Raw genomic sequence first — 445,518 nt, 5'->3', positions numbered from 1 at the left:
GCCTTACCTATTATTCTTGCTGGTGGACTGGCTGCACACAATGCAGGCGAAGCCATTGCCCGGGTAAGACCCTATGCTTTAGATGTAAGCAGTGGTGTAGAAGCAGTAAAAGGCATAAAAGATAATCATAAAATAGCAGAATTTTTAACTGAGGTTTACCTAAGTGACAGACACAACTAATTCCTACAATATGCCCGATGAAAGGGGACATTTCGGTCCTTATGGTGGCTTATTTATTGCTGAAACATTAATTCCTGCGGTAGAAGAACTAGATACAGCCTACCAGAAGCATATGACTGACCCAGAGTTTATGGCAGAACTCGATAAAGACTTCCAATATTATGTGGGCCGCCCTTCTCCGCTGTATCATGCAGAACGCTGGAGTCATGAATTAGGCGGTGCGCAGATCTATCTTAAACGTGAAGATCTGAATCATACCGGCGCACATAAAATAAATAATACCATAGGCCAGATTTTACTCGCTAAGCGTATGGGCAAGACCCGGATTATTGCTGAAACAGGAGCTGGACAGCATGGTGTTGCAACCGCAACGGTATGTGCCCGCTTAGGATTAGAATGCGTGGTCTACATGGGGGCAGTGGATATTGCCCGCCAGGCGCTGAATGTGTATCGAATGGAACTATTAGGTGCTAAAGTTGTTTCCGTCACATCAGGCTCAAAAACATTGAAAGATGCCTTAAACGAAGCGATTCGTGACTGGGTCACAAATGTCGATAATACTTTTTATATTATTGGTACGGCAGCGGGACCTGCCCCCTACCCTGCGATGGTGCGAGATTTTCAATCTATTATTGGCCGTGAAGCAAGGCAACAATGTCTTGCACAAACCGGAAAATTACCGGATGCATTAGTTGCCTGCATAGGTGGCGGCTCCAATGCCATAGGCTTATTTCACCCGTTCATTAATGATGCAGAGGTTAAGATGATAGGTGTAGAAGCCGCTGGTGATGGTCTTGAAACTGGCCGGCATGCTGCGCCTCTGTGTGCAGGTCGCCCAGGCATTTTACACGGTAACCGTACTTACTTAATGGAAGATGATGATGGTGGAATTATTGAAACTCACTCCATTTCGGCAGGTCTGGATTACCCAGGCGTAGGTCCTGAACATTCCTGGTTAAAAGATATAGGTCGTGCGGAATATGTTAGCATTACCGACGATGAAGCCATCGAGGGTTTTCATGCCCTGACTAAAATGGAAGGTATCATCCCTGCTCTGGAATCCAGCCATGCGATGGCCTATACCTTAAAATTAGCGCCTACTATGCAACAAGATAAAATTTTAATCGTTAATTTATCCGGTCGCGGTGACAAAGACATGCACACCATGGCAGAACGAGAGGGAATTAAAATATGAGCCGTTTAGCGACTAAATTTGCCGAATTCAAAAAAACTGGGCATAAAGCACTGATTCCCTTTATTACTGCTGGGGATCCCAGCCCGGAATTCACCGTCCCGATGATGCATGCCATGGTTGATGCAGGAGTGGATATTATAGAGCTGGGGGTACCTTTTTCTGATCCTATGGCGGATGGTCCAGTTATTCAACGTGCCAGTGAGCGCGCATTAGAACACAAAATGAGCTTACGCCGTACGCTGGAAATTGTAAGTGACTTCAGAAACAGCAATCAGGATACACCTGTCGTATTAATGGGCTATGCTAACCCTGTAGAAGCAATGGGTTATGAAGATTTTTCCCAGTCTGCACAAGCAGCAGGCGTTGATGGGGTGCTGACTGTAGATTTACCGCCAGAAGAAGCATATGAATGCGCAACGCTACTGAATGCCCATAATATCGATCAGATTTTTTTACTCGCGCCTAATAGCACTAACGACAGAATTAAAAAAATGGATGCCGTTGGCAGCGGCTTTCTTTACTATGTTTCGGTCAAGGGTGTTACTGGAGCGTGTCACCTGGATACCTCAGATGTGCAAAAAAAATTAATCGATATTCGTGCGAACACTCAGTTACCTGTGGGTATAGGCTTTGGTATTAAAGATGCCGAAACAGCTAAGGTAATTGCAGGTCTTGGCGATGCTGTTGTGGTCGGCAGTGTACTCATTAGTAAAATTGAGGCCAATTTATCTGCCCCCGATATTGCTAAACAAGAGATTATCGAATTATTAAAATCCATGCGTTTTACCATGGATAACCAAGATTAAGGAAGGAACAAGCTATGAGTTGGTTTGAAAAATTAGTCCCCTCTACCATTATAAAGAAAGACTCTAATAGTAAGAAAAGACCTGTTCCTGAAGGTCTATGGAACAAATGTCCTAGCTGCAATGCTATTTTATATAATAGTGAACTGGAAAAAAACTTTAATGTCTGTCCTAAATGCGATCACCATATGCGTATTGGTGCACGGCGACGTATAGACCTGTTTCTTGATGCAGAAGGTCGCGAGGAAATTGGCGCAAACTTAAAACCGATGGATCCGTTAAAGTTTAAAGACAGTAAAAAATACAAAGACCGGATTAGCCAGGCGCAGAAAAAAAACCGCGAAAATGATGCACTGATTGTCATAAGCGGCACGCTGGAAGGAGAGGCTATTGTGGTTGCAGCATTTGACTTCAGCTTTATGGGGGGATCAATGGGCTCAGTTGTCGGTGAGAAATTCGTGCGCGGCATTACAAAAAGCCTGGAAATTGGCGCCCCCTTTATTGTCTTTACTGCCAGTGGCGGAGCCCGTATGCAGGAATCATTATTCTCCTTGTTTCAGATGACAAAAACCAGCGCGGCACTAACCAGGCTATCAGCAGCAGGCATTCCCTATGTCTCTTTTATGACTGATCCAACTATGGGTGGCGTTTCTGCAAGCTTGGCAATGCTGGGTGATATCAATGCCGCTGAGCCCGAGGCACTAATTGGCTTTGCAGGCCCACGAGTCATCGAGCAAACAGTACGCGAAAAATTACCTGAAGGGTTTCAACGCAGTGAATTTTTACTGGAACACGGCGCGATTGATATGATTATTGACCGCCGTGAAATGCGTAAGGAAATTAGCTCGGTGTTAGCAATTCTTACGACAAACGCAGCAGCCTGATACTATTCTCACCCTATCTGTGCATAGCAGATAAATAAGAGATTCCAGGCGTAAAGATGCATCATTAGCAAGAAATGCTTATAGTGTGCAAAACATAAAACTTACTCTGTTTGATAAGCTTTTTTTATTATGCATTTTGAAACTCTGAAGGGCTGGCTGGCGTGGCAAGAAAGCCTGCATCCACAAAGTATTGATCTGGGTCTGGACAGAGTAACCCGGGTATTTAATGCCCTGCATAATCCAGCACCCACAAAACCGCTAACCATTACGGTTGCAGGAACCAATGGCAAAGGCTCCAGCATTGCATTTCTGGAAGCTATATATTTAGCTCAGGGCTATAAAGTGGGGGCTTATACCTCACCACATATTATTCATTATAACGAGCGCATTAAAATTAATGCCGTACCAGTGAGTGACGCACAGATTTGCGCTGCTTTTGAACGCATAGAAGCGGTGCGGGATAATATATCCTTAAGCTATTTTGAGTTTGGGACCCTAGCTGCCTTAGATATTTTTTCCCGCTCAAACCTGGATATACAGTTACTTGAAGTGGGTCTGGGTGGCCGTCTGGATGCAGTCAATATCATCGACCCTGATGCAACTATTGTCACCAGCATTTCCATAGACCATACTGCCTGGCTGGGTGAGACTCGCGAAGCCATTGCGTATGAAAAAGCCGGTATTTTTCGCCCCGATACTGTCGCTATTACTGGCGATATCGACCCCCCAAATACTTTAATAGACTGTGCTGAGAAAGTTAATGCCCAGCTGTTACGCTTAGGCGAGGAATTTACTTATCACCAACATGCATCTAGTGCAGCAGATATTCTAGACGAATCAAAAGATAACTATAACCCATCTTTTAAATCAGTAGCTGATGAGAGACCCAATCCACCAAACCAAAATAGCTGCTGTACTGGCTGGGACTGGCAATACGGAAACAGCCAATTATGCAATTTACCAGTCCCGCATTTAAAAGGTGAACATCAGTATAGAAATGCATCTTCTGTGCTAACTGCCATCAATACTTTACAAGATAAACTAGCAGTTAGCGAACAGGCTATTAAGCAAGGGTTACGTAGTGTCAACCTACAGGGTCGCTTTCAACTTATTCAATCTCAGCCATCAGTGTTACTGGATGTAAGCCATAATCCACAAGCTGCTCAGGCCTTAATTGACCATTTACAGGCGGAGTTTCTGCAAATGCCAGTGCATGCTATTTTTACCATGATGAATGATAAAGATCTCACAGGGGTTATCGGTCTTATGCAACCATTTATCAAACACTGGTATATTTCTCCTTTAGACAATCCCAGAATCTTTCTGCAGACCGAACTGCAACAAGCATTTGTGCAATGTAATATTGGCCAGGTCAGCTTGGACTTTAGCGATTTTCTTGCCGCCTATTCAGCCGCTGAAACTAAAGCACTGGCCGATCAGGGCATTATTTTAATTTTTGGATCTTTTTTTCTGGTTTCCGAATATTTGACACTCTTTAGCAACCCACAAGGACAATAGTATGAACGAGATATTAAAACAAAGAATCGTAGGCGTGATTGTTATCACTGCCTTCGCAGCTGTTTTCGTGCCCATGTTATTTGATGATCCAGTATCTGGCGTTGATAATTTTACTAATGAGTTATCCTTGCCACAGGAACCTGCTGAAGATCTGCAGCCATTACTGGATGATATTCCTAAGACACCGGTTCAAGTCTTGTCCAGGCCCGCCCCCGTGCAAGTTGATCTACAATCTAAAAACATTCAGCAAGCTGTTAATGAGACTTCGCTTAAAAGCTGGACTATTCAGGTAGGCAGCTTTAGCCAGGAACAGAACGCCCTGGAGTTCCGGGATAAGTTGCGAAAAAATAACTTCACTGCCTATGTAGATTCAGTGACTACCGGACAAGGCATTTTATATCGCCTGCGTGTAGGCCCCGAACTGGATGAAAAACGTGCGCGGCAAACCCAAAAGCAGCTTGAAGCACAGTATAAAGTAAAAACTCTTCTGGTTTCTGAATAGAGAAAATAATGATCTGGATCGACTATGCCATTATCGGCTTAATCAGTATCTCGCTGATCATCGGCCTTTTCAGAGGACTGATCCGTGAAGCATTTGCCCTGGTTACCTGGGGAGTAGCAGGCTGGGTAGGCTTTAACTTTTGCCTGCCGTTTGCCACTTTTTTAGAAAGCTCCATTAGCGATACTAATGCCAGAATCTTTACGGCGTTTATACTGTTGTTTGTTCTGACTTTAATCGTTGGCGCATTAATCAACAAGCTACTCGGGGCACTGATTAAGAAAACCGGACTAACCGGTACTGACCGTCTGGCAGGGCTGATTTTTGGAGTTGGCCGTGGCATGATTATCATTATTCTATTAGTCATGCTAGCTGGCTTAACGCCCATCCCTGAAAGTTCCTGGTGGCAAGAATCACAGCTACTACCGCATTTTCAAGTAATGGCAGTCTGGTTAAAAACGCATATACCCGATGGTATTGCAGACTATTTAAATTTCCAATAACTTAGATACAGGAAGAAAACATGTGTGGTATTGCCGGGATTGTTTCCCTTCAAAATGTAAATCAGGACCTGTATGACGCACTCACAGTGTTACAGCACAGGGGACAGGATGCGGCAGGCATTGTGACATGTGAAAACGGACGTTTACATTTACGCAAAGACAACGGACTCACCCGAGATGTGTTTACTACCGAGCAGATGGTCAAGCTAAAGGGTAATATGGGCATTGCACACGCACGCTACCCTACTGCTGGTTGCTCTAGCTCATCCGAAGCTCAGCCCTTTTATGTCAACTCGCCGTTTGGCATTACCCTGGCGCATAACGGTAATCTGACCAATACCGAACAGCTAAAGAAAGAGCTATTTATTGAAGACCAGCGCCACCTCAATACCAATTCTGATTCTGAAGTGCTGCTCAATATCTTTGCCCATGAATTACAACAACTGGGTAAATTAGAACTTAATAAAAATGATCTTTTTAAAGCTGTTGAAGGCGTACACAGACGCTGTAAAGGCGCTTATGCCGTAGTCATCATGATTCCTAATATCGGCATTATAGGCTTTCGGGATCCACACGGTATCCGCCCTATTGTCTTTGGCGAACGTAAATCAGAGCAAGGCTCAGAATTTATGATTGCTTCAGAAAGTGTTGCCCTGGATGCACTAGGATTTGAACTAGTCCGTGATATAGACCCCGGCGAAGCGGTCTATATAGAAGAGTCTGGGAAATTGCATACGCAACAATGCTCGGAGCTTAGTGATCATTGTCCGTGCATTTTTGAATACGTTTACTTTGCCCGCCCGGATTCTATTATCGATAATATCTCTGTCTACAAAGCGCGCTTGCGTATGGGCGATAAATTAGCCGAGAAAATCCTACGTGAATGGCCTGATCACGATATCGATGTGATTATCCCCATTCCTGATACCAGCAGGACGTCTGCCCTGCAAATGGCGCATACACTAGGCGTGAAATTCCGTGAAGGCTTTATTAAAAACCGCTATATAGGTCGGACATTTATTATGCCGGGCCAGCAAATGCGCAAGAAATCAGTGCGCCAGAAACTCAATGCCATAGGCCTGGAGTTTGAAGGTAAAAATGTCTTATTAGTCGATGATTCCATAGTACGTGGTACAACTTCGGAACAAATCATTCAGATGGCGCGGGATAAAGGCGCAAAAAAAGTATATTTTGCATCAGCGGCACCTGCTGTGCGTTACCCTAATGTTTATGGCATTGATATGCCGGCAGCACATGAACTGATTGCTCATAACCGCACTGAAGCAGAAATCGGCACTGCTATAGGCGCGGATAAAATGATTTATCAGGACCTGGAAGACTTAATTGACGCAGTACATAAAGGAAATACGGATATTAAGCACTTTGATACCTCTTGCTTTGATCATCAGTATGTTACAGGTGATATTGATGAGAGCTATTTACAGCACATCGAAGCCTTACGTAACGATACGGCACAGACGGATAGAAATATAGAAACGGCTACCATCGATATGCATAATAATGCAAAATAATTTTAGCTTGGTAGAGCGGACTTCAGTCCGCTACCATGAAATCCCATAAGATCCAGAACCCGAATCACTATACCATCTGTAGGGCGTGGCTTTAGCTCGCCATTTAGCAGGTTCATAAGTTCACGCCCTACGCTGATATTAACCGAACTCGATAAACCGGTCAGCTTCCAGCATAGCTTCAACCCATAACCCCAAGCCAGCAATACGAAAGCCATCTGCAACATCATTATCTTTTTTTCCTTGCCGCCTGGCTTCATTTGTTTCTAGCAAACCCCGTCGCTGGGCAGCCGAAATACACACGACCAGATCTAAATCATAGTCACGCGCTAATGTGCTCCAGCGGGTGACAAACTGCACTTCATCATCGGGTGGGGTCGCATACCTGAATGCATGATAAATCCCCTCCTGATAAAAGAATACGCGTATGATTTCATGCCCCATATCTAAGGCACTTTTAATAAATTGATACGCCGTTTCGCCACTATTAGACTGATAAGGGCTGGCATTAACCTGGATTGAGTATTTCATTCGTAATAGTCAAGAAATAAGAAAGATAGACCAACATTCAGTACAATACACTGATTTATGGCCTATTGATTGAACAGATAAATAACCTCTACTGTAGATTAACCAAAGTATAACATTTGATGAAGCTTACCAGGAATCCATTGTTTTATATGCTGCTTATACTCAGTTTATTAAGCAGGGATCTATATGCAGTTAATAAGATACAACTGCCGGATATGGGCGATTCGACAGGAACGCTGATTTCCCCAGCACAGGAAAAAGCATTAGGCGATGCTTTCTTTCGTAATATACGCTCACAATTAAAAATCAGTTATGACCCAGATGTACAGCAATATATTCAGAGTATTGGACAAACATTGGTGTCTAATAGCGACAACCCGACACATAACTTTTACTTCTTTGTCGTGCTGTCGGATGATATCAACGCTTTTGCCGGCCCTGGTGGGTATATAGGTATTAATTCAGGGCTGATTTTAAGCAGCGAGTCTGAAAGTGAACTTGCTTCAGTGATGGCGCATGAGATTGCCCACGTTACTCAACGGCATATATACCGTTCCTATGAAGCTAGCAGCCGTATGTCATTGCCAGCACTTGCCGCAATGCTTGCCGCTATTATTGTCGCAACCCAGGCCCCCGAAGTGGGCTTAGGCGCATTATCTGCCATACAGGCAGGTAGTTTGCAAATGCAAATTGACTTCACCAGAGATAACGAGCAAGAAGCTGATAGAATCGGTATAAAAACGTTGGAACTCGCTGGATTTGATCCACTCAGCATGCCTGCTTTTTTTGAAAGACTACAAAATGCAAGTCGTTATTATGGACAGGGGGCACCTGAATTTTTAAGAACTCACCCGGTTACTTCGTCACGTATTGCAGATACGCGTGGCCGTGCCGAAAAATACCCGTATCGCCAGGTTCCCGATTCACAGGATTATCGGCTGATAAGGGCGAAGCTGCGTATTGGCTCTGAGAATACTAAACTTAATGACTTAGTCGTCTATTTTAAAAGTAAAATTAACCAGGGCACAGCTGATCAGCGTGTAGCCATGCAGTATGGGTTAGGACTCACATTTATAAAAAAACAACAATTCAGCGATGCAAAGAAAATCTTTCTCAGCCTCAACCGGCGTTATCCAAAACAAAGAGAATACCTGACCGCTTTAGCTCAAGTTGCCATAAATCAACAGGACTTTGAAACAGCAAAGCAGCGTTATCTGCAATTACAACAACTATATCCCGAAAATGCAGAATACCAGTTTGAATACATCTCCATTTTATTAAACTCGAACCAGCCCAAGCTTGCACTGCAGTTGCTCAGGTTGATCGACTATCGTTATCAGCAGCACCCCAGGTATAATTTATTGCTTGCCCGAGCCTATGGCAATCTGGGTGAAAATGTCAATTTGCACCGCTATATGGCGGAATACTTTTATGCTCTGGGGCAGACAGATGCAGCCATTATGCAAATTAAGTTAGCCCAGAATGATAAGGGGCTTAATTTCTACCTATCCGCCATACTGGAAGACCGCTTACATTTCTTTCAGTCAGAGTTGCAGGAGCTTAAAGAGCTACAGAAATAAATTCACCTCCGCAGCTCAAGTAATTATTCGGATATCCCCCCTAAAAATATCAATATCACAGCCCTAAAAAATCTCTGCGTCAATACATAAGCAAAATACTCGGTTGAAATTCGGGGAGTCGCTATTTTTGCGAAAGCTTGTTTTTGGCATCCCAGCCCAAGCAAGCAGCAAAAACTTAACGCGACCACTTATGCCTCCGGCGGCCCCGATTCGTCCTCGTCACCTCGTCCCGACCCAACAAGGGGTCGGAACATAGGCTCCAAATGACTTGACGCCGTGTCGGATGGCCTTTTATTTTGTCTCCACCTTCGCTAACGCTCAGACTCCGACAAAATAACGGCCCTACGGCTATCGCGGACTAAAAATCTTCACTTCGCTAAAGCTCCGTTTCCAGGATTTTCAGCGATCGCAATAATAAGCGTATAGATAATAAGGAAATGATAAGACTCAGAACAATATGCCTTTTGGCCAATGTTCCCTTCAGCCACTATTGCTGAATATAAAATTACTGTCTCTCTAGTTATAGTGCATTACTAGTAGAGAAATTCGGGAGATTATATTGCAATACCCTTAAAAAAACACAACTACACTTTAGAGTATACAATAAAGCTTACAGTCTCAGGAACTGAACCCCCTTTTGATACGCATTTCCACTCTAAGTCGGCTACAGTATTAGTTAAGAGTGCAATAGATGTGCTTAATGCAGAATTTACCGAAGAGCCCCCTGCTACTCTTAAAGTTGCAGAAGCAGAAACCTGGAGATTTCAGGTTTCAGGTGGGCAAACACCCTATAGTGTAAGCATAGACTGGGGTGATGGTAAAAGCAGCACGAATGATAACAGCGATTCTCATAATTTTAAGGCTACACACACGTCAGGCGCGCCATGCTACTTCACGAAATTCCGGGACTCCTGTCGCCATAATTCGTTCACCTACGCAGCGGATGGGAGATGCCCTGAACGCCCTGCGTCCGCAACGACTACGCACAAAAGCCGCTTCGTCATTACTACCTCACTGGCTGGACGACTATTCGGAATGCAATTCTTGCTCCTCTCGCGTGCTGCTAGCACACGTCGAATCAGCGAATTGCCCTGTCGCCTTTCAGGGACTAAAAATCACCACTTCGCTAAGCTCCGTTTCCATGATTTTCAGCGATAGTCAGAAAGATATATATATTATCAGTTTTACTGTCACTGACAAAAACGGAATATCAGATACGGTTGAAACTTTACAAAGTGTTGATGCAGTTCAGACATTACCTGAAATAAGCGTGGCTGCCACAGATGCAAAAGCCAGTGAAGACGGAGATACAGGTAAATTCACCCTGACTCGTACTGGAGATTTAAGTGTAGCGCTTACGGTTAATTTTGCAATAAGCGGCTCTGCAACGTCTGGCGTTGACTATAAATCATTAGGTAGTTCTGCTACTTTTGCTGCTGGTCAGAGTACAAAAGTTGGCACAGTAACACCCATTTCTGATACTGAAGTTGAAGGTAGTGAAACAGTCACTCTAACGCTCATCGAAAATACCGGCTATACAGTAGGAGCATCTGGCGGCTCAGCAAATGTGATTATTAGAGAACCCAAAGTTGAGGCTCAAGATTATGTTGTCTGGTATATGGAACAGGCGCGCCATGCTACCTCACGAAATTCCGGGACTCCTGTCGCCGTAATTCGTTCACCTACGCAGCGAATAGGAGATGCTCCAGCCGCCCTGCGTCCGCCACAGACTGAGCACAAAGCAGCTCAGTCATGGCTACCACAAATGGCTCTACGGCTATTCGGGATAAAATTTTGGCCTCCCTCGCGCGCTATCGCGCACTTCGGATTGGCAAATTTCCCTGCGCCTTCTGGAGACTATCAGCCCGTCCGGGGCTGACAGCGAATGAGTGGATTTAGTTCATTGCAAGCGGCTCAGTCTCAATTTTGTTCGACAATCTCAGTTAAGATTTCGCATCGATGCAATTATCGCGGACCACGGGTCAAAGCGAATGGCGTACTCTATACCTCACAGATTCCCTGTGATTTATCAAACGTGCCATGGGGGGAGTTTGAATAAACGCCTTCTCACACTTAGATTGATACCGGGCCATGGATGGCTCTCAACCTATCAAATGAAGAAAAAAGCAGCCCCCATTAAACCGCCAAAAAAACCGCCCCAGACCACTAACCAGCCTAAATGCTCGCGGATAATTTCCTGTACCATTTCTTTAACTATCTGAGGGGTTAATTCAGCTAGTCGCTTATCAATCACAGTTTCAATTTTGCCTATAATATCTTCGCCTATATGATGCGCATTTAAGCCTTGTTTTAGTGCAGACTTAAATCGGTCTGATTCAACCATCTCGGTTAGAGTTACGCGCATTTTTTCGGTAAACGGCTCTTTTAACGGAATCAGTGCTTCTTCCCCACCCATCATCTGTAGCATGGCTCCAAACGATGATTCCATTATCGACGCGATTAAGCCCTCAAAAATTCGGTCATAATCAACCACTGCCAGCAACGGTTCAAGATTCAATATTTCCTCGCCTTCCTGCTCTTCAGTTTCAATAAATTGCTCGATATTTTCCAGCGTAAAAAACTGCTGCATCATCAACTCTTTAATGGAGTCTTTAAATTCCTCAAAGCGATTAGGAATAATGCCTGAGCCATATAATAAAGGCACTTTTTCAAATAGCATATGAATCGCTATCCAGTTAGTCAATGCACCGGATAAGGCAAAAAAACCGATGGCTTTAATCAGCTCGCTATAAACAGGTGTATAGTATCCTGCGACAATGAGCATTGCCGCAAGAAAATTGGTGATAAAACTTTTATTCAATAGTTTTTTCATTGGTCATTAGAAATAGTAAAAAGGGAGTAATGACATATAGTAAATTCACACTGGATAGGCCAGCCCCTAACCAAAAGTAGAGCCATTCCAGCCCCAAAATTCTGCTGGGCAATTACTGAATTCTATATAAACGCGGTCTGCATTAATCTGCATCCGAGAGTCTAACACCTGACTAATTGACTTTGACAGAGATTTAGCCTGAATCATAGAGAGCCCTATACTCTTACATTCTACGTAGGCTAAGGGGTCAGAGCTACCTCCAAAGAGCATGTTCCTGTCCTCTGCAATTTCCACCATCACATAACGTTCGGGCTTGCCTGTTTCACTTGCGAGTAATTGTGATAATTCGCTGAGTAATTCCGGTTTTTTTTCGTCTGTGACACTAACATTAGTTCTGAGTTTTATTAATGGCATAATAGCTCCTTCGTGTAGGATTGGCCTTAGTTCGCCAAGTTGGCATTTATAAGGCGTGCTAAAGCCACGCCCTACAATTTATTTAAGCTTCTATGACTTCAAAATCATGGCTAATTTCAACTGCTTTTTCCAGCATAATGGATGCTGAGCAGTATTTCTCGGCTGAAAGTTTTATGGCACGTGCAACCACCGCTTCTTTTAAGTCTTTACCTGTGATCACAAAATGCACATGAATTTTACTAAACACCTTAGGGATGGTGTCCACCCGTTCGGCTGAAATTTCGGCGACACAATCAGTAATATTCTGTCTGCCTTTTTGCAGAATTTGCATCACATCGATAGACGTACAACTACCCATGCCTATCAGCAGCATTTCCATGGGACGGATGCCCATATTCTTTCCGCCTATTTCAGGCGGCCCATCCAGCACAACAGCATGACCACTTTCTGATTCCCCCAGAAACATCATGCCCTCTACCCATTTAATACGCACGTCCATTAAACTAACCTTCTGATTGAAAAAAAGCTAGATTAGCATACATTAGATAAGACTAGTACAGCAACCGTATCTAACGCTAATAATAAAGCAAAAAGAACCAGGATTTATTAATATCCAAAACTATATATTTTTAAAGTGCGCTTCGTGCCTTAGCGCACCCTACAGGCTTAGGGGTCTATTTAAGCCTCAATCCTAAAGTAAGTAATCCCGATCAGACTTGTACAATGCAACTATTAGAAGTCAAGGCAGTCATATTATCAATGCATTGCAGCAAGCTGTACTAAATATCCATCATAAAAACCTATACAGAAAGCAATCATGTTTATTAATTCCTTAACGGCTTTTTTCGCCTTTACATCCTTTATCAGTCCTATAGAAACTGGCGTGATCTTATTGATAACTGCCTACACTATTTATATGTTGACGCTGACACACAGGGCTAATGAACCTGCGCCGATGAGTACTGCAGAAACCAGGCGAGCCAATATCTATATGTATTTACAATCTGCCTGGCTAGGAAAATTGCCTTTAGCGGCGGTATTTTTCCCTTTTTTATTATGCTTAATGCTGCTTTGTATTATGCGGATTATCGTGTTGATAGCGGCACCTACACCATTGCAAGCTGGCTAACCATACTGGTTATTCTGGCTTTACCCTTATTCTGGTGGACAATTTCAGTGTGGCGCTCGCTGAAAATCATGGAAACGGAGCTTAGCGAAGTGGTGATTTTTAGTCCCTGATAGGCGACAGGGCAATTCGCTGATTCGACGTGTGCTAGCAGCACGCGAGAGGAGCAAGAATTGCATTCCGAATAGCCGTCCAGCCAGTGAGGTAGTAATGACGAAGCGGCTTTTGTGCGTAGTCGTTGCGGACGCAGGGCGTTCAGGGCATCTCCCATCCGCTGCGTAGGTGAACGAATTATGGCGACAGGAGTCCCGGAATTTCGTGAGGTAGCATGGCGCGCCTGGTTCTATTCATGCCAGCCGGGTATGGGCAAGTGTGGCACGATTTTTTACCATCGCGGTATATTATGAACTGAAGTTTCCCAATTATTGAGTAGCTGAAATACACAATGCTGGTGTATCGAGGTTTATTTTAGGTGGTTTTGCCATGTTTATAGCAAACCCCTACTTAATTCCCCTTAGGCAATAGCATTTGAAACGAATGAAAAGACTATTTTTTTCATATAGTTGTAGCATAGTTTCAATTTTACCATAAATAATTATTGGGAAACTTCAGATTATTGAATATGGCGATTGTTTTTAAGCTGAATAGTCAGTTGTTCCCGGTTTCCAGATTTAAGCACAAAAACTCCGCGAGGCCATCAGCGCACGGAGTTTTGTATTTGATCAAGGTTTATACAAGTTTTACATAAACCGTTGTGCAAAAGGCGCTATCGTTGCAATTATTCTGCAACGCAGTCCACAGCAGCAAGCTTTTGCTGTAATTCACCTTTATTATATAAATCCATTACAATATCACAGCCGCCTATTAACTCGCCATTAATATAAAGCTGCGGATAAGTTGGCCATTGCGAATATTCTTTTAAAGCCTCACGGACTTCCTGATCTTCAAAAATATTGATATACATAAATTTTGCACGACAAGCCTGCATCGCCTGAATCACCTGCCCTGAAAAGCCACACTGAGGAAAATCAGGTGAGCCTTTCATGTATAAAACAACAGAATGACTGCCTAATTGATCTTTAATTCTCTCTACTGCATCCATAATATTTACTCAAAAAATAAAAACCTAGTGATTTTATCAGGATTTATCACACAACAAAAGTATCACTATCAAACAATTATCGCTTGCTCATTAAAATTAACAAAACTATAATCAGCCCTTTTTGCAAAATACTAGCAGGAGTTTTAGACTGAAGTTTCCCAATTATTGAGTAGCTGAAATACACAATGCTGGTGTATCGAGGTTTATTTTAGGTGGTTTTGCCATGTTTATAGCAAACCCCTACTTAATTCCCCTTAGGCAATAGCATTTGAAACGAATGAAAAGACTATCTTTTTCATATAGTTGTAGCATAGTTTCAATTTTACCATAAATAATTATTGGGAAACTTCAGTTTTAGATTCTTTTTGCTAGTTTTAAAGACAAGACCATTATGACCAGTCATATTATGCCCACTTACGGGCGGCTTGATGTCACTTTCACCCGGGGTGAAGGCGCATGGCTCTGGGATAAGCACGATAAACGCTATTTAGATGCTCTTTCAGGCATCGCAGTCTGTAGTTTAGGTCACGCCCATCCTGCGATACATACAGCGATCAGCACACAAAGCCAGCAACTGCTGCATACTTCCAATCTATACAATATCCCTCTACAGGAACAACTAGCAACTAAGCTCTGTCAACTCAGTGGTATGGATAATGTCTTCTTCGGTAATTCTGGCGCTGAAGCAAATGAAGCGGCAATAAAAATAGCGCGCTTGTATGGACATCAGACAAATATTGCTAACCCGGCAATTATTGTAATGCAGCAAAGTTTTCATGGGCGTACCATGGCCACCTTGTCTGCGACAGGTAACCCGAAAGTACAGGACGGCTTTGCCCCATTGCTTGATGGCTTTATCCATGTTGCCTATAACGATATTCCTGCGCTTAAATCAGCGCTGGCTGAGCATAATAATATCGTTGCCATTCTAGTTGAACCCATACAAGGTGAAGGCGGCGTTAATATTCCCGCATCGGATTATCTGAATAAGATTCGTGACTTATGTGACAGCCACGATTTAATAATGATGCTGGATGAAGTACAGACTGGGATTGCCAGAACAGGTGCCTGGTTTGCTTTTCAGCATAATCATATTATTCCCGATGTCTGTACTTTAGCTAAAGCACTAGGTAACGGCGTACCTATAGGCGCCTGTATGGCAAAAGGCAAAGCTAGCAAGTTATTAACCGCAGGCAAGCATGGCTCAACCTATGGCGGTAATCCTTTAGCCTGTAGTGCTGCACTGGCTGTGCTGGAGACGATTGAAGCCGAACAACTTTGTCAGCAAGCAGAGACTAAAGGCAATGCAATTCACCAGGCATTTAGCACACAACTAAAAAATAATACGCATATTAAAAACATCCGCAATAAAGGCATGATGATCGGTATAGAACTAGATATGCCTTGTACTGAATTAGTCGGCTTAGCCCTGGATGCCGGCTTGCTAATTAATGTAACTGGTGCAAGCAGCATACGTTTACTGCCGCCGCTAATCATTAACGATGCACAGATTGCTTTACTGATCGAGACTTTATCCGGTCTGATTAATAGCTATACAAAATAATAACAAACCAATGAACAGTCCCAGACACTTTATCAGCTTGCTTGATCTGACTAGCGCTGAGATTCGCACCTTAATTCAGCGTGCCATCGAACTAAAAAATACGCGTCACCCTGACTTTCAGCCCTTAAAAGGCCAAGTGCTGGGAATGATATTTGAAAAATCATCCACGCGTACACGCATTTCATTCGAAGCAGGTATGACTAATTTTGGTGGTAGCGCGATCTTTTTATCTCCACGAGATACTCAGCTAGGTCGCGGCGAGCCCATCAAAGACAGCGCCAAGGTCATTTCCAGCATGGTTGATGCGATTATGTTGCGCACCAATGATCATGCAACAGTCACTGAATTTGCAAAATATTCCAGTGTTCCGGTCATTAACGGCCTGACGGATTTATTACACCCCTGTCAGCTACTCGCTGATATGCAGACTTACTTTGAACATCGCGGTGACATACAGGGCAAGACAGTGACCTGGATTGGTGATGGTAATAATATGTGCCATTCCTATATTAATGCAGCGATCCAACTGGATTTTAATTTACAGATTGCCAGCCCGAATGGTTACTTGCCTGATGCAGATATAGTGAATTCTGCAGGCAGTCGCGTACAACTCTTTAGTTCAGCAAAGCAAGCCGCTAACGGTGCTGATTTAATTGCCACCGATGTCTGGGCAAGTATGGGGCAGGAACATGAACAGCAATTGCGTGAGCAAGCTTTTAAAGATTATCAGGTGACTCAGGAAGTTATGGACAACGCGAATGCAAATGCCTTATTTATGCATTGCTTACCTGCGCATCGTGGCGAAGAAGTTGCTGCAGAAGTTATCGATGGACAACAGAGTGTTATTTACGATGAAGCTGAAAACCGCCTGCATGCGCAAAAAGCGCTATTAGAATTGCTTATGTGTACATAAGTTCGTAAACTAACCAGTGCTTTGCAAAGACAGAGTATAATTGCCGTATTTAATTCCAGGAACTATTTGTGAAATATTTTTTTTATCTTATGTTGTCAGTGCTAAGTTGTAATAGCGCTTTTGCAAAGACTGTCTATGTGACTGACAGTATGAAATTCACTTTACGTAGCGGTGAAAGCAATAGTCATAAAATCATCCAAATGCTTCCCAGTGGCACTAAGCTTACCCTGCTGGAACAAAATAAAGCGACTGGCTACAGTAAAGTTAAAACCAGTGCCGGAGTTGTCGGTTACCTACATACACGCTTCATTCAAGACCAGCCAATTAGTCGCTGGTACTTAAACAAAGCCAATCAGCAACTGAAATTGCTACAGGCAGAAAACCAGCAAATGAAAGCAACTCTAGCAGAGCTACAGCAAAATAATAATAGCACGGCTTCCAACAATAGCGAGCTGATCAAAGAGCGCGATCAACTCAGCACCGATTTGAATGACTTACGCCAGACCGCATCCAATGCCATACAGCTAAAGCGTCAGCGCAATGAATTACAAGAGCGTGTCGTTAATGTTGAGCGCGAATTGCAGCAACTCAAAAGAGAAAAACAGGCATTGGAAGACAGCACTAGCCAGGACTGGTTTTTATATGGGGGTATCCTGTCATTTCTAGGTATCTTTTTTGGCCTGCTAATCCCTAAAATTAGCTGGCAACGTAAATCACATGGTAACTGGGATACGTTTTAAAGGTTATAGCCCCCTTATTATCCAGTCACACGGCTAACGCAATCATTGTATTACCAGCACTGGCATGACACTATTTTATTAACTCATCAAGCAGACGGCTCAATTCAGATGGCAAATGATAACAACACCCGCACCTTTTCATCCAAAGTAGTCGACGGCATGGAACGCGCGCCTAGTCGCGCCATGTTGCATGCTGTAGGTTTTAGTAATGAAGATTTCACCAAACCGCAAATAGGCATAGCTTCAACATGGAGCATGGTCACACCGTGTAATATGCATATCAACAAGCTGGCAGATGATACCGCACGCGGTGTTAATGATGCGAATGGTAAAGCGATTATTTTTAATACCATTACAATTTCCGATGGTATCTCCATGGGTACCGAGGGCATGAAGTACTCACTGGTTTCGCGTGAAGTCATTGCTGACTCCATTGAAACAGTCACTGGCTGCCAGGGTTTTGATGGCATTGTTGCTATCGGCGGTTGTGATAAAAACATGCCGGGCTGTATGATTGCTATTTCACGCCTAAACCGCCCTGCTATCTTTGTTTATGGTGGGACAATTTTACCTGGCTGTCACAAAGAAAAAAAACTGGATGTAGTTTCAGTATTTGAAGCGGTGGGGGCACGAGCAAATAACCAGATTGATGATGCTGAACTAGCTGCTATTGAAGAAAAAGCGATTCCTGGTGCGGGTTCTTGTGGCGGGATGTACACAGCCAACACTATGGCATCAGCCATTGAGGCACTGGGTATGAGCTTACCCGGAAGTTCAGCGCAAGCCGCTATCTCGGATGAAAAACGTATCGATTGCGAACGCGCAGGTGCCGCAGCCTTGGAACTGCTTAAAAAAGATATTAAACCTAGCGACATTATGGATAAAAAAGCATTTGAAAATGCGATTACCGTGATTATTGCACTCGGTGGGTCAACAAATGCCGTGTTACATATACTGGCGATGGCCAATGCTGCTAACGTCGATATCCAGCTAAGTGATTTCACCCGCATAGGTGCTCATGTACCTATGGTTGCAGACTTGAAACCCAGCGGTCGCTATCAAATGGCAGAACTCATTGAAATTGGTGGTATTCAACCGTTGATGAAAATCTTGCTCGATCGTGGCTTATTACATGGCGAATGCCTTACAGTTACAGGCCAGACTCTGGCTGAAAATCTAGCTAATGTAGCACCTTATCCTATCGATCAGGATATGATTTTGCCTTTAGATAAGCCGATTAAAAAAGATAGCCATTTAGTGATCCTACATGGCAACCTGGCTACCGAAGGTTCAGTTGCAAAAATCACCGGCAAGGAAGGCCTGCATTTTACCGGCACTGCTAAAGTTTATAATGCGGAAGAGCAGGCACTGCAAGGTATTCTGAACGGTGATATTGTACAAGGTGATGTGATTGTTATTCGCTATGAAGGCCCCAAAGGTGGGCCTGGTATGCGTGAGATGCTCTCGCCTACTTCTGCCATTATGGGTAAAGGTCTGGGCAAAGATGTTGCACTGATCACCGACGGCCGTTTTTCTGGTGGCACACATGGCTTTGTCGTAGGGCATATCACCCCGGAAGCCTATGTGGGAGGCCCTTTAGCTATTATTGAAAATGGCGACAAAATCACCATTGATGCAGAAAGTAAAAATCTTACTTTACATCTGGAAGATGCTGAAGTTGCTGATCGTCTGAAAAAATGGCAGCAACCTGCACCTAAATATACACGAGGCGTTTTAGCGAAATACGCTAAATTAGTAAGTTCAGCATCATTAGGTGCTGTGACTGATAACTAACTGAAGTTTCCCAATAATTATTTATGCCTGAATTCAAGTCATAAGTACATAACCCAATAAATTTTTCATATCTATCCCAGTCAGCTCTTCAAATACCTCATAAGGTGTTTTGTAATTGAGACACTTTTTAGGGCGACTATTTAGCTTATCAACGGCTATAAAAACCTCTTTTATCGTAACATCAATCAACTCCATTACTTTAGGGAAATACTGTCTTAATAAGCCATTAGCGTTCTCATTTTGCCCTCTTTCCCAAGAGCTGTAGGGAGTCGCAAAATACGTATCACAGCCTAGTGCTTCTGCTATTTTTTCATGCAGGGTAAACTCTTTCCCGTTATCAAAAGTAATTGTTTTAACAAAGCTTTTTATAGGATCAAGCATTAAAATAGTTGCGTCTAATACATATTGAGCCTTTTTCCCCGCTAAAGGGAAGGCCAACCGTAATTTAGAGACTCGCTCATCCAACGTTACAATCGCCCCTTTGTGATTTTTCCCAATGATTGTATCTGCCTCCCAACCACCTATACGCTTACGGTTGTTGACCTCTTCAGGACGCTCATCTATATCGACTCTATTAGGGATTCCTGTCCTATTATGGGCTGACCCATACCGCTTGCGATAGGTTTTGTTCTGATGCCGAAGGTGCTTGTATAGTTCACCCCCTGCCTTTTTGTCCGCCAGAATATGCTGGTAGATTGTTTCATGATGAAGACTAATTATACCTTCTTGTTTTAACCGCCCTGCAATCTGCTCAGGACTCCAGTCATCCTCAATGCGAACATTAACAATGCCTTTTATTTCATCCGTTAATTTAACCTCTTTAGGCTTGTTTTTGTGTCGTTCTTGGGCAAAATCTTCTGCTTGTTTATGCCTGTAGCCTCTTTGACCTGTATTGCGTTTAATCTCGCGTGAAATATTGCTTTGGCTTCGTTCTAAGGCTTCTGCTATTTTATTCTGTGAAGTTCCCTTTTTTAATTCAATTTCTATATAATATCTTTCTTCAGGACATAGGTGTGTATAGCTCATTTGTAGCCTCTGTAAAGTTGTTTGGTAGCTGTTTACTTTACACCTATGTCTTGTCTTAATTCAACAGGTGTTAGTCTAGCCAATACTTGCAGAGGGTTATGCACTTATTATACGAATTCAGGTTTATTCATTTTTCCAACTCAGTACTGTACTACACTTACTGGCCTATATTCTATAATCTGAAGTTTCCCAATAATTATTTATGGTAAAATTGAAACTATGCTACAACTATATGAAAAAATAGTCTTTTCATTCGTTTCAAATGCTATTGCCTAAGGGGAATTAAGTAGGGGTTTGCTATAAACATGGCAAAACCACCTAAAATAAACCTCGATACACCAGCATTGTGTATTTCAGCTACTCAATAATTGGGAAACTTCAGATAACTAAGAGAAGTATAACCCAATAAATTTTTCATATCTATCCCAGTCAGCCATTTAGTGATCCTACATGGCAACCTGGCTACCGAAGGTTCAGTTGCAAAAATCACCGGCAAGGAAGGCCTGCATTTTACCGGCACTGCTAAAGTTTATAATGCGGAAGAGCAGGCACTGCAAGGTATTCTGAACGGTGATATTGTACAAGGTGATGTGATTGTTATTCGCTATGAAGGCCCCAAAGGTGGGCCTGGTATGCGTGAGATGCTCTCGCCTACTTCTGCCATTATGGGTAAAGGTCTGGGCAAAGATGTTGCACTGATCACCGACGGCCGTTTTTCTGGTGGCACACATGGCTTTGTCGTAGGGCATATCACCCCGGAAGCCTATGTGGGAGGCCCTTTAGCTATTATTGAAAATGGCGACAAAATCACCATTGATGCAGAAAGTAAAAATCTTACTTTACATCTGGAAGATGCTGAAGTTGCTGATCGTCTGAAAAAATGGCAGCAACCTGCACCTAAATATACACGAGGCGTTTTAGCGAAATACGCTAAATTAGTAAGTTCAGCATCATTAGGTGCTGTGACTGATAACTAACTGAAGTTTCCCAATAATTATTTATGCCTGAATTCAAGTCATAAGTCATCAGTGTTCCCCTATCAATTGATGCCGTGAAACTAACCTCGCCACAAGAGAGCTCATAAAGCACTGTAAAGACATTCCTGTTATTATTGCGTTTTGAACTGCCCGAATGGTATACGAGCTGATACGAGATATTCTTGCCTGGAAAAATAATGGATTCACAAAACGATCTCGTTTTTGAGCCTGTTGCTGCCTTATCTCCAGAGCCTCGCTATATTTTTTATCCGATGGATGAATCAATTCTGGCTGTTGTGTTTTTGAACTCTCTTCAAACACGCGCATTAAATTATAGCTCATTGCAGTCAGGCGCATTTGATTTTCAAGTGAGCGGGTATTGGAAGACCAAGCTTTAGTTTCCTTGAAATTACTTTTAGTGTTATTGAATGTCTTTTCAATCGTCCATCGCTTGAAATACAGCATGGCAATGGTTCCAGGGTTAATAGTCATTGGCAAGGTTGTCACAAACCGGTGAAGTTTTCCGGTTTCTGGATCACGGTAATCCACCACGTTAAATTTGATGCCCTTGTTTTCGTACACACTGTATGCTTCAACCCCTGTATTGATCTCATGGCGGGAGTCAAAAGGGATAGACTCAACCAGAGTCGCAATTGAATTTTCTTTTAGCATTGAAATCATGTAATTAGCATGTCGTTTCTGCCGATCCCACCAGACAAAGTCGGTGACGGCTTTATCGTAGACATAGAGATGTTTCTGAGAGCTGTTATTTCCCTTGTTTTGCTTTTCAATATGATCTCGTAACACAGGTATTTCTTGATGCCTCTGAGTTCCGTTTGTCACCAGACAAAGAAATCTGAGCAACCCACTTCTGAGATTCAACGCGTAAATCCCCCCAGCCGCATAAACTTTCCCCTTGCTGTTTTTTTCAGTATGGCAGGCATGATCAATAAAATGTCCATCCGCTGCTTCTATGGTGTATTCGTCAAGTTCCGGGAATGCTTTAAGATAATCAATGCCTTGCGACAGCAGTGTTTCAGCGTGAAGATGATAGCTCTGCTGTTCAAATGCCTCAAGCATACTTGTTCGTCTATGCGACTTCAGTGATTTAAAATACGTTGAGTGGGGAAGCAGCTGGCCATAAATCTGTTCATTGGTTTGGAGGAAATGGCGACCACTATCGACTACACTGATACAGCGTAATAACCCAAGGCGAATAAAGTCGATATCCTTCAACTCTGGGCATGAACGAGCCCACAAAGGATGACGCTCTGCTAACAGGGACGTTCCATACTTTCATTGCAGTGTTGGTGAATATGTTCAGAGAGTGGTAGGTCTTTAAGCATGGGTGATATCCGTTTATGAGGTGATTAAAACGGAAATTTTTAGAAAAATTTTTTCGGCAATTGCAAGCTTTATTTGAAATTATTTGTTGTTTTTTTACGGTGCCTACAGAGTGTCTATTTGCTGTTATAAGTGATTAAAATCAAAAAGATGGAAATATTCGAGTGGTGCTACCTTCAGGTAGGTTATAGGCTGCTTTGTTTAGGTACTTCTTCTTTCAATGGGAAACACTGATGTCATAAGTACATAACCCAATAAATTTTTCATATCTATCCCAGTCAGCTCTTCAAATACCTCATAAGGTGTTTTGTAATTGAGACACTTTTTAGGGCGACTATTTAGCTTATCAACGGCTATAAAAACCTCTTTTATCGTAACATCAATCAACTCCATTACTTTAGGGAAATACTGTCTTAATAAGCCATTAGCGTTCTCATTTTGCCCTCTTTCCCAAGAGCTGTAGGGAGTCGCAAAATACGTATCACAGCCTAGTGCTTCTGCTATTTTTTCATGCAGGGTAAACTCTTTCCCGTTATCAAAAGTAATTGTTTTAACAAAGCTTTTTATAGGATCAAGCATTAAAATAGTTGCGTCTAATACATATTGAGCCTTTTTCCCCGCTAAAGGGAAGGCCAACCGTAATTTAGAGACTCGCTCATCCAACGTTACAATCGCCCCTTTGTGATTTTTCCCAATGATTGTATCTGCCTCCCAACCACCTATACGCTTACGGTTGTTGACCTCTTCAGGACGCTCATCTATATCGACTCTATTAGGGATTCCTGTCCTATTATGGGCTGACCCATACCGCTTGCGATAGGTTTTGTTCTGATGCCGAAGGTGCTTGTATAGTTCACCCCCTGCCTTTTTGTCCGCCAGAATATGCTGGTAGATTGTTTCATGATGAAGACTAATTATACCTTCTTGTTTTAACCGCCCTGCAATCTGCTCAGGACTCCAGTCATCCTCAATGCGAACATTAACAATGCCTTTTATTTCATCCGTTAATTTAACCTCTTTAGGCTTGTTTTTGTGTCGTTCTTGGGCAAAATCTTCTGCTTGTTTATGCCTGTAGCCTCTTTGACCTGTATTGCGTTTAATCTCGCGTGAAATATTGCTTTGGCTTCGTTCTAAGGCTTCTGCTATTTTATTCTGTGAAGTTCCCTTTTTTAATTCAATTTCTATATAATATCTTTCTTCAGGACATAGGTGTGTATAGCTCATTTGTAGCCTCTGTAAGTTGTTTGGTAGCTGTTTACTTTACACCTATGTCTTGTCTTAATTCAACAGGTGTTAGTCTAGCCAATACTTGCAGAGGGTTATGCACTTATTATACGAATTCAGGTTTATTCATTTTTCCAACTCAGTACTGTACTACACTTACTGGCCTATATTCTATAATCTGAAGTTTCCCAATAATTATTTATGGTAAAATTGAAACTATGCTACAACTATATGAAAAAATAGTCTTTTCATTCGTTTCAAATGCTATTGCCTAAGGGGAATTAAGTAGGGGTTTGCTATAAACATGGCAAAACCACCTAAAATAAACCTCGATACACCAGCATTGTGTATTTCAGCTACTCAATAATTGGGAAACTTCAGATAACTAAGAGAAGTAGGGGAAATATATTCATCCAAAATGGCTACTACTAATGATGGCACAGACTACAGGAGTGAAATAGCTTTAGCTATTTTCAGGAATGTAATAGCTAAAGCTATTGCCCCGTCTTTTGATTGCTGGCAAAAAAAATCTGGATAAATATGTACTCCCATCTCCCTAGTCGCTTGTCGGATTACGTTTTTTTCTTTGCAAAAAAAACTAACCCAAGCTACATTGGTTTTTTAGTGCTCTAAATGCATAACACAGACGCTTTTGTTAACTGGTTTCGGGAGTCCTCTCCGTATATCCATGCCCATCGTAATCGCACCTTTGTCATATACTTTGGTGGCGAAGCGATGCTGGATGAAAATTTACACAATCTTATCCATGACTTTGCCTTACTAAATAGCCTAGGCATACGCCTGGTGTTAGTGCATGGTATTCGTCCGCAAATAGACCAGCGACTAAAGGCACAAAACAAACAATCGCAATTTCATCAACAATTACGCATCACCAATAATAGCGCGCTGCAATGCGTTAAAGAATCAGCCGGGCTGGTTCGGGTAGAAATCGAATCGCTACTCTCTTTAGGCCTTGCCAATTCACCGATGTCTGGCGCCAGAGTCCGGGTTATCTCAGGAAATTTTGTCACTGCGCAACCGTTAGGTGTGCTGGAAGGTATTGATTATCAACATACCGGCAAGGTTCGTCGTATTGATAGCGCAGCAATACATCAACAGCTAGACCTGGGGCATGTAGTGCTAGTCTCACCTATTGGCTATACCCCCAGCGGGGAACTGTTCAATTTATCAGCCGAACAACTTGCCACGGAAATTGCCGTTGCCCTGCAAGCGGAAAAGCTGATACTGATGACCGAGCAAAGCTGTATATCAACACAAACCGGTCAACTTATTGCACAAATGACCAGTGCTGAAACCCGGCACTTGATTGAGCATGAAACACAGCTTGCAGCCAGCGCCCAGTGTGCATTAAAATCAGCGATTTATGGCTGCCAGGCAGGGGTTAATCGGGTACATATATTAAATAGGAAGGTTGATGGCGCTTTACTAATCGAGTTGTTTAGTCGCGATGGTATTGGTACGCTGATTAGTTCGACTGAATTTGAGATAATACGCCCGGCTAGAATCAGCGATATTCCAGGTATTCTCGAATTAATCACGCCGTTAATACAACAAGGTTACCTGATTGCACGCTCGGTAGAACACCTGGAAATTAATATTAAAGATTATATAGTCATAGACCGGGATGGTCTGATTATCGGCTGTACAGCTTTGCATAAAATCGGGCAGCAACAGGCTGGTTTAATCGCCTGCCTTGCAGTACACCCTGAGTACCAAAAAGCAGCGCGTGGCAATCAATTACTGGAGCAGTTGTACAGTAAAGCAAAACAGCAGTCATTAAATAAGTTATTTGCGCTATCCACTCAAACCATGCACTGGTTTAAAGAACGTAATTTCCAGGATAGTGACTTCTCAGCCCTGCCTGCAGCATTACAGAAGAGCTATAATCATATGCGTAATGCCAAGGTTCTGGTGCACCATTTGTAGGGTGGAATAGCGCAGCGTTTTCCACAAAAGCACCACACATAAATTGATTAACATTCTTCCACAAACAATATCGGTTACACTATCAACACTGGAGATGCTTTTTATTTTATGCATACCTGCCGGAAAACGCCACACGATTCCGACCTATGTACAAGCTTAAATTCTGGGGTACACCATGCCATCAGCAATACAAAATATACCTATTAGTGTCATCAGTGTTCCCCTATCAATTGAGGCCGTGAAACTAACCTCGCCACAAGAGAGCTCATAAAGCACTGTAAAGACATTCCTGTTATTATTGCGTTTTGAACTGCCCGAATGGTATACGAGCTGATACGAGATATTCTTGCCTGGAAAAATAATGGATTCACAAAACGATCTCGTTTTTGGGCCTGTTGCTGCCTAATCTCCAGAGCCTCGCTATATTTTTTATCCGATGGATGAATCAATTCTGGCTGTTGTGTTTTTGAAATCTCTTCAAATACGCGCATTAAATTATAGCTCATTGCAGTCAGGCGCATTTGATTTTCAAGTGAGCGGGTATTGGAAGACCAAGCTTTAGTTTCCTTGAAATTACTTTTAGTGTTATTGAATGTCTTTTCAATCGTCCATCGCTTGAAATACAGCATGGCAATGGTTCCAGGGTTAATAGTCATTGGCAAGGTTGTCACAAACCGGTGAAGTTTTCCGGTTTCTGGATCACGGTAATCCACCACGTTAAATTTGATGCCCTTGTTTTCGTACACACTGTATGCTTCAACCCCTGTATTGATCTCATGGCGGGAGTCAAAAGGGATAGACTCAACCAGAGTCGCAATTGAATTTTCTTTTAGCATTGAAATCATGTAATTAGCATGTCGTTTCTGCCGATCCCACCAGACAAAGTCGGTGACGGCTTTATCGTAGACATAGAGATGTTTCTGAGAGCTGTTATTTCCCTTGTTTTGCTTTTCAATATGATCTCGTAACACAGGTATTTCTTGATGCCTCTGAGTTCCGTTTGTCACCAGACAAAGAAATCTGAGCAACCCACTTCTGAGATTCAACGCGTAAATCCCCCCGGCCGCATAAACTTTCCCCTTGCTGTTTTTTTCAGTATGGCAGGCATGATCAATAAAATGTCCATCCGCTGCTTCTATGGTGTATTCGTCAAGTTCTGGGAATGCTTTAAGATAATCAATGCCTTGCGATAGCAGTGTTTCAGAGTGAAGATGGTAGCTCTGCTGTTCAAATGCCTCAAGCATACTTGTTCGTCTATGCGACTTCAGTGATTTAAAATACGTTGAGTGGGGAAGCAGCTGGCCATAAATCTGTTCATTGGTTTGGAGGAAATGGCGACCACTATCGACTACACTGATACAGCGTAATAACCCAAGGCGAATAAAGTCGATATCCTTCAACTCTGGGCATGAACGAGCCCACAAAGGATGACGCTCTGCTAACAGGGCACGTTCCATACTTTCATTGCAGTGTTGGTGAATATGTTCAGAGAGTGGTAGGTCTTTAAGCATGGGTGATATCCGTTTATGAGGTGATTAAAACGGAAATTTTTAGAAAAATTTTTTCGGCAATTGCAAGCTTTATTTGAAATTATTTGTTGTTTTTTTACGGTGCCTACAGAGTGTCTATTTGCTGTTATAAGTGATTAAAATCAAAAAGATGGAAATATTCGAGTGGTGCTACCTTCAGGTAGGTTATAGGCTGCTTTGTTTAGGTACTTCTTCTTTCAATGGGAACACTGATGATTAGTGTTGAAGATTACTTACAAGATGAGCTAACTCGTGATGTTAAACATGAGCTTATCGATGGTCAAATCTATGCCATGGCAGGTGCCAGCGCAAATCATGAGCGTATTTCTTGAATTTAATCATCACTTAAAAAGCTCGCACTGCGAACCTTTTGGCTCGGAGATATGAAGGTACTGAAGTTTCTTAGAAATTCATCAAGGAACCATTCGCAATAAAACGGCTACCACCGAATTTACAGGGGAGCTGCTGTATTTGGGGCAAACCCTTTCAAAATCCGGATCCAAAGCCGCTTCGGCAATGATGCGGCGGATATCTGAAAAGGCGAAACTGGCTCGCCCCTTCACTTTGTGCCGACGTTCCGGATCGGTTTTTAAACGATCCGCGTAAATCCACGTCAGCGTTGTTGCCATCATACAGAAGTTCAAATGGTTGGTCACTGCCTGCGCATTTCGACACTGACTTTTATGGCTCCCTATGTCTTGCTTGAGCTCTTTGAACCCGGATTCGATTTTCCATCGCGCACCATAATACTCAATAATCTGTGTGACGGATAAACTTAGATCGGTCGTAAACAAAGCAATCCACTGTGTGCGACGAAACACCCAGACAACCTGAACGGGTCGTTTCAATGTTTTCAGCATGACAACGCGACTATAAGCCCTGACTTCACGCTGTTTTCCATAGAGATTCACGGTATACGATCGGGCTTTTTGTTGTACTGTTTTTGCCATGTCTGTGGCTGACCTCAGGCGCTGCCCGTACTTTTTATTCCGCCCCCTCTGCTTGGGTTTTCTTTTTTCTGGACGATCGTACAGTACATTATTGCACCTTAACCTAGAGAGAATATTAAACCGGCTTCCGATAGCTTTGTAAACAGGCTTCCATAGGCCCAGGCGCGCCATGCTACCTCACGAAATTCCGGGACTCCTGTCGCCATAATTCGTTCATCTACGCAGCGGATGGGAGATGCCCTGAACGCCCTGCGTCCGCAACGACTACGCACAAAAGCCGCTTCGTCATTACTACCTCACTGGCTGGACGGCTATTCGGAATGCAATTCTTGCTCCTCTCGCGTGCTGCTAGCACACGTCGAATCAGCAAATTGCCCTGTCGCCTATCAGGGACTAAAAATCACCACTTCGCTAAGCTACGTTTCCATGATTTTCAGCGAAGGAATGGGGATGGCAATATGCGTTTCCTGCCAGAAATAGGTCCATTGATCCTCGCTCAGAAGGTACAATACGCCGCCATCATATTGGTCAATCGCTGATTAATAAAGCCATTAAAGTAGCTGTGAAAAAATTAGGCATCGCAAAAAAAGTGAGTGCGCACACTTTTCGACACAGCTTTGCCACGCATTTATTGCAACGCGGTACGGATATTCGCACTATTCAGGCATTGTTGGGACATAATGATTTGGAAACCACGATGATTTATACGCATGTGCTTAATCAGGGTGGTCAAGGCGTAACAAGCCCTCTAGATGATCTTGGCTTATAAAATTAGCGACTCTGTTTTTTAACGCTTGCTTCTTGCAATGTTATTTTAAGTGTTTCAATAAGGTTTTCTCGCGTTTTCTCTTGGCCCACACGTCTGAAATCTCTTCTATCCAGATTATTATCCACCATCCCTCTTCATTTTTAATAACTGCTGTATATTCAGTATTCATATTTTTCACTTTGAGCTTGATTAGCAATAAACTCTCAAGAAATCATACTATCACCCAACCCACACCCGCGCATTTCTAAACATGCGTAGCCAAGCTCCATCTTCGCCCCACTCGGCAGGCTGCCATGAATTTTGCAAAGTTCTAAAGCAACGCTCTGGATGCGGCATCATAATAGTAAAACGGCCATCTGTTGTTGTTAAGCCCGTAATACCATCAGGAGAACCATTTGGATTCATCGGGAAGTCTTCAGTATTTACACCATAATTATCCACATAGTTTAGCGCAATTAATGCATGGTCTTGATCATCGACAGAAAATTCGGCTCGCCCTTCCCCATGTGCAATCACTACCGGCATGCTGGAACCAGCCATATCTTTAAGTAAGATCGACGGCGAATCCTGCACTTTGACCATTGCCACGCGTGCTTCAAATTGCTCTGAATAATTGCGCTTAAACTGCGGCCAATCCTCTGCGCCAGGAATCAGCTCTTTTAAGCCAGAGAGCATTTGGCAACCATTACACACACCTAAGCCAAAGGTATCACTACGCTGAAAAAATGCTGCAAATTCATTTCTAGCACGCCCATTAAACAGTATTGATTTCGCCCAGCCACCACCTGCACCTAAGACATCACCATAGGAAAACCCACCACAGGCGGCCAACCCAACAAAGTCTTTTAAGTTCACTCTTCCAGTGATAATATCGGTCATATGTACATCGATACTGGTAAAGCCAGCTTTATCAAAAGCAGCTGCCATTTCGATATGACCATTCACCCCTTGCTCTCTTAAAATAGCAACGCGCGGACGCACTGCAGCATAAGGTGCGGTGATATCTGTATTGCTATCAAAACTTAACTGCGCTGTTAAGCCAGGGTCTTTATCATCGCTAATTCTGTCATATTGTTGTTTGGCGCAGTCTGGATTATCGCGTAATGCCTGCATACGATAACTGACTCCTGACCAGCTTCGCTGTAATTCAGCACGGCTTGCCGAATAGATCACCTCCCCCTTATAACTCACATTAAGCTGCTGAGTTTCTTCAGTAACCCAGCCGATAAGGTGGGTACAATCTGCTAAACCAGCGGCATCAAAAATATCTAACACCGCATCGCATTCATCTTGCCGGATCTGAATGACCGCGCCTAGCTCTTCATTAAACAAGGTCGCCAGGGCATCTTCGCCTAAGCGATCTAATTCAAGCTCCGCACCCTTGCGCCCTGCAAAAATCATCTCTGCAATAGTTGCGATTAGACCACCATCAGAACGATCATGATAGGCTAGTAGTTTATCGTCCGCATTTAAGCTCTGGATAGTATTAAAAAATGCTTTTAATAACCCAGTATCATCCAGGTCTGGAACTTCACAGCCCATTTGCCCGGTTACTTGCGCTAGTACTGAGCCACCTAAGCGATTTTTCCCTTGTCCTAAATCCAGCAGAATTAGTACGCTGTCAGTATTCTTTAATTCCGGGGTCAATGTTCGGGTAATATCAGTCACCGGTGCGAAAGCGGTAATAATGAGGGACAGCGGAGAGGTCATGGTGGTTTCGCGGCCATCTTCCTTCCATACCGTTTTCATCGACAAGGAGTCTTTACCGACCGGAATGGCTATGCCTAATTCGGGGCACACTTCCATACCTACCGTTTTTACCGTATCAAATAGTGCAGCATCTTCTCCAGGAGTACCTGCCGCTGCCATCCAGTTGGCGGAAATTTTGATATGTTTCAGTGATTCGATTTGCGCAGCGGCTAAATTAGTCAGCGACTCTGCAATGGCCATTCGCCCTGAAGCAGGTGCATTTACCACAGCTAGAGGAGTACGTTCCCCCATCGCCATGGCTTCACCAGTGATGGCATGAAAGCCCGAGGCGGTTACCGCAACATCAGCAACCGGAACTTGCCAGGGACCTACCATTTGATCTCTAGCCACCAGACCCGTAACTGAACGGTCACCAATATGAATTAAAAAACTCTTATCAGCTACGGCTGGAAAACTTAGTACCCGCTTTACCGCTTGCTTGATGTCTATGCCTGAAAAATCCAGTGCCTTATGTTCTGTTTCAAGATGTGTCACATCTCTATGTAATTTGGGTGATTTGCCAAACAGTACCGACATAGGCAAATCAACTGGCTTATCACCGAATAATTCATCTGTCAGGGTTAAATGCTCTTCATCGGTTGCAACACCGATGACTGCATAAAGGCAATGTTCTCGTGCACAAAAAGACTCGAACAGCTCCAGTGCTTCAGGTTTTATTGCAACGACATAGCGCTCCTGCGCTTCATTACACCAGATTTGCATCGGCGACATACCTGTATCATCATTATTCACCTTGCGTAACTCAAAGCGACCGCCTTGTTCACAGTCATGAATAATTTCAGGCACAGCATTGGATAACCCACCCGCGCCTATATCGTGAATTGAAACAATAGGGGTGTCATCGCCTAAGGCATTACAGTGATTAATGACCTCCTGACAACGGCGCTCCATTTCAGGGTTTTCTCGCTGTACCGAAGCAAAATCCAGTTCGGCGGCACTTTCGCCTGAGGCTTGTGAGGAAGCAGCGCTACCGCCCAATCCAATCAACATGGCGGGACCACCTAAAATAATAATCAGCGAGCTAGCGGGGATTTTATGTTTATCAACTAGCATAGGGCGAATATTTCCCATACCACCGGCAATCATAATCGGCTTATGATATCCGCGTAATTGTCCTCCGCTACTACCTTCAACAACTTGCTCAAAGCTGCGAAAGTAGCCAGCAATATTAGGCCGGCCAAATTCATTATTAAATGCCGCACCACCAATCGGCCCTTCCAGCATAATATCCAGAGCAGATGCAATACGCTCTGGTTTGCCAAAATCATTTTCCCAGGGTTGTTCGAAGCCGGGGATTTTTAAATGTGAAACGGTAAAACCGGTTAGTCCAGCTTTGGTCGCCGACCCTCGACCTGTCGCTCCTTCATCACGAATTTCACCCCCTGAGCCTGTGGCAGCGCCGGGGTAAGGTGAAATGGCGGTGGGGTGATTATGGGTTTCCACCTTCATTAATAAATGTGCTGCTTCTGTTGTATAAGCATATTCACCTGTGTGCGGATTGCGTATAAAAACATCAGCCGTTGAGCCTTCTGCAACAGAGGCGTTATCGCTATAAGCGGATAAAATTCCGTCCGGATTTTTCTCTGCAGTATTACGAATCATGCTAAATAATGATTTCGCCTGATCTACCCCATCGATAGTCCAACTGGCATTAAAGATCTTATGTCGACAATGCTCCGAGTTAGCCTGAGCAAACATCATTAATTCTACATCACTAGGGTCACGCCCCAATTCCTTGAAGCTGTCGACTAAATAATCAATTTCATCCGCCGACAGTGCCAGACCTAATTCACTATTTGCCTGAGCCAGAGCATCACGTCCTTGTTGAATAATTGCTACCGTGCTTAGAGCTTTAGGTTGATGATGGGCAAATAAATCCAGTTGTTCAATTGTCTCAGCAACCGTTTGCACCATTCGATCATGTAATAGGGCATGGATAGCCTGAATTTTATCCTTATCGATACTGGAGGTACTATTCAGGGTAAATTCTATGCCACGTTCCAGGCGCGCTATATTTAGCCCACAACGCTGAGCAATTTCAGTCGCTTTACTAGACCAGGGGGAAATCGTTCCGGGGCGAGGAATCACCCAGTAAGTTATATTCCCTTTCTGCTCTAGGCATTCTGCTGCTGAACCGTAATCCAGTATTTTACGCAAAATCTTGTCATCTTCTGCGCTCAGTGCATTGTCGACATCTACAAAATGAACATAGGCTGCTGAAATATAATTAATAGCAGGCTCTATCGCTTGTAAATCAGCTAATAGTTTTTGAACTCTAAATGTTGATAATGCGGAACTACCGGGAATTATAAGCATAGCGTGGGAGGTAAGTAATGTTGTAGGCTGGGTTAGCTTATCAAGCATAGCGCGATAACGTAAACCGGCATGATGTGTTGATAATGTATCTTAATATTCAAACAAATAATCCATACAGGAAAGCGGCGTATCACAACATGGACTAGGCTGGGACAAGCAATTAGAGCTACCCTTCAAAATCCTCTTGAATGGTCTCAAATATTAAATTAAGCAGTTTGATTCCATCACCTTGTGACAGCTTATTGCCTAATTGATCACGAACAAAAATATCCGTGCCTAATTCAGACTCTGTTAAGAACAGCTGGTAAGGAATTTCCTGATTTGCATCATTGCCAAAGAAAAATACAAATTCATCCCAGAACGAACCATCCCTCACTGCTTGTACATCAGGGTCATACTGCACATAGTAGATTCCCATCGAGCGATTTTTGTCGGTGATTTCTATTACCCGCTGGGTTAATGCCTTACCTACCAGACGCCAGACGTGAGCAAACGGTGAATTAATACGCACATAAGTATTATTTTCACCCTGGTCTATATACTGTATTGATTTACTTAGCGTAAGCGGAACAATGACTTCTTCTGTTTCAGCAGCCAGTTTTTCAGCCTCCATTCCCGGCGGAATTTGCAGTGGAAGAATTTCACGACTATTAACATAGTCCTTTTCTTTATCCGGAAAAAACTGACTGCAGGCTGCCAGGCAAGCAAAAGAAAATATAATAATAAGTCTGATCGGTTTCATGCGTGATTTTTATGCAGAGATTAAATAACTTGCGCTTGGTGCATAGCAGAACGCACCGGATCAAAGCAATCTTCAGTTAACCAAGTTAGAGGCAGGCGTATTCCCTTAGCCATCAAGCCCATTTCAGTCACAGCCCATTTAACTGGTATAGGATTAGATTGAATAAATAATTGCGTATGCAACCCTCTCAGGTTGGCATCAATACTGGTTGCGGTTTCACGATCACCATTTATCGCTGCAGTAATCATCTCATGTACCAGTCGGGGAGCCACATTTCCGGAAACGGTAATAGTGCCATTACCACCTAAAAGGCAAAATTCACAGCTAGTCGCATCATCACCTGTATACAATGCAAAATCATCCCCACATAGTTCACGTATCACAGATACGCGGGTCAAATCACCCGTCGCTTCTTTAACGCCAACTATACGCTCAATCTTTGCCAACCGGCCAATAGTTTCCGGCAACATATCACAGGCAGTGCGCCCTGGAACATTATATAAAATCTGGGGTATATCAACCGCTTCTGCTATCGCTTTATAATGCAGGTATAAACCTTCCTGAGTCGGTTTGTTGTAATACGGGGTGACTAATAAACAGGCATCTGCGCCTACTTGTTTTGCCGCTTTAGTTAAAGCAATTGCTTCAGTGGTAGAATTCGCCCCTGTCCCGGCAATCACAGGAATCCGGCCTGCAACATACTCAACGATGGCTTTCACCACATCCATATGCTCATGTTCGCTTAACGTAGCCGATTCACCAGTGGTTCCCATGGCAACAAGCGCATCACTACCTTGCTCTATATGAAATTCTACTAACTTTTTTAGGCTCTCCTTATCCACATCGCCGTTATCATACATTGGGGTGACTAACGCTACGATACTACCTAAAATCATAAACAACTCTCGAAAAATTTAAAAAATTGTAGGGCGCGGCTTTAGCCCGCTTTTATTCACAGATGGCGGGCTAAAGCCGCGCCCTACACGTGTACTATACAAGAAGCCTAAGGACAATCGCCTATATATCGCCCGGTTATTTTGGTCTGCATACTCATTGTACCTTCAGGCGCACCCGACATGACCATATCAAATGTCCCGGAAAATTTGGTTTTCTGGTACTGAATATTACCTGAACCTTGCATCGTCATGCCGTCCTGCTCACAACTCATGCTCCAGCTCACCTGCTTATTTTGCATATCCATATGCTTCATCCGGCAATTGTTCTGCTGTAATATATTTTCTGGATTCATGCTTTCTTTGGTAAAGCATTGCTCTGTCGTCATTGCAGGTATCTGCATCGGCATTGCGGGGATATGCGCTTGCGAAGTGACTTCCCACAAACCTTCCTTTATATCAGGTATTGCTGCATAAGCACTCACTATAATGTAAGCACAGCAACAGTATGCCTATATATTTATTCATCATAGCTTAGAACCTCGTCATCCTGCTGATTCTCCACACTCCAGAGTTTTTCTAGCTGATAAAACTCGCGAGTTTGTGCAGTCATCACATGTAAAATAACATCTCCTAGATCCATCAACATCCATTCAGAACCTTGCGCACCTTCTATGCCGCGCGGAGCAATACCTTGCTCTTTTAATGCTTGCGTAACATAATTGCATAAGGCTTTAATATGCCGGTCTGAAGTTCCGCTCGCTATCACCATATAATCAGTAAAACTGGTCTTACCTATCACATCAATCGTGATGATATTTTCTGCTTTTCGCTCCTCTAGCTCTTGCGTAACAATTGCTAGTAATTCATCTGCTTGCATTCATTTTCCTTTGTTTAGACCTATTCAGTGTAAATCTGTTTGTTCAGGCGCAATATAATCGCTTAGCCTGTATATATTCGATGACGCATTCAGGTAATAAAAAACTGTTGTTTTTTTGCCTGGCGAAATTTTCGCGTATAAACGATGCCGAAATTTCTAGCTGCGTCACTTGCTGGAAATAGATTTTACCACCCGCACAGGATTTTAACGAATGTCTATCATCAACTTGCCTGTCTGTGTAAAAATCTATCAGCATGTCAGGACTAAAACCTGGCCGGGTCATCACCACGACATGCGCATAATCAAACAAATCCTGCCAGCGATGCCAGGCCGTCAAGCCATTAAAGGCATCTGTGCCTATAAATAAGATTAACGGTATGGCTGTAACCTCAGCACGAATTGACGCCAGCGTATCAACCATATATGAAGGCCCCGCACGTTCCAGTTCGCGCGTATCACAGTAAAATTGCGGATAAGCTCTAATTGCCAGTTGCAGCATCTGCAACCGATCTGCCGCACTGACCTCTGGTTCGGCACGGTGTGCTGGCTGAGCACAAGGGACTAGGCGCAACTCATGCAAGTCAAAAAACTCATGTACTTCCAACGCTGTACGTAAATGTCCGTAATGTACCGGGTTAAATGTACCACCATAAATACCAATCATTTACTCGCGTATACGCCCATCCCCTAGCACTACATATTTCAGGCTGGTTAAGCCATTTAAGCCAACTGGTCCACGCGCATGGAGCTTATCAGTGCTGATGCCTATTTCTGCACCCAGGCCATATTCAAAGCCATCAGCAAAGCGAGTTGATGCATTTACCATCACCGAGCTAGAATCCACTTCGCGCAAAAACCGGCGCGCCAAAGTGTAATTTTCAGTAATAATTGCCTCGGTATGCCCCGAGCTAAATTCATTAATATGCGCCATTGCGGCATCAATATCAGCCACAATTTTAATTGATAATACTGGTGCTAAATACTCAGTTGCCCAATCTGCATCAGTTGCCCGAATACAATCTGCAACGATAGAACAGGTTTTTAAACAGCCGCGCAATTCCACCCCGGCAGCTTTATATTGTTTGGCTAATTCAGGCAGCACCTGCAGCGCAATCGATTCGGCAATCAGCAAGGTTTCCATTGCATTACACACGCCATAACGATGTGTTTTTGCATTCACGGCAATATTGATCGCTTTTGTATAATCAGCCTGGGCATCAATGTAAACATGGCAGATGCCATCTAAATGTTTAATAACCGGGATAGTTGCTTCTTTGGAAATACGTGCAATCAGTTTTTTCCCGCCACGAGGCACAATCACATCAACGTAACTAGACAGAGTGATTAACTCTCCTACTGCCTCACGATCAGTCGTTTCCACCACCTGCACAGCCGTAACAGGCAAGCCAACTGCAGCCAATCCTTTTGCTATACATATAGCAATTGCTTTATTCGAGTGAATTGATTCAGATCCGCCACGTAAGATACAGGCGTTGCCTGATTTCAAACATAAAGCCGCAGCATCTATGGTGACATTAGGGCGAGACTCATAAATAATCCCGATGACCCCTAGTGGCACTCGCATCTGTCCAACCTGGATGCCACTGGGACGATAGCTCATATCGCTTATTGCGCCGACAGGGTCAGGTAAAGCCGCAATTTGATGCAAACCATCAATCATTGCCTGAATTCTATCCGGGGTTAATTCCAGCCTATCTAACAAAGCTGCATCCAGCCATTTTTCCTTACCTGCAGCTAAATCTTTTGCATTTTCTTTCGTCAGATAATCTGTCGCATCAGCTAACTGTTCTGCAATTGCCAGTAATGCTGCATTTTTCTTCCCTGAATCAGCGCGGCTAAGTTCTCTACCTGCAGCTTTGGCTTGCTGCCCTAGGTTGATCATATAATCTTTAATATTCATGTTTAACTAGTGTTTTGTTCTGTTTGCTTGCTTGTATAGACAATACATTTAACGGTTTATGCTAGGTATTATATTCTGTATTGAGCATAGCTGGTAGCTGGATTACACCTCCGCTGAAAATCAGGGAAACGTAGCCTAAGCGAAGTGATGATTTTTAGTCCGCGATAGCCGTAGGGCCGTTATTTTGTCGGAGTCTGAGCGTTAGCGAAGGTGGAGACAAAATAAAAGGCCATCCGACACGGCGTCAAGTCATTTGGAGCCTATGTTCCGACCCCTTGTTGGGTCGGGACGAGGTGACGAGGACGAATCGGGGCCGCCGGAGGCATAAGTGGTCGCGTTAAGTTTTTGCTGCTTGCTTGGGCTGGGATGCCCAAAACAAGCTTTCGCAAAAATAGCGACTCCCCAAAAATAACATCTGCACCGATTGAGGGTTTATCACTAGCTTATATTTAATACTGAAGTTTCCCAATAATTATTTATGGTAAAATTGAAACTATGCTACAACTATATGAAAAAAATAGTCTTCTCATTCGTTTCAAATGCTCAGGCGCGCCATGCTACCTCACGAAATTCCGGGACTCCTGTCGCCATAATTCGTTCACCTACGCAGCGGATGGGAGATGCCCTGAACGCCCTGCGTCCGCAACGACTACGCACAAAAGCCGCTTCGCCATTACTACCTCACTGGCTGGACGGCTATTCGGAATGCAATTCTTGCTCCTCTCGCGTGCTGCTAGCACACGTCGAATCAGCGAATTGCCCTGTCGCCTATCACTCGATGTTCAAGTTTTCAGCTATAACTGGGCTAAGAAAAGTAAATTTTTCCGGCTTTGTTTTATAAGTGATTGATTTACAATGATGTTGATGCTTTCTTTGTCAGTAAAATTATCAATAAAATCAATCAGTTAAAAAACTTGAACATCGAGTATCAGGGACTAAAAATCAACACTTCGCTAAGCTCCGTTTCCATGATTTTCAGCGATTGCCTAAGGGGAATTAAGTAGGGGTTTGCTATAAACATGGCAAAACCACCTAAAATAAACCTCGATACACCAGCATTGTGTATTTCAGCTACTCAATAATTGGGAAACTTCAGTTTAATACAAAGCCATCCCTGAATCACACTTCCGCGCCCAGGCATCAATACCACCCGTTAAATCAAAAACCTGACCAAACCCCTGCTGATCAAGATAATAAGCGACATTCTCGCTACGCATACCATGATGGCAGATCACTACAATTTTCTGCTCTTTGTTCAGTTCAACCAGATGCTCAGGAATCTGATTCATCGGGATAAGCACGCTATTGTCAAGATTCGCTATTTGATATTCAAATGGCTCACGTACATCAAGTAAAAAATAAGCCTGCGGATTTTCCTGTAATTGCTGCTGTAAACTCTGTGGGGAAACCTGGGTGATCGCCATTATTATATTGTTTGTTTATGTGTGATAAAGTGCTCAAGTCGCCGCATACCTTCAGTGATCTTCTCCATCGAGCCTGTATAAGCAAAGCGCAGATATTTTGCGCTCTCATTATAACCAAAATCTTTACCTGGCGTGACGGCAAGGCCTATTATCTCTAATAACTGCTCGGCAAATTGCTGGCTATTATCCGTAAACATACCACAATCTGCATATATATAAAATGCACCTGCAGGCTTTACCGGGATTTTAAAGCCCAGACTCAATAATTTGCTATACAGATAATCTCTTTTCAAGGCAAACTCCTGCCGCCTCAGCTCCAGTTCATCCAGTGTTTGCTGATCAAATGCGGCTAAAGCAGCATACTGAGAATGGCTGGAAGTGGAAATAAAGATATTTTGCGCCAATTTTTCTGTTGCCTGAATATAGTCCTCTGGCACAATCAACCACCCTGCCCGCCAGCCGGTCATACCAAAATACTTGGAAAAACTGTTAATCACAAAGACCTGTTCACTAAATTCCAAGGCACTGCTAACACCTGGTTCATATTCCAGTCCATGATAGATTTCATCAGAAAAAAATACGCCTTGCCGGGCAATGACAAAATCAATGCAATTTTCTAATTCCGTCGCTTGAATAATCGTACCGGTCGGATTCGATGGTGAGGCAATAAGCGTCGCTTTAGTCTGTGATTGCCAATGCTGCTTTAGTAATTCTTCAGATAGCTGATACGCCGTATCTGCGTATACAGGCACATGTTTAACCTTTGCATCAAACAAATGGATAAAGTTCTGGTTACAGGGATAACACGGGTCGGCTAACAAAACCTCATCGCCCGAATTTAAGCTAACACCCAGAGCTAGCAGAAAAGCGCCTGAAGCACCTGGAGTGATAAAAACACGCTGTACCGGCACAGAAATTTTGTATCGCTGCCAATAATAATCAGCAATTTTCTGTCTTAATCCAGGAAGCCCTGCAGCCGGTGTGTATTTTACATGCCCGGATTTGATATAAGCGACCCCGGCATCAATAATTGGCTGCGGCGTTGCAAAATCTGGCTCACCGACTTCCATATGCACAATATCACGCCCCTGTGCTTCTAGCTGTTTTGCTCTAGCTAATAACTCCATGACATAAAACGGCGTAATCGCCTTCATCCTGCTTGCTACCTGCATATACCCCTCTTGCAATGAAAATATTTCCGATAAATAATAGCAATTTTTCTTGCTTAATTCCTATTATCCTGATATAAATGCGCAGTTTTTAAAATAATTCTGGAGTTAGTGGATGACTAACAGCACAATAGCTGAAAGTACGCCTTTCAATTTTACGCCATATGAAGAAAGTAAAGGCGAAGAATATATGAATGAAGCGCAAAAAGAACATTTTAGAGCAGTTTTAACTAACTGGAAAAATGAATTAATGCGCGAAGTAGATCGAACCGTAGACCATATGCGTGACGATGCCGCAAACTATCCTGACCCAAATGACCGCGCTTCACAAGAGTCAGAATTCAGCCTGGAATTAAGAACGCGCGACCGGGAAAGGAAATTACTGAAAAAGATCAATGATGCGCTTACCATGATTGATGCAGATGAATATGGCTACTGTGATTCCTGTGGTATAGAAATCGGCGTACGCCGCTTAGAAGCGCGTCCGACAGCAGACCAGTGTATCGATTGTAAAACCCTGGATGAAATCCGCGAAAAACAAATGAGCTAAATCATTTACGATGAACAGAGCATAGCAACTAGCATTATTGCATAGCGCAACCCACTAAATTCGACCACAAAGCGGTTGTTACCCGATCACTCTTGCTAGGTTACACGTAGATATCTGCATATCGTGCCATTAGAAAACACCCTCTTAAAGCAAGATTATTATCATGTATGGCACCCATACAGTGCCATACAGGCCGACACACCGATTTACCCGGTACAGTCAGCGCAAGGTGTGTATATTACGCTCACAGATGGGCGTGTGTTAATCGATGGCATGTCGTCATGGTGGAGCGCTATACACGGCTATAATCACCCAGTTTTAAATCAGGCAATTAACGCTCAACTAGATGATATGGCGCATATCATGTTCGGAGGCTTAACCCACCAGCCTGCGGTTGATTTAGCAATGCAACTGGTTGAAATCACCCCTGAGCCGTTACAAGCTGTTTTCTTTGCTGATTCTGGCTCGGTTGCAGTAGACGTTGCCATGAAAATGGCTGTTCAATACTGGTACAGCAAAAAGCAGGCTGACAAAAATAAATTTCTTACTATCCGTCACGGATATCATGGTGATACCTTTGCCGCCATGTCAGTTAGCGACCCCGATAATGGTATGCATAGCTTATTTAGCAATAGCCTTATCAAGCAATTTTTTGCTGACGCACCCGACTGTACTTTTGCTGAGCCATGTACAACAAAAGATACTGCACCACTAGAGCATCAACTCAAACATCACCACGCTCAAATTGCTGCCATTATTCTGGAGCCCATTGTTCAGGGAGCGGGTGGTATGCGCTTTTATTCGCCGGAATACTTAAAACAAGTACGTACATTATGTACAAAATATAATGTTCTATTGATTCTGGATGAAATTGCCACCGGTTTTGGACGCACGGGCAAGCTATTTGCCTGTGAGCATGCAAATATTACTCCGGATATACTATGTCTGGGCAAAGCCTTAACTGGGGGTTATATGACCCTGGCAGCTACATTAGCAAGCCAGAATATTGCTGATACCATTCGTAACGGTGAGCCCGGCTTATTTATGCATGGCCCAACTTTTATGGCTAACCCGCTTGCCTGCGCAACCGCATTGGCTAGCTTAAAATTATTACTGAACTCTCCCTGGCAGGCAACAGTAGGCAATATAGAACAGAAGTTAAGCTCTGGTCTGCAGGTTTGCCAACAGTACTCGCACGTTAAAGATGTGCGTGTAATCGGTGCCATAGGAGTGATTGAGTTGTATCAGCCTGTAGATTTAAAGACCTTGCAGCCTAAATTTGTAGATGCCGGGGTCTGGGTTCGACCGTTTAACAAGCTGATTTACCTTATGCCGCCGTTTATTATCTCCGATGCAGAGCTTAGCAGTCTGATTGATGCTGTATGTACAGTTGTTGCAGAAATAGAGCATTAGGAATGCTGTTCAAAAAACTCGAGCCCTTCATGGTGAGACTTTCTTGTTGATATAAAACTAATGCGCATATTAGTCATTAACACTCGATGTTCAAGTTTTCAGCTATAACTGGGCTAAGAAAAGTAAATTTTTCCGGCTTTGTTTCATAAGTGATTGATTTACAATGATGTTGATGCTTTCTTTGTCAGTAAAATTATCAATAAAATCAATCAGTTAAAAAACTTGAACATCGAGTAACAGGAACTGCAATCGCCCTAGCCTCTTTAAGTCGCCAGATAAAAACCAGCAGGATGCTTCCCAGTGTTAATAAGCCAAGTTGCAATGAAAATCTCCCATGCAACACGCCGATAGAAACAGCAAAGGTAACAACAATCATCAGCATTGCCTTCGCTGAAAATCATGGAAACGGAGCTTAGCGAACAGGCGCGCCATGCTACCTCACGAAATTCCGGGACTCCTGTCGCCGTAATTCGTTCACCTACGCAGCGAATAGGAGATGCTCCAGCCGCCCTGCGTCCGCCACAGACTGAGCACAAATGGCTCTACGGCTATTCGGGATAAAATTTCAGCCTACCTCGCGCGCTATCGCGCACTTCGGATTGGCAAATTTCCCTGCGCCTTCTGGAGACTATCAGCCCGTCCGGGGCTGACAGCGGTGGTGATTTTTAGTCCCTGATAGGCGACAGGGCAATTCGCTGATTCGACGTGTGCTAGAAGCACGCGAGAGGAGCAAGAATTGCATTCCGACAGGCGCGCCATGCTACCTCACGAAATTCCGGGACTCCTGTCGCCGTAATTCGTTCACCTACGCAGCGAATAGGAGATGCTCCAGCCGCCCTGCGTCCGCCACAGACTGAGCACAAAGCAGCTCAGTCATGGCTACCACAAATGGCTCTACGGCTATTCGGGATAAAATTTTAGCCTCCCTCGCGCGCTATCGCGCACTTCGGATTGGCAAATTTCCCTGCGCCTTCTGGAGACTATCAGCCCGTCCGGGGCTGACAGCGTTCGTGAGGTAGCATGGCGCGCCTGAATCTTGGTAGTACGCGTAATACTGCGCTTTGCTTCCCATTGCTGTAGAGCAGCACCAAACCAGCGATTATTTAGTAATTTGTGATGAAAACGCGGCGAGCTATTGGCAAAACAGGCTAGCGCGAGCAGCAAAAACGGCGTCGTTGGTAGCACAGGTAGCACTGCACCCATAACCCCCAGATCTACGCATAGTAAACCCAATAAAGTTAATATGTATTTTTTGATACGTTTGCGCATGATTTTATTTCAGTTTATGTGGCTTACCAGAATCCGTAGAGCGTGAATTTAGCCTGCTTAGTCAGCGATGCCTGTGGGCTAAAGCCACGCTCTACAAGTGAATATTAACCCTCGCGATCGCGCAAAACCCGCCTTAAAATTTTACCCGAAGGCGATTTAGGAATCTGATCGATAAATTCAATTGCTTTTATTTGCTTATAAGAGGCAAGTTTATCTTCAGTCCAGGCGATAATCTCAGCAGCAGATATCTGCTGCTTTGATCATCAGTGTTCCCATTGAAAGAAGAAGTACCTAAACAAAGCAGCCTATAACCTACCTGAAGGTAGCACCACTCGAATATTTCCATCTTTTTGATTTTAATCACTTATAACAGCAAATAGACACTCTGTAGGCACCGTAAAAAAACAACAAATAATTTCAAATAAAGCTTGCAATTGCCGAAAAAATTTTTCTAAAAATTTCCGTTTTAATCACCTCATAAACGGATATCACCCATGCTTAAAGACCTACCACTCTCTGAACATATTCACCAACACTGCAATGAAAGTATGGAACGTGCCCTGTTAGCAGAGCGTCATCCTTTGTGGGCTCGTTCATGCCCAGAGTTGAAGGATATCGACTTTATTCGCCTTGGGTTATTACGCTGTATCAGTGTAGTCGATAGTGGTCGCCATTTCCTCCAAACCAATGAACAGATTTATGGCCAGCTGCTTCCCCACTCAACGTATTTTAAATCACTGAAGTCGCATAGACGAACAAGTATGCTTGAGGCATTTGAACAGCAGAGCTATCATCTTCACTCTGAAACACTGCTATCGCAAGGCATTGATTATCTTAAAGCATTACCGGAACTTGACGAATACACCATAGAAGCAGCGGATGGACATTTTATTGATCATACCTGCCATACTGAAAAAAACAGCAAGGGGAAAGTTTATGCGGCCGGGGGGATTTACGCGTTGAATCTCAGAAGTGGGTTGCTCAGATTTCTTTGTCTGGTGACAAACGGAACTCAGAGGCATCAAGAAATACCTGTGTTACGAGATCATATTGAAAAGCAAAACAAGGGAAATAACAGCTCTCAGAAACATCTCTATGTCTACGATAAAGCCGTCACCGACTTTGTCTGGTGGGATCGGCAGAAACGACATGCTAATTACATGATTTCAATGCTAAAAGAAAATTCAATTGCGACTCTGGTTGAGTCTATCCCTTTTGACTCCCGCCATGAGATCAATACAGGGGTTGAAGCATACAGTGTGTACGAAAACAAGGGCATCAAATTTAACGTGGTGGATTACCGTGATCCAGAAACCGGAAAACTTCACCGGTTTGTGACAACCTTGCCAATGACTATTAACCCTGGAACCATTGCCATGCTGTATTTCAAGCGATGGACGATTGAAAAGACATTCAATAACACTAAAAGTAATTTCAAGGAAACTAAAGCTTGGTCTTCCAATACCCGCTCACTTGAAAATCAAATGCGCCTGACTGCAATGAGCTATAATTTAATGCGCGTGTTTTCGGGGAGTCGCTATTTTTGCGAAAGCTTGTTTTGGGCATCCCAGCCCAAGCAAGCAGCAAAAACTTAACGCGACCACTTATGCCTCCGGCGGCCCCGATTCGTCCTCGTCACCTCGTCCCGACCCAACAAGGGGTCGGAACATAGGCTCCAAATGACTTGACGCCGTGTCGGATGGCCTTTTATTTTGTCTCCACCTTCGCTAACGCTCAGACTCCGACAAAACAACGGCCCTACGGCTATCGCGGACTAAAAATCTTCACTTCGCTTAGGCTACGTTTCCCTGATTTTCAGCGGAAGAGATTTCAAAAACACAACAGCCAGAATTGATTCATCCATCGGATAAAAAATATAGCGAGGCTCTGGAGATAAGGCAGCAACAGGCTCAAAAACGAGATCGTTTTGTGAATCCATTATTTTTCCAGGCAAGAATATCTCGTATCAGCTCGTATACCATTCGGGCAGTTCAAAACGCAATAATAACAGGAATGTCTTTACAGTGCTTTATGAGCTCTCTTGTGGCGAGGTTAGTCTCACGGCATCAATTGATAGGGGAACACTGATGTCGGTATTAGGCATTAACACCCCGACGGTTCCCGGTTTAGTGCTTGTTAATAAGTCAGGTTCTTTAAGAGCCACAGGGCTGGTTTCGGTTAAACCATAGCCTTGATGTACAGTACATTTGATACGCTTACTGGCTGCTTGCAGTTGTGCATCGCCTATAGGTGCTGCTCCGGACATTATATATTGCAATGAACTCATATCGAAGTTACTGACTAGCGGATGATTGGCCAGAAAAAGAATAATCGGTGGTACCAGATAAGCTGTGTTTATCCGGTGTTGTTGAATTAAGCCGAGGAATTGTTCCGGCTTAAAACCATTGACAATGATTAGCGAGGACCCATTACATAAGCCCAGGTTCATTATCACAGTTATACCGTAAATATGAAAAAAAGGTAGCACCGCAATAATACTGTCTTCTGTATCAGGACACGAAGCATCTTGCTGTGTCTCAATCTGAATATTATGTGCAACCAAATTACTGTGGCTTAGCATACCCCCCTTTGGTAAGCCTGTGGTACCACTGGAGTAAGGCAATATAGCGATATCCGTGCGCGCATCAATGCTAACTGGCTGCAATTCAGTATCATTATCATCCTGCAATAAAAGCTCAAATGAGTTAGCTGCATCGCCACTATTAAACACACAAACTTCATCTACTGATGTTGCCTGCAGAATAGGATTGACCTTGTCTAACAAATCAGCCGTGGTAAATAAACAATGTGCTTTAGAATGCTTCAACTGATGCTCTAGCTCACCTGAAGCATAGAGCGGATTGGCTGTGGTAATAACACCGCTAATCAACATAACCGACTGGAAAACATAAATATATTCGATTATATTTGGCGCATAAATCGCAAATATATCCCCCTTTTTATAGCCTTTCCGCTGTAATAATCTGGCTACGGAATGGATATTTTTCTTTAGCTGAAGTTTCCTAGTTTTTAAAGCATAAGAATATCAGCTAATGCTTATTTTTCTAAAATATTAGATATTACTAATATTAATGGCATTCCGTTGACTAAAAGCCTTGAATTCTTTTTAAAAACAACAGGTTAATCGTGAATGAGGCCTAGTTTTACTGTATAATGCAGGCGCGCCATGCTACCTCACTAAATTCCGGGACTCCTGTCGCCGTAATTCGTTCACCTACGCAGCGAATAGGAGATGCTCCAGCCGCCCTGCGTCCGCCACAGACTGAGCACAAAGCAGCTCAGTCATGGCTACCACAAATGGCTCTACGGCTATTCGGGATAAAATTTTAGCCTCCCTCGCGCGCTATCGCGCACTTCGGATTGGCAAATTTCCCTGCGCCTTCTGGAGACTATCAGCCCGTCCGGGGCTGACAGCGAAAGTTTATAACACATTGATTATACAAATAAAACGACCTCATTCATGTTCATTTTACGCGATATTTTACTCCCGCTTCAAGATCATTTTTCCAAAACCACTTTAGGCCGCGAACGAGCCTCTCTGTTCGTTTACACGATCCTGTCCATTATCGTTCCTTTTACGTCATCAATGACCTCTAATCTTTGGCGTTGCCTTGATACGTTGTTTGGGTTTGAGATCAAGAATAAGCGCTTTTACACTTTCATGGCTTCTTCAACTTTGCCGTGGGCTGGGCTGTGGAAAACTATCTGGGAGCTGATTCCGTCTCCTGAAACAGATGGGCGCATATTGGTTGCACTGGATGACTCCATTATCACTAAAGTAGGCAAAAATATCTTCGGCTGTGAAGCCATTTTTGACCACGCGGCCGAATCAAAGCAAATATCCATGGGCACAAAATATTGTATCGGTAGGGTTGCTGAAACAGGTCAAAGGTCGCTGGGCGTGCTTATTTTTAGATTTCCGATTTTATCTGCCCTTAAAAACAATTCAGGCAAAAAAAGAAACCGCCACGATAAGAGGTGATGTCGTTCCTTTCCAGACCAAGATGGCTCAGGCGGCTCAAATGCTGATTGCAATTGCAGAACATTTTTCCACCGCTCCGATATTGACAGTCACTGATAGCTGGTTTGGCAACAATGGCCTATGGAAGCCTGTTTACAAAGCTATCGGAAGCCGGTTTAATATTCTCTCTAGGTTAAGGTGCAATAATGTACTGTACGATCGTCCAGAAAAAAGAAAACCCAAGCAGAGGGGGCGGAATAAAAAGTACGGGCAGCGTCTGGGGGCAGCCACCGCTGAAAATCACATCAGTGTTCCCCTATCAATTGAGGCCGTGAAACTAACCTCGCCACAAGAGAGCTCATAAAGCACTGTAAAGACATTCCTGTTATTATTGCGTTTTGAACTGCCCGAATGGTATACGAGCTGATACGAGATATTCTTGCCTGGAAAAATAATGGATTCACAAAACGATCTCGTTTTTGAGCCTGTTGCTGCCTTATCTCCAGAGCCTCGCTATATTTTTTATCCGATGGATGAATCAATTCTGGCTGTTGTGTTTTTGAAATCTCTTCAAATACGCGCATTAAATTATAGCTCATTGCAGTCAGGCGCATTTGATTTTCAAGTGAGCGGGTATTGGAAGACCAAGCTTTAGTTTCCTTGAAATTACTTTTAGTGTTATTGAATGTCTTTTCAATCGTCCATCGCTTGAAATACAGCATGGCAATGGTTCCAGGGTTAATAGTCATTGGCAAGGTTGTCACAAACCGGTGAAGTTTTCCGGTTTCTGGATCACGGTAATCCACCACGTTAAATTTGATGCCCTTGTTTTCGTACACACTGTATGCTTCAACCCCTGTATTGATCTCATGGCGGGAGTCAAAAGGGATAGACTCAACCAGAGTCGCAATTGAATTTTCTTTTAGCATTGAAATCATGTAATTAGCATGTCGTTTCTGCCGATCCCACCAGACAAAGTCGGTGACGGCTTTATCGTAGACATAGAGATGTTTCTGAGAGCTGTTATTTCCCTTGTTTTGCTTTTCAATATGATCTCGTAACACAGGTATTTCTTGATGCCTCTGAGTTCCGTTTGTCACCAGACAAAGAAATCTGAGCAACCCACTTCTGAGATTCAACGCGTAAATCCCCCCGGCCGCATAAACTTTCCCCTTGCTGTTTTTTTCAGTATGGCAGGCATGATCAATAAAATGTCCATCCGCTGCTTCTATGGTGTATTCGTCAAGTTCTGGGAATGCTTTAAGATAATCAATGCCTTGCGATAGCAGTGTTTCAGAGTGAAGATGGTAGCTCTGCTGTTCAAATGCCTCAAGCATACTTGTTCGTCTATGCGACTTCAGTGATTTAAAATACGTTGAGTGGGGAAGCAGCTGGCCATAAATCTGTTCATTGGTTTGGAGGAAATGGCGACCACTATCGACTACACTGATACAGCGTAATAACCCAAGGCGAATAAAGTCGATATCCTTCAACTCTGGGCATGAACGAGCCCACAAAGGATGACGCTCTGCTAACAGGGCACGTTCCATACTTTCATTGCAGTGTTGGTGAATATGTTCAGAGAGTGGTAGGTCTTTAAGCATGGGTGATATCCGTTTATGAGGTGATTAAAACGGAAATTTTTAGAAAAATTTTTTCGGCAATTGCAAGCTTTATTTGAAATTATTTGTTGTTTTTTTACGGTGCCTACAGAGTGTCTATTTGCTGTTATAAGTGATTAAAATCAAAAAGATGGAAATATTCGAGTGGTGCTACCTTCAGGTAGGTTATAGGCTGCTTTGTTTAGGTACTTCTTCTTTCAATGGGAACACTGATGGAAAATCATGGAAACGGAGCTTAGCGAAGTGGTGATTTTTAGTCCCTGATAGGCGACAGGGCAATTCGCTGATTCGACGTGTGCTAGCAGCACGCGAGAGGAGCAAGAATTGCATTCCGAATAGCCGTCCAACCAGTGAGGTAGTAATGACGAAGCGGCTTTTGTGCGTAGTCGTTGCGGACGCAGGGCGCGCCTGTCTTTAGTTCATCATAGTTAATCTGTCTGCCACTATCGCCATCAATTAATGCAATCTTCTTATGGTAAGGCTCAATACGCTTAAAAAAATATTCTGGCCAGGAAAGGTCGGGGATTTCAACTGTAGGAGAGGGGCTTATAATAATCATGGCTATGACCTTATTACTCGATTCAAGATTTAATTAGCGGCACTTCCATATTACTCTGTTTGCCCTTTATATATTTTTTATTCTGCCACAGTAAATTAGCAATAACAGAAAATCACATAACGACAGACACTCACTATAAAACCCTAACAATACTACTGTAAATAAGCTGTCTATCAAACATCGCACCCCGCGACACTTCGAGTGTTCAATGATGTTTACGATTAGTGCAGCAGCTATTTTGTATTAGGGATAAAGATGCATTTTTCATTAAATCAACACCAAAAAAATCTCTGTCTGTAAAAGTAAAATAGCTGCTGTACAAGCCCTGGAAAATGCTAAAATAACAAAAATTTTTTATCTTGCCTTAACATAAATAAACATATCTGTGGATACACAATCCCCCCTATCACCAACTGAAGCGTCACCCGTACGGTTACGCGAAATCCCTTATAACTACACGTCTTTTTCCGACCGTGAAATAGTCATCCGCCTACTCGGCGAAGATAACTGGCAGGTTCTGAATTCACTACGCGATGAGCGCGTCACCGGCCGCTCTTCGCAAATGCTATTCGAAGTATTGGGGGATATCTGGGCAGTACAGCGTAACCCCTATCTTGAGGATGATCTACTCGACAACCGCAAGCGACGTAATTCTCTGCTAGAAGCATTACGCCATCGATTGTTACAGATGGAAAAGCGACGCACAGAATATGAGACAGAAGGCGCTGACCGGGCTAAACGTGTGGCGCAGCTCATTAAAGCAACACATAAGGCCGTCGATACCTTTGCAGCCCACTTCAAAGACACTGAAAAAATGCGCCGCAAAGCGCTGGCGTTATTATCTAAACATACGCGTAAAGACAATATTTGCTTTGATGGCTTTGCACGCGTTTCACATGTCACCGATGCAACTGACTGGCGGGTGGAATATCCGTTTGTGGTGCTGTATCCACGTAGCGAAAAAGAAGTTGGCAAGTTAGTCAGAGATTGTATCAAGCTCGGCCTGACTATTATTCCGCGTGGAGGTGGCACGGGTTATACCGGTGGCGCAGTGCCTTTAACGCCTTATTCAGCCGTGATTAATACTGAAAAACTGATGGAAATTGGCCAGGTAGATCACGCCAGTAGTCTGCCGGGAGTTGAGAAAACTTATGCTACAGTTTATACCGGAGCAGGTCTCGTTACTCGTCGGGTGATGGATGTTGCCGAAAATGCAGGGTTGGTATTTGCCTGTGACCCAACCTCAGCTGACGCATCCTGCATAGGCGGAAATGTAGCGATGAATGCGGGTGGAAAAAAGGCGGTGTTATGGGGAACAGCGCTAGACAACCTGGTTTCCTGGCGCATGGTAACGCCGGATGGTAACTGGCTGGAAGTTGAGCGTCAACAGCACAATCTGGGCAAGATTCATGACCAGGATCAAGTCAGCTTTGCACTTAAGCGCTTCGATGCCAGCGGTAAAAAATTACTTGCTGAAGAATCGCTACTTATTCCCGGAACACAATTCCGTAAAGGTGAATTAGGCAAGGATGTTACCGATAAATTTTTAGGTGGATTACCCGGCATTCAGAAAGAAGGCTGTGACGGCATTATTACCTCGGCGCGCTGGATCTTGCATAAAATGCCAGCACATACCCGCACCTTCTGTCTTGAATTCTATGGCCAGGTCAGAGAAGCGGTGCCTGCAATAGTCGAAATTCGCGACTATCTTATGGCCTTACCTAAAACAGGCGAATTGCGGGTGATGCTAGCCGGACTTGAGCACCTGGATGACCGTTACGTCAAAGCAGTTGGCTATGCCAGCAAAGCCAAACACCTGGGCCGTCCGAAAATGATTTTGATAGGCGATGTTATTGGCGATGATGAAAATCAGGTTGCCTCGGCTGTATCCGAAGTTGTGCGCCTATGTAATGCCCGTGGCGCTGAAGGCTTTGTCGCAGTCAGCCCTGAAGCACGTAAGACTTTCTGGCTGGATCGCTCGCGTACTGCTGCGATTGCCAAACACACCAATGCATTTAAAATTAATGAAGACGTGGTTATTCCACTACCACGTATGGGGGATTATTGTGATGGTATCGAGCGCATCAATATTGAACTATCTTTGCGCAACAAAATACGCCTGTGTACTGCTTTAGCAGAATTTCTGCAAGGTGAACTACCCTTACGCCACTATGAAGATGAGGCCAATAAGGACGAACTAATAGGTGATCGGCGCGAACAGGCACTCAATACTATCGAACAGGTACGAACGCGCTGGCAGTGGCTCTACGATAATCTTGATTTAGCCTTGCCCGATGCTGAACCAATTTTTGCACAACTAGACATTAAGGCGAGTGAGTTCACTAACCGTGCAGAATCACCCACCTTATTTCATCGCTTGCAGGATCATTCCATACGCGTTTCATGGAAGCTGGAATTATTACAAGAGTTAAAAGAGATATTTGAAGGTGATAATTTCAAGCTAATTATCGAGCGCCTAGAAATGACGCATAAGGATATCTTGCGTGGACGCGTATTTATTGCCTTACATATGCATGCAGGTGATGGGAATGTACATACCAATTTGCCGGTCAATTCCGATCATTATCAAATGCTGCATGAAGCCAATGAAGCGGTTGCACGCATTATGGTGCTGGCGCGCGCTCTTGGCGGCGTTATCTCAGGTGAGCATGGTATAGGTATCACTAAATACGAATTCCTGAGCACAGAGGAATTAGCTAGTTTTCATCGTTACAAACAAGAAGTAGATCCAGAAGGACGCTTTAATAAAGGCAAGCTTATGCCAGGTGCCGATTTACACGCAGCCTATACCACCTCGTTTAGCTTAATGGGCTATGAATCACTGATTATGCAACAAAGTGAGATCGGTGCTATCTCGGACTCTATTAAAGACTGCCTGCGCTGTGGTAAATGTAAACCAGTATGCTCTACCCATGTCCCCCGGGCGAATTTATTATATTCGCCGCGTAATAAAATTCTGGCAACGTCCCTGCTGATTGAAGCCTTTCTATACGAAGAGCAAACACGTAGAGGCATTGCCATTAGTCATTGGGAAGAGTTTGAAGATGTGGCCGACCATTGCACCGTCTGTCATAAATGTGAAAGCCCCTGCCCAGTAGATATTGATTTCGGCGACGTGTCGATGAATATGCGTAACCTATTACGTAAAATGGGCAAGCAAAGCTTTAACCCAGTAAAAACCATGGCCATTGCCTTTTTATCTACCGGCCACCCCAACAGCGTTAAAATGATGCGCAAAGTATTGATCGAATGGTCATACAAGGCACAGCGAATAGGCAATTTCTTTATCCGCCCTTGGGGTAAAGCACAGCTTAAACAACCACCTGCATCAATTGGCAAGCCCAAGATGCAGGAATATGTGGTGCATTTTACTAACCGTAAGATGCCGGGTAAGTTGCCTAATAAAACCGCCAGGGCACTGCTAGGAATTGAGAGTAATGATATAGTTCCTATTATCCGCGACCCGCAAAAAACCCGCACTAATTCCGAAGCGGTATTTTATTTTCCGGGCTGTGGCTCTGAACGCTTGTTTTCACAAGTTGGCTTAGCAACCCAGGCAATGCTATATGAAATAGGCGTGCAAACCGTATTGCCTCCTGGATATTTATGTTGTGGTTTTCCTCAGCGAGCCGGAGGCGATTTCGAGAAGGCAGATCAAATCACCACAGATAATCGTATTCTGTTTCATCGTGTTGCAAATACGTTGAACTATCTGGATATCAAGACCGTTGTCGTTAGTTGCGGAACCTGTCTGGATCAACTGGAAGATTATGAGTTTGACAAAATATTTCCGGGCTGCCGTATGCTCGATATTCATGAATATCTAGTGGAAAAAGATGTCAAACTGGAAGGTGTCAATGGCACTCAGTATATGTACCATGACCCTTGTCATACGCCATTGAAACAACAAGACCCGATGAAAACAGTTAACGCCTTAATGGTCACAGACGTACATAAATCTGATCGCTGTTGCGGTGAGTCAGGCACCTTGGCCGTTGGACGCCCAGATGTATCTACCGGAGTGCGTTACAGAAAAGCCGAAGAATTAGAAAATGACAAGGCCAAACTGCGAGCTAATGGCAATGATGGCCCGATTAAAATGCTAACCTCATGTCCATCGTGCATGCAAGGCTTGCAGCGTTTCGATGATGGCGATGAACAACTGGATGCAGATTATATCGTGGTAGAAATCGCTAAAAACATACTCGGAGACGACTGGATGCAAGACTACATCAAGCAGGCTTCAAAAGGGGGTATTGAGCGGGTGCTGGTTTAATCAATAAGGGGGCGCAAGGCTGCTCGAAAGAGTGACCTTATGCGCCCCATTTCTTAGGATTAAGGGGTAAAAAAAATCTCAACTCTTTAGGATGTTGCTGAGGAATGAAGCGCATTACACACAATGGTGTGCTTCATTCCTCAGCACACCCTACAGAATATTAAGGCTGCTGGACTGTTCCTAGTAATGGTGTTTTAACTGGCGCAGCGAGCCCGATAAACACAACAATTTCATGCCCACCCGGGTTTTCTTGACCAGGAGGAAACAAGCCAATTTCTTTATAGTTATTGACTACCCAGACATTACCAGAAGTATCAATTTGAATGCCTGTAACGCGCTTTAAGGCATCGCTAGTATAACCCGAAAAAGGTTCACCTGTATGGAAGCCCGGCAGGCAGTTCTCCTCTTTTACACCGCATAAGTGCATAATTCTCTTGCCTGCAAAATTAGCAACCCAGATATTATCATTCCCATCGACGGCAATACCCCAAGGCCATCGCAAAACATCTCGTGGTATATCGACAGTTTTACCGAAGGTCGTCACCTCACGCATTTCCCCAAGATGACGAATCAGTGTTACCGCAGCGAGGGTATTGCTTGAACCATCAGAGCCAATCACATTATCCTCATTGAGTATGGCGGGACATGGCGGGTTTGGTAATCCTGCATCTGCAAACCAGAGATTCCCTTCACTATCCGCCGCAATTCACATCGGCCGTTTAATTTCATCACCCGTGATATAGTCTCCTACTTTTATCATCAGTGTTCCCATTGAAAGAAGAAGTACCTAAACAAAGCAGCCTATAACCTACCTGAATGTAGCACCACTCGAATATTTCCATCTTTTTGATTTTAATCACTTATCACAGCAAATAGACACTCTGTAGGCACCGTAAAAAAACAACAAATAATTTCAAATAAAGCTTGCATTTGCCGAAGAATTTTTCTAAGAATTTCCGTTTTAATCACCTCATAAACGGATATCACCCATGCTTAAAGACCTACCACTCTCTGAACATATTCACCAACACTGCAATGAAAGTATGGAACGTGCCCTGTTAGCAGAGCGTCATCCTTTGTGGGCTCGCTCATGCCCAGAGTTGAAGGATATCGACTTTATTCTCCTTGGGTTATTACGCTGTATCAGTGTAGTCGATAGTGGTCGCCATTTCCTCCAAACCAATGAACAGATTTATGGCCAGCTGCTTCCCCACTCAACGTATTTTAAATCACTGAAGTCGCATAGACGAACAAGTATGCTTGAGGCATTTGAACAGCAGAGCTATCATCTTCACGCTGAAACACTGCTATCGCAAGGCATTGATTATCTTAAAGCATTCCCAGAACTTGACGAATACACCATAGAAGCACAGGCGCGCCATGCTACCTCACGAAATTCCGGGACTCCTGTCGCCGTAATTCGTTCACCTACGCAGCGAATAGGAGATGCTCCAGCCGCCCTGCGTCCGCCACAGACTGAGCACAAAGCAGCTCAGTCATGGCTACCACAAATGGCTCTACGGCTATTCGGGATAAAATTTTAGCCTCCCTCGCGCGCTATCGCGCACTTCGGATTGGCAAATTTCCCTGCGCCTTCTGGAGACTATCAGCCCGTCCGGGGCTGACAGCGGCGGATGGACATTTTATTGATCATGCCTGCCATACTGAAAAAAACAGCAAAATGCTGCCTTATAGGATTTTTGACTACGTAATATATCTATCGTTCGGTTGCGTACTATGGCAAAAAACCACGGGCGAAATAGCCGTTTTGTGTCATAGGTATGCCGCGCAGCATGTATTGCAATCAGGCACTCCCGCACACAGTCCTCAAGCATATCGATAGGACCAAACCGGGTATATAAAAAAGCGGCCGTCACATCACCCAGTTCTACAAGCAATTTTTCATAGCAATGCTCATCACCTTGCTGAGCACGGCTCATCAATTGCGACCAGCGTTGTTCGTCGTTACCTGAGGGCAATTCGCTGATTCGACGTGTGCTAGCAGCACGCGAGAGGAGCAAGAATTGCATTCCGAATAGCCGTCCAGCCAGTGAGGTAGTAATGACGAAGCGGCTTTTGTGCGTAGTCGTTGCGGACGCAGGGCGTTCAGGGCATCTCCCATCCGCTGCGTAGGTGAACGAATTATGGCGACAGGAGTCCCAGAATTTCGTGAGGTAGCATGGCGCGCCTGTGTGTTGCTCCATTTTTCGTTTAAAATCCTAATACGCACGCCGTTACAAATTTGTTACACAATTATTTAATAATATTCGTCATAGCCCTGCAAACTTATCTCTCGTCCAACAATAATAGTGCTTATCGATATTTGATTCGGACAGCAGTATCCCGGTTGAGGATACGCTGTAAGCGTGTGATTAACTCATCCGTAGGGTGTATCCGCCACTGATCACCTAGTTGCACACTTGTTTTAGCCGTTGCCGAGTGATAATTGATCACTAACATACACTGGCCATCGGTAAAAGGCTGTAGAGTTTCCTGCAGGCTACGGATAAAATCAGGGGCATTTTCGACCACTGCATTGCTGTCCCAATCCAGCATTAAGCAACGTGCAAATTTTTCTCTCGCCTGCTCCATACTATACAATTTTTCAGCTGTTACACTGAGCATGCCGGAATAACCATCAATACGTGCCGAGCCTTCAACTACCAGCACTTCATCTGTAGATAACAGGTCTTGATATAATTCAAACGTTTCACTATAGATAGCCACATCGACACGCGCACTTTTATCATCTAGCGTGGCAAACCCCATATTGCGCCCTTTTCTGTTTAAACGAGTGCGAATGCCAATTAATAATCCCGCTAGGCACACATCTATTTTACCTCGGCTATTTTCAATAGTTGCCATAGTTTTGGCGATACTGCCATGCACAATATTTTGTAACTCGGGCCAGTATTGATCTATCGGATGTCCAGTTAAAAACAAACCCAGGGCTAATTTTTCAAACGCCAGGCGCTCTTTTTCTGGCCATACAGCTACATTATCGGCATAATCTCTAACTTCATCATCCTGGCTTTCTGCATTCACTGCCAGGCCAAATAAGTCATTTTGCCCTACTGCTGCCATTTTCACATGACGTTCGGCCACTTTAATTGCTGTAGGCAACTCCGCCATATGACTGGCACGATTATCATTAAACGTATCAAAAGCACCCCCGCGTATCAGCGCCTCAAAAACACGGCGGTTTACTTTACGTAAGTCCACGCGCTTACATAAATCATATAAACCAGTAAACGAACCATTAGCTTTTCTTTCACGCAGCAAGTCTTCTATTGCTGCTTCACCGACACCTTTAATTGCGCCAATGCCATAGACAATTTCTCCGGCATCATTCACGGTAAACTGGTAATTAGAGACATTGATATTTGGAGGACATACCATTAAATTCATATCCTGACATTCCGCAATCAGAATAACAACCTTATCGGTATTATCCATATCTGAGGACAATACTGCCGCCATAAATGCGGCAGGATAATGGGCTTTTAACCAGGCAGTCTGATACGCAACGAGAGCGTATGCAGCCGAATGTGATTTATTAAAACCATAGCCGGCAAATTTCTCCATTAAATCGAACACATAGGTTGCGATTTTCTCATCGAGACCATTAGCTATGGCACCCTCGGTAAAAATAGCCCGCTGTTGCGCCATTTCCTCAACTTTTTTCTTACCCATGGCACGACGCAACAAATCCGCTCCACCCAGGGTATACCCCCCCATTTCACGGGCGATCTGCATAACCTGCTCTTGGTATAAAATAACGCCATTCGTAGGCTCTAGCACCGGTATCAAGATAGGATGAGCATATTCCGCTTTTGCACCATGCTTTACATTGATATAGTCATCTACCATGCCAGACTCCAATGGCCCTGGGCGAAATAAGGCAACCAGCGCAATAATATCGTCAAAGCAATCGGGTTTAAGCTTTTTAATCAGCTCTTTCATACCCCGCGACTCAAGCTGAAACACCGCCGTGGTTTCAGCATTTTTTAATAACTCGTATGATGCAGCATCATCGCGTGGAATCTGTGTAATGTCGACTAGTGGTTGACTGGATTCCGCAAGTTTCTTATTGATCGTTTGTAATGCCCAATCGATAATCGTTAAGGTGCGCAAACCCAGAAAATCAAATTTGACCAGGCCAACTGCTTCTACATCATCTTTATCGAATTGAGTAACTAGGTTGCCGCCTCCCTGCTCACAATAAAGGGGCGAGAAATCGGTAAGTTTAGTGGGTGCGATAACCACCCCCCCTGCATGTTTCCCAGCATTTCTAGCCGTACCTTCAAGGGAAAGCGCCATGTCCATCAGGCTTTTTACATCGTCATCGGTATCATATAATTCTTTAAACTCTGCAACATCTTGCAAGGCTTTGCTAAGTGTTATGCCAATTTCAAATGGCACCAGCTTGGACAATCTATCGACAAAGCCGTAAGGATGGCCCAATACTCGCCCGACATCGCGAATAACCGCTTTGGCAGCCATCGAACCATAGGTGATAATTTGTGAAACTTTATCCCGTCCGTAATGACCGGCAACATAGTCAATCACTTCATCACGCCTGTCCATACAGAAATCAACGTCGAAATCCGGCATCGAAACCCGCTCCGGATTTAGAAAGCGCTCAAACAGTAAATCAAACTCAATCGGATCCAGGTCAGTAATATTAAGTACATAGGCAACTAGCGACCCGGCACCCGATCCACGACCTGGGCCTACCGGAATTGCATTATCTTTTGCCCATTGAATAAAATCGGCGACAATCATAAAATAGCCTGGAAAACCCATCTGTACGATGATATCCAGTTCCATTTTTAAGCGCTGATCATAAGCCTTGCGGTTTTCATCTGCAGTATCCGAACCTATAGCCGGATATTTTTCTAAGCGGGCATCCAGACCTTTTTTTGATTCTGCAATAAAAAACTCATCCAGTGACATACCTTCTGGCACAGGAAAATCCGGCAGGTAGTTTTCCTCCAGGGTTAACTGAATATTACAGCGCCTGGCTATTTCTACACTATTGGCTAATGCCTCAGGAATATCGGCGAATAATGTCTGCATCTCAGTTGTGCTGCGCAAGTACTGCTGAGCGGTATAATCTTTAGGGCGGCGGCTATCATCTATCACACGCCCCTGATTAATGCACACACGCACCTCATGCGCAGCAAAATTTTCAGTTTTTAAAAAGCGTACATTATTGGTAGCTACAACGGGTAAATCAAGCTCTGTTGCTAAGGCAACTGCGCTGGCAAGGTAATTTTCTTCCTGCTTCTTGCCGATACGCTGTAATTCGAGATAAAAGCTCTGGGGAAAGAGCTGACTCCAGAACTGCGCCAGTTCTTTAGCTTGCTGGATGTCATCGGCCAGCAAAGCCTGGCCTATATCACCTTCCATAGCTCCCGACAAAACGATTAGACCCTGATGGTTCTGCTCTAGCCACTCACGTTGTAGCATGGGGATGCCTAGATGCTGCCCTTCCTGATAGGCCCTGGAGATTAGCTCCGTCAGCGTCACATAACCAACATTATTTTTAGCGAGTAATGTCAGGCGAAAAGGCTGGGATGCCGCATCCGAATTGAAAATATTCACATCCGCACCAGCGATAGGCTTAATACCTTTAGCCAGTGCTGCGCGATAAAATTTAACCAGGGCAAATAGATTGGAATGGTCTGTTATGGCAACCGCTGGCATGCAAAGTTCCGCTAATTCATTAATCAGCGGCTTGATTTTAACAATACCATCAACTAGAGAATATTCAGAATGTAAGCGTAAATGAATAAATTCAGGTTGCATAACACGCAAATCAGATATGGGTGAGGTGAGACTAAATTATTTACTGTACAAGATATAGAGAGCGGCTATAGCAAACTTTGGACTATTGCATTTTGCTTACCGGTGCGAAAGATCGTCGGTGTTGCTCGCAAGCCCCAAGTCTGGCTAATTTTTCTTTATGTAATTTGGTTGGATAGCCTTTATGCCTGGAAAATTCATAACCAGGATACAACGCATCTAACAGTATCATTTCCTGATCTCGATACACTTTGGCAATAATTGATGCCGCAGATATTTCAGCAACTAATAAATCACCCTGAATAATAGTTTCACCCGGGCACGCAGTATCAGGGTATTGATTACCGTCCACTTTTAGCCAGTCGGGTCGCACGGATAATGAGCTGACTGCACGTTGCATCGCAAGTAGTGATGCTTGCAGGATATTAATCTGATCGATCTCGCTAGCTTCAGCTCGACCTATCACCCAGGCGATAGATTGCTGTTTGATGATATCCGATAGGGTATTTCGCCTACTTGCAGATAGTTTTTTTGAATCGGACAATCCATCAATTGAGTGTGCCGGATCTAAAATAACTGCGGCGGCAATAACCGAACCTACTATACAGCCCCGGCCTACTTCATCGACTCCGGCAATGACCTTATGACTGCTGTTCAAAGCCTGCTACTCAGCGCAAAATACCACGGGTCACATTGCGCAAAAAACTAACCATATTGGAAATCTCATCACACTCACCGGCCAGGTCTTCCATGTCTTCAATAGCATCTTCCAGACGGAGATTATTTTTATACAGGATTTTATAGGCTTTGCGTATTAACCGAGTTGCTTCAGGGCTACTACCCGAGCGCTCCATGCCTACCGAGTTTATACCATGCGGCCTTGTTGGACGACCACCGACCATCACATAAGGAGGTACATCCTGGGTAATGACACTGCCCATCGCCGAAAAGCTAAAGGTACCAATTTGGGTAAATTGATGTACCAGGGTGAAACCACCCAGGATGGCGTTATCACAGAGATGGACATGTCCAGCCAGCGATGCGCCATTTGCCATAATTACATTATTCCCTATCACACAGTCATGCGCGACATGGGTATAAGCCATAAATAGATTGTCATTGCCAATCCTTGTTTCCGCATGATCTTGCAGTGTTCCTCTATGCAGTGTTGCAAATTCTCGAATAACATTTCTATCACCAATGGTTAAGCTGGTTTTTTCATCGGCATACTTTTTATCCTGGGGGTCTTCCGCTATCGAAGTAAATTGATAGATATGGTTGTCCTTACCAATCTGTACCGGTCCTTTGATAACAACATGAGGACCGATAACAGTCCCTGAATCAATAGTGACATCAGCACCTATGACAGAAAAAGGCCCTATCTGGACATCATCTGCAATTTCTGCCTTTATATCAACAATTGCTTTGGAATCAATCAATCTTTTTTCCAACGGCTGCACAGCGAATAATTGCACTGGCAACAAATTCACCATCAACAGTAGCAGTACAATTAAATGACCAGATATTGCGCTTGCTCTTTTCAAACACTGCTTCCAGCATCATCTGGTCTCCCGGGACTACTGGACGCTTGAATTTAGCTTTATCAATACTGGTTAGAAAATAAGTCATGCCATGCCCCAGTTCATCCGGTGACGTTTCTGATGCGAGCAGACCCGTTGCCTGTGCTAGCGCCTCAAGAATCAGAACACCTGGGAAAATTGACATATGCGGGAAATGTCCCTGAAAAAAAGGCTCATTAAAGGTGACATTCTTAACCCCTAATAATCTGACTCCTGGCTCACATTCTACAACTTTATCAATTAACAAGAATGGATACCGATGAGGTAAAAATTCCTGGATCTCTTTTATACCAAGTACTGTTTCCAATTTAACAACCTTTTTAACTTAACTAAAATGACTATAAACATATATTAATGGCTATCATGTACTCTAGCTTTATCCCATGTTTGTGTAACATGGGATAAAGCTATACTTAAACCCGATTATAGTATGTTTCCGTGTGTATCTTTGCGCTAAAAATGCATGCTTCTATGGCATTTTAGACAGCTTTTCTTGTACTTTATCTGTTACATCTACCTTGCTACTTGCATGGATAACGCCTTCAGTAAGAAGCAGGTCATAATTACCTTCCTCGGCTAGTGCTTTAACAGCTTCAATGATTCTATTTTGCATTTTACCTAACTCTTCATTACGACGAATGCTGAAATCTTCTTTGAATTCTTGCTGGGCACGCTGCGCATCTCGACGTATAGAAATTATATCGCGCTCCAGGTCCCGCTTTTTTGTCTCGGTCATAGTCATACCGTCTCTGGCTAGTCTTTCTTCCAGTTTTTTAATCTTTTTTTGCTGCGCGACTAATTGCTTTTCTTTAGGCGAGAATTCTTTTTCCAGGCGTTTTTTAGCTTCAGCTGCCTGTGGAGCATTTGCCATTAATAAGGGTATATTCACAACACCAATTCTTATTTCTGCCTGAACCATCGGGCTTAATACAAACAATCCCACTAAAACAGCTAATTTCTTTAACATTAATATTCTCCATAGCACTATTCTTAAAAGCTAAACTCATTTGCGCATTATACTGTATCTATAAAAAAATGAGAGCCTTTAGCTGTGAATTTAATCAAATTTATAGCTTTGCCGTAAATTATAATTGTTGCAGTCCTATTTGCTTAATCAGAAACACCCGCTTGAGTGATGCAATCAAGCACCTTTCGTTTACAGTCGCCTATCGACTCCGGTAAAGCCATACGTAGCTTTCGGGGCTCTGGGGACGACTTCGTACCTTAGATAGATGCACTCAAAGCCGAGATTAATGCTATTCTCCACCTTAACCCGCAATAACCAGCATAGTCATGGTATGGTAATATACCTCTACAGCGTTGTTTATGGTTTAATGACAATAAAAAATACCTAACATTGTGGCGTTACCTGTCTATTACAGATCAATAATACGGGCAATTTCTCTCAGGCTGTGTTTACCCGTTTCTTTTCTTACATAGGCATGGGGCGTAGCTAAATTGTGAACTATTATTTGTAATCCAGGGTTACTACTTAACTGAAGTTTCCCAATAATTATTTATGGTAAAATTGAAACTATACTACAACTATATGAAAAAAATAGTCTTTTCATTCGTTTCAAATGCTATTGCCTAAGGGAAATTAAGTAGGGGTTTGCTATAAACATGGCAAAACCACCTAAAATAAACCTCGATACACCAGCATTGTGTATTTCAGCTACTCAATAATTGGGAAACTTCAGCTACTTAATATTCACTCAATTGATTTTTCGGATCCAGCTATGGTTAAACTTAAATTAGATGAAATTCTGGAGCGCCTGCGCTTAACACAGAAGGAGTTAGAAGCTGAAATTGATCGACTTTTACAAGACCGGCGTAAACAATTTCACTACAATTTACGCCGTGGCAAGGTCGTATTTGAGCGCAATGTTCGCCGCTTGCAGCGTCGCCAAAGAACCGGACTTTGGAATTATCTGCGCAAAGCGCCTATCGCGCATATATTATCATCCCCTGTTATTTACAGCTTACTCGGACCGCTGCTGTTACTAGATATTTCAATCAGTATATATCAACATATCTGTTTTCGTATTTACGGCATTCCACTGGTGAACCGATCAGAGCATATCATTATTGACCGGCACCGCCTACCCTATCTAAACGCTATCGAATCGTTAAATTGCATGTATTGTGGTTACGGTAATGGGCTTATTGCCTATACTCGGGAAGTTATTGCGCGTACTGAACAATACTGGTGCCCAATCAAACATGCCCAACATCGCATACATAATCATGAACGTACACACATGTTTGTTGACTATGGAGACCTTGAAAGCTGGCGAAAAAATTTCAAAAAAATACGCCATAACTGGCTTGGTGACAAAGACAATAATCAGTAGGACTAAAGTAATTGCTTAAAGCTGAAATTCTCAAACCGCGCCCTATTAATCTAAAGGAAGGGGAGAATATGTCGTTTCTAGACAATACCAACCACCTGGAAAGGTTGGGCCACCGGTAAACATCCCACTAAAACAACATTTCAACCTTCTTTCCTGAGTGTATAATTAAGTCTTAGGGAGCTGGAAATAAATAGCGGGGAGTCGCTATTTTTGCGAAAGCTTGTTTTGGGCATCCCAGCCCAAGCAAGCGGCAAAAACTTAACGCGACCACTAATGCCTCCGGCGGCCCCGATTCGTCCTCGTCACCTCGTCCCGACCCAACAAGGGGTCGGAACATAGGCTCCAAATGACTTGACGCCGTGTCGGATGGCCTTTTATTTTGTCTCCACCTTCGCTAACGCTCAGACTCCGACAAAACAACGGCCCTACGGCTATCGCGGACTAAAAATCTTCACTTCGCTTAGGCTCCGTTTCCCTGATTTTCAGCGATTGTCCAATATTGGGCAGGATTTTTGTTCGTATTTAAGACGTAGTAACAGGCGCATAGAATGCTACTTAACTGTTACTACAACGCAGAAGACAGACAAAAAGCCCAACAGTTTTGGATGATGTGTGTTTCCATCTCCCTTAGCTATAGTTTCTCAGATAAATAATTTCCAAATTTGGAGCGCTTAAACTTAGGCGGTAACAACGAAATCTTCCCGCAATTTTTGCATAACACAAATCACTTTACTGGCATCATGCATATAAGTGTTAAAAGTTTGCACAACTGAATCATGAAGATCTTCAAAAGTTTTAAAATACTTCATATGAGTCGAATCGCGTTTCGTATTTTTCCATAATTTCTCAATCGGATTAAAATCCGGCGAGAACGCAGGGAGACGTTCTACTGTCAAACGATCTACATTAGCTAACTTAAATTCCTTAATAACACCGCTTCCATGATACGGGGCACCATCTTCAATTAGAATAATCTTGCCTTTATAATAAGCCAGCAATTGTGTTAAAAACTCAACATAGCTTTCACCATTAAAACGCCCAGATGTTTCAGCGTGTTGTAATATCATTGGCTTATAACTCTCGATTAAGACGTTGTCGGCAATAGAATATATCGCTTCCATAAAAAGCTTCTGTGTTGGATATTTCTCATTTTTTAAGCTTTTAAGAATAGCTAAAAATTCTTGAGGCAGCCCAGCTTCTTTTAAAAGTCTAAGTGACTTTGGTTTTATCTCATAAGCCAATGATTCTCGGTATTGAAAACTCCCTCCTTCGAGTTCGATCGTACCAAACATTTTCAACCCTTTTCGAATCCCTGATGTTTTCACTGTGGGTTGCTCTCCTATTGGAGCCCAGGTTCGTGCCAATGAACCCCACATAGCAAATGACACCTCATCACCGAATAAAACGACACTCTTTTCTTCTACCGCCTTTTCCATAATGGCAGGCAATGTTTCTTCCAGCCACGTTTTTCTTTCAAGCTCGTACTTTTCTTCTTCTTGGCGATCAGTCACAAAACGAGCTTTTTGATAACTGAAGCCCAGTTTTTTCATTAGGCTTGATAAATAGTTCAAGTTATAACGAACTTCAAATTTTAACCAAATAAGCTCGGCAATCATCGCAGTATTCCATATTCCACAATGAAATCCATTGTCTTCTGGGCCTTTCTTTATCAACTCAACCAATTTATTTTTCTGGTCTTTAGTTAACTTTGACTTCCGACCACGTCCTTGATAGTGTTGCCCTATTAACCAACCGACACCTTTATGCATGAATGTTTTCAGCCAATTTATAATGGTTTTTTCACAGACTCACATTAGGCGTGCTATTTCTTTGATTCCCATGCATTCACTGAACCAGAGTAGAGCTTGAGTTAATCGATATAAACAAATATTACTTAGCTTGAGAGCTGTCGCCATATTTTTTTTTAGTCGGTCTACAATTGACTTTGAAAAAGTGAGGGATACCATTTTTGACTGTTTCCGTTAGTGTTGGGACGAAAATTATAAGCCAGTTTCCCCTCTGTCGTTTTTGTTTGTTCGGAAATTAATTTTCTGAAAGTCTATAGAAATTATTTACCTGAGAATCTATATTAACTTATGTTGGTAATTTCTGCGTAATGAATACTCTACATTCCACAATCTGTAAGAGGACCTGTATCAACAAAGCTGGCTTCGCGTTCAACAATATCAGCATATGGAATTAGCAAGCCGTCTGCTACAAAAGCATCTGCATTGGCTGGGGCTTGAGTGCCATTTTTAGTCACTTCCATAAATTTGGCAAAATTGGCTACCCAGATATGGGGAGCCAGCTGATTGGCTGTGACTTCAATATCAATCATACCCTTTGTATCGGATTGCACAATCAGTGTTTGAGTATGCCCGTTACAGGATGGATCAACAAGTGCTCCAGCCGAATCAGGCACCCCACGTTCAGGAACTGGTTCCATCCAGTGGTTGAGCAGCACATAGGTTTCATCGGGAAATAAGCCATCAGCGTGAATTTTTATTTTGTGTATTGAGCCCGTGGACTCAACCTCCGCATACCCTCTGGCATTAATCCCTTCTGGTGTACTAATATTGAATTCATTACTAAAGTTAGTTCGGCGATAGACAGTGGCTTCATCTGCTGCATGTGCGACCTGCAAAAGCGAAAATGCGCCTGAAATAATCATAAGAACCGGTATAAAAGTCACTTTATTCATTTGAATATCCAGTTTATAAAAAATTGATAAAATCAAAAGAAGTGCCGCTAGCAATATAAGAAAGACTATCAAATTAATGAATGTTGCTTAGGAACCAGAATTTATTAATACCCGAAACTATATATTCTGTAGGATGAGCTGACGATAGGAAGCGCATCTTTCGAGATTAATGTGAGTAAGCTTTGTTCAAAAACACTTACTTTACTTAGGGTATCTTCTATATACTGATTAAGTTCAGACATACTGGTATTGGTTTCTTCAATATTTCCGTTATCACTGGCTGACAATAAACAGCTTATTTTCGCTAAGGGTACGCCTGCATCTCGGGCCATTTTAATAAGCCCTAAACGTTCTATTGCTGATTCATTAAACAGTAGCAAGCCGCCGACCGTTCTATCACTAATCTGAATCAAGCCCTGATACACATAGGTTCGAATGCAATGTACGCTAATACCCGTTTTTTCAGCCATTTTTGAAAGCCTGAATAAATTATTTTCTTTAAGCCTCTGGTTCATTTCACTTTCCCTTTAAAATAGGCTAGCCAACGAGTTATTAACCCATCTTCGTCACTATTGATGATGTAGTTGTTATAAATCAATTGGTTGAAATTTTAAAAAGTAGCCAGTTGGCACTACAGATTTTGTGTTTTTGTATAAAACGTTGGATTTTTTAGAGTATTTTTGTCGCATGTAAATTACACTCAAATAATGATGATTTTTTTGACAAAAGTCAATGAATTTATCGACAAAAATAATATAAATGGCACTACAAAACTTTCAAAAAAAACACCATTGATTTTAAAGAGAATTTTTCGACAAAAAATCGCTTAAACCGATGAATCAATGGCTTAGAAAGATGAAAGTGACGAAGATGGGTTAAGAACAGTTCGGAGTACAAAAACAGGTTTTTGTACTCCTCTTGGAATTCAAGATTTATTAAGATTCGAAACTATATATTCTATAGGATGTGCTGAGGCACGAAGCGCACCATTGTGTGTGATGCGCTTCGTGCCTCAGCACATCCTACCCGTTTCGAATTTTATTTAATCCTTACTCTTCCGATTAGCCTGCACAACAGGAGAGTTCTTTCACATCTTTATTAAAGGTTTGAGCACACAGCCTTATGCCCTCTACCATGGTTAAATAAGGAAATAACTGCCCTGCAAGATCATCTATGGTCATTTGATTATGAATCGCTAACACGGCGGTCTGGATCATTTCCCCCGCTTCGGGTGCTAATATTTGCGCACCAATTAAACGACCACTGCCTTCTTCCATCACTAATTTAACAAAACCTCTGGTTTCAAAATTATCAAGCGCGCGTGGTACATTTTCTAAAGGCAATAATCGACTATCGTTTTTGATATGATTATGCTGCGCTTCTGCTTCAGTTAAGCCCACAGTCGCCATTTGTGGCTCGGTAAACATAACCGCTGGCATAGCGGATAAATTAATGGCGGCATCCCCTCCGGTCATATTAATAGCAGCGCGAGTTCCGGCTGCAGCAGCGACATAGACAAACTGCGGTTGATTGGTACAATCGCCTGCAGCATAAATATGTTCGACATTGGTACGCATATGGTCATCAACGGTAATCGTGCCACCTTTACCCATCTCTACCCCGGCTTTGTCTAATGCCAGGCTGCCAGTGTTGGGTGGGCGACCCGTAGCAATTAATAATTGATCCGCAGTAAGTGTTTGGCCTTGTGTGGTTTTAATGGTGAATTTTGCGCCTGAAAACATCCCTTTCTTATAGGTGATGGCTTCTGCCTGGGTATGAGCCAAAATAGTCATGCCTTCGGCTTCAAGAATTTTATGTAATTCTGCACCAATATCGGGATCTTCATTAAATAACAGGGAGTGACGCGCTAATAAGGTCACTTTGCTGCCTAGTCTCAAATAAGCCTGTGCTAATTCCAGTGCCACAATCGAAGAGCCAATTACGCACAATGTTTCTGGAATAAAGTCTGCTTCCAAAGCTTCGCAGGCGCGCCATGCTACCTCACGAAATTCCGGGACTCCTGTCGCCGTAATTCGTTCACCTACGCAGCGAATAGGAGATGCTCCAGCCGCCCTGCGTCCGCCACAGACTGAGCACAAAGCAGCTCAGTCATGGCTACCACAAATGGCTCTACGGCTATTCGGGATAAAATTTTAGCCTCCCTCGCGCGCTATCGCGCACTTCGGATTGGCAAATTTCCCTGCGCCTTCTGGAGACTATCAGCCCGTCCGGGGCTGACAGCGGACGCAGGGCGTTCAGGGCATCTCCCATCCGCTGCGTAGGTGAACGAATTATGGCGACAGGAGTCCCGGAATTTCGTGAGGTAGCATGGCGCGCCTGGGCCTATGGAAGCCTGTTTACAAAGCTATCGGAAGCCGGTTTAATATTCTCTCTAGGTTAAGGTGCAATAATGTACTGTACGATCGTCCAGAAAAAAGAAAACCCAAGCAGAGGGGGCGGAATAAAAAGTACGGGCAGCGTCTGGGGGCAGCCACAGACTCGGGGAGTCGCTATTTTTGCGAAAGCTTGTTTTGGGCATCCCAGCCCAAGCAAGCAGCAAAAACTTAACGCGACCACTTATGCCTCCGGCGGCCCCGATTCGTCCTCGTCACCTCGTCCCGACCCAACAAGGGGTCGGAACATAGGCTCCAAATGACTTGACGCCGTGTCGGATGGCCTTTTATTTTGTCTCCACCTTCGCTAACGCTCAGACTCCGACAAAATAACGGCCTTACGGCTATCGCGGACTAAAAATCATCACTTCGCTTAGGCTCCGTTTCCCTGATTTTCAGCGATGGCAAAAACAGTACAACAAAAGGCCCGATCGTATACCGTGAATCTCTATGGAAAACAGCGTGAAGTCAGGGCTTATAGTCGCGTTGTCATGCTGAAAACATTGAAACGACCCGTTCAGGTTGTCTGGGTGTTTCGTCGCACACAGTGGATTGCTTTGTTTACGACCGATCTAAGTTTATCCGTCACACAGATTATTGAGTATTATGGTGCGCGATGGAAAATCGAATCCGGGTTCAAAGAGCTCAAGCAAGACATAGGGAGTCAGAAAAGTCAGTGTCGAAATGCGCAGGCAGTGACCAACCATTTGAACTTCTGTATGATGGCAACAACGCTGACGTGGATTTACGCGGATCGTTTAAAAACCAATCCGGAACGTCGGCACAAAGTGAAGGGGCGAGCCAGTTTCGCCTTTTCAGATATCCGCCGCATCATTGACGAAGCGGCTTTGGATCCGGATTTTGAAAGGGTTTGCCCCAAATACAGCAGCTCCCCTGTAAATTCGGTGGTAGCCGTTTTATTGCGAATGGTTCCTTGATGAATTTCTAAGAAACTTCAGTTACTAAGTTCAATCAAAAAAACACCATAAGCGAATTAATATTTTTAAAAATCAGTGCTGCACTAGTGTTTTCTATACATAATTATGCTGTAGCAGAAATTTACAGCCTATTTTCCTAATTTATTTAATACACATAACCGCATTTGTCCATTGCCCTGCATTCGCGTAAAATTAGCGCTCACTACACATTACTTATAATCCTGATATGAAAAAAATTTTATTCCTTATTTTCAGTGGCTTATTTTTACAGGCCTGCTCTGATGATAAGACTAATAACACTACACCACCAGTAAACATCAGTGAACCACAACAAACCAGCGTATCGACACCCGAAGCCAGCGCTAAAACCTGGAATGGCACGAGCCTTTCAGATACAACTATAAAAAATGTTCAGGAAGCAAAATACGCTTACTCTCAGTGTGTCTACAAAGAAGCTCAGAAAAAGGGTTATACAAAAATTGACTCTCGTGTGGCAACCGATGCAGTCATCCAACAATGTGAGCCTGATTTAGCAAAAATCCGCACGACCTTTACTGACGATGGCGTACCTGAAGTTATTGCGGATCGATTTCTACGCAAGACTCGCGTACAAATGACACGCAAGATCCTGCAATCATTAATGTTTGCTGAAGCCGCGCGTAAAGCAGGCGCAATCCAGTAAGACAATAACTTCGAGCGCTTACAAACAGGACTGACTCGCTGCTTTCAGTAAATATTTAATAGAATTTTTTACCCTTAAAAACTTATGAACACCAGCTTATATAAAATAGACTTAAACGCCTTCCCGACTACTTTTGATGCGATACACGTTTATCTGCTAGCAACTGTTTTCGCACTAGCTCTAACTGTTATTATCCTTTTATTTGCCATGTTAATAGGCTTAATACGTCGTAGCAAACAAGTCACAGCAAATCAAACAGCAGAAAAGGAACAAACTATTTCTACGAAAATCCCCACGCTCGAACCGGAAGTCAAAGTGGTGGAGAAAATTGTGGAAGTAGAGAAAATCGTCGAAGTTGAAAAAATTGTTCAACTACCTGCCCCAGAGCCTATTGTTCTTAAAGAATCTACCCCTGATGCCGCTTTACAATTATTGAGCCTGTTACAAAAAGAAGCACGCTTTATTGATTTTATCAAAGAAGATGTCAATGCCTACAGTGATGCTGATATGGGCGCTGCAGCGCGCGTGGTACATTCTGGGTGTAATAAAGTGATAAAAGAACATTTCAGCCTGGCGACAGTACGCGCTGAACAGGAAGGTAGCAAAATCACATTAAACAAAGGTTTTAATGCATCGGAAGTACGCTTGACGGGTAATGTCGTGGGCCAGGCTCCATTTACCAGCACTTTAGTGCATAAAGGCTGGCAGGTCACGGATATCAAATTACCAAAACTAACAGCAGGCCATAATGCCAATATTATCGCTGCTGCGGAGGTCGAACTATGAGTGAATTCGACAATCATAATAAACACGAACAACACGAGCCTGAGCAGCACCAATCAGAACAGCAGCCTGACAATGGCAAACATTATTCCATTGGTATTGATCTAGGAACGACGCACTGCGTATTATCCTATGCTGATATTACTGACCCAGACGCGGATGAAATTTTTCAAGAAGTGTTACAAATCCCTCAGCTTACTGCACCTGGAGTTATTGAAGACAAAGCACAATTGCCATCTTTTTTATATCAGGCACATGAAGCTGAAATTAATGAAGGTGAAACCGCCCTGCCCTGGATAGAAAAACCTGATTATCTAGTCGGTGAAATTGCGCGTAATTTAGGCACAAAAACACCGATCCGCCTAGTTTCCAGCGCAAAAAGCTGGTTGTGCCATGCGGGAGTGGATTGTAAATCAGCCATTTTACCCAATGAAGCGCCAGAGGATGTAGCACGGGTTTCACCTTTTCAGGCTAGCTCCGCTTATTTAGAGCATCTTTGTGCCGCATGGAATAAGCAGCACCCGGATGCGCCGATACAAGATCAGGAAATTACCCTAACCGTTCCTGCTTCTTTTGATCCCGCCGCCCGGGAATTAACCTCTGAAGCGGCACAAAAAGCTGGCTTAAAAAATGCAATTTTACTGGAAGAGCCGCAAGCTGCATTATATAGCTGGATCGAGAAAAGTGATGGCGATTGGCGTAATCATGCCAAGGTCGGTGATATTATTTTAGTGATTGATGTCGGCGGTGGAACTACCGATTTATCATTGATTGCTGTCACCGAAGAAGATGGTACGCTAGGTCTAACTCGTATTGCTGTGGGTGACCACATGTTATTAGGGGGTGATAATATGGATCTGGCTTTGGCTTACACACTCAAATCCAAGCTGGAACAGGATGGTGGCAAACGTCTGGAAGGCTGGCAAATACAAGCCTTAACGCATGCCTGTCGTGCCGCTAAAGAAACCATCCTCAGTGATGATGAAGCGGATAATATACCTATCGTGGTGCCGAATCGAGGTTCTTCTTTAATAGGCGGTACGCTACGCACAGAGCTTAACCGCGAAGAAGTCAATACGGTATTATTGCAAGGCTTTCTACCCGAAGTCATGAGCAGTGAACAGCCGGTTACACGAGCTCGTTCTGGTTTGCTCACAGCCGGATTGCCGTATGCTCAGGATGCTGCCATCACGCGTCACCTGGCCAGTTTTTTAACACGTCAACTGAATGCGGTCGATGAATTAAATGATATTAGTCTGCCGGAAAATGCTACATTTATCCACCCTACTGCCGTGCTGTTTAATGGTGGTGTTTTAAAAGCAACACGCTTTGCGGATCGCTTAATGGGTGTGATCAATTCATGGTTAAGCAATGAACAGGCACCTGATGCGCGCTTATTAACCGGGCTAGATCTGGATCTGGCGGTAGCGCGTGGTGCCTCTTATTATGGCTACGTACGTAAAGGTAAAGGTGTACGTATTAAAGGCGGTACTGCTGCTGCTTATTATGTTGGCGTAGAAAGTGCAATGCCTGCTGTGCCTGGCATGCCTCCCGAGATTCAAGCCTTATGTATCGCCCCTTTTGGGATGGAAGAGGGTACTGAAGTTGAATTACCTCATGATGAGTTTGGCGTGATTGTAGGTGAACCTGTGCGCTTCCGCTTTTTTGGCTCTAAAACACGCAGGGAAGACATCGTTGGCACACGTCTGGATTATTGGTCTGATGATGAACTGGAAGAATTGGATGAAATAGAAATCACCTTACCTGAAGAAAACCGTAAAGCAGGTGAAGTGATTCCGGTACATCTTTCTGTCTCCGTCACTGAAATCGGTACATTAGCATTAGAGGCGATTTCCAATCAGGATGATAATCGCTGGAAAATTGAATTTGATGTCCGTTCAGGTGATGAGTAAGTAATTTCACTTCCATTATTCCCATGCAGAACATCATTGCCATCAAGTTAAGCATTTTGATATAGGATGTGTTGACGATAGGAAACGCATCAAGCGACCGAAAGATGCGCTTCGTACCTCAGCACATCCTATGTTTCTCGCCTTAACTTAATGGCAATGATGCAGAGTATGGGAACGAAAGCCCTAATTATCATGAACAATAAACCAGCACAATATCATATAGGCATAGATCTAGGTACGACCCATACTGTCGTTGCCTATGCAAAAACGCGGCAAAAAAATGCTGCGATAAAGATCTTTGCAATACAACAGCTGGTTGCTCCGGGCGAAGTCTCAGCACGCAATCTACTACCCTCGGTTCGCTACCATCCAACAGAAGGTGAATTGTCTGATGCAGATATGGCTTTCTCACCCTCTGGTGAAAAAGTGGTTATCGGTACTGCCGCTCGTGTTTTAAGTGCAAAAACGCAAGGCCGCTTTGTTAGCAGTGCTAAAAGCTGGTTATCCCACCCGTCTATCGACCATACCGCAGCAATTCTTCCCTGGGGTAGCCACGAAGACGTGCTCAAAGTTTCCCCGCTGGATGCCAGCGCCAGTTATTTAAAGCATGTACGCCAGGTCTGGAATTACGAGTTTCCTGAATCACTACTGGAAAATCAGCATATTGTTATCACTGTTCCTGCTTCTTTTGATGAAGCGGCACGCTCGTTAACACTAGAAGCAGCGCATATTGCAGGCCTAAATCAGGTGCGCTTACTGGAAGAGCCGCAAGCGGTTTGTTATGACTGGTTACGCCGCCATAGCGATAATCTTCATAATACTCTGGAAAATATTAAGCTGCTGCTGGTTTGTGATGTAGGCGGAGGTACGACTGATCTAACCCTAATTAAAATTGACCATAGTGCTGATGAGCCGCAACTTTCACGTATCGGAGTGGGTGATCATCTGATGCTTGGCGGTGATAATATCGATCTGTCGCTTGCGCATCTTGCAGAATCACGCCTAAGCACCAATAATAAAAAACTCTCGGCAACCGACTTATCTCACTTACTGGAACAATGCCGTATTGCCAAAGAGCGACTCCTGGCAGATGATGCACCCGAACAACTCAATGTCACTTTATTAGGGGGTGGGGCTAAATTAATCGGTGGTACTCGTTCGGTAAGCTTACGTAGAGGTGAAGTTCAGAAAATCGCGTTAGATGGTTTCTTTCCTTTATCAAAGCTGAACGAGCTACCCGATAAAAAACGCAGTGGTGTGGTCGAATTTGGCTTACCCTATGCTGCGGAACCTGCCATCAGTAAGCATATTGCCGCTTTTTTAAATACCCATCAACAAGCAGCTAAAGCTGCATTAGGCAAAGACACAATCGTACCGGATGGACTGCTATTAAATGGTGGTGTTTTTCGTAGTCAACCGATCACCCAACGCACTATTAACTTGCTTAGTTCCTGGCGCGATGCCCCGCCTACACTGCTGGAAAATCAGCACCCTGAGCTATCAGTCGCCTATGGTGCAGTTAGCTATGGTGTTGCACGGGAACATAAGGAAATTAAAATTGGTGGTGGTGCATCGCGCAGTTACTTCCTGTTAATAGGTTCCGGGCAAGAGCAGCAAGGCGTCTGTATCTTGCCGCGTGGCAGTGAGGAAGGTAATGAAATCATCTTAAAAGATCGCCAATTTTCTTTGCGCCTGGGACAACCTGTCAGCTTTCACCTGGTCTCATTAACCGGTGGCAAAACATATACCGCAGGCGAGCTAGTCACAATAAATGATGACTTTCATCCCCTGCCTCCATTAGCCGTTGCCTTTGATCAGGAAACTGACCATGCTAGCGCCGAAGTCACAGTGCAATTATCTGTGACCTTATCCGAAGTAGGTACATTGCAAATCCAGTGCGTCGCAATGCAAGATTCGCAGCAACGCTGGGACGTGCAATTTCAGATCAGAAAAAGCAAAGCTGCACTACTTGCTAAAGATTTACCTGCTGGCTTTAACCAGGCAGTCGAACTTATAGAAAGTATTTTCGGCTCAAAATCTAAAAATATTAATCCTAAATTGGTCAAAAGTTTACGCGCTGATTTAGAAAAATGTTTAGGTTTACGTAGCGATTGGTCCAGTCATTTACTGCGCGAATTATTTAATGTGTTACTGGAGGTGCGTAAGAATCATCGCCGCTCGCCCAACCATGAACGCGTCTGGCTCAGCTTGATCGGCTATTGTTTACGCCCGGGCTTTGGCTATCAACTGGATAACTGGCGTGTCGAACAACTCTGGAAAAGCTATGGCAATAAAATACAGTTTGTAAATGAAACCCAGAACTGGAGCGAATGGTGGACTTTATGGCGCAGAATTTCAGGCGGCCTGGACACCGAGGCACAAGAAATTATTTTTAACGACCTGGCTAAATACCTTAATCCTACCACTGCACGCCTGGGTAATACTGCCAAGCAAAGCAAGCAACGGGGCTATGATGATATGGTACGTCTGGCAGCAGTACTAGAGCGCTTACCCATAGCACAGAAAACACAGCTTGGTGAATGGCTGTTAAAACGGCTACAAAAAGCCAGCGAGCCAGCGCAAACCTGGTGGGCTGTCGGTCGTATTGGTGCGCGAGTACCGCTTCACGCCAGTACACATTTTGTTGTCCCGGCCGAGACAGCAGCAACCTGGTTACAGCAAATACTTAACACGAACTGGAAAAAAACACCGCAAGCAGGTTTTGCCGCCACTCTGATTACTCGCATGAGTGGTGATAGAGTCAGGGACATAGGTGACGAACTACGCGCTCAAGTGATTGCCAAATTAAAGCTAAGCAAAGCGCCTAGCTCATGGATAGCAATGCTTGAGTCTGTGAAAGAGTTAGATGCTAGTGAAGAAAAGCAGATATTTGGTGAAGCGCTACCGCCTGGCCTAACGCTGATTAACAAATAGGCTCTTGTGCTGCAATAACTGTAGAGTGGACTTCAGTCCGCTACCACACAATTATTAACAATAGCGGCCTAAAGTCCGCCCTACCGTTTACCCATTGCAGGTACAAAACCGGCTATAAAATCTTTATAAAACCATACCCAGATGATAACGGGAGTCACAGCCGGAAGTATCAATGCACCCAACTGATAACCCAGCGCAATAATATCCAGTTGCCAGCCAGGCAGTTTTATATTACCCAGCAATTCGGCTGGCGTTTGCAAAAACAGCACTTTCAGGGATTCAAAACAGATGCCCCAGATCTGAATAAGCAGAAACACTAAAATACTGATAATTATATTCCGCAACGTCCTGGTAAAAGCCAGAATCAGCGCTAATGCAAGCGGCAAGCCATAACTGTATATCAAAGGATTCACCGGAATCGGTAATTCAGCAACCATCCCTTTTGGCACATTCTGGCTAGCAACAGTCACCTCTGCTATCACCTCAATCCGGTAGCCGATTTGCTCAATACCGGCAATTAGCACTGGAAACAAAAGCTGTAATAATGGCTCCGACCAATACACAACAACAGACGTTGCCAGTTCAGCCAAAGCATACCTGCCCCAGTAACATAGTGGTAAAAATAGAAATACCTTGATAACAAATGCAACTATCGGGGAGTCGCTATTTTTGCGAAAGCTTGTTTTGGGCATCCCAGCCCAAGCAAGCAGCAAAAACTTAACGCGACCACTTATGCCTCCGGCGGCCCCGATTCGTCCTCGTCACCTCGTCCCGACCCAACAAGGGGTCGGAACATAGGCTCCAAATGACTTGACGCCGTGTCGGATGGCCTTTTATTTTGTCTCCACCTTCGCTAACGCTCAGACTCCGACAAAATAACGGCCCTACGGCTATCGCGGACTAAAAATCATCACTTCGCTTAGGCTCCGTTTCCCTGATTTTCAGCGAGGGACTAACTTGCATGGGCATCAACACTTACCTCTTGGTCTGCAGGTAAGAGCCTGAGCAGAGTAAAAAGATAATTAATACATCCAGCATAATCAGTGCCTGCCAGATATATAAATGCGCCCATTCAAAAATATCCTGATTCCATTGACCCAGATAAAACAAGGAAATAATACGCACAATATTCAGCAATTCCACCGCAAAAAATCCTGTGATTATCCCCCATAACTTAAATTTCCAGGGCGATGGAAATGCAAGCATGGCCGCGATTAGCACTAATACCGCTTCAACACCATTATAGCCAGACTGTATCGATACCGAAAATCCGCTATCAATTTGCTGTAAAATGATCCCCTTGGAAATTTTGTATCACTGTTTTCGCACTTTTTTTACTTCCATCCGATACCACAAAGGTAAAACTTACCTGATTAGCGAGCGCTGCTCTTCTAATTGGCGCTGGCTTTGGCGTGTAGGTAAAGCTACCATCATGGTTCATGTGTAGTGAACCTTCTGCTGGCGGGGTAATTAAACGTGCTGTCAGTTGGTCACCATCCGGATCGGATACGCCTGTCAATATACCCGGTGCTCTAACCTGTAGTGGCACATTCCGTGGCGTGGAGTAGTTGCCTGCTTTTGCTATTGGAGCATGATTTACTGCATTGACCGTAATTTTCACAATTGCCGTATTACTGTCAGCAATGCCGTCATTGGCCTTGTAGGTAAAACTATTCACACCTGAAAATCCGCTGTTCGGCTGATAGCTAAAGCTGCCACCGGCTAATACATGCACTATGCCATTTGCTGGCTGAGTGACGATAATGGGCTGCAGTATATTGGCATCTGGATCAGAATCGTTAGCTAACAGGCCATTAGCGACATTAACCTGTAATACTGAAGTTTCCCAATTATTGAGTAGCTGAAATACACAATGCTGGTGTATCGAGGTTTATTTTAGGTGGTTTTGCCATGTTTATAGCAAACCCCTACTTAATTCCCCTTAGGCAATAGCATTTGAAACGAATGAAAAGACTATTTTTTTCATATGGTTGTAGCATAGTTTCAATTTTACCATAAATAATTATTGGGAAACTTCAGTTTTGTTAATGATGGCATCTTTTCTTTCTTTTGGGTATTGAGTTGTCATGGTTTTATTTTTCCGCCCCTTGTTTGAGTTATTATTTTTCAAATAAGGCGAAAACTATCCTGACACGGGGGGGTAGTTCCAGCCCATCGAACTGATAGTTTTGTTCAAACGCTGAAAATCATGGAAACGGAGCTTAGCGAAGTGGTGATTTTTAGTCCCTGATAGGCGACAGGGCAATTCGCTGATTCGACGTGTGCTAGCAGCACGCGAGAGGAGCAAGAATTGCATTCCGAATAGCCGTCCAGCCAGTGAGGTAGTAATGACGAAGCGGCTTTTGTACGTAGTCGTTGCGGACGCAGGGCGTTCAGGGCATCTCCCATCCGCTGCGTAGGTGAACAAATTATGGCGACAGGAGTCCCGGAATTTCGTGAGGTAGCATGGCGCGCCTGTTAAGTGACTGTCACTAGCCATATAGGAATAGCTATCAACGCCCTGAAAACCGGGGGCCGGTTGATAGGTGAAGCCGCCGTCTAAGTCCTGATGCAATGCGCCATTAGCTGGAAAAGTCTGAATCAAAACAAACAGCTTATCGCCATCTATATCCAGGTCATTTGCCAATAAGCCCGGAGCTGGAATAGTTAAAATGCCATCTTGGACCACACTGTAGGCATCACCTGCAGCTAAAGGTTCATGATTGGTGTGGATTACGGTCAGACTCACAGTTACCGGGGCGCTGTCGATACTGCCGTCATTGACTATATAGGTAAAGCTATCGGGGCCGCTATAACCGGGATCAGGTTTATAGGTAAATGAACCATCCAGCATCATTTGCAGGGTACCATGGCTGACGCTAGTTGGGATATTGCTTACCAGTAGTGTATCGCCATCAATATCCAGGTCATTGGCTAACAGTCCATTGGCGGTTGTTACTGTTAAAAGGCCACCCTGAGTTATGGTATAGGCATCAGCATTCGGTAGTACAGGATGGTTAACATGGGTTACTGTAATGGTGACTGTTGCCACGACACTATTAACTTTTCCATCATTCGCTTTGTAGGTAAAACTGTCTGTACCAAAAAAACCGAAGTTGGGTTTATAAGTAAAGCTGCCATCAAGACTCATCTGTAAAGCACCATTAGCCACTGATGAAACTATACTATTCACGCGCAAGATATTACCATCAACATCATGGTCATTGGCCAGCAGTCCTTTGGCTACAGTTACTTTCAAGAAACCATCTTCACCCACAGAATATAAATCATCAGTTGCCACAGGCGCATCATCCACTGGATGTACGTTGATGGTAATTGTTACCTCATTACTCAGTAAATGTCCGTCCCAGGCTTTATAAGTAAAACTATCCGTACCATTAAAGTTGGTGTTTGGGGTGTAAATAGAGCTACCATCCCAAGGAACCCATTTCACTTTTCCGTGCGCAGGAGCGCTGGTTTGTAATCCAGCAAAGGTGTCTCCATCAGGGTCGATGTCATTGTTTAACACACCCTGAGCTGAAGTCACCTTAATGGGCGTATCTTCAGGCGTGTTATAGACATCAGCCTGAGCTACAGGGGCATCATTAACTGCATGAACGTCAATGCTGACTGTCGTTTCATTACTCCCTAACGTGCCATCTGAAATCTTATAGATGAAACTATCCAGGCCATTAAAATTAGGATTAGGCGTATAGCTAAAACTACCATCGAGATTAAAATTCACGATTCCGTTTGCCGGATTAGTAAATTTAAAAGCCCGTAGCTTATCTCCGTCTATATCACTATCATTAGCCAATACACCTTGCTGCGCAATAATCTGCAATACTGTATCTTCAGGGATCACATAGTGATCATTGACTCCAACAGGTGCATCATTCACCGCATCAATGTTTAACGTACTGTTACCGTGTTACTATCAAGTTGAGCATCGTTTGCTTTATAGCTAAAACTATCCAGACCGTTGTAATTAGTTGCGGGGGTATAGTCAAAGCTGCCATCCTTATTGATCTGTAGCGTGCCGTTGCTAACATTACTGACTAAGCTAACTGTCAGTTGATTATGTTCTGGATCGGAGTCGTTATGAAGTAATCCATGGGCTGCATCAATACTTATGCCAGTATCTTCATGGACACTATAGGCATCCGCCAAAGCGACAGGTGGGGCATTTACCAGGGTGACCGTAATCGTGACAGTCACATCACCCGAACCCAGTTTTCCGTCAGACACTTTATAGATAAAATTGTCATCACCCGTAAAATTAGTAGCCGGAGTATAAACAACTGAAGTTTCCCAATTATTGAGTAGCTGAAATACACAATGCTGGTGTATCGAGGTTTATTTTAGGTAGTTTTGCCATGTTTATAGCAAACCCCTACTTAATTCCCCTTAGGCAATAGCATTTGAAACGAATGAAAAGACTATTTTTTCATATAGCTGTAGCATATTTTCAATTTTACCATAAATAATTATTGGGAAACTTCAGTAAACAAAACTTCCATCTAAATTAAAAACCACTGGTCCATGAGCTGGGTCACTAAATTTAACTGCAGACATCTGATCCCCATCAGGCTCAATATCATTCACCAGTACACCATGTGCACTATCAATATTTAACACTGTATCTTCGGCAGTCGTATAGTGATCAGCGCTTGGTATAGGCGCATCATTAACCGCATTAACCGTAATATCAACCGTTACTGCATTGCTATCGGTATGTCCGTCGTTGGCTTTATACTCGATGTTCAAGTTTTTGATATTGAGAAGGTAAAATCAGGTATTCTGAGGTTGTTGTAATTTTATCGGTGTAAGCCCATGTTAATGAATGCCCCAGCCACCTTTATCCAAAGCTATATTGACGATTTAAATGATGCGCTCAATCAGCTAAAACCCGGAGCCGCTTTGACACGGATTCAAGCCGCTTGGTTGGGCACTTGTTTAACGGGCATACTGCTAATGAACTCTGTTTGCTGGGCTAAGTTTGAGCGAGCAAGCCTTGGAGATTGCAAAGTAGCCGCATTATCCTGGGTGTTTCGTAAAGCAAGTATACCCTGGGACTGGTTGCTACGGGTGAGTGTGGTCTTAATTTTAAAACGTTATGGCATTACTGAAGGTGTGTTGGCCTTTGATGAATCAGACCGAGCACGATCTAAGTCTACAAAACGTATTTATAAAGGTTACAAGCAGAAACACAAAGGCTCCGGCGGGTATGTTAATGGACAAACGATAGTATTATTGCTGCTAGTTACCTCATCCATTACAGTGCCTGTCGGTTTTTTCTTTTATATGCCGGGTCCAGCCTTAAAGCAGTGGGATAAAGAAGATAAACGGTTGAAAAAGAGCGGTATAGCAAAAAAAGATCGGCCTATTAAGCCTGAACGTGACAGTGCCTACCCGACCAAAACAGAGATTGCATTAGGCTTATTAAAAGAGTTTAAAGTTGCGCATAGCCTGATTAAAATTAAAGGCGTACTGGCTGATGCGCTGTATGGTGAAAAAGCCTTTATGGACGAAGCCGCTAAAGAATCTGGAGGCTCGCAGGTGATTAGCCAATTACGTAAAAACCAAAATATTGAATATAGAGGTAGAATAAGGTCAGTCGAGAGCTACTTTAATTCGATTAACAAAGGCATTGATCAGATAATACGTGTACGTGGCGGCAAAGAGATTAAAGTGACTGTCAGCAGTGCACGATTGAAGGTGAGTTCTCACAGTAAAAAACGCTTTGTCATTGCCTTAAAATATGACGGTGAAAACGACTATCGCTATTTAGTGGCGACAGACCTGACTTGGCGCACACAAGATATTATTCAAGCCTATACGTTGAGATGGCTGATTGAGGTTTTCTTTGAGGACTGGAAGCTTTATGAAGGATGGGGGCGTGAGGCCAAACAATTAGATGAAGAGGGATCAAGCCGTGGCCTGATTCTGAGTCTTTTGTTTGACCATTGCCTTCTCCTTCACCCAGAGCAAATAGCCCGCATTGAAAGCAAACTACCTGAGTATACCGTAGGAAGCTTACAGCGCAAGTCTCAAATGGATGTACTGCTTGAGTTCATCACGTCATTGCTAGAGTTTCCAGATCCTGGTGATAAGCTGAAAGAGTTAGGTGAATTAATAAAGGATGTGTTTCAACTGATGCCATCAGGAAAACATATGACTGGCAGAGATTTAGGGCGCTTAGGGCCAACACCATCATTAAAGTATTGTTCTGCTGGGTGAAGGTAAGAGTTTGATGGCAATGGGATGGAAAAACTTGAACATCGAGTTATAGGTAAAACTATCCAGACCGTTGTAATTAGCATTTGGCGTATAAACCAGGCTACCATCTGCATTTAATGTCAGCGAGCCATGGCCAGGATCAGTGACCTTGATGGCGTGCAAGGTGTCATGTACATCAGGGTCGGTATCGTTGTGTAAAACACCTTTGGCTGAGGTAACTTTGAGCCGCGTATCTTCAGGTGTTTTGTAGCCGTCATCCTGCGCAATTGGTGGATGATTGATGTGATTTACCGTGATGGTGACTGTCACGATGTTGCTGTCAAAAGTACCATCATTGGCATGATAGCTAAAGGTATCTGTCCCATCAAGTAATCGAGTTGGGGTATAGGTAAAACTGCCATCGGGATCCAGGGCAAGCACACCATTGCTGACATCAGTATCTAGCACTTTGGGGAGTCGCTATTTTTGCGAAAGCTTGTTTTGGGCATCCCAGCCCAAGCAAGCAGCAAAAACTTAACGCGACCACTTATGCCTCCGGCGGCCCCGATTCGTCCTCGTCCTCGTCACCTCGTCCCGACCCAACAAGGGGTCGGAACATAGGCTCCAAATGACTTGACGCCGTGTCGGATGGCCTTTTATTTTGTCTCCACCTTCGCTAACGCTCAGACTCCGACAAAATAACGGCCCTACGGCTATCGCGGACTAAAAATCATCACTTCGCTTAGGCTCCGTTTCCCTGATTTTCAGCGGCGGTCAGAGGCTTACTCGCAGGATCATTATCATTCGCTAACACACCTCTCGGGCTTGCGGTGATTTTCAAGCTTCCATCTTCAGCTACCGAATAAGCATCAGGTGACGCAACGGGGGGAAGAATAGCATAATCTTCTACTTCGCCATCAGCCGCGCCCCCTTCCGCACGTTCATCTTTAGTAGTCCCCCCATTATCAGTCAAGTGGGTACGTGTAAGTCGAAAACGAGCATATACAGGTGTGCCTGGTAATAAAGCAGGATTAATAGCATTCCAGGTGAGTGCTATTGTGGACATCAGTTTTTCCATTGAAAGAAGAAGTACCTAAACAAAGCAGCCTATAACCTACCTGAATGTAGCACCACTCGAATATTCCCATATTTTTGATTTTAATCACTTATAACAGCAAATAGACACTCTGTAGGCACCGTAAAAAAACAACAAATAATTTCAAATAAAGCTTGCATTTGCCGAAAAAATTCCTCTAAAAATTTCCGTTTTAATCACCTCATAAACGGATATCACCCATGCTTAAAGACCTACCACTCTCTGAACATATTCACCAACACTGCAATGAAAGTATGGAACGTGCCCTGTTAGCAGAGCGTCATCCTTTGTGGGCTCGTTCATGCCCAGAGTTGAAGGATATCGACTTTATTCGCCTTGGGTTATTACGCTGTATCAGTGTAGTCGATAGTGGTCGCCATTTCCTCCAAACCAATGAACAGATTTATGGCCAGCTGCTTCCCCACTCAACGTATTTTAAATCACTGAAGTCGCATAGACGAACAAGTATGCTTGAGGCATTTGAACAGCAGAGCTATCATCTTCACTCTGAAACACTGCTATCGCAAGGCATTGATTATCTTAAAGCATTCCCGGAACTTGACGAATACACCATAGAAGCAGCGGATGGACATTTTATTGATCATGCCTGCCATACTGAAAAAAACAGCAAGGGGAAAGTTTATGCGGCCGGGGGGATTTACGCGTTGAATCTCAGAAGTGGGTTGCTCAGATTTCTTTGTCTGGTGACAAACGGAACTCAGAGACATCAAGAAATACCTGTGTTACGAGATCATATTGAAAAGCAAAACAAGGGAAATAACAGCTCTCAGAAACATCTCTATGTCTACGATAAAGCCGTCACCGACTTTGTCTGGTGGGATCGGCAGAAACTACATGCTAATTACATGATCTCAATGCTAAAACTCGATGTTCAAGTTTTTGATATTGAGAAGGTAAAATCAGGTATTCTGAGGTTGTTGTAATTTTATCGGTGTAATCCCATGTTAATGAATGCCCCAGCCACCTTTATCCAAAGCTATATTGACGATTTAAATGATGCGCTCAATCAGCTAAAACCCGGAGCCGCTTTGACACGGATTCAAGCCGCTTGGTTGGGCACTTGTTTAACGGGCATACTGCTAATGAACTCTGTTTGCTGGGCTAAGTTTGAGCGAGCAAGCCTTGAAGATTGCAAAGTAGCTGCATTATCCTGGGTGTTTCGTAAAGCAAGTATACCCTGGGACTGGTTGCTACGGGTGAGTGTGGTTTTAATTTTAAAACGTTATGGCATTACTGAAGGTGTGTTGGCCTTTGATGAATCAGACCGAGCACGATCTAAGTCTACAAAACGTATTTATAAGGTTTACAAGCAGAAACACAAAGGCTCCGGCGGGTATGTTAATGGACAAACGATAGTATTATTGCTGCTAGTTACCTCATCCATTACAGTGCCTGTCGGTTTTTTCTTTTATATGCCGGATCCAGCCTTAAAGCAGTGGGATAAAGAAGATAAACGTCGGGGAGTCGCTATTTTTGCGAAAGCTTGTTTTGGGCATCCCAGCCCAAGCAAGCAGCAAAAACTTAACGCGACCACTTATGCCTCCGGCGGCCCCGATTCGTCCTCGTCACCTCGTCCCGACCCAACAAGGGGTCGGAACATAGGCTCCAAATGACTTGACGCCGTGTCGGATGGCCTTTTATTTTGTCTCCACCTTCGCTAACGCTCAGACTCCGACAAAACAACGGCCCTACGGCTATCGCGGACTAAAAATCATCACTTCGCTTAGGCTACGTTTCCCTGATTTTCAGCGACGGCTGATCTTTTTGCCCGTCTTCTGCATTGTAGTACCTTTACGTAGCCTGCTGCTATGCCTTGAATACGTACAAAAATCCTGCCCACTATTGGACAATTATTTATTTCCAGATCCGCGAATTAAAATTCAAAAGAGGCAAAAGATTCTAAGAGCAATTATTATCTATACTAGTGCAGCACCTATTTAGGTTTGATGGATAAGATGTTTAATAAACTGTTGATTTACAATAAAAAATACAGACATCTATTAATCCGTCCAAAATAGCTGCTACACTAGAAATAGTTGCTTTCTTGTAGTCTATTTTATCTTCTTACATCTCACATAATCCAATTTAACTCCTCCTTTTGTCATGCGATCATAAGACTTATCTTCAGCAATAGGTGTTTTTGTAGCATTTACTTTAACTGCAGGCCCAACCTGAACATTATCTAAATAGCCTTTACATTCATAAGTACCTGCAAATGAAGCAGTACTTGCTAACAAGATTACTAAACCAGCGATAATTTTTTTCATTTCAATGTCTCCATGCCCTATTCATTTTAGTAAGCAAACACTGGGCATATCAAATGTCTGCATAGAAAATATTAAAGAAAGTAAGTTATTTTTCCATACTATTCCTTTAATAAAAAAATCTCAATGGTTCTTTATCGGCTAACGGTAGGTTCGCTACCATCATGATAATATTTAGCGCCAACAAATCCCCCTGACTTGCTATTATTCTAATTTTTAGTTGAAATTACAACTACTAAAGCATCTTTCTAGGCTAAACCAGAATATTTCATTCAGGCACGCACACAAAATATTGCCATGATGTTCATAATCACAAAAGTGAAATTAATCTGGCATTAAGATTTTTTTTCAGGATAATGGAGTAAGTGGCGGGCTGTGCTAGCGAAATTTACATTACCACTTGTCTTACTAAACTGAAGTTTCCCAATAATTATTTATGGTAAAATTGAAACTATGCTACAACTATATGAAAAAAATAGTCTTTTCATTCGTTTCAAATGCTATTGCCTAAGGGGAATTAAGTAGGGGTTTGCTATAAACATTGCAAAACCACCTAAAATAAACCTCGATACACCAGCACTGTGTATTTCAGCTACTCAATAATTGGGAAACTTCAGTTACTAAATTGCCTCTTTAGTTAGCTCAATACTCCAGAAATCATAATAAAAACAACGAGAATTTTATGCTCCGCCAATTAAAGAACTTATTAAAAAGAAATCAGACATGGGCAAGAAAAATGACGGAACATAACCCTAATTTTTTTCTTAACTTATCCAAGCAACAAACGCCTGAGTATCTCTGGATAGGCTGCTCCGATAGTCGCGTTTCTGCAAACCAGGTCATTGACTTAAACCCCGGTGAGGTCTTTGTACACCGCAATATTGCCAATGTTATGGTCCACACTGACTTAAACTGCCTGTCAGTTATTCAGTTTGCTGTGGAAGTGCTACATGTAAAGCATATTATTGTTTGTGGACATTATGGCTGCGGTGGTATTAAAGCTGCTTATGATGGAAAAGAGCTGGGCTTGATTGATAACTGGTTAGGACATATTAAAGATGTATATCGCTTACACAAAGATGAAATAGATGCCAAAGCGACGGAGCAGGAAAAACTAGACTTATTGTGCGAAAAAAATGTGATTGAACAGGTTGCCAATGTATGTCATACCACGATTGTACAACGAGCCTGGCGAAAGAATAAAGATTTAACCGTACACGGCTGGATCTATTCCATTGAAAATGGATTGTTAAAAGCGCTAGATGTTGAAGTCAATGCAAGTAATAACATAAGTTCCACACATACAATACAAGACAGGCAGGAAGTTGCATAAAGTCGAGTTCAATATATCAGTGCCAACTTGATAGACAAGTAAAGCCCAAGCTTCTGTATCCACCAGAAACAAAAAGCCACCTGCTTACATAAGCGGGTGGCTTCTTCAATACTTATAAACTGAGCTAGTCGCTCATTCAGCGTTTATTTCTTAGCTTTCTCTCGTTCCTGAACTTCTTTAATGACTTCTTCAGATACGTTTTTAGGACATGGTAGATAATGCGAGAATTCCATAGAGAATTGTCCACGACCCGATGTCATCGTACGTAAGTCACCGATATAACCAAACATTTCGCTTAGTGGTACTTCTGCTTTAATGCGTACACCTGTTACACCTGCTTCCTGCCCCTGGATCATGCCACGACGACGGTTTAAATCCCCAATCACATCACCTACATGATCTTCTGGAGTAAACACATCCACTTTCATGATTGGTTCAATCAACTGAGGCCCTGCTTTCGGAATTGATTGACGGTACGCTGACCTTGCTGCGATTTCAAAAGCCACTGCTGATGAATCCACTGCATGAAAGCCACCATCTAATAAAGTTACTTTAAAGTCTAAACATGGGAAACCCGCTAATACGCCGGTATCAATCATGCTTTTAAAGCCTTTTTCTACCGCTGGCCAAAATTCTCTAGGAACATTACCACCAGTTACTTTAGATTCAAAAACAAAACCTGTCCCTGGCTCACCTGGCTCAATTCGGTAATCAATTTTACCAAATTGACCAGAACCACCTGATTGCTTTTTATGTGTGTAGCTATCTTCAATTGATTTAGTGATTGTTTCGCGGTAAGCCACTTGAGGTTTACCTACTTCTACATCGATACCATGAGTACGTTTTAGAATATCTACTTTAATATCTAAATGTAACTCACCCATTCCACGTAGAATCGTTTCACCTGAGTCTTCGTCAGTTTCTACGCGGAAAGACGGATCTTCAGCAACCATCTTACCAATTGCGATACCCATTTTCTCAGAACCAGCTTTATCTTTAGGCGATACCGCAATCGAGATAACTGGATCAGGGAATATCATAGGCTCTAAGGTTGCAGGGCTCTTTGGATCACACAACGTATGTCCTGTTTGCACATTTTTCATACCCACAATTGCGATAATGCCACCCGCTTGTGCGCTATCTAACTCAATACGCTCATCCGCATGCATTTCTACCATACGACCAACACGTTCAGTTTTACCTGTGAAGCTATTCATAATCGTATCGCCTTTGTTCAATTTACCTGAGTAAATACGTACAAAGGTTAAAGCACCGTACCGGTCATCCATAATTTTGAATGCTAAGGCACGGAAAGGTCTGTCGACATCAACAATTGCAAATTCACCTGTTTCTTCACCCTCTTCATCCACTTCTGGCTGTGGCTTAACTTCAGTCGGTGATGGCAGATAATCAATAACCGCATCCAGTATTAGTTGAATACCTTTGTTTTTAAATGCAGAACCACAGTAAGTCGGGAAGAAATCAAGGTTGATTGTACCTTTACGGATACAGGCTTTGATAGTTTCTATATCTGGCTCTTCACCATCCAGATATTTTTCCATCGCATCATCGTCTTGCTCAAGCGCAGTTTCGATTAATTTTTCGCGCCACTCTTCAACCTGATCGACCATATCTGCAGGTACATCTTGTATTTCGTAGTTTGTTGGATCACCTGAACTATCCCATACCCATGCTTTACGGGTTAATAAATCAACCACACCCACGAAGTCATCTTCTGTTCCAATCGGTAGAACCATAACGAGCGGATTAGCACCCAGAACATCTTCAACTTGCTTAACAACGCGGTAAAAATCAGCACCTAGACGATCTAGCTTGTTAACCAGAATAACCCGTGCAACTTCTGAATCATTCGCATAACGCCAGTTAGTTTCTGATTGTGGTTCTACACCACCTGAGCCACAAAATACACCGATACCACCGTCTAATACTTTTAACGAACGGTATACCTCAATAGTAAAGTCAACGTGCCCCGGAGTATCAATAATATTAAAGCGATGATCTTTCCAGAAGCATGAAGTCGCAGCAGACTGAATCGTAATTCCACGCTCTTGCTCTTGCTCCATGAAATCTGTTGTTGCAGCACCATCATGCACTTCACCCAGCTTATGGATTTTACCCGTCAGCTTCAGGATACGTTCCGTTGTTGTGGTTTTTCCCGCATCAACATGCGCGAAAATACCGATATTTCTATAAAGAGATAAATCTGTCATTGTTGTACTCTACAAGGTATTGATGTTTTATCAATTGAATGGAGCTAAATCAGTAATATCCAGCACTACTAAGCCCAGTGTTAAAAAGCCCACCATTTTACCTTAATTTATAAGGAAAAATACAGCCTTATCACTAATTTAATTTTATGTGCCAAAAGATTGATTTAATAAATCATTATCTAATTTTCCAGCTCTGAAGCTATTACCCGATTCCACTGCAGTTACAATCACACTTGCAGGGCTGAATAACATGCCATCGATTTTGAAAAAATCATATTTCGCGTCTTTAAAGACCTGTGCAAAAGGCTTGCCGTAATCCTTAGACGTAGAGCTAGGAAGCGCCGTCGCTAATTTCTCAGCTTCTTCATCAGAGCCTTTAACAAAGATATGTACCTGGCCTGCAAATAAAATTGCATCATTTGTACGCCCCATTGCCTGAACAAAATCAGGATGTGGAGGGCATAAAGGCGCACTGCCCATGCCATCAACAATATTTTCTAACGGAAAATGTAATTCATGCGCTTTGTGCATCGCCACTTCCAGTACGCGACCAACGACCTGTACGCTTCCGGCCAAACTGCTAGTAGGGGTCACAATAATGGTGAGTTTATCGCAAGCCAAGCCACAAGCCTGAGCGATTTTTTCTACAATTTCTACCGGCGGAATGGCATCATTTTCGATAACCAATGTCGCCATATCTGCCTGATCGTTATATTCCAGCTCTGCATACAGCTCTTCAACCGGCAGGGTTTTGCCATCTTTCACTTTAGTTGCCATTGCCCGCGCCGGGCCAGACCCTAAAGCAAAATATTTCTCATGCGCCAGGCTCCAACCTGCATACTGACTTCCTAAACAGGCTAGCACCGGATTACTGGTATGTACATTGACTGTTAAGGGCCAATTTTCAGTATAGGGCGTATGCGAAAGAGCAACGGTACTCATGCCACCCAGGCAAATCTCGGTAATTATACGTCCGGCTTCCAAACCTCCGGGAACATTAATTCCGGCATCTATAATAGTGCAGCCATTTTGCAGCTTAACGACTTGCAGCCTCAATTTGTCTGCATTTTCGATGAGCCCCTGTACTAATGGTCCTGTCAGCTTATTAACGCTCGCTGTGTATTGCATGATGATAATTACCTATTTAATATAATATTTTCAATATGTGTTTGTTGCCCCTGTAACCGGGCTAACGTTTGTTCAGCTGTTTTTCCACGCGCCATAATACTACAGATTGGCTGATTCACTAATATGCAAGTTGCAGCTTGTGGCTGATCAAAGCTCCACTCCGGCCATTCGACCCCTGGGGATATTTTATATGGCCTGCTTGCGTATACGACCTGCAATGCACGAAAATCTTTATCTTTAAAAGTAACCTCTACGCGCCCCGTCCTGTGTGCATCCAGTAAATCAAATTCAGGATACAGCATCATACTTGCAGGTGGTCGCGGGTTTATTTCCAACATAAAACAACCCTGATCATTGCTGATAAAATCCAGGCTCGCCAATCCTTTAAGACTATAAAATCTGACCAGTTTTTTAAGCCAGTGATGCACAGTTTGCCGCTGCCCTACCGATAAACAATCGGCAGTTATCATACCCGCAAAAGCAAAGTTATCTTCTGCAACAGTCCATTGCCGGTGAAACCCTATCAGCTGAAACTGCTCACCATCCGCACAAAATAGAGCCGAGCGTACCTTACCAGTACAAAATTTCTGATAATATTCGCTGTCCTTCGCATCGCCATTACAGACACGGATACCCAGGCCACCCACATGCTTAACCGGCTTAATTAACCAGCCAGCATTATTTCCGGGTGGATCAAATTGCACTTCAGGGTGCTGAATACCCAGTGTATCCAGCTGCCAGAAGAATGCTTGCTTAGCATTTAACTGCCTGATGATGGCAAAGTCACTCCCAGTTACGTGGCTACAACTTGCCAGATACTCGAGAGTTTCCGGGTAGTTCTCCAGCCCACTGCCATAAATAATCCACTGGATCTTATAATTAAGTAACAGGTTTGCAACAGCTGCCTGCACCTCTGCTAATGATAAGTTTTTTATTTGCCAGACGCGTGCTGCAATCGTTACAGTATCATGGTCTGCATACAGATCAATAACTAATGGAGTATAACCCGCCTGCCTTACAGCGTGAGCTAGCATTCTTCCCGCTTGCGCAATAACCAGCACCCCATGTAGGGCGGACTTTAGTCCGCTAGTACCTGAAAACTGCGTCATTACCAAGTGTGTTAGTTGCGGACTAAAGCCCGCTCTATTTTAACTTCACCGCCACTATTTCGGGCACTAGCTACAAGTATCGATAAATTTTCAAAATGTGAGAATTTTTGTTCAACTTGCTCTTTTAACTGCTCAGCTAACTCAACACCCTGAGCAGCACAAAATCCGGTCGGCCCCCAGGATGTCTGACCGATTGCTACAGCCCCCTGGTCTTGTAAAAATTGCACGGCAGCAGCCACCTCATTACTGGTAAATATACCACCTTGCGCACTGGCAAAATGAGCACCTACAGAGGATTGTAACTGCGTAATCACATCACCAAATAAGGAAAGATCATCCTCGGCCAAAGCAGGCAAGCCCTGCATCATCAGCAAATAACATAGTCGCGCTGCTTCCTGCTGAGGAAATGTTGGTAATTCTTTAAATGCCTGAATTTCAGCATCACCATGCAATCCCTGCCCTCGCTTGTCAAATACCAGAATAAACCGCCAGTCTTCGGGTACATTCATGCGCGAAATAACCGGCGGGGTTATTGTATGCTCACCACGCCCACCATCAACGACCAAACCACCTTGTTCAAAGATAGCAATACCAATTCCAGAGCGCGCTCCACGTGCCGTTAGCCTGGCAATATCGCGCACATTCAGGCCTAAATCATAATAAGCACTGAGAGCCAGGCCCAGCGCAATAGCCAATTGTGTTCCCGAGCCTAGGCCGACATGTTCAGGGATGCTTGATGACACATCAAGCCGCAGCTTATCTGGAACATTTAATGCATCACATAATTGCCGGATGCTTTGCAAGGCCCGCTCAGACTGTATTCCAGTCAATAGCAATTGATCCGCATAGCTGATGGATAATCGTGTGTTAATTTCATTTAATGCAACACCGATGCTACCGAAATGTCGTCCTAGTGAACCACTTAAATCAATAAAACCCATATGCAGCCGCGCAGGAGCAATAACTGTGATCTTGTTTTGAGTGGCTTTCAAAGGACTATATGCAATACAGGAAAGGAATAAAAATGAGCATTATACATGATTGTGTACTGATTACTTATACCAGCCTAGATAGTTCCAGCAAATCATTAAGCACTAAACCCGCTAAAGCCTGCATTTGTTCATTAGGGTCAGGAATAGAGGGAATCAATACCGAAAAAGCATGCGCATTTTTCGCTGCCCGTAGGCCAGTTAAAGAATCTTCCACTACCAGACACGATTGCATAGACTGTTGCATTAAATGCGCTGCGCGCAGAAAAATATCTGCTGCTGGTTTAGGGTTCTGAACATGATCACGGCAAACGATAATACTAAATAATTCCTCAATACCCGCATAACGTAAACATTCACGCGCATTAAGCTCAGGACTATTAGTTGCCAGGCTATATGGGATTTGTGACTCATCAAGTATACGTAATAAATCATAAGCTCCTTTTTTAACCCCAATCCCCTCGATTTCTGCCACCTCTCGCCAAAGTTCGCCACTACGCGTATAAAACTCAGCCAACGGAAAATCTGCGCCCAGATACTCGGCAAATTTCTCGTCTACGAGAGCAAAAGGCAAACCCGAAAGACGCACACAAAAATCGTTACTAATCTCATACCCCAGTTCATTAGCTGCAAGTTGCCAGGCTCGAACATAAGTGGCTTCGGTATCTAACAGCAAGCCATCCATGTCTAGAATAACTGCACTAAATTCTGGAAGTGGGATCATAGACTGGAAACCACTTTAATATACTCACCCTCTGCTTCTCGGCTTGAACCTACCAGAATTCGCGTCTTCCCCGTGCTGGAAATTTCCAGTTGCCCCGCTACTTCAATGGTTTCACCCTGTTCCGCTTGACCGGTATAGGTTGCTGTATAGCAAACAACTTCAGCAATATTCTGGTGATCAATGATGAGTTTGGCCGGATAATCAAAAGCATGCTGCTCATCGATTACACCAGCTTGAATAATAACCATGCCTTTTTTTTGATAACTGATATTGCTTAATTCCTTAGTCAGCACATTTAAACTTAAATCAAGTTTTCGACTGTTTATTAACGCCTTATTGTATTTTCTCTGCTCGTGCCAGACATACTCGGCATAGCTCAAGTCACCCTGTCTGCGCTGATATGAATCAAGCCAGGCTGACTTATCGAGTTGTTGTAATTTACCCACTGCAAGCATTTTTTTGATCAGTTGTCTTAACTGATCAAATAACTTTCTATCGTACACCAGCAGATCAATATCAGAGCCTGCCTTTTGCGCGCCTATTAATAAAGACCCAGTAATGCCTAAATCGTATAACTGCATGCCTTCAGTCCGCAGCAATTGGCATAAGGCAATAAGGTCCTGCTCGATAATATCAGGATTCGGCTTGGCCAGGATTTGTTGTAAGCGCAGTACCGGCTGGTGATGAATACTAATATCAGCGACAGAAACCGCATGTAAATGGGCGGATTTTACCGTTGAAAAAAATAAGTATTGTGGGTAATTCTGCTGAAGAAACTGATTAGCCTCAGCCGTCGCCAATTTTTGCCAGCCGTCCCCTGCTAGCTTATAGCGTAAAAAACATAGCACTTTCCCATTTTCCAGGCCTTGTTCAACTACAGCAAACACCAGCCCTTCTTTAGTCTGAATAAAATCCTTAGCTTGAAAAGAAATAGCCACCTCGAGTCTCGTCTGTATTGCTGTTGTAGTGCGGACTTTAGTCCGCTATTTCTAGCCACCCATAGCAGACTAAAGTCCGCACTACCAGAGTATAATTACTGTAATATATCCAGCCCCGCAGTATCACTCGTAAATACAGGCGACATTTCATTGCCTTGTCTATCCAGCTTCAAGCCCATAAAGTCAAACAACTCTGCATCGGCCAGTTGCGATGGCGCTATATTTTGCAAACTGGAAAAAATACTTTCTAGTCGCCCTGGAAATAATTTATCCCAGCTTTCCAGCATCTGTTTCATCGCCTGGCGCTGCAGGTTCTCTTGTGAACCACATAAATTACATGGAATAATTGGGAACTGCTTATAATCGGCATATTGCTGTATATCTTTTTCTTTGCAATAAGCTAGCGGTCTGATAACCATATTATTACCATCATCACTGAGTAACTTGGGCGGCATGGCTTTTAATTTCCCCGCATAAAAAATATTTAGAAAAAACGTCTCCAGAATATCATCCCGATGATGTCCCAGGGCAATTTTAGTTATGCCCTGCTGCTGTGCATAGCCATATAAAGATCCACGGCGTAACCGTGAACACAGGCTACAGGTTGTCTGCCCTTCGTGGATTACACGTTTGACAACACTATAAGTATCATTTTCGATTATATGGTACTCAACACCCAGTTTTTTTAGATATTCAGGCAACACATGCTTAGGAAAACCCGGCTGTTTCTGATCCAGGTTGACCGCCAGAATCTCAAACTTGATCGGCGCGGTTTTCTGTAAGTGCAGCAGAATATCCAGCAAAGTATACGAATCTTTGCCGCCGGATAAGCACACCATCACTTTATCGCCCGCTTCAATCATCTTAAAATCAGCAATCGCACTCCCTACATTTCTACGTAGGCGCTTGTGCAGTTTATTAAATTCAGTACGATCTTTTTTTGGATTAGACATAAAAGCAACTTAATAATAACGACAAAAGGCGAGAGAGCGCTATTTTGATAAGCACTTTCTCGCCTTTTAGTTTAATTGGCTTAGATTGAAATATAATTGTAGGGCGTGACTTTAGGCTGCTAATCTTCTATAAAGCGAGCTAAAGCCACTCCCTACACTGTGTCATTTAGCCGTTGTAGCGCTGAAAAATCAGCGAGGCATTGGTACCACCAAAGCCAAAACTATTCGACATAACCGTATTTAATGTCACATTATCTTTGCGTTCTGCAACAATAGGCATACCTTCAGCCATTTGGTCTAACTGGGTAATATTCGCCGATGCACTGATAAAATCATTCTGCATCATCATAATAGAGTAAATCGCCTCGTTAACACCCGCCGCACCTAGTGCATGCCCGGTAAGCGATTTGGTCGAGGTAATATACGGCATTTCTGCAGCTGAAAATACCTCACGTAATGCACCTATTTCACGTTCATCCCCAACCGGCGTACTGGTACCATGTGCATTAACATAATCCACTTTATCACCATGAATCGTAGCCATTGCCTGTTGCATACAACGCACCGCACCTTCGCCTGAAGGCTGCACCATATCATAGCCATCAGATGTTGCACCGTAACCCGTTAGCTCGGCATAAATTTTTGCACCACGAGCTTTAGCATGTTCTAGTTCTTCCAGAACCAGTACGCCTCCACCACCAGAAATCACAAAACCATCACGGGTCAAGTCATAAGCTCGAGAAGCTGTAGTTGGCGTATCATTATATTTAGATGACATCGCACCCATCGCATCAAATAGCACAGACATGGTCCAGTGTACTTCTTCACCACCTCCGGCAAAAACCACATCCTGCTTACCTAATTGAACCTGTTCCATCGCATTACCAATACAATGCGCGCTAGTCGCACAAGCCGAAGTAATGGAGTAGTTGATACCTTTAATTTTAAACGGCGTTGCTAAACAGGCAATATTCGTGCTCGACATGGTACGTGGTACCATATAAGGTCCAACCCGCTTCAATCCCTTTTCACGCAAAATATCTGCCGCAGCGACTAAATTAGATGTCGACGGACCACCAGAACCCATAATCAAGCCGGTACGTACATTGGAAACTTCATCATCTTCCAGACCTGCATCGGTAATTGCTTGCTGCATGGCAATATAATTAAATGCCGCACCATCACCCATAAATCGTTTGATCTTACGCTCGATAAAATCATCCAGATTGATATCTATCGCGCCACGCACATGGCTACGAAAGCCTAATTCTTTATAATCTTCAGCAAAACTAATGCCTGACTTCCCATCCTTTAAAGACGCAAGAACTTCATCACTGTTATTTCCAACACTAGAAACAATTCCTAGTCCTGTGATAACTATTCTCTTCATATCTCGCCTCTTAAAAATCTGTTGTATTGGTAAATAAACCTACGCGTAGGTCTTTTGCAGTGTAAATCACTTTGCCATCTACTTCCATAGTTGCATCGGCTATGCCCATGACTAACTTACGCATAATAACCCGCTTTAATTGTATACGGTAGATCACTTTTTTTGCCGTTGGCAATACCTGACCGGTAAATTTAACTTCGCCTACACCTAATGCGCGCCCTCTTCCTGGCCCACCTTTCCAGCCCAGATAAAAACCGACTAGTTGCCACATTGCATCGAGACCTAAACATCCCGGCATCACCGGATCACCTTGAAAATGACAATCAAAAAACCATAGATCCGGATTAATATCTAATTCAGCAATCATCTCGCCTTTATCAAATTCGCCACCCTCATCGGTGATCAGCGTAATTCGATCCATCATTAACATATTAGGCAGTGGCAATTTAGCATTGCCAGGGCCAAACAAACCGTTATGGCCTGATTCTAATAATTCTGCGCGATCATAACTTTGCTGCTTTTGCATTCCAAATCCTGTTTCTTTTTTATAATTATATTTTCAAACTTCGATATTATACCCTGTAATTAACCAAGGTAGAATAAAATTATCATACGTTTTTACGTCTAAATAAAGCCCTGCGATAAGCGTTATTTAAGACTTCTTTCAGTCAAATTAGACGACACTAACCTGTTGCTGTTCTTTATATCCCTCATAAAATCTTGCATGCGCATGTCACCACTCTGCATACGGCTCTGATAAATCAAGGCATAGGTCAGAACTGCTGCAACATATGCACGCGTTTCTTTATACTCGATGTTCAAGTTTTTGATATTGAGAAGGTAAAATCAGGTATTCTGAGGTTGTTGTAATTTTATCGGTGTAAGCCCATGTTAATGAATGCCCCAGCCACCTTTATCCAAAGCTATATTGACGATTTAAATGATGCGCTCAATCAGCTAAAACCCGGAGCCGCTTTGACACGGATTCAAGCCGCCTGGTTGGGCACTTGTTTAACCTATCTTCGTGACATATACAGTCAATTTCCCATTATTTCAATGAGTTAAATTTTTCAATCGACCCCAGTTGGCACTACAGGTTTCATATCAACGATCGTTTTAACTTTTCCAATCGGGTCGGGGTTAATATTCAACGCAGTGTATATTTGTTTTTGTCTGGTTTCTGCTTTGCTTGTGGTTCGCAGGTGAATGATTGTATCGTTATCCGTGGGTAAAGTAATGGTCATGCGTTGCTGGGTCGACATCCTGTTGCGAATGCTTTCCCAGCTTAGATGGATGTCCTGCAATCTAAGTTGATACGGGGAGTCGCTATTTTTGCGAAAGCTTGTTTTGGGCATCCCAGCCCAAGCAAGCAGCAAAAACTTAACGCGACCACTTATGCCTCCGGCGGCCCCGATTCGTCCTCGTCACCTCGTCCCGACCCAACAAGGGGTCGGAACATAGGCTCCAAATGACTTGACGCCGTGTCGGATGGCCTTTTATTTTGTCTCCACCTTCGCTAACGCTCAGACTCCGACAAAATAACGGCCCTACGGCTATCGAGGACTAAAAATCATCACTTCGCTTAGGCTCCGTTTCCCTGATTTTCAGCGAACGCAGTACATGTACCAGGTGGTAAGCTAATAATGTGATGAATAGGTGTCCGGTAACCCGCTCTTCTTTTTTGTGATAGACAGGGCGCAAGCCTAGCTCGGTTTTCAGGCTTCTAAAGGTCGCTTCAATCTCAGTCAGCATGGTATAGGTTAGCCATAACTGTTCTTCCGACCAGTCAGGGATATTCGTTCTTAGGCAGTAAACACCACAGTGCTTATCTTTTTGGTCACTTTCAGGTTTACGTTGCCATTCTATACCGATGGCTTTGTTTTTTTTGTCATCCGCGATAACGTTAATGGTGTAATCTGCAGCAACACGGCTATGTTTTTCACGTAGTCGTCCGATACGTTCCAGTATTTTGTCGTATTTTTTAAGGGTGCCTTTTTTGCTCAGACCTGTGTGCAGTTTTTCCAGGGACCTCTTCCAGACGAGCATGGAAGCGATTACGGATACCTTGTTCTTTTTTTGCTTTTTGTTCTGAATGACAATAGAGTCGGGTTTCCCCGGTTTCTTGATCAACTTCACGATAAACAACAACATTGCTGTCCCGGGTATCCCTGACCGCTACCGGAGTTTTCTGATCTCTTGGGTTTTTTACATGTTGTTCTCGACTGACAACGAGATAATGATAATCTTGTTCGATTAACCAGGCAATATTGTCAGCGCTGGCAATGCCGGCATCCATGATAACCACCGGCTTTATTTGATGAAAGGGATCCTTGTCTCGTAGTTCGTCAAGCATCAGTTTCAAGGTCGCGGGCTCACTGGCGTTGCCGGGAAAAACCTGACTACTCAATGGAAAGCCGTCACCATCCAGAACCAGCCCCAGAGTAACCAACGGGCAATCAGTGCGTTTCTCTTTAGAGCGACCGAATTTCGCTTTCGGGTTTCGGGCGCACTGGCCTTCAAAATAAGTATTGGTCAGATCGTACAATACAATCTTGCGGTTTAAATTGAACAACGTCTGCTCTCGGTCAGCCAGAAAATATTCAAGAGTTGCCTGATGTTTGAGTAGCTTGTCACTGACTGTATATAATCGCGTCAGGCTGGTGTTACCGTAGTCATGACCCAGTAATTCGCCCAGGCCTGTTCGATTTTGCAACCAGTCATGTGTTTGCAGTTCACTGCCGGGTGAAACCATACGTCCTATGATAGTGCCCAGGGCCGTCGCCGTATCTACTTTATTAAAGCCCAGCGCCATGAGTCTTTTGTCTAGCTGTAACTGCTGTGCGGCATGCAGTGCCAGGGTTTCAACACCAATACTACGGGCATTAATGGCTTCGACATGATTAATATCGACATGATGAAAATCTCGCGTTGTTGTTTTTGAATCTAGCGGTTGTGACAGTTTTGCAGTCATCAGTGAGCTATAGCGCTGGGCTGTTGCTTCCAGAAGTTGATTTAAATCATCGGCTAAATTGAATAGCTCTTCCTGATGTGGTTCCAAACCTTGCTGTAATTGTTCGATTCTGGCCGTCAGCAAGGGCCAGTACTTTTTATCAATCGTAAAGTCCGCACCTATATTGAGCAATGTACGTTGCTTGACTTGTTTTCCTATACGCACAGATTCTACAATGCGGTAAGTGAAATAAGCTGAGCCGTCTTCAAGGCTTTCGCTGAAAATCATGGAAACGTAGCTTAGCGAAGTGGTGATTTTTAGTCCCTGATAGGCGACAGGGAAATTCGCTGATTCGGCGTGTGCTAGCAGCACGCGAGAGGAGCAAGAATTGCATTCCGAATAGCCGTCCAGCCAGTGAGGTAGTAATGACGAAGCGGCTTTTGTGCGTAGTCGTTGCGGACGCAGGGCGTTCAGGGCATCTCCCATCCGCTGCGTAGGTGAACGAATTATGGCGACAGGAGTCCCGGAATTTCGTGAGGTAGCATGGCGCGCCTGTTGTTTTGGTTCTTCGAATATACATACCACTAGCATCGGTGAAAAACCAGGGAAAATCAAGGGGCAGAGCAAGTTAAGATGGCACTACAGAGACCCTCAAAAAGAACATCATTGATTCTAAAGGGATTTTTACGATGAGTTTTTAATGCGAATTATAAATCAATGACTTGAAGAGATAAACGTGACGAAGATAGGTTAACGGGCATACTGCTAATGAACTCTGTTTGCTGGGCTAAGTTTGAGCGAGCAAGCCTTGGAGATTGCAAAGTAGCCGCATTATCCTGGGTGTTTCGTAAAGCAAGTATACCCTGGGACTGGTTGCTACGGGTGAGTGTGGTCTTAATTTTAAAACGTTATGGCATTACTGAAGGTGTGTTGGCCTTTGATGAATCAGACCGAGCACGATCTAAGTCTACAAAACGTATTTATAAGGTTTACAAGCAGAAACACAAAGGCTCCGGCGGGTATGTTAATGGACAAACGATAGTATTATTGCCGCTAGTTACCTCCATTAAAGTATTGTTCTGCTGGGTGAAGGTAAGAGTTTGATGGCAACAGGCGCGCCATGCTACCTCACGAAATTCCGGGACTCCTGTCGCCGTAATTCGTTCACCTACGCAGCGAATAGGAGATGCTCCAGCCGCCCTGCGTCCGCCACAGACTGAGCACAAAGCAGCTCAGTCATGGCTACCACAAATGGCTCTACGGCTATTCGGGATAAAATTTTAGCCTCCCTCGCGCGCTATCGCGCACTTCGGATTGGCAAATTTCCCTGCGCCTTCTGGAGACTATCAGCCCGTCCGGGGCTGACAGCGTGGGATGGAAAAACTTGAACATCGAGTTATATAATACTTTTTATATATCTGAAGTTTCCCAATAATTATTTATGGTAAAATTGAAACTATGCTACAACTATATGAAAAAAATAGTCTTTTCATTCGTTTCAAATGCTATTGCCTAAGGGGAATTAAGTAGGGGTTTGCTATAAACATGGCAAAACCACCTAAAATAAACCTCGATACACCAGCATTGTGTATTTCAGCTACTCAATAATTGGGAAACTTCAGATATATAATATTAGTTGCTTATTATATCAGGTGAAACTATAGCTACCCATTTTACATGTGGTAAGGGTGGCCAATATACTAGCAGGAGTCCAATAGCTTTAGCTATTGCTGGTTCAGAAATAGCTAAAGCTATTGGACTCCTACCGAGTGTCACATTTTAAGTTAGTTGCCGAAACTACTTATGTCGTCAAAGTTCGAATTTCTTAGTTACAAAATCAGTCATTTCATTCGGCTGCAGTTTAATAAAGAAGCTGAAAAATAAGGGGCTACCCATGTTCAGTGGAGAGCATTGGTGTATCTTTCAGAAAATAAAAATTGGAAGACTTGTACTCAAACCTAGTTGCGCTAATCATTAAAATTTAGGAGTTAAGATAAAATACATAATGTTACATTAATCAAAGGTGATGGGATCGGTCCTTCCATCGCTGAAAATCATGGAAACGGAGCTTAGCGAAGTGGTGATTTTTAGTCCCTGATAGGCGACAGGGCAATTCGCTGATCCGAAGTGCGCTAGTAGCGCGCGAGGGAGGCAAGAATTGCATTCCGAATAGCAGTCCAGCCATTTGAGGTAGTCTTAACTGAGCAGGGTTTTGTGCGTAGTTGAGACGGACGCAGGGCGACCAGGGCATCTCCCATTCGCTGCGTAGGCGAATGAATGTTGGTGACAGGAGTCCCAGAATTTCGTGAGGTAGCATGGCGCGCCTGGCCTGTACATTTTTGCGTTTTATAAAACATAGGTCTTTGTATAACTCGATGTTCAAGTTTTTCCATCCCATTGCCATCAAACTCTTACCTTCACCCAGCAGAACAATACTTTAATGATGCTGTTGGCCCTAAGCGCCCTAAATCTCTGCCAGTCATATGTTTTCCTGATGGCATCAGTTGAAACACATCCTTTATTAATTCACCTAACTCTTTCAGCTTATCACCAGGATCTGGAAACTCTAGCAATGACGTGATGAACTCAAGCAGTACATCCATTTGAGACTTGCGCTGTAAGCTTCCTACGGTATACTCAGGTAGTTTGCTTTCAATGCGGGCTATTTGCTCTGGGTGAAGGAGAAGGCAATGGTCAAACAAAAGACTCAGAATCAGGCCACGGCTTGATCCCTCTTCATCTAATTGTTTGGCCTCACGCCCCCATCCTTCATAAAGCTTCCAGTCCTCAAAGAAAACCTCAATCAGCCATCTCAACGTATAGGCTTGAATAATATCTTGTGTGCGCCAAGTCAGGTCTGTCGCCACTAAATAGCGATAGTCGTTTTCACCCTCATATTTTAAGGCAATGACAAAGCGTTTTTTACTGTGAGAACTCACCTTCAATCGTGCACTGCTGACAGTCACTTTAATCTCTTTGCCGCCACGTACACGTATTATCTGATCAATGCCTTTGTTAATCGAATTAAAGTAGCTCTCGACTGACCTTATTCTACCTCTATATTCAATATTTTGGTTTTTACGTAATTGGCTAATCACCTGCGAGCCTCCAGATTCTTTAGCGGCTTCGTCCATAAAGGCTTTTCACCATACAGCGCATCAGCCAGTACGCCTTTAATTTTAATCAGGCTATGCGCAACTTTAAACTCTTTTAATAAGCCTAATGCAATCTCTGTTTTGGTAGGGTAGGCACTGTCACGTTCAGGCTTAATAGGCCGATCTTTTTTTGCTATACCGCTCTTTTTCAACCGTTTATCTTCTTTATCCCACTGCTTTAAGGCTGGATCCGGCATATAAAAGAAAAAACCGACAGGCACTGTAATGGATGAGGTAACTAGCAGCAATAATACTATCGTTTGTCCATTAACATACCCGCCGGAGCCTTTGTGTTTCTGCTTGTAAACCTTATAAATACGTTTTGTAGACTTAGATCGTGCTCGGTCTGATTCATCAAAGGCCAACACACCTTCAGTAATGCCATAACGTTTTAAAATTAAGACCACACTCACCCGTAGCAACCAGTCCCAGGGTATACTTGCTTTACGAAACACCCAGGATAATGCGGCTACTTTGCAATCTCCAAGGCTTGCTCGCTCAAACTTAGCCCAGCAAACAGAGTTCATTAGCAGTATGCCCGTTAAACAAGTGCCCAACCAAGCGGCTTGAATCCGTGTCAAAGCGGCTCCGGGTTTTAGCTGATTGAGCGCATCATTTAAATCGTCAATATAGCTTTGGATAAAGGTGGCTGGGGCATTCATTAACATGGGCTTACACCGATAAAATTACAACAACCTCAGAATACCTGATTTTACCTTCTCAATATCAAAAACTTGAACATCGAGTATAAGATGAATAGCAATTTATTAACTTAATACTACACTTATGTGCAAAGTGATGTGAAAATAAAATGGCGTACGTAATTTGTCGGCTTAAATTAATAGCTTGTTAGCGGCAACACATTTAATAACAGGCACACAGACAATCAATACCTTATCCTCAGGAATATAAGCATGGGAATGAAGCAGCAGAAAAAACAGACGCATAGCCATGATCATCACGGTCATTCTCATCATCATGCCGATCCTGATAATCATGGTCGCGCCTTTGTTATTGCCATAATATTAAATGTGATTTACGTCAGCGTTGAGTTCAGTTATGGTTTTATTGCCAATTCAACTGCGCTCATGGCTGATGCAGGGCATAATTTATCCGATGTGCTGGGCTTAGTCCTCGCCTGGGGGGCAGCAATCCTTTCACGTAAAGCCCCCAGCCAGCGCTACACCTATGGGCTGCGTAGCACGTCTATTTTAGCTGCGCTGGCTAATGCCATGATTCTGCTATTAGCCTGTGGCGCTATCTCATGGGAGGCGATATTACGCTTTAGTCAGCCACCCGAGGTCGCTGGTTTTACCGTGACTCTTGTTGCTGCGGTCGGAATTGTTATTAATGGCCTGTCTGCCTGGCTATTTGTTAAAGGCAGTAAGCAAGACCTGAATATACGTGGAGCCTATTTACATATGATGGCTGATGCAGCCGTCTCGCTAGGGGTTGTTGTCGCTGGTCTGGCTATGATGTATACCGGCTGGTACTGGCTGGATCCGGTCGTGAGTCTGCTGATTGTGATGATAGTTACCATTAGTACCTGGGGCTTATTACGCGACTCTCTACGCCTGATTTTAGCCGCCGTGCCTGAAGGTATCGATGTAGCGGCCGTGGAAAACTATCTACTCCAATGTACCGGCGTAGTTGATGTGCATGATTTACATATCTGGGGCATTAGCACTAGCGAAGGCGCTTTGAGTGCACACCTGGTTATTCCGCAAGGTTACCCTGGGGATGCTTTTATGGATGATATTATCTGTACCCTAAAAGAGCGCTTTTCTATCCAGCATAGCACCCTGCAAATGGAGCAGGGAACAACGCTGCATACCTGTACTCTACACCCGGATGCCCTGGATACACAAAAACAATACAGGCGCGCCATGCTACCTCACGAAATTCCGGGACTCCTGTCGCCGTAATTCGTTCACCTACGCAGCGAATAGGAGATGCTCCAGCCGCCCTGCGTCCGCCACAGACTGAGCACAAAGCAGCTCAGTCATGGCTACCACAAATGGCTCTACGGCTATTCGGGATAAAATTTTGGCCTCCCTCGCGCGCTATCGCGCACTTCGGATTGGCAAATTTCCCTGCGCCTTCTGGAGACTATCAGCCCGTCCGGGGCTGACAGCGACAGCGGCCAAATATAGCCCTATAAAATTTACCAACAGGAACTTTAACCTTATGGCACAGACACAAAAATCAAGTATCTTTTTTAAAGTCCTGATTATGAGTACACTCATCGCTACGCTATTATATTTATTTCATCCGGGTGTTGGCCAGTTTGGAGTGATGATTAATGGTGAGCCGGTAGCTGATCCTTTAGTACGTTTTGCTGCGCTACCTACATTATTTATTTCACTGATTTTTTCAGTGCTACTGATAGTACTGGTTTTTATTGGCGTGGGCATGCTTGTCTTTATCGGCGCAATAAGCTTTGTCATGCTTGGCGTGTTTTTCATGGTCCCCTATTTTTGGCCAGTCTTGTTAATTATCCTGTTTGTTATCCTGGTAATGTCATTGGGCAATAACAAATAACATTTAGGCTATCCATGCCCGTATTATCATAATAACTAGCATAACGTATGAATATTATTTTTCTAGCCATTATTCTGATTGCTTTTTTTAGTAGCGCCTATCACTCGATGTTCAAGTTTTTCCATCCCATTGCCATCAAACTCTTACCTTCACCCAGCAGAACAATACTTTAATGATGCTGTTGGCCCTAAGCGCCCTAAATCTCTGCCAATCATATGTTTTCCTGATGGCATCAGTTGAAACACATCCTTTATTAATTCACCTAACTCTTTCAGCTTATCACCAGGATCTGGAAACGCTAGCAATGACGTGATGAACTCAAGCAGTACATCCATTTGAGACTTGCGCTGTAAGCTTCCTACGGTATACGCAGGTAGTTTGCTTTCAATGCGGGCTATTTGCTCTGGGTGAAGGAGAAGGCAATGGTCAAACAAAAGACTCAGAATCAGGCCACGGCTTGATCCCTCTTCATCTAATTGTTTGGCCTCACGCCCCCATCCTTCATAAAGCTTCCAGTCCTCAAAGAAAACCTCAATCAGCCATCTCAACGTATAGGCTTGAATAATATCTTGTGTGCGCCAAGTCAGGCCTGTCGCCACTAAATAGCGATAGTCGTTTTCACCGTCATATTTTAAGGCAATGACAAAGCGTTTTTTACTGTGAGAACTCACCTTCAATCGTGCACTGCTGACAGTCACTTTAATCTCTTTGCCGCCACGTACACGTATTATCTGATCAATGCCTTTGTTAATCGAATTAAAGTAGCTCTCGACTGACCTTATTCTACCTCTATATTCAATATTTTGGTTTTTACGTAATTGGCTAATCACCTGCGAGCCTCCAGATTCTTTAGCGGCTTCGTCCATAAAGGCTTTTTCACCATACAGCGCATCAAGCCAGTACGCCTTTAATTTTAATCAGGCTATGCGCAACTTTAAACTCTTTTAATAAGCCTAATGCAATCTCGGGGAGTCGCTATTTTTGCGAAAGCTTGTTTTGGGCATCCCAGCCCAAGCAAGCAGCAAAAACTTAACGCGACCACTTATGCCTCCGGCGGCCCCGATTCGTCCTCGTCACCTCGTCCCGACCCAACAAGGGGTCGGAACATAGGCTCCAAATGACTTGACGCCGTGTCGGATGGCCTTTTATTTTGTCTCCACCTTCGCTAACGCTCAGACTCCGACAAAATAACGGCCCTACGGCTATCGCGGACTAAAAATCTTCACTTCGCTAAAGCTCCGTTTCCAGGATTTTCAGCGGTTGATGCTGATAAGACACTAGAACCTATAGACCTACAAGTCGCACAGGAAATACCCGCAGCAGCATCCGACGCTTACCCTGCCTGGATTTCCTACTTATCTTTACTGAGTATTGTTGCATTTGTACCAAAATGCTATCATTCACGGGCGCAGTATCGGGCCGTGGATTATTCCGGCATTTGTCGTGTCATTGCTAAGCTTTGGCGCATACTGGGGCGTGCGTGTTTATGAGGTTTTTGTTGAACAGGCGCGCCATGCTACCTCACGAAATTCCGGGACTCCTGTCGCCATAATTCGTTCACCTACGCAGCGGATGGGAGATGCCCTGAACGCCCTGCGTCCGCAACGACTACGCACAAAAGCCGCTTCGTCATTACTACCTCACTGGCTGGACGGCTATTCGGAATGCAATTCTTGCTCCTCTCGCGTGCTTCTAGCACACGTCGAATCAGCGAATTGCCCTGTCGCCTATCAGGGACTAAAAATCACCACTTCGCTAAGCTCCGTTTCCATGATTTTCAGCGGTGGCTGCCCCCAGACGCTGCCCGTACTTTTTATTCCGCCCCCTCTGCTTGGGTTTTCTTTTTTCTGGACGATCGTACAGTACATTATTGCACCTTAACCTAGAGAGAATATTAAACCGGCTTCCGACGCTGAAAATCAGGGAAACGTAGCCTAAGCGAAGTGATGATTTTTAGTCCGCGATAGCCGTAGGGCCGTTGTTTTGTCGGAGTCTGAGCGTTAGCGAAGGTGGAGACAAAATAAAAGGCCATCCGACACGGCGTCAAGTCATTTGGAGCCTATGTTCCGACCCCTTGTTGGGTCGGGACGAGGTGACGAGGACGAATCGGGGCCGCCGGAGGCATAAGTGGTCGCGTTAAGTTTTTGCTGCTTGCTTGGGCTGGGATGCCCAAAACAAGCTTTCGCAAAAATAGCGACTCCCCGATAGCTTTGTAAACAGACTTCCATAGGCCATTGTTGCCAAACCAGCTATCAGTGACTGTCAATATCGGAGCGGTGGAAAAATGTTCTGCAATTGCAATTGCAATCAGCATTTGAGCCGCCTAAGCCATCTTGGTCTGGAAAGGAACGACATCACCTCTTATCGTGGCGGTTTCTTTTTTTGCCTGAATTGTTTTTAAGGGCAGATAAAATCGGAAATCTAAAAGTAAGCACGCCCAGCGACCTTTGACCTGTTTCAGCAACCCTACCGATACAATGTTTTGTGCCCATGGATATTTGCTTTGATTCGATTTGGCCGCGTGGTCAAAAATGGCTTCACAGCCGAAGATCTTCTTACCTAATTTAGTGATAATGGAGTCATCCAGTGCAACCAATATGCGCCCATCTGTTTCAGGAGACGGAATCAGCTCCCAGATAGTTTTCCACAGCCCACGGCAAAGTTGAAGAAGCCATGAAAGTGTAAAAGCGCTTATTCTTGATCTCAAACCCAAACAACGTATCAAGGCAACGCCAAAGATTAGAGGTCATTGATGACGTAAAAGGAACGATAATAGACAGGATCGTGTAAACGAACAGAGAGGCTCGTTCGCGGCCTAAAGTGGTTTCGGAAAAATGATCTTGAAGCGGGAGTAAAATATCGCGTAAAATGAACATGAATGAGGTCGTTTTATTTGTATAATCAATGTGTTATAAACTTTCATTATACAGTAAAACTAGGCCTCATTCACGATTAACCTGTTGTTTTTAAAAGGAATTTAAGGCTTTTAGTCAACGGAATGCCATTAATATTAGTAACATCTAATATTTCAGAAAAATAAGCATCAGCTGATATTCTTATGCTTTAAAAACTAGGAAACTTCAGTATACAAATTGATAATAATGCAGCTGAAAGGCATATCAAACCGTTTGTGATTGGACGTAAAAACTGGCTGCTTAACCAGACACCACTCGGTGCAAATGCCAGCGCACTACTTTACAGTCTTGTGCAAACAGCCGCTGCTAATAACCTGGAACCTTTTGATTACCTGAAATACCTATTAACTGAACTACCCAAGCTGGGTAGGCATTATAAACCAGAAGCACTGGATCAGTTTTTTCCCTGGAACTTGATTGAAAAAATTAAGCCTCTAAAGTAATTGGGGTAGCTTGTCTAGGTGGAGAGAATTGACGCTTACTTTTATTCACGCGATGCGTGCTTGGGCGCTAGTGAGTATTGTAAAATCAAAGTCGGGCGTTACACATAGTCTGCTTCATATCCCTGACTGCTGTTTCCAGGCCGGAAAAAACAGCCTGGGCAATAATGGCATGGCCGATATTTAACTCGACCATTTCAGGTATTTTAGAAATATCTGCCACATTATATAAAGTTAATCCATGACCGGCATTCACTTGTAATCCAGCACTATGCGCATAGCTTGCCGCTTTCTGGATGCGTTCTAGTTCCTGATTGCGTTGCTGTTGATTAATTGCATCGGCATAACGGCCGGTATGTAATTCTATCACTGGCGCGCCAGCACTGACCGCAGCATCTATCTGCTGTTCTTCCGGGTCGATAAATAATGATACTTCAATATCAGATTCTGCCAGATGCGCACAGGCACGTTGCATTTTATCCAGGCTAGAGGCGACGTCCAGGCCACCTTCTGTAGTTAATTCTTCTCTTTTTTCAGGTACCAGACAACAGGCAAAAGGCTTTACTTCACTGGCAATTTTAAGCATTTCATCAGTCACTGCCATTTCAAAATTAAGCCGGGTATGGATCATATCCTTTAATAAGAACATATCTCTATCCTGCATATGCCTGCGGTCTTCGCGCAAATGCGCAGTAATACCATCGGCTCCTGCCTGCTCGGCAATCAGTGCAGCCTGTATAGGTTCCGGGTATTTTGTGCCTCTTGCCTGTCTTAAAGTCGCGATATGGTCGATATTGACCCCTAATAATATCAGTTGTTCTTGCATGCTTGTTTTTGTATTAGTTGAGTAATTAAAGTTCGACTTTTCAGCGGCTTGCCTTGCAGGTAAAAGTCTATGATCCGGCGCATTAAAAGCTTGGCTTCATTTAGCTGGCGCTCATTTGTATGGTTTTCCTGTTGCATAGCGATCAATGTCGCACCATGAATCTGTCCGTCGAAATTCAATGTAGCCCCGCACTCTATATCATATTGATAATTGGCATCAAGCTGAATAGCATCGTGAGTAAGGTAATCAAATTCTAACTGCAAACCATAACCGATCGATTGTAATAACCGGGTTTCAAATATTCGCAAGGCAGCTTCGATTTCGTGACTTGATTTTAATTGCTGTAAACAGGCGATATAACTCAGAAATACATCAGGATAAGGCTCACCTGCAGGAATAAAGTATCTCAGTAGTTCATTAAGATAAAACCCGCAATAGGTATTAAGCCCCGGTAGAATTGGGTCTGATTGACCGGTTTCCACATGACACAGGGTTTTAAGATTACCTGAGCCTATATAGCTAATATTCAGTGGTATAAACGGACGTAATACCCCCATATATTGCGCTTTTTGCTGTCTAACGCCTTTGGCTATCAAAGATACTCGTCCAGTTGACTGAGTAAAGACATCGATAATCAGGCTGCTTTCCCGGTAATTCTGATGATGCAATAAAAACCCTGCTTGCAAGCTTTGCGGCATAATACTAGAAACCGCAGTAGATGGATTTCTTCACAAAACCATGCAGTGTGGCGCCCTCATCCAGCCCGTGACAAATATTTGCGCTCATTATATAGTGCTTATTTGCTTATAGTATTATAGCGATCAACTGTGGCTTGTAGGGTATGGTTATTCTTTAAAGCCCAGGCTCTGCAATGCGCGTTCGTTATCAGACCAGCCAGATTTTACTTTGACCCACAATTGTAAATACACCTTGCTGCCTATTAACGTTTCTATATCTTTTCTGGCCTCAGTACCAATGCTCTTCAAAAACTCGCCTTGTTTGCCGATCACGATATTCTTTTGCGTTTCACGCTCTACCCAGATGAGCGCATAAATTTTAGTGATATGCGCTAGCTCTTCATATCTTTCAATTTCCACCGTTAAAGCATAAGGCAATTCATCCCCTAGACGACGGGTTAGTTTTTCTCTGATAATCTCCGCCACTAAAAAGCGCTCCGGGCGGTCGGTAATCTGGTCTTGCGGATAAATGCGATTACCTTCCGGCAATAGCTGCATAATTAAATTATCTAATAAATCCAGATTAGTCTGCTTTAAAGCCGAGATAGGCACGATTTCCTTAAACGGGAACTTCTTTTGCGCATCGGCAAAAAAAGCAAAGATAGCTTCCTTGTTTTTTACTCGATCGATTTTATTCACCGCCAGAATAACCGGAATATTTGCCCGCTGTAATTTTTTAAAAATAATATCATCATAATCCTGCCAGGCCAGGCCATCTATTAGCCAGACGACCAGATCCACACCTAATAGCGTTGTATCAGCAGTTCTATTCAGATAACGGTTAAAGGCCTTCTTGTTACTTTCATGCATACCCGGGGTATCCATATAAATAGCCTGGCCTTTATCACTGGTTTTTATGCCTAGAATCTGATGCCGGGTGGTTTGTGGCTTGCGTGATGTAATACTGATTTTTTGCCCCAATAAATGGTTCATCAGGGTTGATTTGCCTACATTAGGCTGGCCAATAAAGGCGACATATCCACAATTCATTTTTGTTCCCTGGCAATGTGTTCAAGCATTAGTTCGGCAGCTTGTTGTTCGGCTTTTTTTCTTGAAACGCCGGCACCAATATATTTTTTATCGAATAAGCTAATCGCGCACTCAACTTTAAAAATCTGCTCATGCGGCAGACCCGCCTGATTAACTAAAGTATATTGTGGAATATCTAGTTGCCGGGCTTGCAAATATTCCTGCAGCCGCGTCTTGGGATCTTTTTGCCAATTATCCAGGCGTAATGCAGCAAGGCGGTCAGCAAATAAATGCAGAATCCAGACCTTGCAATTCTCTATGCCCTGATCTTTTATAATTGCACCCATAATCGCTTCAACAGCATCGGATAAAATAGATGCACGCCGATACCCGCCGCTCTTTAATTCACCAGAGCCCAGAATCAGATAATCACCCAAATTATGCAACCGAGCTAATTCAGCCAGAGATTCTTGATTAACTAGACTCGCCCTAAGGCGGCTTAAAACCCCCTCACTCGCTTGCGGAAATTTTTCGAATAATGCCTGGGCAATTACAAAGCCCAGAATAGAATCACCTAAAAACTCCAGACGTTCATTGTTTTTAGCGCCCATACTACGATGCGTAAGTGCCAAAACAAACCATTCTGGCTGGTTAAAGCTTAGCCCTAATTTTTTACTTAACTGTTCAGGTGCTTTTATCACTTAACGCCTACTTCTATATAATCATCAAAATCTACCCAGACACTTAAGTTACCAATAAATGGCTCTTTCACATGATAAACAATTTGAACTTTTAAATAGCCACCCCGCGAGGTGATTTTTACATCTTTCTTTTTAACGTCATAGACATAGTTCATATTAAATTGCTTATTAAGCGAGATCCAGACTTCACGCTTGCTTTTTTTCTCTATATCAGTGCGATGCTTCAAGGTTTCCAGTGCATGCACTACTTTGCTGTGGTTCATATATATAGGGCTTACTTTTAAAACGATTAAAGTAAAAAAAGCAATCATTCCTAAAATGAAAATCATGGAAATTAAGGTTATTCCCTGCTGTTTTTGTTGCATAGTGCGCATCTTTCCTCCTGGCTTATTGAATAACAGTACCAATACGACTAAAACCTACCCCCGTATTTTCCCAGTCCCAGTTCATCCAGATAAAAAATGCCCTGCCGACCAGGTTTTCTTCAGGCACTGTGCCCCAGTATCGGCTGTCATTACTGTTATCCCGGTTATCACCCATAACGAAATAATGCCCCTTCGGTACAATAAAAGTTCCTTTTATATTAGGCGCATTATGGTTGATTAAAATATCATGTTCGACAGGCTGCAGGTCTTCAGTTAAAATTTCTGCCCCGCTCATGGTTTTTCCCTGACCAACGCCTTGATAACGACCTAATGAAACCTGTTTCATGAGTTTACCGTTAATCGTCAGTTTTTTATCTTGATAGCTAATATGATCACCCGGTAATCCGATCACTCGCTTAATATAATCAACAGACGGGTTTTTAGGGTAACGAAAAACCACGGCATCACCCCGCGCAGGCTCATTTATCTGAATAATCTTTTTATTGATCACCGGAATGCGTATGCCGTAGGTGAATTTATTCACTAAAATAAAATCGCCAATTAATAGGGTTGGCATCATCGAGCCTGATGGGATTCTAAATGGCTCGGCTATAAATGAGCGCAGGATAAATACGATTAACACAACGGGGAAAAACGAGCGGGCGTATTCAACGATAAGTGGCTCGTTGGCTTCAATATATTCAGTATGAGTGCGTTTGAGATAATATAAATATCCCCCCCAGATAACTCCGGTAACGACAGTTGCCGAAAATAAAAAAAATGAAAAATCAAAATTCATGTCTTTACTATACCTATGATTCTTTATTAACTTGCAGAACGGCCAAAAAGGCTTCCTGAGGAATTTCTATACTACCCACCAGCTTCATGCGCTTTTTGCCTGCCTTTTGCTTTTCCAGCAGTTTTTTCTTGCGGCTAATATCACCACCATAACATTTAGCCGTCACATTTTTACGCAAGGCCTTAACATTGGATCGGGCGATAATTTTAGCACCGATAGCGGCTTGAATGGCTACATCATACATTTGCCTAGGAATTAAATCTTTCATTTTATCGACTAGGTCACGGCCACGATTCTGACTTAGATCTTTATGCACAATCACCGATAATGCATCCACTTTATCACCATTTATCATTACATCCAGCTTTACCAACGCGGCTTCTTCAAAGCGTTTAAATTCATATTCAAAAGATGCATAACCACGACTCACTGACTTTAAGCGATCAAAAAAGTCCAATACCACTTCACTGAGAGGCAGTTCATAATGCAAAGAGACCTGACTGCCCATATATTGCATATTAGTCTGTACGCCACGTTTTTCAATACACAAGCTAATCACATTCCCTAGGTATTCTTGAGGAACTAATATATTCGCCTGGATGATCGGCTCTCTGATCATTTTTATCGATCCTACATCGGGCAGATTAGCCGGATTATCAACCTTTAACACCTCGCCTCTGTGGGTTTCAACTTCATAGACCACGGTCGGAGCAGTGGTAATTAAATTGACATCGTATTCCCGCTCCAGACGCTCCTGAATAATCTCCATATGTAACATACCAAGAAAACCACAGCGGAAACCAAAGCCTAGCGCCTGCGAGGATTCAGGTTCAAACTGCAAGGCCGCATCATTCAGGTGCAACTTATTTAAAGATTCTCTTAAGGCCTCATAATCATCTGAGCTAACCGGGTATAGCCCTGCAAAAACGCGCGGCTGTACCTTCTGAAAACCTGGCAATGCCTCTGCGCAAGGTCTATCAGCAAGCGTGATTGTATCGCCGACCGGCGCGCCAAAGATATCTTTAATTGCTGCAACGATAAAGCCTACCTGTCCTGTTTTTAGCTCTACTTCATCTTGCCGTTTAGGGGTAAATATCCCTACTCTTTCAGCAACAAAACTAATCCCGGTGGACATAATAGTGATTTTTTGTTTTTTACGCAAAGTTCCATTAATTACTTTTACCAGGGACACAACTCCCAGATAATTATCAAACCAGGAGTCAATAATCAACGCTTGCAATGGTGCTTCTTCGTCACCCGCAGGGGCGGGAATAACATTCACCAGCTCTTCTAATACTTCAGCAACCCCTTGCCCAGTTTTTGCACTAACGCGTAAGGCATCTTCGGCCGGAATGCCAATAATCTCTTCAATTTCATTAATAACTTTATCTGGAACAGCAGAGGGTAAGTCGATTTTATTTAAAACCGGCATAACTTCCAGGCCAAGTTCAATCGCTGTATAGCAATTCGCAACACTTTGCGCTTCCACGCCTTGCGCAGCATCAACGACTAGAATAGCACCTTCACAAGCGGCTAAAGAGCGCGAGACTTCATAGGAAAAATCTACATGTCCCGGGGTATCAATAAAGTTTAACTGATAGGTTTCACCGTTTTTTGCAGTAAAATTCAGCGTAACATTCTGCGCCTTGATGGTAATCCCTCTTTCCCGCTCTATATCCATAGAGTCAAGAACTTGCGCATTCATTTCACGGTCAGATAAGCCACCACAGATTTGTATAAAACGGTCGGCTAATGTAGATTTCCCATGATCAATATGTGCAATAATCGAGAAATTTCGTATATGTTGTAAATCCATTGTGTATTTATAAAAATGTATTCAGTCACTAGTGCGTAGTCGCTATTTAATAAAGTATTTTAGCAGAAGCAGGACTTGCAAGTGCAGTATTAAGAAATTTAACTTAAGGTATCTGGAAATAAATAATTATCCAATATTGGGCAGATTTTTGTTCGTATTCAAGGCGTAGTAACAGGCGTATAGCTGGCTACGTAAAGTTGCTACAACGCAGAAGATTGACAAAAATACCAACAGTTTTGGATGATATGTATTCCCTCTCCCTAAGCGCTTAATACCACATCAAATGCACTGAGAGTCGCGCCAACGTCTTGCCTGCTTAATATTGTGATCGGAACTATTAGCTGGTCTTGTAGCAAGCCATGACGAGCTAATGACTCTTGCTCAACAAAAATGTGCTCTATATTATAAATATGCAGGGAGCGAAAAATTGCACTGATATCTTTACTGGCAAGCTGCTCACTACGCTGATTGTTAGATAAATGAAAAAACGCATCATCTAGTAACAATAAACTGACTCGTTGATCGAAAGCGGCGGCAATAAGCACCTGGTCTAAAACCTCCTGTACTTTTGCCCCAGAAAAGGCAGCCGTTTGCAGCACAAATAAATACGACTTCACTGATGTTCGCTCATATCTTTATTGGATAGATAACTCGAAGCACTGACATTTACGGAATTTAACATCAAAAATGCACCTAATTCCATCATTGCTTTACGGTAAACTTTACGCTTGAAATAAACCACCGATTTTAATGGCTCCCAATATTCCACCCATTGCCAGTCATCAAATTCAGGCTTATTATGCCGATCCAGAATAACATTTGCTTCATCTCCGACCAGCTTTAACAAAAACCAGATCTGCTTTTGCCCTATGCATATGGGATGCGAGTTGCGACGTATATATTTTTCTGGCAGCTTATATCTTAACCAGTAGCGAGTGCGACCAATAATTTCGATATGCTTTTCATCAAGCCCCGTTTCTTCACGTAATTCACGGTACATTGCCTGCTCAGGGTCTTCTCCTTTTTCCACGCCGCCCTGAGGAAATTGCCATGAATTGACACGCGAGCGCTTTGCCCAAAACACATGTCCCTGTGCATTGCAAAGGATGATGCCGACATTAGATCGGTATCCTTTTGAATCAATCATTTTTTAAAACCTATTTTTTACTGTTCGTAGCTAGAGCTGTAATGATAAAATCTCTGCCCGTGAACATATAGGAACGGTTGCTTGTTTGGTTCCTATGCATTACTCATGTTTCCATTGTTCCATAAATACCGGAGTGATGCTATCAGCTAATTACAAATTAACGGAAAATGAATATACCATGAGCCTAGCTATTTTCGATTTAGACAATACCCTGCTTGCTGATGATAGCGATTACTTATGGGGGCAATTTTTAGTCGATCAGAATATTGTCGATGCAGATTATTATGCCCGTGAAAATGAGCGCTTTTATCAGCAATATAAGCAAGGTCAATTAGATATTCTGAAATTCCTGGATTTCTCATTACAACCACTTGCTGATAATTCCATGCACGACCTGATTTTGTGGCGCACACAATTTATTGCAGAAGTGATACAACCCATTTTACTCGATTCTGCCCAAGAGTTAATCAACAAACATAAGCAACGAGGTGATACCCTACTGGTTATTACTGCAACTAATCGCTTTGTTACCGAGCCTATAGTCAATCTCTATGGAATTCCGCATTTAATAGCCACCACACCAGAAATGATCGACGACCGATATACCGGAAAAGTATCAGGCATACCCTGCTTTCAGGAAGGAAAAATCACCCGCCTGGAACAATGGTTAAAAGAGACGGGGCATCATCTTAACGGCAGCTGGTTCTATAGTGATTCACATAATGATTTACCACTTTTAAAGCGAGTTGATCACCCGGTTGTTGTCAATCCTGACGAACATTTAAGGCAGCATGCCCAAAATGCAAACTGGCCTGTCATCAGTTTGCGTGATCAGCAGTGCCCAGTACATCACTTAAAATAACGCAGAATGGGGCTTACCATAATCTATTTAAGTTAATTCATACTGCGTAATCACTGGACATTCAGGTGCTAGCTGATTATCATTGATAGACTTTATTTTGGATGCGCATACTCCCTTCATGACCGCTAGTTTTCTCCGCTTGAAGACAAGGTTAATTAGCCATTTTAACTTTAAAAAAACAACAGCCACCGTGAATAAGACATTTAAAACCTCACCAGGTTCTCCGTACCCCATGGGGGCAAAATTAAAACACGATGGTGTAAATTTTTCTATTTTCAGTCGCCACGCAACTTCTGTAGAGCTGTTAATTTATAGTAGCGCTGATAGCCTGGAACCGATTCAGGTTATCCACCTGGAAAATGATATACATAAAACCTTTTACTCATGGCATGTTCATTTACATGAACTTCCTCCTAGAATATGGTATACATGGCGTATGGACGGCCCAGATTGCGCGGCTGAAAGCGGTTTCAGCTTTGATAAAGAAAAACATCTGCTGGATCCATTAGCACGGGTGGTCAGCGATAAACTCTGGAATAGAAGTAAAGCCTGTTTGCCAGGGGATAATGGCCATACTGCCATGCGTAGCCAGGTAGTCGATCAAAGTTACGACTGGGAAGGTGACACGCCCTTTTCCTTTAAAAGTGAAAATGCAATTTTGTATGAATTGCATGTCGGCGGTTTTACTCGTAATAAGTCAGCAAACGTCAAAAATCCCGGTACTTTTTCTGCGCTAATTGAAAAAATACCTTATCTTAAGGCGCTGGGCATTACTCATGTTGAGCTATTGCCGGTCATGGCTTTTGATGAACAGGATATCCCTCGTGGAACGGCTGCTCTTGGCTTAAAAAATTACTGGGGCTATAGTACGCACAGTTTTTTTAGTCCGCACCCGGGGTATTGTGTAACACCCGACAAGGGGACTCATTTAAAGGAATTTCGTGACCTGGTAAAAGCGCTACACAAAGCCGAAATCGGTGTAGTCATGGATGTGGTGTTTAATCACACATCCGAAGCAGGTGCTGACGGACCGGTGATTAACTTTAGAGGTATAGGCAGCGATATTTTTTATCACCTGGATGAGCACGATAAAAGCAAATATCGTGATTACACTGGCTGTGGTAATACGGTGAATGCTAACCACCCTGTGGTTGCCAATTTTATTATCAGCTGTCTGGAATACTGGGTGCGCGAAATGCATGTTGATGGTTTCCGCTTTGACCTGGCAAGTGCTCTCGCGCGTGGTCAGAATGGTGAAGTACTGAAGGATCCACCTATTTTATGGGGCATAGAACTTTCCGAACAACTGGCTAAAACTAAATTGATTGCTGAAGCATGGGATGCAGCCGGGCTGTATCAGGTAGGTAGTTTTCCTGGCTATCGCTGGGGCGAGTGGAATGGTAAATATCGCGATAGCATGCGTAGCTTTATTCGCGGAGACAAAGGCCTGATCGCTGAGGTTGCAACCCGACTTTGTGCCAGCAGTGACCTGTATAAACAACAGGATCGCTTACCAATAAACAGTATTAATTTTATTACCTGCCATGATGGTTTTACGCTGAATGACCTGGTTAGCTACAACCACAACCATAATTTGGCTAACGGCGAAGACAACCGCGATGGTGGCGATCACAATATAAGTTATAACTGTGGTGCAGAAGGTGAAACAAATGATTTGCACATTCTTGAATTACGCAAAAAACAGGCAAAAAATAGCATTGCAATCCTGTTATTAAGCCAGGGCGTCCCAATGCTGCTGGCGGGTGATGAAGTACTTAACACCCAGAACGGTAATAACAACGGCTATTGTCAGAATAATGAACTCACCTGGCTTGACTGGAGCCTGACCGAGAAAAATGCAGATATGCTGTTATTTGTCCAGCAAATGATCGCATTGCGAAAGCGTCATCCTGCACTTATGCGCCGCCGCTTCCTCACCGGCGAAGTTGTTCCCGGACGGCATATTCCTGATATCCAGTGGCATGGTATTCAATTAGGCGCACCACAGTGGCTAGATTTTGAGTCGCGAGTTCTGGGCTTTACCCTTGCAGCGCTTAAGGATGATGAAGCTGATTTACATGTGATCCTGAATATGTCCGATGATGAACTTGCCATGCAATTACCAATCGTTGGAGAGCGGAAATGGCACCTAGCCATCAATACCGCCATGGATTCAGCTCAGGGTACCCTCAAGCCAGAAAATCAAAATCCAATAGAAGGAGACGGCTATCTGGTACAAGCGAAATCAGTGCTCGTATTCGAGGGCAGGTAAGTTAGCTTATGCCCGCCTCAATTCATTTTTACTACAATAAATATCAACTTTTACAGCATCAAATCAGCATTCGGATGCATAAGTGCAAGTTGATGTTTGGCTATTTTTGATATAAGCAGAATCACCAAGGTACTGGCTATAACACCACCGGCCAAAAATATATTATGCGGCCCGGTATAATTTTCCCCTTGTGTTAACTGGTCTGAAATATGCGCAGCCAGATAACCAAAATAAACCAGTGCCGTGTTATAAACAAACAAGCCCGTTGTTGCTAGCCAGTAGGGGGAAAATCCGCTACGACTCATTGCAAAAACATAGCTCAACAGAGCAAACGGGATGGGTAGCAAGCGCAACAGGAACATCACTTTAAAGCCGTTCTCATCGATCATCTGCGAAAGCGTACTCAGTCTGGGGTGCTGCTCTAATCATCAGTGTTCCCCTATCAATTGATGCCGTGAGACTAACCTCGCCACAAGAGAGCTCATAAAGCACTGTAAAGACATTCCTGTTATTATTGCGTTTTGAACTGCCCGAATGGTATACGAGCTGATACGAGATATTCTTGCCTGGAAAAATAATGGATTCACAAAACGATCTCGTTTTTGAGCCTGTTGCTGCCTTATCTCCAGAGCCTCGCTATATTTTTTATCCGATGGATGAATCAATTCTGGCTGTTGTGTTTTTGAAACTCTCTTCAAACACGCGCATTAAATTATAGCTCATTGCAGTCAGGCGCATTTGATTTTCAAGTGAGCGGGTATTGGAAGACCAAGCTTTAGTTTCCTTGAAATTACTTTTAGTGTTATTGAATGTCTTTTCAATCGTCCATCGCTTGAAATACAGCATGGCAATGGTTCCAGGGTTAATAGTCATTGGCAAGGTTGTCACAAACCGGTGAAGTTTTCCGGTTTCTGGATCACGGTAATCCACCACGTTAAATTTGATGCCCTTGTTTTCGTACACACTGTATGCTTCAACCCCTGTATTGATCTCATGGCGGGAGTCAAAAGGGATAGACTCAACCAGAGTCGCAATTGAATTTTCTTTTAGCATTGAAATCATGTAATTAGCATGTCGTTTCTGCCGATCCCACCAGACAAAGTCGGTGACGGCTTTATCGTAGACATAGAGATGTTTCTGAGAGCTGTTATTTCCCTTGTTTTGCTTTTCAATATGATCTCGTAACACAGGTATTTCTTGATGCCTCTGAGTTCCGTTTGTCACCAGACAAAGAAATCTGAGCAACCCACTTCTGAGATTCAACGCGTAAATCCCCCCAGCCGCATAAACTTTCCCCTTGCTGTTTTTTTCAGTATGGCAGGCATGATCAATAAAATGTCCATCCGCTGCTTCTATGGTGTATTCGTCAAGTTCCGGGAATGCTTTAAGATAATCAATGCCTTGCGACAGCAGTGTTTCAGCGTGAAGATGATAGCTCTGCTGTTCAAATGCCTCAAGCATACTTGTTCGTCTATGCGACTTCAGTGATTTAAAATACGTTGAGTGGGGAAGCAGCTGGCCATAAATCTGTTCATTGGTTTGGAGGAAATGGCGACCACTATCGACTACACTGATACAGCGTAATAACCCAAGGCGAATAAAGTCGATATCCTTCAACTCTGGGCATGAACGAGCCCACAAAGGATGACGCTCTGCTAACAGGGAACGTTCCATACTTTCATTGCAGTGTTGGTGAATATGTTCAGAGAGTGGTAGGTCTTTAAGCATGGGTGATATCCGTTTATGAGGTGATTAAAACGGAAATTTTTAGAAAAATTTTTTCGGCAATTGCAAGCTTTATTTGAAATTATTTGTTGTTTTTTTACGGTGCCTACAGAGTGTCTATTTTCTGTTATAAGTGATTAAAATCAAAAAGATGGAAATATTCGAGTGGTGCTACCTTCAGGTAGGTTATAGGCTGCTTTGTTTAGGTACTTCTTCTTTCAATGGGAACACTGATGTGATTTTCAGCGAAAGTAGGCAAGAAGATCTTCGGCTGTGAAGCCATTTTTGACCACGCGGCCAAATCGAATCAAAGCAAATATCCATGGGCACAAAACATTGTATCGGTAGGGTTGCTGAAACAGGTCAAAGGTCGCTGGGCGTGCTTATTTTTAGATTTCCGACTTTATCTGCCCTTAAAAACAATTCAGGCAAAAAAAGAAACCGCCACGATAAGAGGTGATGTCGTTCCTTTCCAGACCAAGATGGCTCAGGCGGCTCAAATGCTGATTGCAATTGCAGAACATTTTTCCACCGCTCCGATATTGACAGTCACTGATAGCTGGTTTGGCAACAATGGCCTATGGAAACCTGTTTACAAAGCTATCGGAAGCCGGTTTAATATTCTCTCTAGGTTAAGGTGCAATAATGTACTGTACGATCGTCCAGAAAAAAGAAAACCCAAGCAGAGGGGGCGGAATAAAAAGTACGGGCAGCGTCTAGGGTCAGCCACAGACATGGCAAAAACAGTACAACAAAAGGCCTGATCGTATGCCGTGAATCTCTATGGAAAACAGCGTGAAGTCAGGGCTTATAGTCGCGTTGTCATGCTGAAAACATTGAAACGAACCGTTCAGGTTGTCTGGGTGTTTCGTCGCACACAGTGGATTGCTTTGTTTACGACCGATCTAAGTTTATCCGTCACACAGATTATTGAGTATTATGGTGCGCGATGGAAAATCGAATCCGGGTTCAAAGAGCTCAAGCAAGACATAGGGAGTCAGAAAAGTCAGTGTCGAAATGCGCAGGCAGTGACCAACCATTTGAACTTCTGTATGATGGCAACAACGCTGACGTGGATTTACGCGGATCGTTTAAAAACCGATCCGGAACGTCGGCACAAAGTGAAGGGGCGAGCCAGTTTCGCATTTTCAGATATCCGCCGCATCATTGCCGAAGCGGCTTTGGATCCGGATTTTGAAAGGGTTTGCCCCAAATACAGCAGCTCCCCTGTAAATTCGGTGGTAGCCGTTTTATTGCGATCGGGGAGTCGCTATTTTTGCGAAAGCTTGTTTTGGGCATCCCAGCCCAAGCAAGCGGCAAAAACTTAACGCGACCACTTATGCCTCCGGCGGCCCCGATTCGTCCTCGTCACCTCGTCCCGACCCAACAAGGGGTCGGAACATAGGCTCCAAATGACTTGACGCCGTGTCGGATGGCCTTTTATTTTGTCTCCACCTTCGCTAACGCTCAGACTCCGACAAAACAACGGCCCTACGGCTATCGCGGACTAAAAATCATCACTTCGCTTAGGCTCCGTTTCCCTGATTTTCAGCGATGGTTGCTTGATGAATTTCTAAGAAACTTCAGTCACACATAAGACATCGACTGAAAAAAACAACGGCGTAAGCACTATAAATAGTGCAATAAACCCTGCGCTCGCGCCCAGGGACCTAATTCAGTTAAACCTGCTTCAATCAGTGCAACATGACTTTCCAGCCAATAGCCGATAAATATCACACTGATAATAACGACTAAAGACGTAAGAATTCGTCGCGATGTATAGCTATGTCGAAGTAAAGTGATCATAATTAAGAGCCATAAATAATAGATTATCCAACTTGCTTAGCACAAAGAGTCAGCCAATTTATTGCAAGGCCGTGCTCGAAATGGCTCTCAATTAATACGCATTCCATTACTATCTAATTCATCAGTGTTCCCCTATCAATTGAGGCCGTGAAACTAACCTCGCCACAAGAGAGCTCATAAAGCACTGTAAAGACATTCCTGTTATTATTGCGTTTTGAACTGCCCGAATGGTATACGAGCTGATACGAGATATTCTTGCCTGGAAAAATAATGGATTCACAAAACGATCTCGTTTTTGAGCCTGTTGCTGCCTTATCTCCAGAGCCTCGCTATATTTTTTATCCGATGGATGAATCAATTCTGGCTGTTGTGTTTTTGAAATCTCTTCAAATACGCGCATTAAATTATAGCTCATTGCAGTCAGGCGCATTTGATTTTCAAGTGAGCGGGTATTGGAAGACCAAGCTTTAGTTTCCTTGAAATTACTTTTAGTGTTATTGAATGTCTTTTCAATCGTCCATCGCTTGAAATACAGCATGGCAATGGTTCCAGGGTTAATAGTCATTGGCAAGGTTGTCACAAACCGGTGAAGTTTTCCGGTTTCTGGATCACGGTAATCCACCACGTTAAATTTGATGCCCTTGTTTTCGTACACACTGTATGCTTCAACCCCTGTATTGATCTCATGGCGGGAGTCAAAAGGGATAGACTCAACCAGAGTCGCAATTGAATTTTCTTTTAGCATTGAAATCATGTAATTAGCATGTCGTTTCTGCCGATCCCACCAGACAAAGTCGGTGACGGCTTTATCGTAGACATAGAGATGTTTCTGAGAGCTGTTATTTCCCTTGTTTTGCTTTTCAATATGATCTCGTAACACAGGTGTTTCTTGATGCCTCTGAGTTCCGTTTGTCACCAGACAAAGAAATCTGAGCAACCCACTTCTGAGATTCAACGCGTAAATCCCCCCGGCCGCATAAACTTTCCCCTTGCTGTTTTTTTCAGTATGGCAGGCATGATCAATAAAATGTCCATCCGCTGCTTCTATGGTGTATTCGTCAAGTTCTGGGAATGCTTTAAGATAATCAATGCCTTGCGATAGCAGTGTTTCAGAGTGAAGATGGTAGCTCTGCTGTTCAAATGCCTCAAGCATACTTGTTCGTCTATGCGACTTCAGTGATTTAAAATACGTTGAGTGGGGAAGCAGCTGGCCATAAATCTGTTCATTGGTTTGGAGGAAATGGCGACCACTATCGACTACACTGATACAGCGTAATAACCCAAGGCGAATAAAGTCGATATCCTTCAACTCTGGGCATGAACGAGCCCACAAAGGATGACGCTCTGCTAACAGGGCACGTTCCATACTTTCATTGCAGTGTTGGTGAATATGTTCAGAGAGTGGTAGGTCTTTAAGCATGGGTGATATCCGTTTATGAGGTGATTAAAACGGAAATTTTTAGAAAAATTTTTTCGGCAATTGCAAGCTTTATTTGAAATTATTTGTTGTTTTTTTACGGTGCCTACAGAGTGTCTATTTGCTGTTATAAGTGATTAAAATCAAAAAGATGGAAATATTCGAGTGGTGCTACCTTCAGGTAGGTTATAGGCTGCTTTGTTTAGGTACTTCTTCTTTCAATGGGAACACTGATGATGAAGACAATACTACATATACTTCGCGCGGTCACGACTGCGGATTTCTAACGACTGAGTTTTTGCCGATAGCGGCGTTGCTTAAACAGTTGCGTAGCCAGCTATGCGCCTGTTTTAGTGCCTTGCCCTCGACAAAAATCAGTGTACTATAAATTCCGCATCCGTGACCGCGCGAAGTATACCTTCAATTTCGTAACTACTCAGCTTCGCTGAGTAGTTCAATGAAATTATAAAGCAAATTCAGGTAACTTTCCCTCAAAGACCAAGGTCATTGCCTGAGTTGCACTTAGACCTTGTTTACGGCACGTTGATAAATACCCTCTGACACGACAAAATATCTCTGCACCCTTGGTACTACGAAAGCAGCCGGATATTTTCTGTTGAACCTTGGCCATCCGAATCGAATTTTCTGCGGCATTATTGGTAAATGGCACCCAGGTATTTGTCATGAAGCGCAAGACATCCTCTTCATAATTAATCAGCCTTTCCAGTAAGTTTCTAGCTTTACCATCAGTGTTCCCATTGAAAGAAGAAGTACCTAAACAAAGCAGCCTATAACCTACCTGAAGGTAGCACCACTCGAATATTTCCATATTTTTGATTTTAATCACTTATAACAGCAAATAGACACTCTGTAGGCACCGTAAAAAAACAACAAATAATTTCAAATAAAGCTTGCAATTACCGAAAAAAATTTTCTAAAAATTCCCGTTTTAATCACCTCATAAACGGATATCACCCATGCTTAAAGACCTACCACTCTCTGAACATATTCACCAACACTGCAATGAAAGTATGGAACGTGCCCTGTTGCCCTGTTAGCAGAGCGTCATCCTTTGTGGGCTCGTTCATGCCCAGAGTTGAAGGATATCGACTTTATTCGCCTTGGGTTATTACGCTGTATCAGTGTAGTCGATAGTGGTCGCCATTTCCTCCAAACCAATGAACAGATTTATGGCCAGCTGCTTCCCCACTCAACGTATTTTAAATCACTGAAGTCGCATAGACGAACAAGTATGCTTGAGGCATTTGAACAGCAGAGCTACCATCTTCACTCTGAAACACTGCTATCGCAAGACATTGATTATCTTAAAGCATTACCGGAACTTGACGAATACACCATAGAAGCAGCGGATGGACATTTTATTGATCATGCCTGCCGTACTGAAAAAAACAGCAAGGGGAAAGTTTATGCGGCCGGGGGGATTTACGCGTTGAATCTCAGAAGTGGGTTGCTCAGATTTCTTTGTCTGGTGACAAACGGAACTCAGAGGCATCAAGAAATACCTGTGTTACGAGATCATATTGAAAAGCAAAACAAGGGAAATAACAGCTCTCAGAAACATCTCTATGTCTACGATAAAGCCGTCACCGACTTTGTCTGGTGGGATCGGCAGAAACGACATGCTAATTACATGATTTCAATGCTAAAAGAAAATTCAATTGCGCCTCTGGTTGAGTCTATCCCTTTTGACTCCCACCATGAGATCAATACAGGGGTTGAAGCATACAGTGTGTACGAAAACAAGGGCATCAAATTTAACGTGGTGGATTACCGTGATCCAGAAACCGGAAAACTTCACCGGTTTGTGACAACCTTGCCAATGACTATTAACCCTGGAACCATTGCCATGCTGTATTTCAAGCGATGGACGATTGAAAAGACATTCAATAACACTAAAAGTAATTTCAAGGAAACTAAAGCTTGGTCTTCCAATACCCGCTCACTTGAAGATCAAATGCGTCTGACTGCAATGAGCTATAATTTAATGCGCGTGTTTGAAGAGATTTCAAAAACACAACAGCCAGAATTGATTCATCCATCGGATAAAAAATATAGCGAGGCTCTGGAGATAAGGCAACAACAGGCCCAAAAACGAGATCGTTTTGTGAATCCATATTTTTCCAGGCAAGAATATCTCGTATCAGCTCGTATACCATTCGGGCAGTTCAAAACGCAATAATAACAGGAATGTCTTTACAGTGCTTTATGAGCTCTCTTGTGGCGAGGTTAGTTTCACGGCCTCAATTGATAGGGGAACACTGATGAGAGCCATAAATAATAGATTATCCAACTTGCTTAGCACAAAGAGTCAGCCAATTTATTGCAAGGCCGTGCTCGAAATGGCTCTCAATTAATACGCATTCCATTACTATCTAATTACTATATAAGGCCGACTGTAATAAGTCCCCCGTCATATCACCGCCACGCTGTTTCACATAATCAACGACTACTGGCACAAATTGATCGACCATATCCGCAGACAGGTCCAGGTCTTTAAATGACGAGGCTAAGGTTGCCAAATTACCATAACTACTCGCATTCTCTCCTAACAGTGACGATGCGCCGCCAATCAAACTGGCTGTAGAACCCGATGGCTTTGGCGCCGCACTTAATAAACTATCCATTTCAGGGACTGCTGAACTTAACTGCGCGAATTGTCCTGCATCAAGCTGACCTTGTGCGGCTTTAAAAATTGCCCCTGCCCCACCTGCTGCCTGAGCACAGGCGCGCCATGCTACCTCACAACATTCTGGGACTCCTGTCACCAACATTCATTCGCCTACGCAGCGAATGGGAGATGCCCTGGTCGCCCTGCGTCCGTCTCAACCAGGCGCGCCATGCTACCTCACGAAATTCCGGGACTCCTGTCGCCGTAATTCGTTCACCTACGCAGCGAATAGGAGATGCTCCAGCCGCCCTGCGTCCGCCACAGACTGAGCACAAAGCAGCTCAGTCATGGCTACCACAAATGGCTCTACGGCTATTCGGGATAAAATTTTAGCCTCCCTCGCGCGCTATCGCGCACTTCGGATTGGCAAATTTCCCTGCGCCTTCTGGAGACTATCAGCCCGTCCGGGGCTGATAGCGTACGCACAAAACCCTGCTCAGTTAAGGCTACCTCAAATGGCTGGACGGCTATTCGGAATGCAATTCTTGCCTCCCTCGCGCGCTACTAGCGCACTTCGGATCAGCGAATTGCACTGTCGCCTACCAGGGACTAAAAATCATCACTCCGCTTAGGCTCCGTTTCCCTGATTTTAAGCGGATGAAATACCCAATTTATTAACTAGCGTATCTGTCAGGTTAGCGCCAGACACCACATCAGCAGCAGTTGCTCCTAATGTCGATATTTGCTTACCAGTATCGACTGTTTGCTGGGCAGTTGCAGCCGACTTTTGTACGCTATTCGAACACTCGCTCACAGAGTCCAGACTTAAACTTTCAGCAGTGACAGTAGCTGCAAAACTTAGTGAAATAGCGAATAACAGTGATGAACATAATTTATGCTGTGGTACTGAGTGCATGATTCTTTTCCTTTAGATTGAGTGAGTAATATTGCGTATCTGACTATCCAGCAGCTTCACGCTTTTGTCGTTGCAGACTTTTTTCCTGGTACTTTAAAGCGCGCCGCTTAGATGAAATAGCACTAGCCGAAGAGCCTATATGTTCTTCACCCCGCTGCTTTGCCAGTTGTACCTGTTTTTCCCGTTCGGCAAAGCGCTGACGTTGCTGCTCGCTGAGCTTGTCGTAACAATGCGGACAGCTAACCCCTTTTTGATAAAATTCACTGGCCTTTTCTGCTTCTGTAATCGGATAACGACAGGCATAACACTGGTCATACTGACCTTTTTCCAGCGCGTGATTTACCGCCACCCGATTATCGAATACAAAACACTCTCCCTGCCAAAGTGACTGCTCAATCGGTATTTCTTCAAGATATTTCAATACACCACCTTGTAGATGATAAACATTATCAAAGCCCTGTTCTTTTAGGTATGCGGTTGACTTTTCACAGCGTATGCCACCCGTACAATACATGGCGACTTTTTTATGTTTCTGCGGATCCAGGTGCTGCCTGACATATTCCGGAAATTCGCGAAAAGCATCTGTTGCCGGATTAATCGCATTTTTAAATCCACCTATCTGTACTTCGTAATCATTACGGGTATCAATCAGCAAGACTTCCGGATCAGAAATCAGTGCATTCCAGTCCTGCGGCTTGACGTAAGTACCGACAATTTTCTTAGGATCGATGCAAGCTACGCCCATAGTCACAATTTCTTTTTTGAGTTTGACCTTAGTACGATAAAAGGGCATTTCCTGCTCATAAGACTCTTTGCTTTCAATATCTCTAAGGCGGGCATCAGCACGTAACCAAGCCATAACAGCATCGATTCCTTCACGATCACCTGCAATGGTGCCATTAATACCTTCTTTAGCTAGTAATAAAGTGCCTTTTACCTGATGCGCCTGCATCAGTTGTAATAGGGGTTTTCTTAGCTCTTTAAAATCATCGAGCGTGGCAAACTTATATAATGCGGATACTACAATATTAGACATATAACACCTGTGAGCGAGCCGGAACGTAAATCCGGAGCAAAAAATAAACAAGTTGTTTATTTTACAATATCTTTACATGTTTAAAAAATACTCCGAGAAAATAACGGCACTTTTCTCGGCTTATATTTGTCGTATGTAAATCATCATCCATGGAAAAATTGCAACATGTGCACTTATTGAGGAGCCAGAAATAAATAATTGTCCAACATTATGGGGTAGGGTTTTAGTTCGTATTCAAGACGTAGTAACAGGCGCATAGCAGGCTATGTAAAGTTACTACAACGCAGAAAACGGACAAAAAGACCAGCAGTTTTGGGTCATGTGTTTCCATCTCCCTAAGTAAACGACCCTGCTATACAAATTCACCAACCGTAGAAACCGCAGCTGAGCACGAAGTTTATTTCTTTTTCTTTATGATCATTGCGGTCTTCATGGTGAGTTTTGTCTGGTTCAGCAACTTCTCAAAAGAATTTTGTACACGGAACGGAAGAGCTTATTTACATCGCCTCGACAAAGCCCATGGCTTTTTATGCTTGAAGTTACTTAGTTAATACTCATACTTAGGCCGTCTAACGAAAACAAACTACCAACGCTGAAAATCATGGAAACGTAGCTTAGCGAAGTGGTGATTTTTAGTCCCTGATAGGCGACAGGGCAATTCGCTGATTCGACGTGTGCTAGCAGCACGCGAGAGGAGCAAGAATTGCATTCCGAATAGCCGTCCAGCCAGTGAGGTAGTAATGACGAAGCTGCTTTTGTGCGTAGTCGTTGCGGACGCAGGGCGTTCAGGGCATCTCCCATCCGCTGCGTAGGTGAACGAATTATGGCGACAGGAGTCCAGGAATTTCGTGAGGTAGCATGGCGCGCCTGCCTTACTTGCCTTTTTGCTCCTGAGCAAACGATCTCAATCGTTACGTAGAATGACTATGCTCCTCTTGAGAGAGTTTGGCCAGAATCAAACTTCTTCGCAAACTTGGTAACTTTATTCCATCAAACTGCCTTACTAAACCCTACATACCTGCCATCAATAAAATGCCAAATGAGCCAAAGTAAGTCAATATAAAATAAATGACTGACAGAAGAGTGCTATCCCTCCAGTTGTAATCAAAAAGGCCTTTTATTAAATAAGCAATAATCACCACTGAGCACAGTATCAGTATCACTCCAATATAGATAGGGTAACCAGCAGATGCAGAGCCTTTGGCAAAAACAAACCAGAATGCCAGGGGCAGAGCGAACACATAGACAACATTTTCACAAACAAGAATAGCGGTTAATAATCGTTCGAAATTATAGGTACTGCCATCTTTTATTAACAATCCGCCCATAAACAGAACGGTAATAATCACCTCGATAAATATCTGTACAATCGCTTCTATTGGATCACTGATATTCGCCTGAATAAACAAGCCCAGCAATAAATAAACAGCTAAATTAATAAATAGAAATTTTCGACTTGTCGGTAACTCTTCGGGGTAACCACTTAACCAACACAGCTCTAAGTAATCTCTTAACATACGCTATTAGTTTTTTTATTATAATAAAACGCTGCAATATTTATCATGCAACCGCGCCGCCACTGCCTTATTGCAGGCTACTCTCTATCAAGCAGACGCCTGGATCCATTACCTTCCGGTTCACTAACGATATTCTCGTCTTCCATCTGGTCTATCATTCTGGCGGCACGATTATAACCCACTTTAAAGCGGCGCTGCACACTTGAAATAGAGGCTCTACCAGTCTCCATCACAAAGCTCACGGCATCATCATAAAGTGCATCAACTTCACTCTGGCCGTTATCCGCACCTGCAGGATTTACCGCTGGTTCATCCTGGGTAATCACAGATAAGTAGTCAGCTCTACCCTGAGATTTTAAATAATCAACCACCGCATGGACTTCATGATCATCTACAAAAGCTCCATGAGATCGCATGGTCATATTTGTACCTGAAGGTAAAAACAGCATATCGCCATTACCCAGTAATGCTTCCGCCCCCCCCTGGTCTAGAATAGTCCGTGAATCAATACGTGAAGAAACCTGAAACGAAATTCGGGTCGGCACATTAGCTTTAATCAGCCCGGTAAGCACATCGACTGACGGTCTCTGCGTTGCTAAAATTAAATGGATTCCAGCTGCACGGGCTTTTTGCGCTAAGCGTGCAATCAGCTCCTCAACTTTTTTACCTACGATCATCATCATATCGGCTAGTTCATCGATCACGATCACGATATTGGGCAGTGTTGTTAATACTGGAAAAGTCTCGCCTTCTTCTAAAGGCTCTAGCAGTTCAAACAAAGGATCCCTAATAGGCTCTCCTCTGGCCTCTGCATCAGTTATTTTCTGGTTAAACCCCGCAAGATTTCTAACGCCTACTTTAGACATCAGTTTGTAACGACGCTCCATCTCTGCAACAGCCCAGCGCAAGGCATTTTGCGCTTGTTTCATATCGGTAACAACTGGGGTTAGTAAATGCGGAATGCCCTCGTAAACCGACAATTCCAGCATTTTTGGGTCCACCATTATCATACGCACCTGATCAGGGCTTGCCTTATACAGCATACTTAGAATCATGGTATTAATAGCCACCGACTTACCTGATCCTGTGGTTCCGGCCACTAGTAAGTGCGGCATTTTGGCTAAATCATAAACTACAGTCTGACCTGAAACATCTTTACCCAAAGCGAGGGTCAGGGGCGATTTTGCTTGCTGGAACTGATCTGATGCGATAATTTCACGAAAGGAAACCAACTCGCGCTCCTGGTTTGGAATTTCCAGACCGATATAGGGTGTACCTTCAATAATTTCTACCACACGCACACTGCTCACCAGCATGGCACGGGCTAAATCTTTCGCCAGCCCACTCACCCGACTTACTTTAATCCCTGGCGCCAGAGATAATTCAAAGCGAGTAATAATTGGCCCCGGATACGCACCAACTACCTCGGCAATGACTTTATAATCTTTTAGTACCCGCTCAACACTACGTGACATGGTATCCAATTCATCCGTAGTATAAGCATGTACAGATTGCTGGTGCTGCTGTAATAATGCTACGGAAGGTAATTGGTAGGCAGGCTTGGGAAAGCTGAGTGATTGAGAAAACCGTTGCGTAAATGAGGAAATAATATTTGCCGCTGCTTTTTCAGCCTGATCCAGTAATGATGCATGGGAATCCGGGGCTCCAGCTTCATCAGACTGACTATTGAGCATTTTGTCTTTCGCAGCCTGCAGTGCCTGAATCATATAATCAGGCTCTTTAAACAAGTTAGCCTCTTTATTATCCTGTGCCTGCTCATCTGAATCCGTGTCTGGCTCGACATCTATCTCAGTATGTTCTAATGCATGACTTACATTATTATTCGCTGCCTGTAATGCCCGGCTAATAAAATCAGCGTCATTCGCCAGCGAATCAGCTCTAAAAGCGCCATCTTCCGGCTGCTCTTGTTGTGCCTGAATATCAGCCTCTGATTCACAGGCTTTACTAATATCATCCAGTAACTGTTGATCACTATCAACCTTGAGTGCACTGCTAATTTCCGCTTGTTGTACCTGGTCCGTATAATCGGGCTCGGGCATATTTTCATTGATAATTTGCGTATTGTGTCGCTCTTCCATCTCCACTGCCGCCGCATCAGCAGGGTTTTCAATGCTTATATTTCCTTGTCTTTCATCCTGCTCAGGGAAAAACGTGTTTAATTCAGTTTCATACTCATTAAATGCATCGCCCTCTGGATACTCGGCCGAATGTACTGCTGTATCTGTAACCAGGCTGGAAATATCTAGACTCATTCCAACTTCAGGCTCTTTAGCTTCAGCTAAGTCTTCATGCTTATCAGGGTCAACTGCTACTTGTGAACTAGCGATAACGCCGGTTTCAATAGCAGCTTCTGCAGCAGAAAAACCAAAACCGGACTCACTTTGCGCTGTTTTTGCATTATTAAAACCTGAAAAAACAGGCTCTGTAGTGGCATCTAAACTCATTTCTGCATTACTATCCCGCAAAGCGGTTATAACATCTGCTTGTGGTGGAGTCTGTGTTTGTACTCTGGCTCTAGACTTTTTCCTGACAGTAACCCGATGATTGCTTTGTCTGGTTTCCAGACCTAGTCCTTGTTTAATATTACGCATACACCAGGCGATTACGTCTAGCGTGTTTTTACCTATCCATTCAACACCTGAAATAATAGTAAACCCGGTGATTTTTTCAAAAGCTGCCAGGGTTGCAAAGATGATGGCCAGAGGTATGATAATAATGGCTAATAAAGCGACAATATCCTCACTTGCCATATCGCCACTACTCAGAAAAACCCAGCTTAGCGCTGCCGCTGCGATAATAAAAAGTCCTGACCACGCTAGCCGCTTTCCGGAGTGAGCGGAAAAGATGGCAAAATAATCTTTTTTTATGGATTTTCTTCTATTCACTGTCTATCACTTAATTTAAGTCAAAATCAGATACTATGCGCAAACTACATACTAAGCTTTCCAGCTACGCATATGCTGTATGCATAATTCATTTAAGGCTTTTGCCCGGCTATAACTGTCCGCTTCTGTATAACAACGTAATTCAGGCGCATTCCCCGAAGCACGCAGATGAACTACTTCGTCATTAGCCAGAGTAACCCGTACGCCATCGGTAAAATCAGAACCTGCCGCAGGCTCTAACTCCCCCGCAAATAATTGTGCAAACACTGCGGCATTGTTATGCAAATCATCCATCTGGATTTTTGCTAACACCGACTGACTCAGCTCAGTAGGAAAATCTTTAATTCTATCGCTGAATGTGTAACGTTCTGGCAAAGTTTGTAAGAGTTGTGAAATTGTACAATTTTCCTGCTGTGCCGCAAGTAAAATACACAATGGCACGATAACAGCATCACGTGTCGGTAAAGCTGCGAGTTGTCTGTTATCTATAGTAACTGAAGTATTTAGCAAAAAGCCGCCATTAGCTTCATATCCACCCACATGCTGCGCATTTCCAAGCGCCTGCATTGCCGAAATCACATAGGGTGAGCCTATTTTTGTACGCACTACCTGGGAAAAGCTGGCGCATTTTTCTAACGCGCTATTACTACTTACCGGCGTTACCACCGCATCAATCTGTAGGAACCTCGCAACCAGAATTCCGGCAACATCGCCGCGTAACCATATCCCCAACTCATCACTGACTAAAGGACGGTCTGCATCACCATCGGTGGAGATAATACAGTCTAAAGCATATTGCTCAGACCACTGCTTTGCGAGCATGATATCTTCTGCGCGTATGGCTTCAGTATCTACCGAAATAAAATGATCCGAGCGGCCTAGTGGAACAACCTCTGCCCCCAGACTGGAGAATATCGTAAGCAATACATCCCGCGCAACTGATGAGTGCTGGTAAACCCCGACTTTTAAACCCGCCAGGGCATTTTCTGCAAAAAAATCTAAATAGCGCGTGATATATTGTTGCTCAGCTGTATTATTAATAGCCAGTAAATAATCATTTCTCAGTAAATTTTCGTCATCAAATAATGCATCGTTAAGTGCTGGATCTTGCGCTAAAATACCATGTTCATCCTGTTTGAGAACTTCACCCTCCGGCTTATTAAACTTGATACCGTTACGGTCATCTGGAATATGACTGCCGGTCACCATAATAGTAGCTATCCCCTGGCTTATTCCATACAGTGTCAAGGCCGGCGTCGCTAGCAATCCACAATTAACCGGCTGATAGCCTGCATCAACTACTGCGGAAGCCACTGCATTCATTATTCTCGGTGTGCTACTGCGTAAGTCGCCGCCTATGCCAACAGAGTGTCCATCCTGTATCGCGTCTATGGATTGCAGATATTGTAAAAAGGACAATGTATAGGCATAACAGACTTTATCAGTCATATCGCTGACTAAGCCGCGTATACCACTGGTACCAAACTTAACCTTATTGTTCATTTTACCCCGTTCTAAATGTCTGACTTACTGTAGAGTGGACTTTAGTCCGCAATATAGTACATCTGAATAGCGGACTAAAGTCCGCTCTAACTCTTAATTTTTCTTTAGTTTAGCTTCAATTTCCTGCTTACGCTGCACCTGCGCGACTTTATCCAGCACACCATTGACATAGCGATGACTACCATCAGCACCGAATGATTTAGCTAACTCCACTCCTTCATTAATCACCACACGATAAGGAGTCTCAGGCTTATGCAATAGTTCATACACTCCAATTCTTAATATGGCACGCTCAACCGGGTCAATCTTCTCTACATCACGATCGACAAAATCAGTCATCGATGCATCAATTTTGTCTAAATGCTTTGGCACACCATGAAATAAGTCAGCAAAATAACTTTTTTGCGCATTTTTTAAGCGCTGGTCTTCCTTAAACTGTGCTTCAATAGCACTCAGGTTTTGTCCGGTCATTTGCCATTGATACAAGGCTTGTACTGCACATTGCCTAGCTTTAGTCTTTGCTGAACTCATTAAGCTTCCAGATTATTAAACAAACTCACCATTTCTATTGCAGACAAGGCCGCAGACGCACCATTATTCCCTGCTTTAGTTCCAGCGCGCTCAATTGCCTGCTCTATACTATCAACCGTTAACACCCCAAAACTAACCGGAATATCATACTGCATCGAAACCTGAGCTATTCCTTTAACACATTCATTAGACACATATTCAAAATGTGGTGTCGCACCCCGAATAACAGCACCAACTGCGATTATCGCATCATACTTTTTAGTCGCCGCAACACGCTGAACCACCATCGGCAATTCAAAAGCCCCGGGCGATTTTACCAGAGTAATATCCTCTTTTGCAACGCCATGACGCACTAGCGCATCGATTGCACCATTTTCTAATTGCTCAACGATAAAGCTATTGAAGCGTGAAGCAATAATACAATACTTACCGCCCTGAGCTACAAAATTACCTTCTACTATTTTTACTGCTGACATACTGTCCTCTCTAAATATTAAAACTTTAAGCAAAGCTATAGAACGGACATTAGTCCGCTGATGCCACAGCTTACTTTTAGCGGACTAAAAGTCCGCTCTACACAATTTAATCAGGTTCACTATCAACCAGTTCTAAATTAAATCCCGATAAACCAAAATAGGTTTTATGCGGGCCTATTACTTTAATTTTATGTACTCCCAGGTCAGCAAGAATTTGCGAACCTGTTCCTGTTGTACGCCAAGCATCCGTCTTTTCGGCTACCGCAGGTATCACCACACCATTATCCTGCATTTGATACTGATGCACCAACTCAGCTAGATCCTTATTATTTTCATTCTGACGGATAATAACCAGAACACCACGCCCTTCACCGGCTATAAGCTTCATCGCCTCTCGTACAGGCATTTGACAATCACTACGCGTCGAAGAAAAAATATCGTCCAGTAAGTTACGTGCATGCACGCGCACTAAAACTGGCTCATCAGTGCTGACATCCCCCATAACCACTGCAAGATGCACTTTATTATCATTACGATCCTGAAAAGCAACCAGGCGAAAATCACCATAGTCAGTCGGAAAATCGCATTCGCTGATGCGCTCCAGCGTACTTTCATTTTCAGTACGATAATGAATCAGATCCGCAATCGTACCGATTTTCAGATGATGCTTTTTAGCAAACACTTCAAGATCTGGCCGCCGCGCCATAGAACCATTGTCATTTAAAATCTCGACAATAACACCCGCCGGTTCAGCCCCAGCAAGACGAGCTAGGTCACAAGCAGCCTCTGTATGTCCAGCGCGATTTAGCACGCCGCCATCGCGCGCGCGTATTGGAAAAACATGGCCAGGCTGAACGATATCATCAGGTCGGGCATCTTTAGCTACAGCATCCTGTATTGTTTTCGCCCGGTCGGCTGCCGAAATCCCGGTCGTTACACCATCTGCTGCTTCAATAGATACAGTAAAATTAGTCGAGAAAGCCGCATTATTATCATTGACCATCAAGGGTAAGCGTAATTGCTGACAGCGTTCTCCTGTTAAAGTTAAACAAATCAGGCCGCGACCAAAGCGTGCCATAAAATTAATATCTTCAGGGCGGACGTGCTCAGCCGCCATAACCAGGTCGCCTTCATTTTCACGGTCTTCATCATCCATAATAATGACCATTTTTCCCTGGTGTATATCTGCAATAATTTCCTCAGTTGTATTCATCTAATTAAATAAACCCGCTCTCTTTTAATAAATTTTCAGTGATATTTGATGCGCAGTTCGCGGCCGCTTCACCTTTCATTAAGCGCTCCATATATCGCGCCAACAGGTCAACTTCTATATTCACCTTGTCATTAACCTGAGCAAAGCCCAGACTGGTTTCTTTTAAAGTATGCGGTACGATATTGACACTAAACACCGCACCATCAACTGTATTTACGGTTAAGCTAATGCCATTGATACAAATTGAGCCTTTTTCTGCTATATATTTGGCGAGATCATTCGGCACTCTAAATTTAAAGCGTATCGAACGGCCATCCGGCTTTTTTTCCAGCAAAGTAGCCAGGCCATCTACATGCCCACTGACAATATGCCCTCCCATCCGGGTTTGTGGCGTTAGTGCCAATTCCAGATTAACTGGCGTGCCAATGCTGGCCTGCTTTAAATTAGTCCTGGCCAGCGTTTCATTGGAAACATCCGCAACAAAACGATGCTCGCCTAGTTCTACTGCAGTTAAACAAATGCCATTCACTGCAATGCTATCTCCCAGCTTGGTATCCGTCAGAGATAGCTTGCCGGTATCTATCGCCAGCCGGACATCGCCTGCTTGCTGTTCAATTCGTGTTATTTTACCTATGGCTAAAATAATGCCTGTAAACATATCTTATTGCACCTGATCGCTTGCTTGCTGTTTTTGTACGCTCTGTCTTTGTACGTTAAAGTGTAACCGTATATCTCTGCCAATTTTACGCATATCAACAAACTGAAGTTGAATTTTATCTGCCATTGCAGACACATCCGGCATGGCAAATAAGCCGCGCCCGCTAGCACCTATAATACTCGGTGCCATATAGACTATGCATTCATCTATCAAACCCTGTTGCACCATCGCGCCATTCAATACACTACCGGCTTCAACTAGCACGTCATTAATCTGCTGCTCAGCCAGAAAACTCAGGACTTGCTCTAAATCTACCCGTCCCAGATTATCAGCAGCTATAAAATAAACCTCAGCCCCTGCCTGCTTTAATGTGTCTATTTTGTATTGCTCCACTGAGCAGGTCAAAATAATCGTGCGCCCATCAAGACCTAATAATTTTGCCGTGGAGGGGGTTCTTAGCCGGGAATCCAGGATAACGCGGATCGGCTGCTCAACATCGACATTTTCCATGCGTACATTCATGCCCGGATCATCCGCTAAAACCGTTTCCACCCCGGTAAGAATTGCACCACTAGCCGCACGTAGTTTTTGTACATCACGCCTGGCCTCTGGGGAGGTAATCCATTTACTTTCTCCACTTGCCATAGCTGTACGCCCATCCACACTCATGGCTAATTTACTGGTGACATAAGGTTGCGCCTTTCGCATACGTTTGATAAAGCCTTTATTCAGCTGTTTAGCCTCAGCTTCCAGCACTCCCTTGCGTACCTTTATGCCCGCCTGCTTCAGCAAAGCCAGTCCTTTTCCCGCAACCAGGGGATTTGGGTCTTGCATAGCCACAACAACACGCACCACACCTGCTCTAATCAATGCCTCTGCACACGGCGGTGTTCTGCCATAATGAAAACATGGTTCTAAAGTCACATAGGCGGTTGCGCCGTGCGCATTCTCTACACGCTTTAACGCTTCTACTTCGGCATGTCCCTGCCCTGCACGTTCATGCCAGCCCTCGGCAATAATCGTATTATTTTTAACTAACACACATCCCACGCGTGGGTTAGGTTTAGTCGTGTATAGCCCGTTTCTGGCCAGCAATAAAGCCCGTGCCATAAATAGCTCATCTTGCTGGGTAGCAGGGTCAATCATTATTTTGCTTGTTTTGTAAATCAGCCACCATAGCAGAAAATTCGCTGACATCTTCAAAGCTACGATATACCGAAGCAAAACGTACAAAGGCAACATGATCTAGCGCACTTAATTCCTTCATTACCTGCTCGCCTATGTCTAAGGCAGGAATTTCTCTATCTCCGCCATCAGTGTTCCCCTATCAATTGAGGCCGTGAAACTAACCTCGCCACAAGAGAGCTCATAAAGCACTGTAAAGACATTCCTGTTATTATTGCGTTTTGAACTGCTCGAATGGTATACGAGCTGATACGAGATATTCTTGCCTGGAAAAATAATGGATTCACAAAACGATCTCGTTTTTGGGTCTGTTGCTGCCTTATCTCCAGAGCCTCGCTATATTTTTTATCCGATGGATGAATCAATTCTGGCTGTTGTGTTTTTGAAATCTCTTCAAACACGCGCATTAAATTATAGCTCATTGCAGTCAGGCGCATTTGATTTTCAAGTGAACGGGTATTGGAAGACCAAGCTTTAGTTTCCTTGAAATCTGAAGTTTCCCAATAATTATTTATGGTAAAATTGAAACTATGCTACAACTATATGAAAAAAATAGTCTTTTCATTCGTCTCAAATGCTATTGCCTGAGGGGAATTAAGTAGGGGTTTGCTATAAACATGGCAAAACCACCTAAAATAAACCTCGATACACCAGCATTGTGTATTTCAGCTACTCAATAATTGGGAAACTTCAGTTTATTAATTCACCTAACTCTTTCAGCTTATCACTAGGATCTGGAAACTCTAGCAATGACGTGATGAACTCAAGCAGTACATCCATTTGAGACTTGCGCTGTAAGCTTCCTACGGTATACGCAGGTAGTTTGCTTTCAATGCGGGCTATTTGCTCTGGGTGAAGGAGAAGGCAATGGTCAAACAAAAGACTCAGAATCAGGCCACGGCTTGATCCCTCTTCATCTAATTGTTTGGCCTCACGCCCCCATCCTTCATAAAGCTTCCAGTCCTCAAAGAAAACCTCAATCAGCCATCTCAACGTATAGGCTTGAATAATATCTTGTGTGCGCCAAGTCAGGTCTGTCGCCACTAAATAGCGATAGTCGTTTTCACCGTCATATTTTAAGGCAATGACAAAGCGTTTTTTACTGTGAGAACTCACCTTTAATCGTGCACTGCTGACAGTCACTTTAATCTCTTTGCCGCCACGTACACGTATTATCTGATCAATGCCTTTGTTAATCGAATTAAAGTAGCTCTCGACTGACCTTATTCTACCTCTATATTCAATATTCAGGCGCGCCATGCTACCTCACGAAATTCCGGGACTCCTGTCGCCATAATTCGTTCACCTACGCAGCGGATGGGAGATGCCCTGAACGCCCTGCGTCCGCAACGACTACGCACAAAAGCCGCTTCGTCATTACTACCTCACTGGCTGGACGGCTATTCGGAATGCAATTCTTGCTCCTCTCGCGTGCTGCTAGAACACGTCGAATCAGCGAATTGCCCTGTCGCCTATCAGGGACTAAAAATCACCACTTCGCTAAGCTCCGTTTCCATCGCTGAAAATCAGGGAAACGTAGCCTAAGCGAAGTGATGATTTTTAGTCCGCGATAGCCGTAGGGCCGTTGTTTTGTCGGAGTCTGAGCGTTAGCGAAGGTGGAGACAAAATAAAAGGCCATCCGACATGGCGTCAAGTCATTTGGAGCCTATGTTCCGACCCCTTGTTGGGTCGGGACGAGGTGACGAGGACGAATCGGGGCCGCCGGAGGCATAAGTGGTCGCGTTAAGTTTTTGCTGCTTGCTTGGACTGGGATGCCCAAAACAAGCTTTCGCAAAAATAGCGACTCCCCGCGATTTTCAGCGTTGGTTTTTACGTAATTGGCTAATCACCTGCGAGCCTCCAGATTCTTTAGCGGCTTCGTCCATAAAGGCTTTTTCACCATACAGCGCATCAGCCAGTACGCCTTTAATTTTAATCAGGCTATGCGCAACTTTAAACTCTTTTAATAAGCCTAATGCAATCTCTGTTTTGGTCGGGTAGGCACTGTCACGTTCAGGCTTAATAGGCCGATCTTTTTTTGCTATACCGCTCTTTTTCAACCGCTGAAAATCAGGGAAACGTAGCCTAAGCGAAGTGAAGATTTTTAGTCCGCGATAGCCGTAGGGCCGTTGTTTTGTCGGAGTCTGAGCGTTAGCGAAGGTGGAGACAAAATAAAAGGCCATCCGACACGGCGTCAAGTCATTTGGAGCCTATGTTCCGACCCCTTGTTGGGTCGGGACGAGGTGACGAGGACGAATCGGGGCCGCCGGAGGCATAAGTGGTCGCGTTAAGTTTTTGCTGCTTGCTTGGGCTGGGATGCCCAAAACAAGCTTTCGCAAAAATAGCGACTCCCCGACGTTTATCTTCTTTATCCCACTGCTTTAAGGCTGGATCCGGCATATAAAAGAAAAAACCGACAGGCACTGTAATGGATGAGGTAACTAGCAGCAATAATACTATCGTTTGTCCATTAACATACCCGCCGGAGCCTTTGTGTTTCTGCTTGTAAACCTTATAAATACGTTTTGTAGACTTAGATCGTGCTCGGTCTGATTCATCAAAGGCCAACACACCTTCAGTAATGCCATAACGTTTTAAAATTAAAACCACACTCACCCGTAGCAACCAGTCCCAGGGTATACTTGCTTTACGAAACACCCAGGATAATGCAGCTACTTTGCAATCTTCAAGGCTTGCTCGCTCAAACTTAGCCCAGCAAACAGAGTTCATTAGCAGTATGCCCGTTAAACAAGTGCCCAACCAAGCGGCTTGAATCCGTGTCAAAGCGGCTCCGGGTTTTAGCTGATTGAGCGCATCATTTAAATCGTCAATATAGCTTTGGATAAAGGTGGCTGGGGCATTCATTAACATGGGATTACACCGATAAAATTACAACAACCTCAGAATACCTGATTTTACCTTCTCAATATCAAAAACTTGAACATCGAGTTTTAGCATTGAGATCATGTAATTAGCATGTCGTTTCTGCCGATCCCACCAGGCAAAGTCGGTGACGGTTTTATCGTAGACATAGAGATGTTTCTGAGAGCTGTTATTTCCCTTGTTTTGCTTTTCAATATGATCTCGTAACACAGGTATTTCTTGATGTCTCTGAGTTCCGTTTGTCACCAGACAAAGAAATATGAGCAACCCACTTCTGAGATTCAACGCGTAAATCCCCCCGGCCGCATAAACTTTCCCCCGCTGAAAATCACCACTTCGCTAAGCTCCGTTTCCATGATTTTCAGCGATGGAAATATTCGAGTGGTGCTACCTTCAGGTAGGTTATAGGCTGCTTTGTTTAGGTACTTCTTCAGCTTCTATCTGATCACTGCTAACCGGGCGTTTTTCCAGTGCGCGTAAAATTCCTGCACGTAGCTTGTTTTCATCGAAAGGCTCGCGCAAGCCATCGCGCTTTACTATTCGGGGCAGATTAAATTCAGTAACCTCATAGGATGTAAAGCGCTCTTTACACACCACACACTCACGTCGACGACGCACCTGATCGCCTTCATTCGCTAATCGGGAGTCAATAACCCGAGTATCCTGAGCCGTACAGAATGGACAACGCATAATCCTAGAAACCGCAGTTGAACACAGAGTTTGTGGAAAATCTGCGCATAAAAAACAAGGTACAGATCTCAGGCAATAGCCGTAGCCCTTGGCAAGAGCAGTAACGCAGGATTTCATGCGCAGATTTATTCACAAACAGGCGCGCCATGCTACCTCACGAAATTCCGGGACTCCTGTCGCCATAATTCGTTCACCTACGCAGCGGATGGGAGATGCCCTGAACGCCCTGCGTCCGCAACGACTACGCACAAAAGCCGCTTCGTCATTACTACCTCACTGGCTGGACGGCTATTCGGAATGCAATTCTTGCTCCTCTCGCGTGCTGCTAGAACACGTCGAATCAGCGAATTGCCCTGTCGCCTATCAGGGACTAAAAATCACCACTTCGCTAAGCTCCGTTTCCATGATTTTCAGCGAAGGTGAAGCGAGGGATACCCACCTAATAGGTGACAAGTTTTTACGATCATTAGTGTAATATTCAGATACTTACAGTGTTTTTAGCGGTCGACTTCGGTTTCTAGGATTCTATATCTTACTGCGCTATAAAGAGGGTGAATGTGAGATTACGGAAAACGGCTAATTTTACAATAAATTAGCACTTAAAGCCGAGTTAATTAGCAACTGAAGTTTCCCAATTATTGAGTAGCTGAAATACACAATGCTGGTGTATCGAGGTTTATTTTAGGTGGTTTTGCCATGTTTATAGCAAACCCCTACTTAATTCCCCTTAGGCAATAGCATTTGAAACGAATGAAAAGACTATTTTTTTCATATAGTTGTAGCATAGTTTCAATTTTACCATAAATAATTATTGGGAAACTTCAGTTACTAACATAGAATACCCGTTTTTATGTTGTTTAACCCAGCCTCTGGCCTCAATCTGTTTACCCTTTAGTGAATCCAATGCATTAAAGTATTACAGGTGTGCTTGTTTGATACGTATAGCAAAATTATCGCTTATTTTTAAATAGCTACTTTTCATCGTGCGTTTAATGCGCAAAACTCGTCCGACTATCCGTTGCCAGCCTTGCCTGTTTTTTTTATTAAGATCACTCCCATGCTTTACAGCATATTCAGCATAGCTCCAGATGCCCAGACGTTCTGCTGCTGCCGCCTGCTCAGCCTTTAGTAGTTCAGTCAAGTAGATTAAATTGGGCGGGTAGATGCTAATACTGGCATAGCCTCGCCGAACTAGTTGCAGATTGATATGCTCCCCTTGTTCGGTAAATAAATGGGCTAAATAACGCTGATATTTATCGCGCTTTTGCTGATCAAATTCCAGCCTGCCCCGAGTGTTCAATAATCACTGCTTTAACCACTGCTTTGCTTCTTGCCCACCTGCCTGTGCAGTCTTGCCGGAATGTTCTATTTCAGGCGTATTAATACCCAATAAACGTATTTTACGGCCATCACTTAATAATACTGTATCGCCATCATAGACTTTTTGCACTGTATAAAAACTATAATCCTGCTGCAGTGTCAATGCTGTAGCACCCGTGTGCTTTATATCAGAATAATGCAACTGGCACTGTTCATCCGCCCATTTATAGATATCAGTTGCATAACAAAATCGGTACATAACAATAACAATAGCAATAGCACCGCTCCTATTTTGGAACGAACGGAAAATAAATTAATTTTCAATGTTAAACCAGTCACTTTAAAACAACACCAGTTCCCAAAGACAAATAGGTGCTGCACAAGCTTTAAAGTCCTGTTTTTACTTGTATAGTTCATTTTCCAGTGTACAAGAGTTAAAGTAAATTCCCGAAGATCAGGCATGTTTAATAGATTTTAAAAGCATTGTTAATGTTATACTTTAATAAATAATATTCAATCACATTACATTATCCAGAGGAAATAATGAGCGACTTAGATTTTACAAATATTTTTGCTAACTGCCAGTCACAACTCAACTCATATTCGTATTATCAAAAATTACAGGCACTTCCTCGAAATCAGCGCTGGCTTACTTTGGCTGCACTTTTTATAACCTTACAAATCATTGTCTTTGGCAGTTTATATCTGCTGTTTGGCAAAGTTGCCATGATAGGCTTTTTTGCTAGTATTTTAGCTGGCCTAGCTACCGGTTTAGGCGCTTTGCCTGCCGTTTTTTTTAAACAGGTTTCCAATAATGTCTATAACGGCCTGCTCGGTGGTGCGGCGGGAGTCATGCTTGCAGCAACGTCTTTCTCTTTAATAGTGCCAGGCATAGAGTATGGTAATCAATTATGGCTAGATAAAGGTCTTTGGGTGGTCGCCGCGGGGATGTTATTCGGTGCATTTTTTCTGCATCTGGCAGATAATAAATTACCGCATATTCATTTTAAAAACGACCTGAATGTGCACACAGACTCCTTACAAAAAATCTGGCTGTTTATATTTGCCATTACCATTCATAACTTTCCCGAAGGTATGTCTGTAGGCGTTAGCTTCGGTACCGGGGACTTGCATAATGGTATAGTTCTGGCAATCGCCATTGCATTACAAAATATTCCTGAAGGAATGGCAGTTGCCCTGCCCCTGGTTGCTCTAGGCTATAACAAATGGACAGCCGTAGGCATTGCAACATTAACAGGTTTAGTCGAACCGGTAGGTGGGCTATTAGGTATTACCATGGTCTCGGTCTTTTCTCCACTATTGCCTTTTGCCATGGGTTTTGCTGCAGGTGCCATGTTATTTGTTATTTCTGAAGAGATTATCCCGGAAACTCACTCCAATGGACGCTCCCGTTATGCGACCTTTGCCCTGATGATGGGCTTTATTATTATGCTGGCTTTAGAAAGCCTGCTAGGTTGAATACCAGGTAAGGCGTGCCTTTAGTCCGCCTATTAAAGTTGGCAGGCTAAAGCCACGCCCTACCAGATCCACAGTAAGATGATTACAATTATTCAACGTGTGACACAGGCAGAAGTATCGATCGCAGGGCAGAAAGTAGCTAGAATCAATCGCGGCATTCTGGTCTTGGTTGCGATAGAAAGAGACGATGAAGAAAGTTCGGTGCAGCGCTTATTTGAGCGTATTATCAATTACCGCATTTTCCCCGACGAGCAAAACCGTATGAACCTGAATTTACAAGCAATTCAGGGTGGTTTGCTGCTCGTGCCGCAATTTACCCTGGCGGCTGATACAAATTCTGGCAACCGACCTAGCTTTACTCCTGCTGCTTCACCTGAAAAAGGCGAGCAGTTATTTAATTATCTAGTCAGTTATGCCCGGCAGCATTATGCCGAAATTCAGACCGGACAATTTGGTGCTGATATGCAAGTATCACTGACGAATGATGGCCCCGTGACTTTTACACTTAAAGTTTAAAATCTTGCCCTATATTTAAAACCCATGAACTTATTTGTACTCGTAGGCATAGCATTTTGTTTATATTTTGCCAGCATCATCCTGCTAATCCGGGAAATTAATGAAAACCGCTTAAAAAAACTGGCACTCACTCTTGCCTGGCTGGCTTCATTTTTCCACCTGTTTTCTATTTCATTAACAACCTGGTCTAAGCAAGGGCTGGACTTTAGCTTTTTTCATACCGCCTCACTTATTTCACTAATTATTGCTTTTATACTCCTGTTCGCTTCTTTTTCCAGGCCAGTGGAAAAACTGGGCATTGCGCTGTTTCCCATCGCAGCCATCTTGCTAGCACTAGACTATGCTTTCCCAAGCTCAGTGCAAATGGGGCAACAGTATTCATTAGCCATGAAAATGCATATCCTCAGCTCCATTATTGCTTTTAGCTTACTGACCATTGCAGCTTTTCAGTCATTATTATTGGCCTTACAGAACAAGCAACTTAAAAGTCATAACCCGGGGCGTCTGATGCTGTCATTTCCTCCCTTGCAGGCGATGGAGTCGCTGTTATTTCAAATGATCAGTACCGGCTTATTATTTTTAAGTATCTCCTTGCTCAGTGGCTTTATCTTTATAGAAGATTTATTTGCCCAGCACCTAGCGCATAAAACATTTTTATCCATTATTGCCTGGCTGATTTTTAGCAGTTTATTAATAGGTAGAAAACGTTATGGCTGGCGCGGTATGACAGCAGTACGCTGGACTTTATATGGATTTGTCTGTCTATTATTAGCTTACTTTGGCAGCAAGCTGGTGTTAGAACTGATTTTAAATAAGGTTTGATTTTTCAGGAACGCGCACGAAATAAGTTAGGCACACCGCTACGCTGGCGCAGGATTTATGCTCGTATTCAAGGCGTAGAAACAAGTTATCGAAGTTATTCCTGTACGTTCCTTAAGCAACCAAAGCATTCTGATTAACCCGATCAATCAACTTAATCACCTTAACCGCTACAGCCAGGCGCGCCATGCTACCTCACGAAATTCCGGGACTCCTGTCGCCATAATTAGTTCACCTACGCAGCGGATGGGAGATGCCCTGAACGCCCTGCGTCCGCAACGACTACGCACAAAAGCCGCTTCGTCATTACTACCTCACTGGCTGGACGGCTATTCGGAATGCAATTCTTGCTCCTCTCGCGTGCTGCTAGCACACGTCGAATCAGCAAATTGCCCTGTCGCCTATCAGGGACTAAAAATCTTCACTTCGCTAAAGCTCCGTTTCCAGGATTTTCAGCGGTTGAAAAAGAGCGGTATAGCAAAAAAAGACCGGCCTATTAAGCCTGAACGTGACAGTGCCTACCCGACCAAAACAGAGATTGCATTAGGCTTATTAAAAGAGTTTAAAGTTGCGCATAGCCTGATTAAAATTAAAGGCGTACTGGCTGATGCGCTGTATGGTGAAAAGCCTTTATGGACGAAGCCGCTAAAGAATCTGGAGGCTCGCAGGTGATTAGCCAATTACGTAAAAACCAAAATATTGAATATAGAGGTAGAATAAGGTCAGTCGAGAGCTACTTTAATTCGATTAACAAAGGCATTGATCAGATAATACGTGTACGTGGCGGCAAAGAGATTAAAGTGACTGTCAGCAGTGCACGATTAAAGGTGAGTTCTCACAGTAAAAAACGCTTTGTCATTGCCTTAAAATATGACGGTGAAAACGACTATCGCTATTTAGTGGCGACAGACCTGACTTGGCGCACACAAGATATTATTCAAGCCTATACGTTGAGATGGCTGATTGAGGTTTTCTTTGAGGACTGGAAGCTTTATGAAGGATGGGGGCGTGAGGCCAAACAATTAGATGAAGAGGGATCAAGCCGTGGCCTGGTTCTGAGTCTTTTGTTTGACCATTGCCTTCTCCTTCACCCAGAGCAAATAGCCCGCATTGAAAGCAAACTACCTGCGTATACCGTAGGAAGCTTACAGCGCAAGTCTCAAATGGATGTACTGCTTGAGTTCATCACGTCATTGCTAGAGTTTCCAGATCCTGGTGATAAGCTGAAAGAGTTAGGTGAATTAATAAAGGATGTGTTTCAACTGATGCCATCAGGAAAACATATGATTGGCAGAGATTTAGGGCGCTTAGAGCCAACACCATCATTAAAGTATTGTTCTGCTGGGTGAAGGTAAGAGTTTGATGGCAATGGGATGGAAAAACTTGAACATCGAGTTTCAGAAAATTAATTTCCGAACAAACAAAAACGACAGAGGGGAAACTGGCTTATAATTTTCGTCCCAACACTAACGGAAACAGTCAAAAATGGTATCCCTCACTTTTTCAAAGTCAATTGTAGACCGACTAAAAAAAAATATGGCGACAGCTCTCAAGCTAAGTAATATTTGTTTATATCGATTAACTCAAGCTCTACTCTGGTTCAGTGAATGCATGAGAATCAAAGAAATAGCACGCCTAATGGGAGTCTGTGAAAAAACCATTATAAATTGGCTGAAAACATTCATGCATAAAGGTGTCGGTTGGTTAATAGGGCAACACTATCAAGGACGTGGTCGGAAGTCAAAGTTAACTAAAGACCAGAAAAATAAATTGGTTGAGTTGATAAAGAAAGGCCCAGAAGACAATGGATTTCATTGTGGAATATGGAATACTGCGATGATTGCCGAGCTTATTTGGTTAAAATTTGAAGTTCGTTATAACTTGAACTATTTATCAAGCCTAATGAAAAAACTGGGCTTCAGTTATCAAAAAGCTCGTTTTGTGACTGATCGCCAAGAACAGGCGCGCCATGCTACCTCACGAAATTCCGGGACTCCTGTCGCCGTAATTCGTTCACCTACGCAGCGAATAGGAGATGCTCCAGCCGCCCTGCGTCCGCCACAGACTGAGCACAAAGCAGCTCAGTCATGGCTACCACAAATGGCTCTACGGCTATTCGGGATAAAATTTTAGCCTCCCTCGCGCGCTATCGCGCACTTCGGATTGGCAAATTTCCCTGCGCCTTCTGGAGACTATCAGCCCGTCCGGGGCTGACAGCGGAAGAAAAGTACGAGCTTGAAAGAAAAACGTGGCTGGAAGAAACATTGCCTGCCATTATGGAAAAGGCGGTAGAAGAAAAGAGTGTCGTTTTATTCGGTGATGAGGTGTCATTTGCTATGTGGGGTTCATTGGCACGAACCTGGGCTCCAATAGGAGAGCAACCCACAGTGAAAACATCAGGGATTCGAAAAGGGTTGAAAATGTTTGGTACGATCGAACTCGAAGGAGGGAGTTTTCAATACCGAGAATCATTGGCTTATGAGATAAAACCAAAGTCACTTAGACTTTTAAAAGAAGCTGGGCTGCCTCAAGAATTTTTAGCTATTCTTAAAAGCTTAAAAAATGAGAAATATCCAACACAGAAGCTTTTTATGGAAGCGATATATTCTATTGCCGACAACGTCTTAATCGAGAGTTATAAGCCAATGATATTACAACACGCTGAAACATCTGGGCGTTTTAATGGTGAAAGCTATGTTGAGTTTTTAACACAATTGCTGGCTTATTATAAAGGCAAGATTATTCTAATTGAAGATGGTGCCCCGTATCATGGAAGCGGTGTTATTAAGGAATTTAAGTTAGCTAATGTAGATCGTTTGACAGTAGAACGTCTCCCTGCGTTCTCGCCGGATTTTAATCCGATTGAGAAATTATGGAAAAATACGAAACGCGATTCGACTCATATGAAGTATTTTAAAACTTTTGAAGATCTTCATGATTCAGTTGTGCAAACTTTTAACACTTATATGCATGATGCCAGTAAAGTGATTTGTGTTATGCAAAAATTGCGGGAAGATTTCGTTGTTACCGCCTAAGTTTAAGCGCTCCAAATTTGGAAATTATTTATCTGAGAAACTATATGTCTACGATAAAGCCGTCACCGACTTTGTCTGGTGGGATCGGCAGAAACGACATGCTAATTACATGATTTCAATGCTAAAAGAAAATTCAATTGCGACTCTGGTTGAGTCTATCCCTTTTGACTCCCGCCATGAGATCAATACAGGGGTTGAAGCATACAGTGTGTACGAAAACAAGGGCATCAAATTTAACGTGGTGGATTACCGTGATCCAGAAACCGGAAAACTTCACCGGTTTGTGACAACCTTGCCAATGACTATTAACCCTGGAACCATTGCCATGCTGTATTTCAAGCGATGGACGATTGAAAAGACATTCAATAACACTAAAAGTAATTTCAAGGAAACTAAAGCTTGGTCTTCCAATACCCGCTCACTTGAAAATCAAATGCGCCTGACTGCAATGAGCTATAATTTAATGCGCGTGTTTGAAGAGATTTCAAAAACACAACAGCCAGAATTGATTCATCCATCGGATAAAAAATATAGCGAGGCTCTGGAGATAAGGCAGCAACAGGCCCAAAAACGAGATCGTTTTGTGAATCCATTATTTTTCCAGGCAAGAGTATCTCGTATCAGCTCGTATACCATTCGGGCAGTTCAAAACGCAATAATAACAGGAATGTCTTTACAGTGCTTTATGAGCTCTCTTGTGGCGAGGTTAGTTTCACGGCCTCAATTGATAGGGGAACACTGATGGTCTAGATAGTCGTTATAGTCTAAGTGCCCTTCTCTCAGTAACCAGTTTAAAGGTGAAAATCTCCCTTCTTCGAAGAGTATAAAATCGAGTTGGCTGTGGATAAGACGATGTGGCATTGAGTTTACGCAAGTATTGGAGTCTGGCTTTGCATTTGACTTTCGGTGCAGAGATTTAGTTTAGCCTTATTTCATATTATAGAGCAGATCACTCATCGTTCCCACGCTCTGCGTGGGAACGATGAGTCTACTAAACCCTTAATAAACAAATTTTACATTGGTTTTACACTATTTCTACTTTAATCGCTATCAAGAGCGACATTAACCATGTAAAATTGAGCGATTTATTTTCTATATTAGGTAAGTTATCAGTGGATTTTAGAGGTACAACAATTCTTTCTGTACGCCGTGGCGATAAAGTCGTGATCGGTGGTGATGGTCAGGTTACTTTGGGTAATACTGTAATGAAAGGTAATGCGCGTAAGGTACGCCGTTTATATCACGGCAAAGTGATCGCCGGATTTGCCGGGGCAACCGCCGATGCTTTTACGCTGTTTGAGCATTTTGAAGGCAAGCTGGAAAAGCATCACGGCAACCTGACTCGCGCCGCTGTGGAAATGGCTAAAGACTGGCGCACCGAGCGTGCGTTACGCAAACTTGAAGCACTACTGTCAATTGCAGACAGTAAAACCTCGTTAATCATTTCCGGCAATGGCGATGTTATCGAGCCTGAATACGATTTAATCGCGATCGGTTCAGGTGGGCCGTTTGCTCAGTCAGCTGCGCTCGCCTTACTGGAAAACACGGATCTAAGCGCCCGGGATATTGTTGAAAAGTCGCTGAATATTGCGGCAGATATCTGCATTTATACTAATAAAAATCTTCGCATAGAAGAACTAGACGCAGAACCAAAGGATTAACAACAGATGACACAGATGACCCCCAAAGAAATTGCCCACAAACTGGATAAGCATATTATCGGTCAAGCCAGCGCCAAGCGTTCCGTTGCGATTGCTTTGCGTAACCGCTGGCGCCGCGCTCAGGTGGAAGGTATCATGCGCGATGAAATTACGCCCAAGAATATCCTGATGATAGGCCCTACGGGTGTAGGTAAAACCGAGATTGCACGTAGACTTGCGCGTCTTGCCAATGCGCCTTTTATAAAAATAGAAGCGACAAAATTCACCGAGGTGGGTTATGTCGGTCGCGATGTCGAGTCTATCGTGCGGGACTTAGTTGAAACCGCCTATAAAATGACTCGCGAATCCGAGATGGAAACAGTCCAGCATCGCGCTATGGATGCTGCTGAGGAAGAAGTGCTAGATATTCTGTTACCCCGTGCTGACGGAGGTATGTTATCTAAAACTGAAGCATCTACGCGACAAAAAATGCGCAAGAAATTACGCGAAGGTGATTTTGATGCCAAGGAAATAGAAATTGAAGTGCAGGCTTCGCGTATAGGCGTTGAAATCATGGCACCTCCTGGTATGGAAGAAATGACCAATCAATTACAGGGCATGTTTCAAAACCTGGGCAGTCAAAAAACCAAAGATCGTAAATTACCGGTAAAAGATGCGCTTAAATTACTAACAGAGGAGCATGCTGCCAAGTTAGTGAATGAAGATGAAATCAAATTATCGGCAATCGAATCTGCAGAGCAGCATGGTATCGTATTTCTGGATGAAATAGATAAGGTTTGTAAGCGCTCTGATACCGGTGGCGGTGGTGATATCTCGCGAGAAGGGGTACAGAGAGATTTATTACCTTTGGTTGAAGGTAGCACGGTCAGTACAAAATATGGCATGATCAAAACCGATCATATTTTATTTATTGCCTCAGGCGCTTTCCATCTAACCAAGCCTTCTGACTTAATCCCTGAATTACAAGGGCGATTCCCTATTCGAGTAGAACTAGATGCCCTGAGTACTGCGGATTTTGTGCGTATTCTAACCGAGCCGGATGCCTCTTTAACCGAGCAATACCAGGCCTTACTGGCTACCGAAGGAGTTCAGCTGACTTTCACTACAGAGGGTATCCAGCGGATTGCCGAGATAGGCTGGGAAGTCAATGAAAAAACTGAGAATATTGGTGCTCGCCGCTTACATACTATTTTAGAGCGTTTGCTGGAAAGCATCTCATTTTATGCACCTGATTTGGTGGATAAAAATATTGTCGTCGATAAAGATTACGTCAATCAATATCTATCAGAATTTGCTGAAGATGAAGATTTAAGCCGTTATATATTATAATGATGCGTATTAAAGCAGACGCAATTGAGACTCACCCTACGGAAATAAAATTACACAAAATATCGCGTATTCTTGAAGTAAGCTTTGCTGATGGCAAGACTTTTCATCAGCCCTGCGAATACCTGCGAGTTTTCACCCCATCGGCTGAAGCCTTAGGTCATGCTCCGGGACAGGAAATCTTACAAACCGGAAAAGAATCTGTGGCGATTGATGCCATAAGACCGATTGGTAATTATGGCATTGCCCCTGACTTTAGTGATGGTCATAGTACCGGGATTTATACCTGGGAATTGCTGTATAAACTCGGTAATGAGTATGATGTACTCTGGCCTGGCTACCTGGAAGAATTAAAAGCTGCCGGCCATAGTCGGGTTGAAGTTGCGAAAAATTAAACGCCTATTCAATAGGTATATTGTAATCAATGGATCACAAGCAGGCTGGGTTCGATTGTCGAGCGTAGCGTAGATAACGTAACCCAGCATATTATGAACTCTTTAAAATGCTGGGTCGCTGTTATTGCTGCGCAAAAAAAATCTAAGCCAGCCTACGTTAAAACATTTTATTATTTAAGATAAACTTATGACAACTGATAACACCACCCACTTTGGCTTTAAGCAAGTCGCTGAAAAAGACAAAGTCAATCTTGTGCGCGGAGTTTTTGATTCCGTTGCCAGCCAGTATGACATTATGAATGACCTGATGTCGCTTGGAATACACCGTATCTGGAAACGCGTTGCGGTACAACTAAGCAATGTACGCGAAGGCGATCAGGTACTTGATCTGGCTGGAGGCACAGGGGATTTAACCACGCTTTTTTCCAAACGCGTGGGTAAAAAAGGCAAGATCGTGCTGGCAGATATAAATTCTGAAATGTTACGTACGGGGCGTGACCGTTTAATCGACCGCGGCTTAATTGAAAATATCACTTATGCTCAGGTCAACGCTGAATGCCTGCCATTTGAAGATAATAGCTTTGATTGCGTCTGTATTGCTTTTGGCTTACGCAATGTGACCGATAAAGATGCGGCACTGCGTTCTATGTACCGGGTATTAAAGCCAGGTGGCCGGGTTATCATTCTGGAGTTCTCACACCCGACCGACAAAATCACGGAAAAAGTCTATGATTTTTATTCGTTTAAATTATTACCTAAAATTGGTAAATTTGTTGCTAAAGATGAAGATAGCTACCGCTATTTAGCCGAGTCTATTCGCATGCATCCCAAGCAGGATAAATTAAAAGAAATGATGCAGGAGGCAGGACTGGAGCGCTGTGAATATTTCAATATGTCACAGGGGATCGTCTGTGTACATAGAGGCTATAAGTTTTAATTTTAAGTACCTGTGCATTTCTAATTTAACATTTAGGGTTCATAATTTATTAATACCCGAAACTATCTATTCTGTAGTGTGTGCTGAGGAACGAAGCGCACCATTGTGTGATGCGCTTCGTTCCTCAGCACATCCTACCGGTTATGAATTTTATTGTGCTCCATTCTTTCTACTGAAGTTTCCCAATTATTGAGTAGCTGAAATACACAATGCTGGTGTATCGAGGTTTATTTTAGGTGGTTTTGCCATGTTTATAGCAAACCCCTACTTAATTCCCCTTAGGCAATAGCATTTGAAACGAATGAAAAGACTATTTTTTTCATAATAGTTGTAGCATAGTTTCAATTTTACCATAAATAATTATTGGGAAACTTCAGTTCTTTCTACTCTTCAATATACGATGACTATTAAACCTCTGCTGATCAGCGCATTTGAAGCCGCTCTGAATAAATATCTGAGTCTGGACGAAGATGTTTCCATGTTTCTTAAGCCTCTTACGGGTAAGATCATTGCCATTACGATTCAGCCGTTTAATGAAACCATTTACCTTTGCCCTAACAGCGAGAATATTCAGCTTATCGATTATTATGCAGGCACTGCAGATACGACACTAACAGGTTCATTACCCGCATTTGGCTTGATGGGGCTTAGCGCTACACCGGCACGGTCTTTTTTCTCTGGTGAAGTACAGATTACAGGTGACCTCGATGTGGGGCATCAATTTCAGAGGCTTTTTGCGCAACTGGATATAGACCTGGAAGAACAACTGTCTCATGTCACCGGCGATGTCATTGCTCACAAGGTCGGGCTGTTTTTGCGCAATGCCAATCTATGGCAACGGGAAAACTTCAACAGCCTGCAACTGAATATCAAAGAATTTTTACAAGATGAAACACAAGACCTACCCCCTGCCCCCGAGGTAAATATCCTGAATGAAGGCATTGATCAGCTGAGAGAAGACCTGGATCGGCTCGAGGCACGCATCAATCGTTTAGACAAGCAATTTGACGCACAGCAGGCATAGGAAGAAACGTGAAACACCCCAAACTGATACTAAGAATAATACATATAAACTGGGTTCTACTCTCTCATGGACTGGATGACCTGATTCTCAAAACCCACTTATTCCGCCCACTGCGATTTCTGGCTATTTTTTCGCCTAATTTCTGGCGTAAAAAAGACTTTGGTGAGCGTGGCGTACGTATACGTAGAACCCTGGAAGACCTGGGGCCGATCTATGTTAAATTTGGCCAGGCTCTTTCCACACGCAAAGATATTCTACCTGATGATATAGCCGATGAGCTGGTTAAGCTGCAAGATAAGGTCCCCCCGTTTTCCGACCAGCAGGCACGCGAAGTTATTGAGCAGCAATTAGGTATGCCAATTGAAACTGCCTTTGCTGAATTCTCTGCCAGCCCGTTAGCATCCGCCTCAGTTTCCCAGGTGCATACAGCCGTATTACACACTGGCGAGCAAGTTATTGTAAAGGTACTACGTCCGGATGTGGAAAAATGGATCCATTCCGATATTGGCTTATTATATGAACTGGCCTATTTTGCCGAAAAATTCTGGGATGATGCCAAGCGCCTACATGCCAAAGAGATAGTCGCGGAGTTTGAGAAGACCTTGCTGGATGAACTGGACTTAATCAGAGAAGCCGGTAATGCGGCAAAATTACGGCGCAATTTTAAAAATTCAGAGGCTATTTATATTCCCGAAATTCACTGGGAATTGACACGTAAAAAAATCCTGGTTATGGAACGAATTCATGGTATTCCAGTGGGTAATATCGATGAATTACGTGAAAATAATGCCGATTTTAAACTGCTTGCCGAGCGCGGGGTTGAGATATTTTTCACTCAAGTCTTTAGAGATAATTTTTTCCATGCCGATATGCACCCAGGTAATATCTTTGTTGAATTACCGGGTAAATATATCGCAGTTGACTTTGGTATTGTCGGCACTTTATCCACCTCGGATCAGCGCTATCTAGCAGAAAACTTTCTGGCATTTTTTAATCAGGATTATCGCCGCGTCGCCGAAATGCATATTGCTTCTGGCTGGGTACCTGCTCATACGCGTGTTGAAGAATTTGAATCCGCTATTCGTAGTGTCTGCGAGCCGATCTTTGACAAGCCATTAAAAGATATTTCATTTGGCTTATTATTACTACGTCTATTTCAGACAGCCCGGCGCTTTGATATGGAAGTGCAGCCACAGCTAGTGCTATTGCAAAAGACCTTATTGAATATCGAAGGTTTAGGTCGCCAACTTTACCCTGAGCTGGATTTATGGCAAACTGCCAAGCCCTTTTTAGAAGCCTGGTTTAAAGAGCGTTTGAGCCCGAAAACAAAAATTAAACAGGCGATGCAGAAGTTCCCTGAATTAGCAGAAAAATTCCCTGAAATACCATCCCTGCTGTTTCAGGTTCTAGACGATGCTGCACATACCAGTGAGCGGGCGGAACGACAATCACTGCAATTAGAAAAAATGCGCCACCAGATGCAGGATAACCAGCACGGCACAATTTATGCGCTACTCGCTAGCGCCACGATTATCAGTGTCGCAATATTCTTCCAGTAAATACGATGCTAATTAACTTTGTTCCCAAAGTAGAAATTTCGGCAAAAGAAAACCTGGAATGGCTATTTATTCTTAGAAATTTAATGATCGGTGGCGAGTCGCTATTATTATTAATTTCTATAGATATTCTAAGGATACAATTACACCAGGATGCCCTATGGCTCACTATAATAGCGATTGGATCAGTCAACCTGTATACCTGGATGCGCCTGCAGACAGATGTACCTGTGACAGAAATGGAAATATTCTCGCAATTGGCTATAGATGTCTTTGCCATTGCCGCGCTGTTATATTTAACCGGAGGGGCGACTAACCCGTTTACCTGGATTTTCCTGCTTCCGGTTATTCTTACTGCCATTATTCTGCCACATGCCTATACCTGGTATATGGTTATCCTGACCACGACTCTATATACCTTCATAATTCCCTTTCATGCAACCCTGACTACGGTTGAGCCGCATTTAATGCATATGGATATGGCCGTCATGAGCGAACAAATGCATACCTTGCAGGATGAAGAATTTTTTAATTTTCATATTTTTGGTATGTGGTTTGGCTTTGTCTGTAGTGCCGGACTCGTTGCATTCTTTGCTCTGGAGCTATCCAATACCATTAAAGCCGGTGAGCGTACGCTTGCCGAAGCACGCGAAAGATCTTTGCAGGATGAGCGCATTATTTCTTTAGGCACTCTGGCAGCCAGTGCTGCTCATGATATGGGCACACCTTTAGGAACCATGGCAATTATTGTGCATGAGCTAAAAGATGACTATAGTCCTGAAGTGCATAATGAACTACATGATAAGATTCATATCATGCAGGATCAGATAACCCGCTGTAAACAGGCTTTATCTGTTATGTCAGCTTCAGCAGGAGAGTTAAGAGCCGAGTCAGGACATATCACTGTATTGAGTGATTACCTGGATGAAGTCATTAATCAATGGCGCAGTCAGCAACCCGGAATTAAGCTAAATTTACAGATCAACCCGCTGGCACCATTAGAAAATGGCATTCTGGCTGAACTTACGCTAACGCATGCACTGATCAATATCCTCAATAATGCTGCTGAATATACCGCCCAGAATAAAGGTATAGATCTCATCGTTGAGCCTTGTGATGACCTAAACTGTGTTGCTATTCAAATACGCGACTATGGCCCCGGCATCGCTGAAGACTTAATAAATAAAATTGGTAAAATGCCTATCGATGATAGTAACCAGGGACTGGGTGTAGGCTTGTTTCTTACCTATTCTACAATAGCCCGCTTAGGTGGAAAAATTGAAATCAGTAATGCACCCACTGGCGGGGCAAATGTGTCAATTACCTTACCCCTGATAACCTCCACACAACCTTAATAACGACCATGTCAGAACATAATCAAGCACAATTATTACTGGTAGATGATGACCTGACTTATTGCTCAGTACTTAAATCTGCCTTAGAAAAAAGAGGTTTTTCTGTTTCCGTCGCCCATGATGTTAAAAATGGCTTAACCCTGGCTGAACAGATCGAACCCGAATTTGCCATTATTGATTTACGCATAGGCCATGAATCAGGGCTGGAATTAGTGCAAAAATTAATTTCTCTGGATGATAATACCCAGATCATTATGCTCACCGGATATGCAAGTATTGCAACCGCAGTCGAAGCGATTAAACTGGGCGCAAAACATTACCTGACTAAACCCGCTAATACTGATGAGATCATGCATGCCCTACATAAAAATTCCGGGGATAGCAGTGTCGCCATTAATGAAAACCCCTTGTCGGTCAAGCGACTAGAATGGGAACATTTACAAAAAGTGCTGATGGAACATGATGGCAATATATCCGCTGCCGCAAGAGCACTCAATATGCACCGCCGGACTTTACAGCGAAAGCTGGATAAACGCCCGGTTAAAGGGTAAGCAGATGCAGAGCAATAATATTGAGCACCCTTTTGTCGTATATATTCGTATTCTGGGCAAAGGCAAAAAAGGCTCCCGTCCCCTGACCCAGGATGAAGCCTACCATGCAATGCGCATGATACTGGCAGGTGAAGCAGAAGAGATACAATTGGGTGCGTTCCTGATGCTAATGCGAGTCAAAGAAGAAACGCCTGAAGAACTTGCTGGCTTTGTCACTGCCGTGCGTGAAACCTTACCTAAAAAAATCATTGTTACGGCTGATCTGGACTGGTCTGCTTATGCAGGAAAACGCCGCCACTTACCGTGGTTTATATTATCCGGCCTCTTGCTGGCAGAAAACGGTATAAAAGTGCTGATGCACGGCTGCGCTTCGCATTCTGATAGCCGCATTTTTGCCCAGGACATGCTAGCGTTATTTTCATTAAACAAAGCGGATTCATTTGCAGATGCTGAGCAACATTTACAAGCACAAAATTTTGCCTACCTTTCGCTAGAGCAGATTTGCCCTGCGTTAAATAGAATGATTCATCTGCGGAATTTAATGGGGCTGCGCTCTCCAGTACATACGCTGGTACGCCTGATTAATCCATTGAATGCAGCCTATAGTATTCAGGGTATTTTTCACCCGGGTTATCGCCCGGTACATCAGGAAGCTGCATTATTATTAAACCAGGCGCATATGACAGTTATCAAAGGGGAAGGCGGAGAAACCGAGCGGAACCCGGATATGCCGTGCCTGGCGCAGAACGTGCATAATGGGATATTAGACGAAGAAACCTGGCCCGCTTTATTTGCCAGACGCCATGTTAAGCCAGAAACACTAGAGCCTCGGCAACTTGTTCAGCTATGGCGAGGTGAAATTAGTGATGAATTTGCAATAGCCAGCGTGATCGGCACTACAGCGATTACATTAAAGTTAATGGCGAGAGCAGATTCACAAGAAACTGCGCAGCAATTAGCAACTGAGTATTGGCAGTGTCGCGATAAAAGCCGTTTTTAAAAATAAACTGTATCCTGTTACTTGAAGTCATAGTGATAAAAGCGCGGTATCCCGGTTATTTCTGATTTTTCCATATGTAGATATTCCATACCTATAACAGTGCTACCCGTTTCATCATACTCAAACCAGATCACACGGCTTTCACCATACAAGTGCAACTTATCAAATTTAAACTCAATAATCATATTCAGTTGCAGATCAACATGCTCGTCTATATAAATCATGATGCCATCAACAGAAACATTACGCGTCATAAACTCATAAAAACTCTCCGCAATCAGAGCCTGCCCTGGCGCAGTCATGCTTTTTCTATAGGCCTTTCTCTTATACAGTAAATTTTCTACATCATAGGAAATTTGCTTAAATTCCATACCGATCAGAATTTTCTCATCATCCATATCAACCCGGACTATCTCCGCTTCACCAGAAAGATTCAAATTTTCGATGTATATATCCACTATACTGGATTGCTGCAGCAGCAAAAAAACATCCCGCTCATTAAGCAAATTAGCCGAAGTATCTATAGCCGCTAGAATGCCAGAAATAGACAGGTTTAGTACCTGCATTTCATGCTCGACATTGCCGATAAACAGCAAGCCTGAGAGCGCAAAATTTTTCCGAAAATACTGTCTAGGATTAATCATATTGCTAATTTTTATTGGCTGCTGCAACTAATCATATTATTCTATTGATTTATTATCCCCTGAATTCGTATAATAAGTGCATAACCCTCTGCAAGTATTGGCTAGACTAACACCTGTTGAATTAAGACAAGACATAGGTGTAAAGTAAACAGCTACCAAACAATTTACAGAGGCTACAAATGAGCTATACACACCTATGTCCTGAAGAAAGATATTATATAGAAATTGAATTAAAAAAGGGAACTTCACAGAATAAAATAGCAGAAGCCTTAGAACAAAGCCAAAGCAATATTTCACGCGAGATTAAACGCAATACAGGTCAAAGAGGCGACAGGCATAAACAACAGGCGCGCCATGCTACCTCACGAAATTCCGGGACTCCTGTCGCCGTAATTCGTTCACCTACGCAGCGAATAGGAGATGCTCCAGCCGCCCTGCGTCCGCCACAGACTGAGCACAAAGCAGCTCAGTCATGGCTACCACAAATGGCTCTACGGCTATTCGGGATAAAATTTTAGCCTCCCTCGCGCGCTATCGCGCACTTCGGATTGGCAAATTTCCCTGCGCCTTCTGGAGACTATCAGCCCGTCCGGGGCTGACAGCGGCGGACAAAAAGGCAGGGGGTGAACTATACAAGCATCTTCGGCATCAGAACAAAACCTATCGCAAGCGGTATGGGTCAGCCCATAATAGGACAGGAATCCCTAATACTCGATGTTCAAGTTTTTTAACTGATTGATTTTATTGACAATTTTACTGACAAAGAAAGCATCAACATCATTGTAAATCAATCACTTATAAAACAAAGCCGGAAAAATTTACTTTTCTTAGCCCAGTTATAGCTGAAAACTTGAACATCGAGTAATAGAGTCGATATAGATGAGCGTCCTGAAGAGGTCAACAACCGTAAGCGTATAGGTGATTGGGAGGCAGATACAATCATTGGGAAAAATCACAAAGGGGCGATTGTAACGTTGGATGAGCGAGTCTCTAAATTACGGTTGGCCTTCCCTTTAGCGGGGAAAAAGGCTCAATATGTATTAGACGCAACTATTTTAATGCTTGATCCTATAAAAAGCTTTGTTAAAACAATTACTTTTGGTAACGGGAAAGAGTTTACCCTGCATGAAAAAATAGCAGAAGCACTAGGTTGTGATACGTATTTTGCGACTCCCTACAGCTCTTGGGAAAGAGGGCAAAATGAGAATCCTAATGGCTTATTAAGACAGTATTTCCCTAAAGTAATGGAGTTGATTGATGTTACGATAAAAGAGGTTTTTATAGCCGTTGATAAGCTAAATAGTCGCCCCAAAAAGTGTCTCAATTACAAAACACCTTATGAGGTATTTGAAGAGCTGACTGGGATAGATATGAAAAATTTATTGGGTTATGTACTTATGACTTGAATTCAGGTCCAATGAATTCCGTTGATAAAAAGATAAGCTATATTAAACTAAAAACAACACCGCTTGCCAATAACTTGTATTTTATTTTAGATACGCCCGATTCTCACCATGCCTGGTTTTAACATGATGTTCAAGCAAATAATATACAGCGGCCTGGCTTTAATTCTGTTGCACTTATTAACTGCCTGCACCGCCTCACAACCTAAAAATACACAAAACATCTGCGCCATATTCCGCGAAAAAGATGACTGGCTAGAATACACTCAGGACACTTATGAAAAGTGGGGGGTGCCTATTCATGTTCAAATGGCCATTATGCACCAGGAATCTCGTTTTGTCGCAGATGCACAACCCCCAAGACCCTATATTTTAGGTTTTATCCCCTGGTTTAGAAATAGCTCGGCATATGGCTATCCTCAAGCGCAAGATAGTACATGGGACTGGTATCTTGATGAAGCAGGAAGCTGGTCTGCCGATCGTGATGACTTTGCCGATGCCAGTGATTTTATTGGCTGGTACTGCACTGTTAGCCATAATAGCTTAGGCATCTCAAAGTGGGATACGGCTAAACAGTATCTGGCATACCATGAAGGCCACACCGGCTATAAGCGTAAATCCTACAAAAAAAAGCCCTGGTTACTTAAAGTTTCTAAAAAAGTAGCCCGAAAAGCGCAGACTTATAATCAACAATTAAAAGCATGTCGGGAAGAATTAGGAAGTTCCGGCTGGTTTTTTTGGTAAAATATCCGTTCATCATCTTTAAGGAGTTATCCATGGGTAAAACCCAGCTCATTATTCTCGTAATATTCATTATCTTATTTATAGGTTATTTTATGTTTACCAGACCAGACCCTGAACTTGCAGGCAATAATAAACAGGCAGGTGAAGCTTTTTTAGCTGAAAATGCCGACAAGGAAGGTGTTATTACTACCGCAAGTGGCTTGCAATATATCGTCTTAACTGCAGGTGAAGGTGAAAAACCTACTGCCAGTTCCAGCGTCACAGTGCATTATCATGGCACGACCCTGGATGGCAAAGTCTTTGATAGCTCTTATGAACGTAATGCCCCTGCCACCTTCCCATTAAACAGAGTTATAGTTGGCTGGACTGAAGGCGTACAACTTATGCCACTAGGTGCAAAATACCGTTTCTACATTCATCCGGATTTAGGCTATGGAGCAAAAGGTGCCGGTGCTGAAATTGGACCGAATGAAACACTAATCTTTGATGTCGAGTTACTCAGTATTCAATAGCAATACTTTCGTCAAGCTTAAAACATAATCACCATGAAGAACATGAAGTTCATGAAGTTTTATAAAATTAACTCTTCAAGTCCTTCATGCTCTTCATGGTAGAAATGCATTTCCACTAGTGCTGCACTAGTAACCACTTCCTCTCCTATTTCCACACACATGACTAATTTTAATTTTTTTGCCACCACACCCAAAGCCATGGAAGATATACTGGTTACTGAACTAAAACAGCTGGGTGCAAAAAATGTTAAAGCGGCTATGGCAGGCGCCTATTTTGAAGGCTCACTGGAAGTTGCCTATCGAGTCTGCCTGTGGTCACGCATTGCTAACCGGGTCTTATTAACCTTAAGTAGCTTTATCGTCACAAGCCAAGAAGATTTATATGCTGGAATTTATAAAATAAACTGGTTTGAACATATGACGCCAGACGATAGCTTTGCCGTTTCCTTTAACGCTAAAGGATCCAAAGCAATCAATAACACTCACTTTGGCGCAATCAAGGTTAAAGATGCCGTAGTTGATCAGATGCGTAAAAAATCCAATAAACGCCCCGATATTAATACCACACAGCCTAATATCCGTATTAATGTCTATTTACACAATGAGCAGGCTACACTCAGTTTAGACCTGTCTGGTGAAAGTTTGCACCGACGTGGTTATCGGGACTTAAGTATTACTGCACCGATTAAGGAAAACCTGGCCGCCGCCATTTTAAACCGTAGTCACTGGCTGGATATTGCGCAACAAGGTGGTAGCTTGATTGACCCCATGTGTGGCTCGGGTACTATGCTGATTGAAGCAGCAATGATAGCGGGCGATTATGCACCTGGACTACAGCAGAAGCAGTTTGGTTTTTCACACTGGAAACAACATGATGCCGCGCTATGGCAGTCATTGCTTGATGAGGCTAGCCAACGCAAACAGGCAGGACTGGAAAAAATACCGACGATCGTAGGCTTTGATCAAAGTAGACGCGCCATTAATGCCGCTTTATTACATATAGAAAATGCAGGATTACAAGAGCATATCCATGTAGAGCGTCGAGATATCAGCGCGGCTACAGCGGCTGAAAGCTGGCAACCGGGGCTAGTGGTGTGTAACCCTCCCTATGGCGAACGTCTGGGCAATAGCGAAGAAACTGCGCAACTTTATCGCACCTTTGGTGAAGTATTAAAACAGCAGTTTACCCACTGGCAGGCTGCCATGATTATCAGTGATCCTGAACTGGGCTTTCGCTTAGGAATACGTTCGCAAAAACCGATCACCCTGTTTAACGGGCCTTTAGAGTGTAAATTATTGCGCTTTGCTATCGAAGAGCAAAACTTCTTTATCCCGAAAGCAAAATCAGCGCAGGAGCGAATTGAGCAAATTAAGGACGACAATAGAACTGCCGATCCAAATGCAGACATGTTTGCCAATCGTTTGCAAAAAAATATTAAGAAAACCGCCAAATGGCTGAAGCGTAATAATATCCATTGCTACCGGATTTATGATGCAGATTTACCCGAATATGCCATTGCTATCGATGTATATCAGGGTGCTAAAACCTGGCTTAATGTACAGGAATATCAGGCACCCAAAAGTATTTCTCAGGAAAAGGCCATGCTGCGGCTGAGTAGTGCAGTGAATGAAATCGCGCGCATTTTTGCGCTGCCCAAAGAGCAAATTTATTTAAAAACCCGTAGTAAGCAAAAGGGCATGGATCAATATGAAAAGCTTGCCAGCCAGGGGACTTTTGAGACCATCGAAGAGCATGGTGCATTGCTGCATGTAAACTTTGAAGACTATCTGGATACCGGGCTCTTTCTGGATCACCGCCCTCTTCGCCTGAAAATCCAGCAACAGGCTAAAAACAAACATTTCCTAAATCTGTTTGCCTATACTGGCACCGCTTCAGTACATGCTGCCATAGGAGGCGCGATTACAACCACCACCGTGGATATGTCCAAAACCTATTTAGACTGGGCACAGCGCAATATGGCGTTAAATAATAGCCAGAGTGATAATCGTTTTATTCGGGCTGACTGTATGGAATGGCTCAAATCGGCCGCAAATAAATCACAGCCGGATCAGCTATATGATTTGATCTTTCTTGACCCACCCACATTTTCCAATTCCAAGCGCATGGAAAATAATCTCAGTATTCAGGAGGATCATGTCGCATTAATAAGCCATGCCACAAAATCATTAAGCACTGACGGCATTCTATATTTCTCTACCAATTTCCGTCGTTTCAAGCTGGATATGCCGTCATTAGCGCATCTGCATATTACAGACATCAGTGCGCAAACCATCCCCGAAGATTTTTCCCGCTCACACAGGATTCATTATTGCTGGGAAATAAAATGCCCTTAGAATACTATAAACTCACCGTAAAAGGCCGTGTGCAAGGTGTTTTTTTAGAGCCTCAACACAAAAATCCGCCCGAAAATTAAGCATTATTGGCACGGTAAGAAACACAGCGGCTGGTGATGTATAAATTATCGCCGCTGGAGAACCACAGGCAATACGCGACTTTATCCAGTGGTGTCATAAAGGTCCACTCCCGGCAAAAGTTCAGGCGCGCCATGCTACCTCACGAAATTCCGGGACTCCTGTCGCCATAATTCGTTCACCTACGCAGCGGATGGGAGATGCCCTGAACGCCCTGCGTCCGCAACGACTACGCACAAAAGACGCTTCGTCATTACTACCTCACTGGCTGGACGGCTATTCGGAATGCAATTCTTGCTCCTCTCGCGTGCTGCTAGCACACGTCGAATCAGCGAATTGCCCTGTCGCCTATCAGGGACTAAAAATCACCACTTCGCTAAGCTCCGTTTCCATGATTTTCAGCGACCGAAGTCATAGTTGAGCGAATAGTCGTCTCAGCAGAGCATAATGAGTTTTGCGTTATTAAGTAATACCAGGTTATGCGGCTATATCATTGCTAACAAAAGCATAGTCAGCTTTAAGGCAGTGGCCTAGCCACTTTTCTAAAAAGTAATTCAGTCGCCATTTATAATCCATAATATCGCTACTCAAACTAAGGTCAGCAATGGCCTTGCTCACTTCGATGCGCTTATAATCGCGTAACACTTCTGCCGTACAGACATCGAAATATAGACGAATTTTTACTGCGGGTTCTAATAGTGCTTTGCTATTATTCTCAAAATAATAACTTAACTGTATGGTTTTGGTATAGGGAGTTTGCTCCAGCGTCTGCATATACAGCATCGGCTTGTCATTAGAAAAGCCCTGGGCAGATTCTGCTATCTCCCTTAAATCAGGAATCAGGGAAAAGAGCTTGCGGTAATTTGTTTCAAAAATATTTTGCAAGCAAAATGACTTATTAAGGGGCGCAACTTTAGCCATAAAAGTTAATACTCCCTGATGCCTTTGATTTCGGTTGCCACTTCATATAGCTCACCTTCAACTTGCTTGCTGCGAATCACCTCTACATAAGCTCGCAACGGTACACACAGATCGTTTTTAGTGGCAACAGCCAGCTCTAATGCCATACCGCTTTCCAACATATGACGGCCTCTGAAGAAAACCCCTGACCCACTGATATTCAAGCACACACCCTCATAAACTTGTTCCGAGTCAGGAAACTTATAGCTAATAGCGCAAGATAACTCCATACGATCAAATTGCCTAGACTCTGCCAGCTTTAACATGTTCATTACAAAAATCACCCAACATAGTGTCTCAGTACCCAGTTCTTATAACCATCACTAGTGCATCGCCGTGTAGCTTTAATGGATAGAAATATCTGTATCTCATTGATATTAAATTTAAAATCATCATTTTTTATTCATCTATCCAAAATAGCTGCTGTACTAGCTTTCTTAGCGTCAAGAATAACGTAAAATAAGCATCAAGCAATAATGCAGTAATAAGTCTATTTTTTATCTGGGATATATTACGGCAAATCGATGACTATTACACATAAATACTTACCTACGAGAATAAATAAGCATGAATAAATCGACCATACTCACCGGCATCACGACCACAGGGACGCCCCATCTGGGAAACTATGTCGGTGCCATTCGCCCAGCTATCGCCGCAAGTAAAGATGCAAATGCCAAGCCATTCTATTTCCTGGCTGATTACCATGCCTTAATTAAATGTAGTGAACCTGAAAAAGTACGCCAGTCCAGCCTGGAAATTGCTGCAACCTGGCTGGCATTAGGGCTAGATACTAAAAACGCAACATTTTACCGTCAATCCGATGTTCCCGAGATTATGGAACTTACCTGGATGCTAACCTGTGTTACCGCTAAAGGCTTAATGAACCGTGCACATGCCTATAAAGGCGTAGTTGCAGAAAATGAAGCTAGCACAAATACAGACCCTGATAAGGGTATTACTATGGGACTATTCAGCTATCCTATTCTGATGGCTGCCGATATTCTTATTTTTAATGCGCATAAAGTCCCAGTGGGAAAAGATCAAATTCAGCATATCGAAATGGCGCGCGATATCGCCTCACGCTTTAACCATATTTATGGCGAACACTTTACTCTGCCAGAGGCGATTATTGACGAGAATGCGTCTATTCTATCCGGTCTGGATGGGCGTAAAATGAGTAAAAGTTATAACAACACCATTCCCCTGTTTGTCCCGGAAAAGAAACTCAAGAAACTGATTAATAAAATTAAAACCAACTCACTCGAACCGGGTGAGCCGAAAGATCCAACTGAGTGTACCCTATTCAGTACCTATCAGGCATTTGCTAACGAGCATGAAGTTGCCGATATACGCCAGCAATATGCAGACGGTATTGCCTGGGGTGAAATAAAAAAAATCTTGTTTGAAAAAATTAATGAGGAAATCATCCCGGCAAGAGAGCGCTATGAAGCTCTTATTCAGGAACCGGCACATATCGAACAACAACTTCAGGAAGGAGCTGAAAAAGCACGCGCTATTAGCGCGCCATTCTTACTGGAATTGCGTAAGGTAGTGGGCATCCAGAAAATTATATAAGGCGATTTATAGGTTTGTGTTGCATCACAACAGCATCCTTTCCAATGCGCTGTTTTCTACGACTGAGACTAATGTTTCGCGTTCTCTATCACAGCCCTCGATAATATGCTCCGCATTCTGGCGTAAAGATTGCTGAGCCTGGGCATTCGCTTTGATCACATCCAGCACGTCTAGATCCAGAGTTTGTAACGCGGTTATAAACCCTCGATTCAAGCCTTTTAATGCCGCTTTTTGTATCGAGGGCTGGAGTTTTTTCTGTAGAAAATAAGGAAACAACCAGGCGATGGCTATTAGCATGATGCTGTTGATGGCGAAGTCCGTGCCAATATAGTGTGGCACTTCTTCTGAGCTGCTTTCATAGAATTCAATAACTACCTGATAGCCTACCCAGCCCATCGCTGCAATTGGCAAGATAATTTCGGCAATTTGCGCTGTTTTTATAATCGCTCGCTGTACTACATTACCTGGTTTAATCAGTGCCTTGCGCACCGATAGCAAGGTTTTTTCCTCAACTACTTTCTCTGCATTGGCACGTACAGGCAATAAAAGCTGCCTGATAGGCAGCACCGGCATGGACAGTTGATCTGCCTGTAAAATCAAAGCATCCAACGCATCATCAAAACGTGTTTGCGCCCACTTGTCCCATAAGCGCTGATGCAAATAAGGCTCTGCTTGTTGCTGTGCCAGGTCGCCGCTATGTAGCGCATAATATTCAGCCATTTGCTGTTGCGGCAAAACAGTGTTTTCCGCTAATAGCCTTTGCAAGTCACGCGCCTGATTTTTCCAGAAGACAATTAATTCAGGTGTTGCATCTGCGGTGCCAAGTAGCGTGATAGAAGTTTGTAATACACTCTTTAATTCAGCTTTACGTACCTGCTGCCCTCTTAATTCCAGCTGTTTAATCGTGTTTTCTGTCGCCAGATCCTGCAAGCTGATTTGTAAGGCATCAAACTCATCAAGCTGTGCATCAGCCGTATCGCTGGTACAACTGGTTTGATAAACCAGCGGGTTGTTAAACCCCGCTTTGGATAACTGCTTAATAAAGTCCTGGTACTGCTCAGCCTGCCCCCGGTCAGCCTGATTTAACACAAAAACCCAGGCATGCCGGCCACCTTCAGCGAGTAAAATTTGCCATGCCTTACTATCACGATAGCGCTCAGGGCTCACTACATAGATGAGTACATCGATATGTGGCAACCACTCTAAAACTAACTGCTGATTGCTTTGCTCGGTACTATCAAAATCAGGCATATCAATCCAGATAATATGCTGATTCTTTGCTTCTGTGTGCTCGGCTATATTGATTTTATCTAGCGGAAAATGACTAGGTAAATGAGCTATATTAACGTTCTCATGGTGAAATAAAGTTACTTCTCTCGAAGTCGGTCTGACCACGCCTGTCTGGGCAATCTGCTTGCCCGCCAGACGATTTAGCAAGGTACTCTTACCTACCCCGGTACCGCCAAGAAAGGCAACAATTAATGGCCGGGACACGGTATCGTTAAATAAACTCTCGGGCGTGCGGGCATCATAATCTAGCAGTGTTTCCAGCGCAGCCTCAGATGCCCATGCTTTGCTTACAAGCTGTTGCGCCCAATCCTTAGCCTGTACGACTAAATCAGAGTATGCGTAATCCATGCCGTTTTTGTTCCAGTTGTGCCTCTGCTTCAGCAAGCTGACGTGTAGAGATATTAAAAAAAGTGTTATGCATCATTTTTGTTGATAGGCTGGATAGCTGCTGTAGTAAAATCTGATCAAATAACTGATGCTTTACGGTATTCAGTTGTTGCTGCTTTAATTCGGTTTCAGCGCGTTGCAGATAACTGCCTATGGCACTTTCTGCCAGATAGGAAGTCACTGAAAGCATCGCTGGTGCAATCAGTAAATCATGCAAGCCAATTCCGCCCGCTTGTACGGCCAGACCTAACATCGCAGCATCGGCTGTTACCCGTGTTGCACGCAGACCGTTTAACAAAGCCGGATGCTCTTCTAACTGGTGATATAAACCTTGCGCGGTCGTTTCTATTTGCTGCTTAAAATCCTGGTGATAAATATCAGTGCCGCGCTCAAAATGCTGCAAAACAACTGCTTTGTCCTGCCTTAGCTGACTATTAATTGCTTTCCACCATTTATTATTACCCTGAGTCTGGTCAATCTGGTCTAATACCTGATCACCCAGTTGCAAAAACACATGCTCGGCAATTTGCTGTAAAACAGCTGTTTCCTGAGTTTTTGGAAAGGCCTGTGTATATTTATTCTTGCCGATGGCAAACACTTTTCTTAACGGCCAGGCAAGTATTTTTCTACTTTGTGCAATGATATTTGCCAGCCCCGGCACTTCCAGCAAGGTAAGTAATTGTGCCAGTGCATTTTGAAAGGTATCGTAATGATGCGGGTGATCCAGGTAATCCCGTTGGTATTCAGTGATAGCTTGCTTTACAGCCTGATCAATTAGTATCTGCCAGGTTGTTTGCGTCTCCTGCTCTAATCTGACTGGTGCCAGCCAGGACTGCCAGTGCTGCTGCATAAAACTTATTGCCACAGCCGCATTTTTTTTGCGCTGCACCTTGTGCATATGATGTTGTAATAAGTTAATTAATTCTGTCTGACATTCCTGCGCAATATCTCCCTTAGTGAATAAAATGGGCATGATAGCAGGCGTCTTATCCTGCCGTATTTGCTGCCAGCGCTGCTTAAAAGAATCGGCCACCAACGACTGCGAGTCAGCGATCAACTTATTAATGACCGCCAGCACCGGCTGATTCAATGGCTCGATTAAAGCCAGTGCATCCCAGACTGACTGATCTGCATATTTCTCCTTACTGACCACCAGGACTAAAACATCTGCCAGAGCTAAGGACTTTAAAACGCCTTCCCGGTAACTCTGCGCATCAATCGAATCAAAATCAGGCGTATCCCAAAGTAAACATCTGGGTAAATTCTGCGTGCTTAGGTGACTTAGCGAGTAACATGCATAGCTTTCAGAATCCTGGGAAAACTGCTGCACCTCACGAAACCCGGAAAAATGTTGTGCGATATAGCTTAAATCCTCTATTTTTAAATCCACCGCAAAGCCTTGCGGATGCACAGTATATCCCGCTAATGGACTGACACCTGCGGCATCCTGAGCGAGTAATAAATTTACCACAGTGCTCTTGCCCGATTGCGTTGGGCCAATCACGGCGATATTTAGCGGCACATCTCCATGCTCAATTAGCTGGATTTTATGTAGAAAAGATTCAATTAATGTTAATTGTTCAATGCTAGCCTGAAAAGTAGTCCACTGCGTACTTTCTTCGGCTAGCCCTGATTGAATTATCTGGTAGCGCTGTTTTAAATTTGTAATAAATTCCAGCATTGATATTGGCTTATGTATATAATTACATAGTGATTTACTATGTTTAAGTCTACCGATTCCTGGTGAACTCAGACGAGCTATCTATTATAGACAAATATTTTCAGATAAAAATAAAAATACTTACCGAGGAGGCTTTATATGCCCATACTTTCTATTATCATTATTTCATTCAGCATTTTATTGACTACTGCCTGTAGTAGCGGCGGAGAAATAAATGGGCGTAATTTTAAAACTGCACTGAAATCGGTCAAAAGGATAAAAAGCCGTCTACCCCAAGAAAAAAGAATTGAGTATGAACTTTCTTTCTGGGCAATACGCACAGCGTATCGTAAAAATTCAGAATTCCTGGATATCGTCGGTGGGAAAATGCCTGATGAATTAATTGCAGTGGGCAAAGAGGTTTTTACCAAGCGCAAGGCAGAAGGTTTCGAAGAATACCAGCAATATGCAAACTGGGACGAAATGATTGCCAAATATACTAAAGAGCGCGAAGCTCAAAATACAAAAAAGAAACGCTCCCCTAGAGATGCAGAAAATAGCGTGTTGTACAAGCTTTAAGATTTAATTGTGGTCGCGCCGGTGTTAGGGAGCTGGAAATAAATAACTGCCCAATATTCAGCAGTATTTTTGTTCGTATTCAAGGCGTAGTAACAGGCGCATAGCAAGCTACGCAACTATTACTACAACGCAGAAGATGGACAAAAAGACCAGCAGTTTTTGGATGATGTGTGTTTCCATCTCCCTTAGTTCAGGCGCGCCATGCTACCTCACGAAATTCCGGGACTCCTGTCGCCATAATTCGTTCACCTACGCAGCGGATGGGAGATGCCCTGAACGCCCTGCGTCCGCAACGACCACGCACAAAAGCCGCTTCGTCATTACTACCTCACTGGCTGGACGGCTATTCGGAATGCAATTCTTGCTCCTCTCGCGTGCTGCTAGCACACGTCGAATCAGCGAACTGCCCTGTCGCCTATCAGGGACTAAAAATCACCACTTCGCTAAGCTCCGTTTCCATGATTTTCAGCGTAGGTGCTTGAGGCGGCTACCGATTTTTTCTTGCACTAAATGGCGAATCGAAATATTAGCCCATCTTCGTCACTATTGATGATGTAGTTGTTATAAATCAATTGGTTGAAATTTTAAAAAGTAGCCAGTTGGCACTACATATTTTGTGTTTTTGTATAAAACGTTGGATTTTTTAGAGTATTTTTGTCGCATGTAAATTACACTCAAATAATGATGATTTTTTTGACAAAAGTCAATGAATTTATCGACAAAAATAATATAAATGGCACTACAAAACTTTCAAAAAAAACACCATTGATTTTAAAGAGAATTTTTCGACAAAAAATCGCTTAAACCGATGAATCAATGGCTTAGAAAGATGAAAGTGACGAAGATGGGTTAGTATTAAGCTAAATTTAAGTAAAAGTCTATTAATATCATCTTGAATTAAGCCATCGCCATTTCTAACGCTGAAAATCAGGGAAACGTAGCCTAAGCGAAGTGATGATTTTTAGTCCGCGATAGCCGTAGGGCCGTTGTTTTGTCGGAGTCTGAGCGTTAGCGAAGGTGGAGACAAAATAAAAGGCCATCCGACACGGCGTCAAGTCATTTGGAGCCTATGTTCCGACCCCTTGTTGGGTCGGGACGAGGTGACGAGGACGAATCGGGGCCGCCGGAGGCATAAGTGGTCGCGTTAAGTTTTTGCTGCTTGCTTGGGCTGGGATGCCCAAAACAAGCTTTCGCAAAAATAGCGACTCCCCGCTTTTGTTATATCCCCCTGTTATTTTAAATCAAGCTGGCTTTATATCTCTTACAAAATTTACCAATGCAGCAACAACTAGGAAGCCATCATCCCAGGATTAATTTGTTCATATTCTGAACCATAAGCGGCGCCAGGCTTCCTGGTTTTTAGTAATTTTCAAATAGTCTAAAACAACACGGGGGGGGGGATAGTTACCTCATTTTCTTTGAAATACCTTTCTCAACTTTTTATTTTATTAATCTGATTGCAAAGCGTCTAAGACATGCTCTGCTCTCAGAGTTGTAACGCAGGATTTCATGCACAAATTTATTCACAAAACTATGCAGAAGAGGACACTCACCCAAGAGGTGATAAGTATTAGTGATCATTACATTTAATATTCAAGCTTAAACGCCCTGCTCAAACCACGATTAAACTTTAGGGCGCATATGGGGGAATAACAACACGTCTCGGATCGATGGCGAATCGGTAAATAGCATCACCAGGCGATCAATGCCGATACCTTCGCCGGCAGTAGGCGGCATACCATGCTCTAGAGCGGTAATATAATCTGCATCAAAGTGCATCGCTTCATCATCGCCAGCGTCTTTTTCCTGCACCTGCTGCATAAAACGTTCAGCCTGATCTTCCGAATCATTTAATTCAGTAAATCCATTGGCAATCTCACGTCCTCCAACAAAGAACTCAAACCGGTCAGTCACATGCGGATCATCATCATTTCTGCGCGCCAAAGGCGACACTTCCACTGGGTATGCGGTTATAAAGGTAGGATTCATTAAGCGGCTTTCTACCGTTTTCTCAAAAATTTCTATCTGTATTTTACCCAGCCCATAACTATCTTTAAGCGGAATACCCAGGTTTTCTGCAACCTTTACAGCAGCTTCACGACTCGCTAGATCAGCCGGCGTTAAGTCCGGGTTAAACTGCAGAATTGACTCAACCACTGTCATACGATCAAATGGCTTACCAAAATCATATTGCTCACCCTGGTAGCTGATCACTGGCTGGCCTATAACATCTTCCGCCAGACCTTTTAACATCGCTTCTGTCAGATCCATTAAGTCGCCATATTCAGCATAGGCCTGATAAAATTCCAGCATGGTGAACTCGGGATTGTGACGGGTAGACAAACCTTCATTTCGAAAATTTCGATTAATTTCAAATACTCGCTCAAAACCACCAACGACCAGGCGCTTTAAATACAATTCTGGCGCAATACGCAGGTACATACCTAAATCCAGCGCATTATGAAAGGTCTCGAACGGACGTGCAGTTGCCCCCCCCGGAATTGCCTGCATCATTGGCGTTTCAACTTCCAGAAATTGCCGCTCAATTAAAAACTGGCGTATATAGGCAACAATTTTTGAGCGAAGTAAAAAAGTATTGCGCGATGCTTCACTCATAATCAAATCAAGATAGCGCTGTCGGTATTTAATTTCCTGATCGGCGATGCCGTGAAATTTCTCTGGCAAAGGGCGTAAAGATTTAGTTAATAAGCGGATATCATCAACCTTGACACTAAGCTCACCTACCTTGGTTTTAAATAACACTCCTTCCGCTCCGACTATATCGCCGATATCCCACTTTTTAAATTGCTCATTATAAAAACCTTCTGGCAAAGTATCACGCGTCACATATAGCTGAATCTTTCCGGACATATCCTGAATATGCGCAAAGCTTGCTTTACCCATGATACGCCTAGTCATCAAACGACCTGCTAGTTTAACGCGCACCGGATCGGCTTCTAGCTCTTCCTTGTTCTTTGCATCATATTCAGCAAGCAGCTCGCCCGCGACAACATTACGGCGAAAATCTGTGGGAAAAGCAATGGCACCATTTTCTCGTAATGCATCTAATTTGCTACGGCGTTGTTTAATTTGCTCTTGTTCGTCGTGTTCTAATTCGGACATTTTTGTGTATTTATTTGATTTTTTCTTAGCGAGCAAAAACATGCTCTATAACTGAAATTTTTAATGGTAAAAGTTGCAGACTAAAGACTCACAAGCCACTCTTCAGACTGGCTTCGATAAATTGATCTAAATCACCATCCAATACTGCCTGGGTATTGCCGGTTTCAACATTGGTGCGTAAATCTTTAATACGCGACTGATCCAGCACATAAGAGCGGATCTGACTGCCCCAGCCTATATCAGATTTATTATCTTCTACCGTTTTCTGTGTTTCACTACGCTTGCGTAACTCCAGTTCATAAAGCCTAGATTTAAGTTGCTTCATTGCCGTATCTTTATTCTTATGCTGGGAACGGCCATTCTGACATTGGGAGACAATATTAGTTGGAAGATGGGTAATACGAACCGCTGATTCGGTTTTATTCACATGCTGACCGCCCGCCCCACTGGCACGGTAAACATCGATACGCAAATCAGCAGGGTTAATTTCTATTTCAATATTATCATCGATCTCAGGCGACACAAATACTGAGGCAAAGGAAGTGTGCCGACGATTGCCTGAATCAAAAGGTGACTTGCGTACCAGCCTATGCACCCCTGTTTCCGTGCGTAACCAGCCAAACGCATAATCACCTTCAAATTTAATCGTGGCACTCTTGATACCCGCGACCTCGCCTTGCGACTCTTCAATCAATTCGGTTTTAAAGCCCTTGCGCTCACCCCAGCGCAAATACATGCGCTCAATCATGGAAGCCCAATCTTGCGCCTCGGTACCACCTGAGCCCGACTGAATATCCAGAAATGCATTATTAGCATCCATTTCACCGGAAAACATACGACGAAACTCTAACCCTTCTACCTGCTTTTCAAACACAGCTAAATCTTCAACAACCGTATCGACTGTATCTTCATCCGCTTCAGCTACAGCCATTTCCAGTAATTCAGATGCATCGCTTAAACCTGCTTCTAGCTCAGAAATAGTATTGACGACCGTTTCTAATAGCCCACGTTCCTTACCTAAGGCCTGCGCCTGCTCAGGGTTATTCCATATTTCAGGGTTTTCCAGTTCACGTAAAACTTCGACTAAGCGCTCACTTTTAACATCGTAGTCAAAGATACCCCCTAAGGGTCCGGGTACGATGCTGAAAATCTTGTATTTTATTATTTATCGGGTTTATTTCTTGCATTGAATTTATCTTTACTCGGCTTTTCAAGCTAATAAAAAAGCCATTTATTATATACTATCCTGAATTCAGGCTTTAGCTTAAATACTCTAATCCCAGCGTGTATCTCTTACCTTGATACGACCATCTTCAACTTTCACGGCTAAACTGGCAATATCTTCGTAGGCAGGAGCAGATTTCACTTCACCCGTTCTAATGCAAAATCGCGCGCCATGTCGGGGACAGATGATTTCATCACCATCAAACTCACCGCTGGCAATTTCAGCACCATCATGTGTACATACATCTTCCAGAGCATAGAACCCATCTTCTAATTTAAAAATGGCGACATCTACACCATCAACATCCACCACGAGGTGCTCGCCCACTGCCAGTGCATTTTCCACTACTACATCAACCCATTCAGACATATTTTCCTCGTATTAGTTTTTTATATAGACATCATATCTAAGCAGCTTACTCTTAAAACTTTGTGCAGGCTTCCCCCCTATAGGCAAGGCATAGTCTGGGCTTTTAACCACAACTTTTTTTGCCGTAGCCTGCAATGCCGCCTCAAACAAGGCTTCTCTATCCATATCATCACCTAGTAAGTCGCGCAATATCAACATCGATTTTTTAGGTAACGCAGACTTTTTACGCTTCGCTGGGAACATCGGATCTATATAAATGCAATCAGGCGTATCAGGCAGTTGCGCTAAAACGTCTATGGCATTTCCAGGGATCAGTGTCGGAACAGGTAAGGCCAATCGAGTCACCCAGTCTACAGCTTGCAAGCGCTTAAATGCATCGCTCAGTAATTCCAGCATCACCGGCGATCGCTCAATACATTTTAAGTCGTAACCCATGCGAAAAATATGCAAGCTGTCTTGTGCCCAGCCGGTCGTAGCATCAATCACCGTTCGGGTTTTTCGCCCGATAGCCTCAGCCAAAGCGCCTTCTTTAGGTGCCGGCCAGGAGCGCTGCTCTCCTTGCCTTGGATCTATATCAACCATTAGACCACCCTTTTTTAGCAGGTCTTTATCCAGTAACTTTAAACAACCATCGCGCCAGCAAAGAAAAAAATCTTCCGGGGTTTTGTTATCTACTGAATGATAAAGGGGGACTGATAAGCGAGTAGCTAATGCCTGTGCAAAAGCTAGCTCATATTCCGCATTATGCAAAACAGCTAGCTTACCGATATAGTTGTACATTATTGTGAGATCAAACGTAGAGCGGACTTTAGTCCGCTGACTGAATCAATGGATGAGACTAGCGGACTAAAGTCCGCTCTACAATACTTTTATTCAGTTGAAATAGATTCTTGCTCATTTTTTAAGGCAGCATCCAGAGTATGCCAGGCTAAAGTCGCACATTTTACCCGCGCAGGGTATTCACGTACCCCGGCTAATACGGCTAATTTACCGATGGCTTCCAGATTCACCTCTTCTTCTTTGCCAGTAGTCATTTGATGAAACTTTTGAAATAGGTCTTCGGCTTCAGATTCTGTCTTGCCTTTAACGATTTCAGTCATCAATGAAACAGATGCTGTTGATATTGCACAACCTGAACCCTGAAAACTCGCATCGGTGATTTTGTCGCCGTCCAGCTTTAAAAATAAAGTCAGGCGGTCACCGCATAAAGGGTTAAACCCCTCAACTTTGCGATCTGCATCTTCCATCACATGGAAGTTGCGTGGGTTTCTATTATGGTCAAAAATAACCTCCTGATAGAGGTCGCGTAAATCATCAAACATTTTGTTCTCTAGTTGTGTGTTCTTCGGGTATTGCTGTTACACGGCAATTTATGACTTCTTTTAATGCACGATGAAGTTCATGTAGGTAATGAAGAAGAAAAAAATTGACCTTCAAGTCTTTCATGGTAAAAATACCTATTCATCAATGACCTGCCAAACATGCAAGAGTTAACCAAAAATCTTTATTAAATCTTCAATACCATTGATTAAAACATCAATCTCATCTTTAGTATTGTACATGGCAAACGAGGCTCTTGCAGTTGCGGGCACTTCAAAAAAATCCATTACCGGCATGGCACAGTGGTGTCCCGCCCTTATGGCTATGCCCAGACTGTCCAGCATGGTACCAATATCATGCGGATGAATTTTATCTAATACAAAAGAAAGAATCGCTCCTTTTTCCTGCGCCTCGCCTATTAGTCGCAGGCCTTTAATCTGCTTTGCTTTTTCCGTTGCATACGCTAACAACTCGGCTTCATACGCCGCAACATTATCCATACCTATTACATTCAGGTAATCAATTGCCGCGCCTAAACCTACTACATCTGCTATGCTTGGCGTTCCGGCTTCAAACTTATAAGGTAAAACATTATATTCTGTTTCTGCAAAGGTCACCTTGCGAATCATATCGCCGCCACCCTGATAGGGAGGCATGGCTTCCAGTAAAGCCTGTTTCCCATACATCACACCTATACCTGATGGCGCATACAGTTTATGCCCGGAAAACACATAAAAATCACAGCCCAGAGCCTGCACATCAACCGGCATATGCGGAATAGCTTGAGCCCCATCGAGTAACACAGCAATATTCCTTGCTTTTGCAGCGGCGATGATTTTCTTAACTGGATTGATCGTTCCTAATGCATTAGACATATGCACCACGGCAATCAGCTTAGTTTTGTCAGTGATTAATTTCTCAAGCTCTGCATAAACAAGTTCGCCTTGTAAATTAATCGGTGCAACTTTTAATATCGCCCCAGTTTCTTTACATAGCATCTGCCAGGGTACGATATTAGAGTGATGCTCCATCGCGGTAATAAGAATCTCATCACCCGCTTTGATATTGGTCTTACCAAAGGTCTGGGCAATTAAATTAATCGCCTCGGTTGCTCCACGTACAAACACGATTTCCTTAGTACTTTGTGCATTGATAAAGTCTTTCACTTTTTCTCGCGCACCTTCGTAACGATCAGTCGCTTTAACACTTAATGCATGCACACCACGGTGCACATTGGCATATTCATGGCTGTAAAGGTGTACTATGCTATCGATTACCTGCTGCGGCTTTTGACAGCTTGCAGCATTATCCAGATAGACTAAAGGTTTATTACGAATTTTCTCTTGTAAAATCGGAAAATCAGCACGAATTTTTTCGATGGGGAATGTGGTCATTTTATCTTCGGGGATTACTCTACTTGGGTAGAGCGGACTTCAGTCCGCATTTTATACAATCGTAGCGGACTAAAGTCCGCTCTACACTCTTATTATTAAAGCCAGTCTTGCTGAATACCTGCCTGAGGAAAGCGCTGTAATAATTGTGCTAGCACCCTATCATGCAACTCTGGTAGCTTGATCTTTCCCACCATTTCATTAGCAAAGGCAAAGGTCAGCATATTTCGTGCGGTTTGCTTATCCACGCAACGCGATTGCAAGTAAAAAACCGATTGCTCATCTAATTGCCCTACCGTTACACCATGTGCACACTTTACATCATCCGCATAAATTTCCAGTTGCGGCTTGGTGTCAGCTTCTGCATCATCTGAAAGTAACAGGTTACGATTGTTCATCATCGAGTCGGTTTTCTGCGCCTGCTCTGCAACCAGTACCCGCCCCTGAAAAACACCTTTTGCACGCTGATTTAAAACGCCTTTATACAGCTCATGACTTATTGCATGCGGCTGTAAATGATTAATACGCGTGTGATTATCGATATGCTGGCGTTTAACGCCTAAATACAGGCCATTTAAGTCACATGCTGAGGCATGACCCAGGTCAGTATGAGTATCATTGCGCGCTAATAGCCCACCAAAGGCAAAGTTATGGTGTGTAAAGCGACTATCCCTAGCCTGTTTAACATAGGTTCCGCCAAAATGGTAAGCTTTCTCACCTTCCATTTGCAGTTTATATAAAGTTAAATCAGCATTTTGTTCCAGCGCAATTTCCATAACTGCTGCTGAACAATAAGCATCATCACAGCCTACATAGGTTTCTATCACTTTTGCCTCGGCTGACTCCTCCAGAACAATAATATCGCGTGTATTCGCCATAAAGCCCGCTTGAGTCACGATATGCAGGATTTGAATCGGCTTAGCTAACACCTGCTTAGCAGGAACATGAATAAACAGCCCATCACTAAACCAGGCAGTGTTAAACGCTACAAAGCCATGTTCTTTAGAGTCAACTACCTGAGAAAAGTATTTTTCCAGTAAATCAGCACGCTGCTCTACAGCACTAGCCATATTCATGACCGTCACTGATTCCGGAATGCCATCCAGATTAGACAGGGACGCTGAATAATGTCCATCCACCAGAACGACAGACCAGGCATCCGCTATTAAATGCTGTTTGAGACTGTCCATGTCTACCGCACCGATTTCACTTGTAGCAACCGGCGAAAACAATTTCTTCTCGATGGCGGAAACATTAGTATAGCGCCACTCTTCCTCTCTTAATGAAGGAAAACCATGCGCTGAAAAGTGCTGTGCCGCATCCTGTCTTAGTAATCTTAACCAGCTAACTAATTGCCCAGGTAATGCATCAGAAAATTTCTCATATTCAGTTGGATATTGACTGATAGTTTTTACAGCACTCATTATGCCGCCTGCTCTTCTACCCAGTGGTAACCTTTTGCTTCCAGTTCCAGCGCAAGTTCAGGACCACCTGATTTGACAATTTTGCCATTCGCCAGAACATGCACGATATCAGGCTTAATATAATCCAGCATGCGTTGATAATGGGTAATCATTAAAAAAGCACGATCATCCGCACGAAGAGAATTCACGCCAGCAGCAACCACTTTCAAGGCATCAATATCCAGCCCGGAATCGGTTTCATCTAGAATACACAAGCTAGGCTCTAAAATAGCAGCTTGCAGGATCTCATTACGTTTTTTCTCACCACCTGAAAAACCTTCATTGACCGAACGATATAAGAACTTTTCATCCATTTCTAATAATTTGACTTTATCTTTAACTAAGGTTAAAAAATCCATCGCATCCACTTCAGGCAAACCTTTGTGCTTGCGAATTGCATTTAGAGCTGCTTTCATTAGATAAATATTGCTCACCCCAGGAACTTCTACTGGATACTGGAAAGCTAAAAATACACCTTCACGCGCTCTTTCATCAGGCTCCAGATCTAATAAGTCCTTTCCCTGATAAATCACTGTTCCTGCTGTCACGGTGTAACCTGACTTTCCTGACAAGACATGCGACAGCGTGCTTTTACCCGCGCCATTGGGTCCCATAATCGCATGCACTTCACCTGCATTAATCTGCAAATTAAGGCCTTTAAGAATAGGCTTATCACCTACACTGACATGAAGATTTTCTATACTGAGCATTTATTTTTACCTGAAATATTTTTTGGACTGTGCCTGACTCCCGACTTTGTGCGGGAATAGGAGAAATTTCTAACCCACCGAACCTTCAAGACTGATGCCTAATAAAGCCTGCGCTTCGACGGCAAATTCCATGGGTAATTCTTTGAATACACTTTTGCAAAAACCATTAACAATCATCGAAACAGCATCTTCCGCAGAGATGCCACGTTGCTGACAGAAAAACAATTGGTCTTCGCTAATTTTAGAGGTGGTCGCTTCATGCTCGACTTGTGCCGAAGGTTGTTTCACTTCCACATAAGGGAACGTATGTGCGCCGCATTTATCACCCACTAATAAGGAGTCACACTGCGTATAGTTACGTGCGTTTGTCGCATTTTTAGCAACCTTAACCAGCCCGCGATAGGTGTTTTGCGAACGCCCTGCAGATATGCCTTTGGAAATAATCGTACTGCGGGTATTTTTACCGATATGAATCATTTTAGTTCCGGTATCGGCTTGCTGATAATTATTAGTCACCGCAACCGAATAGAATTCACCCACCGAGTTATCGCCCAATAATACACAACTAGGATATTTCCAGGTAATCGCAGAACCCGTTTCTACCTGTGTCCAGGAAACCTTTGAGTTTGCTCCACGGCACTCTGCACGCTTGGTGACAAAGTTATATATGCCACCCACTCCATTTTCGTCGCCTGGGTACCAGTTCTGAACTGTCGAGTATTTAATCTCCGCGTTATCCATGACAACTAATTCCACTACTGCCGCATGCAATTGATTTTCATCACGCATCGGTGCGGTACAGCCTTCTAAATAGCTAACATGACTATCCTCATCAGCAATAATCAAAGTACGTTCAAATTGTCCTGTGTTGGCCGCATTAATTCTAAAATACGTAGACAATTCCATCGGACAACGGACACCTTTAGGAATGTAAACAAAAGAGCCATCGGTAAACACCGCTGCATTTAAAGCAGCAAAAAAATTATCACCGGAAGGAACAACCGTTCCTAAATACTGCTTTACTAGGTCGGGATATTCTTGCAAGGCCTCGGAAATAGGGCAGAAAATAACCCCCGCATCTTTTAATTTACCTTTAAATGTAGTCGCAACTGAAACACTATCAAATACAGCATCAACCGCAACACCTGCTAAGCGCTCCTGCTCATCCAGAGGGATACCCAGTTTTTTATAGGTTTCTAGCAATTCCGGGTCAATTTCATCCAGGCTTTGCGGCTTATCTGAGTCTTTTTTAGGCGCTGAATAATAACTAATTGACTGATAATCAATCGGTTCAATATTTAACTGCGCCCAATTTGGCTCAGTCATGGTTTGCCAGTGGCGAAAAGCTTTTAAGCGATATTCCAGCATAAACTCTGGCTCACCTTTAATCGCCGAAAGTTTGGCAATAACCTGCTCATCCAGACCCGGTGGAAAGGTATCCACTTCCACGTCGGTCACAAAGCCGTCTTTATACTTTTGACCTATATAACTATCAATTTCTTGTGCGCTGGTTGACATAAGTACTCTTTATCTATTTTAAACGATACAAACTGGCCACTGGCACAGTAATTTCTTGCGGAGGGTTAACAGGTAACAACATATCAGCTAAGGTCACTGACTCTAAAGCTTGCTGCACGGCTTGATTGATTAGTCGCCAGTTATTACCAATTTGACAACCTGAAACCTGATCACAACTATGATCAGAATGGCTACACTCAGTTAAAGATATTGGCCCTTCTAAAGCTGTAATCACCGATGCCACAGTAATTTTTTCAGGTGTTTGCACTAAGACATAACCACCCTTTGCTCCTCGAATAGAACTTAATACTTTTGCTTTAACTAATAGCTTCAAAATTTTACTAACAGTAGGCAGGGTAACCCCAGTGACTGTCGAAACTTCCAGCGCAGCATGCATTTGCTCTGGATTTTTTGCCATAAAACTCAGGATAACTGTTGCATAGTCAGTCATTTTACCTAGACGTAACATGTCCTCTCCTTCAATGTAGTACTATTTTAGTCCTATTTAATTCCATAGTAAATGCCTTGGTTATTATTTTTTACTTATTCCAGTAGTGACTATGCTTGTCTCTATAGCCTTCTAGCTTACTTTTATTTTTAGATATGGTAACGCTAATAGCTCCAGACTCGCCGCTAATAAAGTACTTTGCGGCTATTGCTTTGTAGCGATTAACAACTTCTGCATGAGGAAAGCCAAAGCGGTTTGGTGAGTCAGCGGGAACCAGAATAATCTCTGGATTAACCTTAGCCAAAAAAGCTGCAGAGGCGCGCCATGCTACCTCACGAAATTCCGGGACTCCTGTCGCCATAATTCGTTCACCTACGCAGCGGATGGGAGATGCCCTGAACGCCCTGCGTCCGCAACGACTACGCACAAAAGCCGCTTCGTCATTACTACCTCACTGGCTGGACGGCTATTCGGAATGCAATTCTTGCTCCTCTCGCGTGCTGCTAGCACACGTCGAATCAGCAAATTGCCCTGTCGCCTATCAGGGACTAAGAATCACCACTTCGCTAAGCTACGTTTCCATGATTTTCAGCGTTTGCAAAGGCACTGGCAAACACTATGCCTAAAAGAAAATAGGCGCTGCGACGATAATTATAATAGGCCATTAAAATGGCAATAATTAGCGCAGATAGCAAGATGAAATTATCAGGCAATTCTCTCCACTGCTGAACAAACAGCACGCCGGAGAAAAAGCACAGAACTGATAAAAACATAAACCGCACACCCTGAAAATACTTGCAATATTTGTATGCTAACACGCTTTTTTTCAGAACGACCGTGACGCTGATTTTTATGACCTGCAATACGGTTAAAACTATTAATTGCACAGCTTAAAATGTACACGAAAACCTGCTACACTTAGCCACTGTTTATATTTAGTGAATACCAGTCATCATGCCCAAAAAGCTTATCAAGAAATACATGCCTTCACCTGAGTCCATTAAAGAGCATAAGCATCTGACTTTTTTAGGCGATAAGCTGCATGACCCAAACCTCTGGCACTTAAACCGGCGCTCCGTTGCAGCAGCTCTTGCTGTTGGCCTTTTTGTCGCATGGATTCCAACACCAGGTCAAATGGTAATTGCAGCGGTATTCGCACTATATTTCCGCGCTAACCTGCCTATTTCTGTTGCGCTAGTCTGGGTCACTAACCCATTGACCATGCCACCGATGTTTTATTTTGCATATCGCATAGGTTTATGGACTCTGAACCAGCCTTCACCAGCTGCCGATTTTGAATTTTCTATAGAAAGCGTGACCACAGGACTAAGCGATATAGGCGGACCTTTTCTTATCGGGTGCCTGATACTCGGTATTGCATCATCAGTGATTGGTTATTTTGGCATGAGGTTGTTCTGGCGCTGGCATGTAGTTAAACAATGGCGCGCGCGTTCTGAAAGATAGGCCTAGGTTAACATCAATTGTAAAGGGCTAGCTATGCGTACATTAATCTACGCCCTTTGGCTTAGGGAATAACATCACCAAGCTCCTCCGCTGAAAATCATGGAAACGGAGCTTAGCGAAGTGGTGATTTTTAGTCCCTGATAGGCGACAGGGAAATTCGCTGATTCAACGTGTGCTAGCAGCACGCGAGAGGAGCAATAATTTCATTCCGAATAGCCGTCCAGCCAGTGAGGTAGTAATGACGAAGCGGCTTTTGTGCGTAGTCGTTGCGGACGCAGGGCGTTCAAGGCATCTCCCATCCGCTGCGTAGGTGAACGGATTATGGCGACAGGAGTCCCGGAATTTCGTGAGGTAGCATGGCGCGCCTGTTGCGCAGCATCAATCCACAGCTAAATTGCTTCTTGTATATTTGCAAGCGCAGCTTCATGGGAACCGCCATGCGCCACACACCCAAGAAGCTCTGGAACTTCTGTTAAGTACGCCTGGTCTTCTTCACTCCAATAAATTATTGTTTCATACTTAAACATTACTCGTCTCCAATAAGGCAGTTTATTGGGGAGTCGCTATTTTTGCGAAAGCTTGTTTTGGGCATCCCAGCCCAAGCAAGCAGCAAAAACTTAACGCGACCACTTATGCCTCCGGCGGCCCCGATTCGTCCTCGTCACCTCGTCCCGACCCAACAAGGGGTCGGAACATAGGCTCCAAATGACTTGACGCCGTGTCGGATGGCCTTTTATTTTGTCTCCACCTTCGCTAACGCTCAGACTCCGACAAAATAACGGCCCTACGGCTATCGCGGACTAAAAATCATCACTTCGCTTAGGCTCCGTTTCCCTGATTTTCAGCGACGGAATAAAGTTACCAAGATTACGAAGAATTTTTGATTCTGGCCAAACTATCTCAAGAGGAGCATAGTCATTCTACGTAACACAGACGCGCCATGCTACCTCACGAAATTCCGGGACTCCTGTCGCCGTAATTCGTTCACCTACGCAGCGAATAGGAGATGCTCCAGCCGCCCTGCGTCCGCCACAGACTGAGCACAAAGCAGCTCAGTCATGGCTACCACAAATGGCTCTACGGCTATTCGGGATAAAATTTTAGCCTCCCTCGCGCGCTATCGCGCACTTCGGATTGGCAAATTTCCCTGCGCCTTCTGGAGACTATCAGCCCGTCCGGGGCTGACAGCGGAGGGATCAAGCCGTGGCCTGATTCTGAGTCTTTTGTTTGACCATTGCCTTCTCCTTCACCCAGAGCAAATAGCCCGCATTGAAAGCAAACTACCTGCGTATACCGTAGGAAGCTTACAGCGCAAGTCTCAAATGGATGTGCGGGGAGTCGCTATTTTTGCGAAAGCTTGTTTTGGGCATCCCAGCCCAAGCAAGCAGCAAAAACTTAACGCGACCACTTATGCCTCCGGCGGCCCCGATTCGTCCTCGTCACCTCGTCCCGACCCAACAAGGGGTCGGAACATAGGCTCCAAATGACTTGACGCCGTGTCGGATGGCCTTTTATTTTGTCTCCACCTTCGCTAACGCTCAGACTCCGACAAAACAACGGCCCTACGGCTATCGCGGACTAAAAATCATCACTTCGCTTAGGCTACGTTTCCCTGATTTTCAGCGACTGCTTGAGTTCATCACGTCATTGCTAGAGTTTCCAGATCCTGGTGATAAGCTGAAAGAGTTAGGTGAATTAATAAAGGATGTGTTTCAACTGATGCCATCAGGAAAACATATGATTGGCAGAGATTTAGGGCGCTTAGGGCCAACAGCATCATTAAAGTATTGTTCTGCTGGGTGAAGGTAAGAGTTTGATGGCAATGGGATGGAAAAACTTGAACATCGAGTAATAATAAATTAAGCGAATATGAGCAACTCGCTATTTTAATGACCTGTAATGAGGACGAGTATGCCAATTTACCACCGAGTCAAATCGTCCCTATCCTGGCAGACAAAGGCATCTACATTGCCTCCGAATCATCATTTTATCGAGTGTTGCATAAAGCAGAACAAGTCACACGCGGGGAGTCGCTATTTTTGCGAAAGCTTGTTTTGGGCATCCCAGCCCAAGCAAGCGGCAAAAACTTAACGCGACCACTAATGCCTCCGGCGGCCCCGATTCGTCCTCGTCACCTCGTCCCGACCCAACAAGGGGTCGGAACATAGGCTCCAAATGACTTGACGCCGTGTCGGATGGCCTTTTATTTTGTCTCCACCTTCGCTAACGCTCAGACTCCGACAAAACAACGGCCCTACGGCTATCGCGGACTAAAAATCTTCACTTCGCTAAAGCTCCGTTTCCAGGATTTTCAGCGATAGAGGGCGGGCTAAAGAGCGCAAAAACACCTCCAAGCCAACGAGTTATATCGCAGAAAAAGCGAACCAGGTATGGACCAGGCGCGCCATGCTACCTCACGAAATTCTGGGACTCCTGTCGCCATAATTCGTTCACCTACGCAGCGGATGGGAGATGCCCTGAACGCCCTGCGTCCGCAACGACTACGCACAAAAGCCGCTTCGTCATTACTACCTCACTGGCTGGACGGCTATTCGGAATGCAATTCTTGCTCCTCTCGCGTGCTGCTAGCACACGTCGAATCAGCGAATTGCCCTGTCGCCTATCAGGGGCTAAAAATCACCACTTCGCTAAGCTCCGTTTCCATGATTTTCAGCGAAAGCAGCTCAGTCTGTGGCGGACGCAGGGCGGCTGGAGCATCTCCTATTCGCTGCGTAGGTGAACGAATTACGGCGACAGGAGTCCCGGAATTTCGTGAGGTAGCATGGCGCGCCTGTTGAGAGTGAGTTTTATAGGAAAGTGTCTTAAAAAGCGTCCGGTTTTTGTTGACCATTACAGGGTAAGAGGTACTTGCTTATAGGATCTCAGTACCAGGCCATCTAACCTCGCTTGTTTCCAGTACTTGTTCAATCATTACGCCTAGATTGATCCCAGAGCAGACAAATACAGGTCTCACTCTGGCTATAAAAATCAGCATTTATCCAGTAACTGGCAATTGCTGCAAGTTCTCCATTAATATAAATCAACGGAATAACATCACGCAACCAGGGAGCGATACCCGCTTCCTGGTAGAGCTTTTTTAAACTATGCCGACCCATTCTATTGGGCAAGGCAATTTTTTCACCACCTTGCCGATACTTTACCTGTATATCCCCCTGCTGCCATCTGTTTAACGCAATGCCCTGCTGCACCGGCTTGATTTTTAATATGCCATTATTTGCCAGAGCCAGGGATTTGTTGCTATCAGTCCAGGCAAATACTTGCCGTAAGTCTGGCAACTGCTTTACGGCAACTAAATACAAGCCTTCCCGGTAGCGTTGAATAGTATGGCCATCATGCTCAACAAGTGGATTTGCTTCGGGTCGGGCAAGTAACACATCTTGCATAATAGCGCTTAGCACTTTCTGCGTAGGCATACGTACGCCCAGCTGATGCAGCCATTCACGCAGTATCCACTGGTGGCTAGGCGGCTCATGTGCTAACAAACCCGGAATGGATAAGCTCTGCTGCTGTTCATTATATAACCCGTGCATTTGCTGCCGGGCATTTGCAGATAGCACTTGCTGGGCACCCGCACAATGCTCTGCAACACGCGCAACAGTTTTATCCAGACCAGGCCAGCGCTGCTCTAACAGGGGAATAATATTATGCCGCAGAAAGTTTCGATCAAACTGAATATCTTGATTACTGGGATCGTCAATCCACTGTAAATCATGCTGCTGGACATAGTGTTTAATTTCTTGCTGGTTGATTTCCAGCAAGGGACGAAGTAGTGTGCCATGCGCAAATTGAATGGCGGTAGGCATTCCAGAGAGACCTTTTAGCCCTGCACCACGAAATAATTGCAATAAGACGGTTTCTAGTTGATCATCGCGATGCTGGGCAAATAGCAATACGTCATTTTTACCCAAGAGTTGTTTGAATGCCTGATAGCGTGCAATACGTGCAGCCTCTTCGGGACTCTGTCCTGGCTTGGCCTGGGCATTGACTTTAAGTCTTTTAAAAGCAACGCCTAAATCCCTGGAAATCTGTTGACAGTGTTGCGCCCAGTCACCAGCACAAGCCTGTAATCCATGATGCACATACACAGCCGTCAGCTTATGTTTTAGTGCTGGAATATTAGCCAGTAAATGCAGTAAAACGTGGGAATCAACACCGCCACTGTAGCCAATAAAAAGCTTACTGGCCGTCTGATAAGGTGCGAGGTGCTGGGCTATAAATTGCGCAGTAAGTTTCACATCTACTGTTTTCTGAGCGCCAGGACTAGCGCTCGTGCTTGAGTTAAATGCTGGTTACTTTTGATCTTCGGTATAAACACCAAATGCCATAATGCGCTGGTAGCGCTTTTCTAATAAGCTATCTATGTTCTCATGGCGTAAATCTTTAATATGGCGAATCAGCGTTTCTTTTAGATTCTCAGCTGTGGTTTTAAAATCTCTATGTGCGCCACCTATAGGCTCCCTGACGACTTCATCTAATAGTCCCTGCTCGCGCACCCGGTCTGAGGTAATCCCCATTGCTTCTGCCGCAAGCTTTGCCTTATCAGCACTCTTCCAGAGAATTGATGCACAGCCTTCAGGAGAGATAACAGAATAAGTACTGAATTCCATCATAATCAAGCGATCACCCACGCCAATCGCCAGCGCACCACCGGAACCACCTTCGCCGATAACAGTACAGATTATGGGCGTTTCCAATTTAGCCATTTCAAATAGGTTACGTGCAATTGCTTCACTCTGACCGCGCTCTTCCGCTCCAATACCCGGATACGCTCCCGGGGTGTCTATCAGGCAGATAATAGGTAGATGAAACCGCTCGGCCAGTTTCATAACGCGCAGGGCTTTACGATAGCCTTCAGGGCGAGGCATACCAAAGTTGCGAATAATTTTTTCTTTGGTATCGCGGCCTTTTTGGTGACCAATAATAACAACTGCCTGACCCTCTAATTTTGCCAGACCACAAATAATCGCCTTGTCATCAGCATAGCTGCGATCACCATGCAGTTCATGAAAATCAGTAAACATAAGATCGATATAATCCAGCGTATAAGGTCTACCCGGATGTCTGGATAACTGCGAGATCTGCCAGTCACTGAGCTCTTTAAAAATTTCTTCTGTCAAGGTCTGGTTCTTAGCTTCCAGATCATCTAGTGCAGATGAAATATCTAGGTCATTATCTGCTTCTACACGGCGTAGCTCCGCAATTTTTGCTTCTAATTCAGCTATAGGTTGTTCGAAATCTAGAAAATTTAAATCCATGACTTTAGTTTATAGTTTTTTGTAGAGGGCTAACATGCGAGCAGTTCAATACGCCCTGCTTAGGCAGTTAATTATTATTGAATGCTATTTTATCTAATTCTCGCAAATATTTTAATTTTTCTGCTATTTTTATTTCCAGTCCACGCGAAACTGGGTGATAAAACTGCGCTTCCTGCAAGCCTTCAGGAAAATAATGCTCTCCTGCCGCATAAGCTTCAGGCTCATTATGCGCATATCGATACTCTTTACCATAACCCAGATCTTTCATTAATTTAGTGGGCGCATTGCGCAGGTGATTGGGAACCGTCAAACTTCCACTTTCCTTAGCCGCACGCATCGCTGAATTATAAGCCATATACACCGCATTACTTTTAGGTGCGCAGGCCATATAAACTAGTGCTTGAGCCAATGCCAACTCGCCTTCTGGGCTACCTAATCGCTGTTGAGTTTCCCAGGCATTAATGCACAGCTGCAATGCTCTGGGATCTGCATTACCAATATCTTCAGAAGCGATACGCACTATGCGCCGCGCTAAATATAATGGATCGCAGCCACCATCCAGCATACGACAAAACCAGTATAAAGCTGCATCGGGCGAGCTACCGCGTACCGATTTATGCAATGCTGAAATCTGGTTATAGAATTCTTCGCCTTGATTATCAAAGCGGCGTACCCCACCGACAAGCACCTCTTTGGCGACTGCCTCGGTGATTTCATTAAGCTGACTCGCTTGAGCTAATTCAACTGCAATTTCCAGTAAATTCAGTAAGCGCCGCGCATCCCCATCTGCGGCAATGGCGAATTGCTGTTTTAATTTATCAGACATACTGATACCCAGACGTGCATAGCCCTTATCTTTATCGCTGAGTACCTTATCAATTACACTACGTAAATCATCATCAGTCAGCGCATTTAAGACATACACTCGCGCTCTGGATAACAAGGCATTATTTAATGCAAAAGACGGGTTTTCAGTGGTTGCGCCTAAAAAAAATACCGTACCATCTTCTACATGCGGTAGAAATGCATCTTGCTGTGCCTTGTTAAAACGGTGTACTTCATCGACAAACAAGATTGTTTGCCGCTGCTCTTGTTGCTGTATTTGCTTTGCTGCGGCGACTGCTGCTCGTATATCTTTAACACCTGCCAGGACAGCAGAAATAGGTATAAACTCGGCGTTAGAATGCTGGGCTATCATTCGCGCTAGAGTGGTTTTCCCGGTTCCCGGCGGACCCCAGAAAATCATTGAATGCAAGCGACCAGAATTTATCGCTTCATACAATGGCTTGCCAGGCATCAACAGGTGCTTTTGTCCTGCATAATCAGCCAGTGATTCGGGCCGCATCAGATCCGCTAGAGGTTTGCTTAAATCACTACACATACTTAATAATAGAAGTAATCATATTTACTTAAGCCCTCTGGAAGGGTGCTGGAAAAACAAGTGCAGCACCGAGTTGGTTTGGTGGGTAGTGTGAATGAGGTATATCATATAATGCCCAAATCAATGCCTTTAGCCATCCGAGTGAGTTGCTTGTTATTAACGTTCTTCTTTATGATGCTACACCCTTAAAATATCTATTTTCTTCATCAGTGCTCCCCTATCAATTGAGGCCGTGAAACTAACCTCGCCACAAGAGAGCTCATAAAGCACTGTAAAGACATTCCTGTTATTATTGCGTTTTGAACTGCCCGAATGGTATACGAGCTGATACGAGATATTCTTGCCTGGAAAAATAATGGATTCACAAAACGATCTCGTTTTTGAGCCTGTTGCTGCCTAATCTCCAGAGCCTCGCTATATTTTTTATCCGATGGATGAATCAATTCTGGCTGTTGTGTTTTTGAAATCTCTTCAAACACGCGCATTAAATTATAGCTCATTGCAGTCAGGCGCATTTGATTTTCAAGTGAGCGGGTATTGGAAGACCAAGCTTTAGTTTCCTTGAAATTACTTTTAGTGTTATTGAATGTCTTTTCAATCGTCCATCGCTTGAAATACAGCATGGCAATGGTTCCAGGGTTAATAGTCATTGGCAAGGTTGTCACAAACCGGTGAAGTTTTCCGGTTTGTGGATCACGGTAATCCACCACGTTAAATTTGATGCCCTTGTTTTCGTACACACTGTATGCTTCAACCCCTGTATTGATCTCATGGCGGGAGTCAAAAGGGATAGACTCAACCAGAGTCGCAATTGAATTTTCTTTTAGCATTGAAATCATGTAATTAGCATGTCGTTTCTGCCGATCCCACCAGACAAAGTCGGTGACGGCTTTATCGTAGACATAGAGATGTTTCTGAGAGCTGTTATTTCCCTTGTTTTGCTTTTCAATATGATCTCGTAACACAGGTATTTCTTGATGTCTCTGAGTTCCGTTTGTCAACAGACAAAGAAACAGGCGCGCCATGCTACCTCACGAAATTCCGGTACTCCTGTCGCCATAATTCGTTCACCTACGCAGCGGATGGGAGCTGCCCTGAACGCCCTGCGTCCGCAACGACTACGCACAAAAGTAGCTTCGTCATCACTACCTCACTGGCTGGACGGCTATTCGGAATGCAATTCTTGCTCCTCTCGCGTGCTGCTAGCACACGTCGAATCAGCGAATTGCCCTGTCGCCTATCACTCGATGTTCAAGTTTTTCCATCCCATTGCCATCAAACTCTTACCTTCACCCAGCAGAACAATACTTTAATGATGGTGTTGGCTCTAACCCATCTTCGTCACTTTCATCTTTCTAAGCCATTGATTCATCGGTTTAAGCGATTTTTTGTCGAAAAATTCTCTTTAAAATCAATGGTGTTTTTTTTGAAAGTTTTGTAGTGCCATTTATATTATTTTTGTCGATAAATTCATTGACTTTTGTCAAAAAAATCATCATTATTTGAGTGTAATTTACATGCGACAAAAATACTCTAAAAAATCCAACGTTTTATACAAAAACACAAAATCTGTAGTGCCAACTGGCTACTCTTTAAAATTTCAACCAATTGATTTATAACAACTACATCATCATCAATAGTGACGAAGATGGGCTAAGCGCCCTAAATCTCTGCCAATCATATGTTTTCCTGATGGCATCAGTTGAAACACATCCTTTATTAATTCACCTAACTCTTTCAGCTGAAGTTTCCCAATAATTATTTATGGTAAAATTGAAACTATGCTACAACTATATGAAAAAAATAATCTTTTCATTCGTTTCAAATGCTATTGCCTAAGGGGAATTAAGTAGGGGTTTGCTATAAACATGACAAAACCACCTAAAATAAACCTCGATACACCAGCATTGTGTATTTCAGCTACTCAATAATTGGGAAACTTCAGTTTCAGCTTATCACCAGGATCTGGAAACTCTAGCAATGACGTGATGAACTCAAGCAGTACATCCATTTGAGACTTGCGCTGTAAGCTTCCTACGGTATACGCAGGTAGTTTGCTTTCAATGCGGGCTATTTGCTCTGGGTGAAGGAGAAGGCAATGGTCAAACAAAAGACTCAGAATCAGGCCACGGCTTGATCCCTCTTCATCTAATTGTTTGGCCTCACGCCCCCATCCTTCATAAAGCTTCCAGTCCTCAAAGAAAACCTCAATCAGCCATCTCAACGTATAGGCTTGAATAATATCTTGTGTGCGCCAAGTCAGGTCTGTCGCCACTAAATAGCGATAGTCGTTTTCACCGTCATATTTTAAGGCAATGACAAAGCGTTTTTTACTGTGAGAACTCACCTTCAATCGTGCACTGCTGACAGTCACTTTAATCTCTTTGCCGCCACGTACACGTATTATCTGATCAATGCCTTTGTTAATCGAATTAAAGTAGCTCTCGACTGACCTTATTCTACCTCTATATTCAATATTTTGGTTTTTACGTAATTGGCTAATCACCTGCGAGCCTCCAGATTCTTTAGCGGCTTCGTCCATAAAGGCTTTTTCACCATACAGCGCATCAGACAGTACGCCTTTAATTTTAATCAGGCTATGCGCAACTTTAAACTCTTTTAATAAGCCTAATGCAATCTCTGTTTTGGTCGGGTAGGCACTGTCACGTTCAGGCTTAATAGGCCGATCTTTTTTTGCTATACCGCTCTTTTTCAACCGTTTATCTTCTTTATCCCACTGCTTTAAGGCTGGATCCGGCATATAAAAGAAAAAACCGACAGGCACTGTAATGGATGAGGTAACTATAGTTTCTCAGATAAATAATTTCCAAATTTGGAGCGCTTAAACTTAGGCGGTAACAACGAAATCTTCCCGCAATTTTTGCATAACACAAATCACTTTACTGGCATCATGCATATAAGTGTTAAAAGTTTGCACAACTGAATCATGAAGATCTTCAAAAGTTTTAAAATACTTCATATGAGTCGAATCGCGTTTCGTATTTTTCCATAATTTCTCAATCGGATTAAAATCCGGCGAGAACGCAGGGAGACGTTCTACTGTCAAACGATCTACATTAGCTAACTTAAATTCCTTAATAACACCGCTTCCATGATACGGGGCACCATCTTCAATTAGAATAATCTTGCCTTTATAATAAGCCAGCAATTGTGTTAAAAACTCAACATAGCTTTCACCATTAAAACGCCCAGATGTTTCAGCGTGTTGTAATATCATTGGCTTATAACTCTCGATTAAGACGTTGTCGGCAATAGAATATATCGCTTCCATAAAAAGCTTCTGTGTTGGATATTTCTCATTTTTTAAGCTTTTAAGAATAGCTAAAAATTCTTGAGGCAGCCCAGCTTCTTTTAAAAGTCTAAGTGACTTTGGTTTTATCTCATAAGCCAATGATTCTCGGTATTGAAAACTCCCTCCTTCGAGTTCGATCGTACCAAACATTTTCAACCCTTTCGAATCCCTGATGTTTTCACTGTGGGTTGCTCTCCTATTGGAGCCCAGGTTCGTGCCAATGAACCCCACATAGCAAATGACACCTCATCACCGAATAAAACGACACTCTTTTCTTCTACCGCCTTTTCCATAATGGCAGGCAATGTTTCTTCCAGCCACGTTTTTCTTTCAAGCTCGTACTTTTCTTCTTCTTGGCGATCAGTCACAAAACGAGCTTTTTGATAACTGAAGCCCAGTTTTTTCATTAGGCTTGATAAATAGTTCAAGTTATAACGAACTTCAAATTTTAACCAAATAAGCTCGGCAATCATCGCAGTATTCCATATTCCACAATGAAATCCATTGTCTTCTGGGCCTTTCTTTATCAACTCAACCAATTTATTTTTCTGGTCTTTAGTTAACTTTGACTTCCGACCACGTCCTTGATAGTGTTGCCCTATTAACCAACCGACACCTTTATGCATGAATGTTTTCAGCCAATTTATAATGGTTTTTTCACAGACTCCCATTAGGCGTGCTATTTCTTTGATTCCCATGCATTCACTGAACCAGAGTAGAGCTTGAGTTAATCGATATAAACAAATATTACTTAGCTTGAGAGCTGTCGCCATATTTTTTTTAGTCGGTCTACAATTGACTTTGAAAAAGTGAGGGATACCATTTTTGACTGTTTCCGTTAGTGTTGGGACGAAAATTATAAGCCAGTTTCCCCTCTGTCGTTTTTGTTTGTTCGGAAATTAATCTTCTGAAAGTCTATAACCCTCAAAAACATCCGTCCCTTCAGGCGCTATAAACTCAAATATATCAGGCGCCAATGACTTTGGCATAGTGATATTGGAAAAAATAATTTGCGTCAATTGACCAAAATTATCACTTAACTCCATGCCATATAGCATGTCACCTTTTAAACCGACTAAGATATATTTAAAGCTACTCTCGCTATTTTTTGGACTTAGCTTTAACCATACAATATCGCCTGCTTCACTTTGCGTAGAAATGCTATATTTTTCATTTAAATCCACACTGCCACTGAGTAATAAAGCCGGCGTATCACCGATCGACTGGTCTATTTTTTTGATAATTAGCTGCTCTAGATCTGCATCATAAAACCAGACCTTGCCATCTTTAGAAACAATTTGCTGTGCATAAGGCTGATTATAATTCCAGCGAAATTTACCGGGTTGCTGCAAATAGAAATCACCATGACTAGTTTGTATCACCTTTCCTGCTTCGTCTAGCGAGGTCTGGGTAAATTCAGCCTGCAGGTTTTTTGCCCGGGCGATAAATGCCTCTAGTTTCTCTACCGGGGTAGAATCAGCATGCGCCATGGCGGACATCAGCAGCATAGATAACGCTATAATTTTACTCATTAAAAATTTTCCTCTTTAAAATCGTTAAACCAGGTTTTTACTTTATTCAATGTGGTTTCTACACATTCGGCATTTGCACTCGGCTCTGAGCCACGTACAAAAGGATACGCGATAATATCAGGACATAATTCGTTAACTTTCAACCCCGATGCCCTATCAATCCAGACAGAAATAACTGAATCTGGCATGGACAGAATCACAGGTTGCTTTGCCACTTGCCGCATTAACTCGGTCCAGAGTTTCAACGCACCACTCGCACCGGTGACTCCGGTGGACTTATTATCATCACGCCCGACCCAGAATACCGCCAGATAATCACCGCTATAGCCTGCAAACCAGCTATCTTTTAAATCATTTGTCGTGCCAGTTTTACCTGCAAGCGCCAGGCTTTTAGGCAATACCTTATAGGCGGATTTACCCGTTCCTTCGCGCATTACTTCTTGCAGGATGGTGTTGGTCAAATAGGTTGCTGCAGGGTCGAGTTCCTGCCTTAGCGCATAAGGGTAGCGCTGTAGCACGGCTCCATCATGTGACAGCACCGCACTTATCGAGCGTAGCGGCATGGCAAAACCGTCACCCGCTAAGGTCTGATACATCTGTGTGACTTCAAACGGGGTTAATGTTAAAGCTCCCAGCAACATAGATGGAAATAAATTGATTGGCCTTTTTACCCCCGTTTCACGTAGTGTTTTAGCAATGCGCCCCAGGCCTATATCCATGCCGATATGCACGGTTGCTAAATTATAGGAATGTGCGAGTGCAGTATGCAGTGCGACATTCCCATGTTCTTTACGGCCATAATTTTTAGGCTCCCAAAACTTGCCCTTTTCCGCCTTTACTTTAATTTTTGTATCACTGACAGCTGTGATTAAAGTATATTTTTCCGGATACTCCAGCGCTGTTAAATACACCAGCGGCTTAATTAAAGACCCTATAGGGCGCACTGCATTGAGCGCCCGGTTAAAGCCCACACCCTGACTATCTCTGCCTCCTGCAAGAGCAACAATTTCGCCGCTATCCCGGCGGGTAACTATGGCCGCAGTCTCCAGCTTTTTAGATCGCTTGCGCTTTTCAATCTCGGCTAATTTACGCTTAATACTGGCATCCAGTGCATCTTGTACCTGGGTATCCAGTGTCGTAAAAATACTCAGCCCTTCCGAGGTTAAGTCCTGGTCATTGTATTCCTGAGTTAACTGGCGCTTAACCAAATCGATAAAGGCAGGATAGCGATTCGCAGGTCGGTGTGCGTAGGCAACTACTTTAATCGGCTCGTGCTTGGCATGCTGCGCCTGTTTTTCGCTAATATCACCATGCGCCAGCATTTCGTCCAGCACCAGATTACGCCGCTTTAATGCACGTTTAGGTTGTTTACGCAGGTCATAATAACTGGGTCCACGCACCAGGGCGATCAAAGCAGTTACCTGATCCAGCGGAAGTTTGCTTAAGGGTCTGGAAAAGTAAAATTCACTGGCAAGTCCGAAGCCATGTATGGCGTGTGCTCCATCCTGACCTAAATAGACTTCATTTAGATAGGCCTCTAATATTTCATCTTTGCTAAAGCGGAATTCTAAAATTAATGCCATTAAGGCTTCATTAATTTTACGTATCAGACTGCGTTCCGGCGTTAGATAAAAATTTTTCACCAATTGCTGGGTAATGGTACTACCGCCCTGCACCATTTTTCCGGCACGCAGGTTTATCCACATCGCACGAGCAATCCCTTTAAGGGAAATACCCATATGCTGGTAAAAATCCCGGTCTTCAGTTGCCAGTAGGCCTTGTATCAAAGTTTTAGGCACTTCATCCAGTTTGACCAGCACTCTATCTTCTTTATGTGCCGGATAAAAACTACCGATCTGTACTGGATCAAGGCGCACGATAGCGAGTTCTCTGCCCGAGTCTATATCTCTAATAGCCCGGACTTCGGTAGACGAAAATGCGATACGGATATGTTGAACTTGCTGCGTTGTATCCGGGAACACGAACTGCCGGGTTTTTAAACTCACGATGTGCCCACTTTTTTTATACGTTGCCTGTGAAGAAAGCCTGCTATCGGCGCGATAGTGCAGCTTTTTTAACAGCGCTATTAACTGCTTTGCATTCAGCTTCGAGCCAGCATAAACTTCAACCGGGCTAGCATACACGTGTGCGGGTATTGCCCAGCGCTTGCCTTCAAATTGCTTACTAACCGTATAATCCAGATATCCCAGATAGCAGATAAACACAAAAAACAACAGTGCGCAAAATTTAAGCAGAGGAATTTTTATCGCCAGCCAGCTTCTTTTTAGCGCAGACGGTTTTTGCTTTGCCCGGGATTTTCTCTTTGCCGTTTTGCCAGCCTGTCTCGGCTTTCTAGTTTTTCGTGGCTTAACAGGTTTTCTGGATTCAGCCATCGTCTACTCAACACTCATTATTTGATCGACACGCTGAAAACCTCTAGGCAGTCCATGACCACGTTTCGCTCTTACACCCAGGTAATTTACAAGATCGGCTGGTTTTAATGTCAGCGTACGTTTGCCTGAAATCAATTTCAAACTGGTATTTTCAGCAATAACTGTAATAGCAACGACTTTATCACTGCCTGCTGCAAAATCAGCCGTATTAACCTGAATTAGTTTATTGCCTTTACCTTTAGCTAGCGCAGGCAGTGCTGCTGCCGGAAATACTAATAACCGGCCATGCAAGGTCACTACAGCAATTAAATCACTCCTATCTGGGATTTTAACCGGCGCGAGTATGGCCGCTCCTTTAGGCAGCGTAACAATAGCTTTACCCGCCTTGTTTTTTGAGACCAAGTCTTTTAATTGCACACGAAAGCCATAGCCTGCATCACTGGACATAAGTAGCCAGTCATCTTCGTGCCCAGTCCAGAGATGCGTAAACAAGGAACCCACTGGTGGTTTTAAGCGCCCTGTGAGTGGTTCTCCTTGACTACGTGCCGAAGGTAAGTCATGCGTGCTCGTGGTATAGACACGACCAGAGGTATCCAATATAAATACGGGTTGTGTGGTGCGTCCTAGCGCGGCATCCAGATAGCCATCTCCAGAGCGGTAGTTTAATGCGTGAACATCGACATCATGCCCTTTAGCAGCACGTATCCAGCCCTTTTGTGATAACACAATGGTGACCGGTTCATTGGCAATTAATGCGGTTGCATTCAGTGCCTGCGCAACCCCGCGTTCGACGATAAACGAGCGGCGATCATCGCCATATTTATCTGCATCTAGCAAAATTTCCTTTCTGATTAAACGGTTTAATAAACATGTCGATCCCAGCGTTTTTTGCAAAGAGTCGCGTTCCTTTTCCAGTTCAGCCTGCTCACCAAGAATCGCCATTTCTTCCAGCTTGGCTAAATGACGTAATTTTAATTCCAGAACCGCTTCTGCCTGAATATCGGTAATAGTAAACCGATCCATTAAAACAGGTTTGGGCTTATCTTCACTACGGATAATGGCGATCACTTCATCAATATTTAGAAACGCAATCAATAAACCATCTAAAATATGTAAACGCGCTAAAACTTTATCCAGGCGATGTTGCAAGCGGCGACGTACTGTTTCGGTGCGAAAGCTTAACCACTCGGTTAAAATTTCATGTAAGCCTTTTACTTGTGGCTTGCCATTTAAGCCAATCATATTCAGGTTGACTCGGTAAGTCCTTTCCAGATCAGTGGTGGCAAATAAGTGCGACATGATGCTTTCTACATCTGCGCGCCTGGATTTGGGCATCAACACTAAGCGCGTGGGATTTTCATGATCTGATTCATCTCTTAAATCTTCGATCATAGGCAGCTTTTTTGCCTGCATTTGTGCAGCAACCTGCTCCAGCAATTTTGCGCCTGACACTTGGTTCGGCAAAGCAGTAATTATAATATTATGCTCTTCTAGCTCATACTTGGCACGCATACGGATCGAGCCATTACCCTTGATATACATTTTCTGAATATCTTCCCGGCTGCTGACTATTTCAGCATCGGTAGGATAATCAGGGCCCTGAATAAATTTGAATAAATCGTCCAGAGTCGCCTTGGGCTCATCCAGCAGATGCACACAGGCGTTGGCAACTTCCCGCAGATTATGTGGCGGTATGTCAGTGGACATGCCGACCGCAATCCCCATCGTGCCATTAAGTAGAATATTGGGTAATCTATCGGGTAATACCCTCGGCTCTTGTAAGGAACCATCAAAATTATCCTGCCAGTCCACAGTTCCCTGCCCCAGTTCACTCAGCAAGGTTTGCGCATAGGCGGTTAAGCGTGATTCGGTATAACGCATCGCTGCAAAAGACTTGGGATCATCAGGTGAGCCCCAATTACCCTGCCCATCAACTAACGGATAACGATACGAAAACGGCTGCGCCATTAACACCATTGCTTCATAACAGGCTGAGTCGCCATGTGGGTGATACTTACCCAGCACATCCCCGACAGTACGCGCTGATTTTTTATGTTTGGATACAGCGCTTAGCCCCAGTTCCGACATCGCATACACAATACGCCGCTGCACCGGCTTTAGACCATCTCCAATATGCGGCAGTGCGCGGTCTAAAATTACGTACATGGAGTAATCCAGGTACGCTTTTTCGGTAAAATCTTTTAGCGGTATTTGCTCAAAATTATCCTGCATACCCATATAGTGTGAGGCTATTGATATTGTTTATTTAAGAAAGTGACCGCTATATTAGCTTATTGTGCAACGCTTAGTAAGTTGAATTTTTAAACTTCTGCATTTGCTTAGGCTAAAACCAGGGAATGTAAATAAACTGAAGTTTCCCAATTATTGAGTAGCTGAAATACACAATGCTGGTGTATCGAGGTTTATTTTAGGTGGTTTGGGGAGTCGCTATTTTTGCGAAAGCTTGTTTTGGGCATCCCAGCCCAAGCAAGCAGCAAAAACTTAACGCGACCACTTATGCCTCCGGCGGCCCCGATTCGTCCTCGTCACCTCGTCCCGACCCAACAAGGGGTCGGAACATAGGCTCCAAATGACTTGACGCCGTGTCGGATGGCCTTTTATTTTGTCTCCACCTTCGCTAACGCTCAGACTCCGACAAAACAACGGCCCTACGGCTATCGCGGACTAAAAATCTTCACTTCGCTAAAGCTCCGTTTCCAGGATTTTCAGCGTTTGCCATGTTTATAGCAAACCCCTACTTAATTCCCCTTAGGCAATAGCATTTGAAACGAATGAAAAGACTGTTTTTTTTCATATAGTTGTAGCATAGTTTCAATTTTACCATAAATAATTATTGGGAAACTTCAGTAAATAAATGCTTCCAGCGTTTTCAATCCAGACGACCAAAAACTCATTGCGAAGCTATCTTGCCGCACCTCTTTGGTGCGACAATACGGTTTAATCTGCTCTTAAATACAACACTACTAACATAACACCATTTAAAACAGCAGCTTACTTGTATTGGCATGTTATATGCTATTATTACGGTTATATTTAGAATTAGTTCACTGAAAGAGGAATACATGAGTAATCAACAAAACCTGCTTGTAATCGGTAACGGCATGGTGGGGCAAAACTTTCTTGTCAGCTTAATGGCAAGTGACATTAAGGAGCATTGCGATGTCATCACTTTTTGCGAAGAGCCAATACCTGCTTATGATCGGGTGCATCTTAGCGAATATTTTTCCAGCAAATCAGCGAATGAATTATCCTTAGTTAGCCCTGACTTTTTTAACGAAAATGACATCACTATCCATATCGGTGATAAAGCGATTGCCATTGATCGAAATAATAAAACAGTGACCTCGGCAAACGGTGCAGTAATTGCCTATGACAAGCTTATTCTAGCAACCGGCTCAAGAGCTTTTGTACCACCTATTTCCGGGCATGACCGGGAAGGCTGTATTGCTTACCGTACTATTGCTGACCTCGACAACATGATCGCTGCAGCTAAAGATTCAAAAGTAGGCGCTGTTGTCGGTGGTGGTTTATTAGGGCTAGAAGCAGCCAAAGCACTACAAAATCTGGGGCTGGAAACCAATGTTGTGCAGTTTGGCCCGCGTTTGATGTCGGCACAATTAGATGATGGTGGGGCTGGCTTACTAAAATCAAAAATTGAAGACCTGGGCGTGACTGTTTTAACCAACAAAAATACCATTAAAATTATCGATGGTGATAGCTGCCGGCATAAAATGATTTTCGCCGATGGCACAGAACTAGAAACAGATATGATCATCTATTCGGCAGGCATCCGGCCTCGAGATGAAATAGCTGCTTCCTGTGGGTTAGATATTGCGGGGCGTGGCGGTATTGTTATTGATAATCAGTGTCTAACATCGGATAAAGATATTTATGCCATAGGTGAATGCGCATCCTGGAATGATAAGATTTTTGGCCTGGTCGCACCGGGCTACGCAATGGCTCGTACCGTTGTCGATCATCTAGCCGGTGGTGCGGAAGAATTTACCGGTGCTGATATGAGTACTAAACTTAAACTTAACGGAGTTGATGTTGCCAGTATTGGCGACCCACATGCAAGTACACCCGGCTCCTTAGTTTATTCCTATCAAAATGGCGTAGATGGCGTGTACAAATGTCTCGTCGTTAGTCAGGATAATAAGCAGTTATTGGGTGCGGTACTGGTAGGTGATGCTTCAGGTTATCCCACCTTGACTCAGTATTACTTAAATGGGATTGAGTTACCCCAGCATCCTGATTCCTTAATATTACCCTCCCGCTCAGATGAATCCGTCGGTTTAGGCTCGGATGCATTACCTGCATCAGCGCAAATATGTTCATGTTATGACGTATCAAAAGGTGATGTGTGTAGTGCTGTTGAAATGGGTTGCACCACCATAGGCGCACTAAAAGATGAAACTAAAGCAGCAACTGGCTGTGGTGGCTGTGCTGCTTTATTAAAATCAGTACTGGATTGTGAACTGGAAAAAGCCGGTATCGAAGTGAATACTGATATTTGCGAACATTTTCCATACACTCGCCAGGATCTTTATAACCTGATCATGGTCGAAGAAATCAAAACCTTCCATGATTTAATTAGTAAACATGGCGCAGGTAAAGGCTGTGAAATTTGCAAGCAAGTTGTGGGGTCAATCCTGGCATCATACTGGAATGAATATGTCCTAGAGAGTGAACATGTAGGCCTGCAAGATACTAATGATACCTTTTTGGCAAATATGCAGAAAGATGGCACCTACTCCGTGGTACCTCGAATGACCGGTGGAGAAGTCACACCTGAAGGCTTGATTTCCATTGGTCAAATTGCCAAAAAATATGGTCTTTATACTAAAGTGACTGGAGGACAGCGTGTCGATTTATTTGGTGCTCGCGTAGATCAATTACCACTTATCTGGCAAGAATTAATCGCAGCAGGTTTTGAGAGTGGCCATGCCTACGGTAAGTCATTACGTACGGTTAAATCTTGTGTAGGTAGTACCTGGTGCCGATTTGGTGTAGATGATAGCGTGGGTTTGGCAGTTGAACTTGAGAACCGATTTAAAGGCTTACGTGCTCCACATAAGATAAAATTTGCAGTTTCAGGCTGTACCCGCGAATGTGCCGAAGCGCAAAGCAAAGATATTGGCGTGATTGCCGTTGAAGGCGGCTGGAATCTTTATGTTTGTGGTAATGGCGGCATGAAACCACGTCATGGAGATTTATTTGCTACCAATCTGGATAAACAAACGCTGATCAAATATATAGATCGTATACTTATTTTCTATGTACGTACTGCGGATCGGTTACAACGCACCTCGGTATGGATGGAAAATATGGAAGGCGGTCTTGATTATCTAAAATCCGTCGTAATAGACGATAAACTAGGCGTGTGCGATCAGCTAGAAGCACAAATACAACATGTTGTTAATAGCTATCAATGCGAATGGAAAACCACCATCGGTGATGAAACCAAGCTGAAACGTTTCCGCCATTTTGTGAATAGCGATAAACACGATGAAAACATTATTTTTGTTGAAGAACGTGGCCAGATCCGCCCGGCAAACCTTGAAGAACGCGAACTTTTAGCTGCGGAGAATGCATAATGAACCAGTGGATAGATGCGTGTAGTATCGATGACTTACAAGCTAATTCAGGTGTCTGTGCATTAGTTGAAAATCAACAGGTCGCTATTTTTTATATGCCGGATGATAACGCAGTGTATGCAATTAACAATTATGATCCTTTTAGTCATATCAATGCGCTCTCACGAGGGTTAATCGGTGATATTAAAGGGGAACCGATGGTGGCATCACCTATTTATAAACAACATTTCAGCCTTAAAACTGGGCGTTGTTTAGAGGATGAAAATATCAGAGTAGAAACTTATGCTATTCGTATTAACAATGCACGAGTCGAAATCAATACCAATATTACTATAGAGGAAGCAGCATAATGACACTTAATTATTACATTGCTGATGTTTTTACCCAGCAACTCTTTGCAGGTGCACAAGTTGCTGTTTTTCCTGATGCGGATGATTTAAGTGATCAGCAAATGGCGCTAATTGCCAACGAATTAAAATTACCTGAAACCATATTTGTATCCAAGCCTGGCGATGATGACACAACATGGAAAATGCGTATATTTTCTCCCTTAGGTGAGCTTGATTTTGCCGGGCACCCTATTATTGCTACCGCATTTGTCTTAGCTTCGTGTGGTAATATTAAGCTAGATGAAGGTATTACCGCACTGACCTTTATTCAGAACAGTGGCGAAGTAGAAGTAAATGTTTCTGTGAGTAATGGCGTGCCAAGCCTTGTGCAATTTACGCGTAAGGTATCGTCCATTATTGACCGCTTTACACCTTCCGATATTGAATTAGCTGAGCTGTTATCAATTAAACCCTCTGAAATAGATCATAAGAAATATACCACACGATTAGTCTCATGTGGTTTCCCCTACCTGGTTGTGCCGGTATGGAATTATGAATCCGTCAGAAACGCAAAATTTAACTTTACTGCCTGGAGCCAATCCGCTGCTCCGCAAACTGCTGCACAGGAAATTCTATTATTCTCGCCTAAAACTCCTTTTAAAGATGCCAATTTTAATGCTCGCCTATTAGGCTCAAATATTGGCGTTCATGAAGACCCGGCGGTCGGTAGTGCCATGCCCGCTTTTGCTGCCTATTTATGTTCATTCGACTTTACGCAGGAAGGTACACATACTTTTGCTGTTGATCGTGGTAACGCTAACACACGCCGTAGTGTCATCAATATCGAAATGGATCATAAAGCCGGAGCCCCGCTTAACCTAAGAATTGGTGGTGAAGCCGTGATGGTTGCCGAAGGTAAAATGTTCCTCCCTGAATAATATTACACCATTCCATTTAACGCATAGCTAAGAGGCAAGATCTAAAGGTGTTGCCTTCTAACAGGTTATTCAATCCTCATATAAATATGTGAGGGTAACGAGAGAGTATGAAAGAAAAATTAGTGCTTATTGGCAATGGTATGGCTGGTATGCGAACAGTGGATGAGCTGTTAAAACTGTCACCAGAAAAATTTGATATCACGGTATTTGGTGCGGAACCGCACGGTAATTACAACCGTATCATGCTATCCTCGGTGCTAGCGGGTGACAAAAAGATTGATGACATTATTATCAATGACTTGCAGTGGTATCAAGACAATAATATTAGCTTACATATTGGCAAAACGGTCACTAAAGTTGATCGCGTTAACCAGCAAGTCGTTACCGATGATGGCATCAAGGCTAATTATGATCGCTTGATTATGGCAACGGGATCCCTGCCTGTGATCCTTGATATACCAGGAAAAGACCTTGATGGCGTGATCAGCTTTCGTGATATTAACGATGTTAATGTCATGCTCGAAACTGCAAAAACACATAAAAAAGCCATCGTGATTGGTGGTGGCTTACTCGGACTTGAAGCAGCAAATGGCTTGATGATACAAGGTATGGATGTATCTGTCGTACACAGAAGTAATACCTTAATGAGTCAGCAACTTGATCAAAACGCAGCAGAATTGATGCGCAGCGAGCTGGAACAAAAAGGCATGCATTTTCTGATGAATCATCATACAAAAGCATTACTGGGTGATCAGCGAGTGGAAAAAATAAGTTTTAAAGATGGCTCAGAAATTGATGCCGATCTTGTGGTCATGGCGATAGGTATTCGCCCTAATACAAAGCTTGCAGAGATTTCAGGTATTCAATGTGATCGTGGCATTTTAGTGGATGACACATTACAAACCCATACGCCAAACATCTACGCGGCGGGTGAATGTGTCGAACATCGTAAAAAGACCTTTGGTCTGGTTTCCCCCTTATTTGAACAAGCAAAAGTCTGTGCCAATCACCTTGCAGATATGAGCATATCTAGCTACATCAGCAGCGTTACTTCAACCAAGTTAAAAGTCACTGGAATCGACCTTTTTTCAGCGGGTGATTATATCGGGGGACAGAGTACAGAGGCTCTGGTATTTAATGACCCTGCACAGCATATTTATAAAAAGCTGGTACTTAAAGACAACATTATTGTCGGTATCGTACTATATGGCGACACCCGTGATGGCAACTGGTTTTTCTCATTACTGACCGAAAGCAAAGACATTTCTAGTATGCGTGAAAATATTTTGTTTGGACAATACCAGGTAGAAGATGCGCTGGAGATTATGTCATGACTAAGCCTGTCAAAATCACCAAAACAACCTGCCCTTATTGTGGAGTTGGCTGTGGCGTCCAGGTCAACCAAAGCGAAGATGGCTCAATCTCAGTTGACGGTGACTCATTACATCCAGCTAACTTTGGCCGATTATGCTCCAAAGGCTCGGCTCTTGCCGATACGATCGGGTTAGAAGACCGCCTGCTCCATCCACAAATCAATGGCGAACAAGTATCATGGGACAGCGCTTTAGATGCTGTAGCCCAGGGTTTTAAACAGGTTATAGATGAACACGGGGCTGATGCCGTTGCGTTTTATGTCTCCGGTCAATTGCTGACTGAAGATTACTATGTCGCCAATAAATTAATGAAGGGCTTTATAGGCTCGGGCAATATTGATACAAATTCACGATTATGCATGTCATCTGCAGTGTCAGGTTACAAGCGAGCCTTTGGCAGTGATTCAGTTCCGTGTAGTTATGAAGACCTGGATCAAGCTGATTTGATTGTTATTGAAGGCTCCAATACCGCCTGGTGCCACCCTATTATTTTTCAGCGAATTACGCAGGCAAAACAACAGCGACCTGAGCTGAAAATTGTGGTCATCGACCCGCGCAAGACTGCAACCTGTGATATTGCTGACCTACATTTACCTATTAAGCCCGGTACAGATGCGGTGTTATTTAATGGCTTGCTGCAGTACCTAAGCCAACAAAATGCAATAGACCATGATTTTGTTCAACAACACACCGAAGGCTTTGCAGAAGCACTGGCTTCAGCCCTGGCTTCATCGCTTGATATTGCTCAAGTCGCGCGCAGTTGTGAATTGGTTGAACAAGATGCGGCTCGGTTCTTCCAGCTTTTTACTGATACAGAAAAAGTAGTGACGCTGTATTCGCAAGGGATTAACCAATCATCTTCCGGTACCGATAAATCGAACAGTATCATCAATTGTCATCTGGCAACAGGACGCATTGGCAAGCCGGCTATGGGCCCTTTTTCAATTACTGGCCAACCAAATGCAATGGGTGGGCGTGAAGTGGGTGCGTTAAGCAATCAACTTGCAGCGCATATGGAGCTGGATAATTCCGAGCATCATGACCTGGTTTCCCGTTTCTGGAGAACTGATAGTCTGACTGCTACCGCAGGGGCAAAAGCGGTAGAGCTGTTTGATGAGGTTGCTAGCGGTAAAATAAAAGCAATATGGATTATGGCAACCAACCCGGTTGTGACCCTGCCAAATGCAGATAAAGTACGCAAGGCTATTGAAGACTGTGAGTTAGTCGTTGTCTCTGAAACAAATCTTAATACCGGTACTGCAAACCGGGCTGATATTTTGTTACCCGCTGTTGCCTGGGGGGAAAAATGTGGTACCGTTACAAATTCTGAGCGACGCATTTCACATCAGCGCAATTTTTTACCTCATCCAGGCGAGGCTGAAGAAGACTGGTGGATAATATCTCAAGTAGCCAAGCGTATGGGCTTTGCACATGCTTTTAACTATCAATCAGCAGCCGATATTTTTAGAGAGCATGCGGCATTATCTGGCTTTGAAAATAATGGCAAACGTGACTTTGATATTAGTGGTCTGGCAGCTATAAGCGATAAACAATATGACGAACTTGAGCCTATTCAGTGGCCTGTAACGCTAGATAGTCGAAAGGGAACACAGCGCTTATTTGAAAATAAGCATTTCTTTACCACTACCGCTAAAGCTCAACTGATTGCAGTTAAACCCCGCGCTCCAGTGAATATCACCAGTGAAGAATATCCTCTGGTACTAAATACCGGGAGAATACGCGACCAATGGCATACCATGACGCGTACTGCATGTTCAGTACGGCTAAATGCCCATATCTCTGAGCCTATAGTACAGATTCATCCCGCTGATGCAGCACGCTGGCAATTAGAAAATGGTGCCCTGGCTCGACTTGATAGCCAGTATGGAAATATGTTGGCCCGCATCGTCGAGACAGAAGAGCAACGCATGGGTAGCGTATTTTTACCGATGCACTGGAGTGATTTTTTTGCTTCAAGAGGCCGTGTTAATGCCCTGGTTAACCCCGTTGTTGACCCTATCTCCGGGCAGCCAGAATCTAAGCACACGCCAGTAAAAATAACACCCTATAAACCTGCCTGGTATGGCTTTATTATGTCCAGGAAGGCAGTCAGGATCGATGCTGCACAATATTGGGTAAAAATTAAAGGTGAGCAGTTTTTCCGCTATGAAATAGCCGGTGAAACAGCCTTTAATGACCCTGCTGCCTGGGCAAAAGAACAATTAGGTGATGATGGCGAATGGCTGGAATTCACGGATCAAGGCATGCAATGCTATCGAGCAGCGAAACTGCAAAACAAGCAACTTGAAAGTATCGTATTTATCGCTCCAACTCATGATTTGCCCGCACGCTCATGGCTCAGCCAGTTGTTTGCGGAACAAACCATTAGTAATGAAATCAGACTCTGTTTATTGGCAGGAAAATCCGGCGCTGGTTTACCTGATACAGGTCCCATGATCTGCGCTTGTTTTGGTGTGGGAGAAAATACCATTAAAGAAGCGATCTCACATGGCAAAGCCAGCACAACCGATGAACTTGGCTCATTGCTTAAAGCAGGTACAAATTGTGGCTCATGTATCCCTGAATTAAAGGCACTTCTCCAGGCCGAAAACACTGCCTAAGCAAGGCAATACGAGTTAAAAGATCTAGCGCACCTAATTGGTGCAATCATTTAACGCATTGAAACAACAGTGTCTACCCGAAGCGGCAGTAGCAAGCAAAACCAATAACTATCAGTATCTTAACTTTTGGCATCATTCCTGCTTGTTACCGTGTATCAGTAATTATTTATTTAAAGAGATTGATTTATGTCTGCACAAAAATTGAAGTTATTATCGTTTAGTGGTAATACTCGCATCCTGCATCTAAGCTGGATGGCATTTTTTATTAGCTTTTTAGTCTGGTTTAACCATGCGCCATTACTTATTTCAATTCAAAACACACTGGGTCTTACTGACCAGCAAATTAAAACACTGTTGATCCTCAATGTGGCTTTGACCATCCCTGCTCGAATACTTGTCGGCATGCTGGTTGATAAATATGGACCCAGAATTACCTTTCCTTTGTTATTAACTGTTTCAAGTTTTATCTGTTTCTTTTTTGCCATGGCAGATAGCTTTGAGCAATTAGCCGTCGCACGATTTATGCTAGGTTTTGTCGGCGCAGGATTTGTTATTGGCGTGCGTATGATTTCAGAGTGGTATCCTGCAAAACAGGTAGGATTGGCAACCGGTATTTATGGCGGCCTAGGTAATTTTGGTGCTGCCGGTGCATCTATCAGCTTGCCCGCAATTGCATTATTATTTGGCGGTGAAGATGGCTGGCGATATGCAGTCGCCCTAACGGGGGTAATTGCCTTTGTATATGCCTTTATTTATTATTTTAGTGTATCTGATACACCTAAAGGTTCTACCTATTTTAAGCCTAAAAAATCAGGTGGACTGGAAGTCACAAGTATCGGTGATCTTATTTTCTATTTAATAATGAATATCCCTATGTTTGCAGCCCTGGCTGTATTGACATGGAAGTTATCCCCCAGTGGTGTTAACCTGCTTACTGAAACGACTGTGCTAATTATTTATGTCGGCTTGATCCTATTATATTTTTATCAGGCTTATCATATATACCAGGTAAACAAAGATATTTTTATTAAACCGGTGCCAGAAATTCATCGTTATAAATTCAAGCAGGTTGCGGTACTCGACTTAGCCTATATGGTCGCTTTTGGATCTGAACTGGCCGTGGTCTCTATGTTGCCATTATTCTTTAGCAATACCTTTGGTATTAGTGCTGTCGAGGCAGGTCTACTGGCATCCAGTTTTGCCTTTATGAACCTGGTATCGCGTCCAGCCGGCGGACTATTAAGCGATCGTTTAGGCCGCAAAATGGCACTTAGTTTTTGTATTGTCGGCTTATCTGTAGGCTATTTTGTGATGAGTCAAATTACCTCTGAATGGCCCATTGCTTTTGCTGTACTAACATCCATGGGCTGTGCCTTTTTTGTAAATGCAGGTTGCGGCGCAGTCTTCGCTGTCGTACCCTTGATTCAACGACGCTTAACCGGACAAATTGCCGGTATGGCTGGAGCCTACGGTAATATAGGAGCATTGATCTTTTTGACTATATTATCCCTAGTCACCACCCAAACATTCTTTTTAGTCATTGCTTCAACTGCGGTGGTGATTTTAATTAGCGTACAGTTTATGGATGAACCTAAAGGTCAAATGGCTGAAATTCTGCCAGATGGCACAGTGCAAATGATTGATGTAAACTAAATCTATATTCATCAAATTTAGCTTCTTATACCGAGCTTGTTGAACTATGGAAATTAATACCTCTCTTTTTAACAGGCACGGCTACAGCCTAATTTTTATATCAATTCCTGTGGTTTCAGCTAAAAACAGGACAATAACAGGGCAATTACTGAGTTCAGTTATATTTTCTGGGGATGGACAATGACTGCTAAATTAAAAATTAATGTTGGTTATTGTTCAGGTAAAGGCATTAAAGATGAAAATCAGGATTACCTGGGCCACTTTATTCCTAAGAATATTGCTCTGTTAACAGGAAAAGGCGCAGCATTCGCGTTAGCTGATGGTGTTAGTAGCAGCAGTGAGGCGAAACAGGCAAGTCAATGTTGTATCAAGGGGTTTTTAGATGATTATTTCAGTACACCTGATTCATGGTCAGTCAAAAAATCTGGCGGCAAAGTACTAACCGCGCTTAATAACTGGTTATATAGTCAAAGTAATCAGTATCATGATATTTCCCGCGGGCTAGCAACTACCTTCTGCGGCCTGGTGATAAAATCTACGACAGCTCATTTATTTCATGTCGGCGATTCCCGTATTTATCTGTTTCGAGATAATGGGCTGGAACAGTTAACCACCGACCATCGGATTCATATGCCTGGTCAGCAGGAATATCTCGGTCGAGCGATGGGCATTGATTATCGTCTGGATATTGATTACAAGTCCTTAGCGGTCGAACTAGGCGATGTGTTTTTTATTGCAACAGATGGGATTCATGATTACCTGTCAGATAAGCATATTAGCAATACCATCAAATCCGGACAACAAGACCTCACTACTTTATGTGAGAAATTAGTGGCTCAGGCACTTGAAAATGGCAGTATTGATAATCTCAGCTGTCTAGCTGTAGAAATAATAGAATTACCCGCTCAAGATATTGAAGAGGTTTATTCGCAACTTACCGAACTGCCATTTCCTCCCGAATTATACGAGGGCGTTATCATAGATGGCTATCGTATCACTAGAGAATTACACGCAAGTTCTACCAGCCAGCTTTATCTAGCCATAGATACAGATACCCAGGAAAAAGTCGTACTCAAAACACCTTCGGTCAATTTTGAAGATGATCCGGCTTATTTAGAGCGCTTTCAAATGGAAGAATGGATTGGACGACGCATTAACAGCCCTCATGTTATTCGTACCATTGAGCAAACACGGCCACGGCGATTTCTTTATTATGTAATGGAATATATAGAAGGCAAAACACTGGATCAATGGATCACAGATCAAGACAAACCTGATCTTACGCTTATTAGAAATATTGTTTCACAAGCAGTATCTGGCATTAGGGCTTTTCATCGCTTAGATATGCTGCATCAGGATCTCAAGCCCGGTAATATTATGATTACCGCAGAAGGTCTGGTAAAAATAGTTGATTTTGGCTCAACTAAAATTGCAGGAATGGCCGATGTAGCAACGCCGATTGAACGTAAAGCATTATTGGGCACAAAGCATTACACCGCACCTGAATATCTTATTAATGGATCAGGCACAACACAATCTGACCTGTTTTCTCTGGGGTGCATAACTTATGAAATGATAACCGGACATTTACCCTATGGAGATAGACTTGCCCATGCGTCAGATAAAGCGTCACTGCGCCGCTTGAAATACATTCCTATCCATCGTTATGTCAGTAATATTCCATACTGGATTGATACAGCAATTAAAAAAGCAGTGCATATCGACCCTGCAAGTCGATATGCAAAAATGTCAGAACTGGAAAACGCTTTAAGAAAACCCAATCCTGAGTTTCTTAAAGAAGATCAATTACCATTGATAGAGCGCTATCCAACCGGGTTCTGGAAAGCAATGTCGGCCCTGTTATTGCTAACAAATATCATATCGCTATATTATTTTACTCACTAGTCCTGCTTCATGTATCCTTAATACTCGATGTTCAAGTTTTTCCATCCCATTGCCATCAAACTCTTACCTTCACCCAGCAGAACAATACTTTAATGATGCTGTTGGCCCTAACCCATCTTCGTCACTTTCATCTTTCTAAGCCATTGATTCATCGGTTTAAGCGATTTTTTGTCGAAAAATTCTCTTTAAAATCAATGGTGTTTTTTTTGAAAGTTTTGTAGTGCCATTTATATTATTTTTGTCGATAAATTCATTGACTTTTGTCAAAAAAATCATCATTATTTGAGTGTAATTTACATGCGACAAAAATACTCTAAAAAATCCAACGTTTTATACAAAAACCATCAGTGTTCCCCTATCAATTGATGCCGTGAGACTAACCTCGCCACAAGAGAGCTCATAAAGCACTGTAAAGACATTCCTGTTATTATTGCGTTTTGAACTGCCCGAATGGTATACGAGCTGATACGAGATATTCTTGCCTGGAAAAATAATGGATTCACAAAACGATCTCGTTTTTGAGCCTGTTGCTGCCTTATCTCCAGAGCCTCGCTATATTTTTTATCCGATGGATGAATCAATTCTGGCTGTTGTGTTTTTGAACTCTCTTCAAACACGCGCATTAAATTATAGCTCATTGCAGTCAGGCGCATTTGATTTTCAAGTGAGCGGGTATTGGAAGACCAAGCTTTAGTTTCCTTGAAATTACTTTTAGTGTTATTGAATGTCTTTTCAATCGTCCATCGCTTGAAATACAGCATGGCAATGGTTCCAGGGTTAATAGTCATTGGCAAGGTTGTCACAAACCGGTGAAGTTTTCCGGTTTCTGGATCACGGTAATCCACCACGTTAAATTTGATGCCCTTGTTTTCGTACACACTGTATGCTTCAACCCCTGTATTGATCTCATGGCGGGAGTCAAAAGGGATAGACTCAACCAGAGTCGCAATTGAATTTTCTTTTAGCATTGAAATCATGTAATTAGCATGTCGTTTCTGCCGATCCCACCAGACAAAGTCGGTGACGGCTTTATCGTAGACATAGAGATGTTTCTGAGAGCTGTTATTTCCCTTGTTTTGCTTTTCAATATGATCTCGTAACACAGGTATTTCTTGATGCCTCTGAGTTCCGTTTGTCACCAGACAAAGAAATCTGAGCAACCCACTTCTGAGATTCAACGCGTAAATCCCCCCAGCCGCATAAACTTTCCCCTTGCTGTTTTTTTCAGTATGGCAGGCATGATCAATAAAATGTCCATCCGCTGCTTCTATGGTGTATTCGTCAAGTTCCGGGAATGCTTTAAGATAATCAATGCCTTGCGACAGCAGTGTTTCAGCGTGAAGATGATAGCTCTGCTGTTCAAATGCCTCAAGCATACTTGTTCGTCTATGCGACTTCAGTGATTTAAAATACGTTGAGTGGGGAAGCAGCTGGCCATAAATCTGTTCATTGGTTTGGAGGAAATGGCGACCACTATCGACTACACTGATACAGCGTAATAACCCAAGGCGAATAAAGTCGATATCCTTCAACTCTGGGCATGAACGAGCCCACAAAGGATGACGCTCTGCTAACAGGGAACGTTCCATACTTTCATTGCAGTGTTGGTGAATATGTTCAGAGAGTGGTAGGTCTTTAAGCATGGGTGATATCCGTTTATGAGGTGATTAAAACGGAAATTTTTAGAAAAATTTTTTCGGCAATTGCAAGCTTTATTTGCTATTTAGTCTCAGGTAAAACGTTTACCACTACCGTCACTTTCATCTTTCTAAGCCATTGATTCATCGGTTTAAGCGATTTTTTGTCGAAAAATTCTCTTTAAAATCAATGGTGTTTTTTTTGAAAGTTTTGTAGTGCCATTTATATTATTTTTGTCGATAAATTCATTGACTTTTGTCAAAAAAATCATCATTATTTGAGTGTAATTTACATGCGACAAAAATACTCTAAAAAATCCAACGTTTTATACAAAAACCATCAGTGTTCCCCTATCAATTGATGCCGTGAGACTAACCTCGCCACAAGAGAGCTCATAAAGCACTGTAAAGACATTCCTGTTATTATTGCGTTTTGAACTGCCCGAATGGTATACGAGCTGATACGAGATATTCTTGCCTGGAAAAATAATGGATTCACAAAACGATCTCGTTTTTGAGCTGTTGCTGCATATCTCAAAAGAGTCGCACATTTTTTATCCGATGGATGAATCAATTCTGGCTGTTGTGTTTTGAAACATCTCTTCAAAATACGCGCATAAATGTATAGCTGCATTATAATCCCCCAGCAAATCCAGACAAGAAATCAAAGCAATCTTATTCCAAATTAGTTACTATTTGTAAAAAATTGGAGTATTAAAATGAGCAGAAAAAGAACGGTCTACAGTGCTGAATTTAAAAGCAAGTTGGTATTAGAAGTTTTAAAGAATGAAAAAACACTGCAAGAAATTGCCAGTGCAAATAACATCACACCTAAGAACCTACAAAACTGGAAAAAAATATTCTTAGACAATGCAGAAATAGCAATGGAGCCCTCCAAAGCCGTTAAAGATTACAAAGAGGATCTATTAGCAGCTCAAGAACAAAATGAGATGCTCACAAAAATCGTAGGAAAAATGACGGTTGAAAAGGAGTGGCTCGAAAAAAAGCTAAAAAGCTTGGACTCATCTGATAGAAAACAGTTGATTGAGCCCAAGCTTAACACTCTACCTCTAACACAGCAGTGTGCATTATTAGGATTAAATAGAAGCAATCTCTATTACAAAAAAAGAGAGAATAAAAAGAAAGAAGAGATCAAAACTCAGATTAATCACATTTTTAAAGACATCCCTATTTATGGTGCGGCTAAAGTACACCAGCAGTTGCTTGAAGGTGGTTTTAAAGTCAGTTTAAACACGGTGGCGAGTTATCGGCAGCAGATGGGCTTGAAAGCCGTATTAGCGGTAAAACAAGTCAATACAACGATCCCCATAAAAGAACATAAAAAATATACTTATAAGCTTAGAGATCTTGATATATCACACGCTAACCAAGTTTGGAGTACAGATATAACCTATATTAAAACCAAAGAAGGGATGGTTTATTTAGCGGCGATTATTGATTGGCACTCAAAAGCAGTGCTCGCCCATAAAATATCAAACACAATGGATTCTTTTTTAGTTATGGATGTATTAGATGAAGCGCTTTCTCTCTACGGAACACCTGAAATTTTTAATACGGATCAAGGCAGTCAATACACCAGTGAAATTCATACCCAACGACTAAAAAACAAAGGCATTACTATTTCTATGGATGGAAAAGGACGAGCAACGGATAATATTTGTATTGAACGGTTTTGGCGAAGTGCAAAATGTGAGCGTATTTATTTAAATGAATATGGTTCAATTAGAGCGTTAATAGAAGATGTTGATGACTATATTGAGTTTTATAATCATCAACGGTTTCATGAAACCCTGGACTATAAAAAACCAATGAATGTATATAGAGAAAGTATTTTAGCTAATGAACAGCAGAATGAAGCGGCTTAGGAATATGGAATAAGGATTGTTGAAAAATCTGTCTTGACTCTTTGGGGTGCTATAATATTCTTGCCTGGAAAAATAATGGATTCACAAAACGATCTCGTTTTTGAGCCTGTTGCTGCCTTATCTCCAGAGCCTCGCTATATTTTTTATCCGATGGATGAATCAATTCTGGCTGTTGTGTTTTTGAACTCTCTTCAAACACGCGCATTAAATTATAGCTCATTGCAGTCAGGCGCATTTGATTTTCAAGTGAGCGGGTATTGGAAGACCAAGCTTTAGTTTCCTTGAAATTACTTTTAGTGTTATTGAATGTCTTTTCAATCGTCCATCGCTTGAAATACAGCATGGCAATGGTTCCAGGGTTAATAGTCATTGGCAAGGTTGTCACAAACCGGTGAAGTTTTCCGGTTTCTGGATCACGGTAATCCACCACGTTAAATTTGATGCCCTTGTTTTCGTACACACTGTATGCTTCAACCCCTGTATTGATCTCATGGCGGGAGTCAAAAGGGATAGACTCAACCAGAGTCGCAATTGAATTTTCTTTTAGCATTGAAATCATGTAATTAGCATGTCGTTTCTGCCGATCCCACCAGACAAAGTCGGTGACGGCTTTATCGTAGACATAGAGATGTTTCTGAGAGCTGTTATTTCCCTTGTTTTGCTTTTCAATATGATCTCGTAACACAGGTATTTCTTGATGCCTCTGAGTTCCGTTTGTCACCAGACAAAGAAATCTGAGCAACCCACTTCTGAGATTCAACGCGTAAATCCCCCCAGCCGCATAAACTTTCCCCTTGCTGTTTTTTTCAGTATGGCAGGCATGATCAATAAAATGTCCATCCGCTGCTTCTATGGTGTATTCGTCAAGTTCCGGGAATGCTTTAAGATAATCAATGCCTTGCGACAGCAGTGTTTCAGCGTGAAGATGATAGCTCTGCTGTTCAAATGCCTCAAGCATACTTGTTCGTCTATGCGACTTCAGTGATTTAAAATACGTTGAGTGGGGAAGCAGCTGGCCATAAATCTGTTCATTGGTTTGGAGGAAATGGCGACCACTATCGACTACACTGATACAGCGTAATAACCCAAGGCGAATAAAGTCGATATCCTTCAACTCTGGGCATGAACGAGCCCACAAAGGATGACGCTCTGCTAACAGGGAACGTTCCATACTTTCATTGCAGTGTTGGTGAATATGTTCAGAGAGTGGTAGGTCTTTAAGCATGGGTGATATCCGTTTATGAGGTGATTAAAACGGAAATTTTTAGAAAAATTTTTTCGGCAATTGCAAGCTTTATTTGAAATTATTTGTTGTTTTTTTACGGTGCCTACAGAGTGTCTATTTTCTGTTATAAGTGATTAAAATCAAAAAGATGGAAATATTCGAGTGGTGCTACCTTCAGGTAGGTTATAGGCTGCTTTGTTTAGGTACTTCTTCTTTCAATGGGAACACTGATGACAAAAACACAAAATCTGTAGTGCCAACTGGCTACTTTTTAAAATTTCAACCAATTGATTTATAACAACTACATCATCAATAGTGACGAAGATGGGCTAAGCGCCCTAAATCTCTGCCAATCATATGTTTTCCTGATGGCATCAGTTGAAACACATCCTTTATTAATTCACCTAACTCTTTCAGCTTATCACCAGGATCTGGAAACTCTAGCAATGACGTGATGAACTCAAGCAGTACATCCATTTGAGACTTGCGCTGTAAGCTTCCTACGGTATACGCAGGTAGTTTTCTTTCAATGCGGGCTATTTGCTCTGGGTGAAGGAGAAGGCAATGGTCAAACAAAAGACTCAGAATCAGGCCACGGCTTGATCCCTCTTCATCTAATTGTTTGGCCTCACGTCCCCATCCTTCATAAAGCTTCCAGTCCTCAAAGAAAACCTCAATCAGCCATCTCAACGTATAGGCTTGAATAATATCTTGTGTGCGCCAAGTCAGGTCTGTCGCCACTAAATAGCGATAGTCGTTTTCACCGTCATATTTTAAGGCAATGACAAAGCGTTTTTTACTGTGAGAACTCACCTTTAATCGTGCACTGCTGACAGTCACTTTAATCTCTTTGCCGCCACGTACACGTATTATCTGATCAATGCCTTTGTTAATCGAATTAAAGTAGCTCTCGACTGACCTTATTCTACCTCTATATTCAATTTTTTGGTTTTTACGTAATTGGCTAATCACCTGCGAGCCTCCAGATTCTTTAGCGGCTTCGTCCATAAAGGCTTTTTCACCATACAGCGCATCAGCCAGTACGCCTTTAATTTTAATCAGGCTATGCGCAACTTTAAACTCTTTTAATAAGCCTAATGCAATCTCTGTTTTGGTCGGGTAGGCACTGTCACGTTCAGGCTTAATAGGCCGATCTTTTTTTGCTATACCGCTCTTTTTCAACCGTTTATCTTCTTTATCCCACTGCTTTAAGGCTGGATCCGGCATATAAAAGAAAAAACCGACAGGCACTGTAATGGATGAGGTAACTAGCAGCAATAATACTATCGTTTGTCCATTAACATACCCGCCGGAGCCTTTGTGTTTCTGCTTGTAAACCTTATAAATACGTTTTCAGGCGCGCCATGCTACCTCACGAAATTCCGGGACTCCTGTCGCCATAATTCGTTCACCTACGCAGCGGATGGGAGATGCCCTGAACGCCCTGCGTCCGCAACGACTACGCACAAAAGACGCTTCGTCATTACTACCTCACTGGCTGGACGGCTATTCGGAATGCAATTCTTGCTCCTCTCGCGTGCTACTAGCACACGTCGAATCAGCGAATTGCCCTGTCGCCTATCAGGGACTAAAAATCACCACTTCGCTAAGCTCCGTTTCCATGATTTTCAGCGATAGTCTTTTCATTCGTTTCAAATGCTATTGCCTAAGGGGAATTAAGTAGGGGTTTGCTATAAACATGACAAAACCACCTAAAATAAACCTCGATACACCAGCATTGTGTATTTCAGCTACTCAATAATTGGGAAACTTCAGTTTCTAAATTAAGGCGCTTTTTTTCTTAACGACATTGCCTTTAGACTTAACTCTTTGAGGCTTATATCTTCATCAATTTTTTGATGCCATTTTGTGTAATCAAATGGTTCTCTTTGAATAAGAGCAATAAACCGCTCCATTTCAACATCGCCTAAATATGTTGCCAGAATTTGAACTCCTTTAGACTTTATTTCTGTGTCAGTAATTATATTATGACCTCTTTAATGAAACCAATTGGATCTACGATTTTGATATTTTGAATAGCCATTGCATGCTTGATTATTCCATCATCAGTTGTTAAAAAATAATCTGCATTAGCCCAGGTAGCACAAGCTAAATGCAATGAATCTATTTTTTTAATACTATGTTTCATATTCGTTGCCGCAATATTAAGAATTTCATCATTTTCTACAATATCTTCGCCAGCATATTCTCGCCACTTTATAATTTGCTCGCGTCTTTCTCGAAATGGATTTTGGCTATTTTCATAATCTAGTATGTACGACCAAACCAACTCAAATATACCCAGTCGAATATTTTCCTGTATATTTAGTTTCGCCTCTGACTCTAATACTGCTTACTTAAGCATTAATATATTAACAAACAATAGCTTGCATATGTAGGCTGGGTTAGCTTATCAAGCAAAACGCGATAACGTAACCCAGCGTTTCCCTATAAATCAACGTATTGCTGGGTTACGTTTTTTCGCTACGCTAAAAAAACCTAATCCAGCCTACAGTCTACCTCATTGAAATTTAAGAAATAGTCTCTTAAGTATGCACTATTAGCCTCTGACTCTAATAAAACCCTACGTTGTGACTGATCATCAAATGGCCTATTAAAGCAACAGTTATCTAAATAAATTCTCATTCTAAAATTTCAATGACTTTGACCTATTGATTTTATATTTACGGAATATATCTCAACTACCCCGCCACAACGAACGCATCAGTATAAATATCCCCCATTGACACTCCTTTCATAAATGCTTCCATTTTCATCGAACTGACCATCTCCGGGTGGCCACACAGGAATACACGCCAGCCCTGCCATTCATCCATCTGCGTTAGTGCCACTTGATCTGCGCGTCCGGAAATATATCCTTCGAGTACCGGTTCACTAGAGACACAGGGGAAATATGAAAAATTCTCATATTGCTGGGAAAATTCACGTAGCTCGTCTATGCGATATAAATCTTCAACCGTTCTGGATCCGTGAAATAACATGACTGGGCCAGTATGTCCCTGCTTTAATGCATCTTCTAGAATTCCTGCCAGCGGAGCAAGACCTGTGCCTGTGCCTATTAATAATAAACCCTGATCGGCACGCTCAGGAACATAAAAACAGTGCCCCTGTGGCTCTGACACTGCAATATGATCCCCAACTTTGATTTCATCATGTAGCCACTCGCTAAACTGACCATCGGGTAAGCGGCGTATATGGAATTCTAAAATACCGTCTTGCTGCGGAACATTAGCGATGGAATAACTGCGAATCAAGCCATCATCGCGCTGTAAATTAACAAACTGTCCAGCATAATATTCCTGCATATCCTGACATTGCACTTTCAATAACAAGGTATTGTGGTTTAACATTTCATTCACTACCACTTTACCCTGGCTAAAAATTTCCGATTGTTCCGGTAATTTAATTTGCATATCCAGTTTGGGATAGCACAGACAGGCAAGAAAATAGTTTTGTCGTTTCTGGGTATCTTTCAAGCCCTTTTGTGCTGTTTCGGGGGGCGCACTATCGATGCTACGCGAAAGACAACTATGGCAGGTGCCTTTTTTGCATGCATAGGCAATATCAACGCCTTCTCTTATCAGCGCATCTAATACCGACTCATCCGGATCACAGATATAGCTGTCTTCTCCCAGCGTTAGTTTGGTCATTTTAGTATCCATTTATCTATTTGTTGCTTTGCTCTAGCTTATTTGCGCGGTCGCCTATTTTTGTCAAAGCGCGGTTTTTTAACTGAGCTATTTCGCTCAGCAGGTCGTCTGTCCGAACGGGCTCCAGGTTTAGCAAATGTTTTGGATTTTGCTTTAGCTTGTGTCTGCGATCTTGATTTAGTGCCATGCTCAAATCTTTCACGCGGCAAATCCACAAATGTTAATAAATCATCCAGTTCTTTCGTCGTTAATTCATGCGTTTGTCTGGCACTTAAGCCATCCGGCAAAAATATCGGGCCATAGCGCACTCGCATCAAGCGGCTAACCTGAAATTCCAGTGCTTCCCATAAGCGGCGCACCAGACGGTTTCGCCCTTCCTTGACGGTCACGTGATACCAACGGTTAGCACCTTCACCACCATTAAACTGAATATCATCGAATTTCGCCACCCCATCTTCTAGTTGCACACCTTTTTTTAATTGCGCAAGATTATCGTCACTTACTTCACCTAAAATGCGTACAGCATATTCACGGTCAATTTCCGATGAGGGGTGCATTAAACGGTTCGCCAGTTCACCATTATTGGTAAGTAATAATAAGCCCTGGGTATTGATATCCAGGCGCCCCACTGCAATCCATCGCCCAGTCTGTAGTTTAGGCAGTTTTTTAAAGACTACCGGGCGGTCTTCCGTGGCATTGCGAGTCACTACTTCGCCGGTAGGCTTATGATAAATCAGCACGCGGGTCGGTTGTACTCTAAATTTTTCCCACTTTAGTGGACGCCCCTTTAAAATTAAATTATCACCCGCTTTAAGGCGATCGCCTAGGCTAACCGGCTGCCCATTCAGTGTTAACAAACCTTCTGTTATCCAGCGTTCAACTTCCCTGCGTGAACCGACTCCGCCACGAGCCAGTACTTTCTGAATGCGCTCACCCGCAAGTTTATTATCACTCGTTTGAGTCGATACTGTTTGCGTCGAGGTATCTGCAGATTCCTTATCTTTCGCATAAGGTTTGATATTAATAACCGGGGCTTGTGTTTTCACGTGATTTTCTGTTTAAAGGGCAATTGTATGATTTTAGATAGTTTTCAAGTAAAAAGACACACTATCCAGGAATTTAATTTAGATATTTCGCTAGGAACAGCCCCTGCCTAATACACGGTCGCCTGAACTGTTAACACAGGAATATACTAGGTATTGCTGACTACTGCGGGGGTATCTTTTCACCTTTATCATGCGCACATTAGGCTCTGCCGAGCTCTCTGCACTTAGAACCGGATGTATGGTGTCGCTGGTAAATAGCAATTGCCCATCAACAGTAATTTTAGCTCTTATATTATAACGGTGACCTGGCTTGAGAGCTTCGGTGTCATAAGCAATTATATAGGCAAATGGTGGCGAGCCCGCGGGGTCAAGACTAACACTACCTAGGACCACCGACGCAACATCCATCAAGGAAACATCTTCCAGCGTTGCAGTAAACACTGCATTTGGCGGTAGTGCAATACGTTCACAATAATAAGCTGTGCCCGTAAGTGTTGCCGGCTCTGCAAGCAAGTTGTTAGACATTATGCTAATTAGTATGACCGTCAGCACGGTAGATAATTTGTACATAATATTTTCTTTATCCTAAACTAATCCTGTATAAAACTGCATTTACTTTCCCGCCACATCGCCCCAGAGGAATTTATGCAACTGCACCTGAAAGCGTACCGGTAATTGATCTGCTAAAATCCATTCTGCAAGTTCTGTTGGATCTTGCTGTCCCATAGAGGGTGAAAATAAAACTTCACATTTTTGCGCTAACTGATATTCTGCCATTTTCGCTTTAGACCATGCGTAATCATCTGCATCACATAATACAAATTTTATCTGATCCTGAGTATTCAGGTATTGCAAATTAGTGTATAGATTACGATGCTCTTCATCCGATGCGGGTGTTTTCAGGTCCATTACTTTAACGATACGCGCATCGACTGTTGATACATCTATTGCACCACTGGTTTCCAGCGAAACCTGATAGCCTTTATCGGCTAACTGCCCAAGCAATTCCATGCAGCCTGGCTGTGCCAATGGCTCACCTCCGGTTACTGTAATATATCGGGTTTTGTATTGTGCAACTTGCTCAATAATACTGGCAATACTTTGCATAACCCCACCCGAAAAAGCATAGCTAGTATCACAATACTGGCAACGCAAAGGACAACCGGTTAAGCGTATAAAAACAGTGGGCAGTCCAACAGTTCTGGACTCTCCCTGTAGTGAATAAAAAATTTCACTAATGCGTAAATCACTATTTTTCACTTATACTTCACCCTGTTGCTTTGATGGATAGAGCTACTCTTATGTTTTTGATTTAACATTGATATTTTTCTTTCCTGAATTCAAGTCATAAGTACATAACCCAATAAATTTTTCATATCTATCCCAGTCAGCTCTTCAAATACCTCATAAGGTGTTTTGTAATTGAGACACTTTTTAGGGCGACTATTTAGCTTATCAACGGCTATAAAAACCTCTTTTATCGTAACATCAATCAACTCCATTACTTTAGGGAAATACTGTCTTAATAAGCCATTAGCGTTCTCATTTTGCCCTCTTTCCCAAGAGCTGTAGGGAGTCGCAAAATACGTATCACAGCCTAGTGCTTCTGCTATTTTTTCATGCAGGGTAAACTCTTTCCCGTTATCAAAAGTAATTGTTTTAACAAAGCTTTTTATAGGATCAAGCATTAAAATAGTTGCGTCTAATACATATTGAGCCTTTTTCCCCGCTAAAGGGAAGGCCAACCGTAATTTAGAGACTCGCTCATCCAACGTTACAATCGCCCCTTTGTGATTTTTCCCAATGATTGTATCTGCCTCCCAACCACCTATACGCTTACGGTTGTTGACCTCTTCAGGACGCTCATCTATATCGACTCTATTAGGGATTCCTGTCCTATTATGGGCTGACCCATACCGCTTGCGATAGGTTTTGTTCTGATGCCGAAGGTGCTTGTATAGTTCACCCCCTGCCTTTTTGTCCGCCAGAATATGCTGGTAGATTGTTTCATGATGAAGACTAATTATACCTTCTTGTTTTAACCGCCCTGCAATCTGCTCAGGACTCCAGTCATCCTCAATGCGAACATTAACAATGCCTTTTATTTCATCCGTTAATTTAACCTCTTTAGGCTTGTTTTTGTGTCGTTCTTGGGCAAAATCTTCTGCTTGTTTATGCCTGTAGCCTCTTTGACCTGTATTGCGTTTAATCTCGCGTGAAATATTGCTTTGGCTTCGTTCTAAGGCTTCTGCTATTTTATTCTGTGAAGTTCCCTTTTTTAATTCAATTTCTATATAATATCTTTCTTCAGGACATAGGTGTGTATAGCTCATTTGTAGCCTCTGTAAGTTGTTTGGTAGCTGTTTACTTTACACCTATGTCTTGTCTTAATTCAACAGGTGTTAGTCTAGCCAATACTTGCAGAGGGTTATGCACTTATTATACGAATTCAGGTTTATTCATTTTTCCAACTCAGTACTGTACTACACTTACTGGCCTATATTCTATAATCTGAAGTTTCCCAATAATTATTTATGGTAAAATTGAAACTATGCTACAACTATATGAAAAAATAGTCTTTTCATTCGTTTCAAATGCTATTGCCTAAGGGGAATTAAGTAGGGGTTTGCTATAAACATGGCAAAACCACCTAAAATAAACCTCGATACACCAGCATTGTGTATTTCAGCTACTCAATAATTGGGAAACTTCAGCTATAATTCCTTAGCTGCCATATGCGCTGCGGTGCTATCTGGGTACTGAGTACTAATTTTCTGATACAATTTCCGCGCTTTAGCCGCATCTTTTTCTTCACTGTAAATATCCGCTAACTTTAGCATCGCCATCGCCGCCTTTTCGCTTTTGTGAAACTGCGTATAAACAGCTTGAAAGTTTTTCTTCGCTGCAGGGAGATCGTTCACTACTTTATAAACCGAGCCTAGCCAGAAATGGGCATTATCACTATATACACCATCAGGGTAGTCCTGCAAAAACTGCTCAAGCTGCTTAATGGCCTGCTGATAGTGGCTATTTTTCACACTGGCAAACGCCGTATCAAATTCTTCTTTTTCTTCTGCCCTGGATTTGGGCTTTACTTTTTTTACCCGCTTAGGCTTAGCCTGGGCCGGCTGAGCTGCTGCTAATACCGGAGCCCCTGTATAAGCCGGTTGTACTGGCGCACTTACTGGCTTTGGCACGACAACAGCCGTACTCGCAGAAATCCCAGCTGCACTCTCTAACTTTTGTAGACGCGCATGCATATCTGCATATATATTTTGCTCGCGCTGCTTTAAGCGATTTATCTCATGACTCTGTTCTTCGAGCATCCCGCGTAACTGCTGTATATCAGATTGCAATGACTCTACCCGGCCCAGCATTTCCAGCATCGGCTGATTAGCAGAAGTCCTGGTCGAGTATGCAGAGCCATTGGCATAAGTAGAGTTGTTAATGATGGGCGGCAATTCTCTGGACTCTGCATAAGTCCCACTGCAAACAGCTAAAGCAAGAAATAGACTTAACTTATTCATTATTTATATACCACTTCTACCCGGCGATTAAGCGCGAAATCATCATTATGCCCCATCGCAACCGGCTTTTCTTCACCGTAGCTTACAATATCAATCTGGTTGCTCATTACACCGATTAATTGCAGCATTTTAAATACTGATTTTGCACGCTGCTCGGCAAGTGCGATATTGTACTCACGAGTGCCTCGTTCATCTGAGTGCCCCTCTAGCGTAATACGTTGATTCGGATGATTCATAAGATACTGCCCGTGCGCTTCTATCACCGGGATAAACTCATTCAATACCTGGCTGCTATCATATCCAAAATAAATTGTCCGCCTGGATAACGGACTGGATGGATCAGAAAACTCGGGGCTCAACATCAGTGCTTCAGCAGCACTCAAATTTTTATCCAGATTGAGTTCTGTTACCTTGCTACCATCTGCATTATAAGCATAACTCTCGCTGACAGCGCTACCATCTTCCAGACCTGAGCCATCTTTTACAGCATCTTTACTACAGCCTGATAATAAAAGTGACATGATAAAAATGCTGATTATCGATATATAAATTTTCATTTGCTAACCCTTTGTGAATACTGATTAATGTACTGAATGATGTAATAACGTTTGTTAGAAATCTTATGTGCTACACAGCTAAATTATAAAAGCTAAGCAACAATTTAAGTGGCTATTTAGCTGGCGCCCATGCCGGTTCACGGACTTTGCCAGTCGCGTGTTGCAAATCAAGCTTAGTCTGTCCATCAAGACTCACAGTTGATAAAACTTCATTATCACCCTTTCGGCGCGCATATATTATAGCCTGACCATTAGGCGCAAAACTTGGAGATTCATCCAGCGGGCCATCTGTCAACACGGTATTTGCACCGCTCACTAGATCTAAAACTGCTATTCGGTAATTACCCTGTGTACCCTGTACCATAACAATTGACTTGCCATCAGCTGAAAATGCCCCACGCGCATTATAGTTGCCATCGAAGGTTAGCCGTTTTGCTCTGCCTTGTCCATTACTGGGCATCATATATATTTGCGGCCGCCTTCCACGATCCGAGGTAAAGAGTATTTGCCTACCGTCAGGAGACCAGTCTGCTTCCGTATCTATCGCCCGGGAGTGAGTTAATTTGCTTAATGACAAGTCTGCCAGAGTTAGGATATAAATATCTGAATTCCCGTCTTTAGATAAAGTAACGGCTAATCGCTTGCCATCTGGCGACCAGGCGGGGGAACCATTAATCCCTTTATATTTAGCGACACTTTTGCTCTCACCCGTATTCAGGGTCTGCACAAAAATTTCAGAGACTTTATTTTCAAAAGAAACATAGGCGATTTTTTGCCCATCAGGTGACCATGCAGGTGACATGATCGGCTCTTTTGACTGGGCAATAGAGGTCGGGTTTGCACCATCATAATCTGCTACCTGTAATTTATACAACGGCTTGTTGTTAGCATCGAACAGACTGGTCACATACGCAATACGCGTGGTAAAAACTCCTGGAATTCCAGTGATTCTCTGAGAAATTGCATCACTTAAATGATGCGCTGCCATCACTAAAGAGGCCGCATCAACAGTAATGCGTAAGCCTTTTAGCTGCTCTTTTTTATACACATCAAACAGACTCATCTGTAGATGGTAGAGATTATTATCCTTTGTGACAGAACCTATCACCAGATAGTCCTGCCCTATCGCTGCCCAGTTACGAAATTTAACTTGCGCTGGCTGCGTAGGGTGCGTCAGCATTGCTGTTCTTGCCAGTACATTAAAATAGCCACAGCTGGCTAAATCCTGCGCAATTATTTCTGCAACATCGCTTGCTAATTGCTCTCCCTGTGGAGCAGCAAAGGGCACAACTGCAATTTCATAAGCACTTTGTACACCCTCGGTAATTTCTATAGTTAATTCAGCTTGCACAACATGACTGTAGATCAGGCTCGTTATGGATATTAATAACACCGCTATTTTTTTGCTTAATTTAATCACGTTTCCTCAATATGTAATGTAAATACCTGAAGTGCCGATATCAACTAGGATCACTATTTATCTGGAGAAAATTCCAGATTAAAGCTGCGAAACCTGTTAAAGACATTCGAGTCTTTCGGCACAGGTAATGGTGATGCCTTGCGAACTGCACGTACAGCAGAATCATCAAATAATGGATTACCACTACTGTCGACGATAACTACTGACATCACATCGCCACTGGCAATCAGCCCTATCCTGATCTTGCATTTCAGATTTTTGGGTACGGAACCTGGTCGATTCCAGCTTTGGGTTATTTTACGCTTTATCAGCGCCGTTGCATCTGCCGATGCTTTTGCTGCAATTCGGGCATTTTCTGCACGTATTTTATTTTGCTCTACCTGCCTGGCAGCTTCCAGACGTAATTTCTCTGCCAGCGCTTTTTGTCTTTTTTCAGTAGCGATTTTCTTCTGCTTTTCCGCTTCCCTACGTGCCGCGTCCTGCTTTGCCTTTGCCTGTTTGCGTTTTACTTCAGCAATACGAGCGGCTTCGGCCTTACGTTTTTTTTCTTCGGCACGTTTTTTTTCCTCTGCCTGACGCTGTTTTTTAATTTGCTGTTGTTTTTTCTTTTCTAAAGCCAGTTTTTGCTTAAGTGCCTGCAATTTTTTCTGCTCTTCCTGTGCCTGTTTTTTTGCTGCCTTTTCTACTTGCAGACGCTGCTGTTTTAATTGCTGCAATTGCCGCTGTTCTTGCGCTAATTTTTGCTTATATTCCTGTTGCTGCTTTTGTTGCTGACGCTTTTTGCGTTCTTGCTGCTGTTTTAATTGTTGTGCTTTCGCGGTGACCACACTCTCATCTAAAATAGTGGCCTCGATAATGACCGGCTGCTTTTTTTGCTTGATAGCAACCGGATCATCCGTAGGAATACTCAACACAAACAAAGCAATAATACTTAAATGCAGTGTTAATGCCAGTAGAAATGCAAGAAAATATTTACTGATCACTGTTTTTTTAAACTATTGTTTAGAAATTTTCAGTCATTAAGCCGACATTCGGCACGCCCGCGTTTTTCAAGGCTGCCATTACTGTCACAACTTTGCCATATTGCACCTCTTTATCGCCACGAATATAGAATTGCGTTGTCGGCTTATTTTTACGTACCGCCCGGGTTAATATCAATACTTCTTCAGCGCTGACAGGCTCAGGCTCATCATCTTCACCATTACCCAGATCTATAAAAAACTGTCCGATTTTTGTAATAGTAATAATCACCGGGCTAGGCAAATCTTCCAGACTAATATCTTTCGCATCTGCCTGCGGTAAGTCTACGTCTACCCCTGACTGGATCAACGGCGCAGTAATCATAAAAATAATTAATAGCACTAGCGTCACGTCAATATACGGCACGACATTAATTTCAGCCATCGGTTTTCTTCGTTTATGCTTTGCCATTACCCTAGAAGCTGTAGTTGAGCACAGAGTTTGTAGAAAATCTGTGCATGAAAGTCAAATAACAGCTCGCAGGCAATGGCCGTAGCCCTTGGCAAGAGCTGTAACGCCGTTCTTCGTGCGCAGATTTATTCACAAAGCTGTGAAGCGGGGGATACTCACTCAATAAGTGACAAGTTTTTACGATCATTATAAAATTGCCTACAATATTTTATAGCGGTCAATTGCGGTTTCCAGGATTATGCATGCGCCTGCCGTTGTAACAAGACAACAAACTCATCTAAAAATAATTCATAACGTCCCGATAGCCGCTCAATACGCGTGGAAAAACTATTATAGGCAATTACCGCTGGAATCGCTGCAAATAAGCCTATTGCCGTTGCTACCAGTGCTTCAGCAATACCTGGAGCAACTTGTGCCAGAGTCGCCTGCTTGGCAGTCGATAGTGAGCGAAACGAATTCATAATGCCCCAGACCGTACCAAATAACCCGACATAAGGACTAGTTGATCCGACTGTCGCTAAAAATGGTAAACTTTCATCCAGTTTATCCAGTTCTCGTACAAGTTCAATACGCATGGCTCGCTGAGCATTATCTACTTTTTCAGTAGCCGATGCGCTCGTAATTTTATGCATACGCGAAAATTCCTTATAGCCGGCAACAAATATTTTCTCCAACCCTTCTGCCTGAACACCCTGTGCAGTCAATTGTGCATATAAGTGGCTTAAATCTCCACCCGACCAGAATTGAGTTTCAAACTCTGTAGTCACTGCTAGCGCACGTTTTAGCTCTTTACGCTTAGCGATAATAAAAGTCCAGGACATCACCGAAGCACATAATAAAATAAGCATCACCAGTTGCACGACGACACTGGCCTGGGTAATTAAGTAAAAAATAGATAAATCGTTACTCATAACTTAGTGCCTGCTTAAGTGCGTCAGGAATTAACTTGGGGCGCAAATTATCTGAATCCAGGCAAGCTATACGAATAGTCGCGGTATTTAATAATTCATCATTACGGATAATTGTCTGCTCAAAGCTTAAGCTGGCACTTTTGACCCGACTTAAACTGGCAGTCACATTGAGCATTTCATTAAACCGGGCAGGCTTTAAATAATCCAGCTGTACTGAACGCACGACAAATATCACCGCCTGATCGTTAATTAACTTATCTTTCTCAAATCCCATGGCACGTAACATTTCGGTCCGGGCACGTTCGTAAAACTTCAGATAATTGGCATAGAAAACCACGCCACCTGCATCCGTATCTTCATAATAGACACGTACAGGCCAGTGAAAAATATTGCTCATATTAGGTATTTTAAACTCGTAGGCTACACTCTAGCCAGTAACAACGTCCCGATTAAGGCCCTGAAAAATCAGCAGTAAATGAATCTGCTCTATAAATCAGACTTAGCTCAGGCACACATTTTAATTCTACTTGAAGCATACCCAGGCAGATATTGATCTTGCTATACTTCGCGCGGTCACGGATGCGGAATTTATAGTGCACTGATTTTTGTCGAGGGCAAGGCGCTAAAACAGGCGCATAGCCGACTACGCAACTGCTTTAGAAACGCCACTATCGGCAAAAACTCAATCGTTAAAAATCCGCAGTCGTGACCGCGCGAAGTATAATTACTCGCTATAACAATGCTATTATAATGATAAAACATGTGACTAATGAAGCAAGGAATAAATTTCCACCCTGCATAATTTATATCATGTACAAAATAAACGCATAAAGTCACTGTAACTAGCTATGCCATATCTTAAATCACATGCACAAAACGATCCATAAGCCATTACACCTTGAAACCGCAGTTGAGCACAGACTTTGTGGAAAATCTGTGCATGAAGGCGCAGCTCGCAAGCAATAGCCTTAGCCTTAGCCCTTAGCAAGAGCTGTAACGCAGGGTTTGGTGCGCAGATTTATTCACAAAACTGTTCAGCGGAAGACACTCACCCAACAGGTGACACGTTTTTACGATCATTATTTTTAATATTCAGCGGCTTACACTGCTATATAGCACTCAACTGCGGTTTCTAGGTTAAACGATAGAATATTTTCGCATCTTTCCCGCACACACTGAAATACCATGAAACAGCAACTACCTCCCAATGTTATTGATATCGAAGCCTCTGGGTTTGGCGTGACAAGTTACCCCATAGAAATTGGTATCGTCTTAAGTTCAGGTAAAAAGTATTGCAGTCTGATACAGCAAGCTCCTGGCTGGACGTACTGGAGTGTAGAAGCCGGTGTTTTTCAAGATAGTTTTCGCCTAAATTATTTAAGCCGCTTCATCAGTCCTGTCAGGATTTAATGAAACTGGCCCTGTAGCATCCCAGTTTCTGGTTGAGCCAGACCATCTGGAAGGTTTTTCTTTTTTCTTCTGGAGATATAATTTATCTCGCATTTCAAGAATATTTTTGTCTTTTCCTTCATGTCGTTCCGCAGGTGTGACGAATTCTATTTTGCTGTGCCGGTGCTCGTTGTTATACCATTCGACAAAGTTACCTACCCATTCCCGGGCTTCATCAAGACTATCAAAGCCACTGCCAGGCCAGTCAGGACAATACTTTACCGTTCTAAACAAAGCTTCAGAATAAGGCTTGTCATTACTCACTCGTGGGCGGCTGTATGAGCTGGTTAAGTTTAAATCATACATTTTGCTGCGCAAGGTGAGTGATTTCATTGGTGCGCCATTATCAGAATGGAGCACCAATGGGTTATACATCATTCGCTGTCAGCCCCGGACGGGCTGATAGTCTCCAGAAGGCGCAGGGAAATTTGCCAATCCGAAGTGCGCGATAGCGCGCGAGGGAGGCTAAAATTTTATCCCGAATAGCCGTAGAGCCATTTGTGGTAGCCATGACTGAGCTGCTTTGTGCTCAGTCTGTGGCGGACGCAGGGCGGCTGGAGCATCTCCTATTCGCTGCGTAGGTGAACGAATTACGGCGACAGGAGTCCCGGAATTTCGTGAGGTAGCATGGCGCGCCTGTTTTCCTTTAATAGGCTACGCTCAAGTAGTGTAGCGGCATCTTCGCCACTTTCTTGTTCATACACTTCAGCCCCGACTATCGCCGAAAATCAGGGAAACGGAGCTTTAGCGAAGTGAAGATTTTTAGTCCGCGATAGCCGTAGGGCCGTTGTTTTGTCGGAGTCTGAGCGTTAGCGAAGGTGGAGACAAAATAAAAGGCCATCCGACACGGCGTCAAGTCATTTGGAGCCTATGTTCCGACCCCTTGTTGGGTCGGGACGAGGTGACGAGGACGAATCGGGGCCGCCGGAGGCATAAGTGGTCGCGTTAAGTTTTTGCTGCTTGCTTGGGCTGGGATGCCCAAAACAAGCTTTCGCAAAAATAGCGACTCCCCGATTTTCGGCTATAAATGTCCTCTATCATATATAAATAGTAGAACTGACCCACGATGGGTGTTGGCATGTAGCTGATATCCCACGTCCATACCTGGTTCGCTTTTTCTGCGATATAACTCGTTGGCTTGGAGGTGTTTTTGCGCTCTTTAGCCCGCCCTCTATGTGTGACTTGTTCTGCTTTATGCAACACTCGATAAAATGATGATTCGGAGGCAATGTAAATGCCTTTGTCTGCCAGGATAGGGACGATTTGACTCGGTGGTAAATTGGCATACTCGTCCTCATTACAGGTCATTAAAATAGCAAGTTGCTCATATTCGCTTAATTTATTATTACTCGATGTTCAAGTTTTTCCATCCCATTGCCATCAAACTCTTACCTTCACCCAGCAGAACAATACTTTAATGATGGTGTTGGCCCTAAGCGCCCTAAATCTCTGCCAATCATATGTTTTCCTGATGGCATCAGTTGAAACACATCCTTTATTAATTCACCTAACTCTTTCAGCTTATCACCAGGATCTGGAAACTCTAGCAATGACGTGATGAACTCAAGCAGTACATCCATTTGAGACTTGCGCTGTAAGCTTCCTATGGTATACGCAGGTAGTTTGCTTTCAATGCGGGCTATTTGCTCTGGGTGAAGGAGAAGACAATGGTCAAACAAAAGACTCAGAATCAGGCCACGGTTTGATCCCTCTTCATCTAATTGTTTGGCCTCACGCCCCCATCCTTCATTAAAGCTTCCAGTCCTCAAAGAAAACCTCAATCAGCCATCTCAACGTATAGGCTTGAATAATATCTTGTGTGCGCCAAGTCAGGTCTGTCGCCACTAAATAGCGATAGTCGTTTTCACCGTCATATTTTAAGGCAATGACAAAGCGTTTTTTACTGTGAGAACTCACCTTCAATCGTGCACTGCTGACAGTCACTTTAATCTCTTTGCCGCCACGTACACGTATTATCTGATCAATGCCTTTGTTAATCGAATTAAAGTAGCTCTCGACTGACCTTATTCTACCTCTATATTCAATATTTTGGTTTTTACGTAATTGGCTAATCACCTGCGAGCCTCCAGATTCTTTAGCGGCTTCGTCCATAAAGGCTTTTCACCATACAGCGCATCAGCCAGTACGCCTTTAATTTTAATCAGGCTATGCGCAACTTTAAACTCTTTTAATAAGCCTAATGCAATCTCTGTTTTGGTCGGGTAGGCACTGTCACGTTCAGGCTTAATAGGCCGATCTTTTTTTGCTATACCGCTCTTTTTCAACCGTTTATCTTCTTTATCCCACTGCTTTAAGGCTGGATCCGGCATATAAAAGAAAAAACCGACAGGCACTGTAATGGATGAGGTAACTAGCAGCAATCATACTATCGTTTGTCCATTAACATACCCGCCGGAGCCTTTGTGTTTCTGCTTGTAAACCTTATAAATACGTTTTGTAGACTTAGATCGTGCTCGGTCTGATTCATCAAAGGCCAACACACCTTCAGTAATGCATAACGTTTTAAAATTAAGACCACACTCACCCGTAGCAACCAGTCCCAGGGTATACTTGCTTTACGAAACACCCAGGATAATGCGGCTACCTTGCAATCTCCAAGGCTTGCTCGCTCAAACTTAGCCCAGCAAACAGAGTTCATTAGCAGTATGCCCGTTAAACAAGTGCCCAATCAAGCGGCTTGAATCCGTGTCAAAGCGGCTCCGGGTTTTAGCTGATTGAGCGAATCATTTAAATCGTCAATATAGCTTTGGATAAAGGTGGCTGGGGCATTCATTAACATGGGCTTACACCGATAAAATTACAACAACCTCAGAATACCTGATTTTACCTTCTCAATATCAAAAACTTGAACATCGAGTGATACCAACAATATCACAGGCTTTGCCCTTTCTGGCACCTTGTCCAATGGCTTCATTGATCCATGTGACATAATTTACGCGCTCTGAGTGAGGAATTAAGCGTCCTCGTTTTCCTCCCAGAGCGCATCCAGCTTTTTTCTAAGCACCAATAAGGCCACTGTTTCTGCAAGTGCTTTCTCTTTGCGATTAAGCTCTTTCTTTAATTTTTTGTTTTCACTACGTAATTGTTTTAATACGTTTCTATCTGTTTTTTCTTGCGTCACGTTTTGCTCTGATCCTTTAATAAAATCATCAGTGTTCCCATTGAAAGAAGAAGTACCTAAACAAAGCAGCCTATAACCTACCTGAAGGTAGCACCACTCGAATATTTCCATATTTTTGATTTTAATCACTTATAACAGCAAATAGACACTCTGTAGGCACCGTAAAAAAACAACAAATAATTTCAAATAAAGCTTGCAATTGCCGAAAAAATTTTCTAAAAATTTCCGTTTTAATCACCTCATAAACGGATATCACCCATGCTTAAAGACCTACCACTCTCTGAACATATTCACCAACCAGGCGCGCCATGCTACCTCACGAAATTCCGGGACTCCTGTCGCCGTAATTCGTTCACCTACGCAGCGAATAGGAGATGCTCCAGCCGCCCTGCGTCCGCCACAGACTGAGCACAAAGCAGCTCAGTCATGGCTACCACAAATGGCTCTACGGCTATTCGGGATAAAATTTTAGCCTCCCTCGCGCGCTATCGCGCACTTCGGATTGGCAAATTTCCCTGCGCCTTCTGGAGACTATCAGCCCGTCCGGGGCTGACAGCGCTGGCTGGACGGCTATTCGGAATGCAATTCTTGCTCCTCTCGCGTGCTGCTAGCACACGTCGAATCAGCGAATTGCCCTGTCGCCTATCAGGGGCTAAAAATCACCACTTCGCTAAGCTCCGTTTCCATGATTTTCAGCGTAGGCTACGTTTCCCTGATTTTCAGCGTCAGTGTAGTCGATAGTGGTCGCCATTTCCTCCAAACCAATGAACAGATTTATGGCCAGCTGCTTCCCCACTCAACGTATTTTAAATCACTGAAGTCGCATAGACGAACAAGTATGCTTGAGGCATTTGAACAGCAGAGCTATCATCTTCACGCTGAAACACTGCTATCGCAAGGCATTGATTATCTTAAAGCATTCCCGGAACTTGACGAATACACCATAGAAGCAGCGGATGGACATTTTATTGATCATGCCTGCCATACTGAAAAAAACAGCAAGGGGAAAGTTTATGCGGCCGGGGGGATTTACGCGTTGAATCTCAGAAGTGGGTTGCTCAGATTTCTTTGTCTGGTGACAAACGGAACTCAGAGACATCATGAAATACCTGTGTTACGAGATCATATTGAAAAGCAAAACAATGGGGAGTCGCTATTTTTGCGAAAGCTTGTTTTGGGCATCCCAGCCCAAGCAAGCAGCAAAAACTTAACGCGACCACTTATGCCTCCGGCGGCCCCGATTCGTCCTCGTCACCTCGTCCCGACCCAACAAGGGGTCGGAACATAGGCTCCAAATGACTTGACGCCGTGTCGGATGGCCTTTTATTTTGTCTCCACCTTCGCTAACGCTCAGACTCCGACAAAACAACGGCCCTACGGCTATCGCGGACTAAAAATCATCACTTCGCTTAGGCTCCGTTTCCCTGATTTTCAGCGAGGGAAATAACAGCTCTCAGAAACATCTCTATGTCTACGATAAAGCCGTCACCGACTTTGTCTGGTGGGATCGGCAGAAACGACATGCTAATTACATGATTTCAATGCTAAAACTCGATGTTCAAGTTTTTTAACTGATTGATTTTATTGATAATTTTACTGACAAAGAAAGCATCAACATCATTGTAAATCAATCACTTATAAAACAAAGCCGGAAAAATTTACTTTTCTTAGCCCAGTTATAGCTGAAAACTTGAACATCGAGTAAAAGAAAATTCAATTGCGACTCTGGTTGAGTCTATCCCTTTTGACTCCCGCCATGAGATCAATACAGGGGTTGAAGCATACAGTGTGTACGAAAACAAGGGCATCAAATTTAACGTGGTGGATTACCGTGATCCAGAAACCGGAAAACTTCACCGGTTTGTGACAACCTTGCCAATGACTATTAACCCTGGAACCATTGCCATGCTGTATTTCAAGCGATGGACGATTGAAAAGACATTCAATAACACTAACCCATCTTCGTCACTTTCATCTTTCTAAGCCATTGATTCATCGGTTTAAGCGGTTTTTTGTCGAAAAATTCTCTTTAAAATCAATGGTGTTTTTTTTGAAAGTTTTGTAGTGCCGTTTATATTATTTTTGTCGATAAATTCATTGACTTTTGTCAAAAAAATCATCATTATTTGAGTGTAATTTACATGCGACAAAAATACTCTAAAAAATCCAACGTTTTATACAAAAACACAAAATCTGTAGTGCCAACTGGCTACTTTTTAAAATTTCAACCAATTGATTTATAACAACTACATCATCAATAGTGACGAAGATGGGCTAAAAGTAATTCCAAGGAAACTAAAGCTTGGTCTTCCAATACCCGCTCACTTGAAAATCAAATGCGCCTGACTGCAATGAGCTATAATTTAACAGGCGCGCCATGCTACCTCACGAAATTCCGGGACTCCTGTCGCCGTAATTCGTTCACCTACGCAGCGAATAGGAGATGCTCCAGCCGCCCTGCGTCCGCCACAGACTGAGCACAAGGCAGCTCAGTCATGGCTATCACAAATGGCTCTACGGCTATTCGGGATAAAATTTTAGCCTCCCTCGCGCGCTATCGCGCACTTCGGATTGGCAAATTTCCCTGCGCCTTCTGGAGACTATCAGCCCGTCCGGGGCTGACAGCGTGCGCGTGTTTGAAGAGATTTCAAAAACACAACAGCCAGAATTGATTCATCCATCGGATAAAAAATATAGCGAGGCTCTGGAGATTAGGTAGCAACAGGCTCAAAAACGAGATCGTTTTGTGAATCCATTATTTTTCCAGGCAAGAATATCTCGTATCAGCTCGTATACCATTCGGGCAGTTCAAAACGCAATAATAACAGGAATGTCTTTACAGTGCTTTATGAGCTCTCTTGTGGCGAGGTTAGTTTCACGGCCTCAATTGATAGGGGAACACTGATGAATAAAATGGGTCTTCCAGGACTCAAGTTCAGCTTTATAAAGCCCATGTGTACGACAATATTCATTACACTCTTGCTCGCTCAGGGTACTTGTTTCTATAATGGCTGATAATTTTTTCTCGGCTGTCCACTGTATAGGAGAATGGCTTGTGTTTTTAGTGTTTTTGCACTTCTTATCAACATAAGTTTGCTTCCACGTATACAGCGTTCCGTAAGGAATATTTTCGGCCTTAGCTAATTCAGGTACGCTCATACTTAAGGGCGGAAGCATTTTGTTAATGATGGCATCTTTTCTTTCTTTTGGGTATTGAGTTGTCATGGTTTTATTTTTCCGCCCCTTGTTTGAGTTATTATTTTTCAAATAAGGCGAAAACTATCCTGACACGGGGGGAAGCTGAGCAGGTTCATCATATTAACAGAGATATATTACAAACAAGAGGCAAGCCGGCACGACAGGTTGCAACCGAGGTCAATGAATTCTTGCAGGGCGAAATAGTTTATAGCGATGGCTGGGTCGTGGATAAACCGTGGTTAATTGAATTATATACAGCTGCCGGAATCGGCCATTCTTTTCCTATCAGCGCGCTGGAATATATTCTTACTGAGCCGCAAATGGCACTCTGGCATGAGACTAAAAACCGTGTTATTAAACTGAAGTTTCCCAATAATTATTTATGGTAAAATTGAAACTATGCTACAACTATATGAAAAAAATAGTCTTTTCATTCGTTTCAAATGCTATTGCCTAAGGGGAATTACGTAGGGGTTTGCTATAAACATGGCAAAACCACCTAAAATAAACCTCGATACACCAGCATTGTGTATTTCAGCTACTCAATAATTGGGAAACTTCAGTTATTAAAGACCTTGGCCTGACACGACATAGAGCCAGTTCTGATGCGTTTATTATCCAGGAAACTTATAGAAGAACACGAGCGGGGAGTCGCTATTTTTGCGAAAGCTTGTTTTGGGCATCCCAGCCCAAGCAAGCGGCAAAAACTTAACGCGACCACTTATGCCTCCGGCGGCCCCGATTCGTCCTCGTCACCTCGTCCCGACCCAACAAGGGGTCGGAACATAGGCTCCAAATGACTTGACGCCGTGTCGGATGGCCTTTTATTTTGTCTCCACCTTCGCTAACGCTCAGACTCCGACAAAACAACGGCCCTACGGCTATCGCGGACTAAAAATCTTCACTTCGCTTAGGCTACGTTTCCCTGATTTTCAGCGATTGCCAGCGAAGAATAATCCTCTCAGCGTTACTTACTTCCCGTTAAATATCAGTTGACCTCGCTGTTGTGTAAAATCTGGGTGTGAAAGACAAAAAATAGCTCGAAGAGAATGACCTTAGCCCTTATCGATGGCTATTCTGCAGGATTTCGTATCCAGATTTCTTCACAAAACTGTGAACTGGGTTCGACCCACTAAATGGCTGAGCAAGAAAAAGTTGAGTAGATAGAAACATTCAATAACTTATGAAATTAGTCAGCGTTTATCTGATGTTTCTAGAATTAAAGGGCATCATGGAGGATCTAGGGAAAGTGAAAGATTTAAAAAATCAATAACTCTGACCCTAATACCGCAGGATAAGATTGTGATTCGCGTTGCCCTCACAATCTATCCTCATTCGTTATGCTTTTAATTATCTTTAGTGTATATCTGAAAAAACTTCAGGATGTTGTTCTGCAACCCTTAATAAAGACTTTGCAGGACCCTTTGGAGACCTTCGTCCTTGTTCCCAATCTTGGATTGTACGAACACTAACGCCCATTAGGCTAGCAAAAGAAGCTTGTGAAATTTTTAGATTTTTTCGGATAATTTGAGCAGGTGAAGGGTCTGATAGAGTTGTTGTTTTCAACTGAACTTTACCGTTTTTATATTTTTTAATTTCTTTTATCCCTTCTAAAATTTCCATGCCCATATTATGCTCAGCCATTTTCAATCTCCTGTGCTATTTGTTTGAGAATATGGGCAGGAATTGAGTCTTTTTTACTTTTGGCATCAAGTGTAAGCAGCCAAATTTCACAGACATTTTCTTTCCAAAAGTAAATAATCCTTATTCCTCCGCTCTTTCCTCATTACAGGCGCGCCATGCTACCTCACGAAATTCCGGAACTCCTGTCGCCATAATTCGTTCACCTACGCAGCGGATGGGAGATGCCCTGATCACCCTGCGTCCACAACGACTACGCACAAAAGCCGCTTCGTCATTACTACCTCACTGGCTGGACGGCTATTCGGAATGCAATTCTTGCTCCTCTCGCGTGCTGCTAGCACACGTCGAATCAGCGAATTGCCCTGTCGCCTATCAGCGACTAAAAATCACCACTTCGCTAAGCTCCGTTTCCATGATTTTCAGAGTTGGCTGCATCTTGTTTGAATTCAAGGTCATATACAGGTCTTTTTGGTTTATTTTGCTTACTCATATTCACCTCTAATGATATTATAAATCTGTCTTTAGAAGTGTCCTGTTTTATTAAACCATTTCATACCCCCTGATCATAGGAACAGGGTCAAGAGAAATTTAAATAATTTTTCGGAATGGTCAGGACTGAGAGTCTGCCTGATTAGAAAGCGCTTCTATAAGTGAGCAACGTTGCGTGGATTGATCGTGTTGACAACCTTTAAGCAGATCATCAAGGGCATTACGTAGTGCATTTAGATCATTTAATTGATTATCAATTTGCCGAAGCTTTTGTTCAGCCAATGTTTGTACATCCTGGCAGTGCTCGTTATCTAGTGCCAATAATTCTAGAATTTCTTTTAGAGTAAAACCTGCTTGCTGAGCACGTTTTATAAAGCGAAGCCGGGAAATGGCTGCGGATGGATAATGCCGATAACCTGTTGCTGGCTTATCGGGCTCCACTAATAAACCTTTGCGTTGATAATAACGAATGGTTTCTATCGTTACATTGGCTTGTTTGGCTAATTTACCTATGGTTAACGACATTTTTAATACATAATCTGTGTTTATTGTACTGTGATTATATCAAAGTCTCTAAGCTGGACGTGTGGAATACAAAACATGCTTTTACATTCCATTCTGTCATTAGCCATATTGTTGTGTTGTAAGGCAGCTGGCAATAAATAAGCTGAAGTTTCCCAAAAATTATTTATGGTAAAATTAAAACTATGCTACAACTATATGAAAAAAACAGTCTTTTCATTCGTTTCAAATGCTATTGCCTAACAGGCGCGCCATGCTACCTCACGAAATTCCGGGACTCCTGTCGCCGTAATTCGTTCACCTACGCAGCGAATAGGAGATGCTCCAGCCGCCCTGCGTCCGCCACAGACTGAGCACAAAGCAGCTCAGTCATGGCTACCACAAATGGCTCTACGGCTATTCGGGATAAAATTTTAGCCTCCCTCGCGCGCTATCGCGCACTTCGGATTGGCAAATTTCCCTGCGCCTTCTGGAGACTATCAGCCCGTCCGGGGCTGACAGCGGGGGAATTAAGTAGGGGTTTGCTATAAACATGGCAAAACCACCTAAAATAAACCTCGATACACCAGCATTGTGTATTTCAGCTACTCAATAATTGGGAAACTTCAGTAAATAAGGAACGCGCACGAAATAAGTCAGCCACACCGCTACGCTGATGCAGGATTTATTATCGTATTCAAGGCGTAGAAATAGGCGCATAGCCAGCTACGTAAAGTTACTACAACGCAGAAGACGGACAAAAAGACTAGCAGTTTTGGATGATGTGTGTTTCCATCTCCCTAACTATTTAACGATATTTTTGTTTAGCGACCTCATACCCTACCCTTAATGAATTGCCATTAAAGTCTTTACCATTAAGCCCGGCAATCGCTGCACGTGCTTCATGCCCTTCCATACTGATAAAACCAAAGCCTTTGCACTGGCCAGTAAAGATATCAGTGACTAATTTAAGTGAACGCACAGTGCCAAACTGAGAAAATAAGTCTTGCAGCTCTTTTTCGGTTGTGCTTTCTGATAAATTACCAATAAATAGTTTTTTTAGATTTTTCAATTTAGCTCTCTTTTTAAAATAAAAGGTTGTCATAATGTACCAGCATTTTTTATGGCACAATATTGTAGGAGTATTGCTTTTACTCGATGTTCAAGTTTTTTAACTGATTGACTTTATTGATAATTTTACTGACAAAGAAAGCATCAACATCATTGTAAATCAATCACTTATAAAACAAAGCCGGAAAAATCTACTTTTCTTAGCCCAGTTATAGCTGAAAACTTGAACATCGAGTTTTACAATCTACTGTTGTCAATTGGCAATATTAAAATAAGTCTTGGGGAGTCGCTATTTTTGCGAAAGCTTGTTTTGGGCATCCCAGCCCAAGCAAGCAGCAAAAACTTAACGCGACCACTTATGCCTCCGGCGGCCCCGATTCGTCCTCGTCACCTCGTCCCGACCCAACAAGGGGTCGGAACATAGGCTCCAAATGACTTGACGCCGTGTCGGATGGCCTTTTATTTTGTCTCCACCTTCGCTAACGCTCAGACTCCGACAAAATAACGGCCCTACGGCTATCGCGGACTAAAAATCATCACTTCGCTTAGGCTCCGTTTCCCTGATTTTCAGCGCTTGCTTAACCCATCTTCGTCACTATTGATGATGTAGTTGTTATAAATCAATTGGTTGAAATTTTAAAAAGTAGCTAGTTGGCACTACAGATTTTGTGTTTTTGTATAAAACGTTGGATTTTTTAGAGTATTTTTGTCGCATGTAAATTACACTCAAATAATGATGATTTTTTTGACAAAAGTCAATGAATTTATCAACAAAAATAATATAAATGGCACTACAAAACTTTCAAAAAAAACACCATTGATTTTAAAGAGAATTTTTCGACAAAAAATCGCTTAAACCGATGAATCAATGGCTTAGAAAGATGAAAGTGACGAAGATGGGTTAAGGCTGAGGATTAAATAAAACCTGAAATGGGTAGGATGTGCTGAGGCACGAAGCGCATCACACACAATGGTGCGCTTCGTGCCTCAGCACACCCTACAGAAGATGGTTTCGGATATTATTAATTTCTCGCTCCTTAGTTTCAAACTAAGGAAATTGAAGCAAAACTTGACGGGTTTCCGCATGAAAACCATGTATTCTCTGTTCTATTTTTGGCGCAATCATTTCACTAGGGGCACATGCATTTGGGCACGGTAGGCTGGGTGTTGTCCCAAATAGTCGACAAATTAAGGGGCGCTCTGCATATACCTCACAGCCTTTATCCCCTAGATAAGGACAGCTCAATTCAGCCAGGGCTTCATCGTGTTCCATATCACTTTTTACTGGCCATCTAGCCACTTCATTAGAAGAGGCCGTAACAGGACCACAACAATCATGACATCCTGGTTTACATGCAAATGCTGGAATATTCTCACGGAAAAAATGTATTTTCCGGCTATTTTTGGTCATCTATAGATTCTCAGGTAAATAATTTCTATATGTCTTATTTATAGGCGTAGGATGTGCTGAGGCACGAAGCGCATCCTACATGGGTTTATAATGATTCAAAATAAACATTTAATTTCTGAAAAGTCTATACCCCTCTTTGTTTTTGATTTATGGATTAAGTTAATACGCTTGTTAGACAAATTAATTTTTTCAAAGATATTCTACAAAGACCTGCGATGATTCACGCTTTTTTAACAAATTCTGATTTGAGTTTCATTGCACCAATGCCCGGTATTTTGCAATCAATATCATGATCACCGTCTACTAGACGAATATTTTTCACTTTGGTTCCTACTTTAACAACAGAGGATGAGCCTTTTATTTTTAGATCCTTTATAACAACAACTGTATCACCATCCGTTAAGATTGCACCATTGGAATCTTTGAAACTCGCTCCTTCTGTTTCTTGTTCGTTTTCTTCATCATTAAGTGCCCATTCATGAGCACATTCTGGACATACCAGAAGGTTCCCATCTTCGTAGGTATATTGTGAATTGCATTTTGGACAAGCTGGTAAAGTAGTCATATTTATTGTTTCTCTTTTTTTATTTAATGCCAAATATTATGTTTATTTTGCAAGTATTAGTATTCTTGAGTCTTTTATCAACGATGTAGTTTCCATCATTTTTTTGTACACTGATCTTTTAACCTAGCTTTCGAAAATAGTAACCGACGATTCACACATTACATAACTTGTGAAAAACAAAATGGCGCTTAATTAAATGCTGCACCTGGTAAACAGGCACTGCCATTTTAATACCCAGCTCTTTAACTTCCTGACTACGGGCAACGATGCAGCCATCATTATTACTCAGGACTACAACTGGCTTATGGTGCAGATCAGGACGAAACACCCGCTCACAGCTAACATAGAAATTATTACAATCTACCAAAGCAATCAGCTTTGGACTAATCAATGGCTTCACAGTGAGTGGATCACATTAGTCACTACGCCCCAAATCACCAGCTCAACATATTCCTGCACGATAATATCCGCATAAGCTGGGCTTTCCGCTGCTAGCACAATTTCCTTGCCGATGCTTTTTAGCCGCTTAACCGTAAGCTCACCATTTAAGGCGCAGATAACAATTTTTCCCACTACTGACTCAAGAGAACGGTCTACCACTAAAATATCATTGGGATGAATCCCGGCACCGAGCATGGATTCACCCTCGGCGCGAACAAAAAAAGTAGCTGCCGGCTTCTGAACCAGCAGCTCATTCAAGTCTAGCGTCTTTTCTATATAATCATCCGCAGGGGAAGGAAACCCAGCCGATACTTTGCCATTAAACAGCGGGATATCAAGTTGACTAAGTATTTCAGCAGGCAAGGCAAGCGCCGAATGATCCACCGCATTACCCTGCCGCTTTGCAGGTGATTGTTTACGTAACGCAAGCACCGCCTTGAGTTCAGGCAACATGCTTTCCGGCACACGAATTGCCCGGGTACTCTCGCCATAAGCAGAAGAGCCTTTTTTTCGCCCGGCACCAGCACGAGCACCACCGCGTTTATCAGCCATGTGCACACCCTAAAAGTTATTTTAGAATAAGTGTACAGTATTCTTAGTTGAATAATCAAGCGCTACTGATATGTAGCCTCTTATCTACCTGCTTATTTAAAAATCTTTTTTATCCCGCCTGCTTAATAGCCCATGCCACGTCTGCAGACTGTCGATTTTCTTTTACATCATGCACACGGAACATTTGCACGCCTTGCTGTACCCCGAGAGCAGTTGTTGCAGCAGTCGCGCTGACTAATTTTGCAGGTTCTGTTACTGCACATAAACTCCCCATAAACCGCTTACGGCTAGTGCCTAGTAAAACCGGATAGCCTGTAACGACAAAACGATCTAAATTGGCAAGTAAATCCAGATTATCCTGCCTGCGTTTACCAAATCCAATACCAGGGTCGATAACAATCTGCTGCTTTGCCACCCCTGCACTTAACGCAGCATCAACACGCTCTTGTAGTGCACTCAAAACTTCACTAACTACATCTTGATAAAAGGGAGCATCCTGCATATTATCTGGCTGGCCTTTGATATGCATTAAAATAATTGGCACCTCTCGTTCAGCCGCCAAAGACAATATCTCTGCATCCTGTACCCCTGCAGAGATATCATTGATAATACTTGCCCCTGCATCCAGCGCAGCCTTAGCCACTGCACTTAAGGTCGTATCAATGCTGATGAGCAAGCTTGTTGATAGCTCTTTGCGAATTGCATTAATTACCGGAATAACCCGGGCTATTTGCTTCTCTGTTGTTACCGATGCAGCACCGGGGCGTGTGGACTCGCCCCCTATATCAATAATATCCACCCCTTCAGCGATCATGCGCCGCGCTTGTGCCAGCGCACTGTCTGTAGCGGTAAATTTTCCGCCATCGGAAAAGCTATCCGGCGTAACATTCAGTATGCCCATAATCAGAGGGCGCGTTAACGATTTAAACATGAGCAGTTCACTCCAGAACAAGTACTTTTAGCAAGAAATATGCCAGATAGTATGGCAACGTATATAATAACTGAAGTTTCCCAATAATTATTTATGGTAAAATTGAAACCATGCTACAACTATATGAAAAAAACAGTCTTTTCATTCGTTTCAAATGCTATTGCCTAAGGGGAATTAAGTAGGGGTTTGCTATAAACATGGCAAAACCACCTAAAATAAACCTCGATACACCAGCATTGTGTATTTCAGCTACTCAATAATTGGGAAACTTCAGTATAATAAGTCAGATAATTTATTCTTTAACACCCGCGAAATAACCTTAAATATATATGACATCACCCCGTATTGCATGGGCTGTTACCGGCTCGGGACATTATATTGAAGAGTGCATAGACTATATGCTTACCCTGGAAAATGTCGATTTATATCTGAGCCAGGCGGGGGAAGAGGTACTAAAAATGTACCACATTGATATTAATGATTTACGCGATAAAGTACGCATTTACCGCGATAAAGCCGCATCTGCGCCGCCAGTGGGTTTATTTTATAAAGGCTATTATCATACCTTGATTGTCGCACCGACTACATCAAATACTGTTGCAAAATTCGTACTGGGTATTGCCGATTCACTAGTGACTAATCTTTATTCTCAGGCAGGCAAATGCCGTATACCGAATATAGTCTATCCCTGTGATATTGCGCCGGAAATGAAAACTACCGCTCCGGGCGGTGAAGTAATGGTCTATCCGCGCAAGATAGACCTGGAAGCCACGGAAAAATTACGCAGCTTTGAATATACCACCGTGGTAGAAAGTGCTGATGAACTCAGCCTAGCCATGCAACACCGTCTTGCTACTTTATCATGAGTGAGCATATCCTGTTTTTAACCGGCAAATTGGCGGAAAAACAATTGCATCAGATTCTCGAAAAGATGCAGCCTGAATTTACTTATACGGTACATCAGATTGGCGTTAAAGTTGCAGCATTGATGACTGCAGATATGATTGCCCGGCGCTTAAAAGATACGTTTAATGCCGACCGGATTATTCTGCCTGGCCGTTGCCGTGGCGATATCGTCGCACTGGCGAAAACCTTATCGGTTACCGTTGAGCGTGGTCCTGATGAATTAAAAGATCTGCCGCTTTATTTTGGCAAGCAAGCCTTGCATATAGATCTTAGTCGCTATGCTGTGAAAATATTTGCTGAAATTGTCGATGCTCCTAACCTGCCTGTCGATGAGGTCGTACAACGCGCTTATTATTATCAAGACAATGGCGCGAATGTCATTGATATAGGCTGCTTACCGGATACGCCTTTTGCGCAGATGGAAGACATTATCCAGGCTTTAAAGCAAGAGGGATTCCTGGTGAGTATTGACTCCTTAGAGACTGATGATCTTTTACGCGGCGCAAAAGCCGGCGCTGATTATATGCTCAGCTTGCATGAAAGCACCTTATGGGTGGCCGATGAAGTTGATGCTATTCCTATTATTATTCCGGAAAAACACACCGATATTAGTTCGCTGGATAAGGCTATTGCCGTATTACAGGCTAAAAATAAAGCCTTTATCGTAGATCCGATTCTTGACCCGATTCACTTTGGTTTTACCGAATCGGTAGTGCGTTATCATGCTGTACGGCAAAAACACTCGGATATAGAAATGATGCTGGGAGTGGGTAATATTACCGAGCTCACGCATGCTGATACGGCGGGTATGAATGCGCTTTTATTAGGCATGTGTTCAGAACTTAATATTAAGCAGATCCTTGCCACTGAAGTCAGCCAACATGCCAGTCGCGCCATTAAAGAGGCAGATATGGCGCGGCGAATTATGTACGCTGCCAAAGAGAATAACACCCTGCCCAAGCATATTAACGCTGATTTAATGGCTTTGCATGAGACTTCACCTTTTCCTTATCAGCTGTCCGAAATAGAGGAATTTGCAGCACAGGTAAGAGACCCCAGCTTTCGTATTCAGATTAGTAGCGAGGGAGTTCATATTTATAATCGCGACGGCATTAACACAGCAATAGATCCATTTGATTTATATCCTAAGTTAAACGTTGAAGAGGACGCAGGGCATGCATTTTATCTCGGCGTGGAACTCGCTCGCGCAGAAACCGCCTGGCAACTTGGCAAGCGGTTTGATCAGGATCAGGCCTTAAACTGGGGCTGTGCTGCAAAAACCAGTGAGCAACAAGTCGATTTACATACATTCAAGCCTCAGGGAACAACATTTAAAAAGTAATGATTCAAGAAACCATCGTAACCACGCAAGATATCGCAGGGAAAACACATATTGCGCCTATGGGCATACATGTCGCAGGAGATGAATTTATTATCCTCCCCTTTCGACCATCAACCACACTGGACAATATCCTGGCAACTAAAATCGCGGTGATTAATTACACGGATGATGTCAGAGTTTTTGCAGGCTGTGTCACAGGGCGAACTGACTGGCCTCTGGAAAAAGCCAAAAAAATTGATGGCCGTTTTTTAACTGATTCATTATCTCATTGTGAAGTCAAATTAACCCACGTTGATGATGATCCGGTGCGCCCAAAATTATTTTGCCATGCAGTACATCGAGTAAATCATGCTCCGTTTAAAGGCTTTAACCGCGCCCAATTTGCTGTACTGGAAGCCGCTATTTTATTCAGCCGGATCAATCGCCTGCCTGCAAAGAAAATTCATACTGAGCTGGAATATCTACATATAGGCTTTAATAAAACGGCTGGCCCTAAAGAAAGACAAGCCTGGAGCTGGGTCACTCAAGCAATTGAACAAAAACTAAGAGGATTATAGAAGCAATGAGTCGTATGCTGGCAAGCGTCAACAACCTGGAAGAAGCGTTGATTGCATTACAACTAGATGTGGATATTATCGACCTAAAACAACCTGAACTGGGGGCATTAGGGGCATTACAAACACCACAGGTACAAATTATAGTCGAGCAGATTCAGAGGGCAAAACCTGTTAGTGCAACCATAGGTGACTTACCTATGCAGGCAGAGCTAATTTTTAATGCGGTTAGCAACATGGCCGATACCGGCGTAGATTATATTAAAATTGGCTTTTTTCCAGGGCAGGACTGGACTAAAGTCATAACAAAGCTGGCAACATTAACACAGACCCGCATAAAATTAATCGCTGTGTTATTTGCCGATCAACAACCCGATTTAAACAACATTGAGCAGTTTTCACAGGCGGGTTTTAGTGGCATTATGCTGGACACCATGAATAAAGCCTCTGGCTCGCTTACTCAAGTTATGCCCCTGGCTACCCTACAACATTTTGTACACACAGCCCACCAACAACAATTACTCTGTGGACTTGCAGGCTCTCTACGCGCGAGTGACATCCAGATTTTACTGCCGCTGCAGGCCGATTACCTGGGTTTTAGAGGGGCTTTATGCGAGCAGCATCAGCGTACAGCTAAACTTGATCCTGCTGCGATACTTAAAATTAAAGCCTCTATCGCAGCCGTATAAGCTAATACAGCATAGTAGCCGGGTGTCCACTTTAAATCCCAGGAAGGAGTAAAAAAGCTTTAGCTTTTTTTAGTGATAGTGACAGCAATAGCTAAAGCAATTGTACTCCTGCAGGTTACAATGAATCACACGTGGAATTAGCTTGGCCCAACCATTTTCAATCTAACGGCATGACTTAAAAATGAGCAAAAAAATATCATTGACCACTAAAATCTTAATCGCGATGAGCCTGGGACTGATATTAGGCAGCCTAATCAATATCTTTGCTCCGGATCAAGCGATTATTCAAAACTATTTTGTGCATGGTCTATTCCACGTTATTGGCTCAGCTTTTATTAATGCCCTCAAAATGCTGGTCGTGCCACTGGTTACCTTCTCCTTAATATGTGGCGTCTGTGGTATAGGCGATATCAGTGCACTGGGACGGATAGGCTTAAAATCCATGCTGCTTTATATACTGACCACAGGCATTGCAATAACTCTGGCGTTAGCCGTCGCGATTACCGTGGCACCCGGTAAAGATTTTACTCAGCAGCAACAAACTACCGAGTTTGTTGCCAAGGCTTCACCACCGATTACGGATGTGTTTATTAATATCATTCCCGGCAACCCTGTTGAAGCATTTGCCCAGGGCAATATGTTACAAATTATCTTTTTTGTTATCCTGTTTGCGATTGCCATGCTGATGACAGGTGATATAGGCAGGCAACTGGCCGACACTGCCGAAAAATTAAACGAAGTGATGATGCAGGTCGTAACCCTGGTCATGGACTTTGCTCCGATCGGTGTCTTTTGCCTAATGACCAAGACATTTTCCGAGCAGGGCTTTGCCTTGATTGTGCCGATGATAGGTTATTTTTCCGTTGTCATTTTATGCTTGTTATTGCATGCGCTGGGCACATTCCCCTTATTTCTGAGTTTTTTTGCCAAGCTTAATCCATTGATTTTTTTCAGAAAAATGCGCCCCGCGCACATTTTTGCTTTTAGTACCGCAAGTTCCAATGCCACCATTCCAGTGACCCTGCAAGCGCTGGAAAAGCGTATTGGGGTTAATAACACCACTGCAGCTTTTACCGTACCTTTAGGCGCAACTATTAATATGGATGGCACCGCTATTATGCAGGGTGTTGCCACTGTATTTATTGCCAATGTCTACCAGATTGATCTGGGACTCACTCAATATATTACAATTATCGGCATGTCCATTCTGGCTTCTATTGGTACCGCCGGCGTGCCAGGCGTAGGCCTTATTATGCTCGCGATGGTGTTTAACCAGGTAGGGCTACCTGTAGAAGGTATCGGTTTGATACTCGGTGTAGATCGCTTGTTAGATATGTTACGCACGGTAGTTAATATAACCGGTGATGCAACTGTGACCTGTATCGTAGCACGCGGTGAAAATACGCTTGATGATGCAATTTTTAACGACCCTGAGGCAGGCATGATTGCTGAATTACATTTACCGCATAGAGCAAGGTAAGGCAACTCACAATAAATATTTTTAGTGCGTTGCTTTCTTGTGCAAAGCTATAAAAAGTTAGCTCTGTTATAGCTACGATTTTACGCCTAATCCCCGAAAAATATAGGCTCTCTCAGTGCCCCGCAAAGTAAAAAAAATACTGCTTACTGAAAAATCAGATCTCTTTATTATCAATGAGATATATTGAATTATTGCCTGGTAAATTCCTTAGCCAAATAATTGTTTTGACACGACACAATTAATTATGATAAAAATACACCGTCGATTTAGAGTAAATTGCTCCGACATACACGAGGCGCATAAGAAACGATGCGTCTTAAATGTGCAAAGCACAATATTTTTATAAAAATAATAACGAGGAAATTCGAATGGCTGAAGAAAAAGATAATTCAAAACTGTATATCGGTGGCATCATTTTAATCGCTGTCGTAGGTGTTTTAATCCTAAAAGGTAGAGAAACTGAGCATCTAGGTATGCAATCAGCTCCTACTGAAAGCACTCAGGCTGCATTCGAAGCTGCGAATGCAAAAAGATTAGCTACTCAAAACATCTTTGTTGAATAAGCTCTTTTCGAGTCTAATTCAATAACTGGTTTATTTCATATTCCAGTTTAAGGATAGCGGCTACCTTAATGCTTGCATTAAGGTAGTTTTCCTATCTGAAAAAACGCTACACCCCCCCCCCTGCTATCATTCCTTTCGATACTTTACATCTCTTATTTCGATAGCTAATTCTTGTTTAATTTTCAATAGCACATACAATTGCTGCACGCTTAATTGAATTATTTTCTGCTCTGATCCATAACGTAATGCAAATAATTTACTCTGCTTGCCCGCAGGTAAAGCTGATTTAATTTCTGCTATTTTTTGCTCGATATTCTCTCTGGCCTGACTTATCTGCTGTGCTTTTTTACCGCTAAAAGGCTTAGCTGATTGCAGTGTCTTTTCCAGCTCCACTTGCTGAGACTTGCGCATAGCCGCTAAGCGCTTACTCTTTCCCAGACTAACCAGCGAATCAGTGATCCGCGCTACAGTTCTTTGCTTATCGTGCATAACTTCAGATTTTAAAATTATTTGCCTGCCACTTTTGCAGTGCATTAATATATAGCTCAGCTTCTACAGAGCGTACCCTAGCTCCTAGAGTAGCAATGGTATCATCTTCCAGAACAGGTACTGTCTTTTGCAACAGTACGGGACCTGCATCGTACACCTCGTTAATAACCTGCACCGATGCCCCGCTCTCCTTATCCCCTGCCGATAAGACTGCAGCATGCACAAAATCACCGTACATTTTATGTCCGCCATGCCTGGGCAATAATGAAGGATGGATATTTAAAATTTTATTATTAAACGCAGCCAGCGTTGCACAGCCAATTTTTTTCATATACCCTGATAACACGACTATATCTGTGCCTACAGCAAGCAAAGCCTGTTTGATCGCCCGGTCTTCATTATCAGGATGCGTCTCTCCGCTAATATGTACAACTTCGATGCCATGCTCCAGACACCATGGATAAATAGCCGTGTTCTTATTGTTAGTGATTAAAAGACCAATCTCAAAGCCAGTTAATTTTTGCGTTTGAATTGCAGCAATAATTTGCCTGGCAGAACTGCCACCATGTGAAGCTAGAAAACTTATTTTCATCTGATACTCATTCGTCTTTATTAATTATCGTATTGCATATAATTGTTACCCGTCCACCTTTACAGTTTCACAGTGCGCTGGCGGACTGAAGTCCGCTCTACATAATGGCTTCAGTACTGACCAAGCAGCCAATTTATCTTGATAAGGCATAGCCGCATAGGCAGGACTGGTAGAGGGTAATTTTGTGTAGTTAAGCGCCTTATACATAGCAGGAAAATCAGGATAAACATGTTTTTTATACAATGCTTGCGCCGTAGCACCATTAAAAAACACCTGTTTAATGTTGCCAAACGAATTAAACAAACTGGTAAAATCATTTATTTCTATACTGCTTTCCTCGATTGCAGAATCCAGGCTGCCTTGTCTGGCACAGGATTTTAACACATCCCAGATCATCAGTGTTCCCATTGAAAGAAGAAGTACCTAACCCATCTTCGTCACTATTGATGATGTAGTTGTTATAAATCAATTGGTTGAAATTTTAAAAAGTAGCTAGTTGGCACTACAGATTTTGTGTTTTTGTATAAAACGTTGGATTTTTTAGAGTATTTTTGTCGCATGTAAATTACACTCAAATAATGATGATTTTTTTGACAAAAGTCAATGAATTTATCAACAAAAATAATATAAATGGCACTACAAAACTTTCAAAAAAAACACCATTGATTTTAAAGAGAATTTTTCGACAAAAAATCGCTTAAACCGATGAATCAATGGCTTAGAAAGATGAAAGTGACGAAGATGGGCTAAACAAAGCAGCCTATATCCTACCTGAAGGTAGCACCACTCGAATATTTCCATCTTTTTGATTTTAATCACTTATAACAGCAAATAGATACTCTGTAGGCACCGTAAAAAAACAACAAATAATTTCAAATAAAGCTTGCATTTCCCGAAAAGATTCTTCTAAAAATTTCCGTCTTAATCACCTCATAAACGGATATCACCCATGCTTAAAGACCTACCACTCTCTGAACATATTCACCAACACTGCAATGAAAGTATGGAACGTGCCCTGTTAGCAGAGCGCCATCCTTTGTGGGCTCGTTCATGCCCAGAGCTGAAGGATATCGACTTTATTCGCCTTGGGTTATTATGCTGTATCAGTGTAGTCGCAGGCGCGCCATGCTACCTCACGAAATTCCGGGACTCCTGTCGCCATAATTCATTCACCTACGCAGCGGATGGGAGATGCCCTGAACGCCCTGCGTCCGCAACGACTACGCACAAAAGCCGCTTCGTCATTACTACCTCACTGGCTGGACGGCTATTCGGAATGCAATTCTTGCTCCTCTCGCGTGCAGCTAGCACACGTCGAATCAGCGAATTTCCCTGTCGCCTATCAGGGACTAAAAATCACCACTTCGCTAAGCTCCGTTTCCATGATTTTCAGCGGGGGAAAGTTTATGCGGCCGGGGGGATTTACGCGTTGAATCTCAGAAGTGGGTTGCTCAGATTTCTTTGTCTGGTGACAAACGGAACTCAGAGACATCAAGAAATACCTGTGTTACGAGATCATACTGATTCATCCATCGGATAAAAAATATAGCGAGGCTCTGGAGATAAGGCAGCAACAGGCTCAAAAACGAGATCGTTTTGTGAATCCATTATTTTTCCAGGCAAGAATATCTCGTATCAGCTCGTATACCATTCGAGCAGTTCAAAACGCAATAATAACAGGAATGTCTTTACAGTGCTTTATGAGCTCTCTTGTGGCGAGGTTAGTTTCACGGCCTCAATTGATAGGGGAACACTGATGTCACAGATAGCAATACCCTGAGCCTCCAGAATCTTATTAGCCTGGCGGGTAAGCACAGGCGCGCCATGCTACCTCACGAAATTCCGGGACTCCTGTCGCCGTAATTCGTTCACCTACGCAGCGAATAGGAGATGCTCCAGCCGCCCTGCGTCCGCCACAGACTGAGCACAAAGCAGCTCAGTCATGGCTACCACAAATGGCTCTACGGCTATTCGGGATAAAATTTTAGCCTCCCTCGCGCGCTATCGCGCACTTCGGATTGGCAAATTTCCCTGCGCCTTCTGGAGACTATCAGCCCGTCCGGGGCTGACAGCGATAGGCTGATTATCATTAAACAGTGCAGCCATAATTCGCCAGAATGCATTACGCGGATGAGCATAGTATTGCTGCTTCGCTATAGAGACAACACTGGGCATGCTACCCAGAATTAAAATCTGCGTCTTATTATTGCCTAAGAGATTAAATCCAGTTTGCTCTGTCATTAAATAACTAATCTGTGTTTAAATAAAATAGAGTCACGATAACATATTAATGATCGATAATTCCTGCGATTTTTGCGATAATGCCCAGCCTACTCCAAAGTAGTAGGTATAAGGGCTTTACTCACCCTGAAAAAACATCTGAACAAGATATCCAGCAAGCATTAATCGAACAATACCCTTAACCAATCATCTTATTAAATTTAAAAAATCTAAACATGTGGTTTAAAAATATCGCTATTTACCGTTTAACAGAAGCCTTTACTCAAACACCTGCAGAACTAGAGGAAAAACTGCAAAACTTTCGCTTCAAACCTTGTTCACCCACTGAAGTATTCAGTTATGGCTGGACTGCCCCGTTAGGTCGTGGTTCAGACCAACTTATACACCAGGCAAATGGCTTTATCATGTTATGCGCGACAAAAGAAGAAAAGGTGCTTCCAAGCAGCGTGATTAACGAAATGACTGCAGAAAAAATCACTGAAAAAGAAGACCAGGAAGCGCGTAAGCTATCCAAAAAAGAGCGCACCGAACTAAAAGATCAAATTATTTTCGAGCTCTTGCCACGTGCTTTTTCATTTTCCAAAAAAACCTTTGCCTACATAGACCCAAAAGGAGGCTGGTTAATCGTTGATGCCGCATCGGCAAAAAAAGCCGAGGAGCTGATCAGCTTTTTACGCAAAAACCTGGGTTCATTACCACTAGTGCCAATAAGTACTAAAGAAAAACCGGTCAGTACTATGACGCAATGGTTAATACAAAATAACTCACCAGCCGATGTACTGATTGAAGATGAATGTGAATTACGTGCACCCGAAGAATCAGGCGGCATCATACGCTGCAAGCGTCAAGATCTTGCTGCGTCTGAAATAAAAAATCACCTGGATACCGGCAAACAGGTTATTAAGCTGGCTATTAGCTGGTCTGATCGTTTATCATTCATTGTTGATGAAAATCTATCCATGAAACGCCTGAAATTTTTAGATCTGATACAGGATCAAGTAGCAGATACAGAAACTGGCTCTGCCGAAGAGCAGTTTGATGTGGACTTTACGATTATGTCACAAGAATTGAGTAGCTTCCTGCCACGCTTGCTGGAGATTTTTGGCGGCGAAAATGATAGTAAATAACTAATTCAACTGCGCTACAATTGCTTTGCTAGTGCAGCACCTATTTTATATATGGATAAATGAATGCACAGTAATGTTAATTCAGCAACTTAAAAACATCTTTATCCCGCAACGTAAATTAGCTGCGGTACTAGCCAGTATCATCATTCTGAGCAGTCAAAATGCGCAGGCAATATCCTTTCTTTTACCCAAAAGTCCACAGGATAGCCTGATTCGGGAATTTTCCGAGGGCGCTAATAAACAGACTATTGCCAGTAAGGACGAGGATTTACTCGATATTGCCCGCCGCTTTGACCTGGGTCAGAATGAAATTATTCGCTTAAACCCTGATGTTGACCGCTGGTTGCCAGGAGCTGGTACAAAAATTCAGCTGCAAAGTGAGCGCCTGCTGCCTGATGCGCCGCGTACTGGTCTGGTGCTCAATTTACCTGAGTTCAGGCTGTATTACTTTCCCAAGCCTGAAAAAGACAAGCCCCCCACTGTTATCACTCATCCCATTAGCATCGGTCGGCAAGACTGGGAAACACCTTTAGGTCAGACCCAAATAGTACAGAAAAAGGAAAATCCAACCTGGACACCGCCGGAGTCGATAAAAAAAGAACATGCAGCGAAAGGCGACCCCTTGCCAGATGTTGTACCTGCTGGCCCAAATAACCCATTAGGTTTATTTGCCATGCGCCTGGGTATTCCCGGCTATCTTATCCACAGCACCAATAAACCCTATGGTGTCGGCCTGCGTGTAAGCCATGGTTGCATCCGCATGTACCCTGAAGATATTAGTAGACTATTCCCCAGCATCAAGGTCGGTGACCCAGTCACAATCGTTAACCAGGCGGTTAAAGTTGGCTGGTCTGGTGATGACTTATATATTGAAGCCCACCCTCCTCTGGAAAATCATCAGACAGATAACTTACTAGATATTGCCCTGGACTTAATTGAGCGTGCCAATAATGACGTATTGCCTATTCTAGACGGTAGCGCACTAAGTAGTGCTTTGGCAGATCGACAAGGGCTTCCGGTGAAGATATTTACCCGGGAGCCATCCAATCTGCAAACCACGGATGCTATCGACGATGAATAAACGCCCTTGCAATAATTAAGGCAAAAAAAGCCAGCTAACTTTAAAAGCTAGCTGGCTTTTTCGTATAAGCGTAATCGCTTATAACAAAGCAATTATTTCATCATTGCTTTGTTCAGCATGCGATCTAATTTATGATTTGTTTCAGCTGCTGAATCTGCCGCACGGTTAGCTGCTGCTGTTGCTGCTAAAGCATTATCTGCTGCTGCTTTAGCATCACTCGCTGCGCTATCAGCTTTAGCTGAAATAGCAGCAGTTTGAGCTTTCAGGCTATCAACATCCGCTTGTAATTTTTCAAGGTCACCCGTGCTTGCACAACCTATAGCTAAACTTGTACCTAATATTACTGCAGAAACTTTTAATAATTTAATCATTTGCGCTATTCCTTATAAAATAAAACCAAAACCTAACTGTTAAGAACATAAACTAAAAAGTACACTCAAAGCTTAGGTAGACAAAATACAATGCTGTCAACATGTATAGGAATGATTTTATCTTGTTTTAAAATGTTTGCCAAATTATTTTATTTGCACCCGCATCCCTTTATAAACCCACTTTGCCAGTTGATCAATTTGCCGATTAGACAAAGCAACACAGCCCTGAGTCCAGTCAAAAACACTATGTAGACTTTGATTTCCCCGACCTATTCCATGTATCCCGATATATCCCCCTAAGGCAGTATTTTGCGGTGGCAAGCGATTATCAGCATGCGCCTGCTTAATTTCCTGAAATTGCGGGACAGAAATCCGCTTATCCAGAATGGCTAATTCAGCATCGTATACTGACGGGTAGTCCAGGCCAAAAAACGTCCTGAATTGACTCTGATCGTTAATATAGGCAATTTTATAATTCCCCAGCGGGGTAATATCATCCCCTGACTTTTGCTTATACATTGCGCCTTTCCGGCCTATAGAAATTCCATCAAAACTTGCCACAGTCAGCTCTCCCCGTTTAACCAGAATAACTTTTTTCTGCGTATCGACTAGTAACCAGACGGCTTCATCCGCAATACTGAGAGAGGCAAAAAAAAGCAGGAATAAAAAAATGAAATATCGCATAGATGACTATAATGTTAAAATCCCAAGCTGAAATCCATCGTACAGGTTTATTTATTATGCAAATACAAACAGTTCAAACTCAAGCTTATTCTGATCAAAAACCAGGCACATCCGGTTTAAGAAAAAAGGTTAAAGTATTTCAGAAGCCTCATTACCTGGCAAACTTTGTCCAGGCAATTTTCTCATCACTGGAAGAAAGTGACAACAAAACCCTGGTTATCGGTGGCGACGGACGTTATTTTAATCGCGAAGCAACGCAGATTATCATAAAAATTGCGGCTGCAAATGGCTTTACAGATTTCATCATCGGCCAGGGTGGACTGTTATCAACACCTGCTGCTTCACATCTGATCAGAAAGTATCGGGCTCTAGGCGGATTAATTCTATCTGCCAGCCATAACCCCGGCGGACCTGATGAAGATTTCGGCATCAAGTATAATATCAGCAATGGCGGGCCAGCACCCGAAAACTATACCAATGCTTTTTATGAGTTCAGCAAAAATATCACAACCTTTCAAATCGCCTATATTCCTGATGTCAACCTTGATACCGTAGGCGAGCAAACTATAGATCAACTAACAATCCGTATTTTTGACCCGGTTGATGATTACGCCGAGTTAATGGCTTCACTGTTTGATTTTAATTTTCTTAGACGAGTCATCAGTTCAGGGAAATTAAGCCTGCGTTTCGATGCAATGCATGCCATAACCGGCCCCTATGCCACGCGCATATTAGAAGATATTCTAGGCGCTCCCGCCGGCTCAGTAATCAATGCAACGCCACTGGAAGATTTTGGTGGTCATCACCCTGACCCAAATCTGGCGCATGCAAAAGAACTGGCTGAATTGATGTTTAGCGCTGCTGCACCTGACTTTGCTGCAGCCTCTGATGGTGATGGCGACAGAAACATGATTCTAGGTAACAATATCTTTGTTACGCCTAGTGACAGTCTGGCTATTCTGGCTGCCAACGCACAGCTTGCCCCAGGTTACGCCGATGGCATTAGTGGTGTAGCCCGTTCCATGCCGACTAGTCAGGCTGTAGACCGGGTTGCCAAGGCCATGAACCTACCCTGCTTTGAAACCCCTACTGGCTGGAAGTTTTTCGGTAATTTATTGGATGCCGGTAAAATCACACTTTGCGGCGAAGAAAGCTTTGGTACAGGCTCCAGTCATGTACGTGAAAAAGATGGCTTATGGGCCGTGTTATTCTGGTTGAATATTCTGGCTAAAAAAGCACAGCCCGTTAGCCAAATTGTGACCGAGCACTGGAAAACCTACGGCCGCGATATCTATTGTCGCCATGATTATGAAGCGGTAGATACAGCTATTGCTAACGGCATTATGGATCATTTACGCGAACAAATAGAAACCCTGGCAGGACAAACGTTTGGCTCTTATACCGTAGAATATGCCGATGAATTCAGTTATACCGACCCAGTTGATAATAGCATTAGTAATCAGCAAGGCATACGCATAGGCTTTGCTGATGACTCACGTATTATTTTCCGCCTATCCGGTACTGGAACAGTGGGAGCAACTCTGCGTATTTATTTAGAAAAACACGAAGCCGATGCCAGCAAGCATGCGCAGGATCCACAAGATGCACTAGCGGAATTAATTACTCTAGCCGAGCAGTTTTGTGAAGTTAAAAAACGTGCTGGGCGTACTGAGCCTACAGTGATCACTTAAATATAACGACTAAGCACACGGGCTTAGCAATTCTAGCGGGGCTTTTTCGGTAGCAAAAGACCTGACAGGTTTGCCAGGCGCGCCATGCTACCTCACGAAATTCCGGGACTCCTGTCGCCATAATTCGTTCACCTACGCAGCGGATGGGAGATGCCCTGAACGCCCTGCGTCCGCAACGACTACGCACAAAAGCCGCTTCGTCATTACTACCTCACTGGCTGGACGGCTATTCGCGTGCTGCTAGCACACGTCGAATCAGCGAATTGCCCTGTCGCCTATCAGGGACTAAAAATCACCACTTCGCTAAGCTCCGTTTCCATGATTTTCAGCGTAAGTTTTCTTCCACGTATATAGCGTTCCGTAAGGAATATTTTCGGTCTTAGCTAATTCAGCTACGCTGATATTTAATGAAGTCGGGGAGTCGCTATTTTTGCGAAAGCTTGTTTTGGGCATCCCAGCCCAAGCAAGCAGCAAAAACTTAACGCGACCACTTATGCCTCCGGCGGCCCCGATTCGTCCTCGTCACCTCGTCCCGACCCAACAAGGGGTCGGAACATAGGCTCCAAATGACTTGACGCCGTGTCGGATGGCCTTTTATTTTGTCGCCACCTTCGCTAACGCTCAGACTCCGACAAAATAACGGCCCTACGGCTATCGCGGACTAAAAATCATCACTTCGCTTAGGCTCCGTTTCCCTGATTTTCAGCGATTGGAAATCTAAAAATAAGCACGCCCAGCGACCTTTGACCTGTTTCAGCAACCCTACCGACACAATATTTTGTGCCCATGGATATTTGCTTTGATTCGATTTGGCCGCGTGGTCAAAAATGGCTTCACAGCCGAAGATATTTTTGCCTACTTTAGTGATAATGGAGTCATCCAGTGCAACCAATATGCGCCCATCTGTTTCAGGAGACGGAATCAGCTCCCAGATAGTTTTCCACAGCCCAGCCCACGGCAAAGTTGAAGAAGCCATGAAAGCCCCCCCGCGGTGTTTTTCAAGATAGTTTTCGCCTAAATTATTTAAGCCGCCTCATCAGTCCTGTCAGGATTTAATGGAACTGGCCCTGTAGCATCCCAGTTTCTGGTTGAGCCAGACCATCTGGAAGGTTTTTCTTTTTTCTTTTTTCTTTTTTCTTTTTTCTTCTGGAGATATAATTTATCTCGCATTTCAAGAATATTTTTGTCTTTTCCTTCATGTCGTTCCGCAGGTGTGACGAATTTTATTTTGCTGTGCCGGTGCTCGTTGTTATACCATTCGACAAAGTTACCTACCCATTCCCGGGCTTCATCAAGACTATCAAAGCCACTGCCAGGCCAGTCAGGACAATACTTTACCGTTCTAAACAAAGCTTCAGAATAAGAGTTGTCATTACTCACTCGTGGGCGGCTGTATGAGCTGGTTAAGTTTAAATCATACATTTTGCTGCGCAAGGTGAGTGATTTCATTGGTGCGCCATTATCAGAATGGAGCACCAATGGGTTATACATCATTTTTTCCTTTAATAGGCTACGCTCAAGTAGTGTAGCGGCATCTTCGCCACTTTCTTGTTCATACACTTCAGCCCCGACTATTTTTCGGCTATAAATGTCCTCTATCATATATAAATAGTAGAACTGACCCACGATCGCTTAACCCATCTTCGTCACTATTGATGATGTAGTTGTTATAAATCAATTGGTTGAAATTTTAAAAAGTAGCCAGTTGGCACTACATATTTTGTGTTTTTGTATAAAACGTTGGATTTTTTAGAGTATTTTTGTCGCATGTAAATTACACTCAAATAATGATGATTTTTTTGACAAAAGTCAATGAATTTATCGACAAAAATAATATAAATGGCACTACAAAACTTTCAAAAAAAACACCATTGATTTTAAAGAGAATTTCTCGACAAAAAATCGCTTAAACCGATGAATCAATGGCTTAGAAAGATGAAAGTGACGAAGATGGGTTAAAATCAGGGAAACGGAGCCTAAGCGGAGTGATGATTTTTAGTCCCTGGTAGGCGACAGGGCAATTCGCTGATCCGAAGTGCGCTAGTAGCGCGCGAGGGAGGCAAGAATTGCATTCCGAATAGCCGTCCAGCCATTTGAGGTAGTCTTAACTGAGCAGGGTTTTGTGCGTAGTTGAGACGGACGCAGGGCGACCAGGGCATCTCCCATTCGCTGCGTAGGCGAATGAATGTTGGTGACAGGAGTCCCAGAATGTTGTGAGGTAGCATGGCGCGCCTGGGGTGTTGGCATGTAGCTGATATCCCACGTCCATACCTGGTTCGCTTTTTCTGCGATATATAGTTTCTCAGATAAATAATTTCCAAATTTGGAGCGCTTAAACTTAGGCGGTAACAACGAAATCTTCCCGCAATTTTTGCATAACACAAATCACTTTACTGGCATCATGCATATAAGTGTTAAAAGTTTGCACAACTGAATCATGAAGATCTTCAAAAGTTTTAAAATACTTCATATGAGTCGAATCGCGTTTCGTATTTTTCCATAATTTCTCAATCGGATTAAAATCCGGCGAGAACGCAGGGAGACGTTCTACTGTCAAACGATCTACATTAGCTAACTTAAATTCCTTAATAACACCGCTTCCATGATACGGGGCACCATCTTCAATTAGAATAATCTTGCCTTTATAATAAGCCAGCAATTGTGTTAAAAACTCAACATAGCTTTCACCATTAAAACGCCCAGATGTTTCAGCGTGTTGTAATATCATTGGCTTATAACTCTCGATTAAGACGTTGTCGGCAATAGAATATATCGCTTCCATAAAAAGCTTCTGTGTTGGATATTTCTCATTTTTTAAGCTTTTAAGAATAGCTAAAAATTCTTGAGGCAGCCCAGCTTCTTTTAAAAGTCTAAGTGACTTTGGTTTTATCTCATAAGCCAATGATTCTCGGTATTGAAAACTCCCTCCTTCGAGTTCGATCGTACCAAACATTTTCAACCCTTTTCGAATCCCTGATGTTTTCACTGTGGGTTGCTCTCCTATTGGAGCCCAGGTTCGTGCCAATGAACCCCACATAGCAAATGACACCTCATCACCGAATAAAACGACACTCTTTTCTTCTACCGCCTTTTCCATAATGGCAGGCAATGTTTCTTCCAGCCACGTTTTTCTTTCAAGCTCGTACTTTTCTTCTTCTTGGCGATCAGTCACAAAACGAGCTTTTTGATAACTGAAGCCCAGTTTTTTCATTAGGCTTGATAAATAGTTCAAGTTATAACGAACTTCAAATTTTAACCAAATAAGCTCGGCAATCATCGCAGTATTCCATATTCCACAATGAAATCCATTGTCTTCTGGGCCTTTCTTTATCAACTCAACCAATTTATTTTTCTGGTCTTTAGTTAACTTTGACTTCCGACCACGTCCTTGATAGTGTTGCCCTATTAACCAACCGACACCTTTATGCATGAATGTTTTCAGCCAATTTATAATGGTTTTTTCACAGACTCACATTAGGCGTGCTATTTCTTTGATTCCCATGCATTCACTGAACCAGAGTAGAGCTTGAGTTAATCGATATAAACAAATATTACTTAGCTTGAGAGCTGTCGCCATATTTTTTTTTAGTCGGTCTACAATTGACTTTGAAAAAGTGAGGGATACCATTTTTGACTGTTTCCGTTAGTGTTGGGACGAAAATTATAAGCCAGTTTCCCCTCTGTCGTTTTTGTTTGTTCGGAAATTAATTTTCTGAAAGTCTATAACTCGCTGGTTTGGAGGTGTTTTTGCGCTCTTTAGCCCGCCCTCTATGTGTGACTTGTTCTGCTTTATGCAACACTCGATAAAATGATGATTCGGAGGCAATGTAGATGCCTTTGTCTGCCAGGATAGGGACGATTTGACTCGGTGGTAAATTGGCATACTCGTCCTCATTACAGGTCATTAAAATAGCAAGTTGCTCATATTCGCTTAATTTATTATTAGGAGATGGGCGTATGGCATCCGACCTTCTATCGGCCTCTACTCCTCCGTTAACTTGCCAGTTTTGTAAGGTACGAATGCTGATACCAACAATATCACAGGCTTTGCCCTTTCTGGCACCTTGTCCAATGGCTTCATTGATCCATGTGACATAATTTACGCGCTCTGAGTGAGGAATTAAGCGTCCTCGTTTTCCTCCCAGAGCGCATCCATCTTTTTTCTAAGCACCAATAAGGCTGCTGTTTCTGCAAGTGCTTTCTCTTTGCGATTAAGCTCTTTCTTTAATTTTTTGTTTTCACTACGTAATTGTTTTAATACGTTTCTATCTGTTTTTTCTTGCGTCACGTTTTGCTCTGATCCTTTAATAAAATGGGTCTTCCAGGACTCAAGTTCAGCTTTATAAAGCCCATGTGTACGACAATATTCATTACACTCTTGCTCGCTCAGGGTACTTGTTTCTATAATGGCTGATAATTTTTTCTCGGCTGTCCACTGTATAGGAGAATGGCTTGTGTTTTTAGTGTTTTTACACTTCTTATCAACATAAGTTTGCTTCCACGTATACAGCGTTCCGTAAGGAATATTTTCGGCCTTAGCTAATTCAGGTACGCTCATACTTAAGGGCGGAAGCATTTTGTTAATGATGGCATCTTTTCTTTCTTTTGGGTATTGAGTTGTCATGGTTTTATTTTTCCGCCCCTTGTTTGAGTTATTATTTTTCAAATAAGGCGAAAACTATCCTGACACGGGGGGCTATCAGCACGTCCGGGGCTGACAGCGAAGGAACGATAATGGACAGGATCGTGTAAACGAACAGAGAGGCTCGTTCGCGGCCTAAAGTGGTTTCTGAAAAATGATCTTGAAGCGGGAGTAAAATATCGCGTAAAATGAACATGAATGAGGTCGTTTTATTTGTATAATCAATGTGTTATAAACTTTCATTATACACTAAAACTAGGCCTCATTCACGATTAACCTGTTGTTTTTAAAAAGAATTCAAGGCTTTTAGTCAACGGAATGTCATTAACATTAGTAATATCTAATATCTCAGAAAAATAAGCATTAGCTGATATTCTTATGCTTTAAAAACTAGGAAACTTCAGTTTAGTTAATGATGGCATCTTTTCTTTCTTTTGGATATTGAGTTGTCATAGTTTTTTCCGCCCCTTGTTTGAAGTTATGATATTTCAAATAAGGCGAAAACTATTCTGACACAGGGGGGGCCGGGTATGGGTGAGGTGTAATCGTTTTGTATGAGCTCCAGTTCTTTGTCTTTGTCGCTGAATATTTTTAGAAACAGCCCTGTTGCAAAATTCACAGTTCATCACTGCCTGTTCCGGTGTCCTGGCTCATGATTTTTCTGGCTGATTTTACGATGCCGGAGATGTTACTCATTGTTCAAGCCTTCCTTCTATCCAGGCAGTCAGCATAAAATTAAATTCTAAAGTAGGAAAAAAGTATATCTCTATTATGGACTACAATGATTCGTAACCTAATGTTCATAATAAGAAATTTAAATTAAAATATCAACTTACTTTAAACGCTAGCGTTACTTTTCGTACCGTTGCGCTTCAAGCCCCTAGTTGCACCTAAACTCTATATAATCTACAAAAGTTATCTGCACACTTAATCATACTCACACTACTCGATCCTAATCAGGCAGACCAGGATTTTCCACCCGTAGAACTTGCCCTCGATGAACCCGATGGCTTGCTTGCCGTGGGGGGGGTGCTTATCAACTCAGCGCATTATTAACGCCTATAATCAGGGGATTTTTCCTTGGTACAGTCATGATGAGCCAATTTTATGGTGGTCGCCTAATCCACGCTTAGTGCTTTTTCCCGAAAACTTGCATATTTCCAAAAGTCTGCAGAAAACGCTACGCAAACAGCTCTTCCAGGTCAGCTTTGATACTGCGTTTGCCAAAGTCATTAAAGCCTGTGCATCTCCCAGATCGGAAGAAACGGGTACCTGGCTAACCTCAGCCATGCAGACTGCTTATATCCGCCTGCATTATGAAGGCTACGCACATTCAGTCGAAGCATGGCAAGATAATCAACTAGTCGGCGGTCTATACGGTATCGCGGTTGGTCAGCTATTTTTTGGCGAGTCGATGTTTCATACTGAAACCGATGCCTAAAAAGTGACTTTTGTCAGTTTGGTGCAACAACTTAGCAACTGGGGATACAAATTAATAGACTGTCAGGTACATACCGAACATCTAGTCAAACTGGGCGCTGAAGAGATAAGCCGGACTCGTTTTTCTTCATTATTGCGCCAATACCATCAGCGCAAACCTATGTCCACCGCCTGGCAAATATGATTTCTATTCCCTTATACCTGGATAAGCCACATGATTGCAGCTATCTAGATAAGCGCAACGCGCAATTTGCCTATATTCATCCAGATTTTTCAATTAATAGTGCACATTATTCCCAGCTGATTAGCCAGGGCTTCAGGCGCAGTGGTAATCACGTTTATCAACCTTACTGTTCCCATTGTTCGCAATGCATCCCAACACGTTTAGCTGTACATGACTTTTGTCCATCGCGGCAACAACGTAGAACATTAAAGAAAAATTGTGACCTGGCAGTCAAGATTAAACCCGCCAGCTTTGAACAAGCACATTTTGAACTCTACCAACGCTATCAACAAAGCCGTCATGCGGATGGCGAAATGGCCAATACCAGTAAGGAAAACTATATTAATTTTTTAAGTTCTGACTGGTGTAACAGCCTGTTTGTCGAGTTTCATTGCGGCAATGAATTAGCAGGTGTTGCTGTCGTCGATCTACTCGAAAATGCTCTATCTGCTGTGTACACTTTTTTTGATGCTAAATACTCTACCCGCAGCCTGGGTGTCTTTGCCGTGCTATGGCAAATAGAGCACGCTAAATCACTCGGATTAGACTGGCTTTATCTGGGCTACTGGGTTGCAGACTGCCAGAAAATGTCCTATAAAACCAATTACCAGCCCTTGCAAGGCCTGGTGGATAATCACTGGCGACCTATACCCTAACCAGGTGATTGAGTAAGGGAGATGGAAACACACATCAACCAAAACTGCTGGTCTTTTTGTCCGTCTTCTGTGTTGTAGCGACTTTACGTAGCCTGCTATGCGCCGGTTACTACGCCTTGAATACGAACAAAAATCCTGCCCAATATTGGACAATTATTTATTTCCAGCTCCCTAATGAATCGTCCAACTCAAAATCAATACGTTCAGGTTTTTTCAACGCCTGTACTCGTACTCCCCAAGATCTTACTATCTGAAGTTTCCCAATAGTTATTTATGGTAAAATTGAAACTATGCTACAACTATATGAAAAAAATAGTCTTTTCATTCGTTTCAAATGCTATTGCCTAAGGGGAATTAACAGGCGCGCCATGCTACCTCACGAAATTCCGTGACTCCTGTCGCCATAATTCGTTCACCTACGCAGCGGATGGGAGATGCCCTGAACGCCCTGCGTCCGCAACGACTACGCACAAAAGCCGCTTCGTCATTACTACCTCACTGGCTGGACGGCTATTCGGAATGCAATTCTTGCTCCTCTCGCGTGCTGCTAGCACACGTCGAATCAGCAAATTGCCCTGTCGCCTATCAGGGACTAAAAATCACCACTTCGCTAAGCTACGTTTCCATGATTTTCAGCGGTAGGGGTTTATAATACTCCCCATTGTCCAGACCAATTTATTAAATAGTTAAGATAGCCCTTCCCTTTTTATATTAATAATTTGTTATTATTGCGCCGCAGGCGTTTTGATACTACTCTTTGTCCACCAGGCGCGCCATGCTACCTCACAACATTCTGGGACTCCTGTCACCAACATTCATTCGCCTACGCAGCGAATGGGAGATGCCCTGGTCGCCCTGCGTCCGTCTCAACTACGCACAAAACCCTGCTCCGTTAAGACTACCTCAAATGGCTGGACGGCTATTCGGAATGCAATTCTTGCCTCCCTCGAGCGCTACTAGCGCACTTCGGATCAGCGAATTGCCCTGTCGCCTACCAAGGACTAAAAATCATCACTCCGCTTAGGCTCCGTTTCCCTGATTTTAAGCGATGGAGTCCGCCTGCAGGGACTCTCACGTATAGACCGTTTTTTTTATAATAAACCTCCGCTGGCGTTCGATAGTCCAAGGACTGATGAATTCGCCTGTGATTGTAAAATTCAAAATAGTCTTTCAGCCCTAAATATGCTTCATTCACTGTCTGAAAGTCATTCAGATAGACCTTTTCATACTTGACTGATCGCCACAATCGTTCAACAAAAATATTATCCAGTGCGCGGCCTCTGCCATCCATGCTAACACGGATTCCTTTCTCCAATAAGGGCCCTGTAAATCGATTCGTTGTGAATTGACTTCCCTGGTCCGTATTAAAGATTTCACACTGTGATGAACTTAGTGTTTCATTAAGGGCTGCTATGCAAAAGTCTGCGTCCATTGTCGTACTTAACGCCCAATTAAGTACATATCGGCTATGCCAGTCAATAATGGCCATCAGATAGACAAAACCATGCTTCATGCGGATGTAGGTAATATCCGTACTCCAGACCTGATTGCATCGCTCGATCTGCAGGTTTCTCAGTAAATAAGGATAGATCTTATGCTCTGAGTTGCCCTGACTTAGTCTTGGCTTTGGATATACCGCTTCCAGCCCCATCTGCCTTAGTAACCGCCTCACTCGCTTCGGATTGACCTGGTGCCCTTGAGATCTCAAATGCTCCGTCATTTTCAAGACACCGTAAAAGGGTGTTTCGGTATATTGTTTATCCAATTCATGCATCAGTATCAGGGTATAGTCATCTATGCCAACGGGTCGGTAATATAAACTTGACCTGTTGATGCTCAACAAGCAACACTGCTTTCTGATACTTAACTCTGAATGACCTGGCTCTATCCACATTTTTCGAGTCGCAAGTGGAAGAGTCATAGATTTTTTGTAACTACTCAGCGTAATTTAAACTCATAACAGATTGATTTAAAATAATAATTAATGTATCTCTCTGAATTTTAGTCCAATTTTCACCCCTTTTTAAAGGTGAAGCGGGGAGTCGCTATTTTTGCGAAAGCTTGTTTTGGGCATCCCAGCCCAAGCAAGCGGCAAAAACTTAACGCGACCACTAATGCCTTCGGCGCCCCAGACGTCCTGCGTACGTGCCACTTCGCCATTACCATCGTAAACTCGGTGCTGGCTTCGTAACACTCCCTCAAATGACTGGACGGCGTTTCGGAATGCCTTTTATTTTGTCTACACCTACGCTAGCGCTACGATTCCGACAAAACAACGGCCCTACGCCTTCTGGGGACTACCAGCCCTCGCTTTCGCTCTCCATGGCTGGCAGCGAATGACTAAAGTCAGGTTAAATTAAAATATATCCATTTGATTTTAAAGTTAAAAAACACGCTGAGTAGTTACGATTTTTTTTTAGAAAATCATTCTCTACTTTCAGTTGCCCTATCTGCTTGTACAGATCGTCAACTAAAGCCTGCTGGTCATTATCCTGTTGTTTCCTTTTAGTCGAGAATGCTTCAGGAATAACCTCTAATACAGCTTTTTTCCAATTGTTGATTTGTGTTGCATGAATACCATATTTCGCGGTAATTTCAGCTCTTGTCTTTTCCCCTTTTAGTACGTCTAATACCACTTTTACTTTGGTTTGCGTACTATGCTTCTTCCGATTTATGGTCATTTCTTAATCCTCAGTTTTGAGGGCAAGATTCTATCTTAAATGCTGGTCTAGTTTTTGGGGATCATTATAGTTTTCTATAAACATGGCAAAACCACCTAAAATAAACCTCGATACACCAGCATTGTGTATTTCAGCTACTCAATAATTGGGAAACTTCAGTTACTATCTATTAAGCCTAAATATGGAATAGCTTAATAAAAAGGTAACTACTCAGCGTGTTTTTTAACTTTAAAATCAAATGGATATATTTTGATTTAACCTGACTTTAGTCATTTTCACCTTTAAAAAGGGGTGAAAATTGGACTAAAATTCAGAGAGATACATTAATTATTATTTTAAATCAATCTGTTATGAGTTTAAATTACGCTGAGTAGTTACATAAAAAGTATAGTTATATTTAGCGGAACTGCACTCACTAAACGTCCATTGCCGCCCTGACACAGCGTAGAAGCCCGTAGTCATAGGCCTCATCAAGAGACTCATACACGGGTTTTAAGGCATTATTCTGCTCTATTGGTAAACTTAAAATTTCATCTTGAATCGTGTTTATTTCCTGCTCACTCAACTCAATTACATCCATTAACTCTACTACTCCTGACGCGATACCCTCGGCAAGATGGCCATAGATAGTTGTGTCTTTTAGCTTACGCTGCTGAGCTATTTTTTCCACAGAAAACCCAACTTTAAATAAAGCTACTGTTTCATCGACTGTTTCAGACAGTTCTGAGTTCTGTTCCTGTATCTCATGAATCCTGCTAATAACCCCTAGAAACTCATCTGCATATAATTCCAGTTTTTTCTTCCCTACTCCTGAGATTCGGGCAAACTGCTGATGATTTGTCGGTAATTTCTCCACCATTTCAGTCAGGCTGGCATCACTGAAAATAACATAGGGCGGCACATCTTGCTGATTAGCTAATTCAGTCCGCTTGGCACGTAAAGCATCCCATAAAACATTATCTCTATGTCTTGCAAAATCTCCCCGAGTCACTTTTGCTTTTTTACTCTTCGCTTTAGCCAGGTCTTTGCGCAGCCTGATTTGCGCCTCACCACGCAATAATGGCCGACAACTACTATTAAGTTTTAATGCACCATAGCCTTCAAAATCTACATCCACCAGACCTTTAACCACCAATTGTCTAAATACTGAGCGCCATTGGCTTTCATTCAGCTCTTTGCCGATACCAAAGGTGCTTTGTTTATCATGGCCAAAACTTCTGATACGTTCAATATCTTTACCTAATAAGACATCCAGCAGATAATTCACACCAAAGCGTTGCTCAGTGCGGTAAATACAGGACAGGGCTTGCTGAGCTGCAACCGTACCGTCCCAAGTTTCTACCGGTTCAAGACAGGTATCACAATTGCCACAAGGCTGAGTATCCACTTCACCGAAATAGCTTAAAAGCACTGCGCGCCGACACGATACCTGTTCACATAAACCCAGCATGGCATCCAGTTTATGTAGCTCGACCCGTTTATGCATTTCATCGGCATCCGAACCTTGCAACATTTGCCTTAGGGTAATAACATCCTGCAAACCGTAAGTCATCCACGCATTAGCAGGTTTGCCATCACGCCCTGCTCTTCCGGTTTCCTGATAATATCCTTCGATACTCTTGGGTAAGTCCAGGTGTGCGACAAAACGCACATTAGGCTTATCGATACCCATGCCAAAAGCAACAGTGGCAACAATGACCACGCCTTCGGACATTAAAAACTGGTGTTGATGCTTATTGCGCAGTTGATGCGATAGCCCAGCATGATAGGGATAGGCATCTACGCCTTTAGTCTGCAACCAGCTTGCAGTAGACTCCACTTTTTTGCGTGACAGGCAGTACACAATCCCGGCATCGCCATTATGTTCAGCCTGAATAAAACTGAGTAATTGCTGACGTGCATTATCTTTTTGCACGATACGGTAGCGAATATTAGGCCGGTCAAAGCCACTAATAAACAGCTTTGCGTGGCTTAATGTCAGGCGGCTGATAATTTCCTCGCGGGTACGCTGGTCTGCCGTTGCCGTTAGAGCGATACGAGGAATAGCTGGAAAGCGCTCAGCCAATAAACAGAGCTGTAAGTAATCACTACGAAAATCATGTCCCCACTGAGATACGCAATGCGCCTCATCGATGGCAAACAAGGCTATGTTTAAGCGACTAAATAATTGCAGGGTGCGCTCGGAGGTTAATCGCTCCGGTGCTACATACAGTAGATCCAGCTCGCCACGTAATAATTGCTGCTCTATAGCTTGCACCTGCTCATAAGCCAGGGTGGAATTTAAAAAGGCTGCATTAACGCCCAATTGATGCAAGGCATTCACCTGATCAGCCATTAAAGCGATCAAGGGGGAAATAATGATTCCAACTCCCTCACGTACTATTGCAGGGATCTGATAGCACAAGGATTTACCCCCTCCGGTAGGCATTAACACTACAGCACTGTTTCCGGCAATAAGCTCTGCAACAATTTCGGCCTGATCACCACGAAAATCCTGATAACCAAATACAGTCTGCAAAACTTCTATCGCCTGACTAGCTTTATCAGATTGCGTCACACTTTTTATCCTTTTTCTTGAAACAGTTTATAATACACATATTATGCTAGAAACCGCAGTTGACCGCTATTAAACACTAATAAGTATCTATATATTAGATAAAATGATCGTAAATATTTGCCACCTGCTGGGTAAGTATTCCCCCGCCTCACGGTTTTGTGAATAAATCTGAGCACGAAATACGGTGTTACAACTCTTGCCAAGGGTTACGGCCATTTCCTGCGAGCTGTGCATTGTCTTTCACACTCAGATTTTCCACATACTCCGTGCTCAACTGCGGTTTCCAGAATTATAAATTAAGCCTTCCCACCTTTATCAGGATTTTTGCATTAGAGCATGAGTAGTACAAATCGATTACAACTTTTACTAAAACATAAGCAACAGTCGCTGTTAAAAAATGGTCTCAAAGGCATAGAAAAAGAAAGCCTACGCTTATCTGAACAAGGTTTTATTTCTCAGACAGAACACCCACCACAACTCGGCTCCGCATTAACACATCCACATATTACAACTGATTATTCAGAAGCTTTATTAGAGTTTATTACTCCGCCCTTTGCAGGTATTGATAAAACCCTGGATTTTATGCGCAATATTCACCAGTATGTGTATGACCAGCTCGATAATGAATATTTATTAGCCACCAGCATGCCCTGCGGTATTAATGGCGACCTGAGTATTCCCATTGCCCAATATGGCAAGTCCAATATAGGTCAAATGAAACATGTCTATCGTAAAGGCTTATGGCATCGTTATGGCCGCACCATGCAAGCAATTGCAGGGATACACTTTAACTACTCGGTTCCGGAAGCACTCTGGCCAGTGTTACACCAGCTTGAAGGCGCACAAAATTCGCTCGATGACTTTAAGTCTGCGGCCTATTTTGATTTAATTCGCAACTTTCAGCGCCAGGGCTGGATTATCCTGTATTTATTTGGCGCATCGCCTGCCATCTGCAAGAGTTTCTTTAAAAGTCGCCCCGAACTGATGGCACAATTTAAGGAATTTGACCATGGCACGCTGTACTTTCCATATGCCACATCATTACGCATGAGTGATATCGGTTATAAAAGCAATAACCAGGCAGATTTAAATATTGATTACAACTCCCTCAGTGGCTATGTAGACAGCCTGACGCATGCGATTAATACACCGTATCCTGACTACCAGCCTATCGGGGTAAAAGTGCATGGCGAATATCAGCAACTGAATACTAATATTCTGCAAATTGAAAATGAATATTACAGTACCGTGCGACCTAAGCAGATTATTCAGCCCTGCGAAAAACCGACCCTGGCACTCAAGCGCCGAGGTGTACATTATGTAGAAATTCGCTCGCTGGATCTGGATCTATTTAATCCTATAGGCATTGATGCAAACCGGGCACGTTTTATCGAAGCACTGTTACTGAGCTGTCTGGTACATGAAAGCCCGGAAATTAACGCTGATGAATTTAGCATACATAATACCAACCAACTGACCGTTGCTCTTGAAGGTCGCAAGCCTGATGTTACACTGATTAAAGACCAGCAGGCTGTGCGCTTACAGGACTGGGCAAACGAAATACTGGATAATATGCAGCCTATTTGCGACATCCTGGATGCAAACGAGTCAGACAACTATTTTAATCAAACCCTGCAGGGACAGCGTAAACTGATTGCAAATCCGGAGCTAACACCCTCGGCACGTATTTTAGATGAAATGCAGACTAGCAATCAGCCATTTTCCTGCTTTGCAAATAATATATCACGCACTCATGCCGAGAATTTTACCGCTCAGACACTGAATGCGACTGATACTGAAAAATTTGAGCGAATGACTCGCGAGTCACTGCTCAAGCAAGCAGAAATTGAAACTAATGATAGCCTAGACTTTGACGCGTTTTTAGAAAAATATTTTAGTCAGCAATAACATTACCCTTATTAAATATCATGCATTCCATGTAGGCTGTGGTTGAGGCACGAAACCCAGCAAAGAAAAAGCCAAAATCTCGAATACTACCTAATATGATTAATATCGAACAAAACCAAACCGAATTGCAAGGTAAAAACCCGCGCAAGGTGCTACGCCATGCACTGAAAAATTATGACCAAGTTGCAATTTCCTTTAGCGGTGCAGAAGATGTGGTACTGATTGATATGGCGTTAAAGATTCGCCAGGATATTCAGGTGTTTTCTCTGGACACAGGGCGTTTACACCCTGAAACCTATCAGTTTATTGAAAAAGTTAGAAAGCACTACAAAATTGATATAGAACTGCTGACACCGGATTATAAACTGCTGCAAGCCCTGGTTAAACAAAAAGGCTTGTTTAGTTTTTATGAAGATGGACATGAAGAATGTTGTGGCATACGCAAAGTTGAGCCCTTAAAGCGCAAGCTGGCACAGGTGGATGCATGGATTACCGGACAACGTAAAGACCAAAGCGTGGATACCCGGCAAAATATCCCCGAAATACAAGTCGATCCGGCATTTACGACAGACAGCCACCCGCTAATTAAATTTAATCCGCTGGTCAATCAGAGTTCAGCACAGATCTGGGATTATATAGAAGCCTATCAAGTGCCGTTTAATACGCTGCATGAACAAGGTTATATCAGCATCGGCTGTGAGCCTTGTACCCGCCCTGTCTTACCTAATCAGCACGAACGCGCAGGTCGCTGGTGGTGGGAAGAAGCAACTAAAAAGGAATGTGGTCTGCATATCCCTAAATAAGCTAGAGTGCAATAGATCTTTCTATTGCACTCCCTTATTTTTACCATGAAGCTCATGAAGAAAAGATAAAAAACCTCGTTTGCATGGAGACTAAGCTCTGCTTACCCAGGCATCATACAGCAGAGCTGTTCACCCACGTATTCCCAAGCGGAGCCTGGGAACAAGCCATCTGATGATTTTAGGACAATTACTTGACCTCCTTCCAGCCTTTTCCGCACTCACTTAATATTAAGAATTCAACACATGAAAATCCAATGGTTCCCGGGACATATGCACAAGGCAGGCAAGGAAATAAAGGAAGTCCTGCCCGATATCGACTTGCTGATTGAAATACTCGATGCCCGCCTGCCGTTTAGCAGTGCCAACCCGATGTTATCGGAACTACGCGGCGATAAGCCTTGTATTAAAATACTCAATAAAGCGGATCTGGCTGATCCTGTGCGCACCCAGCAGTGGCAAAAATTTCTGGAACAGGAAGAAGGTGTAAAAACACTGGCTCTGACTGCCGTGCAAACAGATAAAGTTGATACCGTCATCGAACTATGCCGCAAATTAATCCCGCATAAAGCCACAGATAGCAAAGTCATTCATGTGCTGATTATGGGTATTCCCAATGTCGGTAAATCCACCCTGATCAATGCCCTGGCTGGTCGCACTATCGCCAAAACCGGTAATGAACCTGCGGTCACTAAACGTCAGCAACGCATAGATTTACGCAATGGTATTATCCTCTGTGATACTCCCGGTATGCTCTGGCCAAACCTGGAAAATCATAATACCGGTTATCGTCTTGCAACCACGGGAGCTATTAAAGATACGGCACTCAAGCACGACGATGTTGCATCCTTTGCCGGTGAGTTTTTTCTGCAGCACTATCCGGAAGCTTTAAAGCAACGCTATCAGTTAGCAACTCTACCCGAGACCGACTACGAATTATTACAGGTCATCGGTAAGAAACGTGGCTGCTTACGCTCAGGTGGGCATATTGATATTGATAAAGTCGCTAAAATCCTGCTCGCTGAAATCCGTGATGGCACATTAGGACGAATCACTCTGGAAACGCCTGAAATGATGCAAAAGGAACTGGCAGAGCTGACGATTATCCGCGAGAAAACAGCGACTAAAAAAGCAAAGCGTAAGCAGAACTGGAAAGGTGCGCGGTAATTTATACCTGCAATATGCTACGCACTATTCCAGCAAATACCCTCTGGCATTCTCTTGATAAAGCCTGACTTGCTGCTCTTCCCAGTTCTGGTCAAAGCCCAGCTCTTGCGCCATCAATCTAGCTACAGCAGGATCCATTTCCATGCTTGCCTGCGCATTTAAAAACAAGGCACGAGTTCTGCGCGCGAGAAAGTCTTCCACGCATAGCGCCATTTCTTCCCTGACCGCCCAAATCACTTCGGCTTTAATATAATCCAGGTCGGGGTGCAAGCATTGGGCGAGAGCCGGGTGTTGCTGAATAATCTCAGTAATACCCGCTGCATCTGTGCCATAAACTGTGAGGCTAGAATCGCTGATACTCGATGTTCAAGTTTTTTAACTGATTGATTTTATTGATAATTTTCAGGCGCGCCATGCTACCTCACGAAATTCCGGGACTCCTGTCGCCGTAATTCGTTCACCTACGCAGCGAATAGGAGATGCTCCAGCCGCCCTGCGTCCGCCACAGACTGAGCACAAAGCAGCTCAGTCATGGCTACCACAAATGGCTCTACGGCTATTCGGGATAAAATTTTAGCCTCCCTCGCGCGCTATCGCGCACTTCGGATTGGCAAATTTCCCTGCGCCTTCTGGAGACTATCAGCCCGTCCGGGGCTGACAGCGACTGACAAAGAAAGTATCAACATCATTGTAAATCAATCACTTATAAAACAAAGCCGGAAAAATTTACTTTTCTTAGCCCAGTTATAGCTGAAAACTTGAACATCGAGTGATAGAAGTCTCTATAGCTCCATGAATTGGCATATACTCAGTGACACACGGCTTTGCCTGTAAGCCGCCCAATAAATTGGGGAGTCGCTATTTTTGCGAAAGCTTGTTTTGGGCATCCCAGCCCAAGCAAGCAGCAAAAACTTAACGCGACCACTTATGCCTCCGGCGGCCCCGATTCGTCCTCGTCACCTCGTCCCGACCCAACAAGGGGTCGGAACATAGGCTCCGAATGACTTGACGCCGTGTCGGATGGCCTTTTATTTTGTCTCCACCTTCGCTAACGCTCAGACTCCGACAAAATAACGGCCCTACGGCTATCGCGGACTAAAAATCATCACTTCGCTTAGGCTCCGTTTCCCTGATTTTCAGCGATCGCCTTATCAACAATTTCTTCACCCATGCGACGATAAGTCGTCCACTTGCCACCGATAATAGAAATCAGGCCCGAGTGTGAAATTGTGAGCTTATGCCCCCGGGAAATTTCCTTAGTCTCTTCGCCCTGCTGCTCCGGTGCTGCCAGAGGTCTTAGGCCAGCAAAAATAGATAGTACATCGCTACGTTTAGGCGCCTTGCGTAGAAAAACTGCTGCAGTATCAAGAATAAAATCTATTTCTTCTTCCTGAGCCCTGGGTTCGATAGACACGTCAACACCTGGCGTATCAGTGGTACCGACAATCACCTGCTTATGCCAGGGAACAGCGAATAACACTCTACCATCTTCAGTTTTCGGGATCATGATTGCAGACTTACCCGGCAAAAAAGACTTATCAAGTACGATATGTACCCCCTGACTTGGCAGCACAGTTTTTGGCATTCCCGGCTGGTCCATCGCATGAATATGATCCACAAAAATTCCGGTTGCATTCACAACCACATGGGCATTAACCGTAACGATACGATCACTTTCTGCATCATGATAGCTAACGTCTGAGATCATACCCTCGGCATCTTTTAGCAAAGCAGTAACAGCACAATAATTGGCGACATAGCCCCCTTTATCACAAATTGTTTGTGCCAGATTGACCGCAAGCCTGGAATCATCAAACTAGCCGTCATGATAAATAACCCCGCCCTTAAGAGCTTCTTCAATCAGATTTGGGATAGCCTGCATGGCTTCCTCTTTAGAGATATGTACAGATGGGCCAAAGCCTAACTTGCCAGCCATCAAGTCATATACTTTTAAACCAGCGGTATAAAATGGGCCTGCCCACCAGTCATAATTTGGAATAATAAATTCAAGGTTTTTGACTAGATGCGGTGCATTCTGCCTGAGTAAACCTCGTTCATGCAATGCTTCCAGTACCAATGGAATATCTCCCTGTACCAGATACCGAACACCACCGTGTACCAGTTTTGTACTGCGTGAGGACATCCCCTTGGCAAAATCGTATTGTTCCAGCACCAGCGTCTGATACCCTCGTGATGCAGCATCCACACCTGCACCTAGGCCGGTAGCACCACCGCCGATGATAATAATATCCCAGATCTTTTCTGGATTATGTTGTATCGCTTCAATCGTATGCTTACGCTGCATGACATCTCCCTAGTTGTGCTTAAGCCCTGTCTGAAAACTGGCTGGGCAGCAATCTTATTCTACCCAGTGCATGGATCTTTTAACGGCTTTCAGCCATTGCTGTTTAAGCATTGAAATCTTATCAGGCAGCAATGTACCATTAAATTCATGGTCAATTTTACCTTTCAAGGTAATGTCTTCCAGGCTCCAAAACCCCGTTGCGATACCTGCTAGATAAGCAGCTCCTAGCGCAGTGGATTCAAGATTGGCAGTACGAATGATTTTAATCGCCGATATATCTGCCTGGAATTGCATAAGCTGGTTATTTGCCGTGGCACCACCATCAATACGTAGTTCTGCAATTGGCTCGCCGGTATCCGCACTCATGGTCGATAACAGCGCATCCGCGTCCAGGCGCGCCATGCTACCTCACGAAATTCCGGGACTCCTGTCGCCTATCAGGGACTAAAAATCACCACTTCGCTAAGCTACGTTTCCATGATTTTCAGCGCCAGTGTGGAGCAGCCAGGCCTTCCAGCGCATACACAACATTATCACCAATTTTCCAGGCTATCGTGGTTAACAGCTTATTGCTGGACACCACTTTTCTACAGCCAGTGTTCATGATCAAGAAAGATCCGGTTCCGTAGGTACACTTTGCCATTCCCTGCTTAAAACACTGCTGTCCAAACAAAGCCGCCTGCTGATCACCGGCTATTGCAGCAATAAGAATCCCGACTCCGATATCAGTATCTCGGGTAATACCGTAACATTCACTAGAAGACTTAACCTCTGGCAAAAGCGCAAGCGGAATATCAAATAGTTGCAGAAGTTCATCATCCCACTGTAATTGATTTATATTAACAGGCGCGCCATGCTAAAAGAAAATTCAATTGCGACTCTGGTTGAGTCTATCCCTTTTGACTCCCGCCATGAGATCAATACAGGGGTTGAAGCATACAGTGTGTACGAAAACAAGGGCATCAAATTTAACGTGGTGGATTACCGTGATCCAGAAACCGGAAAACTTTACCGGTTTGTGACAACCTTGCCAATGACTATTAACCCTGGAGCCATTGCCATGCTATATTTCAAACGATGGACGATTGAAAAGACATTCAATAACACTAAAAGTAATTTCAAGCTGAAGTTTCCCAATAATTATTTATGGTAAAATTGAAACTATGCTACAACTATATGAAAAAAATAGTCTTTTCATTCGTTTCAAATGCTATTGCCTAAGGGGAATTAAGTAGGGGTTTGCTATAAACATGGCAAACCCACCTAAAATAAACCTCGATACACCAGCATTGTGTATTTCAGCTACTCAATAATTGGGAAACTTCAGCCAGTGTAATTCACGTAAGGTTAATGATAACGGATGTTCGTTTAACTCGAAACTTCCCCTTATCCAGGCGCCGATAATAAAGCCAGAACCCATTACACTCCCAATAGAGTATTTTCAGTTTATCGCGAGAGCGGTTACAAAAGACAAAAATACTTCCGGCAAAGGGATCATGGCCAAACTATTCCGAAACAATCAGTGACAGACCATTGATAGATTTACGCATATCAGTAACGCCGGTCACCAAAAACACTTGATTAACAACAAGCCCGTTTATCATGAGATAGACCTAACCAGTTTCAGAAGCGGCTTTAATGATGCAAGTTCTGTACTGGCACAAATTTCCAGACTGAAGCCATTAGAATGAGTCACTTTGATAACTGATGAATCAGCAGGTACGCCTGATCCGTTCAACATGTCCTCTGCAACCAGTGTTACCGGAACCAATTGCTTGGCTTGTAACACTGGTGGAGCGAGCGAACTGAATTGCTTTTTGTAATAACTGAAGATATGCGGCTTGATATCATGGGCTTTGCAATACCCGACCTGAGTTAAACGACTGGCTTGCCATTGCGGTATATGATTTTGCATAGCCGCTTTATTTTGAGATGGACTCATAAATTCCTCCTGAGTTAATTGGAGGTATTAGTCTGCCATTTTTTATATTGGTTTAGAATGTGTACTTTAATTGACGCTTACGGTTATGCTGCTCACTAGCAGAAGCAGTGGCCAGGAAAATGACCTCCCGTAATAGATATGAACCCCCGGGTGGAAGTGAAACATTTGTCTTAACAGAGACAATAAATAAATCACTTATTGTTGCAGTAAAGTTAGATAAAAATGAGCTAGAAATTATCCGAATATATGCTTAGATATTAAAGCTTAAATAGATAAGATTGCATTAAACCTATATACATCAGTTAATGTATGAATTTTATGGAAAATCTGGGCGTGAAAGTCAAAGAACCGATCGAAGAGAATGGTTATTCCCTTGTCGAGAGCGGTTCTGCAGGATTTCGCGTCCAGATTTTTTCACAAAGCCGTCACCTCCCTACGTATGCCTAACTTATTCATCCTCGGGCGCAGGGTATTGGGATGCATTTCTAAAATTGCAGCACTGCCATTTTCGCCGGAAATTTGCCATTGCACACTTTCCAGCACTTTAATAATATGCGCTTTTTCTATTGCTGCCAGGGGCAATAGTACTTGACCAGAGACTTTATCACTTAGTCCTGAATTATACAAAGGGGCTACCTGCAGAGTTTGATCAGGTGAAAGTATGACTGCGCGTTCAATCACGTTTTCCAGTTCCCGCACATTTCCTGGCCAGCTGTAGCTAATTAAATTCTCCATCACGCTCTCTGGAATATGCTTAATCTGCTTGCTCATTTTCTGTGCATATTTACCGACAAAGCTTTGCGCTAATATTGCAATATCATTTTTGCGCTTGCGTAAGGCGGGAATGGTTAACGGGAATACACTAAGCCGATAATATAGATCTTCGAGAAACTCACCCTCGGCGACCATTTGCTTTAAATCCCTATGGGTAGCAGCAACCACTCGAACATTTATCTTAATGGTTTTTGAGTCGCCCAGGCGTTCGATTTCACCTTCCTGTAGTACGCGCAATAATTTTGCCTGTAGCTCCAACGGGATCTCACCTATTTCATCCAGAAAAATCGTACCTTCAATCGCTGAAAATCATGGAAACGGAGCTTAGCGAAGTGGTGATTTTTAGTCCCTGATAGGCGACAGGGCAATTCGCTGATTCGACGTGTGCTAGCAGCACGCGAGAGGAGCAAGAATTGCATTCCGAATAGCCGTCCAGCCAGTGAGGTAGTAATGACGAAGCGGCTTTTGTGCGTAGTCGTTGCGGACGCAGGGCGTTCAGGGCATCTCCCATCCGCTGCGTAGGTGAACGAATTATGGCGACAGGAGTCCCGGAATTTCGTGAGGTAGCATGGCGCGCCTGACCCTTGAGATGATTATTATCCATAATCCGGGTACTAACAAAATCTACCGAAAAGAAAGTCCCATCACTACGCCAGAAAACTTTGTCACAGGCTTTAAACCGCTGTTTACCGCGCATTATATTTTGCACTGGACAGTATTTATCTGCATCCGGCTCATCACGCCCAAAAATATCATGAATGGTTTTCCCGGCTACCCCGTCCTCTGGCCAGACTAGCATAATGGCAGCAGCAGGGTTAATAAAAGTGACCCTGCCCTCACGGCCAAAGCCACAGATGCCTTCCCCTGCAGAGGCTAAAATCAATTCATTTTTGCGTTGTAACAGGGTAACCTTCGCTTCTGCTTGCTTGAGTTTACTCACACCCTGGAACACCACCACTGCACCTATGATGGCATTATTTTCCCAAATTGGGGTACTGGTGTAATGCACTGGAAAACACGAGCCATCTTTACGCCAGAACACCTCATGCGTGACATGATGTACTTCACCATCTTTTAAGGCGGCATAAATCGGGCACTCATGACGCGGATAATGCTCACCATTTTCTTTGCTATGATGGTGCTGCATATGCCCCAGTTCACCAAGTGTTTCTTGCTCAACCCCCAGCCGTTCATTTTCAGCGCAGCGGGGTTAACAAAGGTTATCCTGCCGTCTATATCCAGGCCATAAATACCATCGACAGCGGAACTCAGAATCAACTCGTATCGATGTAAAATTTGTGCGGAATCTGTCATGGTAAAATTTTTGTTCTAAATTCCGTTCTGAATAATTTTCCATTTCTGATAAGGCGTATTTTAACCGTTTTATTAACCGGAATTTTCTCTACAATATCCATCAGTGTTCCCCTATCAATTGAGGCCGTGAAACTAACCTCGCCACAAGAGAGCTCATAAAGCACTGTAAAGACATTCCTGTTATTATTGCGTTTTGAACTGCCCGAATGGTATACGAGCTGATACGAGATATTCTTGCCTGGAAAAATAATGGATTCACAAAACGATCTCGTTTTTGAGCCTGTTGCTGCCTTATCTCCAGAGCCTCGCTATATTTTTTATCCGATGGATGAATCAATTCTGGCTGTTGTATTTTTGAAATCTCTTCAAACACGCGCATTAAATTATAGCTCATTGCAGTCAGGCGCATTTGATTTTCAAGTGAGCGGGTATTGGAAGATCAAGCTTTAGTTTCCTTGAAATTACTTTTACTCGATGTTCAAGTTTTTGATATTGAGAAGGTAAAATCAGGTATTCTGAGGTTGTTGTAATTTTATCGGTGTAAGCCCATGTTAATGAATGCCCCAGCCACCTTTATCCAAAGCTATATTGACGATTTAAATGATGCGCTCAATCAGCTAAAACCCGGAGCCGCTTGGTTGGGCACTTGTTTAACGGGCATACTGCTAATGAACTCTGTTTGCTGGGCTAAGTTTGAGCGAGCAAGCCTTGGAGATTGCAAAGTAGCCGTATTATCCTGGGTGTTTCGTAAAGCAAGTATACCCTGGGACTGGTTGCTACGGGTGAGTGTGGTCTTAATTTTAAAACGTTATGGCATTACTGAAGGTGTGTTGGCCTTTGATGAATCAGACCGAGCACGATCTAAGTCTACAAAACGTATTTATAAGGTTTACAAGCAGAAACACAAAGGCTCCGGCGGGTATGTTAATGGACAAACGATAGTATTATTGCTGCTAGTTACCTCATCCATTACAGTGCCTGTCGGTTTTTTCTTTTATATGCCGGATCCAGCCTTAAAGCAGTGGGATAAAGAAGATAAACGGTTGAAAAAGAGCGGTATAGCAAAAAAAGATCGGCCTATTAAGCCTGAACGTGACAGTGCCTACCCGACCAAAACAGAGATTGCATTAGGCTTATTAAAAGAGTTTAAAGTTGCGCATAGCCTGATTAAAATTAAAGGCGTACTGGCTGATGCGCTGTATGGTGAAAAGCCTTTATGGACGAAGCCGCTAAAGAATCTGGAGGCTCGCAGGTGATTAGCCAATTACGTAAAAACCAAAATATTGAATATAGAGGTAGAATAAGGTCAGTCGAGAGCTACTTTAATTCGATTAACAAAGGCATTGATCAGATAATACGTGTACGTGGCGGCAAAGAGATTAAAGTGACTGTCAGCAGTGCACGATTGAAGGTGAGTTCTCACAGTAAAAAACGCTTTGTCATTGCCTTAAAATATGACGGTGAAAACTACTATCGCTATTTAGTGGCGACAGACCTGACTTGGCGCACACAAGATATTATTCAAGCCTATACGTTGAGATGGCTGATTGAGGTTTTCTTTGAGGACTGGAAGCTTTATGAAGGATGGGGGCGTGAGGCCAAACAATTAGATGAAGAGGGATCAAGCCGTGGCCTGATTCTGAGTCTTTTGTTTGACCATTGCCTTCTCCTTCACCCAGAGCAAATAGCCCGCATTGAAAGCAAACTACCTGCGTATACCGTAGGAAGCTTACAGCGCAAGTCTCAAATGGATGTACTGCTTGAGTTCATCACGTCATTGCTAGAGTTTCCAGATCCTGGTGATAAGCTGAAAGAGTTAGGTGAATTAATAAAGGATGTGTTTCAACTGATGCCATCAGGAAAACATATGATTGGCAGAGATTTAGGGCGCTTAGAGCCAACAGCATCATTAAAGTATTGTTCTGCTGGGTGAAGGTAAGAGTTTGATGGCAATGGGATGGAAAAACTTGAACATCGAGTTATAAGGAATTTTTTACCGCTGATAACGCTCAAAAGTTGTCACTAATTCTGGCGGCAGAGGATCATATTCTAGGCTTGGAAGATGGCAAAAAACGCCAGGCGCGCCATGCTACCTCACGAAATTCCGGGACTCCTGTCGCCATAATTCGTTCACCTACGCAGCGGATGGGAGATGCCCTGAACGCCCTGCGTCCGCAACGACTACGCACAAAAGCCGCTTCGTCATTAACTACCTCAGGCTATTCGGAATGCAATTCTTGCTCCTCTCGCGTGCTGCTAGCACACGTCGAATCAGCGAATTGCCCTGTCGCCTATCAGGGACTAAAAATCACCACTTCGCTAAGCTCCGTTTCCATGATTTTCAGCGGGCGAGATACCCATCATGCTGGTGAAGGTTGCATAAATCGCTATCCCGAACAGGTAAAATATAGCAACGCTCACACCAATGAAAAAGCCACCAAAAATTGAGATCTCTTTAAACAGGACAATCGCGCTATCAAGCCTAGAGAGTGTTGTTTCTTTAGCTTCTTCACTTTGCATTTGACTATTCCTGGCTATTCACGAATAAGTAATCACTGAATGATTGCAGTTGTTGTAATTGCGGACTGCTGGGAAGTAATAATCGTAACTGGTAAAGTCTTTGCCTGGCTTGCAGCAATTGCTTTTGCGCCAGTAATTCAAGAATATCCCGACATTGCCGCTCAATGATAAACTCGCGAAACACCAAGGCTAGGCGGGTCTTATGCTGGCTTAAGGAAATAGCTAACGCTGTTATGCTCTGCTCAATATTACCTGCTACATATGCCTCGACTGCTTTAGTTAGCCATTGCTGTGCAGATCGTTCAGCGTTAATCAATACTGTCAGATCAGCCTTGCATCGGGCGCATATTACCCGACCTTTGAGTCGTGCATTACAACTGGGGCAACGCTGCATCAGGACTCCAGATAATAAATAATATCCTGTAATTCCCGGGTTAGGTCATCCAGTCCCTGAATATCTTTGGCATCGATACAGTTTTTTAGCGTTTCAATTAAGTCGCTCATGTCTTCCTTATCTTCATTAGACACCTTCCCGAACAAACATTCGGCTTTAGAAATCAACTCACCAGCTGCAACTATTTCCGGTGCTATAATTCCAGTTTTTTCTTCAGGTGGCTGATCTTCTATAACCCGAGGGTCCATTTGTCCTAGTAAAGAATTAATACGCTGCTTTGCGGTATCCAGCGCATCACCCTCAAATTCAGATAAGGCATTTTTAATGATGATGCACTTTTCCAGCCCAGTGTCTTTTTCCTGCGCTGAAACCTGTAACATTCCATTTAGATCCAGTGCCAGCGTCAGAGTAATCACATTTCCAGAGGCAACATCTAACAGACCCTCAACCCGAAACTCACCAATTTTGACATTATTCAACGCATCGGGATCTTCTCCCTGATATAGCGTAATCTCCACCGCTTCCTGGCCATCATAACTAGTCGCAAACGCATCGGACTTACGACTCGGCAACACGGTGTTTTTATGAATTATCGGCACATACATAAACGGATACGGCGAGCCATCCAGACTACCTATCGCACTTGTTCCATAGGTATATGGCGTGACATCAACCAATACAGTATCCACTTCCTGCCCAGCTATCATCGCAGCCTGAATAGCTGCCCCTATAGTGACACATAAGTTCGGATTGACTTCACTATGCGGCTCAAAGCCAAATTCATTCAGCAGGCGTTCGCGTATACAAGGCGTGCGCGTAGAACCTCCCACCAATATGATTTCATCAATATCAGCAGTAGTGAACCTTGCACCTTTTAGCGCGATATGTACTGCATCCAGTGTGGCATTAATATAATCATCAATCATCTCTTCATAAGCCATACGGGATAGTTCATGCGATAAATGAATGGCAACGCCTTCATGCTCCAGCAAGTATTCTTCTTCAATCTGCGCATAGGGCTGGTCGGAAAGTAAAAACTTTGCCTCTTCTGCAGCGCGGGTAATGCGCGCCATCGCCTTACTATGCGCACGCACATTGACCTGGTAAGTGTCCTGAATTTGCGCTAGCAAATAGTCAACAATCTGCTGATCAAAATCATCACCCCCCAGTTGATTATCTCCATGACTCGACAATACTTCAACCACGCCCGACTCGATATTCACCACCGAGACATCAAAGGTTCCCCCTCCCAGATCATAGACAAGCACATGTTTAGACTCGGATTGATTAGCATCATAGGCTAACGCGGCAGCAGTCGGCTCGTTGATCATGCGCACTACTTCCAGACCTGCAATCTCTCCAGCCTCGCGAGTTGCCTGGCGTTGTGCATCAGAAAAATAAGCAGGAACGGTAATCACTGCCTTGCTAACTGTTTGTCCTAAGTCATTTTCTGCAATAGACTTCAGGCGCTTAAGAATAATCGCTGAAATCTCCTGCGGAGTGTAACTCTGCTCGGCTAATACGACATGCGTATCCTGCCCCATCTGGCGTTTGATCGATTTAATAGTGCGTTCCGGATAGACTAGATATTGGTTGCGAGCCGTTTCACCGACGATAACCTGCCCGTTATCATCTATTCCGACAAATGACGGTAGCATTTTACTATCGCCATCAGCAATTACTCTCACCTTACCGTTTTCGACGATAGAAACTTCTGCGTTAGTGGTTCCTAAATCTATACCAATAATAATATCGTTCATGTATTATCTAATCCTGATTTTATTTACTTTAACTTCTGCCAGACGTAGTACCTGGCCCTGATATAAAAAGCCAGTGCGCAATTCTTCTAGTACTATGCCATTGCCAAGTTTTTGATTCTCACCGGTTTCAACTGCTATCATGGTCAAAGGATCTAGCTTGTGCCCTACGCAGTCCACTGCTTTTACCTGGTAGTTTTGTAATAATTGCTCAAAGCGCCTGAGCGTCATTTGCTGTCCTTGTTTAAAGCGCTCGATAAAACGCACGTCATGTTTTTTAGAGTGCCTGAACAGGGAACTAAGCGGTTGATAATTTTTTAACACAGTAACTCCGGCACTTATGCGGTCATATAGATCGACCATTTCCAGCAACAGAGTGCGCATCATTTCAGCTTGTTGTTGATCAAAGCGCTCGGCACTTGCCGCAAGCTCGGCTGATAGCACTTTATTATCTTGCTGCACGGTATCCAGAGCTGAACTCAAAGTATCCAGGGTATTTTTATATTGCCTGGCTTCTGCTTTGACCTCTGTTTTTAAGCCAGTTATTTCTCCCAGCAAGGTATGCAGATCTGGTTGTTCTGAAGAGCTCAGTGATCCAGCATGGCTGTACTCAAGATACTTCTGAAAGTCTTCCAGTAATTCAGTTTTTTGTATTTCTGTACTCATGTGTTATCAGCATCTGCAAAGGCATTTAAAAGGCTTGTATCATCCATGCTTATACTTAGTAGTTTATTAAACGATTCAGCGCTCACTGTAGTGCCTACTTGCTTAGTATGTAGCGCTTTATCGAGTATCGTATTGAAATCAGCAGCCTGTAGGGTAAATAAATTATGAGCAACCCTACTTTTATGATCTTTAATTGAGGTATACGTATCATGAATTAACTGAAACCGCTGCTGATTTCGGTCCGGCGGATTATTCTTAACCTGTTGCAAATATGCCTGTTTAATTGCTTTATCATTGGCATCAACTGCAACGTCAAGTATTTGATAAGGTGTTTGCATTATTTTTATCGTTGCTTAAAAAGGAAATGGAAATGCGCTTTTGTTTTCAGTAATACCAAAAACTCCTATTACATCATCAATATTAGTATCAATATCTATCAACAATTCATCTGCTGCCTTAAGCAACATTAACGCAGAGAATATGTCCGGGTTTGCCATCATTGCCATAAGTAAAGATTGATCACCATCTACCTGTTGCGCTAAGCCCTGAATTAAATTCTCCGGAGTGGTTTTTTTCAATAATGCTTCAGCCTTGCTATTAAGATCAATCATTACTCGATCAGGCAGGTGACCGAATAATTCTTCTAATGGATCACCCTGCCCATCTTCATCACCAGCACCACCAAATAGCCCTTCCAGAAAGCCCATATTTTGCTCTGGATGCGCTTCATAATAGCTATCCAGAAACTTATCTATCAAGATACTGCTCGGGTAGTCCTTAGCTTCTCTAGCCTGTTTATTTGCATTTTCCAGGCGCTGAATTTCCCAATAAGAGCAGTCTTCAGCCTTGCCATTTTTATCTGCATAAACCCGATAATACATCCAGATAGGTTTTTTGCATTGTAACTGAGCAACTCGCGCACAATGGCGTAATAATTCAAAATGTTCGAAGCTATCCAGTACTTTGCATAGATTTAGCAGTAACTCCTCAGGGTAGTTTTGATCGGAAAGTGATTTTTTTAATGGCGCTTTAATTTTATCCAGCGCCTTATATAAATAACCCAGGTTATCACTATCAATAGCGTACAGCTCGAACTGCTGAATAAGGTCTGACATTTCCTGTGTACTAAGCAAATACTCCTTCGCCTGGGGTAATTCACGTAAAATAGTCGCCACTGGTAAGCCATTTAACAAAGCTTGCATACTTGCGTGAAACATACGATTCACAGGATCAGTATGCAGATCAGCAAGTGCGGTACTGATTTTTTGTATGCCCTGTTGCTTGTCCTCACTGGCAAAGTACAATAGTGCATGCATTAATTCCAGCTGCTTAGAATATGCTTTGCCACTTTTTAGCTGCTCGGCTTCGCTAATTTCTTTTGCTACCAGACGGTAATTTTTTTCACGCATCAATCGCTGGGCATGTGCCAGATAACTGGCAAACAATGTTTGTTTGGCAAAGGTATTAAGCGGATCTATGCTTAATATTTTAGCGGCATACTGACTGGCTTTTTTAAATGTTTTATTACGCGTTGCGGCTTTAACCGCCTGAGTTAATACGTCTACGTCTTGCGGAAATTGTTCCAGAGTTTTACTTAACCAGAGTTTATGCTCCTTTGCAGTTTCCTGCTGCTGACTAAAGTAATGCATGATTTGCAGATAGGTATTGCGATTATCAGGCTCATACGCCACACTATCAATCAGCAATTCAGTGCGTTTGTCTCCCTCGGGTTCTCTCGCTGCCATACGCTGCAATATCAGGGCAATCTGCAAACCATTCTCAGCAGCATTAGCATCCAGAATACTGATACATTCCCTCCAGTAATAGTCAGCATCGTAGAGGTTATTATCTTGCTCACAGCGCAATGCCTTAACCCGGTATTCTTCAAACTCGTCAGGCTCACCAAAGTGCTTGTAATAATCCTTTTTTCCAGCATGATAGCTAGCCAGTAGTGCCTGGCAAAACTGTTGCACAGTGTCAGTATCGAGCAAATCTAGATATTGAATGGCCAGATTAAATTGCACCTTGTCAGATAAATGTTCATGCTCACGACTGTAGTGCTGCACAAAATCCAGCTGCTTTTTATTCAGGCCTATTATATCGCCGACAAAACTGCGCTGCTGGTGATTGAATTCAACCAGATCTTCAACAAGTTCTGCACCATCTCTGGCACAGGCAAGCAATAACTTCGCTGCTGGCGCATAAGCTGACACAGCAGGAATTTTAGTCAGTAGTATCTGCGCCTGTACTGGCGAATCAGCCATAGCCACTATGGCGCTTAATAGAGTACGTAAATCTCTATACGCGGAGCGGTAAGGTATCTGCTTTAAAGCCGCCTGGAGCTTATCATTATTTCCATCCTGATAAGCTTGTATTGCCGTTTGTGCAATCTTAAAATGTGTAAGGAATAGCGACTCATGCGGCAGCATCTGCTCAAATTCCGGGTGCTTAGTCAAGAGCAGGTATCCCAGAGCAGTGGCTAATACCGGGTATTGCTTATCTAGTTGCTGCGCCGTTAATTGCTCTAAACCCGCCTGAATACTTGGCTGATTATTGACCAGGATCAACCAGATGATATATTGATCATAGGCGATAAAAGGCGGCTGAGTATACTCGGTATGGCTCTCCCATAATACCAGCGCTTCCTGAAGCATGCCTTTTTCAGCAAAGGCTTTTGCACGCTGCACATAGCAGAATGCAATCTGTTGCTGCCACTGTTCATTATCATCAATCTGCAATAATTTTTTATACAGTTTTATCGCTTCTTTGTTCTTAGCTGATTTTTGCAATGATAGCGCTTGAGCTTCCAGATCATGATCTAGCAAGCCCGAGATGGATGATTGTTTTTGCATTGAAACTAACACATTGAGTAAAAAGGCACACGCAATTATAAAGTATTTAGCTTTATAATAATGACTAAGTTACACTGTCAGATTATGATAATCATACTTCCGTATACTTCATGAGCAGGGAATAAAATTTGATCTTAGCAGGGATAGATCTAGCCTGGCAAAGCAAAAAAAATCCATCAGCAATTGCCAGCGGAGAACTTATTAACAATACTGAAGTTTCCCAATAATTATTTATGGTAAAATTGAAACTATGCTACAACTATATGAAAAAAATAGTCTTTTCATTCGTCTCAAATGCTATTGCCTAAGGGGAATTAAGTAGGGGTTTGCTATAAACATGGCAAAACCACCTAAAATAAACCTCGATACACCAGCATTGTGTATTTCAGCTACTCAATAATTGGGAAACTTCAGTTAACAATATTCTAACAGTGAAAATGATTGAGCCTGCTGTGTATGGAATTGATAAGCTTACTGGTATCGTAATTGACGCGTCTCTTATTATCAATAATAATCAGGGCATGCGCCAGTGTGAAAGAGAAATTGGCCGCCACTATGGTGCCCAAGGAGCAACCTGTCATGCATCAAACACTACGCTCTATCCCAATGCAGATAGCGTATATTTATCGACCCAATTACTAAACAGTGGCTTTAACTCGATGTTCAAGTTTTTCCATCCCATTGCCATCAAACTCTTACCTTCACCCAGCAGAACAATACTTTAATGATGCTGTTGGCTCTAAGCGCCCTAAATCTCTGCCAATCATATGTTTTCCTGATGGCATCAGTTGAAACACATCCTTTATTAATTCACCTAACTCTTTCAGCTTATCACCAGGATCTGGAAACTCTAGCAATGACGTGATGAACTCAAGCAGTACATCCATTTGAGACTTGCGCTGTAAGCTTCCTACGGTATACGCAGGTAGTTTGCTTTCAATGCGGGCTATTTGCTCTGGGTGAAGGAGAAGGCAATGGTCAAACAAAAGACTCAGAATCAGGCCACGGCTTGATCCCTCTTCATCTAATTGTTTGGCCTCACGCCCCCATCCTTCATAAAGCTTCCAGTCCTCAAAGAAAACCTCAATCAGCCATCTCAACGTATGGGCTTGAATAATATCTTGTGTGCGCCAAGTCAGGTCTGTCGACACTAAATAGCGATAGTCGTTTTCGCTGTCATATTTTAACGCAATGACAAAGCGTTTTTTACTGTGAGAACTCACCTTTAATCGTGCACTGCTGACAGTCACTTTAATCTCTTTGCCGCCACGCACACGTATTGTCTGCTCAATGCCTTTGTTAATCGAATTAAAGTAGCTCTCGACTGATCTTATTCTACCTCTATATTCAATATTTTGGTTTTTACATAATTGGCTAATCACCTGCGAGCCTCCAGATTCTTTAGCGGCTTCGTCCATAAAGGCTTTTTCACCATACAGCGCATCAGCCAGTACGCCTTTAATCTTAATCAGGCTATGCGCAACTTTAAACTCTTTTAATAAGCCTAATGCAATCTCTGTTTTGGTCGGGTAGGCACTGTCAGGTTCAGGGTTAATAGGCCGATCTTTTTTTGCTATACCGCTCTTTTTCAACCGTTTATCTTCTTTATCCCACTGCTTTAAGGCTGGATCCGGCATATAAAAGAAAAAACCGACAGGCACTGTAATGGATGAGGTAACTAGCAGCAATAATACTATCGTTTGTCCATTAACATACCCGCCGGAGCCTTTGTGTTTCTGCTTGTAAACCTTATAAATACGTTTTGTAGACTTAGATCGTGCTCGGTCTGATTCATCAAAGGCCAACACACCTTCTAGTACTGAAGTTTCCCAATTATTGAGTAGCTGAAATACACAATGCTGGTGTATCGAGGTTTATTTTAGGTGGTTTTGCCATGTTTATCATCAGTGTTCCCCTATCAATTGAGGCCGTAAAACTAACCTCGCCACAAGAGAGCTCATAAAGCACTGTAAAGACATTCCTGTTATTTCGGGGAGTCGCTATTTTTGCGAAAGCTTGTTTTGGGCATCCCAGCCCAAGCAAGCAGCAAAAACTTAACGCGACCACTTATGCCTCCGGCGGCCCCGATTCGTCCTCGTCACCTCGTCCCGACCCAACAAGGGGTCGGAACATAGGCTCCAAATGACTTGACGCCGTGTCGGATGGCCTTTTATTTTGTCGCCACCTTCGCTAACGCTCAGACTCCGACAAAATAACGGCCCTACGGCTATCGCGGACTAAAAATCATCACTTCGCTTAGGCTCCGTTTCCCTGATTTTCAGCGATTGCGTTTTGAACTGCCCGAATGGTATACGAGCTGATACGAGATATTCTTGCCTGGAAAAATAATGGATTCACAAAACGATCTCGTTTTTGAGCCTGTTGCTGCCTAATCTCCAGAGCCTCGCTATATTTTTTATCCGATGGATGAATCAATTCTGGCTGTTGTGTTTTTGAAATCTCTTCAAACACGCGCATTAAATTATAGCTCATTGCAGTCAGGCGCATTTGATTTTCAAGTGAGCGGGTATTGGAAGACCAAGCTTTAGTTTCCTTGAAATTACTTTTAGTGTTATTGAATGTCTTTTCAATCGTCCATCGCTTGAAATACAGCATGGCAATGGTTCCAGGGTTAATAGTCATTGGCTCGGGGAGTCGCTATTTTTGCGAAAGCTTGTTTTGGGCATCCCAGCCCAAGCAAGCAGCAAAAACTTAACGCGACCACTTATGCCTCCGGCGGCCCCGATTCGTCCTCGTCACCTCGTCCCGACCCAACAAGGGGTCGGAACATAGGCTCCAAATGACTTGACGCCGTGTCGGATGGCCTTTTATTTTGTCTCCACCTTCGCTAACGCTCAGACTCCGACAAAACAACGGCCCTACGGCTATCGCGGACTAAAAATCTTCACTTCGCTAAAGCTCCGTTTCCAGGATTTTCAGCGAAGGTTGTCACGAACCGGTGAAGTTTTCCGGTTTCTGGATCACGGTAATCCACCACCGCTGTCAGCCCCGGACGGGCTGATAGTCTCCAGAAGGCGCAGGGAAATTTGCCAATCCGAAGTGCGCGATAGCGCGCGAGGGAGGCTAAAATTTTATCCCGAATAGCCGTAGAGCCATTTGTGGTAGCCATGACTGAGCTGCTTTGTGCTCAGTCTGTGGCGGACGCAGGGCGGCTGGAGCATCTCCTATTCGCTGCGTAGGTGAACGAATTACGGCGACAGGAGTCCCGGAATTTCGTGAGGTAGCATGGCGCGCCTGTGCTTCTATGGTGTATTCGTCAAGTTCCGGGAATGCTTTAAGATAATCAATGCCTTGCGATAGCAGTGTTTCGGCGTGAAGATGATAGCTCTGCTGTTCAAATGCCTCAAGCATACTTGTTCGTCTATGCGACTTCAGTGATTTAAAATACGTTGAGTGGGGAAGCAGCTGGCCATAAATCTGTTCATTGGTTTGGAGGAAATGACGACCACTATCGACTACACTGCACCTCCTTACACACAAGTCCTAAAATACGCCTTTTAGCTTTCTGGCCATTTGAATACCATATACGCAGTCCTGAATCCTCTGAAAACCGATCCAAATACTTTTCGCACCAGGGTCACCATCTGATTTACGCCCTAAAAAACCACCCAATGTCGCTAAATTTCTTAACACGGCATTCAGTGTAGGCACTTTTTTGGGTATCTTTTTGTCCAATAAACCATAAGATGATTTCCATTCTAAAGGATCAAAGATTAATTCAGCAGGCAAGTCAGGACAGATGCGACCTAAGCGCATAAGATACATCACCCGCCAAGCAATAACCATGGCCATGACTAAGGCTTTTTCAATGCGCTCTTTACTGGATAATTGAAGCTTTTCAACCTTGCAGCCCACTTTCAAAATATCAAAAAACATTTCTATTTCCCAGCGACAGCGATACCAGTCAATCAACTCACAGGCTTGATCTTCACTTTCTACCCTTCGATTGCTTAATAAGCGCCATATGAGCGGTGACTTCCCTTTAGGCGGGTTGATTTCTTTTGCCTGAACCAAAGTTACTTCAATACCTTCTTTCCCTTTTACGGGGAAAGTGCAGCGTAACACTTTAATTTCTTGCTGAACTTGTCGCGATTTTTCGCCTTTTTTTCGTGGCTTAATAAAACTAACGCGACTCATAACCTCTTGCTTATCGACGCTATCCCACAGTGTTTCATCCGCTGATAATTTACGGTTATGCCTGGCTCTTACTAGCCAGTCAGCAGGCGTATTTAACGCCTTACTTCTCTGCATAAGACTTAAAATATCACCTTCTCTATCGGCCACATAAACGAGCCGACTTTTAGGGCAACGTTCGGCCATTTCAGCGACACGTTCATAACCTTCTATCCAGCGATCACTTTCTTTTATCGTGGGATTATTTTGATCTTCTGCTTTGCTTTTTCCTCTTGCCCACATCCACGCATCACTAACCCCTAAAGGGAGCCGGTCTGGTGTAATGCAGAGTGTCGGATGCAAGTACATGCCTCTTTGGGCATCGTAAGATAAGCGACCTAAATCCTCAGTTTCTTGTCCATTAAAATCTAATTCTGTCGTATCTTGTAAGCATAAAATAACGGGCTCTTCACTGACTATAATGCGCTGTTCAACTTGATCTGTATGGGCGACTAACAACTTTTCCCATGTCACATTTTCATTTGCATAAAATCGATAAGTCGCTTGTGTTTCAGCCCAGCCTTGGCAAGCCTGAGGAATGCTTAGTTTAGGCGCTTTTACAAAAGTTTCTATCAATTTAACTGCTCTTTTATTAAGCCGTGAATCACCTAAATCTAAATTACAAAATTCCATTTCTGCCCAAGTCTCAGTCATCGTTACTAAAATAATGAGATTTTACACTCTTATATCAGACTTGTGTGTAAGGAGATGACTACACTGATACAGCGTAATAACCCAAGGCGAATAAAGTCGATATCCTTCAACTCTGGGCATGAACGAGCCCACAAAGGATGACGCTCTGCTAACAGGGCACGTTCCATACTTTCATTGCAGTGTTGGTGAATATGTTCAGAGAGTGGTAGGTCTTTAAGCATGGGTGATATCCGTTTATGAGGTGATTAAAACGGAAATTTTTTCGGCAATTGCAAGCTTTATTTGAAATTATTTGTTGTTTTTTTACGGTGCCTACAGAGTGTCTATTTGCTGTTATAAGTGATTAAAATCAAAAAGATGGAAATATTCGAGTGGTGCTGCCTTCAGGTAGGTTATAGGCTGCTTTGTTTAGGTACTTCTTCTTTCAATGGGAACACTGATGATGTTTATAGCAAACCCCTACTTAATTCCCCTTAGGCAATAGCATTTGAAACGAATGAAAAGACTATTTTTCTCATATAGTTGTAGCATAGTTTCAATTTTACCATAAATAATTATTGGGAAACTTCAGCTTCAGTAATGCCATAACGTTTTAAAATTAAGACCACACTCACCCGTAGCAAACAGTCCCAGGGTATACTTGCTTTACGAAACACCCAGGATAATGCGGCTACTTTGCAATCTCCAAGGCTTGCTCGCTCAAACTTAGCCCAGCAAACAGAGTTCATTAGCAGTATGCACGTTAAACAAGTGCCCAACCAAGCGGCTTGAATCCGTGTCAAAGCGGCTCCGGGTTTTAGCTGATTGAGCGCATCATTTAAATCGTCAATATAGCTTTGGATAAAGGTGGCTGGGGCATTCATTAACATGGGCTTACACCGATAAAATTACAACAACCTCAGAATACCTGATTTTACCTTCTCAATATCAAAAACTTGAACATCGAGTTTAAGCATCTAAAGGGCGATCGGTGGCAGATTGAATGTTATCCGCACCCTGCCCTGATTGAAATCTTTGCTTTAAGCAAACGACTTAAATATAAAAAAGGCAAGGTGGCAGAAAAAAAAGCGGGGCAAATTCGGGGAGTCGCTATTTTTGCGAAAGCTTGTTTTGGGCATCCCAGCCCAAGCAAGCGGCAAAAACTTAACGCGACCACTAATGCCTCCGGCGGCCCCGATTCGTCCTCGTCACCTCGTCCCGACCCAACAAGGGGTCGGAACATAGGCTCCAAATGACTTGACGCCGTGTCGGATGGCCTTTTATTTTGTCTCCACCTTCGCTAACGCTCAGACTCCGACAAAACAACGGCCCTACGGCTATCGCGGACTAAAAATCTTCACTTCGCTTAGGCTCCGTTTCCCTGATTTTCAGCGATAGCCGTGGAAGACTCAACTTCTACGACACCATAACTAGTCATCAGCCAGACCAAAGTACCAATAAAAGCAGCCGCCAGAATTAAGCATAACGCTCCCAATGACTGTAACGTTGACCTGATTAAGATAGTCCAGCCTATTAGCATAACCACGCCGGAAAATGCATGCTCAGCTCCGAACCCTGTCCCCTGAAGTGCTAGCGAATCTTGAACCCAGTGAAAATAGGAATATCCGGTTGGGTTATAAGTCAATAAGACCAAGGTCATAGTACCTAGTAGTCGCAGTGTAAAACTTACAAAGTTAAATTTATTCATGATAGTATTCAATGTATAAAAGTATATTTTCAAATAGGAATTGGGGCGTTTCGAGACTGTAAAAGTATTTTTTGTAGTTTGGTAGAGGTATGAGTCTCAACAATCAAGGCCACGAAAGCTAATGATTGCCGAGGTTTTCAAACCCATACCAGGCTACCCAGCCTGATTGTTCAGGCGTACTATTAAATACTTTTACAGTCTCCTTATCCCCACCTGAATCATGCAGGGCTAAAGACCCTACATCCGGGTTTAGTTCCATATAATCGCAAACAAAACAGCAGGCGTTAATAATGATTTTAGCAGGTGATATAGGTGGTACAAAAACTGTTTTAGGCCTATATACAAAAAACCCTCAGGGCACTTTACAATGTGTTCGCGAGCAAACATTTGCCAGCAATGCTTACCCACAATTTGATGATATCCTGGCAATCTTTCTAAAATCCGATAGCAAAATTGATACTGCCTGTTTCGGTATTGCAGGCCCTATTGTAGACCAGCGATGCCAAACTACCAACCTACCCTGGATCATTGATGCAAGAGAGCTTGCAACAAAACTAGGTACCCCAAAAGTTATGCTGTTAAATGATTTAGAGGCAATGGCACTTGGTATACTAAACAGCGCAGCTAGCGATTTGGTCGAACTAAACCCGAATGCACAAACCAAAAACGGTAATATTGCAGTTATCGCTGCAGGAACCGGATTAGGCCAGGCGATTCTTCACTGGGATGGTAAGCGCCATCAGCCGATAGCAACCGAAGGTGGTCACACTGATTTTGCCTCACAAACCCCACAACAGGATCAGTTACTATGCTACTTGCGTAAACAGTTTACCGATCATGTTAGCTGGGAGCGTGTACTCTGCGGAGATGGATTTGGGCACCTTTATGATTTTCTGCTGGCTTCTGGCTTCGGACCAGCCAATCAGACAATTCCTACAGCCGATACTAACAGTGCTACTGTCAGTGATCGCAATGCAACTATTTCCCGCTTAGGTCTGAATAATGAAGATCCAGTATGCATAGAAGTTGTACGTCTATTTACCGAACTGTATGCAGCAGAGGCAGGAAACCTGGCGCTTAAATGCTTATCTACAGGCGGCGTATTTATTGGTGGCGGAATAGGCCCAAAAATCCGCCCTGCAATGGAAAGTGAGCACTTTTTGCGTGCATTTACTGCCAAGGGACGCTTTAAAAACCTACTCAGCCAGATGTCCATCAAACTATCGCTTAACCCGAGTGCCCCCTTAATCGGAGCGGCCAATTATTTTTCTGAGTAACACCCCAGCAAAAAAATCAGTATATATCCTCTCGACTAGCTGGAATTCAAATCGGCTGACAGATTCATTTGTTAAAAGTACTAAGGTAACTCGCAAGAAATAACCCACCCACCTTGCTTGTCTTTTTGTCCGTCTTCTGCGTTGTAGTGACTTTAGTCGAGTCGCCCAAGGATCTTCCCCCTCAGGCTCTCACAGATCCGTACTTGAAACTCTCGCTTCATACGGCTCTTCATGCCCCTTGCAATTACCAAGTTTGAATAAACCTTTAGTTCAGCCCTTTTCTGGTTGACTAAAGGTTGCTCATAGACATGTCAGCCCCTTCGCTCCATTTCCATTACAGAAACTTCATCACTACTACGAGCTGATCCGCCCCTGTGTTCTGCATCGGTACTCAGACCCTTGCGGGGCTTCCGCTTGGGTTTCTCCCTTAACATCAGTACGACAGTTTCCACGTTCCGTAAAAAAGCCTAAAATAAGTTCATGCCACTTTTATGCCAGACACCATTTAAGCTGAAGTTTCCCAATTATTGAGTAGCTGAAATACACAATGCTGGTGTATCGAGGTTTATTTTAGGTGGTTTTGCCATGTTTATCATCAGTGTTCCCATTGAAAGAAGAAGTACCTAAACAAAGCAGCCTATAACCTACCTGAAGGTAGCACCACTCGAATATTTCCATCTTTTTGATTTTAATCACTTATAACAGCAAATAGACACTCTGTAGGCACCGTAAAAAAACAACAAATAATTTCAAATAAAGCTTGCAATTGCCGAAAAAATTTTCTAAAAATTTCCGTTTTAATCACCTCATAAACGGATATCACCCATGCTTAAAGACCTACCACTCTCTGAACATATTCACCAACACTGCCAGGCGCGCCATGCTACCTCACAACATTCTGGGACTCCTGTCACCAACACTTATTTAAATCGTCAATATAGCTTTGGATAAAGGTGGCTGGGGCATTCATTAACATGGGCTTACACCGATAAAATTACAACAACCTCAGAATACCTGATTTTACCTTCTCAATATCAAAAACTTGAACATCGAGTTATAAATACGTTTTGTAGACTTAGATCGTGCTCGGTCTGATTCATCAAAGGCCAACACACCTTCAGTAATGCCATAACGTTTTAAAATTAAGACCACACTCACCCGTAGCAACCAGTCCCAGGGTATACTTGCTTTACGAAACACCCTGGATAATACGGCTACTTTGCAATCTCCAAGGCTTGCTCGCTCAAACTTAGCCCATCTTCGTCACTATTGATGATGTAGTTGTTATAAATCAATTGGTTGAAATTTTAAAAAGTAGCCAGTTGGCACTACAGGTTTTGTGTTTTTGTATAAAACGTTGGATTTTTTAGAGTATTTTTGTCGCATGTAAATTACACTCAAATAATGATGATTTTTTTGACAAAAGTCAATGAATTTATCGACAAAAATAATATAAATGGCACTACAAAACTTTCAAAAAAAACACCATTGATTTTAAAGAGAATTTTTCGACAAAAAATCGCTTAAACCGATGAATCAATGGCTTAGAAAGATGAAAGTGACGAAGATGGGTTAGCCCAGCAAACAGAGTTCATTAGCAGTATGCCCGTTAAACAAGTGCCCAACCAAGCGGCTCCGGGTTTTAGCTGATTGAGCGCATCATTTAAATCGTCAATATAGCTTTGGATAAAGGTGGCTGGGGCATTCATTAACATGGGCTTACACCGATAAAATTACAACAACCTCAGAATACCTGATTTTACCTTCTCAATATCAAAAACTTGAACATCGAGTATTAACCCTGGAACCATTGCCATGCTGTATTTCAAGCGATGGACGATTGAAAAGACATTCAATAACACTAAAAGTAATTTCAAGGAAACTAAAGCTTGGTCTTCCAATACCCGCTCACTTGAAAATCAAATGCGCCTGACTGCAATGAGCTATAATTTAATGCGCGTGTTTGAAGAGATTTCAAAAACACAACAGCCAGAATTGATTCATCCATCGGATAAAAAATATAGCGAGGCTCTGGAGATTAGGCAGCAACAGACCCAAAAACGAGATCGTTTTGTGAATCCATTATTTTTCCAGGCAAGAATATCTCGTATCAGCTCGTATACCATTCGGGCAGTTCAAAACGCAATAATAACAGGAATGTCTTTACAGTGCTTTATGAGCTCTCTTGTGGCGAGGTTAGTTTCACGGCCTCAATTGATAGGGAAACACTGATGATGTTTATAGCAAACCACTACTTAATTCCCCTTAGGCAATAGCATTTGAAACGAATGAAAAGACTATTTTTTTCATATAGTTGTAGCATAGTTTCAATTTTACCATAAATAATTATTGGGAAACTTCAGCATTTAAGCAGTAACCAGTTTACCCTTAAACTCGATGTTCAAGTTTTTGATATTGAGAAGGTAAAATCAGGTATTCTGAGGTTGTTGTAATTTTATCGGTGTAAGCCCATGTTAATGAATGCCCCAGCCACCTTTATCCAAAGCTATATTGACGATTTAAATGATTCGCTCAATCAGCTAAAACCCGGAGCCGCTTTGACAAGGATTCAAGCCGTTTGGTTGGGCACTTGTTTAACGGGCATACTGCTAATGAACTCTGTTTGCTGGGCTAAGTTTGAGCGAGCAAGCCTTGGAGATTGCAAAGTAGCCGCATTATCCTGGGTGTTTCGTAAAGCAAGTATACCCTGGGACTGGTTGCTACGGGTGAGTGTGGTCTTAATTTTAAAACGTTATGGCATTACTGAAGGTGTGTTGGCCTTTGATGAATCAGACCGAGCACGATCTAAGTCTACAACAGGCGCGCCATGCTACCTCACGAAATTCCGGGACTCCTGTCGCCGTAATTCGTTCACCTACGCAGCGAATAGGAGATGCTCCAGCCGCCCTGCGTCCGCCACAGACTGAGCACAAAGCAGCTCAGTCATGGCTACCACAAATGGCTCTACGGCTATTCGGGATAAAATTTTAGCCTCCCTCGCGCGCTATCGCGCACTTCGGATTGGCAAATTTCCCTGCGCCTTCTGGAGACTATCAGCCCGTCCGGGGCTGACAGCGAACGTATTTATAAGGTTTACAAGCAGAAACACAAAGGCTCCGGCGGGTATGTTAATGGACAAACGATAGTATTATTGCTGCTAGTTACCTCATCCATTACAGTGCCTGTCGGTTTTTTCTTTTATATGCCGGATCCAGCCTTAAAGCAGTGGGATAAAGAAGATAAACGGTTGAAAAAGAGCGGTATAGCAAAAAAAGATCGGCCTATTAAGCCTGAACGTGACAGTGCCTACCCGACCAAAACAGAGATTGCATTAGGCTTATTAAAAGAGTTTAAAGTTGCGCATAGCCTGATTAAAATTAAAGGCGTACTGGCTGATGCGCTGTATGGTGAAAAAGCCTTTATGGACGAAGCCGCTAAAGAATCTGGAGGCTCGCAGGTGATTAGCCAATTACGTAAAAACCAAAATATTGAATATAGAGGTAGAATAAGGTCAGTCGAGAGCTACTTTAATTCGATTAACAAAGGCATTGATCAGATAATACGTGTACGTGGCGGCAAAGAGATTAAAGTGACTGTCAGCAGTGCACGATTGAAGGTGAGTTCTCACAGTAAAAAACGCTTTGTCATTGCCTTAAAATATGACGGTGAAAACGACTATCGCTATTTAGTGGCGACAGACCTGACTTGGCGCACACAAGATATTATTCAAGCCTATACGTTGAGATGGCTGATTGAGGTTTTCTTTGAGGACTGGAAGCTTTATGAAGGATGGGGGCGTGAGGCCAAACAATTAGATGAAGAGGGATCAAGCCGTGGCCTGATTCTGAGTCTTTTGTTTGACCATTGCCTTCTCCTTCACCCAGAGCAAATAGCCCGCATTGAAAGCAAACTACCTGCGTATACCGTAGGAAGCTTACAGCGCAAGTCTCAAATGGATGTACTGCTTGAGTTCATCACGTCATTGCTAGAGTTTCCAGATCCTGGTGATAAGCTGAAAGAGTTAGGTGAATTAATAAAGGATGTGTTTCAACTGATGCCATCAGGAAAACATATGATTGGCAGAGATTTAGGGCGCTTCAGGCGCGCCATGCTACCTCACGAAATTCCGGGACTCCTGTCGCCGTAATTCGTTCACCTACGCAGCGAATAGGAGATGCTCCAGCCGCCCTGCGTCCGCCACAGACTGAGCACAAAGCAGCTCAGTCATGGCTACCACAAATGGCTCTACGGCTATTCGGGATAAAATTTTAGCCTCCCTCGCGCGCTATCGCGCACTTCGGATTGGCAAATTTCCCTGCGCCTTCTGGAGACTATCAGCCCGTCCGGGGCTGACAGCGAGGGCCAACAGCATCATTAAAGTATTGTTCTGCTGGGTGAAGGTAAGAGTTTGATGGCAATGGGATGGAAAAACTTGAACATCGAGTAATAATGATGTCTCGTCTCTCGATAGTATTTAGACTACAGGCGCGCCATGCTACCTCACGAAATTCCGTGACTCCTGTCGCCATAATTCGTTCACCTACGCAGCGGATGGGAGATGCCCTGAACGCCCTGCGTCCGCAACGACTACGCACAAAAGACGCTTCGTCATTACTACCTCACTGGCTGGACGGCTATTCGGAATGCAATTCTTGCTCCTCTCGCGTGCTGCTAGCACACGTCGAATCAGCGAATTGCCCTGTCGCCTATCAGGGACTAAAAATCACCACTTCGCTAAGCTACGTTTCCATGATTTTCAGCGACAGTATTCCACCAAGAAAAATATTCATTGTCTGATTTAAATACACCCCGCTTTAAGGTGATATTACTGAATTTCTGCATACCCGGCATCTTCAATTTACTGAACTCAGGGCTTGCACCATCACGGTATTCAATTACTTCAGTTTCGACATCGAGACCGGAAACTTCGGTAAATGAAATTGACACTGACGCCCATTCAACCTGAAAATGGAATTTTGGTAGAGGATATTTATCTGCCATAACACTAAGCCCCTCTGGACTGATTATTAGTTAATTTACATCACCTGCTTGTTTTCACAAATCAGGATTCCTGCATCTTGTGCATAAATTTCAAAACAATAAATTCAGCGGGTCGTACCACAGCCATACCAATTTCTACAATCATATAGCCATTCAGTATATCTTCTGCTGTCATGGTTTGATTAATGCCGACATTAACATAAAATGCATGCTCTGGCTTAGCACCTGCCAATGCACCATCACGCCACTGTAAAATTAGGAAGTTTTCAATCATACTGCGCACTTTTACCCAGGTATTCGCATCATTCGGTTCAAATACAAAGGCTGCTGTTGCTTTCTTCACTGATTCTTCAACAAAATTAAAAAACCGTCGTACAGATATATAACGCCACTCATTATCATTACCTGCCAGCGTTCTAGCCCCCCCAGACTAATGTGCCCTTCCCTCTAAATTTTCGGATCGCATTAACCGATTTACCACTGCCAGGATCTATATTTACTAGATCGCCATCTACTGGGGCATTTGAGGTGCCATCCGCATTGATCGTTTCTACGGTATGCGCAGCAATGGTAATATTGGCATCAATTGATGGCTGTTTTCAGGTAAGGGTAATAAATAGCGCCATATTTGGTGAAATCCAAATCAGACAGACTACCATCACGAAATACGGTATTCACATCTGCATTATTTACTGTACCTCCCGGAATTGCATTATGGATATCCATAATTGTAAAACGATCCTGCAGTTTCTCACAGCTTTGCAATGCATGATCGCCAACAGATATGGCATTTCCACTAGTACCTAGGTTAATACCTGGAAACACATACAACGTAGGCTCATCAAATTTTTCCAGCTCATCAATCGCACCGGTAAAATCATCTACCAATGTTCCCGGCATTGCTCCATTATCATCATAAGTTCCAATGGAGACGATATAGCATGGTCCACCACCATTAGCAAAAAACAGCTGCATTGAATAATATAGGTAATAGGCGGGAGTTACAGACGGTGGATCAGGGAAGCTAACTGATGTACTGAGTACCGTACCTGTATCAACCAATAATTGCTGGCTAATATTAACATTACTGAAGTTTCCCAATAATTATTTATGGTAAAATTGAAACTATGCTACAACTATATGAAAAAAATAGTCTTTTCATTCGTTTCAAATGCTATTGCCTAAGGGGAATTAAGTAGGGGTTTGCTATAAACATGGCAAAACCACCTAAAATAAACCTCGATACACCAGCATGGTGTATTTCAGCTACTCAATAATTGGGAAACTTCAGTTTAATAATTAAGCCCGATATACAACTATTTATTTGACCGCCATATCATTTGTATGGCTTAATTCGACAATTATCTCTAATACGTATTCAGGAATTTGTTTATGCCTAAACCTTTACGTTTTATTATTGGTCTATTGCTACTTATCACCACAGTTAGTCTAGCAACATGCCAATCGCTTATAAAAATAAGTCCTCTAGCTACCTTTATGAATTCTGACTCAAAATAACATAGAGTCATCACGTTATATAATAGTGCCATGAATAGTACCGAACAATTGAGCAGGCCAAGGCCTTATCAAAAAAAAACCCCTAGCGGTTTGAGCCACAGTAGTCGCGGGCTGTTACTCTACCTCTTACCCCTGCCACTTATTCCTGCGTCTATCCTGGCATTTATCTATGGCGATTTATTACGCATAACAGTTAATGTCAGCGCTTGTATCATGTTCTTTCTGGCTGCAAGCCTATTACGCAAAGGGATTTCAGCTAAAGCGGAATATCAGGCTAAAAAAATAACTCGGGCGCCAAAGTGGCCACTAAAAACCTTTGCAGCGATTATTACCGCAATAACGACTGGAGCTGTCGCTTATCTGAGTGCTGATAACTCCTTTATGGTTGCTATTGCGTTTGGCCTTGGAGCACTGGCAGGCATGTATTTGTTATATGGTTTTGACCCACGCGAGGAGAAAATACTTGCTGGTTCGCATGGTTATACCGCTGACGAAATATCTGCAACGATAGATGAGGCTGAAGCGCAAATTGCCGGGATTGAACAAGCAAATAAACAAATTCACAACCGCGACTTTAACCAGCGTATCCGGCTTATTTGTCACCAAGCCAGAGAAATTGTTAGCATGCTGGAAGACGACCCTGGCGATATCAGACGTGCAAGAAAATTCCTTAACATCTATCTAGACGGTGCATTAAAAGTGACTACGGGCTATGCAGATATGCAAAAAAAACACCAATCTGTGCAATTAAGCAAAAACTTTGAAAATGTGCTGCTCACTATCGAGTCTGTATTTATTGCACAGAAGCAGAAATTATTAGAAGATGATGTACTCGACCTTGATGTACAAATTGAAGTCTTGACTGCCCAACTTAAACACGAAGGGGTTATTTAAGGTAACGCGCCTCTCATCGCAAACAGCAAAAGGAGATACCATGAACGAACAAACAACTACAATGAAAACAGATGAGCTAGCTATTCCAGGCAGTGCAGTTTTTGATGAGAGAGTCCCGGGCGTAGCAAAGGATATTTTATCTTATGATCAATCTGATACGGACAACAAGGCGCTTATCGAAAGTAAACTGGCTGAAATTGATATTAATGATAGTAAGTCTATTATTTATTTTGGCAGCAAGGCCCAGGAAGAGTTAACGACTATCTCGGACAAAATGCTGGAAGGTGTTAAAAATAAGGATATGGGCTCGGCAGGCGGCGATTTAAATGGAATGGTCGCTACGTTACGTGGCTTTGATGTTGATGCTCTAGACCCAAACAAGAAACCAGGCTTTTTTGCCAGACTATTGGGTAAGGCCAAGCCCGTGGCAAAGTTTTTGCAGAAATATGAAGATGTGCGCAAACAGATTGATGCCATTACCGATAAGCTGGACACGCATAAAACCACACTGTTAACCGACATTACCATGCTCGACAGATTATACGATGCTAACCTGGAATACTTTCATAATCTTGATCTTTATATTTCTGCGGGTGATGAAAAATTAAAACAACTGGATGACGAAACCATCCCTGCAAAAGCACTTGCGGTAGAAAATTCGGAAGCCATTATAGAAGCTCAGGAATTAAGAGACTTACGTGCCTCAAGGGATGATCTTGAGCGCCGCGTGCATGATTTACGTCTAACGCGCCAGGTTGCCATGCAAAGCCTACCCGGCATACGCCTAGTACAAGATAATGACAAAGGCCTGGTTAATAAAATTAACTCTACGATTGTTAATACCATTCCCCTCTGGCGTCAGCAACTAGCCACTGCAGTGGCTATTTATCGCTCATCCGATGCTGCAGGAACTCTGCAGGCAGCAACCGATCTAACCAATGATTTACTGGAAGCGAATGCACAAAACCTGAAGCAGGCCAATGCTGAGGCACGTAAAGAAATTGAGCGTGGCGTATTTGATATTGAGTCTGTTAAAAAAGCCAATAATACGCTAATTGAAACTATCAATGAAAGCTTGCAAATAGCTGATGAAGGTAAAAAAATGCGCGCTGATGCTGTTATACAATTACAAGAATGTGAAGCCGAATTACGCAAGACACTCTCTTCTGCAACTGCCAGGGTAAGCAAAACCGACGCAAGCAATCCGTCTAACTGACACACTCGGAGAGTAAAATGGGACTTTTTGATAAACTGTTTGGCGAATTTGTTGATGTTATTGAATGGCTGGAAAAGTCGAGCAATACCATGGTCTACCGCTTTGAACGCTATGGTAATGAAATAAAGTACGGTGCTAAATTAACGGTACGCGAATCACAAGTTGCCCTTTTAGTTAACGAAGGCAAAGCTGCTGATTTTTTTGAGCCGGGCTTGTATGAGCTTAAAACCAGCAATATGCCGATTATGACTACGCTGGAAAACTGGCCACATGGATTTGAGAGCCCTTTTAAAGCAGAAGTCTATTTTTTCAATATGCGCCGCTTTGTTGATTTAAAGTGGGGCACTAAAAACCCGATTATGCTGCGCGATAAGGAATTTGGTGCAGTCAGGCTGCGTGCATTTGGTAGCTATTGTGTGCGAATCAGTGACCCACTAACCTTCCTCAAGGAAATTACCGGCACGAGTGGGCATTTTTCCACACAGGATATTAGCGATCAATTACGCAACCTGATCCTCTCCCGCTTTGCCAGTATTCTGGGTGAATCCAGTATCCCTGTACTTGACCTTGCTGGTAATTATGATGATTTAAGCGACTATGTCACTGCTCGCATCGCTCCTGAGTTTGTCGCATTCGGGGAGTCGCTATTTTTGCGAAAGCTTGTTTTGGGCATCCCAGCCCAAGCAAGCAGCAAAAACTTAACGCGACCACTTATGCCTCCGGCGGCCCCGATTCGTCCTCGTCACCTCGTCCCGACCCAACAAGGGGTCGGAACATAGGCTCCAAATGACTTGACGCCGTGTCGGATGGCCTTTTATTTTGTCTCCACCTTCGCTAACGCTCAGACTCCGACAAAACAACGGCCCTACGGCTATCGCGGACTAAAAATCTTCACTTCGCTAAAGCTCCGTTTCCAGGATTTTCAGCGACGGACTGGAAATCACCAAACTATTAGTAGAAAATATTTCTCTACCTCCTGCTGTAGAAGATGCACTAGACAAGCGTACCAGCATGGGTGTTATTGGCAATTTAAAAGATTACAGTGAATTTCAGGCCGCCGAAAATACTTCGGGCGGCGCTTCAGAAGGCATAGGTATGGGTATTGGCTTTGCCATGACCAATAAAATGGGCCAGTCCTATACTCCACCACAAGCTAGCAACTCAACCGTTTCACCTCCCCCTATTCCGCAACATGCCCAATATTTTATTGCCATTAACGGCCAGCAGTCTGGCCCTTTCGATCTAAATGTACTGCAAAATAAAATCAAAGCAGCTGAAATTAGCAAAGAAACTCTAGTCTGGAGTCAAAAGCTGGTGGAATGGACCAAAGCAGGAAAAGTTGCCGAACTAGCTGCTTTTTTCCCCATGCCCCCCCTTTGCCCACTAGAAATACGCAATAAATTAAGACAACCCTAGCTTCAATTCGCATCAAAGTAATGCTAGCTTTAAGCAACTCGTGAAAACCAATAAAAAAACCCAAGCGCACCCCATATACAAACAGTTTCCCTGCTCGCAATGTGGTGCAATGCTTAAATATCAGCCTGGAACGACACATCAGATATGTGGATATTGTGGACAAGAAAATGATATTGTCGATAATCAGGTGGATATCCAGGAGTACGACTTACATACCGCACTAAAGGAACTTGCTAACACAAAATCGACCAGTATCACTAAACAAGCACACTGTAATGCCTGTGGTGCAAGCTTTAAGTTTGCAGCCAACCTGAATGCCGGACAATGTCCTTTTTGTGGCACTGATATCGTTATCAGCCCGCAAAAAAATCAGCGTATTACGCCTAAATCACTATTACCCTTTATTATCAATCAGAGCGAGGCGAATAATAAATTTCGCCACTGGTTACAAAGTCTGTGGTTTGCGCCCAATAAACTCAAAAAATATGCCCGAAGCAATCTCAAACTAATCGGCATATACCTTCCTTACTGGACGTATGACAGCAATACAACAAGCACATACACCGGTGCTAGAGGTGATACTTATTATGTTAACCCATCTTCGTCACTATTGATGATGTAGTTGTTATAAATCAATTGGTTGAAATTTTAAAAAGTAGCCAGTTGGCACTACAGATTTTGTGTTTTTGTATAAAACGTTGGATTTTTTAGAGTATTTTTGTCGCATGTAAATTACACTCAAATAATGATGATTTTTTTGACAAAAGTCAATGAATTTATCGACAAAAATAATATAAATGGCACTACAAAACTTTCAAAAAAAACACCATTGATTTTAAAGAGAATTTTTCGACAAAAAATCGCTTAAACCGATGAATCAATGGCTTAGAAAGATGAAAGTGACGAAGATGGGTTAACCAGCGGGTTACCTATGTGCAAAATGGACGCCAGGTTTCCAGGGTCAGGCGCGTACCCAAGATACGCTGGACTAATACTCAAGGGCAGGTTTCCCGGATTTTTGATGATGTGTTAATTGGTGCAAGTCTATCCTTACCTCGGAAAATCATTGACCAGCTACAACCTTGGGATCTTGAAAACCTAGTACCCTACGAAGAGCAGTATATTAGCGGCTTTCAGTCGGAAGTATATCAAGTCGAACTGGATGAAGGATTTGATCGAGCGAAACAGGTAATGGACGGTATTATTCACCAGGATATCGCCTACGACATAGGCGGTGATCATCAGCGTATATATCAGGTGAATACCCGGCATAGTGATATTACCTATAAACATTGCCTGCTGCCCATCTGGTCTGCAGCTTTTTTATATGCTAACAAATCCTATCGCTTTGTCGTTAATGGCAGAACTGGGCAGGTACAGGGTGAACGTCCCTATAGTTACTGGAAAATTGCATTTGCCGTCATTACCGGGTTAATAGTTATTACGGGAGGAATAAGCTTGCTGCAACAGTCTGGTGCATTGGAACATATTGAATACAATAATTATTATGCTTATTGAATTTCAATATAGAAATGAGTGCAAGACCTTTCCAGCCTCAACTACGAGGGTGGAAAGGTTTTTTTCAAGTACCTATTACAGCATTCCTATGCCTAAACAACCTTAATTTCAGGCCCGCCATGCTACCTCACGAAATTCCGGGACTCCTGTCGCCATAATTCGTTCACCTACGCAGCGGATGGGAGATGCCCTGAATGCCCTGCGTCCGCAACGACTACGCACAAAAGACGCTTCGTCATTACTACCTCACTGGCTGGACGGCTATTCGGAATGCAATTCTTGCTCCTCTCGCGTGCTGCTAGAACACGTCGAATCAGCAAATTGCCCTGTCGCCTATCAGGGACTAAAAATCACCACTTCGCTAAGCTCCGTTTCCATGATTTTCAGCGGAAGATATTTTTGCCTACTTTAGTGATAATGGAGTCATCCTTGGCAGGCGCGCCATGCTACCTCACGAAATTCCGGGACTCCTGTCGCCGTAATTCGTTCACCTACGCAGCGAATAGGAGATGCTCCAGCCGCCCTGCGTCCGCCACAGACTGAGCACAAAGCAGCTCAGTCATGGCTACCTCAAATGGCTCTACGGCTATTCGGGATAAAATTTTAGCCTCCCTCGCGCGCTATCGCGCACTTCGGATTGGCAAATTTCCCTGCGCCTTCTGGAGACTATCAGCCCGTCCGGGGCTGACAGCGGGAGTCGCTATTTTTGCGAAAGCTTGTTTTGGGCATCCCAGCCCAAGCAAGCAGCAAAAACTTAACGCGACCACTTATGCCTCCGGCGGCCCCGATTCGTCCTCGTCACCTCGTCCCGACCCAACAAGGGGTCGGAACATAGGCTCCAAATGACTTGACGCCGTGTCGGATGGCCTTTTATTTTGTCTCCACCTTCGCTAACGCTCAGACTCCGACAAAACAACGGCCCTACGGCTATCGCGGACTAAAAATCTTCACTTCGCTAAAGCTCCGTTTCCCTGATTTTCAGCGTTAGAGGTCATTGATGACGTAAAAGGAACGATAATGGACAGGATCGTGTAAACGAACAGAGAGGCTCGTTCGCGGCCTAAAGTGGTTTCGGAAAAATGATCTTGAAGCGGGAGTAAAATATCGCGTAAAATGAACATGAATGAGGTCGTTTTATTTGTATAATCATGTGTTATAAACTTTCATTATACAGTAAAACTAGGCCTCATTCACGATTAACCTGTTGTTTTTAAAAAGAATTAAAGGCTTTTAGTCAACGGAATGCCATTAACACAGGCGCGCCATGCTACCTCACGAAATTCCGTGACTCCTGTCGCCATAATTCGTTCACCTACGCAGCGGATGGGAGATGCCCTGAACGCCCTGCGTCCGCAACGACTACGCACAAAAGCCGCTTCGTCATTACTACCTCACTGGCTGGACGGCTATTCGGAATGCAATTCTTGCTCCTCTCGCGTGCTGCTAGCACACGTCGAATCAGCAAATTGCCCTGTCGCCTATCAGGGACTAAAAATCACCACTTCGCTAAGCTCCGTTTCCATGATTTTCAGCGTTAGTAATATCTAATATTTCAGAAAAATAAGCATTAGCTGATATTCTTATGCTTTAAAAACTAGGAAACTTCAGTTATTCCTGTTTTTGGGTTGCAAAAGTGATGTTGGAAAAACCTATTTTTGATGCAACATCTAACACTGAAATAGCTGATTGCACTGGAGCCGCAGCATCTGCATTGATAATTAACGGGATATTTCTGTCTTTCCTGCTCGCACTAAGTTCCCGGGCTAATGTGCCCAGGCTTTTATCGCTCAAGGGTTTATCATCAATAAAATACAGCCCAGCTTTATCAATTGTCAGTATTACCGCTTGTTGCTGCTGTTCAGTTTGCTGCCCATCTGCTTGCGGCAGAACCACTTTAATTGTCGACTGCCTGCTAAACGTGGTCGTGACCATAAAAAATATGAGCAACAAAAACACCACATCGATCATCGGTGTTAGGGAAATTTCCAGCGGCTTATGTTTTTTATTGCGAAAGTTCATTCGAGTTCGTCGTGCGTGCCATGAATCACTTCAATTAGTTTTAAGGATTCTTCTTCCATATTTAGCACATAGGCATCAACTAGACCGTCAAAATATCGATGAAAAATGACACAGGGTATTGCTACGGATAGACCTGCTGCAGTGGTAATCAGTGCCTCAGAAATACCACCCGCTAACACTGCCGGATCGCCGACACCATGACTAACTATCGCAGCGAACACCTTTATCATCCCGACGACTGTGCCAAGCAAGCCCAGTAATGGCGTGATTGTCGCAATCGTACCCAGAGTATTTAAAAACCGCTCCAGTCTATGCGCCACCTGTCGCCCGGATTCAGCAATTGCCTCTTTCATGACCTCGCGCCCCAAGCTGCGACTCTTTAAGCCAGTCGCTAAAATAGCGCCCAATGGCGAACTATCTTTTAAGTGCTTTAAGGTAATCGCGTCAAGCTTTTTTGCCTTGGCCAGCCGCCAGACTTGCGAGACTAATTCAGGGGGGATGATTTTCTTTTTACGCAAGGTCCAGAAGCGCTCACAGACTATTCCCATAGCCAGCACTGAACAAAAAAGAATAGGGATCATTAACACCCCCCCACTTTGAATTAACTCAAACACTGATTTTTCCTTTACTGATGATTATTGATGACAAAAAGCCTTGCCTTTACCGACCCAGATCACTGCAATAATATACGCTAAAGCACTTAATATTGCTGCAAAACTATACACCCAATGCCCGCCGAAGGCATCCCAGGCATAACCACTATACAGGCCGCCCAGCATACCGCCTAAACCAAAACTAAAACTACTATAAAGCGCCTGGCCTTTACCCTGATGATGCTGACCAAAATAATTTTGCACAAGATGAATAGCGGTTACATGTGCCGTACCAAAAGTAGCCGCATGCAATACTTGCGCTCCGAGTAGCATCCAGAGATGATCCGCATACCAGGCGATGATTAACCACCTTAAAACCGAGAGTAAAGCGCTGACCAGCAAGATACGCCGCAATGAAACAAATTTTAACAACTGACGCATTAAGATAAACACAATAATCTCAGCCCCAGCTCCGAGCGACCAAAGCAAGCCAATCATACTGGATGAATAACCCAGCTGTTTTAAGTATATCGAGAAAAAAACATAATACGGGCCATGGGCAGCCTGCAACAACATATATACCAGCAAGAAAGCAATTATTTCGGGTTGCTTAACTATTTGCCAAACTCTCAAAGCCGCTTGACTGGCTTTTGCAGTTGACACCTCGGGAGTAAGCAAGGATATTAGCCAGATACAAGCCAGCAGGATAACGATTAAATAGGGCAATAACTGAATTGTATATAAATCCAGTAAATATCCGACACTTAAAACCGTGATGATAAACCCGATAGAGCCCCATAAGCGTATATGACTATAGCGGTGTGGCTCTGCTTTCAAGTGATGCAGTGTCGCCGCCTCAAATTGCGGCAATGCTGCATTCCAGAAAAAACTAAAGCTGACCATCACAAAGGCAAACCATTGAAAAGATTGCTGATATAAAAAACCTGCAAAAAAAACCATGGCAAAAAAAGAGGCAATACGAATAATGCGTAGACTTCTTCCAGTATGATCAGCAATCCAGCCCCAAAGGTTGGGAGCAAGGACTTTGGTTCCCACCATAAAAGCAGTTAACTCACCAATTTCTGCAGCACTAAAACTACACTCTTTAAGGTACAGGCTCCAGTAAGGTAAAAAGCCCCCTAAGGTCGCAAAGTAAAAGAAATAAAAACCGGACAAGCGCCAGTAAGGGGTTTTAGTTTTCACTCAGAAAGTTCAAATGGGCTAACAATCTGTATGCTATTTTCTATTATTTGCCCATGCTGCATATCTTCCGAGTAAAGTATGCCGCAAGAAGCCTCTATAGCTGATGCAATAATCAAACTATCGTAGAAACTACCGCTCATTTGCAGCATCTCTATCAAACTTATAGCCACTCAAATTGGCTTTATAGGGCTTTAGGAATTGATCCAACGCTGAAAATCATGGAAACGGAGCTTAGCGAAGTGGTGATTTTTAGTCCCTGATAGGCGACAGGGAAATTCGCTGATTCGACGTGTGCTAGCAGCACGCGAGAGGAGCAAGAATTGCATTCCGAATAGCCGTCCAGCCAGTGAGGTAGTAATGACGAAGCGGCTTTTGTGCGTAGTCGTTGCGGACGCAGGGCGTTCAGGGCATCTCCCATCCGCTGCGTAGGTGAACGAATTATGGCGACAGGAGTCCCGGAATTTCGTGAGGTAGCATGGCGCGCCTGGTCAGCACGTTTAGCCTGCTGCAATAAATAATTTTTAATAACTTCCAGAAAAATATCATCTTTTGATTTCTGGGTATGTATCGCTATCTCAGATAAAATTCCCTCTGCCTGCCGGTCTAGCTCAATGATATGCTGCATTACGCCTTCAACCTTACTGAATAAAACGAATTCACTTTTATGTTTTAACACAACACTGGCAAAGTCGACTGCACATCAAAATTTTGTGCTCTATGGCGCAGCATATGATCCATTAATACGATTGCCATCATCGCCTCGGCTATCGGCGTAGCACGAATACCCACGCAAGGATCATGACGTCCCTGAGTGACTACCTCAATGGCCTCACCTTTCCGGTTGATACTACGTCCTGGCAAATGCAGACTGGAAGTGGGTTTTAAGGCAATACTGGCAACGATATTCTGGCCACTGGAAATACCGCCTAAGATACCGCCCGCATGGTTACTTAAAAAACCACCCGGGGTCATTTCATCTCTAAAGTCAGTTCCCTTGCTATTAATACAAGCAAAGCCATCGCCAATTTCCACACCTTTAACCGCATTAATGCTCATTAAAGCATGCGCCAAATCAGCATCCAGGCGATCAAAGATGGGTTCGCCTAAGCCCGGCGGAACATGACTTGCCATCACATTGACTTTAGCACCTATCGAATTACCCTCTTTACGCAGGGCATCCATATAAGCGACTAATTCAGCTTCTTTACTACTATCTGGACAAAAGAAGTCGCTATTATCCATTATCGCCCAGTCGATTTTTTCGATTTTAATCGGCCCAAGTTGAGCCAGATATCCGCGAATGTCTATACCATATTGCCGCTTTAAATATTTCTTGGCAATCCCACCTGCCGCCACACGCATCGCAGTTTCTCTAGCAGAAGAACGCCCACCACCGCGATAATCGCGAAATCCATATTTATGGTCGTAAACATAATCAGCATGCCCTGGACGAAAAGTTTCGGCGATATTCGTATAGTCTTTAGAACGCTGATCGGTATTTTTAATCAATAAACCGATCGGTGTGCCGGTTGTCCTTCCCTCAAACACACCGGATAAAATTTCCACCTGATCCGCTTCACGGCGCTGAGTTGTATGCCTGGAAGTTCCAGGCTTGCGCCGATCCAGATCAGCCTGTAAATCAGCCTCTGTCAAAGGCAGCCCTGGCGGACAGCCATCAACAGTTGCGCCTAATGCAATACCATGACTCTCACCAAACGTCGTAACTGTAAATAATTTTCCTATGCTATTACCTGACATACCTAATTTAATGCCTCTTTAAATAATTGATAAAATGCAAACACCTGTTCTGCGTTAAGTAAAAACACGCCATCACCGCCCTGCTCAAAATCTAGCCAGTAAAATGGCACTTCTGGAAACTGTGTTTGCAAGGTTTCCGCACTGCTGCCGACTTCTACGACCAGAACCCCTTGTTCACTGAGAAAATCAGCCGCATCCACTAAAATTTTAATCACCAGATCCAGCCCTGTTTCACCGCCGGTAAAGCCCATTTCAGGCTCAGCATGAAATTCGTCTGGAAGTTCCTGCCACTCGCTGATAGCGACATACGGCGGATTAGAAACAATTAAATCGTATTTTCGCGTGGGTAATGCAGTAAACAGGTCCGAATGATACAAGCTTAATTGCTCTGCCACTTCATGTTTAGCGACATTGATTTTCGCCACTTCCAGGGCATCTGCAGACAAATCCACTGCATCCACATGCGCACCGGGAAATGCATAAGCACAGGCAATCGCAATGCAGGCGCTGCCGGTACATAAATCCAATATATACTGCACCTGATCAGCCGTGACCCAGGGCGTAAACTGCTCCCGAACAAGTTCAGCAATAGGTGACCTAGGCACTAGAACGCGCTCATCAACATAAAAAGCTAAACCAGCAAAAATAGCTTCATGCATTAGATACGCCGATGGAATACGGGTCTGAATGCGCCGATTAACAAGATCAACAATTTTATACCGTTCCTCTTCTCTCAACCTGGCACTAAAATAGCTCTCGGATAGATTATATGGCAGATGCAGCGTATGTAAAACAAGAGCCGCCGCATCATCCAATGCTGTTGCAGTTCCATGTCCATGAAACAACTTTGCTTCAGCGAACTGGCTTGCAGCCCAGCGTATATAGTCCCTTACTGTTACCAGCGTCTGAATCGTTTCTAACGATGTTTGTGACATAAAATGAATATTGTTAAGGTGTAAAACTGGTAATTTTAAACTAATTCAGAGTGTTTCGGCATAGCTTTACAGAAAAAATAAAGCATACTTGACGTTATTCCAGCTTCATGATTTTTAATGCCACAAACAGCTTTCTGTATTCCTCGGCAGACACAGCATCCCGACAAACCAGTAAACTTCGCTGCCTGCTATCAATCTTGACTTGCAGAATGATAATAAAAGAGGTGAGTACAGTAGACCTTAAAACATGCAGACAGGAGTGGTGATCATTCACTACTAGCTCCCAGGAAAGTTCCTCTGAATATCTTAAGCTAAAGCTATAAAAACCTTGTTGATAGCGCTGCAGGTAAAAGTAAAAACTACCCACTGACAACAAACACAGCGCGACTTTTAATATAGCAGCAACAGGCATCAACCAACTACTAAGCAGTGCAAGTACATGCACGATAATGATAAAGGCTAGTAAATTGCGTGATTGTTTTACATCAACCCATAAAGGAGCTGCGGATCTTTTTGACAAGCTGTTTTAACTCTTGGTGTTCAGGCAAGCTATCGGCAAGAAAATAGGCGATTAATAGATCATCTTCCAGTGCCAGTAATTCGCTAAATAAACGCTGGTCTGTCACCCCTGATGCTGCATACTGATTATCCAAATAAGCACATAATAGAGCATCCAGCTCCTTCACTCCGCGCCGACATTGCCAGCGCAGACGCCTCAAATCCTGCAATTAACCTTCTTCCCTGACCAGCAGCATTTTTTTGATTTCAGCGATTGCTTTTGCCGGATTTAAGCCTTTTGGGCAGGTGTCGGTACAATTCATAATAGTATGACAACGATACAACTTAAACGGGTCTTGCAAATCATCCAGGCGCTCACCGGTGTGCTCATCACGACTATCACTTAACCAGCGATGCGCCTGTAATAATACTGCAGGCCCCAGGTATTTATCACTATTCCACCAATAACTAGGGCAACTGGTTGAGCAACAGGCACATAAGACACATTCATACAGGCCATCTAACTGTTTACGCTCTGCTACACTTTGCAAGCGCTCTTGATCAGCCGGAGGTGGTGTCTGGGTTTCTATCCACGGTTTAATCGAGGCATATTGCGCATAAAAATGGGTCATATCAGCAACCAGATCTTTCACCACATCCATATGCGGCAATGGATAGATTTTGATCCTGCCTTTATAATCGGCAATGGCCTTAATACATGCCAGGGTATTTTTACCATTGATATTCATTGAGCACGATCCACACACTCCCTCACGGCATGAGCGTCTGAATGTCAGGCTACTATCGATATCGTCTTTAATTTTCAGAATTAAATCCAGCACCATTTCACCACATTGATCCAAGTCTATATCGTAGCAATCTATGCGTGGATTTTCATCGGTGTCCGGATCCCAGCGATAGACTTCTACCCGCTTTACTCGGGTCGCGCCTTTGGGTGCGGAATAAAACTTGCCTTTTTGCACCACTGAGTTTTTTGGCAGTGTAAATTCAACCATTAGTAAACCCTCTTTTTCGGTGGAATCACTTCAACTTCATCGGTTAATGTGTACATATGCACAGGTCGATAATCGATCTTGACTTTATTATCTGCTAGCCATAATAAAGAGTGTTTTAACCAGTTTTCATCATCTCTGTCTGGAAAGTCATCGCGCGCATGACCGCCCCGGGTTTCAGTACGATTAGCTGCGGCAGACATCGTAACCATGGATAAATCCAGAAGATTTTCCAGTTCCAGCGTTTCCACTAAATCGGTATTCCAGATTAATGAATGATCACTGACCTGCACATCTGCAAAGGAAGCACGAATTTCAGCAATTTTCTGCTCGCCTTCAGCCAGCATATCTCCCGATCTAAAAACAGCGGCGTGGGTTTGCATGGTTTTTTGCATATCCAGGCGAATCTCGGCTGTTTTTAGACTTCCCTCTGCAAAACGTAAGCGATCAAATCGTTCCAGCGCTTTATCATAGGCATCTTCAGCCAAAGGTTTATGAGGGGTTCTAGGTTTGATCAATTCTGCGCAACGTATCGCTGCCGCACGACCAAAAACCACCAGATCCAGTAAAGAATTAGAACCCAGTCGATTAGCACCATGCACCGATACACACGCGGCCTCACCAATCGCCATCAGGCCTGGAATAACCGCATCAGGGTCACCCTCTTTTAAGGTCACCACTTCCGCTTTATAATTGGTGGGAATACCGCCCATATTGTAATGCACGGTAGGAATCACCGGAATAGGCTCCTTAGTCACATCCACTCCGGCAAAAATCCGTGCCAATTCAGAAATCCCTGGTAACCGCTCATTAATAACATCTGGATCCAGGTGTTCAACATGTAAATAAGCATGATCTTTATGCTCACCTATGCCACGCCCGGCATTCACTTCCATGGTAATTGCACGACTAACCACATCTCGCGAAGCCAGGTCTTTCGCATGTGGTGCATATTCTTCCATAAAGCGAGTACCTTCTGAATTGGTTAAATAACCACCTTCACCACGCACCCCTTCGGAAATCAAACAGCCTGCACCATAAATCCCGGTCGGGTGAAATTGAATAAATTCCATATCCTGTAAAGCCAGCCCTGCACGTAACACCATGGCACTACCATCACCCGTCACTGTATGTGCTGATGTACAGGAAAAGAAGCAGCGTCCATAACCACCCGTGGCGATGACCACTGTATGCGCCTTAAACACATGCATCGAGCCATCATCCAGACACCAGGCCAGAACGCCACGGCACGCTCCATCTTCCATGATTAAGTCAATTACGATATATTCAACAAAAAATTCAGCTTCATGCTTTAAGGATTGCTGATAAAGCGTGTGTAAAATAGCATGACCAGTCACATCAGCTGCAGCACAAGTTCTTTGTGCTTTGCCTTCACCAAAATGCGTGGTCATGCCACCAAAGGCGCGCTGATAAATTTTGCCATCCTCATTCCGCGAGAATGGCACACCGTAATGTTCCAGTTCCAACACTGCCGGAATAGCTTCACGGCACATATATTCAATGGCATCCTGGTCGCCTAACCAGTCAGATCCTTTAACCGTGTCGTACATATGCCAGCGCCAGTCATCTTCACCATTATTACCCAGCGCGGCACTAATTCCACCTTGCGCAGCAACGGTATGACTACGAGTTGGAAATACCTTGCTAATACAGGCTGTTTTCAAGCCTTTTTCAGCCATACCAAAAGTAGCACGTAAACCAGCGCCACCGGCACCCACGACCACTACATCGTATTCATGCTCAATAATCTTATACTTATCTTTCATGTTTAATTATCCTGCAGAAATAGCAATACGTATGGCAAATACCAGCGATGCAATTGCCATCCCGGTAAACGTTAATTTAATTACCCAGACCATGACAATTTTTAGCCAGTTGGGATTAACATAATCTTCAATAACAACTTGTAGCCCTAGTGCCGCATGATAAAAACCGGTAAATGCCCAGGCGAGCAATAAGGTAAAATTAAGCGGGCTCATTAGCCACTGCCTGATTTCATCATAAGAGGCATAAAAAAGCTGTTGAATAAATAAAATCAACCAGAAAGATAAAGGAATTAAAGCAACAGCAGTCACTCTTTGCATCCACCAATGCGTAGTACCCGTTTTTGCAGAACCCAGGCCTCGTGCTCGTGCCAAAGGAGTTTGATAACTCATATTTAACTCCCTAACTGAACAAATAAGTAACTGATCCCGGTTAGAATAACCGAGGCAAAAAGCTCCAATATAATATAGTAATTCATTAGGGGTTTTTCATAGCCCTCACCTGCATCCCAGAATAAATGGCGAACGCCATGACACATATGAAAGAACAAGGCATAGACCATCATCCAGATTGCTACGCTGACTAAAGGCTGCAATATAACAGACTGCATAGATTCAAAGCTACTGGCACCACATTGAAGCACGGCCAGACTCACTACAAATAACATCAACCCGGCTGCTAACAATACCCCAGTCATTCTATGCGTCATCGACACCACTGCAGTCAGGGGTAATCTATACACTTGCAAATGAGGTGAAAGCGGTCTTCTTCTCTGTTCCATAGCACAAACACTCGACTTAGAATTAAGTGCTTAATAATACAGGCTCGGTGGTGATTATTCCATTATCAATTTAAATTTTGTATTGCACCTGATTACTTTAGTTACACTGCTTAACCGTCTGAAGTTTCCTAGTTTTTAAAGCATAAGAATATCAGCTAATGCTTATTTTTCTGAAATATTAGATATTGCTAATATCGATGGAATTCCGTTGACTAAAAGCCTTGAATTCTTTTTAAAAACAACAGATTAATCGTTAATGAGGCCTGGTTTCACTGTATAATGAAAGTTTCTAACACATTGATTATACAAACAAACCGGCCTCATTCATGTTCATTTTACGCGATACTTTACTTCCGTTTCAAGATCATTTTTCCAAAACCACTTTAGGCCGCGAACGAGCCTCTCTGTTTGTTTACACGATCCCGTCTATTATCGTTCCCTTTACGTCGTCGATGACATCTAATCTTTGGCGTTGCCTTGATACGCTGTTTGGGTTTGAGATCAAGAATAAGCGCGTTTACACTTTCATGGCTTCTTCAACTTTGCCGTGGGCTGGGCTGTGGAAAACTATCTGGGAGCTGATTCCGTCTCCTGAAACAGATGGGCGCATATTGGTTGCACTGGATGACTCCATTATCACTAAAGTAGGCAAAAATATCTTCGGCTGTGAAGCCATTTTTGACCACGCGGCCAAATCGAATCAAAGCAAATATCCATGGGCACAAAATATTGTGTCGGTAGGGTTGCTGAAACAGGTCAAAGTCGGGGAGTCGCTATTTTTGCGAAAGCTTGTTTTGGGCATCCCAGCCCAAGCAAGCAGCAAAAACTTAACGCGACCACTTATGCCTCCGGCGGCCCCGATTCGTCCTCGTCACCTCGTCCCGACCCAACAAGGGGTCGGAACATAGGCTCCAAATGACTTGACGCCGTGTCGGATGGCCTTTTATTTTGTCTCCACCTTCGCTTAGGCTCCGTTTCCCTGATTTTCAGCGGTCGCTGGGCGTGCTTATTTTTAGATTTCCGATTTTATCTGCCCTTAAAAACAATTCAGGCAAAAAAAGAAACCGCCACGATAAGAGGGGAAGTCGTTCCTTTCCAGACCAAGATGACTCAGGCGGCTCAAATGCTGATTGCAATTGCAGAACATTTTTCCACCGCTCCGATATTGACAGTCACTGATAGCTGGTTTGGCAACAATGGCCTATGGAAGCCTGTTTACAAAGCTATCGGAAGCCGGTTTAATATTCTCTCTAGGTTAAGGTGCAATAATGTACTGTACGATCGTCCAGAAAAAAGAAAACCCAAGCAGAGGGGGCGGAATAAAAAGTACGGGCAGCGTCTGAGGTCAGCCACAGACATGGCAAAAAAAGTACAACAAAAGGCCCGATCGTATACCGTGAATCTCTATGGAAAACAGCGTGAAGTCAGGGCTTATAGTCGCGTTGTCATGCTGAAAACATTGAAACGACCCGTTCAGGTTGTCTGGGTGTTTCGTCGCACACAGTGGATTGCTTTGTTTACGACCGATCTAAGTTTATCCGTCACACAGATTATTGAGTATTATGGTGCGCGATGGAAAATAGAATCCGGGTTCAAAGAGCTCAAGCAAGACATAGGGAGTCAGAAAAGTCAGTGTCGAAATGCGCAGGCAGTGACCAACCATTTGAACTTCTGTATGATGGCAACAACGCTGACGTGGATTTACGCGGATCGTTTAAAAACCGATCCGGAACGTCGGCACAAAGTGAAGGGGCGAGCCAGTTTCGCATTTTCAGATATCCGCCGCATCATTGCCGAAGCGGCTTTGGATCCGGATTTTGAAAGGGTTTGCCCCAAATACAGCAGCTCCCCTGTAAATTCGGTGGTAGCCGTTTTATTGCGAATGGTTCCTTGATGAATTTCTAAGAAACTTCAGCTTAACCGTTACTTCGACATGCTAAGCACCGACAGAAAAAATCGCCCAGCAATTATCGCTGCTTGAGATTCAGCATTAACGCGCCATTAGCATCGACTACGCGTAGTTGATTTGCACGAATTTCGTAGCGCGTCACTTTTGTTAGCTCCTGTAATAACTGCTGCTCCTGAACCATTAGGTCATTATCTGTACAAAATTTCCGTGTGCTGATAACCGGGCCAATCGTTATTGCAGTGCCATTTAGCTGGTAACTGGCAGTCAGGGAATTACAGCAGCTATTGCCCTGCAATTTGCCATCAATAAATTGCAGGCTGGCCTTGCCGGTTTGCGCGCTACTGAGCACGCCGCCCTTGCCATTATTAATGCCTATCATCTGCCACGTTGTTTGCTCTAATGTGAGTACCGGCAGGTTTTTAAATATCAGCAGCATCTGTCTTTCTGCGTCTAGCAATTGCAAGATATCATCTTGAAACTGGTAGAATTTAATATCCGCTAGATTTTATTGCTGTTCTTGCACTGCAATAGGCTCCGAACAGGCCATCATGGTCATGCCTGGCTGAGATATATTCAAGCTGTCATAGCCTGTGAACTGAAAAGCCCCAAAATAACGGTTACACCCGGTACTACCCGATATTTTATTTTCTGCAAACTCAATACTCACCACAGTGTCTGCTAAAACAGCTTTCATCCCCTGCTCTGCGAAGTAACTGATTAGCTGCCACTGGTCGCCATATAATGAATTTTGCATGCTTCGCCTTTGCTGATTGCCGCTGTTTAAGTTTGCACTGATAGGCCGAATATCAGGCGGCTCTATTAATTGCTCTGCCGCAGTCATGTTATCCGAAGTATGACTGCAGCCCTGTAGCAATATCATGCTTAATAAGATTTTTTTTTGCATTAGCGTCATTGTTTTAAGTTAAATAATTGAATTTCTGAATAAGCCATTATCGCAAATCACATCAGACCGGTATTAAGGCAACTCGCAATAAATAACCCACCCACCATGCAGGTTTTTTTGTCCGTCTTCTGCGTTGTAGAAATAGTTTCGTAGCTAGCTATGCGCCTATTTATACGCCTTGAAGACAAACAAAAATCCTGCGCAATATGGGTAGATTTGTTTTGCGCCTTAGCTAAAAAACCTGAACTATAAAATTCAGTTGCCCATTCTCGAACCTGTTTATAAACAGTGAGCGATGAGCCTTGCCTGTTTCATCGAAGGAAATTAATCCCTTAATGCCTTCAAACCGTTGCGTCGAACGTATTGCATCATTAATACAGGCTTGCTTGCTCTCACTCGATGTTCAAGTTTTTGATATTGAGAAGGTAAAATCAGGTATTCTGAGGTTGTTGTAATTTTATCGGTGTAAGCCCATGTTAATGAATGCCCCAGCCACCTTTATCCAAAGCTATATTGACGATTTAAATGATGCGCTCAATCAGCTAAAACCCGGAGCCGCTTTGACACGGATTCAAGCCGCTTGGTTGGGCACTTGTTTAACGGGCATACTGCTAATGAACTCTGTTTGCTGGGCTAAGTTTGAGCGAGCAAGCCTTGGAGATTGCAAAGTAGCCGCATTATCCTGGGTGTTTCGTAAAGCAAGTATACCCTGGGACTGGTTGCTACGGGTGAGTGTGGTCTTAATTTTAAAACGTTATGGCATTACTGAAGCTGAAGTTTCCCAATAATTATTTATGGTAAAATTGAAACTATGCTACAACTATATGAAAAAAATAGTCTTTTCATTCGTTTCAAATGCTATTGCCTAAGGGGAATTAAGTAGGGGTTTGCTATAAACATGGCAAAACCACCTAAAATAAACCTCGATACACCAGCATTGTGTATTTCAGCTACCGCTGAAAATCAGGGAAACGGAGCCTAAGCGAAGTGATGATTTTTAGTCCGCGATAGCCGTAGGGCCGTTATTTTGTCGGAGTCTGAGCGTTAGCGAAGGTGGCGACAAAATAAAAGGCCATCCGACACGGCGTCAAGTCATTTGGAGCCTATGTTCCGACCCCTTGTTGGGTCGGGACGAGGTGACGAGGACGAATCGGGGCCGCCGGAGGCATAAGTGGTCGCGTTAAGTTTTTGCTGCTTGCTTGGGCTGGGATGCCCAAAACAAGCTTTCGCAAAAATAGCGACTCCCCAATCAATAATTGGGAAACTTCAGTTACTGAAGGTGTGTTGGCCTTTGATGAATCAGACCGAGCACGATCTAAGTCTACAAAACGTATTTATAAGGTTTACAAACAGAAACACAAAGGCTCCGGCGGTTATGTTAATGGACAAACGATAGTATTATTGCTGCTAGTTACCTCATCCATTACAGTGCCTGCGCTGAAAATCAGGGAAACGGAGCCTAAGCGAAGTGATGATTTTTAGTCCGCGATAGCCGTAGGGCCGTTGTTTTGTCGGAGTCTGAGCGTTAGCGAAGGTGGAGACAAAATAAAAGGCCATCCGACACGGCGTCAAGTCATTTGGAGCCTATGTTCCGACCCCTTGTTGGGTCGGGACGAGGTGACGAGGACGAATCGGGGCCGCCGGAGGCATAAGTGGTCGCGTTAAGTTTTTGCTGCTTGCTTGGGCTGGGATGCCCAAAACAAGCTTTCGCAAAAATAGCGACTCCCCGATCGGTTTTTTCTTTTATATGCCGGATCCAGCCTTAAAGCAGTGGGATAAAGAAGATAAACGGTTGAAAAAGAGCGGTATAGCAGAAAAAGATCGGCCTATTAAGCCTGAACGTGACAGTGCCTACCCGACCAAAACAGAGATTGCATTAGGCTTATTAAAAGACCTGAATTCGTATAATAAGTGCATAACCCTCTGCAAGTATTGGCTAGACTAACACCTGTTGAATTAAGACAAGACATAGGTGTAAAGTAAACAGCTACCAAACAATTTACAGAGGCTACAAATGAGCTATACACACCTATAGACTTTCAGAAAATTAATTTCCGAACAAACAAAAACGACAGAGGGGAAACTGGCTTATAATTTTCGTCCCAACACTAACGGAAACAGTCAAAAATGGTATCCCTCACTTTTTCAAAGTCAATTGTAGACCGACTAAAAAAAAATATGGCGACAGCTCTCAAGCTAAGTAATATTTGTTTATATCGATTAACTCAAGCTCTACTCTGGTTCAGTGAATGCATGGGAATCAAAGAAATAGCACGCCTAATGTGAGTCTGTGAAAAAACCATTATAAATTGGCTGAAAACATTCATGCATAAAGGTGTCGGTTGGTTAATAGGGCAACACTATCAAGGACGTGGTCGGAAGTCAAAGTTAACTAAAGACCAGAAAAATAAATTGGTTGAGTTGATAAAGAAAGGCCCAGAAGACAATGGATTTCATTGTGGAATATGGAATACTGCGATGATTGCCGAGCTTATTTGGTTAAAATTTGAAGTTCGTTATAACTTGAACTATTTATCAAGCCTAATGAAAAAACTGGGCTTCAGTTATCAAAAAGCTCGTTTTGTGACTGATCGCCAAGAAGAAGAAAAGTACGAGCTTGAAAGAAAAACGTGGCTGGAAGAAACATTGCCTGCCATTATGGAAAAGGCGGTAGAAGAAAAGAGTGTCGTTTTATTCGGTGATGAGGTGTCATTTGCTATGTGGGGTTCATTGGCACGAACCTGGGCTCCAATAGGAGAGCAACCCACAGTGAAAACATCAGGGATTCGAAAAGGGTTGAAAATGTTTGGTACGATCGAACTCGAAGGAGGGAGTTTTCAATACCGAGAATCATTGGCTTATGAGATAAAACCAAAGTCACTTAGACTTTTAAAAGAAGCTGGGCTGCCTCAAGAATTTTTAGCTATTCTTAAAAGCTTAAAAAATGAGAAATATCCAACACAGAAGCTTTTTATGGAAGCGATATATTCTATTGCCGACAACGTCTTAATCGAGAGTTATAAGCCAATGATATTACAACACGCTGAAACATCTGGGCGTTTTAATGGTGAAAGCTATGTTGAGTTTTTAACACAATTGCTGGCTTATTATAAAGGCAAGATTATTCTAATTGAAGATGGTGCCCCGTATCATGGAAGCGGTGTTATTAAGGAATTTAAGTTAGCTAATGTAGATCGTTTGACAGTAGAACGTCTCCCTGCGTTCTCGCCGGATTTTAATCCGATTGAGAAATTATGGAAAAATACGAAACGCGATTCGACTCATATGAAGTATTTTAAAACTTTTGAAGATCTTCATGATTCAGTTGTGCAAACTTTTAACACTTATATGCATGATGCCAGTAAAGTGATTTGTGTTATGCAAAAATTGCGGGAAGATTTCGTTGTTACCGCCTAAGTTTAAGCGCTCCAAATTTGGAAATTATTTATCTGAGAAACTATATGTCCTGAAGAAAGATATTATATAGAAATTGAATTAAAAAAGGGAACTTCACAGAATAAAATAGCAGAAGCCTTAGAACGAAGCCAAAGCAATATTTCACGCGAGATTAAACGCAATACAGGTCAAAGAGGCTACAGGCATAAACAAGCAGAAGATTTTGCCCAAGAACGACACAAAAACAAGCCTAAAGAGGTTAAATTAACGGATGAAATGAAAGGCATTGTTAATGTTCGCATTGAGGATGACTGGAGTCCTGAGCAGATTGCAGGGCGGTTAAAACAAGAAGGTATAATTAGTCTTCATCATGAAACAATCTACCAGCACATTCTGGCGTACAAAAAGGCAGGGGGTGAACTATACAAGCATCTTCGGCATCAGAACAAAACCTATCGCAAGCGATATGGGTCAGCCCATAATAGGACAGGAATCCCTAATAGAGTCGATATAGATGAGCGTTCTGAAGAGGTCAACAACCGTAAGCGTATAGGTGGTTGGGAGGCAGATACAATCATTGGGAAAAATCACAAAGGGGCGATTGTAACGTTGGATGAGCGAGTCTCTAAATTACGGTTGGCCTTCCCTTTAGCGGGGAAAAAGGCTCAATATGTATTAGACGCAACTATTTTAATGCTTGATCCTATAAAAAGCTTTGTTAAAACAATTACTTTTGATAACGGGAAAGAGTTTACCCTGCATGAAAAAATAGCAGAAGCACTAGGTTGTGATACGTATTTTGCGACTCCCTACAGCTCTTGGGAAAGAGGGCAAAATGAGAATGCTAATGGCTTATTAAGACAGTATTTCCCTAAAGTAATGGAGTTGATTGATGTTACGATAAAAGAGGTTTTTATAGCCCAGGCGCGCCATGCTACCTCACGAAATTCCGGGACTCCTGTCGCCGTAATTCGTTCACCTACGCAGCGAATAGGAGATGCTCCAGCCGCCCTGCGTCCGCCACAGACTGAGCACAAAGCAGCTCAGTCATGGCTACCACAAATGGCTCTACGGCTATTCGGGATAAAATTTTGGCCTCCCTCGCGCGCTATCGCGCACTTCGGATTGGCAAATTTCCCTGCGCCTTCTGGAGACTATCAGCCCGTCCGGGGCTGACAGCGGTTGATAAGCTAAATAGTCGCCCTAAAAAGTGTCTCAATTACAAAACACCTTATGAGGTATTTGAAGAGCTGACTGGGATAGATATGAAAAATTTATTGGGTTATGTACTTATGACTTGAATTCAGGAGAGTTTAAAGTTGCGCATAGCCTGATTAAAATTAAAGGCGTACTGGCTTGAAGCGCTGTATGGTGAAAAAGCCTTTATGGACGAAGCCGCTAAAGAATCTGGAGGCTCGCAGGTGATTAGCCAATTACGTGAAAACCAAAATATTGAATATAGAGGTAGAATAAGGTCAGTCGAGAGCTACTTTAATTCGATTAACAAAGGCATTGATCAGATAATACGTGTACGTGGCGGCAAAGAGATTAAAGTGACTGCCAGCAGTGCACGATTAAAGGTGAGTTCTCACAGTAAAAAACGCTTTGTCATTGCCTTAAAATATGACGGTGAAAACGACTATCGCTATTTAGTGGCGACAGACCTGACTTGGCGCACACAAGATATTATTCAAGCCTATACGTTGAGATGGCTGATTGAGGTTTCCTTTGAGGACTGGAAGCTTTATGAAGGATGGGGGCGTGAGGCCAAACAATTAGATGAAGAGGGATCAAACCGTGGCCTGATTCTGAGTCTTTTGTTTGACCATTGCCTTCTCCTTCACCCAGAGCAAATAGCCCGCATTGAAAGCAAACTACCTGCGTATACCGTAGGAAGCTTACAGCGCAAGTCTCAAATGGATGTACTGCTTGAGTTCATCACGTCATTGCTAGAGTTTCCAGATCCTGGTGATAAGCTGAAAGAGTTAGGTGAATTAATAAAGGATGTGTTTCAACTGATGCCATCAGGAAAACATATGATTGGCAGAGATTTAGGGCGCTTAGAGCCAACACCATCATTAAAGTATTGTTCTGCTGGGTGAAGGTAAGAGTTTGATGGCAATGGGATGGAAAAACTTGAACATCGAGTATAAACATGGCAAAACCACCTAAAATAAACCTCGACACACCAGCATTGTGTATTTCAGCTACTCAATAATTGGGAAACTTCAGTAGGTAATTAAATTATAGTTTTATGGAGAGCATATTATCCAGTGCAACCTTGGCATATTGTGCTTCTTGCTCGGCCACTTGAATGCGATTAACGACATGCCCGGCAACCAGGTTTTCCAGAATCCATGCCAGATGCTGTGGATCGGTGCGGAACATGGTTGAACACATGCTGAGTGCCGGTGACATAAAGTGTACATTTTTACCCTCTGCCTTACATTCATCATGCAAGCGGTTGACTAAATTCAACTCAGTTGCCACCAGCCAGCGAGTATTCGGTTCGGCTTCACGCACGATTTTTAAAATAACTTCGGTAGAGCCAATATAATCAGCCTTTTGACATACTTCAAAACAGGCTTCAGGATGGGCAACTACATTAGTTTCAGGGTAGCGCTCTAAAAACGCATCAATCTGCTCAGGCTTAAAAACCTGATGCACTGAACAGTAACCACCCCAGAGAATCATTTTCGCCTGCCGAATTTCCTCAGCAGTTAAACCTCCCATAGGCTTAGAAAAATCCCAGACCACCATTTCATCTAAAGGAATACCCATATTAAATGCAGTATTACGGCCTAGATGCTGATCCGGGAAAAAAAGAATTTTTTCTCGCTTGGCAAAGCTCCATTCAAGAATTTTTCTAGCATTAGATGAAGTACAGACAATACCTTCATGCTCACCACAAAAGGCTTTTAAATCAGCAGCAGAATTAATATAGGTAACCGGTGTAACCGTATTTTCTACATCAATAACTTTGGCTAATTCATCCCAGCAGCGTTGCACATTAACTTTATTTGCCATATCGGCCATCGAACAGCCAGCGGCTAAATCGGGCAATATAGCTATTTGCTCGGGCCGAGACAGAATATCTGCCACTTCTGCCATAAAATGCACGCCGCAAAAAACGATATATTCCGCATCGGATTCGGCTGCTTCCCGGGAAAGTTTTAACGAATCACCAGAAATATCAGCGTGCTGAAAGACTTCATCACGCTGATAATGATGGCCTAAAACAATACAACGTTTGCCTAAAGTGGCTTTCGCTTGCTGGATTTTTATTGCACATTCCTCATCAGAAAGTAATGCGTAATCTTGAATGGCTAATGCAGTCATAATAAATTCTCAAAAACTCTTTTTGTAGGGCGTGGCTTCAGCCCGCAAACATCTACCTGCTTTGATACAGGCGCGCCATGCTACCTCACGAAATTCCGGGACTCCTGTCGCCGTAATTCGTTCACCTACGCAGCGAATAGGAGATGCTCCAGCCGCCCTGCGTCCGCCACAGACTGAGCACAAAGCAGCTCAGTCATGGCTACCACAAATGGCTCTACGGCTATTCGGGATAAAATTTTAGCCTCCCTCGCGCGCTATCGCGCACTTCGGATTGGCAAATTTCCCTGCGCCTTCTGGAGACTATCAGCCCGTCCGGGGCTGACAGCGAAAGAGCGGGCTAAAGCCACGCCCTACAATTGACTAAGCGTCGTCTTTAACAATCGGCTTATGCAATTTAATATGCAGTTCCTTTAATTGCTCGGCATTAATCATCGCCGGTGCATCCACTAATGGACATGCGGCCGATTGGGTTTTAGGGAAAGCAATCACTTCGCGGATTGAACTCGAACCGGTCATTAACATAACCAGACGATCAAGCCCATAAGCCATGCCCCCATGTGGAGGACAACCATATTTTAAAGCCTCCAATAAAAAACCGAATTTATCATTCGCTTCTTGCTCGCCTATGCCTAAAATATCTAAAACAGTAGACTGCATTGCGGTTTTATTAATACGAATCGAACCACCACCCACTTCAGTACCATTCAGCACTAGATCATAGGCACGCGATAATGCCGCGCCTGGGTCAGATTTTAACTCCTCTTCCGAGCAGCTAGGCGCGGTAAAAGGGTGGTGGATGGCATTCCAGCGCTTGCCTTTTTCATCCCATTCAAACATTGGAAAATCAACCACCCAAAGCGGCTTCCAGTCACCTTCTAAAAGCCCTAAATCGGTACCAACCTTTACGCGTAATGCACCTATTGCTTCATTTACAATATTGGCTTTATCTGCACCAAAGAAAATCAGGTCGCCTGTTTGCGCGCCCGTTTTTTCTAGTACCGCTTCCCAGACTTCAGCCGGTGCAAACTTAACAATCGGAGACTGTAGACCTTCAAGCCCACCATTGCGATCATTGACTTTAATATAAGCCAGACCTCGCGCGCCATAAATACTGACGAACTTGGTATAAGCGTCTATTTCTTTTCGACTTAGTTTTGCACCCTCTGGAATACGTAAAGCAACCACGCGCCCTTTTGGATCATTAGCGGGGCCAGAGAAAACCTTAAACTCGACGTCTTGCATTTCTTCGGCAATATCCACTAGCTCTAATGGAATCCGTAAATCTGGTTTATCAGAGCCATAACCTGACATGGCCTCTTCATGCGTCATGCGCGGAAAAGGATTGCCTAAATCGACATCAATTACTTCTTTGAATAAATTACGCATCATATCTTCCATAATAGCCATAATCGCATCTTCATCCATAAACGAAGTTTCTATATCCAACTGAGTAAATTCAGGCTGTCGATCCGCACGTAAATCCTCGTCACGAAAACAACGCACTACTTGATAATAGCGGTCCATACCCGCCATCATCAATATCTGTTTATATAATTGTGGGGATTGCGGTAGGGCAAAAAACGCATGTTGGTGGGTACGGCTGGGTACGATATAATCACGCGCGCCTTCTGGCGTTGCCTTAGTTAAAATAGGCGTTTCCATTTCAAAGAAGTCCTGCGCATCCAGAAAATTACGTAAATTACGCGTAACATCGCGCCGCACTTTCATCTTTTCCAGCATTGATGTTTTACGCAGGTCGATATAACGATAACGCAAGCGCATTTCTTCGTTAACTTCAATCTCGCTTTCAATCGGGAAAGGTGGTGTTTCTGACTCATTTAATACTTCAATATGGCTGACCAAGACCTCGATTTCGCCAGTTGCCATATTAGGATTAACCGTTCCTTCCAGACGATCTCTGACTATACCCTCTACACGCAATACATATTCGCTGCGCACACTTTCAGCAATCGCAAAGGTGTCCGTTGTTTCCGGATTAAAAACTACTTGCACCAGACCTTCACGATCTCTTAAGTCGATAAAAATAACACCACCATGATCACGTCTTTTATGTACCCAGCCGCACAGCGCAACTGATTCACCTAAGTTATCTTTTTTTAATTCTCCGCACTTATGGGTACGCATATATTATTTCTCTGTAAATATTTATAGACATTATCGGTTCGAGACACTCGTACCGACCGTTATTATTCTTATTTTACCCGGCTTTAGCGGGCTTGGCAGCAGCAGGTGCTTTTTTTTCTCCAGCAACATTTTTCTTATTGCCACTTTTAAAGTCAGTTTCATACCAGCCGCTGCCTTTTAAGCGGAAGCCCGCTGCTGATATTTTTTTCTTTAGTTCAGGATCATTACAGCTAGGACACGTTACCAGTGGCTCTGCGCTCATTTTCTGCAAGGCTTCATGCTCATTTCCACAGGACTGGCACTCATATTCATAAATTGGCATTTGCTACTCCGAAAGAGGAAAATAACTAGAAATATGGAGACTGATTTGCTTTTTTTCAATAAGCAAATCAAAATTAACCGTGTATTTTAATAATAAGCAGCAGTACAAGCAAGAAACAGCGAACACATTAGACCAAACACAGACTTTAAGGCGGCTATCAATGCAACAAATAACTCTGACCCAACCCGATGACTGGCACTTACATGTACGCACTGGAGACATGCTGAAAACAGTAATCAATCATACTGTCCGGCAATTTGCGCGCGCAATAATTATGCCCAATTTACAGCCCCCAGTGACTAATGTTGCTCAGGCTCTCATCTATCAACAAGAAATTCTGCATGCCGCCTCAAGCCAGTATAACTTCAATCCGCTGATGGTCCTTTACCTGACTAATAGCACAACGGTAGAAGATGTCCGACTAGCAGCAGATTCATCGGCTATACATGCTTTTAAGCTCTATCCCGCTGGTGCAACCACTAATTCCGCTCAGGGAATAACTGATCTAAAAGCTGTTTTCCCTATATTTGCGGCAATGGAAGAACACAATGTACCACTACTGGTGCATGGAGAAGTGACCGATGCCGACATTGACATCTTTGATCGGGAGCGGGTTTTTATTGAACAGAAACTAAGCGTTATTCACCTGCACTTCCCGACCCTGCGCATTGTGCTTGAACATGTAACTACCCGGGAGGCAGTGCAATTTGTGCAACAAGCACCAGATAATATTGCTGCAACCATTACCCCCCAGCACCTGCTATATAATCGCAATGCAATCCTGGTCGGGGGCATCAAACCACATTATTATTGCCTGCCGATACTTAAACGGGAAACACATCGAGAAGCCTTGGTAAAGGCTGCAACTAGCGGCAACCCCAAGTTCTTTTTAGGTACTGACAGTGCGCCGCATTTAAGTCATTTAAAAGAAAATAGCTGTGGCTGTGCTGGTTGTTATTCTGCTTATGCAGCCATTGAACTCTATGCCGAAGCATTTGATGCGGCTAGTGCATTGGATAAACTGGAAGGCTTCGCCAGTTTTTATGGCGCAGATTTTTACCAGTTACCGCGAAATACACAGCACATCACCCTGGAAAAAACTGACTGGCAAGTACCTGATAATTATCCTGTCTCAGATAAGACCCGATTAACACCGCTTAAAGCGGGCGAAACATTGCACTGGAAACTAAAAGAATCAGTGGCATAGCCCAGCACATATCCCATTTTCACCATGAAGAGCATAAAGAACAGATTGTTACAGATATAATTAGGTATAGGTATATGTTTTTGTTAAACGTCGCTATGAAGTTATATCGTAATGCCTTCAAGTCCTTCATGGTAAGAACCAGTACCTGGCATAAAACCAGCGTCTAATATGTCGCCCATATTCTCTATCTTATTCATCAGTGTTCCCATTGAAAGAAGAAGTACCTAAACAAAGCAGCCTATGACCTACCTGAAGGTAGCAACACTCGAATATTTCCATCTTTTTGATTTTAATCACTTATAACAGAAAATAAACACTCTGTAGGCACCGTAAAAAAACAACAAATAATTTCAAATAAAGCTTGCAATTGCCGAAAAAATTTTTCTAAAAATTTCCGTTTTAATCACCTCATAAACGGATATCACCCATGCTTAAAGACCTACCACTCTCTGAACATATTCACCAACACTGCAATGAAAGTATGGAACGTGCCCTGTTAGCAGAGCGTCATCCTTTGTGGGCTCGTTCATGCCCAGAGTTGAAGGATATCGACTTTATTCGCCTTGGGTTATTACGCTGTATCAGTGTAGTCGATAGTGGTCGCCATTTCCTCCAAACCAATGAACAGATTTATGGCCAGCTGCTTCCCCCGCTGAAAATCATGGAAACGGAGCTTAGCGAAGTGGTGATTTTTAGTCCCTGATAGGCGACAGGGCAATTCGCTGATTCGACGTGTGCTAGCAGCACGCGAGAGGAGCAAGAATTGCATTCCGAATAGCCGTCCAGCCAGTGAGGTAGTAATGACGAAGCGGCTTTTGTGCGTAGTCGTTGCGGACGCAGGGCGTTCCAGGCGCGCCATGCTACCTCACGAAATTCCGGGACTCCTGTCGCCGTAATTCGTTCACCTACGCAGCGAATAGGAGATGCTCCAGCCGCCCTGCGTCCGCCACAGACTGAGCACAAAGCAGCTCAGTCATGGCTACCACAAATGGCTCTACGGCTATTCGGGATAAAATTTTAGCCTCCCTCGCGCGCTATCGCGCACTTCGGATTGGCAAATTTCCCTGCGCCTTCTGGAGACTATCAGCCCGTCCGGGGCTGACAGCGAGGGCATCTCCCATCCGCTGCGTAGGTGAACGAATTATGGCGACAGGAGTCCCGGAATTTCGTGAGGTAGCATGGCGCGCCTGACTCAATGTATTTTAAATCACTGAAGTCGCATAGACGAACAAGTATGCTTGAGGCATTTGAACAGCAGAGCTATCATCTTCACGCTGAAACACTGCTATCGCAAGGCATTGATTATCTTAAAGCATTCCCGGAACTTGACGAATACACCATAGAAGCAGCGGATGGACATTTTATTGATCATGCCTGCCATACTGAAAAAAACAGCAAGGGGAAAGTTTATGCGGCCGGGGGGATTTACGCGTTGAATCTCAGAAGTGGGTTGCTCAGATTTCTTTGTCTGGTGACAAACGGAACTCAGAGACATCAAGAAATACCTGTGTTACGAGGTCATATTGAAAAGCAAAACAAGGGAAATAACAGCTCTCAGAAACATCTCTATGTCTACGATAAAGCCGTCACCGACTTTGTCTGGTGGGATCGGCAGAAACGACATGCTAATTACATGATTTCAATGCTAAAAGAAAATTCAATTGCGACTCTGGTTGAGTCTATCCCTTTTGACTCCCGCCATGAGATCAATACAGGGGTTGAAGCATACAGTGTGTACGAAAACAAGGGCATCAAATTTAACGTGGTGGATTACCGTGATCCAGAAACCGGAAAACTTCACCGGTTCGTGACAACCTTGCCAATGACTATTAACCCTGGAACCATTGCCATGCTGTATTTCAAGCGATGGACGATTGAAAAGACATTCAATAACACTAAAAGTAATTTCAAGGAAACTAAAGCTTGGTCTTCCAATACCCGCTCACTTGAAAATCAAATGCGCCTGACTGCAATGAGCTATAATTTAATGCGCGTGTTTGAAGAGAGTTCAAAAACACAACAGCCAGAATTGATTCATCCATCGGATAAAAAATATAGCGAGGCTCTGGAGATAAGGCAGCAACAGGCTCAAAAACGAGATCGTTTTGTGAATCCATTATTTTTCCAGGCAAGAATATCTCGTATCAGCTCGTATACCATTCGGGCAGTTCAAAACGCAATAATAACAGGAATGTCTTTACAGTGCTTTATGAGCTCTCTTGTGGCGAGGTTAGTTTTACGGCCTCAATTGATAGGGGAACACTGATGATCTTATTCCAGCCCTTCTTCATATAGGTCCTCACCCAGATCCTCACCATTCATACCTTCAAAGTCGAGGGGTTGTACTGCGCCATCACTAATTAAATAATCTCTGCGCTGCATATAGGCAGAACGGAAAAATACATATCGATCTATTGCTGCCTCTGAAGCTACTGCTTCAGCACCTAAAAAGTCTGCTCGAGCATCAACAATTTCTACCGTACTCAAACCGACTGATAGCCCCCAGGATACTGCTGAACTGCCAAAAAAGAAAGTATAGGTTAACGGGTGCAAAGCTGAATCTCCGACATAACCACCCACGCCTCTTACCGAACTAGGGCCCAACAGCGGGATAACAAAATAAGGTCCTCTAGGCACACCCCATACCGCCAAGGTTTGCGCAAAGTCCTCTTGATGTTTAGGTAAGTCGATCATGGTTGCGACATCGATAAATCCGGCAATTCCAGCGGTGCTATTCACCAGGAATCGAGTGGTATCCATAATGCCCCGTTTAGGTTTTGCCTGTAAAAAATCATTAACACTGACCCCAATATCTTTTAAATTAGAAAAGAAGTTACTGATGCCTATATCTGCAAATTCAGGGGTTATCCATTGATATCCCTTGGCTACTGGCTTTAAAACAAATTTATCAACTTGGTCATTGAATGATAATATATCTCGATTCATTCCTTCCCATGGATCTTCCGTAACTGGGTGAGGAACCGTGGTACAGCCCTGCAACACTGCCAAGATGACTCCACCAAGCAGCAAACGATATTTATTTATTTTATTTATCATTACTTAAAATACTAGCTAAAAGTTTATACACACAAAAACTTCGCGTAACATAGCATATTTTTCCCCAGTCATTTAATATTTAGCACCATGGAACCAGTTGAACATCCATTAAACGAACGATTTAGGGGATACCTTCCTGTGATTGTTGATATAGAAACAGCAGGGTTTGATGCAAAAAAAAATCCATTGCTAGAAATCGCTGCGGTAATTGTTGAATATGATGAAGGTGAGCAACTGCAAATTACCGAAAGTCATGCTGCGCATATTATTCCATTTGAAAATTCAATTTTAGATCAATCTGCTCTAAAATTTACCGGCATAGACCCATACCACCCGTTTCGTATGGCTGTTGCTGAAAAAGAAGCATTACATAAATTATTTATGCCCATTAAGCATGCCGTAAAACGCAACAAGTGCACTCGAGCCATTTTAGTCGGACACAACCCCAATTTTGATATTAACTTTCTCAACGCTGCCATTAGCCGCACGAGAATAAAGCGCAGCCCGTTTCACCCCTTTAGTACCTTTGATACTGCGACCCTGGGCGGCTTAATGTATAAACAGACAGTGCTGGCTAAAATTGGCAAGGCAGCAGGAATGGAGTGGGATAATGAGCAGGCGCACTCCGCGCTGTATGATGCAAAGCAAACGGCTGAAATTTTCTGCAATATCGTGAACCGCTGGAAACAACTGGAAGCACTAGAAGGAAACCCAGACTAATACCTGGTCATATAGAAATCAGCAAAGCTGGCTGCTTTAAAATTTCTGATTTTTTAATTTTGCATTGAAATGTTTAGCACCCACCAGTGCAAGAACAACAAAAGCTCCCGGTGTAACGATTGCTGCCGCAACTGAAGCAGACAGCTTTAATTTCTGTTGCCGACTGACAGCGATGTTAGAGCTTTTTTCCACAGGATAGCGTATCGCACCACATGAATGGCAGAGTGGGTATTCTTTTTTTTCTGTCGTGCCACAAAATGAACAATCTGGCATATAAATCACCCTGATTTTTATTATTATCCTTGAATAATAGCAGAAAAATTAATATGCGTTTGCCTGTTTACAGCCACCTCTTCTTTATTGTAGTGAATTACTTGCGCTATGTATCGGTATGTAAAAAAAGTCATTGCCGAAGTGTTTTAGCGAGACCCCGTGTTTAACCAGAGAGATTCCCGCTAACAGCGTTCATGAATAAAAGATAGCTAAAAGTCATGCATAACTAACTTGTGCTGCACTAGCTTTAAACAGCTATTTTATTCCGATAAATAGTTGCACTAATCACGGCTATCGGTGGAATAAAAATATTCAATACAGGAATCATCAGCGCGAATAACAGCATACCACCAAAACTCAAGGCGCCAATGCGTACTGTTTTAAGTGCCTGTCTTTGCTCGGCAAATAGTGCTCCTTCATTTTCCAGCGTATAGGCAAAATATTCCATACTGATCCCCCATGCCCCAAAGAGTCCCCATAAAACCGGCGCAATTAGATTCACACCTGGAATAATCGAAATAACCACGAGGGGAATAGCGCGGCTTAATAAATACACCAGCCGTCTTAACTCCGAGCCTAGCACCAGCAGTATAGGCTGCTCTTGAATCTCCCCGGTTTGATCATTCAGGATATGCTGCGTCTTTGCAGCCAGACCACCATAAAAAGGCGATGCAATTAAATTAGCTATTAATGTAAAGGTAAAAAAACCAGCAGCAAAGAAGCTTGTAAAAAACAGCGGATAAATCAGCCAGTCTAGCCACTCCAGCCAGCCGGGTATAAACCGTGCGATTAGATCACCCACATACAGATAGCCCAGATACAACAGACTGGAAAACAAAACTAAATTTACTGCGATCGGGATTAACACATATTTTCTTAATTGCTTATGCCATAACAAAGACGCACCTTGCGCTAAACTCTGTACGGCAAGTAATGGGTTTGCCCCGGATTTTTTATTAAATTCTATTTTCATTTTGTAACTCTTTAACGCCTTGCTCAAAAGGATTAAAAACTGCACCCCGTTCGGTAACAATAACACTAATTAACTCTGCCGGAGTCACATCAAACACAGGGTTCCACGCACCAATCAGACTATCCTTATGCATATAACAGTCGGGCAGGAACTCACTTGCTGCGCGTTGCTCTATTTCAATCTGGCTGCCATTATCCATCGTAAAATCTATTGTTGAAACCGGCGCGACCACCATCATCTTTACGCTATGATATTTAGCTAAAACCGCGAGCGAATAGGTACCAATTTTATTAGCGACATCGCCATTTGCGGCAATGCGGTCTGCACCCACGATAATCCAGTCAATTTTACCGCTGTGCATCAGCACCGCTGCAGCAGAATCGGCAATGAGGGTTACCGGAATATTATCCTCTGCCAGTTCCCACACGGTTAAACGTGTCCCTTGTAACCATGGGCGCGTTTCCCCGGCAAACACTGTGCGTGCCTGACGTTGCACTGCACTACGTATAACACCTAGTGCAGTGCCGTATCCGCCAGTCGCCAAGGCACCCGCATTACAATGCGTTAATAAGCTCTGGGCATCGGCCAGGATATCCGCGCCTATTTCACCCATTTGCTGATTGGCAGCGATATCTTGCTGGTGAATTTCCACTGCCTTAGAAATCATTGCCGCCACGGGCGAGCCTGATTGGCAAGCCAATACATCCTGCATAACAGATAGCGCCCAGAACAAATTCACTGCCGTGGGTCTAGCTGCAGCCAATATCGCTATATCAGCATTTACCTGTTGCCGCCATTGTGTATTATCTAGTGCGTAATGCTGCTGTACCGATAAAGCAACAGCATAAGCGGCAGCGATGCCGATTGCCGGCGCACCACGGACTCGCATGCTCTTTATAGCCTCAGCAACCTCTGGGGCTGTGCTAAAAGTATCGTAATGCACCTGCTCGGGTAATTGCCGCTGATCCAATACTGATAACTGCGTCTCCTGCCATACCAGGGCATGTACATTGAGTTTATTTGGGGAACTACTCATTAACACGTATACTCATTAGTCATTATCTTGTTCGGGTTCCCTACGCTATACGGGAACTAAATGCTAAGCAATTATATATTCTACTATGCAAGTTGACACGCTTATTAACGCTCGCTGGATTATACCTGTAGAACCGCATGAAGTAATCCTGGAACATCAGGCACTCGTCATTCATGAAGGCAATATACTGGATATATTGCCACAACAACAGGCACAGGAAAAATACCAAGCTGCTCAGCTTGAAAATCTGGATTCACATGCCCTTATTCCAGGCTTTATCAATGCCCATACGCATATCGCCATGACCTTATTCAGAGGAATTGCCGATGATTTACCGCTGATGGACTGGCTAGAAAAGCATATCTGGCCTTTAGAACAAAAATGGGTAAATGATACCTTTGTTCGCACTGGTACTGACCTGGCGATTGCTGAAATGCTGCGCGGGGGAACCACCTGCTTTAACGATATGTATTTTTTTCCTGAGGTTACAGCTCACCAGGCTATCCAGCATGGGATACGTGCGAATATCGGGCTGATCATGATCGACTTCCCTACTGCCTGGGCAGACGGCCCTGAACAATATATGCAAAAGGGCCTGGCTTTGCATGACGAACTGCGTCATGAGCCTTTACTGCGCACCCCATTTGCGCCTCATGCACCCTATACAGTTTCCGATGAACCTTTGCGCCAGATCAGTACCCTTGCAGATGAATTAAATCTACCGATTCATATGCATGTGCATGAGACTAAATTTGAAGTCAGTCAAGGCGAACGCCCCTTAAAACGCTTGCATACTCTAGGCCTGATTAACCCAGCATTTATTGCCGTGCATATGACCCAGTTAACTACGGGTGAAATCAATAAATTTGCACAAGCAGGTGCGCATATCGTGCACTGCCCTGAATCCAATCTAAAACTTGCCAGTGGCTTTTGTCCGGTACAAAAATGCCTGGAAGCAGGAATTAATGTAGCATTAGGTACCGATGGCGCAGCGTCTAATAATGATCTGGATATGCTTAGTGAAATGCGTACTGCCGCATTATTAGCCAAGGGGGTTGCCGATGATGCCAGCGCAGTATCAGCTGCCACTGCATTGCGCATGGCAACCTTAAATGGTGCAAAAGCATTGGGAATAGATGGTATTACTGGCTCGTTGACCATCGGTAAGGCTGCTGATATTTGCGCCCTAAGCCTGGCTGAAATTGAAACCCAGCCACTCTACAATGCCACAACGCAAATAGTTTATTCTGCGTCTCGGGATCAGGTCAGTGATGTCTGGGTTGCGGGAAAACGGCTCTTAAAAAACAATCAGTTAACCACATTAAACCTGCAGGACTTACAAAGTGAAATTGCACTTTGGCAGCAGAAGTTATCATCACCACTTTGATAAAACCACCGGCTTCATCTGTTTTTCACACAGCAGGAAACGTTTATGCTTAAAAATGCTCTCATTTGCTTATTATGGCTACTGCCCAATATAGCTTTTGCTACTAGCGGTAGTTGTAGCAACACTCAATTAGCGGATTATCTTATGCATGAAGATAAAAGCATTGTCAGTTTTACAATGGTCAACAGTCAATTTTCCAGAGAGATCTGAACGAAGTGGCAACATCGGTCAGTGTGGAAATGTTTGCTTTAGCATTGAATGCATTTCAGCAAGGAATCAGTTCGGCTGATACGGTTTGTAAAAGCCAAAATACCTATCAGTCTGATTTTAGTTGAGCCTAATAAACGCGGCGTGTTTATCCAGGGTGCTTTCAGGGGAAATCTGGGTATTATCGGCATTGCCCTGGTATTCAACGCTTACGGGACAGAAATTCTGGCGGTAGCCAGTCTGTATATGGCTCTTATTGCTATGATAGATAACCCTTTATCGATTTTAATTTTAAAGCCTAAAGGACATATACCGTATCAATCCATCCTCACCAATCCCATTATTATTGCCGTTTTTTTAGGCCTAGTATTTTCAGCATTACAAGTCCCTCTACCAACATTTATCAGCCAGTCAGGTCAATATCTGGCGCAAATGACACTACCACTTGCACTGATATGCATTGGTGGCAGCCTATACTGGGAAAACTTTCAGGGCCACTCTAAAGATGTGATCTGGGCGACATTATGCAAATTATTAATGATGCCATTACTGGGAACTGGCCTGGCGATTTACCTGGGATTTCAGGGGCAGGAATTAGGCCTTATTTATCTGGTGCTATCATCGCCTACCGCAGTTTCCAGTTATATTATGGCTAAAAAACTGACTGACCACGGCACTATAGCCGCTGAAATCATCGCACTCTCGACCGGTAGTAGTATCCTGGTCATCACCCTGGGATTAATGCTGCTACAAAATACAGGCTATTTATAATATGCGAATTGCGCTGTCATTTATTTTTATAGTATTGCTTTGGGCGACTACTCCTCTCGCCATTAAATGGAGCGCTGATGGCTCCAGCTTTATTTTCGGGGTCACTGCACGCATGTGCATAGGCATGGTCTGTCTGATCTTTATGCTATTACTTATGCGCCAGCGCCTGGTCTGGCATAGTAAGGCCAAACAAACTTATTTTGCCATCGCGGTGCAGATATATGGCGCAATGATGGCCGTTTACTGGTCAGCCCAGTTTATTCCTTCGGGCTGGATTTCCGTGATCTTTGGTCTGACACCTTTTATTACCGCTGTCCTCTCTGCTCTATGGCTAGGGGAGCGCAGCTTATCCTGGGATAAATTACTGGCATATACCTTAGGGCTGACCGGACTCGCCATCATGTTTCATTCCGCCTTGCATATAAGCTACACCACTGCCCTGGGCGTACTTGGCGTATTACTCTCCACTTTTCTACAGTCTTTCAGTGCTGTCTGGGTCAAGCTTATTCATGCACAATTACCCGCGATTACCCAGGTCACTGGCGGGATGTTATTTGCCCTTCCCTTTTATATCGCTAGCTGGTGGTTTATTGACGGCACGCTTCCTGCCACCCTACCCGTTAATGCTGCCCTCTCTATTTTATATTTAGGCCTGATCGCCACACCGATCGGCTTTGCGCTGTATTACTATATTCTGACTCACCTTCCAGCTACCAGTGTTGCTCTAATCACCCTGGTATCACCCGTTTTAGCGCTGTTATTAGGTCATTATTTAAATAAAGAAGCTCTAACGCTGGAGATTGTAACTGGTACCGGGCTGATCTTATGTGCTCTGGTTATGCAGAGCTTTGCTGGTCAAATGAAACGGCTTAGAGGTTAAATAATTCATTATGTTATTTTCACAAAAAAAACTATCACTCCCTACGGCTGAAGAGGCATTACCCGGCCGTGACACTGCAATCTGTATACCGAAAAAACATTTTGTAACAGCCAAGCCTATTGCTCCTCCCCTGCCTGAAAATATTCAGCATACTATTTTTGCTCTGGGTTGTTTCTGGGGAGCAGAGCGACTTTTCTGGCAACAGCAAGGCATCTTCAGTACAGCGGGTTGGTTATGCCGGTGGGTTCACGCCTAACCCAACATATAAAGAGCTCTGTACTGGCTTAACCGGACATACCGAAGTAGTTAAAGTAATGTTTGATCCGGTAAAAATCAGCTATCAGAATTTACTCGCACTTTTCTGGCAAGCACATGACCCTACTCAAGGCATGCGCCAGGGTAATGATATCGGCACCCAGTATCGTTCGGCCATCTACGCAACCAGTGCCGACAGGCGCGCCATGCTACCTCACAACATTCTGGGACTTCTGTCACCAACATTCATTCGCCTACGCAGCGAATGGGAGATGCCCTGGTCGCCCTGCGTCCGTCTCAACTACGCACAAAACCCTGCTCCGTTAAGACTACCTCAAATGGCTGGACGGCTATTCGGAATGCAATTCTTGCCTCCCTCGAGCGCTACTAGCGCACTTCGGATCAGCGAATTGCCCTGTCGCCTACCAGGGACTAAAAATCATCACTCCGCTTAGGCTCCGTTTCCCTGATTTTAAGCGGCAGCTTGATGCAGCGCTACAATCAAAACAGCATTATCAGCAGCGGCTCACAGCAGCGGGGCTTGGCTTAATCAGTACCGAAATCATATCTACCCCGGTTTTTTATTATGCAGAAAATGAGCATCAGCAATATCTGGCCAAAAATCCAGCCGGTTATTGTGGGCTGGGTGGTGTAGGTGTCTCATTTAGATAAGCCTGGAAAATTCCTTAAATGCAAGATTATGATTTTAGCAACGATTATTGATAGGGTATAATTCGCACCTTACTTAATCATCACATGATTCGAGGGAGCTTAATGAGTATCAAACTTTCTGACCGACTTAGCGCAGTTAAACCATCACCCACCCTGGCAATTACCGCACGAGCAGCGGAAATGCGCGCTGCGGGTAAAGATATTATTGGCCTGGGTGCTGGCGAGCCTGACTTTGATACTCCAGAGCATATTAAAGCTGCTGCTATCACCGCGATTAATAATGGCTTTACCAAATATACTGCGGTGGATGGTACTCCTAGCCTAAAACAGGCGGTTATCGATAAATTTAAAAAAGATAATGGCTTTGACTATACGCTAAAGCAAATTCTGGTTTCTTCCGGCGGTAAGCAGAGCTTCTATAATCTTGCCCAGGCCCTATTAAACAAGGGTGACGAAGTAATTATCCCCGCGCCTTACTGGGTTTCCTATCCTGATATTGCATTGCTTGCAGATGCCATTCCGGTGATTATCAAAACCACCCAGGCACAAAACTTCAAGATAAACCCCGCGCAATTACGCGCCGCCATGACCGACAAAACTCGCTTATTTGTCATTAATAGTCCGTCCAATCCGACTGGCGTTGCCTATTCTTTAGACGAGCTCAAAGCACTCGCGGATGTTTTACTGGATTTTCCGAATGTGATCGTGGCAACCGATGATATGTACGAGCATATCCTCTGGAAAAAAGACAGCTTTGTAAATATCCTCAATGCCTGCCCTGAACTCTATGATCGTACTATGGTACTGAATGGCGCGTCTAAAGCCTATTCGATGACTGGTTGGCGTATTGGTTATGCTGCAGGCCCTGAAGCGATTATTGCAGGTATGCGCAAAGTGCAGTCACAAAGCACATCCAACCCTACCTCTATTTCACAGGTAGCTGCCGAAGAGGCTTTGAAGGGCGATCAAAGCTGTATTGAGACTATGTTGGTAGAATTCAAGAAGCGTCACGACTACGTGGTGGATGAACTCAATAAAATGCCTGGATTTGAGTGTATCAAATCCGATGGGACTTTTTATGTTTTCCCTAATGTTGAAGCAGTATACTCTCGACTAGAGGGGGTTAATAATGACCTGGATATGGCCGAGTATTTTATCGAAAAGGCTGGCGTGGCTTTAGTGCCTGGCTCTGCGTTTGGTTGCCCGGGACATATCAGAATTTCCATTGCCACCAGTATGGAGAATTTACAGACTGCTTTGCAAAGGATTAAGCAAGCTATTGCTTAAGATAGAACTGCACAAGCTGTTGCCGGGTTACGTTTTTTATTGCGGTGCAATTAAGAATCTGAAGTTTCCCAATTATTGAGTAGCTGAAATACACAATGCTGGTGTATCGAGGTTTATTTTAGGTGGTTTTGCCATGTTTATAGCAAACCCCTACTTAATTCCCCTTAGGCAATAGCATTTGAAACGTTGGGGAGTCGCTATTTTTGCGAAAGCTTGTTTTGGGCATCCCAGCCCAAGCAAGCAGCAAAAACTTAACGCGACCACTTATGCCTCCGGCGGCCCCGATTCGTCCTCGTCACCTCGTCCCGACCCAACAAGGGGTCGGAACATAGGCTCCAAATGACTTGACGCCGTGTCGGATGGCCTTTTATTTTGTCTCCACCTTCGCTAACGCTCAGACTCCGACAAAACAACGGCCCTACGGCTATCGCGGACTAAAAATCTTCACTTCGCTAAAGCTCCGTTTCCAGGATTTTCAGCGAATGAAAAGACTGTTTTTTTTCATATAGTTGTAGCATAGTTTCAATTTTACCATAAATAATTATTGGGAAACTTCAGTTAAGAATCTAACCCGGCTTACATTATTTTAGAAATTCACACTGCCCTGCACCCAGATTTTCTGCGTATTTTTTTCTACACCCGCATTCACCGCAGTAGCACTATCATCAGCATCATAAAACGCATACTTTGCCAATAAATGATAATGCTTTCCAAAGCTCTTACTCACCAGAAAATCATATTCATTACCATACTCGCCATGCCCGTTTGAATCAGTAAAGTGATGATAGGCAAACATTAATTTAACCCCATAGAAACTTTTATCGATAGTGCCCTGAATATCTCGAACACCGGTTTCTGGCGTTACCAGAAACTTATCTGCCCAACCTTGAAAAATATGGTTCGTACCGAGAGGTGTCTGAAAGGCGTAGCGACCATTACCATCTAACTGCTCCATTCCTGACTTGATGGTCACACCATAATAGCTTGCCCCAAGCATGATATTGTATCTATCTAAAGCATAATTACCCGGGTTATTCTTGTAATCAGACTGATTGCTGTACCCCACATCATAGGATAACTGAATATCATGTTTTAACCTGGGCGCGCCGTGTATGCGCACCCCATAAGTTTGCGTCGAATTAGCCCCATCAGCATAATCAGCCAGCCAATAGCCATATCCGGTCAGGGTACTAAAACGACCAAATTTATAGCTAAAATTCAGTAATGGCATAGTAATAGGCCTATCAGTAGAGATAACTGTTCTTACCTGACCTATATAGATAAGATTTAAGGTGAGATTTTCTATCGACTGATTCTGAATCAGCACCGAATCAAAGGTTCGCTCCATTTGTCGCCAACCGGTATTACCAATAAAGCGCTGATTATCTAGCGCAATTCTTTGCCGTCCCCCTTTTATTAAGGTATCAGGGTTGCCTTTATAACTTAGCCAAAACTGATTGAGCTCCTGCTCTTGCGGATCAGCGACTACTTCATGGTTAGTCTGGCCATTACGCAGGCTATTGTATTCTTCCTGCATCGCCAGATTACCTTCATATTCAGCATAAACCTGTATACCATAGAACTCAGGCGTGAGATAACCGAATTGCAAACGCAAGGTGTTGGCATTTGCTGTTTTTATCGGTAGATCATCGGTAATATGGACATTTTCATAGCGATAGCGCAGGTCAAATTTAAGCTGACCGTACTCGCCCTGCCGACCAAACATCAGAGCATTTTCTAGCGTTTCATTGGTATTCGTAGCCTGAGCAGCCATTGGCATCAATAAAGCGATTGCGCCAAGACTAGCAGTTTTTAAGATATTCAACTTTATATCATGGAAGTTTTTATAAACTTCTGAGTCGACAATAAAAAAACGCCCCATCATGTCATAAGAAAAAATACTGTTACTCTAGTTTTACTAGTCACTCGAACCTTTCCCCACTAAGCTATCGTCAATTTTAATTTCCAGGGTAATCCGTCTATTCAGGGCACGCTCCAGGCTAGTCAGTTCATCAACAACTAGCGGGTCATCACCGCCTAGGCCTCTGGATGTTAAGCGCTGACTATCAACACCACTATTAATTAAAGTACTCACGTATTACTCTGGCTCTTTGCTCGGAAAGTAGCTGATTAAGCTCTTGGTCGCCTTGAGAATCTGAATGCCCTAGCACCAGTATCGAAGTGTATTTATATTCTTGTAAAATAGGCGTAATTTTATCCAGGATATTATGGACATTCCAGTTCATCCGCGCCGAATTAATACCAAACGCAATATTTCCTGGAATGTTTACAATCAACGTTTCACCCTCTATTTTTGACTCAACACCTTTATCCAGTAATTTACTGCGGAGCAATGCATGCTGCTCTATTAAATATTGCTTCCTGTCTATTGCTGCCAAGGGGCCAAAAGCAACTTCACCTGGTGCTAAAGACGACTTTGGGCCTGGATCATCATCACGTGAAAATGTCTGACATGCAGCAGGCGCGCCATGCTACCTCACGAAATTCCGGGACTCCTGTCGCCATAATTCGTTCACCTACGCAGCGGATGGGAGATGCCCTGAACGCCCTGCGTCCGCAACGACTACGCACAAAAGCCGCTTCGTCATTACTACCTCACTGGCTGGACGGCTATTCAGAATGCAATTCTTGCTCCTCTCGCGTGCTGCTAGCACACGTCGAATCAGCGAATTGCCCTGTCGCCTATCAGGGACTAAAAATCACCACTTCGCTAAGCTCCGTTTCCATGATTTTCAGCGTCAGTAAACAGCCCAGAATAAATGCAATTATTAATCGTTTCATATTTATATACACCGTAGAGATGGAATGACAATGATAGCAAACTCCTTATCTCTGCGCATGCTCTGATCGCCGTTTATAGTAAAATTTTCTGTTTTACTATAAAGCCGCAGCTTTACTTATTTTCCTGTCCGCAATCGCCCGTCTATGCCGGAATAATATACACATACAAATCATAATCTTATAAACAATCTTTTGCTAGCCAACAAGATGCCGCCAAGATACAAGAAAAAGCTAACTTGTCTTAATTATATTGTATAATGCTTTTTTCGATGCTACATACAACGTATTAATAGCTTACTCAAAACAACTCTTTAGGAGAGCCCTAAAATGTCAGTAGAAAACGTTCTAAAAATGATCCAGGAAAACGATGTCAAGTTTGTTGACTTTCGTTTTTGTGATACTCGCGGTAAAGAGCAACATGTTACCTTCCCTGCGCACAGCATCGATGAAGATACCTTTGAAGAAGGTAATATGTTTGATGGCTCTTCAGTTGCAGGCTGGAAAGGTATTAATGAATCTGACATGATTTTAATGCCTGACCCTGCAACAGCAAAAATTGATCCTTTCTTTGATGACAACACTTTAATCATCCGTTGCGACATCATTGAACCAAGCGACATGCAAGGTTACGAACGTGACCCACGCTCAATTGCCAGACGCGCTGAAGCTTATATGCAATCAACAGGCATCGCTGACGCTGCATTTTTTGGTCCTGAAAATGAATTTTTCGTATTTGACGATGTACGCTGGAATAGCGATATGGGTAGCTGCGGCTACAAAATTGATTCAGAAGAAGCAGGCTGGAACTCAGAAAAGGCCTACGAAGATGGAAACATCGGTCACCGTCCTGGCGTAAAAGGCGGTTACTTTCCGGTACCTCCAGTTGATTCTTTACAGGACATGCGTTCTGCCATGTGTCTGGTACTAGAAGAAATGGGTCAGACCACTGAAGTTCATCACCACGAAGTTGCCACAGCTGGACAGTGTGAAATCGGCTCTAAATTTAATACACTAGTTACTAAAGCGGATGAAGTACTAGAACTGAAATATGTGGTAGCCAATATTGCCCATGCCTATGGCAAGACTGCTACATTTATGCCTAAGCCCTTAGTTGGTGATAATGGTAACGGCATGCATGTTCACCAGTCTTTGTTTAAAGATGGTAACAATTTATTCTCTGGCGACTTATACGGTGGTTTATCTGAAACGGCTTTATTTTACATTGGCGGCATCATTAAACACGCTAAAGCACTAAACGCTTTTGCTAATGCGTCAACTAACAGTTACAAGCGTTTAGTCCCAGGTTTTGAAGCACCTGTAATGCTTGCTTATTCTGCGCGTAATCGTTCAGCCTCTATCCGCATCCCATTTGTAAACAACCCTAAAGGTCGTCGTATCGAGCTACGTTTTGGTGATTCTACAGCTAACCCTTATCTTTGCTTCGCTGCAATGTTAATGGCTGGCCTAGACGGCATTCAAAACAAAATCCACCCTGGCGATGCAATGGATAAAGATCTATACGACTTGCCACCAGAAGAAGAAAAATTGATTCCACAAGTGGCATTCTCTTTTGATGAAGCATTAAAGGCATTGGATGAAGATCGTGAATTCTTAACACGCGGTGGTGTCTTTACTGATGATGTGATTGATGGTTATATTGATTTAAAAATGGAAGAAGTGACTCGCCTACGTATGAGCACTCACCCTGTTGAGTTCGATATGTACTATAGCTTGTAAAAAAGCTTAGGTAACGCGCAATAAATAATCCACCCATATTGCACAGGACTTTTGCTTGTCTTCAAGGCGTAGAAATAGGCGCATATAGGCTACGCAACTATTTCAGCAACGCAGAAGACTAGTAAGGGGGTGGATGTTGCGAGTTGCCTTAACACTACTGCCTGACAGTAGTGGTTAAAACTAAAAGGGTAACTGCCTATGCAGTTACCCTTTTTTTTGCATAAAATTCAATGCACCATTACAGTGCGAGTTTTGATATTATTATGCACATGATTAGCGCATAATAGGGAACCCAATAATTTCTCAGCCGTATCATTAATATTCTTAGTTGGTCTATATCTTGCTTCTAACATACAAGCTACCGCTGAAAATCAGGGAAACGTAGCCTAAGCGAAGTGATGATTTTTAGTCCGCGATAGCCGTAGGGCCGTTGTTTTGTCGGAGTCTGAGCGTTAGCGAAGGTGGAGACAAAATAAAAGGCCATTCGACACGGCGTCAAGTCATTTGGAGCCTATGTTCCGACCCCTTGTTGGGTCGGGACGAGGTGACGAGGACGAATCGGGGCCGCCGGAGGCATAAGTGGTCGCGTTAAGTTTTTGCTGCTTGCTTGGGCTGGGATGCCCAAAACAAGCAGCAAAAATAGCGACTCCCCGATTCCTTCAGATCATCATAGTGCATAAAAAAATTCTCGACAATATTAGCCAGGCTATTCTATTATTTAATAGCGAGCTAAAGCTTATTTATATAAATACCGCAGGTGAAGTGTTATTTGACGATAGCGCAAAACACCTGCTGGGTAAATCTGCGCAAGACATTTTTGGCAGCAATACTAAGCTTATTGATGACTTATTACAGTGTCTAGCGCGCAACGAGGTTTTTTTTGATCGTGAACTTGCACTGGAATTATTCCACAAAAAAATGATCATTAGCTTTAGCGTTACCCCCATTTTGGAAAACCCGCAACAAGTAGAGCTACTGATAGAATTACAGCAGCTAGATCAACACATACGCATCTCTAAAGAAGAACAACTTATTGCCCAGGAGCATATCTCGCGTATGCTAATGCGCGGTTTTGCTCATGAAATTAAAAACCCGCTGGGAGGATTACGCGGCGCCGCCCAATTACTGGAGCTGGAACTACAGACAGATGACTTAAAAGAATACACCCAGATTATTATCGAAGAAGCTGACCGCATGAAGGCGTTGATAGATAAAATGCTGGGGCCAAATAAGCTGCCTATTAAAGTCACCCTGAATATACACGAAGCGCTAGAGCGGGTAAGACAACTGGTTCAGGCTGAGCTTAGCGATAGAATTATTATTAAACGTGATTATGACCCCAGTATTCCAGAGCTTAAAGCGGATAAAAACCAGTTGATTCAAGCCTTTTTAAATATACTCCGCAATGCCAGCCAGGCAATTGTGGATACTGGCGAAATTACGCTACGCACACGCATTTACCGGCAAATGACTATAGCAGGAAAGCGCCACAGATTAGTCACGCGTATTGATGTTATCGACAACGGCAGCGGCATACAACCAGAGATCCTGGATCAGATTTTTTATCCTATGATCACGGGACGAAGCAACGGTACGGGACTTGGGTTACCTATCTCGCAATCAATTATTAACCAATATAACGGTATTATCGAGTGCAGCAGTAACGCTGAAAACACCGTTTTTTCGATTTATTTACCCGTAGGAAATGTAAATGACTAAAACTTGCCAGGTCTGGATTTGCGATGATGATAAATCTATTCGCTGGGTTATTGATAAAGCACTTACTAAAAGCGGGAGTATAACCCGCAGCTTTGCATCCGCACAAGAACTACTGAAAGCACTGGAAAGTGATACCCCTGATGTGCTGTTATCTGATATTCGTATGCCGGGCATGGATGGCTTGCAATTACTCAAAAAACTGCAAAGCACACACCCCCAGCTCCCTGTGATTATTATGACCGCTCATTCTGACCTGGAAAGTGCGGTTGCAGCGTTTCATGGCGGGGCATTTGAGTACCTACCCAAGCCATTCGACATTAAGGAAATGCTCGCTGTCGTACAACGCGCCTGTCTACACAATCAACAGCAGGGAAAAAACAAGCTCGGCCCAGGCAAAGATTATCCCGAAACACCTGAGATCATAGGTGCAGCCCCAGCCATGCAAGAGGTATTTCGTGCAATCGGCCGCCTGGCACGCTCACATATTACCGTGTTGATTAATGGCCAGTCTGGCACCGGAAAAGAACTGGTAGCAAAAGCCCTGCACCGACACAGCCCACGAGCGAAGCAGCCGTTTATCGCTCTGAATATGGCAGCCATCCCTAAAGATTTAATGGAGTCAGAATTATTTGGCCATGAAAAAGGGGCATTTACTGGAGCAAATTCCCGTCGCGCTGGACGCTTTGAACAGGCAGATAATGGCACTTTATTTCTTGATGAAATAGGCGATATGCCCGCCGAGTTACAGACCCGCTTATTGCGGGTTCTGGCTGACAATGAGTTTTATCCGGTTGGCGCACACACATCTATCAGAGTCAATGTCCGCATTATCGCTGCCACACATCAAAACCTGGAGGCACTGGTTAAGCAAGGCGTATTCAGGGAAGACTTATTCCATCGTTTGAATGTCATACGCATTAATATACCACCACTCAGCGAACGCACCCAGGATATACCGGTTTTAATGCAGTATTTTCTAGCCGCTGCTGCGCAAGAACTAGATACTGAAGTAAAGCTATTAACACCTGAAGCCGAGGCCTACTTATGTACATTAGCCTGGCCTGGCAATGTCCGTCAACTAGAGAATATTTGCCGCTGGATTACGGTTATGGCGTCAGGAAGAGAAATTCATCTGGCCGACCTGCCCCCCGAATTGTTACCTGATTACAACACCAGTGACACCCCTGCAGATACTGCTGATACAGAAAACAACTGGGAATTATGCTTAAAAAAATCCATCCAGGAAAGAATTCAACAAGGCCAACATGATATAGCCAAGAAAATTATCCCTTTAACCGAAGCGATTCTAATTAAGTCTGCTTTAGAACACACTCAGGGGCACCGACATGAAGCTGCAAATTTACTGGGTTACGGACGTAATACGTTAACCAGGAAAATTAAAGAATTAGCTATTGAATAAGATTGAGCCCAGAAAATTGCTAGAAGATGGAATAATGAGTCTCGCTGTGCTATACGGCAGAACCATTCTGTATATAACAGACCATACAAATCAATATGATAATAATTAGTTCTGTGCAGACCCTCTTATTTCAAGAGTATAAATAACCCTGAGATTTCAGGCGCGCCATGCTACCTCACGAAATTCCGGGACTCCTGTCGCCATAATTCGTTCACCTACGCAGCGGATGGGAGATGTCCTGAACGCCCTGCGTCCGCAACGACTACGCACAAAATCCGCTTAGTCATTACTACCTCACTGGCTGGACGGCTATTCGGAATGCAAATTCTTGCTCCTCTCGCGTGCTGCTAGCACACGTCGAATCAGCGAATTGCCCTGTCGCCTATCAGGGACTAAAAATCACCACTTCGCTAAGCTCCGTTTCCATGATTTTCAGCGTATGTTTGAGATAGTTTGCTTTGAACCTATAAGCATCAGTGTTCCCCTATCAATTGAGGCCGTGAAACTAACCTCGCCACAAGAGAGCTCATAAAGCACTGTAAAGACATTCCTGTTATTATTGCGTTTTGAACTGCCCGAATGGTATACGAGCTGATACGAGATATTCTTGCCTGGAAAAATAATGGATTCACAAAACGATCTCGTTTTTGAGCCTGTTGCTGCCTAATCTCCAGAGCCTCGCTATATTTTTTATCCGATGGATGAATCAATTCTGGCTGTTGTGTTTTTGAAATCTCTTCAAACACGCGCATTAAATTATAGCTCATTGCAGTCAGGCGCATTTGATTTTCAAGTGAGCGGGTATTGGAAGACCAAGCTTTAGTTTCCTTGAAATTACTTTTAGTGTTATTGAATGTCTTTTCAATCGTCCATCGCTTGAAATACAGCATGGCAATGGTTCCAGGGTTAATAGTCATTGGCAAGGTTGTCACAAACCGGTGAAGTTTTCCGGTTTCTGGATCACGGTAATCCACCACCGCTGTCAGCCCCGGACGGGCTGATAGTCTCCAGAAGGCGCAGGGAAATTTGCCAATCCGAAGTGCGCGATAGCGCGCGAGGGAGGCTAAAATTTTATCCCGAATAGCCGTAGAGCCATTTGTGGTAGCCATGACTGAGCTGCTTTGTGCTCAGTCTGTGGCGGACGCAGGGCGGCTGGAGCATCTCCTATTCGCTGCGTAGGTGAACGAATTACGGCGACAGGAGTCCCGGAATTTCGTGAGGTAGCATGGCGCGCCTGGTTAAATTTGATGCCCTTGTTTTCGTACACACTGTATGCTTCAACCCCTGTATTGGTCTCATGGCGGGAGTCAAAAGGGATAGACTCAACCAGAGTCGCAATTGAATTTTCTTTTAGCATTGAAATCATGTAATTAGCATGTCGTTTCTGCCGATCCCACCAGACAAAGTCGGTGACGGCTTTATCGTAGACATAGAGATGTTTCTGAGAGCTGTTATTTCCCTTGTTTTGCTTTCCAATATGATCTCGTAACACAGGTATTTTTTGATGTCTCTGAGTTCCGTTTGTCACCAGACAAAGAAATCTGAGCAACCCACTTCTGAGATTCAACGCGTAAATCCCCCCGGCCGCATAAACTTTCCCCTTGCTGTTTTTTTCAGTATGGCAGGCATGATCAATAAAATGTCCATCCGCTGCTTCTATGGTGTATTCGTCAAGTTCCGGGAATGCTTTAAGATAATCAATGCCTTGCGATAGAAGTGTTTCAGCGTGAAGATGATAGCTCTGCTGTTCAAATGCCTCAAGCATACTTGTTCGCCTATGCGACTTCAGTGATTTAAAATACGTTGAGTGGGGAAGCAGCTGGCCATAAATCTGTTCATTGGTTTGGAGGAAATGGCGACCACTATCGACTACACTGATACAGCGTAATAACCCAAGGCGAATAAAGTCGATATCCTTCAACTCTGGGCATGAACGAGCCCACAAAGGATGACGCTCTGCTAACAGGGCACGTTCCATACTTTCATTGCAGTGTTGGTGAATATGTTCAGAGAGTGGTAGGTCTTTAAGCATGGGTGATATCCGTTTATGAGGTGATTAAAACGGAAATTTTTAGAAAAATCTTTTCGGCAAATGCAAGCTTTATTTGAAATTATTTGTTGCTTTCGCTGAAAATCCTGGAAATGGAGCTTTAGCGAAGTGAAGATTTTTAGTCCGCGATAGCCGTAGGGCCGTTGTTTTGTCGGAGTCTGAGCGTTAGCGAAGGTGGAGACAAAATAAAAGGCCATCCGACACGGCGTCAAGTCATTTGGAGCCTATGTTCCGACCCCTTGTTGGGTCGGGACAAGGTGACGAGGACGAATCGGGGCCGCCGGAGGCATAAGTGGTCGCGTTAAGTTTTTGCTGCTTGCTTGGGCTGGGATGCCCAAAACAAGCTTTCGCAAAAATAGCGACTCCCCGATTTACGGTGCCTACAGAGTGTCTATTTGCTGTTATAAGTGATTAAAATCAAAAAGATGGGAATATTCGAGTGGTGCTGCCTTCAGGTAGGTTATAGGCTGCTTTGTTTAGGTACTTCTTCTTTCAATGGGAACACTGATGCCTATAAGAGATCACCTTACAACTTATTCTGCCAAATGAGCAGAAATGCTTCCAGTCGTAAATGGAAGCCCATCATTTCCAAAGAAGGTCAGAACACCTGATCTCGAGGAATTTACTTTGATCCCAGTTTAAAAATCATCCTTAAATTAGTTCGCGGAAATCTGCTTTCTGTGCTATTAACCCATCTTCGTCACTATTGATGATGTAGTTGTTATAAATCAATTGGTTGAAATTTTAAAAAGGTAAATATTCGGCTAACACATACTACCTAGAATCAGCGAGTTAGGCGGCTTCTAAACTGACGTCTCAGCGGATAAAGCCATAAGTCATTGATTTGCACACTTTGTTTGCCAGCCGGCCCTAACTTGCCACGCCCTTTAGTTTTACCTACGTAGATCCAGTTGGCGGCTTTGTAACAAGTCCCTGCAAATTGCTCGGTATCAACAAACGTTTCCAGTAACACCGGACGTATGCCATAACGCTCTTCCCATTGCGTAGGAAGCCGACGAACTATCATGGATAACACGTGGATGCGAGATTTTTGGATTTCACCCTGGGCATAATCAGAAAACGGGCGTTGTTCACGACTAACGGTAGATTTCTTTGTCGCTGTTCGTGGCTCCAGCCAATAAATTGATCACGTGGTGCCGTTTGCCAAGCGGCAGCACCAAAGCCGAGCGCTGCAATAATTTGCTCGTCAAAGGTAACAAAGTAGCGAAGCTGTGCGCCGGGTAGCGGCTTATGGCCCAGGTAGTGGTAGCGATGTATGTACTCATTCCATAACCGTGAATGATCACGGGTGATCACTGAACAAAGCTGGAGGGCGGAAAGTTCATGAACAGGTCGGAGGATAGCTGACTAAAAATCAGAAAATTCGAGCCAAAACCCCGGTGTTTTTCAAGAACTTTCGCTGAAAATCAGGGAAACGGAGCCTAAGCGAAGTGATGATTTTTAGTCCGCGATAGCCGTAGGGCCGTTATTTTGTCGGAGTCTGAGCGTTAGCGAAGGTGGAGACAAAATAAGCGGGGAGTCGCTATTTAATTATTTACGCTGAGTAGTTACTTATTTCTTTAATAAAAGTGCCTCGACTTGTCTCTGAGAATGAGAATACTCAACCTCACCGCGTGTCCGAAGCGGTACGCGTTCAATCAGAATACCTTCCACGGCACATGGATTAACGAGCAAGGTCAATGGCAACCTCCCCCTTGGCTAACACAGGAAGTAAAGCGAACGAGCGACTTGTGAAACATGGCTTGAAGAAGCAAGATCACAAATGGATTTAGGTGGTATAAAAATAGCAGGTAAAGCATGATCTTATACACATCAATCCTGCCACAACAACTAGTTCTTGAATGCAGCAAGCTAGTTTAGGTATTAAAATAGGGAGAATAATTGATTAACTGCTTACAAGAAGAAACTTGTAAGTTATTGTTTATAACATATAGTTGGGGTGAACGACGGGGTTCGAACCCGCGACAACCGGAATCACAATCCGGGACTCTACCAACTGAGCTACGCTCACCATAATGTAGATACTTTAAGGAATATTGGTACGCTTGGCAGGAGTCGAACCTGCGACCCTCGGCTTAGAAGGCCGATGCTCTATCCAGCTGAGCTACAAGCGCATTATTTTGGTCGGGGTAGAGGGATTCGAACCCCCGACATCCTGCTCCCAAAGCAGGCGCGCTACCAAACTGCGCTATACCCCGATACACTTATAAGTTCAATTACTACGTTAGCAATTAATGCCTTAAAGAGCTGACTATTATAGCTTCTTTTTATAGCCGGTCAATAATTATTTGGTCGTTTCACAATTTATTTTTTACCAACTGATAGATCTCTTCCGCATTAATATCCGCTCCTTTGAGTATCACTGCTAATTCGGCTAATTTTTCTTCAGCAAAGGGCCTGTCTTTTAAACTCGCCGCATTAATGTAGACATTTAAAGCGGCGCTTTTTAATCCCGCATAGGCCGACACTACCGCGACCCCGGCATCGCTTATGACATTCACATTACCTTTATCCGCAGCCTCGCGGCTTAGTTGTATTGCATCTGCACAAGCTTGAGCACAAGCGAGCGGAATTAATGTCGCCTCGCGTAATACTGTCTGGATTTTGTGACTACGCTCGGTTTTTTCATGTTCCGTTGTTTTTGCCAGGCCATATGCAGCCATAAGTTGATTAAACACATCAATATCCGCTTTGATCAAAGCGGTTAATGTTGCGCGTAAGGCTGTTGACTTGTGCAATAAGGCCTGCATATCCGCTTCAACTGCGGCGTATTTTGGCTTGCCTAGGGTGATGTTACATACCATGCTGGTTAATGCAGTCGATTGTGCTCCCAATAATGCTGCCGCACTCCCGCCACCAGGAGTCGGCGATTTACTGGCAAGTTCGTCCAAATAGACCTGGATGGATTTATCTTTTATTTCAGTCATGCACGCTCTTATATAATAGGCTTTTGATTAATGTTTCCGGGCTCTTAGGAACCTGCACGAAATAACTTAAGCAACTTATTCCGTGCGCGTTCCTTAATAATAACGAAGTTACGCGCAGGGTGTGGCTTTAGCCCACCATATTAAGGGCAGGCGTGCTAAAGCCGCGCCCTACAATGAATTTAAAATTAGTAACGCACTACTCGCGTCTCCAGCTAGTTCCTGTCGCAATATCTTCCAGTACGATGCCCTGCTGCTTTAACTCATCGCGGATTTTATCGGCCAACGCCCAGTCTTTACTCTGCTTTGCCTGCAGGCGCTGCTCGATAAATTTCTCAATTTCATGCTCGCTCAAGCTTCCCGGGCTAACTGCATCGGCTGATTGCAGAAAGCTTTTCGGGTCATCCTGCAAAATCCCCAAAACATTGGATAGCTCTTTTAGTTCGCCAGCTAACTGCTCCGCAAGTTCGACAGCATTGTTCTTTTCTTTATTCAATTCTCTCGCCATATCAAATAAAACCGCCACAGCAACCGGCGTATTAAAATCATCATCCATTGCCTGTTTAAACCGCTCACTATATGCACTGTTTTTCCCTGCAACAGCATTTACTCCGCGCAATGCTGTATATAGTCGAGTCAATGCAAGCCCGGCATCATCCAGTTGTTCATCCGAATAATTAAGCGGACTGCGATAATGGCTGGACATCACAAAAAAACGTACCACTTCAGGCCGGTATTGCTTTAGCACTTCTCTTACTGTAAAAAAATTGCCCCGTGATTTGGACATTTTTTCTTCATTTATGCGCACAAAGCCATTATGCATCCAGACATTAACGAATTTTTCATCATTCGCGCCTTCAGATTGAGCAATTTCATTCTCATGATGCGGGAATTGTAAATCCATGCCACCACCATGGATATCAAAATGATTCCCCAGGCACCGCGTTGCCATTGCTGAACACTCTATATGCCAGCCTGGTCGCCCTCTCCCCCAGGGAGAATTCCAGTACGGCTCATCGGCTTTAGCTTTTTTCCATAATACAAAGTCAAACGGATTTTTCTTCGCCTGATCAACTTCTACGCGTTCACCTGCCTGTAATTCGTCTAGTTTTTTACCCGATAAAGCGCCGTAGCTGGCAAACTTATTCACTGCATAAAATACATCGCCATTCGTTCCAGCGTAGGCCAGGCCTTTTTCAAATAAGGCGGTAATCATCAGGATAATATCATCCATTGATTTCGTTGCCCTAGGCTCTATATCTGGCGGCAATACGGCTAATGTACGCTCATCTTCATGCATTGCAGTGATAAATCGACCCGTTAATGCGCCTATATATTCATTATTCTCATTCGCACGCTGAATAATTTTATCGTCTATATCGGTAACATTGCGTACATACGTTAAATCATAACCTGAATAACGCAAATACCGGGCAACGATATCAAACACGACCATCACCCGTGCATGCCCAATATGGCAGTAATCATAAACGGTCATCCCGCAGACATACATGCCCACCTTGCCCTCAACTCGCGGGGTAAAAACCTGTTTGCTACGCGTCAGGGTATTATATATTTTTAACATTTTGAACTTCGTAATTGCGACTAATTCATACCGAGAGAGTTACTGGCATGAGTTTAATCGTTCAATTTTCCAATATTAACTCTTCTCTTTCAAGCTAAAAACACATAGAATTTACGATTTACATCTTTTTACAATAGCACCATGCGTTCTTTAATTCTTTTTTTGATACTTTCTTTAACTTCAACCTATTCTTTTTCAACGGAAAACAACATGTCTGAGACACATCCTAGAGTCAAATTCACTACTACTGCCGGTGATTTCACTATCGAGCTTAATCCAGAAGAAGCACCTATTACGGTAAAAAACTTCCTTGTTTATGTTAATGAAGTCTTTTACAACGGCACTATTTTTCACCGCATTATTCCAGGCTTTATGGCGCAAGGCGGTGGTTTTGATACTGACTTCAAACAAAAGACTACTCACGATACCATCAAGATTGAAGCCGACAATGGTTTAAAAAATGAACGTGGCACCGTTGCTATGGCGCGTACTGGAATTCCTGATTCTGCATCGTCACAGTTTTTTATTAACTATAAAGATAATAGCTTTTTAAACCATACCTCTAAAACATCGCAGGGCTGGGGCTATACTGTTTTTGGTAAAGTTGTTGAGGGTATGGATACTTTTGATGCAATGGAAAAGACTCCTACAGCTAACCGTGGCGGACACCAGGATGTGCCAAAAACTGACATCGTGATAGAAAAAGCGGAAGTTATTAAATAGCGTCCGCATTAGAGAGCCAGGCTTCAGCCCATTTATATCAACTTTTTTCGCATATAAGCGGGCTGAAGCCACGCCCTACTCCCGTTATTCCTTCTACTCTTCAAAATGTAGCAATCATGCGCAATGAGACTCTGTTTATTTCAGACCTGCATCTAACTATTGAGCGACCTGAAGTCACGCGCAAATTTATTAAGTTATTAAAGACCCGTGCGACAAAAGCCCAGGCTCTGTATATTCTAGGTGATTTATTTGATACCTGGATAGGCGATGATGATTTCAGCCCGCCGATCAATAGCGTAAAAAAACATCTAAAAGCACTCACCGATCAGGGCACGCCCGTTTTTTATATTCATGGCAATCGTGACTTTCTGATTGGCAAGCGCTTTAGTAAACAAACGGGCGTTATGCTACTGGATGAATATAGTGTGATTGATCTCTATGGCACTAGGACTTTATTGACCCACGGCGATTTATTATGCACCGACGACCTGCACTACCAGGCGTTTCGCATCAAGTCACACTCTGCTGAATGGCAAGCAAATGTTCTCTCCAAGCCATTAATATTCAGATTGTTATATGCCCGCTGGTATCGCCTGCGCAGCTACTTCCATAAGCGCAAAAAATCACAGGATATTATGGATGTTAATCAGGATACTGTTAAGCAGATCATGGCTAAATATCAGACGCAGCGTATGATTCATGGCCATACCCATCGGCCTGCGGTACATGATTTAGAAGTACAAGGCGAAAAAGCACAGCGTTTTGTGCTTGCAGAATGGAAGAAAGACAGTGCCAGCCTGTTATCCTGGTCGGAAACTAGGTATAGAACAGAGGCGATTTAAAAGGACTTTTAAATGCAGCTAATCGCTATCATAGTAATTTTTCCTTAAATGCTCACACCCTCACTAAACAAATACGCTCATTATCTGGCTTGAAGTTCGCCCTATGTGTGCACACCGTTATTCTTTGAGTTTATCACCGTTCAATAAGCGATAAACAGATACGCAGCCTGCACAACAGAATTGCTTTAAGCCCTCAATAGTCTCTACAGCTGAAGTTTCCCAATAATTATTTATGGTGAAATTGAAACTATGCTACAACTATATGAAAAAAACAGTCTTTTCATTCGTTTCAAATGCTATTGCCTAAGGGGAATTAAGTAGGGGTTTGCTATAAACATGGCAAAACCACCTAAAATAAACCTCGATACACCAACATTGTGTATTTCAGCTACTCAATAATTGGGAAACTTCAGTCTACAGTAAACCCCTCAACTTCAACTGCAAGCCCACATAAAGCGCATTTATTTATTTCATCTTCCATTACTGGCCAATTTATCTTTAAGTAAAAGTTGTTTTTATCTATGCTTTAGTAAACTTCCGCGCATACCACTGGGTAAAATAGCTTGAGAGCTTAAATTTCCCGGTGCGCAAGTAATGTAAGGTATATTCATTATTAAGCGTAGACTTGAGTAATTGCTTCGCATAAGCAGTACCACAAAAAAGCAGCTGATCACCTTCCCTGATTTTATGCTCCCGCGCAGGTAATACGACTTCTTTACCTGCTGAGCGAATAACAAAGACCATTAAATCCAGGTCCCGGTCGCGATTACGTGGATCGGAGATAATATCGCCTATCAAAACATGTTCACCAGCATCCAGGCACTGAATAACTGCACTGCTTTTTTCCCGAGTGAAATCGATGGTAACCAGCAAGGGTTTTTTATCGCCTATCTTTTCCCGTAATGACTTAATAACATGTTCAAGTAGCTTTTCTCTGCCTGGTTCTTTAGCCAGTAGATAACGAAAAAAGTGCTTTAGTAACGGCGCGATCAATAATAAAAGAATTTTTCTTGCCGTAACCAGAGTAGGCTGCATAATCATATCCGCATCGGCCTTGGCAAAGGCCAGCTCATTTTGATGACTATTTTGCCTGACGATAGTAAATAAATTCTGATTAAGGCTACGTGCATTTAGTAATACACTTAAATTCTGTCCATCGTCATCTGCCGCAGCTAATAGCCCGACTGCATTAGCAATACCCGCTTTATTCAAGGTTTTGGCATTCGCACTACCAATGATATAAGTTGCTACTTCCTCTTCCTTTTTTCGCGCATGTGGATCAATAACTGCAGTTTCAACCCCATTCATAGTCAGCACATGGTTCGCTTCCATGCCCATACGCCCATAACCACAAATAATCCACCCACCCACAGGTGGATGCACATACGATTGCAGTGTGGCCCCCTTGTCCCCTACCAGCCAGTTATTTAAAGCATAGAAAGCCGGATTATTGATACAGGCGTTCAATACTTTTGCAAAGGTTTTAAAGGGGTCGACGATATGTACTTCCCCGCCTAAAGTTGCTAATGTTTCTTCAAAAACATCCACTTTAGACATGGTAAGAATCCCTACATCTGGATTCAACAGGCGTGCAACAGCCGAAATTTTAAGATTAACATCTTCCTTGTTGGTAATCGCAACCACCGCTTTACAAAATTGATTAGTAACGCCTGCTTCGAGCAAATGTTTCGGCACACTGGCATCAGCATATAGACCCGGCACCGAGGTCTTATAATTACGTAATTTTAACGCCTGAATACGCTCGACATTTTCATCAATAACCACGGCATGCATGCCTGCATCGTTTAAACCTCTGACCAATACACTGCCAGTATCACCAAAGCCACAGATAATATAAAAAGGCGCGCCAATACGATTAACACTCAGTGCAAAACGTAACTCATCGACCGCGCGTTTAAAAAATTCATTCTGGAATAAACGGACGATACTCCCTAGCGCATAAAACCAGGTAACGACACTGACATACAGACACACAATCGCCCATAAACGCTGCCCATCACTAAATTCAAACGGAATTTCACCAAAACCTGTGGTGGTTGCTGTGTAGGTCATAAAGTAAAACGCATGGAAAATGCTTAAATACGCGCGCTCCCCATCTATTTCAGGTCCCGGAATTGACACCATACCGAAAATAGCCACCGAATACACGGTTAACAGGGTAATCAAAGGCAGGCGCATCTCGCGCATTACAATAAAACTAACGCGACTTAGCTCATCGCTGGTATACATAGGCTAGACTTTAAAGTAAGGAGTTAAATAAACATCAGTCTGCTACATCCTGGAAATTAGGGTTTCTGAAACCAGAATAACAACTGAAATAATATTCGCTACCAACGCTCCCCCGGCAAGGGACACGATACTGGTCATAACTTCTGGCGTAATCCCCGTACCAATAATGTGTACGGCAAAAGTCCACTCCAGCGCTGCGGCAATTAATTCAAAATCAGCCACTAGACTGGTTGCCAGTAATAGTGCTCCGATTTGTGAGCGATCACCTAATTTTAAGCCAGTGGCAATCAGGTTAACTACCACAACACCAAATAACTCATAGACACTATGGTGATCAGGATTACTATATTCACCTAATACAAAACCTACATTTAGGGTTAATGATAGTACAATGAAAAAACCGAAAATAACCTTTTCAAGATTCACGAAATATCCCCAGCACGAAAAGCAAAAAGAAAACCATTTTACCTTAAATACTTACCTGTCACTAAAAAACTAATACCGCACCCCTTAAAGCTAGAAACCGAATAAATACGATAACTAAATGGTAAAATTACTGCATTTTATTTAGTGGGTGCTACACTAGCTCTTATATCATACTATGCTAATATAGTTTTTTTAAATCATTCCTTCGGAGAAAACATGCCTTTAACTGCAATGGACCTAGTCGCAAATGCCAAACAAAACATTACCGAAATCACTGTACCTGATGCGCAACAGGCTTTACATGATTATCTTATTATAGATGCTCGTGAACCTGCTGAATTTGCAGCGGGCCAGATACCTAATGCGGTTAATATTCCCCGTGGAGTACTTGAATTTCAAATCAACAACCACCCTGCGTTTACTGGCCAGCATGCGGCTAAAATTATCGTCTACTGTCAGTCAGGTGGTCGCTCTGCATTAGCAACAGAAAGCTTGCACAAACTAGGTTATGCCAATGCGGTCAGCCTCGCGGGTGGTTATAAAGCCTGGACTGAAAGCTAATACGTTTATGTCTGCACTGGAATCTATCCGCCTGGATAAATGGCTTTGGGCTGCGCGTTTTTTTAAAACGCGCAAACTGGCTGCTGAAGCCATCTCGGGCGGCAAAGTCCACCTAAATGGCCAGCGCACTAAACCCAGTAAAGAAGTGAAGCTAGGTAGTCAGATTATTATCCATAAGGATCAGTTTAGCTGGGATATTAGCGTAGTGGGCTTCAACGCCCAGCGCAGGCCTGCGTCAGAAGCGGTGCTATTGTATACGGAAACGACAGCCAGCAAATTAAAACGCGAACAGGATGTAGCTCAAAGACGCCTGGAACGCCAATTTATGCATACTGATCCTGCGGAGCGGCCGAATAAAAAACAGCGCCGGCAGATTCATCGGTTTAAGCAGCAATAGCGTTGCATTAGCATATTAAGCGCGTCGTTGATAATGTTACCCACCCTATGCAGTATCACACCGCTATGCTAGGTTACATGCAGCTGGGCGGTTTGGGTAAACCTGCAATCTTACAAGAATATTTTAAAGGTCCTTCAGGAAATAATTTCAGTAAATAACGGCTATTAGCCTTGTCTGCACCCAGCTGATTTTTAATAGCTTTGCTAAACACGCGAGCATTCGGCAGGTATTTATACTCTAAATAAAACCCACGAATAAAGTGCAATATTTCCCAATGCGCCTCAGTTAAAACTATCCCCTCTATATCCGCCAGATGCACTGCTAACTGCTCATTCCAGTCGCGCATATCCAGCAAAAAACCCTGCTCGTTAATGGCAACCCTTATACCATGTAGCACTAGTTCCATGTTTTAATCACTTCGTGTTCAACAGTTAAAGCGACAAAGCCCTGATAGTCTACTACAGCTACCTCAGCTAGAATCTTATCGGCAGCAAGTCCCCTGGCTAATAAATCTGCTTCCAGAGCATAACATTGAAAATGTTGATAATGAGGCAAGAGTATTTGTGCAGTCTGTGCGTTTTTATGCAAGTTGAGTACAGCGCTCTCAACGAATAAAAGTGCATCACCGTGGCTAATTCGCTGCAGCAATACCTCGCGCCCTACGGTGGTAGTGATAATATGCAGCATCACTCTTCAGAAAATAGTTTCAGCCCCACCACGCCAATAATAATCAGCGAGATAGAGGCCAGCCGGTAAATATCCACCGACTCTTTAAATAAAAATATCCCGGCAATCGCTATCCCCGCAGCGCCTACTCCCGTCCATATTGCATAGGCTGTGCCTAACGGCAGGGTTTTAATCGCCAAAATCAACAGACCAAAACTCCCGGCTCCGGTTACCATCGTGACAATCGAAGGAATCAGCTTAGTGAACCCTTCATTATATTTAAGGCTAAGCGCAAAGAAAATTTCTGCAATACTTGCGCCTAAAAGGTATAACCACCCCATCATTACTCCAATCAATATACAGATAATAAGGAATATTTTACAATACTCGGAGATCTGTTTAATTATTTATTCTGTAGGGCAGTGATTCAGTCCAACTATATAAAACTTTCTTAATATAGCGGGCTAAAGCCGCGCCCTACTATTGCCTGAGCAATAACTACCAAAGCTATGAATGCATTAACTACTTCCAACACTACAGTTTATAGCGTCTCGCAACTTAATCGTCAGGTTAAATCCTTACTGGAACAGAACTTTTTTTCCATACAAGTGACTGGTGAGATTTCTAATTTAAGTCGCCCCGCTTCTGGCCACCTATACTTTTCATTAAAAGATGACCGTGCCCAGGTGCGTTGCGCGCTATTTAGAAGCCAGGCGCAACAGCTAAAATTTATCCCTGAAAACGGCCTGCAAATTCAGGCCAGTGCAAATGTCAGCCTGTATGAGGCGCGTGGAGACTATCAGCTGATTGTGAGCCAGGTGCAGGAGACGGGTGATGGCGCACTGCGTCGTGCCTATGAGCAGCTTAAGGTCAAACTCGCGGACAAAGGACTTTTTGCTCCGGAACACAAAAAACCATTACCGTTGATTCCTAAAGCGATCGGCATTATCACCTCGCCTTCAGGTGCTGCGATACGCGATATTTTATCCGTGCTTGCCCGCCGCTTTCCTAGTATTCCGGTGATTATCTATCCGGTTATGGTCCAAGGTAACGAAGCTAAATATGCCATTAACCAGGCCATCATCAGCGCGAATAAGCGTAAAGAATGTGATGTGCTATTGCTTGCCCGCGGAGGTGGTTCACTGGAAGATTTATGGGCCTTTAATGAAGCCATGGTTGCCAATGCAATCTATAAGAGCCGTATTCCGATTATCACCGGCATAGGCCATGAAACCGACACCACGATTGCAGACTATGTTGCTGATTTGCGTGCGGCAACACCAACCGCAGCGGCAGAACACTGCACTCCGGACAGACAACAGTGGCTAGAACAATTTATCGCCTATGAACAGCGCTTAAGCCAGTTAATAAATAATAAAATTCAACAAGCTACGCAACACCTGGACTGGCTTACTAAAAACCTGCAACTGCAGCATCCTGGCAAGCAATTGCAAATCATGTCACAACGGCTGGATGAATTAGAGTTACGCCTTAGCAACACGCTGCAAAACCAGTTAGCTCAGGCACAGGCAAAACTCAAAACACAGCATGCCCGGCTATGGCAATATAATCCAGCGCATACCGTAGAGCAGCTTAAAGCCCAATACCTGAATCTAAATAGCCGCTTAAACTCTAACATTAAAAACAAGCTACATGAGCAACACGAAAAACTGGCTCATCTTAGCCAGACACTGAATATTGTCAGCCCATTGGCAACGCTTAATCGCGGTTACACTTTAAGCACCGATGAAAATAATAAACTTATCACCTCGACCCAGCAGCTTAACGTTGGACAAACGATTAAAACACGCCTGGCAACAGGCTCCATCAGCAGCCAGATACAGGAAATTAATCATGCATAAAATACTCATAAGCTTATTACTACTACCACAAATAGCACTCAGTAGCGTGCTTCCAAAACAACTGGCTGTTCCCGGCGGCATCGTCAATATCAAATTAGGCTCTGTAGCAATCCCTGCGCCTGAAGTTTTGTTTCAGGGTAAGCGCGTACTGGTACTGGAAAATGAGCATCAATGGTATGCAGTAGTGGGCATTCCCTTAAACACTAAGGCTGGTAAACATGCCGTTCAGGTAAAATCAGAAGGGCTAAACGAGAAGCGTAGTTTTAATATTGTGGACAAAGACTACCCTGCGCAATATATTACTATTAAGAACAAACGCATGGTCAACCCTAACCCGGTTGACCTTGAGCGGATCAGTAGCGAACGCCCTGCAATTAATAAAGCCCTTAACACCTGGACAGAGCAGCCGGTTGAGGACATATTATTTAGCATACCAGTCCAGGGTCGCCTAAGTAGCCCTTTTGGACTAAAGCGCTTTTTTAATAACCAGCCTAAAAACCCGCATAGCGGGCTGGATATTGCAGCGCCCACTGGCACAGCGATTAACGCGTCTGCGCCTGGTCTGGTCATCAATACCGGTAGCTATTATTACAATGGTAATACCGTGTTTTTAGATCATGGGCAGGGTCTGGTAACAGGCTATTTTCATATGTCTAAAATATCAGTTAAAGCCGGCCAAATAGTAGAGCAAGGCACAAAACTCGGTGAAGTTGGTGAAACAGGTCGCGTTACCGGCCCGCATTTACACTGGAATGTTTATCTTAATAAAACCAAGGTAGATCCAGCTCTGTTTGTCCCAGAGCTATGTGTGAAACAAACTGAAGACGCACAATAAGCTCCAAACACTTTTTTACTTAAAAACAGGAAATCCAAATGCAATTTTCTACTACACCTGAAATCCCTTGCAAAACTATTATAGAAAACATGGGGGTTGTCACTGGCAATGTAGTGCAATCCAAACATGTGGGCCGTGACTTTATGGCTGGCCTGAAAGGGCTTATCGGCGGAGAAATCGCAGGCTATACGGAAATGTTAGCCGAAGCCCGAGATATCGCTATTCAGAGGATGGTCGATGAAGCAGACAAGCGCGGTGCTGATGCAATTATCAATATTCGCTTTACCACCAGCGCTATTATGGCTAATGCTTCTGAAATATTAGCCTATGGTACCGCTGTAAAATTAAAAGACCAGTAGTCTGCCTATATCATCTATGACTGACTCTAAACCAACCCATCGGGGAGTCGCTATTTTTGCGAAAGCTTGTTTTGGGCATCCCAGCCCAAGCAAGCAGCAAAAACTTAACGCGACCACTTATGCCTCCGGCGGCCCCGATTCGTCCTCGTCACCTTGTCCCGACCCAACAAGGGGTCGGAACATAGGCTCCAAATGACTTGACGCCGTGTCGGATGGCCTTTTATTTTGTCTCCACCTTCGCTAACGCTCAGACTCCGACAAAACAACGGCCCTACGGCTATCGCGGACTAAAAATCTTCACTTCGCTAAAGCTCCGTTTCCAGGATTTTCAGCGGGGGTTTATCGGCATTGGGCTGATGGGTCACCCTATGACCTTGCGTTTATTAACGGCGGGTTACCGTGTAAATGTCTGGAACCGGACAACAGAAAAACTGCAGGCTGTCACTCAGGCAGGAGCAATCCCGTGTGCCAGTATTACTGATTTAGTTGCACAATCCGATATTATCCTGCTTTGCCTGGCCGATACGCCAATAGTTGAAAATATAGTTAAGCAGCAAATACTGCCGCAGGGTAAGCAGCATAAATTACTCATTGATTTGTCCAGCACTCATCCTGAGACCACTCGTCAACTGGCTCAACTATTAAATAAAGATTGTGCGATGGACTGGGTTGATGCGCCTGTTTCGGGCGGTGTTGCCTGCGCAACAAATGGCAGTCTTGCAATTATGGCTGGCGGCACGGAAAAAGCTGTTGATATTGCCAGAGTCATATTAAAGCCACTTTACACACAGCTAACGCATATGGGTGATGTAGGAAGCGGCCAGGTCACCAAGGTTTGCAATCAAATGATTGTCAGTTGCAATGTCCTGGTGATCGCAGAAATGCTCGCCTTGGCTGAAAGATCGGGGGTAGATACTAATAAGATCGCTACCGCTTTGGCGGGTGGCTTTGCCGATTCCAAGCCCCTACAAATTGTTGCCCCAGAAATGGCCAGTGGCAAATTTACACCGGTTAAATGGCGGGTAAAAACCTTACTTAAAGACCTTAATATGGCGACTGACCTGGCGAATAGACAGTCTACGGCCACACCGATGTCGGCGCTGGCTGCACAACTCATGCAATTACATGGCAACCACCGCTGTCAGCCCCGGACGGGCTGATAGTCTCCAGAAGGCGCAGGGAAATTTGCCAATCCGAAGTGCGCGATAGCGCGCGAGGGAGGCTAAAATTTTATCCCGAATAGCCGTAGAGCCATTTGTGGTAGCCATGACTGAGCTGCTTTGTGCTCAGTCTGTGGCGGACGCAGGGCGGCTGGAGCATCTCCTATTCGCTGCGTAGGTGAACGAATTACGGCGACAGGAGTCCCGGAATTTCGTGAGGTAGCATGGCGCGCCTGGGTTTTTTAGAGCAGGATCCTGCGACGCTCATTAAACTTTACCAGCAGCATAATAAATAATTCAGCGCATAATCATCAGGCAGAAAATGCCAGCTACATCACACTTTTTTAAGCCCTAAAAAATATTAAACCCTTGTTTTTGTATTATGCTTTCGACGCGAAACTTCTTTTAATCAAAATATCATTTTTTTGATAGACACTCACTAAATTATTGATATATACTTTGTCCCACTTGAGGGATTTAAGTAAAGAAAAACAGGGACAACGAGGTAAGAGAGGCTTAACAAAAAAAATAACAAATAAGCTTAAAAAGGATTTAGTTTCCATTTAAAAATAAAAATAATAAAATTTACATTATTAAGAACCTGCTTCACGCAGGTTTTTTTATGCCTGTTACTTCACTTAAAATACACTACCTTTATTAGGCAACTCGCAATAAATAACCCGCCAGCCCCTAACTTGTCTTTTTATCCGCCTTCTGCGTTGCAACTCAGATCACATAGCTTGCAATGCTCCCTACATTGAGTATTGAAGACGAATAAAAAAATCCTGCGCCATACCCTAAACATGCCAGGTTATTAATTGTGTTGCCTTACAAGCTTAGTTTCACACCGACCCAGCCAGCCCGTGGTGCACTGACTCCGACAAACCGGGTATCCTGATCAGCAATTCCGATGCCTTCCAGTACATCACCAGTTTGGCCATAGGCTCCAAAATTATTATATTTTTCGTTAAACAAATTATTCAACCTCCCGAAAATCGTCAGGTGCTCATTAAAGCGGTACTCTGTGTATAAATTAACCACCGCAAAGGAACGCAACGGAGTATCCAGATTGGCCTCATCGCCACGCAGGAATTGCTCCGCGTTAAACAGCACATTAAAGCCAAAGGTCAAGCTCTCGATAATATCAACATCCGAGGAAAATTTAACGATATGCTCAGGTATCCCCGGAATATGACTACCGTTTTGCACCTGTATATCACCATTGGCATCCGCAAACGGGTTACTTGGACTGTGTGCCGTAAAGGGGGTTAGGTAAACAGCATTAATATACGAGTAATTAAGAGCCATACGCCAGCGATCAAAAAACGAACTGTTCAGCCCTAGCTCTACACCCTGTCTCTGAGTACGCCCGACGTTATCAAAGAATCCGGCACTATTGGCCTTACCCGCGCTTTGAAAAATAATATCATTATGATTAATAGTATTAAAATACCCCAGGTTCCATTGGACACCACCATCGAGCACATTGGAAAAATGCCCTCTAAACCCAACTTCCCAGGACTTTGCGACCACTTGATCCAGAGGTGGGTCAGCAATAAAGGCGTTTGGCAACTTACAAGGGTCTTTCGGGTCGGCACAGCTTAGCTCCATCGGTGTGGGTACTCGCGGTGACTCACTGTAACCACCATAGAAATTAATTTCCGGCATAAAGGCATAAGTTAATCCTGCTGCGGGATTAAATAGACCAAATTTATGTTTGCCCGTCAGCGCTGTTCCATAACGATCCTGCATATCTATTTCAACAATGTTATAACGCGCCGCCACATTCACTGCGAGTTTTTCAGTCACATTAAAAACATCGGTGAAAAATGTCCCGAAAGAATTGGTCGTCGTATCTAAACGAACGCGCGACTCATCGACCAAAATGCCGGAGCCAATAACCCCACGCTCATTATTTAGAGAACCTAATTCAGTATCTGCACTATAAGCCACTCGACTGAGGTCGTAACTACTGCCAATAACAAACTGGTTTTCATGCCCCCAGAGCCTTTGATTAAATGCTGCTTGCAATGCCAGACCAAATGACCATTGATCAGTTTCTGACGTGTTTAGCGTCCCCCCTTCAACCTCATCATTCGCCAAGATAGGTTCGCCATTAATATCTTCGACAATCTCGTCACTGCCTTCTTCACACAGAAACCCCGGATCATCACACTCTTCAAACTCACTGCCATCACCATTTAAAGAGTCGATACGATTGCTACGATAATAAATATTTCCAGCTAACTCAATCTCATTATTAACCCATAAATTTCCATCTAATGCCGACATGAAAAAATGATTACTGGTTTTATCTGGTTGCGTAAAAATAGCTGCCCGGTCAATTGCTTCTAGCTCTACTGGTATTGCACCATTACCGATTAAGCTACTATTGGCACCCGCCAGAGTTAGATTTAATTGTCCATCATCACCGCGCCAGCTTAAAGTACCCAGACCATTAAACACGCCACTTGGGGAAAAATCACGCCAGCCCTCTTCATGGAAGTACTGCAGATCAAGGAAATAAGCAAATTCGCCATTATTCCAGCCACTTGTCAGCTCTTCATTATGCCTAGACCATGAACCACCGCTTAGGGTTAGGCTGTGTTCAGGCGCAGTAAATCCTGTTTTAGTTTTTATCGCAATTGCGCCACCCAGACTATTCAAACCGTAAGCCGGATTAGGCCCACCTTGCAGAGTCATACTTTCGACTGCCCCTTTGGGAATCAGATCCCAGTGCACCGAATCACCAAATGGCTCATTAAAGCGGATTCCATTTGTATACACAGACAGCCCTTGAGGTAGGCCCATTAGTGGCGAAATAGTAAATCCCCGATACTGAATATCGGGCTGCAGAGGGTTATTTTGTGCATCGTTGACACTAACACTCCCCATATACTGATTCATATAATCTGCAATCGAAATACTTTGCGCCCGCGCCATATCCTCGGCTGTCATCACATGCACATTAGTAGTGACTTTATCTAGCGAAATCCCGGCTCCCAAGGGTGTGGTGTTAACCACATTATATGTTTCCAGCTCGATTCGCTGTGCTGTTTCAGGCTCCTCCTCGGCTCCGTGTGTCGTTGTGGTGACGCATAACAAGATAACGCTACAAGGTACGATTTTGTTAATCATTTTATTTATAATTCTAGATTAAAAAAAACCAAATTGTAAGCGCTAAGAAACACAAAAAATATAGGATTTTTTCCTGTTTTGTTATTTATCAGAGAATTTATCATCATGCGTAGACTCCCGATATACAAGAGATATACTAAAAAATAATAGAGAAGCTCTAAAAAAACTATAATGATCCCCAAAAACTAGACCAGCATTTAAGATAGAATCTTGCCCTCAAAACTGAGGATTAAGAAATGACCATAAATCGGAAGAAGCATAGTACGCAAACCAAAGTAAAAGTGGTATTAGACGTACTAAAAGGGGAAAAGACAAGAGCTGAAATTACCGCGAAATATGGTATTCATGCAACACAAATCAACAATATGCTTGAGGCATTTGAACAGCAGAGCTATCATCTTCACGCTGAAACACTGCTATCGCAAGGCATTGATTATCTTAAAGCATTCCCGGAACTTGACGAATACACCATAGAAGCGGCGGATGGACATTTTATTGATCATGCCTGCCATACTGAAAAAACAGCAAGGGGAAAGTTTATGCGGCCGGGGGGATTTACGCGTTGAATCTCAGAAGTGGGTTGCTCAGATTTCTTTGTCTGGTGACAAACGAAACTCAGAGACATCAAGAAATACCTGTGTTACGAGATCATATTGAAAAGCAAAACAAGGGAAATAACAGCTCTCAGAAACATCTCTATGTCTACGATAAAGCCGTCACCGACTTTGTCTGGTGGGATCGGCAGAAACGACATGCTAATTACATGATTTCAATGCTAAAAGAAAATTCAATTGCGACTCTGGTTGAGTCTATCCCTTTTGACTCCCGCCATGAGATCAATACAGGGGTTGAAGCATACAGTGTGTACGAAAACAAGGGCATCAAATTTAACGTGGTGGATTACCGTGACCCAGAAACCGGAAAACTTCACCGGTTTGTGACAACCTTGCCAATGACTATTAACCCTGGAGCCATTGCCATGCTATAGTTTCTCAGATAAATAATTTCCAAATTTGGAGCGCTTAAACTTAGGCGGTAACAACGAAATCTTCCCGCAATTTTTGCATAACACAAATCACTTTACTGGCATCATGCATATAAGTGTTAAAAGTTTGCACAACTGAATCATGAAGATCTTCAAAAGTTTTAAAATACTTCATATGAGTCGAATCGCGTTTCGTATTTTTCCATAATTTCTCAATCGGATTAAAATCCCAGGCGCGCCATGCTACCTCACGAAATTCTGGGACTCCTGTCGCCGTAATTCGTTCACCTACGCAGCGAATAGGAGATGCTCCAGCCGCCCTGCGTCCGCCACAGACTGAGCACAAAGCAGCTCAGTCATGGCTACCACAAATGGCTCTACGGCTATTCGGGATAAAATTTTAGCCTCCCTCGCGCGCTATCGCGCACTTCGGATTGGCAAATTTCCCTGCGCCTTCTGGAGACTATCAGCCCGTCCGGGGCTGACAGCGGGCGAGAACGCAGGGAGACGTTCTACTGTCAAACGATCTACATTAGCTAACTTAAATTCCTTAATAACACCGCTTCCATGATACGGGGCACCATCTTCAATTAGAATAATCTTGCCTTTATAATAAGCCAGCAATTGTGTTAAAAACTCAACATAGCTTTCACCATTAAAACGCCCAGATGTTTCAGCGTGTTGTAATATCATTGGCTTATAACTCTCGATTAAGACGTTGTCGGCAATAGAATATATCGCTTCCATAAAAAGCTTCTGTGTTGGATATTTCTCATTTTTTAAGCTTTTAAGAATAGCTAAAAATTCTTGAGGCAGCCCAGCTTCTTTTAAAAGTCTAAGTGACTTTGGTTTTATCTCATAAGCCAATGATTCTCGGTATTGAAAACTCCCTCCTTCGAGTTCGATCGTACCAACCCTTTTCGAATCCCTGATGTTTTCACTGTGGGTTGCTCTCCTATTGGAGCCCAGGTTCGTGCCAATGAACCCCACATAGCAAATGACACCTCATCACCGAATAAAACGACACTCTTTTCTTCTACCGCCGCTGAAAATCAGGGAAACGGAGCCTAAGCGAAGTGATGATTTTCAGCGAAGGCAGATGGGGCTGGAAGCGGTATATCCCAGGCGCGCCATGCTACCTCACGGAATTCCGGGACTCCTGTCGCCGTAATTCGTTCACCTACGCAGCGAATAGGAGATGCTCCAGCCGCCCTGCGTCCGCCACAGACTGAGCACAAAGCAGCTCAGTCATGGCTACCACAAATGGCTCTACGGCTATTCGGGATAAAATTTTAGCCTCCCTCGCGCGCTATCGCGCACTTCGGATTGGCAAATTTCCCTGCGCCTTCTGGAGACTATCAGCCCGTCCGGGGCTGACAGCGAAAGCCAAGACTAAGTCAGGGCAACTCAGAGCATAAGATCTATCCTTATTTACTGAGAAACCTGCAGATCGAGCGATGCAATCAGGTCTGGAGTACGGATATTACCTACATCCGCATGAAGCATGGTTTTGTCTATCTGATGGCCATTATTGACTGGCATAGCCGATATGTACTTAATTGGGCGTTAAGTACGACAATGGACGCAGACTTTTGCATAGCAGCCCTTAATGAAACACTAAGTTCATCACAGTGTGAAATCTTTAATACGGACCAGGGAAGTCAATTCACAACGAATCGATTTACAGGGCCCTTATTGGAGAAAGGAATCCGTGTTAGCATGAATGGCAGAGGCCGCGCATTGGATAATATTCTTGTTGAACGATTGTGGCGATCAGTCAAATATGAAAAGGTCTATCTGAATGACTTTCAGACAGTGAATGAAGCATATTTAGGGCTGAAAGACTATTTTGAATTTTACAATCACAGGCGAATTCATCAGTCCTTGGACTATCGAACGCCAGCGGAGGTTTATTATAAAAAAAAACGGTCTATACGTGAGAGTCCCTGCAGGCGGACTCCATGTGGACAAAGCGTGAATTTCCTACGGAACGTGTGGATACGCTGATGGAAAACGATAAAGCCGTTTCCCACGAACTTACCCACACTAATTCACCCTTTAACCACATTTCACCGCAGTCGGCAAAGAGTAGTATCAAAACGCCTGCGGCGCAATAATAACAAATTATTAATATAAAAAGGGAAGGGCTATCTTAACTATTTAATAAATTGGTCTGGACAATGGGGAGTATTATAAACCTCCCCTTTGAAAAAGGAGGCGAAGCAAGATACTTTATATGGTGATTGTATAACTCGATGTTCAAGTTTTTTAACTGATTGATTTTATTGATAATTCTACTGACAAAGAAAGCATCAACATCATTGTAAATCAATCACTTATAAAACAAAGCCGGAAAAATTTACTTTTCTTAGCCCAGTTATAGCTGAAAACTTGAACATCGAGTATAAGTCTTTGAAACTCAATCTCGGGCAGTTCAACTGCTGACTTAGGGAGCTGTAAATAAATAATCATCCAATCTCACTTAGCCTAGAATAACCAATGTAAAGTAAGAGAAGAAAATCTAACACAGGCAAATCTGTCTATGCCATTTCTGGCAAAAATGACATATAGAAGTTTCCATGTTAATATTGGAAAGTTTCACTACAAAAAATTTAATTAACAAAAATGGTTTTATAGGTCACTTTGGACTAGCTAGCTACACAAACAGACTAGTACTGCAGCTTTTTTCCTTTGATGGATAGAGATACTTTTAAGATTTAATATACACTTTAAATTACTTATTAATCTTTCAAAAATAGGTGCTACATAAGCGCAAACTACTGAATTAACAAATACCTATCATTAACTGCAGACAGAGTTAAAACCATATACCACACTGCTAAACGGGTTGGATGAATGAACAAAAATTCCCCACAAAATAAAAAAGATCAACTGTTATATAACGCCGATACTTCACAGGATAGCTGTGGGGTTGGCTTTATTACACATAAACAAAGCAAGCAAACACATGATTTGCTGAACAAAACACATGAAGCATTATGCACTATCCCACATCGGGGCGGCATGAGTGCTGAAGGTATCGGTGATGGTGCCGGTGTCAATATTGATTTATCTCTGAAGTTTTTCCGCAAAGTCACAGAACAGCCAGACCTGGAATTAGGCCAGTTTGGTGTCGCTAATTTTTTCTTTCCTGAAGATCATAGCAATTACGACTCTGCAGCATGTGAATTAGTAAATAGACACTTACACAATTTTGGCTTGCCGGTTATTAAATGGCGTGATATCCCTGTAGATAATAGTGTTCTTAATAAAGCTTCGATTAAAGCACAACTGCCGATTAAACAGGTGATCTTTGGTCGCCCCGAAGCATTAGCAAAAGACGCAAGCCACGATGAATTTGAGTATTATATTCAGGATGTACTGTTAGCTATCGAAGAAGAGGGCTTTACGCACCATGAGTTAGATGGGTTTTATCCACTATCTATGAGCTCTCGTACCCAGGTATATAAAGGACGCTTAAACTCTGGCGAGGTGATTCCTTACTTCACAGATTTATACGATAAAGACCACGAAATTTCTACGCTATTTTTTCACACCCGGTTTTCGACCAACACTGCCCCGGCAACCATGATGGCTCAGCCATTCCGCTATGTGGCGCATAATGGCGAATTAAATACCGATAAGAAAAACCGCCTAAGCGAGCTGGCAATTGCCAGACAACACGGTAAAAACCTGGTTTTTCCTATAGGTCAATCTGATTCCAGCCGGCTGGATCAAACCCTGTCACGCCGTATTCATGAAGATAAGCTGGATATCGTTACCGCAATCCTGGCGATGATGCCGCCTGCCTGGGAAAATGACACCACTTTATCAGCTGACGTTAAAGCAATGCTGGAATATTTCAGCTTATACGAAGAAAAGAACGATGGCCCTGCTGCGCTGATTTTCAATGATGGCATACGTGTCGGTGCACGCCTAGACCGCCTTGGACTGCGTCCTTTACGCTCTGTTGAAACCACTGACTATATAGCGGTGATGTCAGAAGCCGGGCAAATAGACTTCCCTTCCACTGATGTTTTAAAACGTGGACGCATAGAAGCCGGTGGCATGATCTATTTTGACCATAGCACAGGCGAAATATACGATAGCCATCAAGTCATGGAACGTCTGGCAAAAGCAACCGACTACCATGCTTTATTAAAAGCTCGCGCGATTCATTTAGATGAGCTAGCAAGCGTTGCATTAGCAGACGTGGACAATCAGCATGCGTTTAATATAGATCAGCAGCATACTGCCTACTCGTTGAATCAGGAGAGTTTTAAATTCTTGCTAGACCCCATGTTAAGCACCGGGCTGGAGAAAATCTCGGCCATGGGTTACGGCATTACGCCTAATTCCCTCTCAGGTGCCGAAGGCGGAATGTCGCGCTATTTCAGCCAGCGTTTTGCACAGGTTACCAATCCTCCACTGGATTCATTACGTGAAAGTGATGGCATGACGCTACGGGTTGCACTTGGCGCAAAACCCACTTTTTCTGAGGGTAGCAGCAAACAGCTGGTCATTAACTCACCCATTTTACAGCGCACACAATTAGCTCAGATTCGCCAGCAGAAAACCGTTAGCGTAGTGACTATTGATGCCCTGTACTCGCCAGATCTTGAAGATGCTGAACAAAATTCAAAGAACCTGCTACAGGCTCTAACAGACGTTTGTAATATTATTGGCCCTGCAGCTAGAAATAACACCGGCATTATTATTATTAGCGACATTAATATTAGCAAAGAACAGGCGGCTATTCCTGCATTGTTACTTATTTCAGCGGCTAATCAACACCTGGTTAAAGAAGGCTTACGCTTTAACTCATCGCTGGTATCTGAAACAGGCCAGGCAGTCAGTGCGCACGATGTCGCCACGATTCTGGGCTTTGGCGCATCCGCTATCTGTCCATTAAGTGTACACAACCGGGTGATCTCGCAATATACTGCAGACCAACAACAGGCAGCACTAGATAGTTATCAAAAAGCAGTAGAAAAATCGCTAATGAAAATCATGGGTAAATTTGGCCTATGTACTGCAGAAAGCTATATCGGTGGCGAATTCTTCGAGTCCAATTATATTGATACCGATGAGCCACTATTAAAAATCTACTTCCCGAATATCAATTCGTCTGTCGGCGGCATCCAGTTTGCCAATATTGCCGCCAGCGCCACTGAATGGCACGAAAAGGCATTAGCGGTAGGGGCGGAAAGTGACATTCCTTTCCTCGGTTTATTTAAAGAGCGCAATGAAGGAGCAGGCCATACATTCGGCAACACCTCCGTGCGTGAATATATCAATATGACCGATGAGGATATTCTGTATGTCAATCAGGATAAATCACCTGCGGTTAGCGATACCGCCTATACTGATTTTGGTTATGAAAAACGCACGCCCGAGCAAGTCGATGGCTTTGGAGTAACCCCAGCGTATCGAAATTTCAGCGAAATTCTGATGCAGGAACGTGGTACCAGACCTGCAGCTTTACGTGATGTGATGAGCTATCCGGCGGATATTTCTCGCGCCGAGGAAAGCGCTGAATTTGATGCCATCTTAGGCAAGCAAAACCTGCGTGGTAATATTAATTACAGTATTCGCGGCTTAACTGTTAAGCCGCTTGAAAATGGCTTTGAGATCACATTAAGTAATGACTCTTCCAGACAGCGTTTAGATAACCTGGCTACGCATTTTACCAAGCGCTTTGCAGAAGATCATACATTTGTCATCGCAGTATCTGATACCGCGCTGACTATACGCAATGAAGATGCGCATAATATCGTTAGCAATTACTTTACCAGTATTATTTCTGCACGTGCCCCTATTAGTCTGAAAAACGTACAACCAGCTCATGAAATTACGGCAGCTTTAGCCACCGGAGCAATGAGCCACGGCGCACTCTTAGCCGAAGCACATGAAGCGGTTGCCCAAGGAACTAATATTGCCGGTGCTATGAGCAACTCGGGCGAAGGTGGTGAACATTCTAGCCGCTTTAATACCCTTAGATCGAGCAAAATAAAGCAATTTGCCTCGGGTCGCTTTGGTGTCTGGGCAGGTTATCTGGCAGATTTAAATATCGAAGAAATCGAAATCAAAATTGCCCAGGGAGCAAAACCCGGCGAAGGCGGACAGCTACCTGCCGCTAAAGTCTCGGTAGAGATTGCCGCTGCACGGGGTGGCACACCTAAAGTCGAATTAATCAGTCCTCCCCCACACCATGACACCTATTCAATTGAAGATTTAGGCCAACTTATTCACGATGCCAAAGCGGCACGAGTACGGGTAGTTGTAAAACTGGTTTCATCTGAAGGTATCGGTACAATTGCTGTCGGTGTGGCAAAAGCCGGCGCCGATGTAATCAACGTCGCGGGTAATACTGGTGGTACAGGTGCCGCTGCGGTAACCAGCCTGAAAAACACCGGGCGCTCTCCTGAAATCGGTATTTCCGAAGTGCATCAGGCGCTGTCGCTAAATGGCTTGCGCGATAAAGTGATCCTGCGCTGTAGTGCTGCACATCAAAATGGCTCGGATGTGGTTAAATCAGCCATACTCGGCGGTGACTCGTTTGAGTTCGGTACTACAGCATTAATGATGCTGCGCTGTGTGATGGCGAAAAACTGTAATATCCGCTGCCCTGCTGGCTTAACCACGATTCATGAAGAATTTAAGGGGGATCCGCGTGTGTTAGCCCAGTATTTTATGAACCTGGCACATGAGGTTCGTGGAATTCTCGCTAGCCTGGGTTACCAAAGTCTGGCTGAAATTCGCGGTCAAACTGACTTATTACACTTAATGGATCATGCGACCATGATCGGTCAAATGGACTTCAGCAAGCTATTAAACTATGTCGATGTCGTACATATAGACAAGCCGGTTTATCTGGAAGCTGATTTTTCTATCGATGATCAAATTCTTGCGCAATTCAAGGCTGACTTTATTAATGCGAAACAACAGCAAGTCATCGTCGAAGGCGCAGCATTTAAGCTGAATAACCGGCATAAAACCGTCGGTGGTCAGACAGCGATTGATATAGAGCGCATGCTATCCTATGAACTGGATGATGATCAGCTTGCAGCTAATACTAAAATCTATACCAACCAGCATAAGCGCCGCTATTTAGCGCCGGATTCGCTGATTGTTCGCACTCACGGCTCTGCAGGGCAAAGCTACGCCGCATTTAATAATGACGGCATGCGTATGGAGCATACTGGCACCTGTAATGACGGCGTGGGAAAATCAGCCTGCGGCGGAACTATAATTATTAAATCTCCAGGCGGTGGGCATAAAGTACCCGGCGAAAATGTACTGGTCGGTAATTTCACCCTGTTTGGTGCAACCGGTGGTAAAACCTTTATTAATGGTGAAGCAGGCGACCGCTTTGCAGTACGTAATTCCGGTGCGATGGCCGTTGTTGAAGGTGTGGGGGATTTCGCCTGTGAATATATGACTAACGGCGCAGTACTGAATATCGGTACATTTGGCAAAGGTTTCTGTAATGGTATGTCGGGGGGTAATGCCTATCAGTATGACCCTGAAGATAAGTTGCAGCATTTATACGATGTCTCTTCTGTCGAAATCAGGGATATAATTGAAGACAGCGATACCGCACGCGCGCATGAGCAATTTGTTATCGCCATGCTGGAGCAACATGCAGAATACGCTGAATCCAGTGTCGCGCAAAAACTGCTGAATAACTGGGAGAATGAGCGCCAGCACTTTAAATTTGCTATTCCACTATGGCTATACAAAACCCAGACAGCCGAATTTATCGCTAAAACAGTTGATCGTAAAGTGATCATTGAAGAGCTAGCAGTAGATCAGGCACAACAGCAAATTATTCAGGTGCAGGAAGCTTATGTAACTAAGGCCGTCTTATTTGGCGGACAGACACCTGATTATGGTGCAACTGACAGCCCTCTTGCCTTTAAGATGATTAATAGCTTTGCGGTACTCAACAAAGCCACCATAATTGCCGCCGCTCAGGTACAGAGTGCTCAGCAAACTAAAATTGTTGCTCAGCGCCTGATCACTACCAAAGCTCGCAGATTGCAAGATGCCTTAGTAAAAGAGACGCGCGAAGCCTATGCAAATTATGATGACGCACAACTAGCCCTGTTATTAGCCAATAAACGCTTGAATGATTATAAGCAAGCCTTGATCCTGCGTGATGTACAAAGTATATATTCTATTGGTTCAACTAACTGGATTATTGAGCAAACAGCCATTAATAACCAGGCGCTTGCAGACATTCCAGGTATAGATGAATATCTGGCAGCACTTAACAGCAAGACGGTTATTCAGGATATGCTAAAAACCAAAGAGGCAGCTTAACAGTTCTGCTATATAAAATATCTGGCTTACATGATACCTGTAGGGCGTGGCTTTAGCCCGCTTTTAGCAGGCTCTCTGCTTATTGGCGGGCTAAAGCCACGCCCTATCAGAATTCAAGCTCAAATTAAGTAGAGAGCCAACAAACAGTTACATTGTAACTTTGTTTAGATTATCCAGGATAGCAAAGCCAAATTTAACAAAACTCTCATATTTCTATCGAGACACTTTTTAAGAACAACCCCATGACTACAACGAACAATTCTCAAAACATACCTTTCAACGAGGCACAACAGGCCTGGCTAGGTGGTTTTTTTGCAGGCATGTACAGCCATATTTTACAGAGTGCAGGTTCAGGTGATAGCGCGAATGCACGCAGTATTAGCATAATCTATGGCTCACAAACCGGTAATTCAGAGTCGGTTGCCCATGATGCCGCACAAGTTGCAAAGGCACATGGTTTAAACCCTGACATTATGGGCATGGATGAGATTGAAGCCGATGCTTTCAGTAAAATCGAATATTTATTAATTATCACCAGCACCTATGGCGAAGGTGAAATGCCTGATAATGCGCAGCTATTATGGGATGCTATAAGCTCAGACGATAGCATTGACTTAGCGCAAATGAAATACTCGGTACTCGCTCTGGGTGATACCAGTTATGACTTATTCTGCCAGGCAGGTATAGATTGGGATCAGCGCCTGGAAAAACTCGGTGCCAGGCGCGTGTATGACCGCGCTGATTGTGATGTCGATTTTGACGATGCAGCAGAAGCCTGGATTAGCAACACTATTCCGCTGATGGCGGATGGTGCCGCAACAATCACCGTCGATACTGGCAGTAGCAAATCAGCTCCAAAATATGGGCGTAAAAACCCATTCCCTGGCAAACTGACCGTTAACCGTTTATTAAGTAGCTCTGACTCCTCAAAAGAAATTCGTCACTATGAAATCTCCATAGCAGGTTATGAATTAAGCTATGAAGCGGGAGATGCATTAAATATCATCCCGGTTAATTGCCCAGAACTCGTTGCCGAAATTATAAAGGCCATAGGTTGTACAGGTGATGAAGATGAGCCTGTACACGGTGAATTAATGCCACTGACAAAGGCATTAAGCGAACATTTTGAAATCAAGCTACCGAGTAAGGAATTGCTCGAGGAAATCGCTAGGCGCTCAGGCGCTCAGGAACTAAATAATTTATTACGCGCTGGCGACAAAGATAAACTGGCAAGTTATTTATGGGGGCGTGATACGCTGGACTTATTATTGCAATTCCCGGAAATGCAATTTTCAGCAGCTGAATTTTTAGCCTTACTCAAACCACTGCAGCATCGTGCCTACTCAATCTCCTCTAGCGGCAAAGCTAACCCTGACACCGTGCATTTAACTATCAGCAGTGTGCGCTACAACAGCCATAACCGTGAACATAAAGGCGTTTGCTCGACCTATCTCGCAGATTTAGCAGATGAAAATACCCCGGTACGTTGCTTTTTTAGCCCCAACAAAGTCTTTAGAGTGCCTGAAAATGATGATCTACCGATGATCATGGTCGGCCCGGGGACGGGTATTGCGCCCTTCCGTGCATTCCTGCAAGAGCGCGAATTCCATAAAGCCAAAGGGGTTAACTGGTTATTCTTCGGAGATCGTAATGCAGCAACAGACTTTATCTACCAGGATGAAATAGAAGCCATGCAAAAGAGTGGTGTGCTAACGAAATTAGACCTGGCCTTCTCTCGTGATCAACAAGAAAAAATCTACGTTCAGGATCGCATGCGCGAACAAGGCGCAGAGCTATTTGCAATGCTAGAACAAGGCGGGTACTTCTTTGTTTGTGGAGATGCCTATCGCATGGCCAAAGACGTAGATAAAGCCTTGCATGATGTGATTGCCACACATGGCAAGCTATCAGAAGAACAGGCTGCCGACTATATCAGCCAAATGAAAAAAGACAAGCGTTATGTAAGGGATGTTTATTAACTGAAGTTTCCCAATTATTGAGTAGCTGAAATACACAATGCTGGTGTATCGAGGTTTATTTTAGGTGGTTTTGCCATGTTTATAGCAAACCCCTACTTAATTCCCCTTAGGCAATAGCATTTGAAACGAATGAAAAGACTGTTTTTTTCATATAGTTGTAGCATAGTTTCAATTTTACCATAAATAATTATTGGGAAACTTCAGTTCATCTTGAGTCAGTACCACCGGAATCTTACGATTTTTAGTAGAGCGAATAGCATCGACTATTTTCTCTAATGGCTTATCTAAAACCCGTTTATATAAAAAAACAGCGCATTCATCGCTTGATTTTGAGTTGAAACAGCAACCTTACGTTCAATTATAATGATCCCCAAAAACTAGACCAGCATTTAAGATAGAATCTTGCCCTCAAAACTGAGGATTAAGAAATGACCATAAATCGGAAGAAGCATAGTACGCAAACCAAAGTAAAAGTGGTATTAGACGTACTAAAAGGGGAAAAGACAAGAGCTGAAATTACCGCGAAATATGGTATTCATGCAACACAAATCAACAACTGGAAAAAAGCTGTATTAGAGGTTATTCCTGAAGCATTCTCGACTAAAAGTAAACAACAGGATAATGACCAGCAGGCTTTAGTTGACGATCTGTACAAGCAGATAGGGCAACTGAAAGTAGAGAATGATTTTCTAAAAAAAAATCTATGACTCTTACACTTGCGACTCGAAAAATGTGGATAGAGCCAGGTCATTCAGAGTTAAGTATCAGAAAGCAGTGTTGCTTGTTGAGCATCAACAGGTCAAGTTTATATTACCGACCCGTTGGCATAGATGACTATACCCTGATGCTGATGCATGAATTGGATAAACAATATACCGAAACACCCTTTTACGGTGTCTTGAAAATGACGGAGCATTTGAGATCTCAAGGGCACCAGGTCAATCCGAAGCGAGGGAGGCGGTTACTAAGGCAGATGGGGCTGGAAGCGGTATATCCAAAGCCAAGACTAAGTCAGGGCAACTCAGAGCATAAGATCTATCCTTATTTACTGAGAAACCTGCAGATCGAGCGATGCAATCAGGTCTGGAGTACGGATATTACCTACATCCGCATGAAGCATGGTTTTGTCTATCTGATGGCCATTATTGACTGGCATAGCCGATATGTACTTAATTGGGCGTTAAGTACGACAATGGACGCAGACTTTTGCATAGCAGCCCTTAATGAAACACTAAGTTCATCACAGTGTGAAATCTTTAATACGGACCAGGGAAGTCAATTCACAACGAATCGATTTACAGGGCCCTTATTGGAGAAAGGAATCCGTGTTAGCATGGATGGCAGAGGCCGCGCATTGGATAATATTTTTGTTGAACGATTGTGGCGATCAGTCAAGTATGAAAAGGTCTATCTGAATGACTTTCAGACAGTGAATGAAGCATATTTAGGGCTGAAAGACTATTTTGAATTTTACAATCACAGGCGAATTCATCAGTCCTTGGACTATCGAACGCCAGCGGAGGTTTATTATAAATCGGGGAGTCGCTATTTTTGCGAAAGCTTGTTTTGGGCATCCCAGCCCAAGCAAGCAGCAAAAACTTAACGCGACCACTTATGCCTCCGGCGGCCCCGATTCGTCCTCGTCACCTCGTCCCGACCCAACAAGGGGTCGGAACATAGGCTCCAAATGACTTGACGCCGTGTCGGATGGCCTTTTATTTTGTCTCCACCTTCGCTAACGCTCAGACTCCGACAAAACAACGGCCCTACGGCTATCGCGGACTAAAAATCATCACTTCGCTTAGGCTACGTTTCCCTGATTTTCAGCGAAAGAGTAGTATCAAAACGCCTGCGGCGCAATAATAACAAATTATTAATATAAAAAGGGAAGGGCTATCTTAACTATTTACATCAGTGTTCCCCTATCAATTGAGGCCGTGAAACTAACCTCGCCACAAGAGAGCTCATAAAGCACTGTAAAGACATTCCTGACGATCTCGTTTTTGAGCCTGTTGCGGCCTAATCTCCAGAGCCTCGCTATATTTTTTATCCGATGGATGAATCAATTCTGGCTGTTGTGTTTTTGAAATCTCTTCAAACACGCGCATTAAATTATAGCTCATTGCAGTCAGGCGCATTTGATTTTCAAGTGAGCGGGTATTGGAAGACCAAGCTTTAGTTTCCTTGACATTACTTTTAGTGTTATTGAATGTCTTTTCAATCGTCCATCGCTTGAAATACAGCATGGCAATGGTTCCAGGGTTAATAGTCATTGGCAAGGTTGTCACAAACCGGTGAAGTTTTCCAGTTTCTGGATCACGGTAATCCACCACGTTAAATTTGATGCCCTTGTTTTCGTACACACTGTATGCTTCAACCCCTGTATTGATCTCATGGCGGGAGTCAAAAGGGATAGACTCAACCAGAGTCGCAATTGAATTTTCTTTTAGCATTGAAATCATGTAATTAGCATGTCGTTTCTGCCGATCCCACCAGACAAAGTCGGTGACGGCTTTATCGTAGACATAGAGATGTTTCTGAGAGCTGTTATTTCCCTTGTTTTGCTTTTCAATATGATCTCGTAACACAGGTATTTCTTGATGCCTCTGAGTTCCGTTTGTCACCAGACAAAGAAATCTGAGCAACCCACTTCTGAGATTCAACGCGTAAATCCCCCCGGCCGCATAAACTTTCCCCTTGCTGTTTTTTTCAGTATGGCAGGCATGATCAATAAAATGTCCATCCACTGCTTCTATGGTGTATTCGTCAAGTTCCGGGAATGCTTTAAGATAATCAATGCCTTGCGATAGCAGTGTTTCAGCGTGAAGATGATAGCTCTGCTGTTCAAATGCCTCAAGCATACTTGTTCGTCTATGCGACTTCAGTGATTTAAAATACGTTGAGTGGGGAAGCAGCTGGCCATGAATCTGTTCATTGGTTTGGAGGAAATGGCGACCACTATCGACTACACTGATACAGCGTAATAACCCAAGGCGAATAAAGTCGATATCCTTCAACTCTGGGCATGAACGAGCCCACAAAGGATGACGCTCTGCTAACAGGGCACATTCCATACTTTCATTGCAGTGTTGGTCAATATGTTCAGAGAGTGGTAGGTCTTTAAGCATGGGTGATATCCGTTTATGAGGTGATTAAAACGGAAATTTTTAGAAAATCTTTTCGGCAAATGCAAGCTTTATTTGAAATTATTTGTTGTTTTTTTACGGTGCCTACAGAGTGTCTATTTGCTGTTATAAGTGATTAAAATCAAAAAGATGGAAATATTCGAGTGGTGCTACATTCAGGTAGGTTATAGGCTGCTTTGTTTAGGTACTTCTTCTTTCAATGGGAACACTGATGGTAAAAACAGATCCTGGGTATGAGAGTCTGGAATGCGTAATAAGGCTTCGGCAATTTCCATTAACACTATACCTTCTGCGGAATTGAGCTGATATTCGTGTAAAAATGCTTCAACCAGCGTCTGCTGGCCTTTATTCTCGCGTATCGCTGTGACTAGAGAAGATGCTTGCTGATGAATTTTTGTTGCAGGATAGTCTGCTAGATTAAGCAGTAATTTTTTAATCAGTTCCTGCTCATCAGCAAGATAATGCTTATTAAGCTGCTGTCGGTAATTTTTTAGATCGGCCTGCATATTAGATTTCTCGCAACACATCCTTCTACCTTGCAGAGTATAAAGCCTGAACGTTCAGAGCTGTGTGATAGAGAGCATTACCCTCCATAACAGCTTATTATTCTACAATTTTATCGATCACCAGAGTCAGCTCTTCACCCTTCTGTACCGCGACCTGCTTTGCTGTGACATATAAATCCCCTTTAGCGGCTCTAGGGCTACCTGATAATGCAACCCGTGCAGTAATATCAACAAATTCGGCTGAGGAAATTTTTGCTGTTGGCATGGCCGCTTTTGTATCATCTAAAACAATAGTGATAGGCAGATCCTTAACCTGCAAGCGCTCTGCCGCGAGTGGCATAGGCATACCCGCTTTGGCAAAGACAAAAACACGATCCTGTCCACTCACTTTAGCGCGCAAAACCGGGCTAATACCCAGGTGAATTGTAATACTCGCAGTCCCTGCCAAAGCGTCTTGCTCTGGCTTCGCCTGTTGTATCGGGGCAGTTATACCCAATTGTCTACGCGCTTCAGCAATTGCGGGCTCAATAAAGTTATTGACCTGTACTTCGCCTGCCTTGATTTTAGCTTTTTCCCATGAGGCTATGGCCTGTACATAAGATTGTTGCTGATATTCGTCTAGCCCGCGTAAAATTAATGCTGTAGGCTCTTCTGGATCAACTCTGAGAGCATCAGTAATGGCCATCTGCACGACCGGAATCATACGCTCACCCGCAACTTGATACATCATTTGCGCGTAGGCTGCTTTTGCTGCTGCATAGCCGGGGCTTTCTTCACCTAACATGCCTGCGATGCGATTATATACTTCACCAGCCTGTTGAAAATCACCCATCGCTGCATAGGTATTGGCCAGCAAAAACCATTTTTCTATATCTTCAGGATTCTCTGCTAATTTTGCTTTAAGCGCGATTAATGCGGCTGCAAAATCAGGCGCAGCAGAATTATTAGCGGCGGCCTGCTGATGCTCTTGCGGATTATCAGCGATAGCTAAATATTGCTGATATTTGTCACTGGCACCCAGGCTGTTATAGGTCGCTAAACTACCTAGTACAAATACCACAACGATAACCGCCATCACTAACCAGTGCTGAATACTGGCAGTGCCTATGGCAGTATTAACCGGTTGCTCTGCATATTGCACATCGCCTAATAAGGTCTTTTCCAACTCGGTCTTTAACTGCTGAAAAGTGGGGGCATCAAGTGTGCCCTGGGTTTGTTCATTTTCTAGTTCTGCCAGACGTTCTTCATAGATACTGATATTTTTCTCTTTCTGTGAAATAGCCAGTTCATTGCTCTGTGCCCCTTTATAAACCGCCAGTGGCCACAGTAATATAATCACCGCGAGCAATAACATCGCAGCAATCACTATCCATAGTGTCATCATTGTTTTTTTCCTGATTTTGTTTTAAGCAAACCATCCAGTGCCTTGGCTTCACTATTAGATAGCGATGGTTGATGATCATTACCCTGTTGATACTGTTTATTGCGGCTACGAATAATTAACGCGACGACCCCTAGTCCTAATACTAAAAACAGCGCCGGGCCATACCAGAGCAAATAGGTTTGCGGATTGACTCGTGGTTCATAGAGTACAAAATCACCATAGCGCTCGACCATATAGTCGACAATTTCATTATCGTTTTTTCCAGCATTAAGCATCTGGAAAATTTTAGTGCGTAAATCCTGTGCAATCTCTGCATTAGAATCAGCGATATTCTGGTTTTGACATTTAGGGCAGCGCAATTCAAAAGCTAACTGGTGAAAGCGCTTTTCCTTCTCAGGGTCATCAAACTTGTATACATCAATTGCGGCAGATAGCATAAAGCTACTGAGCAACATCAATAAGCCAGCTATTATGTTAATTTTTAGCACTGCCCCACCCTTTGATTATCTGTTTTAATTCCTGCCAGTCTTGTGTTGTTAGCACACCTACATGGCGATGACGCACAATACCCTGTGCATCCAGCAAGTAGGTTTCGGGGGCACCATAAACGCCAAGGTTCAGCCCCAGCATGCCCTGTTCATCATAGATATTAAACTGATAGGGATTACCCAGTTGCTGTAACCATTGTAGCGCCATATCACGCTCATCTTTATAATTCAGCCCTATAATGGGAATTTCGTCTGCCTGTGCAGTCATTAACAATTGTTCATGTTCTTGTCGACAAGACGGGCACCAAGTCGCCCAGACATTCACCAGCACAGGCTGGCCAATAAAGTCCTGTTTGCTTAACTGCCGCTCGGGTTGCTGCAAAGAGGCCAAGGTGAATTCAGGAAAAGGTTTATCGATCAATGCCGAGGGTAATTCCCTGGGGTCTATACTGAGCCCTTTCCATAAAAAAAAGGCCAGCACAAAAAAGAGTAATAAGGGGATAAATAACAGTAGTCTAGGCATTTGTTGGCTCCTGTCTAGCACTACGCTGACGATAGCGCTTATCAGCAACGGTCAATAAACCTCCTAAAGCCATTAATATTCCTCCCAGCCATAACCAACGCACATAAGGTTTATAATGCATTCTGACTGCCCAGGAACCATCCTCTAATGGCTCCCCTAATGCGACATAGAGATCCCTGAACAAGCTTGCATCTATATCTGCTTCGGTCATCATTGCATTTTTAACATTGTAGCGACGCTTCTCAGGCCTTAAGGTCACAATAGTTTCACCATCTTCTGCAACCACAATCGTTGCCTGATCAGCCATATAATTTGCACCTTTAACTACATGCGTTCCCTGAAAGGTAAACTGATAATCTGCAATCTCAACAGTGTCACCCGTTTGCATGCGCATATCACGCTCTTCGCTATAATTAGATACTAGCGTAATACCCACTGCTGTGACCCCAACACCTATATGAGCAACCATCATCCCATAATAGCTAAGTGGAAGTTGCTTGAGCCGGCTAGTAATCGACTGCGCATTACGAAATTTTCCAATAAATTCCGTGACCACTGAACTCATGACCCATAGGCTAATACTGATACCCAGAAAAACTCGCGCTTCAAATCCATTACCATATATCATTGGAAACAACAGACCACAGATAATACTGAACACAGCAGGTTTCCAGAGTTTATCCAGTACTGCTTTAGGTGTTGACTCTCGCCATCTCACTGCAACAGAAACACCCATAGCAATCGACATGGCACACATAATCGGCACAAATACCGCATTAAAATAAGGCGGTCCTACCGAGATTTTTCCTTGTCCCAGAGCATCGATTAACAAAGGGTATAAGGTGCCTAGTAATACCGTGACCGCCATCACCGTAAGAAATACATTATTAATCAGTAATAATACTTCTCTGGACAGCCAGGAAAAACTGGACTCACTTTTTACATTCGGCGCTTTAAGCGCATATAAGGTTAGCGAGCCACCCATGGTCAGGGCTAATAACATCAGGATAAAAAAGCCACGCTCTGGATCACTGGCAAAGGCATGCACCGAAGTTAATACTCCTGAACGCACCAGGAAAGTGCCTAGTAAGCTTAAAGAAAAAGCAAATATGGCTAAAAGCAAGGTCCAGCTTTTAAACACACCACGCTTTTCTGTCGCAGCAAGAGAGTGTACCAAAGCAGTACCCACTAACCACGGCATCAAGGACGCATTTTCCACTGGATCCCAGAACCACCAACCGCCCCAACCTAGTTCATAATAAGCCCACCAGCTACCTAAGGTAATTCCCATGCCCAGGAATGCCCAGGCAATATTGGTCCAGGGTCTTGCCCAGCGTGCCCATGCAGCATCCATTCTGCCGGATAATAAGGCCGCTATGGCAAAGGCAAAAGCGACTGAAAATCCTACATAGCCCATATATAGCATTGGTGGATGCACGATTAAGCCAAAGTCCTGTAATAGCGGGTTTAAGTCTGCACCATCAACTGGATAGCGGGGTAAATAGCGAGCAAACGGACTGGACGTGATTAGAAGAAACGAGATAAAGCCGGTAGCCACGATGCCCATTACCGATAAAACCCGCGCTAGCATATCTAGCGGTAGTGCTTTACTAAAGCGGCTGACGGCAAACGTCCAGCCCGTGAGAATCAGTGCCCATAATAATAATGAGCCTTCATGCCCACCCCAGATCGCACTGAGCTTAAATTGTATCGGCATCTGGCTATTCGAGTGCTGAGCCACATACACTACAGAGAAATCATCATGTGAAAATGCATAGCCTAAGCAAATAAAGCTAATGAAAACAAACAGAAATTGCCCCGCTGCCAAAGGTTTGGCATAAGACATCCACATTTCATTTGCAGTCGAGGCACCATATATGGGAATCAGCGCTAAAACCACGGATAAAAATAAAGCAATAATCAGCGCAAATCCACCTATTTCAGGGTTCATTGCTGTGCCTCCTGCTTTTTCTTCATCGATTCAGCAATTTCTGGCGGCATATAGTTTTCATCATGTTTCGCCAGCACTTCATCCGCCTGAAAAATCCCATTCGCATCCATTTTCCCCTGCGCAATGATACCCTGGCCTTCACGAAATAAATCAGGCAAAATACCCGTAAATTCAACGACCACCTGATGCTCATAGTCAGTAATTGCAAATTGTACTTTTAGAGAATCCGGAAACCTTTTAACACTATTATCAACCACCATTCCCCCTGCCCGGATTCTTGCGCCCACGGGTGCTTCGCCATTGGCAATCTGACTGGTTGAATAGAACAGGTTAATATTCTCACTCAGAGCATACATGACCAGACCTACGATTAGAGCGGTACCAAATACCAAGCCTAAAATAATCGTTAATCGTTTTTTTCTTTTTGGGGTCATACTGTTCCCTGTTCACGTCTTAAGCGACGTTTTGCATTAATAAAAAATTGTCTTTTGAGTAGATAAACAGACACAATATTATAAATAAATATCATTAAGGCAATGCCATAACTTAGCCAGACATACAGCCCATGTGTACCCATTTGTAAAAAATCAGCAAATGATGAAAAATATCCCACAATAATTCCTTTATAAACCATCAAAATGTAGGCTGGGCTTGCTTAACTAAGCGTAGCGCAGGTAACGTAACCCAGCTTATACATTAAGCAAATGCTGGGTTACGTTTTTCAGTGCTGCGCAATAAAAAAGCTAACCCATATCAGGCGCGCCATGCTACCTCACGAAATTCCGGGACTCCTGTCGCCATAATTCGTTCACCTACGCAGCGGATGGGAGATGCCCTGAACGCCCTGCGTCCGCAACGACTACGCACAAAGCCGCCTCGTCATTACTACCTCACTGGCTGGACGGCTATTCGGAATGCAATTCTTGCTCCTCTCGCGTGCTGCTAGCACACGTCGAATCAGCGAATTGCCCTGTCGCCTATCAGGGACTAAAAATCACCACTTCGCTAAGCTACGTTTCCATGATTTTCAGCGATGGACTCCTCGTTTATTGCAAGCCAAGTTTTACATAATTGATGCTAATAACAGTGAACAAGATTGCAGCCATATATTCGGTCTCTAACAGAGGCTTTTTGCCTCAGGACTCCTGATGAATCTATTCGCATACTTTTTGACCCTACCAGCCTAACGGTCTCGCAATGGACTCTCTGGGTTGCACGGGTTCTGTAAAAGTATCGGTCTGACCTGTTGTTGTCATCAATATTGGTTAACTTGCCTCCACAATCTTGGTTACTCGGTTATCTCAGGGTTATCCACGCTTTGTCCACAGACGAAGAGCCCTCCTAGCTCGCAGTCGGTGGTCAAAGGGTGGGCAACCCTGCTTATGCACTCTAACTATGTCAGAGCTGCATCATATTCTTTATCCTGACTCGCCATCGCCCACAGTATTCGGGCATTTTTATTGGCCAGCGCAACGGCGGCTTTATTAAATCCACGCCGCTCAATGAGTGCTTGTAGCCATAGGCTTAATTTATCTTTTTTACCACTACAGTGCTTTAACACCGATCGTGCTCCATGAATTAACATCGTACGAATATAGCGGTTACCTCGCTTACTAATTCCTAAATAAACCTGATTATCACCACTGCTATGTTGTCTCGGAACAATCCCTAAGCTGGCTGCATAATCTCGGCTACTCTGATAGCTTTTACCTGCCCCTATGTCTGAGGCAATGATGGTGGCTGTTATTGCCCCAATACCTGGCACATCAAGAAAACGCTGGCTTAACTGATTGCTATTACATAGCCGGCTAATACGTCTGTCCTGTTGTTTAATCTCTTCATCTAGTGCAACTAGTTTTTCATATTGCTCAGCAAACATTTCTCGACTTAAATCAGTCAAATCATTGTCGCTATCTTCTAAAATCAACGGTAATTCTACTCTTACTTTCTTTATACCTTTAGGAATAACAATGCCTCTTTCACTGAGTAGCCCTCGCACTTGATTAACCAGCGCAGTACGTTTGCCAACAAGGCCTTCACGTATTCTATGAACAAGTTGAATGTCTTGCTGTTCAATCGTTTTTATCGACACTGTGCGCTTATTTGGACGGGTAACCGCATCAAATATAGCAGCGGCATCATTAAAGTCATTTTTGTTCCCCACCACAAAACCCTTTACATAACGGGCATTAAGAAAAATGACTTCATGCCCTTGTTTAGTTAACTCTCTTGCCCAGTGATGAGCTCCGTCACAGGCTTCTATTCCAATTAAGCTCACTGGATAATTTGCAAAAAATATTAAAAGCTCAGCTCGTTTTAGCTTTTTCTTAACAGGTTGTGATTTTTTTCATCAAATGTATACATGTGAAAAATATTTTTTGCTATATCCAATCCAATTACGCTATTATTCATGTCGGGCTCCTCTTTGCTCCGTTATTACTCTTAGGTGCATTATGACACTGTTGGTGGGAGAGGAGTACATATCATCAGCCTACGATTAAATATTTGTTAGCTGTTAATATTCCACGATAACCCGCTTAACCCACTCACTACGTTTTTCACGCTGCAACACTTCTACCCGTGCCCGGCTCATTAATACCACCGCAAAAAAACAATAAAAGCCAAATACCATCACCAGCAATGGCATCCACATTTCCGCTGGCATTGCGGGTTTTTCAGTAACCGTAAAGGTCGCAGGTTGATGCAGCGTATTCCACCATTCAACCGAATATTTAATAATCGGAATATTCACCAGACCCACTAGAGATAACACGGCGGTTGCCTTATCTGCACTGGCTTTATTTTCAAACGCCGAGTTTAAGGCAATCACCCCGATATACAGAAACAATAATACCAGCATCGAGGTTAAGCGTGCATCCCAGACCCACCAGGCACCCCAGGTAGGTTTGCCCCAGATCGCACCAGTCGCCAGGGACATAACTGCAATGGAAGCGCCAATTGGAGCACAGGCTCCTGCGACCACATGCGCTATTTTCATCTTCCAGATTAAGCCGATTGCTCCTGCCACGGCCATCATCATATAACAGGACTGCGCCAAAATGGATGCCGGCACATGGATATAAATAATGCGGAAGCTATTGCCTTGCTGATAATCTGCCGGTGCAAACACTAGCCCCCAGACTGTCCCGGTGACTAATAAGAGTATCGCTGCCGCACTAAACCAGGGGAGTAATGCACCGGTAAATTCATAAAACCATTTAGGTGAGGCCATTTGATAAAACCACCTTGGCATTTTAATTTTCATCTATGAAACCCTGATATGAAATATTCGTTTATTATAAATTTTCAGGCGCGCCATGCTACCTCACGAAATTCCGGGACTCCTGTCGCCATAATTCGTTCACCTACGCAGCGGATGGGAGATGCCCTGAACGCCCTGCGTCCGCAACGACTACGCACAAAAGCCGCTTCGTCATTACTACCTCACTGGCTGGACGGCTATTCGGAATGCAATTCTTGCTCCTCTCGCGTGCTGCTAGCACACGTCGAATCAGCGAATTGCCCTGTCGCCTTTCAGGGACTAAAAATCAACACTTCGCTAAGCTACGTTTCCATGATTTTCAGCGGGGGCTGGTTAAAGCATGTGTTTATTACAATGAAGGCCATGAAGAAACTGAAATCGGGGAGTCGCTATTTTTGCGAAAGCTTGTTTTGGGCATCCCAGCCCAAGCAAGCGGCAAAAACTTAACGCGACCACTAATGCCTCCGGCGGCCCCGATTCGTCCTCGTCACCTCGTCCCGACCCAACAAGGGGTCGGAACATAGGCTCCAAATGACTTGACGCCGTGTCGGATGGCCTTTTATTTTGTCTCCACCTTCGCTAACGCTCAAACTCCGACAAAACAACGACCCTACGGCTATCGCGGACTAAAAATCATCACTTCGCTTAGGCTACGTTTCCCCGATTTTCAGCGAAAGACAAACAAAATCAAACTTTCAAGTCCTTCATGCTTTTCATGGTAAAAAATAATATATCCTGAAATCCATTTCCTTAAAGATAAGCGCAACTAAATCTAGCACTATTGGGGAGTCGCTATTTTTGCGAAAGCTTGTTTTGGGCATCCCAGCCCAAGCAAGCAGCAAAAACTTAACGCGACCACTAATGCCTCCGGCGGCCCCGATTCGTCCTCGTCACCTCGTCCCGACCCAACAAGGGGTCGGAACATAGGCTCCAAATGACTTGACGCCGTGTCGGATGGCCTTTTATTTTGTCTCCACCTTCGCTAACGCTCAGACTCCGACAAAATAACGGCCCTACGGCTATCGCGGACTAAAAATCATCACTTCGCTTAGGCTCCGTTTCCCTGATTTTCAGCGACTGCGCACGCTAATTTTTAGAGTCGCTGCAATTGCAAAGGGTGCCAGCATTAAACTGAATATGAGTATCGCACCTAATAAAGCAAGATAACCTTGTATAGGCAAGCCCATGCTACCTGCGTGTACTGTACCCGCGCCAAAAATCAACACCGGAATATACAGCGGCAGTACCAATAAGGAGATTAAAACGCCCCCTTTGCGCAGCCCTACCGTCAGACCTGCTCCGATAGCTCCCATTAAGCTTAATGTAGGCGTGCCTAATATTAAACTCATTATTAAAGCAGGATAGCCTTGCTCAGGGAGAAAAAACATCATCGCGACTAAAGGCGAGATAACTGCCAGACAAAAGCCACTCACCAGCCAATGACTCAGCACTTTTGCCAGCACTAACACCAGTAAGGACTCTGGACTAACCAGCATTTGTTCTAAAGAGCCATCTTCATAATCGCCACGAAAAATACCATCGACCGATAATAAGCAGGCTAACAGAGCCGCCACCCAGATAACGCCTGGCGCTACTTCTGATAGAAATTCTGGGTCAGGGCTAATACCTAAGGGAAACAGCACAGCCACCATCAGAAAAAAAGCCAGTGGATTAATAATATCGTTACGATGGCGAAAAACCAGTAATAAATCACGCTTCAGCGCTGCAAAGAAAAAACTCACGCCACAGCAACCTGATCCAGATCTATCGGGCGGATAGTCTGCCCCGGAATTGTTAGATCATGATGCGTAGTTAAAATCACAGCCCCCCCCTCTTGAGTATGCCTGGCTATCAATGCTTCTTTTTCTTTCACACCTTTTTTATCCAGCGCAGTAAACGGCTCATCCAAAATCCATAATGGAGCGCTACTTAGATACAAGCGCGCCAGGCCGACTCGCCGCTGTTGCCCAGCGGATAAACTGTGGCAAGGCACATCTTCAAAACCAAATAACCCCACCTGCTTTAATGCCTCGGCAATGCTACATTTATTTAAACTATGATCCAGTTGCATCATCCAGCGCAAATTCTCTTCCGCTGTTAAAGAACCTTTAACGCCTGCCAAATGCCCGACATACAGCATAGCTTGATAATACTCTTCACGCACCTCATCAAGATCCGTGCCTTGCCAGTAGATCTCTCCAGTATAGGCATCGGATAAGCCACATAAAATGCGTAATAATGTGGTCTTGCCACTGCCATTCTGGCCAATAATTTGTACCACTTCTGCTGCATTGATTTGTAATGAGAAATTTGCAAACAAAACCCTTTCGTCTCGTTCACAAAACAAATTTTTCACTGCTAACATCTTGGGTAATAATTGAGTACTATGACGTCGTTAAACAAAAAAACAAGAACTTAATTCGGGGAAAAAACAGGTGAAAAGAATCCCTTCTCAAATCTATTCCTGAATATCAATAACAGCTTATTCAAACATTTTTAGACTGATTGTTCAATCTTATTCTTAGGTAACGCGCAATAAATAAGCTTCCCGTATTACGCAGGATTTTTATTGGTATTCAAGACGCAACGTCGAGCGCATAGCAGGCTATGTAACCGACGTTGCAACGAAGAAGACAAGTTATAAGGGTGGGTTATTTATTGCGAGTTGCCTAAGTTAGTCCAGCGCTATGTTCTATCATATTTATCTGCATAGCGAACAATATCGTCTTCACCCAAATAACTGCCCGACTGTACCTCAATAATTTCCAGTGGAATCACTCCTGGGTTTTCCAGGCTATGGATGACTCCCAGCGGAATATAAGTCGACTCATTTTCAGAGAGTAGCATGGTTTTCTCCCCTCGACTCACCAGCGCGGTTCCTTTAACCACCACCCAGTGCTCGGCACGATGATGATGTTTTTGCACCGATAACTTGGCACCTGGTTTGACCACGATACGCTTGGTTTTATGCCGCTCACCGTTATCTACCGAATCATAATGCCCCCAGGGACGATACACTTTTCGATGCAAGTCCGCTTCTGCACGCTGTTCACTTTTTAATCTGGCAACAATTTTCTTAACATCCTGCACTCTATCCTTTGGCGCAATCATAACCGCATCATCCGTTTCGATAATAATCATATTTTGCACACCAATTGCGGCGACTAGCTTGTTGCCCGAATGTATAAAAGAGTTCTGCGTATCCAGAGCGATCACATCACCGGTCAGAGCATTACCAAAGTCATCTTTTTCGCGCACTTCCCATAGTGCAGACCAGGAACCGACATCACTCCAGTCAGCATCTAGCGGAATAACTACCGCTTTATCCGTTTTTTCCATTACTGCATAATCTATCGAATCCGATGGGCACTGCATAAATGCATCTTTATTTAGGCGTACAAAATCAACATCTGTCTGCGCACCACTATAGGATAACCGACAGGCTGCTAACATTTCCGGCGAGAATTTTTCGAGTTCCTGCAAGTAGCGGCTTGCTTTAAAAGCAAACATACCGCTATTCCAGTAATATTCTCCGCTGTTAACATACGCTTGTGCAACATCTGCATCCGGCTTTTCTACAAATTCAGCCACCTTGAAGGCAACGCTAATTTTTTCCGCAGAGCGCTTGATATAACCGTAACCTGTTTCCGCAGCTGTCGGCACTATGCCAAAAGTAACCAGATAATCCTGTTCTGCCAGCTCCCCTGCTTTCACTACCGCCTGTTGAAATGCTGGGATATTGTCTATCACATGGTCTGCCGGTAGTACCAGCAAGATATCATCCGGATTTTTTTCCGACAGTGCAGCTAGAGCCACTGCAGGCGCAGTATTTCTTCCTGCCGGTTCAAGGATAATCGCTTCCGGCTTAGCATCAATTTCCCATAATTGCTCGGCCATCATAAACCGGTGTTCTTCATTGCAAATAGCAATCGGTGCTTGCAGCTTATCTATTCCATCTAGGCGTAATACGGTCTCCTGCACCATGGTCTTAGCTGAAACCAGCGGCAAAAACTGCTTTGGATAGACGCCTCGGGATAAAGGCCATAAACGCGTTCCCGACCCCCCAGAAAGTATGACTGGTATCATGGTGTTCCTTTTCTATTTTAAGTATTGTTTATTGAAAAAAAGATTAGTAAAGTGCTGAATCATTTCATTCCAGCCCGCTCTATGTATCATAGCAACACGGTCTTTACTAGCTGGCTAGTGTCCGTCATGCCCCTCAATCTCGTATTTACTAAATAAGGTGTACAGAGTAGGTCTTGTGACACCTAGTAACTTGGCGGCCTGTGAAATATTATTATCTGCATGGACTAACGCTCTTTTAATGGCAGTCGTCTCCGCCTGCTCTCGAACCTCTTTTAAATTTAATGGTAAGGAATCATCTAGTTCGCCCATACCCACTTGCATCGCTAAGTCATGCAAGCCAACATAATCTTCATCGGCCATCACTACAGCACGCTTAATTTTATCGGGGAGTCGCTATTTTTGCGAAAGCTTGTTTTGGGCATCCCAGCCCAAGCAAGCAGCAAAAACTTAACGCGACCACTTATGCCTCCGGCGGCCCCGATTCGTCCTCGTCACCTTGTCCCGACCCAACAAGGGGTCGGAACATAGGCTCCAAATGACTTGACGCCGTGTCGGATGGCCTTTTATTTTGTCTCCACCTTCGCTAACGCTCAGACTCCGACAAAACAACGGCCCTACGGCTATCGCGGACTAAAAATCTTCACTTCGCTAAAGCTCCGTTTCCAGGATTTTCAGCGTTTTCCAGCTGACGAATATTACCTGGCCAGTGATACGTCTCACAGGCGCGCCATGCTACCTCACGAAATTCCGGGACTCCTGTCGCCGTAATTCGTTCACCTACGCAGCGAATAGGAGATGCTCCAGCCGCCCTGCGTCCGCCACAGACTGAGCACAAAGCAGCTCAGTCATGGCTACCACAAATGGCTCTACGGCTATTCGGGATAAAATTTTAGCCTCCCTCGCGCGCTATCGCGCACTTCGGATTGGCAAATTTCCCTGCGCCTTCTGGAGACTATCAGCCCGTCCGGGGCTGACAGCGATCGCTTGCTCAGCCTCGGCGGTAAAGCCCTTGATCGACTTATTTTCGCGTTTACTATAACGTGATAACAACACCTTAGCGATGACAATGGCATCATCTCCACGCTCTCTTAATGGCGGGATATCAACCACCATCTCACTGACGCGATAAAACAAATCCTCTCTAAACCCACCGGCCTCAATCAAGGTTTGCATGTTTTGATGCGTTGCACAAATAATACGTACATCAACTGGGATTTCTCCCCGTCCACCTAGGCGCTCTACCACACGCTCCTGAATAAAACGCAGTAATTTGGCTTGCAGGGCAAAAGGTAAATCGCCAATTTCATCCAGAAAAAAGGTGCCGCCCTCAGCAAATTCAATCTTACCCTTAGTCTGTTTAACTGCCCCGGTGAACGCACCTTTTTCATAACCAAATAACTCGCTCTCTAGCAAACTTTCAGGAATCGCAGCACAATTAACCGCAACAAATGGCATGCCGGCTCGCGGGCTTAACTCATGTATCGCCCGTGCCAATACTTCTTTACCCGTACCACTCTCGCCTAACTGAAGTTTCCCAATTATTGAGTAGCTGAAATACACAATGCTGGTGTATCGAGGTTTATTTTAGGTGGTTTTGCCATGTTTATAGCAAACCCCTACTTAATTCCCCTTAGGCAATAGCATTTGAAACGAATGAAAAGACTGTTTTTTTCATATAGTTGTAGCATAGTTTCAATTTTACCATAAATAATTATTGGGAAACTTCAGTCGCCTAATAACAGCGTGGTAATATCGCTGGGGGCAATCCTCTCAATAGTTCTGGATAACTTTTGCATTGCATCACTGGCAGCAATAATACCGGACAGCGGTTCGTGCTTTTGCTGTAATTTTTGCGTTTTCCTGCTCCAGCTCGGCAAGCTGAAAGGCTCTGGATACAATCAAATTCAGAATATCTATATCGACCGGTTTTTGATAAAAATCATAAGCCCCCATAGCAATCGTTTTAATGGCATTTTCACGATCATCATTACCGGTGACAACAATCACTTTAGCCCTAGGCGCCAGCACAATAATTTCTTTTAACGTCGCCAAGCCTTCACTAGCATTTGCGGGATCGGGCGGCAAGCCCAGGTCCAGTGTTACTACCGCTGGATTATAGCGCCGCACCGCATCAATTTCTTCGGCTCTGTCACCTGCTATAACGACGTTATAAGCTTCAAAACTCCATTTAAACTGCTTCTGCAGACCGAGATCATCTTCGATAACTAATAATACTTTGTAACTACTCAGCGTAATTTAAACTCATAACAGATTGATTTAAAATAATAATTAATGTATCTCTCTGAATTTTAGTCCAATTTTCACCCCTTTTTAAAGGTGAAAATGACTAAAGTCAGGTTAAATTAAAATATATCCATTTGATTTTAAAGTTAAAAAACACGCTGAGTAGTTACAATACTTTTTCCATAATAAAACCCTATGCCGTCAGCAACGGATATTTAATACTAAAGACCGTTCCAACACCTACTTCACTCTGCACTGAAATTTCTCCTCGCTGGCTAATAATATATTCGCGTGCTTCATAAACACCAATCCCCATTCCTGCATTGCCTTTCGTGGTATCAAAAGGTTTAAATAACCGCTCGGCAATAAATTTCCCTGTCACACCACAGCCCGTATCTATAATTTGAATATATGCAAACTTCTGCTCACACCTTAAATGAATTTTAACAGATCCGTCATCCGCTGTGGCATCTTGCGCATTTTTCACCAGATGTCCTATTATGGCAGTTAGTCTTTGTTTATCCGCGTGCACAACACACTCTGTATATTCACTATCAAGCTTAACCGCTGGCTGGTTGCCCGCTTGTTGCAGTATTACATCAGATAAAATATCCAACAAATTTATTACTACATTATTTTTAGCATCTGAAGTTTCCCAATAATTATTTATGGTAAAATTGAAACTATGCTACAACTATATGAAAAAAATAGTCTTTTCATTCGTTTCAAATGCTATTGCCTAAGGGGAATTAAGTAGGGGTTTGCTATAAACATGGCAAAACCACCTAAAATAAACCTCGATACACCAGCATTGTGTATTTCAGCTACTCAATAATTGGGAAACTTCAGTTTAGCATGATCCTGACCTTTTTTCAGCTGGGTCAAGATACGCTCCATTTTTCGTACCACATTTTCCAGGGTATCAATCGCATCATTAATAAATTCCGGGTTGTGCTTATGATTTTCCGCATTTTTAACAATCCTGAATTCGTATAATAAGTGCATAACCCTCTGCAAGTATTGGCTAGACTAACACCTGTTGAATTAAGACAAGACATAGGTGTAAAGTAAACAGCTACCAAACAATTTACAGAGGCTACAAATGAGCTATACACACCTATGTCCTGAAGAAAGATATTATATAGAAATTGAATTAAAAAAGGGAACTTCACAGAATAAAATAGCAGAAGCCTTAGAACGAAGCCAAAGCAATATTTCACGCGAGATTAAACGCAATACAGGTCAAAGAGGCTACAGGCATAAACAAGCAGAAGATTTTGCCCAAGAACGACACAAAAACAAGCCTAAAGAGGTTAAATTAACGGATGAAATAAAAGGCATTGTTAATGTTCGCATTGAGGATGACTGGAGTCCTGAGCAGATTGCAGGGCGGTTAAAACAAGAAGGTATAATTAGTCTTCATCATGAAACAATCTACCAGCATATTCTGGCGGACAAAAAGGCAGGGGGTGAACTATACAAGCATCTTCGGCATCAGAACAAAACCTATCGCAAGCGGTATGGGTCAGCCCATAATAGGACAGGAATCCCTAATAGAGTCGATATAGATGAGCGTCCTGAAGAGGTCAACAACCGTAAGCGTATAGGTGGTTGGGAGGCAGATACAATCATTGGGAAAAATCACAAAGGGGCGATTGTAACGTTGGATGAGCGAGTCTCTAAATTACGGTTGGCCTTCCCTTTAGCGGGGAAAAAGGCTCAATATGTATTAGACGCAACTATTTTAATGCTTGATCCTATAAAAAGCTTTGTTAAAACAATTACTTTTGATAACGGGAAAGAGTTTACCCTGCATGAAAAAATAGCAGAAGCACTAGGCTGTGATACGTATTTTGCGACTCCCTACAGCTCTTGGGAAAGAGGGCAAAATGAGAACGCTAATGGCTTATTAAGACAGTATTTCCCTAAAGTAATGGAGTTGATTGATGTTACGATAAAAGAGGTTTTTATAGCCGTTGATAAGCTAAATAGTCGCCCTAAAAAGTGTCTCAATTACAAAACACCTTCGGGGAGTCGCTATTTTTGCGAAAGCTTGTTTTGGGCATCCCAGCCCAAGCAAGCAGCAAAAACTTAACGCGACCACTTATGCCTCCGGCGGCCCCGATTCGTCCTCGTCACCTCGTCCCGACCCAACAAGGGGTCGGAACATAGGCTCCAAATGACTTGACGCCGTGTCGGATGGCCTTTTATTTTGTCTCCACCTTCGCTAACGCTCAGACTCCGACAAAACAACGGCCCTACGGCTATCGCGGACTAAAAATCTTCACTTCGCTAAAGCTCCGTTTCCAGGATTTTCAGCGTATGAGGTATTTGAAGAGCTGACTGGGATAGATATGAAAAATTTATTGGGTTATGTACTTATGACTTGAATTCAGGAATCATCGAAACCTGAGCAACCAGGTTTTTTTAAAATCATGCACCAGAAAAGCCGAAAAACGACTATAGGCCTCAAACTGCCGTGAGCGCGTCAGGTCGTCGGTCACTTTGCTAAGTGTTAGCGCATTAGCCAGTTGCATCCCCACCGTTTTCAGCAAATCATGCTCTTCATAGTTAAGTGGTCGCCTGACCAGAGGCTGAGTCAAAACGACAAAGGCAATGACTTAATTTTGCTGCAACAATGGAATAATTAGCCAGATATGTTGATTCTCCATCCACTGAGTCAGACCCACTTCATCATATATTTCAGGGTTACTTTCAAATTCGCAACTATCGATCACCCACTGTTTTTCGTTTAAAAAACGGATGAACTGGTCTTCTTTACTAAAGCCTATGTCAGTGCTGAATCCTAGCGACTTTTCCTCTGCCAGGTAAAAGTAACCTTGTTCATTACACAGCCATAACCCCCCTCCCGCACAACCGACTAGATCACCCGGCGTGGTAATCACAAACTGAGACAAATCATCTAACGACTGCAAGCTAGCAATTTCTTTACTTAACTTAACTTAATCCATTCTTCGCGGTAATCATAGTTATCAGGCGCGCCATGCTACCTCACGAAATTCTGGGACTCCTGTCGCCATAATTCGTTCACCTACGCAGCGGATGGGAGATGCCCTGAACGCCCTGCGTCCGCAACGACTACGCACAAAAGCCGCTTCGTCATTACTACCTCACTGGCTGGACGGCTATTCGGAATGCAATTCTTGCTCCTCTCGCGTGCTGCTAGCACACGTCGAATCAGCAAATTGCCCTGTCGCCTATCAGGGACTAAAAATCAACACTTCGCTAAGCTCCGTTTCCATGATTTTCAGCGATTGAAAAAAGTTTTTATTGAAATATACTTTGATATAGGCTCGCATCTTTCCTGATGCAAAGATAATCAAAAGAAAAACGTAACTACTCAGCGTGTTTTTTAACTTTAAAATCAAATGGATATATTTTGATTTAACCTGACTTTAGTCATTTTCACCTTTAAAAAGGGGTGAAAATTGGACTAAAATTCAGAGAGATACATTAATTATTATTTTAAATCAATCTGTTATGAGTTTAAATTACGCTGAGTAGTTACAGAAAAACAACGGCAAGAAACACAAAAAACGTCTGCAACACCCCACCCCAGGTGCCACCAAAATTTTTAATATAAAAGCCTGCCAGCGACATTAGCACCATATACAGGCCTGCGCCAAATAGTACGGTAGTATGTACAACCACAGTTCGGGAAACCGTTACTTTGTTCGCGTCATCCTGTAGGCGGCTAAATGATATCGCTAATAATGGTACGCATAACGCATTCACTAATCCACGTGAATCCCAGAGTAAAAAATCCAGTTGACCAAATAATAAGGACTTACTGTAAATAATAAAGTCGAAACCAAACATGGCAGCCAAACCCAGGCACATATACTTTATTGCCCGGCGCCGCTCTTTATCGACACCACGATACAATTGCTCTACTAGCATCAAGCCAATCACTGCAAAGCTTAAATGTGCAAGCAGGCGTATATCCTGGCCGAGGTAATGCTTGCTAAAATCTAGCACCTGAGGTGACAACTCAGCGACAAAGATAAAGGCCAGCCAGGCAAATAACAAGAGTGCAGGCCGGGATTTTCTTAAAAAAGCATACTTCCCGCCATATAATTGCTTTGAAATAACCACATTCAGAAACAATAACCAAGCGGCACTGCGCAGGGTTTCTAATGCCAAAGTATCAGCAAGATAAAGCGAGGGCTGGCTTAAAGTATAGACAACATAAACCATCCACAGCACTGAGACAACAATGGCAAAAATAAATTGCGTAACAAATGGATTTCTATCGATCCGTTTAATAGCAACAGGCAAGACCAGTACAAAAGCAATCAGTCCCGTTAAATAACTATAAAATGCAAAATCTTCCATACCCCTCTACCCAGTCTCATACAGCTCTGCTTCACCACCGTATTTATGTGAAGTATATTATAATGAACTTCACGCATAAACTAATGCAAACAATTCATCATGGCACTGACAGAGAAGCAGAAACAAAAAAAAGCAAAAAACAAAAAACAAAAACGCAGTACACAGACCAAATCCAATTCTGCACAATTATTATTAGACAAGATCAGCCCGCATCTGGAAAACCCTTTTTATGAATGCCTGATGCCTAATAATTTATTCGAAGCGGGCATTGGTAATATACTGGTTACACGCATCTCGGATAAGGGTGAAGTGGCTGTAGCCTCGTTTATCGTTGATGTGTATTGTCTAGGCGTTAAAAAAGTCCTGTTTAAAACCATGCTTCTACCTGAATACGAAAAAGTCTTTAAACCCGGCATTCTTGAATCACATGGTAACTATCCCTTTGCCAAATTAAAACCTGCATGTGCGCTAAAGCTGATCACCGGAGCAGTTGAATACGCCAAAGACCTGGGCTTTAACAGCCATAAGGATTATCACAGTTTAAAGAGCTTTTTTGGCGAGCAAAAACTGGGGTTCTGCTGGTCACGCTATCGCTATGGCAAAGATAAAATGCCGTCCTATATCAAAGGCCCAAATGAATCAACTAGTGACGCAAACAAGATCATAGTCACGCTGGAAAAATCTTGTGGTGCGGGTAACTTTCATTTTCATTTATAACCAACTCTACTCAGAGCGTAGGAAAAGCACAGCGCATTCCGTCATTTCTCAGGGATATTAAAACATCGAGCTCTATCTTGCCTGATGCTGCTGCGTATTCCTGGCTACGTACTACACTTCATCGCGGATAAACGCCCATTGTTTTGCATCAGACATCTCTTCAGCATATCGATACCCTGCTCTATTAAAGCTCTTAAGCTGTTCAGCTCGGGTGATTTTATGTTTGATGGCATAATTAACCATCATCCCTCGGGCTTTCTTGGCATAAAAACTGATAATCTTATATTGCCCGTTTTTAAAGTCCTTAAAAACGGGCGTAATAATGGAGCCATCTATTAACTGCGGTTTAACTGCCTTAAAGTATTCATTGGAAGCAAGGTTCACTAACTCCCGGGGTTCATCGCCTGGCATATCTGCTTTAATCAGTGCAGAAATTTTATCACCCCAGAAAGCATACAAGTTCGACCCCCGCTCATTATCTAGCTTAGTTCCCATTTCCAGGCGATAGGCCTGTATGACATCCAAAGGGCGTAGTAAGCCATATAAGCCGGATAAGATACGTAAATGTTGCTGGGCAAAGGTGATGTCATCGACAGTTAAGGACTTTGCATCCAGGCCTTGATAAACATCGCCCTTAAAAGCAAATAAAGCGGGGCATTCGGCCTTTGAACCAGATGCCACCCAATCCTGAAAGCGCTGGTAATTCAGTTCTGACAATTTTTCACTAATGCCCATCAGCTTCTTGATTTCCTCTGTACTCAAGCTTTGCATGTGATCAATCAATTGCTGACTATCACCTAAAAGTCGGGGCTGAGTAACATTTAGCGCTGGAAAGTCTGCCTGCATATCCAGTGATTTTGCAGGGGAAATAAGCATCAACATCAATAACTCCTTGAAAGCCTTATATGTTGTTTAATCAATAGGCATAAAAAAAGGCTCATACCCACAAGGTGGATATGAACCTTTTAAAGAACACAGCAAATGCTGCAATCCTTTAGCTATTTAACAGCTTCAGCAATTTTGTTGAACGCTTCAACTTTTTCTTTTCCTGTTTTAACCAGGTCCATACCGGTTTCCATAATCATGCTAACCAGCCCAGGTGTTTCATAAATCATTTTACCCATATAAGCAACAATGGGCAGCCCAATCAATGCACCGATAAAGCTATTAATGCCCACTACGCTTAATAATTTACTAATCATGACTAAGGCATCTAAAGGGATAAAAACCATTGCCGAAAAATAAACAATAACAACAAAGGTAAAAACAACAAAAACAACAAACTGGATAAGTCTGATCAAGGCAATATTAATTTTTTTCATTTGGGCATCAACTTCCTAAGAATAACTCCAGGCGTACTTACAATAGGGCACACGAAGAGAGTTTTAAAATTATTCGTAAATTATACCTTAAACGCATTTATGCAGGATAATCTTTTCTGAGAAAAAAGTGAAATAGTAAAAAACCAGCAACAAACCCACCTAAATGAGCCCATAATGCTACATCTGACACACCCTCATAAAACATGACTGCAGTACTGGCTTTAGCCATCTGAAAAATAACCCAAAGACCGATAAAAGCAATGGCCGGAACTTCTATAAAAATCGGCAACAACAAAATAGGGATCCAGAGAATAATTCTTGCATAAGGGTAGAGAAAAAAATATGCACCTAATACGCCAGCAATAGCACCAGAAGCCCCCACAACAGGCATTACCAATTCTGGTGTATGTAGCCATTGCACTGCGGTCGCAATAAAACCACAGAGCAGATAAAAAATGATAAATCGCCCATGCCCCATCCGGTCTTCGACATTATCAGCAAAAATCCACAGAAACCACATGTTCATAATCAGGTGCAACCAGCCTCCGTGCAAAAATAGATTGGTCACAAAAGATAAATAATAATCAATAGGGTAACCCATTGCGACTGCCCATTCGGGATTGGTATATCGGGCGGGCACCATGCCATAAATATAAATAATATAATGATGCAGCTTGTCGGGAGACGCTTGCAAGAATAAAAATAGGCTAATGCAGATAAACATTAATGCCCAGGTAACATAAGGCCGAGTATAACAAGGTGCCGTGTCTCTAATTGGTATCATATATTATGAAGGTAAAATTAGCAGTGGATTAATTAGTAAAAAAATACTGTACCATGATAGCCAGATAATTTGTTATTCTCTAGTCTGGCCTCAAACAACCTAAGCAAAAACCAAACCATGTCATTACGCAACGTCATAATCATTATTTCCCTATACAACTCTGTTTGCAATGCGGACATTGTTGTTATCAGTCATTTTTCCAACTCGACCTTAAATGACTGGCAGCAAAAATCATTTAAAGATTACACACAATATCAACTAATTAGTCTAAGCGGACAGCCCGTTCTGCAGGCTAAAAGCACGGCAACCGCATCAAGCCTGTATAAAGAAGTACATGTGGATTTGCTGAAAACGCCTTATCTGAACTGGTCCTGGCGCATAGAGAAAAAACTGCCTATAAGTAATGAGCAAAGCAAACAAGGGGATGATTTTACTGCAAGAATCTACCTGATTCTTAAAGGCAAGTGGTTTTTCTGGCAAACCAAGGCAATCAATTATGTCTGGGCCAATCATAGCCCTATCAATTCAGCCTGGGAAAACCCCTTTGCCGGGGCTAACGTGATGATGATTGCAGTGCGCAGTAAAAACGACCAGACACAACAGTGGTACACAGAAAAACGCAATGTACTAGCCGACTTTAAAACTTACTTTGGTGACATCAGTGTTCCCATTGAAAGAAGAAGTACCTAAACAAAGCAGCCTATAACCTACCTGAAGGTAGCACCACTCGAATATTTCCATCTTTTTGATTTTAATCACTTATAACAGCAAATAGATACTCTGTAGGCACCGTAAAAAAACAACAAATAATTTCAAATAAAGCTTGCAATTGCCGAAAGAATTTTTCTAAAAATTTCCGTTTTAATCACCTCATAAACGGATATCACCCATGCTTAAAGACCTACCACTCTCTGAACATATTCACCAACACTGCAATGAAAGTATGGAACGTGCCCTGTTAGCAGAGCGTCATCCTTTGTGGGCTCGTTCATGCCCAGACAGGCGCGCCATGCCACCTCACGAAATTCCGGGACTCCTGTCGCCATAATTCGTTCACCTACGCAGCGGATGGGAGATGCCCTGAACGCCCTGCGTCCGCAACGACTACGCACAAAAGCCGCTTCGTCATTACTACCTCACTGGCTGGACGGCTATTCGGAATGCAATTCTTGCTCCTCTCGCGTGCTGCTAGCACACGTCGAATCAGCGAATTGCCCTGTCGCCTATCAGGGACTAAAAATCACCACTTCGCTAAGCTACGTTTCCATGATTTTCAGCGACAGGCTCAAAAACGAGATCGTTTTGTGAATCCATTATTTTTCCAGGCAAGAATATCTCGTATCAGCTCGTATACCATTCGGGCAGTTCAAAACGCAATAATAACAGGAATGTCTTTACAGTGCTTTATGAGCTCTCTTGTGGCGAAGTTAGTTTCACGGCCTCAATTGATAGGGGAACACTGATGTTTGGTGAAGATATTGCTTATATAGATGGCATTGCGATTATGACTGATACCGATAATGCTGGGGGAAATGCGCTAAGCTACTATGTCGATATTTATTTCAGCGAGAAATAAATACGCAGAAGCTCACTCATAAAATCGTTGCATTCGCTATACGCCAGGCAAAAAAAAGCCCCAGATAAACCAGGGCTTTTTCTAACATTGTAAAATCGTAATGATTAAACTTTGTTTGCAGCAAATGGATGCTCTGCAGTTGCTTTTTGAGCAACAACTTCAACTGCAGTAGGTGTTCCAGCTACTGCATTTTTGATAGATGCTTTAACAGCATCGTAGTTGTTTTTCTCAATAGCAGTATCATCTTCAGCTAACCAGTGAATAAATACACCAACAGAGATGAATAGATCATCAGCTTCATCAGCCGGGATAGTTCCATCTTCAACACAATCAGCAACAGCCATTGCAACACCACGTTGTGCAGGGCCAAACATTTGAACTGCTTGCTTAGAACCTTTGATTGTTACTTTGTTGAACATTACAGTTGCAGGCTTAACCATTAGGTTAGGAGCAACAACAGCTAACAGGCTAGAGAAGCCATCTTTGTTGTTTGTTAAGCAGTTTGCGAAAGCAGACTCTGCAGCTGAACCACGAGGCCCAATCATTAAGTCAATGTGTGCAACTTCGTTTCCGTCACCGTTTAAAGATTCGCCTACGCGTAAGTTGTTAATTTTAGCCATGCTACTATTATCCTCAGAAAAAAGAAAAAAACTATATTTTATAATTGACCTAAGCCAATTACCTCAAAACCACGATTTATGGAAAACATTATTGTCATCCAGAGCAACCTATTTATTACAGAATAAATGCTCTAGCTTTACAGCCAGAACGGTGACGACTGTAAAGTCAGCTGCAGTCCCCGGATTAATTCCAGCAGACTTAAACTCTATATCTGTCTCAAATAAAAAGTCCATAAGCTTCTCAGGCCTATCTGCACTGGATAACTTTTCGTCAACCAAAGCCATCTTATCCATCACTTTCCGTGTGTAAAGATCGCCGTATTTTCGTTCGATATGACTATCTGGATATTTAGCCAGCATCGCTGCATAAACTGCAACAGCCGACCACTCATCATCACCCCACCGATTGAAAAATGCATTATACCTTAAAACCAGAAAATCGAAAACATCTTTATAATTTGTTATAAATTGCAATGCTATTCGGTCTCTACCGCTGGCTATTTGCATGGCCTGAGTCAAAGTTACATCAGGCTTTTCAGCAACATCCTGCTGATCTGATTTGCCTAGGCCTCCAGGTGCAGCCAATGCAATTGCCCGAAACACCCATTCTGCATCTTCAATACTGGTATTAGCTAACAAATCCGCCAGATTTTCCCTGAGTTCATTGCTGCTTGTAACGCTTTGTGCAGCTAATAGCAAAGGTGCAGATAATAAAATAATACCTAAATTAGTATTGCACCCCACTGCATCCCGAGTCGCTTTAACCGCGTAGTAAATCCGCTCACCAAGACTATAGTCACTATTTGTTATCGGCGCGGAACTTTGCCTGGCACTAAGCCAGAAGTCCTCAACCGTCATATCATGCCCATCCGCATAAACACTGACATTCCCCGGTTTAAATGCGCGCAACTCTATTTCACAGGCATATTCATAGGCTGATTTTAATTGCTGCTGAGTCAACATACCGCATCCATTTTTGCCGGTGTAGCAGAACAGTAGCTTAATAAATCATCGACCAGAATTTTAGCCACCTGCACCTCACAAACACTTTCCAGCCCCTTCCATGCCGGAATACTATTCACCTCAATCACCTGATAATCTCCGTCCTGAGTGCAAATTATATCGACACCGGCATAATTTATATTCAGCGCCCGAGTTGCCTTAACCGCAATATCAGCCATCTTACGATCAATCTGCACCGCTTCACACCGCGCGCCTCGAGCAACATTATTTAACCAGTGAATACCCCGCCGCCGCATACCGGCAATCACCTTTCCCTGCACAACAAATACACGCCAGTCAGAATACCCCTCACCTGCTGATTGCACAAACTGCTGCAAATAATAAGCCCCATGACTATGAGTCAACCAGAATAAATCGCTCAGCTTTTCTATACGTCGTATGCCTTCTCCCTGCGAGCCAAACAAAGGCTTGCTGATTAACTGTTGCCCAGCCTGCAATTGCGCTTCGGCAATTACTAAAGCCTGCTGCCTATCCCTTAGTACCCAGGTTTGCGGCGTGGGAATGGCATGTTGATGCAATAAAAAGCTGGTCATGCCTTTATCAACACTGCGCTCTATGGCATGACCATCATTATAAACAGGGATATCCATTAACTTCAGCGCATGTAGTATATCCAGATACAAGACCACTTCTTCCAGCGAGCCGCCCGGCACACCACGGACAAACACCGCATCAGGCATCGCTCCTGTAAAGCCCGGAATATACAGAGGCAACAGCCCCCCCTGCAACTGTATGCGACATTCAGTTAAAGAGACATAGTCTGCGCTATACCCACGTGCTGCAAAAGCCAGGCGTAATTGCTTACCATGCCAGCCAGGGTCATCAGTAAATATTGCTATTCGTCCCACAATAAATTTAAAACCTGTAAAATACTAAAAAAAATATTATACCGTTAAAAAATCATAAACTGAGCATTCATGTAACTCAACGGTGTATATATTTGTTTTCACCATGAAGTCAATGAACAAGAGATTTTTATACAGCAATCACTTAAAATCATGCATCAAAAACCTTTGTGGCAAACAATCACGACATACACTGAATCAGCGTCCGAACGGCCTTGCCAGATACTTTATTGTTAATAGCATATTTTAATAACCAAGTATTCCAGTGCAGCACCTATAATATATTTGATCGATAGAATTATTTGCTACATAAATGATTTTAATCATTTATTCATCTATCCAAAATAGGTGCTGCACTAGTATACTATAGCCAAAATTAACCAAGCCTAATACCATGACCGCAACAGAAAACGTACACGAACACGAAATTAATAAATTTGGCGCACAAGCTGAGCGCTGGTGGGATAGAAATGGCGAGTTCAAAACTCTGCATGACATTAATCCGCTACGTATTAGTTTCATCCAGAAATTTATCAGCCTGCAAGATCAGCGCATTGTAGATGTGGGTTGTGGCGGCGGCATCCTGACTGAAGGACTTGCAAAAAAAGGCGCGGATATGCTCGGCATTGACTTAAGTGAAGAGCTGATTGATATCGCCGACTTACACGGACTGGAATCAGGTGTTAAGGCGCAGTATAAAAAAATCAGCGCAGAAGCTTTAGCCGATGCCGAGAGCGAAAGCTTTGATCATGTAGTTTGCATGGAAATGCTGGAACATGTACCCGAGCCTGGTTCAGTTATCGCGGCCTGTGCAAAAATTGCAAAACCTGGCGGCTATGTTTTTTTCTCTACACTCAACCGCAAGCCTAAAGCCTATTTACTCGCTATTGTTGCTGCCGAGCATATTTTAAAAATGTTGCCTGCCGGAACACACGATTACAAAACCTTTATCAAACCTTCTGAACTAAGTCAGTCTGCACGTAATGCCGGACTTGAACTACAAGGCATCATTGGTATTCACTACAATCCCTTAACTAAAAATTTCAGCCTCAGTGATGATATAGACATCAATTATATAGCGGCTTACAAGCGCCCCGAATAAAATCATGCACAGCGCGTTTGGCTTATCCTGTGTACTATTCGATTTAGACGGCACACTACTTAATACTGCCACGGATCTAACCACTGCCTTGAATAAGGCACTGGCGCATTTCAATTACCCGGAAGTGCCTGCAGACAGCATTACGCCTTATATTTCCTATGGCGCAGCGGCGATGATTGAACGGGCACTGGAACAAGATGTTAGCGATGTCATTAAAGCCGATATTCTCGTATGGTTGCTTGATTATTATGAAAATCATATTGCAGATTTCACCCAAATGTATAACGGTATGCCTGAATTATTAATGACTCTAGAAGCTGAAAACATTCCCTGGGGAGTGATTACCAATAAACGCGAACGTATGACTCACCCCTTAATGCAGGCTCTGGATTTGACCCGACGCTCTGCTTGTATCATTTGCGGTGATACCACTGCATATAGCAAACCACACCCGGAACCGATGCTCACGGCTTGCCGTCAGATTCAGGTTATTCCGGAGGAATGTCTTTATATAGGCGATGCGCAGCACGATATTACTGCTGGAAAAGCGGCTAACATGAAAACCCTGGCGGCAACCTGGGGTTATTTAAAACCTGGTGACAAACCACAGGACTGGGGAGCTGATGCCTGGATCCATCACCCGAATCAAATTTTAGACTGGATAAGCAATCAAAGCCATGCATTTAACTAAGCAAATTATTCTCATTACAGGTGTAGGCGGAGGCCTAGGTAGCACAGCAGCACTGGCACTGGCAAAGCAAGGTGCAACTATTATTCTGCTGGATAAAAGTATCCCCAAGTTAGAAAAAATCTATGATGCAATTATCCAGGCTGACGCCCCTACCCCGGCAATCTACCCGTTTGACTTAGCCGGCGCGACAGAAGTGCAATACCATGAACTTGCAGAGACCATAGAAAATAAATATGGCCGTTTAGATGGCCTGCTACATTCTGCAACAGAGCTGGATGCTTTTACGCCTATGTCCATACACGGCACGATGGCTTGGGGTCATACCATCAATGTTAACCTGAATGCAGTTTTTTTATTAACCCAGGTGCTATTGCCCTTATTGCAAAAAGCAGAACATGCCTCCATTGTAGTAACTAGCGACTCCTTTGTCCGTGAAGCAAGAGCTTATACAGGTGCCTACGGGGTATCTAAAATTGCGGTTGAGAGCTATGCGAAAATTCTAGCTGATGAACTTAGTGAAGCAGGAAAAGTTCGAGTTAATATTTTAGTCCCGGGGCCGGTAAATTCCCCACTTAGAAAAAAGGCTTTTCCTGGCGAAGACAAGCATAAACTACCTGAAATGCAGGAAATAAGCCCGGCGTACCTTTATTTATTCGGCAGCCAAAGCATAGGCACAACTGGCCAGACCGTGGACGCACGAACTTTTAAATTATAGTAGATACAATCATGCCTGAAAGAGAAACAATTACCCTGACACGCGATGTCAATGTAGTCCTGATCCCGGATGGAAACCACGGTACCCTGAGCAAAGGCAAAGAAGTGACCATACATCAGGATCTGGGCAATAACTACACGGTAGTAACTGACCACGGCCATATGGTACGCATTTCCAGTGCCGATGCCGATGCCCTGGGAAAAGAGCCACACGAATTACATACATTAGTTTCCGAAACGGACGCTACTGCAGTAGAAAAAAACTGCTGGGAAGTGATGAAAACGGTGTATGACCCTGAAATTCCTGTGAATATCGTAGATCTGGGTTTAGTCTATAATTGTAACGTCGAATCAACAAGTAAAGACCTTAACAGCGTGCATGTCATGATGACACTGACCGCACCAGGCTGTGGTATGGGACCGGTAATTCAGAGTGATGTAGAAAAGGCCATCCGCGCCTTACCCGGAGTTGACTCAGTAGAGGTTGAAATCGTCCTGGATCCACCTTGGTCGCGCGATATGATGTCCGAAGTGGCACAAGTGCAATTAGGGCTTTTTTAACCTCCCCCCGAATACTCAATGTAGGGCGTGGCTTTAGCCCGCGATTTTAACGTAGCGTTTGAATAATGGCGGGCTAAAGCCACGCCCTACTGATAAAAGAAATTTCACATACGGAATACAACACAAACTCTGATTTTGTTTGCCTATAACAGGAACCCCCATGAAGCATCTCGCATTCATACTAACACTATTTTTATCTAACCTTATTCCTAATACAGTCTCGGCTGCTGACTTAAGCCGTAGCGAAGTCATACAACTGCTAAAAAATGCCAGCAAGGCAAAACCAGCCAACTTGAGACGCAACGATTTAAAAGGCGTAGACCTGTCTAAACTTGACTTCCGCAATGCCGATTTATGGGGAGCAGATTTACGCGGTGCCGATTTAAGCCAGAGTAACCTGTCCGACCTAGTCTTGGATTTAACTGTAATGACCGGAATCAATCTATCCGGTGCTGACCTATCTAGAGTCAGTATTTTTGGTGTCAGCATGATGCGCTCTAACTTAAGCAATGTGAATTTCAGTGATAGCCGCGTGATTGCCAATCTGGATAATTCAAATATGAGCAATGCAAACCTCGCAAATGTACGCTGGGGCGCTGATATGAAAAACCAGCCTATGGGACTAATGCGCGTTAGCCTGAATAAAGTTAACTTAACTAATGCGAATCTACAAAATGCTGACTTAGGTCGTGCCACCTTGCGCTTTGCAAATCTGACCGATGCCAATTTAAGCAATGCCATATTAATATCAGCGGAATTGGGCGCTGCTAATTTCACCGATGCCAATGTCAGTCACGTTGACTTTACAGCGGCAAAATTAGCTGATTCTAACTTCACCAATGCCACACTAACCGGAGCCAATTTTCATAAAATCCAGGGCCTGGATAGTGCGCGTGGATTGAAAAATAATAAAACAAAAAGCGCGAGCATGTTTGATTAATATTGACACAAAAAAAACTATTCGTATTACAAATTCCGTCCCCAATTACTAAACTAGCTCAAAGTAAAGAAACAAACACCGCTAATCACAAAGGCCAGCATAATATTCAACAGCAAGCCTTCGCGTGCCATATCTTTGATCTGAAATTTATTAGTACCGTAAACAATTGCATTAGGCGCCGTGGCAACCGGCATCATAAAAGCGCAACTAGCACTGATTGCAGCTGGCATCATCAATAGCTGCGGGTCAATACCAGCTGCCCCTCCCGCAGTCGCCAATATAGGCATTAATAAAGTCGCTGTTGCGCTATTACTGGTAAACTCGGTTAAAAAAGTAACCAGTAGACAGACTGATAAAATCAATACAAAAACCGGCAGTACCGACAAACCAGTCAACATAGCGCCTATTTTGTCACTTAATCCTGAAGCCATAAAAGATTTCGCAATCGCGATACCGCCGGCAAATAATAACAACATTCCCCAGGGAATATCACTGGCGGTCTGCCAATCTAGCAAAGTGCCTTGTTTTTCGCCGCTGGGAATCAGGAACATTAATACCACTCCGCATATGGCAATGGAGCTATCACCGACTCCCTCTAGCCCTAGCCACTTACTCCAAAGCATTCGTGTTACCCACGCCAATGCAACCAGGCCAAAAACACATAACACTCTTTTTTCAGCAGGTCGCCATGCGCCTACTTCAGGCAATACAAAGCATTGGTTTACCGAGACCTTACGCGTTAACCAAAATGCCACCAATGGAATACCAATCAGAACCACAGGCACCCCGGTTTGCATCCAGCTAAGAAAATCCATCTCTTTGCCCGTAGTTTCCTGATAAATGCTGATAAAGATGATATTTGGCGGAGTGCCAATCGGCGTACCTACTCCGCCCAGACTCGCGGCATAGGCAATACCCAGCAATAAGGCAATTTCCATTGTCTTATCATCAATTCCCTGCAACACAGCTAAGGCAATGGGTAACAGAATAAGAGTCGCTGCCGTATTGGAGATCCACATACTTAAAAAAGCGGCCGCCAACATAAACCCGATCACTACACGCCGCCCACTATTAATGCCTACAAGCCTGACCATATAAATCGCCAATCGACGATGCACACCACTTTTTTCCAGCGACCTGGATAACATAAAGCCGCCCATTAACAATAAAACGATATGGCTACCGAGTGCAGATGAAACCTCTTTGTGCGTCAATACTCCTGCAAAGGGAAATAATGCAAATGGAATCAGCGAGGCTGCAGGTATGGGAATCGCCTCTGTAACCCAGAATATAACTGTCAATAAAGTAATTGCTGCCGTCCATGCCAATTCATGTGACTGGGCAAAAAAATGGCTCAGGCCAAAACCTGTTAGTAGTGCTATTAAGAATGCACTGCTTATTATTAGTTGTTTTTTGTTCATAATTTTCCTGCTACCTCTGGCAAACTATACAGAGAGTATGACTTAAATGAAAAATACTGGATCATAAAAGATGCTAATCAAGGTACAACTTCAACCAGTTTAATGTTTAGTGGGAGGGGGCGCATGAATACTAGGCGCAAAATCAGTGCTAGATGATCTCTAAATATAAGGCGCTAGTTGAGTCGATTTTACTGCTTACAAAGCAAAAAAACGCCTGTTACCGGACCGTAACAAGCGTTATAAAAAATAAACAGATCACGAGGAGAAATCTTGTTTATTGGTACTACTAAGGGTTACTACATGAAAAACTATTTACTTAAGTGTAGATGAGCAGTCTGGTGAACATTGCTTAGAATAGCAGTCGCCGCAAAAACAGTGGCCGATATAATAAACGCACCAGAAAAAAAGCTTAAAAGACCTGTAATAAATAATAGCCCTGCTAAAATATCTTTTTGTAAATCAGTCATTGCTTACACTCCTGTCTCATTAAGTATTTAATAGCTACTATACAGCTATATAAGAAAATATCAATATAGCGATTTATTCTCAAATTGTTTCCAATAAAGAAACAATACCCTAATATCCATAAAACATGCATCTTATATGCCTATAAGGTAGATAAGAAAACGTCCGATGATCTGACTAAAATTCTCGTCTATAGCTTAGGAACGTACACGGAATAACTTCAACAACCTGCATGTCTTTATGCCCGTCTTCTGCGTTGTAGAAATAGTTGCGTTACCAGCTATGCGCCTGTTTCCACACCTTGAAAACGAACATAAATCCTGCGCCAGCATAGCGGGTGCGCCAAACTTATTCCGTGCGCGTTCTTTACTTATGGGATAATACCCTGTTTTACGGATTTTCTTAGCGTAATGTTTACTTACTGGTTGTTGCATCATGTTAGTACATCTTAGGACTTTAGGTTGTCGTCTCAACGAAGCCGAACTGGAAAGCTGGGCTCAAGCATTTCAGAATGCGGGACATAAAATCACCCGCGAACAAAATAAAGCGCAACTGATTATTGTCAATTCCTGTGCCGTTACGCAAGATGCTGTGCGTAAATCCCGTCAGCTTATACGCCGGATTCATAGAAATAACCCCAATGCCAAAATAGTTGTCAGTGGCTGTTATGCCACCCTGGAAGCGGATGAAGCTGCAGAACTACTAGGGGTCGATTTAATTGTCAGTAATCAGGATAAAGGCCGTCTAGTTGAACTTGCTATCGCTGAACTGGATATACCCAGCATGCCCGTAATGTCTACAGAACCCGCTGAAATTTCATTATTTAGCAGAGGCAGGCAACGTGCATTTATTAAAATACAAGATGGCTGCCGCTACCGATGCACCTTTTGCATCGTTACTGTTGCTCGCGGGGACGAAAGAAGTACGTCTATTGAGCAGATTGTAAGAGATATTAATAACTTTGTTGCACAAGGGGTTAAAGAGGTTATCTTAACTGGGGTTCATTTAGGTGGTTACGGTTCTGATATCGATCATAATCTAGCCGATTTAATTCAGGCCATTCTGGATCAAACCACTGTTCCCCGCTTACGTTTAGGCTCACTAGAGCCTTGGGATCTGCCTGAAAATTTCTTTGCTTTATTTAGCAACCCACGGTTAATGCCGCATCTTCACCTGCCGCTGCAAAGTGGTTCTGACAGCGTTTTAAAGCGCATGGCCAGGCGCTGTAAAACAGCAGAATTCCAACTGATAGTGCAACAAGCGCGCGCAAAAGTACCAAATATCAATATCACCACCGATATTATTGTCGGCTTTCCCGGCGAAACAGCACAGGAATGGCAGGAAAGTTTTGACTTTATTAAACAGATCGGCTTTGGGAATATCCATATTTTTACCTATTCCACGCGGAGAGGAACAAAAGCGGCTACCTTGCCAGACCCAGTACAACAGACGATCAAAAAACAGCGCAGTCAGCAGTTACACCAACTAGCAGAACAAATGAAGAAGAACTTTCTGATACAAAACCTGGGTGGATCTCAGGATATTTTATGGGAAGGTCAAAAGGAAGAAATCGATGCCACGAAACACAAAGTGTTTGGCTACACCCCTAATTACCTACGAGTGGCAACTATTATTGATAATAGCGAAATTTTAGAGAACACAATTAGCCCGGCTATATCGAGAGAAATTACTGATAATACCCTGATTACTGAGTTAATTTAAAATATCGTGTATTATGTTTATAGATGTTTTCACCATTAAGATAATGAAGAGTAAGACTAAATTGTTTTAAACAAAATCTTAAAAATACAAGCATACCTTCAAGTCCTTTATGGTGAGATCTTTTTACATCAGCCTTTATTGCTGTTCAGTTATAGGCTGAACCTGTTCCAGCCCCGGACATTGATACACAAAACCCTGCATGGTCTGATTCGTCATAGCCTTGGTTAAGTCTTTATTTTTATTAAACTGCTGCTGAATATAAACGGCATTACCACCCATCTTATACGCCTTATTTTTCATTAAATTAGCGGTACTTCTATAGATTTTGGCATCCGTCATAAAATCACCTGATACCATCCCGCCATCCGATGCTGAAGTCTGGCCAATAAATCGGCACTGACCTTCTTTAGGCTCTATATAAATTAACTGCACAATTTCAGCCTCTTTTTTTAAAGGAGTCACACAGCTGATCATCAAAACACTTAAAACAGGAATTAAAAAATCCAGGCGCGCCATGCTACCTCACGAAATTCCGGGACTCCTGTCGCCGTAATTCGTTCACCTACGCAGCGAATAGGAGATGCTCCAGCCGCCCTGCGTCCGCCACAGACTGAGCACAAAGCAGCTCAGTCATGGCTACCACAAATGGCTCTACGGCTATTCGGGATAAAATTTTAGCCTCCCTCGCGCGCTATCGCGCACTTCGGATTGGCAAATTTCCCTGCGCCTTCTGGAGACTATCAGCCCGTCCGGGGCTGACAGCGGGGGAGTCGCTATTTTTGCGAAAGCTTGTTTTGGGCATCCCAGCCCAAGCAAGCAGCAAAAACTTAACGCGACCACTTATGCCTCCGGCGGCCCCGATTCGTCCTCGTCACCTCGTCCCGACCCAACAAGGGGTCGGAACATAGGCTCCAAATGACTTGACGCCGTGTCGGATGGCCTTTTATTTTGTCTCCACCTTCGCTAACGCTCAGACTCCGACAAAATAACGGCCCTACGGCTATCGCGGACTAAAAATCATCACTTCGCTTAGGCTCCGTTTCCCTGATTTTCAGCGATAGTTTTTAAAGTCATGGATCTAACCCTACCAGATTAGAATTTTCTATAAAAGTCCGCTCAATATATCAGGGACATTATCACTGGGCGATCAATACATTACCGCCACCCAGCTCTAGCTTTATTAAGCAAGGCAATGGGTCGCAAAACCCCTGATTAAACATAAAGCGCCCGATGCTTTGCTTATCTTCATTGCTGAAACTAATCGCGATATCTTTATAACTGAAGTTTCCCAATTATTGAGTAGCTGAAATACACAATGCTGGTGTATCGAGGTTTATTTTAGGTGGTTTTGCCATGTTTATAGCAAACCCCTACTTAATTCCCCTTAGGCAATAGCATTTGAAACGAATGAAAAGACTGTTTTTTTCATCAGGCGCGCCATGCTACCTCACGAAATTCCGGGACTCCTGTCGCCATAATTCGCTCACCTACGCAGCGGATGGGAGATGCCCTGAACGCCCTGCGTCCGCAACGACTACGCACAAAAGCCGCTTCGTCATTACTACCTCACTGGCTGGACGGCTATTCGGAATGCAATTCTTGCTCCTCTCGCGTGCTGCTAGCACACGTCGAATCAGCGAATTGCCCTGTCGCCTATCAGGGACTAAAAATCACCACTTCGCTAAGCTCCGTTTCCATGATTTTCAGCGATAGTTGTAGCATAGTTTCAATTTTACCATAAATAATTATTGGGAAACTTCAGTTTATAACTAAGTATGTATTTTATTGCGTTTAAAGTAATTGTTAAAGTTTTCGGCTAATGCCCTAGCCGCCCGGTCGCACACGGCAGCGGTATGCATTCTGCCTTTAAGGGCTAACTCGGTCGATGCCTGCAATTTGAGTTTATGGCTTAGCTCTTGCTGATCAGGGCCAAATGCCTGCACTTGTTCACTGACTCTGACACTCGAAAATTCAAACGCTACAGGCGCGCCATGCTACCTCACGAAATTCCGGGACTCCTGTCGCCGTAATTCGTTCACCTACGCAGCGAATAGGAGATGCTCCAGCCGCCCTGCGTCCGCCACAGACTGAGCACAAAGCAGCTCAGTCATGGCTACCACAAATGGCTCTACGGCTATTCGGGATAAAATTTTAGCCTCCCTCGCGCGCTATCGCGCACTTCGGATTGGCAAATTTCCCTGCGCCTTCTGGAGACTATCAGCCCGTCCGGGGCTGACAGCGGGGGAGTCGCTATTTTTGCGAAAGCTTGTTTTGGGCATCTCAGCCCAAGCAAGCAGCAAAAACTTAACGCGACCACTTATGCCTCCGGCGGCCCCGATTCGTCCTCGTCACCTCGTCCCGACCCAACAAGGGGTCGGAACATAGGCTCCAAATGACTTGACGCCGTGTCGGATGGCCTTTTATTTTGTCTCCACCTTCGCTAACGCTCAGACTCCGACAAAACAACGGCCCTACGGCTATCGCGGACTAAAAATCTTCACTTCGCTAAAGCTCCGTTTCCAGGATTTTCAGCGGAAGCTGGGCTGCCTCAAGAATTTTTAGCTATTCTTAAAAGCTTAAAAAATGAGAAATATCCAACACAGAAGCTTTTTATGGAAGCGATATATTCTATTGCCGACAACGTCTTAATCGAGAGTTATAAGCCAATGATATTACAACACGCTGAAACATCTGGGCGTTTTAATGGTGAAAGCTATGTTGAGTTTTTAACACAATTGCTGGCTTATTATAAAGGCAAGATTATTCTAATTGAAGATGGTGCCCCGTATCATGGAAGCGGTGTTATTAAGGAATTTAAGTTAGCTAATGTAGATCGTTTGACAGTAGAACGTCTCCCTGCGTTCTCGCCGGATTTTAATCCGATTGAGAAATTATGGAAAAATACGAAACGCGATTCGACTCATATGAAGTATTTTAAAACTTTTGAAGATCTTCATGATTCAGTTGTGCAAACTTTTAACACTTATATGTATGATGCCAGTAAAGTGATTTGTGTTATGCAAAAATTGCGGGAAGATTTCGTTGTTACCGCCTAAGTTTAAGCGCTCCAAATTTGGAAATTATTTATCTGAGAAACTATATTGGGGAGTCGCTATTTTTGCGAAAGCTTGTTTTGGGCATCCCAGCCCAAGCAAGCAGCAAAAACTTAACGCGACCACTTATGCCTCCGGCGGCCCCGATTCGTCCTCGTCACCTCGTCCCGACCCAACAAGGGGTCGGAACATAGGCTCCAAATGACTTGACGCCGTGTCGGATGGCCTTTTATTTTGTCTCCACCTTCGCTAACGCTCAGACTCCGAAAAAACAACGGCCCTACGGCTATCGCGGACTAAAAATCTTCACTTCGCTAAAGCTCCGTTTCCAGGATTTTCAGCGGCTGAGATTATCTTAATTTAATAGCTTCTTCAGATTGTTTTTATGGCGCTATAGCAATTGGCATGGTAGCTACCTAGTTCGAGGATACACCCAGTCAGGTCAGCGAACTAACTGGCCTGAAGTCGGTTATTTCTGTAGCAATAATTGAAACAAGTGGCAGCCTAAAGGCGTAATAGTGGCGATAGAGTACAGAGACTACGTTTAGATTCTCAATCGACTTCCAGCACCGCCTTGATAGTGACCTTTTCCTATTATTGTGTAGCATAAAATCAGGTAACAGAGTTCACTAATACGCACTTGCTTTCTCTAAGCATCTAAGTTAAAAACTTCAAAAAAAATCTGCTCTTGAGGTTATAATACCGCTTTGAAAATAATAATAAACTGCAAGATTTTGCACATAAGACATAAAGGCCCAGGCAATGCTTGAAATTGAATATGAATTCGGTGACCGAGATTTAGTTCATTACAATGAGTTACAGATTGATCAATCGGAAAATTTACAAAAAAAATTAAAAAGAAACCGCTTGGTTTTTCCTGGAATACTGGCACTCTTTGGCCTGTTTCTGTGGGTCTATTATAGTGATTATCGTACCGCCATTTATATCGTCACTATCTCTGTTTGCTGGGCTGTGGTTATTCCGCAAATCATTATTTTAAGCTTTCGCAAGCAAGTACTAAAGAGCTATACGAAAAAAGAAAAAGCAGCGATGTTCGGGCATTATACTTTAAGAATTGACCCGAAAGCTTTAGCGGAAAAATCTCCCAGTGGTAAAAATAAAATGCCCTGGAACACCATCTTGCGCATAGAGCATATTCGGGATTATATCCATATCGTACTGGATAACGGTGCAGCACTGGTTATTCCTATTGAAAAAGTGACCTCAGGCAATGTAAAGGATTTCACTCGCCAAGTGAAAAAAATGATCGACCTATACGGATAAACACCCCTACCATACCTCCTACAGGAGCTAGCTGTTTTTTGACCTGGCTCCTGACTTTTCTCCCCACCTGCAAACTCTGGGCGAAAACTATTACTGTGCTGCTATAAAAGTCCCTCACGCTTTTGTATATAATGCCTGCAGGCATCAACACAGTCTGGTTTATTGCTAAATGGCCCACTAATCATCTCAATCGTAAAAAACCACCAGCCTCGTTGATTAACAAAATATCGATCTTGTGGCTTAAACACGGGATTATGTTGTTGCTTCATTTTTACCATACTTTTTATGCTAAATTTTAAAAATATTTCCTTACGTCGTGGCACTCGTGTCTTATTTGCCAATACCTCGTTTACTTTGCACAAAGGCCAAAAAGTCGGCATTACCGGCGCAAATGGCGTAGGAAAATCCAGTTTTTTTGCTTTGATACGCAACGAACTACACCCCGATGCGGGGGATTTTACCATGCCTCCACAACTAGAAGTTGCCCATGTTGCACAGGAAACACCGGCTGTAGATCAGGCCGCCATTGAATATATTATTGATGGCGATCAGGAATTACGTAAAATACAACAAGCAATCAACACAGCAGAACAAAATAATGATGGCATCAAACAGGCTGATTTATTAAGCAAAATGGATATTATCGGTGGTTACACAGCCACTGCAAGAGCCGCTCGCTTAATGAATGGCCTTGGCTTTAAACAGCCACAGGAACAACTGAGTGTTAGTTCATTTTCCGGTGGCTGGCGCATGCGCTTAAACCTTGCCCAGGCACTGATGTGCCGTTCAGATGTACTCTTGCTCGATGAACCTACTAACCATTTAGACCTGGATGCGGTCATCTGGTTACAGGAGTGGCTGTGTCGATATCCGGGCACCTTGTTACTGATTTCTCATGACCGTGAATTTCTGGACACTATCACCGGTCATATTGTGCATATAGAAAATCAGGTAGGGATTATCTACACAGGGAACTACACGGCTTTTGAAAAAATTCGTGCCGAAAAACTTGCATTACAACAATCGTCATACGAAAAGCAGCAGCGCGAGATTGCGCATATCCAGAGCTTTATCACCCGCTTTCGCGCCCAGGCTACCAAGGCAAAACAGGCGCAGAGCAGGATAAAATCATTACAGCGCATGGAGCTCATTGCCCAGGCGCATGTAGACTCACCTTTTCACTTCAGCTTTCCAGCGCTTGAAAAGCTTCCCAATCCTATGCTTAAACTGGAAAACGTGAGTATAGGATATGGCGATAGCAATATTTTAAATAATATAGATTTATTTATTTCACCGGGCGACCAGATTGGCTTATTAGGGCCTAACGGTGCAGGTAAATCAACATTAATCAAAGTCCTGGCCGGCGAACTTGGCATTAACGCCGGAGAGATCCAGTTTGCCGATACTTTAAAATTAGGCTATTTCGCCCAGCATCAGCTAGAACAATTACATCTTGACGAAAGCCCGTTATGGCATCTACAAAAAATTAACCCCAAGGCAACGGAAAAAGAATTAAGGAATTTCCTGGGCGGCTTTAATTTTAAGGATGATAAAACTTTCGATCCTATCGCTCCATTTTCAGGAGGCGAGAAAGCACGCCTGGTACTCGCCATGCTAGTTTACCAGAATCCAAATTTATTATTACTGGATGAGCCAACCAACCACCTCGACCTGGAAATGCGCCATGCGCTCAGTATTGCATTACAGGATTATCAGGGTGCGATTATTATCGTTTCGCATGACAGACATATGCTCCGCTCGGTTACTGATCAGCTATACCTGGTTGCCAATGGCACAGCCTCCCCCTTTGATGGCGACCTTGATGATTACCGCCTGTGGCTTAATGAGCAAAAATTACTCGCTAACGAAAATCCTTGTGACAATAACGATACACCCAGTATTAATAAGAAAGAACAACGTAAATTAGATGCCGAGCGACGAAAAAAATTAAAGCCTTTATACGATGCACTAAAAAAAGCAGATAGAACGCTTGAAAAGTACCATCAACAACAAAAGGAGCTCGAAGGTCAGTTAGCTGATACTAGTTTATACGATGCTGCGAATAAAGCGCGCTTAAAGCAAGTACTTCAAGAAAAGTCACAGGTTGACATAGCTCTGGAAGAGGCCGAGATCGAATGGATGGAAATTAGTGAGCAACTTGAGGCAAAAGAAAGCTAACCATACATTCCCTTAGCATGAAAAGTATTTTTAGCTGATGTTTTATCTGCCACAAATTCTACACATGTCGCTATTGTGCAAGTTGCAGACTAATCGCTTGAGCCCGCTGAAACTGTCTCGTTGCAACCTGCTTGCCTGGCAATTGCCATGTAATGGGAGTGATGCCTTTACTGACTAGGTATTCATTGCTTCGGGAAAATGGCTGATGTCCGAAAAAACCTCGATATGCCGATAATGGCGATGGGTGCGGAGCGTTTATTACCAGGTGCTTACTGGTGTTAATAAAGTTCCCTTTTTTTTGCGCGTAACTCCCCCAAAGTATAAAAACTATCTGCTCAGCATGTTCATTGAGCTGTGTAATAATTTTATCAGTAAACTGCTCCCAGCCTTTTCCCTGATGCGATGCGGCCTGGTTTTTCTCTACACTCAGCACACTGTTTAATAACAGCACTCCCTGCATCGCCCAACTAACCAGGCAACCATGTTCAGGGATAGCTACCGACAAATCAGTGCTTAGTTCTTTATATATATTAATCAACGAGGGTGGAACTGGAATTTCAGGGGCAACTGAAAAACACAAGCCATGTGCCTGACCGGGGCCATGATAGGGATCCTGCCCTAGAATAACGACTTTGACATCAGCAAACGGCGTTAAATTCAAGGCTCCAAAGAAATTACTGGCTCTGGGATAAATGATTTTACCCTGTTGTTTTGCATCTTTTAAAAATTCACCTAGAGCCTGCATATATTCCTTGGTAAATTCATCCTGCAATACTTCTTTCCAGGAGGCTTCCATTTTTAGCTGACTGGTACTTTTTGTATTTATGCTGCTCATTACAATCCCGAGCTCCTAATATTATCAATATGTTGCGCATAAAAAAGCGGGCTAATAACCGCTTTTTTAATACCCACGTCAAATAAGCCACTTAAAAGGCAGCGCACTCTCTCAAGTGTTACATTTCCTGATGGCCTTGCGTACTCGCATTCGCATTTAATTGAGCATCATTACTTTGAGTGCCAGCAGCTGTCTCAGTTTCATGCTCAGTTGCCTGCGGCTCTTCTGGTTCATCTTCATCAGGCTCATCTACCGGGGAATCAATTTTTTCACCCGCTAGTAACTTTTCTATCTGGAACTTATCAATGGTTTCCCATTCCATCAGAGCATGCGCCATATTATGCAGGATATCTATTTTATCATTTAGAATATCTTCAGCACGCTTATAATTTCTATCGATAACTATGCGGATTTCATCATCGATAACTTGAGCCATCTGTTCAGACATAGGCTTACTCTGCGAGCCCATATAGCCCTCATTATCACCATAGTCCATAGGCCCCAGTTTGTCTGACAAGCCCCATTTAGTCACCATATTTCTTGCTAACTGGGTTGCCCGCTCAATATCATTTGAGGCTCCAGTAGTCACTTTGTTTTTACCGTAAATAATAGCCTCGGCTATACGCCCACCAAATAATCCGGAAATCTGACTTTCCAGTTTATCTTTACTGGCACTATATTGATCGCGCTCAGGCAGGAACATGGTAATACCTAAAGCACCACCACGCGGCATAATACTCACCTTATATACGGGATCATGCTCAGGTACATTCTGCCCTACGATTGCATGTCCTGCCTCGTGATAAGCCGTCATTAACAAGTCTTCCTTGCGCATAACCATGGAGCGCTTCTCCGCACCCATCAGTAATTTATCGCGCGCACGATCCAGGTCATCCATCGTGACTACCCGCTTGTTATTACGTGCAGCTAGCAAAGCGCCTTCATTGACCAGGTTAGCTAATTCAGCACCTGAAAAACCCGGTGTACCACGTGCCAAGTCCTTGATATTGGAATCTTTATCCAATGGGACTTTTTTGCCATGAACTTTCAAAATTTGCTCTCTACCTTTAATATCAGGTAACCCTACATGCACTTCTCGATCAAAACGCCCGGGTCTTAATAAAGCCTTGTCCAATACATCAGAGCGGTTGGTTGCAGCAATAACGATAATCCCTTCATTATCACTGAAGCCATCCATTTCTACCAGTAACTGGTTTAAGGTCTGCTCACGCTCATCATTCCCGCCACCACCTGGCCCTGAGCCACCACGTTGCCGCCCTACTGCATCGATTTCATCGATAAAGATAATACACGGAGCGCGTTTCTTTGCCTGTTCAAACATATCACGCACACGAGACGCCCCGACACCGACAAACATTTCTACAAAATCAGAGCCTGAAATAGAGAAAAAAGGCACGCTAGCTTCACCTGCAATAGCCCGCGCTAAAAGAGTTTTACCAGTTCCTGGCGGACCGACTAATAAAACTCCATGCGGTATCTTGCCGCCGACAAATTCATATTTAGATGGGTCTTTAAGGAAATCGACCATTTCCATCACATCTTCTTTAGCTTCTTCCACGCCAGCAACATCAGAAAATCCGACTTTAACCTCATCTTCTTCTAATAATTTTGCCCGACTTTTGCCCATACCCATCTGGCCGCCGCCACCTGCTCCGCCCCCTTGCTGTTTACGGAAAAAATAGACCCAGACCGCAATTAATAACAACATAGGCGCCCAGGAAATAAAAATCTGCATGAGCATAGATTGCTTTTCAGGCGTTGCTACTCTGATTTTTACTCCATAGCTGATCAGGTCATCGATTAGATGATCATCACCAGGATTATAAGTAATAAAGCGCTCTCCACTACGCAGCTTACCTTTAATAGTTTCACCGCTGATAGTCACTTCAGATACAGATCCATTGCGTATATCATCGATAAAATCTGAATATAAAACCGTATAGTTTTTTGCATAATCAGGCTGCATTCTGCCCATCATGGTAAAAAACATAGTACCGATCACAACAAACATTGCGACCCTCATAAGAATTTTAATCATTTTATTTCTCTGTTATTTTGCCTGTTATATTTATTCTTAGATTTTTCTGTATTTTGCCTGCCTCTTAATGGTATAAACTGAAGTTTCCCAATAATTATTTATGGTAAAATTGAAACTATGCTACAACTATATGAAAAAAATAGTCTTTTCATTCGTTTCAAATGCTATTGCCTAAGGGGAATTAAGTAGGGGCTTGCTATAAACATGGCAAAACCACCTAAAATAAACCTCGATACACCAGCATTGTGTATTTCGGCTACTCAATAATTGGGAAACTTCAGGTATAAAATAACACAAAGATTTCCAGCCTACATTTTTTATCATAATTAAGGAATTAAACCATGCCCATTTCATCCGACATTGCCGAAGAACTGAATATTTTAGCACGTTATAAATTAACATCGACGCAAGAAGGTATTAAAGTTCACCATACAGCCGCACCGAAAACTGTTGCAGCTATACAACGCCTGTACGAAAAGAATTTAGTTACTCGGGATGATGGTGGCTATTTAACTGATTTAGGAATCGAAACAGCTGAGCACGTGCAAAAAGCACTGGCTATTTTAACATCAAAATAAACCGGTCTTATCTATAGCAATAAATAATATCTATATTAGCAAATTATTAACTAGTGGCGGCTTTTTACTTGCAGATAAACTCTAAAATCACAACACTATTTCAACTTACACTCGATGTTCAAGTTTTTTAACTGATTGATTTTATTGATAATTTTACTGACAAAGAAAGCATCAACATCATTGTAAATCAATCACTTATAAAACAAAGCCGGAAAAATTTACTTTTCTTAGCCCAGTTATAGCTGAAAACTTGAACATCGAGTTACAAGGACCAAAAATGAAATACTACCTTTTGCTTTTCTTCTTTACCTTATCCATTAGCGGCTGTTCATCGCTTTCATTGAGCACTGATTACGATAACTCAATAGATTTTTCTACTTTCAAAACATTCCGCTGGCATGCTGAAAATGAGCACAACTCTGCTAGCTTGAAATATTTAAATAATATTCTGGATCAGCGCATCCGGTCAACTATAGACCAACAATTAGCAGCTAAGGGGTTCACAATAAAGTCAGATGGTAGCGTTGATTTCTTCGTTAACTACAGCATCGTTATTGATGATAGAACCGATATCCATACCTATAATAATTTTGGGGAGTCGCTATTTTTGCGAAAGCTTGTTTTGGGCATCCCAGCCCAAGCAAGCAGCAAAAACTTAACGCGACCACTTATGCCTCCGGCGGCCCCGATTCGTCCTCGTCACCTCGTCCCGACCCAACAAGGGGTCGGAACATAGGCTCCAAATGACTTGACGCCGTGTCGGATGGCCTTTTATTTTGTCTCCACCTTCGCTAACGCTCAGACTCCGAAAAAACAACGGCCCTACGGCTATCGCGGACTAAAAATCTTCACTTCGCTAAAGCTCCGTTTCCAGGATTTTCAGCGATAGTGGCTATTATCCGGGATATAACTATAGAGCAGGCTATGGCTATTATGGCCGGGGTATGGGTGTGATGTACAATACGGGTTCAAAAACGCAGGTTACACATTACAAACAGGGGACACTGATTATTGATATTATCAACCCTAAAACAGATCAGCTTATCTGGCGCGGTGCAGCGGATGGACGTTTACCTAAAGCTACTGACAGAGAAAAAAGTGACGAGCTGGTACAAAAATATGTCGCGAAAATTTTATCTAATTTCCCACCTAAGAACAGGCGCGCCATGCTACCTCACGAAATTCCGGGACTCCTGTCGCCATAATTCGTTCACCTACGCAGCGGATGGGAGATGCCCTGAACGCCCTGCGTCCGCAACGACTACGCACAAAAGCCGCTTCGTCATTACTACCTCACTGGCTGGACGGCTATTCGGAATGCAATTCTTGCTCCTCTCGCGTGCTGCTAGCACACGTCGAATCAGCGAATTGCCCTGTCGCCTTTCAGGGACTAAAAATCACCACTTCGCTAAGCTCCGTTTCCATGATTTTCAGCGATAGTACTTAGCTGAAGTTTCCCAATTATTGAGTAGCTGAAATACACAATGCTGGTGTATCGAGGTTTATTTTAGGTGGTTTTGCCATGTTTATAGCAAACCCCTACTTAATTCCCCTTCGGGGAGTCGCTATTTTTGCGAAAGCTTGTTTTGGGCATCCCAGCCCAAGCAAGCAGCAAAAACTTAACGCGACCACTTATGCCTCCGGCGGCCCCGATTCGTCCTCGTCACCTCGTCCCGACCCAACAAGGGGTCGGAACATAGGCTCCAAATGACTTGACGCCGTGTCGGATGGCCTTTTATTTTGTCTCCACCTTCGCTAACGCTCAGACTCCGACAAAACAACGGCCCTACGGCTATCGCGGACTAAAAATCTTCACTTCGCTAAAGCTCCGTTTCCAGGATTTTCAGCGTAGGCAATAGCATTTGAAACGAATGAAAAGACTATTTTTTTCATATAGTTGTAGCATAGTTTCAATTTTACCATAAATAATTATTGGGAAACTTCAGTTAGTACATATCTAGATATAGAATTCAGTCGAATTAATGCTGAATCATAAATATGACTATAAGCAGGATAGCACAGAAATAAGCCCATTAATTCACGCCTGATTCAACGCATAACTCAATAGCTGTAATTGATGTTATTATGGCATTCCTGAAAATAAAGCAAACCTGCCATACAAACGTGCACGAAATAAATTCAACAAATAACTTGTGTTTATGCTCGCCTTCTACGCATTGAATACGAACATAAATTCTGCGCCAGCGTAGCGGTGTACCCAGCTTATCCGTGCGCGTTCCTTAGACAAAATAATGTACTTTTAACCACCCCCTGGATATAACAAACCTATTAAAATGACAAATTTAAATTTCTTATTACATCACTCCAGCCTGATGATTTCTGATTTAGACGCTTCAATAAAATTTTATACTGAAATCATTGGCTTACAGCAGATTGAAAGGCCTGATCTTGGGTTTCCAGGTGCCTGGTTTCAGCTAGGGGAAGATCAGCAATTACATATTTTATTACTCGATAATATAGATCCCACTTCTGGACGGCCTGAGCATGGCGGACGTGATCGGCATGTTGCGTTAACGGTTGATAATTTTGAATGTGTCCGCGAATCTCTGGATAACAATAATGTGTTCTATACGATGAGTAAATCAGGACGCAAAGCCCTGTTTTTTCGTGATCTGGACGCTAATGCAATTGAAGTGATCGGGAGATAATTCTTTTACCGTTATTAAATATTAACAACAGCTGATTCATGGATTTTTCTTCACTACACTTACCCACAGTTTTTTTTACCTGGTTGACACCTATTAGTACCAGCTATGCCTTGATTTTTGTGGCTGAAATGGGTGATAAAAGCCAGCTAGTCTGCATGACGCTGGCAGCACAAAACCGGGCAAAACCTGTTATTTTTGGCGCTATTACGGCGTTTGCATTACTAAATACGCTGGCGGTATTATTTGGTGCTGCGATTGCTAACTGGGTACCTGGATATATCGTTGCCGCAGTGGTGACTGTACTGTTTGCAGTTTTTGGTGTGCAGTCTTTATTTTTTAGCGAAAGTGAAGCAGACACAGAGGTACAGGGAAAAAGCGCTCATAATCTTTTTATAACTACTTTTTTGCTGATTACAGTGGCTGAATTTGGCGATAAAACGCAACTTGCCGTGGCTGCACTTAGTAGTACGGCTCTACCCGCCGCAACCTGGATTGGCGCTACACTCGCTCTAACAAGTACATCCATACTCGGTGTTATTGCAGGCCGAACCCTACTGAAAAAAATACCTTTGCGCCTGTTACACCGTTTAAGTGGTGTACTGTTTATTCTTTTAGCTGGTTTTGCAGCATATCACACCTATCTCGAATTTAATGCTACGTTTAATTCATTCAACCAGTTTCTATCCCGGCTACATTAAGACCTGATTCTGCATAAGCTGGCTTACTCTTCTGCGAACAAGTCCAGATTATCGGCAATCTGTTTAGGCGCTTTTAGACCAAAGTGTTGATAGGTTTTTCCCGTGACTACACGGCCTCGGGGGGTACGCATAATAAAGCCTTGCTGAATTAAATAAGGTTCCAGCACATCTTCTATGGTTCCCCGCTCCTCGCTAATGGCAGCAGCCAGAGTATCTAGCCCAACAGGTCCGCCACTGAAGTTATCGATAATGATTTTTAGCAAGCGCCTGTCCAGTTGATCGAAACCACAGTGATCCACTTTTAACATGGCTAAGGCCTGCTGCGCGGCAACTTTATTAATCGTACCATCGCCCTTCACTTGTGCATAATCACGTACCCGCCTTAATAAGCGGTTAGCTATACGCGGTGTGCCGCGCGAACGCTTGGCTATTTCCTGCGCGCCACTCGCATCTATCTGAATACCCAGTACTTGTGCAGAACGGGTTACGATTTGACTTAGTTCACTATCTGAATAAAATTCGAGTCTTTGGATAATCCCGAATCGGTCGCGCAATGGTGAGGTTAGTAATCCAGCTCTGGTAGTCGCACCGACTAAAGTAAAAGGAGGCAAGTCGAGTTTGATCGACCTTGCGGCTGGCCCTTCACCAATCATAATATCAATTTGATAATCTTCCATCGCTGGATAGAGAATTTCTTCGACTATAGGGCTTAAGCGATGAATCTCATCGATAAACAGTACGTCATGCGCTTCCAGGTTAGTCAGCAAAGCGGCTAGGTCACCCGCTTTATCCAGTACAGGACCAGAAGTCTGGCGGAGATTAACCTGCATTTCATTGGCGATAATATTTGCCAGCGTGGTTTTACCCAGCCCAGGCGGGCCAAAAATCAGCACATGATCCAGCGCTTCTTTACGCGCGACCGATGCCTGAATAAACACTTCCATCTGCTCACATAAAGCTTGCTGACCGATATAATCTTTAAGGGTTTTCGGCCTGATAGCGCGGTCTTGGCGCTCTTCATCAACCTGGCTACTGGCACTAATAATGCGATCGGTTTCAATCATATATCAGTACAGCACCGAGTTGGTTTGATGGGTAGGGTATTTCATAAACTACTGAATTTAAATATAAAACAATTATCTATCATCCGTAAAACACGGCGCTGCACTACCCTGGGTAAACCCCCGTAGATAAATATCTATCGCCGCGATCACAAATGATAGTCACAATGGTTGCATTTTCCACTTGTTGCGCAAGCTTCAGCGCCGCTGCAACGGCCCCCCCCGAGGAAACACCGGCAAAGATGCCTTCTTTGCTGGCTAAATCACGCATGGTCTGTTCTGCCAACTGTTGATCTACATTTATCAGTCTATCAACACGCGAAGCCTGATAAATTTTAGGCAGGTATTCTTGTGGCCAGCAGCGTATGCCTGGGATTTTTGCACCATCTTCAGGTTGTACCCCAACAATTTGAATCTCTGGCTTTTGTTCCTTGAGAAATTTTGAAGTGCCCATAATGGTTCCTGTGGTTCCCATTGCGCTGACAAAATGCGTAATTTCACCCTGCGTATCGCGCCATATTTCAGGCCCCGTACCTTCGTAATGCGATAGCGGATTATCTGGATTGGCAAACTGATCAAGAATGCGCCCCTTGCCTTCGGCTTGCATTTTCCTTGCTAAGTCTATCGCGGCTTCCATGCTGCCTTCCGCAGGGGTAGAAATAATATCAGCACCATAGGATTTCATGGATGCCCGCCGCTCTACGCTCATATTGTCCGGCATAATCAAGGTTAAGCGATAACCTTTAATGGCGGCTGCCATCGCTAATGCAATACCGGTATTACCACTAGTAGCCTCGATTAAATGATCCCCCGGCTTTATTTCTCCGCGTGCTTCCGCATGCTGAATCATGCTGATTGCAGGACGATCCTTTACCGATCCAGCAGGATTATTACCTTCTAGTTTTGCTAAAACGGTATTCGAGCCAGGCTTGATCAAACGCTGCAATTTTACTAAGGGTGTATTGCCAACAAAGGCTTCGATGGTGGAATAATTCATTTGATAATCGTTGTAGGGCGGACTTCAGTCCGCTATGGTCAAGTGCGATTAAATAATATGAGTATTGACCATGAAGGATTGAAGGATTGCAATCTTTTCAATATTTAACCCTTCACGTTCTTCATATCCTTCATGGTTAAAAACAGATATTATATCAGCCCATTATAAGTAGCGGACTGAAGTCCGCTCTACAAGGTATCTATAGAGATCTAGCGGGAAAACATCCTAACCAGCGCAGATAATCTAGCCACTTGCCCATCGCTTAATTGTTCCCAGGAAAATTGCCACTTCCAGTTTCCATCTATAGTACCGGGAATATTCATCCTATGTTCACTGCCCAGCTCTAAAATATCCTGCATCGGTACAATCGCCAGATTTGCAACAGAAGAAAAGGCGGTTCCAATCAATAAATAAGGCATAAATGCCTGCGAGTGACCTAAATAACTATACACACGATGTTTATCATGGTCATTCAGTGAGTTATACCAGCCTAATGTTGTATCATTATCGTGCGTGCCGGTATAGACAACGCAGTTATGATCATAATTATGTGGTAAATAAGGATTTGATTCTGTATCACCAAAGGCGAACTGTAAAATCTTCATACCTGGAAGATTAAAATCCATACGCAGTTTATCAACTTCTGCAGTAATAATCCCCAAGTCTTCAGCAACCAACGGGATATTTCCAAATTCTTTTTTAAGTGCAGCCAGCAGAGCATCTCCAGGTGCTTTAACCCATTCACCATTAATTGCGGTATCTTCGCTCGCGGGAATCTCCCATGCCGCTTCAAAACCTCTGAAATGATCAATACGCAGGATATCGAACATTTCCAGTTGACTACGCAGCCGGTCATTCCACCAGGAAAATTTAGTTCGTTTTAAATATTTCCAGTCATAATGCGGGTTTCCCCATCGCTGTCCGGTGACTGAGAAATAATCAGGTGGCACCCCCGCAACAACTGACATTCCGCCTTTTTTATCCAGTTTAAACACCTTACGGTTAGCCCAGACATCAGCACTATCATAAGACACAAAAATCGGAATATCGCCAAATAACAAAACATCATGGCTGTTGGCATATTCTTTAAGCGCCATCCACTGCCTGTAAAAAAGGAATTGCTCAAATTTGATGATTTCGATTGCAGCAGCCATACGCTGGCGTGCGGCTTTAAGCGCTGCAGGCTTATGCTCTTTTAAGGGTTCTGGCCAATGATTCCAGCATTGCTGAGAAAACTCATTATGTAATGCAACAAATAAGGCATAATCGTCTAGCCAACAGGATTTATCATTACAAAACTCCTGGTATGCCTGTTTTTCTTCAACACTGGCCAGGTTTTCAAACCCCGTTTGAACTTTAGCAATAAGACATTGACGATAATAATCAGGGTCCTGCTTAGATGAATCACATTGCTCTGCTTCCTGTAACCAACCTTTCTGCTTTAATTCTTCCATACAGATTAGCGCTGGATTACCTGCATGAGCCGACAGGCATTGGTATGGGGAACCATCACCATGCGGTACACCTAGAGGCAAAGTTTGCCAGACTTTAATGCTGGTGTTGTGCAGAAAATCCACAAAATTATAGGCTTGCTGCCCCATATTTCCTGATCCATTTGCATTCGGCAGTGACGTAATATGTAACAACACGCCGGCGCGTCGCTGTGCTAATAAGTTTTTTTCCTGCTTCCTCATTCTATTAATCTATTCCTTTGCGCATAGTGCCACCCATAGCGGGATCACCTGAACCGTGTGTGAATGACAAGGATAAATAAGCAGGCGCATGTTCGCCCAATAAATGATATAAATTACTTAAATTCAAGCGAAATTGCTTTTCAAAACTACTCACAGCTTGATCAGGATTATAATCACCAAACCACCAAAACCAGTCTGAACCCTCACAAACAGCCAACTGAAATTCAGCTTCTGCTAATTGTTCTTTTGACAAACTGTTGCTTGTAACTACCTTGTCAAAGCACTTTTTCACATCACCTAGCATAGCCCAGCCACGATTTTTATCGGTATCGCCAATCCAGGTTGAAAAAGTCCCATATACCCAGCTACCTGCCATCATTTTACCTAGCGGCTTGACGGTTACTTGTTCAGCAAGACACTCTGAAAAAGTAGTTAATTCGATATCCGGATGTTCGGCTAAGCGCTTATAAAAAGTGGCTAAAAAATGATAGCCATTCTCCGGAAAATATTCCCACGCATTTTCACCATCCATAATAATGGAGACCACGCTCCCTTCAGGTTCATGCTCGGCAATATTTTCCAGGTGATGAATCATATCCCCCACTGCATCATCTGCATGCCATGTGGAATATTTAAAGCCAATTAAATCAGAGAGCCCATCATCGCGAAAAAAACACGGGATGTTGGTATCTTTAAGCTGAAAAGGATGGTGAATGCTCTGCTGATTATCCGCGCCTGCAATATGCAAACTATTATGCAGAACCTGACCGCCGGTTGCAGCCCAGGAATAGCCTGCCTCACCAAGTATTTTCAAGGTTTTATCACTAACAGCACCTTCAGATGGCCAGCAGCCTTTAGGGGGGCATCCAAAAAAACGTTCGAATGTAGCATTGCCTTGTTCGATATGCCACTTAACTCTTGCTTCACCACCAGAATAAACATCCAATTCAGGTAACGGTGCATCGGGCATTGCTTCTTTTGCCGATTGAATATCCAGCATTAAAGGTAGAATCGGATGCGCATAGGGCGTTACTGATAATTCTATCCGCCCTTTTCTTTCCAGCGCAGCATAGCGATGAATCACTGTCGATAATAATTCGCCAATTATTTCAATGACTTCAATGCGGTCATGTAAAGTAAAATTACTCGCCTTGTTGATTAAGCGCTGTACTCTTTGATCAGATAATTTAACCGTTTCACCCATCCAAGCCAGATGATACCAGACCAGCATATCCACGATAAACTGTGAATTAATATATTTGGCTGAATCTCCATGCGCATGCAACCAATCAGCCATTTGCGCTAAATTACGATAGGCAGGATAGCGGTCAATTTGTCGCGTTCTATTAGCACGTATGCACTGGCTAATCAGCTCAAACCTTTCTTCCACATTTTCTGGAATTGTCGGCATTACTAAAGCTGCTAATAATGGGTCTTTTATCTCGACACGATCATGCAAGTAACAATTAACCTGTTTTGCATAATCTTCAATTTGCTCTAGTAGAATAGGTGCAAAATTGACCACTGCTTTGGCATCAGGCTGGTTTTCAAGGTGCGCCACCATATCGACATAGTCTTTGATAACATGAAGATAGGTCCACGGCAATTGAAACTCGCCTGTTTGCCGATCCCGGTATTCTGGCTGGTGCATATGCCAGCATAAAACCAGTTTAATTTTTTTCTTATCTGACATAGTGCCTTTTTTGTCCTAACATATCTGGAGTGATCAATACCACTCCACCCTGACTGACCTGAAAGCGCTTTTCATCTTCTTCTCTATTTTCGCCGATTACAGTGCCTTCAGGAATCTGACAGCCTTTTTCAATGATAGCCTTGCTAATACGACAATGTCTAGCGATATTGACCTCGGGTAAAAGCAAGCTATCCGTCACCGTACTATAGGAATTTACACGCACATTGGAAAATACCAATGAGTGTCTGATAGTAGATCCTGATATTACACAGCCGCCAGACACCATCGAGTCAATTGCCTCACCACGCCTGTCATCGTCATCAAAGACAAATTTAGCCGGTGGGGTTTGCGCCTGATGGGTCCAGATGGGCCAGGTTTGATCATATAAATTCAGATCAGGTTCGACGCCAATCAATTCCATATTCGCTGCCCAGTACGCATCAATTGTACCCACATCACGCCAGTAGCTTTGCTCGCCACTTTGTAAGTCCAGGAATGGATATGCATTGACGTTATACTTGTCAATGACCGATGGAATAATATCGTGACCAAAATCATGTGTCGATCCTGCCGTATCCGCGTCTTCTAATAATTGCTCAAATAAAAAATCGGCATTAAAAATATAAATACCCATCGAAGCCAGAGCGCTATCATCTTTACCTGGCATAGTCGGCGGGTTTTCAGGCTTTTCAACAAAGGCTTTAACACGTCTGTTTTCATCGACATGCATCACTCCAAATTCTTTCGCTTCGTCCAGAGATACTTCCAGACAACCGATGGTTAGATCTGCATTTTTTTCTGCATGATCAGCTAACATCGCGCCATAGTCCATTTTGTAGATATGATCCCCGGCGAGAACCAGAATATGGTCAGGCGAGCGACTGCGTAAAATATCAATATTCTGAAAAATAGCATCTGCGGTGCCTTTGTACCAGGAAGCGTCCTCATGTCTTTGTTGAGCAGGCATGATGTCAACATATTCACCAAATTCACCGCGCATAAACCCCCAGCCTTGCTGTAAATGTCGGATCAGAGAATCCGCTTTATACTGGGTCAGAATACCTACTTTACGTATACCTGAGTTAATACAATTGGATAAGGGAAAGTCGATAATGCGAAATTTTCCTCCAAACGGCACGGCCGGTTTAGCGCGCCAGTCAGTCATATTTTTTAATCTTGACCCACGCCCTCCAGCTAAAATTAAAGCTATAGTATTACGTGTTAAATGACTCACAAAACGATCATGATGTTGTGGCTCTGTATTTGACATTGATATCCTCTATTTAATAAATATGCTATTACTTTTGGTCTTATTTTTGTTACTATTCTTCTACGAAAATGATTCTATCACACTGAGGCCCTGAAATATGAAGAAGCCAGCAAAAAAAATAAATCCGCTTAATTCAGATTTAATACAAATAGCTGAGGCAAAACATCACGACCCTTTTTCTGTGCTGGGTCGACATACAGATGATGGAAAAACGACAATAACTGCCTATTTACCGAATGCCGAAACAGTTAGCATAGCTGGCCAGAAAGTTGCGATGGAGAGGATCTCGGGCACAGATTTTTTTCAAACCAATAATGTACCAAAAAATCTAGAAAGGTATTATAAATTTGAAATTACCGATAAATCTGGTCATTATTATGAACAGTACGATCCCTATGCTTTTGGTTCACAACTGCCTGAATTCGACCAACACCTTTTTGGTGAAGGTCGGCACTGGCATATCTATAAGAAACTAGGCGCTCATTTACTTACTGTCGAAGGCATTAATGGCGTATTATTCACCGTTTGGGCACCGAATGCAGCCCGCGTTAGTGTCGTTCATGAGTACAATGGCTGGGATGCTCGCTGTCATCCGATGCGAATATTGGGCGGCAGTGGTATCTGGGAAATATTTATCCCAGGGTTAACTACAGGCTGTTTATATAAGTTTGAAATACTTAACCGTGATACACAGCAGATTGGCGTTAAGACTGATCCTTATGGCCAGCAATTTGAATTTCGCCCGCAAACAGCCTCACGCGTGGTCAATGAACAAACTTATGACTGGCAGGATAAAAAATGGATCGATAAGCGTGTTAAGCACGATTGGCTAAGTGAAGCCATGTCTATTTATGAGGTTCACCTGGGGTCTTGGCGTCGGGATAATCAGGGTAATTTTTTAAATTATCAAGAACTGGCTCACCAGTTAGTAGACTATATTCAAGACATGGGTTTTACACATATTGAGCTACTCCCAATCACAGAACATCCGTTAGATGCGTCCTGGGGGTATCAGACTACAGGCTATTTTGCGCCTTCAAGTCGCCATGGTAATGCTGACGATTTTCGCTATTTTGTGGACTATTGCCATCGTCATAATATCGGCGTTCTACTGGATTGGGTGCCAGCGCATTTCCCTAAAGATGATTTTGCCCTAGCCCGTTTTGATGGCAGCTCACTATATGAGCATGAAGACCCGCGCAAAGGCGAGCATCGCGACTGGGGTACTTTGATTTATAACTACAGCCGCAATGAAGTAAAAAACTTCCTCTTATCCAGTGCCTATTTCTGGATAGAAGAGTTTCATATTGATGGCTTACGCGTTGATGCAGTCGCATCTATGCTTTATCTGGATTATTCGCGTGAAGAAAATGACTGGCTGCCTAATATGTATGGTGGCAATGAAAATCTGGAAGCCATCGACTTTTTACGTGAATTGAATACAGTCACACATGAGCAGCATCCTGGCACTGTGGTAATCGCTGAAGAATCGACTTCATGGCCACAAGTGACCCGCCCAACCTGGACTGGTGGCCTCGGCTTTTCCATGAAGTGGAATATGGGCTGGATGCACGATATGCTTTCTTATATGCAACAGGATCCAGTACATCGTCGTCATCACCATGATCAACTGACTTTCGGTATGCTGTATGCTTTTACCGAAAACTTTGTACTGCCCTTCTCCCACGATGAAGTAGTACACGGAAAAGGCTCTATGTTAGCCAAAATGCCTGGCGATGAATGGCAAAAATTTGCTAATTTGCGTTTGCTGTATACCTTTATGTTTACTTATCCGGGGAAAAAACTTCTGTTTATGGGCTGTGAGTTTGCTCAGGGAACTGAGTGGAATTTCAATCAGGAACTGGACTGGTATGTTATGGATTATTCTTTCCATAAAGGCATGCACACGCTAGTCAAGGACTTGAATCATATGTATGTGCAGCACCCCGCCCTGTTTCAGCATGATTTTGACAATCAGGGTTTTGAGTGGATCGACTGCCATGATGTTGAACAATCTATCATTAGTTACCAGCGTAAAACCGACAATGAAACACTCATTGTTATTTTAAATTTTACACCGGTTCCGCGAGATAACTATCGTATTGGCGTACCAGCACCAGGCACTTATCTAGAAATATTCAATTCTGATTCACAATATTATGCCGGTAGTAATGCGGGAAACGGACAGGTTTTTTCTGAACCAACGCCGTGGATGAACCAAGATCAGTCTATTAATGTCGCTATTCCACCATTAGCTGGCATCGTATTTAAACTTTAAGCTATGAAAAAGATTCTGTTTGTAAGTAGTGAAGTACATCCTCTCATTAAAACAGGAGGACTCGCGGATGTTGCAGGAAGTCTGCCTATCGCTTTAGCTGAATTGGATCAGGATGTACGCATCATGATCCCTAAATATCACGCACTGAAGCTAAAGGAAGATGTAGAATATCGTTGCACTCTGCGTATCGATAATCGTGACGTGAATATTCTGGAAACTCGATTACCCGATACTGATGTTATCGTATGGCTCATTGATTGTCCTGAATATTTTGATATTCCCGGCAATCCTTATACTGATGAATTTGGTAACGCCTGGGCAAATAGCGCCGCACGTTTTTCCTTGTTTTGTCGTGCTGCCGTCGAGATTTCCCAAAATCGTGCTCATCTGGACTGGAAAGCCGATATTGTGCATTGCAATGACTGGCAAAGTGGACTGGTTCCTGCATTGTTAACTTTAGAGCCGAATCGCCCTTCTACCGTGTTTACGATACACAATATGGCGTACCAGGGATTATTTCCGGAAGCTACTTATTTTGACTTGAATCTACCGGGGCAATTATGGCATCCTGGCGCACTGGAATTTCATGAGCTACTTTCCTTTATCAAGGGCGGTATCGCCTGTGCTGATCATATCACCACAGTCAGTCCAAATTATGCGTTGGAAATACAGACTGCAGAATATGGCTATGGCTTAGAGGGACTATTACACCATCGTCACCATGAGCTGAATGGTATTATAAATGGCATAGATACTGACATATGGAATCCTGAAAAAGACCCGCGAATTGCACAGAACTACACTATTGACAGTCTGGCTAAAAAAGCGAGCAATAAGACCGCATTACAACAGCATTTTTCACTTCCTGAAGACCCAGCTATCCCGATGATAGGTCTGATTGGTCGCCTGGTTGACCAAAAAGGCATAGACCTGGTAATTGACTGTCTGGATGATCTGGTTAACTACCCTGTACAATTTGTCTTACTAGGTTCCGGCGAGAAAGGCTTTGAACATCGACTTAAAAACTTAAGTTACTTATACCCTGATAAAATCTCGGTATCCATAGGCTATAATGAAGACCTGGCGCATTTAATTGAAGCCGGAGCGGATATGTTTTTGATGCCGTCCCGCTTTGAGCCTTGTGGACTCAATCAATTATATAGCCAGCGCTATGGCACGCTACCTATCGTCCGAAAAACAGGAGGTCTGGCGGACACGGTTGTAGACGCCATGCCGCATACCATCGCAGATAAAATAGCATCCGGTTTTGTATTTGAAGAACCGTCTGTGGGAACTATGCTGGAAACAATTAAACGTGCGATTTTGCTCTATGCAAACAAAAGAACCTGGCAGCAATTACAAAAAAATGCCATGCGGAAAGATTTTTCCTGGCGGAAAAGCGCTCAACAATACCTGGATTTATATAACTGAAGTTTCCTAGTTTTTAAAGCATAAGAATATCAGCTAATGCTTATTTTTCTGAAATATTAGATATTACTAATATTACAGGCGCGCCATGCTACCTCACGAAATTCCGGGACTCCTGTCGCCGTAATTCGTTCACCTACGCAGCGAATAGGAGATGCTCCAGCCGCCCTGCGTCCGCCACAGACTGAGCACAAAGCAGCTCAGTCATGGCTACCACAAATGGCTCTACGGCTATTCGGGATAAAATTTTAGCCTCCCTCGCGCGCTATCGCGCACTTCGGATTGGCAAATTTCCCTGCGCCTTCTGGAGACTATCAGCCCGTCCGGGGCTGACAGCGTAGGCTCCAAATGACTTGACGCCGTGTCGGATGGCCTTTTATTTTGTCTCCACCTTCGCTAACGCTCAGACTCCGACAAAATAACGGCCCTACGGCTATCGCGGACTAAAAATCATCACTTCGCTTAGGCTCCGTTTCCCTGATTTTCAGCGAATGAATGCCCCAGCCACCTTTATCCAAAGCTATATTGACGATTTAAATGATGCGCTCAATCAGCTAAAACCCGGAGCCGCTTTGACACGGATTCAAGCCGCTTGGTTGGGCACTTGTTTAACGGGCATACTGCTAATGAACTCTGTTTGCTGGGCTAAGTTTGAGCGAGCAAGCCTTGGAGATTGCAAAGTAGCCGCATTATCCTGGGTATTTCGTAAAGCAAGTATACCCTGGGACTGTTTGCTACGGGTGAGTGTGGTCTTAATTTTAAAACGTTATGGCATTACTGAAGGTGTGTTGGCCTTTGATGAATCAGACCGAGCACGATCTAAGTCTACAAAACGTATTTATAAGGTTTACAAGCAGAAACACAAAGGCTCCGGCGGGTATGTTAATGGACAAACGATAGTATTATTGCTGCTAGTTACCTCATCCATTACAGTGCCTGTCGGTTTTTTCTTTTATATGCCGGATCCACAGCCTTAAAGCAGTGGGATAAAGAAGATAAACGGTTGAAAAAGAGCGGTATAGCAAAACAGGCGCGCCATGCTACCTCACGAAATTCCGGGACTCCTGTCGCCATAATTCGTTCACCTACGCAGCGGATGGGAGATGCCCTGAACGCCCTGCGTCCGCAACGACTACGCACAAAAGCCGCTTCGTCATTACTACCTCACTGGCTAGACGGCTATTCGGAATGCAATTCTTGCTCCTCTCGCGTGCTGCTAGCACACGTCGAATCAGCAAATTGCCCTGTCGCCTATCAGGGACTAAAAATCAACACTTCGCTAAGCTCCGTTTCCATGATTTTCAGCGAAAGATCGGCCTATTAAGCCTGAACGTGACAGTGCCTACCCGACCAAAACAGAGATTGCATTAGGCTTATTAAAAGAGTTTAAAGTTGCGCATAGCCTGATTAAAATTAAAGGCGTACTGGCTGATGCGCTGTATGGTGAAAAAGCCTTTATGGACGAAGCCGCTAAAGAATCTGGAGGCTCGCAGGTGATTAGCCAATTACGTAAAAACCAAAATATTGAATATAGAGGTAGAATAAGGTCAGTCGAGAGCTACTTTAATTCGATTAACAAAGGCATTGATCAGATAATACGTGTACGTGGCGGCAAAGAGATTAAAGTGACTGTCAGCAGTGCACGATTAAAGGTGAGTTCTCACAGTAAAAAGCGCTTTGTCATTGCCTTAAAATATGACGGTGAAAACGACTATCGCTATTTAGTGGCGACAGACCTGACTTGGCGCACACAAGATATTATTCAAGCCTATACGTTGAGATGGCTGATTGAGGTTTTCTTTGAGGACTGGAAGCTTTATGAAGGATGGGGGCGTGAGGC

Annotated in this window: 573 protein-coding genes, 3 tRNA genes and 43 pseudogenes (1 of these 619 only partly in view); 293 read left to right on the top strand and 326 right to left on the bottom strand. The window is 43.3% G+C overall.

All coding sequences use genetic code 11. The features are described 5' to 3' along the window. The 8 genes from K6984_RS02680 to purF all read left to right on the top strand — a co-directional run. Window positions 1-180: the end of a phosphoribosylanthranilate isomerase gene (locus K6984_RS02680; protein WP_230987828.1), read on the top strand. 453 nt of this gene lie to the left of the window's left edge; the window shows 180 of its 633 coding nt (coding positions 454-633); its start codon lies beyond the left edge, outside the window; its stop codon occupies window positions 178-180. A 10-nt stretch (window positions 181-190) separates the two neighbouring features. Then, complete coding sequence (trpB, locus tag K6984_RS02675; RefSeq protein ID WP_221894149.1) at window positions 191-1,375, top strand: tryptophan synthase subunit beta; 1,185 nt, start codon at window positions 191-193, stop codon at window positions 1,373-1,375. After that, window positions 1,372-2,181, top strand: a complete 810-nt coding sequence (gene trpA, locus K6984_RS02670; RefSeq protein WP_221894044.1) for a tryptophan synthase subunit alpha — start codon at window positions 1,372-1,374, stop codon at window positions 2,179-2,181. Before trpB ends, trpA begins: the two co-directional genes overlap by 4 nt. A gap of 14 nt (window positions 2,182-2,195) precedes the next feature. Next, window positions 2,196-3,062 carry an acetyl-CoA carboxylase, carboxyltransferase subunit beta gene (gene accD / locus K6984_RS02665; protein ID WP_221894043.1) on the top strand — a complete coding sequence of 289 codons (867 nt, stop codon included), beginning with the start codon at window positions 2,196-2,198 and terminating at the stop codon, window positions 3,060-3,062. 129 nt (window positions 3,063-3,191) lie between these two features. Further along, the gene (folC, locus tag K6984_RS02660) at window positions 3,192-4,580 is read left to right on the top strand and encodes a bifunctional tetrahydrofolate synthase/dihydrofolate synthase (protein WP_420831631.1); all 1,389 of its coding nucleotides are present in this window, start codon (window positions 3,192-3,194) and stop codon (window positions 4,578-4,580) included. Between the two features lies 1 nt (window position 4,581). Next, window positions 4,582-5,082 carry an SPOR domain-containing protein gene (locus K6984_RS02655; protein ID WP_221894042.1) on the top strand — a complete coding sequence of 167 codons (501 nt, stop codon included), beginning with the start codon at window positions 4,582-4,584 and terminating at the stop codon, window positions 5,080-5,082. Window positions 5,083-5,090: 8 nt separating this feature from the next. After that, the gene (locus K6984_RS02650; protein ID WP_221894041.1) at window positions 5,091-5,582 is read left to right on the top strand and encodes a CvpA family protein; all 492 of its coding nucleotides are present in this window, start codon (window positions 5,091-5,093) and stop codon (window positions 5,580-5,582) included. Window positions 5,583-5,602: 20 nt separating this feature from the next. Further along, window positions 5,603-7,114: an amidophosphoribosyltransferase gene (gene purF, locus K6984_RS02645; protein WP_221894040.1), complete on the top strand. Its 1,512-nt coding sequence runs from the start codon at window positions 5,603-5,605 to the stop codon at window positions 7,112-7,114. Window positions 7,115-7,252: 138 nt separating this feature from the next. On the opposite strand, the gene tusD is transcribed toward purF, so the two are convergent. Then, window positions 7,253-7,642 carry a sulfurtransferase complex subunit TusD gene (tusD, locus tag K6984_RS02640; RefSeq protein ID WP_221894039.1) on the bottom strand — a complete coding sequence of 130 codons (390 nt, stop codon included), beginning with the start codon at window positions 7,640-7,642 and terminating at the stop codon, window positions 7,253-7,255. 119 nt (window positions 7,643-7,761) lie between these two features. On the opposite strand from tusD, the gene K6984_RS02635 reads away from it, so the two are divergent. From K6984_RS02635 to K6984_RS02630, 3 genes are all read left to right on the top strand, one after another. Beyond that, window positions 7,762-9,222, top strand: coding sequence for a M48 family metalloprotease (locus tag K6984_RS02635; RefSeq protein ID WP_221894147.1), 1,461 nt, complete (start codon window positions 7,762-7,764; stop codon window positions 9,220-9,222). 127 nt (window positions 9,223-9,349) lie between these two features. Then, a complete protein-coding gene (locus tag K6984_RS32300; protein ID WP_263458628.1) occupies window positions 9,350-9,478 on the top strand; it encodes a hypothetical protein in 129 nt (42 codons plus the stop codon). Window positions 9,479-10,165: 687 nt separating this feature from the next. Beyond that, window positions 10,166-11,101 (top strand): Calx-beta domain-containing protein, encoded by a 936-nt coding sequence (locus K6984_RS02630; RefSeq protein WP_221894038.1) that lies wholly within the window; start codon window positions 10,166-10,168, stop codon window positions 11,099-11,101. Window positions 11,102-11,332: 231 nt separating this feature from the next. Here K6984_RS02630 and K6984_RS02625 read toward each other — a convergent pair whose 3' ends face one another. The 3 genes from K6984_RS02625 to K6984_RS02615 all read right to left on the bottom strand — a co-directional run bounded on the left by K6984_RS02625 (window position 11,333) and on the right by K6984_RS02615 (window position 12,968). Beyond that, window positions 11,333-12,055, bottom strand: a complete 723-nt coding sequence (locus K6984_RS02625) for a DUF445 family protein (protein WP_221894037.1) — start codon at window positions 12,053-12,055, stop codon at window positions 11,333-11,335. 66 nt (window positions 12,056-12,121) lie between these two features. Beyond that, a complete protein-coding gene (locus tag K6984_RS02620; RefSeq protein ID WP_221894036.1) occupies window positions 12,122-12,469 on the bottom strand; it encodes a phenylpyruvate tautomerase MIF-related protein in 348 nt (115 codons plus the stop codon). A gap of 82 nt (window positions 12,470-12,551) precedes the next feature. Then, the gene (locus K6984_RS02615) at window positions 12,552-12,968 is read right to left on the bottom strand and encodes an OsmC family protein (protein WP_221894035.1); all 417 of its coding nucleotides are present in this window, start codon (window positions 12,966-12,968) and stop codon (window positions 12,552-12,554) included. Between the two features lie 318 nt (window positions 12,969-13,286). Between K6984_RS02615 and K6984_RS02610 the strand changes: the two genes are divergently transcribed. After that, window positions 13,287-13,598, top strand: coding sequence for a hypothetical protein (locus K6984_RS02610; protein WP_221894034.1), 312 nt, complete (start codon window positions 13,287-13,289; stop codon window positions 13,596-13,598). Here the strand turns inward: K6984_RS02610 and K6984_RS02605 are convergent. Next, entirely contained in the window at window positions 13,576-13,866 is a 291-nt protein-coding gene (locus tag K6984_RS02605; RefSeq protein WP_221894033.1) for a hypothetical protein, read from the bottom strand. The genes K6984_RS02610 and K6984_RS02605 overlap by 23 nt on opposite strands. Here K6984_RS02605 and K6984_RS02600 point away from each other — a divergent pair. Next, window positions 13,823-14,002 (top strand): hypothetical protein, encoded by a 180-nt coding sequence (locus K6984_RS02600; protein WP_221894032.1) that lies wholly within the window; start codon window positions 13,823-13,825, stop codon window positions 14,000-14,002. The genes K6984_RS02605 and K6984_RS02600 overlap by 44 nt on opposite strands. Before the next feature lie 371 nt (window positions 14,003-14,373). Here the strand turns inward: K6984_RS02600 and grxD are convergent, their stop codons facing one another. After that, window positions 14,374-14,697, bottom strand: a complete 324-nt coding sequence (gene grxD / locus K6984_RS02595; protein ID WP_221894031.1) for a Grx4 family monothiol glutaredoxin — start codon at window positions 14,695-14,697, stop codon at window positions 14,374-14,376. 391 nt (window positions 14,698-15,088) lie between these two features. On the opposite strand from grxD, the gene K6984_RS02590 reads away from it, so the two are divergent. The 4 genes from K6984_RS02590 to ilvD all read left to right on the top strand — a co-directional run bounded on the left by K6984_RS02590 (window position 15,089) and on the right by ilvD (window position 19,708). Continuing rightward, window positions 15,089-16,261, top strand: a complete 1,173-nt coding sequence (locus K6984_RS02590) for an aspartate aminotransferase family protein (RefSeq protein WP_221894030.1) — start codon at window positions 15,089-15,091, stop codon at window positions 16,259-16,261. Between the two features lie 10 nt (window positions 16,262-16,271). Continuing rightward, window positions 16,272-17,174 carry an ornithine carbamoyltransferase gene (argF, locus tag K6984_RS02585; protein WP_221894029.1) on the top strand — a complete coding sequence of 301 codons (903 nt, stop codon included), beginning with the start codon at window positions 16,272-16,274 and terminating at the stop codon, window positions 17,172-17,174. An 89-nt stretch (window positions 17,175-17,263) separates the two neighbouring features. Then, window positions 17,264-17,914 carry a TIGR04211 family SH3 domain-containing protein gene (locus tag K6984_RS02580; RefSeq protein ID WP_221894146.1) on the top strand — a complete coding sequence of 217 codons (651 nt, stop codon included), beginning with the start codon at window positions 17,264-17,266 and terminating at the stop codon, window positions 17,912-17,914. Between the two features lie 108 nt (window positions 17,915-18,022). Beyond that, the gene (gene ilvD, locus K6984_RS02575) at window positions 18,023-19,708 is read left to right on the top strand and encodes a dihydroxy-acid dehydratase (protein WP_221894145.1); all 1,686 of its coding nucleotides are present in this window, start codon (window positions 18,023-18,025) and stop codon (window positions 19,706-19,708) included. A 33-nt stretch (window positions 19,709-19,741) separates the two neighbouring features. On the opposite strand, the gene K6984_RS02570 is transcribed toward ilvD, so the two are convergent. After that, the gene (locus K6984_RS02570) at window positions 19,742-20,734 is read right to left on the bottom strand and encodes an IS30 family transposase (protein ID WP_221893843.1); all 993 of its coding nucleotides are present in this window, start codon (window positions 20,732-20,734) and stop codon (window positions 19,742-19,744) included. Between the two features lie 431 nt (window positions 20,735-21,165). On the opposite strand from K6984_RS02570, the pseudogene K6984_RS02565 reads away from it, so the two are divergent. Further along, window positions 21,166-21,711: pseudogene (locus tag K6984_RS02565) on the top strand (dihydroxy-acid dehydratase); the annotation flags it as partial. A gap of 48 nt (window positions 21,712-21,759) precedes the next feature. On the opposite strand, the gene K6984_RS02560 reads toward K6984_RS02565, so the two are convergent. After that, window positions 21,760-22,971 (bottom strand): transposase, encoded by a 1,212-nt coding sequence (locus K6984_RS02560; protein WP_221894028.1) that lies wholly within the window; start codon window positions 22,969-22,971, stop codon window positions 21,760-21,762. 285 nt (window positions 22,972-23,256) lie between these two features. Continuing rightward, window positions 23,257-24,279 (bottom strand): IS30 family transposase, encoded by a 1,023-nt coding sequence (locus tag K6984_RS02555; RefSeq protein ID WP_230987825.1) that lies wholly within the window; start codon window positions 24,277-24,279, stop codon window positions 23,257-23,259. A gap of 633 nt (window positions 24,280-24,912) precedes the next feature. On the opposite strand from K6984_RS02555, the gene argA reads away from it, so the two are divergent. Further along, entirely contained in the window at window positions 24,913-26,226 is a 1,314-nt protein-coding gene (argA, locus tag K6984_RS02550) for an amino-acid N-acetyltransferase (RefSeq protein ID WP_221894027.1), read from the top strand. 212 nt (window positions 26,227-26,438) lie between these two features. Here argA and K6984_RS02545 read toward each other — a convergent pair whose 3' ends face one another. Continuing rightward, the gene (locus tag K6984_RS02545; protein ID WP_221894003.1) at window positions 26,439-27,737 is read right to left on the bottom strand and encodes a transposase; all 1,299 of its coding nucleotides are present in this window, start codon (window positions 27,735-27,737) and stop codon (window positions 26,439-26,441) included. Window positions 27,738-27,955: 218 nt separating this feature from the next. Here K6984_RS02545 and K6984_RS02540 point away from each other — a divergent pair, with 218 nt between their 5' ends. Next, a complete protein-coding gene (locus tag K6984_RS02540; RefSeq protein WP_221894026.1) occupies window positions 27,956-28,087 on the top strand; it encodes a Uma2 family endonuclease in 132 nt (43 codons plus the stop codon). 81 nt (window positions 28,088-28,168) lie between these two features. On the opposite strand, the pseudogene K6984_RS02535 reads toward K6984_RS02540, so the two are convergent. Further along, window positions 28,169-28,864 (bottom strand): annotated as a pseudogene (locus K6984_RS02535) (IS701 family transposase); the annotation flags it as partial. Then, window positions 28,804-28,977 (bottom strand): hypothetical protein, encoded by a 174-nt coding sequence (locus K6984_RS02530; protein ID WP_221894024.1) that lies wholly within the window; start codon window positions 28,975-28,977, stop codon window positions 28,804-28,806. The pseudogene K6984_RS02535 and the gene K6984_RS02530, both read right to left, overlap by 61 nt. Here K6984_RS02530 and K6984_RS02525 point away from each other — a divergent pair. Both K6984_RS02525 and K6984_RS02520 read left to right on the top strand, forming a co-directional pair. Then, a complete protein-coding gene (locus K6984_RS02525) occupies window positions 28,934-29,185 on the top strand; it encodes a hypothetical protein (protein WP_221894023.1) in 252 nt (83 codons plus the stop codon). The two genes, K6984_RS02530 and K6984_RS02525, sit on opposite strands and share 44 nt — an antisense overlap. 4 nt (window positions 29,186-29,189) lie before the next feature. Beyond that, window positions 29,190-29,474, top strand: a complete 285-nt coding sequence (locus tag K6984_RS02520) for a tyrosine-type recombinase/integrase (RefSeq protein ID WP_338024430.1) — start codon at window positions 29,190-29,192, stop codon at window positions 29,472-29,474. 2 nt (window positions 29,475-29,476) lie between these two features. Here K6984_RS02520 and K6984_RS32295 read toward each other — a convergent pair whose 3' ends face one another. The 9 genes from K6984_RS32295 to K6984_RS32290 form a co-directional block, all read right to left on the bottom strand. Then, window positions 29,477-29,602: a hypothetical protein gene (locus K6984_RS32295; RefSeq protein ID WP_263458627.1), complete on the bottom strand. Its 126-nt coding sequence runs from the start codon at window positions 29,600-29,602 to the stop codon at window positions 29,477-29,479. Between the two features lie 91 nt (window positions 29,603-29,693). Continuing rightward, on the bottom strand, window positions 29,694-33,560 hold the full coding sequence (purL, locus tag K6984_RS02515) for a phosphoribosylformylglycinamidine synthase (RefSeq protein ID WP_221894143.1): 3,867 nt from the start codon (window positions 33,558-33,560) through the stop codon (window positions 29,694-29,696). Window positions 33,561-33,726: 166 nt separating this feature from the next. Then, window positions 33,727-34,302, bottom strand: a complete 576-nt coding sequence (bamC, locus tag K6984_RS02510) for an outer membrane protein assembly factor BamC (RefSeq protein ID WP_221894022.1) — start codon at window positions 34,300-34,302, stop codon at window positions 33,727-33,729. 20 nt (window positions 34,303-34,322) lie between these two features. Then, entirely contained in the window at window positions 34,323-35,198 is an 876-nt protein-coding gene (dapA, locus tag K6984_RS02505) for a 4-hydroxy-tetrahydrodipicolinate synthase (RefSeq protein WP_221894021.1), read from the bottom strand. 107 nt (window positions 35,199-35,305) lie between these two features. Next, complete coding sequence (locus tag K6984_RS02500; RefSeq protein ID WP_221894020.1) at window positions 35,306-35,680, bottom strand: DUF3617 domain-containing protein; 375 nt, start codon at window positions 35,678-35,680, stop codon at window positions 35,306-35,308. 35 nt (window positions 35,681-35,715) lie between these two features. Further along, window positions 35,716-36,075 carry a ribosome silencing factor gene (gene rsfS / locus K6984_RS02495; RefSeq protein WP_221894019.1) on the bottom strand — a complete coding sequence of 120 codons (360 nt, stop codon included), beginning with the start codon at window positions 36,073-36,075 and terminating at the stop codon, window positions 35,716-35,718. 43 nt (window positions 36,076-36,118) lie between these two features. Continuing rightward, window positions 36,119-36,739 (bottom strand): nicotinate-nucleotide adenylyltransferase, encoded by a 621-nt coding sequence (gene nadD / locus K6984_RS02490; RefSeq protein WP_221894018.1) that lies wholly within the window; start codon window positions 36,737-36,739, stop codon window positions 36,119-36,121. Further along, complete coding sequence (locus K6984_RS02485) at window positions 36,740-37,996, bottom strand: glutamate-5-semialdehyde dehydrogenase (protein WP_221894017.1); 1,257 nt, start codon at window positions 37,994-37,996, stop codon at window positions 36,740-36,742. Between the two features lie 260 nt (window positions 37,997-38,256). Continuing rightward, window positions 38,257-38,385, bottom strand: a complete 129-nt coding sequence (locus tag K6984_RS32290; RefSeq protein ID WP_263458596.1) for a hypothetical protein — start codon at window positions 38,383-38,385, stop codon at window positions 38,257-38,259. Window positions 38,386-38,609: 224 nt separating this feature from the next. Here K6984_RS32290 and K6984_RS02480 point away from each other — a divergent pair, with 224 nt between their 5' ends. Together K6984_RS02480 and K6984_RS02475 are read left to right on the top strand one after the other, a co-directional pair. After that, entirely contained in the window at window positions 38,610-38,837 is a 228-nt protein-coding gene (locus tag K6984_RS02480; RefSeq protein ID WP_221894016.1) for a hypothetical protein, read from the top strand. Window positions 38,838-38,841: 4 nt separating this feature from the next. Beyond that, window positions 38,842-39,000, top strand: a complete 159-nt coding sequence (locus tag K6984_RS02475; RefSeq protein WP_221894015.1) for a hypothetical protein — start codon at window positions 38,842-38,844, stop codon at window positions 38,998-39,000. Between the two features lie 93 nt (window positions 39,001-39,093). Here K6984_RS02475 and K6984_RS02470 read toward each other — a convergent pair whose 3' ends face one another. Both K6984_RS02470 and K6984_RS02465 read right to left on the bottom strand, forming a co-directional pair. After that, on the bottom strand, window positions 39,094-39,414 hold the full coding sequence (locus K6984_RS02470) for a rhodanese-like domain-containing protein (RefSeq protein WP_221894142.1): 321 nt from the start codon (window positions 39,412-39,414) through the stop codon (window positions 39,094-39,096). An 8-nt stretch (window positions 39,415-39,422) separates the two neighbouring features. Beyond that, complete coding sequence (locus K6984_RS02465; protein WP_221894014.1) at window positions 39,423-40,592, bottom strand: aminotransferase class I/II-fold pyridoxal phosphate-dependent enzyme; 1,170 nt, start codon at window positions 40,590-40,592, stop codon at window positions 39,423-39,425. A gap of 112 nt (window positions 40,593-40,704) precedes the next feature. Between K6984_RS02465 and dksA the strand changes: the two genes are divergently transcribed. Further along, a complete protein-coding gene (gene dksA, locus K6984_RS02460; protein WP_221894013.1) occupies window positions 40,705-41,139 on the top strand; it encodes an RNA polymerase-binding protein DksA in 435 nt (144 codons plus the stop codon). 123 nt (window positions 41,140-41,262) lie between these two features. Next, a complete protein-coding gene (gene bioA, locus K6984_RS02455; RefSeq protein WP_230987824.1) occupies window positions 41,263-42,552 on the top strand; it encodes an adenosylmethionine--8-amino-7-oxononanoate transaminase in 1,290 nt (429 codons plus the stop codon). Window positions 42,553-42,815: 263 nt separating this feature from the next. On the opposite strand, the gene K6984_RS02450 is transcribed toward bioA, so the two are convergent. Beyond that, window positions 42,816-43,088, bottom strand: a complete 273-nt coding sequence (locus K6984_RS02450; protein ID WP_221894012.1) for a hypothetical protein — start codon at window positions 43,086-43,088, stop codon at window positions 42,816-42,818. Between K6984_RS02450 and K6984_RS02445 the strand changes: the two genes are divergently transcribed. Continuing rightward, the gene (locus K6984_RS02445) at window positions 43,049-43,228 is read left to right on the top strand and encodes a hypothetical protein (RefSeq protein ID WP_221894011.1); all 180 of its coding nucleotides are present in this window, start codon (window positions 43,049-43,051) and stop codon (window positions 43,226-43,228) included. The two genes, K6984_RS02450 and K6984_RS02445, sit on opposite strands and share 40 nt — an antisense overlap. A 34-nt stretch (window positions 43,229-43,262) precedes the next feature. Here K6984_RS02445 and K6984_RS02440 read toward each other — a convergent pair whose 3' ends face one another. After that, a complete protein-coding gene (locus K6984_RS02440) occupies window positions 43,263-43,415 on the bottom strand; it encodes a hypothetical protein (protein WP_221894010.1) in 153 nt (50 codons plus the stop codon). A 12-nt stretch (window positions 43,416-43,427) separates the two neighbouring features. Here K6984_RS02440 and K6984_RS30460 point away from each other — a divergent pair, with 12 nt between their 5' ends. Then, entirely contained in the window at window positions 43,428-43,571 is a 144-nt protein-coding gene (locus K6984_RS30460; protein WP_230987823.1) for a hypothetical protein, read from the top strand. Between the two features lie 10 nt (window positions 43,572-43,581). Here K6984_RS30460 and K6984_RS32285 read toward each other — a convergent pair. Beyond that, window positions 43,582-43,821, bottom strand: a pseudogene (locus K6984_RS32285) (YbaN family protein); the annotation flags it as partial. A 104-nt stretch (window positions 43,822-43,925) separates the two neighbouring features. Next, window positions 43,926-44,054 carry a hypothetical protein gene (locus K6984_RS35605; RefSeq protein WP_338024429.1) on the bottom strand — a complete coding sequence of 43 codons (129 nt, stop codon included), beginning with the start codon at window positions 44,052-44,054 and terminating at the stop codon, window positions 43,926-43,928. A 261-nt stretch (window positions 44,055-44,315) separates the two neighbouring features. Here K6984_RS35605 and K6984_RS02430 point away from each other — a divergent pair, with 261 nt between their 5' ends. Genes K6984_RS02430 through K6984_RS02420 form a run of 4 tightly spaced genes read left to right on the top strand, consistent with a single transcriptional unit; the run spans window position 44,316 to window position 45,909 of the window. Then, window positions 44,316-45,416 (top strand): transposase, encoded by a 1,101-nt coding sequence (locus tag K6984_RS02430; protein ID WP_221894008.1) that lies wholly within the window; start codon window positions 44,316-44,318, stop codon window positions 45,414-45,416. Next, a complete protein-coding gene (locus K6984_RS32280; protein WP_263458596.1) occupies window positions 45,365-45,493 on the top strand; it encodes a hypothetical protein in 129 nt (42 codons plus the stop codon). The genes K6984_RS02430 and K6984_RS32280 overlap by 52 nt, the downstream gene beginning before the upstream one ends. 27 nt (window positions 45,494-45,520) lie before the next feature. Continuing rightward, the gene (locus tag K6984_RS02425) at window positions 45,521-45,676 is read left to right on the top strand and encodes a hypothetical protein (protein ID WP_221894007.1); all 156 of its coding nucleotides are present in this window, start codon (window positions 45,521-45,523) and stop codon (window positions 45,674-45,676) included. Further along, window positions 45,673-45,909, top strand: coding sequence for a hypothetical protein (locus K6984_RS02420; protein ID WP_221894006.1), 237 nt, complete (start codon window positions 45,673-45,675; stop codon window positions 45,907-45,909). Before K6984_RS02425 ends, K6984_RS02420 begins: the two co-directional genes overlap by 4 nt. Here K6984_RS02420 and K6984_RS02415 read toward each other — a convergent pair. Both K6984_RS02415 and K6984_RS32275 read right to left on the bottom strand, forming a co-directional pair. Further along, on the bottom strand, window positions 45,851-46,822 hold the full coding sequence (locus K6984_RS02415; RefSeq protein WP_221894140.1) for an AMP-binding protein: 972 nt from the start codon (window positions 46,820-46,822) through the stop codon (window positions 45,851-45,853). The two genes, K6984_RS02420 and K6984_RS02415, sit on opposite strands and share 59 nt — an antisense overlap. Before the next feature lie 163 nt (window positions 46,823-46,985). After that, on the bottom strand, window positions 46,986-47,114 hold the full coding sequence (locus K6984_RS32275; RefSeq protein ID WP_263458626.1) for a hypothetical protein: 129 nt from the start codon (window positions 47,112-47,114) through the stop codon (window positions 46,986-46,988). A 12-nt stretch (window positions 47,115-47,126) separates the two neighbouring features. Between K6984_RS32275 and K6984_RS02410 the strand changes: the two genes are divergently transcribed. Beyond that, window positions 47,127-47,363, top strand: coding sequence for a hypothetical protein (locus tag K6984_RS02410; RefSeq protein ID WP_221894005.1), 237 nt, complete (start codon window positions 47,127-47,129; stop codon window positions 47,361-47,363). 279 nt (window positions 47,364-47,642) lie between these two features. Next, complete coding sequence (locus K6984_RS02405; RefSeq protein WP_420831630.1) at window positions 47,643-48,167, top strand: transposase; 525 nt, start codon at window positions 47,643-47,645, stop codon at window positions 48,165-48,167. Here the strand turns inward: K6984_RS02405 and K6984_RS02400 are convergent. Then, window positions 48,109-49,407: a transposase gene (locus K6984_RS02400; RefSeq protein WP_221894003.1), complete on the bottom strand. Its 1,299-nt coding sequence runs from the start codon at window positions 49,405-49,407 to the stop codon at window positions 48,109-48,111. The genes K6984_RS02405 and K6984_RS02400 overlap by 59 nt on opposite strands. 215 nt (window positions 49,408-49,622) lie before the next feature. Next, on the bottom strand, window positions 49,623-49,772 hold the full coding sequence (locus K6984_RS02395) for a hypothetical protein (protein ID WP_221894002.1): 150 nt from the start codon (window positions 49,770-49,772) through the stop codon (window positions 49,623-49,625). A 597-nt stretch (window positions 49,773-50,369) separates the two neighbouring features. Here K6984_RS02395 and K6984_RS02390 point away from each other — a divergent pair. Then, complete coding sequence (locus tag K6984_RS02390) at window positions 50,370-54,281, top strand: DUF3683 domain-containing protein (protein ID WP_338024422.1); 3,912 nt, start codon at window positions 50,370-50,372, stop codon at window positions 54,279-54,281. Window positions 54,282-54,441: 160 nt separating this feature from the next. On the opposite strand, the gene K6984_RS02385 is transcribed toward K6984_RS02390, so the two are convergent. Further along, window positions 54,442-54,900: an NHL repeat-containing protein gene (locus tag K6984_RS02385; protein WP_230987821.1), complete on the bottom strand. Its 459-nt coding sequence runs from the start codon at window positions 54,898-54,900 to the stop codon at window positions 54,442-54,444. Window positions 54,901-55,270: 370 nt separating this feature from the next. Here K6984_RS02385 and K6984_RS02380 point away from each other — a divergent pair, with 370 nt between their 5' ends. Then, a complete protein-coding gene (locus K6984_RS02380) occupies window positions 55,271-55,825 on the top strand; it encodes a hypothetical protein (RefSeq protein ID WP_221894001.1) in 555 nt (184 codons plus the stop codon). 99 nt (window positions 55,826-55,924) lie between these two features. Here the strand turns inward: K6984_RS02380 and K6984_RS35940 are convergent, their stop codons facing one another. Further along, window positions 55,925-56,116, bottom strand: coding sequence for a sigma factor (locus K6984_RS35940; RefSeq protein ID WP_420831640.1), 192 nt, complete (start codon window positions 56,114-56,116; stop codon window positions 55,925-55,927). Window positions 56,117-56,220: 104 nt separating this feature from the next. After that, on the bottom strand, window positions 56,221-56,403 hold the full coding sequence (locus tag K6984_RS02370; RefSeq protein WP_221893999.1) for a hypothetical protein: 183 nt from the start codon (window positions 56,401-56,403) through the stop codon (window positions 56,221-56,223). Between K6984_RS02370 and K6984_RS02365 the strand changes: the two genes are divergently transcribed. Next, window positions 56,360-56,542, top strand: a complete 183-nt coding sequence (locus tag K6984_RS02365; RefSeq protein ID WP_221893998.1) for a hypothetical protein — start codon at window positions 56,360-56,362, stop codon at window positions 56,540-56,542. The two genes, K6984_RS02370 and K6984_RS02365, sit on opposite strands and share 44 nt — an antisense overlap. Window positions 56,543-56,594: 52 nt before the next feature. Here the strand turns inward: K6984_RS02365 and dnaE are convergent, their stop codons facing one another. The 5 genes from dnaE to K6984_RS02340 form a co-directional block, all read right to left on the bottom strand. After that, window positions 56,595-60,092 (bottom strand): DNA polymerase III subunit alpha, encoded by a 3,498-nt coding sequence (gene dnaE / locus K6984_RS02360; protein ID WP_221894137.1) that lies wholly within the window; start codon window positions 60,090-60,092, stop codon window positions 56,595-56,597. 82 nt (window positions 60,093-60,174) lie between these two features. Continuing rightward, window positions 60,175-60,747 carry a ribonuclease HII gene (rnhB, locus tag K6984_RS02355; protein ID WP_221893997.1) on the bottom strand — a complete coding sequence of 191 codons (573 nt, stop codon included), beginning with the start codon at window positions 60,745-60,747 and terminating at the stop codon, window positions 60,175-60,177. Between the two features lie 10 nt (window positions 60,748-60,757). Further along, window positions 60,758-61,582: an acyl-ACP--UDP-N-acetylglucosamine O-acyltransferase gene (lpxA, locus tag K6984_RS02350; protein ID WP_420831639.1), complete on the bottom strand. Its 825-nt coding sequence runs from the start codon at window positions 61,580-61,582 to the stop codon at window positions 60,758-60,760. Then, window positions 61,521-61,976 carry a 3-hydroxyacyl-ACP dehydratase FabZ gene (gene fabZ / locus K6984_RS02345; RefSeq protein WP_221893996.1) on the bottom strand — a complete coding sequence of 152 codons (456 nt, stop codon included), beginning with the start codon at window positions 61,974-61,976 and terminating at the stop codon, window positions 61,521-61,523. Before fabZ ends, lpxA begins: the two co-directional genes overlap by 62 nt. A 162-nt stretch (window positions 61,977-62,138) precedes the next feature. Continuing rightward, complete coding sequence (locus K6984_RS02340) at window positions 62,139-62,636, bottom strand: OmpH/Skp family outer membrane protein (RefSeq protein ID WP_221893995.1); 498 nt, start codon at window positions 62,634-62,636, stop codon at window positions 62,139-62,141. A gap of 772 nt (window positions 62,637-63,408) precedes the next feature. Between K6984_RS02340 and K6984_RS02335 the strand changes: the two genes are divergently transcribed. The 3 genes from K6984_RS02335 (at window position 63,409) to K6984_RS02330 (ending at window position 64,632) form a co-directional block, all read left to right on the top strand. Next, window positions 63,409-64,023 (top strand): hypothetical protein, encoded by a 615-nt coding sequence (locus K6984_RS02335; protein WP_221893994.1) that lies wholly within the window; start codon window positions 63,409-63,411, stop codon window positions 64,021-64,023. Between the two features lie 210 nt (window positions 64,024-64,233). Continuing rightward, window positions 64,234-64,362, top strand: coding sequence for a hypothetical protein (locus tag K6984_RS32270; protein WP_263458600.1), 129 nt, complete (start codon window positions 64,234-64,236; stop codon window positions 64,360-64,362). Between the two features lie 27 nt (window positions 64,363-64,389). Beyond that, entirely contained in the window at window positions 64,390-64,632 is a 243-nt protein-coding gene (locus K6984_RS02330) for a hypothetical protein (protein WP_221893993.1), read from the top strand. A 68-nt stretch (window positions 64,633-64,700) separates the two neighbouring features. Here K6984_RS02330 and K6984_RS02325 read toward each other — a convergent pair whose 3' ends face one another. The 5 genes and pseudogenes from K6984_RS02325 to K6984_RS02305 form a co-directional block, all read right to left on the bottom strand. Continuing rightward, window positions 64,701-65,792, bottom strand: a complete 1,092-nt coding sequence (locus K6984_RS02325) for a transposase (RefSeq protein WP_221893722.1) — start codon at window positions 65,790-65,792, stop codon at window positions 64,701-64,703. Window positions 65,793-65,831: 39 nt separating this feature from the next. Beyond that, window positions 65,832-65,990, bottom strand: a complete 159-nt coding sequence (locus K6984_RS02320) for a hypothetical protein (protein WP_221893723.1) — start codon at window positions 65,988-65,990, stop codon at window positions 65,832-65,834. Window positions 65,991-66,148: 158 nt separating this feature from the next. Beyond that, a complete protein-coding gene (locus K6984_RS02315) occupies window positions 66,149-66,760 on the bottom strand; it encodes a hypothetical protein (RefSeq protein ID WP_221893992.1) in 612 nt (203 codons plus the stop codon). Window positions 66,761-66,828: 68 nt separating this feature from the next. After that, complete coding sequence (locus K6984_RS02310) at window positions 66,829-67,239, bottom strand: MerR family transcriptional regulator (RefSeq protein WP_420831629.1); 411 nt, start codon at window positions 67,237-67,239, stop codon at window positions 66,829-66,831. Between the two features lie 546 nt (window positions 67,240-67,785). Next, window positions 67,786-68,796: pseudogene (locus K6984_RS02305) on the bottom strand (FAD-dependent oxidoreductase); the annotation flags it as partial. A 39-nt stretch (window positions 68,797-68,835) separates the two neighbouring features. On the opposite strand from K6984_RS02305, the gene K6984_RS02300 reads away from it, so the two are divergent. The 8 genes and pseudogenes from K6984_RS02300 (at window position 68,836) to K6984_RS02270 (ending at window position 76,367) form a co-directional block, all read left to right on the top strand. After that, window positions 68,836-69,006, top strand: coding sequence for a hypothetical protein (locus K6984_RS02300; RefSeq protein WP_221893989.1), 171 nt, complete (start codon window positions 68,836-68,838; stop codon window positions 69,004-69,006). Window positions 69,007-69,052: 46 nt separating this feature from the next. Next, complete coding sequence (locus K6984_RS02295; protein ID WP_221893988.1) at window positions 69,053-69,292, top strand: hypothetical protein; 240 nt, start codon at window positions 69,053-69,055, stop codon at window positions 69,290-69,292. Beyond that, entirely contained in the window at window positions 69,241-69,369 is a 129-nt protein-coding gene (locus tag K6984_RS32265) for a hypothetical protein (protein WP_263458596.1), read from the top strand. Before K6984_RS02295 ends, K6984_RS32265 begins: the two co-directional genes overlap by 52 nt. Before the next feature lie 149 nt (window positions 69,370-69,518). Beyond that, window positions 69,519-70,055, top strand: a pseudogene (locus K6984_RS02290) (transposase); the annotation flags it as partial. A 226-nt stretch (window positions 70,056-70,281) separates the two neighbouring features. Beyond that, window positions 70,282-70,737: a hypothetical protein gene (locus K6984_RS02285; RefSeq protein ID WP_230987818.1), complete on the top strand. Its 456-nt coding sequence runs from the start codon at window positions 70,282-70,284 to the stop codon at window positions 70,735-70,737. Window positions 70,738-70,821: 84 nt separating this feature from the next. Next, entirely contained in the window at window positions 70,822-71,523 is a 702-nt protein-coding gene (locus K6984_RS02280; RefSeq protein ID WP_221893987.1) for a DUF2760 domain-containing protein, read from the top strand. Next, window positions 71,520-73,433, top strand: coding sequence for an Hsp70 family protein (locus tag K6984_RS02275; RefSeq protein ID WP_221893986.1), 1,914 nt, complete (start codon window positions 71,520-71,522; stop codon window positions 73,431-73,433). Before K6984_RS02280 ends, K6984_RS02275 begins: the two co-directional genes overlap by 4 nt. Window positions 73,434-73,625: 192 nt before the next feature. After that, on the top strand, window positions 73,626-76,367 hold the full coding sequence (locus K6984_RS02270; protein WP_221894134.1) for an Hsp70 family protein: 2,742 nt from the start codon (window positions 73,626-73,628) through the stop codon (window positions 76,365-76,367). Window positions 76,368-76,447: 80 nt separating this feature from the next. On the opposite strand, the gene K6984_RS02265 is transcribed toward K6984_RS02270, so the two are convergent. Beyond that, the gene (locus K6984_RS02265; protein ID WP_338024421.1) at window positions 76,448-77,059 is read right to left on the bottom strand and encodes an exosortase H-associated membrane protein; all 612 of its coding nucleotides are present in this window, start codon (window positions 77,057-77,059) and stop codon (window positions 76,448-76,450) included. Here K6984_RS02265 and K6984_RS32260 point away from each other — a divergent pair. After that, window positions 77,037-77,165 (top strand): hypothetical protein, encoded by a 129-nt coding sequence (locus tag K6984_RS32260; RefSeq protein ID WP_263458596.1) that lies wholly within the window; start codon window positions 77,037-77,039, stop codon window positions 77,163-77,165. The two genes, K6984_RS02265 and K6984_RS32260, sit on opposite strands and share 23 nt — an antisense overlap. Before the next feature lie 177 nt (window positions 77,166-77,342). Here K6984_RS32260 and xrtH read toward each other — a convergent pair. The 6 genes and pseudogenes from xrtH to K6984_RS02240 form a co-directional block, all read right to left on the bottom strand. Beyond that, window positions 77,343-77,645: pseudogene (xrtH, locus tag K6984_RS02260) on the bottom strand (exosortase H); the annotation flags it as partial. After that, window positions 77,644-78,252: a cadherin-like domain-containing protein gene (locus K6984_RS02255; RefSeq protein ID WP_263458636.1), complete on the bottom strand. Its 609-nt coding sequence runs from the start codon at window positions 78,250-78,252 to the stop codon at window positions 77,644-77,646. The gene K6984_RS02255 and the pseudogene xrtH, both read right to left, overlap by 2 nt. 308 nt (window positions 78,253-78,560) lie before the next feature. After that, window positions 78,561-78,776 (bottom strand): hypothetical protein, encoded by a 216-nt coding sequence (locus K6984_RS30445; RefSeq protein ID WP_147660483.1) that lies wholly within the window; start codon window positions 78,774-78,776, stop codon window positions 78,561-78,563. Between the two features lie 85 nt (window positions 78,777-78,861). Continuing rightward, a pseudogene (locus K6984_RS35935) lies at window positions 78,862-80,268 on the bottom strand (tandem-95 repeat protein); the annotation flags it as partial. 11 nt (window positions 80,269-80,279) lie between these two features. Next, a complete protein-coding gene (locus K6984_RS02245; RefSeq protein WP_230987850.1) occupies window positions 80,280-80,717 on the bottom strand; it encodes an Ig-like domain-containing protein in 438 nt (145 codons plus the stop codon). Between the two features lie 150 nt (window positions 80,718-80,867). After that, entirely contained in the window at window positions 80,868-81,134 is a 267-nt protein-coding gene (locus K6984_RS02240; protein ID WP_221893981.1) for an Ig-like domain-containing protein, read from the bottom strand. A gap of 66 nt (window positions 81,135-81,200) precedes the next feature. On the opposite strand from K6984_RS02240, the gene K6984_RS02235 reads away from it, so the two are divergent. After that, window positions 81,201-82,607 (top strand): transposase, encoded by a 1,407-nt coding sequence (locus K6984_RS02235; protein ID WP_221893980.1) that lies wholly within the window; start codon window positions 81,201-81,203, stop codon window positions 82,605-82,607. On the opposite strand, the gene K6984_RS02230 is transcribed toward K6984_RS02235, so the two are convergent. Continuing rightward, on the bottom strand, window positions 82,584-83,054 hold the full coding sequence (locus K6984_RS02230; RefSeq protein ID WP_221893979.1) for an Ig-like domain-containing protein: 471 nt from the start codon (window positions 83,052-83,054) through the stop codon (window positions 82,584-82,586). The genes K6984_RS02235 and K6984_RS02230 overlap by 24 nt on opposite strands. Window positions 83,055-83,072: 18 nt before the next feature. Here K6984_RS02230 and K6984_RS32255 point away from each other — a divergent pair, with 18 nt between their 5' ends. Then, complete coding sequence (locus K6984_RS32255; protein WP_263458625.1) at window positions 83,073-83,207, top strand: hypothetical protein; 135 nt, start codon at window positions 83,073-83,075, stop codon at window positions 83,205-83,207. A gap of 121 nt (window positions 83,208-83,328) precedes the next feature. Here K6984_RS32255 and K6984_RS02225 read toward each other — a convergent pair whose 3' ends face one another. Beyond that, a complete protein-coding gene (locus K6984_RS02225) occupies window positions 83,329-83,559 on the bottom strand; it encodes a hypothetical protein (protein WP_221893978.1) in 231 nt (76 codons plus the stop codon). A 323-nt stretch (window positions 83,560-83,882) separates the two neighbouring features. On the opposite strand from K6984_RS02225, the gene K6984_RS02220 reads away from it, so the two are divergent. From K6984_RS02220 to K6984_RS02210, 3 genes are read left to right on the top strand one after another with little or no spacing between them, the layout of a single operon-like run. Further along, window positions 83,883-84,626, top strand: coding sequence for a hypothetical protein (locus tag K6984_RS02220; RefSeq protein WP_221893977.1), 744 nt, complete (start codon window positions 83,883-83,885; stop codon window positions 84,624-84,626). Between the two features lie 18 nt (window positions 84,627-84,644). Then, window positions 84,645-85,316, top strand: a complete 672-nt coding sequence (locus K6984_RS02215) for a transposase (RefSeq protein ID WP_221893918.1) — start codon at window positions 84,645-84,647, stop codon at window positions 85,314-85,316. A 16-nt stretch (window positions 85,317-85,332) separates the two neighbouring features. Next, window positions 85,333-85,644, top strand: a complete 312-nt coding sequence (locus tag K6984_RS02210) for a hypothetical protein (protein ID WP_221893976.1) — start codon at window positions 85,333-85,335, stop codon at window positions 85,642-85,644. A gap of 110 nt (window positions 85,645-85,754) precedes the next feature. Here K6984_RS02210 and K6984_RS02205 read toward each other — a convergent pair whose 3' ends face one another. After that, on the bottom strand, window positions 85,755-85,970 hold the full coding sequence (locus tag K6984_RS02205) for a hypothetical protein (protein ID WP_221893975.1): 216 nt from the start codon (window positions 85,968-85,970) through the stop codon (window positions 85,755-85,757). 679 nt (window positions 85,971-86,649) lie between these two features. Here K6984_RS02205 and can point away from each other — a divergent pair. After that, window positions 86,650-87,300: a carbonate dehydratase gene (gene can, locus K6984_RS02200; protein WP_221893974.1), complete on the top strand. Its 651-nt coding sequence runs from the start codon at window positions 86,650-86,652 to the stop codon at window positions 87,298-87,300. Between the two features lie 143 nt (window positions 87,301-87,443). Here can and fusA read toward each other — a convergent pair whose 3' ends face one another. The 9 genes from fusA to fabA all read right to left on the bottom strand — a co-directional run bounded on the left by fusA (window position 87,444) and on the right by fabA (window position 97,288). After that, window positions 87,444-89,531 carry an elongation factor G gene (fusA, locus tag K6984_RS02195; RefSeq protein WP_221893973.1) on the bottom strand — a complete coding sequence of 696 codons (2,088 nt, stop codon included), beginning with the start codon at window positions 89,529-89,531 and terminating at the stop codon, window positions 87,444-87,446. Between the two features lie 144 nt (window positions 89,532-89,675). Then, window positions 89,676-90,659: a methenyltetrahydromethanopterin cyclohydrolase gene (mch, locus tag K6984_RS02190; protein ID WP_221893972.1), complete on the bottom strand. Its 984-nt coding sequence runs from the start codon at window positions 90,657-90,659 to the stop codon at window positions 89,676-89,678. 8 nt (window positions 90,660-90,667) lie between these two features. After that, window positions 90,668-91,768 (bottom strand): ATP-grasp domain-containing protein, encoded by a 1,101-nt coding sequence (locus K6984_RS02185; RefSeq protein WP_230987849.1) that lies wholly within the window; start codon window positions 91,766-91,768, stop codon window positions 90,668-90,670. Between the two features lie 11 nt (window positions 91,769-91,779). Continuing rightward, window positions 91,780-92,760, bottom strand: coding sequence for a beta-ribofuranosylaminobenzene 5'-phosphate synthase family protein (locus tag K6984_RS02180; RefSeq protein ID WP_263458624.1), 981 nt, complete (start codon window positions 92,758-92,760; stop codon window positions 91,780-91,782). Window positions 92,761-92,824: 64 nt separating this feature from the next. Then, window positions 92,825-93,481, bottom strand: coding sequence for an HAD family hydrolase (locus K6984_RS02175; RefSeq protein ID WP_338024420.1), 657 nt, complete (start codon window positions 93,479-93,481; stop codon window positions 92,825-92,827). Continuing rightward, on the bottom strand, window positions 93,478-94,419 hold the full coding sequence (locus tag K6984_RS02170; protein ID WP_230987816.1) for a hypothetical protein: 942 nt from the start codon (window positions 94,417-94,419) through the stop codon (window positions 93,478-93,480). The genes K6984_RS02175 and K6984_RS02170 overlap by 4 nt, the downstream gene beginning before the upstream one ends. Before the next feature lie 95 nt (window positions 94,420-94,514). After that, window positions 94,515-95,372: a tRNA 2-thiocytidine(32) synthetase TtcA gene (gene ttcA / locus K6984_RS02165; RefSeq protein WP_221893969.1), complete on the bottom strand. Its 858-nt coding sequence runs from the start codon at window positions 95,370-95,372 to the stop codon at window positions 94,515-94,517. 166 nt (window positions 95,373-95,538) lie between these two features. Next, on the bottom strand, window positions 95,539-96,762 hold the full coding sequence (gene fabB, locus K6984_RS02160; RefSeq protein WP_221893968.1) for a beta-ketoacyl-ACP synthase I: 1,224 nt from the start codon (window positions 96,760-96,762) through the stop codon (window positions 95,539-95,541). Window positions 96,763-96,772: 10 nt separating this feature from the next. Further along, window positions 96,773-97,288 (bottom strand): 3-hydroxyacyl-[acyl-carrier-protein] dehydratase FabA, encoded by a 516-nt coding sequence (gene fabA / locus K6984_RS02155; RefSeq protein WP_221893967.1) that lies wholly within the window; start codon window positions 97,286-97,288, stop codon window positions 96,773-96,775. A 362-nt stretch (window positions 97,289-97,650) separates the two neighbouring features. On the opposite strand from fabA, the gene K6984_RS02150 reads away from it, so the two are divergent. Beyond that, window positions 97,651-97,827, top strand: coding sequence for a hypothetical protein (locus K6984_RS02150; RefSeq protein WP_221893966.1), 177 nt, complete (start codon window positions 97,651-97,653; stop codon window positions 97,825-97,827). A gap of 5 nt (window positions 97,828-97,832) precedes the next feature. Here K6984_RS02150 and K6984_RS02145 read toward each other — a convergent pair whose 3' ends face one another. After that, window positions 97,833-98,117: a hypothetical protein gene (locus tag K6984_RS02145; protein WP_221893965.1), complete on the bottom strand. Its 285-nt coding sequence runs from the start codon at window positions 98,115-98,117 to the stop codon at window positions 97,833-97,835. Here K6984_RS02145 and K6984_RS32250 point away from each other — a divergent pair. Further along, entirely contained in the window at window positions 98,095-98,223 is a 129-nt protein-coding gene (locus K6984_RS32250) for a hypothetical protein (protein ID WP_263458596.1), read from the top strand. The genes K6984_RS02145 and K6984_RS32250 overlap by 23 nt on opposite strands. A gap of 150 nt (window positions 98,224-98,373) precedes the next feature. On the opposite strand, the pseudogene K6984_RS02135 reads toward K6984_RS32250, so the two are convergent. After that, window positions 98,374-100,000: pseudogene (locus K6984_RS02135) on the bottom strand (IS1634 family transposase); the annotation flags it as partial. 154 nt (window positions 100,001-100,154) lie between these two features. Here K6984_RS02135 and K6984_RS02130 point away from each other — a divergent pair. Together K6984_RS02130 and K6984_RS02125 are read left to right on the top strand one after the other, a co-directional pair. After that, window positions 100,155-100,382, top strand: coding sequence for a hypothetical protein (locus tag K6984_RS02130; protein ID WP_221893962.1), 228 nt, complete (start codon window positions 100,155-100,157; stop codon window positions 100,380-100,382). Window positions 100,383-100,480: 98 nt separating this feature from the next. Beyond that, window positions 100,481-100,816 (top strand): hypothetical protein, encoded by a 336-nt coding sequence (locus K6984_RS02125; protein WP_221893961.1) that lies wholly within the window; start codon window positions 100,481-100,483, stop codon window positions 100,814-100,816. Here the strand turns inward: K6984_RS02125 and K6984_RS02120 are convergent. Continuing rightward, on the bottom strand, window positions 100,702-100,938 hold the full coding sequence (locus K6984_RS02120) for a hypothetical protein (protein WP_221893960.1): 237 nt from the start codon (window positions 100,936-100,938) through the stop codon (window positions 100,702-100,704). The genes K6984_RS02125 and K6984_RS02120 overlap by 115 nt on opposite strands. A 12-nt stretch (window positions 100,939-100,950) precedes the next feature. On the opposite strand from K6984_RS02120, the gene K6984_RS02115 reads away from it, so the two are divergent. Beyond that, the gene (locus K6984_RS02115; RefSeq protein WP_221893959.1) at window positions 100,951-101,100 is read left to right on the top strand and encodes a hypothetical protein; all 150 of its coding nucleotides are present in this window, start codon (window positions 100,951-100,953) and stop codon (window positions 101,098-101,100) included. A gap of 744 nt (window positions 101,101-101,844) precedes the next feature. Here the strand turns inward: K6984_RS02115 and K6984_RS32245 are convergent. The 3 genes from K6984_RS32245 to K6984_RS30435 form a co-directional block, all read right to left on the bottom strand. Beyond that, on the bottom strand, window positions 101,845-101,970 hold the full coding sequence (locus K6984_RS32245) for a hypothetical protein (protein ID WP_263458613.1): 126 nt from the start codon (window positions 101,968-101,970) through the stop codon (window positions 101,845-101,847). Window positions 101,971-102,129: 159 nt separating this feature from the next. Beyond that, on the bottom strand, window positions 102,130-102,846 hold the full coding sequence (locus K6984_RS30440) for a hypothetical protein (protein WP_230987815.1): 717 nt from the start codon (window positions 102,844-102,846) through the stop codon (window positions 102,130-102,132). Further along, window positions 102,807-103,535 (bottom strand): transposase, encoded by a 729-nt coding sequence (locus K6984_RS30435; protein WP_230987813.1) that lies wholly within the window; start codon window positions 103,533-103,535, stop codon window positions 102,807-102,809. Before K6984_RS30435 ends, K6984_RS30440 begins: the two co-directional genes overlap by 40 nt. A gap of 252 nt (window positions 103,536-103,787) precedes the next feature. Between K6984_RS30435 and K6984_RS02105 the strand changes: the two genes are divergently transcribed. Both K6984_RS02105 and K6984_RS02100 read left to right on the top strand, forming a co-directional pair. Continuing rightward, on the top strand, window positions 103,788-104,792 hold the full coding sequence (locus K6984_RS02105) for a cation diffusion facilitator family transporter (protein ID WP_420831638.1): 1,005 nt from the start codon (window positions 103,788-103,790) through the stop codon (window positions 104,790-104,792). A 79-nt stretch (window positions 104,793-104,871) separates the two neighbouring features. Further along, the gene (locus K6984_RS02100) at window positions 104,872-105,408 is read left to right on the top strand and encodes a hypothetical protein (RefSeq protein WP_230987812.1); all 537 of its coding nucleotides are present in this window, start codon (window positions 104,872-104,874) and stop codon (window positions 105,406-105,408) included. Between the two features lie 149 nt (window positions 105,409-105,557). Here the strand turns inward: K6984_RS02100 and K6984_RS02095 are convergent, their stop codons facing one another. Then, window positions 105,558-106,274: a hypothetical protein gene (locus K6984_RS02095; protein ID WP_221893957.1), complete on the bottom strand. Its 717-nt coding sequence runs from the start codon at window positions 106,272-106,274 to the stop codon at window positions 105,558-105,560. Window positions 106,275-106,389: 115 nt separating this feature from the next. On the opposite strand from K6984_RS02095, the gene K6984_RS32240 reads away from it, so the two are divergent. After that, complete coding sequence (locus K6984_RS32240) at window positions 106,390-106,518, top strand: hypothetical protein (protein WP_263458596.1); 129 nt, start codon at window positions 106,390-106,392, stop codon at window positions 106,516-106,518. A gap of 374 nt (window positions 106,519-106,892) precedes the next feature. Here K6984_RS32240 and K6984_RS32235 read toward each other — a convergent pair whose 3' ends face one another. Beyond that, window positions 106,893-107,024 (bottom strand): hypothetical protein, encoded by a 132-nt coding sequence (locus K6984_RS32235; RefSeq protein ID WP_263458623.1) that lies wholly within the window; start codon window positions 107,022-107,024, stop codon window positions 106,893-106,895. Here K6984_RS32235 and K6984_RS02090 point away from each other — a divergent pair. Continuing rightward, window positions 106,981-107,289, top strand: a complete 309-nt coding sequence (locus K6984_RS02090; RefSeq protein WP_221893956.1) for a hypothetical protein — start codon at window positions 106,981-106,983, stop codon at window positions 107,287-107,289. The genes K6984_RS32235 and K6984_RS02090 overlap by 44 nt on opposite strands. A 13-nt stretch (window positions 107,290-107,302) precedes the next feature. Here K6984_RS02090 and K6984_RS02085 read toward each other — a convergent pair whose 3' ends face one another. From K6984_RS02085 to K6984_RS02080, 3 genes are all read right to left on the bottom strand, one after another. Continuing rightward, window positions 107,303-107,440: a hypothetical protein gene (locus K6984_RS02085; RefSeq protein WP_221893955.1), complete on the bottom strand. Its 138-nt coding sequence runs from the start codon at window positions 107,438-107,440 to the stop codon at window positions 107,303-107,305. A gap of 27 nt (window positions 107,441-107,467) precedes the next feature. Continuing rightward, window positions 107,468-107,596, bottom strand: coding sequence for a hypothetical protein (locus K6984_RS32230; RefSeq protein ID WP_263458596.1), 129 nt, complete (start codon window positions 107,594-107,596; stop codon window positions 107,468-107,470). A 135-nt stretch (window positions 107,597-107,731) separates the two neighbouring features. Next, complete coding sequence (locus tag K6984_RS02080; protein ID WP_221893954.1) at window positions 107,732-108,004, bottom strand: transposase; 273 nt, start codon at window positions 108,002-108,004, stop codon at window positions 107,732-107,734. A 489-nt stretch (window positions 108,005-108,493) separates the two neighbouring features. Between K6984_RS02080 and K6984_RS02075 the strand changes: the two are divergent. Continuing rightward, a pseudogene (locus tag K6984_RS02075) lies at window positions 108,494-108,766 on the top strand (transposase domain-containing protein); the annotation flags it as partial. Between the two features lie 85 nt (window positions 108,767-108,851). Here the strand turns inward: K6984_RS02075 and pdxJ are convergent. From pdxJ to K6984_RS02030, 9 genes are all read right to left on the bottom strand, one after another. Further along, window positions 108,852-109,589 (bottom strand): pyridoxine 5'-phosphate synthase, encoded by a 738-nt coding sequence (gene pdxJ, locus K6984_RS02070; protein WP_221893953.1) that lies wholly within the window; start codon window positions 109,587-109,589, stop codon window positions 108,852-108,854. Beyond that, a complete protein-coding gene (recO, locus tag K6984_RS02065; RefSeq protein ID WP_221893952.1) occupies window positions 109,574-110,275 on the bottom strand; it encodes a DNA repair protein RecO in 702 nt (233 codons plus the stop codon). Before recO ends, pdxJ begins: the two co-directional genes overlap by 16 nt. Window positions 110,276-110,434: 159 nt before the next feature. Beyond that, a complete protein-coding gene (gene era / locus K6984_RS02060) occupies window positions 110,435-111,316 on the bottom strand; it encodes a GTPase Era (RefSeq protein WP_221893951.1) in 882 nt (293 codons plus the stop codon). Next, window positions 111,313-111,996: a ribonuclease III gene (gene rnc / locus K6984_RS02055; RefSeq protein ID WP_221893950.1), complete on the bottom strand. Its 684-nt coding sequence runs from the start codon at window positions 111,994-111,996 to the stop codon at window positions 111,313-111,315. Before rnc ends, era begins: the two co-directional genes overlap by 4 nt. Further along, window positions 111,993-112,361 (bottom strand): DUF4845 domain-containing protein, encoded by a 369-nt coding sequence (locus K6984_RS02050; protein WP_230987811.1) that lies wholly within the window; start codon window positions 112,359-112,361, stop codon window positions 111,993-111,995. Before K6984_RS02050 ends, rnc begins: the two co-directional genes overlap by 4 nt. 22 nt (window positions 112,362-112,383) lie before the next feature. Further along, entirely contained in the window at window positions 112,384-113,160 is a 777-nt protein-coding gene (lepB, locus tag K6984_RS02045; protein ID WP_221893948.1) for a signal peptidase I, read from the bottom strand. Between the two features lie 13 nt (window positions 113,161-113,173). Next, complete coding sequence (lepA, locus tag K6984_RS02040; RefSeq protein WP_221893947.1) at window positions 113,174-114,976, bottom strand: translation elongation factor 4; 1,803 nt, start codon at window positions 114,974-114,976, stop codon at window positions 113,174-113,176. A 260-nt stretch (window positions 114,977-115,236) separates the two neighbouring features. Then, on the bottom strand, window positions 115,237-115,593 hold the full coding sequence (gene tusC, locus K6984_RS02035; protein ID WP_263458622.1) for a sulfurtransferase complex subunit TusC: 357 nt from the start codon (window positions 115,591-115,593) through the stop codon (window positions 115,237-115,239). Beyond that, on the bottom strand, window positions 115,590-116,123 hold the full coding sequence (locus K6984_RS02030) for an RNA pyrophosphohydrolase (RefSeq protein ID WP_221893945.1): 534 nt from the start codon (window positions 116,121-116,123) through the stop codon (window positions 115,590-115,592). The genes tusC and K6984_RS02030 overlap by 4 nt, the downstream gene beginning before the upstream one ends. Before the next feature lie 178 nt (window positions 116,124-116,301). Here K6984_RS02030 and K6984_RS02025 point away from each other — a divergent pair, with 178 nt between their 5' ends. Further along, window positions 116,302-116,985, top strand: a complete 684-nt coding sequence (locus K6984_RS02025) for a histidinol-phosphatase (protein WP_221894129.1) — start codon at window positions 116,302-116,304, stop codon at window positions 116,983-116,985. 118 nt (window positions 116,986-117,103) lie between these two features. Continuing rightward, entirely contained in the window at window positions 117,104-119,257 is a 2,154-nt protein-coding gene (gene glgX / locus K6984_RS02020) for a glycogen debranching protein GlgX (protein WP_221894128.1), read from the top strand. Between the two features lie 50 nt (window positions 119,258-119,307). Here glgX and K6984_RS02015 read toward each other — a convergent pair whose 3' ends face one another. Genes K6984_RS02015 through K6984_RS02005 form a run of 3 tightly spaced genes read right to left on the bottom strand, consistent with a single transcriptional unit; the run spans window position 119,308 to window position 120,985 of the window. After that, complete coding sequence (locus K6984_RS02015) at window positions 119,308-119,664, bottom strand: VTT domain-containing protein (RefSeq protein WP_263458635.1); 357 nt, start codon at window positions 119,662-119,664, stop codon at window positions 119,308-119,310. Window positions 119,665-119,685: 21 nt separating this feature from the next. Beyond that, the gene (locus tag K6984_RS02010) at window positions 119,686-119,955 is read right to left on the bottom strand and encodes a hypothetical protein (RefSeq protein ID WP_221893943.1); all 270 of its coding nucleotides are present in this window, start codon (window positions 119,953-119,955) and stop codon (window positions 119,686-119,688) included. Next, the gene (locus tag K6984_RS02005; protein WP_221893942.1) at window positions 119,903-120,985 is read right to left on the bottom strand and encodes a transposase; all 1,083 of its coding nucleotides are present in this window, start codon (window positions 120,983-120,985) and stop codon (window positions 119,903-119,905) included. The genes K6984_RS02010 and K6984_RS02005 overlap by 53 nt, the downstream gene beginning before the upstream one ends. A gap of 257 nt (window positions 120,986-121,242) precedes the next feature. On the opposite strand from K6984_RS02005, the pseudogene K6984_RS02000 reads away from it, so the two are divergent. From K6984_RS02000 to K6984_RS01990, 4 genes and pseudogenes are all read left to right on the top strand, one after another. Continuing rightward, window positions 121,243-121,746, top strand: a pseudogene (locus tag K6984_RS02000) (transposase); the annotation flags it as partial. A 9-nt stretch (window positions 121,747-121,755) separates the two neighbouring features. Further along, entirely contained in the window at window positions 121,756-122,310 is a 555-nt protein-coding gene (locus K6984_RS01995) for a transposase (RefSeq protein ID WP_221893941.1), read from the top strand. Next, on the top strand, window positions 122,259-122,387 hold the full coding sequence (locus tag K6984_RS32225; RefSeq protein WP_263458600.1) for a hypothetical protein: 129 nt from the start codon (window positions 122,259-122,261) through the stop codon (window positions 122,385-122,387). Before K6984_RS01995 ends, K6984_RS32225 begins: the two co-directional genes overlap by 52 nt. Window positions 122,388-122,414: 27 nt before the next feature. Next, window positions 122,415-122,579 (top strand): hypothetical protein, encoded by a 165-nt coding sequence (locus tag K6984_RS01990; protein WP_221893940.1) that lies wholly within the window; start codon window positions 122,415-122,417, stop codon window positions 122,577-122,579. A 330-nt stretch (window positions 122,580-122,909) separates the two neighbouring features. On the opposite strand, the gene K6984_RS01985 is transcribed toward K6984_RS01990, so the two are convergent. Then, entirely contained in the window at window positions 122,910-124,208 is a 1,299-nt protein-coding gene (locus K6984_RS01985) for a transposase (protein ID WP_221893939.1), read from the bottom strand. Window positions 124,209-124,668: 460 nt separating this feature from the next. Then, window positions 124,669-124,947 (bottom strand): annotated as a pseudogene (locus K6984_RS01980) (IS66 family transposase); the annotation flags it as partial. Between the two features lie 330 nt (window positions 124,948-125,277). On the opposite strand from K6984_RS01980, the gene K6984_RS01975 reads away from it, so the two are divergent. Next, window positions 125,278-126,405: a transposase gene (locus K6984_RS01975; RefSeq protein ID WP_221893938.1), complete on the top strand. Its 1,128-nt coding sequence runs from the start codon at window positions 125,278-125,280 to the stop codon at window positions 126,403-126,405. Between the two features lie 193 nt (window positions 126,406-126,598). Here K6984_RS01975 and K6984_RS01970 read toward each other — a convergent pair whose 3' ends face one another. Together K6984_RS01970 and K6984_RS01965 are read right to left on the bottom strand one after the other, a co-directional pair. After that, on the bottom strand, window positions 126,599-126,997 hold the full coding sequence (locus K6984_RS01970) for a DUF2780 domain-containing protein (protein ID WP_221893937.1): 399 nt from the start codon (window positions 126,995-126,997) through the stop codon (window positions 126,599-126,601). Next, window positions 126,966-127,169, bottom strand: coding sequence for a hypothetical protein (locus K6984_RS01965; protein ID WP_221893936.1), 204 nt, complete (start codon window positions 127,167-127,169; stop codon window positions 126,966-126,968). Before K6984_RS01965 ends, K6984_RS01970 begins: the two co-directional genes overlap by 32 nt. 12 nt (window positions 127,170-127,181) lie before the next feature. Here K6984_RS01965 and K6984_RS01960 point away from each other — a divergent pair, with 12 nt between their 5' ends. After that, complete coding sequence (locus K6984_RS01960; protein WP_221893935.1) at window positions 127,182-127,466, top strand: hypothetical protein; 285 nt, start codon at window positions 127,182-127,184, stop codon at window positions 127,464-127,466. Window positions 127,467-127,483: 17 nt separating this feature from the next. Here the strand turns inward: K6984_RS01960 and K6984_RS01955 are convergent, their stop codons facing one another. From K6984_RS01955 to K6984_RS01945, 3 genes are all read right to left on the bottom strand, one after another. Beyond that, the gene (locus K6984_RS01955; RefSeq protein WP_221893934.1) at window positions 127,484-127,750 is read right to left on the bottom strand and encodes a hypothetical protein; all 267 of its coding nucleotides are present in this window, start codon (window positions 127,748-127,750) and stop codon (window positions 127,484-127,486) included. Between the two features lie 43 nt (window positions 127,751-127,793). Further along, complete coding sequence (gene trhO, locus K6984_RS01950) at window positions 127,794-128,786, bottom strand: oxygen-dependent tRNA uridine(34) hydroxylase TrhO (protein ID WP_221893933.1); 993 nt, start codon at window positions 128,784-128,786, stop codon at window positions 127,794-127,796. Between the two features lie 543 nt (window positions 128,787-129,329). After that, a complete protein-coding gene (locus tag K6984_RS01945) occupies window positions 129,330-129,587 on the bottom strand; it encodes a hypothetical protein (protein WP_221893932.1) in 258 nt (85 codons plus the stop codon). Between K6984_RS01945 and K6984_RS01940 the strand changes: the two genes are divergently transcribed. Next, window positions 129,544-129,705, top strand: a complete 162-nt coding sequence (locus tag K6984_RS01940; RefSeq protein ID WP_221893931.1) for a hypothetical protein — start codon at window positions 129,544-129,546, stop codon at window positions 129,703-129,705. The two genes, K6984_RS01945 and K6984_RS01940, sit on opposite strands and share 44 nt — an antisense overlap. Before the next feature lie 91 nt (window positions 129,706-129,796). Here K6984_RS01940 and K6984_RS01935 read toward each other — a convergent pair whose 3' ends face one another. The 11 genes and pseudogenes from K6984_RS01935 to K6984_RS01885 form a co-directional block, all read right to left on the bottom strand. After that, the gene (locus tag K6984_RS01935; RefSeq protein ID WP_221893930.1) at window positions 129,797-130,303 is read right to left on the bottom strand and encodes a hypothetical protein; all 507 of its coding nucleotides are present in this window, start codon (window positions 130,301-130,303) and stop codon (window positions 129,797-129,799) included. A 77-nt stretch (window positions 130,304-130,380) separates the two neighbouring features. Continuing rightward, window positions 130,381-133,209, bottom strand: a complete 2,829-nt coding sequence (locus tag K6984_RS35585; RefSeq protein WP_275967702.1) for a DNA translocase FtsK — start codon at window positions 133,207-133,209, stop codon at window positions 130,381-130,383. A gap of 51 nt (window positions 133,210-133,260) precedes the next feature. Beyond that, window positions 133,261-134,712 carry a phosphomannomutase gene (locus tag K6984_RS01925; protein WP_221893929.1) on the bottom strand — a complete coding sequence of 484 codons (1,452 nt, stop codon included), beginning with the start codon at window positions 134,710-134,712 and terminating at the stop codon, window positions 133,261-133,263. Between the two features lie 93 nt (window positions 134,713-134,805). Continuing rightward, a complete protein-coding gene (nusB, locus tag K6984_RS01920; RefSeq protein WP_221893928.1) occupies window positions 134,806-135,243 on the bottom strand; it encodes a transcription antitermination factor NusB in 438 nt (145 codons plus the stop codon). Continuing rightward, on the bottom strand, window positions 135,243-135,719 hold the full coding sequence (ribH, locus tag K6984_RS01915) for a 6,7-dimethyl-8-ribityllumazine synthase (protein WP_221893927.1): 477 nt from the start codon (window positions 135,717-135,719) through the stop codon (window positions 135,243-135,245). The genes nusB and ribH overlap by 1 nt, the downstream gene beginning before the upstream one ends. A gap of 106 nt (window positions 135,720-135,825) precedes the next feature. Continuing rightward, window positions 135,826-136,932 (bottom strand): bifunctional 3,4-dihydroxy-2-butanone-4-phosphate synthase/GTP cyclohydrolase II, encoded by a 1,107-nt coding sequence (ribBA, locus tag K6984_RS01910; RefSeq protein WP_221893926.1) that lies wholly within the window; start codon window positions 136,930-136,932, stop codon window positions 135,826-135,828. Window positions 136,933-136,936: 4 nt separating this feature from the next. Then, the gene (locus K6984_RS01905; protein ID WP_221893925.1) at window positions 136,937-137,590 is read right to left on the bottom strand and encodes a riboflavin synthase; all 654 of its coding nucleotides are present in this window, start codon (window positions 137,588-137,590) and stop codon (window positions 136,937-136,939) included. A gap of 3 nt (window positions 137,591-137,593) precedes the next feature. Then, window positions 137,594-138,736 carry a bifunctional diaminohydroxyphosphoribosylaminopyrimidine deaminase/5-amino-6-(5-phosphoribosylamino)uracil reductase RibD gene (gene ribD / locus K6984_RS01900; protein WP_221893924.1) on the bottom strand — a complete coding sequence of 381 codons (1,143 nt, stop codon included), beginning with the start codon at window positions 138,734-138,736 and terminating at the stop codon, window positions 137,594-137,596. Continuing rightward, window positions 138,729-138,899, bottom strand: a pseudogene (locus K6984_RS01895) (ATP cone domain-containing protein); the annotation flags it as partial. The pseudogene K6984_RS01895 and the gene ribD, both read right to left, overlap by 8 nt. A gap of 4 nt (window positions 138,900-138,903) precedes the next feature. Further along, complete coding sequence (locus K6984_RS01890; RefSeq protein ID WP_221893923.1) at window positions 138,904-139,212, bottom strand: hypothetical protein; 309 nt, start codon at window positions 139,210-139,212, stop codon at window positions 138,904-138,906. A 253-nt stretch (window positions 139,213-139,465) separates the two neighbouring features. Then, window positions 139,466-140,035: a hypothetical protein gene (locus tag K6984_RS01885; RefSeq protein WP_221893922.1), complete on the bottom strand. Its 570-nt coding sequence runs from the start codon at window positions 140,033-140,035 to the stop codon at window positions 139,466-139,468. Between the two features lie 57 nt (window positions 140,036-140,092). On the opposite strand from K6984_RS01885, the gene K6984_RS01880 reads away from it, so the two are divergent. Next, window positions 140,093-140,320: a hypothetical protein gene (locus K6984_RS01880; RefSeq protein ID WP_221893921.1), complete on the top strand. Its 228-nt coding sequence runs from the start codon at window positions 140,093-140,095 to the stop codon at window positions 140,318-140,320. Here K6984_RS01880 and K6984_RS01875 read toward each other — a convergent pair. The 6 genes and pseudogenes from K6984_RS01875 to nrdR form a co-directional block, all read right to left on the bottom strand. After that, window positions 140,265-140,414 carry a hypothetical protein gene (locus K6984_RS01875; RefSeq protein WP_221893920.1) on the bottom strand — a complete coding sequence of 50 codons (150 nt, stop codon included), beginning with the start codon at window positions 140,412-140,414 and terminating at the stop codon, window positions 140,265-140,267. The genes K6984_RS01880 and K6984_RS01875 overlap by 56 nt on opposite strands. A gap of 27 nt (window positions 140,415-140,441) precedes the next feature. Continuing rightward, a complete protein-coding gene (locus tag K6984_RS32220) occupies window positions 140,442-140,570 on the bottom strand; it encodes a hypothetical protein (protein WP_263458620.1) in 129 nt (42 codons plus the stop codon). 22 nt (window positions 140,571-140,592) lie between these two features. After that, window positions 140,593-140,958 carry a hypothetical protein gene (locus K6984_RS01870; RefSeq protein WP_221893919.1) on the bottom strand — a complete coding sequence of 122 codons (366 nt, stop codon included), beginning with the start codon at window positions 140,956-140,958 and terminating at the stop codon, window positions 140,593-140,595. A 16-nt stretch (window positions 140,959-140,974) separates the two neighbouring features. Continuing rightward, complete coding sequence (locus K6984_RS01865; RefSeq protein WP_221893918.1) at window positions 140,975-141,646, bottom strand: transposase; 672 nt, start codon at window positions 141,644-141,646, stop codon at window positions 140,975-140,977. A gap of 18 nt (window positions 141,647-141,664) precedes the next feature. Next, complete coding sequence (locus tag K6984_RS01860) at window positions 141,665-141,943, bottom strand: hypothetical protein (protein WP_221893917.1); 279 nt, start codon at window positions 141,941-141,943, stop codon at window positions 141,665-141,667. Window positions 141,944-142,090: 147 nt separating this feature from the next. Beyond that, window positions 142,091-142,348, bottom strand: a pseudogene (gene nrdR / locus K6984_RS01855) (transcriptional regulator NrdR); the annotation flags it as partial. A gap of 205 nt (window positions 142,349-142,553) precedes the next feature. Between nrdR and K6984_RS01850 the strand changes: the two are divergent. Then, on the top strand, window positions 142,554-142,823 hold the full coding sequence (locus K6984_RS01850; RefSeq protein WP_221893915.1) for a hypothetical protein: 270 nt from the start codon (window positions 142,554-142,556) through the stop codon (window positions 142,821-142,823). A gap of 441 nt (window positions 142,824-143,264) precedes the next feature. Here the strand turns inward: K6984_RS01850 and K6984_RS30430 are convergent. Further along, window positions 143,265-143,798 (bottom strand): annotated as a pseudogene (locus K6984_RS30430) (thermonuclease family protein). Window positions 143,799-144,211: 413 nt separating this feature from the next. Between K6984_RS30430 and K6984_RS01835 the strand changes: the two are divergent. The 6 genes and pseudogenes from K6984_RS01835 to K6984_RS35930 all read left to right on the top strand — a co-directional run. Next, on the top strand, window positions 144,212-145,147 hold the full coding sequence (locus tag K6984_RS01835; protein ID WP_221893912.1) for a ZIP family metal transporter: 936 nt from the start codon (window positions 144,212-144,214) through the stop codon (window positions 145,145-145,147). Between the two features lie 78 nt (window positions 145,148-145,225). Beyond that, on the top strand, window positions 145,226-145,663 hold the full coding sequence (gene dtd, locus K6984_RS01830; protein WP_221893911.1) for a D-aminoacyl-tRNA deacylase: 438 nt from the start codon (window positions 145,226-145,228) through the stop codon (window positions 145,661-145,663). Window positions 145,664-145,687: 24 nt separating this feature from the next. Then, window positions 145,688-146,485 carry a cytochrome C assembly family protein gene (locus tag K6984_RS01825; protein WP_221893910.1) on the top strand — a complete coding sequence of 266 codons (798 nt, stop codon included), beginning with the start codon at window positions 145,688-145,690 and terminating at the stop codon, window positions 146,483-146,485. Window positions 146,486-146,728: 243 nt separating this feature from the next. Next, window positions 146,729-147,154, top strand: a complete 426-nt coding sequence (locus tag K6984_RS01820; protein ID WP_221893909.1) for a hypothetical protein — start codon at window positions 146,729-146,731, stop codon at window positions 147,152-147,154. Beyond that, complete coding sequence (locus K6984_RS01815; protein ID WP_230987809.1) at window positions 147,115-147,831, top strand: hypothetical protein; 717 nt, start codon at window positions 147,115-147,117, stop codon at window positions 147,829-147,831. Before K6984_RS01820 ends, K6984_RS01815 begins: the two co-directional genes overlap by 40 nt. 136 nt (window positions 147,832-147,967) lie before the next feature. After that, window positions 147,968-148,378, top strand: a pseudogene (locus tag K6984_RS35930) (helix-turn-helix domain-containing protein); the annotation flags it as partial. Window positions 148,379-148,407: 29 nt separating this feature from the next. Here K6984_RS35930 and K6984_RS30425 read toward each other — a convergent pair. Beyond that, the gene (locus K6984_RS30425; protein ID WP_230987808.1) at window positions 148,408-148,557 is read right to left on the bottom strand and encodes a hypothetical protein; all 150 of its coding nucleotides are present in this window, start codon (window positions 148,555-148,557) and stop codon (window positions 148,408-148,410) included. Between the two features lie 12 nt (window positions 148,558-148,569). On the opposite strand from K6984_RS30425, the gene K6984_RS01805 reads away from it, so the two are divergent. The 11 genes from K6984_RS01805 (at window position 148,570) to K6984_RS01755 (ending at window position 159,322) form a co-directional block, all read left to right on the top strand. Further along, window positions 148,570-149,517: a transposase gene (locus K6984_RS01805; RefSeq protein ID WP_221893907.1), complete on the top strand. Its 948-nt coding sequence runs from the start codon at window positions 148,570-148,572 to the stop codon at window positions 149,515-149,517. Next, window positions 149,504-150,259 (top strand): transposase, encoded by a 756-nt coding sequence (locus K6984_RS01800; protein WP_221893906.1) that lies wholly within the window; start codon window positions 149,504-149,506, stop codon window positions 150,257-150,259. The genes K6984_RS01805 and K6984_RS01800 overlap by 14 nt, the downstream gene beginning before the upstream one ends. A gap of 370 nt (window positions 150,260-150,629) precedes the next feature. Then, window positions 150,630-151,178 carry an ATP-dependent protease subunit HslV gene (hslV, locus tag K6984_RS01795; protein WP_221894124.1) on the top strand — a complete coding sequence of 183 codons (549 nt, stop codon included), beginning with the start codon at window positions 150,630-150,632 and terminating at the stop codon, window positions 151,176-151,178. Between the two features lie 6 nt (window positions 151,179-151,184). Continuing rightward, window positions 151,185-152,507: an ATP-dependent protease ATPase subunit HslU gene (gene hslU / locus K6984_RS01790; protein WP_221893905.1), complete on the top strand. Its 1,323-nt coding sequence runs from the start codon at window positions 151,185-151,187 to the stop codon at window positions 152,505-152,507. Between the two features lie 2 nt (window positions 152,508-152,509). Then, window positions 152,510-152,899: a gamma-butyrobetaine hydroxylase family protein gene (locus K6984_RS01785; protein ID WP_221894123.1), complete on the top strand. Its 390-nt coding sequence runs from the start codon at window positions 152,510-152,512 to the stop codon at window positions 152,897-152,899. A gap of 187 nt (window positions 152,900-153,086) precedes the next feature. Then, complete coding sequence (ubiE, locus tag K6984_RS01780) at window positions 153,087-153,836, top strand: bifunctional demethylmenaquinone methyltransferase/2-methoxy-6-polyprenyl-1,4-benzoquinol methylase UbiE (RefSeq protein WP_221893904.1); 750 nt, start codon at window positions 153,087-153,089, stop codon at window positions 153,834-153,836. A gap of 400 nt (window positions 153,837-154,236) precedes the next feature. Beyond that, a complete protein-coding gene (locus K6984_RS01775; RefSeq protein ID WP_221893903.1) occupies window positions 154,237-154,860 on the top strand; it encodes a ubiquinone biosynthesis accessory factor UbiJ in 624 nt (207 codons plus the stop codon). Window positions 154,861-154,868: 8 nt separating this feature from the next. Continuing rightward, window positions 154,869-156,419 carry a ubiquinone biosynthesis regulatory protein kinase UbiB gene (gene ubiB / locus K6984_RS01770; protein WP_221893902.1) on the top strand — a complete coding sequence of 517 codons (1,551 nt, stop codon included), beginning with the start codon at window positions 154,869-154,871 and terminating at the stop codon, window positions 156,417-156,419. Window positions 156,420-156,424: 5 nt separating this feature from the next. Beyond that, on the top strand, window positions 156,425-157,771 hold the full coding sequence (locus K6984_RS01765) for an ATP-binding protein (protein WP_221893901.1): 1,347 nt from the start codon (window positions 156,425-156,427) through the stop codon (window positions 157,769-157,771). Window positions 157,772-157,779: 8 nt separating this feature from the next. After that, window positions 157,780-158,322 (top strand): response regulator transcription factor, encoded by a 543-nt coding sequence (locus tag K6984_RS01760; protein ID WP_221893900.1) that lies wholly within the window; start codon window positions 157,780-157,782, stop codon window positions 158,320-158,322. A gap of 4 nt (window positions 158,323-158,326) precedes the next feature. Then, complete coding sequence (locus K6984_RS01755) at window positions 158,327-159,322, top strand: glycosyl transferase family protein (protein WP_221894122.1); 996 nt, start codon at window positions 158,327-158,329, stop codon at window positions 159,320-159,322. A gap of 17 nt (window positions 159,323-159,339) precedes the next feature. On the opposite strand, the gene K6984_RS01750 is transcribed toward K6984_RS01755, so the two are convergent. Further along, window positions 159,340-159,993, bottom strand: a complete 654-nt coding sequence (locus tag K6984_RS01750) for a PilZ domain-containing protein (RefSeq protein WP_221893899.1) — start codon at window positions 159,991-159,993, stop codon at window positions 159,340-159,342. Window positions 159,994-160,145: 152 nt separating this feature from the next. Between K6984_RS01750 and K6984_RS35925 the strand changes: the two are divergent. Next, window positions 160,146-160,268 (top strand): annotated as a pseudogene (locus tag K6984_RS35925) (helix-turn-helix domain-containing protein); the annotation flags it as partial. Between the two features lie 17 nt (window positions 160,269-160,285). Here K6984_RS35925 and K6984_RS30420 read toward each other — a convergent pair. Continuing rightward, window positions 160,286-160,426 carry a hypothetical protein gene (locus K6984_RS30420; protein ID WP_230987807.1) on the bottom strand — a complete coding sequence of 47 codons (141 nt, stop codon included), beginning with the start codon at window positions 160,424-160,426 and terminating at the stop codon, window positions 160,286-160,288. Between the two features lie 147 nt (window positions 160,427-160,573). On the opposite strand from K6984_RS30420, the pseudogene K6984_RS01740 reads away from it, so the two are divergent. The 4 genes and pseudogenes from K6984_RS01740 to K6984_RS01725 all read left to right on the top strand — a co-directional run. Further along, window positions 160,574-160,672: pseudogene (locus K6984_RS01740) on the top strand (IS30 family transposase); the annotation flags it as partial. Between the two features lie 157 nt (window positions 160,673-160,829). Next, window positions 160,830-161,372 (top strand): annotated as a pseudogene (locus tag K6984_RS01735) (IS30 family transposase); the annotation flags it as partial. Window positions 161,373-161,495: 123 nt separating this feature from the next. After that, on the top strand, window positions 161,496-162,113 hold the full coding sequence (locus K6984_RS01730) for a transglycosylase SLT domain-containing protein (protein ID WP_230987805.1): 618 nt from the start codon (window positions 161,496-161,498) through the stop codon (window positions 162,111-162,113). Between the two features lie 32 nt (window positions 162,114-162,145). Beyond that, window positions 162,146-162,625 (top strand): FKBP-type peptidyl-prolyl cis-trans isomerase, encoded by a 480-nt coding sequence (locus tag K6984_RS01725; protein ID WP_221893897.1) that lies wholly within the window; start codon window positions 162,146-162,148, stop codon window positions 162,623-162,625. Window positions 162,626-162,684: 59 nt separating this feature from the next. On the opposite strand, the gene K6984_RS32215 is transcribed toward K6984_RS01725, so the two are convergent. Next, a complete protein-coding gene (locus tag K6984_RS32215; RefSeq protein WP_263458637.1) occupies window positions 162,685-162,810 on the bottom strand; it encodes a hypothetical protein in 126 nt (41 codons plus the stop codon). Here K6984_RS32215 and rlmKL point away from each other — a divergent pair. The 3 genes and pseudogenes from rlmKL (at window position 162,785) to K6984_RS01715 (ending at window position 165,479) form a co-directional block, all read left to right on the top strand. Next, window positions 162,785-164,980: a bifunctional 23S rRNA (guanine(2069)-N(7))-methyltransferase RlmK/23S rRNA (guanine(2445)-N(2))-methyltransferase RlmL gene (gene rlmKL / locus K6984_RS01720; RefSeq protein ID WP_221893896.1), complete on the top strand. Its 2,196-nt coding sequence runs from the start codon at window positions 162,785-162,787 to the stop codon at window positions 164,978-164,980. The two genes, K6984_RS32215 and rlmKL, sit on opposite strands and share 26 nt — an antisense overlap. Window positions 164,981-165,029: 49 nt before the next feature. After that, window positions 165,030-165,104, top strand: a pseudogene (locus K6984_RS35920) (hypothetical protein); the annotation flags it as partial. A gap of 147 nt (window positions 165,105-165,251) precedes the next feature. After that, on the top strand, window positions 165,252-165,479 hold the full coding sequence (locus tag K6984_RS01715) for a hypothetical protein (RefSeq protein ID WP_221893895.1): 228 nt from the start codon (window positions 165,252-165,254) through the stop codon (window positions 165,477-165,479). A 56-nt stretch (window positions 165,480-165,535) separates the two neighbouring features. Here K6984_RS01715 and K6984_RS01710 read toward each other — a convergent pair whose 3' ends face one another. Further along, a complete protein-coding gene (locus tag K6984_RS01710; protein WP_221893894.1) occupies window positions 165,536-165,979 on the bottom strand; it encodes a DUF1249 domain-containing protein in 444 nt (147 codons plus the stop codon). Between the two features lie 5 nt (window positions 165,980-165,984). Then, window positions 165,985-166,284 carry a PilZ domain-containing protein gene (locus K6984_RS01705; protein WP_221893893.1) on the bottom strand — a complete coding sequence of 100 codons (300 nt, stop codon included), beginning with the start codon at window positions 166,282-166,284 and terminating at the stop codon, window positions 165,985-165,987. Between the two features lie 301 nt (window positions 166,285-166,585). Here K6984_RS01705 and K6984_RS01700 point away from each other — a divergent pair, with 301 nt between their 5' ends. Then, window positions 166,586-167,596 carry a tryptophan--tRNA ligase gene (locus K6984_RS01700; RefSeq protein ID WP_221893892.1) on the top strand — a complete coding sequence of 337 codons (1,011 nt, stop codon included), beginning with the start codon at window positions 166,586-166,588 and terminating at the stop codon, window positions 167,594-167,596. A 24-nt stretch (window positions 167,597-167,620) separates the two neighbouring features. Here the strand turns inward: K6984_RS01700 and K6984_RS01695 are convergent, their stop codons facing one another. Together K6984_RS01695 and K6984_RS01690 are read right to left on the bottom strand one after the other, a co-directional pair. Beyond that, window positions 167,621-169,234 carry a GTPase gene (locus K6984_RS01695; protein ID WP_221893891.1) on the bottom strand — a complete coding sequence of 538 codons (1,614 nt, stop codon included), beginning with the start codon at window positions 169,232-169,234 and terminating at the stop codon, window positions 167,621-167,623. After that, a complete protein-coding gene (locus K6984_RS01690; protein WP_221893890.1) occupies window positions 169,215-170,954 on the bottom strand; it encodes a GTPase in 1,740 nt (579 codons plus the stop codon). The genes K6984_RS01695 and K6984_RS01690 overlap by 20 nt, the downstream gene beginning before the upstream one ends. 138 nt (window positions 170,955-171,092) lie before the next feature. Here K6984_RS01690 and K6984_RS01685 point away from each other — a divergent pair, with 138 nt between their 5' ends. Further along, window positions 171,093-171,512, top strand: coding sequence for a hypothetical protein (locus tag K6984_RS01685; RefSeq protein WP_221893889.1), 420 nt, complete (start codon window positions 171,093-171,095; stop codon window positions 171,510-171,512). Window positions 171,513-171,772: 260 nt separating this feature from the next. Next, a complete protein-coding gene (locus K6984_RS01680) occupies window positions 171,773-171,994 on the top strand; it encodes a hypothetical protein (RefSeq protein WP_221893888.1) in 222 nt (73 codons plus the stop codon). Between the two features lie 432 nt (window positions 171,995-172,426). On the opposite strand, the gene K6984_RS32210 is transcribed toward K6984_RS01680, so the two are convergent. The 13 genes from K6984_RS32210 to K6984_RS01625 form a co-directional block, all read right to left on the bottom strand. Further along, window positions 172,427-172,552: a hypothetical protein gene (locus K6984_RS32210; protein ID WP_263458605.1), complete on the bottom strand. Its 126-nt coding sequence runs from the start codon at window positions 172,550-172,552 to the stop codon at window positions 172,427-172,429. 27 nt (window positions 172,553-172,579) lie between these two features. Continuing rightward, a complete protein-coding gene (locus tag K6984_RS32205; RefSeq protein ID WP_263458596.1) occupies window positions 172,580-172,708 on the bottom strand; it encodes a hypothetical protein in 129 nt (42 codons plus the stop codon). Between the two features lie 427 nt (window positions 172,709-173,135). After that, on the bottom strand, window positions 173,136-174,635 hold the full coding sequence (lysS, locus tag K6984_RS01675) for a lysine--tRNA ligase (RefSeq protein ID WP_221894119.1): 1,500 nt from the start codon (window positions 174,633-174,635) through the stop codon (window positions 173,136-173,138). Between the two features lie 88 nt (window positions 174,636-174,723). Beyond that, window positions 174,724-175,822, bottom strand: a protein-coding gene (prfB, locus tag K6984_RS01670; protein ID WP_221893887.1) for a peptide chain release factor 2 whose coding sequence is annotated in 2 segments (ribosomal slippage) — window positions 174,724-175,746 and window positions 175,748-175,822 — 1,098 coding nt in all. Because the reading frame shifts where the segments join, the coding sequence is not laid out codon by codon here. An 86-nt stretch (window positions 175,823-175,908) separates the two neighbouring features. Continuing rightward, entirely contained in the window at window positions 175,909-176,229 is a 321-nt protein-coding gene (locus K6984_RS01665; protein WP_221893886.1) for a non-heme iron oxygenase ferredoxin subunit, read from the bottom strand. Window positions 176,230-176,241: 12 nt separating this feature from the next. Beyond that, the gene (locus K6984_RS01660) at window positions 176,242-177,009 is read right to left on the bottom strand and encodes a class I SAM-dependent methyltransferase (protein ID WP_221893885.1); all 768 of its coding nucleotides are present in this window, start codon (window positions 177,007-177,009) and stop codon (window positions 176,242-176,244) included. An 89-nt stretch (window positions 177,010-177,098) separates the two neighbouring features. Continuing rightward, window positions 177,099-177,551 carry a Fe-S cluster assembly sulfur transfer protein SufU gene (gene sufU / locus K6984_RS01655; RefSeq protein ID WP_221893884.1) on the bottom strand — a complete coding sequence of 151 codons (453 nt, stop codon included), beginning with the start codon at window positions 177,549-177,551 and terminating at the stop codon, window positions 177,099-177,101. Window positions 177,552-177,719: 168 nt separating this feature from the next. Next, window positions 177,720-178,943 carry a cysteine desulfurase gene (locus K6984_RS01650; protein ID WP_221893883.1) on the bottom strand — a complete coding sequence of 408 codons (1,224 nt, stop codon included), beginning with the start codon at window positions 178,941-178,943 and terminating at the stop codon, window positions 177,720-177,722. Between the two features lie 95 nt (window positions 178,944-179,038). After that, window positions 179,039-180,364: a Fe-S cluster assembly protein SufD gene (gene sufD, locus K6984_RS01645; RefSeq protein WP_221893882.1), complete on the bottom strand. Its 1,326-nt coding sequence runs from the start codon at window positions 180,362-180,364 to the stop codon at window positions 179,039-179,041. After that, window positions 180,364-181,113, bottom strand: coding sequence for a Fe-S cluster assembly ATPase SufC (sufC, locus tag K6984_RS01640; protein WP_221893881.1), 750 nt, complete (start codon window positions 181,111-181,113; stop codon window positions 180,364-180,366). Before sufC ends, sufD begins: the two co-directional genes overlap by 1 nt. A gap of 69 nt (window positions 181,114-181,182) precedes the next feature. Beyond that, a complete protein-coding gene (gene sufB, locus K6984_RS01635) occupies window positions 181,183-182,631 on the bottom strand; it encodes a Fe-S cluster assembly protein SufB (protein WP_221893880.1) in 1,449 nt (482 codons plus the stop codon). A gap of 13 nt (window positions 182,632-182,644) precedes the next feature. Then, the gene (locus K6984_RS01630) at window positions 182,645-183,100 is read right to left on the bottom strand and encodes an SUF system Fe-S cluster assembly regulator (protein ID WP_221893879.1); all 456 of its coding nucleotides are present in this window, start codon (window positions 183,098-183,100) and stop codon (window positions 182,645-182,647) included. Between the two features lie 70 nt (window positions 183,101-183,170). Next, a complete protein-coding gene (locus tag K6984_RS01625; protein WP_221893878.1) occupies window positions 183,171-183,506 on the bottom strand; it encodes a ComEC/Rec2 family competence protein in 336 nt (111 codons plus the stop codon). Between K6984_RS01625 and K6984_RS01620 the strand changes: the two genes are divergently transcribed. Then, entirely contained in the window at window positions 183,463-183,705 is a 243-nt protein-coding gene (locus tag K6984_RS01620; protein WP_221893877.1) for a hypothetical protein, read from the top strand. The two genes, K6984_RS01625 and K6984_RS01620, sit on opposite strands and share 44 nt — an antisense overlap. Window positions 183,706-183,784: 79 nt before the next feature. Here the strand turns inward: K6984_RS01620 and K6984_RS01615 are convergent, their stop codons facing one another. Then, window positions 183,785-183,982, bottom strand: coding sequence for a hypothetical protein (locus K6984_RS01615; protein WP_221893876.1), 198 nt, complete (start codon window positions 183,980-183,982; stop codon window positions 183,785-183,787). A gap of 51 nt (window positions 183,983-184,033) precedes the next feature. Here K6984_RS01615 and K6984_RS01610 point away from each other — a divergent pair, with 51 nt between their 5' ends. Both K6984_RS01610 and K6984_RS01605 read left to right on the top strand, forming a co-directional pair. Further along, window positions 184,034-184,543: a DUF2062 domain-containing protein gene (locus tag K6984_RS01610; RefSeq protein WP_221893875.1), complete on the top strand. Its 510-nt coding sequence runs from the start codon at window positions 184,034-184,036 to the stop codon at window positions 184,541-184,543. Between the two features lie 255 nt (window positions 184,544-184,798). After that, on the top strand, window positions 184,799-184,936 hold the full coding sequence (locus K6984_RS01605; RefSeq protein ID WP_221893874.1) for a hypothetical protein: 138 nt from the start codon (window positions 184,799-184,801) through the stop codon (window positions 184,934-184,936). Here K6984_RS01605 and K6984_RS01600 read toward each other — a convergent pair. Beyond that, window positions 184,933-185,070, bottom strand: coding sequence for a type II toxin-antitoxin system HicB family antitoxin (locus K6984_RS01600; protein ID WP_420831627.1), 138 nt, complete (start codon window positions 185,068-185,070; stop codon window positions 184,933-184,935). The genes K6984_RS01605 and K6984_RS01600 overlap by 4 nt on opposite strands. Before the next feature lie 42 nt (window positions 185,071-185,112). Here K6984_RS01600 and K6984_RS32200 point away from each other — a divergent pair, with 42 nt between their 5' ends. After that, on the top strand, window positions 185,113-185,241 hold the full coding sequence (locus K6984_RS32200; RefSeq protein ID WP_263458596.1) for a hypothetical protein: 129 nt from the start codon (window positions 185,113-185,115) through the stop codon (window positions 185,239-185,241). 222 nt (window positions 185,242-185,463) lie between these two features. Here the strand turns inward: K6984_RS32200 and K6984_RS32195 are convergent, their stop codons facing one another. Beyond that, window positions 185,464-185,589, bottom strand: a complete 126-nt coding sequence (locus K6984_RS32195) for a hypothetical protein (protein WP_263458619.1) — start codon at window positions 185,587-185,589, stop codon at window positions 185,464-185,466. Between the two features lie 12 nt (window positions 185,590-185,601). Here K6984_RS32195 and K6984_RS01595 point away from each other — a divergent pair, with 12 nt between their 5' ends. From K6984_RS01595 to K6984_RS32185, 5 genes and pseudogenes are all read left to right on the top strand, one after another. Further along, window positions 185,602-186,030, top strand: coding sequence for a hypothetical protein (locus K6984_RS01595; protein WP_221893873.1), 429 nt, complete (start codon window positions 185,602-185,604; stop codon window positions 186,028-186,030). Window positions 186,031-186,046: 16 nt separating this feature from the next. Next, complete coding sequence (locus K6984_RS01590) at window positions 186,047-186,346, top strand: hypothetical protein (RefSeq protein WP_221893872.1); 300 nt, start codon at window positions 186,047-186,049, stop codon at window positions 186,344-186,346. A gap of 50 nt (window positions 186,347-186,396) precedes the next feature. Then, a pseudogene (locus K6984_RS01585) lies at window positions 186,397-186,561 on the top strand (helix-turn-helix domain-containing protein); the annotation flags it as partial. A gap of 21 nt (window positions 186,562-186,582) precedes the next feature. Continuing rightward, complete coding sequence (locus K6984_RS32190; protein ID WP_263458600.1) at window positions 186,583-186,711, top strand: hypothetical protein; 129 nt, start codon at window positions 186,583-186,585, stop codon at window positions 186,709-186,711. Window positions 186,712-186,738: 27 nt separating this feature from the next. After that, complete coding sequence (locus K6984_RS32185; RefSeq protein WP_263458618.1) at window positions 186,739-186,864, top strand: hypothetical protein; 126 nt, start codon at window positions 186,739-186,741, stop codon at window positions 186,862-186,864. A gap of 8 nt (window positions 186,865-186,872) precedes the next feature. On the opposite strand, the gene K6984_RS01580 is transcribed toward K6984_RS32185, so the two are convergent. Further along, window positions 186,873-187,052 (bottom strand): hypothetical protein, encoded by a 180-nt coding sequence (locus K6984_RS01580; RefSeq protein WP_221893871.1) that lies wholly within the window; start codon window positions 187,050-187,052, stop codon window positions 186,873-186,875. Here K6984_RS01580 and K6984_RS01575 point away from each other — a divergent pair. Beyond that, window positions 187,009-187,341 (top strand): hypothetical protein, encoded by a 333-nt coding sequence (locus tag K6984_RS01575; protein ID WP_221893870.1) that lies wholly within the window; start codon window positions 187,009-187,011, stop codon window positions 187,339-187,341. The two genes, K6984_RS01580 and K6984_RS01575, sit on opposite strands and share 44 nt — an antisense overlap. Before the next feature lie 126 nt (window positions 187,342-187,467). Here K6984_RS01575 and tilS read toward each other — a convergent pair whose 3' ends face one another. The 5 genes from tilS to K6984_RS32180 form a co-directional block, all read right to left on the bottom strand. Continuing rightward, on the bottom strand, window positions 187,468-188,799 hold the full coding sequence (gene tilS / locus K6984_RS01570; protein WP_221893869.1) for a tRNA lysidine(34) synthetase TilS: 1,332 nt from the start codon (window positions 188,797-188,799) through the stop codon (window positions 187,468-187,470). Between the two features lie 54 nt (window positions 188,800-188,853). Beyond that, window positions 188,854-189,819, bottom strand: coding sequence for an acetyl-CoA carboxylase carboxyl transferase subunit alpha (gene accA, locus K6984_RS01565; protein ID WP_221893868.1), 966 nt, complete (start codon window positions 189,817-189,819; stop codon window positions 188,854-188,856). A 67-nt stretch (window positions 189,820-189,886) separates the two neighbouring features. Further along, entirely contained in the window at window positions 189,887-191,200 is a 1,314-nt protein-coding gene (locus K6984_RS01560) for a replication-associated recombination protein A (protein WP_221893867.1), read from the bottom strand. 206 nt (window positions 191,201-191,406) lie between these two features. Continuing rightward, the gene (locus tag K6984_RS01555; protein ID WP_221893866.1) at window positions 191,407-192,225 is read right to left on the bottom strand and encodes a transposase; all 819 of its coding nucleotides are present in this window, start codon (window positions 192,223-192,225) and stop codon (window positions 191,407-191,409) included. Further along, window positions 192,198-192,326 carry a hypothetical protein gene (locus K6984_RS32180; RefSeq protein WP_263458617.1) on the bottom strand — a complete coding sequence of 43 codons (129 nt, stop codon included), beginning with the start codon at window positions 192,324-192,326 and terminating at the stop codon, window positions 192,198-192,200. Before K6984_RS32180 ends, K6984_RS01555 begins: the two co-directional genes overlap by 28 nt. Here K6984_RS32180 and K6984_RS01550 point away from each other — a divergent pair. After that, window positions 192,283-192,513: a hypothetical protein gene (locus tag K6984_RS01550; protein ID WP_221893865.1), complete on the top strand. Its 231-nt coding sequence runs from the start codon at window positions 192,283-192,285 to the stop codon at window positions 192,511-192,513. The genes K6984_RS32180 and K6984_RS01550 overlap by 44 nt on opposite strands. A 611-nt stretch (window positions 192,514-193,124) precedes the next feature. Here the strand turns inward: K6984_RS01550 and K6984_RS01545 are convergent. The 6 genes from K6984_RS01545 to parC form a co-directional block, all read right to left on the bottom strand. Then, window positions 193,125-193,985 carry a transposase gene (locus K6984_RS01545; RefSeq protein ID WP_221893864.1) on the bottom strand — a complete coding sequence of 287 codons (861 nt, stop codon included), beginning with the start codon at window positions 193,983-193,985 and terminating at the stop codon, window positions 193,125-193,127. A 63-nt stretch (window positions 193,986-194,048) separates the two neighbouring features. Next, entirely contained in the window at window positions 194,049-194,663 is a 615-nt protein-coding gene (locus tag K6984_RS01540; RefSeq protein WP_230987840.1) for a transposase, read from the bottom strand. Window positions 194,664-194,665: 2 nt separating this feature from the next. After that, window positions 194,666-195,286: an IS630 family transposase gene (locus K6984_RS01535; protein ID WP_221893862.1), complete on the bottom strand. Its 621-nt coding sequence runs from the start codon at window positions 195,284-195,286 to the stop codon at window positions 194,666-194,668. Between the two features lie 126 nt (window positions 195,287-195,412). Beyond that, window positions 195,413-196,045: an outer membrane lipoprotein periplasmic chaperone LolA gene (gene lolA / locus K6984_RS01530; RefSeq protein WP_221893861.1), complete on the bottom strand. Its 633-nt coding sequence runs from the start codon at window positions 196,043-196,045 to the stop codon at window positions 195,413-195,415. Beyond that, window positions 196,045-198,438, bottom strand: a complete 2,394-nt coding sequence (gene mrcB, locus K6984_RS01525; protein WP_221893860.1) for a penicillin-binding protein 1B — start codon at window positions 198,436-198,438, stop codon at window positions 196,045-196,047. The genes lolA and mrcB overlap by 1 nt, the downstream gene beginning before the upstream one ends. Before the next feature lie 3 nt (window positions 198,439-198,441). Continuing rightward, complete coding sequence (gene parC, locus K6984_RS01520; RefSeq protein WP_221893859.1) at window positions 198,442-200,676, bottom strand: DNA topoisomerase IV subunit A; 2,235 nt, start codon at window positions 200,674-200,676, stop codon at window positions 198,442-198,444. 216 nt (window positions 200,677-200,892) lie between these two features. On the opposite strand from parC, the gene K6984_RS32175 reads away from it, so the two are divergent. The 9 genes and pseudogenes from K6984_RS32175 to K6984_RS01480 all read left to right on the top strand — a co-directional run bounded on the left by K6984_RS32175 (window position 200,893) and on the right by K6984_RS01480 (window position 212,875). Further along, window positions 200,893-201,021, top strand: a complete 129-nt coding sequence (locus tag K6984_RS32175; RefSeq protein ID WP_263458596.1) for a hypothetical protein — start codon at window positions 200,893-200,895, stop codon at window positions 201,019-201,021. Window positions 201,022-201,048: 27 nt separating this feature from the next. After that, a complete protein-coding gene (locus K6984_RS01515) occupies window positions 201,049-201,186 on the top strand; it encodes a hypothetical protein (RefSeq protein WP_221893858.1) in 138 nt (45 codons plus the stop codon). Between the two features lie 335 nt (window positions 201,187-201,521). Then, window positions 201,522-204,056: a nitrite reductase large subunit NirB gene (gene nirB / locus K6984_RS01510; protein WP_221894118.1), complete on the top strand. Its 2,535-nt coding sequence runs from the start codon at window positions 201,522-201,524 to the stop codon at window positions 204,054-204,056. Next, a complete protein-coding gene (gene nirD, locus K6984_RS01505) occupies window positions 204,056-204,406 on the top strand; it encodes a nitrite reductase small subunit NirD (RefSeq protein WP_221893857.1) in 351 nt (116 codons plus the stop codon). Before nirB ends, nirD begins: the two co-directional genes overlap by 1 nt. Then, window positions 204,406-205,323 carry a PhzF family phenazine biosynthesis protein gene (locus tag K6984_RS01500; RefSeq protein ID WP_221893856.1) on the top strand — a complete coding sequence of 306 codons (918 nt, stop codon included), beginning with the start codon at window positions 204,406-204,408 and terminating at the stop codon, window positions 205,321-205,323. The genes nirD and K6984_RS01500 overlap by 1 nt, the downstream gene beginning before the upstream one ends. 107 nt (window positions 205,324-205,430) lie before the next feature. Continuing rightward, a pseudogene (locus K6984_RS01495) lies at window positions 205,431-206,639 on the top strand (NAD(P)/FAD-dependent oxidoreductase); the annotation flags it as partial. 14 nt (window positions 206,640-206,653) lie between these two features. Further along, window positions 206,654-209,317, top strand: coding sequence for a nitrate reductase (locus K6984_RS01490; RefSeq protein WP_221893854.1), 2,664 nt, complete (start codon window positions 206,654-206,656; stop codon window positions 209,315-209,317). A gap of 186 nt (window positions 209,318-209,503) precedes the next feature. Beyond that, window positions 209,504-210,970: a NarK family nitrate/nitrite MFS transporter gene (locus tag K6984_RS01485; RefSeq protein ID WP_221893853.1), complete on the top strand. Its 1,467-nt coding sequence runs from the start codon at window positions 209,504-209,506 to the stop codon at window positions 210,968-210,970. Between the two features lie 180 nt (window positions 210,971-211,150). Then, window positions 211,151-212,875, top strand: coding sequence for a bifunctional protein-serine/threonine kinase/phosphatase (locus tag K6984_RS01480; protein ID WP_221893852.1), 1,725 nt, complete (start codon window positions 211,151-211,153; stop codon window positions 212,873-212,875). Window positions 212,876-213,219: 344 nt separating this feature from the next. Here the strand turns inward: K6984_RS01480 and K6984_RS01475 are convergent, their stop codons facing one another. Together K6984_RS01475 and K6984_RS01470 are read right to left on the bottom strand one after the other, a co-directional pair. Continuing rightward, on the bottom strand, window positions 213,220-214,518 hold the full coding sequence (locus tag K6984_RS01475) for a transposase (protein ID WP_221893851.1): 1,299 nt from the start codon (window positions 214,516-214,518) through the stop codon (window positions 213,220-213,222). Window positions 214,519-214,852: 334 nt separating this feature from the next. Next, window positions 214,853-215,119, bottom strand: coding sequence for a hypothetical protein (locus tag K6984_RS01470; RefSeq protein WP_221893850.1), 267 nt, complete (start codon window positions 215,117-215,119; stop codon window positions 214,853-214,855). 112 nt (window positions 215,120-215,231) lie between these two features. On the opposite strand from K6984_RS01470, the gene K6984_RS01465 reads away from it, so the two are divergent. After that, window positions 215,232-216,398 (top strand): IS3 family transposase, encoded by a 1,167-nt coding sequence (locus K6984_RS01465; protein WP_087870166.1) that lies wholly within the window; start codon window positions 215,232-215,234, stop codon window positions 216,396-216,398. A 49-nt stretch (window positions 216,399-216,447) separates the two neighbouring features. On the opposite strand, the gene K6984_RS01460 is transcribed toward K6984_RS01465, so the two are convergent. Then, window positions 216,448-217,623, bottom strand: coding sequence for a transposase (locus K6984_RS01460; RefSeq protein ID WP_221893849.1), 1,176 nt, complete (start codon window positions 217,621-217,623; stop codon window positions 216,448-216,450). Between the two features lie 309 nt (window positions 217,624-217,932). Then, window positions 217,933-218,970: a transposase gene (locus K6984_RS01455; protein WP_263458634.1), complete on the bottom strand. Its 1,038-nt coding sequence runs from the start codon at window positions 218,968-218,970 to the stop codon at window positions 217,933-217,935. A 76-nt stretch (window positions 218,971-219,046) separates the two neighbouring features. On the opposite strand from K6984_RS01455, the gene K6984_RS01450 reads away from it, so the two are divergent. Beyond that, window positions 219,047-219,307: a hypothetical protein gene (locus K6984_RS01450; RefSeq protein WP_221893847.1), complete on the top strand. Its 261-nt coding sequence runs from the start codon at window positions 219,047-219,049 to the stop codon at window positions 219,305-219,307. Window positions 219,308-219,604: 297 nt separating this feature from the next. Here the strand turns inward: K6984_RS01450 and K6984_RS01445 are convergent, their stop codons facing one another. From K6984_RS01445 to ybgC, 13 genes are all read right to left on the bottom strand, one after another. Next, window positions 219,605-219,913, bottom strand: coding sequence for a PIN domain-containing protein (locus K6984_RS01445; RefSeq protein WP_221893846.1), 309 nt, complete (start codon window positions 219,911-219,913; stop codon window positions 219,605-219,607). A gap of 412 nt (window positions 219,914-220,325) precedes the next feature. Beyond that, window positions 220,326-221,306, bottom strand: coding sequence for an FAD-binding oxidoreductase (locus K6984_RS01440; RefSeq protein WP_230987803.1), 981 nt, complete (start codon window positions 221,304-221,306; stop codon window positions 220,326-220,328). Window positions 221,307-221,332: 26 nt separating this feature from the next. Next, window positions 221,333-222,220, bottom strand: coding sequence for a 23S rRNA pseudouridine(2605) synthase RluB (rluB, locus tag K6984_RS01435; RefSeq protein WP_230987838.1), 888 nt, complete (start codon window positions 222,218-222,220; stop codon window positions 221,333-221,335). Window positions 222,221-222,430: 210 nt separating this feature from the next. Beyond that, window positions 222,431-222,865, bottom strand: a complete 435-nt coding sequence (locus K6984_RS35915) for a YbaY family lipoprotein (protein WP_420831637.1) — start codon at window positions 222,863-222,865, stop codon at window positions 222,431-222,433. 87 nt (window positions 222,866-222,952) lie between these two features. Next, window positions 222,953-223,600 carry a 7-carboxy-7-deazaguanine synthase QueE gene (gene queE / locus K6984_RS01425; protein ID WP_221893844.1) on the bottom strand — a complete coding sequence of 216 codons (648 nt, stop codon included), beginning with the start codon at window positions 223,598-223,600 and terminating at the stop codon, window positions 222,953-222,955. A gap of 80 nt (window positions 223,601-223,680) precedes the next feature. Next, a complete protein-coding gene (locus tag K6984_RS01420) occupies window positions 223,681-224,673 on the bottom strand; it encodes an IS30 family transposase (protein WP_221893843.1) in 993 nt (330 codons plus the stop codon). A 381-nt stretch (window positions 224,674-225,054) separates the two neighbouring features. Beyond that, a complete protein-coding gene (gene ybgF / locus K6984_RS01415; RefSeq protein ID WP_221893842.1) occupies window positions 225,055-225,867 on the bottom strand; it encodes a tol-pal system protein YbgF in 813 nt (270 codons plus the stop codon). Then, entirely contained in the window at window positions 225,867-226,424 is a 558-nt protein-coding gene (locus K6984_RS01410) for an OmpA family protein (protein ID WP_221893841.1), read from the bottom strand. The genes ybgF and K6984_RS01410 overlap by 1 nt, the downstream gene beginning before the upstream one ends. A gap of 112 nt (window positions 226,425-226,536) precedes the next feature. Continuing rightward, complete coding sequence (gene tolB, locus K6984_RS01405; protein ID WP_420831626.1) at window positions 226,537-227,844, bottom strand: Tol-Pal system beta propeller repeat protein TolB; 1,308 nt, start codon at window positions 227,842-227,844, stop codon at window positions 226,537-226,539. A 53-nt stretch (window positions 227,845-227,897) separates the two neighbouring features. Then, on the bottom strand, window positions 227,898-228,827 hold the full coding sequence (gene tolA / locus K6984_RS01400) for a cell envelope integrity protein TolA (protein ID WP_221893840.1): 930 nt from the start codon (window positions 228,825-228,827) through the stop codon (window positions 227,898-227,900). A 19-nt stretch (window positions 228,828-228,846) separates the two neighbouring features. Continuing rightward, a complete protein-coding gene (gene tolR, locus K6984_RS01395) occupies window positions 228,847-229,275 on the bottom strand; it encodes a protein TolR (RefSeq protein WP_221893839.1) in 429 nt (142 codons plus the stop codon). Window positions 229,276-229,511: 236 nt separating this feature from the next. Continuing rightward, a complete protein-coding gene (gene tolQ, locus K6984_RS01390) occupies window positions 229,512-230,186 on the bottom strand; it encodes a protein TolQ (protein ID WP_221893838.1) in 675 nt (224 codons plus the stop codon). Next, on the bottom strand, window positions 230,179-230,583 hold the full coding sequence (ybgC, locus tag K6984_RS01385; RefSeq protein ID WP_221893837.1) for a tol-pal system-associated acyl-CoA thioesterase: 405 nt from the start codon (window positions 230,581-230,583) through the stop codon (window positions 230,179-230,181). The genes tolQ and ybgC overlap by 8 nt, the downstream gene beginning before the upstream one ends. A 788-nt stretch (window positions 230,584-231,371) precedes the next feature. Between ybgC and K6984_RS01380 the strand changes: the two genes are divergently transcribed. Next, window positions 231,372-231,596 (top strand): hypothetical protein, encoded by a 225-nt coding sequence (locus K6984_RS01380; RefSeq protein WP_221893836.1) that lies wholly within the window; start codon window positions 231,372-231,374, stop codon window positions 231,594-231,596. Here the strand turns inward: K6984_RS01380 and K6984_RS01375 are convergent. Continuing rightward, window positions 231,564-232,001, bottom strand: a pseudogene (locus K6984_RS01375) (transposase); the annotation flags it as partial. The gene K6984_RS01380 and the pseudogene K6984_RS01375 overlap by 33 nt on opposite strands. A gap of 1 nt (window position 232,002) precedes the next feature. Next, window positions 232,003-232,146 (bottom strand): hypothetical protein, encoded by a 144-nt coding sequence (locus K6984_RS01370; protein ID WP_221893834.1) that lies wholly within the window; start codon window positions 232,144-232,146, stop codon window positions 232,003-232,005. Window positions 232,147-232,158: 12 nt separating this feature from the next. Here K6984_RS01370 and K6984_RS01365 point away from each other — a divergent pair, with 12 nt between their 5' ends. Beyond that, window positions 232,159-232,308, top strand: coding sequence for a hypothetical protein (locus tag K6984_RS01365; protein WP_221893833.1), 150 nt, complete (start codon window positions 232,159-232,161; stop codon window positions 232,306-232,308). 42 nt (window positions 232,309-232,350) lie between these two features. Here K6984_RS01365 and K6984_RS32170 read toward each other — a convergent pair whose 3' ends face one another. From K6984_RS32170 to K6984_RS01345, 9 genes and pseudogenes are all read right to left on the bottom strand, one after another. Further along, on the bottom strand, window positions 232,351-232,476 hold the full coding sequence (locus K6984_RS32170) for a hypothetical protein (RefSeq protein ID WP_263458616.1): 126 nt from the start codon (window positions 232,474-232,476) through the stop codon (window positions 232,351-232,353). 27 nt (window positions 232,477-232,503) lie between these two features. Further along, window positions 232,504-232,632 (bottom strand): hypothetical protein, encoded by a 129-nt coding sequence (locus K6984_RS32165; RefSeq protein WP_263458596.1) that lies wholly within the window; start codon window positions 232,630-232,632, stop codon window positions 232,504-232,506. 17 nt (window positions 232,633-232,649) lie between these two features. Next, window positions 232,650-232,979 (bottom strand): annotated as a pseudogene (locus tag K6984_RS01360) (IS3 family transposase); the annotation flags it as partial. 50 nt (window positions 232,980-233,029) lie between these two features. After that, complete coding sequence (locus tag K6984_RS30410) at window positions 233,030-233,404, bottom strand: hypothetical protein (protein ID WP_230987802.1); 375 nt, start codon at window positions 233,402-233,404, stop codon at window positions 233,030-233,032. After that, window positions 233,385-233,747 carry a hypothetical protein gene (locus K6984_RS30405; RefSeq protein ID WP_221896973.1) on the bottom strand — a complete coding sequence of 121 codons (363 nt, stop codon included), beginning with the start codon at window positions 233,745-233,747 and terminating at the stop codon, window positions 233,385-233,387. The genes K6984_RS30410 and K6984_RS30405 overlap by 20 nt, the downstream gene beginning before the upstream one ends. Beyond that, window positions 233,708-234,016, bottom strand: a complete 309-nt coding sequence (locus K6984_RS30400) for a hypothetical protein (protein ID WP_230987801.1) — start codon at window positions 234,014-234,016, stop codon at window positions 233,708-233,710. Before K6984_RS30400 ends, K6984_RS30405 begins: the two co-directional genes overlap by 40 nt. Before the next feature lie 5 nt (window positions 234,017-234,021). Then, window positions 234,022-234,324, bottom strand: a complete 303-nt coding sequence (locus K6984_RS30395) for a hypothetical protein (protein WP_230987800.1) — start codon at window positions 234,322-234,324, stop codon at window positions 234,022-234,024. A 285-nt stretch (window positions 234,325-234,609) separates the two neighbouring features. Next, window positions 234,610-234,906, bottom strand: a complete 297-nt coding sequence (locus K6984_RS01350) for a LapA family protein (RefSeq protein ID WP_221894156.1) — start codon at window positions 234,904-234,906, stop codon at window positions 234,610-234,612. Between the two features lie 141 nt (window positions 234,907-235,047). After that, a complete protein-coding gene (locus tag K6984_RS01345) occupies window positions 235,048-235,191 on the bottom strand; it encodes a hypothetical protein (protein ID WP_221893831.1) in 144 nt (47 codons plus the stop codon). Between the two features lie 187 nt (window positions 235,192-235,378). Here K6984_RS01345 and K6984_RS01340 point away from each other — a divergent pair, with 187 nt between their 5' ends. The 5 genes from K6984_RS01340 to K6984_RS01325 all read left to right on the top strand — a co-directional run bounded on the left by K6984_RS01340 (window position 235,379) and on the right by K6984_RS01325 (window position 237,682). Beyond that, entirely contained in the window at window positions 235,379-236,065 is a 687-nt protein-coding gene (locus tag K6984_RS01340; RefSeq protein WP_221893830.1) for a hypothetical protein, read from the top strand. A 27-nt stretch (window positions 236,066-236,092) separates the two neighbouring features. Then, on the top strand, window positions 236,093-236,224 hold the full coding sequence (locus K6984_RS32160) for a hypothetical protein (RefSeq protein ID WP_263458615.1): 132 nt from the start codon (window positions 236,093-236,095) through the stop codon (window positions 236,222-236,224). Between the two features lie 341 nt (window positions 236,225-236,565). Beyond that, the gene (locus K6984_RS01335) at window positions 236,566-236,760 is read left to right on the top strand and encodes a hypothetical protein (RefSeq protein ID WP_221893829.1); all 195 of its coding nucleotides are present in this window, start codon (window positions 236,566-236,568) and stop codon (window positions 236,758-236,760) included. 512 nt (window positions 236,761-237,272) lie between these two features. Continuing rightward, complete coding sequence (locus K6984_RS01330) at window positions 237,273-237,449, top strand: hypothetical protein (RefSeq protein WP_221893828.1); 177 nt, start codon at window positions 237,273-237,275, stop codon at window positions 237,447-237,449. Window positions 237,450-237,523: 74 nt separating this feature from the next. Further along, entirely contained in the window at window positions 237,524-237,682 is a 159-nt protein-coding gene (locus K6984_RS01325; RefSeq protein ID WP_221893805.1) for a hypothetical protein, read from the top strand. Here K6984_RS01325 and K6984_RS01320 read toward each other — a convergent pair. Next, a complete protein-coding gene (locus tag K6984_RS01320; protein ID WP_221893827.1) occupies window positions 237,661-238,044 on the bottom strand; it encodes a helix-turn-helix domain-containing protein in 384 nt (127 codons plus the stop codon). The two genes, K6984_RS01325 and K6984_RS01320, sit on opposite strands and share 22 nt — an antisense overlap. Here K6984_RS01320 and K6984_RS01315 point away from each other — a divergent pair. From K6984_RS01315 to K6984_RS01310, 3 genes are all read left to right on the top strand, one after another. Further along, entirely contained in the window at window positions 238,026-238,364 is a 339-nt protein-coding gene (locus K6984_RS01315) for a hypothetical protein (protein ID WP_221893826.1), read from the top strand. The genes K6984_RS01320 and K6984_RS01315 overlap by 19 nt on opposite strands. A 271-nt stretch (window positions 238,365-238,635) precedes the next feature. Next, the gene (locus tag K6984_RS32155; protein WP_263458600.1) at window positions 238,636-238,764 is read left to right on the top strand and encodes a hypothetical protein; all 129 of its coding nucleotides are present in this window, start codon (window positions 238,636-238,638) and stop codon (window positions 238,762-238,764) included. A gap of 27 nt (window positions 238,765-238,791) precedes the next feature. Beyond that, window positions 238,792-238,971, top strand: a complete 180-nt coding sequence (locus tag K6984_RS01310; protein WP_221893825.1) for a hypothetical protein — start codon at window positions 238,792-238,794, stop codon at window positions 238,969-238,971. A 360-nt stretch (window positions 238,972-239,331) separates the two neighbouring features. Here the strand turns inward: K6984_RS01310 and K6984_RS01305 are convergent, their stop codons facing one another. After that, window positions 239,332-239,619: a helix-turn-helix domain-containing protein gene (locus K6984_RS01305; protein ID WP_221893824.1), complete on the bottom strand. Its 288-nt coding sequence runs from the start codon at window positions 239,617-239,619 to the stop codon at window positions 239,332-239,334. Between the two features lie 120 nt (window positions 239,620-239,739). Beyond that, a complete protein-coding gene (locus K6984_RS01300) occupies window positions 239,740-239,877 on the bottom strand; it encodes a hypothetical protein (RefSeq protein ID WP_221893823.1) in 138 nt (45 codons plus the stop codon). Between K6984_RS01300 and K6984_RS01295 the strand changes: the two genes are divergently transcribed. Next, window positions 239,834-240,121, top strand: coding sequence for a hypothetical protein (locus tag K6984_RS01295; protein WP_221893822.1), 288 nt, complete (start codon window positions 239,834-239,836; stop codon window positions 240,119-240,121). The two genes, K6984_RS01300 and K6984_RS01295, sit on opposite strands and share 44 nt — an antisense overlap. 107 nt (window positions 240,122-240,228) lie before the next feature. On the opposite strand, the gene merR is transcribed toward K6984_RS01295, so the two are convergent. Beyond that, window positions 240,229-240,633: an Hg(II)-responsive transcriptional regulator gene (gene merR, locus K6984_RS01290; protein WP_221893821.1), complete on the bottom strand. Its 405-nt coding sequence runs from the start codon at window positions 240,631-240,633 to the stop codon at window positions 240,229-240,231. A gap of 368 nt (window positions 240,634-241,001) precedes the next feature. On the opposite strand from merR, the gene K6984_RS01285 reads away from it, so the two are divergent. Then, a complete protein-coding gene (locus K6984_RS01285) occupies window positions 241,002-241,160 on the top strand; it encodes a hypothetical protein (RefSeq protein WP_221893820.1) in 159 nt (52 codons plus the stop codon). A gap of 257 nt (window positions 241,161-241,417) precedes the next feature. On the opposite strand, the gene K6984_RS01280 is transcribed toward K6984_RS01285, so the two are convergent. Next, a complete protein-coding gene (locus K6984_RS01280; RefSeq protein WP_221893819.1) occupies window positions 241,418-241,714 on the bottom strand; it encodes an RNA recognition motif domain-containing protein in 297 nt (98 codons plus the stop codon). 261 nt (window positions 241,715-241,975) lie between these two features. Here K6984_RS01280 and K6984_RS32150 point away from each other — a divergent pair, with 261 nt between their 5' ends. Beyond that, a complete protein-coding gene (locus K6984_RS32150; protein WP_263458596.1) occupies window positions 241,976-242,104 on the top strand; it encodes a hypothetical protein in 129 nt (42 codons plus the stop codon). Window positions 242,105-242,728: 624 nt separating this feature from the next. On the opposite strand, the gene K6984_RS01275 is transcribed toward K6984_RS32150, so the two are convergent. The 5 genes and pseudogenes from K6984_RS01275 to folP form a co-directional block, all read right to left on the bottom strand. After that, window positions 242,729-243,091 (bottom strand): YkgJ family cysteine cluster protein, encoded by a 363-nt coding sequence (locus K6984_RS01275; protein WP_221893818.1) that lies wholly within the window; start codon window positions 243,089-243,091, stop codon window positions 242,729-242,731. A gap of 220 nt (window positions 243,092-243,311) precedes the next feature. Further along, complete coding sequence (locus tag K6984_RS01270) at window positions 243,312-243,656, bottom strand: zinc ribbon domain-containing protein YjdM (RefSeq protein ID WP_221894114.1); 345 nt, start codon at window positions 243,654-243,656, stop codon at window positions 243,312-243,314. Between the two features lie 175 nt (window positions 243,657-243,831). Then, a pseudogene (locus tag K6984_RS01265) lies at window positions 243,832-244,044 on the bottom strand (Y-family DNA polymerase); the annotation flags it as partial. 8 nt (window positions 244,045-244,052) lie between these two features. Further along, window positions 244,053-244,649, bottom strand: a complete 597-nt coding sequence (locus K6984_RS01260) for a LexA family protein (RefSeq protein ID WP_221893817.1) — start codon at window positions 244,647-244,649, stop codon at window positions 244,053-244,055. Between the two features lie 109 nt (window positions 244,650-244,758). After that, complete coding sequence (folP, locus tag K6984_RS01255; protein WP_221893816.1) at window positions 244,759-245,580, bottom strand: dihydropteroate synthase; 822 nt, start codon at window positions 245,578-245,580, stop codon at window positions 244,759-244,761. Between the two features lie 329 nt (window positions 245,581-245,909). Between folP and K6984_RS01250 the strand changes: the two genes are divergently transcribed. From K6984_RS01250 to K6984_RS01225, 6 genes are all read left to right on the top strand, one after another. Then, window positions 245,910-246,446 (top strand): flavoprotein, encoded by a 537-nt coding sequence (locus K6984_RS01250; protein ID WP_221893815.1) that lies wholly within the window; start codon window positions 245,910-245,912, stop codon window positions 246,444-246,446. Further along, window positions 246,443-247,828 carry a DUF6513 domain-containing protein gene (locus tag K6984_RS01245; protein ID WP_221893814.1) on the top strand — a complete coding sequence of 462 codons (1,386 nt, stop codon included), beginning with the start codon at window positions 246,443-246,445 and terminating at the stop codon, window positions 247,826-247,828. Before K6984_RS01250 ends, K6984_RS01245 begins: the two co-directional genes overlap by 4 nt. Beyond that, window positions 247,828-248,385 carry a DUF447 domain-containing protein gene (locus tag K6984_RS01240; protein ID WP_221893813.1) on the top strand — a complete coding sequence of 186 codons (558 nt, stop codon included), beginning with the start codon at window positions 247,828-247,830 and terminating at the stop codon, window positions 248,383-248,385. Before K6984_RS01245 ends, K6984_RS01240 begins: the two co-directional genes overlap by 1 nt. Before the next feature lie 5 nt (window positions 248,386-248,390). After that, complete coding sequence (locus K6984_RS01235; RefSeq protein ID WP_221893812.1) at window positions 248,391-249,071, top strand: (5-formylfuran-3-yl)methyl phosphate synthase; 681 nt, start codon at window positions 248,391-248,393, stop codon at window positions 249,069-249,071. Window positions 249,072-249,252: 181 nt separating this feature from the next. Then, entirely contained in the window at window positions 249,253-250,551 is a 1,299-nt protein-coding gene (locus tag K6984_RS01230; protein WP_221893811.1) for a dicarboxylate/amino acid:cation symporter, read from the top strand. Window positions 250,552-250,919: 368 nt separating this feature from the next. Beyond that, window positions 250,920-251,114 (top strand): hypothetical protein, encoded by a 195-nt coding sequence (locus K6984_RS01225; RefSeq protein WP_221893810.1) that lies wholly within the window; start codon window positions 250,920-250,922, stop codon window positions 251,112-251,114. 126 nt (window positions 251,115-251,240) lie between these two features. On the opposite strand, the gene K6984_RS01220 is transcribed toward K6984_RS01225, so the two are convergent. From K6984_RS01220 to K6984_RS01210, 3 genes are read right to left on the bottom strand one after another with little or no spacing between them, the layout of a single operon-like run. After that, the gene (locus K6984_RS01220; protein ID WP_221893809.1) at window positions 251,241-251,603 is read right to left on the bottom strand and encodes a hypothetical protein; all 363 of its coding nucleotides are present in this window, start codon (window positions 251,601-251,603) and stop codon (window positions 251,241-251,243) included. A gap of 4 nt (window positions 251,604-251,607) precedes the next feature. Continuing rightward, window positions 251,608-252,195, bottom strand: a complete 588-nt coding sequence (locus K6984_RS01215) for a formyltransferase family protein (RefSeq protein ID WP_221893808.1) — start codon at window positions 252,193-252,195, stop codon at window positions 251,608-251,610. Between the two features lie 45 nt (window positions 252,196-252,240). Next, complete coding sequence (locus K6984_RS01210; protein ID WP_221893807.1) at window positions 252,241-252,603, bottom strand: hypothetical protein; 363 nt, start codon at window positions 252,601-252,603, stop codon at window positions 252,241-252,243. Window positions 252,604-253,480: 877 nt separating this feature from the next. On the opposite strand from K6984_RS01210, the gene K6984_RS01205 reads away from it, so the two are divergent. Together K6984_RS01205 and K6984_RS01200 are read left to right on the top strand one after the other, a co-directional pair. Next, complete coding sequence (locus tag K6984_RS01205) at window positions 253,481-253,735, top strand: hypothetical protein (protein WP_221893806.1); 255 nt, start codon at window positions 253,481-253,483, stop codon at window positions 253,733-253,735. Window positions 253,736-253,793: 58 nt separating this feature from the next. Beyond that, the gene (locus K6984_RS01200; protein WP_221893805.1) at window positions 253,794-253,952 is read left to right on the top strand and encodes a hypothetical protein; all 159 of its coding nucleotides are present in this window, start codon (window positions 253,794-253,796) and stop codon (window positions 253,950-253,952) included. A 38-nt stretch (window positions 253,953-253,990) separates the two neighbouring features. Here the strand turns inward: K6984_RS01200 and K6984_RS32145 are convergent, their stop codons facing one another. After that, window positions 253,991-254,125 (bottom strand): hypothetical protein, encoded by a 135-nt coding sequence (locus K6984_RS32145; protein WP_263458614.1) that lies wholly within the window; start codon window positions 254,123-254,125, stop codon window positions 253,991-253,993. A 12-nt stretch (window positions 254,126-254,137) separates the two neighbouring features. Here K6984_RS32145 and K6984_RS01195 point away from each other — a divergent pair, with 12 nt between their 5' ends. From K6984_RS01195 to K6984_RS01185, 3 genes are all read left to right on the top strand, one after another. After that, complete coding sequence (locus K6984_RS01195) at window positions 254,138-254,278, top strand: hypothetical protein (RefSeq protein WP_221893804.1); 141 nt, start codon at window positions 254,138-254,140, stop codon at window positions 254,276-254,278. A gap of 373 nt (window positions 254,279-254,651) precedes the next feature. Next, window positions 254,652-255,563, top strand: a complete 912-nt coding sequence (gene rdgC / locus K6984_RS01190; protein ID WP_221893803.1) for a recombination-associated protein RdgC — start codon at window positions 254,652-254,654, stop codon at window positions 255,561-255,563. A 73-nt stretch (window positions 255,564-255,636) separates the two neighbouring features. Further along, the gene (locus K6984_RS01185) at window positions 255,637-256,644 is read left to right on the top strand and encodes a L,D-transpeptidase family protein (protein ID WP_221893802.1); all 1,008 of its coding nucleotides are present in this window, start codon (window positions 255,637-255,639) and stop codon (window positions 256,642-256,644) included. Between the two features lie 92 nt (window positions 256,645-256,736). Here K6984_RS01185 and K6984_RS01180 read toward each other — a convergent pair whose 3' ends face one another. Continuing rightward, window positions 256,737-257,015 (bottom strand): Lpp/OprI family alanine-zipper lipoprotein, encoded by a 279-nt coding sequence (locus K6984_RS01180; RefSeq protein ID WP_221893801.1) that lies wholly within the window; start codon window positions 257,013-257,015, stop codon window positions 256,737-256,739. Between the two features lie 144 nt (window positions 257,016-257,159). Further along, window positions 257,160-257,699, bottom strand: coding sequence for a L,D-transpeptidase family protein (locus K6984_RS01175; RefSeq protein WP_221893800.1), 540 nt, complete (start codon window positions 257,697-257,699; stop codon window positions 257,160-257,162). Between the two features lie 56 nt (window positions 257,700-257,755). On the opposite strand from K6984_RS01175, the gene K6984_RS01170 reads away from it, so the two are divergent. Continuing rightward, window positions 257,756-259,390 carry an alpha-D-glucose phosphate-specific phosphoglucomutase gene (locus K6984_RS01170; RefSeq protein ID WP_221894113.1) on the top strand — a complete coding sequence of 545 codons (1,635 nt, stop codon included), beginning with the start codon at window positions 257,756-257,758 and terminating at the stop codon, window positions 259,388-259,390. Here the strand turns inward: K6984_RS01170 and K6984_RS01165 are convergent. Then, the gene (locus tag K6984_RS01165) at window positions 259,383-259,577 is read right to left on the bottom strand and encodes a hypothetical protein (protein WP_221893799.1); all 195 of its coding nucleotides are present in this window, start codon (window positions 259,575-259,577) and stop codon (window positions 259,383-259,385) included. The two genes, K6984_RS01170 and K6984_RS01165, sit on opposite strands and share 8 nt — an antisense overlap. Here K6984_RS01165 and K6984_RS01160 point away from each other — a divergent pair. Together K6984_RS01160 and K6984_RS32140 are read left to right on the top strand one after the other, a co-directional pair. Then, window positions 259,534-259,773 (top strand): hypothetical protein, encoded by a 240-nt coding sequence (locus K6984_RS01160; protein WP_221893798.1) that lies wholly within the window; start codon window positions 259,534-259,536, stop codon window positions 259,771-259,773. The two genes, K6984_RS01165 and K6984_RS01160, sit on opposite strands and share 44 nt — an antisense overlap. A 47-nt stretch (window positions 259,774-259,820) precedes the next feature. Next, entirely contained in the window at window positions 259,821-259,949 is a 129-nt protein-coding gene (locus K6984_RS32140; RefSeq protein ID WP_263458596.1) for a hypothetical protein, read from the top strand. A 165-nt stretch (window positions 259,950-260,114) separates the two neighbouring features. Here the strand turns inward: K6984_RS32140 and K6984_RS01155 are convergent. The 7 genes and pseudogenes from K6984_RS01155 to K6984_RS01130 all read right to left on the bottom strand — a co-directional run. Then, window positions 260,115-260,375, bottom strand: a pseudogene (locus tag K6984_RS01155) (IS701 family transposase); the annotation flags it as partial. A 38-nt stretch (window positions 260,376-260,413) separates the two neighbouring features. Then, window positions 260,414-261,019, bottom strand: a pseudogene (locus K6984_RS01150) (transposase); the annotation flags it as partial. Between the two features lie 411 nt (window positions 261,020-261,430). Continuing rightward, window positions 261,431-261,556, bottom strand: coding sequence for a hypothetical protein (locus tag K6984_RS32135; protein ID WP_263458613.1), 126 nt, complete (start codon window positions 261,554-261,556; stop codon window positions 261,431-261,433). Window positions 261,557-261,728: 172 nt separating this feature from the next. Further along, a complete protein-coding gene (locus K6984_RS01145) occupies window positions 261,729-262,820 on the bottom strand; it encodes a transposase (RefSeq protein WP_221893722.1) in 1,092 nt (363 codons plus the stop codon). A 39-nt stretch (window positions 262,821-262,859) separates the two neighbouring features. Continuing rightward, the gene (locus K6984_RS01140) at window positions 262,860-263,018 is read right to left on the bottom strand and encodes a hypothetical protein (protein WP_221893723.1); all 159 of its coding nucleotides are present in this window, start codon (window positions 263,016-263,018) and stop codon (window positions 262,860-262,862) included. A 76-nt stretch (window positions 263,019-263,094) separates the two neighbouring features. Beyond that, a complete protein-coding gene (locus K6984_RS01135) occupies window positions 263,095-263,295 on the bottom strand; it encodes a hypothetical protein (RefSeq protein WP_221893795.1) in 201 nt (66 codons plus the stop codon). A gap of 215 nt (window positions 263,296-263,510) precedes the next feature. Continuing rightward, on the bottom strand, window positions 263,511-264,056 hold the full coding sequence (locus K6984_RS01130; protein ID WP_221893794.1) for a transposase: 546 nt from the start codon (window positions 264,054-264,056) through the stop codon (window positions 263,511-263,513). A gap of 909 nt (window positions 264,057-264,965) precedes the next feature. Here K6984_RS01130 and aat point away from each other — a divergent pair. The 4 genes and pseudogenes from aat to K6984_RS32130 all read left to right on the top strand — a co-directional run bounded on the left by aat (window position 264,966) and on the right by K6984_RS32130 (window position 267,311). Then, window positions 264,966-265,656, top strand: a pseudogene (gene aat, locus K6984_RS01125) (leucyl/phenylalanyl-tRNA--protein transferase). Continuing rightward, window positions 265,653-266,351, top strand: a complete 699-nt coding sequence (locus tag K6984_RS01120) for an arginyltransferase (RefSeq protein WP_221893793.1) — start codon at window positions 265,653-265,655, stop codon at window positions 266,349-266,351. Before aat ends, K6984_RS01120 begins: the two are co-directional and overlap by 4 nt. A 427-nt stretch (window positions 266,352-266,778) precedes the next feature. Continuing rightward, complete coding sequence (locus tag K6984_RS01115; protein ID WP_221893792.1) at window positions 266,779-267,003, top strand: hypothetical protein; 225 nt, start codon at window positions 266,779-266,781, stop codon at window positions 267,001-267,003. A 182-nt stretch (window positions 267,004-267,185) separates the two neighbouring features. Further along, window positions 267,186-267,311: a hypothetical protein gene (locus K6984_RS32130; RefSeq protein ID WP_263458612.1), complete on the top strand. Its 126-nt coding sequence runs from the start codon at window positions 267,186-267,188 to the stop codon at window positions 267,309-267,311. Between the two features lie 31 nt (window positions 267,312-267,342). Here the strand turns inward: K6984_RS32130 and K6984_RS01110 are convergent. From K6984_RS01110 to recQ, 3 genes and pseudogenes are all read right to left on the bottom strand, one after another. Beyond that, a pseudogene (locus K6984_RS01110) lies at window positions 267,343-268,281 on the bottom strand (IS3 family transposase); the annotation flags it as partial. 421 nt (window positions 268,282-268,702) lie between these two features. After that, window positions 268,703-269,032 carry a hypothetical protein gene (locus K6984_RS01105; RefSeq protein WP_221893790.1) on the bottom strand — a complete coding sequence of 110 codons (330 nt, stop codon included), beginning with the start codon at window positions 269,030-269,032 and terminating at the stop codon, window positions 268,703-268,705. A 415-nt stretch (window positions 269,033-269,447) separates the two neighbouring features. After that, window positions 269,448-271,589 (bottom strand): DNA helicase RecQ, encoded by a 2,142-nt coding sequence (recQ, locus tag K6984_RS01100; protein WP_221893789.1) that lies wholly within the window; start codon window positions 271,587-271,589, stop codon window positions 269,448-269,450. A gap of 336 nt (window positions 271,590-271,925) precedes the next feature. Between recQ and gshA the strand changes: the two genes are divergently transcribed. From gshA to ylqF, 3 genes are all read left to right on the top strand, one after another. Continuing rightward, window positions 271,926-273,497 carry a glutamate--cysteine ligase gene (gene gshA, locus K6984_RS01095; RefSeq protein ID WP_221893788.1) on the top strand — a complete coding sequence of 524 codons (1,572 nt, stop codon included), beginning with the start codon at window positions 271,926-271,928 and terminating at the stop codon, window positions 273,495-273,497. Between the two features lie 95 nt (window positions 273,498-273,592). Then, complete coding sequence (locus K6984_RS01090) at window positions 273,593-274,300, top strand: phosphoadenylyl-sulfate reductase (protein ID WP_221894112.1); 708 nt, start codon at window positions 273,593-273,595, stop codon at window positions 274,298-274,300. A 243-nt stretch (window positions 274,301-274,543) separates the two neighbouring features. Continuing rightward, the gene (gene ylqF / locus K6984_RS01085; RefSeq protein WP_221893787.1) at window positions 274,544-275,464 is read left to right on the top strand and encodes a ribosome biogenesis GTPase YlqF; all 921 of its coding nucleotides are present in this window, start codon (window positions 274,544-274,546) and stop codon (window positions 275,462-275,464) included. A gap of 24 nt (window positions 275,465-275,488) precedes the next feature. Here the strand turns inward: ylqF and K6984_RS01080 are convergent, their stop codons facing one another. Beyond that, window positions 275,489-275,821 carry a glycerol-3-phosphate dehydrogenase C-terminal domain-containing protein gene (locus tag K6984_RS01080; RefSeq protein ID WP_221894111.1) on the bottom strand — a complete coding sequence of 111 codons (333 nt, stop codon included), beginning with the start codon at window positions 275,819-275,821 and terminating at the stop codon, window positions 275,489-275,491. Window positions 275,822-275,995: 174 nt separating this feature from the next. Here K6984_RS01080 and K6984_RS01075 point away from each other — a divergent pair, with 174 nt between their 5' ends. Both K6984_RS01075 and K6984_RS32125 read left to right on the top strand, forming a co-directional pair. Then, window positions 275,996-276,214 (top strand): hypothetical protein, encoded by a 219-nt coding sequence (locus tag K6984_RS01075; RefSeq protein WP_221893786.1) that lies wholly within the window; start codon window positions 275,996-275,998, stop codon window positions 276,212-276,214. Window positions 276,215-276,328: 114 nt separating this feature from the next. Continuing rightward, complete coding sequence (locus K6984_RS32125; RefSeq protein ID WP_263458596.1) at window positions 276,329-276,457, top strand: hypothetical protein; 129 nt, start codon at window positions 276,329-276,331, stop codon at window positions 276,455-276,457. 148 nt (window positions 276,458-276,605) lie between these two features. Here K6984_RS32125 and K6984_RS01070 read toward each other — a convergent pair. From K6984_RS01070 to K6984_RS01060, 3 genes and pseudogenes are all read right to left on the bottom strand, one after another. Continuing rightward, window positions 276,606-277,769 (bottom strand): annotated as a pseudogene (locus K6984_RS01070) (glycerol-3-phosphate dehydrogenase/oxidase); the annotation flags it as partial. Between the two features lie 54 nt (window positions 277,770-277,823). Further along, window positions 277,824-278,171 carry an FGGY-family carbohydrate kinase gene (locus K6984_RS01065; protein ID WP_221893785.1) on the bottom strand — a complete coding sequence of 116 codons (348 nt, stop codon included), beginning with the start codon at window positions 278,169-278,171 and terminating at the stop codon, window positions 277,824-277,826. A 106-nt stretch (window positions 278,172-278,277) separates the two neighbouring features. Next, a pseudogene (locus tag K6984_RS01060) lies at window positions 278,278-278,610 on the bottom strand (FGGY family carbohydrate kinase); the annotation flags it as partial. Here K6984_RS01060 and K6984_RS01055 point away from each other — a divergent pair. Next, complete coding sequence (locus tag K6984_RS01055) at window positions 278,599-278,922, top strand: hypothetical protein (RefSeq protein WP_221893784.1); 324 nt, start codon at window positions 278,599-278,601, stop codon at window positions 278,920-278,922. The pseudogene K6984_RS01060 and the gene K6984_RS01055 overlap by 12 nt on opposite strands. A gap of 184 nt (window positions 278,923-279,106) precedes the next feature. On the opposite strand, the pseudogene tnpB reads toward K6984_RS01055, so the two are convergent. From tnpB to K6984_RS01025, 7 genes and pseudogenes are all read right to left on the bottom strand, one after another. Beyond that, a pseudogene (gene tnpB / locus K6984_RS35910) lies at window positions 279,107-279,262 on the bottom strand (IS66 family insertion sequence element accessory protein TnpB); the annotation flags it as partial. Between the two features lie 107 nt (window positions 279,263-279,369). After that, entirely contained in the window at window positions 279,370-279,711 is a 342-nt protein-coding gene (gene tnpA, locus K6984_RS01045) for an IS66 family insertion sequence element accessory protein TnpA (protein WP_221893783.1), read from the bottom strand. A gap of 414 nt (window positions 279,712-280,125) precedes the next feature. After that, window positions 280,126-280,743, bottom strand: a complete 618-nt coding sequence (locus K6984_RS01040; protein ID WP_230987798.1) for an AAA-type ATPase lid domain-containing protein — start codon at window positions 280,741-280,743, stop codon at window positions 280,126-280,128. Between the two features lie 37 nt (window positions 280,744-280,780). Continuing rightward, window positions 280,781-280,996, bottom strand: a complete 216-nt coding sequence (locus tag K6984_RS30385) for a hypothetical protein (RefSeq protein WP_147883717.1) — start codon at window positions 280,994-280,996, stop codon at window positions 280,781-280,783. Between the two features lie 138 nt (window positions 280,997-281,134). Next, a pseudogene (locus K6984_RS35905) lies at window positions 281,135-281,632 on the bottom strand (PAS domain-containing protein); the annotation flags it as partial. Next, window positions 281,560-281,799, bottom strand: a complete 240-nt coding sequence (locus tag K6984_RS01030) for a PAS domain-containing protein (RefSeq protein ID WP_221893781.1) — start codon at window positions 281,797-281,799, stop codon at window positions 281,560-281,562. The pseudogene K6984_RS35905 and the gene K6984_RS01030, both read right to left, overlap by 73 nt. 100 nt (window positions 281,800-281,899) lie before the next feature. After that, a complete protein-coding gene (locus K6984_RS01025; protein WP_221893780.1) occupies window positions 281,900-282,208 on the bottom strand; it encodes a hypothetical protein in 309 nt (102 codons plus the stop codon). Between the two features lie 139 nt (window positions 282,209-282,347). Here K6984_RS01025 and K6984_RS30375 point away from each other — a divergent pair, with 139 nt between their 5' ends. Next, a complete protein-coding gene (locus K6984_RS30375; protein ID WP_230987796.1) occupies window positions 282,348-283,055 on the top strand; it encodes a transposase in 708 nt (235 codons plus the stop codon). Then, window positions 283,016-283,732 (top strand): hypothetical protein, encoded by a 717-nt coding sequence (locus tag K6984_RS30370; protein ID WP_230987795.1) that lies wholly within the window; start codon window positions 283,016-283,018, stop codon window positions 283,730-283,732. The genes K6984_RS30375 and K6984_RS30370 overlap by 40 nt, the downstream gene beginning before the upstream one ends. Window positions 283,733-283,841: 109 nt before the next feature. Here K6984_RS30370 and K6984_RS01015 read toward each other — a convergent pair whose 3' ends face one another. Next, entirely contained in the window at window positions 283,842-283,988 is a 147-nt protein-coding gene (locus K6984_RS01015) for a hypothetical protein (RefSeq protein ID WP_221893779.1), read from the bottom strand. Here K6984_RS01015 and K6984_RS01010 point away from each other — a divergent pair. Then, entirely contained in the window at window positions 283,945-284,247 is a 303-nt protein-coding gene (locus K6984_RS01010) for a hypothetical protein (protein WP_221893778.1), read from the top strand. The two genes, K6984_RS01015 and K6984_RS01010, sit on opposite strands and share 44 nt — an antisense overlap. A gap of 111 nt (window positions 284,248-284,358) precedes the next feature. Then, window positions 284,359-284,487: a hypothetical protein gene (locus K6984_RS32120; protein WP_263458611.1), complete on the top strand. Its 129-nt coding sequence runs from the start codon at window positions 284,359-284,361 to the stop codon at window positions 284,485-284,487. 225 nt (window positions 284,488-284,712) lie between these two features. On the opposite strand, the gene K6984_RS01005 is transcribed toward K6984_RS32120, so the two are convergent. The 4 genes from K6984_RS01005 to K6984_RS00990 are packed head-to-tail and all read right to left on the bottom strand — an operon-like array spanning window position 284,713 to window position 289,988. Further along, entirely contained in the window at window positions 284,713-286,473 is a 1,761-nt protein-coding gene (locus tag K6984_RS01005; protein ID WP_221893777.1) for an Hsp70 family protein, read from the bottom strand. 3 nt (window positions 286,474-286,476) lie between these two features. Beyond that, window positions 286,477-287,136: a nucleotide exchange factor GrpE gene (grpE, locus tag K6984_RS01000; protein ID WP_221893776.1), complete on the bottom strand. Its 660-nt coding sequence runs from the start codon at window positions 287,134-287,136 to the stop codon at window positions 286,477-286,479. Further along, a complete protein-coding gene (locus K6984_RS00995) occupies window positions 287,133-287,474 on the bottom strand; it encodes a J domain-containing protein (protein WP_221893775.1) in 342 nt (113 codons plus the stop codon). Before K6984_RS00995 ends, grpE begins: the two co-directional genes overlap by 4 nt. 15 nt (window positions 287,475-287,489) lie before the next feature. Further along, a complete protein-coding gene (locus K6984_RS00990; RefSeq protein WP_221893774.1) occupies window positions 287,490-289,988 on the bottom strand; it encodes a hypothetical protein in 2,499 nt (832 codons plus the stop codon). A gap of 437 nt (window positions 289,989-290,425) precedes the next feature. Between K6984_RS00990 and K6984_RS00985 the strand changes: the two genes are divergently transcribed. Then, window positions 290,426-290,713, top strand: coding sequence for a hypothetical protein (locus tag K6984_RS00985; RefSeq protein ID WP_221893773.1), 288 nt, complete (start codon window positions 290,426-290,428; stop codon window positions 290,711-290,713). Here the strand turns inward: K6984_RS00985 and K6984_RS00980 are convergent. Further along, window positions 290,690-291,793, bottom strand: a complete 1,104-nt coding sequence (locus K6984_RS00980; protein ID WP_221893772.1) for a transposase — start codon at window positions 291,791-291,793, stop codon at window positions 290,690-290,692. The two genes, K6984_RS00985 and K6984_RS00980, sit on opposite strands and share 24 nt — an antisense overlap. Before the next feature lie 201 nt (window positions 291,794-291,994). On the opposite strand from K6984_RS00980, the gene K6984_RS32115 reads away from it, so the two are divergent. Further along, window positions 291,995-292,123 (top strand): hypothetical protein, encoded by a 129-nt coding sequence (locus tag K6984_RS32115; RefSeq protein WP_263458596.1) that lies wholly within the window; start codon window positions 291,995-291,997, stop codon window positions 292,121-292,123. A gap of 121 nt (window positions 292,124-292,244) precedes the next feature. Here the strand turns inward: K6984_RS32115 and K6984_RS00975 are convergent, their stop codons facing one another. Next, complete coding sequence (locus K6984_RS00975) at window positions 292,245-292,631, bottom strand: transposase (protein ID WP_221893771.1); 387 nt, start codon at window positions 292,629-292,631, stop codon at window positions 292,245-292,247. 21 nt (window positions 292,632-292,652) lie between these two features. On the opposite strand from K6984_RS00975, the gene K6984_RS32110 reads away from it, so the two are divergent. After that, window positions 292,653-292,781, top strand: a complete 129-nt coding sequence (locus tag K6984_RS32110) for a hypothetical protein (protein WP_263458596.1) — start codon at window positions 292,653-292,655, stop codon at window positions 292,779-292,781. Window positions 292,782-292,893: 112 nt separating this feature from the next. Here K6984_RS32110 and K6984_RS00970 read toward each other — a convergent pair whose 3' ends face one another. After that, entirely contained in the window at window positions 292,894-293,118 is a 225-nt protein-coding gene (locus K6984_RS00970) for a hypothetical protein (RefSeq protein WP_221893770.1), read from the bottom strand. Between the two features lie 12 nt (window positions 293,119-293,130). Between K6984_RS00970 and K6984_RS00965 the strand changes: the two genes are divergently transcribed. Beyond that, a complete protein-coding gene (locus tag K6984_RS00965) occupies window positions 293,131-293,292 on the top strand; it encodes a hypothetical protein (protein ID WP_221893769.1) in 162 nt (53 codons plus the stop codon). A gap of 200 nt (window positions 293,293-293,492) precedes the next feature. Here the strand turns inward: K6984_RS00965 and K6984_RS00960 are convergent, their stop codons facing one another. The 3 genes from K6984_RS00960 to K6984_RS00950 form a co-directional block, all read right to left on the bottom strand. After that, window positions 293,493-294,836, bottom strand: a complete 1,344-nt coding sequence (locus tag K6984_RS00960; RefSeq protein ID WP_420831625.1) for an IS4 family transposase — start codon at window positions 294,834-294,836, stop codon at window positions 293,493-293,495. Between the two features lie 29 nt (window positions 294,837-294,865). After that, on the bottom strand, window positions 294,866-295,057 hold the full coding sequence (locus K6984_RS00955; protein WP_221893767.1) for a hypothetical protein: 192 nt from the start codon (window positions 295,055-295,057) through the stop codon (window positions 294,866-294,868). A gap of 333 nt (window positions 295,058-295,390) precedes the next feature. Beyond that, window positions 295,391-295,705 (bottom strand): hypothetical protein, encoded by a 315-nt coding sequence (locus tag K6984_RS00950; protein WP_221893766.1) that lies wholly within the window; start codon window positions 295,703-295,705, stop codon window positions 295,391-295,393. Between the two features lie 226 nt (window positions 295,706-295,931). Between K6984_RS00950 and K6984_RS32105 the strand changes: the two genes are divergently transcribed. Both K6984_RS32105 and K6984_RS32100 read left to right on the top strand, forming a co-directional pair. After that, entirely contained in the window at window positions 295,932-296,060 is a 129-nt protein-coding gene (locus K6984_RS32105; RefSeq protein ID WP_263458600.1) for a hypothetical protein, read from the top strand. Window positions 296,061-296,087: 27 nt separating this feature from the next. Next, window positions 296,088-296,213: a hypothetical protein gene (locus tag K6984_RS32100; protein WP_263458610.1), complete on the top strand. Its 126-nt coding sequence runs from the start codon at window positions 296,088-296,090 to the stop codon at window positions 296,211-296,213. Here K6984_RS32100 and K6984_RS35900 read toward each other — a convergent pair. Next, on the bottom strand, window positions 296,182-296,523 hold the full coding sequence (locus K6984_RS35900) for a DUF6524 family protein (protein ID WP_221893765.1): 342 nt from the start codon (window positions 296,521-296,523) through the stop codon (window positions 296,182-296,184). The genes K6984_RS32100 and K6984_RS35900 overlap by 32 nt on opposite strands. 290 nt (window positions 296,524-296,813) lie before the next feature. On the opposite strand from K6984_RS35900, the gene glk reads away from it, so the two are divergent. Together glk and K6984_RS32095 are read left to right on the top strand one after the other, a co-directional pair. Then, a complete protein-coding gene (gene glk / locus K6984_RS00940) occupies window positions 296,814-297,800 on the top strand; it encodes a glucokinase (protein ID WP_221893764.1) in 987 nt (328 codons plus the stop codon). An 825-nt stretch (window positions 297,801-298,625) separates the two neighbouring features. Continuing rightward, complete coding sequence (locus K6984_RS32095) at window positions 298,626-298,751, top strand: hypothetical protein (RefSeq protein WP_263458609.1); 126 nt, start codon at window positions 298,626-298,628, stop codon at window positions 298,749-298,751. Between the two features lie 69 nt (window positions 298,752-298,820). Here the strand turns inward: K6984_RS32095 and K6984_RS00935 are convergent, their stop codons facing one another. Both K6984_RS00935 and K6984_RS00930 read right to left on the bottom strand, forming a co-directional pair. After that, window positions 298,821-299,000, bottom strand: coding sequence for a hypothetical protein (locus K6984_RS00935; RefSeq protein ID WP_221893763.1), 180 nt, complete (start codon window positions 298,998-299,000; stop codon window positions 298,821-298,823). A 344-nt stretch (window positions 299,001-299,344) separates the two neighbouring features. Next, window positions 299,345-299,515, bottom strand: a complete 171-nt coding sequence (locus K6984_RS00930; RefSeq protein ID WP_221893762.1) for a hypothetical protein — start codon at window positions 299,513-299,515, stop codon at window positions 299,345-299,347. 79 nt (window positions 299,516-299,594) lie between these two features. Between K6984_RS00930 and K6984_RS00925 the strand changes: the two genes are divergently transcribed. From K6984_RS00925 to K6984_RS00905, 5 genes are all read left to right on the top strand, one after another. Beyond that, a complete protein-coding gene (locus K6984_RS00925) occupies window positions 299,595-300,032 on the top strand; it encodes a transposase (RefSeq protein ID WP_338024428.1) in 438 nt (145 codons plus the stop codon). A gap of 239 nt (window positions 300,033-300,271) precedes the next feature. After that, window positions 300,272-300,727, top strand: coding sequence for a hypothetical protein (locus tag K6984_RS00920; protein WP_221893760.1), 456 nt, complete (start codon window positions 300,272-300,274; stop codon window positions 300,725-300,727). Between the two features lie 18 nt (window positions 300,728-300,745). Further along, window positions 300,746-300,946, top strand: coding sequence for a hypothetical protein (locus tag K6984_RS00915; RefSeq protein WP_221893759.1), 201 nt, complete (start codon window positions 300,746-300,748; stop codon window positions 300,944-300,946). Beyond that, on the top strand, window positions 300,853-301,947 hold the full coding sequence (locus K6984_RS00910; RefSeq protein ID WP_420831636.1) for a transposase: 1,095 nt from the start codon (window positions 300,853-300,855) through the stop codon (window positions 301,945-301,947). The genes K6984_RS00915 and K6984_RS00910 overlap by 94 nt, the downstream gene beginning before the upstream one ends. A 79-nt stretch (window positions 301,948-302,026) precedes the next feature. Next, window positions 302,027-302,212 (top strand): hypothetical protein, encoded by a 186-nt coding sequence (locus K6984_RS00905; protein ID WP_221893757.1) that lies wholly within the window; start codon window positions 302,027-302,029, stop codon window positions 302,210-302,212. On the opposite strand, the gene K6984_RS00900 is transcribed toward K6984_RS00905, so the two are convergent. After that, complete coding sequence (locus K6984_RS00900) at window positions 302,135-302,395, bottom strand: hypothetical protein (protein WP_221893756.1); 261 nt, start codon at window positions 302,393-302,395, stop codon at window positions 302,135-302,137. The genes K6984_RS00905 and K6984_RS00900 overlap by 78 nt on opposite strands. On the opposite strand from K6984_RS00900, the gene K6984_RS00895 reads away from it, so the two are divergent. Beyond that, window positions 302,352-302,597, top strand: coding sequence for a hypothetical protein (locus tag K6984_RS00895; RefSeq protein ID WP_221893755.1), 246 nt, complete (start codon window positions 302,352-302,354; stop codon window positions 302,595-302,597). The two genes, K6984_RS00900 and K6984_RS00895, sit on opposite strands and share 44 nt — an antisense overlap. Here the strand turns inward: K6984_RS00895 and K6984_RS00890 are convergent. The 3 genes and pseudogenes from K6984_RS00890 to K6984_RS00880 form a co-directional block, all read right to left on the bottom strand. Then, a pseudogene (locus K6984_RS00890) lies at window positions 302,553-302,801 on the bottom strand (phage tail protein); the annotation flags it as partial. The gene K6984_RS00895 and the pseudogene K6984_RS00890 sit on opposite strands and share 45 nt — an antisense overlap. Before the next feature lie 61 nt (window positions 302,802-302,862). Beyond that, window positions 302,863-303,292: pseudogene (locus tag K6984_RS00885) on the bottom strand (phage tail sheath family protein); the annotation flags it as partial. 91 nt (window positions 303,293-303,383) lie between these two features. Beyond that, window positions 303,384-303,902 carry a hypothetical protein gene (locus tag K6984_RS00880; protein ID WP_221893753.1) on the bottom strand — a complete coding sequence of 173 codons (519 nt, stop codon included), beginning with the start codon at window positions 303,900-303,902 and terminating at the stop codon, window positions 303,384-303,386. Window positions 303,903-304,349: 447 nt separating this feature from the next. On the opposite strand from K6984_RS00880, the gene K6984_RS00875 reads away from it, so the two are divergent. The 9 genes and pseudogenes from K6984_RS00875 to K6984_RS00845 all read left to right on the top strand — a co-directional run bounded on the left by K6984_RS00875 (window position 304,350) and on the right by K6984_RS00845 (window position 309,775). Further along, window positions 304,350-305,213 (top strand): 5-bromo-4-chloroindolyl phosphate hydrolysis family protein, encoded by an 864-nt coding sequence (locus K6984_RS00875; protein WP_221893752.1) that lies wholly within the window; start codon window positions 304,350-304,352, stop codon window positions 305,211-305,213. 40 nt (window positions 305,214-305,253) lie between these two features. Then, a complete protein-coding gene (locus K6984_RS00870) occupies window positions 305,254-306,429 on the top strand; it encodes a toxic anion resistance protein (protein WP_221893751.1) in 1,176 nt (391 codons plus the stop codon). A gap of 17 nt (window positions 306,430-306,446) precedes the next feature. Then, window positions 306,447-307,067, top strand: a pseudogene (locus K6984_RS00865) (SPFH domain-containing protein); the annotation flags it as partial. 12 nt (window positions 307,068-307,079) lie between these two features. Further along, complete coding sequence (locus K6984_RS32090; RefSeq protein ID WP_263458596.1) at window positions 307,080-307,208, top strand: hypothetical protein; 129 nt, start codon at window positions 307,080-307,082, stop codon at window positions 307,206-307,208. A gap of 27 nt (window positions 307,209-307,235) precedes the next feature. Further along, entirely contained in the window at window positions 307,236-307,475 is a 240-nt protein-coding gene (locus tag K6984_RS30360; protein ID WP_230987794.1) for a hypothetical protein, read from the top strand. Next, the gene (locus K6984_RS30355) at window positions 307,441-307,845 is read left to right on the top strand and encodes a GYF domain-containing protein (protein ID WP_338024417.1); all 405 of its coding nucleotides are present in this window, start codon (window positions 307,441-307,443) and stop codon (window positions 307,843-307,845) included. The genes K6984_RS30360 and K6984_RS30355 overlap by 35 nt, the downstream gene beginning before the upstream one ends. Window positions 307,846-307,885: 40 nt before the next feature. Further along, window positions 307,886-308,467 carry a TFIIB-type zinc ribbon-containing protein gene (locus tag K6984_RS00855; RefSeq protein WP_221893749.1) on the top strand — a complete coding sequence of 194 codons (582 nt, stop codon included), beginning with the start codon at window positions 307,886-307,888 and terminating at the stop codon, window positions 308,465-308,467. 311 nt (window positions 308,468-308,778) lie between these two features. Then, window positions 308,779-309,363 carry a hypothetical protein gene (locus K6984_RS00850; RefSeq protein WP_221893748.1) on the top strand — a complete coding sequence of 195 codons (585 nt, stop codon included), beginning with the start codon at window positions 308,779-308,781 and terminating at the stop codon, window positions 309,361-309,363. 178 nt (window positions 309,364-309,541) lie between these two features. After that, on the top strand, window positions 309,542-309,775 hold the full coding sequence (locus K6984_RS00845; protein WP_221893747.1) for a hypothetical protein: 234 nt from the start codon (window positions 309,542-309,544) through the stop codon (window positions 309,773-309,775). Window positions 309,776-309,786: 11 nt separating this feature from the next. On the opposite strand, the gene K6984_RS32085 is transcribed toward K6984_RS00845, so the two are convergent. Further along, the gene (locus K6984_RS32085) at window positions 309,787-309,912 is read right to left on the bottom strand and encodes a hypothetical protein (RefSeq protein WP_263458608.1); all 126 of its coding nucleotides are present in this window, start codon (window positions 309,910-309,912) and stop codon (window positions 309,787-309,789) included. A 12-nt stretch (window positions 309,913-309,924) separates the two neighbouring features. Here K6984_RS32085 and K6984_RS00840 point away from each other — a divergent pair, with 12 nt between their 5' ends. Both K6984_RS00840 and K6984_RS32080 read left to right on the top strand, forming a co-directional pair. Further along, the gene (locus K6984_RS00840; protein ID WP_221893746.1) at window positions 309,925-310,209 is read left to right on the top strand and encodes a hypothetical protein; all 285 of its coding nucleotides are present in this window, start codon (window positions 309,925-309,927) and stop codon (window positions 310,207-310,209) included. Window positions 310,210-310,225: 16 nt separating this feature from the next. Further along, window positions 310,226-310,351, top strand: coding sequence for a hypothetical protein (locus tag K6984_RS32080; RefSeq protein WP_263458607.1), 126 nt, complete (start codon window positions 310,226-310,228; stop codon window positions 310,349-310,351). A 232-nt stretch (window positions 310,352-310,583) separates the two neighbouring features. Here K6984_RS32080 and K6984_RS00835 read toward each other — a convergent pair whose 3' ends face one another. Beyond that, the gene (locus K6984_RS00835) at window positions 310,584-310,730 is read right to left on the bottom strand and encodes a hypothetical protein (RefSeq protein WP_221893745.1); all 147 of its coding nucleotides are present in this window, start codon (window positions 310,728-310,730) and stop codon (window positions 310,584-310,586) included. On the opposite strand from K6984_RS00835, the gene K6984_RS00830 reads away from it, so the two are divergent. After that, complete coding sequence (locus K6984_RS00830) at window positions 310,687-310,911, top strand: hypothetical protein (protein ID WP_221893744.1); 225 nt, start codon at window positions 310,687-310,689, stop codon at window positions 310,909-310,911. The two genes, K6984_RS00835 and K6984_RS00830, sit on opposite strands and share 44 nt — an antisense overlap. Window positions 310,912-310,971: 60 nt before the next feature. On the opposite strand, the gene K6984_RS00825 is transcribed toward K6984_RS00830, so the two are convergent. From K6984_RS00825 to K6984_RS00810, 4 genes are all read right to left on the bottom strand, one after another. Beyond that, window positions 310,972-311,382, bottom strand: a complete 411-nt coding sequence (locus K6984_RS00825; RefSeq protein ID WP_221893743.1) for an ExbD/TolR family protein — start codon at window positions 311,380-311,382, stop codon at window positions 310,972-310,974. Then, the gene (locus K6984_RS00820; protein WP_221893742.1) at window positions 311,379-311,996 is read right to left on the bottom strand and encodes a MotA/TolQ/ExbB proton channel family protein; all 618 of its coding nucleotides are present in this window, start codon (window positions 311,994-311,996) and stop codon (window positions 311,379-311,381) included. The genes K6984_RS00825 and K6984_RS00820 overlap by 4 nt, the downstream gene beginning before the upstream one ends. A 21-nt stretch (window positions 311,997-312,017) precedes the next feature. Beyond that, on the bottom strand, window positions 312,018-313,178 hold the full coding sequence (locus K6984_RS00815; protein WP_221893741.1) for an MFS transporter: 1,161 nt from the start codon (window positions 313,176-313,178) through the stop codon (window positions 312,018-312,020). Window positions 313,179-313,359: 181 nt separating this feature from the next. After that, window positions 313,360-313,596 (bottom strand): hypothetical protein, encoded by a 237-nt coding sequence (locus K6984_RS00810; RefSeq protein ID WP_221893740.1) that lies wholly within the window; start codon window positions 313,594-313,596, stop codon window positions 313,360-313,362. On the opposite strand from K6984_RS00810, the gene K6984_RS00805 reads away from it, so the two are divergent. Further along, on the top strand, window positions 313,553-313,696 hold the full coding sequence (locus K6984_RS00805; RefSeq protein ID WP_221893739.1) for a hypothetical protein: 144 nt from the start codon (window positions 313,553-313,555) through the stop codon (window positions 313,694-313,696). The genes K6984_RS00810 and K6984_RS00805 overlap by 44 nt on opposite strands. Window positions 313,697-313,847: 151 nt before the next feature. Here the strand turns inward: K6984_RS00805 and aroC are convergent, their stop codons facing one another. From aroC to sdhC, 8 genes are all read right to left on the bottom strand, one after another. Beyond that, window positions 313,848-314,936: a chorismate synthase gene (gene aroC, locus K6984_RS00800; protein ID WP_221893738.1), complete on the bottom strand. Its 1,089-nt coding sequence runs from the start codon at window positions 314,934-314,936 to the stop codon at window positions 313,848-313,850. Window positions 314,937-314,938: 2 nt separating this feature from the next. Continuing rightward, window positions 314,939-315,871, bottom strand: a complete 933-nt coding sequence (gene prmB, locus K6984_RS00795) for a 50S ribosomal protein L3 N(5)-glutamine methyltransferase (protein ID WP_221893737.1) — start codon at window positions 315,869-315,871, stop codon at window positions 314,939-314,941. 94 nt (window positions 315,872-315,965) lie between these two features. Further along, entirely contained in the window at window positions 315,966-316,316 is a 351-nt protein-coding gene (locus K6984_RS00790; protein WP_221893736.1) for a protein YgfX, read from the bottom strand. A 40-nt stretch (window positions 316,317-316,356) separates the two neighbouring features. Next, window positions 316,357-316,590 carry a succinate dehydrogenase assembly factor 2 gene (locus tag K6984_RS00785; RefSeq protein ID WP_263458606.1) on the bottom strand — a complete coding sequence of 78 codons (234 nt, stop codon included), beginning with the start codon at window positions 316,588-316,590 and terminating at the stop codon, window positions 316,357-316,359. Window positions 316,591-316,599: 9 nt separating this feature from the next. Beyond that, window positions 316,600-317,385 carry a succinate dehydrogenase iron-sulfur subunit gene (locus K6984_RS00780; protein ID WP_221893734.1) on the bottom strand — a complete coding sequence of 262 codons (786 nt, stop codon included), beginning with the start codon at window positions 317,383-317,385 and terminating at the stop codon, window positions 316,600-316,602. After that, window positions 317,385-319,169 (bottom strand): succinate dehydrogenase flavoprotein subunit, encoded by a 1,785-nt coding sequence (gene sdhA / locus K6984_RS00775; RefSeq protein ID WP_221893733.1) that lies wholly within the window; start codon window positions 319,167-319,169, stop codon window positions 317,385-317,387. The genes K6984_RS00780 and sdhA overlap by 1 nt, the downstream gene beginning before the upstream one ends. A gap of 6 nt (window positions 319,170-319,175) precedes the next feature. Beyond that, the gene (sdhD, locus tag K6984_RS00770) at window positions 319,176-319,559 is read right to left on the bottom strand and encodes a succinate dehydrogenase, hydrophobic membrane anchor protein (RefSeq protein WP_221893732.1); all 384 of its coding nucleotides are present in this window, start codon (window positions 319,557-319,559) and stop codon (window positions 319,176-319,178) included. 2 nt (window positions 319,560-319,561) lie between these two features. Further along, complete coding sequence (sdhC, locus tag K6984_RS00765) at window positions 319,562-319,948, bottom strand: succinate dehydrogenase, cytochrome b556 subunit (protein WP_221893731.1); 387 nt, start codon at window positions 319,946-319,948, stop codon at window positions 319,562-319,564. Window positions 319,949-320,727: 779 nt separating this feature from the next. On the opposite strand from sdhC, the gene K6984_RS32075 reads away from it, so the two are divergent. Together K6984_RS32075 and K6984_RS00760 are read left to right on the top strand one after the other, a co-directional pair. Further along, window positions 320,728-320,856, top strand: a complete 129-nt coding sequence (locus K6984_RS32075; protein WP_263458596.1) for a hypothetical protein — start codon at window positions 320,728-320,730, stop codon at window positions 320,854-320,856. Between the two features lie 20 nt (window positions 320,857-320,876). Beyond that, window positions 320,877-321,842, top strand: coding sequence for an IS701 family transposase (locus tag K6984_RS00760; RefSeq protein WP_221893730.1), 966 nt, complete (start codon window positions 320,877-320,879; stop codon window positions 321,840-321,842). Between the two features lie 73 nt (window positions 321,843-321,915). Here the strand turns inward: K6984_RS00760 and K6984_RS00755 are convergent, their stop codons facing one another. Both K6984_RS00755 and K6984_RS00750 read right to left on the bottom strand, forming a co-directional pair. Beyond that, window positions 321,916-322,293, bottom strand: coding sequence for an META domain-containing protein (locus K6984_RS00755; protein ID WP_221893729.1), 378 nt, complete (start codon window positions 322,291-322,293; stop codon window positions 321,916-321,918). Window positions 322,294-322,362: 69 nt separating this feature from the next. Beyond that, window positions 322,363-322,770: an META domain-containing protein gene (locus K6984_RS00750; protein ID WP_221893728.1), complete on the bottom strand. Its 408-nt coding sequence runs from the start codon at window positions 322,768-322,770 to the stop codon at window positions 322,363-322,365. Window positions 322,771-323,234: 464 nt separating this feature from the next. Here K6984_RS00750 and K6984_RS00745 point away from each other — a divergent pair, with 464 nt between their 5' ends. Then, window positions 323,235-323,549 (top strand): hypothetical protein, encoded by a 315-nt coding sequence (locus tag K6984_RS00745; RefSeq protein WP_221893727.1) that lies wholly within the window; start codon window positions 323,235-323,237, stop codon window positions 323,547-323,549. 315 nt (window positions 323,550-323,864) lie between these two features. Here the strand turns inward: K6984_RS00745 and K6984_RS32070 are convergent, their stop codons facing one another. Beyond that, complete coding sequence (locus tag K6984_RS32070) at window positions 323,865-323,993, bottom strand: hypothetical protein (RefSeq protein WP_263458596.1); 129 nt, start codon at window positions 323,991-323,993, stop codon at window positions 323,865-323,867. Between K6984_RS32070 and K6984_RS00740 the strand changes: the two genes are divergently transcribed. Continuing rightward, on the top strand, window positions 323,971-324,243 hold the full coding sequence (locus K6984_RS00740) for a hypothetical protein (protein ID WP_221893726.1): 273 nt from the start codon (window positions 323,971-323,973) through the stop codon (window positions 324,241-324,243). The two genes, K6984_RS32070 and K6984_RS00740, sit on opposite strands and share 23 nt — an antisense overlap. Here the strand turns inward: K6984_RS00740 and K6984_RS00735 are convergent. After that, on the bottom strand, window positions 324,178-324,318 hold the full coding sequence (locus K6984_RS00735) for a hypothetical protein (RefSeq protein ID WP_221893725.1): 141 nt from the start codon (window positions 324,316-324,318) through the stop codon (window positions 324,178-324,180). The genes K6984_RS00740 and K6984_RS00735 overlap by 66 nt on opposite strands. Before the next feature lie 27 nt (window positions 324,319-324,345). Continuing rightward, window positions 324,346-324,474, bottom strand: coding sequence for a hypothetical protein (locus tag K6984_RS32065; RefSeq protein WP_263458596.1), 129 nt, complete (start codon window positions 324,472-324,474; stop codon window positions 324,346-324,348). On the opposite strand from K6984_RS32065, the gene K6984_RS00730 reads away from it, so the two are divergent. From K6984_RS00730 to K6984_RS35895, 4 genes and pseudogenes are all read left to right on the top strand, one after another. Next, complete coding sequence (locus K6984_RS00730; RefSeq protein WP_221893724.1) at window positions 324,452-324,706, top strand: hypothetical protein; 255 nt, start codon at window positions 324,452-324,454, stop codon at window positions 324,704-324,706. The two genes, K6984_RS32065 and K6984_RS00730, sit on opposite strands and share 23 nt — an antisense overlap. 182 nt (window positions 324,707-324,888) lie before the next feature. Continuing rightward, entirely contained in the window at window positions 324,889-325,047 is a 159-nt protein-coding gene (locus K6984_RS00725) for a hypothetical protein (protein ID WP_221893723.1), read from the top strand. A 39-nt stretch (window positions 325,048-325,086) separates the two neighbouring features. Then, window positions 325,087-326,178, top strand: a complete 1,092-nt coding sequence (locus K6984_RS00720; RefSeq protein ID WP_221893722.1) for a transposase — start codon at window positions 325,087-325,089, stop codon at window positions 326,176-326,178. 42 nt (window positions 326,179-326,220) lie between these two features. Continuing rightward, a pseudogene (locus K6984_RS35895) lies at window positions 326,221-327,078 on the top strand (IS30 family transposase); the annotation flags it as partial. Here K6984_RS35895 and K6984_RS30350 read toward each other — a convergent pair. After that, the gene (locus K6984_RS30350) at window positions 326,967-327,194 is read right to left on the bottom strand and encodes a hypothetical protein (protein ID WP_230987793.1); all 228 of its coding nucleotides are present in this window, start codon (window positions 327,192-327,194) and stop codon (window positions 326,967-326,969) included. The pseudogene K6984_RS35895 and the gene K6984_RS30350 overlap by 112 nt on opposite strands. A 12-nt stretch (window positions 327,195-327,206) precedes the next feature. Between K6984_RS30350 and K6984_RS30345 the strand changes: the two genes are divergently transcribed. Together K6984_RS30345 and K6984_RS00710 are read left to right on the top strand one after the other, a co-directional pair. Further along, complete coding sequence (locus tag K6984_RS30345; protein ID WP_230987792.1) at window positions 327,207-327,458, top strand: hypothetical protein; 252 nt, start codon at window positions 327,207-327,209, stop codon at window positions 327,456-327,458. Window positions 327,459-327,542: 84 nt separating this feature from the next. After that, a complete protein-coding gene (locus K6984_RS00710; protein WP_230987791.1) occupies window positions 327,543-328,259 on the top strand; it encodes a hypothetical protein in 717 nt (238 codons plus the stop codon). A 142-nt stretch (window positions 328,260-328,401) separates the two neighbouring features. Here K6984_RS00710 and nadA read toward each other — a convergent pair whose 3' ends face one another. Continuing rightward, the gene (gene nadA / locus K6984_RS00705) at window positions 328,402-329,496 is read right to left on the bottom strand and encodes a quinolinate synthase NadA (RefSeq protein WP_221893721.1); all 1,095 of its coding nucleotides are present in this window, start codon (window positions 329,494-329,496) and stop codon (window positions 328,402-328,404) included. Window positions 329,497-329,505: 9 nt separating this feature from the next. Beyond that, complete coding sequence (locus tag K6984_RS00700) at window positions 329,506-329,679, bottom strand: hypothetical protein (RefSeq protein ID WP_221893720.1); 174 nt, start codon at window positions 329,677-329,679, stop codon at window positions 329,506-329,508. A gap of 12 nt (window positions 329,680-329,691) precedes the next feature. Here K6984_RS00700 and K6984_RS00695 point away from each other — a divergent pair, with 12 nt between their 5' ends. Further along, window positions 329,692-329,856 carry a hypothetical protein gene (locus K6984_RS00695; RefSeq protein WP_221893719.1) on the top strand — a complete coding sequence of 55 codons (165 nt, stop codon included), beginning with the start codon at window positions 329,692-329,694 and terminating at the stop codon, window positions 329,854-329,856. Here K6984_RS00695 and aspS read toward each other — a convergent pair whose 3' ends face one another. Next, complete coding sequence (gene aspS, locus K6984_RS00690; RefSeq protein WP_221893718.1) at window positions 329,857-331,641, bottom strand: aspartate--tRNA ligase; 1,785 nt, start codon at window positions 331,639-331,641, stop codon at window positions 329,857-329,859. Between the two features lie 73 nt (window positions 331,642-331,714). Further along, on the bottom strand, window positions 331,715-331,963 hold the full coding sequence (locus K6984_RS00685) for an FmdB family zinc ribbon protein (protein ID WP_221893717.1): 249 nt from the start codon (window positions 331,961-331,963) through the stop codon (window positions 331,715-331,717). Between the two features lie 160 nt (window positions 331,964-332,123). On the opposite strand from K6984_RS00685, the gene pyrC reads away from it, so the two are divergent. Together pyrC and K6984_RS00675 are read left to right on the top strand one after the other, a co-directional pair. Further along, on the top strand, window positions 332,124-333,170 hold the full coding sequence (pyrC, locus tag K6984_RS00680; protein WP_221893716.1) for a dihydroorotase: 1,047 nt from the start codon (window positions 332,124-332,126) through the stop codon (window positions 333,168-333,170). Window positions 333,171-333,597: 427 nt separating this feature from the next. Further along, complete coding sequence (locus K6984_RS00675; protein ID WP_221893715.1) at window positions 333,598-333,873, top strand: hypothetical protein; 276 nt, start codon at window positions 333,598-333,600, stop codon at window positions 333,871-333,873. On the opposite strand, the gene K6984_RS00670 is transcribed toward K6984_RS00675, so the two are convergent. Beyond that, the gene (locus K6984_RS00670) at window positions 333,801-334,133 is read right to left on the bottom strand and encodes a hypothetical protein (protein WP_221893714.1); all 333 of its coding nucleotides are present in this window, start codon (window positions 334,131-334,133) and stop codon (window positions 333,801-333,803) included. The two genes, K6984_RS00675 and K6984_RS00670, sit on opposite strands and share 73 nt — an antisense overlap. A 12-nt stretch (window positions 334,134-334,145) precedes the next feature. Here K6984_RS00670 and K6984_RS00665 point away from each other — a divergent pair, with 12 nt between their 5' ends. Together K6984_RS00665 and K6984_RS00660 are read left to right on the top strand one after the other, a co-directional pair. Then, window positions 334,146-334,361, top strand: coding sequence for a hypothetical protein (locus K6984_RS00665; RefSeq protein ID WP_221893713.1), 216 nt, complete (start codon window positions 334,146-334,148; stop codon window positions 334,359-334,361). 4 nt (window positions 334,362-334,365) lie between these two features. Next, window positions 334,366-335,436, top strand: a complete 1,071-nt coding sequence (locus K6984_RS00660; protein ID WP_221893712.1) for a transposase — start codon at window positions 334,366-334,368, stop codon at window positions 335,434-335,436. A 5-nt stretch (window positions 335,437-335,441) separates the two neighbouring features. Here the strand turns inward: K6984_RS00660 and K6984_RS00655 are convergent, their stop codons facing one another. After that, entirely contained in the window at window positions 335,442-336,227 is a 786-nt protein-coding gene (locus K6984_RS00655) for an MlaA family lipoprotein (RefSeq protein ID WP_221893711.1), read from the bottom strand. 87 nt (window positions 336,228-336,314) lie between these two features. Between K6984_RS00655 and rnt the strand changes: the two genes are divergently transcribed. After that, complete coding sequence (gene rnt, locus K6984_RS00650) at window positions 336,315-336,947, top strand: ribonuclease T (protein WP_221893710.1); 633 nt, start codon at window positions 336,315-336,317, stop codon at window positions 336,945-336,947. Between the two features lie 36 nt (window positions 336,948-336,983). Here rnt and K6984_RS00645 read toward each other — a convergent pair whose 3' ends face one another. The 3 genes from K6984_RS00645 to mtnA all read right to left on the bottom strand — a co-directional run bounded on the left by K6984_RS00645 (window position 336,984) and on the right by mtnA (window position 339,229). Further along, window positions 336,984-337,220, bottom strand: coding sequence for a hypothetical protein (locus K6984_RS00645; protein ID WP_221893709.1), 237 nt, complete (start codon window positions 337,218-337,220; stop codon window positions 336,984-336,986). Between the two features lie 247 nt (window positions 337,221-337,467). Continuing rightward, the gene (cysZ, locus tag K6984_RS00640; protein ID WP_230987790.1) at window positions 337,468-338,193 is read right to left on the bottom strand and encodes a sulfate transporter CysZ; all 726 of its coding nucleotides are present in this window, start codon (window positions 338,191-338,193) and stop codon (window positions 337,468-337,470) included. Continuing rightward, the gene (gene mtnA, locus K6984_RS00635) at window positions 338,177-339,229 is read right to left on the bottom strand and encodes an S-methyl-5-thioribose-1-phosphate isomerase (RefSeq protein ID WP_221894104.1); all 1,053 of its coding nucleotides are present in this window, start codon (window positions 339,227-339,229) and stop codon (window positions 338,177-338,179) included. The genes cysZ and mtnA overlap by 17 nt, the downstream gene beginning before the upstream one ends. An 85-nt stretch (window positions 339,230-339,314) precedes the next feature. On the opposite strand from mtnA, the gene K6984_RS00630 reads away from it, so the two are divergent. The 10 genes and pseudogenes from K6984_RS00630 to K6984_RS00595 all read left to right on the top strand — a co-directional run bounded on the left by K6984_RS00630 (window position 339,315) and on the right by K6984_RS00595 (window position 345,197). Continuing rightward, a complete protein-coding gene (locus K6984_RS00630) occupies window positions 339,315-340,616 on the top strand; it encodes a TRZ/ATZ family hydrolase (protein ID WP_221893708.1) in 1,302 nt (433 codons plus the stop codon). A gap of 45 nt (window positions 340,617-340,661) precedes the next feature. Further along, complete coding sequence (locus K6984_RS00625) at window positions 340,662-340,826, top strand: hypothetical protein (RefSeq protein WP_221893707.1); 165 nt, start codon at window positions 340,662-340,664, stop codon at window positions 340,824-340,826. A gap of 48 nt (window positions 340,827-340,874) precedes the next feature. Further along, window positions 340,875-341,594 carry an AEC family transporter gene (locus tag K6984_RS00620; RefSeq protein WP_221893706.1) on the top strand — a complete coding sequence of 240 codons (720 nt, stop codon included), beginning with the start codon at window positions 340,875-340,877 and terminating at the stop codon, window positions 341,592-341,594. A 1-nt stretch (window position 341,595) separates the two neighbouring features. Further along, complete coding sequence (locus K6984_RS00615) at window positions 341,596-342,474, top strand: DMT family transporter (RefSeq protein WP_221893705.1); 879 nt, start codon at window positions 341,596-341,598, stop codon at window positions 342,472-342,474. Between the two features lie 10 nt (window positions 342,475-342,484). Further along, window positions 342,485-342,920 (top strand): annotated as a pseudogene (msrA, locus tag K6984_RS30340) (peptide-methionine (S)-S-oxide reductase MsrA); the annotation flags it as partial. A gap of 74 nt (window positions 342,921-342,994) precedes the next feature. Beyond that, on the top strand, window positions 342,995-343,120 hold the full coding sequence (locus K6984_RS32060) for a hypothetical protein (RefSeq protein ID WP_263458612.1): 126 nt from the start codon (window positions 342,995-342,997) through the stop codon (window positions 343,118-343,120). Beyond that, window positions 343,116-343,401 (top strand): annotated as a pseudogene (locus K6984_RS30335) (peptide-methionine (S)-S-oxide reductase); the annotation flags it as partial. The gene K6984_RS32060 and the pseudogene K6984_RS30335, both read left to right, overlap by 5 nt. Window positions 343,402-343,503: 102 nt before the next feature. Next, entirely contained in the window at window positions 343,504-344,688 is a 1,185-nt protein-coding gene (locus tag K6984_RS00600) for a pyridoxal phosphate-dependent aminotransferase (protein ID WP_221893704.1), read from the top strand. Window positions 344,689-344,891: 203 nt separating this feature from the next. Next, window positions 344,892-345,020 (top strand): hypothetical protein, encoded by a 129-nt coding sequence (locus K6984_RS32055; RefSeq protein WP_263458596.1) that lies wholly within the window; start codon window positions 344,892-344,894, stop codon window positions 345,018-345,020. A 27-nt stretch (window positions 345,021-345,047) separates the two neighbouring features. Continuing rightward, window positions 345,048-345,197 (top strand): hypothetical protein, encoded by a 150-nt coding sequence (locus K6984_RS00595; protein WP_221893703.1) that lies wholly within the window; start codon window positions 345,048-345,050, stop codon window positions 345,195-345,197. 77 nt (window positions 345,198-345,274) lie between these two features. Here K6984_RS00595 and K6984_RS00590 read toward each other — a convergent pair whose 3' ends face one another. Genes K6984_RS00590 through K6984_RS00575 form a run of 4 tightly spaced genes read right to left on the bottom strand, consistent with a single transcriptional unit; the run spans window position 345,275 to window position 347,280 of the window. Further along, window positions 345,275-346,573, bottom strand: coding sequence for an alginate export family protein (locus K6984_RS00590; RefSeq protein ID WP_230987789.1), 1,299 nt, complete (start codon window positions 346,571-346,573; stop codon window positions 345,275-345,277). A 33-nt stretch (window positions 346,574-346,606) separates the two neighbouring features. Further along, window positions 346,607-346,783, bottom strand: a complete 177-nt coding sequence (locus tag K6984_RS00585; RefSeq protein ID WP_221893702.1) for an OmpA family protein — start codon at window positions 346,781-346,783, stop codon at window positions 346,607-346,609. After that, on the bottom strand, window positions 346,767-347,087 hold the full coding sequence (locus K6984_RS00580; RefSeq protein WP_221893701.1) for an OmpA family protein: 321 nt from the start codon (window positions 347,085-347,087) through the stop codon (window positions 346,767-346,769). The genes K6984_RS00585 and K6984_RS00580 overlap by 17 nt, the downstream gene beginning before the upstream one ends. 55 nt (window positions 347,088-347,142) lie before the next feature. Continuing rightward, window positions 347,143-347,280, bottom strand: a complete 138-nt coding sequence (locus K6984_RS00575) for a hypothetical protein (RefSeq protein WP_221893700.1) — start codon at window positions 347,278-347,280, stop codon at window positions 347,143-347,145. Here K6984_RS00575 and K6984_RS00570 point away from each other — a divergent pair. Both K6984_RS00570 and glnA read left to right on the top strand, forming a co-directional pair. Next, window positions 347,237-347,518, top strand: a complete 282-nt coding sequence (locus K6984_RS00570; protein ID WP_221893699.1) for a hypothetical protein — start codon at window positions 347,237-347,239, stop codon at window positions 347,516-347,518. The genes K6984_RS00575 and K6984_RS00570 overlap by 44 nt on opposite strands. Window positions 347,519-347,817: 299 nt before the next feature. Then, the gene (glnA, locus tag K6984_RS00565; RefSeq protein WP_221893698.1) at window positions 347,818-349,227 is read left to right on the top strand and encodes a glutamate--ammonia ligase; all 1,410 of its coding nucleotides are present in this window, start codon (window positions 347,818-347,820) and stop codon (window positions 349,225-349,227) included. 358 nt (window positions 349,228-349,585) lie between these two features. Here glnA and K6984_RS32050 read toward each other — a convergent pair whose 3' ends face one another. Both K6984_RS32050 and K6984_RS32045 read right to left on the bottom strand, forming a co-directional pair. Next, the gene (locus K6984_RS32050) at window positions 349,586-349,711 is read right to left on the bottom strand and encodes a hypothetical protein (protein WP_263458605.1); all 126 of its coding nucleotides are present in this window, start codon (window positions 349,709-349,711) and stop codon (window positions 349,586-349,588) included. A 27-nt stretch (window positions 349,712-349,738) separates the two neighbouring features. Further along, window positions 349,739-349,864 (bottom strand): hypothetical protein, encoded by a 126-nt coding sequence (locus K6984_RS32045; protein WP_263458604.1) that lies wholly within the window; start codon window positions 349,862-349,864, stop codon window positions 349,739-349,741. Window positions 349,865-349,899: 35 nt separating this feature from the next. Between K6984_RS32045 and glnL the strand changes: the two genes are divergently transcribed. Beyond that, window positions 349,900-350,946: a nitrogen regulation protein NR(II) gene (gene glnL / locus K6984_RS00560; protein ID WP_221893697.1), complete on the top strand. Its 1,047-nt coding sequence runs from the start codon at window positions 349,900-349,902 to the stop codon at window positions 350,944-350,946. Further along, window positions 350,939-352,366 (top strand): nitrogen regulation protein NR(I), encoded by a 1,428-nt coding sequence (gene ntrC / locus K6984_RS00555; RefSeq protein WP_221893696.1) that lies wholly within the window; start codon window positions 350,939-350,941, stop codon window positions 352,364-352,366. The genes glnL and ntrC overlap by 8 nt, the downstream gene beginning before the upstream one ends. Window positions 352,367-352,839: 473 nt before the next feature. On the opposite strand, the gene K6984_RS00550 is transcribed toward ntrC, so the two are convergent. The 10 genes and pseudogenes from K6984_RS00550 to cysS all read right to left on the bottom strand — a co-directional run bounded on the left by K6984_RS00550 (window position 352,840) and on the right by cysS (window position 358,946). After that, a complete protein-coding gene (locus K6984_RS00550) occupies window positions 352,840-353,475 on the bottom strand; it encodes a transposase (protein WP_221893695.1) in 636 nt (211 codons plus the stop codon). Next, a complete protein-coding gene (locus tag K6984_RS00545; protein WP_221893694.1) occupies window positions 353,430-354,398 on the bottom strand; it encodes a hypothetical protein in 969 nt (322 codons plus the stop codon). The genes K6984_RS00550 and K6984_RS00545 overlap by 46 nt, the downstream gene beginning before the upstream one ends. Beyond that, window positions 354,326-354,613 carry a hypothetical protein gene (locus K6984_RS00540; RefSeq protein WP_221893693.1) on the bottom strand — a complete coding sequence of 96 codons (288 nt, stop codon included), beginning with the start codon at window positions 354,611-354,613 and terminating at the stop codon, window positions 354,326-354,328. Before K6984_RS00540 ends, K6984_RS00545 begins: the two co-directional genes overlap by 73 nt. Before the next feature lie 27 nt (window positions 354,614-354,640). Then, window positions 354,641-354,769, bottom strand: a complete 129-nt coding sequence (locus K6984_RS32040; protein ID WP_263458596.1) for a hypothetical protein — start codon at window positions 354,767-354,769, stop codon at window positions 354,641-354,643. Window positions 354,770-355,200: 431 nt separating this feature from the next. After that, window positions 355,201-355,733 (bottom strand): annotated as a pseudogene (locus tag K6984_RS35890) (Druantia anti-phage system protein DruA). Between the two features lie 639 nt (window positions 355,734-356,372). Next, window positions 356,373-356,448, bottom strand: a tRNA-His gene (locus K6984_RS00530). 26 nt (window positions 356,449-356,474) lie between these two features. Next, window positions 356,475-356,551, bottom strand: a tRNA-Arg gene (locus K6984_RS00525). A gap of 7 nt (window positions 356,552-356,558) precedes the next feature. Beyond that, window positions 356,559-356,635: transfer RNA gene (locus tag K6984_RS00520), tRNA-Pro, on the bottom strand. A gap of 99 nt (window positions 356,636-356,734) precedes the next feature. After that, a complete protein-coding gene (fchA, locus tag K6984_RS00515) occupies window positions 356,735-357,364 on the bottom strand; it encodes a methenyltetrahydrofolate cyclohydrolase (protein WP_221893692.1) in 630 nt (209 codons plus the stop codon). Between the two features lie 196 nt (window positions 357,365-357,560). Beyond that, window positions 357,561-358,946, bottom strand: coding sequence for a cysteine--tRNA ligase (gene cysS / locus K6984_RS00510; RefSeq protein ID WP_221893691.1), 1,386 nt, complete (start codon window positions 358,944-358,946; stop codon window positions 357,561-357,563). Between the two features lie 141 nt (window positions 358,947-359,087). Here cysS and K6984_RS00505 point away from each other — a divergent pair, with 141 nt between their 5' ends. Next, on the top strand, window positions 359,088-359,669 hold the full coding sequence (locus K6984_RS00505; RefSeq protein ID WP_221893690.1) for a peptidylprolyl isomerase: 582 nt from the start codon (window positions 359,088-359,090) through the stop codon (window positions 359,667-359,669). Window positions 359,670-359,785: 116 nt separating this feature from the next. Next, entirely contained in the window at window positions 359,786-360,511 is a 726-nt protein-coding gene (gene lpxH, locus K6984_RS00500; protein WP_221893689.1) for a UDP-2,3-diacylglucosamine diphosphatase, read from the top strand. Window positions 360,512-361,030: 519 nt separating this feature from the next. Here the strand turns inward: lpxH and K6984_RS00495 are convergent. Beyond that, on the bottom strand, window positions 361,031-362,761 hold the full coding sequence (locus tag K6984_RS00495) for an NAD-binding protein (protein WP_221893688.1): 1,731 nt from the start codon (window positions 362,759-362,761) through the stop codon (window positions 361,031-361,033). Between the two features lie 42 nt (window positions 362,762-362,803). After that, on the bottom strand, window positions 362,804-363,187 hold the full coding sequence (locus K6984_RS00490) for a DUF6394 family protein (protein WP_221893687.1): 384 nt from the start codon (window positions 363,185-363,187) through the stop codon (window positions 362,804-362,806). A gap of 231 nt (window positions 363,188-363,418) precedes the next feature. On the opposite strand from K6984_RS00490, the gene K6984_RS00485 reads away from it, so the two are divergent. Both K6984_RS00485 and K6984_RS00480 read left to right on the top strand, forming a co-directional pair. After that, a complete protein-coding gene (locus K6984_RS00485; RefSeq protein WP_230987788.1) occupies window positions 363,419-363,748 on the top strand; it encodes a rhodanese-like domain-containing protein in 330 nt (109 codons plus the stop codon). 7 nt (window positions 363,749-363,755) lie between these two features. Continuing rightward, entirely contained in the window at window positions 363,756-364,145 is a 390-nt protein-coding gene (locus tag K6984_RS00480; protein ID WP_221893685.1) for an RNA-binding S4 domain-containing protein, read from the top strand. A gap of 73 nt (window positions 364,146-364,218) precedes the next feature. On the opposite strand, the gene K6984_RS00475 is transcribed toward K6984_RS00480, so the two are convergent. The 3 genes from K6984_RS00475 to K6984_RS00465 are packed head-to-tail and all read right to left on the bottom strand — an operon-like array spanning window position 364,219 to window position 365,152. Beyond that, window positions 364,219-364,551, bottom strand: a complete 333-nt coding sequence (locus K6984_RS00475) for a TusE/DsrC/DsvC family sulfur relay protein (RefSeq protein ID WP_221893684.1) — start codon at window positions 364,549-364,551, stop codon at window positions 364,219-364,221. Next, window positions 364,542-364,793, bottom strand: a complete 252-nt coding sequence (tusB, locus tag K6984_RS00470; RefSeq protein WP_221893683.1) for a sulfurtransferase complex subunit TusB — start codon at window positions 364,791-364,793, stop codon at window positions 364,542-364,544. The genes K6984_RS00475 and tusB overlap by 10 nt, the downstream gene beginning before the upstream one ends. A 38-nt stretch (window positions 364,794-364,831) precedes the next feature. Further along, entirely contained in the window at window positions 364,832-365,152 is a 321-nt protein-coding gene (locus tag K6984_RS00465) for a DMT family transporter (protein ID WP_221894101.1), read from the bottom strand. Window positions 365,153-365,320: 168 nt separating this feature from the next. On the opposite strand from K6984_RS00465, the gene xseA reads away from it, so the two are divergent. From xseA to K6984_RS00445, 5 genes are read left to right on the top strand one after another with little or no spacing between them, the layout of a single operon-like run. Continuing rightward, a complete protein-coding gene (xseA, locus tag K6984_RS00460; RefSeq protein WP_221893682.1) occupies window positions 365,321-366,673 on the top strand; it encodes an exodeoxyribonuclease VII large subunit in 1,353 nt (450 codons plus the stop codon). Continuing rightward, window positions 366,666-367,508 (top strand): peptidoglycan DD-metalloendopeptidase family protein, encoded by an 843-nt coding sequence (locus tag K6984_RS00455; RefSeq protein ID WP_476693183.1) that lies wholly within the window; start codon window positions 366,666-366,668, stop codon window positions 367,506-367,508. The genes xseA and K6984_RS00455 overlap by 8 nt, the downstream gene beginning before the upstream one ends. A 38-nt stretch (window positions 367,509-367,546) precedes the next feature. Beyond that, on the top strand, window positions 367,547-367,867 hold the full coding sequence (locus K6984_RS00450) for a YbjQ family protein (protein WP_221893681.1): 321 nt from the start codon (window positions 367,547-367,549) through the stop codon (window positions 367,865-367,867). Window positions 367,868-367,923: 56 nt separating this feature from the next. Next, entirely contained in the window at window positions 367,924-368,052 is a 129-nt protein-coding gene (locus tag K6984_RS32035) for a hypothetical protein (RefSeq protein WP_263458596.1), read from the top strand. Window positions 368,053-368,079: 27 nt separating this feature from the next. Beyond that, the gene (locus K6984_RS00445; RefSeq protein WP_221893680.1) at window positions 368,080-369,027 is read left to right on the top strand and encodes an NAD(P)-dependent oxidoreductase; all 948 of its coding nucleotides are present in this window, start codon (window positions 368,080-368,082) and stop codon (window positions 369,025-369,027) included. On the opposite strand, the gene K6984_RS00440 is transcribed toward K6984_RS00445, so the two are convergent. After that, complete coding sequence (locus K6984_RS00440) at window positions 368,989-369,135, bottom strand: hypothetical protein (protein WP_221893679.1); 147 nt, start codon at window positions 369,133-369,135, stop codon at window positions 368,989-368,991. The genes K6984_RS00445 and K6984_RS00440 overlap by 39 nt on opposite strands. Before the next feature lie 12 nt (window positions 369,136-369,147). Here K6984_RS00440 and K6984_RS32030 point away from each other — a divergent pair, with 12 nt between their 5' ends. Then, window positions 369,148-369,273 (top strand): hypothetical protein, encoded by a 126-nt coding sequence (locus tag K6984_RS32030; protein ID WP_263458603.1) that lies wholly within the window; start codon window positions 369,148-369,150, stop codon window positions 369,271-369,273. A gap of 582 nt (window positions 369,274-369,855) precedes the next feature. On the opposite strand, the gene K6984_RS00435 is transcribed toward K6984_RS32030, so the two are convergent. After that, window positions 369,856-372,033 carry a TonB-dependent receptor gene (locus K6984_RS00435; RefSeq protein WP_230987785.1) on the bottom strand — a complete coding sequence of 726 codons (2,178 nt, stop codon included), beginning with the start codon at window positions 372,031-372,033 and terminating at the stop codon, window positions 369,856-369,858. 368 nt (window positions 372,034-372,401) lie between these two features. Between K6984_RS00435 and K6984_RS00430 the strand changes: the two genes are divergently transcribed. Next, window positions 372,402-372,731 carry a transposase gene (locus K6984_RS00430; protein ID WP_221893677.1) on the top strand — a complete coding sequence of 110 codons (330 nt, stop codon included), beginning with the start codon at window positions 372,402-372,404 and terminating at the stop codon, window positions 372,729-372,731. After that, the gene (locus K6984_RS00425) at window positions 372,728-373,153 is read left to right on the top strand and encodes a hypothetical protein (protein WP_221893676.1); all 426 of its coding nucleotides are present in this window, start codon (window positions 372,728-372,730) and stop codon (window positions 373,151-373,153) included. The genes K6984_RS00430 and K6984_RS00425 overlap by 4 nt, the downstream gene beginning before the upstream one ends. 40 nt (window positions 373,154-373,193) lie before the next feature. On the opposite strand, the gene K6984_RS00420 is transcribed toward K6984_RS00425, so the two are convergent. From K6984_RS00420 to K6984_RS00410, 3 genes are all read right to left on the bottom strand, one after another. Then, window positions 373,194-373,496, bottom strand: coding sequence for a hypothetical protein (locus tag K6984_RS00420; RefSeq protein WP_221893675.1), 303 nt, complete (start codon window positions 373,494-373,496; stop codon window positions 373,194-373,196). Between the two features lie 71 nt (window positions 373,497-373,567). Next, window positions 373,568-373,843 carry a transposase gene (locus tag K6984_RS35885; RefSeq protein WP_420831634.1) on the bottom strand — a complete coding sequence of 92 codons (276 nt, stop codon included), beginning with the start codon at window positions 373,841-373,843 and terminating at the stop codon, window positions 373,568-373,570. 374 nt (window positions 373,844-374,217) lie between these two features. After that, window positions 374,218-374,388, bottom strand: coding sequence for a hypothetical protein (locus tag K6984_RS00410; protein WP_221893673.1), 171 nt, complete (start codon window positions 374,386-374,388; stop codon window positions 374,218-374,220). A 12-nt stretch (window positions 374,389-374,400) separates the two neighbouring features. On the opposite strand from K6984_RS00410, the gene K6984_RS00405 reads away from it, so the two are divergent. From K6984_RS00405 to K6984_RS00380, 7 genes and pseudogenes are all read left to right on the top strand, one after another. After that, a complete protein-coding gene (locus K6984_RS00405) occupies window positions 374,401-374,568 on the top strand; it encodes a hypothetical protein (protein ID WP_221893672.1) in 168 nt (55 codons plus the stop codon). Then, window positions 374,537-375,157: pseudogene (locus K6984_RS00400) on the top strand (IS3 family transposase); the annotation flags it as partial. The gene K6984_RS00405 and the pseudogene K6984_RS00400, both read left to right, overlap by 32 nt. 849 nt (window positions 375,158-376,006) lie before the next feature. Further along, a complete protein-coding gene (locus K6984_RS00395) occupies window positions 376,007-381,475 on the top strand; it encodes a glutamate synthase-related protein (protein ID WP_221893671.1) in 5,469 nt (1,822 codons plus the stop codon). Between the two features lie 242 nt (window positions 381,476-381,717). Continuing rightward, window positions 381,718-383,454 (top strand): diflavin oxidoreductase, encoded by a 1,737-nt coding sequence (locus K6984_RS00390; RefSeq protein WP_221893670.1) that lies wholly within the window; start codon window positions 381,718-381,720, stop codon window positions 383,452-383,454. Between the two features lie 428 nt (window positions 383,455-383,882). Further along, window positions 383,883-385,057 (top strand): IS3 family transposase gene (locus tag K6984_RS00385; protein ID WP_230987782.1). Its coding sequence is split into 2 segments (ribosomal slippage): window positions 383,883-384,156 and window positions 384,156-385,057, totalling 1,176 coding nucleotides; the frame shifts between segments, so codons are not numbered across the junction. Beyond that, a complete protein-coding gene (locus K6984_RS32025; protein ID WP_263458596.1) occupies window positions 385,006-385,134 on the top strand; it encodes a hypothetical protein in 129 nt (42 codons plus the stop codon). The genes K6984_RS00385 and K6984_RS32025 overlap by 52 nt, the downstream gene beginning before the upstream one ends. Window positions 385,135-385,161: 27 nt before the next feature. Continuing rightward, window positions 385,162-385,317, top strand: a complete 156-nt coding sequence (locus K6984_RS00380) for a hypothetical protein (RefSeq protein WP_221893669.1) — start codon at window positions 385,162-385,164, stop codon at window positions 385,315-385,317. A 101-nt stretch (window positions 385,318-385,418) separates the two neighbouring features. On the opposite strand, the gene K6984_RS00375 is transcribed toward K6984_RS00380, so the two are convergent. From K6984_RS00375 to ccmD, 8 genes are all read right to left on the bottom strand, one after another. Then, window positions 385,419-386,582, bottom strand: a complete 1,164-nt coding sequence (locus K6984_RS00375; protein ID WP_221893668.1) for a transposase — start codon at window positions 386,580-386,582, stop codon at window positions 385,419-385,421. Between the two features lie 182 nt (window positions 386,583-386,764). Then, on the bottom strand, window positions 386,765-387,106 hold the full coding sequence (locus K6984_RS00370) for a hypothetical protein (protein WP_221893667.1): 342 nt from the start codon (window positions 387,104-387,106) through the stop codon (window positions 386,765-386,767). Between the two features lie 97 nt (window positions 387,107-387,203). After that, window positions 387,204-388,472, bottom strand: coding sequence for a c-type cytochrome biogenesis protein CcmI (gene ccmI / locus K6984_RS00365; RefSeq protein ID WP_221893666.1), 1,269 nt, complete (start codon window positions 388,470-388,472; stop codon window positions 387,204-387,206). A 14-nt stretch (window positions 388,473-388,486) separates the two neighbouring features. Beyond that, complete coding sequence (locus tag K6984_RS00360) at window positions 388,487-388,927, bottom strand: cytochrome c-type biogenesis protein (protein WP_230987781.1); 441 nt, start codon at window positions 388,925-388,927, stop codon at window positions 388,487-388,489. 37 nt (window positions 388,928-388,964) lie between these two features. After that, complete coding sequence (locus K6984_RS00355) at window positions 388,965-389,501, bottom strand: DsbE family thiol:disulfide interchange protein (protein WP_221893665.1); 537 nt, start codon at window positions 389,499-389,501, stop codon at window positions 388,965-388,967. After that, window positions 389,494-391,452: a heme lyase CcmF/NrfE family subunit gene (locus K6984_RS00350; RefSeq protein WP_221893664.1), complete on the bottom strand. Its 1,959-nt coding sequence runs from the start codon at window positions 391,450-391,452 to the stop codon at window positions 389,494-389,496. Before K6984_RS00350 ends, K6984_RS00355 begins: the two co-directional genes overlap by 8 nt. Then, a complete protein-coding gene (gene ccmE, locus K6984_RS00345) occupies window positions 391,449-391,886 on the bottom strand; it encodes a cytochrome c maturation protein CcmE (RefSeq protein ID WP_221893663.1) in 438 nt (145 codons plus the stop codon). Before ccmE ends, K6984_RS00350 begins: the two co-directional genes overlap by 4 nt. Next, the gene (gene ccmD / locus K6984_RS00340) at window positions 391,883-392,086 is read right to left on the bottom strand and encodes a heme exporter protein CcmD (RefSeq protein WP_221894098.1); all 204 of its coding nucleotides are present in this window, start codon (window positions 392,084-392,086) and stop codon (window positions 391,883-391,885) included. The genes ccmE and ccmD overlap by 4 nt, the downstream gene beginning before the upstream one ends. 189 nt (window positions 392,087-392,275) lie before the next feature. Between ccmD and K6984_RS32020 the strand changes: the two genes are divergently transcribed. Together K6984_RS32020 and K6984_RS32015 are read left to right on the top strand one after the other, a co-directional pair. Further along, the gene (locus K6984_RS32020; protein WP_263458602.1) at window positions 392,276-392,398 is read left to right on the top strand and encodes a hypothetical protein; all 123 of its coding nucleotides are present in this window, start codon (window positions 392,276-392,278) and stop codon (window positions 392,396-392,398) included. Beyond that, window positions 392,389-392,523 (top strand): hypothetical protein, encoded by a 135-nt coding sequence (locus tag K6984_RS32015; protein ID WP_263458601.1) that lies wholly within the window; start codon window positions 392,389-392,391, stop codon window positions 392,521-392,523. The genes K6984_RS32020 and K6984_RS32015 overlap by 10 nt, the downstream gene beginning before the upstream one ends. Window positions 392,524-392,845: 322 nt before the next feature. Here K6984_RS32015 and K6984_RS00335 read toward each other — a convergent pair. Beyond that, window positions 392,846-393,864 (bottom strand): annotated as a pseudogene (locus K6984_RS00335) (IS110 family RNA-guided transposase). A gap of 103 nt (window positions 393,865-393,967) precedes the next feature. Next, on the bottom strand, window positions 393,968-394,705 hold the full coding sequence (locus tag K6984_RS00330; protein ID WP_221894097.1) for a heme ABC transporter permease: 738 nt from the start codon (window positions 394,703-394,705) through the stop codon (window positions 393,968-393,970). A gap of 123 nt (window positions 394,706-394,828) precedes the next feature. Between K6984_RS00330 and K6984_RS00325 the strand changes: the two genes are divergently transcribed. The 4 genes from K6984_RS00325 to K6984_RS32005 all read left to right on the top strand — a co-directional run bounded on the left by K6984_RS00325 (window position 394,829) and on the right by K6984_RS32005 (window position 395,641). After that, complete coding sequence (locus K6984_RS00325) at window positions 394,829-395,161, top strand: hypothetical protein (RefSeq protein ID WP_221893662.1); 333 nt, start codon at window positions 394,829-394,831, stop codon at window positions 395,159-395,161. Further along, window positions 395,110-395,238: a hypothetical protein gene (locus K6984_RS32010; RefSeq protein WP_263458600.1), complete on the top strand. Its 129-nt coding sequence runs from the start codon at window positions 395,110-395,112 to the stop codon at window positions 395,236-395,238. The genes K6984_RS00325 and K6984_RS32010 overlap by 52 nt, the downstream gene beginning before the upstream one ends. A 27-nt stretch (window positions 395,239-395,265) precedes the next feature. Continuing rightward, complete coding sequence (locus K6984_RS00320) at window positions 395,266-395,436, top strand: hypothetical protein (protein WP_221893661.1); 171 nt, start codon at window positions 395,266-395,268, stop codon at window positions 395,434-395,436. 76 nt (window positions 395,437-395,512) lie between these two features. After that, window positions 395,513-395,641 carry a hypothetical protein gene (locus K6984_RS32005; RefSeq protein WP_263458596.1) on the top strand — a complete coding sequence of 43 codons (129 nt, stop codon included), beginning with the start codon at window positions 395,513-395,515 and terminating at the stop codon, window positions 395,639-395,641. A 143-nt stretch (window positions 395,642-395,784) separates the two neighbouring features. Here K6984_RS32005 and ccmB read toward each other — a convergent pair whose 3' ends face one another. The 4 genes from ccmB to K6984_RS00300 form a co-directional block, all read right to left on the bottom strand. Then, a complete protein-coding gene (ccmB, locus tag K6984_RS00315) occupies window positions 395,785-396,456 on the bottom strand; it encodes a heme exporter protein CcmB (RefSeq protein ID WP_230987780.1) in 672 nt (223 codons plus the stop codon). After that, window positions 396,453-397,079: a cytochrome c biogenesis heme-transporting ATPase CcmA gene (gene ccmA / locus K6984_RS00310; protein ID WP_221893660.1), complete on the bottom strand. Its 627-nt coding sequence runs from the start codon at window positions 397,077-397,079 to the stop codon at window positions 396,453-396,455. The genes ccmB and ccmA overlap by 4 nt, the downstream gene beginning before the upstream one ends. Before the next feature lie 320 nt (window positions 397,080-397,399). After that, complete coding sequence (locus K6984_RS00305) at window positions 397,400-398,800, bottom strand: mannose-1-phosphate guanylyltransferase/mannose-6-phosphate isomerase (protein WP_221893659.1); 1,401 nt, start codon at window positions 398,798-398,800, stop codon at window positions 397,400-397,402. A gap of 114 nt (window positions 398,801-398,914) precedes the next feature. Further along, window positions 398,915-399,160 (bottom strand): helix-turn-helix domain-containing protein, encoded by a 246-nt coding sequence (locus tag K6984_RS00300; RefSeq protein ID WP_221893658.1) that lies wholly within the window; start codon window positions 399,158-399,160, stop codon window positions 398,915-398,917. A gap of 39 nt (window positions 399,161-399,199) precedes the next feature. On the opposite strand from K6984_RS00300, the gene K6984_RS32000 reads away from it, so the two are divergent. The 3 genes from K6984_RS32000 to K6984_RS00290 all read left to right on the top strand — a co-directional run bounded on the left by K6984_RS32000 (window position 399,200) and on the right by K6984_RS00290 (window position 399,839). Continuing rightward, the gene (locus K6984_RS32000) at window positions 399,200-399,328 is read left to right on the top strand and encodes a hypothetical protein (RefSeq protein ID WP_263458596.1); all 129 of its coding nucleotides are present in this window, start codon (window positions 399,200-399,202) and stop codon (window positions 399,326-399,328) included. Between the two features lie 27 nt (window positions 399,329-399,355). Continuing rightward, window positions 399,356-399,568 carry a hypothetical protein gene (locus tag K6984_RS00295; protein WP_221893657.1) on the top strand — a complete coding sequence of 71 codons (213 nt, stop codon included), beginning with the start codon at window positions 399,356-399,358 and terminating at the stop codon, window positions 399,566-399,568. Between the two features lie 79 nt (window positions 399,569-399,647). Continuing rightward, window positions 399,648-399,839 carry a hypothetical protein gene (locus tag K6984_RS00290; protein ID WP_221893656.1) on the top strand — a complete coding sequence of 64 codons (192 nt, stop codon included), beginning with the start codon at window positions 399,648-399,650 and terminating at the stop codon, window positions 399,837-399,839. Here the strand turns inward: K6984_RS00290 and K6984_RS00285 are convergent. From K6984_RS00285 to K6984_RS00275, 3 genes and pseudogenes are all read right to left on the bottom strand, one after another. Then, window positions 399,767-400,330 (bottom strand): annotated as a pseudogene (locus K6984_RS00285) (sigma 54-interacting transcriptional regulator); the annotation flags it as partial. The gene K6984_RS00290 and the pseudogene K6984_RS00285 overlap by 73 nt on opposite strands. A gap of 270 nt (window positions 400,331-400,600) precedes the next feature. Next, window positions 400,601-401,005: a response regulator gene (locus tag K6984_RS00280; RefSeq protein ID WP_338024427.1), complete on the bottom strand. Its 405-nt coding sequence runs from the start codon at window positions 401,003-401,005 to the stop codon at window positions 400,601-400,603. A gap of 232 nt (window positions 401,006-401,237) precedes the next feature. Next, complete coding sequence (locus K6984_RS00275) at window positions 401,238-401,663, bottom strand: ATP-binding protein (protein WP_221893655.1); 426 nt, start codon at window positions 401,661-401,663, stop codon at window positions 401,238-401,240. Between the two features lie 483 nt (window positions 401,664-402,146). Here K6984_RS00275 and K6984_RS00270 point away from each other — a divergent pair, with 483 nt between their 5' ends. Genes K6984_RS00270 through K6984_RS00265 form a run of 3 tightly spaced genes read left to right on the top strand, consistent with a single transcriptional unit; the run spans window position 402,147 to window position 403,387 of the window. Continuing rightward, on the top strand, window positions 402,147-403,139 hold the full coding sequence (locus K6984_RS00270) for an IS30 family transposase (RefSeq protein WP_230987779.1): 993 nt from the start codon (window positions 402,147-402,149) through the stop codon (window positions 403,137-403,139). Beyond that, a complete protein-coding gene (locus K6984_RS31995) occupies window positions 403,088-403,216 on the top strand; it encodes a hypothetical protein (protein WP_263458596.1) in 129 nt (42 codons plus the stop codon). Before K6984_RS00270 ends, K6984_RS31995 begins: the two co-directional genes overlap by 52 nt. A gap of 27 nt (window positions 403,217-403,243) precedes the next feature. Beyond that, window positions 403,244-403,387: a hypothetical protein gene (locus K6984_RS00265; RefSeq protein WP_221893654.1), complete on the top strand. Its 144-nt coding sequence runs from the start codon at window positions 403,244-403,246 to the stop codon at window positions 403,385-403,387. Between the two features lie 278 nt (window positions 403,388-403,665). Here K6984_RS00265 and K6984_RS00260 read toward each other — a convergent pair whose 3' ends face one another. After that, window positions 403,666-403,950: a hypothetical protein gene (locus K6984_RS00260; RefSeq protein WP_221893653.1), complete on the bottom strand. Its 285-nt coding sequence runs from the start codon at window positions 403,948-403,950 to the stop codon at window positions 403,666-403,668. 157 nt (window positions 403,951-404,107) lie between these two features. Here K6984_RS00260 and K6984_RS00255 point away from each other — a divergent pair, with 157 nt between their 5' ends. Further along, complete coding sequence (locus K6984_RS00255) at window positions 404,108-404,323, top strand: hypothetical protein (RefSeq protein ID WP_221893652.1); 216 nt, start codon at window positions 404,108-404,110, stop codon at window positions 404,321-404,323. A gap of 246 nt (window positions 404,324-404,569) precedes the next feature. Here the strand turns inward: K6984_RS00255 and K6984_RS00250 are convergent, their stop codons facing one another. Then, on the bottom strand, window positions 404,570-405,400 hold the full coding sequence (locus K6984_RS00250; protein WP_221893651.1) for a hypothetical protein: 831 nt from the start codon (window positions 405,398-405,400) through the stop codon (window positions 404,570-404,572). A 99-nt stretch (window positions 405,401-405,499) separates the two neighbouring features. On the opposite strand from K6984_RS00250, the gene K6984_RS00245 reads away from it, so the two are divergent. Next, entirely contained in the window at window positions 405,500-406,117 is a 618-nt protein-coding gene (locus K6984_RS00245; RefSeq protein ID WP_221893650.1) for a hypothetical protein, read from the top strand. Window positions 406,118-406,228: 111 nt separating this feature from the next. On the opposite strand, the gene yaaA is transcribed toward K6984_RS00245, so the two are convergent. From yaaA to K6984_RS00230, 3 genes are all read right to left on the bottom strand, one after another. After that, window positions 406,229-406,999: a peroxide stress protein YaaA gene (gene yaaA, locus K6984_RS00240; RefSeq protein ID WP_221893649.1), complete on the bottom strand. Its 771-nt coding sequence runs from the start codon at window positions 406,997-406,999 to the stop codon at window positions 406,229-406,231. A 116-nt stretch (window positions 407,000-407,115) separates the two neighbouring features. Next, entirely contained in the window at window positions 407,116-407,439 is a 324-nt protein-coding gene (locus K6984_RS00235) for a hypothetical protein (RefSeq protein WP_221893648.1), read from the bottom strand. Between the two features lie 97 nt (window positions 407,440-407,536). Further along, a complete protein-coding gene (locus K6984_RS00230) occupies window positions 407,537-408,133 on the bottom strand; it encodes a rhomboid family intramembrane serine protease (RefSeq protein WP_338024416.1) in 597 nt (198 codons plus the stop codon). Between the two features lie 159 nt (window positions 408,134-408,292). Here K6984_RS00230 and K6984_RS00225 point away from each other — a divergent pair, with 159 nt between their 5' ends. Then, window positions 408,293-408,913 (top strand): DUF3047 domain-containing protein, encoded by a 621-nt coding sequence (locus K6984_RS00225; RefSeq protein WP_221893646.1) that lies wholly within the window; start codon window positions 408,293-408,295, stop codon window positions 408,911-408,913. Window positions 408,914-409,116: 203 nt separating this feature from the next. On the opposite strand, the gene K6984_RS00220 is transcribed toward K6984_RS00225, so the two are convergent. Continuing rightward, window positions 409,117-409,335, bottom strand: coding sequence for a hypothetical protein (locus K6984_RS00220; protein ID WP_221893645.1), 219 nt, complete (start codon window positions 409,333-409,335; stop codon window positions 409,117-409,119). Here K6984_RS00220 and K6984_RS00215 point away from each other — a divergent pair. From K6984_RS00215 to K6984_RS00205, 3 genes are read left to right on the top strand one after another with little or no spacing between them, the layout of a single operon-like run. Then, a complete protein-coding gene (locus tag K6984_RS00215) occupies window positions 409,292-409,531 on the top strand; it encodes a hypothetical protein (protein ID WP_221893644.1) in 240 nt (79 codons plus the stop codon). The genes K6984_RS00220 and K6984_RS00215 overlap by 44 nt on opposite strands. Continuing rightward, entirely contained in the window at window positions 409,435-409,686 is a 252-nt protein-coding gene (locus K6984_RS00210) for a hypothetical protein (RefSeq protein ID WP_221893643.1), read from the top strand. The genes K6984_RS00215 and K6984_RS00210 overlap by 97 nt, the downstream gene beginning before the upstream one ends. Further along, window positions 409,686-409,799 carry a DUF3047 domain-containing protein gene (locus K6984_RS00205; RefSeq protein ID WP_221893642.1) on the top strand — a complete coding sequence of 38 codons (114 nt, stop codon included), beginning with the start codon at window positions 409,686-409,688 and terminating at the stop codon, window positions 409,797-409,799. The genes K6984_RS00210 and K6984_RS00205 overlap by 1 nt, the downstream gene beginning before the upstream one ends. A 104-nt stretch (window positions 409,800-409,903) precedes the next feature. Here the strand turns inward: K6984_RS00205 and fae are convergent, their stop codons facing one another. The 3 genes from fae to K6984_RS00190 form a co-directional block, all read right to left on the bottom strand. Further along, the gene (gene fae / locus K6984_RS00200; RefSeq protein WP_221893641.1) at window positions 409,904-410,419 is read right to left on the bottom strand and encodes a formaldehyde-activating enzyme; all 516 of its coding nucleotides are present in this window, start codon (window positions 410,417-410,419) and stop codon (window positions 409,904-409,906) included. A gap of 108 nt (window positions 410,420-410,527) precedes the next feature. Then, entirely contained in the window at window positions 410,528-411,382 is an 855-nt protein-coding gene (locus K6984_RS00195; RefSeq protein WP_221893640.1) for a triphosphoribosyl-dephospho-CoA synthase, read from the bottom strand. Beyond that, window positions 411,376-412,290 (bottom strand): ATP-grasp domain-containing protein, encoded by a 915-nt coding sequence (locus K6984_RS00190; RefSeq protein WP_221893639.1) that lies wholly within the window; start codon window positions 412,288-412,290, stop codon window positions 411,376-411,378. Before K6984_RS00190 ends, K6984_RS00195 begins: the two co-directional genes overlap by 7 nt. Window positions 412,291-412,681: 391 nt before the next feature. Here K6984_RS00190 and ubiG point away from each other — a divergent pair, with 391 nt between their 5' ends. The 5 genes from ubiG to K6984_RS00165 all read left to right on the top strand — a co-directional run bounded on the left by ubiG (window position 412,682) and on the right by K6984_RS00165 (window position 416,295). Beyond that, the gene (gene ubiG, locus K6984_RS00185; protein ID WP_221893638.1) at window positions 412,682-413,389 is read left to right on the top strand and encodes a bifunctional 2-polyprenyl-6-hydroxyphenol methylase/3-demethylubiquinol 3-O-methyltransferase UbiG; all 708 of its coding nucleotides are present in this window, start codon (window positions 412,682-412,684) and stop codon (window positions 413,387-413,389) included. Window positions 413,390-413,393: 4 nt separating this feature from the next. Beyond that, a complete protein-coding gene (locus tag K6984_RS00180; RefSeq protein WP_221893637.1) occupies window positions 413,394-414,080 on the top strand; it encodes an HAD family hydrolase in 687 nt (228 codons plus the stop codon). Continuing rightward, window positions 414,067-414,795 carry an SDR family NAD(P)-dependent oxidoreductase gene (locus K6984_RS00175; RefSeq protein WP_221893636.1) on the top strand — a complete coding sequence of 243 codons (729 nt, stop codon included), beginning with the start codon at window positions 414,067-414,069 and terminating at the stop codon, window positions 414,793-414,795. Before K6984_RS00180 ends, K6984_RS00175 begins: the two co-directional genes overlap by 14 nt. An 11-nt stretch (window positions 414,796-414,806) precedes the next feature. Then, window positions 414,807-415,355, top strand: a complete 549-nt coding sequence (gene sufT / locus K6984_RS00170; protein ID WP_221893635.1) for a putative Fe-S cluster assembly protein SufT — start codon at window positions 414,807-414,809, stop codon at window positions 415,353-415,355. Window positions 415,356-415,494: 139 nt separating this feature from the next. Next, window positions 415,495-416,295 carry a pentapeptide repeat-containing protein gene (locus K6984_RS00165; protein ID WP_230987778.1) on the top strand — a complete coding sequence of 267 codons (801 nt, stop codon included), beginning with the start codon at window positions 415,495-415,497 and terminating at the stop codon, window positions 416,293-416,295. Window positions 416,296-416,348: 53 nt separating this feature from the next. Here the strand turns inward: K6984_RS00165 and K6984_RS00160 are convergent, their stop codons facing one another. After that, the gene (locus tag K6984_RS00160) at window positions 416,349-417,716 is read right to left on the bottom strand and encodes an SLC13 family permease (RefSeq protein WP_221893634.1); all 1,368 of its coding nucleotides are present in this window, start codon (window positions 417,714-417,716) and stop codon (window positions 416,349-416,351) included. Between the two features lie 345 nt (window positions 417,717-418,061). Between K6984_RS00160 and K6984_RS00155 the strand changes: the two genes are divergently transcribed. Together K6984_RS00155 and mtaB are read left to right on the top strand one after the other, a co-directional pair. Then, complete coding sequence (locus tag K6984_RS00155) at window positions 418,062-418,214, top strand: hypothetical protein (protein WP_221893633.1); 153 nt, start codon at window positions 418,062-418,064, stop codon at window positions 418,212-418,214. Between the two features lie 402 nt (window positions 418,215-418,616). Continuing rightward, complete coding sequence (gene mtaB, locus K6984_RS00150; protein WP_221893632.1) at window positions 418,617-419,903, top strand: tRNA (N(6)-L-threonylcarbamoyladenosine(37)-C(2))-methylthiotransferase MtaB; 1,287 nt, start codon at window positions 418,617-418,619, stop codon at window positions 419,901-419,903. A 135-nt stretch (window positions 419,904-420,038) separates the two neighbouring features. On the opposite strand, the gene K6984_RS00145 is transcribed toward mtaB, so the two are convergent. After that, a complete protein-coding gene (locus K6984_RS00145) occupies window positions 420,039-420,419 on the bottom strand; it encodes a DUF4156 domain-containing protein (protein ID WP_221893631.1) in 381 nt (126 codons plus the stop codon). Further along, a complete protein-coding gene (locus K6984_RS31990; protein ID WP_263458599.1) occupies window positions 420,398-420,523 on the bottom strand; it encodes a hypothetical protein in 126 nt (41 codons plus the stop codon). Before K6984_RS31990 ends, K6984_RS00145 begins: the two co-directional genes overlap by 22 nt. 12 nt (window positions 420,524-420,535) lie before the next feature. On the opposite strand from K6984_RS31990, the gene K6984_RS00140 reads away from it, so the two are divergent. Then, a complete protein-coding gene (locus K6984_RS00140; RefSeq protein WP_221893630.1) occupies window positions 420,536-420,811 on the top strand; it encodes a hypothetical protein in 276 nt (91 codons plus the stop codon). Between the two features lie 228 nt (window positions 420,812-421,039). Here K6984_RS00140 and K6984_RS00135 read toward each other — a convergent pair whose 3' ends face one another. Beyond that, window positions 421,040-421,195 (bottom strand): hypothetical protein, encoded by a 156-nt coding sequence (locus K6984_RS00135; protein ID WP_221893629.1) that lies wholly within the window; start codon window positions 421,193-421,195, stop codon window positions 421,040-421,042. Between the two features lie 206 nt (window positions 421,196-421,401). Here K6984_RS00135 and K6984_RS00130 point away from each other — a divergent pair, with 206 nt between their 5' ends. Then, window positions 421,402-421,644, top strand: coding sequence for a hypothetical protein (locus K6984_RS00130; RefSeq protein ID WP_221893628.1), 243 nt, complete (start codon window positions 421,402-421,404; stop codon window positions 421,642-421,644). Window positions 421,645-421,874: 230 nt separating this feature from the next. On the opposite strand, the gene K6984_RS31985 is transcribed toward K6984_RS00130, so the two are convergent. Next, complete coding sequence (locus tag K6984_RS31985) at window positions 421,875-422,000, bottom strand: hypothetical protein (protein ID WP_263458598.1); 126 nt, start codon at window positions 421,998-422,000, stop codon at window positions 421,875-421,877. A gap of 12 nt (window positions 422,001-422,012) precedes the next feature. Between K6984_RS31985 and K6984_RS00125 the strand changes: the two genes are divergently transcribed. From K6984_RS00125 to K6984_RS00100, 7 genes are all read left to right on the top strand, one after another. After that, the gene (locus tag K6984_RS00125) at window positions 422,013-422,288 is read left to right on the top strand and encodes a hypothetical protein (RefSeq protein WP_221893627.1); all 276 of its coding nucleotides are present in this window, start codon (window positions 422,013-422,015) and stop codon (window positions 422,286-422,288) included. 27 nt (window positions 422,289-422,315) lie between these two features. Continuing rightward, window positions 422,316-422,465 carry a hypothetical protein gene (locus K6984_RS00120; RefSeq protein ID WP_221893626.1) on the top strand — a complete coding sequence of 50 codons (150 nt, stop codon included), beginning with the start codon at window positions 422,316-422,318 and terminating at the stop codon, window positions 422,463-422,465. 50 nt (window positions 422,466-422,515) lie between these two features. Then, window positions 422,516-422,959 (top strand): transposase, encoded by a 444-nt coding sequence (locus K6984_RS00115; protein WP_221893625.1) that lies wholly within the window; start codon window positions 422,516-422,518, stop codon window positions 422,957-422,959. Window positions 422,960-423,021: 62 nt separating this feature from the next. Next, window positions 423,022-423,150, top strand: coding sequence for a hypothetical protein (locus K6984_RS31980; protein ID WP_263458596.1), 129 nt, complete (start codon window positions 423,022-423,024; stop codon window positions 423,148-423,150). Window positions 423,151-423,177: 27 nt separating this feature from the next. Beyond that, on the top strand, window positions 423,178-423,315 hold the full coding sequence (locus K6984_RS00110) for a hypothetical protein (RefSeq protein WP_221893624.1): 138 nt from the start codon (window positions 423,178-423,180) through the stop codon (window positions 423,313-423,315). 403 nt (window positions 423,316-423,718) lie between these two features. Further along, window positions 423,719-424,240, top strand: a complete 522-nt coding sequence (locus tag K6984_RS00105; protein ID WP_221893623.1) for a YcxB family protein — start codon at window positions 423,719-423,721, stop codon at window positions 424,238-424,240. A gap of 285 nt (window positions 424,241-424,525) precedes the next feature. Then, window positions 424,526-426,418 (top strand): ATP-binding cassette domain-containing protein, encoded by a 1,893-nt coding sequence (locus K6984_RS00100; protein ID WP_221893622.1) that lies wholly within the window; start codon window positions 424,526-424,528, stop codon window positions 426,416-426,418. Between the two features lie 70 nt (window positions 426,419-426,488). On the opposite strand, the gene ung is transcribed toward K6984_RS00100, so the two are convergent. Both ung and ftsH read right to left on the bottom strand, forming a co-directional pair. After that, complete coding sequence (ung, locus tag K6984_RS00095; protein WP_221893621.1) at window positions 426,489-427,253, bottom strand: uracil-DNA glycosylase; 765 nt, start codon at window positions 427,251-427,253, stop codon at window positions 426,489-426,491. A gap of 118 nt (window positions 427,254-427,371) precedes the next feature. After that, on the bottom strand, window positions 427,372-429,312 hold the full coding sequence (gene ftsH, locus K6984_RS00090) for an ATP-dependent zinc metalloprotease FtsH (protein WP_221893620.1): 1,941 nt from the start codon (window positions 429,310-429,312) through the stop codon (window positions 427,372-427,374). Window positions 429,313-429,653: 341 nt separating this feature from the next. Between ftsH and K6984_RS00085 the strand changes: the two genes are divergently transcribed. The 10 genes and pseudogenes from K6984_RS00085 to K6984_RS00060 all read left to right on the top strand — a co-directional run bounded on the left by K6984_RS00085 (window position 429,654) and on the right by K6984_RS00060 (window position 433,257). After that, window positions 429,654-429,890 (top strand): TIGR02647 family protein, encoded by a 237-nt coding sequence (locus K6984_RS00085; protein ID WP_221893619.1) that lies wholly within the window; start codon window positions 429,654-429,656, stop codon window positions 429,888-429,890. Between the two features lie 277 nt (window positions 429,891-430,167). Next, window positions 430,168-430,464 (top strand): annotated as a pseudogene (locus K6984_RS35880) (DUF4136 domain-containing protein); the annotation flags it as partial. Between the two features lie 33 nt (window positions 430,465-430,497). Next, window positions 430,498-430,626, top strand: a complete 129-nt coding sequence (locus K6984_RS31975) for a hypothetical protein (RefSeq protein WP_263458596.1) — start codon at window positions 430,498-430,500, stop codon at window positions 430,624-430,626. A gap of 27 nt (window positions 430,627-430,653) precedes the next feature. Continuing rightward, on the top strand, window positions 430,654-430,779 hold the full coding sequence (locus K6984_RS31970; protein WP_263458597.1) for a hypothetical protein: 126 nt from the start codon (window positions 430,654-430,656) through the stop codon (window positions 430,777-430,779). Continuing rightward, window positions 430,766-431,095 carry a DUF4136 domain-containing protein gene (locus K6984_RS35875; RefSeq protein WP_420831633.1) on the top strand — a complete coding sequence of 110 codons (330 nt, stop codon included), beginning with the start codon at window positions 430,766-430,768 and terminating at the stop codon, window positions 431,093-431,095. Before K6984_RS31970 ends, K6984_RS35875 begins: the two co-directional genes overlap by 14 nt. Window positions 431,096-431,115: 20 nt before the next feature. Next, window positions 431,116-431,337 carry a hypothetical protein gene (locus K6984_RS00070; RefSeq protein WP_221893616.1) on the top strand — a complete coding sequence of 74 codons (222 nt, stop codon included), beginning with the start codon at window positions 431,116-431,118 and terminating at the stop codon, window positions 431,335-431,337. Window positions 431,338-431,461: 124 nt separating this feature from the next. Continuing rightward, a complete protein-coding gene (locus tag K6984_RS31965; protein WP_263458596.1) occupies window positions 431,462-431,590 on the top strand; it encodes a hypothetical protein in 129 nt (42 codons plus the stop codon). Window positions 431,591-431,617: 27 nt separating this feature from the next. Next, window positions 431,618-431,749 carry a hypothetical protein gene (locus K6984_RS31960; protein ID WP_263458595.1) on the top strand — a complete coding sequence of 44 codons (132 nt, stop codon included), beginning with the start codon at window positions 431,618-431,620 and terminating at the stop codon, window positions 431,747-431,749. A 435-nt stretch (window positions 431,750-432,184) separates the two neighbouring features. Continuing rightward, window positions 432,185-432,559 (top strand): VOC family protein, encoded by a 375-nt coding sequence (locus K6984_RS00065; protein WP_221893615.1) that lies wholly within the window; start codon window positions 432,185-432,187, stop codon window positions 432,557-432,559. 38 nt (window positions 432,560-432,597) lie between these two features. Further along, entirely contained in the window at window positions 432,598-433,257 is a 660-nt protein-coding gene (locus K6984_RS00060; RefSeq protein ID WP_221893614.1) for a TMEM165/GDT1 family protein, read from the top strand. A gap of 23 nt (window positions 433,258-433,280) precedes the next feature. On the opposite strand, the gene ruvB is transcribed toward K6984_RS00060, so the two are convergent. The 5 genes from ruvB to glgC all read right to left on the bottom strand — a co-directional run bounded on the left by ruvB (window position 433,281) and on the right by glgC (window position 439,972). Next, a complete protein-coding gene (ruvB, locus tag K6984_RS00055; RefSeq protein WP_221893613.1) occupies window positions 433,281-434,321 on the bottom strand; it encodes a Holliday junction branch migration DNA helicase RuvB in 1,041 nt (346 codons plus the stop codon). A 103-nt stretch (window positions 434,322-434,424) separates the two neighbouring features. Beyond that, on the bottom strand, window positions 434,425-435,315 hold the full coding sequence (gene cysM, locus K6984_RS00050; protein ID WP_221893612.1) for a cysteine synthase CysM: 891 nt from the start codon (window positions 435,313-435,315) through the stop codon (window positions 434,425-434,427). 209 nt (window positions 435,316-435,524) lie between these two features. Next, a complete protein-coding gene (gene malQ / locus K6984_RS00045; protein ID WP_221893611.1) occupies window positions 435,525-437,009 on the bottom strand; it encodes a 4-alpha-glucanotransferase in 1,485 nt (494 codons plus the stop codon). 4 nt (window positions 437,010-437,013) lie between these two features. Continuing rightward, the gene (locus tag K6984_RS00040; protein ID WP_221893610.1) at window positions 437,014-438,702 is read right to left on the bottom strand and encodes a glycoside hydrolase family 57 protein; all 1,689 of its coding nucleotides are present in this window, start codon (window positions 438,700-438,702) and stop codon (window positions 437,014-437,016) included. Continuing rightward, window positions 438,692-439,972: a glucose-1-phosphate adenylyltransferase gene (glgC, locus tag K6984_RS00035; RefSeq protein WP_221893609.1), complete on the bottom strand. Its 1,281-nt coding sequence runs from the start codon at window positions 439,970-439,972 to the stop codon at window positions 438,692-438,694. Before glgC ends, K6984_RS00040 begins: the two co-directional genes overlap by 11 nt. A 97-nt stretch (window positions 439,973-440,069) precedes the next feature. Here glgC and glgB point away from each other — a divergent pair, with 97 nt between their 5' ends. Both glgB and glgA read left to right on the top strand, forming a co-directional pair. Beyond that, window positions 440,070-442,250, top strand: coding sequence for a 1,4-alpha-glucan branching protein GlgB (gene glgB, locus K6984_RS00030; protein WP_221893608.1), 2,181 nt, complete (start codon window positions 440,070-440,072; stop codon window positions 442,248-442,250). Window positions 442,251-442,253: 3 nt separating this feature from the next. Next, complete coding sequence (gene glgA / locus K6984_RS00025; protein WP_221893607.1) at window positions 442,254-443,681, top strand: glycogen synthase GlgA; 1,428 nt, start codon at window positions 442,254-442,256, stop codon at window positions 443,679-443,681. 56 nt (window positions 443,682-443,737) lie between these two features. On the opposite strand, the gene K6984_RS31955 is transcribed toward glgA, so the two are convergent. Next, window positions 443,738-443,872, bottom strand: a complete 135-nt coding sequence (locus tag K6984_RS31955) for a hypothetical protein (RefSeq protein WP_263458594.1) — start codon at window positions 443,870-443,872, stop codon at window positions 443,738-443,740. Window positions 443,873-443,884: 12 nt separating this feature from the next. Between K6984_RS31955 and K6984_RS31950 the strand changes: the two genes are divergently transcribed. Together K6984_RS31950 and K6984_RS00020 are read left to right on the top strand one after the other, a co-directional pair. Next, window positions 443,885-444,019 carry a hypothetical protein gene (locus tag K6984_RS31950; protein ID WP_263458593.1) on the top strand — a complete coding sequence of 45 codons (135 nt, stop codon included), beginning with the start codon at window positions 443,885-443,887 and terminating at the stop codon, window positions 444,017-444,019. Between the two features lie 150 nt (window positions 444,020-444,169). After that, window positions 444,170-444,655 carry a hypothetical protein gene (locus K6984_RS00020; RefSeq protein WP_221893606.1) on the top strand — a complete coding sequence of 162 codons (486 nt, stop codon included), beginning with the start codon at window positions 444,170-444,172 and terminating at the stop codon, window positions 444,653-444,655. Here K6984_RS00020 and K6984_RS00015 read toward each other — a convergent pair. Next, entirely contained in the window at window positions 444,606-444,818 is a 213-nt protein-coding gene (locus K6984_RS00015; protein ID WP_221893605.1) for a hypothetical protein, read from the bottom strand. The genes K6984_RS00020 and K6984_RS00015 overlap by 50 nt on opposite strands. Between K6984_RS00015 and K6984_RS00010 the strand changes: the two genes are divergently transcribed. Together K6984_RS00010 and K6984_RS00005 are read left to right on the top strand one after the other, a co-directional pair. After that, complete coding sequence (locus tag K6984_RS00010) at window positions 444,775-445,002, top strand: hypothetical protein (protein WP_221893604.1); 228 nt, start codon at window positions 444,775-444,777, stop codon at window positions 445,000-445,002. The two genes, K6984_RS00015 and K6984_RS00010, sit on opposite strands and share 44 nt — an antisense overlap. Further along, the coding region (locus K6984_RS00005; protein WP_221894094.1) for a transposase at window positions 444,998-445,518 on the top strand (521 nt) is incomplete at its 3' end. The genes K6984_RS00010 and K6984_RS00005, both read left to right, overlap by 5 nt.

This window comes from Bathymodiolus japonicus methanotrophic gill symbiont (assembly GCF_019721995.1).
Classification (GTDB): domain Bacteria; phylum Pseudomonadota; class Gammaproteobacteria; order Methylococcales; family Methylomonadaceae; genus Methyloprofundus.
The sequence above is the reverse complement of the archived record's forward strand: the minus strand, read 5'-3'. Positions and strand labels throughout refer to the sequence as shown.

Coding starts and splice junctions, on each gene's coding strand:
- K6984_RS01120 (WP_221893793.1), top strand. CDS start 265,653: ATGATTTCTATTCCCTTATACCTGGATAAGCCACATGATTGCAGCTAT.
- K6984_RS00140 (WP_221893630.1), top strand. CDS start 420,536: ATGGCTACCACAAATGGCTCTACGGCTATTCGGGATAAAATTTTAGCC.
- K6984_RS00655 (WP_221893711.1), bottom strand. CDS start 336,227: ATGATAAATAAAATAAATAAATATCGTTTGCTGCTTGGTGGAGTCATC.
- K6984_RS01955 (WP_221893934.1), bottom strand. CDS start 127,750: ATGCACTCAGTACCACAGCATAAATTATGTTCATCACTGTTATTCGCT.
- K6984_RS00725 (WP_221893723.1), top strand. CDS start 324,889: ATGGTATCCCTCACTTTTTCAAAGTCAATTGTAGACCGACTAAAAAAA.
- K6984_RS02265 (WP_338024421.1), bottom strand. CDS start 77,059: ATGCCCAAAACAAGCTTTCGCAAAAATAGCGACTCCCCGATAGTTGCA.
- K6984_RS32120 (WP_263458611.1), top strand. CDS start 284,359: ATGATTGCAGTTGTTGTAATTGCGGACTGCTGGGAAGTAATAATCGTA.
- K6984_RS00235 (WP_221893648.1), bottom strand. CDS start 407,439: ATGAAAAAAATTAATATTGCCTTGATCAGACTTATCCAGTTTGTTGTT.
- K6984_RS31970 (WP_263458597.1), top strand. CDS start 430,654: ATGGCCTTTTATTTTGTCTCCACCTTCGCTAACGCTCAGACTCCGAAA.
- K6984_RS00370 (WP_221893667.1), bottom strand. CDS start 387,106: ATGCAGGCCGATCTAAAAAATTACCGACAGCAGCTTAATAAGCATTAT.
- lpxA (WP_420831639.1), bottom strand. CDS start 61,582: ATGGTGAATTTGTTGCCAGTGCAATTATTCGCTGTGCAGCCGTTGGAA.
- K6984_RS01090 (WP_221894112.1), top strand. CDS start 273,593: ATGATTAATATCGAACAAAACCAAACCGAATTGCAAGGTAAAAACCCG.
- K6984_RS01825 (WP_221893910.1), top strand. CDS start 145,688: ATGAACTTATTTGTACTCGTAGGCATAGCATTTTGTTTATATTTTGCC.
- K6984_RS01180 (WP_221893801.1), bottom strand. CDS start 257,015: ATGATTAAATTATTAAAAGTTTCTGCAGTAATATTAGGTACAAGTTTA.
- ccmD (WP_221894098.1), bottom strand. CDS start 392,086: ATGGTTTATAAAGGAATTATTGTGGGATATTTTTCATCATTTGCTGAT.
- ftsH (WP_221893620.1), bottom strand. CDS start 429,312: ATGATTAAAATTCTTATGAGGGTCGCAATGTTTGTTGTGATCGGTACT.
- K6984_RS01305 (WP_221893824.1), bottom strand. CDS start 239,619: ATGGCTGAGCATAATATGGGCATGGAAATTTTAGAAGGGATAAAAGAA.
- K6984_RS02540 (WP_221894026.1), top strand. CDS start 27,956: ATGGGAACACTGATGATTAGTGTTGAAGATTACTTACAAGATGAGCTA.
- cysS (WP_221893691.1), bottom strand. CDS start 358,946: ATGTTAAAAATATATAATACCCTGACGCGTAGCAAACAGGTTTTTACC.
- mtnA (WP_221894104.1), bottom strand. CDS start 339,229: ATGAGTAGTTCCCCAAATAAACTCAATGTACATGCCCTGGTATGGCAG.
- K6984_RS01870 (WP_221893919.1), bottom strand. CDS start 140,958: ATGGCCTTTTATTTTGTCTCCACCTTCGCTAACGCTCAGACTCCGACA.
- K6984_RS32295 (WP_263458627.1), bottom strand. CDS start 29,602: ATGGTGGATAATAATCTGGATAGAAGAGATTTCAGACGTGTGGGCCAA.
- K6984_RS00320 (WP_221893661.1), top strand. CDS start 395,266: ATGGCCTTTTATTTTGTCTCCACCTTCGCTAACGCTCAAACTCCGACA.
- K6984_RS01595 (WP_221893873.1), top strand. CDS start 185,602: ATGGCTACCACAAATGGCTCTACGGCTATTCGGGATAAAATTTTAGCC.
- K6984_RS01170 (WP_221894113.1), top strand. CDS start 257,756: ATGCAAATACAAACAGTTCAAACTCAAGCTTATTCTGATCAAAAACCA.
- K6984_RS02340 (WP_221893995.1), bottom strand. CDS start 62,636: ATGTTAAAGAAATTAGCTGTTTTAGTGGGATTGTTTGTATTAAGCCCG.
- K6984_RS02570 (WP_221893843.1), bottom strand. CDS start 20,734: ATGAGCTATACACACCTATGTCCTGAAGAAAGATATTATATAGAAATT.
- K6984_RS00870 (WP_221893751.1), top strand. CDS start 305,254: ATGAACGAACAAACAACTACAATGAAAACAGATGAGCTAGCTATTCCA.
- nadA (WP_221893721.1), bottom strand. CDS start 329,496: ATGACTGCATTAGCCATTCAAGATTACGCATTACTTTCTGATGAGGAA.
- ybgF (WP_221893842.1), bottom strand. CDS start 225,867: ATGAATAAGTTAAGTCTATTTCTTGCTTTAGCTGTTTGCAGTGGGACT.
- K6984_RS00475 (WP_221893684.1), bottom strand. CDS start 364,551: ATGGAACTAGTGCTACATGGTATAAGGGTTGCCATTAACGAGCAGGGT.
- K6984_RS00630 (WP_221893708.1), top strand. CDS start 339,315: ATGCAAGTTGACACGCTTATTAACGCTCGCTGGATTATACCTGTAGAA.
- K6984_RS00180 (WP_221893637.1), top strand. CDS start 413,394: ATGCACAGCGCGTTTGGCTTATCCTGTGTACTATTCGATTTAGACGGC.
- K6984_RS00755 (WP_221893729.1), bottom strand. CDS start 322,293: ATGCTGCTGATATTTAAAAACCTGCCGGTACTCACATTAGAGCAAACA.
- K6984_RS02235 (WP_221893980.1), top strand. CDS start 81,201: ATGTTAATGAATGCCCCAGCCACCTTTATCCAAAGCTATATTGACGAT.
- K6984_RS32245 (WP_263458613.1), bottom strand. CDS start 101,970: ATGGGAGATGCCCTGGTCGCCCTGCGTCCGTCTCAACTACGCACAAAA.
- fabA (WP_221893967.1), bottom strand. CDS start 97,288: ATGCAAAAGCAGCAAAGTTATGATCGCGCAGAATTATTAGAATCAGGC.
- K6984_RS00255 (WP_221893652.1), top strand. CDS start 404,108: ATGGGAGATGCCCTGAACGCCCTGCGTCCGCAACGACTACGCACAAAA.
- rdgC (WP_221893803.1), top strand. CDS start 254,652: ATGTGGTTTAAAAATATCGCTATTTACCGTTTAACAGAAGCCTTTACT.
- K6984_RS02400 (WP_221894003.1), bottom strand. CDS start 49,407: ATGCTTAAAGACCTACCACTCTCTGAACATATTCACCAACACTGCAAT.
- ribBA (WP_221893926.1), bottom strand. CDS start 136,932: ATGAATACAACTGAGGAAATTATTGCAGATATACACCAGGGAAAAATG.
- ubiE (WP_221893904.1), top strand. CDS start 153,087: ATGACAACTGATAACACCACCCACTTTGGCTTTAAGCAAGTCGCTGAA.
- K6984_RS01620 (WP_221893877.1), top strand. CDS start 183,463: ATGGGAGATGCCCTGAACGCCCTGCGTCCGCAACGACTACGCACAAAA.
- K6984_RS01220 (WP_221893809.1), bottom strand. CDS start 251,603: ATGCACGATAAGCAAAGAACTGTAGCGCGGATCACTGATTCGCTGGTT.
- K6984_RS01135 (WP_221893795.1), bottom strand. CDS start 263,295: ATGACCTGTAATGAGGACGAGTATGCCAATTTACCACCGAGTCAAATC.
- K6984_RS00570 (WP_221893699.1), top strand. CDS start 347,237: ATGGGAGATGCCCTGAACGCCCTGCGTCCGCAACGACTACGCACAAAA.
- K6984_RS02205 (WP_221893975.1), bottom strand. CDS start 85,970: ATGAAAAAAATTATCGCTGGTTTAGTAATCTTGTTAGCAAGTACTGCT.
- K6984_RS30360 (WP_230987794.1), top strand. CDS start 307,236: ATGGCCTTTTATTTTGTCTCCACCTTCGCTAACGCTCAGACTCCGACA.
- K6984_RS01705 (WP_221893893.1), bottom strand. CDS start 166,284: ATGTTAAAGCTGGCAGAGTCTAGGCAATTTGATCGTATGGAGTTATCT.
- K6984_RS35900 (WP_221893765.1), bottom strand. CDS start 296,523: ATGAATAAATTTAACTTTGTAAGTTTTACACTGCGACTACTAGGTACT.
- lysS (WP_221894119.1), bottom strand. CDS start 174,635: ATGTCCGAATTAGAACACGACGAACAAGAGCAAATTAAACAACGCCGT.
- K6984_RS30355 (WP_338024417.1), top strand. CDS start 307,441: ATGGGTGTTATTGGCAATTTAAAAGATTACAGTGAATTTCAGGCCGCC.
- K6984_RS32210 (WP_263458605.1), bottom strand. CDS start 172,552: ATGGCCTTTTATTTTGTCTCCACCTTCGCTAACGCTCAGACTCCGACA.
- fabB (WP_221893968.1), bottom strand. CDS start 96,762: ATGAAGAGAATAGTTATCACAGGACTAGGAATTGTTTCTAGTGTTGGA.
- K6984_RS30440 (WP_230987815.1), bottom strand. CDS start 102,846: ATGGACGAAGCCGCTAAAGAATCTGGAGGCTCGCAGGTGATTAGCCAA.
- yaaA (WP_221893649.1), bottom strand. CDS start 406,999: ATGTTGATGCTTATTTCCCCTGCAAAATCACTGGATATGCAGGCAGAC.
- nirD (WP_221893857.1), top strand. CDS start 204,056: ATGAACCAGTGGATAGATGCGTGTAGTATCGATGACTTACAAGCTAAT.
- fchA (WP_221893692.1), bottom strand. CDS start 357,364: ATGACTGAAATAAAAGATAAATCCATCCAGGTCTATTTGGACGAACTT.
- K6984_RS00380 (WP_221893669.1), top strand. CDS start 385,162: ATGGCCTTTTATTTTGTCTCCACCTTCGCTAACGCTCAGACTCCGACA.
- K6984_RS02300 (WP_221893989.1), top strand. CDS start 68,836: ATGGCTACCACAAATGGCTCTACGGCTATTCGGGATAAAATTTTAGCC.
- K6984_RS01030 (WP_221893781.1), bottom strand. CDS start 281,799: ATGACAGATTCCGCACAAATTTTACATCGATACGAGTTGATTCTGAGT.
- K6984_RS32020 (WP_263458602.1), top strand. CDS start 392,276: ATGGGAGATGCCCTGAACGCCCTGCGTCCGCAACGACTACGCACAAAG.
- ybgC (WP_221893837.1), bottom strand. CDS start 230,583: ATGAGCAATATTTTTCACTGGCCTGTACGTGTCTATTATGAAGATACG.
- K6984_RS01025 (WP_221893780.1), bottom strand. CDS start 282,208: ATGCGCCTGACTGCAATGAGCTATAATTTAATGCGCGTGTTTGAAGAG.
- K6984_RS00480 (WP_221893685.1), top strand. CDS start 363,756: ATGTCTGCACTGGAATCTATCCGCCTGGATAAATGGCTTTGGGCTGCG.
- K6984_RS00010 (WP_221893604.1), top strand. CDS start 444,775: ATGGGAGATGCCCTGAACGCCCTGCGTCCGCAACGACTACGCACAAAA.
- K6984_RS01195 (WP_221893804.1), top strand. CDS start 254,138: ATGGCTACCACAAATGGCTCTACGGCTATTCGGGATAAAATTTTAGCC.
- K6984_RS02100 (WP_230987812.1), top strand. CDS start 104,872: ATGGCTACCACAAATGGCTCTACGGCTATTCGGGATAAAATTTTGGCC.
- K6984_RS00020 (WP_221893606.1), top strand. CDS start 444,170: ATGAATGCCCCAGCCACCTTTATCCAAAGCTATATTGACGATTTAAAT.
- grxD (WP_221894031.1), bottom strand. CDS start 14,697: ATGGATGCAGTAGAGAGAATTAAAGATCAATTAGGCAGTCATTCTGTT.
- K6984_RS00620 (WP_221893706.1), top strand. CDS start 340,875: ATGCATTTCAGCAAGGAATCAGTTCGGCTGATACGGTTTGTAAAAGCC.
- K6984_RS01925 (WP_221893929.1), bottom strand. CDS start 134,712: ATGAACAATAAGGTTAAGTTTGGTACCAGTGGTATACGCGGCTTAGTC.
- K6984_RS00065 (WP_221893615.1), top strand. CDS start 432,185: ATGACAAATTTAAATTTCTTATTACATCACTCCAGCCTGATGATTTCT.
- K6984_RS00455 (WP_476693183.1), top strand. CDS start 366,666: ATGCATAAAATACTCATAAGCTTATTACTACTACCACAAATAGCACTC.
- K6984_RS02085 (WP_221893955.1), bottom strand. CDS start 107,440: ATGGCCTTTTATTTTGTCTCCACCTTCGCTAACGCTCAGACTCCGACA.
- K6984_RS01140 (WP_221893723.1), bottom strand. CDS start 263,018: ATGGTATCCCTCACTTTTTCAAAGTCAATTGTAGACCGACTAAAAAAA.
- K6984_RS00730 (WP_221893724.1), top strand. CDS start 324,452: ATGCCCAAAACAAGCTTTCGCAAAAATAGCGACTCCCCGATCGGTTTT.
- K6984_RS30370 (WP_230987795.1), top strand. CDS start 283,016: ATGGACGAAGCCGCTAAAGAATCTGGAGGCTCGCAGGTGATTAGCCAA.
- K6984_RS00205 (WP_221893642.1), top strand. CDS start 409,686: ATGTTTGGTGAAGATATTGCTTATATAGATGGCATTGCGATTATGACT.
- K6984_RS00720 (WP_221893722.1), top strand. CDS start 325,087: ATGCATAAAGGTGTCGGTTGGTTAATAGGGCAACACTATCAAGGACGT.
- K6984_RS02580 (WP_221894146.1), top strand. CDS start 17,264: ATGTTGTCAGTGCTAAGTTGTAATAGCGCTTTTGCAAAGACTGTCTAT.
- fusA (WP_221893973.1), bottom strand. CDS start 89,531: ATGACAGATTTATCTCTTTATAGAAATATCGGTATTTTCGCGCATGTT.
- K6984_RS01660 (WP_221893885.1), bottom strand. CDS start 177,009: ATGTACAACTATATCGGTAAGCTAGCTGTTTTGCATAATGCGGAATAT.
- K6984_RS32100 (WP_263458610.1), top strand. CDS start 296,088: ATGGCCTTTTATTTTGTCTCCACCTTCGCTAACGCTCAGACTCCGACA.
- K6984_RS00840 (WP_221893746.1), top strand. CDS start 309,925: ATGGCTACCTCAAATGGCTCTACGGCTATTCGGGATAAAATTTTAGCC.
- K6984_RS02150 (WP_221893966.1), top strand. CDS start 97,651: ATGTTAATGAATGCCCCAGCCACCTTTATCCAAAGCTATATTGACGAT.
- K6984_RS00145 (WP_221893631.1), bottom strand. CDS start 420,419: ATGGCGCGCCTGGATTTTTTAATTCCTGTTTTAAGTGTTTTGATGATC.
- K6984_RS00875 (WP_221893752.1), top strand. CDS start 304,350: ATGAATAGTACCGAACAATTGAGCAGGCCAAGGCCTTATCAAAAAAAA.
- K6984_RS02270 (WP_221894134.1), top strand. CDS start 73,626: ATGAACAATAAACCAGCACAATATCATATAGGCATAGATCTAGGTACG.
- dtd (WP_221893911.1), top strand. CDS start 145,226: ATGATTACAATTATTCAACGTGTGACACAGGCAGAAGTATCGATCGCA.
- K6984_RS01460 (WP_221893849.1), bottom strand. CDS start 217,623: ATGCTTAAAGACCTACCACTCTCTGAACATATTCACCAACACTGCAAT.
- K6984_RS01775 (WP_221893903.1), top strand. CDS start 154,237: ATGACTATTAAACCTCTGCTGATCAGCGCATTTGAAGCCGCTCTGAAT.
- K6984_RS01935 (WP_221893930.1), bottom strand. CDS start 130,303: ATGTTAAGAGATTACTTAGAGCTGTGTTGGTTAAGTGGTTACCCCGAA.
- K6984_RS00735 (WP_221893725.1), bottom strand. CDS start 324,318: ATGGCCTTTTATTTTGTCTCCACCTTCGCTAACGCTCAGACTCCGACA.
- K6984_RS32130 (WP_263458612.1), top strand. CDS start 267,186: ATGGGAGATGCCCTGGTCGCCCTGCGTCCGTCTCAACTACGCACAAAA.
- K6984_RS02610 (WP_221894034.1), top strand. CDS start 13,287: ATGTTTATTAATTCCTTAACGGCTTTTTTCGCCTTTACATCCTTTATC.
- tolQ (WP_221893838.1), bottom strand. CDS start 230,186: ATGAGTAACGATTTATCTATTTTTTACTTAATTACCCAGGCCAGTGTC.
- K6984_RS02485 (WP_221894017.1), bottom strand. CDS start 37,996: ATGAATATTAAAGATTATATGATCAACCTAGGGCAGCAAGCCAAAGCT.
- K6984_RS00330 (WP_221894097.1), bottom strand. CDS start 394,705: ATGCCAAGGTGGTTTTATCAAATGGCCTCACCTAAATGGTTTTATGAA.
- K6984_RS01535 (WP_221893862.1), bottom strand. CDS start 195,286: ATGGCGACAGCTCTCAAGCTAAGTAATATTTGTTTATATCGATTAACT.
- K6984_RS01065 (WP_221893785.1), bottom strand. CDS start 278,171: ATGGCGCGCCTGGACGCGGATGCGCTGTTATCGACCATGAGTGCGGAT.
- K6984_RS01105 (WP_221893790.1), bottom strand. CDS start 269,032: ATGACCATAAATCGGAAGAAGCATAGTACGCAAACCAAAGTAAAAGTG.
- K6984_RS00430 (WP_221893677.1), top strand. CDS start 372,402: ATGACCATAAATCGGAAGAAGCATAGTACGCAAACCAAAGTAAAAGTG.
- can (WP_221893974.1), top strand. CDS start 86,650: ATGCTCCGCCAATTAAAGAACTTATTAAAAAGAAATCAGACATGGGCA.
- K6984_RS02545 (WP_221894003.1), bottom strand. CDS start 27,737: ATGCTTAAAGACCTACCACTCTCTGAACATATTCACCAACACTGCAAT.
- trhO (WP_221893933.1), bottom strand. CDS start 128,786: ATGTCTAATATTGTAGTATCCGCATTATATAAGTTTGCCACGCTCGAT.
- K6984_RS00970 (WP_221893770.1), bottom strand. CDS start 293,118: ATGGCTACCACAAATGGCTCTACGGCTATTCGGGATAAAATTTTAGCC.
- K6984_RS02430 (WP_221894008.1), top strand. CDS start 44,316: ATGCTTAAAGACCTACCACTCTCTGAACATATTCACCAACACTGCAAT.
- K6984_RS01555 (WP_221893866.1), bottom strand. CDS start 192,225: ATGGCGCGCCTGTTTCTTTGTCTGTTGACAAACGGAACTCAGAGACAT.
- K6984_RS01230 (WP_221893811.1), top strand. CDS start 249,253: ATGAGCAAAAAAATATCATTGACCACTAAAATCTTAATCGCGATGAGC.
- K6984_RS01440 (WP_230987803.1), bottom strand. CDS start 221,306: ATGGATACTAAAATGACCAAACTAACGCTGGGAGAAGACAGCTATATC.
- K6984_RS02030 (WP_221893945.1), bottom strand. CDS start 116,123: ATGATTGATTCAAAAGGATACCGATCTAATGTCGGCATCATCCTTTGC.
- K6984_RS00290 (WP_221893656.1), top strand. CDS start 399,648: ATGGCTACCACAAATGGCTCTACGGCTATTCGGGATAAAATTTTAGCC.
- K6984_RS01515 (WP_221893858.1), top strand. CDS start 201,049: ATGGCCTTTTATTTTGTCTCCACCTTCGCTAACGCTCAGACTCCGACA.
- K6984_RS01875 (WP_221893920.1), bottom strand. CDS start 140,414: ATGGCCTTTTATTTTGTCTCCACCTTCGCTAACGCTCAGACTCCGACA.
- K6984_RS02175 (WP_338024420.1), bottom strand. CDS start 93,481: ATGATCCCACTTCCAGAATTTAGTGCAGTTATTCTAGACATGGATGGC.
- K6984_RS01990 (WP_221893940.1), top strand. CDS start 122,415: ATGGCCTTTTATTTTGTCTCCACCTTCGCTAACGCTCAGACTCCGACA.
- K6984_RS00660 (WP_221893712.1), top strand. CDS start 334,366: ATGTATTTTAAATCACTGAAGTCGCATAGACGAACAAGTATGCTTGAG.
- K6984_RS32170 (WP_263458616.1), bottom strand. CDS start 232,476: ATGGCCTTTTATTTTGTCTCCACCTTCGCTAACGCTCAGACTCCGACA.
- sufB (WP_221893880.1), bottom strand. CDS start 182,631: ATGTCAACCAGCGCACAAGAAATTGATAGTTATATAGGTCAAAAGTAT.
- K6984_RS02285 (WP_230987818.1), top strand. CDS start 70,282: ATGAAAAAAATTTTATTCCTTATTTTCAGTGGCTTATTTTTACAGGCC.
- K6984_RS00125 (WP_221893627.1), top strand. CDS start 422,013: ATGGCTACCACAAATGGCTCTACGGCTATTCGGGATAAAATTTTAGCC.
- K6984_RS00360 (WP_230987781.1), bottom strand. CDS start 388,927: ATGCTATCTGCCGCAATTGATGTATACAAGTTTGATGACCCTGAGAAG.
- glgC (WP_221893609.1), bottom strand. CDS start 439,972: ATGTCAAATACAGAGCCACAACATCATGATCGTTTTGTGAGTCATTTA.
- K6984_RS01820 (WP_221893909.1), top strand. CDS start 146,729: ATGGGAGATGCCCTGAACGCCCTGCGTCCGCAACGACTACGCACAAAA.
- K6984_RS00540 (WP_221893693.1), bottom strand. CDS start 354,613: ATGGCCTTTTATTTTGTCTCCACCTTCGCTAACGCTCAGACTCCGACA.
- K6984_RS02330 (WP_221893993.1), top strand. CDS start 64,390: ATGGCCTTTTATTTTGTCTCCACCTTCGCTAACGCTCAGACTCCGACA.
- K6984_RS02105 (WP_420831638.1), top strand. CDS start 103,788: ATGAAGCAGCAGAAAAAACAGACGCATAGCCATGATCATCACGGTCAT.
- argF (WP_221894029.1), top strand. CDS start 16,272: ATGAACAGTCCCAGACACTTTATCAGCTTGCTTGATCTGACTAGCGCT.
- K6984_RS01175 (WP_221893800.1), bottom strand. CDS start 257,699: ATGCGATATTTCATTTTTTTATTCCTGCTTTTTTTTGCCTCTCTCAGT.
- K6984_RS00270 (WP_230987779.1), top strand. CDS start 402,147: ATGAGCTATACACACCTATGTCCTGAAGAAAGATATTATATAGAAATT.
- K6984_RS31950 (WP_263458593.1), top strand. CDS start 443,885: ATGGCTACCACAAATGGCTCTACGGCTATTCGGGATAAAATTTTAGCC.
- K6984_RS00450 (WP_221893681.1), top strand. CDS start 367,547: ATGCAATTTTCTACTACACCTGAAATCCCTTGCAAAACTATTATAGAA.
- K6984_RS00780 (WP_221893734.1), bottom strand. CDS start 317,385: ATGGTTGAATTTACACTGCCAAAAAACTCAGTGGTGCAAAAAGGCAAG.
- K6984_RS02005 (WP_221893942.1), bottom strand. CDS start 120,985: ATGCTTAAAGACCTACCACTCTCTGAACATATTCACCAACACTGCAAT.
- K6984_RS00710 (WP_230987791.1), top strand. CDS start 327,543: ATGGACGAAGCCGCTAAAGAATCTGGAGGCTCGCAGGTGATTAGCCAA.
- K6984_RS01590 (WP_221893872.1), top strand. CDS start 186,047: ATGGCCTTTTATTTTGTCTCCACCTTCGCTAACGCTCAGACTCCGACA.
- glgX (WP_221894128.1), top strand. CDS start 117,104: ATGACCGCTAGTTTTCTCCGCTTGAAGACAAGGTTAATTAGCCATTTT.
- rlmKL (WP_221893896.1), top strand. CDS start 162,785: ATGACTAATTTTAATTTTTTTGCCACCACACCCAAAGCCATGGAAGAT.
- K6984_RS00915 (WP_221893759.1), top strand. CDS start 300,746: ATGGCTACCACAAATGGCTCTACGGCTATTCGGGATAAAATTTTAGCC.
- K6984_RS00060 (WP_221893614.1), top strand. CDS start 432,598: ATGGATTTTTCTTCACTACACTTACCCACAGTTTTTTTTACCTGGTTG.
- K6984_RS01600 (WP_420831627.1), bottom strand. CDS start 185,070: ATGTTTAAGTATGAAACAATAATTTATTGGAGTGAAGAAGACCAGGCG.
- K6984_RS00695 (WP_221893719.1), top strand. CDS start 329,692: ATGGCTACCACAAATGGCTCTACGGCTATTCGGGATAAAATTTTAGCC.
- ung (WP_221893621.1), bottom strand. CDS start 427,253: ATGAGCAGCATAAATACAAAAAGTACCAGTCAGCTAAAAATGGAAGCC.
- ntrC (WP_221893696.1), top strand. CDS start 350,939: ATGACTAAAACTTGCCAGGTCTGGATTTGCGATGATGATAAATCTATT.
- era (WP_221893951.1), bottom strand. CDS start 111,316: ATGAATTGTGGATATGTCGCCTTTATTGGCCAGCCTAATGTAGGCAAA.
- K6984_RS35885 (WP_420831634.1), bottom strand. CDS start 373,843: ATGATATTACAACACGCTGAAACATCTGGGCGTTTTAATGGTGAAAGC.
- K6984_RS01785 (WP_221894123.1), top strand. CDS start 152,510: ATGCGTATTAAAGCAGACGCAATTGAGACTCACCCTACGGAAATAAAA.
- K6984_RS02210 (WP_221893976.1), top strand. CDS start 85,333: ATGGCCTTTTATTTTGTCTCCACCTTCGCTAACGCTCAGACTCCGACA.
- K6984_RS30445 (WP_147660483.1), bottom strand. CDS start 78,776: ATGGGAGATGCCCTGAACGCCCTGCGTCCGCAACGACTACGTACAAAA.
- K6984_RS01685 (WP_221893889.1), top strand. CDS start 171,093: ATGCCCATACTTTCTATTATCATTATTTCATTCAGCATTTTATTGACT.
- K6984_RS02555 (WP_230987825.1), bottom strand. CDS start 24,279: ATGAGCTATACACACCTATGTCCTGAAGAAAGATATTATATAGAAATT.
- K6984_RS01610 (WP_221893875.1), top strand. CDS start 184,034: ATGCCCAAAAAGCTTATCAAGAAATACATGCCTTCACCTGAGTCCATT.
- K6984_RS32135 (WP_263458613.1), bottom strand. CDS start 261,556: ATGGGAGATGCCCTGGTCGCCCTGCGTCCGTCTCAACTACGCACAAAA.
- K6984_RS00990 (WP_221893774.1), bottom strand. CDS start 289,988: ATGCAAAAACAATCATCCATCTCGGGCTTGCTAGATCATGATCTGGAA.
- ribH (WP_221893927.1), bottom strand. CDS start 135,719: ATGTCAGCAGTAAAAATAGTAGAAGGTAATTTTGTAGCTCAGGGCGGT.
- K6984_RS02275 (WP_221893986.1), top strand. CDS start 71,520: ATGAGTGAATTCGACAATCATAATAAACACGAACAACACGAGCCTGAG.
- K6984_RS01970 (WP_221893937.1), bottom strand. CDS start 126,997: ATGTTGGTGACAGGAGTCCCAGAATGTTGTGAGGTAGCATGGCGCGCC.
- folP (WP_221893816.1), bottom strand. CDS start 245,580: ATGTTTAAATCGTTAACGCGCCCTCTGATTATGGGCATACTGAATGTT.
- K6984_RS01550 (WP_221893865.1), top strand. CDS start 192,283: ATGGGAGCTGCCCTGAACGCCCTGCGTCCGCAACGACTACGCACAAAA.
- nirB (WP_221894118.1), top strand. CDS start 201,522: ATGAGTAATCAACAAAACCTGCTTGTAATCGGTAACGGCATGGTGGGG.
- glnA (WP_221893698.1), top strand. CDS start 347,818: ATGTCAGTAGAAAACGTTCTAAAAATGATCCAGGAAAACGATGTCAAG.
- sufU (WP_221893884.1), bottom strand. CDS start 177,551: ATGTTTGATGATTTACGCGACCTCTATCAGGAGGTTATTTTTGACCAT.
- K6984_RS01285 (WP_221893820.1), top strand. CDS start 241,002: ATGGCTACCACAAATGGCTCTACGGCTATTCGGGATAAAATTTTAGCC.
- lolA (WP_221893861.1), bottom strand. CDS start 196,045: ATGAGTAAAATTATAGCGTTATCTATGCTGCTGATGTCCGCCATGGCG.
- mch (WP_221893972.1), bottom strand. CDS start 90,659: ATGCAATACACAGCGAGCGTTAATAAGCTGACAGGACCATTAGTACAG.
- K6984_RS01540 (WP_230987840.1), bottom strand. CDS start 194,663: ATGTTTGGTACGATCGAACTCGAAGGAGGGAGTTTTCAATACCGAGAA.
- folC (WP_420831631.1), top strand. CDS start 3,192: ATGCATTTTGAAACTCTGAAGGGCTGGCTGGCGTGGCAAGAAAGCCTG.
- dapA (WP_221894021.1), bottom strand. CDS start 35,198: ATGATTTTAGGTAGTATCGTAGCGTTAGTCACCCCAATGTATGATAAC.
- K6984_RS01730 (WP_230987805.1), top strand. CDS start 161,496: ATGATGTTCAAGCAAATAATATACAGCGGCCTGGCTTTAATTCTGTTG.
- sufT (WP_221893635.1), top strand. CDS start 414,807: ATGCCTGAAAGAGAAACAATTACCCTGACACGCGATGTCAATGTAGTC.
- K6984_RS00825 (WP_221893743.1), bottom strand. CDS start 311,382: ATGAACTTTCGCAATAAAAAACATAAGCCGCTGGAAATTTCCCTAACA.
- trpB (WP_221894149.1), top strand. CDS start 191: ATGCCCGATGAAAGGGGACATTTCGGTCCTTATGGTGGCTTATTTATT.
- tusD (WP_221894039.1), bottom strand. CDS start 7,642: ATGAAATACTCAATCCAGGTTAATGCCAGCCCTTATCAGTCTAATAGT.
- K6984_RS00160 (WP_221893634.1), bottom strand. CDS start 417,716: ATGAACAAAAAACAACTAATAATAAGCAGTGCATTCTTAATAGCACTA.
- K6984_RS02630 (WP_221894038.1), top strand. CDS start 10,166: ATGGGAGATGCCCTGAACGCCCTGCGTCCGCAACGACTACGCACAAAA.
- K6984_RS01650 (WP_221893883.1), bottom strand. CDS start 178,943: ATGACCACATTCCCCATCGAAAAAATTCGTGCTGATTTTCCGATTTTA.
- K6984_RS02465 (WP_221894014.1), bottom strand. CDS start 40,592: ATGCAGGTAGCAAGCAGGATGAAGGCGATTACGCCGTTTTATGTCATG.
- sufC (WP_221893881.1), bottom strand. CDS start 181,113: ATGCTCAGTATAGAAAATCTTCATGTCAGTGTAGGTGATAAGCCTATT.
- K6984_RS00265 (WP_221893654.1), top strand. CDS start 403,244: ATGGCCTTTTATTTTGTCTCCACCTTCGCTAACGCTCAGACTCCGACA.
- K6984_RS01310 (WP_221893825.1), top strand. CDS start 238,792: ATGGCCTTTTATTTTGTCTCCACCTTCGCTAACGCTCAGACTCCGACA.
- ylqF (WP_221893787.1), top strand. CDS start 274,544: ATGAAAATCCAATGGTTCCCGGGACATATGCACAAGGCAGGCAAGGAA.
- pdxJ (WP_221893953.1), bottom strand. CDS start 109,589: ATGCAAGAACAACTGATATTATTAGGGGTCAATATCGACCATATCGCG.
- sdhC (WP_221893731.1), bottom strand. CDS start 319,948: ATGGAACAGAGAAGAAGACCGCTTTCACCTCATTTGCAAGTGTATAGA.
- K6984_RS00105 (WP_221893623.1), top strand. CDS start 423,719: ATGCTTGAAATTGAATATGAATTCGGTGACCGAGATTTAGTTCATTAC.
- K6984_RS00070 (WP_221893616.1), top strand. CDS start 431,116: ATGGGAGATGCCCTGAACGCCCTGCGTCCGCAACGACTACGCACAAAA.
- aspS (WP_221893718.1), bottom strand. CDS start 331,641: ATGCGTACCCATAAGTGCGGAGAATTAAAAAAAGATAACTTAGGTGAA.
- ccmA (WP_221893660.1), bottom strand. CDS start 397,079: ATGTTAGCAGTGAAAAATTTGTTTTGTGAACGAGACGAAAGGGTTTTG.
- K6984_RS31960 (WP_263458595.1), top strand. CDS start 431,618: ATGGCCTTTTATTTTGTCTCCACCTTCGCTAACGCTCAGACTCCGACA.
- K6984_RS01850 (WP_221893915.1), top strand. CDS start 142,554: ATGGGAGATGCCCTGAACGCCCTGCGTCCGCAACGACTACGCACAAAA.
- ribD (WP_221893924.1), bottom strand. CDS start 138,736: ATGATTGACCCTGCTACCCAGCAAGATGAGCTATTTATGGCACGGGCT.
- K6984_RS02525 (WP_221894023.1), top strand. CDS start 28,934: ATGGGAGATGCCCTGAACGCCCTGCGTCCGCAACGACTACGCACAAAA.
- K6984_RS01760 (WP_221893900.1), top strand. CDS start 157,780: ATGTCAGAACATAATCAAGCACAATTATTACTGGTAGATGATGACCTG.
- K6984_RS01225 (WP_221893810.1), top strand. CDS start 250,920: ATGGCTGAAGAAAAAGATAATTCAAAACTGTATATCGGTGGCATCATT.
- K6984_RS00120 (WP_221893626.1), top strand. CDS start 422,316: ATGGCCTTTTATTTTGTCTCCACCTTCGCTAACGCTCAGACTCCGACA.
- K6984_RS01885 (WP_221893922.1), bottom strand. CDS start 140,035: ATGGCGCGCCTGAATATTGAATATAGAGGTAGAATAAGGTCAGTCGAG.
- K6984_RS00495 (WP_221893688.1), bottom strand. CDS start 362,761: ATGTATACCAGCGATGAGCTAAGTCGCGTTAGTTTTATTGTAATGCGC.
- ccmE (WP_221893663.1), bottom strand. CDS start 391,886: ATGACCCCAAAAAGAAAAAAACGATTAACGATTATTTTAGGCTTGGTA.
- K6984_RS02620 (WP_221894036.1), bottom strand. CDS start 12,469: ATGCCATTAATAAAACTCAGAACTAATGTTAGTGTCACAGACGAAAAA.
- K6984_RS00465 (WP_221894101.1), bottom strand. CDS start 365,152: ATGGGGTGGTTATACCTTTTAGGCGCAAGTATTGCAGAAATTTTCTTT.
- K6984_RS01700 (WP_221893892.1), top strand. CDS start 166,586: ATGAATAAATCGACCATACTCACCGGCATCACGACCACAGGGACGCCC.
- K6984_RS02095 (WP_221893957.1), bottom strand. CDS start 106,274: ATGGACGAAGCCGCTAAAGAATCTGGAGGCTCGCAGGTGATTAGCCAA.
- K6984_RS00930 (WP_221893762.1), bottom strand. CDS start 299,515: ATGTTAATGAATGCCCCAGCCACCTTTATCCAAAGCTATATTGACGAT.
- K6984_RS01725 (WP_221893897.1), top strand. CDS start 162,146: ATGGGTAAAACCCAGCTCATTATTCTCGTAATATTCATTATCTTATTT.
- dnaE (WP_221894137.1), bottom strand. CDS start 60,092: ATGCAACCTGAATTTATTCATTTACGCTTACATTCTGAATATTCTCTA.
- mrcB (WP_221893860.1), bottom strand. CDS start 198,438: ATGGCTGAATCCAGAAAACCTGTTAAGCCACGAAAAACTAGAAAGCCG.
- K6984_RS32080 (WP_263458607.1), top strand. CDS start 310,226: ATGGCCTTTTATTTTGTCTCCACCTTCGCTAACGCTCAGACTCCGACA.
- K6984_RS00250 (WP_221893651.1), bottom strand. CDS start 405,400: ATGGAAGATTTTGCATTTTATAGTTATTTAACGGGACTGATTGCTTTT.
- K6984_RS01815 (WP_230987809.1), top strand. CDS start 147,115: ATGGACGAAGCCGCTAAAGAATCTGGAGGCTCGCAGGTGATTAGCCAA.
- K6984_RS02185 (WP_230987849.1), bottom strand. CDS start 91,768: ATGACGCAGTTTTCAGGTACTAGCGGACTAAAGTCCGCCCTACATGGG.
- K6984_RS01755 (WP_221894122.1), top strand. CDS start 158,327: ATGCAGAGCAATAATATTGAGCACCCTTTTGTCGTATATATTCGTATT.
- K6984_RS00550 (WP_221893695.1), bottom strand. CDS start 353,475: ATGGCTACCACAAATGGCTCTACGGCTATTCGGGATAAAATTTTAGCC.
- lpxH (WP_221893689.1), top strand. CDS start 359,786: ATGCGCAATGAGACTCTGTTTATTTCAGACCTGCATCTAACTATTGAG.
- K6984_RS02295 (WP_221893988.1), top strand. CDS start 69,053: ATGGCGCGCCTGGGCCTATGGAAGCCTGTTTACAAAGCTATCGGAAGC.
- K6984_RS01475 (WP_221893851.1), bottom strand. CDS start 214,518: ATGCTTAAAGACCTACCACTCTCTGAACATATTCACCAACACTGCAAT.
- K6984_RS32050 (WP_263458605.1), bottom strand. CDS start 349,711: ATGGCCTTTTATTTTGTCTCCACCTTCGCTAACGCTCAGACTCCGACA.
- glgA (WP_221893607.1), top strand. CDS start 442,254: ATGAAAAAGATTCTGTTTGTAAGTAGTGAAGTACATCCTCTCATTAAA.
- lepB (WP_221893948.1), bottom strand. CDS start 113,160: ATGAATTTTGATTTTTCATTTTTTTTATTTTCGGCAACTGTCGTTACC.
- ttcA (WP_221893969.1), bottom strand. CDS start 95,372: ATGTCTAATCCAAAAAAAGATCGTACTGAATTTAATAAACTGCACAAG.
- K6984_RS02115 (WP_221893959.1), top strand. CDS start 100,951: ATGGCTACCACAAATGGCTCTACGGCTATTCGGGATAAAATTTTAGCC.
- K6984_RS00625 (WP_221893707.1), top strand. CDS start 340,662: ATGCTTAAAAATGCTCTCATTTGCTTATTATGGCTACTGCCCAATATA.
- K6984_RS00545 (WP_221893694.1), bottom strand. CDS start 354,398: ATGCTTAAAGACCTACCACTCTCTGAACATATTCACCAACACTGCAAT.
- K6984_RS01245 (WP_221893814.1), top strand. CDS start 246,443: ATGAGTGAGCATATCCTGTTTTTAACCGGCAAATTGGCGGAAAAACAA.
- K6984_RS01560 (WP_221893867.1), bottom strand. CDS start 191,200: ATGTGTAGTGATTTAAGCAAACCTCTAGCGGATCTGATGCGGCCCGAA.
- parC (WP_221893859.1), bottom strand. CDS start 200,676: ATGGGTATGCAGGATAATTTTGAGCAAATACCGCTAAAAGATTTTACC.
- K6984_RS01210 (WP_221893807.1), bottom strand. CDS start 252,603: ATGGGAACACTGATGATCTGGGATGTGTTAAAATCCTGTGCCAGACAA.
- K6984_RS01575 (WP_221893870.1), top strand. CDS start 187,009: ATGGGAGATGCCCTGAACGCCCTGCGTCCGCAACGACTACGCACAAAA.
- K6984_RS01880 (WP_221893921.1), top strand. CDS start 140,093: ATGGGAGATGCCCTGAACGCCCTGCGTCCGCAACGACTACGCACAAAA.
- K6984_RS30345 (WP_230987792.1), top strand. CDS start 327,207: ATGGCTACCACAAATGGCTCTACGGCTATTCGGGATAAAATTTTGGCC.
- K6984_RS02370 (WP_221893999.1), bottom strand. CDS start 56,403: ATGGGAGATGCCCTGAACGCCCTGCGTCCGCAACGACTACGCACAAAA.
- K6984_RS02650 (WP_221894041.1), top strand. CDS start 5,091: ATGATCTGGATCGACTATGCCATTATCGGCTTAATCAGTATCTCGCTG.
- cysM (WP_221893612.1), bottom strand. CDS start 435,315: ATGAATTATTCCACCATCGAAGCCTTTGTTGGCAATACACCCTTAGTA.
- K6984_RS01270 (WP_221894114.1), bottom strand. CDS start 243,656: ATGACTACTTTACCAGCTTGTCCAAAATGCAATTCACAATATACCTAC.
- K6984_RS30375 (WP_230987796.1), top strand. CDS start 282,348: ATGTTAATGAATGCCCCAGCCACCTTTATCCAAAGCTATATTGACGAT.
- purF (WP_221894040.1), top strand. CDS start 5,603: ATGTGTGGTATTGCCGGGATTGTTTCCCTTCAAAATGTAAATCAGGAC.
- K6984_RS35915 (WP_420831637.1), bottom strand. CDS start 222,865: ATGTCTAACAACTTGCTTGCAGAGCCGGCAACACTTACGGGCACAGCT.
- K6984_RS00595 (WP_221893703.1), top strand. CDS start 345,048: ATGGCCTTTTATTTTGTCTCCACCTTCGCTAACGCTCAGACTCCGACA.
- argA (WP_221894027.1), top strand. CDS start 24,913: ATGCATAACACAGACGCTTTTGTTAACTGGTTTCGGGAGTCCTCTCCG.
- K6984_RS00295 (WP_221893657.1), top strand. CDS start 399,356: ATGGCCTTTTATTTTGTCTCCACCTTCGCTAACGCTCAGACTCCGACA.
- K6984_RS00040 (WP_221893610.1), bottom strand. CDS start 438,702: ATGTCAGATAAGAAAAAAATTAAACTGGTTTTATGCTGGCATATGCAC.
- glgB (WP_221893608.1), top strand. CDS start 440,070: ATGAAGAAGCCAGCAAAAAAAATAAATCCGCTTAATTCAGATTTAATA.
- K6984_RS00645 (WP_221893709.1), bottom strand. CDS start 337,220: ATGCCAGATTGTTCATTTTGTGGCACGACAGAAAAAAAAGAATACCCA.
- K6984_RS01380 (WP_221893836.1), top strand. CDS start 231,372: ATGAAACAGCAACTACCTCCCAATGTTATTGATATCGAAGCCTCTGGG.
- K6984_RS00115 (WP_221893625.1), top strand. CDS start 422,516: ATGGAAGCGATATATTCTATTGCCGACAACGTCTTAATCGAGAGTTAT.
- K6984_RS00350 (WP_221893664.1), bottom strand. CDS start 391,452: ATGAACCCTGAAATAGGTGGATTTGCGCTGATTATTGCTTTATTTTTA.
- rnt (WP_221893710.1), top strand. CDS start 336,315: ATGGAACCAGTTGAACATCCATTAAACGAACGATTTAGGGGATACCTT.
- K6984_RS00600 (WP_221893704.1), top strand. CDS start 343,504: ATGAGTATCAAACTTTCTGACCGACTTAGCGCAGTTAAACCATCACCC.
- K6984_RS01240 (WP_221893813.1), top strand. CDS start 247,828: ATGATTCAAGAAACCATCGTAACCACGCAAGATATCGCAGGGAAAACA.
- K6984_RS01690 (WP_221893890.1), bottom strand. CDS start 170,954: ATGCTGGAATTTATTACAAATTTAAAACAGCGCTACCAGATAATTCAA.
- K6984_RS00195 (WP_221893640.1), bottom strand. CDS start 411,382: ATGTTGACTCAGCAGCAATTAAAATCAGCCTATGAATATGCCTGTGAA.
- tnpA (WP_221893783.1), bottom strand. CDS start 279,711: ATGAGTCCATCTCAAAATAAAGCGGCTATGCAAAATCATATACCGCAA.
- K6984_RS01500 (WP_221893856.1), top strand. CDS start 204,406: ATGACACTTAATTATTACATTGCTGATGTTTTTACCCAGCAACTCTTT.
- trpA (WP_221894044.1), top strand. CDS start 1,372: ATGAGCCGTTTAGCGACTAAATTTGCCGAATTCAAAAAAACTGGGCAT.
- K6984_RS01370 (WP_221893834.1), bottom strand. CDS start 232,146: ATGGCTACCACAAATGGCTCTACGGCTATTCGGGATAAAATTTTAGCC.
- K6984_RS01250 (WP_221893815.1), top strand. CDS start 245,910: ATGACATCACCCCGTATTGCATGGGCTGTTACCGGCTCGGGACATTAT.
- K6984_RS00955 (WP_221893767.1), bottom strand. CDS start 295,057: ATGCTTAAAGACCTACCACTCTCTGAACATATTCACCAACACTGCAAT.
- K6984_RS01865 (WP_221893918.1), bottom strand. CDS start 141,646: ATGTTAATGAATGCCCCAGCCACCTTTATCCAAAGCTATATTGACGAT.
- cysZ (WP_230987790.1), bottom strand. CDS start 338,193: ATGAAAATAGAATTTAATAAAAAATCCGGGGCAAACCCATTACTTGCC.
- rsfS (WP_221894019.1), bottom strand. CDS start 36,075: ATGCAAGCAGATGAATTACTAGCAATTGTTACGCAAGAGCTAGAGGAG.
- K6984_RS01185 (WP_221893802.1), top strand. CDS start 255,637: ATGTTAATTCAGCAACTTAAAAACATCTTTATCCCGCAACGTAAATTA.
- K6984_RS01985 (WP_221893939.1), bottom strand. CDS start 124,208: ATGCTTAAAGACCTACCACTCTCTGAACATATTCACCAACACTGCAAT.
- K6984_RS01805 (WP_221893907.1), top strand. CDS start 148,570: ATGGCTACCACAAATGGCTCTACGGCTATTCGGGATAAAATTTTAGCC.
- K6984_RS00665 (WP_221893713.1), top strand. CDS start 334,146: ATGGCTACCACAAATGGCTCTACGGCTATTCGGGATAAAATTTTAGCC.
- K6984_RS32185 (WP_263458618.1), top strand. CDS start 186,739: ATGGCCTTTTATTTTGTCTCCACCTTCGCTAACGCTCAGACTCCGACA.
- bamC (WP_221894022.1), bottom strand. CDS start 34,302: ATGAAACCGATCAGACTTATTATTATATTTTCTTTTGCTTGCCTGGCA.
- K6984_RS01490 (WP_221893854.1), top strand. CDS start 206,654: ATGACTAAGCCTGTCAAAATCACCAAAACAACCTGCCCTTATTGTGGA.
- K6984_RS00905 (WP_221893757.1), top strand. CDS start 302,027: ATGGCTACCACAAATGGCTCTACGGCTATTCGGGATAAAATTTTAGCC.
- K6984_RS01235 (WP_221893812.1), top strand. CDS start 248,391: ATGAGTCGTATGCTGGCAAGCGTCAACAACCTGGAAGAAGCGTTGATT.
- K6984_RS00985 (WP_221893773.1), top strand. CDS start 290,426: ATGATTGAGCCTGCTGTGTATGGAATTGATAAGCTTACTGGTATCGTA.
- K6984_RS02480 (WP_221894016.1), top strand. CDS start 38,610: ATGGGAGATGCCCTGAACGCCCTGCGTCCGCAACGACTACGCACAAAA.
- K6984_RS02335 (WP_221893994.1), top strand. CDS start 63,409: ATGGTTAAACTTAAATTAGATGAAATTCTGGAGCGCCTGCGCTTAACA.
- K6984_RS01295 (WP_221893822.1), top strand. CDS start 239,834: ATGGGAGATGCCCTGATCACCCTGCGTCCACAACGACTACGCACAAAA.
- K6984_RS00110 (WP_221893624.1), top strand. CDS start 423,178: ATGGCCTTTTATTTTGTCTCCACCTTCGCTAACGCTCAGACTCCGAAA.
- ruvB (WP_221893613.1), bottom strand. CDS start 434,321: ATGATTGAAACCGATCGCATTATTAGTGCCAGTAGCCAGGTTGATGAA.
- K6984_RS30385 (WP_147883717.1), bottom strand. CDS start 280,996: ATGGGAGATGCCCTGAACGCCCTGCGTCCGCAACGACTACGCACAAAA.
- K6984_RS00305 (WP_221893659.1), bottom strand. CDS start 398,800: ATGATACCAGTCATACTTTCTGGGGGGTCGGGAACGCGTTTATGGCCT.
- K6984_RS30435 (WP_230987813.1), bottom strand. CDS start 103,535: ATGTTAATGAATGCCCCAGCCACCTTTATCCAAAGCTATATTGACGAT.
- K6984_RS00085 (WP_221893619.1), top strand. CDS start 429,654: ATGCCCATTTCATCCGACATTGCCGAAGAACTGAATATTTTAGCACGT.
- K6984_RS00325 (WP_221893662.1), top strand. CDS start 394,829: ATGGGAGATGCCCTGAACGCCCTGCGTCCGCAACGACTACGCACAAAA.
- K6984_RS32160 (WP_263458615.1), top strand. CDS start 236,093: ATGGCCTTTTATTTTGTCTCCACCTTCGCTAACGCTCAGACTCCGACA.
- sdhD (WP_221893732.1), bottom strand. CDS start 319,559: ATGAGTTATCAAACTCCTTTGGCACGAGCACGAGGCCTGGGTTCTGCA.
- K6984_RS02125 (WP_221893961.1), top strand. CDS start 100,481: ATGAACTCTGTTTGCTGGGCTAAGTTTGAGCGAGCAAGCCTTGGAGAT.
- K6984_RS01835 (WP_221893912.1), top strand. CDS start 144,212: ATGAGCGACTTAGATTTTACAAATATTTTTGCTAACTGCCAGTCACAA.
- K6984_RS01005 (WP_221893777.1), bottom strand. CDS start 286,473: ATGAACGATATTATTATTGGTATAGATTTAGGAACCACTAACGCAGAA.
- mtaB (WP_221893632.1), top strand. CDS start 418,617: ATGTTAGTACATCTTAGGACTTTAGGTTGTCGTCTCAACGAAGCCGAA.
- K6984_RS01765 (WP_221893901.1), top strand. CDS start 156,425: ATGCTAATTAACTTTGTTCCCAAAGTAGAAATTTCGGCAAAAGAAAAC.
- K6984_RS01665 (WP_221893886.1), bottom strand. CDS start 176,229: ATGTCTGAATGGGTTGATGTAGTAGTGGAAAATGCACTGGCAGTGGGC.
- K6984_RS02320 (WP_221893723.1), bottom strand. CDS start 65,990: ATGGTATCCCTCACTTTTTCAAAGTCAATTGTAGACCGACTAAAAAAA.
- K6984_RS02025 (WP_221894129.1), top strand. CDS start 116,302: ATGAGCCTAGCTATTTTCGATTTAGACAATACCCTGCTTGCTGATGAT.
- K6984_RS02625 (WP_221894037.1), bottom strand. CDS start 12,055: ATGAAAAAACTATTGAATAAAAGTTTTATCACCAATTTTCTTGCGGCA.
- K6984_RS02605 (WP_221894033.1), bottom strand. CDS start 13,866: ATGGGAGATGCCCTGAACGCCCTGCGTCCGCAACGACTACGCACAAAA.
- K6984_RS01330 (WP_221893828.1), top strand. CDS start 237,273: ATGGCTATCACAAATGGCTCTACGGCTATTCGGGATAAAATTTTAGCC.
- prmB (WP_221893737.1), bottom strand. CDS start 315,871: ATGTCACAAACATCGTTAGAAACGATTCAGACGCTGGTAACAGTAAGG.
- K6984_RS01075 (WP_221893786.1), top strand. CDS start 275,996: ATGGCTACCACAAATGGCTCTACGGCTATTCGGGATAAAATTTTAGCC.
- tolR (WP_221893839.1), bottom strand. CDS start 229,275: ATGGCAAAGCATAAACGAAGAAAACCGATGGCTGAAATTAATGTCGTG.
- K6984_RS00445 (WP_221893680.1), top strand. CDS start 368,080: ATGGCCTTTTATTTTGTCTCCACCTTCGCTAACGCTCAGACTCCGACA.
- K6984_RS01010 (WP_221893778.1), top strand. CDS start 283,945: ATGGGAGATGCCCTGAACGCCCTGCGTCCGCAACGACTACGCACAAAA.
- aroC (WP_221893738.1), bottom strand. CDS start 314,936: ATGTCAGGTAATAGCATAGGAAAATTATTTACAGTTACGACGTTTGGT.
- K6984_RS01680 (WP_221893888.1), top strand. CDS start 171,773: ATGGGAGATGCCCTGAACGCCCTGCGTCCGCAACGACCACGCACAAAA.
- K6984_RS02050 (WP_230987811.1), bottom strand. CDS start 112,361: ATGCAACAAAAACAGCAGGGAATAACCTTAATTTCCATGATTTTCATT.
- K6984_RS00830 (WP_221893744.1), top strand. CDS start 310,687: ATGGGAGATGCCCTGAACGCCCTGCGTCCGCAACGACTACGCACAAAA.
- sufD (WP_221893882.1), bottom strand. CDS start 180,364: ATGAGTGCTGTAAAAACTATCAGTCAATATCCAACTGAATATGAGAAA.
- malQ (WP_221893611.1), bottom strand. CDS start 437,009: ATGAGGAAGCAGGAAAAAAACTTATTAGCACAGCGACGCGCCGGCGTG.
- K6984_RS02425 (WP_221894007.1), top strand. CDS start 45,521: ATGGCCTTTTATTTTGTCTCCACCTTCGCTAACGCTCAGACTCCGACA.
- purL (WP_221894143.1), bottom strand. CDS start 33,560: ATGCTTATAATTCCCGGTAGTTCCGCATTATCAACATTTAGAGTTCAA.
- K6984_RS00175 (WP_221893636.1), top strand. CDS start 414,067: ATGCATTTAACTAAGCAAATTATTCTCATTACAGGTGTAGGCGGAGGC.
- nusB (WP_221893928.1), bottom strand. CDS start 135,243: ATGAGTTCAGCAAAGACTAAAGCTAGGCAATGTGCAGTACAAGCCTTG.
- K6984_RS00395 (WP_221893671.1), top strand. CDS start 376,007: ATGAACAAAAATTCCCCACAAAATAAAAAAGATCAACTGTTATATAAC.
- K6984_RS01275 (WP_221893818.1), bottom strand. CDS start 243,091: ATGACCAAAAATAGCCGGAAAATACATTTTTTCCGTGAGAATATTCCA.
- K6984_RS01960 (WP_221893935.1), top strand. CDS start 127,182: ATGGCTACCACAAATGGCTCTACGGCTATTCGGGATAAAATTTTAGCC.
- K6984_RS00740 (WP_221893726.1), top strand. CDS start 323,971: ATGCCCAAAACAAGCTTTCGCAAAAATAGCGACTCCCCAATCAATAAT.
- K6984_RS00590 (WP_230987789.1), bottom strand. CDS start 346,573: ATGATGGGGCGTTTTTTTATTGTCGACTCAGAAGTTTATAAAAACTTC.
- K6984_RS00485 (WP_230987788.1), top strand. CDS start 363,419: ATGGACCTAGTCGCAAATGCCAAACAAAACATTACCGAAATCACTGTA.
- K6984_RS00390 (WP_221893670.1), top strand. CDS start 381,718: ATGACTACAACGAACAATTCTCAAAACATACCTTTCAACGAGGCACAA.
- ilvD (WP_221894145.1), top strand. CDS start 18,023: ATGGCAAATGATAACAACACCCGCACCTTTTCATCCAAAGTAGTCGAC.
- K6984_RS02325 (WP_221893722.1), bottom strand. CDS start 65,792: ATGCATAAAGGTGTCGGTTGGTTAATAGGGCAACACTATCAAGGACGT.
- nadD (WP_221894018.1), bottom strand. CDS start 36,739: ATGATTGGTATTTATGGTGGTACATTTAACCCGGTACATTACGGACAT.
- K6984_RS00300 (WP_221893658.1), bottom strand. CDS start 399,160: ATGGCCGATGAAGATTATGTTGGCTTGCATGACTTAGCGATGCAAGTG.
- K6984_RS01480 (WP_221893852.1), top strand. CDS start 211,151: ATGACTGCTAAATTAAAAATTAATGTTGGTTATTGTTCAGGTAAAGGC.
- dksA (WP_221894013.1), top strand. CDS start 40,705: ATGACTAACAGCACAATAGCTGAAAGTACGCCTTTCAATTTTACGCCA.
- K6984_RS02215 (WP_221893918.1), top strand. CDS start 84,645: ATGTTAATGAATGCCCCAGCCACCTTTATCCAAAGCTATATTGACGAT.
- K6984_RS30460 (WP_230987823.1), top strand. CDS start 43,428: ATGGCTACCACAAATGGCTCTACGGCTATTCGGGATAAAATTTTAGCC.
- K6984_RS00100 (WP_221893622.1), top strand. CDS start 424,526: ATGCTAAATTTTAAAAATATTTCCTTACGTCGTGGCACTCGTGTCTTA.
- K6984_RS00675 (WP_221893715.1), top strand. CDS start 333,598: ATGCTTAAAGACCTACCACTCTCTGAACATATTCACCAACACTGCAAT.
- K6984_RS02635 (WP_221894147.1), top strand. CDS start 7,762: ATGAAGCTTACCAGGAATCCATTGTTTTATATGCTGCTTATACTCAGT.
- K6984_RS01945 (WP_221893932.1), bottom strand. CDS start 129,587: ATGGGAGATGCCCTGAACGCCCTGCGTCCGCAACGACTACGCACAAAA.
- gshA (WP_221893788.1), top strand. CDS start 271,926: ATGAGTAGTACAAATCGATTACAACTTTTACTAAAACATAAGCAACAG.
- K6984_RS01215 (WP_221893808.1), bottom strand. CDS start 252,195: ATGAAAATAAGTTTTCTAGCTTCACATGGTGGCAGTTCTGCCAGGCAA.
- glk (WP_221893764.1), top strand. CDS start 296,814: ATGATTTTAGCAGGTGATATAGGTGGTACAAAAACTGTTTTAGGCCTA.
- grpE (WP_221893776.1), bottom strand. CDS start 287,136: ATGAGTACAGAAATACAAAAAACTGAATTACTGGAAGACTTTCAGAAG.
- K6984_RS01890 (WP_221893923.1), bottom strand. CDS start 139,212: ATGCGCCTGACTGCAATGAGCTATAATTTAATGCGCGTGTTTGAAGAG.
- K6984_RS02590 (WP_221894030.1), top strand. CDS start 15,089: ATGACCAGTCATATTATGCCCACTTACGGGCGGCTTGATGTCACTTTC.
- K6984_RS00920 (WP_221893760.1), top strand. CDS start 300,272: ATGTTAATGAATGCCCCAGCCACCTTTATCCAAAGCTATATTGACGAT.
- K6984_RS01410 (WP_221893841.1), bottom strand. CDS start 226,424: ATGAAAATTTATATATCGATAATCAGCATTTTTATCATGTCACTTTTA.
- K6984_RS00950 (WP_221893766.1), bottom strand. CDS start 295,705: ATGTTAATGAATGCCCCAGCCACCTTTATCCAAAGCTATATTGACGAT.
- K6984_RS00685 (WP_221893717.1), bottom strand. CDS start 331,963: ATGCCAATTTATGAATATGAGTGCCAGTCCTGTGGAAATGAGCATGAA.
- K6984_RS02380 (WP_221894001.1), top strand. CDS start 55,271: ATGCTTAAAGACCTACCACTCTCTGAACATATTCACCAACACTGCAAT.
- K6984_RS00750 (WP_221893728.1), bottom strand. CDS start 322,770: ATGACGCTAATGCAAAAAAAAATCTTATTAAGCATGATATTGCTACAG.
- K6984_RS00375 (WP_221893668.1), bottom strand. CDS start 386,582: ATGCTTAAAGACCTACCACTCTCTGAACATATTGACCAACACTGCAAT.
- hslU (WP_221893905.1), top strand. CDS start 151,185: ATGACACAGATGACCCCCAAAGAAATTGCCCACAAACTGGATAAGCAT.
- K6984_RS02655 (WP_221894042.1), top strand. CDS start 4,582: ATGAACGAGATATTAAAACAAAGAATCGTAGGCGTGATTGTTATCACT.
- K6984_RS35940 (WP_420831640.1), bottom strand. CDS start 56,116: ATGCTTGAGGACTGTGTGCGGGAGTGCCTGATTGCAATACATGCTGCG.
- K6984_RS02445 (WP_221894011.1), top strand. CDS start 43,049: ATGCTCCAGCCGCCCTGCGTCCGCCACAGACTGAGCACAAATGGCTCT.
- K6984_RS00960 (WP_420831625.1), bottom strand. CDS start 294,836: ATGACTGAGACTTGGGCAGAAATGGAATTTTGTAATTTAGATTTAGGT.
- xseA (WP_221893682.1), top strand. CDS start 365,321: ATGAATGCATTAACTACTTCCAACACTACAGTTTATAGCGTCTCGCAA.
- K6984_RS01420 (WP_221893843.1), bottom strand. CDS start 224,673: ATGAGCTATACACACCTATGTCCTGAAGAAAGATATTATATAGAAATT.
- K6984_RS00405 (WP_221893672.1), top strand. CDS start 374,401: ATGGCTACCACAAATGGCTCTACGGCTATTCGGGATAAAATTTTAGCC.
- K6984_RS00215 (WP_221893644.1), top strand. CDS start 409,292: ATGGGAGATGCCCTGAACGCCCTGCGTCCGCAACGACTACGCACAAAA.
- K6984_RS01485 (WP_221893853.1), top strand. CDS start 209,504: ATGTCTGCACAAAAATTGAAGTTATTATCGTTTAGTGGTAATACTCGC.
- K6984_RS01160 (WP_221893798.1), top strand. CDS start 259,534: ATGGGAGATGCCCTGAACGCCCTGCGTCCGCAACGACTACGCACAAAA.
- merR (WP_221893821.1), bottom strand. CDS start 240,633: ATGTCGTTAACCATAGGTAAATTAGCCAAACAAGCCAATGTAACGATA.
- K6984_RS00995 (WP_221893775.1), bottom strand. CDS start 287,474: ATGCAAACACCTTATCAAATACTTGACGTTGCAGTTGATGCCAATGAT.
- ubiG (WP_221893638.1), top strand. CDS start 412,682: ATGACCGCAACAGAAAACGTACACGAACACGAAATTAATAAATTTGGC.
- K6984_RS00440 (WP_221893679.1), bottom strand. CDS start 369,135: ATGGCTACCACAAATGGCTCTACGGCTATTCGGGATAAAATTTTAGCC.
- lepA (WP_221893947.1), bottom strand. CDS start 114,976: ATGGATTTACAACATATACGAAATTTCTCGATTATTGCACATATTGAT.
- K6984_RS01450 (WP_221893847.1), top strand. CDS start 219,047: ATGGGAGATGCCCTGAACGCCCTGCGTCCGCAACGACTACGCACAAAA.
- K6984_RS30405 (WP_221896973.1), bottom strand. CDS start 233,747: ATGGACGAAGCCGCTAAAGAATCTGGAGGCTCGCAGGTGATTAGCCAA.
- K6984_RS00975 (WP_221893771.1), bottom strand. CDS start 292,631: ATGACTATTAACCCTGGAACCATTGCCATGCTGTATTTCAAGCGATGG.
- K6984_RS01715 (WP_221893895.1), top strand. CDS start 165,252: ATGGGAGATGCCCTGAACGCCCTGCGTCCGCAACGACTACGCACAAAA.
- K6984_RS02615 (WP_221894035.1), bottom strand. CDS start 12,968: ATGGACGTGCGTATTAAATGGGTAGAGGGCATGATGTTTCTGGGGGAA.
- K6984_RS00895 (WP_221893755.1), top strand. CDS start 302,352: ATGGGAGATGCCCTGAACGCCCTGCGTCCGCAACGACTACGCACAAAA.
- K6984_RS01695 (WP_221893891.1), bottom strand. CDS start 169,234: ATGGATTACGCATACTCTGATTTAGTCGTACAGGCTAAGGATTGGGCG.
- K6984_RS01465 (WP_087870166.1), top strand. CDS start 215,232: ATGAGCAGAAAAAGAACGGTCTACAGTGCTGAATTTAAAAGCAAGTTG.
- accA (WP_221893868.1), bottom strand. CDS start 189,819: ATGGATTTAAATTTTCTAGATTTCGAACAACCTATAGCTGAATTAGAA.
- K6984_RS01260 (WP_221893817.1), bottom strand. CDS start 244,649: ATGGCTGATAAACGCGGTGGTGCTCGTGCTGGTGCCGGGCGAAAAAAA.
- K6984_RS02310 (WP_420831629.1), bottom strand. CDS start 67,239: ATGAACCAGAGGCTTAAAGAAAATAATTTATTCAGGCTTTCAAAAATG.
- K6984_RS01145 (WP_221893722.1), bottom strand. CDS start 262,820: ATGCATAAAGGTGTCGGTTGGTTAATAGGGCAACACTATCAAGGACGT.
- K6984_RS00355 (WP_221893665.1), bottom strand. CDS start 389,501: ATGCCTAGACTACTGTTATTTATCCCCTTATTACTCTTTTTTGTGCTG.
- K6984_RS02220 (WP_221893977.1), top strand. CDS start 83,883: ATGCTTAAAGACCTACCACTCTCTGAACATATTCACCAACACTGCAAT.
- K6984_RS02145 (WP_221893965.1), bottom strand. CDS start 98,117: ATGCCCAAAACAAGCTTTCGCAAAAATAGCGACTCCCCGTATCAACTT.
- K6984_RS00810 (WP_221893740.1), bottom strand. CDS start 313,596: ATGGGAGATGCCCTGAACGCCCTGCGTCCGCAACGACTACGCACAAAA.
- K6984_RS00745 (WP_221893727.1), top strand. CDS start 323,235: ATGTTAATGAATGCCCCAGCCACCTTTATCCAAAGCTATATTGACGAT.
- K6984_RS01280 (WP_221893819.1), bottom strand. CDS start 241,714: ATGACAACCTTTTATTTTAAAAAGAGAGCTAAATTGAAAAATCTAAAA.
- K6984_RS00505 (WP_221893690.1), top strand. CDS start 359,088: ATGCGTTCTTTAATTCTTTTTTTGATACTTTCTTTAACTTCAACCTAT.
- K6984_RS00615 (WP_221893705.1), top strand. CDS start 341,596: ATGCGAATTGCGCTGTCATTTATTTTTATAGTATTGCTTTGGGCGACT.
- K6984_RS00130 (WP_221893628.1), top strand. CDS start 421,402: ATGGGAGATGCCCTGAACGCCCTGCGTCCGCAACGACTACGCACAAAA.
- accD (WP_221894043.1), top strand. CDS start 2,196: ATGAGTTGGTTTGAAAAATTAGTCCCCTCTACCATTATAAAGAAAGAC.
- K6984_RS01630 (WP_221893879.1), bottom strand. CDS start 183,100: ATGTTACGTCTAGGTAAAATGACTGACTATGCAACAGTTATCCTGAGT.
- K6984_RS01115 (WP_221893792.1), top strand. CDS start 266,779: ATGGGAGATGCCCTGAACGCCCTGCGTCCGCAACGACTACGCACAAAA.
- K6984_RS02410 (WP_221894005.1), top strand. CDS start 47,127: ATGGCTACCACAAATGGCTCTACGGCTATTCGGGATAAAATTTTAGCC.
- K6984_RS01905 (WP_221893925.1), bottom strand. CDS start 137,590: ATGTTTACAGGCATTATTTTAGCCATAGGTAAAATAACACGAATTGAA.
- K6984_RS02090 (WP_221893956.1), top strand. CDS start 106,981: ATGGGAGATGCCCTGAACGCCCTGCGTCCGCAACGACTACGCACAAAA.
- sdhA (WP_221893733.1), bottom strand. CDS start 319,169: ATGAAAGATAAGTATAAGATTATTGAGCATGAATACGATGTAGTGGTC.
- fae (WP_221893641.1), bottom strand. CDS start 410,419: ATGGCTAAAATTAACAACTTACGCGTAGGCGAATCTTTAAACGGTGAC.
- K6984_RS01710 (WP_221893894.1), bottom strand. CDS start 165,979: ATGGCTAAAGTTGCGCCCCTTAATAAGTCATTTTGCTTGCAAAATATT.
- pyrC (WP_221893716.1), top strand. CDS start 332,124: ATGCAACAAATAACTCTGACCCAACCCGATGACTGGCACTTACATGTA.
- K6984_RS00245 (WP_221893650.1), top strand. CDS start 405,500: ATGGCACTGACAGAGAAGCAGAAACAAAAAAAAGCAAAAAACAAAAAA.
- K6984_RS02280 (WP_221893987.1), top strand. CDS start 70,822: ATGAACACCAGCTTATATAAAATAGACTTAAACGCCTTCCCGACTACT.
- K6984_RS32095 (WP_263458609.1), top strand. CDS start 298,626: ATGCTTAAAGACCTACCACTCTCTGAACATATTCACCAACACTGCCAG.
- K6984_RS32060 (WP_263458612.1), top strand. CDS start 342,995: ATGGGAGATGCCCTGGTCGCCCTGCGTCCGTCTCAACTACGCACAAAA.
- K6984_RS00845 (WP_221893747.1), top strand. CDS start 309,542: ATGGGAGATGCCCTGAATGCCCTGCGTCCGCAACGACTACGCACAAAA.